This window comes from Bradyrhizobium sp. UFLA03-84, assembly GCF_002289535.1.
Classification (GTDB): Bacteria; Pseudomonadota; Alphaproteobacteria; order Rhizobiales; family Xanthobacteraceae; genus Bradyrhizobium; species Bradyrhizobium viridifuturi.
In genome coordinates, this window is record NZ_NSJY01000013.1 from 1,302,811 (window position 1) to 1,647,399 (window position 344,589).

Sequence of the window (344,589 nt, forward strand, 5' to 3'; positions counted from 1 at the left end):
GTCTATGTCTGGCCCGGCGGCGGCATCACCTTCATGGTCGATGTCACGCAGATGCCGGCCGGAGCTTTCGGCTACGTGCCGACGCCGGCGCTGGTGGCGCCGATCGAGTTCACGATGAAGCTGTCGGATTACGCGGCACTCGGCGGCCATATGGATTATGTCCGGCCGCTATCATCGCTGCGCGACAGCGCCGACATCCGGCCGGTGCCGTATCTTCCCGGGCGGCGCGCATGACGCGGCTTCCGCAAATCGCGCTTCTTCCTGACGGCAAGCGGCTGCATTTGCAAGATGGGCCCATTGATCTGATCATCGAAGCCAAGGGCAGGGATGCGGATGTTCGGTCCGCCTATCAGGCGGCGGCGGAGCGCTTTACCGGTCTGCTCGATGAACTCTGCACTGAACTCGCCGAACTGCGCAGCGCGGCGGGTCCCGATCGCTGCCTGCTGAAGGGCGTCGTCGCGCGGCGTATGCATGCGGCGGTCGCGCCGTTTGCCACCGATTGCTTCATCACGCCGATGGCCGCGGTCGCGGGCTCGGTTGCCGAGGAAATCCTCGGTGAGATGCTGCGCACAACGACGCTCGATCGCGCCTATGTCAACAATGGCGGCGACATCGCGCTGCATCTCGGCGAGGGCGAACAATTCACCGTCGGCCTGATGGATCGGCCGGACCGCCACGGTGTGATGCGCACGATGTCGGTCGATGCCGACATGCCGGCCCGCGGGATCGCGACCAGCGGCCGCCACGGCCGCAGCTTCTCGCTCGGCATTGCCGACGCCGTCACGGTGCTGGCGCGAACGGCGTCGCAGGCCGACGCGGCTGCGACCGTGATCGCCAATGCGGTCGATCTGCCTGATCATCCCGCGATCATGCGCGTTCCGGCCAACGAATTGCAGCCCGACAGCGACCTCGGCGGGCGACCGGTGACGCGCGATGTGGGGCCTTTGGCGGACCACGAGATCGAGCGGGCGCTCGAGGCGGGGGCGGCACGGGCGCGGATGCTCCTGATGTCGGGATTGATCGAGGGCGCGGCATTGCGTCTACTGGGCGAAACGCGGCTTGTTGGTGCAACTGGGGACGGCACGCCGGCGTCGCACGCGTTTCAGGAACCAACGATAGAACACATGCTGCAGGCATGACCGGGAGCGAGGCAAGATGAGCGCCGTCATTCGCAAGATCGTCACCGTGGTCGAGGAGACCCATCTGGAGATGGGCAAGAGCATCGCACCGCCCACCCGCCGCGCCGCCGCGATCGCCGTGATCGAAAACCCCTTTGCCGGCCGCTATGTCGAGGACCTGTCGCCGCTGATCGCGATCGGCGAGGAGCTCGGCGAATTGCTGTCGAAGCGGGCGGTCGCCGCGCTCGGCATCGACGGCGCCAAGGCGCATAGCTACGGCAAGGCCGCCGCGGTCGGCGAGAATGGCGAGCTCGAGCACGCGGCCGCGATCCTGCATCCGAAGATGGGCGCGCCGGTGCGCAAGGTGCTCTCGAAGGGCGCGGCGCTGATTCCGTCCTCGAAGAAGCGCTCCGGTCCCGGCACCACGCTGGATATTCCGCTCGGGCACAAGGACGCGGCTTTCGTGCGCAGCCATTTCGACGGCATGGAAGTGCAGATCAACGATGCGCCGCGCGCCAACGAGATCATGGTCGCGGTGGCGGTGACCGACAGCGGCCGGCCGCTGCCGCGGGTCGGAGGGCTGACGGTCGACGAAGTCAAAGGCGAAGACGGATTGCGATAATCTCTTTGAAGAAAAACTGGAGGACGGGATGCGTGGTTATTTCGTAGGGGCGGGATTGGCGATCGCGGTCGCGACCATGGCGACGAGCGCCATGACGACGCAGGCCATGGCGCAGGCCGAGATCAAGATCGGCGAGATCAACTCGTATTCGCTGCTGCCGGCATTCACCGAGCCCTATCGCAAGGGCTGGCAGCTCGCGGTGGAGGAGATCAACGCGGCCGGCGGCATCAACGGCAAGAAGCTCGTCGTCATCTCCAAGGATGATGGCGGCAAGCCGGCGGATGCGCAGACCGCGGCGAACGAACTGGTGTCGAGCGAGAACGTCGCGATGCTCACCGGCACGTTCCTGTCCAATATCGGTCTGGCTGTCTCTGACTTCGCCAACCAGAAGAAGGTGTTCTTCCTCGCAGCGGAGCCGCTGACCGACGCGATCACCTGGTCGAAGGGTAACCGCTATACGTTCCGCCTGCGCCCCTCCAACTACATGCAGGCCGCGATGCTGGTGGAGGAGGCGGCAAAGCTTCCCGCAAAGCGCTGGGCGACGATCGCGCCGAACTATGAGTACGGCCAGTCGGCGGTCGCGGTGTTCAAGAAGCTGATGTCGGAGAAGCGTCCCGATATCCAGTGGGTCGACGAGCAGTGGCCGCCGCAGGGCAAGATCGACGCCGGTCCGGTGGTGCAGGCAACTGCCGCGGCGAACCCGGAGGCGATCCTCAACGTCACCTTCGGCGCCGACCTCGTCAAGCTCGTGCGCGAAGGCAACACCCGCGGCCTGTTCAAGGGGCGCACGGTGGTGAGCTTCCTGACCGGCGAGCCGGAATATCTCGATCCGCTGAAGGACGAGACGCCGGAGGGCTGGATCGTCACCGGCTATCCCTGGTACTCGATCAAGACGCCGGAGCACGACGCGTTCCTGAAGGCCTACCAGGCCAAGTACAATGACTATCCGCGGCTCGGCTCGATCGTCGGCTACCAGACCATCAAGGCGGCGGCGGCGATCCTCGCCAAGGCCGGCTCCAGCGATCCGGAGAAGCTGATCGCGGCGGCCGAAGGCATCTCGATGCCGTCGCCATTCGGCGAGATCACCTTCCGCAAGATCGATCATCAGTCGACGCTCGGCGCCTTCACCGGCAAGACCGCGCTGAAGGACGGCAAGGGCATCATGGTCGATACCGCCTATCGCAAGGGCTCGGACTATCTGCCCAGTGATGCCGAGATCGAGAAGATGCGGCCGAAGGATTGATTTTCTTCTCCCTCGCCCCGCTCTTGCGGGGAGAGGGCGTAGGCGGCCTTGGCCGCCGTCTAGAAACAACGCCGATGCGAAGCATCGGCTCCGGTGAGGGGCTGTCTCCGCGAGCGAGTGCGCGGAGAGTTCCCCTCACCCGAAACTCAAGCTCGCGCTTGAGTTTCGACCTCTCCCCGCGGGCGGGGCGAGGTGAAGGAATGTGACGCTTGTAAACTCCAACGCGGACCGTCCATGGCTTTCTATGTCGTCCAGTTCCTGACCGGTCTTGCCAGCGCGGCGTCGCTGTTCCTGGTCGCTTCGGGTCTGTCGATCATCTTCGGCGTGACGCGGATCGTGAACTTCGCGCATGGTGCGTTCTACATGCTCGGCGCCTATGTCGCCTTCACCCTGACCGAGCGCCTCGAAGGCGCGTTCGGCTTCTGGGGCGGCATCGTCATCGCGGCCCTCGTCGTCGCCGCGATCGGCGTGCTGGTCGAGATGGTGCTGCTGCGCCGAATCTACCATTCGCCCGAGCTGTTTCAGTTGCTCGCCACCTTCGGCCTCACGCTGATGGTCGAGGACCTCGTGGTGCTGATCTGGGGGCCAGACGACCTGGTCGGCCGCCGCGCGCCGGGCTTCAAGGGGGCGATCGATTTCTTTGGCCAGAATATTCCCAGCTACGACCTGTTCCTGATCGTGCTCGGGCCGGTTGTGCTCGGCGTGCTCTGGCTGTTGTTTCAGCGCACCCGCTGGGGCGTGCTGGTACGCGCGGCGACGCAGGACCGCGACATGGTCGCGGCGCTCGGCGTCAATCAGAAATGGCTGTTCACCAGCGTGTTCGCGCTCGGCGTCTTCCTCGCCGCGCTCGGCGGCGCGCTGCAGATTCCGCGCGATGCGGTCAACCACGCGATGGATTTGCGGGTCATCGTCGAGGTCTTCGTCGTGGTCGTGATCGGCGGCCTCGGCAGCATCATCGGCGCCTTCGTCGCGGGGGTGCTGGTGTCCGAGCTCAACGCATTCGGCATCCTGATCTTCCCGAAGATCTCGATCATCCTGGTGTTCCTGGTGATGGCGGTGGTGCTGATCGTCCGGCCGTGGGGGCTGTTCGGCAAGCCCGAGGCGCCGGCGCGGCGTACGCCGGGCCTGACCGTCAATCCGTGGCGGCCGCTGACGACGAACGAACGGCTCGCCGCGATCGCCGTCCTCGTCGTCGCCGCCGCGCTGCCCTTCATCGCCGGAAATTATGTGCTCACCGTCGGCTCCGAGATCGCGATCTTCGTGATCTTCGCGGTCAGCCTGCACTTCCTGATGTCGGTCGGCGGGCTCGCCTCGTTCGGTCACGCCGCCTATTTCGGCCTCGGCGCCTATGGCGTGGCGCTGCTCGCCAAGATGGCGGGCTTGCCGATGATCGCGTGCCTGCTGCTCGGCCCGCTGCTCGGGCTGATGGGTGCCGCCGTGTTCGGCTTCTTCGCGGTGCAGCTCTCGGGCGTCTATTTCGCGATGCTGACCCTGGCCTTTGCCCAGATCGTCTGGTCGATCGCGTTCCAGTGGGTGTCGGTCACCGGCGGCGACAACGGCATTCTCGGGGTCTGGCCGGAAAAATGGGCGGCGAGCCCGTCGCATTTCTACTGGCTGTCGCTCGGCATTGCCGCGTTCGCGGTCGTGATCCTGCGCATCATCGTGTTCTCGCCGTTCGGTTTTGCGCTGCGCGCCACGCGGGATTCTCCGCTGCGTAGCGAGGCGATCGGCATCAACGGCAAGCGGATCCAGTGGACCGCCTTCGTGATCGCGGGCACGGTCGCCGGCCTTGCCGGCGCGCTGTTCGCCTATCTCAAGGGCAGCGTCTTTCCCGACAATATGGGCATCTCGCTGTCGGTCGACGCGCTGGTCATGGTGCTGCTCGGCGGCGTCGAGACGGTGTCGGGCGCGGTGGTCGGCGCCATCGTCTACAAGGCGCTCAACATCTGGCTGGTCAGCCAGACCGACTGGTCGAAGCTCGTGCTCGGTGCCTTCGTGGTGCTGATCGTGGTCGCGTTCCCGAAGGGCATCGTCGGCACGCTGGAAGCCCTCATGCACCGGCGGCGCAAATCCTCGTCAGCGGCGTCGCCCTTGCTCACCTCCCGCATCGAGACCGCCGAATGAGCATGGTTCCAACATTGCTGTCGGTCGAGGGGCTGACCAAGTCCTATGGCGGCGTGCACGCGGTGCGCGGCGTCTCGTTCGAGTTGCGCGCCGGCGAGATCCTGGCGCTGATCGGGCCGAACGGGGCGGGCAAGAGCACCTGCTTCGACATGCTCAACGGCCAGAACGTTCCGGATAGCGGCCGCATCCGCGTGCTGGGCGCGGAGACCACCGGCAAGAAGCCGCGCGTGATCTGGCGCATGGGGGTGGGGCGCACGTTCCAGATCGCAGCGACGTTCCCGACCATGACGGTGCGCGAGAACGTGCAGGTCGCGCTGGTCTCGCATGGCGACCAGCTGTTCAATCTGTGGACCTCGACCGCGCGTCATGCTCGCGATGAGGCCGGGCGGCTGCTCGATCTGGTCGGCATGGGCGCCTATGCGGAACGGCCCTGCGGCGAGCTTGCCTATGGCGACGTCAAGCGGCTGGAGCTTGCGATCGCGCTGGCGAACCAACCCAAACTGTTGCTGATGGACGAGCCGACCGCCGGCATGGCGCCGCGCGAGCGCGTCGAGCTGATGCGGCTGACGGCGCGGATCGCGCGGGAGCAGTCGATTGGCGTTCTCTTCACCGAGCACGACATGGACGTGGTGTTCGAGCATGCCGATCGTATCCTGGTGCTGAACCGCGGCACGTTGATTGCGGAAGGCTCGCCCGAGGAGGTTCGCGGCAACGCCCAGGTGCGGGCGATCTATCTCGGCGAGGGCCTCGTCTACGACGCCCGGCACCGCGAGGGGGCATCGGCATGAAGCTCACGGTGAAGGACCTCAACAGCTTCTACGGTCCGGCGCATATCCTGTTCGACATCGCGCTCGAGGTCGGCGAGGGCGAGGTGGTGGCATTGCTCGGCCGCAACGGCGCCGGCAAGTCGACCACGTTCCGCTCCATCGTCGGACTGGTCGAGAACCGTTCCGGCCGCGTGATGTTCGAGGGCCGGGACGTCTCCGATCTGCCGACGCATGCGATCGTGCGCGGCGGGCTCGGCTATGTGCCGGAGGAGCGCCGTATCTTCACGGATCTCACGGTCGAGGAGAATCTCGAGGTCGGCCGGCAGCCGAAGCGGCCGGGCGCGCCGCAATGGGACCGCGAGAAACTGTTCAAGCTGTTTCCCAATCTCGGCGAGATGCGCGGGCGACCCGGCGGGCGCATGAGCGGCGGCGAGCAGCAGATGCTGACCATCGCGCGCACGCTGATGGGCAATCCGTCGCTGGTGCTGCTCGACGAGCCGTCGGAAGGCCTGTCGCCGAAGATCGTCGAGCAGATGGTCGACGCGATCCTGGCGATGAAGAAAGAAGGCGTCAGCATCGTCGTGTCAGAGCAGAATCTGCATTTCGCCCGGCTGATCTCGGATCGCGCCTATATCATCGAGCGCGGCCGGATCTGTTTTGGCGGCACCATGGCGGAACTCGATGCGCGTCCGGATATCCGTGACGCGCATCTGTCGCTGTAAAGGGCGGGGTGGAATGATGGCGAGGAGTGCTGCACCGAAGCGGAGCGTGAAGGCCGCGAAGCCGGGCTATGTGCTGGACGAGCAGATCGGTTTCATCCTGCGCCAGGTGTCGCAGCGCCACGCCGTGATCTTCGCCCGCGAGATCGGCATCAGCCTGACGCCGACGCAGTGGGCTGCGCTGTCGAAGCTGTCCGAGGTCGGCGCCTGCTCGCAGAACCAGCTCGGGCGGCTGACCTCAATGGATGTCGCGACCATCAAGGGCGTGATCGATCGGCTGACCGCGCGCGGCCTGACCGAGACCTCGCCCGATCCGAATGACGGCCGCCGGCTGCTGGTGAGCTTGACGCGCGCCGGCCAGCAGATGGCCGACAAGGCCGCGCCGAATGCGCTGGTCATTTCCAGGGAAACGCTGGCGCCGCTCGACGCCAAGGAGCGCGAAACGCTGATCGCGCTGCTGGGGAAATTGCGCTGACGCAAAGGTAGTACCGTCACCCTGAGGTGCTCGCCTCTTTGGCGAGCCTCGAAGGGCGACGGCCCGGCTGTCTCATCGCAGACCTAGCCGGGCCGTGCATCCTTCGAGGCTCGCAAGAGCTCGCACCTCAGGATGACGGGCATCTATCGCCCGCCTACTTCGCGACGATCTCCGGCACCTTGCCCGCGGGCGGGGTGTTGCGGCTGCGCTGGGTGCGGACGATGCCGTCGATGATGGTCATGCCGATGCCCGGGAGATCGCCGAGCTGAACGCTTTCCAGGATATTCTTGCCCGGTGAATGCTGCGCCTTGTCCATCAGCACGAAATCGGCGGAGCGGCCGACTTCGATCAGGCCGCAATCGAGCTCGCGCATCCGCGCGGTGTTGCCGGTCGCAAGGCAGAACGCCAGCTCGGCCGGCAGCTCGCCGAGCGAGGACAATAGCGAGACCATGCGCAGGATGCCGAGCGGTTGCACGCCCGAGCCGGCAGGCGCGTCGGTGCCGAGGATGACGCGGTGCAGATCGCCCATCTCGCGTGCGGTTCGCAGCGTGAACAGCGCCGAGCGCTCATTGCCATTGTGCACCAGCTCCAGCCCGCGCTTGCAGCCCTCGCAGATGCAGCGGATCTGGTCGTCGGGCAGCGCGGTGTGGCCGCCATTGATATGGCCGACCACGTCGGTGTCGGCCTCCAGCACCACGTCCTTGTCGATCAGGCCCGAGCCCGGGATCGACGGTCCGCCGGTGTGGATCGTGCTTTGAATGCCGTATTTGCGGGCCCAGCCGACCATCTTGCGCGCCGTCGGCCCGTCCTTCACGCCACCGAGCCCGACCTCGCCGAGCAGCTTGACGCCGGCGGCGGCCATTTCCTTGAAATCGTCCTCCACCATCTCGCATTCGATCACGGGCGCGCCGGCATGCACCTTCACGCCGCCGGGCCGCAGCGTCCAGAACGCGCGCTGCGCGAAGATCGCCATCGCCTTCACGCCGACCACGTCGCGCGGCCGGCCCGGCATGTGCACCTCGCCGGCGGAGATCATGGTGGTGACGCCGCCATGCAGATAGCTGTCGATCCAGTTGATCTGGTTCTGTCGCGGCGTCCAGTCGCCGGCGACGGGGTGGACGTGGCTGTCGATCAGGCCGGGTGCGACCGTCGTTCCCATGGCATCGACGATCGTGGTGGCGCCTTCGGTGTCGACATCCTTGAGGCGGCCGATCGCTGATATCTTGCCGTTCTCGGCGACGATGGTATCGGCATCCAGGATCGGCTTCTCCAAAGCTCCCGACAGCAATAGCCCGATATTGCGGATCACCAGCTTGCTGGGGCCGGTGGCCTGGGGCGCGTCGTGAGCCATGGGTGTTTTCCTTCTGTTTTCGTTCCGAAATTGCCCGGGAATTTGAGCCCGGCTTGACTTTCCGATCAAGCCGGATTATTCGTTTGTATACGAATGATCGTATACAAACGATCCGGCCGGTCAACGGGGTCCAAGTCCTCCTCCGCCGCAGCACAAATCAGGGGTTGGTGCGATGAGCAATTTCAACCAGGAAAGCGTCCTCAGCGTTCATCACTGGACCGACACGCTGTTCTCCTTCAAGACCACGCGCAATCCGTCGTTCCGCTTCCGCAACGGCGAGTTCACCATGATCGGGCTCAAGGTCGGCGAGAAGCCGCTGCTGCGCGCCTACAGCGTCGCCAGCGCGAACTACGAGGACACGCTGGAATTCTTCTCGATCAAGGTTCCGGACGGCCCGCTGACCTCGCGTCTCCAGCACCTCAAGGAAGGCGACGAGATCATCGTCAGCCGCAAGGCCACCGGCACGCTGGTCATCGACAACCTCGAGGACGGCCGCAACCTCTATCTGATCGGCACCGGCACCGGCCTCGCGCCGTTCCTGAGCGTGATCAAGGACCCCGAGACCTATGACCGGTTCGAGAAGGTCGTGCTGCTGCACGGCTGCCGCCGCGTCAAGGAGCTCGCCTATGGCGAGATGATCACCGAGACGCTGCCGCAGGACGAACTGATCGGCGAATTGGTCCGCGACCAGCTGATCTATTACCCGACCGTGACGCGCGATCCGTTCCGCAACCGCGGCCGCATCACCGACCTGATCACGTCGGGCAAGCTGTTCGCCGATATCGGCCTGCCGGCGCTCGATGCCGCGCATGACCGCGTCATGATCTGCGGCTCGCCGGCGCTGGTCGCCGACACCCGCACGCTGCTGAATGGCCGCGGCTTCGTCGAGGGCAATCACGGCGAGCCGGCCCAGTTCGTGGTCGAGAAGGCGTTCGCCGAGCGTTGATCATCGCGGTGGCTGCCAGCCCCCGCGTTTGCGAAGAGTTCGCGTAGGATTGCGCAGCAATCTTGCGCCGAAGCGAGGAAGCAATCCATCTTCCGGTACAGCCGGGAGCAATGGATTGCTTCGCGTCGCTTGCGATGAGCTGATGTCCTATGGCCTGACCGCCGGCGTCTCCACCGGCATGCCGCGCGCCCGCGTCATCAGATAGAGCTCGAGCTCGACCAGCTCGGGCGAGCCGTAGTCATAGGCCTGCGCCCGGATGCCGGTGATGCAGGCGCGCAGCCGGCGCTGCAACGATCCGAGCGACTGCCATTCCAGCCGGTAGAGCGGATAGCCGGTCGGTTGCGCTTGCGTGATTGCGCTGCCCGCGAGCTTCTTGTCCCAATTATCGTCGTGGCAGTTGGCGCAGGCCAGGTTGAGCTGGCCTTGTCGCTGGATGAACAGGGCGTGGCCCTTTTCGACGAACGGCGCGATCTCCGGATCGTCACCGGCCGCGATCGGCACGCCGCGCGATTGCTGCGCGACATAGGCTGATAGTGCCAGCAGCTCGCGGCTTTCATAGGCGAACGGCGATGCCTGCTGGTGATCGGCACGGCAGAGGTTGATCCGCCCTTCGAGATCGACGGGCTTTCCGAGTGCCTTCTCGAATGCCGGATAATGCGCAGCAACGCCCTTCATGCTGACCCGCGCATCATCGTGGCAATCGGCGCAGGCCTTGTTTGCGGCGCCGGCCTTGCGCTTCCACAGCGCCTCGCCGTCGAGCACGAACAGCATGCCGGGATTCGCAGTGTCCTCGTCCTGCATCGCCTGGGTGTCCGCGCTCATGAAGCTGTAGCCGGAGCGGCGCTGGTCCAGCGGAATTTCGGTGGCAAGCGTTGTGCCCGCCATTGCCGTCAGCAGCGCGATGCAGAGCGCAATCCTCATTCGACCGTGATCGAAGCCTGTGCGGTCTCCGAAAACCCCTTGTCGCCGATCCATTCGAACTCGAACTTGCCGCTCTCGGTCACCGTGGTGAAGAAGGTGATGAACGGATTGGCGGCGATCGCGGGATAAAGGTCGGCGCGGAACACTTCCGTGCCGTTGAAGCGGCAGGTGAAGCTCGTGATGATGTCGCGCGGCACCACGTCGCCGGACGCGGTGTGGCGATAGCCGGTCTCCATGATGTGCGACATCAAAGTCTTGATCTCGATCACGTCGCCGCGCTTGGCCTTCTTCGGCACGTTGATCAGGGCCGACGGCATCAGATCGCCTCCTCGGTGCAGGCGGCGAGCGTCACTACGACGTCAGCGGTCGCCGACCAGAACGTGTCGTCGGACAACCGCGCGATCGCCGTGACTTTCTGGCTGTCGGCGAGACGGATACGGGTCGACACCTGCGCCCGGCCGGAACGCGGCCCGAGATAGAAATTGCCGATGTTCGGCTGCGGGTTCTTCTCGTTGAAGACGTGGATGCTCTTGACATAGGCGTCCGCCGTCATCGGGCTTTCGACGCTGACCGTCATCGGCACCGTGTTGCCGTTCTCGACCAGCGGCGGAATGTCGAGCTTGACCTTGCCGGTCCGCACATTGGCTTCGCCGACGATATTGCGGATCGCCGCCGACAGCATCGCCGGCGTCGCGTCGGCCGGGCGCACGATCACCATCATGGCGGCACCGCCGGTAAGGCTCAGAAACGTTCGCCGGGTGTGGTCCGAATCCGCCATGCTGGTCCTAGTTCCGCAATGTCACCAGATACGCCACGATATCCTCGATCTGCTTCGCCGACAGGATCGGCTTGTCGTGCCATGATTTACCGACGCGCGTGAGCCCAACAACGCGATAATAGGACGGCATGATGGTCGCTGCATTGAGATGCGAGGCATCGACCAGCCGGAGCCGCAATTGTCCTTCCGACCAGCGAGTGCCGCTTCCCGAAAGGTTCGGCGCGAGGTCGCCCTGGAACGCCTGCTCGGGAAATGGGCCGCTGTGGCAGAGGATGCAAGTGGAGGAACGTTCGACGATCAACGCACGGCCGCGGGTGGCGTCGCCCTTGGTTCCCGTCAGCGGCTGCGGGATAGCATCGCCCACCACGGTGTAGGGCCGCAGTTCCTCGGCGCCCGCGGGCGCGCAGGCTGCGAACAGGCCCGCGGCAAGCAGCAGCGTGGGAGCGAGCCTAGCCAAAGGTATCTCCCGTGATGCTCTCGAACCAGTCGGCCGCCTGATCGGCCTCGCGCCGGCGCACCTCGCGCGGCGCATCGACCGGGCTCGTGGTCACCTCGGCCTCGGCATACTGATCCTCTTTCGGCTGATAGATGCCCTTCAGCGAGAATGCGTAGCCGGGGGCCACCGTGTTGTAGCAGGCCCCGTCGAGCCGCGGCATCTCCGGTGCTTTGCCCGCGAGTGAGTTCACGATCGCTGCCGCGCAGGCGCGGCCCTGCGCCGCCGCTGCGGAGGCGGACTTCGGAATTCCGCCGGCAATCGCGGCGTCACCGATGACGTGGATATTGGGCACGAGCTTCGAGGCAAAGCTGACCGGATCGATCGGGCACCAGCCGGTGTGGTCGGCGGCGCCGGCGATCGCGGCGATGCGGCCGGCTCTTTGCGGCGGGATCACATTGGCAACCGCTGCAGTGTAATTGCCGAAATCGGTGACGATCTCCTTGGTCGTCGGATCAACCGATGTCACCCGTCCGCCCTGCGACAGCGCGATCCGTTCGATCATGCCGGGATAGAGCTCCGCCCAGGCCTTCTCGAACAGCTTCTGCTGCGAGTAATTGTCCTTGGCGTCGAGCATCAGGATCTTCGACTTCGGCTTGTTCGCCTTCAGATAGTGCGCGATCAGGCTGGCGCGCTCGTAAGGCGCCGGCGGACAGCGTAGCGGCGCGGCGGGGACCGCGATCACGACGAGGCCGCCATCGTCCATGGCCTCGAGCTGTCGGCGCAGCAGCATGGTCTGCTCGCCGGCCTTCCAGGCGTGCGGCATCTTTTCGCTGGCTGCTTCGTCATAGCCGGGCAGGGCCTCGAAGTGCATGTCGATGCCCGGCGCGAGGACGAGCCGGTCGTAGGGCAGCGTTGCGCCGTCGGAGAGTGTGATGCTGCGCGCCTGTGCGTCGATCTTGGTGGCCGCCTGCGCGGCGACCGTGATCCCGTCAGCCGCAACCTTGTCGTAGGTGAACTGCTGTGCGGTAAGCTCGCGCAGGCCGGCAATTACCTCATTGCTGAACGGGCAGGCGGTAAAAATCTTGTTCGGCTCGATCAACGTGACCTGGAGTTTTGCGTCGAGCCGCCGCAGCGCCCGCGCGCAGGCCGTGCCGCCGAAGCCGCCGCCGATCACGGCGATGCGCACTGCCGATTGCGCCAGCGACGGACGCGCCAATGCGGCCGCCACTGCAACGGCAGCGGCGCCACGGATCACATCCCTGCGCGTCTGATGACGCGTGACGGCCATGCACGATAATCCGGAAAAGGGAAGCGGCGGCCGCTCAGGTCGCCGCTTCTGGTTTGATCAGGCGAAGGAGATGTTCTGGTTGCGCAGCGGGAAAGAGCGGATGCGCTTTCCGGTCGCCGCGAAATAGGCGTTGAGCACCGCCGGCGCCGCAACGCCGATGGTCGGCTCGCCGACGCCGCCCCAGAACCCGCCGCTCGGCACCATCACGGCTTCGACCTTCGGCATCTCGTTGATGCGCATCGAGTTGTAGGTGTCGAAATTGGTCTGCTCGATGCGGCCGTCCTTCACGGTGCAGCCGCCGTAGAACAGCGCGCTGAGGCCGTAGACGAAGGAGCCCGCGATCTGCCGCTCCACCTGCGCCGGATTGACGACGTAGCCGGGATCGGTGGAGGCGACGATGCGATGCACCTTGATCTTGCTGCCGTCGGTCACCGAGATCTCGGCGGCGCCGGCAACATAGCTGCCATAGCCCATCACCTGCGCGATGCCGCGATAGACGCCCTGCGGCGCCGGCGTACCCCAGCCGATCTTCTCGGCCACGGCGTTGAGCACGGCGAGATGCTTGGGGTGCTTGCCCATCAGCTTGCGGCGGAATTCGAGCGGGTCCTGGCCGACAGCCTGGGCCAGCTCGTCCATGAAGCATTCCATATAGATCGCGTTGTGATTGACGTTGACGCCGCGCCAGAAGCCCGGCGGCACGTGCGGATTGCGCATCGAATGCTCGACCAGCAGGTTCGGCACCGAATAGCCGATCGCAGCCTCGCCGGATTGCGCGACGCCCTGGAAGGCGGCGGGGTCCATGCCGTTCTGCAAGGCTTCCGGGCGCACCGAGAACAGGATCGATTGGCCCGACAGCCGGTAGTGCAGCGCGACCAGATTATTGTCGGCATCGAACGCGCCGGTCAGCTTGCACTGCGTGACCGGGTGATACTTGCCGTGCTGCATATCCTCTTCGCGCGACCACAATAGCTTGACCGGCGTGCCCGGCATCTGCTTGGCGATCGCCACCGCCTGCCGGACATAGTCGGTCATGCCGCGCCGCCCGAAACCACCGCCGAGCATCAGCTTGTGGACGTCGACCTTCTCGGCCGGCAGGCCGGAGACCTCGAGCGCCGCCGCGAACGCGGCCTCGCCATTCTGTGTGCCGCACCACACCTCGCATTTGTCAGGCGTGTAGAGAACGGTGGCGTTCATCGGCTCCATCGTGGCGTGGTTCTGGTAAGGATAGCTGTAGACAGCCTCCACCTTCTTGGCTGCGCCGGCGATCGCCGCCTTGGCGTCGCCGTTCTGGTTGCCGACATAGGCCGGCTGCGCATTGTCGAGCCCTTCCGCAAGCCACTTTGCGATCGTCTCGCTCGAGACCTTGGCGTTGTCGCCTTCGTCCCAGACGATCGGCAGGGCATCCAGCGCGGTCTTGGCGTGCCACCAGGTGTCGGCGACGACGGCAACCGCGCTGTCGCCGACCGGCACCACCTTCTTGACGCCCTTCATGCCTGATATCTTGGCTTCGTCAAAGCTCTTCACCTTGCCGCCGAACACCGGGCAATCCTTGATCGCGGCGTTCAGCATGCCCGGCAGCTTGACGTCGATGCCGTAGATCATCTTGCCGGTGGTCTTGTCGACGGTGTCGAGCCGCTTCAGGCCCTTGCCGGCGATGGTCCAGTCCTTCGGGTCCTTCAGCTTGACGTCGGCCGGCGGCTCGAGCCTGGCGGCGGCTTCCGCGACCTTGCCGTAGGTCGTGGTCTTGCCCGAGGACGTGTGGGTGATGACGCCATTGGAGACCTTGCACTCCGTGGCCGGCACCTTCCACTCGTTGGCCGCGGCCTGGATCAGCATCATGCGCGCGGTGGCGCCGCCCTTGCGGACATAGTCCTGCGAGGTGCGGATGCCGCGGCTGCCGCCGGTCGAGAAATCGCCCCAGGCGCGCTTGCGGGCGACGCTCTGGCCGGGCGTCGGATATTCCGTCGTGACCTTCGACCAGTCGCATTCGAGTTCTTCAGCGACGAGCTGCGCGAGGCCGGTCAGCGTGCCCTGGCCCATCTCGGAGCGGGCGATGCGGATCACCACGGTGTCGTCGGGCCGGATCACGACCCAGGCATTCACTTCGGGCGCGCCATCGGCTGCACGGACCACGGCGGGACCGCCGAACGGCAGATCGAGGCCGAGCGCGAGGCCGGCGCCGGCGGTGGCCGTGCCGATCACGAAGGCGCGGCGATTGAGCTTGACGTGCTGGTTCATGGCTGCCTCCTCACGCGTTCGCGGCAGCATGGATCGCCTCGCGCACCTGCTGGAAGGTGCCGCAGCGGCAGATATTGGTGATGGCGTCGTTGATGTCGTTGTCTGATGGCTTCGGGTTTTCCTTCAGCAGCGCCGCGACGGCCATGATCATGCCGCTCTGGCAATAGCCGCATTGCGGCACGTCGCTGGCGATCCAGGCAAGCTGCACCTTGTGCATCACGCCGCCCGCCGCGAGACCCTCGATCGTGGTGATGTCCTTGCCGGCCACCTCGCCGACCGTCACGCCGCAGGAGCGCATCGCAACGCCATCGACATGCACGGTGCAGGCGCCGCATTGTGCAATGCCGCAGCCGTATTTGGTCCCGGTTAGCCCGACATTCTCTCTGATCGCCCACAGCAGTGGCGTGTCGTCCTCGATGTCTACAGTGGTTGTCTTGCCGTTGATCTTGAGGTTTGCCATCGCTTTCCCCTGAATGGGTCCAATCCTCCGACTGGACTTCAGCACGATGTTGGCCTCGAAACTGGAACGGTTCAAATCAAGAATATGCGCTTGCAGCGCGGAAGAATGTTGATGCCGCGGTGTATGGTCGCGCATTGCGCGCGTTACATGCCTGTTATGTCTTTTGCGGTGAGGCGACGGCCAAACGCAGGGAGCTCATCACGCTGCCGAGCGCGGCAAATCCGGCGCCCAGCGCCAGCGCAACGGTGGCGCCTTCGCGATCGGCCAATGCGAAGCAGAGGGCGGCGAGGGCGGCGCCGGTGGTCTGCCCGGTCAGACGAGCGGTCGCAACGATGCCGCTGGCGCTGCCGCTGCGGTGCGACGGGGCGCTCGACATGATCGCCTTCATGTTGGGGGTCTGGAAAAAGCCGAAACCGATGCCGCAGATCATGGTGCGCCAGACGATGTTGGCGACGCTGGGCTCCGCCGGCAGGGTTGCGAGCAGCACCATGCCAAGGCCGAGCAGCAGCATGCCGATGCCGCCGAGGATGCCGGCCGGATAGCGGTCCGACAGCCGGCCGCCGATCGGCGCCATGAAGGCGACCACCAGCGGCCAGGGCGTCATGAAGAAGCCGGTCTCGACCTGCGAGCGATGCAAGATGTCCTCGAAATAGAATGGCAGCGAGACGAAGGCGAGGCCCTGCACCGCGAATGAGCAGACGGCGGTCGCGGCCGACAGCGCAAAGATCGGTCGGCGGAACAGATCGATCGGCAACATCGGCGCCGGATGATCGGCATGCCGCCGGGTCAGGATCCAGCCGAATACGAGCGCGCCGACGAGCTCGGCGATAACAAGCGCAGGCGTTGCCTTGTGGGCGGCGCTGCCAATGCCGATGATGAACAGGCCGAGGCAGGCGCAGGCAAGGGCTGCACCGGTGAAGTCGAAGGCGTGTTTGGCGCGCGGCGTCTTCGGCAGCGTCTTCATGCCGATCAGCAATGCGATGATGCCGAACGGAAGGTTGACGGCGAACAGCCAGGGCCAGGTCCCGAGCGCGAGGATGCCGGAGGCGATGGTCGGCCCCAGCGTGAAGGCGGTCGCGACCACGAGCGCATTGTGGCCGAAGCCTCGGCCATGCATCCGGCTCGGATAGACGAAGCGCACCAGCGCGGTGTTGACGCTCATCAGGCCGCTGGCGCCGAGGCCCTGCAAGGTCCGCGCGACCAGAAGGCTCGGCAGTGACCATGCCAGCGCACAGCCGAGTGACGCCAATGTGAACAGCAGCAGGCCGGCGAGATAGATCCGCTGGTGGCCGACGATTTCGCCGAGTGCGCCGAGCGGCAGCAGCGTTGCGACCAGGGCGATCTGATAGACGTTGACGACCCAGACCACCTCGGCAGGGCTGACATGCAGATCGCTCGCAATCGCCGGCAGCGCGATGTTGGCTATCGCGGTGTCGAGCGAGGCCATCGCCAGCGCCGTGAAGATCGCGGCCACCGCCCAGCGTCGGGTCTCCCACGGCAATCCATCGGTGATTGGCGCCGCTGCCGCGGTGGTCGGGGTCTTCTCGAGCATGTCTGAAACGGTCTCCGGCAAGCCATGTACTACGCCGGCATCGCGTTCCCCAGCCGCGTCATTGCATGATGCGTATGCGAAGAGGTGTTGCCGAGGGCGCCGGCAGGCCGCGCGCAAATTCAGTGTCGTCCCGGCCTTCGCCGGGACGACGCCTGGGAAGGAGCCGCGGGCTTTCATTCTTCTCGGTCGTCTCCGGAATACCGGATCACCCGCATGCGCGGGTGATGACACCGAACAAGCTGTTCGACAGGTTCATTAGACCGCCCAACTCATGTTCCTTTGCTGTGTCACACAACCGCACGCAGACGACTTTCGGATAGCTTGCGTCACGGGCGCGATCGACTACCCTTGGTATACAAGCAGGCCCGACGTCAGATCGGACCGCAAGAGGGACGAGCGCATTGCACGGACAGGCCGACCGGCGCAGCGAAGCCATGCGAAGCGCCAGCGAGGGAACCCGGCGCCGCGCATTCACCGGCCTCTGGGTCGCGGCATTGCTGGCGATCCTCGGCTTCCTGGTGATCTATCCCGTCTTGATGCTGTTGCTCGGCGCGCTCACCGACACCAATCCGGTGGTCGACGGCATCCGCCTCAGCCTCAGCCATCTGTCGATCGCCAATTTCCTCGCCGTGCTCGCCAATCCGAATGTCGGCGAAGCGCTGCTCAACACGTTGATCGCTTGCGGCGGCGGCACGCTGATCGCGGTCGCGATCGGGCTCTTGTTCTCCTGGATCGTGGTTCGCACCAACACGCCGTTCAAGGGCTTCATCGCCGCAGCCAGCATCCTGCCGCTGTTTGCGCCGCCGCTGGTGGCGGGCGTTGCCTGGGCCATCCTCGGCTCGCCGAAGACCGGGCTGATCAACACGATGTTCAAGTGGATGGGATCGGACCTCCGCATCGATCTCTATTCGATGTGGGGGCTGGTGTTCGTGTTCGGTATCTACTACGCGCCCTATGTCTACATGTTCACCTCGTCGGCGCTGCGCAACATGGACCCGAGCCTGGAGGAGGCCGCTGAAATCTCCGGCGCCAGCCCGCTCGCCACCCTGTTCACGGTGACGTTCCCCCTGATCATGCCGGCGATCGTCTCGGGCATGCTGCTGTCGTTCATCGTGATGCTCGGCATCTACGGCATCCCAGCCGTGCTCGGCGCGCCGACCAATCTGAATGTGCTGACGACCTACATCTTCAAGCTCACCAACTGGTCGCCGCCGCTCTACAACACCGCAGCCGCCGTCGCGATCATCCTGATGGTGGTGACGGGGCTGCTGGTCTATCTGCAGCAAAAATTGCTCAGCGGGCGCAGCTATACCACCGTCGCCGGCAAGGCATACCGGCCCCGCAGCCTCGATCTCGGGCCGTGGCGCTGGCTCACCTTCGCGCTCGGCATCGTCTATCTCCTGATCGTCGTGGTGCTGCCGTCGCTGGCATTGATCGTTGCGGCCTTCCGCAAGTTCATGTTCATCCGCGATGCAGCCAGCCTGTTCGACATGCGGCAATACTCGTTGATGCATTTCGAGAGCATCTTCGACAATCCGCTGACCTTGAAGTCGATCTACAACGCGATCGAGGTCGGAATCATCACGGCGGTCGTCGGCGGCGCGCTGGCCTTTGCGATCGGCTACACCATTCATCGTACCCGCGTCGCCGGGCGCGGCGCCATCGACCTGATCTCGACGCTGCCGGTCGCGATCCCGGGGCTCGTGGTCGGCGTCGCCTATCTCTGGGCCTGGATCGGCGTGCCCGGCGGGCTCTACGGCACGATCTGGATTCTCGCGCTCGCCTTCATCGCGCGCTTCATGCCCGACACCGTGAAGGCGCTGTCGACCTCGTTCCTGCAGATCCATCGCGAGCTCGAGGAGGCCGCCTGGGTCTGCGGCCGCGGCATGCTCGGCACCATCACGTCGATCGTGCTGCCGCTGGCGCGCCCAGGCGTGCTGGCCTCGATGACGCTGCTGTTTGTGCTGGCGATCCGCGAGCTCGGCTCGTCGCTGTTCCTCTACACGAGCAACACGATGGTGATGTCGGTGCTGCTGCTCGACTACTACGAAGGCGGCAATATCGGCAAGACCGCGGCCTTCAGCCTGGTGCAGACGGTGTTGCTCGGGGTCCTGATCGGCGGTGCCAACTGGCTGTCGCGCGGGTCCGCGCAACGCAACGTGGCGCGAACCGGATAACAACAAACGAGGGGAGGATTGGCGATGGATAGACGAACCTTCACCACACTGGCGCTGGCAAGCGCGGCGACGCTTGTGCTGGCGCCGGCGGCACGGGCGCAGGAGTTGGGCTCGGCGGAGCTGATCGCGGCGGCCAAGTCCGAAGGCAAGCTCGTCTACTACACGGCAAACTTCGCCGAGATCGAACAGCAGGTGATCAAGGCCTTCAACAAGCGCTTTCCCGAGATCACGGTCGAGATGGTCCGTGCGCCCGGCGGCCAACTCATCACCCGCGTGAAGACCGAGGCTGCGGCCGGCAAGCTGATCGCCGACGTCGTCGACCACTCCGATCGCGCGCTGATGCAGCCATTGGAAGATCTGTTCCAGGACTACGCGCCACCGAATGCGGCCGACTATGATCCGCATGCACTGATCTCACCGAAGCTGTGGCCGCGCGCCACGATCGCCTGGTCAATCGCCTACAACACGGAGCTGGTGAAGGATCCGCCGAAATCCTGGATGGACCTGACCAAGCGGCAATATGACAAGCTGATCGGCCAGGTGTTCGCGCAGTCCGGCGGCACCACCTGGACGCGGATCATGTTCGAGCGCCAGGTGCTCGGCGAAGATTATTGGGCGAAGCAGGCGGCGACCCATCCGGTGCTCTATCCCTCGGGCGCGCCGACCGCCGATGCGCTGGTGCGCGGCGAGATCGCGATCGCGCCGCTGCTCTACAACGTAGTCTATCAAAAGAAGAAGGACGGCGCGCCGATCGAGATCTTCTTCCCACCAGAGGGCTCTCCGGTCAATCCCTATGCGAGCGGGATTCCAAAGACGGCAGCTCACCCCAACGCGGCAAAGCTGTTCCTGAACTGGTGCCTGTCGAAGGAGGGGCAGACCTTCATGATCAAGGAGCTCGGCAATCTCACCTCATTGAAGGAGCCGCCGGCCTTCCCGGAAGGATTCGATCCCAAGGTGGTCAAGCTCTGGTACCCGAACTTCGACCAGTATGTGAAGCTGCACGCGGCATGGGTCGCGGAGTGGGACAAGACGTTCGGTTATCGGCAATAGGCGACGAGGCAGGCGATGACGGCGACGCTCGAAGTCACCGATCTCAGGAAGCAGTTTGCGATCGGCCGTCCGGCCATCGATGGCGTCAGCTTCAATGTGCCGGCCGGCGAGATCGTGGTGCTGCTGGGGCCATCCGGATGCGGCAAGACCACGACGCTGCGCTGCGTCGCGGGGCTCGAGCATCCGACCGGCGGCGAGATCAGCATTTCCGGGCGGGTGGTCTCCTCGCCGGCGCGCGGCGTCCTGGTGCCGCCGCGTGCGCGCAATCTCGGCATGGTGTTCCAGTCCTATGCGGTGTGGCCACATATGACGGTGAGGCAGAACGTCAGCTATCCGCTGAAGCACCGCACGGTCGGGCACACCGATGCCGCTCGCATGGTCGAGGACGCGCTGGCGCTGGTCGGGCTGTCAGACTATGCCGACCGGCCGGTGGTGGCGCTGTCGGGCGGGCAGATGCAGCGCGTCGCGCTGGCGCGCAGCATGGTGTACCGGCCGCAACTCTTGCTGCTGGACGAGCCGTTGTCGAATCTCGATGCCAAACTGCGCCTGCGGCTGCGCGATGATCTCCGTGTCATCCTCAAGCAGACCGGGATGACTGCGCTCTATGTCACCCATGATCAGGCCGAGGCGGTCGTGCTCGGCGACCGCATCGGTGTCATGCGCGACGGCAAGTTGTTGCAGATGGACACGCCCGACGTGATCTACAATCGTCCCGCCGATTTGTTCGTCGCCAATTTCACCGGCGCGACCAACGAGCTTGCCGGCCGGCTGGTCGCATGCGACGGCCGCTACGGCGTGGTCGATTTCGGCGACGGCCGGCAAGGCGAGGTGGCCCTGTTCCAGCCGCTTAATCCCGACGAGAAGGTACGCGTCGCGCTGCGGCCCGAGAACATCGCGATCGGCCGGCCCGATGGCGCCAATACGTTTGCGGCAAAAGTGCTCGACCGCCGATACCAGGGCACCCAGACCGCCTATGGCATCGAGCTGTTCGGCAAACGGCTCGAAGCGATCGAGCTCGGCACCGCCGCGCGTCATCAGGTCGGCGTCGAGGCACAGGTCGTGTTGCCCCGCGAATGCCTGTGGGCCTATCGCGACACCGGGCCCGCGTCTCCTGACTGACAAGAAGTTACTGCAGCGCCATTCCAGACGTCTTGATCACCGTCGTCAGTTTCTGCTGATCGGCCTTCATCAGCGCGGCGAGCTCGTCGAGCGACATCGGCTTGCCCGGGATGTTGGCAAGCGACAGCTGGCGCTGCACGTCGGGGTTCTGCAACGCCTTGTTGATCGCCGCATTGATCTTCGCAAGCAGCGGTGCCGGCGTGGCAGCCGGCAGGTAGATGCCGTACCAGGGCACGTAGGCGGCCTCGGCGAAGCCGGCCTCTGCAATCGTCGGGACCTCCGGCAGGTCGGGGACGCGCTTGTCGGTGAACACCGCGAGCGGCTTGACGCTGCCGGCCTTGATGTGTGGCAGCGCGAGTTCGAGCGAGACGATTTCGAAATGCATCAGGTTGGTCATCAGGTCGATCAACGCCTGCGGCTGGCCCTTGTAGCCGACATTGGTCAGCTTGATCCCGGCGACCTGAAACAGCTTCTGCGCGCTGAGATCGATCGACGATCCGGTGCCGGGATTGCCGAAATTGAACTCTCCGGGCCGCTTGCGGGCCAGCTCGACGAACTCGCCGATCGTCTTCACCGGCATCGACGGATGCACCAGCGCGACGCTTTGATTCCAGACCGCGAGGCCGACGCAGGCGAAATCCTTGGCCGCGCTCCAGCCGGCATCCTTGTAGAGATCGGGGTTGACCAGCAAAGCGGGGCCGGTGACGAGCCAGGTGTAGCCGTCCGGCTCGCTACGCGCGACCGCGGCGGTGCCGATATTGCTGTTGCCGCCGGGACGCGCCTCCACCACGACGGTCTGCTTCCAGTCGCGGCCGACCTGCTCGGTCACCGCGCGCGCGACGATGTCGACGATGCCGCCGGCGGGGTAGGGCACGACGATGTGGATCGGCCGGCTCGGGTAATTGTCCTGCGCCTTGGCGCCGGCGCTAACCAGCGGGATGAATGCGATTGCCGCGAGCAGTCGAATGGCGGTTGCGATGCCGCGCATGTCTCCCTCCCCATGTCTGTCGCATCGTCTGCGCGATGCGTCTTAGTCGTTCGCCACCAGTGAGCGGATGCTGCGGGCGAGCCCGAGGATGCGCGGCCCGCATTCGCGCTCGATCTGCTCGGCGCTGAAGCGAAACGAGGGGATGCCGCAATTGACCGACAGGCATTCGCCGGCGGGCGTGCGATACAATGGCGCGGCGACGCCGAAAATCTCGCGACGCCATTCGCCGAGCGAGACCGCGAAGCCGCGCTCGTTGCAGAGCTCGACGTCCGGCAGCGTGCGCCGCTCGACATAGTCGAGCTCCTCGGGGCGTTCGGCCTTCACGCGCGCGACATAGGCGTCGCGTTCCTCCGTGGTGAACAGCGACAGCAGCGCGCGCCCGACCGCGGTCGGCGCCAGCGAGGAGACGAAGCCGACGTCAGGCACGTGCGGCACCGCGTCCGTGGTGCGCAGCGTCTCGACATAGATGAAGTCGAGCCCGAACGGCATTGCGATCGACACCGTGCCGCCGGTGTAGGCAGCGAAGTCACGCATCAGGGGGCGCGCGAGCTGACGGACCTTGAGCGATGACAGCACCGGATAGGCAGCGGCAAGCACGCCGAGGCCGAGCACGAAGCGGCCCTTGGCGTCGCGCCTGAGATAGCCGAGCTGCTCCAGCGTGTAGGTCAGGCGCGAAACGGTCGGTCGCGACAGGCCGGTGTGTTCGGCAAGCTCCGCATTCGAGAGTGGACCTGCGTGGTTGCGGAACGCCGCCAGCACATCGAGCCCATGCGCCAGGGTGGTCGCAAAGGACGGGTCGGTCTGGGGTTCAAGCGAGGACAATGCCGCCATGCGAAATAATGGTCCCAAAGAGGTAGAAATGTCAATATATCGAAATGAATTTGCAAATCGTTTCGACATGGGCTTATCTAACGCCCAAGGGGACGGTCCCAAAGGGACGGGAGGCGGCATGGATTTCGGTCTGTCCGAGCGATCGGAGCGTTGGCGACGCGATCTGCTGGCCTTCTTCGAGCAGGAGGTGCTGCCGCGCCATCGCGCCTGGCTCGACCACGTCCGCGCCCACAACGACGCGCCGCCGTTCATGGCCGAGCTGCAGCGGAAAGCGCGGGCGGCGGGCCTGTGGAATCTCGGCCTGCCTGAACTCGCCGATGATGAGCCGGGCACGCGGCTCTCCAATCTCGACTACGCGCCGCTCGCCGAGATCATGGGACGGCTGTTGTGGGCGCCGGAGGTGTTCAACTGCCAGGCGCCCGACGTGCCGAACATTATCGCGTTGCAGAACTGCGCGACGCCGGAACAGAAGACGCGCTGGCTGGCGCCGCTGCTCAATGCCGAGACGCGCTCGGCCTTCGGCATGACCGAGCCCGATGTGGCCTCGTCCGATGCCACCAATATCGCAACCCGGATGGTGCGCGACGGCGATCACTACGTGATCAACGGGCGGAAGTGGTTCATCACCGGCGCCGCGCATCCGCGCTGCAGTTTCCTGATCGTCATGGGTGTGACGGACGCCGGCGCCGAGCGCACCAGCCGCCATTCCTGCATCATCGTGCCGATGGATGCGCCCGGCGTGCGGCTGGTGCGGCGGCTGCGCTGGATGGGCTGCGAGGATCATGTCGCGCCGATCGGCGAGCTCGTGTTCGACAATGTCCGGGTGCCGGCGGAGAACCTGCTCGGCGCCGAGGGCGAGGGCTTCAAGGTCGCGCAGGTCCGGCTCGGGCCGGCGCGCATCCACCACTGCATGCGCTCGATCGGGCTCTGCGAGCTCTTGATCGAGCTGATGATGGCGCGCGCCGCGGAGCGCAGCGCGTTCGGCCGCACCGTGATCCAGTACGACACCGTGCAGCGCTGGATCGCCGAATCCCGCGTCGAGCTGGAGCAGGCGCGGCTGCTCGCCTATCGCTGCGCCTGGCGGCTCGATCAGGCCGGCCATCACAGCGCTTGGCGCGACGTCTCGCTGATCAAGGTCGCGGTGCCGGCGATGCTGCAGAAGATCGCCGACCGTGCGATGCAGGTGTTCGGCGCGATGGGTGGCTCCGACGACACGCCGATCCATCAGGCGTTGGCGTGGGGGCGACTGCTCCGGATCGGCGACGGGCCCGACGAGGTCCATCTGCGGCAGATCTTCCGGATGGAGCCGATGCCGGACTGGTCGATCGCCAACTCGCCCTATCTTGCTGCACATCCCGCCTAAGCGGCGCTAGAGTATCCACCGAAATTTCCTGAACGAGGCGCCTTCCGATGACGATGACCGAGCAAGCCCGAGACGCAAAGCCCGCCGCGATCGACAAGGAGCGGCTGCGCTCGAAATATCGCGAGGAGCGCAACAAGCGGCTGCGTCCCGACGGCAATGACCAGTATCTCCAGATCAAGGGCCAGCTCGCACATTATCTCGAGGATCCCTACACGCCGGTGGTGGAGCGCGCGCCGAAGACCGATCACGTCACCTTCGCTTTCATCGGCGGCGGTTTTGCCGGGCTCGCCACCGCGGCGCGGCTGACCGAGGTCGGCGTCAAGGATGTCCGCATCGTCGAGAAGGGCGGCGATTTCGGCGGCACCTGGTACTGGAACCGGTATCCCGGCGCGCAGTGCGACACGGCGTCGATGGTCTATATGCCGCTGCTCGAAGAGACCGGCCACATGCCGTCGGAGAAATACGCGCATGCGCCGGAAATCCTGGCGCACTGCCAGCGGATCGGCAGGCAATTCGGTCTCTACGACAATGCGCTGTTCCACACCGAGGTGACGGGCCTCGGCTGGGACGCGACGCAATCGCGCTGGATCATCCGCACGACGCGGGGCGATGCGTTCACCGCGCAATATGTCGGCATCGGCACCGGCCCACTGCATGTGCCGAAGCTGCCGGGCATTCCCGGCATCGAGCGCTTCAAGGGCCACTCGTTCCACACCAGCCGCTGGGACTACGACTACACCGGCGGCGATCCCAAGGGCGCGCCGATGGACAAGCTTGCCGACAAGCGCGTCGGCATCATCGGCACCGGCGCGACGTCGGTGCAGTGCATTCCGCATCTCGCGCGCGCCTGCAAGGAGCTCTACGTGTTCCAGCGCACGCCGTCGTCGGTCGACGTGCGCGGCAACGGCCCGATCGATCCCGACTGGTTTGCCGATATCGCGACGCCGGGTTGGCAGCAGCGCTGGCTGGAGAACTTCACCGCCAACCAGGCCGGCGGATCGGCAGAGGAAGATCTCGTTCAGGACGGCTGGACCGACTTGTCGAAGCGGATCCGCGCCAAGGTGATGCTGCTGCCGCGCGAGCAGCGCACCCTTGAGAACATGCGGGCGGTGTTCGAGGATTCCGACTTCGAGAAGATGGAGGAGATCCGCAACCGGGTCGACACCATCGTTCGCGATTCCGGCACCGCGAAAAACCTCAAGGCCTGGTACGGCCAGCTCTGCAAGCGGCCATGTTTCCACGACGCCTATCTGCAGGCGTTCAACACGCCGGGCACCCACCTGGTCGATACCGACGGCAAGGGCGTCGAAGAGATCACCGAGAACGGGATCGTCGTCGCGGGCAAGGAATACAAGCTCGACTGCATCATCTACGCGTCCGGCTTCGAGGTCGGCACCGAGTATAAGCGGCGGGCGGGTTTCGACGCGACGGGCCGCGACGGCATCAAGCTGTCGGAGTATTGGGGCGAGGGCATGCGCACCAAGCACGGCATCCATGTCCATGGTTTCCCGAACCTGTTCTTCGTGCAGCCGACGCAGGGCGCCAATCTGATCTCCAACGTGCCGCATAATCTGACCGAGGCGGCGCGCACCATCGCCCTGATGGTCGGACACGCGCAGGCCAACGACTTCAAGGAAATCGAAGTCAGCAAGGACGCCGAGGACCGCTGGGTCGAGCTGCTGCTGACTGCGGTCGGCCGGATGATCGGCGGGCCTGATTGCACGCCGGGCTATTACAACAACGAGGGACGCGAGCCCGGGCCGGCGGCCAAGCTCAATGTCGGCTATCCGGCGGGCGCGCTGGCCTATTTCAAATATATCGACGAGTGGCGCCGCAGCGGCCAGTTCGAAGGCGTGCAATTCCGCTGACCGGTGCGCGATCGGGACTGATTTCTGCCCAACGAGGGAGTGCCTGAGTATGACCCAGACAACCGCAGGTGAGACGTCGCACGAAGGTCCGAAGGCGGCATCCGCGCCGGTCATCGCGCAGCACGAGGCGACGCTGAAGGCGCTGCCGTTCGCCAATACGCGTGACTTCGATGACGCCGCGCGCGGCTTCCTCGGCACCATCGAGCATGCGCGCATCACCTCGGCGCAGGGGCGGGTGGTCTGGAGCCTCGAGCCCTACGGCTTCCTGTCCGAGGAGAAGGCGCCCGCGACCGTCGATCCGAGCCTGTGGCGGCAGTCGCGCCTCAACATGCATCACGGCCTGTTCGAGGTGGTGCCGGGTGTCTACCAGGTGCGCGGCCTCGACATCGCCAACATGACGCTGATCGAGGGCGACAAGGGCGTGATCGTGGTCGACACGTTGACCTCGATCGAAGGTGCACGCGCTGCAATGGAGTTGTATTTCCAGCATCGTGGCAAGCGGCCGGTCGCCGCAGTCATCTTCACCCATACCCACACCGACCATTGGGGCGGCGCGCGCGGCGTGGTCGACGACGCCATGCTGGCGGCGGGCGTGCCGATCATCGCGCCAAACTTGTTCATGGAGCACGCGGTCTCCGAGAACATCATCGCGGGACCGGCGATGCTGCGTCGTGCGCAGTACCAGTTCGGGCCGTTCCTGGCCAAGGGCGTGCGCGGCCATGTCGATTGCGGCCTCGGCAAGACCATGGCGGCCGGCGGCGTCGCGCTGCTGCGGCCGACCGACCTGATCATCGCGACCGGCGACAAGCGTGTGATCGACGGCGTCGAGTTCGAATTCCAGATGGCGCCGAACAGCGAAGCGCCCGCGGAGATGCACTTCTTCATCCCGCGCTACAAGCTCCTGAACCTCGCGGAGAACTGCACGCACAATTTCCACAACCTGCTGCCGTTCCGCGGCGCCGATGTGCGCGATGCGTTGGCCTGGTCGAAATATCTCGGCGAGGCGCTGCAGATGTGGGGCGGCAAGGCGGAGGCGATGTGCGGCCAGCATCATTGGCCGGTGTGGGGGCGGGAGCGGATCGACACCATGATCCGCGAGCAGCGCGACCTCTATAAATATGCGCACGACCAGACCATCCGGTTGATGAACCACGGCCTCAACGCAGCCGAGATTGCCGAGACGATCCGGCTGCCGCAGAGCTTGGAGGGCGCCTGGCACGGCCGCGGCTATTACGGCCATATCCGCCACAATGTGAAGGCGATCTACCAGAAGTATCTCGGCTGGTACGACGCCAATCCGGTCAACCTCGATCCGCTGCCGCCGGTCGAGGCCGGCCGGAAGTATGTCGAGTATATGGGCGGCGCCGACGCGATCTTGAAACGCGCCGCGGCCGACGTCGCCAAGGGCGAGTTCCGCTTTGTCGCGCAGGCCGTCAGCCATCTCGTGTTCGCCGAGCCGGACAACCAGGCGGCGCGCGCATTGCTGGCCGACACGTACGAGCAGCTCGGCTACGCGGCTGAGAGTTCGACCTGGCGCAATGCCTATCTGTTCGGTGCCCAGGAGCTGCGGCAGGGCATGCCGAAGACGCCGCCGCGCTCGCCGATGCCGCGCGAGACGCTCGCCGCGCTGCGCACTGAGCAGCTCTGGGACGTGCTCGGCATCCGCCTCAACGGTCCCAAGGCCGAAGGCAAGCGCATCGTATTGAACTGGAGCTTTACCGACACCGGCGAGAGCTTCGTGCTCAATCTCGAGAACTCCGCCCTGACCTACGTCAAGGGCGCGCAAGCGGCCGATGCGCATGCCAGCTTCACGCTGGCGCGCAGCGTGCTCGACGAGCTGATCGCAAAGCTGACCACGTTCCCGGAAGCGGTCGGTGCTGGCAAGGTCAAGGTATCCGGCGAGCCGCTGCGGCTCGGCGAGTTGATGATGCTGATGGACGAGTTTCCGCGGATGTTCGAGATCGTCGAGCCGAAGCGGACGGTGGTGAGGTAGAGCCGTATGTGCCGAACGTTGACCGTCACCCTGAGGAGCGCGCTCTTGCGCGCGTCTCGAAGGGTCGACGGCCCGGCTGGTGGCCGATTCATCCCTCGAGGCTCGCCCAACGGTGCAAGTGCACCGCAAGGCTCGCACCTCAGGATGACGGGTTGTTGAGTGCCGATTCAAATTCCGAGATATGCCGCCTGCACCTGCTTGTTGTTGGCGAGCTCGGCGCTGCTTCCCTGCATGATCACGTTGCCGCTTTCCAGCACATAGGCGCGCTGCACCAGTGACAGCGCGCGGCTGACATTCTGCTCGACGAGCAGGATCGCGGTGCCCATCTTGTGGATCTCGCCGATCTTCTCGAAGGTGACATCAGTCATGACGGGAGCGAGCCCGAGTGACGGCTCGTCCAGCATCAACAGGCGTGGCTTCAGCATCAGCCCGCGGCCGACCGCGACCATCTGCTGCTCGCCGCCGCTCATGGTGCCGGCGAGCTGCTTCCTGCGGTCGGCGAGCCGCGGGAAGATGCTGTAGACCAACTCCATCGTGCGTACGCGATCTGCTTTCGCCTTCGGCGTATAGGCGCCGATCTCGAGGTTCTCCTGCACCGTCATCTCGGGAAACACCTGGCGGCCTTCCGGGACATGCGCGATGCCGAGCTCGGGGATCCGGTAGGGCGGGAGCGCGGCGAGGTCGACGCCGTCGAAGGTGACCTTGCCCGCGAACAGTTTGACAAGGCCGGAGACCGCGCGCAGCGTCGTGCTCTTGCCGGCACCGTTGGCACCTAACAGGCCGACGGCTTCGCCCTCGCCAATGGAGATGCTGACATCGGTGATGGCGGGGACCGAGCCGTAGCTGGCGCTGACGCGGGCGAGCTCAAGCATGGGCGTCTCCCGGCGCCGGCGGATGTACGTAGGAACCGAGATAGGCGCGGATCACCTCCGGATTCTCCACGATCTCCTTCGGCGCGCCCTCGGCGATCTTCTGGCCATGGTCGAGCACCACGATGTGGCGGGCCACCGCCATGATCGCCCGCATCACATGCTCGACGATCACGATGGTCAGGCCGCTTGCGGAGAGTTTCTTGACCAGCGCCACCGCCTGATCGATCTCGGCCGGGTTGAGCCCGGCCATCACCTCATCAAGCAGCAGGATCCTGGGCTGCGTCGCCAACGCGCGGGCCATCTCCAGCCGGCGCTGGTCGATCGTTGTGAGGTCTTTGGCCGGGGTCTGCTCCTTGGCGCCGAGGCCGACGAACTCGATCGCCTCGCGTGCCTTCTTTTGCGCGGCGGCAATGTGGCGGTCGCGCAGGAAGGCGCCGGTCATCACATTGGCGAGCACCGTCATCGCGCCGAACGGTTTGGCGACCTGAAAGGTGCGGGCCATGCCGAGCGCGCAGACGTCATGCGGCTTGAGCCCAACGACCTCGTGACCGAAGGCGAGCACCGAGCCGGAGTCCGGCCGGTGGAATCCCGTGATCAGATGAAAGCTCGTGGTCTTGCCGGCGCCGTTCGGCCCGATCAGCGCGACCGTCTCGTTCTCCTGTACGGTGAAGCTGACGTCCTGCACGGCGCGCAACCCGCCGAAGCGCTTGCTGAGGCCCTTGATGACCAGTGCTTCTGCCATCGGGGCGACCTCAGGCGCGTGCCGGCTTGCGCCGGAGCGTGCGGTGATAGACGTCGGTCGCAAACCCGATCAGCCCGGTCGGCCGCCACAGGATGACCGCCATCAGGATCAGGCTGTAGACCGTGAGCTGGATGCCGCCCACCGAGCTGCCGAGCCAGCTCTGCAGCAGCGCCGAGGTGGTTTCCAGCAGCACGGTGCCGATCACGGGGCCCCACAGCGTGCCGATGCCGCCGACGATCGACACCAGCGCCGCCTCGATCGAGACGTTGAAGCTGAACGCGGTCGCGGGATCGATGAAGTAGATGTACTGGGTGTAGAAGGTGCCGGCGAGCGCGGTCAGGAACGCGCTGATCATGTAGATGTCACGCTTGATCTTCGGCGCGTTGACGCCGACCGCCTCGGCGGCGTCCTCATCCTCGCCGATCGCGACGAGGTAGTAGCCCATCCAGGATTTCTCGATCCTGTGGGTGATCCACAGCCCCACCACGAGCAAGCCGAGCACGACGTAGTAATACGACGACTTCTCCTCGAACTGCATCATCAGCGGCGCGCTGCCGAGGTTCGGAATCGTGGTGCCTTCGGCGCCCCAGGCGAAGTCGCGGAACTTGAGGAATATCAGCATCAGCACCTGGGCGGTCGCGATCGTTGCGATGGTGAAGTAGGGGCCGCGCAGGCGGAAGCAGAGCCAGCCGATCGGCAGGCTCGCCAGCATTGCCACCACGCCGCCCGCGATCATCCCGATCCAGGGCGAGATGCCGTAGTTCACCTGCATGATGGTCGAGGTGTAGGCGCCGAGGCCGAAATAGGCGGCGTGCCCGAGCGATAGCTGCTTGGCATAGCCGCCCATCAGGTTCCAGGCGACGCCGATGAACGAGAACAAGAGAATGCGGATGAAGATGTCGACCGCAAACGACGAGGTGACGAGCTGCGGCAAAGCGAGCATGATGACGGCCCCGACCGCCAGCCACAGCCACTTCATGTTGCCTGACGCGTGCATCAGCGGCCCCTCCTGGCGCCAAGGCCGCTCGGCCTGAAGGCAAGCGTCAACAGCAGCAGCGCGAACACCACGATGAGGCCGGAATCGGCGCCGACGAACTGGATGCCGAGCGATTCCGCGATACCCATCATCAGGCTCGCGACCAGCGCGCCCATCACATTGCCGAGCGTCCCCATCACGACCGCGACGAACGCCATCAGCACGAACACCTGGCCGACAAATGGATAGGCCGAATAGAACGGCATCAGGAGCGAGCCGGCGGCGCCTGCGAGCGCTAGCGCGGTGCCGAACGCCACCGCGAACACGCGGTTGGGATTGATCCCCATCAGCATCGCGACGTCGCGGTTCTGCGAGGCGGCGCGCATGGCGCGGCCGAGATCGGTGGTGTGCAGGAACACCCAGAGCAGGCCGCTCAGCGCCATCGCGACCGCGAAGGCGATCAGCTTTGCCACGGGAATGTACAGCCCGCCGATGTGCCAGGCCGCATCCGAATAGGAGGTGTGGACGGTGCGGTAGTTGGCGCTGAACAGCATCAGCGAGAGATTGAGCAGCAGCAGCGACAGAGCGAAGGTCAGGAAGATCTGCGGCATGTCGTTCGGCCCGAGCACCCTGCGGATCAGGAAATGCTGGATCAGCACGCCGGCGAGGAACAGCACCGGCATCGAGACCACCAGCGAGACCAGCGGATCGATGCCGAACTGGGTGGCGAGGAAGAACGAGATGTACATCCCGAGCATCACGAACTCGCCCTGGGCGAAATTCACGATCTTGACCACGCCGAAGATCAGCGTGACGCCGATGCTGACAAGCGCGTAGATGCCGCCGATAAGCAGGCCGTTGATCACGGCCTGGGCCAGTGTCTCCCACATGCGATGCGACCGCGGCTCAGGTCTTCATCAGCGGGGCGCGGGCGTCTTCCTTGGGGAAGATGCTGGCGAGATCGGCATTCTGCCACTGCACGCCGACCGGGCGGCCATAGACATTCTTGCCGTCGGGGCCGAACTTGACCTTGCCGCCCGGCGCCATCGCCGCGTAGCCGGAGGAGACGTCGAGCGTCGAGAGCGCCTCGCGCACCTTCTTCGGATCGGCGGAGGCGGCGCGCTCCAGCGCGTCGGCCAGCATGAAGGTCTGCGCGACCAGGCCGCCGGCATATTCGAAGGCGAACTCGCCGGTGCGCTTCTTGAACTCGGCGTTGACCTTCTGCGCATCCTCGTTGACGTCGTGGTTCCAGTGCGCGACGCCCTGCAGCCCCTCGGCGGCCTTGCCGACATTCTTGTAGAAGTCCGGCATCACGAAGCCGCCCGAGCCGCCATTGATCGCGATGTCGAGCCCGACCTGCTTCACGGTGCGCACGATCAGGATGAGATCGTTGAGGTAGGACAGCGAGAACAGGGTATTGGCGCCGGAGGCCTTGACCTTGTTGATCAGCGGGCTGGCATCGGTGAAGCCGGCCGAGTAGGGCTCGAACATCACGATCTCGACGCCTTCGCCCGGCGCCAACTCCTTCAGCCCGTTCGAGGTCGAGGTGCCGAACGCGGTGTTCTCGAAGATGACGGCGACCTTGGCCTGCTGGCTGACGAGCTTGGCCATCTGCAACTGCGCCTTGGCAAATTGCGAGGCGCGCGCGAATGGCGTGAAGGTGTAGGTGCGTCCCTTGTTGAGCTGGTCGGAGCTCGATCCGGTGATGATCGGAACCCGGGCGCGCTCGCAGACCTCGCTCGCGATCAGGGTCAGGGCGCTGGCGTAGCAGCCGTGGATCGCCGACAGCTTGTTGCCTGATATCAGGCGGTCGGTCTCGGTCCGCGTCACCGTGGTGTCGCTCTGCACGTCGGACACGATCAGGTTGAGCTTGGCGCCGCCGAGCGACTTGATGCCGCCGGCCTCGTTGACCATGTCGACGGCGAGCTTGGCGGCGGCAACGCAGCCGGTGCCGATCTGCGCCATGCTGCCCGTGCTCGGATAGAGCGCGCCGATGTTGATCGGATCGGCGGCCCAGCCGCGCAACGGCACGGCGCCGAATGCGCCGGCGGCGAGCGCGCCGCCGGTCCTGGCCAGGAATTTGCGGCGGTTCAGCTTTGTTCGTGAGGCCTTGGTCGGCACAGCATTATTAATGGCCGACGGCTTGCGGTCCCCTGTCATGGCGTTCCCCCTGTGCGACCACGGCACGGTTGCTCCGTCCGCTCGCTTATTATTTTTTGCTCAAGCGGGGCGCATAAGAGCACGTAATCCGCCAATCGCAAAGGCGATATCGGTCGGGTTCACGCGGAGGCGGGCGAGGGTGGGTGCGTCGCAGCAATCACGCGGCGCGCGCATGCGGATCGCTTCACTGTGCGGGAGTTGCCGCCGGGGATGACGGTATTATTGACAATCGAATGACCCAACGGACCGGCACGGACATTGCCGGCCGGCCGCCGGATCATTCGATCGGCCGCTGCAACGGCTATTCCGCGCTCGCCACCAGCTTGAAGCGCGGCTTGGCTTCCATCAGGCTGCGATAGGCGGCGAGATAGTCGAGCGCCATGCGGCGCGCGGTGAAGCGGGTCTCGAACTGCTTGCGGATCGCGTCGCGATTGAGCGTCGAAAGCCGGCCGACCGAGGAGATCGCGCTGATCTCGTCCTCGACGATGAAGCCCGTCAGGCCATCCTCGATGATCTCCGGCACCGAACCGCGGTTATAGGCGATGACAGGCGTGCCGCATGCCATCGCTTCGATCATCACGAGACCAAACGGCTCCGGCCAATCGATCGGAACCAGCAGCCCGATCGCGCCGCTGAGAAAATCAGGCTTCTCGCGATCGCTGATCTCGCCGATGAATTCGACCAGCGGATTGTTCGTGATCAACGGCTTGATCAACTCGTCGTAATACTCTTGGTCGGCGCGATCGACCTTGGCCGCGATCTTCAGCGGAATGCCGCAGCGTGTCGCGATCTTGATCGCGCGATCGACGCCTTTCTCCGGCGCGATGCGGCCGAGCACGGCGAGATAGGATTGTCTGGCCGGTTGCGGCGTCAGCAGATTTTCCGGCAGGCCGTGATGGATGGTGCGCACCCAGTGCGCTTGCGGAACCGGCCGCCGCTGCGCGTTGGAGATCGAAATCACCGGGATCTTGGAGAAAGTGTTGAAGACGGGCTGGTGCTCCGGCAGGTCGAGCCGCCCGTGCAACGTGGTCACGAACGGCGTCGGTTGCCGTGCGAACAGCGACCACGGGTAATAGTCGAGATGGCAGTGCAGGAAGTCGAACTCCTCGTCGTCGGCTTTCTGCCGCACGCGCTCCAGCATCACCATGTGCAGCGCGTTGGGGTCGCGGACGGAGCCGTCGAGGCGCAGTGCCTTCGGCCAGGTCGCATCGAGCTTCGCGGAGGTCTGTGAATCGCCACTGGCGAATAACGTCACGTCATGTCCAAGTGTTACAAGTTCTTCGGTCAGCCAGTGCACGACCCGTTCGGTGCCGCCGTAGAGCTTGGGGGGTACAGCCTCCGTCAGCGGGGCAACCTGCGCGATGCGCATTCTCCGTCTCCTGTTTGTAATGTGGAATGAAGTACCCTCAGCCCTCTGGTGGCACCGACATGCCAAAGACGGGAACGTTCTCGCACGTGCGAGGTTCCTTAGGTGTGGGAGATCTGCCGCTTCTTTCTTCCATCACACTGTGGTCTTGCTGATGCCATCACGCTCCAACAGGTTTTTGCCGACGCCAGCGTTGCAAAATTGTTGCGCAGTGATGGCCGCATCAAGGAATCCAACCGCCGCCCTTCACGTCATCGTGCACGAGAGCTTCGACTAAAATTTTCTCGTTCACCTTCAACAGCTTTTGCAGGACGTCATGGACCATCTGTCAGGATACGCGCATCGTCCGTTCCCCTTTGTGCTGCGCTATCTGCGCCGGCGGCTTCCGTCGCATGTTGTAATCTTGTCGGCTGTCGTCGCAGCGGTTGCCTGTTCGGTGGGCACGCAGTACGGCGTGAAGAATCTGGTCGACGCGTTGTCGGCCGGTCCGTCGGCCGCGAATGGCGTATGGCTGGCATTCGCTCTGCTCATGTCGCTGATCGCAGCCGACAACTTCCTGTGGCGGATCGCGAGTTGGACGGCGAGCTACACCTTCGTCAGCGTCACCGGCGACCTGCGCCGTGACATGTTCCGCCATCTCACCGGCCACGCGCCGAGCTATTTCACGGATCGGCTGCCGGGCATGCTGACCAGCCGGATCACCGCAACGTCGAACGCGGTGTTCACGGTGGAGAACATGTTCGTATGGAATGTGTTGCCGCCCTGCATCGCCACCTTCGCCGCGATCACCCTGGTTGGAACCGTCAGCGTGACAATGTCAGCAGTGCTGATCCTGATCGCGGGAACCATGGTGGTGGCGATGTTCCGCATGGCCGCCGCCGGCAGGCCGCTGCATGACGATTTCGCCAACCGGGCGGCCGCGGTCGACGGCGAGATGGTCGACGTCATCAACAATTTGCCGCTGGTGCGTGCGTTCTGCGGTCTCGGCTATGAGCACGACCGCTTCGACGCGACCGTCAATCGGGAACTCGTCGCGCGCGGCCGTTCCCTGCGCTATCTCGAAAAGCTCCGCCTCGTTCACGCTGCTGTGACCGTGGTCCTGACGATCGCAATGCTGGCCTGGGCGCTCTCGCTCTGGCAGCAGGGTCAGGCCACCACGGGCGACGTCGTGCTGGTGTGTACGCTCGGCATCTCGATCCTGTCCGCCACCCGCGATCTCGCCGTCGCGCTGGTCGACGTCACCCAGCATGTCGCGCGCCTCACCGAGGCGCTGGCGACCCTGTTGCAACCGCACGAGCTCAAGGACCATCCGGAGGCCGAGGCGCTGGTAAAGAGCGGCGCGGCGATCGCCTTCAACAACGTCTCGTTCCGCTACCCCGGCGGCTTGCAGGTGTTCGAGCGCTTCAGCCTGCGCATCCAGCCCGGCCAACGGGTCGGCCTGGTCGGCCAGTCCGGCGGCGGCAAGTCAACACTGTTTACCCTTCTGCAGCGCTTCTACGATGTCGAGCAGGGCCACATCACGGTCGATGGCCAGGACATCTCGCGCGTCACCCAGCAGAGCCTGCGCGCGGCGATCTCGGTGGTGCCGCAGGACATCTCGCTGTTCCATCGCTCGATCTTGGAGAACATCCGCTACGGCCGGCCGGACGCCACCGACGACGAGGTGCTGCGGGCGGCGATCGCCGCGCGCTGCGACTTTATCGAAAGCCTGCCCGAGGGCATGAACACCATCGTCGGCGATCGCGGCGTCAAGGTCTCGGGCGGCCAGCGCCAGCGCATCGCGATCGCGCGCGCGTTCCTGAAGGACGCACCGATCCTGCTGCTCGACGAGGCCACCGCGGCGCTCGATGCCGAATCCGAGGAGGCGATCCGCGAGGCGTTGTCGCGCCTGATGCGCGGGCGTACGGTGGTGGCCATCGCGCACCGTCTCGCGACGCTGCGCAGCTTCGACCGCGTGGTCGTGCTGCAAGGCGGCCGGATCGTCGAGGACGGTCCGCCCGATATGCTGGTGAAGGGAAGGGGTCCCTACCGCGACCTCGTGGCGCGCGAAATGGGCCGCCTCTCCACCAGCGCGGCCTGATCCCCGCGTCATCAAGCCTGTGCTTGCGTTCCCGTGCGTGCGTTGAGCCCGGAATCGAGCTGAGAAAAGTCGCCAGAGGTTCAGATGGCAGCTGACGTCGTTACGCAGATCATCACCGCTCGTATCACTGAGCACGTCGCCGAATCGCCGTTCTACATTCCGATGACCGGGCCTGCGGCGCGGCCGCGGCGCTCGCTCAAGCATGACGACACCTTCATCGTGCTCGACAGCCATGGCGATATCGGCGCCTCGGCCGGCGGGCCTGACGGCCTGTTCAACGCCGACACGCGCTACCTCGCGCGGCTGGAAATGGTGCTGGAGGACGTGCAGCCCTTGCTGCTCGGCTCCAACATGCGCGACGACAATTCGGCGCTGACGGTCGATCTCACCAATTCCGACGTCTATCGCGACGGCCGCCTGACCTTGCAAAAGGACACGCTGCACATCGTGCGCTCGATCTTCCTGTGGCGCGGCACCGCCTACCAGCGCATCGGCCTGCAGAACCACGGCGAGCATGCCGCGAGCTTCGATCTCACGCTGCTGTTCGACAATGATTTCGCCGACCTGTTCGAGGTGCGCGGCGAGCGGCGGCCGCGGCGCGGCATCGGTTCGAGCAAGTTGCTCGGGCCAACCGACGTGGTGCTGGAATATTGCGGCCTCGACGAGCAGACGCGGATCACCGCGCTGCATTTCGATCCGCGGCCGACCCGGCTGTCGGTCAACGCCGCGACCTATCATTTCGAGCTCGAGCCCGCGCAGGTCACCTCGCTGTTCGTCGCGGTGTCCTGCAACAAGCCGATCATGCAGAAGCCGGTGCCGTTCTTCCGCGGCCTCCTGGCGCATCGCCGCGAGATGCGCAATTCCTCGGCTGGTGCGGCCTCGATCGAGACCTCGAACAATATTTTCAACGAGGTGCTGTGCCAGGCGATGGCCGACCTCAACATGCTGATGACGGAAACGCCGCAAGGCCGTTACCCCTATGCCGGCATTCCCTGGTATTCGACGACATTCGGTCGCGACGGGCTGATCACCGCGTTGCAAATGCTGTGGGTCGATCCGCGGATCGCCAAGGGCGTGCTGAAGCGGCTCGCGCTGTTCCAGGCCAAGGAGGTCGATCCGCTGGCCGACGCCGCGCCGGGCAAGATCCTGCATGAGATGCGCGGCGGCGAGATGGCCGCGCTTCGCGAGGTGCCGTTCGCGCATTATTACGGCAGCGTCGATTCGACACCGCTGTTCGTGCTGCTTGCCGGGCTCTATCTGGAGCGCACCGGCGACGTCGAGACGTTGCGCGAGCTGTGGCCGGCGGTCGAGGCCGGATTGCAGTGGATCGACGGTCCGGGCGATCCCGATCGCGATGGCTTCGTCGAGTATCAGCGCGCGACCGAAAAGGGACTGCGGAACCAGGGTTGGAAGGATTCCTTCGACGCCATCTTCCATGCCGATGGAACGCTTGCCGAGGGCAATATCGCACTGGCGGAAGTGCAGGGCTATGTGTTCGCCGGCAAGCAGCTTGCCGCGCGCGCGGCGCGCACGCTCGGCCTTGCGGACAAGGCTTTGAAGCTCGAAGCCGAGGCGGAGCGGTTGCGCGCGCGGTTCGAGGAGGCTTTCTGGTGCGAGGAACTCGGCACCTATGCGGTCGCGCTCGACGGCGCCAAGCAGCCGTGCAGGGTGCGCACCTCGAATGCCGGACAGACCTTGTTTTCCGGCATGGTGCGCCAAGATCGCGCGCGACGGGTCGCCGCGGATCTGATGAGCCAGAGATTCTTCTCGGGCTGGGGGATCCGCACTGTCGCCGTCGGCGAAGCGCGGTACAACCCGATGTCCTATCACGACGGCTCGATCTGGCCGCACGACAATGCGCTGATTGCGCTCGGATTGGCCCGCTACGGCCTCAAGCACTCGGTCGCACATCTGTTCAAGGGGCTTTTCGACGCCGCAAGCTATATGGAGCTGCGGCGGCTGCCGGAGCTGTTCTGCGGCTTCCGCCGCGAGCGCCGGCGCGGCCCGGTGCTCTATCCCGTGGCCTGCGCGCCGCAGGCCTGGGCGAGCGCGACGCCGTTCACGCTGCTGGAGGCCGCGCTCGGGCTGGAGTTTGACACCGCGCGCGGCGAGATCCGCTTGCGTGATCCGTGCCTGCCGGAATTCCTCAACGACGTGGTGCTGCGCGACCTCAGGCTCGGTGCATCCAGCGTCGATCTCCGGCTGCGCCGCCACGGCGATGAGGTTTCACTCGAAGTGTTGCATACGCGCGGCCAGATCCAGGTGTCGATCGTGCTGACGCATTGAGTGTCGTCGCGCGGCGCGCGCCCGCCAGGGAAATCGTGGGGAGAGAGTAACATGCGTCCGAGGGTCATGGTCATACTGGTCGCAGCGGCGCTGCTGACATGCGCTGGTGTCCGCGCCGCCGATGATGCATCGCCGTCGCCATCAGCGCCGCCGGCTGCTCAGGCGCCGCCTGCTGCTCAAGCGCCGCCAGCAACGCCCGCACCGCCGGCAGCCGCTGCGGCAAAGGAGCAGGCCAAGGAGTCGCCGCCACCCTCGGTGACCGTGATCGGGGCGCGCGATGCGCACGGCATTCTCGGGCGTGACGTTCGCAGCTCCGCCAATGAGGACATGGGCCGCATCGTCGACGTCATCGTCGACCGCGACGGCAAGGTGCGCGCCGCGGTGATCGATTTCGGCGGCTTCCTCGGCGTCGGCAGCCGCAAGATCGTGGTCGACTGGAACGCGCTGCGGTTCGCCGGCGTTTCCAGCAAGAGCGACAGCATCACGCTGGACCTCAACAAGCAGCAGGTGAGCGCTGCGCCTGAATACAAGGAAGATACGCCGCTGATCGTGCTGGGCGCGGCCGGCAATCTCCATCCATGGGACTACGAGCATTAGGGGGCAAAAGCTGGTCGCGCGTCCGAACTCTTCCTTCGAGACGGTTGGCGACGATCGTGACGAGCGATCAGCCGGCAGCACCAATATTGTGTCGATGGTGCCTGATCGGCCCAGTCCGGAACCGCCGAGCGGGCCGTCGCGCGAAAGCCAGCGCGGGCTCGACTGGTTCATCTTCTTCCTGGCCGACGTGCAGACCGGGTTCGGTCCGTTCATCGCGGTCTATCTGACGACCCAGAAATGGACCCAGGTCGAGATCGGCTTCGTGCTCTCGATCGGCGGCATCATCGGCCTGCTGGGCCAGATGCCCGGCGGGGCGATCGTCGATGCGGCGCGCTCGGAGCGCATTGTCGCGGGCTGCGCGGTGGCCGCGATCGGATCAGCCGCGCTGGCCTATGCGCTGTGGCCGATCTTTCCCGTGGTGACGCTCGCCGCGACGCTGCACGCGCTTGCAAGCTGCGTGCTTGGGCCTGCGATCGCCGCGATCAGCCTGGGCCTGGTCGGGCCGCGGGCGATCGGCGAGCGGCTCGGCCGCAATGCGCGGTTTGCCTCGCTCGGCAGCGGCTCGGCCGCGGCGCTGATGGGCGCCTGCGGCTATCTGTTGTCGAGCCGCTCGGTGTTCCTCGTCACCTTCATCCTGGCGATCCCGACGCTGCTGTCGCTGGCGCGTATCCGCGAGCGCGAGATCGACATCGCGCAGGCCCATGGCGAAGTGAAGCGCGAGGTTCCCGACAAGCGCGCCACCAGCGTGTTCAGTCTGGTGCGGCAGCGGCCGCTGTTGATCTTCGCCGGCGCGATGATGCTGTTCCAACTCGCCAATGCCGCGATGCTGCCGCTGATGGCGGGCGTGGTGACGACGCGGTCGAGCCAATGGGCGCCGGTCCTGATCGCTGCCTGTATCATCGTGCCGCAGGCGATCGTTGCGCTGTGCTCGCCGTCGGTCGGCCGCAAGGCCCAGGCCTGGGGTCGCCGGCCACTGCTGCTGATCGCGTTCGCTTCGCTGGTGATCCGCGGCCTGTTGTTCGCAACGGTGCGCGATCCCTATCTGCTGGTCGTGGTGCAGATCTTCGACGGCATCACGGCGGCGATCTTCAGTGTCATGGTGCCGCTGATCGTGGCCGACGTCGCGTTCGGCAGCGGCCATTTCAACCTGGCGCAGGGCATCGTCGGAACCGCCGTCGGCATCGGCGCGTCGCTCAGCACCGTGCTGGCCGGCTATGTCAGCGACAAGCTCGGCAGCAGCACGGCCTTCATGGGCCTCGCCAGCGTCGCCGCGCTCGGGCTGTTCATGATCTGGCTGGTGATGCCGGAGACACGGCGGACGGCATGACGGAGGCAGGTTTGGCTCCCGGCACCCTTCCTCATGCATGCGCCGTCATATATGAGTGATTTGCTGCTGGAACGAGCTGATAGTTCCCTGGATTAATCAATCCAAAATCGTGATCTGGTACGGATCGGCGCAGCGCGGGCAGGCATTTCGACCGAGGAATGGCATGGAAAATCGTACGACGACGGCGCAAATCACCGGAGCGATGCGGCGTTGGGGGCCTCCCGCCTTTGTGACTTTCGCGGCCATGGTCACACTTGCGTCACTGACCGGCGGCGTCGCTGCAAAGCAGCAGCGCCCTGCGGCAACGGTCGAGGCGACCGCGCCCCGCGCCGCGGGCGAGCCGATCATGGCGATCGTGTCGATCAGCGCCCAGAAGGTGACCTTCTACGACGCCGACGGCTGGATTTACCGCGCGCCGGTATCGAGCGGCGTCAAGGGACGCGAAACGCCGGCCGGCGTGTTCGCGCTGGTCGAGAAGGACAAGGACCATCACTCGACCATGTACGACGATGCCTGGATGCCGAACATGCAGCGCATCACCTGGAACGGCATTGCACTGCATGGCGGGCCGCTGCCGGGCTACGCGGCCTCCCATGGCTGCGTTCGGATGCCCTACGACTTTGCCGAGAAGCTGTTCGACAGGACGCGGATCGGGATGCGGGTGATCATCGCGCCGAACGACGCGGCCCCGGTCGATTTCACCCACCCGGCGCTGTTCGTGCCGAACGCACAGGCGATCGCGGCGGCTCCGGCGCGTGCCGAGACGCTGGCGCGGGAGGCCGCGGATGCCGCCAAGGCTGCCGACGAGGCCAAGAAGGCTTCGGTCGCCGCGACGAAGGAAGCCGCACTGTTCACGCCGGCCTCGCTGCGCAAACTGCAACAGAGCAAGGCCCGTGCCGACGCTGCCGTTGCGTTCGCCGACAAGACGCTGGCCAATGCCAAGACCGATCAGGCCAAGGCGCGCGCCGAGGATCTGAAGCAGAAGGCCGTCGCCAAGGCCGCCGAAGCGACCACGCAATTCGAGGCCGCCCAGGGCGACGCCAAGCCGAAGCTCGATGTCGCGGCAGCGGCAAAGGACGCCGCCAAGGCGGCCGAGACCAAGAAGACCGATGCCCAGAAGGCGGCGACTGAGGCGAAGCTCGCGCTCGAGCCGGTCTCGGTCTACATCAGCCGCGCGACGCAGAAGCTCTACGTCCGGCGCAACACCCACAAGCCATGGGCTGACGGCGGCGAGGTGTTCGATTCAAGCATCGAGGTTCCCGTCACCATCCGCGATCCGGACAAGCCGATCGGCACGCATATTTACACCGCGGTGGCGCGCAACGATTCCGGCCTGCGCTGGACCGAGGTGACGATCGACGACGGCGACAACGCCAAGGACGCGCTCGACCGCGTCACCATCCCGCAGGATGTGCTGGACCGGATCGCGCCGACCGCCGTCCCGCGCTCCTCGATCATCATCTCGGATGAGCCGTTGAGCGCCGAGACCAACTATCGCACCGAGTTCGTCGCCGTGCTGAGCAACCAGCCCCAGGGCGGGTTCATCACGCGCAAGCCGACACCGCGGCCGATGGATGAGGATTACCCGGTTGCGAGCAGGGACGAGGATGGTTTCGGCTTCTTCTCCCAGCGCAGCTGGAATCCCCAATCTGGTACCCAGTACGGCTATCCCCAATACGGCAATCCCCAGGCGCCGACCCAGTACGGCACGCCGTATGGCAATCCGCAAGCCGCCAATCCGCGCCGGCGCGGCGGCCAGTACTACTGGCAATCGCAGGACTGGTAGCAGGGCGCTGACGGCGTAGCCGCCGATCAGGCCGGCACTGACAGCATTGGACGGCGGCGCGATGCCGCCGTCCAATTGCGTTGTGCAGTTACGGTCGAGCTTCCAGGATCAGGTTGAACGGCGTTTCCGCCGCGCGGCGGAAGCGCGAGAAACCAGCCTGACGCGCAACTTCGCGCAGTCGCGTCTCTCCGGCCTGCGCGCCGAGCGCAAGCCCGACTTCCTGATCCAGCGAGGCCGGCGTGCAGATCATGGTCGAAGCGGCGTAGTAGATGCGCCCGACCGGATTGAGGTTGTCCTCCAGCCGGTCGTTGGCGAACGGCTCGATCAGCAGGCAGGTGCCATCGTCGGCGAGGGTGGAGCGGGTGTGCTTGAGGGCGCCGACCGGATCGCCCATGTCGTGCAGGCAATCGAAAAAGCACACCAGGTCATATTTGTTGCCGGGGAATGTCTTGGCCGAGTGCGCCTGGAAATGGACGCGGTCCGACAATCCGGCCTCCCTTGCGCCGATCCGCGCCGTCTGGATCGAGCCATCGTGATAGTCGAAGCCGTAGAAGGTCGACTTCGGGAATGCTTCCGCCATCAACCGCGTCGAGACGCCGTGCCCGCAGCCGACGTCGGCGACGACGGCGCCCTTCTTCAGTTTGTCGACAACGCCCTCCAGTGCCGGTAGCCATTCCTGCACCAGATAGTGCTTGTAGCTGGTACGGAAGAAGCGGGCGGTGCCGCAGAACAGGCACTCGCTGCGCTTGTTCCAGCCGACGCCCTTGCCGGTCTTGAACGCGTCGGTGATTTGTGGCTCGTCGAGGAATGTCGCGCCGACAACATTTCCCACAGCGGCAAGGAAGACCGGGCTGTCCTCGTCGGCAAGCGCCAGTGCCTGCTCGGGCAGCATCGAGAATTTTCCGGTGGCGCTGTCATACTCGACGTAGCCGGACGCAGCCTGTGCCGAGAGCCATTCTTGGATGTAACGTCCGGCTGTTCCTGTCGCCTTGGCGAGCGCCGCGGCGTCCATCGGTCCGTGTTTCGCGAGAGTCTTGTAGAGCCCGAGCTTGTCTCCCAACAGCATCAGCGAGGTGTTCATCGCCGCGCCGACATCGCCGATCATCTTTCCCATGAATGAATTGAGACGCTCCTCGTTGACGTCCATGATGTTCCTCCATCGCAATCGCGTTTGGCCAAAAGTCCATCGTTCGCAATTTCACGCATGCGTCGTCGTCCGGTGGTAGGGCGACGTGACCGCTTGAAAGGTTCGGTGCAATGACCCGATTGTTACTGCTGCGCTGGGATCCCAGAGCAACCAGGCTTCACAAGCCTGCGAGGCGGGCCGCCTACGCGGCTGCCCGCGGCATCACGAGCCGCTTGTAGAGTGCGCTGTAACAAGCGGCCGACAGGTCCCAGCTGTAGGACTTGGCCATCGCGCTGGCGCGCATGGCATTGAGGCGATCCTTGGCGCGGTAGGCGTCAAATGCGCGCCTGACGCCGCCGAGGAAGGATTCCGCCGACGGCTGCGGGAACAGGAAGCCGGTCTCGCCGTCGGCGATGGTTTCGGCAAGACCGCCTGTCTGGTGGCCGATCGGCAGCGAGCCGAAGCGCTGCGCGTACATCTGGCTGAGGCCGCAGGGCTCGAAACGCGACGGCATCAGGGTGAAATCGCTGCCGGCGAAGATCCGGCGGGCCTGTCCATCGTTGAACCCGATGATGACGCCGATCGCATCCGGCCGGCGCCGGTGCGCGGCCACCAGCGCGTCCTCGATCGCGGGCTCGCCGCTGCCGGTGACGACGATCTGTCCGCCGTCCTTGATGATTTCATCGGCGGCCGACAGCACGAGGTCGACGCCCTTCTGATGCACGAGCCGCGCGACCAGGCCGAAGATCGGCCCGCGCGAGACCGCAAGCCCGAACTGCCGGCGGACGTAGTCGGCGTTGGCCTGCTTGCCCTTCCAGTCGCCGGTGCCGAACGGCTGCGCAAGCTGCGCGCAGTGGCGCGGGTCCCAGCTCTCGTCGATGCCGTTCAGGATGCCGGTCAGCTGGTCGGCGTCGGAGCGGACGCGGAGCAGACCCTCCAGCCCGCAGCCGAGCTCCGCGGTCGTGATCTCCTTCGCGTAGGTCGCGCTGACCGTGGTCAGATGCGAGGCATAGACGAGGCCGCCCTTGAGGAAGGAGAGCTTGTCGTAGAACTCGAGCCCGTCGATGTGGAACGAGCTTTCCGGTGCGCCGATCCGCCGCAGCGAGTCCTTCGGAAACAGGCCCTGATAGGCGAGATTGTGGATCGTCAGGATCGACGGAATCCGCAGCTGACGCCAGGCGAGGTAGGCCGGTGTGAGCGCGGCCTGCCAGTCGTTGGCGTGAACGAGGTCGGCTGCCCAATTCTTGTCCAGCGTTCCGGCTGCAAGTTCGGCAGCGGCGGAGGCAAAGCGGCCGAAACGGATGTCGTTGTCGGGCCAGTCGCGGCCGGACTCATCGCCATAGGGATTGCCCGGCCGGTCGTAGAGCTCTGGACACAGCAGCACATAGACCGGCAGCCCGTCCTTGGTCGATGCGCGCCCGAGCGTGCAAGCCGGCATCTCCGCGAGGCTTGCGCATTGTCCAACGATTTCAATGTGCGTGAATTGCTCAACCACATCCCGGTAACCGGGAAGCATGATCCTGACGTCGCTCCAGGGGCGGAGCGCCCGGGGCAGTGCTGCGGACACGGCGCCGAGCCCGCCCACGCGGACGAAATCGTCCATCTCCGTCGTGACGAATAAGACCTTCAACAAGCGCCCTCGTTCCAGCCCGTGACAGGGCCATGCAAGATCGGGTCCAATCTGCCTTTGAATAAAATGCACGACGGCCCGCGGTCCCGGTCTGGACGAGACGCTTTCCTGTCAGGGCGGCTCACTTTAGGGTCACGCGACGCCAAACAATGACGAAGCTGGAGGAAGCCTTGGCAACGACAATAGCCGCTGACGATGAGGGGAATTTGACACGGAGCTTTGACGGCCTTCGCGTGCTCGACTTTTCGACCACGATCGCCGGACCTCATTGCACGCGGATGCTCGCCGATATGGGCGCGGAGGTGATCAAGATCGAGCCCGGTGAGGGCGAGACGATGCGGACACGGCCGCCGCTGCGCAACAATTGCTCGACGGCGTTCGGCCAGCTCAATATCGGCAAGCGCAGCCTCGTGCTCGACCTGAAGTCGCCGGCCGGCGTCGAGGCCGTGCGCCGCCTGATCGCGACCGCCGACGTGCTGGTGGAGAACTTCCGCCCCGGCGTGATGCGGCGGCTGAAGCTTGATTATGCCTCGGTCCGCGACATCAATCCGAAGCTGATCTTCTGCTCGATCTCAGGCTACGGCCAGACCGGGCCGTCGGCGGAATTGCCGGCCTATGCGCCGGTGATCCACGCCGCCTCGGGCTACGAGATGGCGCATCTCGCCTACCAGCCGGGCCGCAGCCGGCCGGACTATTGCGGTATCTACCACGCCGATGTGCTGACCGGCGTCTACGCCTTCGGCGCGATCTCGGCTGCTCTCTATCAGCGCGCCGCCAGCGGCAAGGGCCAGCATATCGACGTCTCGATGCTGGAATCGATGCTGAGCCTGACCCTGAACGAGTTGCAGTGGTCGCAATTCGAGGTGAAGCAGACCCAGCGTCCGATGTTCGGCCCGATCGAAACCACCGACGGCTACGTGATGGTGGCGATCGCCAGCGAGAAGACGTTCCAGAACCTGATGCAGGTGATCGGCCATCCCGAATGGGTGTCCGATCCGCGCTTCGCCAAATATTCCGATCGGCGAGACAATTGGGCGGATCTGATGGAGGGCGTCGAGGCGTGGTCGCGCGCAGTCAGCACGCAGGCCTGTCTTGCCGCGCTCAATGAATATGGCGTGCCGTCGTCGGCCTATCGCACCGTGCGCGAGGCGCTCGCCGATCCGCAGATCGCCCACCGCGGTGCACTCGCCGAAGTCGAGGATGGCGGCGGCAGCTTCAGGGTGCTCAATCTTCCGTTCCGCATGTCCGGTGCAACGGTCGGTGCACGGAAGCGGATGTCGACGCTCGGAGAGCACACACTGTCGTACCTAAAGGAGATCGGGCTCTCCGACGATCAGATCGCAGGCTTCGCAGCGCAACCGGCGAAGACGGCGCGTAGCTAGAGCATGATCCGGACCGGACGGCCGCGTTAGCGCAAAGTGGGACCGGTCTTCCGAAACATCACGCTCAAGCGAGCAGGTGACAACACAATGCGATCCGAGAGGATCGCATTGTGATCCCCCCTGCGGCTTTTCATCCGTTTTACGGTCTTGTCGCGCGCGGCGATTCCGGACAAGCTGCCGCCCGACATACGACGATCCGGAACACCGGACGTCGCCCACCTGGGAGGGAGCACGGATGAAGCTGGTCGGGCGCGCGCACGCAGTTGCGCGCATATTTCTTGTGGCGGGATTAGGTGCGGCGGCGTTCACTGCACCGGCCAATGCGCAGAAGCAGGGCGGTACGCTCACCGTCGGCCAGGAACTGGACATTCCGGGCTTCGACCCGCTCAAGGTCGGCGTCTACGACACATCGGCCAACACTGCGGCGGCCGCGATCTTCGACACACTCATGACGCTCGACGACAAGGGCGAGCCGAAGCCGAAGCTCGCGCTGTCGTGGGAGCATTCCGAAGACTTCAAGACCTGGACCATCAAGCTGCGGCCCGGCGTCAAATTCCACGACGGCACGCCGTTCAATGCGCAGGCGGTGAAGGAGAACTTCGACCGCCAGAAGGACCCGGCCAACAAGTGCCGCTGCGCGTTCTACATTACCAGCATCAAGAGCGTGGACGTCATCGATGATCTCACGGTGCGCTACAATTTCAGCGACCCGTCGGTGAACTTTCCGGCGACCCAGTCGATCCAGAGCTCCAACAACGTGATGCAGTCGCCGACGGCGTGGAAGACGAAGGGGGACGATTACAATCGCAACCCGGTCGGCACCGGTCCCTATATCCTGAAATCCTGGACAGCCGGGGACCGCATGGTGCTGGAGAAGAACCCGGATTACTGGGACAAGGGCAAGCCCTATCTCGATCGCATCATCCTGAAGCCGCTGCCGGATGCGCAGTCGCGCTTCGCCTCGCTGCAATCCGGCGAGGCCGACGTCATCTGGGACGACGAGGCCGACGCCGACAACATTATCAAGGCGCGCAAGGACCCAAGCCTGACCGTGCATACCTATCAAGGCTCGGGGGCCTCAGTCGCCGCCTTCAACACCAAGGTCCCGCCTTTCGACGACGTGCGCGTGCGCCAAGCGCTGGTGATGGCGCTCGACCGCCAGAAGATGTCGCAAGCGATCACCAATGGTCTGGCGCGGCCGGCCAGCAATCCCTATGGCGACGGTTCCTGGGTGAAGTGCAAGGATGACGGCGCGTTGCCTTACGATGTCGAGAAGGCCAAGGCGTTGATCAAGGACTACGGCAAGCCGGTCGAGTTCAAGATGCTGGTCACGGCGACACCCCGCGGTCGCACCGGCGGTCAGGTGTTGCAACAGTTCTGGAAGCGCATCGGCGCTAATATGGAGATCGAGCAGGTTGATCAGGCGACCATTCCGCCGCGCGCCTTCATGCGCCAGTTTCAGCTGACGCCGTGGCGCATCGTCGATCTCGCCGATCCCGATCCGCAGATGTACGCCAATTTCCACACCGGAAGTCCGGTGGCGTTGGCGAACTATTCCAATCCGGAGCTCGACCGGCTGCTGGAGCATGCACGGACGACCGCCGACGTCGCCCAGCGTACCGACGATTATTGCGCGATCAGCCGCCTGATCAACAAGGAGGCGATCTGGTTCTGGACCTTCCAGAACACTTACTACGCAATGTCGAGCGTGAAGGTGAAGGGCGTGCCAAAGATGTTCAACGGGGTGCTCGACGTCTCCTACGCCTGGAAGGAATAGCCTTTCATGCTGTTCTTCGTCGCGCGCCGGCTCCTGTACCTGGTACCGGTGCTGATCGCGGTTTCGGTCCTGACTTTCGTGATCGCGTCGCTGTTGCCCGGCGATCTCGCTTACGTGATCCTCGGCGACCAGGCGACGCCGGAGAATGTCGCGGCGCTGCGTCATGACCTGGGGCTCGATCAGCCGATCTGGCTGCGCTATCTCGGCTGGCTCTGGCACATCCTGCAGGGCGACTTCGGACGATCCTTCCGCACCGGGCAGACCGTGCTGCAGGCTGTCAGTGAACGCGTCCCGATCTCGTTCGAGCTGATGATCCTGGCCGAGTTGATCGGGCTTGCGATCGGCGTGCCGCTCGCGATCGCCTGCGCGGCCAAGGCCGGCAGTGCATTCGACCGCCTCATGACGGGATCGGCCTTCGGCATGCTCTCGGTGCCGACCTTTCTGTCAGCGATCCTCTTGATCTATCTGTTCGCGGTCGAGCTGCGCTGGCTGCCGGCGACCGGCTATGTGCCGTTCACCGAGGATCCGGTTGCCAATCTGCGCTTCATGGTACTGCCGGCGTTGACGCTCGGGCTTGCGGAATGGCCGGGCATCATGCGCGTGCTGCGCTCCGACATGATCGCGGCCCTTCAGGAGGATTATATCGCCCTCGCCAAGGCAAAGGGCCTGAAGCCGTCGCGCATCCTGTTCGTGCATGCGCTCAAGCCGTCGTCGCTGACGCTCGTCACCATCACCGGCATCAATATCGGCCGCCTGATCGGCGGCGCCGTGATCGTCGAGACGATCTTCGCGTTACCCGGCATCGGCCGTCTCCTGGTCGGCGCGATCCTGACCCGCGACCTCATCATCCTGCAGGGCGTGGTGCTGCTGGTCGGCGCGGGCTTCGTCATCATGAACTTCATCGTCGATCTGCTCTACGCCTTACTCGATCCGAGGATCCGCCATGGCCACGCTTGAGCTCGGCCTCGACGAGAGCAGTGCCGCACCGGCGCGGCGCAAGCGCCGGGTTGGCACGCTGTTCTGGTTCGCCGTCGGATGGACAGTCGCAGTATTTGCGGTCGCGATCCTCGCCGACCTGTTGCCGCTGCCGAGCCCGACCGACATGGACATGCTGGAGCGGCGCGGGCCGTTCTCCGCCGAGCATTGGCTCGGCACCGACGGTCTCGGCCGTGACGAGCTGTCGCGGCTGATCTATGGCGCGCGAATCTCGCTGATCGTCGGCCTCTGCGCGCCGATGATCGGGGTCACGATCGGCGGCGCGCTCGGCATGCTCGCCGGCTATTTCCGCGGCCGCTTCGAATCCATCGTGGTCGGCAGCATGGACGTGCTGCTGGCATTCCCGCCGCTGATCCTGGCGCTGGCGGTAACCGCCTATCTCGGGCAGTCGATCTTCAATTTGACCTGCATTCTCGGCGTGCTCGGCATTCCCGCCTTCATGCGGGTGGCGCGGGCGGCGACTCTGACGTTGGCGCGGCGCGAATTCGTGATCGCGGCACAGGCGCTCGGCGCAACACATACCCGCATCCTGCTGCGTGAGCTGCTGCCGAATGTGCTGCTGCCGCTGCTTGCCTTCTTCTTGCTCGGCGTCGCCGTCACGATCGTGGTCGAAGGATCGCTGTCCTTCCTCGGCCTCGGCGTGCCGCCGCCGATCTCGAGCTGGGGCAGCATGATCGGGGAGGGGCGGGAGAGCCTCGACGTAGCGCCGCGCCTCGCCTTCATTCCGGCGGCCGCGATGTTCCTCACCGTGCTCGCGTTCAACCTGATCGGCGACACGATGCGCGCGCTAACCGATCCCAGGCAGGGTGCGCTATGACCAGTGCGTTGCTGTCGGTCGAGAATGCGGTGGTCGACCTGCCGACGCCGCGCGGCAACCTGCGTGCGGTGGATCATGTCGATCTTGCCGTCGGCGCCGGCAGGACACTCGGCATTGTCGGCGAATCCGGCTGCGGCAAGACCATGCTGTCGCGCGCGATCCTGCAACTGCTGCCCAAGAAGGCCAAGCTATCCGGCCGCGTGATGTTCGACGGGCAGGATCTGACCAAGCTGTCGGCGGAGAAATTGCGCAAGCTGCGCGGCCGCTCGCTGGCGGTCGTGTTCCAGGACCCCATGACCTCCCTCAATCCGGTGCTGACCATCGGCACCCAGTTGATAGAGACCATCCAGGAGCACCTCGAGCTCGATCTTGCCGAGGCCAGGCAGCGCAGCATCGAACTGCTGGCAGCGGTCGGCATTCCCGCGCCGGAGCAGCGGCTGGCGCAATATCCGCACCAGCTTTCCGGCGGCATGCGCCAGCGCGTCGCGATCGCGGTGGCGCTGTCCTGCGAGCCGCAGCTGCTGATCGCGGACGAGCCGACCACCGCGCTCGACGTCACGATCCAGGCGCAGATCCTCGATCTGCTGGCGCGCGAGCAGCAGCGCCGCCACATGGCGATGATCATCATCACCCATGACCTCGGCGTGGTCGCCGGCCGCACCGACGAGGTCGCGGTGATGTATGCCGGCCGTGTCGTCGAGCGCGCACCGACGCCCGCCTTGTTCAAGCAGATGCGGATGCCCTACACCGAGGCGCTGCTCGCCGCGCTGCCGAAGCTCGATGTCGCCCCGCATACGCCACTGCCGGCGATCTCGGGGCGGCCGCCCGATCCGACCCGGCCGCTCAAGGGCTGCTCGTTCTCGCCGCGCTGCCGTTATTCCGGCGAGCGCTGCGGTGCGGAGAAGCCGCAGCTCAGCCCGGCGGAGACGCCTGAACATCTCTACGCCTGCTTCCATCCGATTGCCGCGAAGGTCAGCGCATGATGCTGCAGGCTGCACCCAACCCGCTGATGAAGGTGGAAAACCTCGTCGTTGAATATTCGGTGGGGGGCAAGACCATCCATGCCGTCTCCGACGTCAGCCTCGAAATCGCACGTGGCGAGACGCTGGGGCTGGTTGGCGAATCCGGCTGCGGCAAGTCCACGCTCGGCCGCGCCGTGCTGCAATTGCGCCAGGCCGTCTCCGGCAAGGTGCTGTTCGACGGGCACGATCTCACCACCCTGAAGGGCGAGGCGCTGCGCCAGATGCGGCGGCGCGTGCAGCTGATCTTCCAGGACCCGATCGCCTCGCTCAATCCGCGGCGGCGGATCGGCGACATCGTCGCCGAGCCGCTGGTGATCGCGGGCGTCAAGGATCCCGAGGAGCGCAAGCGGCGCGTAGCTGAGGTGCTCGCGGCGGTCGGTCTCGATCCCGCGTTGGTGAGCGGACGGCTGCCGCATGAATTCTCCGGCGGACAGTGCCAGCGCATCTGCATCGCCCGCTCGCTGGTGCTCAATCCGGAATTCGTGATCTGCGACGAGCCGGTCTCCGCGCTCGACGTCTCAATTCGTGCCCAGATCCTCAATCTGCTGGAGGAGATGAAGGCGCGCTATGGCCTGACCCTGCTGTTCATCGCCCACGACCTCGCGGTGGTGAAGGCGGTCTCGGATCGTGTCGCCGTGATGTATCTCGGCCGGCTCTGCGAGGTTGGCCCGTCCGAGCAGCTGTTCGCACGGCCGGCGCATCCTTATACCGCGCTGCTGATCGAGGCGATCCCGGTGCCCGATCCGGATGTCCGCCCGACCCAGAGCGTTCCGGTCGGCGAGCCGCCGTCGCCGATCGCGCCGCCCTCCGGCTGCCGTTTCCGCACCCGCTGCCCGCGGGCCGATGCACGCTGTGCCAGCGAGGTGCCGGAGCTGCGTCTGGTCGCGACCGGCCAGTTCGCGGCCTGCCATCATCCACTGATCTGAATAGTGACGCCTCGACCGTCGAGCGGCTGCATGGCGGCTCGCTCGAAAATGGGGTCATGAGCGTTTGTCCCGGGCGGGCAGGCGTGGCAAGGTCCGCCGCAACAACGAGCTTCGGGAGAACAGCGATGAAGAGTTTCCAGGTCGTCGATTTCAACGCCCCCTTGAAAGAGGTCGATCAGCCGACGCCGCAGCCGTCGGGCACGCAGGTGCTGATCAAGGTCAAGGCGGCGGGCGTCTGCCACAGCGACCTGCACATCTGGGAGGGCGGCTACGATCTCGGCCATGGCCGCAAGCCGCTGTCGCTCAAGGATCGCGGCGTCTCGCTGCCGCGCACGATGGGCCATGAGACGGTCGGTGAGATCGTGGCCTTCGGTCCCGACGTCAAGGACGCCGACAAGGGCGGCCTCAAGGTCGGCGATGTCGCGCTGGCCTATCCCTGGCTCGGCTGCGGCAAATGCCCGACCTGCCTCGGCGGCGACGAGAACATGTGCGCGATCAAGCCGAATGCGCTCGGCGTCTATTGCGACGGCGGCTACGCCGATCACATGACGGTGCCGCATCCGAAATATCTGCTCAACCTCAAGGGGCTCGATCCGGTCACCGCCGCGCCCTACGCCTGCTCGGGCGTCACCACCTATAGCGCGTTGAAGAAGGTCGAGAAGGATCTCGACACGCCGATCGTGATCTTCGGCGCCGGCGGTCTCGGCCTGATGGCGCTGTCGCTGCTGAAGGCGATGGGCGGCAAGGGCGCGATCGTGGTCGATATCGACGCCAGGAAGCGCGAGGCGGCCGAGGCCGCGGGTGCGCTCGCAACCGTCGACGGCAAGGCGCCCGATGCGCTGGAGCAGCTCATCAAGAAGGCCGGCCAGCCGATCCGCGCCGCGATCGACCTGGTCGGCAATGCCCAGACCTCGCAGCTCGGCTTCGACTGCCTGACCAAGGGCGGCAAGCTCGTGATCGTCGGCCTGTTCGGCGGCGGTGCGACCTGGGCGCTGCCGCTGATCCCGATCAAGGCGGTCACCATTCAGGGCAGCTATGTCGGCAATCTGCGCGAGACGCAGGAGCTGCTCGACCTGGTGCGCGAGAAGAAGATCCCGGCGATCCCGGTGACACCGATGCCGCTGGCGAAGGCGAACGAGGCGCTGACCAATCTGCAGAAGGGCCAGCTCGTCGGACGCGCGGTGTTGACGCCGTAACCGAGCTGTTGTCATTCCGGGGCGCGAAGCGAACCCGGAATCTCGAGATTCCGGGTTCGATGCTTCGCATCGCCCCAGAATGACTGTTGTCTTCCGGAGATCCCCCATGTCCGCCAACGACGCACTTCACATCGCAGTCCTCGGGGGCGATGGCATCGGCCCCGAGGTGATGGCACCGGCGCTCGAGGTGCTGCGCAAGATCGAGGCGTCGGCCGGCCTCAAATTCCGCTTCACCGAGGCGCCTGCGGGCGCCGGCCATTACAAGGAGACCGGCAAGTCGATGCCGGAGAGCACGATCCGGCTGTGCGAGGAGGCCGACGCGATCCTGCTCGGCGCCTGCGGACTGCCGTCGGTGCGCTATCCCGACAATACCGAGATCGCGCCGCAGATCGAATTGCGCGTGATCTTCGATCTCTATGCCGGCGTGCGGCCCGCGCGATTGATTCCGGGCGTAAAGAGCACGATCGTCGGCGCCGATCAGAAGGGCATCGACCTCGTCGTGATCAGGGAATCGACCGAGGGCCTGTTCGCCTCGATGGGCAAGGGCGTCGTCACCGACGATGAGGCGCGCGAGACGATGGTGATCACACGCCGAACCTCGGAACGGTTGTTCGAGTTCTCGTTCCGGCTTGCCGAACGCCGCAAGGCGCGCGGCATGACTGGTGGCGGGCTGACCTGCGTCGACAAGGCGAATGTGTTCAAGGCGTTCGCGTTCTTCCGCAGCATCTTCGACGAGACCGCGAAGCGTCATCCCGACGTCAGGGCCGATCACCTCTACATCGACGCGACCGCGGCGGCGCTAGTGAAGCGGCCCTGGGACTTCGACGTCATGGTCACCGAGAACATGTTCGGCGACATCCTGTCGGATCTCACCGCCGGCCTGATCGGCGGCATGGGCATGGCGCCATCGGCCGACATCGGCGATCGCTACGCGGTGTTTCAGCCCTGCCACGGCACCGCGCCCGACATCATGGGGCAGGGCAAGGCCAATCCGACCGCGATGATCCTGTCAGCGGCGATGATGCTGGACTGGCTCGCCGACAAGCACGGCCTCGAAGGTGCGGCCGAAGCCGGAGAGCGGATCGAGCGCGCGGTCGACAAGGTCTATGCCGGCGGCATCAAGCCGTTCGAGTTCGGCGGCAGCAATGGCACCGCCGATGTTGCCAAGGCCGTGCTGGCGGCGCTTTAGCGCGAAGAGGGGCACTGCCAGGCGTTCGAAGTCAGCAGCAGCTCGGGCCGGCTGACTTGCCCGAGAAATCCTCGGTTGTGTGCCGGCATGTTCCGGCGCGAAAAGGTGAGGGGGCCGAAGCCCCCTCGCGGATCATCAGCGCCGGTGGCCACCGTGATGTCCGCCGCCGTGATGGCCGCCACCATGGTGTCCGCCGTGATGGCGGTGCCCGTGATGATGATGACGCGGATAGAAGTGCGGACGATGATGCCATCCGTGATGGCGCGGTCCGTAGCCGTAGCCCGGTTGCCAGTAGCAACGGCCCCAGCGATCGCAGACCTGGCGCACCTTGTCGACATGGGACGTCTCGCCTGCGATCTGGCTGGCCTGCGGAAGCCCGTTCGGCAGCGCCGACGCCGCACCGGACATCAACGCCGCGCTCCCGAGCGCGGCCAGTCCAATAACGGCAAGCTTGATATTCATCGAAATCTCCTTGGTTGAAGCCTGAAAACGTTCATGCGGCCGCTTGGTTGCTGCGACAAAAAGACAGGCACGTGCACTTGGTTCTGGCGATATCGGTTCAACGCAGGAAATGCGGGAGTTGTGAGGTCGCCTGATGCGCGGGCGACAATTGGCCGCGCGACAGAACGGCGGGCCGACTCGCGATGTCGCGCTTCGTACGGAAGCGCGTTACTGCGTGGTCAGCGGATGTTCGGCGGCCTTGTTGAAGAAGGCGGCTTCCTCGGCAGTGGCTTCGAGGAGCTGCTGGTCCTGGTCGTAGACGTCGTTGCGGAACTGGATGGTCCGGTCCTTCGTCATCCACGCCGTGAGGTAGACCCAGGCCACCGGCACCTTCTTCAGCATGCGGATATCCTGACGCTGTCCGGTGGCGATCGCGGCATCGATGGCGGCGCGGGTCCACTGCGGCTGGTCCTTCAGCAGCCATGCCGCGAGGTCGCGGACATTGTCGACGCGCGAGCAGCCGTGCGAATCGAAGCGATAGTCGTCGCTGAACAGGCTGCGCTGATTGGTGTCGTGCATATAGACCGAATAGGCGTTCGGCATGTCGATCTTGACCGCGCCGAGCGCATTCCACGCGCCGCTCTGCTGACGCACTGTGACGTTCGGCGCATGGTCGCCCGACCAGTCGACCGCATGCGGATCGATCGGGTTGTCGTGGGCGTCGAGCACGTCCATGTGCATGCGCGCCAGATAGGTCGAATCCTTGCGCATATGCGCCGCGATCTCCGTCTTCGTGATCGACGACGGCACTGTCCAGGTCGGATTGAGAATGACGTCGGTGATCTCGGACGTCAGCGTCGGTGAAGGCTTCTCGGTCTTGCCGACGATCACGCGGTAGCGCCGCACGACCTTGTCGTCCTCGACGGCCTCGGCGAAGGTGGCGGGAATGTTGACGACCACGTAGCGCTGCCCGAACTGGAAATCCATCTGGTCGAGCCGTTCCAGCGAGGCCTCGAGTTGCTTGATCCGCTTCTGGACGGGGACGTTGAGCGCAGCCAGCGTCCGCGGCGTCAGGGTGCCGGTCGCCGCGAGGCCGTGGCGTGCCTGGAAGTGCTTCACCGCCTCGGCCACAACCTCATCATAGGCGCCGGTGGTCTTGTCGGCAGAGAGGTCGCCGGTGATGATCAGGCGCTTGCGCAGCAGATCGTCACTGCTGCCCTGGACGCCCAAGGCAAATTTCGCGTCCGCAGGGATCGTGGGCCAACCGCCGCGGGCGGCGAGATCGGAATAGCTCTTCAGCACCTCGCGAATGCGCTGCGCGCTGCCCTGATCGTAGATCGGCTCGTGCGACAATGCGAGCGCGGCAACGGACCGGGCTTCCGCGACCGAGGCAGGCGCAGCCGGCTTGACCTGGCCTGGCTGGGGGACCGCCGGCGCAGCATGATGGGGCGGCACCGCCGCGGCCGGGCCGGGCGCGCCGGCGGTTTGGGCGAATGCCGGCAGAGCCGCGAGCACGCTGGCCACGGCGGCGAGTGTCACTCTCTGCATATCGCGTTTCTCCGGACTGCGCCGCTCGCGCGAGAAATCGGAAGGCATCGCCGCGGCCGCTCGAATCGACGAGGCGGCGCGTCGGTGCGGAGCTGATGATCTACCTCGAGACCGTTGCGTCTTGATTAAATTTTGGTTTGCGGCAGGTCCATGACCGCAACCTGCGCGCCGGAACGCCTCGACCGACCGGCGCCGAACGAGCAAAGAAAAAGCGCTGCCATCGCCGATGGCAGCGCTTTGATATCTTCCTGGCCCGCTCGACGCGTGCTGGTCCCGATGACCGGCCGCCGGCCAATCCGCTCGCCCTGGTCGGTCGCGTTCGCGGTGTCGCGACCGTACCTGTGCTGCCGCTCAGTCTTCGTTGGCGGCGATCGATTCCATCAGCGACACCAGCTGGCGCTGCACGGTCTGATCCTTGATCTTGCTGTAGGCGCGCAGCAACCGGAGGCTGAACGCGCTGTCGAGGAACAGCAGGCTCTCGACTTCGCGGGCCTTGTTGTCGCCGTCGTAGAAGAAGGTGACCGGCACATCCAGCGCGCTAGCGATCTGCTGAAGGCGCGCGGCGCCGACGCGGTTCACGCCCTTCTCGTACTTCTGAACCTGCTGGAAGCTGACGCCCAGCTTGTCGCCGAGCTCTGCCTGCGAGATCTTCTGCTCGACACGGCGCAGGCGAATCCGCTTGCCCAACTCAATGTCCGGCTTGCCGGCACTGCGCTGCTTCATCTTCTTTGCTGCTGATCTGTTCATTCTTGTGACCCGTCCTTCAAATCGAGAATCCCTGGCCCGGTCGGGTCAGGGACACGTTCATGATGTACCGCGTTAAGTTCGAGTGGATCGTCAGTTCGTCCGAACGACGAAATCCAAGAAGATCGCGGGATGGTATCCAGACGCAAATGCGCATTGGAAGCACCCTAGTACCGACTCGGTCGACTACCTGAAGTCGACCGCGCCAAGGTGTCTATCGACACCCCGCCCTATACATTTGGCAAAATATTGACCAAACCACAACTAGCGCGAGTTTGATCGACACAGATTTTGCGCGCATGCTTACTGGGCGGCAATGCACTGCGCCCGTAGTTCTACGGGCAACCAATATTGTACGGGCGTCTTTGCATGGATGCAACCCCAGCTAGTGCATCCAGAGGTCGCGGGTGACGGGCTGAGGTTGCTTGACTGAATTGCCGCCAATGCGAAAACTTTGACGTAAGTCCAAGTCGGGCTTTCGGAATGTTGCTGGACAATTGCCCAAAAGTTCTGAATCATCTGGAACAATTGTGCGCCTACGAAACGCCGGCGAACTCTGGCAGGAGAGGCCAAATGAAGCGGAAGAGGGGAACACCTCGACTCTACCTCGCGGCTTCGGGAGTGGAAGGTATGCCGGTCGCAAATACGGAAGAACGGTTGCTGGCGCTGCTCGCAACCCTTGAAGAATGTCAGGCATTTCTGACTGACCGGGCGAACACGGAGACGGCGCGGCTGTTGTCCCTTGCGATCCTCGAGCTTCGGATGGAGCTCCACAAGGTGACGGATTCCGAGTTGAAGGCGCTGTGCGACATGATCGCGTCGGACGAGCCGGTGCAGGAACCGGCGACCAGGCAGTTGCCGCCGTATCTGCGGCTCATCAAGTAAGTCCGCGCCCCGCGCGATGCGCGGGACGCTCTTGGTCCTGTACCTTGCGGCTTCAGCCCGCGGTCACATCGACCGCGTCAGTGCCTTCGAGCACGCGACGGGCCTTGTCCCGATCCAGGTCACCTTCCCAAGCCGCGACCACGACGGTAGCGACGCAGTTGCCGATCAGGTTGCCGACTGCGCGCGCCATGCCGATGAACCAATCGACCGAGAGCACCAGCACGAGGCCGATCGCCGGGATGCTCGGCACGGCATTGAGCGTCGCCGCCAGGATGACGATCGCGGAACCCGGCACGCCATGCGCGCCCTTCGAGGTGATCAGCGATACGCCGAGCACGAGCAGCAGGTCGCCGAACGACAGCGGCGTGTTGGTGGCCTGCGCGATGAAGACGACGGCCAGCGTCAGGTAGATCGAGAATGCGTCGAGGTTGAACGAATAGCCGGTCGGAATCACGAGGCCGACCACCGAATCCTTGACGCCGAAACGCTCCAGCTTGCGCATCACCTGCGGCAGCACCGCGTCTGAGGATGCGGTGGCGACCACGATCATCAATTCCTCGCGCAGGTAGCCGAGGAACTTGAGGATGTTGATGCCGGCGAGCGCCATCACGGCGCCGAGCACGCCGAGCACGAAGATCGCGACCGAGACGTAGAACAGCGCCACCAGCGACAGCAGCTGCTTCAGCGAGCCGACGCCGTATTTGCCGACCGTGTAGGCGACGGCGCCGAGCACGCCGATCGGCGCGAAGCGCACGATCAGGCCCATGGCGCGGAACAGCACGGTGGAGACCGCGTCGATGAAGGAGGAGATCCGCTCGCCCTTCTCGCCGCCGACCAGCGCCAGGCTGACGCCGAAGATGATGGCGAAGAACAGCACCTGCAGCACGTCGTTGCGCGACAGCGCGTCGAACGAAGTGCTCGGGATGATGTTGAGCAGGAAGCTGCCGATGCCTTCGCCTTTCAGCTTCTGCGCGTTGCTGGCGTAGCTGCCAAGCGCCTTGGCGTCGAGCGTCGAGGTGTCGATATTCATGCCGTGACCGGGCCCGAACAGATAGGCCAGGATCAAGCCGATCACGAGCGCCACCGTCGTCATCGCTTCGAAATACACCAGCGCCTTGACGCCGACGCGCCCGACCTTCTTGAGGTCGCCGGCGCCCGCGATGCCGTGCACCACCACGCAGAACACGATCGGCGCCACGATCATCGAGATCAGCTTCAGGAAGGCATCGCTGAAGATCTTCAACCCGATCGCGAAATCGGGCGCCGCCATGCCGATGACGATGCCGAGCAGCAGCGCGACAAGCACCTGCACGAACAGTGATGTGTAGAGCGGCTTGCGTGCCGTGCTGGCTTCCGCTGCGATGGTCGACATGAATTCCCCCTGTTTCCGGTCGTCCGAACCCGCCCCATCTTAGCAACTTGCGTGCCAAGTTGTCGCAGGATTGGGGGCCGTTTGCCCGGTCAATCGCCGGTTTCGAGGGTGCTGGTCACCGTGTAGACGACGCCGTGGGGCAGGAAATCGACCGTGGCTTCGCCGCCGAGTTGGTCGCGGGCGCTGCGCTCGATCAGTCGGGAGCCGAAGCCGCGCTGGACCGGCGCCGCGACGGGCGGGCCGCCGGTCTCGGTCCAGATCATCCGGAGCTTCGGTGTCGGACCTTCCTCGAGGATTTCCCAATCCAGCGTCACCGTGCCGGTGTCGTTGGACAGCGCGCCATATTTGGCGGCGTTGGTCGCCATCTCGTGCAGGAGCATCGAGAGCACCAGGGCAAGCCGGGGCGACAGCGGCACCCGCGGTCCGAACATCTTGACCCGCTCGGAGGTGTTGTTCAGCAGATATGGCCGCAGCACGCGGCTGATGACGTCCTGGAGGTCGGAGCCCTGCCATTTGTCGGTCGAGAGCAGATTGTGCGCCTCGGCAAGCGCGCCGAGCCGTCCCTCGAATTTCTCGCGCTCGGCGCGGCTCGCGCTGCGGAAGGTCTGTGTGGCGATCGATTGCAGGATTGCCAGCGTGTTCTTGACGCGATGGTTGAGTTCCTCGATCAGGAGGTCGTGCAGCTTCTCGCCGCGCGCGATCGTGGTCGCCATCCGCACCGCGAAGCCGAGGCCGACCATGAGCAGGACGCCGCCGATCACGGCCGTGATCGCAAGTGAGCGCCACAGCGGCGCCACCAGCGAGTTCTCGGCGATCCCGGCCGCGACGGTCCAGCCGGTGAGGCGAGACCGGGTGAAGCCGGTAATCAGCGCCACGCCTTCGAGCGACACGGTCGGCAGTGTCGCCTCGCTGCGGCGGAACATCTCGGCAAACAACGTCGGCGAGGCACGCTGCCCGACGGTCGCTTCCGGATTCGGGACCCGCGCCAGGTTGACGCCGTCGCCGTCGAAGATCGAGATGGTCCAGTCCTGATTCAGGCGCTGCTTTTCGATCATGGCCTGAAAGACCTCGATCGGCGGGCTGAAGGAGATGTCGTAGAGCACCTCGTCGTCGCGGATCACCGGCACTTCGACAGTGATGATCAGGCGCTGCTTCACCTGGCCGAAGAACAGGTTGGAATATTGCGGCTGGCGCGTCGCAAACACCTTCTCGACGATCTCGAGATTGTTGCGCGGCGGCAGATTCGCGGTGTCCGGCGTCAGCGAGGAGAACGCCTGGCGTCCGGCACGGTCCGCCACCAGCACCACGCCGTCCTTGCCATACTGGTCGAGGAAGCCGGCCGCGACGCGGCGGAAGTTGTCGAACTCGCTGTTGCGCAGCGAGTTGGTCAGCGCCAGCACCTGGAGCCCGCCGGTCATGCGCTGCATTTCGGCATCGAGCAGCAGGCGGATGCTGCGCGCCGTCTCCAGCACGCGCTGCGTGGCGGCCTGACGATCCCGCTGGTAATTGTGAAACACGATCCCGGCCGCGAAAACGATCAGCGGCAACATCGTCCCCGCGACCAGAAGCGCGAGACGCACTGGCAATGTCAGTTTCGGCACAATGTCCCCGGGTCGGCGCCCGTTTGCGGTGAGCTTAGGGGAAGTCGCAAAAGTCCGCCAAAGGAAATGACTGGCAATCGGAAAAATTCCGCGGCGCCAGGTGCACGATCCGGAAAAGTCTGAAGCGGTTTTCCCGCGCGACAAGCGCGGGACGCGCTTGCGCGGAGATCATGCTCAGAGGAGTTGTGCGCCGCGGAAGAGGCATCGGTCAGAGATTGCTCTCGGTGATCGCGGCGTACACCATGGTGCGCAGCTCGCGCCGCAGCGGATAGGCGCTCGACGGCAGCACCTGGGTCATGAAGATCGTGATCAGCTCCTCGGCCGGATCGATGAAGAACGACGTCGTCGCGGCGCCGCCCCAGTTGAATTCGCCCGGGCTGCCGGCGATCAGCGTCTGCGCCGGATGCATGGTGACGGCGAAGCCGAGGCCGAAGCCGATGCCGTTATAGGCGGCCTCGGCGAACATCGAACGCGACATCGCCGGCAGGTCGACGCCGCCCGGCAGATGGTTGGACGCCATCAGCTTCAACGTCTTCGGGCCGAGCAGCCGGACGCCGCCGAGCTCGCCGCCGTTGAGCAGCGCCCGGCAGAAGGTCAGGTAGTCGGCCGCAGTCGAGCACAGCCCGCCACCGCCCGAGACCAGCGAGGGCGGCGACAGGAACGAGCTGGTGGTCGGATCGTCCTGCAAGGTCAGCGTGCCCTTGCGCTCGGCGGCGAGCGGATTGAAGCCGCCTTGCGGATCGGCGGAATAGCAGGCGGCAAAGCGGTGCGCCTTGTCTGAAGGCACGAAGAAATCGGTGTCGTTCATGCCGAGCGGCTTGAAGATCCGCTCCTTCAGAAACTGCTCGAACGGCACGCCTGAGATCTTGCCGACGAGATAGCCGAGCACGTCGGTTGAGACCGAGTAATTCCAGGCCTCGCCCGGCGAGAACTCCAGCGGGATCTTCGCCAGGTCCTCGATCATGCTGTCGAGCGTGCCGGCCTTGATGACCTCGCCGATCTTCTTCTCGCGATAGGCGGCGTCGACATTGGAGCGCTGCTGGAAGCCGTAAGTGAGGCCCGAGGTGTGGCGCAGGAGATCGACGATCTGCATCGGCCGCGTCGGTGGGCGGGTCAGGAAGGCGGGCGCGGTGCCGGCGACGAACACGCCGAGGTTCTTCCATTCCGGGATGTACTTTGCGACCGGCTCGTCGAGCGCGACCTTGCCTTCCTCGACCAGCATCATGAAGGCGACCGACGTGATCGGCTTGGTCATCGAATAGATGCGGAAAATCGTGTCGTCCTTCATCGGCGCCTTGCGCTCGAGGTCGGCAAAGCCCTGGACGGTGGAATGCACGATCTTGCCGCGGCGATAGATCAGGACCTGGGTGCCGGGAAAGCGGCCGGAATCGAGGTAGCGGCTCTTCAGATGCGCTTCGAGGCGGTTGAGGGCGGTGGTCGACATTCCCGCGGATTCGGGCGAGGCAGGCGTGGGAGCTAACATCGGGCAATTTCTCCGGCTGGCGAGGCAGCCTTGATAGCCGAAAAGTGTCCGCTGCACCAATCGCCGGCCGCTTACTGGCCCCGGGCGGGTAGTGTACGCTCGCCCCTGCAATCACGCCCCAAAGGGCCCTCAAGGGAAACGCCGAGATGACCCAGTTCAACGAAACCGAGCTCACCACAGCCGTCATCCGCAGCTTCGACCAGACGCCCGATCCGAGGGCCAAGTTCCTGCTGCAGGAACTGGTGAAGTCGCTGCACGATTATGTGCGCAAGACCAATCTCACCTTCGAGGAGTGGGACCACGCGATCGGCTTCCTGACCCGCACCGGACAAAAGTGTACCGACATCCGTCAGGAATTCATCCTGCTGTCCGACGTGCTCGGCGTGTCGATGCTGGTCGACGCCGTCAACCACAGGGATCGCGACGGTGCGACCGAGACCACCGTGCTCGGCCCGTTCTATGTCGGCGAGCACAAGGTGACGCCGCACGGCACCGACATCTCGGCGAGCCTGCCCGGCGAGCGCATGTTCGTGCAGAGCCGCGTCACCGACCTCAACGGTAAGCCGCTCGCCAACGTGCCGGTCGATGTCTGGCACGCCGATGACGACGGGTTCTATGACTCGCAGAAGCCGAACTATGCCAGCGAAGGTCCGTCCTCGCGGGCGCGCTTCGTCACCGATGCCGACGGCCGCTTCTTCTTCCGCACCATCGTGCCGTGCAGCTATCCGATCCCGACCGACGGTCCGGTCGGGCAGATGATCACGCAGACCAACCGTCACCCGATGCGGCCGGCGCATGTGCACTTCCTGGTCAACGCCAAGGGCCATGAGCCGTTGATCACGCATGTGTTCGTCGAGGGCGATGAGTACATCGACTCCGATGTCGTGTTCGGCGTGAAGGACGAGCTGATCGCCAAGGTCGAGAAGCGCACCGATCCTGTCATGCCGGATGGCCAGCGGTCGGACGGACCGTGGAGCCTGATGACCTACGAATTCCATGTGAAGCCCGGCAGCGGCATGGCGCCGGCACCGCTCGGCACCAAGGTCAGCGAAGATGCCTGACGCGTTTGTCGAAAACCGCCTGCTCAATTTATGTGCGGCGCACAAGAATTGAGCGATCAGCAAGTTTTGGCAGCGCGCGGACGGGTTGCGCGCGCTGCGACAAGTTGCGCAAAACATTGCGATAAAATCGATTTTTGCACTGCGGTGGCTTGGCACGAGGCTTGAATAGTCAAGCGCTGACGCCATTGAAGCCGTCCCTCGAGGCCACCCCATCGGATTGCTGACGCCGCCAGACCGGGCCTCCCCGGTGCATGCCCTTTTGCGCCCTGCGCGCGTCGCCGCCGACCGACGGTGCTCGACGCACAGACGCAACACGCAACGCAACGACGCAAAGGACGACCGATGACCAAGCCCAGCAACACGCCCCCGAGCCGTGCGATCAGCCGTCGCCGGCTGTTGAAGGCGACCAGTGGCGCCGCCGCGCTGCTCGCCGCGGCCAAGCTCAACTTCCCCGCCGGAGCATTCGCGCAGGGCGCGGGTCCGGAGGTGAAAGGCGCCAAGCTCGGCTTCATCGCGCTGACCGATGCCTCGCCGCTGTTCGTCGCCAAGGAGAAGGGCATCTTCGCCAAATACGGCATGCCCGACGTCGAGGTGCAGAAGCAGGCCTCTTGGGGCACCACGCGCGACAACCTCGTGCTCGGCTCCGAGGGCAACGGCATCGACGGTGCGCATATCCTGACCCCGATGCCGTATCTGATTTCGGCCGGCAAGGTGACGCAGAACAATCAGCCGACGCCGATGTACATCATGGCGCGGCTCAATCTGAACGGTCAGTGCATTTCGGTCGCGAAGGAATATGCCGATCTCAAGGTCGGCATCGACACTGCGCCTTTCAAAGCGGCGCTGGAGAAGAAGAAGGCCTCCGGCAAGGCGGTGAAGGCCGCGATGACCTTCCCGGGCGGCACGCATGATCTCTGGATCCGCTACTGGCTCGCCGCCGGCGGCATTGATCCCGACAAGGACATCGAGACCATCGTGGTGCCGCCGCCGCAGATGGTGGCCAACATGAAGGTCGGCACGATGGACTGCTTCTGTGTCTGCGAGCCGTGGAATCTGCAGCTGATCCACCAGGACATCGGCTACACCGCGATCACGACCGGCGAGCTCTGGGACAAGCATCCGGAGAAGTCGTTCGGCCTGCGCGCCGCCTGGGTCGACAAGAACCCGAAGGCCGCCAAGGCGCTGCTGATGGCGGTCATGGAAGCCCAGCAGTGGTGCGAGAAGATGGAGAACCGCGAGGAGACCGCGGCGATCTGCGCCAAGCGGCAATGGATCAACTGTCCGGTCGAGGACATCACCGATCGCATGAAGGGCAAGTTCGACTACGGCACCGGCCGCGTGGTCGAGAACTCGCCGCAGCAGATGCGGTTCTGGAAGGACAATGCGTCCTATCCCTATCAGAGCCACGACCTCTGGTTCCTGACCGAGGATATCCGCTGGGGCAAGTACGAGGCGGGCTTCGACACCAAGGCGCTGATCGCCAAGGTCAATCGCGAGGATCTCTGGAAGGAGGCCGCCAAGGAGCTCGGCGTGCCGGCATCGGATATCCCGACCTCGACCTCGCGCGGCAAGGAGACCTTCTTCGACGGCAAGGTGTTCGATCCCGCCGATCCAGCCGCGTATCTGAAGTCGCTGTCCATCAAGCGTGTCGATGTCTGAGCCCGACAGGGCCGCGCTCTCTTGCGCGGCCCGTCGCCCGACCACGGAGATCATCTGTCAATGTCGATGCCTGCCATCAAGACCGAACTGTCAGCGGCGGCGATCCCGCAGGCCGCTACCGCGGCACCGGTCGTGACCATGACGCCGAAGCGCGCACCGCGCGCCGAGACCTACGCCAGGTTGGCGAAGGAGACCGCGGCGCGCGTCGTGCCGCCGCTGATCGTGGTCGCGCTGCTGCTGGTGGTGTGGGAGTTGATCTGCCGCCGCGCCGGCTCCAGCCTGCCGCCACCGTCTAAGGTGTTCAAGGACACCAGAGAGCTGATCCTCGATCCGTTCTTCGACAATGGCGGCATCGACAAGGGCCTGTTCTGGCATCTCTCCGCCAGCCTGCAGCGCGTCGCGTACGGCTATTCGCTGGCGGCGATCGCGGGCATCGCGCTCGGCACGTTGGTCGGCCAGTCGGTGTGGGCGATGCGCGGGCTCGATCCGCTGTTCCAGGTGCTGCGCACGATTCCGCCGCTCGCCTGGCTGCCATTGTCGCTCGCCGCATTCCGCGACGGCCAGCCCTCGGCGATCTTCGTCATCTTCATCACCTCGGTGTGGCCGATCATCATCAACACCGCGGTCGGCATCCGCAACATCCCGCAGGACTACCGCAACGTCGCCGCGGTGGTGCAGCTCAATCCGCTGGAGTTCTTCACCAAGATCATGATCCCGGCGGCTGCGCCCTACATGTTCACCGGCCTGCGCATCGGCATCGGCCTGTCCTGGCTCGCGATCGTTGCCGCGGAAATGCTGATCGGCGGCGTCGGCATCGGCTTCTTCATCTGGGATGCGTGGAATTCCTCGCATATCAGCGAGATCATCCTGGCGCTGTTCTATGTCGGCATCATCGGCTTCGTGCTCGACCGTCTCATTGCAGGGCTGGGCAAGATCGTGACCCGCGGCACGGCGGCGAACTGAGGGAAACATCATGCAGGCCTATCTGAAGCTCGACCACATCGACAAGACCTTCACCCGCGGCACTGCGACCACGGAGGTTCTGAAGGACATCAACCTGACCATCGAGAAGGGCGAATACGTCTCGATCATCGGCCATTCCGGCTGCGGCAAGTCGACCTTGCTCAACATCGTCGCCGGCCTCACCGGCGCGACCAATGGCGGCGTGCTGCTGGAGAACCGCGAGGTCAATTCGCCGGGACCGGATCGCGCCGTCGTGTTCCAGAACCACAGCCTGCTGCCGTGGCTGACCGTCTACGAGAACGTCAAGCTCGGCGTCGACAAGGTGTTCGCCAGGACCAAGAACCGGGCCGAGCGCGACGCCTGGGTAATGCACAATCTCAGCCTGGTGCAGATGGCGCATGCCAGGGACAAGCGTCCGAGCGAGATCTCGGGCGGCATGAAGCAGCGCGTCGGCATCGCGCGGGCGCTCGCCATGGAGCCGAAGGTGCTGCTGCTCGACGAGCCGTTCGGCGCACTCGATGCGCTGACCCGGGCGCATCTGCAGGACTCGGTGATGGCGCTGCACCAGAAGCTCGGCAATACCATCCTGATGATCACCCACGACGTCGACGAGGCCGTGCTGCTGTCGGACCGCATCGTCATGATGACCAACGGCCCGAGCGCGCGGATCGGCGAGGTGCTCGAGGTGCCCCTGGCGCGTCCGCGCAAGCGGCTCGAGCTCGCGACCAACGCCAGCTACCTGAAGTGCCGGCAGCGCGTGCTCGAATTCCTCTACGAGCGCCACAGCTTCGTCGAGGCGGCGTGATGATGACATCGGTATCAGGCGCGTTTGCTTTGAACCGAAATGCCGGATGCGACTACCAATGCTCGCATTTCGAAAATCATTTCAGAGTTCATTTCAGAACCGAGGAGAGTTGAGATGAATCCGGCCCAAATCAAGCTGGTTCAGGAAAGCTTTGGCAAGGTTGCGCCGATCTCCGAGCAAGCCGCGGTCATTTTCTACGACCGCTTGTTCGAAGTCGCACCCACCGTGAAGGCGATGTTTCCCGCCGACATGAAGGAGCAGCGCAAGAAGCTGATGACGACGCTCGCCGTCGTCGTCAACGGGCTGAGCAATCTCGACACCATCCTTCCCGCCGCGAGCGCGCTCGCCAAGCGCCATGTCGGCTATGGCGCCAAGCCCGAGCATTACCCGGTGGTCGGCGGCGCGCTGTTGTGGACGCTGGAAAAAGGCCTCGGCGATGCCTGGACACCTGACGTCGCCGCTGCATGGACCGCGGCCTACGGCACGCTGTCCGGCTTCATGATTTCGGAAGCGTATGACGGAGCGCAGGCGGCGGAGTAGGGATGAGCTGAAGACTCTGCGTCGTTGCGCGGGTCGGTCCGATCCGGCTACCGCGCAGGCGGATAGGTGGATTGCTTCGCTGCGCTCGCAATGACAGAGGCAAGCAACTAAGGTTCGCCCGTTCCGCCAACGGGTGAACCAACGATGATGTACCTGGAAACGCCGCCGAAACTGATCCCGACCGAAATCTTTTCCGCCGTGCCCACCAAATTCCGCCGCAGGGTGGCGAGCGAATGGGCCGACGCCAACCGGCCGGGCGCGGTGACCGACTGCTTCATCGAGGGGCCGTCATTCGATCCCGATGGTAATCTCTACATCGTCGACATTCCGTTCGGCCGCATTTTCAGGATCGCGCCGGACAGGACGTGGACGCAGGTTGCCGAGTATGACGGCTGGCCGAACGGGCTGAAGATCGATCCGATGGGCCGCGTCCTGATCGCCGACTACCGGCACGGGCTGATGGAGCTCGACCCCGGATCGGGTAAGGTCACGCCGCTGCTGCGCTCGCGCAATTCGGAATCGTTCCGCGGCTGCAACGACCTGCACATCGCCTCGAGCGGCGACATCTATTTCACAGACCAGGGCCAGACCGGGCTGCACGATCCGACCGGCCGCGTCTACCGGCTGCGGGTTAACGGCGCGCTCGACTGCCTGATCGACACCGGCATCAGCCCGAACGGCCTGGTGCTCGATCCGCACGAGGCGGTGCTGTTCGTCGCCATGACGCGCGACAACGCGGTGTGGCGCGCGCCGTTCATGAAGGACGGCAGCGTGTCGAAGGTCGGGCGCTTCTGCTCACTGTTCGGCCCGAGCGGGCCCGACGGCATGACTATGGACGGCGCTGGGCGGCTGTTCGTCGCGCACGCTTCGCTCGGCCACGTCTTCGTGTTCGCACCGAACGGCGAGTGCATCGCGCGGATCAAGTCCTGCGCCGGCCAGAGCTGCACCAATGTCGCGATCGGCGGCGCCAACCGCGACCGGCTCTACATCACGGAATCGGTGACCGGCACGGTGCTGGTCGCCGACATCAGCGGGCTCGGCTGATCGTTTCCCGCTCCCGTGGCCTATGCGGCGAGGTTCGGCCGCTCGGGGAAAGGCGAGTCGTACAGCCAGGCCAGCTTGTCGCAGAATTGCTCGAGGCTGGTCTCGCGGATCAGCTGGTTGCGTAGCAGCGCGTGCACGCCGGCGGGATGATAGACGTGGGTGCCGAGTTCGCGCGCCTGAAGCTGAACCCGCGCCGTGCGGATCAGCCGAACCTGCCGGTACTTTTCCAGCGCCTGCTCGAAGCGATCCGGCGTCTCCGCCAAGAGCTCGGCGAGCCAGACCGCGTCCTCCAGCGCCATGCAGGCGCCCTGCGCAAAATATTGCAGCATCGGATGCGCGGCGTCGCCGAGCAGCACTGCTCGCCCGTCAATCCAGCGCTCGATGGGATCGCGATCGCAGGTCACCCACGCCTTCCAGTCCCTGCCGTGGTGAATGATCGCCTTGGCGCGTGGATGGACGTCGCGAAAACCTTCCAGCACCTCCTCATGGGTTACAGGCCTCGCGGCAAAGGCTTCGGCCGGATCGTTGTGACAGGTGATGGCGAGGTTGAACACCTTCCAGCCCGAGAGTGGGTAGTGCACCAGATGGCACTTGGCGCCGGCCCATAGCGTTGCGGCGTTCCAGCGCAAATCTTCCGGCATCTGCTCGGTCGGGATGACAGATCGATAGGTGGTGTGGCCGGCGATCCGCGGCGGGCCGTCATCGACCATCTGCTGGCGGATCCGGGACCGCAGCCCGTCGGCGCCGATCAAAAGGCAGCCTTTGACGCGCCCGCCGTCCTTCAGCCTAGCGACGATTGTTTCGCCGTCCTGGTCATACCCGATGACGTCGCAGTCGCTGCGCAGCGTGATGGAAGCATGCGCCTCGCAGGCGCGCAGGAAGATGCCGTGCAAATCGCCGCGATGAACCACCGCATAGGGATTGCGGAAGCGCCGGCGGAAATAGCTGGTGAGATCGATGCTGGTGATCTCTTCGGCCGAGATGGCGTCCATCAGCCGCAGCTGGTCGATGAACACCGCAATCGAGCGGGCAGCGTCGCCAAGATCGAGATGGTCGAATGCATGGAACGCGTTCGGGCCGAGCTGGATGCCGGCGCCGATCTCCTGATAGCGCGGCGCGCGTTCCAGCACGGTGACCTGAAATCCCTTGCGGGCCAGCGCGACCGCCGCGGCCAATCCGCCGATGCCGCCGCCTGCAATGATGATCAGATCCCTGCGCATGTCCTCTCCCTGAACTGTGGTCCTATTTCCTCGGTATCTTGGGCCGGCGGCCGGCATTGTCCTTGGCGTCGGGCTTTGCGTTGGTCCTGGCGCCGATCTTGGCCTCGCGCGTCTCTTTCGCCGCCGCCGCTGTGGGCACCTCGATCAGGCCGGCCTCGACCTCGTGCTCGAGCTGATCGAGATTCTTGTAGAGCTCGACCAGCACCCGCTTCAGCTCGGCCGCCTCCTTCGCGGACATCGCCCCGGTCGCGACCTCCTCATAGTGTTGGGCGATCGGCATCAGCCGGGACGCCAGCTCGGCGCCTTCAGGTGTCAGCGCCACCTGAAGGCTGCGCTGGTCGTTCTCCGGCCGGTCGCGTGTCAGCAGGCCGGCGCGGCTCATCTCGGCGACGATGCGCGACAGCGTCGAGACGTCGGCCGAGGTCAGTTCGGCGATTTCGCCGAGCCGGAGCGGGTGTCCCTGCTCCGAGAGTGCGGCGAGCACGCGGTACATCGGCAGCGTCAACTTCTCGTGACGGATGACGCGGACGAACAAATCGCCCATCCGCACGCCGAGCCTTGCGAGCAGATAGGGAAGCGAATTCGAAAATCGGTACATCGGCTTAGGTCCGGGCTTGATTCCAGGCAGGGGACGCCCGCCCGGAATAGCCGCCGGTCTTCGCATCGACAACAGTTGCATCTCAATTATTTGCATTTGCAACTTTCTCATTGACAAATATTTGGACTGGATGTTTTGTCCTGTCAACACGGAAACGAGCACGCGAGCCGGAAAGGACGACGCCATGCAGGGAAAGATCGCGCTGGAGGAGCACTTCGCCATCGAGGAGACGGTTCGCGACAGCGCGGGCTTCTCGCCGGCCGACGATTGGATCGAGCTCAAGGCTCGGCTGCTCGACATTCAGGACCGCCGTCTTGCCGAGATGGATGCGCACGGCATCGAACTGATGCTGCTGTCGCTGAACGCGCCGGCGATCCAGGCCATTCCCGATCGCAACCGCGCGCTGGAGCTGTCGCGCCGCGCCAATGATTTCCTTGCCGAGCAGGTCGCGCGGCGTCCGCAGCGTTTTCAGGGGCTGGCCGCGTTGCCGATGCAGGATCCGGAAGCCGCCGCGCGCGAGCTCGATCGCTGCGTCAGCGCGCTGAAATTCCGCGGCGCGCTGGTCAACGGCTTCAGCGAGGCCGAAGGCCATGACGGCGGGCTCTATTACGACCTCAAGGAATTCTGGCCGTTCTGGTCGGAGGTCGAGCGGCTCGACATTCCTTTCTATCTGCATCCGCGCAATCCGCTGCCGAAGGATGCCGCGATCTACGAGGGCCATCGCTGGCTGATGGGGCCGACCTGGGCGTTCGGCCAGGAGACCGCGGTGCACGCGCTGCGCCTGATGGGCTCTGGCCTGTTCGATGCCTATCCGCGGCTGCAGATCATCATCGGTCACATGGGCGAGGGCCTGCCGTATTCGATGTGGCGGGTCGACAACCATAACAAGTGGATGCGCGCGCAGAACGTCTATCCCGCCAAGCGCAAGATCGCCGATTACTTCCGGGAAAATTTCTACATCACGACGTCGGGCAATTTCCGGACGCAAACCCTGATCGACGCGATGCTCGAGATCGGCGCCGACCGCATCCTGTTCTCGGCCGATTGGCCGTTCGAGAATATCGACCACGCCGCCGAATGGTTCGACACCGCGACCATCGCCGAAGGCGACCGCATCAAGATCGGCCGCGACAACGCCCGCCGGTTGTTCAGGCTCTAACCGCGCGTCGTCAAACCTGCCGCAGAGCAGGGCGCATCATCTGTTGCAATGGAGGAAACCGTGAGCACTTCGCCTGAAATCGACGTGCATGAGGAATTGTCCAACGCGGCCGTCGGCCGGCTGCACATACTCCTCGGCATCCTGATCACGCTCATCACGCTGTTCGACGGCTATGACACGTTCAATCCCGCCTATGTCATCCACTACGTGGCAAAGCCCTGGGGGCTCTCGCCGAGCCAGGCGGGGTTGCTGGTGAGCTCGGGCCTGGTCGGATTCCTGTTCGGCGCGGTCGGGCACGGCACGGTTGCGGACCGGCTCGGCCGGCGCGGCACGCTGCTGGCTGGCCTGTGGATCGTCAACGTCTTCACGCTGCTGACCGCAACCATCGGCAACGACTTCTGGAGTTTTTGCACGCTGCGCTTTGCGACCGGCCTCGGCCTCGGCGTGCTACTGCCGCTCGGCACGACCTTCGTCAACGAGCTGGCGCCGCGCCGCGTCAGCAACGCATTTTCGCTTTGGGGCGTGACGCTGGGCTGGTCGCTCGGCGGCGTCTGCGCCGGGCTGGTCGGGGTCTATCTGACGCCGCACTACGGCTGGCAGATCCTCTATTACCTCGGCGCACTATCGATCCCGCTGACCTTTGTCGCGCACGCGGTGCTGCCTGAAAGCCCGCAATTCCTGGCGGCGCGGCGCCGCACCGAGGAGCTGCGCGCACTGCTTGCGCGGCTTCGCCCGGAGCGCGCCGTGGTCTATCGCAATGCGAGTTTCGCCTCTGCCGACGCCGGCAGCGTGTCCAACCCGGTCGCAGCGCTGCTGAGCCCGCGCTATCGCCGCGTCTCGCTGACGATCTGGATCACGGCGTTCCTCAGCCTGTTCGCGATCTTCGGCCTGACCGGCTGGATCCCGACGGTCATGCAGAAGCGCGGCGAGACGTTTGCGGCATCGTTCGGCTTCGGCGCGCTGATGCAGGCGATGTCGTTCGTCGGCGGGCTGACGCTCGCGATGCTGGCCGATCGCAGGATGTCGCTGACGCCGCGCTACCTCGCCGCAATGGTGGCTGACCGGCGGCATTGCCGTGTTGGCGCTGGTGTTCGTCAGCGGACACGGCGTCAATCTTGCGATCGTCGCCATCGCCGGCTTCTGCATCATCGGCGCGCAGCACGTGCTCAACAACTTCACCGCGGGCTCGTACGAAACCCTGCTGCGGGCCAGCGGCGTCGGCATGGAGCTGGGCGTCGGCCGGGTCGGCGCGATCCTCGGCCCCTATCTGATCGGACTGCTGCAGCAGGTGACCGGCGGGCCCGACATCGTGTTCTGGGTGATCGGCGGGGCCGCGATCGTCGGCGCGCTCGCGATCGGCTCGCTCGGACTTGCCGCCGCGGCCCGGCCCGCCGCCATCGATCCGGCCCCGGCGGAGTGACGATGCAGCCGTTCGCCTACAACGCGCCGGCAACCCGGGTGATTTTCGGATCCGGCACCCGCGCGCGCCTAGCCGATGAAGTCCGGCGTCTTTCGTGCCGCCGGGCGCTGCTGCTGTCGACCGCGCCGCAGCGCGGCGAGGCCGACGCGCTTGCCGCCGATCTCGGCGCGCTTGCAGCGGGCGTGTTTGCGGAAGCCGCGATGCACACGCCGGTCGACGTGACGGCAAGGGCCGTGGCCCAGGTGCGGGCGCTCGATGCCGATTGCGTGGTGGCCATCGGCGGCGGCTCGGCTACCGGGCTCGGCAAGGCGATCGCGCTCCACACCGATCTCCCGCAGATCGTGCTGCCGACCACCTATGCCGGCTCCGAGGCGACCGCGATCCTCGGCCAGACCGAAGGCGGCCGGAAGATCACGCTGCGCAACGCCAAGGTGCAGCCGGAGGCGATCATTTACGACGTCGATCTCACGCTCACGCTGCCGCCGCAACAGAGCGCCGTCTCCGGCCTCAACGCAATCGCTCATGCGGTCGAGGCACTGTACGCGCATGATCGCAACCCGGTCACCTCGCTGATCGCCGGGGAAGCGATCCGCCGCTTCGCGCAATCGCTGCCCAAACTAATGGCCGCGGCCGGCGATCGCGACGCGCGCTCCGATGCGCTCTATGCGGCGTGGCTGTGCGGCTGTTGCCTCAATGCGGTAAGCATGGGCCTGCATCACAAGCTCTGCCATACGCTCGGCGGCATGTTCGACCTGCCGCATGCGGAGACCCATGCGGTGATCCTGCCGCACGCGGTCGCCTACAATACGCCGGCGGCCGCCGATGCGATGCAGCACATCGCGCTGGCGCTAGGCGCCACCGATGCGAGCGCAGGTCTGTTCGACCTGGCGCATCGGCTCGGCGCGCCGACCTCGCTTGCCGCGCTGGGAGTGCAAGCATCGGACCTCGACCGCGCGGCGGCGGCTGCTATCGAAACGCCCTATCCAAATCCACGGCCGCTCGCGCTGCCGGCGCTTCGAGCGCTGCTCGACGACGCGCTGCACGGCGTGCGGCCAATGTCTTCATCGAGCCGCGGGGAGGCCTCGCATGCGTGATTTCGACGAGCACAACATCACACGAGCCGTGATCGACAGCCTGGCGCAGACCGGGGACGCACGCCTCAAGACCGTGATGACCAGCCTCGTGCGTCACTTGCATGATTTCGTGCGCGACGTCGAAATCAGCTTCGAGGAATGGAGCGCGGCGATCGATTTCCTGACCCGGACCGGACAGATGTGCAGCGACAAGCGGCAGGAGTTCATCCTGCTCTCCGACACGCTCGGCGTCTCGATGCTGGTCGATGCGATCAACCATCGGATGCCGGAGGGCGCGACCGAGACGACCGTGCTTGGTCCGTTCTTCGTCGCAGCTGCGCCCGAGCTGCCGTTTGGCGCCGATATCTCCGGCGGCATCGAAGGTGAGAAGCTCAGCGTGAACGGCGTCGTCTGTGCGTCCGATGGCCGGCCGCTTGCCGAGGCGACGGTCGATGTGTGGCATGCCGATGATGACGGCTATTACGACGTCCAGCAGGCGGATCTGCAATCGCTCGCGATGCGGGCGCGGTTCAGGACCGATCGCGACGGACGGTTCGCCTTCACTTCGATCATGCCGGCATTCTATCCGATCCCGCATGACGGTCCTGTCGGCGAGATGCTCGAGGCGCTCGGACGTCACCCGTACCGCCCGGCGCATGTCCATTTCATGATCGCCGCCGAGGGCTATGAGACGCTGATCACCCACATCTTCGATGCGGAAAGCCCGTACCTCGATTCCGATGCGGTGTTCGGCGTCAAGAACTCGCTGATCGCGCCATTCCCCCGCGACGACCGCTCCGGGAAAGTTCAGCGCGGCCTCTCATACCGGTTTGGCCTCAAGCCGCTTCCCAACGCCGCGCAGCTCGTTTGAGCGAGGCAGCCGCACCAATCGAGGATTTCAACACCAGAGGAGACCGCTGATGTCCAGTTCCACCCATGTTGCGGCCGGCGACAAGGCCGGCCGCCTGTCCGAATCGTGGGTCCTGCTGTTTGCCCGGCTGGCGATCGCGCCGCTGTTTCTCTACAGCGGCATCGGCAAGCTGATGGCCTTCTCCACGACCGCCGGACGTCTCGGCGGCGCCGACGGCATCGGTGCGGTGCTCGCGGCGGGTGCTACGGCAGTTGAGCTTGGCTGCGGCGTGGCGCTGGTGCTCGGCCTGTTCGCACGCCAGGCCGCTGCCGTCCTGTTCCTGTTCACGATCGCCGCGACGCTGATGTTTCACAATTTCTGGGCCGCGCCCGAGGCGCAGGTCGTGACCCAGACCATCAACTTCCTGAAGAATCTCGGCCTGCTCGGCGCTCTCGCGATGATCGCAAGCTACGGGCCGGGAAGCTACGCCCTGCGCGCAGGCGCGCGAGCAGGCTCCTGATTGCTGCGTGCCCAGCGGCATCGGTTCATGCGCCGGCTCTGGAACGCCGGAGGCCGGCGCGATGGAAAGCAGCCAGTCGCTGAACACCTGCTCAGCTTGCGCGGCGACCGGCTTTGCCAGCGCCTGCGTTGCCGCGCGCGGTTCGTAGCGGATCACGGCGGGTCCAGCCGCCGCGCGGCGTGGCGGGTCAGCGGCCTACATGCATCTTCTCGAGAAAATCCTTCACGCCGCTGACGGCGCCGGTATTCGAGGCGACGTAGCCGGGCAGGGCGCCCACCGCCTTGTGAAACTCGCTGCTCCTGATGATGTCGAGCACCCGCTGCATCGGCTCGGTCTCGAGGAAGGCGCGCTTGCAGACGAAGAAGTAATCCTCCGTGAGCAGGCGGATGAAATCGAGGCCGAACTGCCGTGCGGCGGCCTCGACGCCAAAACTCGCATCCGCCATGCCGCTTGCGACATAGGCGGCGACCGCGGCATGGGTGAACTCCATGTGCTGGGCGCCGTTGATCCGGCTTCCCGGGATCTTGTGCAGCGCCAGCAATTGATCGAACAGCAGCCGCGTTCCGGAATCATGGTCGCGGTTGACGAAGCGGGCCTTGCTTGCGACCAGGTCCTTCAGCGAAGCGATCTTCAACGGATTGCCGCGCTTGACCATCAGGCCCATCTCACGCGTCACGAAGTTGATCACGCGGTCCTCGCGCGGATCCAGCCATTCGCGGCAGGCCTTGATGCCCTGCGCGCGCAGCTCGCCGTGCGGCAGATGCACGCCGGAGAGATCGCAGGCGCCCTGCGCCAGCGAGACCAGCGAGTTCTGGTTGCTGACGTAGCGGAGGTCGACGCCGACGCCGCCTGCGCGATCGAGGAACTCGCGCAGCTTGGACACCGCAAAGCCGTGGCTGGCGTGGACGCGGATCACCTGCGGCCGCTGCTCGAGGAACGGCTTGATCTCGGTGACCAGTTCCTGCGCGAGGTTCTCCAGTTGCAGTCCGAGCCGCGCCTGCATGCGCTCGCCGGCCCACACCAGCTTCTCGCCGAACTGCGTCAGCTTCGAGCCTTTGCCACGCTGGGTCTCGACCAGCGGCACGCCGAAGAATTCGGACCATTGCTCGATCAGGTTCCAGACGTGGCGATAAGACAGCTGCGCATCGCTGGCCGCGCTGGTGATCTTCCCGGTCTTCCTGATCTCGTTGAGGATGCCGAGCATCACGACCGCAGTCTGCGGCGAGTTCTCCTTGCGGAACCGCCAGACGGTTTCGATCTCGATCTGCAGCATCGTGGTCACCAATTATGAACTTGATTTCATATCCTGGCGTGCCAATAGGCACAAGATATCATATTTACTGCTGCCGTCAGCCTCCTAGGTTAAGGCAAATACCTGGAGGAAATATGATGTCAATTGCATATGACTATGAGCGCGACGCCCGCCGCACCCCGACTGTCCGGGATGAATTGCTGCTGATCGACGGCGCCCGCGTCCGCTCGCTGTCCGGAAACAGCTTCAAGTCCCTCAATCCCGCCACCGAGCAGGTGATCGCGACGGTTGCCGAAGGCAACGCGGTGGATGTCGATCGCGCCGTCGCCGCCGCCCGCCGCGCCTTCGAAGGGCCGTGGCGCAGCATGCGCGCGGCCGAGCGCGGCCACATCCTGCTGAAATGGGCCGAGCTCTTGAAGCAGCATGCCGACGAGATTGTCGCGCTCGAAAGCCTCGATGCCGGCAAGCCGATTGCGGGCGTGCTACGCCAGGATTTCCCGGCCGCCATCGACACGCTGGCCTATTACGCCGGCTGGGCCGACAAGATCAGCGGCGACGTGGTCTCGACGCGCGACGACGCGCTGACCTACACGGTGCGTGAGCCGGTCGGCGTGGTCGCCGCGATCGTGCCCTGGAACTTCCCGCTGATGATCGGCATGTGGAAGCTCGCGCCGGCGCTGGCCTGCGGCTGCGCTGTCGTGATGAAGCCGGCCGAGCTGACCTCGCTGTCGGCGCTGCGGATCGGCGAACTCGCGCTCGAGGCCGGTTTGCCGAAGGGCGTGCTCAACATCGTGACCGGACCCGGCCGCGTCGTCGGCGACGCGCTGGTCAACCATCCCGACGTCGACAAGGTCACGTTCACCGGGTCGCCCGGCGTCGGCCGCGGCATCATGAAGGGCGCCGCCGGCAATTTCAAACGCGTCTCGCTCGAGCTCGGCGGCAAGTCCGCCAATGTGATCTTCGACGACGCCAATCTCGAAGCCGCCGCCAAGGCCGCGGCCGCCGGCATCTTCTTCAATGCCGGGCAGGTCTGCTCGGCCGGCTCGCGCGTGCTGGTGCAGGAGAACGCCTATGACGAGGTGGTCGAGCGTCTGGTCGCCCGCGCCGAAGCCTTGCGCATCGGCGATCCCGCAGATCGCGCCACGGCGCTCGGGCCTGTGATCTCCGAGAAGCAGATGCGCTCGATCCTCGACTATGTCGAGATCGGCAGGAACGAAGGTGCGCAACTCGCCACCGGCGGCGCGCGCGTCGGCGACCGCGGCTATTTCATCAGCCCCGCGGTGTTCGCCAATGTCGCGCATGAGATGCGCATCTCGCAGGAGGAGATCTTCGGCCCCGTCGTCAGCGTGATCAAGTTCAAGGACGAGGCCGACGCGCTGCGCATCGCCAACGGCACCGCCTACAGCCTCGCCGCCGGCGTCTGGAGCGCCGATATGGGCCGTGTGCAGCGGTTCGCCAAGAAGGCCCGCGCCGGCACGGTGTGGATCAACACCTATGGCTACACCGATGTGCGGTTGCCGTGGGGCGGCGAACGCGACTCCGGCCTCGGCCGCGAGCACGGCACCGCCGCGCTCGACAATTTCACCGAGCCGAAGGCGGTGTGGATGAATCTCAACGTTTGATGGCACGTGATGCCTTCAGGCAAGCACGGATCGGAGGATCCGCGCTGTTGGGATTGCGCGAGAACGCGGCAACATGTTCCGCTGTCGTCCCGGGCTTGACCCGGGACCCATAACCACAGGATGACGTTGTTGCGCGACGCTGTAGGCCCAGCGAGCGCAACCATGTAGTTCCGTGGTTATGGGTTCCTGCTTTCGCAGGAACGACGGTGTGGAGACATGATTGCTTGTTTCCTCTATCTTCGTGCGGCGAGAACCCAACCACGCAGAACGAGGCGATCGTGCAGACAAAAAAATTTGGCAACATCGGCCCGCAGGTCTCGGTGATCGGGCAGGGCACCTGGTATCTCGATCGTGGTGACCGCAAGGCGGCCGTCGCTGCGTTGAAGCGCGGCATCGATGCCGGGATGACGCATATCGATACCGCGGAGATGTATGGCGACGCTGAGCTCGTGATCGCGGATGCGATCGTTGGCCGCCGTGACGGGTTATTCCTTGTCTCGAAAGTCCTGCCGAGCAACGCCTCGCGGCGTGGCACCATCACCGCCTGCGAGCGCTCGCTGAAGCGATTGAAGACCGATCGGCTCGATTGCTACCTGCTGCACTGGCGTGGAACCTACCCGCTGGCTGAGACGGTCGCGGCGTTCGACGAACTGATCGCGGCCGGCAAGATTCGCTCCTGGGGCGTCAGCAATTTCGACACCGAGGATCTCGACGAACTGCTCGACGTCGCAGGCGAGGGCAAGATCGCCTGCAATCAGGTGCTCTACCATCTGCAGGAGCGCGCGATCGAGCACGCCGTGATTCCGTGGTGCGAGCAGCATGGCGTCGCCGTGGTCGCGTACTCGCCGTTCGGCCACAATGATTTTCCCTCGCCGTCGAGCAAGTCCGGCACGGTGCTGCAATCGATCGCGGAGAAGCACAAGGCGACGCCGCGCCAGGTCGCGCTCAGCTTCCTCACGCGGCTGCCGTCGGTGCTCGCGATTCCCAAGGCATCGAACGCGGATCACGCGGCGGAGAATGCAGCCGCGGGAACGTTGAGGCTCAGCGGCGACGAACTCGCCGCGCTCGACGCGGCGTTCCCGCGCGGGCCGAAGCCGCGCTCGCTGCCGATGCTGTAATTCCCGGGATTCATCCAGCCCCGCTTCACACAGTTCTTAACAAACTGTTGCAGTTGCGGCCGCGCGCAGGCTGCGACGGGCCGTCGCGCGCGCTGACGCATATCGGAGTCCCGTTTTCGGGCATTGTTCTCGCGGCGGAATTGGGGTTCTGTACGATAGCAGATTCCCCGTTATTTTGCTCATCGAGATTGCCGTGACACCGCCCCCCGCCGTAGCCGCCAGGCTGGACAGCGTTCCCCTTTCATTGCCCGCAAAGACAAGCCTGGCGCGTAAGGCGCCGGCGCGCACCGACCGGCCGTTCAAGGGCATTGCGCTGATCCTGCTGTCGACGGTGTTTCTGGGCACCTCCGATGTCACCGCGAAATATCTCTCGTCCTCGCTGCCTTCGATCGAGATCGCCTGGATCCGCTTCCTGGTGTTCGCGCTGATCATGACGCCGGCGATGCTGCCCGGATCGCCGCTGTTCGCGCTGCGCAGCAGCCGTCCCGGCCTGCATGTGCTGCGCGGCGCCGCGCTGCTCGGCTCCTCCCTGATCTTCATCACGGGCCTTGGCTTCCTGCCGATCGCCGAGGCCTCGGCCACCAGCTTCGTCTCGCCGCTGTTCGTCACCGCGCTGTCGATCGCTTTCCTCGGCGAGAGGGTCGGCATGCGGCGCTGGATCGCGACCGCGGTCGGCCTCGCCGGTGTGTTCATCATCCTGCGGCCGGGCACCAGCGCTTTCCATCCCGCCGCGATCTTCCCGATTGTCTCCGCGCTGGCTTGGGCCGGCACGCTGATCCTGACGCGCATGATGAGCGGCAGCGAGCGCCCGGTCACTGTCATGACCTATTCGTCGATCGTCGGCGTCGCCATCGTCAGCGCGCTGGTGCCGTTCGTCTGGGTCACGCCGAGCTGGCATGACATCATGTTCGGTATCCTGATCGGCGTTGCCTCCACCGTCGGACAGTGGATCGTGGTGCTGGCGTTCCGCTATGGCGATGCGTCGGTGCTCGCGCCGTTCTCCTACACGCAGCTGCTCTGGGTCAGCGTCCTCGGCTTCATGATTTTCGGCGAAGTGCCCGACCATTGGACCATCCTCGGCGCCGGCTTCATCGTCGCCTCCGGCCTCTACACCGCGCATCGCGAGCGCGTCAGACGGTCGCAGTTGCTGACCGCGGCCGGCGAGCCGTCGCCGAACGCCTGACCGGCGAGCTAGCCGTGCGAGAATCGCGGCAATTGGTATCATAGCCCGAAGGGGCGATGCCCCTGCGACATCGTGCACAGATTGAGAAGTCTGCCTTTACTAGCGTTGCACGGGTGCAACAATCGGCCCGGAAAGAGCCGGTTTTCCCTGTTCGCGCAGGAGACCAGAACGCGATCTCCAAGTCATCCCGGGACGCACATGCTAGGTTGCGCGCTTTAGGGCCGCAGAGCGCGGGGCATTGGGGTAGTTGCAGTGCGTTTTCATTTGTCGTTTCGGCGCCGGTTGCACCGAGGCCTCGCAGCATTGCTGTTTTGTGCTTTCGCCGTCGTAAGCCTGCTTTCAATAAATCCGGCACAAGCTCAGATCTACACTTGGGGCGGCTCCGGTAGCACGACAGCGACGTCGGACTACAGCGTTGGGACCAACTGGTCGAATCCGCCGGCTGGTGCACCGCCGGTGACGAACGGTCAATCCGCGATTTTCGATGCGGCGGGGTCAGGCACGATCAACGTCACCAGCGCGATCACACCGTACTCCTGGACGTTCACCGAGAACTCGCAATCCTATACGGTGAGCGGAGCTGACATCAAATTCGGTTCGGGCGTCTGGGGCATTTTCAACCTCGCCAATGCGTCGCAGACGATTTCCATTTCAAACAATATCGGCGAATTTTCCCCTGTCGCCCAGGTGAAGCAGCTCGGCGCAAGCACGCTGATCCTGTCCGGCAACAACTCCTACACCGGCGGGACGCAGATCTCGGCCGGCACGGTGCAGGTGACCAACACCCATTCGGTCGGCTCGGGAATAGTGACCCTCGACGGCGGCGTCTTCCAGGCCAACGGCGCCAGCGATCTGACCTTCACCAACAGCTTCAACATAAATGCGCCAGGCGGCGGCATTGATAACAGGGGCGTGGTGCTGACGCTGCCGGGCGTCATCGCCAACGGCAACGCCGGCACCGGGGTGTTGCGACTGACGGATACGACCGGTGGTGGCCTTACGGTGCTGTCCGGCGTCAACACTTATTCAGGCGGCACGCTGGTACAGGGCACCAATGTGCAGGTGACCAACAACAGGTCGGTCGGGTCAGGCACGGTCACGCTCGACAACGCCTCATTCCAGGCCGATGGCCTGAGCAATCTGACCTTTGGCAATAATTTCAAGATCAACACGTCGGCGATCGGCAGCGCGATCGACGCCAACGGCGTAACGCTCACGATCGCCGGCAACATCGCCGACGGCAATGGCTCCGGCAAGCTGACGGTGCTGGACTCCTCGGGCGGCCTCGGCCGCGTGGCGCTGACAGGCACCAACACCTATACCGGCGGCACCTCGATCTGCGATTGCGCGACATTGCAACTCGGCGATGCCGGCCACACCGCCTCGATCGTCGGCGACGTCGTCGTCGACGGCAAGTTCGACATCGTCAATGCCAACACGTCGGGTATTACCAAGATCGTCAACGATGGCTTCAGCGGGATCGCCACCACGACGTTTTACAATTCCACAACCGCGTCAACGGCGACGATCGTCAACGTGAATTCCGGCATCACGGAGTTTCGCGACAGCAGTACCGCGGGCAATGCGACCGTGAGCAATACCAACGGTGCCCTGACGATCTTCCGCGACAACAGTTCTGCCGGTAATGCCACCTTCACCAACACCAACGGCGGCACCGTGGTGTTCGGCGACGCGCTTGGTCCTCCCGGTGGCTCGGACACCAGCACGGCCGGCAAGGCCGTGTTCGACAACCATGATGGCGGCGGCGTTGTGTTCCTGGGCCACACCAATGCGGGTCAGGCCACCATCACTAATGGCAACAATGGTGGCTCGACCCAGTTTTTCGAATTCTCGTCGGCCGGGTCGGCGACGATCACCACGACCGCGACCGGTTACACCGCTTTCTTCCAGAACAGCACCGCGGCGAACGCGACGATCGACAATAGCGGGCTGACCTATTTCGGCACCTCGGGCTTCAGCTTGACGGAAGCGCCGACCGCGGGCAACGCGACGATCATCAACCGTTCCGGCGGCGCACTGATGTTCGACGCCTACGCAACGGCCGGCAACGCAACGATCACCACCGAGAGCGGGGCCAACGTCAAATTCGCGGGTAATTCGACCGGCGGCACCGCGCAGTTCATCACCAACGGCACCGGCTTCGTGGACTTCGGCGGCAGCCTTGGACCGAACGGCGACGGCCGCATCACGGCAGGCTCGATCGCGGGCTCGGGCACCTACTATATCGGCAGCGGCAACACGCTCGCCGTCGGCGGCAACAACCTCTCGACCAATGTCAGCGGCGTGATCGCCGATGTCGATCCCTGCGGCTGCGGCCCGGCTGGGCCCGGCAATCTGGAAAAGACCGGCAGCGGCACGCTGATCCTATCGGGCGTCAACACCTATACCGGCAGCACGGTCGTCAATGGCGGCGTCCTGCAAGTCGACGGCTCGATCGTGTCGTCGAACTCGGTGACGGTGAATTCAGGCGGTGCGCTCTCCGGCAGCGGCACGGTCGGCAATACGACGATTGCAAGCGGCGGCATCCTGATGCCCGGCAATGCAATGCCGGGCACGTTCCTCAACGTGGCAGGCAATCTCGCCTTCCAATCCGGTGCGCTGTATCTCGTCGGACTCAATTCCTCCGCGTCGACATCAGCCAAGGTAACCGGTACCGCGACGCTTGCCGGCTCGGTCGGCGCCAGCGTTGCCGCCGGCAGTACGATCGCCAGGCAATACACCATCCTGTCGGCGGCCGGTGGCCGCAGCGGCACGTTCGCCGGCGTCGATTCAACCGGGCTGCCGTCGGGTCTGGTCGCAACGCTCGGCTATGACGCGAACAATGCCTATCTCAACTTCGCGCTCGACTATCGCGCAACATCGAAGCTCAACGTCAACCAGAGCAATGTCGCCACCACGCTGCAGAACTTCTTCAATGCCAATGGCGGCATCAACGTTGCCTATGCGGGGCTCTCGCCCAATGGCCTGACCCAGGCGTCGGGTGAGGGCGCAACCGGATCGCAGCAGGCGACGTTCAACGCGATGAACCAGTTCCTCGGGCTGTTGACCGATCCGTTCGTCGCCGGCCGCGATGGCGCTGTTGGTGGTGGCGCGGGCGCTGTGCCGTTCGCCGAGGAGAGCGCAACGCTCGCCTATGCGGCGCGCAAGTTCGAGCCGCGCGACGCGCTGGCCGCGATCTACGCCAAGGCGCCGCCGCAGCAACTCGATTTCGCGCAGCGCTGGAGCGTGTGGGCGGCAGGCTATGGCGGCTCGCAGACTACCGGCGGCAATGCGGTGCTGGGCTCGAACAACAGCAGCAGCAGCGTCTACGGCACCGCTGTCGGCGCTGATTATCGCTTCTCAACGAATACGACCGCCGGTGTTGCGCTCGCCGGCGGCGGCACCAGCTTCAGCGTCAATGGTCTCGGCTGGGGCCGCTCCGACCTGTTCCAGGCCGGTGCTTTCGTTCGCCACACCGTCGGCGCGGCCTATCTGAGCGCGGCGCTCGCCTATGGCTGGCAGGACATCACGACCGACCGTATCGTCACTGCCGCGGGCAACGATCATCTGCGCGCCAACTTCAACGCCAATGCGTGGTCGGGCCGGCTCGAAGGCGGCTATCGCTACGCGATGCCGTGGATCGGGCTGACGCCTTACGCTGCCGCGCAGTTCACCAGCTTCGAGTTGCCGGCCTATGCGGAGAGCGTGATCTCCGGCAGCGGCGCTTTCGCGCTGAACTATGCGGCGAAGAGCGTCACCGACGTCAGGAGCGAGCTCGGCCTGCGCACGGACAAGTCGTTCGCGCTCGAGACCAGCGTGCTGACGCTGCGCGGTCGCCTCGCCTGGGCGCATGACTTCAACCCGGATCGCACGGTCGGCGCCGTGTTCCAGGCGCTGCCCGGCGCAGCCTTCGTGGTCAATGGCGCAGCGCAGGCACGCGACTCCGCGCTGACCACGGCCTCGCTCGAGATGAAGTGGCGCAACGGCTGGTCGACGGCTGCGACCTTCGAGGGCGAGTTCTCCGGCGCCACCCAGTCCTACGCCGGCAAGGGTGTTATGCGCTATACGTGGTGACCCTCCATGCTATAGCGTCCTGCAACGAAAGCCTGCCGCGGACGTGATCCGCGATAGACATTTCGCGGGACGAAATACGCATCAAAATGAGTGGGACAAAACCCACGCGGAGGAAACATGCGCGCAGCGATCTTCAGAAACGGCGAGATTGTCGTCGACCAGATGCCGGAGCCGAAGCCGGGTGCCGGCCAGGTGCTGGTCAAATCGCTCGCCTGCGGCATCTGCGGTTCCGATCTGCACGCGCGCAAGCATGCCCACCGCATGGTGGAGCTGAGCAAGTTCCTGCCCGGCCGCACGCCGATGGACCTGTCGCGCGACGTCGTGTTCGGCCACGAGTTCTGCTGCGAGGTGCTCGACTACGGCCCGGGCACCACCCGCAAGCTGAAGCCCGGCACGCGCGTCTGCTCGCTGCCGGCGCTGCTGACACCTGAGGGCCCGAAGGGCATCGGCTATTCTAACGATTATGCTGGCGGCTATGCCGAGCAGATGCTGCTCAGCGAGCCGCTGCTGCTCGAAGTGCCGAACGGCCTTTCCGCCGAGCGTGCAGCGCTCACCGAGCCGCTTGCGGTCGGCGTGCACGCGGTGGCGATGGCCAACATCAAGGGCGGCGAGGTGCCGCTGGTGATCGGCTGCGGACCGGTCGGGCTCGCGGTGATCGCGGCGCTCAAGATCAGGGGGCTCGGCCCGATCGTCGCCGCGGATTATTCGCCGGCGCGGCGGCTGCTTGCCGAGAAGATGGGCGCCGATGTCGTGGTCGACCCGGCCAAGACGCAGCCCTATGCGAGCTGGGCCGAGCACGCCCAGATGTCCGAAGCTGAGAGGGCGGCGCGGCCGCCGATGCAGGCGCTGCTGCCGCCGCTGAAGCCCGCATTGATCTTCGAATGCGTCGGCGTGCCCGGCGTGCTGCAGCAGGTGTTCGAGGGCGCCCCGCGCAGCGCTCGCGTGGTCGTGGTCGGCGTTTGCATGGAGACCGACAAGTCCGAGCCGATGCTCGGCATCATCAAGGAGCTCAACGTCCAGTACGTACTCGGCTACACGCCGGAGGAATTCGCCTATTCGCTGCGCCTGATCGCCGAAGGCCAGGTCGATGCCGCTTCGCTGGTCACCGGCCGCGTCGGCATCGACGGGGTCGCGCAGGCGTTTGCCGACCTCGCCAATCCGGAGGCGCATACCAAGATCCTGGTCGAGCCGTGGCGGTGAACTGAAGGTGGCGGCGCGGTTTGCATTTCGCGGCATCGAACCTATAGTTCGCTGTCCTCGGAAGTACTGACAGCACCTATCTCATGCGCGTTTCAATCATCACGGGAGGCGGCTCCGGCATTGGTGCCGCGGTCGCGCGCCGGCTTGCCGGTCACGATCAATCTCTGATGCTGCACGGCCAGGGCGCCGACGCCGCCGGCCTTGCGCGGCTGATTGCGGTTGCCGAGGAATGCCGCAACAAGGGCGCCAAGGTCGAGATCCAGACCGGCGATCTCGCCGCGGCCGGCGCGGGCACCGCGCTGGTCGAGGTAGCGCGTGCCGTGTTCGGGCCGATCGATAACATCGTGCATGCCGCGGGCTTTGCCGACCGGCGTGAATTCGCCAGCCTGCCGCGCGAGGCGCTGGAGCGCGCCTTCGCCGTGATGGCGGCGGCCTTCCACGAGATCGCAGCCGCCGCGCTGACCGACCTCACGCGCAGCGCGCATGGCCGCGTCGTCGCGGTGTCGAGCTTCGGGCCGCATCGCTTCGTGCCGGGTGCGACCTATCCTGGATCGGCCGCGGCGAAGGCCGCGCTCGAAGTGCTGGTGAAGTCGCTGGCGATCGAGCTCGCCGCATCGGGCGCCACTTCCAATGCCGTGATGCCCGGCTATACGCGCAAGGATCCCGGCCTCTTCGGCGCGCTGGATACCGCGACCTGGGAGCGCGTCGCGAAAGCCAATCCGATGCAGCGGCTGGCCGAGCCCGACCAGGTTGCCACCGTCGTCGCCTTCCTGCTGTCGCCGGAAGCCGGCCACATCACCGGCGCGACGCTGCCGGTCGATGGCGGCCTGACCCTGATGTGACGGGCATGAGCGAGGGCACGCCAGCACAGCAGGTTGACGTCGTCGTGCTCGGCGCCGGCATGGTCGGCGTCTCGGCGAGCCTTGCCGCGCAGCGGCGCGGGCTCTCCGTCGTCATCGTCGACCGGCGCGAGCCGGGCAGCGAGACCTCGTACGGCAATGCCGGCATCATCTCGTCCGGCTCGATCCTGCCCCTCAACACGCCGTCGCTTTTAAAGAACCTGCCGAAATATCTCACCAACACGCACCCGGCGCTGCGCTGGAATCTTCCATGGGCCATTGCCAATGCCGGCTGGGTGATCCGCTTCCTCGCCACGGCGACGCCGGCGCAGACCAAGCCGCGCGCCGCAGCGCTGCACGGCCTGATCGGAACGTCGCTGACGCTGCATCGCGACTGGATCGTGCAGGCCGGCGCCGGCCATCGCATCCGCGAGACCGGCTGGCTGAAGGCCTGGCGTGGCGACGGGCTCGCGGCCGCGAAGGCGGAGCAGGCGGCGCTTGCCGAGTTCGACATCAAGAGCGAGGTGCTCGATCGCCAGGCGATCTCCGCGCTCGAGCCGAACATCATTCCTGCCTACAGCGTCGGCCTGCTGCACACCCAGACGGCATCGGTCGATTCGCCGGGCGCGGTGGTCAAGGCCTATGCGCAGCTGCTCGCCAATAGCGGCGGCACGGTCAGGCGATCTGAAATCCAGCGGATCGACCCGCGAGGCGACGGCTGGCGCGTGCAGCTTGCCGATGGCGAGATCGCCGCGCGCCATGTCGTGGTTGCGCTTGGCCCATGGTCGGCGGAGCTGCTGCGGCCGCTCGGCTACCGCGTGCCGCTGGCATTCGAGCGCGGCTATCACCAGCATTTCGTGCCGAACCCGGCACGCAAATTGCTGCGGCCGATCCATGATGCCGAGGGCAGCTTCCTGATGACGCCGATGGAGCAGGGGATTCGCGTCACCAGCGGCGTCGAGCTCACCGCGCGCGACGCGCCGTCGAACTACGCGCAGCTCGAGACTGTCGTGCCGATGGCGCGCAGCGTGGTCGAATTCGGCGATGCGGTCGGCGAGCGCTGGCGCGGCGCACGGCCGACGCTGCCCGACAGCCTGCCGATGATCGGGCCGGCGCCACGGCATCGCGGGCTCTGGCTCGCCTTCGGCAATCAGCATATCGGCTTCACCACCGGTCCCGGAACGGGCGCGGCGATCGCCGCGATGATCGCGGGTGAAGCGCCGCCATTCGAGCTGAAGGGATTTGCGCCGGAGCGGTATATCGCGTGACACGCATGAAGCTGCCTGCGATGCTGGGGCATCAGGCCACGCCGAGGGGAACGCGGGGCAACCGAGGGGCAGGATGAACTACGTCTGGGATTTCGGGATCCTCGCCAAGTACAGCCATCTGTTCTGGCTCGGGCTCGGCTGGACCATCGCCTATACGATCGGCACCATCATCCTGGGCACCTTGATCGGCCTGATCGTCGGTATGCTGCGGCTGCGGCGCATCCCGGTGATCGACTGGCTCCTGATCGCTTATATCGAAACCTTCCGCTGCACGCCGCTCTTGGTGCAGATCATCTGGTTCTACTACGCGTTTCCGGTCGTGATCGGCGTCAACATCCCGGCGCATGTCGCCGCCGTCAGCGTGCTGTCGCTCTATGGCGGCGCGTTCTATGCCGAGATCGTGCGTGGCAGCATTGAAAGCGTGCCGGTCGGGCAGTGGGACGCGGCCAAGGCGCTCGGATTCCGCGGCTGGCGCCTGATGCGGCTCGTGATCCTGCCGCAGGCGCTGAAGCCGATGATGGCGCCCTATGTCAACCAGTCGGTGACGCAGCTCAAGAACACCTCGCTGGTCTCGATCATCGCGGTGCCCGACCTCGTCTACAACGCAACCCTGATCAACGCCGACACCTACCGGCCGCTCGAAGTCTACACCGTCGTGGCGCTGATCTATTTCGCGATCCTGTTCCCGTCGACGCTAGTGGCCAGGCGGCTGGAGCGCGGACTGACCTACGACAAGGTGTGAGGCTTAGTTCTCCCTCTTCTCGTTCTTACGGGGAGAGGTGAGGAAACGATCGGCTCGCTCCCTCAGATATTCAGCTCCACCGGCACGTCCTCCGGCTTGACGCCGGCGAGCCCGAGGCCCTTGACGAACCATTCGCGCATCTGGCCGATGCCGCGGTTGTAGTCGATCCAGACCGAGAGGAAATCGCGCCAGCGCTTGTCCTGTTCGCGCCGCACTGCGGTGCCGCTCGCGATCGTCACCGAGGGCGAGGCCAGGATCTTGTAGGTGCCGAGGTTGGGGTTCTTGGCGATCGCGGTCAGCCCGAGCACCAGCGCGTTGACGACGCAATCGACGCGGCCCGACGACATTTCCAGCATCACCTCGTCGCGCGACTTCAGCGACTTGATGGTGGCGTTCGGCGCAAAGCGCCGCGCCACGGCCTCATTGGCCGATCCGACGTCGACCGCGATCTTGACCTCCGGTTTGTTGATGTCAGCCCAGGTCTTGGCCTCCAGCCCCTTCTTCAGCATCGCGCCGAACGGGTGCGGAAACACGAGGTTGGTGAAATCGACTACCAGCGCGCGCTGCGGGGTCGGGTTGAGCGCGAAGCCGAGATCGATCTTGTTGGCCTGCAAATCAAGAATTGAATTGCCGTAGGTCGATTCGACATATTCCAGCTTGACGTCGAGCAGTTTCGCCAGATCGTTGGCCATCTCGATCGAGAAGCCGGACCAGGTGCCGGTGGCGAGGTCCTTGTTGAAATAGGGCAGCTCGCCCGGCAGCACCGCGATCCGCAGCACCTTGTTGGCGCGGATGCGATCCAGCGTATTGTCGGCTTGCGTCTGTGCCGCGGCCGGGGTTGCCATCGCGGCCGCGAGCGCCGCGCCGCTGCCGATCCCGAGCGCATAGCGCAGCGCGTCGCGGCGATCTTCGGAAATCTTGATGTCGTCGGATTGAGTCAAGCGGGCCTCCCTGCACCAGATCGGGGAAGCCTAGCGTCGGGTTCCGGTGCCAGCAAGGGCACGCGTCTGCACCATTGGTAGGCGTGGCGAAGAGGGGATGCCTATCCCTTCACCTTGCTCCGTTTACGGCAGGGCTATCGCACGTTGCCCATCTCCGCAGGAGCGCACCACCAAAATGCTGGAAAACAACCCCATGCAAAGGAGTCGGCGGGCGTGCCGGCATTCGACACGGCAACTTGACACGTCGGGCAAATCAGGGGCATTATTCTATTATTCAGAAAATCCACAGGCGTGCCTCATCCGCGCGATGGGGCGCGGCGGTAGAGGTCGGTCGGATCGCATCGCGAGATGCGATCCGGGGAGAAAGTACAAGTCGGCGAAAGGCAGTTCGCTCAATACCGTCCCGGCACGTACATTTCCGGCGGGATCGGGCCGCGGTGATAGTCCGGGTTGCGCACCCGCGGCGGCAGCACCACCGGTTGGTGGGTGACGTGCTGATAGGGGATCTGGCTCAACAGATGCGAGATGCAGTTGAGCCGGGCGCGCTTCTTGTCGGCGGCATCGACGATCCACCACGGAGAGTCAGGCAGGTGGGTGCGCTCCAGCATCGTCTCCTTGGCCTTGGTGTACAGTTCCCAGCGGGTCCGCGCCTCGACGTCCATTGGGCTCAGCTTCCATTGCTTCAGCGGATCCTGGATCCGCATCGAGAAGCGGAATGCCTGTTCCTCGTCGGTGATCGAGAACCAGTATTTCAGCAGGATGGTGCCGGAGCGGATCAGCATGCGCTCGAATTCCGGCACCGAGTTGAAGAATTCCTCATACTGCTCGTCGGAGCAGAACCCCATCACTTTCTCGACCCCGGCGCGGTTGTACCAGCTGCGGTCGAACAGCACCATCTCGCCGCCGGCCGGCAGATGCGAGACATAGCGCTGGAAATACCATTGCGTGCGCTCGCGCTCGTTCGGCGCCGGCAGCGCCGCGATGCGGCAGACCCGCGGGTTGAGCCGCTGGGTGATGCGCTTGATGACGCCGCCCTTGCCGGCGGAATCGCGGCCCTCGAACAGCACCACGACCTTCTTCTTCTCGTGCTGCACCCAGTCCTGCAGCTTGACCAGCTCGCCTTGCAGCCGCAGCAGTTCGCGGAAGTAGAACTTGCGGTCGATCGACGGCTTTCCGGCCTCTCCGTCATGGTCGAGCTCGTCGAGCCTGATGTCATCGAGTTCGAGCTCGAGTTCCTCGTCGAGGTTGTCGGCCATCTCCTGGTGGATGCGGGCGCGCAAAGCTTCCTCACGGGAGCCTTCGTCGCGCAGTGCTTCCTCGTGGGCGGCTTCGTCGGTGAGGTGGGGAGCGGTCATGAAGGTCCGTCTTTCAGTGTGTTAGATGGATCGACGGGAGCATTGACGGGCGATGTTACCCCTCTATGACATTGGCATGACCGCTGTTTCACGCCGGCGCCGCGACTGTGCTAACAAGCGCCAACAACACGAAAATGGGAGATGCCGATGATTTCGCTCACGCCAAAAGACGTTCTGCCGGAGGACGGCGCAGCCGGCACGCTGGTCGGACGGGTCTGGCTGCCGCAGGCGGGGGGACCCGCCGTGGTCGCGGTGCGGGCGGACGGCGTGTTCGACGTCACTGCGCGTTTCCCCACCGTGAGCGCGCTATGCGAGGAAGCCGATCCTGCCGGCGCTTTGCGCGCCACGCGCGGCGAGCGGGTCGGCGATTTCGAGACGATCCTCACCAACACGCCGCCTGACGGCCGCGACAAGGCGAGGCCGCATCTGCTCGCGCCGGTCGACTTGCAGGTGCTGAAGGCCGCCGGCGTCACCTTCGCGATCTCGATGCTGGAGCGGGTGATCGAGGAGCGCGCGCGCGGCAATCCGTCGTCGGCGGAGGCAATCCGCAAGGAGGTGGTACGGCTGGTCGGTGACGATCTCTCCAAGCTGAAGCCGGGCTCGGAGCAGGCGATGCGGCTGAAGCAGGTGCTGATCGATCAGAACGCGTGGAGCCAGTATCTCGAGGTCGGCATCGGCCCCGATGCCGAAGTGTTCACCAAGGCGCCGACGCTGTCGTCGGTCGGCACCGGCATGGATGCCGGGTTGCATCCGAAGTCGACCTGGAACAATCCCGAGCCGGAGGTCGTGCTCGTCGTCTCCGGTGCTGGCAGGATCGTCGGCGCCGCGCTCGGCAACGACGTCAACCTGCGCGACTTCGAGGGCCGCTCGGCGCTGCTGCTGTCGAAGGCCAAGGACAACAATGCCTCCTGCGCGATCGGCCCGCTGCTCCGGCTGTTCGATCAGACCTTCTCGCTCGACGACGTCCGAAAGATGGATGTCGGCCTGACCGTGACGGGCGCGGACGGCTTCGTGCTCGAGGGCCATTCCTCGATCTCCAAGATCAGCCGCGACCCGACCGATCTCGTCGCGCAAACCATCGGCCCAGTGCATCAGTATCCCGACGGCTTTGCGCTGTTCCTCGGCACGATGTTCGCGCCGGTGAAGGACCGCGACGCCAAGGGCGAGGGCTTCACCCACAAGCGCGACGACATCGTCACCATCGCGGCGCCCCAGCTCGGCAAGCTGGTCAACCGGATGCGGGGCAGCGACGAATGCGAGCCGTGGACGTTCGGCGTCGGTGCGTTGATGAAGAACCTTGCGCAGCGCAAGGTGCTGTGAGGCAAAGCGTCGTGCTTGGGGTGGGTTGGCGAAAGCGCATCCGACCATCTTCGGCGCGAGAGCATCGCGGTGGGTTGCGCCTTTGGCTAACCCACCCTACGGGCTGTGAGGAGAAACATAGGGCCGGTTGACCGGCTTCATCCGTCGTAGCTCAACGAACGATGCGGCAGGCCGACCCACCGCCGGTGCCGGACTCCTCGCGGCCGCGCCCGCCGTCATTTCGTGCTGTAATACGAAGCGCTTGAGGAACCGATCGCTTTTCTTGATATTGTTCGCCGGTACATTGAACTTTTTTCACGGTGGCCCATGTTGCAGTGCCACGAAGCCGATTATTGTCCTCCTGTCCCGCGTCCTCCGCAAAGCCGGCTTGGATTTGTTGAGCTGCTGACCAGATTGCGGCGGAATCCGCTCGAGTGCTGGAGCGCGGATTTCTTTCGGCAGCCGATCGTCAAGCTGCGCCTGCCATTCACCGACACATTCGTGGTTCACGACCCGCGCGCCATCAAGCGCGTGCTGATGGACAATTCGGAGAACTACCCGAAGGACACGATCCAGCGCCGCATCCTCTCGTCGGGACTGTCCGACGGCCTGCTGAGTGTCGAAGGAAAGCGTTGGGAGATGCAGCGGCGAACGCTCGCCCCGACCTTCGCGCCTCGTACCGTTACCTCCTTCACCAGGCCGATGTTGGCGGCTGCCAACGAGCTGGCGGCAAAATGGACCAGGATGGGATCCGGCGCCACGCTCGATGTTGCAGCCGAGATGACCCTGGTCACGCTGAACGTTCTCGCGCTGACGATCTTTTCCGATGGCATCGGCAGCGACATCGATGAATTCCGGATGGCCATGAATGCCTATTTCGGCGTGATCGGCCGCATCGGCGCGCTCGATCTGCTCGGGGTGCCCAAATTCGTGCCGCGCCCGGGGCATCGCCGCCTGCGCGCGACGATGGCCTATTTCGAGGCCGTGATCGACCGGATCATCGACACGAGATGTCGAGGGCATGCCAGTCCCGTCGAAGGCCCCAACGATCTGCTGACCCTGCTGCTGCGTTCGCCGGATCCTTCGACCGGGCGGCAACTCAGCCTGAAGGAAATCCGCTCGAACATTCTCACCTTTCTCTCCGCGGGACACGAGACGACGGCGAACACGCTCGCCTGGTCGATCTTCCTGTTGTCGCAGTCGCCTGAATGGCGATCGCGCGTCGTGACGGAGGCGGCGCGTGAACTGGCCGATCCGGACGATGAACTCGCTGCGCGGCTGACGGTAACGAGGGCGGTGATCGAGGAGGCGCTGCGCCTTTACCCGCCGATCGCCGCACTCAGCCGGATGGCGCGCGAGGCGGACAGGCTGGGCGATCTGACGGTCGGGCCGGGCGCCCTGATCGTGATCGCGCCCTATGTGCTGCATCGGCATCGCGAGCTGTGGGATCGCCCCGATGCGTTCGACCCCTCGCGTTTCCTGCCGGAGGCCCGCGGCGCAATTCCGCGGTTCGCCTATCTGCCGTTCGGGGTCGGGCCGCGGACCTGCATCGGCGCGTCGTTTGCCTTGCAGGAAGCGACCATCGTGCTCGCGACTTTGATGCGCGATTTCGAGATGAGGTTGCTGCCGCACGCCGACGTGCAACCGCTCCAGCGCATCACGCTGCGTCCGGCACACGGGCTGCCGATGACGATCAGCCGGAGGTCTGCGCCGTAGCAGGCATTGCGCAAATGTTTCCATGCGAGTCCGCACGCGCGCGCGGATGTGCTAGTGTCTGCCGGAGCGGCCGGCGTTGTCGAACATGTTCAGAAACCTGAGCGGAAGATAGATCGTACGTCGCAACTTGCGCGCGCTACGCGCGAAAAAATTTTGACAATCATTATTTCCTGTCCGGTGTGATCTGCTTCACGCGCGTTGGTGCGTTATCCGCTTCAGCATGGTGGCTCGGCGCGAACAGAGGGAGTCGCGGACATGAGCAAGCAGCCAGCAAATGGAATGCCGGGGTGGCTCACGACCGATGTGCTCGTGATTGCCGTCTCATTGGCGATCATCATGATTGGCATCTGGATCGCGCCGTAGCGCGCAGGCGGCATCGCGGTGGTGCCGCCAATGCGAGAGGCGACGGCGAGCCCTACAGGCCGATCATCCGGAAGATCATGCCGCCGATATTCGGACCGTGATGGTGGCGGCGGCGATGATGGCTTCGCGGCGGCTCGTCGACGCTTGCGGCGGCCATCGCGCTCCTGCCGCCGTCGCGCTCGGGACCGATCGCGTCGAACGCCGCCTTCTGCTCGTCGCTGAGCGCGCTGTAGAAGGTGTCGAGGGCCGGGCGTACCGTCCCGATCGCCTGAAGCATGGAATCGAGTTTTGCTCCGACCGCCGCAAGGCGTGCCGGCGGCGTGCGCGCATCGCTGGGCGGACAGGACGACTTCAATGCGTCCTCGGCCTTCGTTGCCGCATCCCGCAAGGCGTCGAGGCTCGCCCGCTGGGCGTCGGTCGGCCTGACGTCGCGTTCGATGACGTCGCCGGGCCACGCGATGGCGGCCGGTTGCGCGGCGTTGCAGTTGCCGTTGCCGGACGTCGCTTCACGCGTGCCGCGTTGCTGATTTGCCGCCAGCGCGGTCACCTTGGCTTTCTGGTCGTCGCTGAGCAGCCCGTAGAACTTCTCCAGCGCCGGTTGCAGGATGCCGACCGCATCACGCATGGCCTGGAGGCGCTGCTGCATCGCGGCGAGGCGGCTCGGCGCGGTCACAGGCACGTCCTTGGGACATGAATTGAGAATGGTCTCGGAGGCCTTCTGCGATGCGCTGGCGAGTTCATCGAGCGCTGCGCTCTGCTCGGCGTTGGGCTGAATGGCGCTGCGGAATTGCTCGATCGGGAAGCCCGCGATATCGCTTCTGTCGCTGCCGCACATGTCCGCGAGGGTCGCGGTCTGAGCGCGGGCGCCGGATCGGCCTGTGACCGGCGGCCGCGGACCGGCGTAGCCGGGCAGATAGTAGGCATAGCCGCTCAGGGCATCGTAGTCATAAGGACCGAACAGGCCGGTATAAATGTCGTTGTAGCCATAGTCCCAGAAGTACGGGTCGTAGTCGTCGCCCCACCACGCGTAATCGTAGAGATCGTAATAGGCGTAGGGCCAGAACACCGGGCCGATCCAGCCGAAACCGCCATGCGGATGGCGCCACCACCAGCCACCATTGTTGTTGTGAATTCCCCAGGCTGCGCCGGCGGCAGCCGTCATGACCGCGGCGCGCGCCGCCGGGTTGCGCAAGCCGCCCGGGCTGCGCAAGGCGGCCGTGACTGGACGCGAGGACAAAGTGCGGCCGACAGCGCTGGCGTTGCGCCGCATCGCGGCGGCCGACGGCGCCTGGCGCCCCGCGGCTACGCCGTGCGAGACGGCCGGATTGTGGCCGACGGCCGGGCTGTGGGCCATGGCCGGATTGTGAACGGCATGGAATTGCCGCGCGCCGCCGCTGCGCCCCATCCTTGTCGCGGCATGGGGAGCCGCATGGATGGTATGGAATCCGCCCGCGCGGGCCCCGCCGCCGTGAAAGCCGCCGCCGTGGAAACCACCCGCGCGAAACCCGCCGCCGTGGAAGCCGCCGCCACCGCCATGGAAGCCACCGCCGCCACCGTGAAATCCACCGCCGCCGCCGTGGAAACCGCCGCCACCGCCACCGTGACCGCCGCCACCGCCGCCGTGACCACCGCCACCGCCGCGGGCCGCCTGTGCGGGATCGGCGAGAAGCGTCAGCGATGCTGCGGTCGCGAGAATTGCGGCGAGTGCCAACCATGGATGTCTACGGCGAGCCATGTTCGTTCTCACTTGTGTCAAAACACTCAATACTGCCTGACATCAACTCTTAACATCGCCGCCCGGTTCCTGCCGCGAAGTGAACTGCGCGCAACTCTTTGCGGGCCGGTTGTTCCGCGCTGCGATCCGCCTGGCTTTCCCCTCTGTTCAAGGGAGGGCGGAGCGAGAGGCAAGATCCGGACAAATCATGTCGCGAGAACGCTTATCCATGACCGCCGGCCGCGTAACATATTCGGTGTCGTCCCGGCGAAAGCAGGGACCCATAACCACGAATGGTGACAGTGAGCGATGTCGGAACGACGAGTCCCGTTCATCGCATACGCCGCGGAGTATGGGTCCCTGCTTTCGCAGGGACGACATCGAGAGCTTGGCGCAAGTGGGATCCAACACAGCGCGCTCACACCGGCAGTGCCGTCGAATACTTCACCTGGCTCAGCGCAAAGCTCGACTCGATCGAGGCGATGCCGTCGAGGCGGGTCAGCTTGTTCTTCAGGAACGCTTCATAGGAGGAGAGGTCGGCGGCGACGACGCGCAACAGATAGTCGCGATTGCCGGTCATCAAATAGCATTCGAGCACCTCGTCCCATTTGGAGATCGCGCGCGCGAAGCGGTTGAGGTCTTCCTCCTTCTGCCGCGCCAGCTTGATCGAGATGAAGACCGAGACATGCAGCCCGATCGATTTCTGGTCGACGGTGGCGATGTAGCGAGAGATCACGCCGCGCTCCTCGAGCAGCTTGACCCGGCGATGGCAGGGCGACACCGACAGCCCGACCTTGTCGGCGAGCTCCTGCATGGTCATGCGGCTGTCGGTCTGGAGCAGACTCAGGATCTTGCGGTCGATGGCATCGAGGGCAGGCATTGGGATGAACTCGTCAGTTGCGGCCAGATCGTGGGAATTTATCCCAATTTTTTCTGTGTTGTCGCGTGGAATTGAGATTTTCGGCGGTCTCCGTGGCAGTAACATCCGCAATATCGCTCGGAGTATTGCCATGGGTATCGCGCCTGAACGCCTCGACATGCTCACAGCATTGGCCCGCAAGGTGCTGTGGCTGTCGTCGTGGACCATCCATCACGCCAACCATGTGCGGCCCTCGACCGACGGGCTGAAGGTCGGCGGTCACCAGGCCTCGTCGGCCTCGCTCGCCAACATCATGTCGGCGCTGTATTTCTCGGTGCTGCGTCCGCAGGACCGCGTCGCGGTGAAGCCGCATGCGAGCCCGGTGTTCCACGCGATTCAGTACCTGTTCGGCCACCAGACTCGCGACAAGCTGGAGAATTTCCGCGGCTACAAGGGCGCGCAGTCCTATCCGTCGCGCACCAAGGACACCGACGACGTCGATTTCTCCACCGGCTCGGTCGGTCTCGGCGTGGCGCAGACGCTGTTCGCCTCGCTGGTGCAGGATTACGTCAAGGCGCATGGCTGGCTGGGGGACCGGCCCGAGGGCCGCATGATCGCGCTGGTCGGCGACGCCGAGATGGACGAGGGCAACATCTTCGAGGCGCTGCTGGAGGGCTGGAAGCACGGCCTGCGCAACACCTGGTGGGTGGTCGACTACAACAGGCAGTCGCTCGACGCCGTGGTACGCGAGGGGCTGTGGGCCAAGTTCGAAACCATGTTCCGCAATTTCGGCTGGGACGTGGTGATCGTGAAATACGGCAAGCTGATGCTCGAGGCGTTCGCCGAGCCCGGCGGCGAAGCGTTGAAGCGCTGGATCGACAATTGCCCGAACCAGATGTATGCGGCGCTCTGCTTCCAGGGCGGCGCCGCGTTCCGCAAGCGGCTGCATGACGAGATCGGCGATCAGGGGCCGGTCACCGCGCTGATCGACCGCCGCAGCGACGACGAGTTGCTGGCGCTGATGTCGAACCTCGGCGGCCACGACATGGCGAGCATGATCGAGGCGTTCGAGGCGATCGACCATGATCGCCCGGTCTGCTTCATCGCCTACACGATCAAGGGCGTCGGCCTGCCGATGCAGGGCCACAAGGACAACCACGCCGGCCTGATGACGGTGGCACAGATGGAGAAGTGGCGCGCCGCGCAGAACATCCGCACCGGTCATGAGTGGGACAAGTTCGAGGGCCTGTCGCAAGAGCCTGCCAAGCTCGAGGCCTTCCTGGCCGAGGCGCCGTTCAACCGCGAGGGCCGGCGCCGGCTGTCGGCGCCCGTCATCGATGTGCCGGAGCGACTGGCCTTCAAGGCGTCGGCGCAGATGTCGACGCAGCAGGGCTTTGGTCTCGTGCTGCATGAACTGGCGCGCGGCGACAGCGAACTCGCATCGCGCATCGTCACCGCATCGCCCGATGTCACGGTGTCGACCAATCTCGGCGCCTGGGTCAACCGCCGCGGACTGTTCGCCAAGGCGGAGAACCACGACCTGTTCCGGCAGGAGAAGATCCCGTCGGCCTATACCTGGGAGTATTCGCCCAAGGGCCAGCACCTCGAGCTCGGCATTGCCGAGATGAACCTGTTCATCATGCTCTCGGCGCTCGGCCTGTCGCAGCAGATCAACGGCGCGCGGCTGTTGCCGGTCGGCACGCTGTACGATCCCTTCATCGAACGCGGGCTCGATGCCTTGAACTATGCCTGCTACCAGGACGCACGGTTCATGGTGGCGGCGACGCCGTCCGGCATCTCGCTGGCGCCGGAAGGCGGCGCGCATCAGTCGATCAAGACACCCTTGATCGGCATGGGGCAGGACGGGCTCGCTTCGTTCGATCCGGCCTTCGTCGATGAACTTGCCGTGATCATGGGCTGGGGTTTCGGCCACATGCAGCGCGAGGGCGCCGAGGGTGGTTCGGTTTACTTGCGACTCTCGACCCGGACGCTGGAGCAGCCGCAACGGATCATGACGCCGGACCTGCAGCGCGACATTACCGACGGCGCCTACTGGATGCGCAAGCCGGGCCCGAACTGCGACATCGTCATCGCGTATACCGGCACCGTCGCGCCGGAGGCGATCGAGGCGGTCGGCCTGATCGGCGAGAGCCACCGCGATGTCGGTCTCCTGGCGGTAACCTCGGCCGACCGGCTCTATGCGGGTTGGTCCGCCGCACGGAATTTGCGCCGCGACCGCCGCGGCGCGCAGCATTTGAGTCATATCGAGCGCATGCTGGCACCGCTCGGCCGCGACTGCGGCATCGTGACCGTGATCGACGGCCATCCGGCAACGCTCGGCTGGCTCGGCAGCGTGCGCGGTCACCGCCTCGAGGCGCTCGGCGTCGAGCATTTCGGCCAGACCGGCACGATCGCCGACCTCTACCGCCATTACGGCATCGACGCCAATGCGATCATCGATGCGGCGGAAAGCGTGTCGGCCGGCGCCCCGGTGCGGCATCGCAAGATGGCGGTGTAGCCACAGCGTCGTCCCGGCCTTCGCCGGGACGACGGTTGGAGTCTTGCCGCGCCTCAGGCTTCGACCTTATATCCCGTTCGCGTGCACGAGCCGCGCCCCGCATATGGCGGGTTCAATTCGCCCTGCTTTCGTGCAAGGATGCCTGCCGAACGCTTTCCGTTCCCAATTCCATACGCCCCCTACAAGAGGTTTCCGATGGTCAATCGCATGCAATTCTACATCGACGGCGCCTGGGTCGATCCCGTCGTCAAAGGCAAGTCCACTCCCGTCGTCAATCCGGCGACCGAAGAGGCGATGTATGAGGTTGCACTCGGCTCCAAGGCCGATGTCGACAAGGCAGTTGCCGCCGCCAAGCGCGCGTTCGAGACTTATTCCAAGACCAGCCGCGAGGAGCGCATCGCGCTGCTCACCAGGATCGTCGAGGTCTACAAGGGCCGCATGAAGGACATCGGCGCCGCGGTCTCCGACGAGATGGGCGCGCCGCTGCCGATGGCCGAGAAGCTGCAGGCCGGCGCCGGCCTCGGTCACCTCATGAACACCCTCGAAGTGCTCAAGAAGTACGAGTTCGAGGAGACCATGGGCACCGCCGTGATCGTGCGCGAGCCGGTCGGCGTCGTCGGCATGATCACGCCCTGGAACTGGCCGCTCAACCAGATCGCCTGCAAGGTCGCGCCCGCGCTCGCAGCCGGCTGCACCATGATCCTGAAGCCCTCGGAGTTTACCCCGACCTCGGCGCTGATCTTCGCGGAAATCCTCCATGAAGCCGGCGTGCCGAAGGGCGTGTTCAATCTGCTCAACGGCCTCGGTCCCGAGGTTGGTGCGGCGATGAGCGAGCACCCCGACATCGACATGATCTCGTTCACCGGCTCGACCCGCGCCGGCGTCGACGTCGCCAAGCGTGCGGCGCCGACCGTGAAGCGCGTCAGCCAGGAGCTCGGCGGCAAGTCGCCGAACGTGATCCTGGAGGGTGCCGACCTCGCCAAGGCGGTGACCGGCGGCGTGATGCACATGTTCAACAACTCGGGCCAGTCCTGCAACGCGCCGTCGCGCATGATCGTGCCGCTCTCCAAGATGAAGGAAGTGGCCGCGATCGCGAAGGGCGTCGCCGACAAGACCAAGGCCGGCGATCCGCGTGCGGACGGCACCACGATCGGTCCGGTGGTCAACCGCGGCCAGTGGGACAAGATCCAGGCGCTGATCCAGAAGGGCATCGACGAGGGCGCAACGCTCGTCGCCGGCGGCCCGGGCCTGCCCGAGGGCGTCAACAAGGGCTTCTATGTCCGTCCGACCATCTTCGCCGACGTCACCAACGACATGACGATCGCCCGCGAGGAGATCTTCGGACCGGTGCTGACCATCCTCGGCGCCAAGGACGAAGCTGAAGCCGTCAAGATCGCCAACGACACGCCGTATGGTCTCGCCGGTTACGTCTCGGCCGACACCGTGGAAACCGCGCGCCGCGTCGGCCGCCAGATCCGCGCCGGCAACGTCAACCTGCAGGGCGTGCCGAACGAGCGCACCGCGCCGTTCGGTGGCTACAAGCAGTCCGGCAACGGCCGCGAGTGGGGCCGTTACGGCCTGGAGGAATACCTCGAGGCCAAGGCGGTCGCCGGCTACAACGCCGCGTAAGCCGACCGCACGAGTGACGACATTCTGGCGCCGGGGCGGGAAACTGCTCCGGCGTCAGACGTTTTGGCGGCAGAAGTTTTTATCGTCGTCCCGGCGAAAGCCGGGACCCATAACCACAGGGAGGAGTTTGGCGAAGACTGGCCGTGCCGTGGTACTGAGACTTCCTTGCGCGATAGATCACGCGGTATGGGTCCCGGCTTTCGCCGGGACGACGGAGATGTCTACCCACCGAGCGCGCCCTGGGTGTTGACGTAGAGCGCATAGATCGACTGGCTCGCCGCCATGAACAGGCGGTTGCGCTTGACGCCGCCGAAGCAGAGGTTTGCGCAGCGCTCCGGCAGTGCGATGCGGCCGATCATGACGCCGTCGGGCGCGAACACCACGACGCCGTCGAGCTCGGGATCGCCCATGCCCCAGCCGCACCACAGGTTGCCGTCGATGTCGCAGCGCATGCCGTCCGGCGTGCCGGGGCCGGCGTCGATGAAGACGCGCTTATTGGAGATCGTGGTGCCGTCTGCGGAAACGTCATAGGCGAGGATCTTGCGGTTCGGCACGCCGCGGGATTCCACGACGTACAGGATCTTCTCGTCGGGCGAGAAGCACAGCCCATTCGGGCCGAGCACGCCTTCCGCGACGATGGTGGCCTTGCCGATGGAAGGATCGAGCCGGTAGACGTTGGGCTCGATCTCGGAATCGGCCTTGTAGCCCTCGTAATTGCCGAGCAGGCCGAAGGTCGGATCGGAGAACCAGATCGAGCCGTCGGATTTCACCACGACGTCGTTCGGCGAGTTCAGCCGCTTGCCGCCGAAGCTATCGATCAGCACCGTGATCGATCCGTCATATTCGGTGCGCACCACGCGGCGGCCGCCGTGCTCGCAGGTGATCAGCCGGCCCTGGCGGTCGCGGGTGTTGCCGTTGGCGAAGTTCGACGGCTTGCGGAAGATGCTGACCGCGCCGGTCTCTTCCTCCCATTTGAGGATGCGCTGGTTTGGGATGTCGCTGCACAGCAGATAGCGGCCATCGCCGAACCACACCGGACCTTCGGCCCAGCGCAGGCCGGTGGCGATGCGCTCGACGGCGGAGAGCTTCAGCCAGTATTTCTCGAAGCGCGGGTCGAGCGCATGGATCGCGGGATCGGGATAGTACGTCGCGGCACGCCAGCCAGCGGAATGAACATCGGACATTTGCTGTTCTCGTTGTTGTGTTTCGATGGTGTTTCCTTGAGCGCATGGTTTGCTATCATTGTCGGCCTGCGACCGCAATTCGCTCCAGGGATTGCGCTGATCAATCAGGAAAGACGAGGGACGGCATGCCACGCATATTGATGACCGGCGCATCGGGGGGAATCGGAACGAGCCTGCGCAAGCTGCTGCCGCCGATCTATCCGGATCTCCTGCTGAGCGACATCAAGCCGCCCTCCGATCTCCGCAGCGACGAGAAATTCAAGGCCGCCGATCTCGCCGACCTCGCAGAGGTCGAGGCGGTCTGCGAGGGCGTCGACGGCATCCTGCACTTCGGCGGCTATTCGGTCGAGGGTTCCTGGGATGCGATCCTGCAGGCCAACATCATCGGCTGCTACAATCTGTTCGAGGCGGCGCGCAAGCAGGGCGTCAAGCGCGTGATCTTCGCCTCATCCAATCATGCGGTCGGCTTCTATCCGCGGCATCACCGCATCGGCACCGACGTCACCGCGCGGCCGGACAGCCGCTACGGCGTCAGCAAGGTTTTCGGCGAGGGCTTGGGCGCGCTCTATGCCGACAAGCACGGCATCAAGGTGACCTGCATCCGGATCGGCAATTTCGGCGAGGCGCCGCTCGATCACCGCAGGCTGTCGATCTGGCTCAAGCCGGAGGATTTGGTGCAGCTCTGCCGGATCGGGCTCGAGCATCCCGACATCCATTTCGAGGTGCTGTACGGCGCCTCCTACAACGAGCGTTCGTGGTGGGACAATCACCGTGCCTACGATCTCGGCTATCGCCCGGCCGGTCGCGGCGAGGATTTCCGCGAGCACGCGATGGCCGAGCAGGCCAAGCTGCCGCCCGATCCCGTCGGCGATTACTACCAGGGCGGCGCGTTCTGCAGCATGGAGTTCGACGGCGACAGGACAGGGGTGATCGACTGGAAGAAGTGATCAATCCTCGCACTGCGGCAACTGCTTCACTGCTTCGGTGTGCTCGCGCTGCGGCTCGTTCGCGCCTTTCCCGGAGGTCGCCTTGGGGGCGCTTCCGGGCCCATCATAGGTTTGGGAGAAGTGGCTGAGCGGGAAGCTGAGGCTGATCTTCTGTCCGGTCAGGTTCTTGGCTTCCACCGCAATCGTCTGTGCATGCTTCAGCCGTTCGATCAGTTCGGCATTGGCCTCCAGCGTGCCGCCGCAGCCGAGCGTGTAGCAGTGCGTCCGCGCGATCTGCATCGGTTCGTCCTGGTCGATGCGGAGGCTGATCGTGCCTTCCAGCATGGTCCGCGTGCCGACATTGGCGGTCAGCAGCGCGCGCGTAGCGCTCTGCGGCGAGATGCTGATGGTGCCGCCCGACGGCGCGCACTTGCCGCGTGCGGCAGCCGCAACGAAGCAACTCGCCTCGGTCAGGCAGGTCTTGGCCCAGGGCTCATAGGTGAGCTCCGTCGCGCGCGCATCCGCCGCCACGGCGATTCCGCCAAGCGCAAGCTGCGCCGCGAACGATCCCACCAACAAAGCCGCATAACGCATCGCCGTCTCCTTCACGAGGAGGCCGCGTATCGCGCTATTGCGGCTTTTTGTCGTTGGAGATGCGGACGAGATAATCCGCCTTGCTGTACTGCATGTGATCGACGCAGAGCTGCGCCAGCGCCCAGCTGTCGCGGCCCTTCAGGAGCTCGATCATCAGTTCGTGCTGACGGCGCGACAGCGCGAGGCCCTCGCGGTCGGCGAGATTCTTGGCGCGCATCGGCAACGTCAGGTTCATGTAGTCTTGCAACGAGCGCACCAGATAGGGGTTGCCGCAGGCCGAGAACAGCGCGAGGTGGAATGCATCGTTGGTCTCGTGGATGCCGCGCATGTCCTGCGCGTCGGCCTTGAGGCAGTAGTGCCGCTGCAGCTCGCTCAACTGGTCGATCAGGCTGTCGGGCGCGGGCAGGGCGATCATCAGCGCGGCCTGGCGCGTCAGCATCTCGCGCACCTCGTAGATCTGCCGCACCTCCTCGGCCGAATAGAACCGCACCGTGGCGCCGACATTCTTCTCGCGCAGCACGATGCCCTGACGCTCGAGCTGGAACAGCGCCTGGCGGACGAAATGCCGGCTCGCGCCGTAGCGATGCATCAGCGTATCCTCGACCAGCCGCAGGCCGGGCGCGAAGCGGCCGAAGATGATGTCCTCCTCCAGCCGGCGGATCACCTCCGCCTGTTCCTCCTCGCGCGAGGGGGCCTGGAGTTCGGGCGGGATGGGCTCGGCTTTCATGGGCTCTGGGCTTCGGGGGCGATGCCGGAGGTCAGCATGATGCCATTGCCATTGTCAATAATGGGAGCGATTTTGCCGCAGAGCAGCCACCCGCTGCCGCCGGATTATCTCATATTGACAATAATTCCTGCCCCTCCTTAAGTGCGGCCTGATAACCACGGGACGAGAAGAAAATGGCCGACGGACTTCGCAAGGGACTGACCAGCTATGGTGACGCCGGCTTCTCGCTGTTCCTCCGCAAGGCCTTCATCAAGGCGATGGGCTATTCCGACGACGCGCTCAATCGCCCGATCGTCGGCATCACCAACACCTACAGCGACTACAATCCCTGCCACGGCAACGTGCCGCAGATCATCGAGGCGGTGAAGCGCGGCGTGATGCTGTCGGGCGCGATGCCGTTCGTGTTCCCGACCATCTCGATCGCCGAGAGCTTTGCGCATCCGACCTCGATGTATCTGCGCAACCTGATGGCGATGGATACCGAGGAGATGATCCGCGCCCAGCCGATGGATGCGGTGATCGTGATCGGCGGCTGCGACAAGAACCTGCCGGCACAGCTCATGGCGGCCATCAGCGCCGATCTGCCAACGGTGGTGATTCCGGTCGGCCCGATGGTGGTCGGCCATCACAAGGGCGAGGTGCTCGGCGCCTGCACCGACTGCCGCCGGCTGTGGGGCAAGTATCGCGCCGGCGAGATCGACGACAACGAGATCGAGGCGGTGAACGGGCGCCTTGCGCCCTCCGTGGGCACTTGCATGGTGATGGGCACGGCCTCCACCATGGCGTGCATCACCGAGGCGCTCGGGCTGTCGCTGCCGATGAGCGCGACGATCCCGGCGCCGCATGCCGAGCGCTTCCGTTCCGCGGAGGCCAGCGGCCGCGTCGCCGCCGAGATGGCGAAGACCAAGGGACCGAAGCCGAGCGAGATCCTGACGCCGGCCTCGTTCCGCAACGCCCAGGTCGTCATGCAGGCGATCGGCGGCTCGACCAACGGGTTGATCCATCTCACCGCGATTGCCAACCGCTCGCCGCACAAGATCGACCTCGAGGCGTTCGACAAATTAGGCCGTGAGGTACCCGTGCTGGTGGACCTCAAGCCGTCGGGCGAGCACTACATGGAGCATTTCCATCACGCCGGCGGCGTACCGAAGCTGATGGCGCAGCTCGGCGACCTCATCGACTTGGACGCCAGGACCATTACCGGACAGACCCTGCGCGAGGTCGTGGCCAACGCAGAGGACGTGCCGGGGCAGGATGCGATCCGCTCCAAGGCGAATCCGATCAAGTCCGAAGGCGCGATGGCGATCCTGCACGGCAATCTCGCGCCGCGCGGCGCCGTGATCAAGCAATCGGCGGCGAGCCCGAAGCTGCTGCAGCACACCGGCCGCGCCGTGGTGTTCGAGTCGGTCGAGGACATGACGCTGCGAGTCGACGATCCCGCGCTCGATGTCACCGCCGACGACGTGCTGGTGCTGCGCAATGCCGGCCCGAAGGGCGCGCCTGGTATGCCCGAGGCAGGCTACCTGCCGATCCCGAAGAAGCTCGCGCGCACCGGGGTGAAGGACATGGTCCGGATCTCCGATGCGCGGATGAGCGGCACCGCGTTCGGCACCATCGTGCTGCACATCACGCCGGAGTCCGCCGTCGGTGGTCCGCTCGCGCTGGTGCGGAACGGCGACATGATCCGGCTCGATGTCGCCAAGCGCAGCATCGACCTGCTGGTCGATGAGGCCGAGCTCGAGAAGCGGCGCGCGGCGCTTGCGCCGGCCGGCATGCCGGATCGGGCCAGGCGCGGCTATGCGCATCTCTTCAACGAGACCATCCTGCAAGCCGACGAGGGCTGCGATTTCGACTTCATGCGCGCCGAGGGGAAGTAAGCGGAAGTAACGCGCAAAGTTCGGCCATTTGTCGAATTGTCGATAATTTCTGCAATGCGGCGCGCGTTGGCGCCTGCTACGAGCTGATTACCTCTGTTTTATTGACAATCCCGCGAGACTGATGGGATGATCGGGTCAATCAAAAACAGGGGGAACGTCGCGATGGGCACTTCAGCCAAGATCGTCGGGATCGCCATGGCCGCGGCAGCGCTGCTGCTGCCCGCGCGCGTCGGCGCGCAGGAGGTCAAGCACTTCCGTTTCGCCTATGACCAGCCGCGCAACACCGGCTATTCGGTCGCCGGTGATCTGTTCGCCGAGAAGCTCAAGGAGTTGAGCAAGGGGACGCTGATCGTCGATCAATATCCCGGCGCGCAGCTCGGCCAGGAGCCGCAGGTGCTGCAGCTCGTCAAGTCAGGCGATATCGAGTTCGCCATCATCTCCTCCGCCAACACCGCGACGATCTCGCCGCAGGCCGGCGTGATGTCATTGCATTTCCTGTTCCGCAACGACGCTCATGTGGTCAAGGCGCTGGCCGACCCGCAGGTGTTCGATGCCATCAGGACGATGATCGATGAGACCACGCAGGGCCTGCATGTGATCGGCACCGGCTCGCAGGGCGTGCGTCACATCTACAGCAAGAAGGAAATCCACAACGTCGGCGACCTCAAGGCCATGAAGGTCCGGGTGCAGGCCACCGCGACCGAGGACACCATGTTCCCGGCCTATGGCGCGCAGACGGTGCACATGCCGTTCGGCAGCGTCTACACCTCGCTGCAGACCGGCGTGGTCGACGCCGCCGAGAACAGCATCAACGTCTATCTCGTCAACAAGCATTACGAGGTGGCGCCGGTGCTCTCGATCACCGAGCACGAGGCCAACAATGCGCTGCTGTTCGTCTCCGACAAGCTCTGGCAGAGCCTCTCCGCCGAGCAGAAAGGCTGGGTGCAGGCCGCAGCCAACGAGGTCAGTGCCAAGGAGCCGCAGAAGGCGTTCGAGCTGGAGCGAAGCGCGCTGGCCAAGCTCAAGTCATATGGCGTCAAGGTGGTCGACGACGTGGACAAGAAAAGCTTCACCGCGATCGCCGATCCCTATCTCGACAAGCTAGCCAAGGAGCTCGGCCCGCATGCGGAGAAGATCAAGAACCTGATCCGCGCGATCAACTAGACAAGCGTCGCCCCGGCCGAGTGCGCAATTGCGCACGGGGGCCGGGACCCATGCGCCGCGGCCTATCAGTTGAGCGATTAGGTCGCGCCGACTTTCTGTAAGCAACTCAGGCCGGTGGTTATGGGTCCCGGCCTTCGCCGGGACGACGGAGCTTGAAGCATGGCGATCGCCGACAGACTGGTGCTGCAGCGGCAACGGCACCTGAAATGGCGGGCGCTCGACCGGCTCGAGCTGGTCCTGATGATGCTGTGCGGCGTGCTGTGCTTCGGCTTCTCGCTCTCGGTCACCGCCGACATTGTCACCCGCACCATCGGCCATCCCTGGCTGTGGCTGCAGGAGGTGACCTCGACGCTGTTCATCTATGCGATCTTCATTGGAGCCGCGGCCGCGACACGGCGTAATGATCATCTCTATCTCACCGCGCTCTCCGAAGCGATGCACGGCAGGTCGCGGCTGGTCGTCGAGATCGTCATCCGGCTGGTGGTGCTGGGCGTCGCCTTCTGCCTGGTCTGGTATGGCTACCAAAACTACCTCCGCGGCTTCGGCAGCTTCCGCCTGCCGTCGGGCACGCCGATCGCATCGCTCTATGCGGTGATCCCGCTGTCCGGAATCCTGATCGGCCTGTTCACCATTGAGCAGCTCGTCAACGGCATCCGCAACGGCTTTGACCATCCGGAGCCGCCGGACGACGATCCTGCGATACCAGCCGTCAGTCCCGGCGCAGCGACGGGGGTGCAGCCGTGAGCGCACCGGTCGTGCTTGCGCTGATGTCGTTCTGCTTCCTGTTCTTCGGCTATCTCGGCGTGCCGGTGCCGTTCTCGCTGATGGCCGGGGTGTTCGTCGGCGCGATACTGTCGGACGTGTCGCTGGCGGCGATCATCCAGAAGATCTTCGACGGCGTCGATTCCGAGGCGCTGCTTGCGATCCCGTTCTTCCTTTTGGTCGGCGAGCTCATGAGCTCCGCGAATGTCGTGGTCCGCATCGCCAATCTGTCGGTTTCGCTGGTCGGGCATATCAGGGGCGGGCTGTCGCAGGTCGTGGTCGTGTTCAGCATGTTCTTCTCGGAGATGTCGGGCTCGACCACCGCCGATGTCGCGGTCATGAGCCGGGCGCTCGGCGGGCCGATGAAGCGGGAGGGCTATGAGCCGGCCTTCATCGCCGCGATCATCGCTTCGGCCTCGACCATCGCGGCGCTGGTGCCGCCGAGCATCACGGCGGTGGTCTATGGCGCGGTCGGCAATGTCTCGATCGCCGGCCTGTTCATGGCAGGCGTCGTCCCCGGCCTGATGATCGGCTTCGGGCTGATGATCTATTGCTATTTCTTCGGGCCGTCAGGCCTGCGCAAGCCGCGCGCGCCGCTGCGCCAGGTCGTGTTCGCCGCGGGCGACGCCGCGCTGCCGCTGATGATCCCGGTGATTCTGCTCGGCGGCATCCTGACCGGCTGGTTCACGCCGACCGAAGCCGGCGTGGTCGCGGTCGCCTACATCATCATCGTGGTGATCCCGGCGCTGAACCGCGGGCACCTCAAGAAGATCCCATACGATTTCTGCCTGGCCGGCCTGATCTTCTCGCTGCCGCTGATCACGATCGGCGCGGCGAACGCATTCGGCTGGATGCTGGCCTATCTGCGCGGTGCCATCTATATCGCGGACTGGATCACCTCGATCGCCGGCAACGATCCCCACCTCATCATGCTCTTGATGGTGCTGCTGTTCACCGTGGTTGGCGACTTCATCGAGCCGGTGCCGACCATCATCATCTTCATGCCGCTCGTGAACGCGTTGACCCAGGCCGGCGACATCAACGGCGTGCACATGGGCGTGGTGCTGATCGCGACGCTCGCCTTCGGCCTGATCACGCCGCCCTATGGGCTGGTGCTGCTGATGGCTTCGAAATTCGTCGGCATCAGCTTTGCCAAAGCGCTGCGCGCGGCATTGCCGATCTATGTCGTGTTCCTGGTCACGATCTGCTTCACGATCTATTTCCCGAAGGTCGTGCTGTGGCTGCCCAAGCAGGTGATCCCGGAATCGGTCGGCTGCTTCAAGGCACCGGGCGGCAAGGGATACATCTGCCCGAACTAATTGCTGATCTCCTCCACAGTCCAGGTACCTCCTGCGGGCGCAAAACGGAACGGCGTGCCGTAACGGTTCTCGAAGAAGCCCCCGCGCAGAGCCTGTGCGACCGCCTGCATGACGGCGTCGTGGCAGACGAACAGGATCTCGGCGCCGGGGTGGCTTTCCTGCCACGTCGTAATGCAGCGCAGCGCGCGCTTGGAGACTGCGGCCCAGGGTTCGCCGTCCGCCGGAAGGATCGAGACCAGCTCTTCCAGCGCGGTGATGCCGTGCTTGCGCATGGTGTCACGGATCGATTGCCCCTCCAGGCTGCCGAAGTCGCATTCGACAATGTCGGCATCGATTGCAACGGGGCGCGACAGCGCTGCGCCCACGATGTCAGCGGTTTGCACGGCGCGCCGCAGCGGGCTCGCGACGATCACGGCGAGTGCGACGTTGCTGAGCCGCAGCGCGGCGGCGCGCGCCTGCGCGACGCCGTCATCGTTCAGCAGGTTGTCGGTGCGGCCCTGAAAGCGGTTTTGCCGGTTCCAGTCGGTCGCGCCGTGGCGGAGACACAGAAAGGAATGGGACGGCATGGCCAATTGGGTTCACTTCGACTTGCTGGTGAATTTCTTCACGGCGACGCGGAAGTCCTCGGTGTGCATGGTCGTGATGATCTTGTGCTCCTCGGCGTCGAGCTGCTGCCTGGTCGGTGTGGTGGCCGCCTGATAGACCAGCGATTTGGTCGCCGCGATCGCCGCGGGCGGATTTTTCGCCAGGCGCTCGGCGAGTTGCCTTGTGGCCGCCTTCAGCTCGGCCGCGGGGACGGTCTTGACGACCAGCCCCCATTCATAGGCCTGCTGCGCGGTGAAGCCGTCCTCGGCAAGGAAGATCTGCAGCGCACGACGGGTGCCGACCGTGCCTACGATGCCGACCGTGCTTCCGCCGTCCGGCGACACGCCGATCTTGGCATAAGCGGGCGTGAAGCGGGCATCCTCCGCGGCGATGCACAGGTCGGTCACGAAGGCGAGGCCCATGCCGGCGCCGGCCGCCGAACCATGCACGCTGGACAGCACCATCTTCGGCATCCGCCGTACGGTCTCGATGAAGGCATGGTAGTGGCGCAGCATCTCGCTGACCACGGGGGTGACATTGTTGGTCTCGGCGGCGGCGCCGATCGTCTGCAGATCGCCGCCGGCGCAGAAGGCGCGGCCTTCGCCTTCGATGACAAGGACGCGGATGTCGTTGTTGGCTTCGACCTCGGCGCTGAGCTGCTCCAGCTTTTTGGCGATCGTCAGGTCGATCGCGTTGAATGCGGCCGGGCGGTTCAGCGTGATGGTCGCGATGGCGCCGTCGATGCGGAGCAAGGCGGGGTCGTTGGCGGAGGCGGGATCGGGCATCTCTAGGGACCTTGGGCTTGTTGGTTCCGGACATTTAAGGCCTTGGCGGAGGCCGTGGCAATGCGGCCCGGCGCCCAGAGGCGGTGTTCGGGTGCCGAGATTCGCCAGAGACCCCCTTGCGTCCGCGCGAGCCATGAGGCCAAATGCCCGTCAGCCTTCGGTACACAGACACGAGCGCTGTGGGGACGGGGCAAGCAAGCTAACATCGACAAGAGGAAACGGCATGGGTCGCTCCTGCTCGCGCGTATTTGGGTTGTTCCGATGACAGGCTCGGTCATCATCGTCGGTGCGGGACATGCCGGCTTCCAGCTCGCGGCCTCGCTGCGCCAAGCGGGCTTTTCTGAGCGCATCGCCCTGATCAATGACGAAGGCCATTTGCCGTACCAACGGCCGCCTTTGTCGAAGGCCTATCTGAAGGGGACCGGCGGGCCCGAGACCCTAATGTTCCGGCCCGAGAAATTTTACCAGGACAACAAGATCGAGCTGATCACCGATCGTGCCCACGCCATCGACCGCAATGCGCGCAAGGTAGCGCTTGGCTCCGGCGCGTCGCTCGATTATGGCCATCTGGTGCTCGCGACCGGTGCGCGAAACCGGCTGCTCGATATTCCCAATGCCAAGCTGGATGCTGTGCGTTACCTGCGCACCCTCGACGAGAGCCAGGCGCTGCGCGACCTGATCGCGCCCGGCATGCGCGCCGTCGTGATCGGCGCGGGCTTCATCGGGCTCGAATTCGCCGCCACCGCACGGGCCAAGGGTCTCGAGGTCGACGTGGTCGAGCTCGCCTCCCGGGTGATGGCGCGCGCGGTGACCGCGGAGATTTCCGAATTCTCGCAGGCGCGCCACGCTGCGGCCGGCATCCGGATTCACCTCGGGGTCCAGGTCACGGCGATCGAGGCCGATGGTGCGAAGGTCACCGGGGTCAGCCTGAGCAACGGCACGCACATCCCGGCCGATCTCGTCGTGGTCGGCGTCGGCGTGCTGCCGAATGTCGAACTCGCGGCGGAGGCCGGCCTTCCTGTCGCGTCCGGCATCATCGTCGACGAGCATCTTCTGACCGCCGATCCCCATATCTCCGCGATCGGCGATTGCGCGCTCTACACCAGCAAGCGCTTCGGTGCATCGTTGCGGCTGGAGTCGGTGCAGAATGCCACCGACCATGCGCGCTGCGTGGCGTCGCGGCTGACCGGCAAGACCGAGGTCTATGACGGCCTGCCGTGGTTCTGGAGCGACCAGGGCCCCGACAAGCTGCAGATGGCGGGGCTGACTACCGGCTACGACCGCGTCGTGGTGCGCGGCGACCGCGCGCAGGGCGCGTTCTCGGCGTTCTGTTATCGCGGCGACAAATTGCTCGGTATCGAGTCGGTCAACCGCGCCGGCGACCACATGTTCGGACGCAGGCTGCTCGGCGCCGGCGGCTCGATCACGCCGGAGCAGGCCGCGGATATGAGCTTCGATTTGAAGAGTGCGCTGGCCTAGCACCATTGTCGTCCCGGCCTAGTGCGCAATTGCGCACGGGAGCCGGGACCCATACGCCGCGGCCTCTCGATTTGAGGCGGTGCGGGTTGACCTCAGTTCAAGATAATTGAGGCCGGTGGTTATGGGTCCCGGCCTTCGCCGGGACGACCCGCGGAAAGAACGGCGCTAACTTCCTCCGCTGTCGGCATCGACGGCGCAGCTCCCATCCGTTGCACGCAGATCGAGGCGGCGATGTTGGCGTAGGCCAGCGCGTCGCCGAGCGGCCTGCCGATCGCGAGCTGTGCGGCGAGGGTACCGACGAAACAGTCGCCGGCTCCTGTGGTGTCGACAGCCTTGACCTCGCGCCCGGGCACCAGCAGCGGCTGGTCATCGACCAGTGCCAGCACGCCGCGCTTGCCGAGCGTGACGCAGACGGTCTTGCCGCGCCCCAAGGTTCGCGCCGCCTCGGCAAAACGGGAGGGAGCGTCGCTGTCGCGCAGTTCGGCTCCCGCAAGGAGGCTGAGCTCGGTCTCGTTGAGGATCAGGACGTCGACGAGATCGAGCAGCGCCTTGTCCGCCTGTCTCGCCGGCGCCGGGTTGAGGATCGTGGTGGCGCCGGCGGCGCGGGCGCGGCGGAAGAATGCGGCGATCGTCGGCAGCGGAATCTCGAACTGGCTGACCGCGACGTCACCTTTCGCAAGCACGGGTGCTGCAACATCATCGGCATCGACCAGCCCGTTGGCGCCCGGTACGACCACAATCGTGTTGTCGGCATTGGCAAGCGTGATGATCGCGGTGCCTGAATGCGTGCCTTCGGTGTCCTTGACGAAGGAGAGATCGACGCCTTGCGCGGCGAGAAAGGTTCTCAGCTCCTTTCCGAACGCATCAGTGCCGAGCCGGCCGATCAGCGTGGTCGGCACGCCCTGCTTGGCCGATGCCACCGCCTGGTTGGCGCCCTTGCCGCCGGGAAAATAGAGCACGGCCTCGCCGGCCACGGTCTCGCCCACCTTCGGATGGCGCCCGGCGGTCGCCACCACGTCCATGTTGATGCTGCCCGCGACGAAGACGCGCCCCATGCCCACTCCCTTTCAGCCCGTCAAGCCGCGGCGCCAAACTCCTGCTTCACCGCGGCGATGTCGGCGAGCGTCGGCAGGCCGGCCTCGTTGCCGAGCTTCTGGATCTTGAAGGTCGACGCCGCGCGCGCGAATTCGAAATGCTCGCGCCAGGCCTTTCCGGGATTGGCGAGATAGGAATAGATATAGGCACCGTGGAAGACGTCGCCGGCGCCGTTGGTGTCGATCACGCGCTTGCGCGGGATCGGAAACGCCGGCAGCGTCTGCACCGTACCCGCCTCGTCGTACCAGAGCAGGCCGCGCTCACCCATGGTGACGCCGCCGACCTTGCAGCCGCGGCTCTTGAGGTAGTCGAGCATCTGCTCCGGCGTCTTGTCCATCTGTTCGCACAGCCGTTCGGCGACGATCGCAACGTCGATGAAGGCGAGCAATTCATGCGTGTTGGTGCGCAGGCCGCCGCCGTCGAGCGAGGTCAGGATGCCGTCCTCGCGGCAGAGCTTGGCATAATGGATCGCGGCGTCCGGCTGGTGGCCGTCGATGTGGAGCGCGCGGCAGCCCTTGATGTTCAGCAGCGGAAAGGGGTGGATGTGCTGGTCGTCGCGGCAGCGGACGATGGCGCGCTTGCCGTCATTGGGCATGATGAAGGACAGCGAGGAGGAGTTGACCTTGCGGGGATGGAACGAGATGCCGTAGCGGTCGGCCATGTCCCAGAACATTCGTCCCAGCCAGTCATTGGCCATGGTGGCGATCAGGTCCGGCTCGATGCCGAGCTTGGCGCAGCAGAACGCCGCGGTCACCGCGTTGCCGCCGAACGAGACGGCGTAGGCGTCCGCGACGTGCTTCTCGTCGCCGACAGGCATGTGATCCGTGATGAAGGTGACGTCGATATAGGTCTGTCCAATGAAGAGAGCCTGCATTCGCTTCCCGTCGTCGCTTGGTGTGGTCCCGGCCGATGATCAGACTAGCACTGCTGGTCAGCCGATATCGCTGAAATTATTCGCAACCCTGCTTGGTTTGCAGGTAGAGATGATGGATGCGCCGCCCCGTTCTGGTATGCGGCATAACGGCCGCTGGCAGGCAGTGGTTCCGGGATTCGCAAGGAGAAGCACCATGACGGCAGATTTGGGGAGGCCAAGGCCATGATTACCGGTCTCGATCACGTCGTCGTCCTCACCGGCGACATTGTCGCCGCCAGCGCAGCCTATGAGACGCTGTTCGCGCGGGCGCCGGCCTGGCGCAACAGCGGCGACGGCGCCGACCGCGTGCTGTTCACGCTCGACAACACGACGCTGGAGTTGATGGCGCCGCGCGGCGACGATGCCGCCGCACAGCGCGTCCGCGGCGCGCTCGTGACGCAAGGCGAGGGGCTCGCGAGCCTCTGCTTCCGCACCAGCGATATCGCCAGGACACACCGCAGGCTCGACCGGCTGACGCTGAAGCCCGAGCCGGTCGCCGAGGTCGAGAGCCGTGACGAGGCGAGCGGCGCCACGCTGGCGTGGAAGCGCACGCGTGCAGCGACCGATGCGACGCGGGGCGTGCGGATGTTCTTCCTCGAGCGTGCGCAGGAGCGGCCGCTCTCGGTCCGCACCACGCCGGCCTCGATCACCGCGATGGATCATGTGGTGGTCTCGACCGCCGACCCGGAACGCGCCGCGGCGCTCTACGGCGCGCGGCTCGGGCTCGACATGGCGCTCGACCGGTCGCATCCCGATTGGGGCCGGCTGATGTTCTTCCGCTGCGGCGATCTCGTCGTCGAGGTCACGCACCGGCCGGGCAAGGGGAACGACAAGGCGGAGGCCGACGCGCCGGACCGGCTGCGCGGGATCTGCTGGCGCGTCGCCGATATCGATGCCACGCGGACGCGGCTGATTGCCGCCGGCGTCGACGTTTCCGAGATTCGCACCGGCCGCAAGCCCGGCACGCGCGTCACGACGGTGCGCAACGGCACGTGCGGCGTGCCGACGCTTCTGGTGCAGCCCTCGCAGGGAAAGCCAGACTAGCCCGCGCGTTGTGCGCGCGTCGTCACGGCAGCGTGCGTGGAGCAAGTCTTATCGTCATTCCGGGCGTGCGACGCACGAACCCGGAATCCATCGAGCCGCATGTTCCGTGGATGGGTGGATTGCGGGCTCTCGCTTCGCGAGCCCTCAGGTGCGCAACTGCGCACCGGGGAATGACGAAGCGGCGATTGTGCAAAAATTCCCGCACAACTGACACAACAACATTCGTTCTCAAACGTCGCGCGTCATGCTACATTCATCGTTTCAGCATCACGGGCGATTGATTTGGCGAGGCAAAGCGAATACAGAGATGGCAGCGCGACCCCCAGGGGATGCGGCTGCGGATTCTGGAGGCGGCCAAGCAGGAATTCGCCGCCCATGGCCTCGCCGGCGCGCGGGTCGACCGCATCGCGGCCAATGCCGGCGCCAACAAGCGCATGCTGTACTACCATGTCGGCAACAAGGAGGATCTCTATCTCGAGGTGCTGGAAGGCGCCTATGAGAAGATCCGCGCCGAGGAACGCACGCTCGACCTCGAGCATCTTGATCCGCCCGAGGCGATCGGGCGCCTGATCGACTTCACCTGGAACTATTTTCTGCGCAATCCCGAGTTCCTGGCATTGCTGAATACGGAAAACCTCGCCAAGGCGAAGCATCTGAAGCGCTCGACCAAAGTCAAGTCGATGCACTCGCCCTTTGTCGAGATGATCCGTACCGTGGTGACGCGCGGGGTCGAGAGCGGCGATTTCCGCGTCGCGGTCGATCCGGTGCAACTCTACATCTCGATCGCGGGCCTCGCGTTCTTCTACCTCTCCAACAGCGCGACGCTGAGCGTGATCTTCGGCCGCGACCTCCTGAAGAAGGATGCTCGCGACGAGCGCCTCGAGCACATGACCGCGCTGGTGCTGGCGGCGCTGACCGGAAAATCCGCGGCCGCATTCGGCGCGATGCCGCTGCGGCATGCCGCGGAACACCGCGTGGTGTGACGGGGCGCGGTTCATCCGCAACCCATATCGATAAAAATCCGTCTGACGAAAGTAGGGGATTTCAGCGCGATTTTGCCGCGTGTGAGGGGCTGGACAGTATTTATCCAACGGGTTAATTTCTGGCCGAACTGAGAAACTGCAAGGGAGCGTGACGTGGCGGAGGCAAAGAGCCCCTCAAGCCTGTCGAAGGTGCTGAATGCGGCGTGGCTGCGCCCGTTCCTGTTCCTCGTGGTCATCGTGGCGGCCTGGGATCTATCGATCCGCCTGTTCCACATTCCGGCCTATCAGATCCCGTCGCCCGGCGACGTCGTCGCAGTGTTGTGGAGCGACTGGCCGGAGCTGCTGCGGCAGTCCTGGCCGACCACCTATGCGACGCTCTGCGGTTTCCTGCTCTCGGCGCTGTTCGGCATTCCCGTCGCGATGCTGATCGCGGGCTCGAAGACGGTCGAGAGCTACGTCTATCCGCTGCTGGTGTTCTCCCAGTCGGTGCCGAAGATCGCGATCGCGCCGCTGTTCGTGGTGTGGTTCGGCTTCGGCATCATTCCCAAGGTGATCTCGGCGTTCCTGCTCGGTTTCTTCCCCGTCGTGGTCTCGGCGGTGCAGGGCTTCAAGTCGGTCGATCCCGACATGGTCGACCTCGCGCGGGCGATGCAGGGCAGCCGCTTCAAGGTGTTCTGCGCGGTCAACCTGCCGCACGCGATGCCCGCGATCTTCTCCGGCCTGAAGGTGTCGGTGACGCTCGCCGTCGTCGGCGCCGTGGTCGGCGAATTCGTCGGCTCCAATTCCGGCATCGGCTATGTGATGCAGCGCTCGATCGGTACCTTCGACCTGCCGACGATGTTCGCCGCGCTGGTGATCCTGGCGCTGCTCGGCGTCATCCTGTTCTGGATCGTCGACCGCATCGAGCGGCTGGTGATCCCCTGGCACGTCAGCCAGCGCGACGACATCAGCTTCGCTTCCTAGCGCAGCAAACGAACAAGCGGCCCATACAAGGGCCGGATCATAAAGGGAGAACAACCATGAAGCGTTTGATTGCGGTCGCCGGCGCCGCACTGGCATGGACCGCGCTCGCGGTGGCCCCGGCATCCGCAGCCGACAAGGTCGTGCTGATGCTGAATTGGTACGTCTATGGCGAGCACGCGCCGTTCTATTACGGCAAGGCCAAGGGCATCTATGCCGCCGAGGGCATCGACCTCGAGATCCAGGAAGGCCGCGGCTCGGCTGCGACCACGCAGGCGGTCGCGGCCAAGACCGCCGATTTCGGCTATGTCGACGTGCCCACCATGATGCGCGCCGCAGTGAAGGGCGCGCCTGTGATCGCAACCGGCGTCTTGCTGCAGACCAGCCCGATGTCGGCGATGGGCTTCGTCGACAAGAACATCAAGAAGCCGGAGGACATCAAGGGCAAGACGGTCGCGATCACGCCCGCGGATTCCATGACGCAGATCTGGCCGCTGTTCCTGAAGAAGACCGGTCTGAAGGAAAGCGATTTCCAGACAGTTGCGGGCGACGGCCAGACCAAGCTCAACGCCGTGATCAACGGCCAGGCCGATCTCCTGCTCGGCTACGTCATGGACCAGTCGATGAAGATCAAGGACGCCACCGGTAAGGACGTCTATCCGATCAAGTTCGCCGACTACGGCATCAATATGGTCTCGTCGGGCATCATCGCCAATTCCGACTATGTGAAGGCCAATGCCGACCTGGTCCGCCGCTTCATGTCGGCGACGACAAAGGCGGTGGAAGCCGCGGAGAAGGATTCGAAGGCCGCGGCGCAGGCGATCCTCGACGCCAACCCGAAGGGCGGCAAGATCGATACGCTGACCCAGGGCTTCGAGCTGACGATCCCGCTCTACCGCACGCCGGAGACCAAGGACAAGCGGCCGTTCCAGGTCACCGACCAGAACATGACGGAGTCGGTCAACCTCATGGTCGAGTATGGCGGCCTCGATGCCAAGGCGAAGGCCAATCCGAAGGCGTTCTACACCAACGACTATCTGCCGAAGGGTAATTCGTGAACCACTTGTATCAGCCGTCGTCCCTGCCGAGTGCGCACTTGCGTACGGAGCGGGGACCCATAACCACCGGCGTCAATTGTTGCGGAAGGTCTCTCCCCGTGTGCCCGAACCAGAAGCCGCGGCGTATGGGTCCCTGCTTTCGCAGGGACGACGGGTGGAGAGGATCGCGATGAATCCAGCAACCAAACCCGCTGACGCCGTCCAACCCGCGGCGCATCTGCGGCTGGTGTCGGACCGCGCGGCCGGCGCTGCGCCGGGCATCAAGCTGTCGGGCGTGTCGAAGACCTACCGGTCGCGCGATGGCGACGTGCCGTCGCTGCGGCCGCTCGACTTCACCATCAATGACGGCGAGTTCTTTGTCGTGGTCGGGCCCTCAGGCTGCGGCAAGTCCACGCTGCTGAAGATGATCTCGGGCCTGCTGCCGCCGACATCAGGAGAGGTGCTGGTCGACGGCGAGGTGGTGACCAAGCCGCACGGCAATGTCGGCATCGTGTTCCAGAACGCGCTGCTGCTGCCGTGGCGCAACATCCTTTCCAACGTGATGCTGCCGATCGACATGAAGCAGCTCGCCCGCGACAAATATCTCGCCCGCGCCAGGGAGCTCCTGAAGCTCGTCGGCCTCGAAGGCTTCGAGAAGAAGCTGCCCTGGCAGCTCTCCGGCGGCATGCAGCAGCGCGCCTCGATTTGCCGCGCGCTGGTGCACGATCCCAAGATCATGCTGATGGACGAGCCGTTCGGCGCGCTCGATGCCATGACGCGGGAGCGGATGAACGTCGAGCTGATGCGGATCCAGCGCGAGACCGGCAAGACGGTGCTGCTGATCACGCACTCGATTCCCGAAGCCGTGTTCCTCGCCGACCGCGTGCTCGTCATGACCGAGCGGCCCGGCGCGATCGCGGCGATTTACGACGTGCCGATGCCGCGGCCGCGCTCGCTCGACACGATGTCCGATCCCGTCTTCACCGAACTGGTGCAGCGGATCCGCAAGCATTTCTTCACGCAGGGGTCGCTGGACTGAACCGAGCCTACGATGCCGCTTCGCCTCAAAGTCAAAGATATCGCCTTCTTCGAACGGCCGCTGCCCTTCGCCCGGCCATTCCGCTTCGGCGCGGTGACGATCACGGCGTCGACGCAGCTGTTCGTGCGGGTCGAGATCGAGGTGGAGGGCAAGGGCCGGGCGACCGGCGCCGGCGCCGAAATGCTGGCGCCGAAATGGTTCGACAAGCGGCCGCATCTGACGGAAGTGCAGTCGCTCGACGGCCTGCGCCGCTCGCTCGCGATTGCACGCGAGCTCTATCTGGCGAACCGGGATTTTAAGACCGCGTTCGGCCTGCATGCCCGGTGTATCGGCGCACAGGTCGCGGCCTGTGCCGCCGAGGACATCCCGCCGCTCGCCGCCGGCTTCGGCCCGGCCGAGATCGACAAGGCGATCCTGGACGCGCTGCTGCGCGCGGCCGGCGTCAATTTCTTCGACGGCATGGCCGGCAACATCGCTGGTATCGACGCGCGGCTGACGCCCGATCTCGATGACGCCGCGATCGCCCGCTTCCTTGCGACGCGCCAGCGGCTCGATCGTGTCGCCGTCAGGCACACGGTCGGGATGGACGACACGGTCGAAGGCGAGGGCGGTGTCGCCGACCGTAACGAGAATGCCGGTGCGCGGTATTTCAAGCTCAAGCTGAACGGCGATCCTGCTCACGATGCGGCGCGGCTAAAGCGGATCGGCGGCGAGCTTGCAAAGCTGCCTTATGCCATCAAGGTGACGCTCGACGCCAACGAGCAGTATGCCGACCTCGCCGCGCTGAATGCGCTGGCCGAGCGGCTCGACCATGACGCGGCATTGCGGCCGATCGCGGCGAACCTGCTCTATATCGAACAGCCGATGCCGCGCGATATCACTAGGGCGTCGCCGCTCGGGCCGTTGGCGGCGCGCAACTTCATCATCGACGAGGCCGACGATTCCTACGACGCATTCCCGCAGGCGCGGGCGCTCGGCTATCGCGGCATCTCCTCGAAATCGTGCAAGGGCATCTACAAGTCGATCATCAATGCGACGCGCGCGGCGACGTGGAGTTCCGATGGCGATCGGTACTTCATCAGCGGCGAGGACCTGACCTGCCAGGCCGGGCTCGGCGTGCAGCAGGATCTCGCGCTCGGAGCACTGATCGGCATTCCCCATGCCGAGCGCAACGGGCATCACTACGTCGACGGCTTTGCCGACACCCCGGCTGACGAGGCCGACGCCTTCCTCACCGCGCATCCCGACCTCTACACGCGCGTCGGCGGCAAGGTCCGCCTTGCGATCCATGACGGCGATCTCCTGACCGGATCGATCGCCGCCGCCTCGGGCTTTGCCAGTTCGATCCATCCGGACTGGTCCACCATGCAGCCGCTGAAGCGGCCAACACCACGCGTTTCGCAGGAGCAGACAGTATGACGACCAAACGCCTCGGCCTGATCATGAACGGCGTCACCGGCCGGATGGGACTCAACCAGCATCTGATCCGCTCGATCGTCGCGATCCGCGAGCAGGGCGGCGTGCAGCTCGCGAACGGCGACCGCATCATGCCCGATCCGATCCTGGTCGGCCGCGACGCCGAGAAGGTCGCCGGCCTCGCCAAACGCTACAATATCGAGCGTCACACCACCGATCTCGATCGCGCGCTCGCCGACACGAACGACACCGTGTTCTTCGATGCCGCGACCACGCAGGCGCGGCCCTCGCTGCTGACCAAGGCGATCAATGCCGGCAAGCATGTCTATTGCGAGAAGCCGATCGCGACCAATCTCGAGGAAGCCGTCGCGGTCGTGAAGCTGGCCAATTCCAAGGGTCTCAAGCACGGCACGGTGCAGGACAAGCTGTTCCTGCCCGGCCTGAAGAAGCTCGCCTTCCTGCGCGACTCCGGCTTCTTCGGCCGGATGCTCTCGGTGCGCGGCGAGTTCGGCTACTGGGTGTTTGAGGGCGGCTGGCAGGAAGCGCAGCGGCCGTCATGGAACTACCGCGCCGAGGACGGCGGCGGCATCATTCTGGATATGGTCTGCCACTGGCGCTACGTGCTCGACAATCTGTTCGGCGAAGTCGAGAGCGTGGTCTGCATCGGCACGACCGATATTCCCGAGCGCTATGACGAGAAGGGCAAGAAATACCAGGCGACCGCCGACGATTCCGCTTACGCCACCTTCCGCCTGAAGGGCGGCGTGATCGCGCATATCAACATGAGCTGGGTGACGCGGGTTTACCGTGACGACCTCGTCACCTTCCAGGTCGACGGCACCCATGGCTCGGCGGTCGCGGGCCTGACCGACTGCATGATCCAGGCGCGCCAGGCGACGCCGCGGCCGGTGTGGAATCCGGACGAGAAGCGCATGCACGATTTCTATGCCGACTGGCAGAAGCTCCCCGAGAACGTCGTCTACGACAACGGCTTCAAGGAGCAGTGGGAGATGTTCATCCGCCATGTCTGCGAGGATGCGCCCTACAAATACACCCTGCTCGAAGGCGCCAAGGGCGTGCAGCTCGCCGAATGCGCGCTGAAGAGCTGGAAGGAGCGGCGCTGGATCGACGTCGCGCCGATCGCAGTCTGAGAAGGGACCTTGCCATGAACAAGCCAGTCCTGCCGATGTCGTCCCTGTCATTGAAGCTGCCGACCGCCGGTGGCGGCCTTGAGACCTATCGCCTGGCGGCGTCGCGGACCTTTCCGGCAAAGCTCGAGGGCACGCTCAACCGCGTGGCGTTCTCTGCGGCCCATGTGGTGGCCGATCCCCGCGCCGACGTGGATCCCTGGCTGACGGCCGCGATCGACTGGGACAAGACGATCGCATTCCGCGAGCATGTCTGGGACCTCGGGCTCGGTGTCGCCGAGGCGATGGACACCGCGCAGCGCGGCATGGGGCTGGATTGGGCGACCTCGCTCGAATTGATCCAGCGCTCGGTGAAGGCGGCGAAGGCGAGGGGCAACGCGCTGGTGTTTTCGGGCGCCGGCACCGATCATCTCGCTGTGGAAGACGCCAGGTCGATCGACGATGTGATCCGCGCCTATGAGGAGCAGATCGCGGCGGTGGAGAAAGCCGGCGGCCGCATCATCCTGATGGCCTCGCGCGCGCTGGCAAAGCTCGGCAAGACCGCGGACGATTACGCTAGGGTTTATGACCGCGTGCTTTCGCAGGTCCGCGAGCCGGTGATCATCCACTGGCTCGGCGACATGTTCGATCCGGCGTTGTCAGGCTACTGGGGCACGGCCGATCTCGACAGGGCGATGGACACCGCGGTTGCGATCATCAACGCCAATGCGGCCAAGGTCGATGGCGTCAAGGTTTCGCTGCTCGACAAGCAGCGCGAAATCGACATGCGGCGGCGGCTCGACCCACGTGTGAAGATGTACACCGGCGACGACTTCAACTACGCCGAACTGATCGCCGGCGACGACAAGGGATTTTCCCACGCGCTGCTCGGCATCTTCGATGCGATCGCGCCGGCGGCATCCTATGCGCTGTCGCGGCTCGCGGCGGGCGACGAGGCCGGATTCCATGACGTGCTGGGGCCGACCGTGCCGCTGTCGCGCCATATCTTCAAGGCGCCGACCCGCTTCTACAAGACCGGCATCGTGTTCATGGCGTACCTCAACGGCCACCAGGATCACTTCACGATGGTAGGCGGGCAGGAGAGCGCGCGCTCGACCCTGCATCTCGCCGAACTGTTCCGGCTTGCCGATCAGGCGGGGCTGCTCGCCGATCCGGAGCTCGCGACGCGCCGGATGACGACGATCCTCGCCACCCGTGGCATCGACGCCTGATGCGCGACTTTTCCAGAGATCACCGCTGGCTGTCGCTGAACACGGCGACAGTCCGCAAGCAGGGCGATCTTCTCGCTATCATCGACGCCTGTGCGCGCCATGGCATCCGCGCCATCGATCCCTGGCGCGACCAGGTCGCTGCCGTCGGCCTCGACCGTGCGGTGCGCGCGGTCAGGGACGCCGGGCTCGATCTCTCGGGCTATTGTCGCGGCGGCATGTTCACGGCCGACAGCGCACATCGCGCCGCGGCCCGCGACGACAACCGCCGCGCAGTCGACGAGGCGGCGGCGCTCGGCGCCTCCTGCATCGTGCTCGTGGTCGGTGGCCTGCCGCAATATTCGCGGCCGGGCAGTGCGGCCTCGAAGGACATCGCGGCGGCGCGCCATCAGGTGCATGACGGCATCGCCGAGATGCTTGAATATGCCAAGCAGGTGAAGCTGCCGCTGGCGATCGAGCCGCTGCATCCGGCCTATGCCGCCGACCGCGCCTGCGTGAACACGACAAAGCACGCGCTCGACATCTGCGACGCGCTCGATCCCGGCCGCAGCGGCGCGATCGGCGTCGCGCTCGACGTCTATCACATCTGGTGGGATCCCGAACTCAAGAGCCAGATCGTGCGCGCCGGCAGGGATCGCCTGCTCGCATTCCATGTCTGCGACTGGCTGGTGCCGACCAGGGACATCCTCAACGACCGCGGCATGATGGGCGACGGCGTGATCGACATCAAGTCGGTGCGCGCGCTGGTCGAGGCGCAGGGCTTTGCCGGTTATTCGGAGATCGAGATATTCTCCAATGACTGGTGGGGCCGGCCGCTCGACGACGTGCTGCGGACCTGCATCGAACGGCACCGGACGGTGGTCTGACCCGCCAGCCTCGTCCGGTGGACAAGGCGAGGCATGCCCGTTATTCCGGTTCGTGCCGAGCGTGCACGGTGCAGAAGCGCCGTTGCGCGCCGCGACCCGGGTCTGCGGAGCACGATATGCGTCTGAGCGATTGTCATAATTTCCACGATTTCCGGGAGCTGGCGAGGCGGCGGCTTCCAGGGCCGATCTTCGACTATATCGACGGCGCCGCGGACGATGAGGCGACGCTTCGCCAGAACACGGCGAGCTTCGAGTGCTGCGATCTGGTGCCCAACGTCCTGCGCGGCGTGGAGAATGTCGATCTTTCGGTCACCGTGATGGGCCAGAAGCTGGCGACGCCATTCTACTGTTCACCGACCGCGCTGCAGCGCCTGTTTCATCATCAGGGTGAACGCGCCGTCGCGGCGGCGGCCGCGAAGTACGGCACCATGTTTGGCGTCTCCTCGCTCGGCACCGTCAGCCTCGAGGAATTGCGCAAGGCGTATGATACGCCGCAGGTCTACCAGTTCTACTTCCACCGGGATCGCGGCCTGAACACGGCGATGATGCAGCGCGCCAAGCAGGCCGGCGTCAACGTCATGATGTTGACGGTCGACAGCATCACCGGCGGCAACCGCGAGCGCGATCTGCGCACCGGCTTCTCGATCCCGTTCAAGCTGACGCTTGGCGGCATGCTGCAGTTTGCCATCAAGCCGGCATGGGCCATCAATTACGTCACCCATGAAAGCTTCAAGCTGCCGCAACTCGACGAGCATGTCGACATGAGCGGCGGCGCGATGTCGATCGGACGTTATTTTACGGAGATGCTCGATCCCGCCATGACATGGGATGACGTCGCCAAGATGGTCCGGGAGTGGAATGGCCAATTTTGCCTGAAGGGCATCATGTCGGTCGAGGATGCCAAACGCGCGGTCGAGATCGGCTGCACGGGCATCATCCTGTCCAATCACGGCGGCCGGCAGCTCGATGGCTCCCGGGCGGCGTTCGATCAGCTCGCCGAGATCGTCGATGCGGTGGGTGACCAGATCGATGTGATGATGGACGGCGGCATCAAGCGCGGCACCCATGTGCTGAAGGCGCTGTCGCTCGGCGCCAAGGCCGTCGGCGTCGGACGCTTCTATCTCTACCCGCTTGCGGCGGCCGGGCAGGCGGGAGTTGAGCGGGCGCTCGGCCTCATGCAGGCCGAACTGGTGCGGGACATGCGGCTGATGGGGTGCTCCTCGATCAGCCAGCTTTCTCGCGCAAACCTGCGGTTCAGATAGCCGTTACGTCAGATCCTGCGTCAACACGGCGCCGATCTGCTCCAGCGCCCAATCGACCTGGTCGCCGGTGATCACCAGCGGCGGCGCGACCCGGATGGTGTGCTCGTGGGTGTCCTTGGCCAGGATGCCTTTCTCCCGCAGCAGCTCGCAATAGCGGCGCGCGGGACCGGCCTCGGGGTGAAGCTCGACCGCCAGCATCAGCCCGCGTCCGCGCACCTCGCGAACGGTGTTGGCGCGGATGCTGCGCAGGCCGTCGAGGAAGCGCGCGCCCTGGACGGCCGCGTTCTCGATCATGCCTTCGTCGACCAGCGCGCGCAGCGCCGCGCGGGCAACCGCGCAGGCGAGCGGATTGCCGCCGAACGTCGAGCCGTGCTGGCCGGGCTTCAGGGTGCCGAGCACCTCGTTGTTGGAGAGCACGGCCGAGACCGGATAGAAGCCGCCGGACAGCGCCTTGCCGAGCAGCGTGACGTCGGCCTCGATTCCTTCGTGCTGTTCCGCCAGCAGCTTGCCGGTGCGGCCGAGCCCGGTCTGGATCTCGTCGAAGACCAGCATGATGTTGTTGCGCGTGCAGAGCTCGCGGACTTCGGCGAAATAGCCCGCAGGCGGAATGATGACGCCGGCCTCGCCCTGGATCGGCTCGACCAGGAAGGCAACGGTGTTGGGCGTGATCGCCTCCTCGAGCGCCCTGGCGTGGCCGAACGGAATGATCCTGAAGCCCGGTGCGAACGGACCGAAATGCGCGCGTGTGTCCGGGTCGGTGCTGAAGCCGACGATCGCCAGCGTGCGGCCGTGGAAATTGTCGGCGCAGACGATGATCTCGGCCTTGCCGTCAGGCACGCCCTTGACCTCGTAGCCCCATTTGCGCACCGACTTGATCGCGCTCTCCACCGCCTCCGCGCCGCTGTTCATCGGCAGCACCTTGTGGGAGCCGGTCAATCCGGCGAGTTCCTCGTAGAACGGTGCGAGCTGATCGTTGTGGAAGGCCCGCGAGGTCAGCGTCAGGCGGCCGGCCTGCTCGATCATGGCGGCGAGGATCTTTGGATGGCAGTGGCCCTGGTTGACCGCCGAATAGGCCGAAAGACAATCGAGGTAGCGTTTGCCGTCGGTATCCCAGACCCAGACGCCTTTGCCGCGCGACAGCACGACGCCGAGCGGCGCGTAGTTCTGGGCGCCAAACTGCGCTTCCCTGGCGATGAAATCGGAGACTGGCGGACGCATGGCTCGTCACTCCAGTTGTGCAGCACTGACACGGTGAGGTGTCGGTCGATCACATCATAGCTGATTTGGGGATCGGCCCGCCTGCCTTAAAGGATGGCTGTGCACCAAATTTGGTGGATTCTGTCAGCGCTGCTGCGCTACGAATCCTGGTCGCGGTGCGCGATCTCGAGCGTGACGAGCCGGGCAAGCAGCGTCGCCGGATAGAGCTGGCCGAAGATCGCCTCGACATTGCACAGGCTGCGCGCCATCGGATGCAATGGCGCGACGTCGCCATAGCCGGTTGTCGTCAACGTGGCGAAAGAGAAATAGATCAGCTGGCTTGCGAGCGACGGACGGTCCTCGACCTTCATGCCGGCAAACGCATCGGGCACCAGCGTGCCGATGAACGTGTAGAGCGCCGCGAAGATCACGGCCACCGTGAGATAGAGCAGGACCGCGCCGATGACACGGTGATAGGTGACGCGTCCCGGCGCGAAGGTCGCGCGCGCCACCGTCACCGCCATCGTGAGGCCGACCAGGAGCCAGGAGGCGGCGAACAGGTTGAGGTCGAGGATCGAGGGCGAGCGCAGCCGCAGGATCGCGCCGGTGACGATCATCGCGAGCGCGACCAGCATGGTGGCGACGGCAATCGCGCTGCCCGACATCACGAACACGCCGCCGACAAGGAAGATGGCAAGCAGCAGCTCGAACACCTGGAATTCGAACAGGCCGAGCGCCTGCAACGGCGCCACCACGAACATCATGACCAGCAGCAGCACGGTCAGCACCGTCAGCAGCGAATCGCCCCAGCGCTCGCGCAATTGCTCTGGGGTCATCGGATCACGCGCCGCGTCGGCATGGCACGCTGAGGAAGCCGCGGAAGCGCACCCGGCCGCCGCGCACCGGCTCGCTGTCGAGCACGTAGTTTGGGAAACGGGCCAGGAAGCGCGAGATCGCGATCGCGCCTTCGAGCCGCGCCAGCGCCATCCCGGCGCATTGATGCGCGCCGGTCCCGAAGGCGAGGTGGCGGTTCGGCGTGCGTGCGACGTCGAAGCCTTCGGGGTTGGGAAATTGCGCGGGGTCACGGTTGGCGGCGCCGATGCACAGCGTGACCAGCGTACCGGCCGGCAGCTTGATGCCGGCAAGCTCGGTCTCTTCCACGATCATGCGGTTGCCGAGCTGGTTGGAGCTTTCGTAGCGCAGCATCTCCTCGACCGCGGTCTTGATCAGCTCGGGCTGGGCGAGCAGCCGCTGCTTCTGATCTGGATATTGGGTGAGCGTCACCAGCCCGTTGCCGATCAGATTGGTCGTGGTCTCGTGGCCGGCGTTGAGCAGGAAGATGCAGTTGTGCAGCAATTCCTTCGCGGTCAGCCGCTCGCCATTGTCCTCGCCCTGGATAAGCCGGGTCAGCACGTCGCGTTCGGGATTGCCGGGCCTTGCGCGGCGGCGTTCGACGAGGGTTTCGAGATAGGCGAGGAAATCCTTCACCGCGTTGTTGCCGCGGTCGAACGCGTCCTTGCCGATCACCGGCTCCAGCGCGCCCAAAATCGCCAGCGACCAGTCGCGCAGCGGTTCGCGCTCGTCATGCGGCACGTCGAGCAGATTGCCGATCACCTCGACCGGGATTGCCGAGGCGAAATCCTCGATCAGCTCGAAGCGCTCTTTGGCGGCGATCCGGTCGAGCAGGCTGTCGACCAGAGCGATCAGGTCCGGCTCCATGCTGGCGATCGCCCGCGGCGACAACGCGCCCATGATCAACCGACGCACGCGGGTGTGCGCCGGCGGGTCGTTGAAGACGAGGCTGGTCGTGTGGTGCTCGTAGAGCAGCGAGTCGCCGTATTTCGGCAGGAACTCCTTCTTCTTGTCGGAGGAGAATACCTTGGTGTTCTTGTAGGCGGCGATCAGGTCGTCGTAGCGGGTGAGAAAATAGCAGCCGTTCGGCAGCCGCTTGACCGGCGCATGCTCGCGCAGCGCGCGATAGGTCGGGTAGGGGTTGGCGTAGAAGTCGGCCGTCAGCTTCTCCAGGTCGAAGCCGTCAGCCAGCTCGCGCGCGTGCCCGTCCATGGCGGATATCCAACCCCTATTAGTTTCATTTGCAACTATCGTAAGCCGCAGACGGCGGCCGCGCAACACAATTTGCAAGCTGACGGAACAGCGCACCGCGCCGCGCGATGCCTGCAAATCGCAGAGCCATATGCGGTTTTGCGCTTTGATGAAGCGCGCGCGCCCCTCTACAGTCGCGGCCAAACAAGAGAGAGCCGGAAACGCCAATGCATGCCCGTGCCGACACCGTGGCCTCCTGGCCCGAGGAGATCTTTTCGATATTGCAGCGCTTCGAGGTGCGCCAGGTGCCCTACGTGCCGGACGCCGGGCATTCGGAGCTGATCGAGCGCGTGCTGGGGTCGTCATCGATGCGCGGCATTGCGCTGACGACCGAGGAAGAGGGCGTGGCGCTGCTCGCTGGCGCCTGGGCCGGCGGCCAGCGCGGCGTGCTGCTGATGCAGTCGAGCGGGGTCGGCAATTGCATCAACATGCTGTCGCTGGTGCAGATCTTCCGCCTGCCGTTCCTCACCCTCGTGACGATGCGCGGCGAATGGGGCGAGTTCAATCCGTGGCAGGTGCCGATGGGCTCGAACACGCAAGGCATTCTCGAATTGTCGGGGATCAAGGTATTGCGGGCCTCGCGGCCTGACGAGGTGCGCGAAGTCGTCGAGGCCGGCGCGGCGCAGGCCTACAATGCCTGCACGCCCACCGCCGTCCTGCTGTCGCAGCGCCTGATCGGGGCAAAGGTCTTCACCAAATGAGCAAAGCCAATCTCCTCGACCGCCGCGCCGTGGTTGCCGAACTGCTGCGGGATCGCAAGGGCGCCTTCGCTGTCGGCGGTCTCGGTGCCTCGACCTATGACATCGCTGCGGCCGGCGACCACGACCGCAATTTCTATCTCTGGGGCGGCATGGGCGGCGCCGTCATGATCGGGCTCGGCCTCGCGCTGGCGCAGCCGACGCTGCCGGTCGTCGTGATCACCGGCGACGGCGAGATGCTGATGGGGATGGGGAGCCTTGCGACCGTCGCGCTGCAGCAGCCGAAAAACCTCTCGATCATCGTGCTGGACAACGAGGCCTATGGGGAGACCGGCGGCCAGAGCAGCCATACCGGTGGAACCGCCGACCTCGTGGGTGTTGCCAGAGCCTGCGGAATTGGAGATAGCCGCTCGATCAGCACGATGGCCGAGGTCGAGGCATTTGCCTCGTCTTTGCAAGACGTTACGGCGGGGCCGCGGTTCGCGAGCGCGAAGATCGACGGGGCCAATCTGGAACGCGTGCTGTCCAGTCGGGACGGCACCTACATCGTGAACCGCATCAGGGGATCGATCGGCCACACTCCAATTTAAAGTAGCTTTCGCGGTGCAATAGAACCTTGACTTTTGGTAAAGTGAGTGATTACTCACGACCCAAATGTCTACCTTACGCATGACGAGTGACTTGCGGCGTCAGTTGATCCTGAGCGCCGCAAAGCGGTGTTTCGCCCGCAACGGCTTTGCCGGCACCACGACAAAGAGCGTGGCGGCCGCGGCTGCCATTTCGGAAGGGCTGCTGTTCAAGCACTTCCCGTCGAAGGCCGCGCTCTACGCCGAGATCCTTGCCGAGGAGTGCGAGGCGGATCCCGATCTCGCGCATCTGCTCGGCCAGGAGCCGTCGACCGCGACGCTGGTCGAACTGGTGCAGGGCATGGTCGGCCACTTCATGCAACTGCGCGATGCGCCGGACCAGGAAGAGACACAGCGGATGCGGCTGATGGTGACGAGCCATCTCGACGACGGCGAGTTCGCGCGGCTGCTCTACGACAAGGTCGGCAAGCTGATCGGTCCGACCTTCGCCGCCTCGCTCGAGCGGGCGATCGCCGCCGGCGAGGCGACACGGATCGGCGACGAGCCGCTCAACCTGTTCTGGTTTGCGCACCACACCGTGCTTATGGGTGCGCTGACGCAGCTGCCTGCGACACCTTGTCTCCCCTATGGCGATGCTGCTGCGGCGGAGCGGCAGCTTTGCCAGTTCATTCTTCGCGGTATCGGACTTACCGAAGCCGCAATTTCAACTCATTTGAGCCGCCAGCCGTCGCCGAGCGCAGGACCGTCGGTAACTGCAGAAAGTGCATGACATGAATATCCAGACCGAAAGCCACATCTCGGGTCAACCGATCAAGGAGAAACAAGCCAAGCGTCCCGTCCGCATGGTGCGCTGGTTCATCATCGTAGGCCTGTTGCTGGCCCTGCTGGTCGGCGCGCTGGTCGGTTTCAACGCCTTCCGCAGCCACATGATCGCGCAGTTCTTCGCCAACAATAAGCCGCCGCCGTCGAACGTCACGGCCGCCGAGGCGAAGACGGAAGTGATTCCGAATCTGTTGACCGCTGTCGGCGATCTCGTCGCCGTGCACCAGGTCAACGTCACGACCGACGTGCCGGGCCGCATCACCGAGATCCTGTTCACCGCCGGTAGCCATGTGAAGGCAGGCACGCCGCTGGTGCAGCTGTTCGACGCGCCGGAGCAGGGCGATCTCGCCAGCTTCAAGGCGCAGGCGACCGTGGGCGAGCAGCAGCTCGACCGCGCCAAGCAGCTCGCGTCGCGCCAGTTCGGGCCGCAGTCGACAGTCGATACGGCGCAGGCGACCTACGACCAGGCCAAGGCGGGCATCGCCAAGACCGAGGCGCTGATCTCGCAGAAGCTGGTGCGCGCACCGTTCGAAGGCGATCTCGGCGTGCGCCAGGTCGAAGTCGGCCAGTATCTGACGGCCGGCACGCAGATCGTGTCGCTGACCGATCTGTCGGTGCTGTATGCCAACCTGACCGTGACCGAAAAGCAGAGCTCGCAGATCAAGGTCGGTCAGGCCGTGCGGATCGCGGTCGACGCCTATCCGGGCCGCACCTTCGATGGCAAGATCACGACCATCGAGCCGCAGATCGCGACCGACACCCGCAACATCCGGGTTCAGGCCACGATCCAGAATCCGGACAGCATCCTCAAGCCCGGCATGTTCGCGACCACCACGATCGTGCTGCCGGACAAGCCGCCGGTCGTCACGGTTCCTGAAACCGCGGTCGACTACACGCTGTACGGCGACTCGGTATTCCTGATCACCGAGAAGAAGGGCGAGGACGGCAAGACCACCCTGACCGCGGACCGCACCTTCGTGAAGACGGGCAATCGCGTCGAGGGCCGGGTCGAGATCCTCAAGGGCCTGAAGGCCGGCGACAAGGTCGTGGCCGTCGGCCAGATCAAGCTGCAGTCGGGCATGGCGGTTGCGATCTCGACCGACCCGGCGCCGCCGGTCCCGGCCGAGCCGCCGCGCTACTGATCCCGATCATCTGAACTCGGAGGGCCTGCTGGCCCTCCGCCACATGTTGCCGCAACCGGCAGACAACACGAATCGAGTTGGCGATGGCCTTCACTGATATTTTCATCAAGCGCCCGGTGCTGTCGGTCGTCGTCAGCCTGCTGATCCTTCTGATCGGCTTGCGCGCGGCGATGGTGCTGCCGATCCGGCAATATCCGAATCTGTCGAACACCGTCGTGACGATTACGACGTCATATCCCGGCGCGTCGCCGGAGCTGATCAACGGCTTCATCACGACGCCGATCGAGCAGGCCGTCGCGTCGGCCGAAGGCGTCGACTACATGACGTCGAACTCGGTGCTCGGCACCTCGACGATCCAGGTCTACGTCAAGCTCAATCACGATCCGAACCAGGCGCTCACCGAGGTGCTCGCCAAGGTCAACTCGGTCAAATACCTGATCCCGAAGGAAGCCTTCGACCCGGTCGTGACCAAGGCGACCGGCGACACCATCGCCGTGATGTATCTCGGCTTCTCCAGCGAGGAGCTGACCGGATCGGCGATCTCGGACTATCTGACCCGCGTCGTGCAGCCGGTGCTCTCGACGGTCGACGGCGTCGCTTCGGCCGACATCCTCGGCGGCCAGACCTTTGCGATGCGCGTCTGGCTCGATCCGACCCGGATGGCCGGGCGCGGCGTCTCGCCCAACGACGTTGCGGCTGCGATCGCCGCCAACAACTTCCAGGCGGCGGCCGGCCAGACCAAGGGCTTCTTCATCGTCTCCAACGTCTCGGCCAATACCGACCTTCAGAACATCGATCAGTTCAAGCGAATGATCGTGAAGGCGAAGGACGGCGGCTTCGTGCGCATCGAGGACATCGCGACGGTGGAGCTCGCGGCGCAGTCGACCGACGCCAGCGTCGCCTTCAACGGCGAGCATGCGATCTTCATCGGCATCAAGGCGACGCCGCAGGGCAACCCGCTGACCCTGGTGAAGGGCGTGCGCGCGCTGTTCCCCGACCTCGAGCGCAATTTGCCGCCGTCGATGAAGATGAAGGTGGCCTACGACTCCACCAAGTTCATCCAATCGTCGATCGACGAGGTCGAGAAGACGCTGACCGAAGCGGTCTTGATCGTCGTCGTCGTCATCTTCCTGTTCCTGGCCTCGCTGCGGTCGGTGATCATTCCCGTCGTCACCATTCCGCTGTCGCTGATCGGCGTCTGCATCCTGATGCTGGCGGCCGGCTTCAGCTTCAACCTGCTGACGCTGCTGGCGATGGTGCTCGCGATCGGTCTCGTGGTCGACGACGCCATCGTGGTGGTGGAGAACATCCATCGACATCTCGAGGAGGGCCTGCCACCCGTGCAGGCATCACTAAAAGGCGCGCGCGAAATCGTCGGCCCCGTCGTCTCGATGACGATCACGCTGGCGGCGGTGTACGCGCCGATCGGATTCCTCGGCGGCGTGACCGGTACGCTGTTCCGCGAATTCGCCTTCACGCTGGCCGGCTCGGTGATCGTGTCGGGCGTGATCGCGCTGACGCTGTCGCCGATGATGTGCTCGGTGTTCCTCAAGAGCGCGGAAGAGGGGCGTTTCGCCAAGCTGGTCAATCGCGTGTTCGGCGCGGTGACCCGCGCCTATGGCCGCCAGCTCGACCGCTCGCTCGACTACCGTCCGATCACGGCGCTGTTCGCCGTGACCATCCTCGGCCTGGTCGGCTTCCTCTACATGCACATCCAGAAGGAGCTGGCGCCGCAGGAAGACCAGGGCATCGTGTTCGCAGTGACCAAGGCGCCGAAATACGCCAACATCGACTACATCGATTTCTACGGCGACAAGATGGACAAGGAGTTCCAGAAGTTTCCCGAGACCGACCTGCGGTTCATCCTGAACGGCATCACCGGTCCGCAGGGCGGCTTCGCCGGCATGCTGCTCAAGCCGTGGGATGAGCGCAAGCGCTCGGCCCAGACGCTGCAGCCGCTGGTGCAGAACGAGCTGTCGAAGATCGAAGGCGTCAGCGCGTTCGCGTTCAGCCTGCCGCCGCTGCCCGGCGGACCCGGCGGTCTACCGGTGCAGATGGTGATCTCTTCGACCGCCGGCTTCCAGCAGGTGTTCGACCAGATGAGCAAGCTGAAGGACGCCGCGCGCAAGAGCGGCCTGTTCATCGTCACCGACAGCGACCTCGACTTCAACCAGCCGGTGGTGCGGGTGAAGGTCGATCGCTCCAAGGCGAGCGATCTCGGCATCACCATGCAGTCGATCGGTGGAGCCTTGGCGACGCTGCTCGGCGGCAACTACGTCAACCGCTTCAACCTCGAAGGCCGTTCCTATCAGGTGATCCCGCAGGTGCCGCGCGCCAGCCGGCTCGCGCCTGAGTCGTTCGACAACTACTACGTCCCGACCGCGACCGGGCAGCTGGTGCGGCTGTCGACGGTGGTGACGGTCGAGACCGGCGTCGATCCGAACGCGCTGACCCACTACAACCAGCTCAACTCGTCGACCTTCCAGGCCGTGCCGATGCCCGGCGTGTCGATGGGCCAGGCGGTGGAGTTCCTGCAGGGTGAAGCCAAGAAGCTGCCGTCCGGCTTCAGCTATGACTTCCTGGCCGACTCCCGGCAATACGTCCATGAAGGCAACCAGCTGCTGGTCACCTTCGCGTTCGCCATCATCATCATCTTCCTGGTGCTGGCGGCGCAGTTCGAGAGCCTGCGCGATCCGTTCGTGATCATGATCTCGGTGCCGATGGCGATCGTCGGCGCCCTGATCCCGCTGTTCTTCGGCGTCGCCACCATGAACATATATACCCAGGTGGGCCTGCTGACGCTGGTCGGACTGATCACCAAGCACGGCATCCTGATGGTGGAGTTCGCCAACGAGCTGCAGCTCAACGAAGGACTGGACCGCCGCTCGGCGATCGAGATGTCGGCCCGGATTCGTCTGCGCCCGATCCTGATGACGACGGCGGCCATGGTCACCGGCCTGCTGCCGCTGCTCACCGCCTCGGGCGCCGGCGCCGCCAGCCGTTTCTCGATCGGGCTCGTGGTCGTCACCGGCATGACGATCGGCACACTGTTCACCCTGTTCGTGCTGCCGATGGTCTACACGGTGATCGCGACCGACCACCAGGCCGCGGCCCGTTCCGACCGCGCCAAGCAGATCGCCGACTACGAGATCGAAGGCCGTGGCGGCGCATTGAAACCGACCTGAGCCCTCCAGGCTCATGCTCGCAGGGAAGGCGGCACTGGCAAAAGCCACTGCCGCCTTTTCTTTGTCCCGTGATAGCCTTTGCCGACGGCGGGCAGATGACCGTTTGGTTTGACGCGTTTTCTTCACGCGAACCGGAAGACCACTTCGCTCGAAAACGTTATGCTCCGCCTCACAAGATCTGGAGGAAACAGGCATGGCGAGCGAGTTTGCGGCGGGCAATTACCGGTTCATTTCGGCCGTGTTCCAGTATTCAAGCGGCGCGCAGGCGAACGCCGGTTATGAGATCGAGCGGGTCCGCTTCGATCGGCTGGTGCCGCTTGCGGAGGGCTTTGCGCGGATCGCGGCCTACATCAAGGATGCCGGCAGGCCGCTGACCTCGTTCTGCGCCTGCGAATTGCGTTCGCCGGCCGCCTTCACCGAGGACGGTTTCCGCGCCTTCAACCAGCACTACGTCAAGACACTGGCCGAATGGGGCCTGTTCGACGGCACCATCAATCCGGTCGCGCGCAGCAACGTCTGTCCCGAGATCGATCCGCCGGCCGAACCGTCGTTCCATGCATTCTCGTTCACGCGGCCGAGCACCACCACGTCGCCGTCGTTCGTGATCGCGGGCGGCGCCGAGGCGCGCAGCGGTACGGCCAGCTATCCCGACCGCATCGTTTGCTATCGCGATCTCAGTCCCGGCGCATGGCGCGAGAAGGTCCGCTTCACCGCCGGCGAGATGGAGCGCCGTCTTGCGGAGTTCAGCTTCGGCTGGCAGGAGACGACCGCGGTGCAGGCCTACACCGTGCACGACATCCATCCCGTCATCGTCGACGAGCTGGTCCGCCGCGGCGCCACCCGCTCCGGCCTGACCTGGCACTTCTGCCGCCCGCCGGTGGTCGATCTCGAATACGAGATGGATTGCCGGCGCGTGTTGCGGGAGGTGGTGATCTAGGCTGAACCGATGCTCGCCGGGCCGCGGCCGGCGGGCAGCTTGATGCCACGCCACGCGCTCACGTCACATTGGCCATATCTGTTGTCGCCCGCAGCGACCACAGTCCCGTCGGCCACGATGGCCAGGGTGTGCGCGCAACCCGCAGCAATGCCGACGATCCCGCGCCAGTCTCCGATGTTGCATTGCCCGAGCTCATTCCAGCCTGCAGCGGTCACGGTACCGTTGGATCCAAGCCCAACGGTATGACTGCTGCCGGTGGCGATCTCCACAATGTCGCGCCAACCGTCCAGGTCGCACTGGCCTTGTGCATTTCGGCCGGTGGCCAATAGCCTGCCGTCGGATCGAAGGCCGACGGTATGAAGATAACCGGCTGCGACACGAACTATGCCTTGCCACTCCGATACGTTGCATTGGCTATACTGGTTGTTGCCGACCGCAACCACGGTGCCGTCGGACTTCAGCCCGACCGTATGCCAGTCGCCCGCCGCGACCGCGACGATATCGCGCCAGTCGGTCACATCGCACGCCCCCTCACTCTTGCGTCCCGCTGCAATAACCCTGCCGTCTGACCTGACACCGACGGTGCGGCGCCATCCGGCCGCGACCGCGACGATGTTGCGCCATCCGTCGACTTCGCACTGACCGTGTTTGTTCCACCCAGCAGCCACGACGGTCCCATCCGGTCGAAGGCCGACCGTGTGGGCGTTGCCGGTGTTCGTGGCCATATGAACGTTGCCTGACGCGACCGCCGAGACGTCACGCCAAATGCCGACGTCGCATTGACCGCATTTGTTGTCCCCGATGGCCGTCACGGTCCCGTCTGCGTGAAGGCCGACGGTATGACGGCAACCGGCACTTATCGTAGGGCTGATGGCTGCCGCCTCAGCGTGGCGGTGAGAACGTCTGATAGGTCCTGCGGTCACCGCGCCTTCGGATCCAGTGCGTCGCGCAGTCCGTCGCCGACCAGATTGAATGACAGCACGACCAGGAAGATCGCAAGTCCCGGCCAGATCGCCATCCACGGCGCGCTGGTCAGGAAGCGTTGCGCGGCGTTGAGCATGCTGCCCCAGGACGGCGCCGGCGGCTGCTGGCCGAGGCCGAGGAAGGACAAAGCGGCCTCGGCGATGATCGCGGCCGCGATCGACAGCGTGGCCTGCACCAGGAGCGCCGGCAGGATGTTGGGCAGGATGTGGACCAGCGCGATGCGCCAGCGCGGATTGCCCATCGCGCGCGCGGCCTCGACATAGTCCTCGACCTTGACGCTCATCACCTGGCCACGGGTCAGGCGGATGAAGATCGGGGTGGCCGAGACGCCGATCGCGATCATCGCATTGCCGAGGCTCGGGCCGAGGAACGCGGCGAGCGCGATCGCCAGGATCAGGAACGGGCAGGCCAGCATTGCGTCGGTGATGCGGCTGATCAGCACGTCGATGAAGCCGCCGCGATAGCCGGCAACGAGGCCGAGCGGCACGCCGATCGCAAGTGCGATGCTGACCGAGATCAGGCCGGCGAGCAGCGAGGCGCGGGCGCCGAACACGACGCGGGCGAGCACGTCGCGGCCGAGTTCGTCGGTGCCGAACCAGTGCTGCGCCGACGGCGCCTTGCGCACCAGCGACCAGCTCGCCGCGATCGGATCATAGGGCACGATCAGAGGTGCGAACCCCGCGAGCACGATGAAGAGCGCGATCACGACAAGGCCGAGCATTGCGCCCTTGCGCCTGACCAGCCGCCGCCAGGCGCGCCGCGCCGGGCTCTCCAGCGTTTCGGAAGCGACAAGCGAAGTGGCTGTCCCGAGCGTGGCGTCCGTCATCCGGTCAGCCCCTCAGCCGCGGGTTGACCAGGATGTAGGCGATGTCGGCGATCAGGTTGAGCGTGATGTAGATCGTCGCCGTGGTCAGCACCACGCCCTGCACGACGGCATAGTCGCGGTTGAACACGGCGTCGACGATCAGCTTGCCGAAGCCGGGGATCGAGAAGATCTGCTCGGTGAGCACCGCGCCCGACAGCAGCGTGCCGAGCTCGAGCGCGCCGAGCGTGATGATCGGCGTCAGGGCGTTGCGCATCGCATGCTTGAGGATCACGGTGCGCTCGGACAGGCCCTTGGCACGCGCGGTACGGACATAGTCGCTCTCCAGCACCTGCAGCATGGCACTTCGTGTGTGCCGCATCAGGATCGCGGCGATCGCATTGCCGAGCACGAAGGCCGGCATGATCGAGGCAGCGAGGCTGGCGCGCCAGTTCTCGGCGAGCGGCACGTAGCCGGAGGCCGGCAGCCAGCCGAGCTCGACGGAGAACAGGAAGATCAGCATGATGCCAAGCCAGAAATTCGGCGTCGAGATGCCCCACAGCGCGAACAGGTTGGCGCCGTAATCCCAGGCGGTGCCCTTCTTCACCGCGGAGAGGATGCCGGCGGGGATCCCGATCAGGAATGCGATGACGATGGCCATGCCGGCGATCTGCATCGTCACCGGCAATTTCTGTGCGATCAGGGCGAGCACCGGCATCTTGTTGCGCAGCGACTCGCCGAAGTCGCCCATGAGCACGCCCTTGATCCAATAGGCGTATTGCACCGGAATCGGTTGATCGAGATGGTACTGGGCGCGGATTTGCGCGATCACAGCCGGATCGCGCTCCTCGCCGGCCATCACCAGCGCCGGATCGCCGGGCAGCAAATGTTGCAGCGAGAAGATCAGGAGCGAGACGAAGAACAGCGTCGGGACCAGCTGAGCCAGCCGCTTGGCGAGGAAGTTCAGCATCGTCGGCCCCGCGTATCCTGCGCCGTGGCGATCATTTCAATTTCAGCCCGACCACGCGCACCAATCCATCCGGCATCTGCCGGTATCCCTCGACCTTGGTGGAGTGTGCAATCAGCAGCGTGCGGTGATAGAGATAGATGATCGGCTCGTCATTGAGCACGATCTTGGTCATCTTCTCGTAGATCGCCTTGCGCTGGGCGGGATCGTTGATCAGCCGCGCATCTTCCATCAACTTGTCCGCTTCCGCGTTGGAATAGCCGCCGTCGTTCTGCGGCGCCTTGGTATGCAGGAAGACATAGGAATTGCCGTCAGGATCGATCCGGCCGCTCCAGTTGATCTGGAATACCTGAAATTCGCCGGCCTGGGCCTGCTTGAACGTCGTTGCGAATTCGACCACACGGATCTTGATGTCAAAGCCCGCCTCGGCCGCCATCGACTGCACAACCTGGGCCACGGCTTCGTTCTCGGCCCCTTTGGGGACCATGTAGTCGATGGCGACGGGCAGCGTGACACCGGCCTCCTTCAGCAGTGCCTTAGCCTTGGCAACGTCGCGTCCCCGAACCGGAAACGCCTTCTGATAGTAGGGATGCGTCGGGCTGACCCATTGATTGCCCGGCGTGAACTCGCCGTTGAAGACGACCTGGTTGAGCGCCTCGCGGTCAATCGACAGATCGAGCGCCTGGCGCACCTTTTCCGATTGGCTGAGTGGCCCCTTGTTCTTGTCGTTGCCGATGTTGATGGTGAGGCCGAGATAGCCGAGTTCGGGCGCTGTCGACAGCACGAGCCGCTTGTCGGCGCGCACGTCCTTGATGTCGGTGGCGAGCACGCGCTCGATCAGATCTAGCCCGCCGGATTTGAGGTTGGCGAGCCGCACCGTGGCATCGACGATCGGAAGGAACACGATGCGATCGATGAAGACGTTGTCCTTGTTCCAGTAGTCCTGGAATTTCTCGAACACCATGCGGTCCTGTTGCACGCGTTCGACGAACTTGTAGGGGCCGGCGCAGACCGGATGCAGGCCGAATTTGTCGCCTGCTTCCTTCACGGCCTTCGGCGACACCATCATGCCGGCGCGGTCGGTCAACTGGGCGATCAGCGGCGAGTAGGGCGTCTTGAGCACTAGCTTGATGGTCAGGGGATCGACGACGTCGACATGGTCGAGCGCGGCCAATTCCGGTTTGCGAAACGAGGTCGGCAGCGTGAGGTGGCGCTCCAGCGAGAATTTGGCGGCTTCGGCGTCGAATGGCTCACCGTCGTGGAACTTGACGCCCGGCCGGAGCTTGATCGTCATCTCCTTGCCGTCGGCCGAACTCTCGTAGGACAGCGCGAGCTGCGGAACGATGTTCAGCTTCTCGTCAATGTCGAACAGCTTGTCGCAGAAGGCCGAAAAGACGATGCGGCCGACATAGGTGCGTCCGACTGAAGGATCGAGGATGTCGGGGTCTTCGGCGAGCCCGATGCGAAGCGTAGTCTCGGCACGCGCGCTCGTTCCGCACCAGGTCACGAGGGCTGCCATCAGGACCGCCAAGCGCCAAAATCTCATCGCCAACCCCTTATTCCCTGCGACTTTGTTCCCTTACGAAATAACCCCGGGCCGCCCCGAGGCTTCCGCCGTATTGAACGCCGCCACCAGCTTTTCCAGTGTCGGCGAGAACCCGCCATCGGACGGCACGATTGCCTCCGCGCCGGGCAACTCGCCCGTCCGGTGACAGGCCGTTGCATATCCGGTGCCATCTTCGCGCAATTGCGGCACTTCGCTGCGGCAGCGCGCGATCACATAGGGGCAACGGGTATGGAAGCGGCAGCCGGAGGGCGGATTGAGCGCGCTCGGCAGCTCGCCCTCCAGCACGATGCGGCTGCGCTTCGCGCGCGGCTTCGGCACCGGGATCGCCGACAGCAATGCGCGGCTGTAGGGATGCCGCGGGGCGGCGAAGAGTGCCTGCGCGTCCGCGGTCTCGACGATGGTGCCGAGATTCATCACCGCGACGCGGTCGGCGATGTGCTTCACCACGGCCAGATCGTGCGAGACGAAGATGTAGGCGAGCTTCAGGCGACCCTGCAGGTCGCGCAGCAGATTCAGGATTTGCGAGCGGATCGAGACATCGAGCGCCGACACCGGCTCGTCGCAGATGATCAGCTTCGGCTCGACCGCGAGCGCGCGGGCGATCGCGATGCGCTGGCGCTGGCCGCCGGAGAATTCGTGCGGGTAGCGGCGCGCAAAGCGCGGCTCGAGCCCGACCAGCCGCAGCAGCTCATCGACCCGCTCGCGGCGTCGGGCGGGCGGCACCAGATTGTGCAACGCCAGCGGCTCGGTCAGGATCTGGCTCACCGTCATGCGCGGGTTGAGCGAGGCATAGGGGTCCTGGAAGATCAGCTGCGCGTCGCGGCGGAACGCGCGCAACTGTTCGGCATCGAGCGCGCCGATGTCGCGGCCCTCGAACCGGATACGTCCGGCGTCCGGCTCGATCAGTCGCAGCACCAGCCGGCTGACAGTGGATTTGCCGCAGCCGGATTCGCCGACCAGCGCCAGCGTCTTGCCGGCCTCAACCGTGAAGCTGACGCCGTCGACCGCCTTCACATGGGCGGTCGGCCGTCCGAACACCGAACGTTCGGCGACGAAATGCTTCACCAGTCCCTCGACCTCGAGCAGCGCGGTCATGACACCAGCCGTTCCAGCGGCGCACGGATGCAGCGCGAGGCGTGGGTTGCGCTCAGCATCGCGAGAGGCGGCGGCGAGCTTGTGCAGGCGTTCTCGACGAACGGACAGCGCGCGGCGAAGCGGCAGCCGGCGGGCGGGTTCGCCATGTTCGGCACCATGCCCTCGATGGTCGCGAGATGGCTGGTGCGGCGGTCCAGCCGCGGGATCGAGCCGAGCAGGCCGACCGTGTAGGGGTGCTGCGGATTGGCAAACAGCTCATCCACCGGGGCGCGCTCCACGATCTCGCCGGCATACATCACCGCGACCTCGTCGCAGACCTCGGCGACGACGCCGAGATCATGGGTGATCAGGATGATGGCGGCGCCGCTCGCGGCCTTCAGCTCGCGCATCAGATCGAGGATCTGCGCCTGCAGCGTGACGTCGAGCGCGGTGGTCGGCTCGTCGGCGATCAACAGCTGCGGATCGCAGGCCAACGCCATCGCGATCATCACGCGCTGGCGCATGCCGCCGGACAGCTTGTGCGGATACTCGTCGATGCGCTTCTCGGGCGAGGGGATGTGGACCCGGCGCAGCAGCTCGATGGTGCGCTCGCGCGCCGCGCGCCGGGAGCCGCCGCGGTGGCGCAAGATCGTCTCGGTGATCTGGTCACCGATGGTGAAGCTCGGGTTGAGCGAGGTCATGGGCTCCTGGAAGATCATCGCGAGGCGATTGCCGCGCAGGTCGCGCAGCGTCGCATCCGGCACGTCGAGCAGGTCGAAGCCGTCGAAGCGGATCGTGCCGGTGACCGCGGCGGACTGCTTCGGCAGAAGCCCCATGATCGCGAGCGACGTCACGCTCTTGCCGCAGCCGGATTCGCCGACCAGGCCGAGTGTGGCGCCGTTGGCGACGGACAGATCGACGCTGTCGACGGCATGCGTGACGCGGCCGTCGTCGCCCTGGAAGGTGACGCGCAGGCCTTCGATCTCGATCAGCGGGCCGGTAGTCATTCGCGGCTCGTGGATGCCGCGGCGATTGCGGCGTTGATCGCCGCGCGGTCGCTGGTTCCGGCAGGATTGCCGCGGGTCGGCATGAAGGTCCGGAACGGCACCCAGTGTTCGCGGCTGACCGCTTCCAGCCGTTCGAGCTCGCGCAGGGGATCGGTGTGGTCGTCGACCCGCAGGTCGAGCAACGGCCATTCCTCGGTGGCGTGGATCAGGAGTGCCGCCGACTGCTTGCCGCGCTTGTCGCCGCCGGCCGCCTCGCCGGCGAACATCGCCTTGATCAGCCGCTCCGCGAATGGAAGCGCTTCATTCGCGGCATAGACGCGCGCGGTCTCGTCGAGCACCGCGGGCCCGGCCAGCATGTTGCCCGCGATCGAAAAGCCGTCGCCGGCGATATGGCCGAACCAGTCGACGCAATCCTTGCCGGAATGCGCGGCGATGCGGCCCTTGGAATCGATGACATGCACCTGCCGGCTCTCGCGGCCGCCGTCGGGCGCGAGCAGCGCCGCGATCATTTCGTGCGGGTTCTTTCCCTCGCGCAGCAGCGCGAGGCCATCGATGCCGTAATAGGGATTGACCAGCGCCTGCGTCGCGATGGCGCCGATCCCGGGTGCAATGTGCGGCACGAGCGCGCCGACCGCGAAGAACCGCGTCGCGACGGCGATGCCGAGCTGGCCGGTGGCGCTGTCGCGGGCGATGATCGACCAGGTCATCCGAAACCTCTAGCGGCCTGCGGCGTAACCCTGCATGCCGCGCGGGTTGGCGGCGGCGCGGCGGCGGGGGCCGACCTTCGAAGCCGCGGTGAGGCGGCCTTCCGACCAATCCGGTCCAATCTCCACCACGTGGCCGCGGCGTTTCAATTCGTCGATGGTCGATTTCGGCACGCGGTTTTCCAGCACCAGCACGCCGGGGCGCGAGGTCCGCGGCCAGAACGAGATCGGGAAATGCTCGGAGTGCCAGGCCGGCGCGTCGATCGCCTCCTGCAGATTCAGCTTCGCATGGACGTGGCGCAGGAAGAATTGCGTGATCCACTGGTCCTGCTGGTCGCCGCCCGGCGAGCCCCAGGAGAGATACGGCTCGCCATCGCGCAGCGCCATGGTCGGCGACAGCGTGGTGCGCGGCCGCTTGCCCGGCGCGAGCGAGGCCGGGTGGTTTTCTTCCAGCCAGAACATCTGGGCGCGGCTGCCGAGGCAGAAGCCGATCTCCGGAATCACAGGCGAGGATTGCAGCCAGCCGCCGGACGGCGTCGCCGAGATCATGTTGCCGGCCTTGTCGACGATGTCGAAATGCACGGTGTCGCCGCGCACCTCGCCGAACCGGCCGACGGTCGGCTCGCCGGCGCCCATGGCGCCGACCGCTTCGCGATGCCCTTCGGCGTGTCGCAGCTTCACGACGCCGCCGAAACCTGTGACCGAGCCGGGGCGGAAGTCGAGCGAAGCCTTGTCCTTCGAGATCAGTTTGCGCCGCTCGTTGTTATAGGCATCGGACAGCAGCGTCTCGATCGGGATATCGGTGAACTTGGGGTCGCCATAGAACGTCTCGCGATCGGCATAGGCGAGCTTGGCGGCTTCGATCTGCAAATGGATGAAGTCGGGGCCGGCGGGGTCGAGCCCGTCAAGCTCAAAGCCCTTCAACAGCGCGAGCTGCTGCAGCATCACCGGACCCTGGCTCCAGACGCCGCACTTCTGCACGGTGTAACGGCCGTAATCATAGGTCAGCGGCGCCTCGATGGTCGGCTGCCAGCGTGCCATGTCGTCGGCCGAGAGCACGCCGCGATGCGGCGAGCCGGAGACGTCCATCACCTCCTGGGTGCAGAATTTGTCGATCGCCTCGGCGACGAAGCCCTTCGACCAGGCCTGCCGGGCGCGCTCGATCTGCGCCACGCGGTCACCGCCGGCGCTCTCCGCCTCGGTGAGGATGCGTGTGTAAGTTTCCGCGAGCTTCTTGTTGGTGAAGAGCGTGCCGGGCTTCGGCACCTCGCCGTTCGGCAGATAGACGTCGGCCGATGTGGTCCAGTATTTCCGGAACAGCTGCTCGACGGTCTTGATGGTGGCGGAGGCGCGCTCGACCAGCGGATGGCCGTCACGCGCATAGCCGATCGCGGGCTCCAGCACGTCGCGCAGCTTCAGTGTGCCGTAGTCGCGCAGCAGCAGCATCCAGGTTTCGAACGTGCCGGGCACGCAGGCGGCCAGCAGGCCGGTGCCGGGCACCATTTCCAGGCCTTCGCCGCGGTAGTGCGCAATCGTTGCCTTCGCCGGCGCCGGGCCCTGGCCGCAGATCACTTCGGTTTTGCCGCGCTTGACGTCGTGCACGATGATCGGGACGTCGCCGCCGGGGCCGTTCAGATGCGGCTCGACCACCTGCAGCGTGAAGGCGGCTGCAACGCCCGCGTCAAATGCGTTGCCGCCTTTTTCCAGCGTTGCCATGCCGACCGCGGTGGCGATCCAGTGGGTCGAGGTGACGACGCCGAATGTGCCTTCGATCTCCGGCCTTGTGGTGAATGGATCGGGGTTGACGTTGCTCATGGCTATTCACCGTTAGGCGGCTTGTTGGGCTTTTTGCGCGCGCACTTGATCACAGCCGGGCTGGTATGCCAACCGCTTGGTGGACATGGCCGCTCCCATCCGCGTGATCATGCCGGAACGGCGGCGGCAGGGCTGTTGACGGCGTGGCAGGCGACGCCGTCGATCAGTTCCGGCGTCTTCTCGCGGCAGAGATCGAAGGCGAGGGGACAGCGCGGATTGAACGCGCAGCCCCGCGGCGGATCGATCGGGTTCGGAATCTCGCCCTTGACCGGGATGCGCTGGCGTCCGGACATCGCAAGGTCCGGAACCGCGCCGAGCAGCATCCTGGTGTAGGGCATCCGCGGGTTCTCGAACAGTTTCCGGCCCTCGGCGATCTCGACGATGCGACCGAGATACATCACGCCGATCCGGCTCGCCATGTGGCGGACGACCGCGAGATTGTGGCTGATGAAGAGATAGGTCAGGCCGAACTTGTCCTGCAGGTCGCGCATCAGATTGAGGATCTGCGCCTGTACGGAGACGTCGAGCGCCGAGGTCGGCTCGTCGCAGACGATGAACTCGGCTTCGGAGGCCAGCGCGCGGGCGATCGCGATGCGCTGGCGCTGGCCGCCGGAAAATTCGTGCGGGAATTTCTGGCCGTCGTCGGGGTGCAGGCCGACCAGCGAGAGCAGTTCGCCGACCCGGGCCTTGATGTCGCGCTCGCCCTGAATCAGGTCGAAGGCGCGGATCGGCTCGGCGACGATGGCGGCGACCCGGTAGCGCGGATTGAGGCTCGCATAAGGGTCCTGGAAAACCATCTGGATGCGCCGGCGCAGCCGGCGGCGCGCCTGGCCCTGCCGCGGATCGGTCATCGAGACGCCGTCGATGACGACTTCGCCCGAGCTCGGCGGCAGCAGGCCGACGACCATGCGCGCGACCGTGGTCTTGCCGGAGCCGGATTCGCCGACCAACGCAAAGGTCTCGCCGCGCTTGATGTCGAAAGAGACGCCGTCGACGGCTTTGAGGAATTCGGGATGGCCGCCCTCGATCACGCGGTTGAGCCATGGCTTCGAGACATCGAAGACGCGGCGCAAATTCCTGACCTCGATCAGTGTCCCGCTCATGCCGCGGTCTCCTTCGCCGGCTCGAACAGATGGCAGGCGACCGACTGCGTGCCTTGCCGGATCGGTTCGGGGCGTTCGACGCGGCAGCGATCGAAGGCAAACGCGCAGCGCGGGTTGAACGGGCAGCCCGGCGGGATCGCCGACAGCCGCGGCATCGAGCCGGGGATCTGCACCAGGCGCTTGTCCTCGCCGGCCAGCGTCGGGATCGCGCCCATCAGGCCCTTGGCGTAGGGATGCAGCGGGTTGCGCACCACCTCCTGCACCGGACCGATCTCGGCGATGCGGCCCGAATACATCACCGCGACGCGGTCGCAGGTCTCGGCGATCACGCCCATGTCGTGGGTCACCAGCATCACGGCGGTGCCGTGATCGCGGCCGAGCCGCTTGATCAGCGCGATGATCTGCGCCTGCACCGAGACGTCGAGCGCGGTGGTCGGCTCGTCGGCGATGATCAGCTCGGGCTCGGCGCAGATCGCGAGCGCGATCACGACGCGCTGGCGCATGCCGCCGGAGAATTCGTGCGGATAGCCGTCGATGCGCTTCTCCGGTGCGGGGATGCCGACCTCGGCCAACAGGTCGATGGCGCGCCGGCGCGCGGCGCTTTCGCTGAGGTTGGTGTGGGTGCGGATCGTCTCGACGATCTGGTCGCCGATCCGGTACAGCGGATTGAGGCTGGTCAGCGGATCCTGGAAGATCATGCCGATCCGCTTGCCCCTGACGCGGCGGATCTCCTCCGGCGGAAGATGGTCGATCCGGCTGCCCGACAGCTCGATCTCGCCGGCGGAAATGCGGCCGGGCGGATCGATCAGCCCGATCACCGCAAGGCCGGTGACCGACTTGCCGGCGCCGGACTCGCCGACCACGCCCAGCACCTCGCCCTTGGCGATGTCGAACGACACGCCGTTGACGGCGCGCAAGGTGGCGCGGCGGGTGACGAATTCCACCTCGAGATTGCGCACGGAAAGGACAGGCTGGGTCATCGGAGCTTCGGGTTGAGGGCGTCGCGCAGCCAGTCGCCGAGCAGGTTGATTGAGAGGATCAGGCCGGCCAGGGCGATGCCCGGGAAGGCGACGATCCACCATTCGCCGGCAAACAGATAGTTGTTGCCGATCCGGATCAGGGTGCCGAGCGAGGGCATGGTATCGGGCATGCCGGCGCCGAGGAACGACAGCGTCGCCTCGGTGATGATGGCAAGCGCGAGGTTGATGGTGGCGATCACGAGGATCGGGCCCATCGTGTTCGGCAGCACGTGGCGCAGCAGGATCTTCGGCGCCGGCAGGCCGATCAGCTGCGCCGCCGCCACATAATCCTTGTTCTTCTCGACCATCACCGAGCCGCGCACGGTGCGCGCATACTGCACCCAGAAGCTGAGCCCGATCGCGACGATCAACACGCCGAGCGTGTTCATCTCGTCGAGCCGGTTGCCGAGCAGCGATTTGGCGACGCCGTTGACGAGGAGCGCGATCAGGATCGCGGGGAAGGTGAGCTGCACGTCGGCGATCCGCATGATCACGCTGTCCACAGCGCCGCCGAAATAGCCGGCGACCAGCCCGAGGGCGATGCCGAGCGCGCCCGCGAAGATGACGCCGGCCAAGCCGACCGCAAGCGAGATGCGCAGCCCGAAAAGGATCGCGGAGAGCATGTCGCGGCCCTGCTCGTCGGTGCCGAGCAGGAACGGGCTCTGGCCGTCGGCGGTCCACAGCGGCGCGATCCGCGAGTTGATCAGCTGCAGCTGCGCCGGATCGAACGGGTTCTGCACGGCAAGCCAGGAGGCGGAGATGGCCAGCAGGAAGAACAGCAGCGTGATCGCGGCGGCGACCATCGTCAGGCGGGAACGGCGGAACGAATAGAAGATGTCGCTGTCGAGCGCGCGTTTGAACCAGCCGGCAGCTGGCTGATGGTCTTGCGAGCGATGGGGGACGACGGCGTCTGACATCGGTTGGTCCCTCACGCCGCGCGGCCGACGGTCGAGCGCAAGCGCGGATCGACCACGGTGTAGAGGATGTCCACCACGAGATTGATGGTGACGAAGATCAGCGAGACCATCAGGAGATACGCGGCCATGATCGGGATATCGACGTTTTGCACGGCCTGCACGAACAGAAGCCCCATGCCCGGCCATTGGAACACGGTTTCGGTGATGATCGAGAAAGCAATAACCGAGCCAAATTGCAGGCCGGCCACGGTGATCACCGGAACCAGCGTGTTCTTCAGCGCATGGCCGAAATGGATCGCGCGCGTGGTCAGGCCGCGGGCGCGGGCGAAGCGGATATAGTCGGTTCGCAGCACTTCCAGCATTTCGGCGCGCACCAGCCGCATGATCAGGGTCATCTGGAACAGCCCGAGCGTGATCGCCGGCATGATGATCGCCTTCCAGCCAGAGACCGTGAGCAGCCCGGTCGACCACCAGCCGAGCTTCACCACTTCGCCGCGGCCGAACGACGGCAGCCAGCCCAGGGTCACCGCGAACAGATAGATCAGCAGGATGCCGATCAGGAAGGTCGGCAGCGAAATGCCGATCAGCGATATCGCCTGGAATAATCTGGCCAGGATGGTGTCGCGACGCAGCGCCGAATAGACCCCCATCAGGATGCCGGCCACCATTGCAAGGATTGTGGCGACGATCGCGAGCTCCAGCGTCGCCGGCATGCGTTCCGCCAACAGCGAGGAGACCGGCAGACGGAACTGGTAGGACACGCCGAACTTGAATTGCAGCGCGTTGATGAAGTAGCGGCCGAACTGCACCAGCACCGGATCGTCCAGGCCGAGCGAATGCCGGATCTCAGCGCGCTGCGCCGCCGAGGTATCGATCGAGACCATCTGGTTCACCGGATCGCCGGCGAAGCGGAACATCGCGAACGCGATGACGCCTACGGCGAGCATGACGCCGATCGCCTGCAGGACGCGGCGAAGAGTGAAAGCGAGCATCTCTACCTTTCACTGCTTTTGACATGTGGCGCGCGGCTTTGCGCGACCGGAAAACGAGAGGTCCCGGAAGCCTGCGCTTCCGGGACCCAATTCGCCGAAACCACTATTCACCCTGTTTGGTCGCCCAGTAGAGCAGCACCTGGTTGTCCGCGCGCTGGGTCAATTTGACCTTTTTCGACACGCCCCACACCAGCGGCTGCTGGTGCAGCGGAATGTAGCCGTAATCCTTGATGACGATTTCGTAGGCTTGCTTGATCAGTTGGTCGCGCTTGGCCGTGTCGCTCTCGACCAGGACCTTGTCGGTGAGCGCGTCGACTTCCTTGTTGCAATAGCCACCGAGATTGGCCTCGCCCCGGGTGGAATCCTTCGGATCGTCGCGGCAGCCGAGGATGTCGTGCAGCACGTTGTGCGAGTCCGATGTCGCCGGCGTCCAGCCCAGCATGAAGAGTGAGGTCTGGTAGCCGCCGGGCTTCAGCACCTTGGCGAAATACTGCGCCTTCGGCTGTGCCAGCAGGTTCACCTTGATGCCGATGCGGGCCAGCATGCCGACCACCGCCTGGCAGATCGCGGCGTCGTTGACGTAGCGGTCGTTCGGGCAATCCATCGTGACTTCGAAGCCGTTCGGGTAGCCGGCCTCGGCGAGCAGCTTCTTGGCGCCATCTGGATCAAGTTTCGGCCGGGTGAACTCCTTCGACAGCGGATAGAGCTCGGGCGCGATCATCAGCGTCGAAGGGGTCGACATGCCGCGCATGACGCGGGTCTTGATCAGATCGACGTCGATCGTCTTGTAGAAGGCTTCGCGAACGCGGATGTCCTTGAACGGATTCTTGCCCTTGACGTTGGAATAGAGCAGCTCGTCGCGCGCCATGTCCATGCCGATGAAGATGGTGCGGATCTCCGGCGCGGTCATCACGGTGGCGATGCCGCTGGAATTGACGCGCTGGATGTCCTGCAGCGGAACCGGCTCGATGACATCGACCTCGCCCGAGAGCAACGCGGCGACGCGGGTGGCGTCGGAGCCGATCGGGCTGAAGATGATCTCCTTGAGATTATGCTCGGGCTTGCGCCAATAGTCTGCAAACGGCTTGAACACGGTCTTCACGCCGGGCTGATGGCTCTCGATCGTGAAGGGGCCAGTGCCGTTCTCGTGCAGCGCCGCGTAGCTCGGGGTGGTCGCGGAGGCCGGCGTCGGTGCAACCGAGTTGTTCTCCTCGCACCACTTCTTGTCCATGATGTACCAGCTATCCCATTGCGAGATCAGGATGGGATTGGGCGAGTCCAGCGTCACGTCGACGGTGTAGTCGTCGACCTTGGTGAACTTGGCGTCGGCCGGGACGTTGCTGAGGAAGTTGGAGCCCTTGGCGCGGACGCGGTCGGCGGAGAACAGCACGTCGTCGGCGGTGAAGGGATCGCCATTGTGGAATTTCACGCCCTTGCGCAGATGGAAGCGCCATTTGGTCGGGGTCAGCGTCTCCCAGCTTTCCGCCAGTGCCGGAATGATCTTGAGGTCCTTGTCGCGCGTGGTGAGGCCTTCGTAGACGTGCGCGTGGTGCGCGATCGTCGTGGTTTCCTTCAGTGTGTAGGGATCCAGCGACTTGAGCTCGCCCTGATTGGCATATCTCAGCGTCTGGGCCGATGCCGGCAAGGCAAAGGCGATGAGCGCGACGGCAGTCGCCGCAAACGAACTCCAACGTACCGACATGTGATCCCGCGTCCCCGTTTTTGTCCGCCGGCTGCTTTGTCCGGCTGGTATTATTGATGCATGTTGCCAGAGTTTACCGGCCGCGCAAGCGCGATTTCCCAAAGGGTTAATCAGCTCGCGCGGGTGCAGCGCAATGAATGGCAATCGAGAGTAGGCGGTCGGCGTGGCCGCGTGACATTCGACTTTGGGAGTGCCGCTTGCCGGTCACGGGAATGATCGCCGGCGGCCAGTCTTTGGCGGTCGCTCCAGACGGTTTGGAGCCGTCGTTCCAAACGGTTTGGAGCCATCGTTCCAGACGGTTTGGTTGACCATAACGGATGATTGAGGCCGACTATACATCGGCGCCGGCACGGTTCGCTTGCGCGAGCGACCCCGTCCCGGCGATACTGGGCCAGTCAAGGCGCATTTGAGGAGGCGAATATGAAGGTCAACGTCGAGGTAGATTGTACGCCCCTCGAAGCGCGGCAATTCTTCGGCCTGCCCGATGTGCAGCCGATGCAGACCGCGGTCATGGACAAGCTGCAGCAGCAGATGCTGTCCAACATCGAGAAGATCTCGCCGGAATCGCTGATGCAGAGCTGGTTCACCTTCGATCCCAAGCTCGCCGAGCGCTTCCAGGACATGTTCGTGGCGATGGCCGGCTTCGGCGGCACGAGCAAGAAGAAATAGTGACCGACATGGACAGGAGTGTTGATGGGACCGAACGCCGGTTGCGCCCACCCAGCCTGTTCCTGATGCTGGCGGAGGCGCGCGGCGTGCTCGAGCTGAATTCGAGCCTCTTGCTGTCGCCTTTGCTGATGCAGGCGCCGAAGGGCGACGGTCATCCGGTGCTGGCGCTGCCGGGCTTCCTCGCCAGCGATCTTTCGATGGCGCCGATGCGGCGTTATCTGAAGGAGCTCGGCTATGATGCCTATGCCTGGAACATGGGCCGCAATTTCGGCGGGATTTCCAGCAGGCGCGCCGCGTTGCGCGACCTGCTGAAGCGGGTCCATGAGGCGTCGGGGCGCAAGGTTTCGATCATCGGCTGGAGCCTCGGCGGCGTCTATGCGCGCGACCTGGCCTCGCAGATGCCGGAGCTGGTGCGCTCCATCGTCACGCTGGGCAGCCCGTTCGCCGACGACATCCGCGCCACCAATGCGACGCGGCTCTATGAGTTGTTGTCCGGCGAGGGCGTGGACGACATCCCCGAGATCCGCGCCGCCATCGCCGGCGACATGCCGGTGCCGACCACCTCGATCTATTCCCGTACCGACGGCATCGTGAACTGGCGGACCTCGCGGGTGCGCCCGTCGGAGCGCGCCGAGAACATCGAGGTGCATCTCGCCAGCCATCTCGGTCTCGGCGTCAACCCCGCAGCCCTGTGGGCGATCGCGGACCGGCTGGCACAGCCGGAGGGTGAGTTCCGGCATTTTGACCGGTCGGGCCCCTTTGCCATTGCCTACGGGCCGGCAGAACAGGCACTATCCTAACGACGAGAAGCGCCGCCAAGGCGCCCGCGTAAGTTGGCTCTCGGGAGGAGATCATGAGCGACGCCAAGAAGCTGTCCTCGCTGGACGCATCGTTTCTGTATCTGGAAACGCCGGAAATGCCGATGCATGTCGGCAGCATGGCGATCTTCCGGCTGCCCGACGGCTACAAGGGCGACTTCTTCGAGGAGTTCAAGGCGATGATCGCCTCGCGGCTGCACATCGCGCCGATCCTCAAGGCGCGCCTGCAGAAGGCGCCGCTCGACATCGATCATCCGTCCTGGGTGGAGGACGACCAGTTCGACATCGACCGCCACATCTTCCGCGGCAGCCTGCCGGCGCCGCACGACCGCGCCACGCTGGAGCGTATCGTCGGCTGGATGCACGCCAAGCTCTTGAACCGCGCCCGCCCGCTCTGGGAGTTCTACGTCTTCGAGGGCATGAAGGACAACGAGATCGGGCTCTATTCCAAGATGCATCACGCTTGCATCGACGGCGGCGCGGGTGCTGCGCTGACCAGCATGATCTACGACCTGACACCGGTGCCGCGCGAGATCGAACCGCCGAGCGCAAAGAAGGTCGCGCAGGAGCCGCGCGATATCGCGGCCAATTTGATCGACGCCTATCAGCAGCTCTGGACCCAGCCGTTCGAGGCCGCCGCCGCGGCGCAGAAGAGCCTCGAACTTCCCCGTTCCGGCAAGAGCGACCTCGGCTCGATCCTGTTCGACAACGCCATGTTCCAGATCGAGAGCGCGGTGAAGTTCGCGGGCTCGATGCCGACCGTCATGAAGAGCCTGTCCGACGTCGTCGCCAAGATCGCCGATCCCAGGTCGCGCGAGAACCTGCAGGCGATGTCCTCGCCGCCGACCATCCTCAACAAGGCGATCTCGTCGGAACGCAGCTTCGCCGGCACCTCGATCTCGCTGTCGCGCGCCAAGGCGTTGGCGAAAGCGTCCGGCGGCAAGCTCAACGACGTCGTGCTGGCGCTCGCCTCCGGCGTGGTGCGGCGCTACCTGATCAGCCAGGGCGCGCTGCCCAACAAATCGCTGACCGCCGGCGTGCCGATCTCGCTGCGCGAGGAGGGCAATGCCGAATCCAACAACCAGGTGTTCGGCATGATCTGCTCGATCGCCACCGACGTCGAGGATCCCAAGAAGCGGTTGGAAACCATCATCGCGCAGTCCACCAAGTCCAAGGAGATGTCGCATCCGCTGCGGGCCTTGGTGCCGCAGGTGACCAACATCTCGCTGCTGGGTGCGCCGATCCTGGTGCAGATCCTGGCGCTGCTGTACAGCCGCTCCGACCTCTCCAACGTGCTGCCGCCGGCGACCAACATCACGGTCTCGAACGTGCCGGGGCCGCGGCAGACGCTGTATGCGGCGGGCGCCGAGCTGCTGCACATCTTCCCGGTTTCGATCTCGACCCACGGCGTTGCGCTTAACATCACCGTGCAGAGCTACCGCGATCAGCTCGATTTCGGCTTCATCGTCGGTGCCAACATCATTCCCCACGTGCAGGTGATGTGCGACATGCTGCCGCTCGAGTTCGATGCACTCGAGGCGGCGTTCGCACCCCCGCCTGCGGACATCAAGGGCGCAGCCGAGTAGGAATTGCTTCAATGATCGAAATGCCACCGCTGCAGTTCGCCGAGACCAACGGCATCCGCATGGGGTTCTACGAAGCCGGCCCCAGGACCGACGCGCCTCCCGTGGTGCTGTGCCACGGCTGGCCTGAACTGGCATTCTCCTGGCGTCACCAGATCAAGGCGCTGGGCGATGCCGGGATCCGGGTGATTGCACCGGATCAGCGCGGCTATGGCGCGACCGACCGGCCCGAGCCGGTCGAGGCCTACGACATGGAGCACCTGACCAATGACCTGGTCGGACTGCTCGACCATCTCAAGATCGACAAGGCGATCTTCGTCGGTCACGACTGGGGCGGCTTCGTCGTCTGGCAGATGCCGCTCCGGCATCCCTCCAGGGTCGCCGGCGTCGTCGGCGTCAACACGCCGCATTGGGACCGGGCGCCTGTCGATCCGATCGCGCTGTTCCGCCAGCGCTTCGGCGATCACATGTACATCGTCCAGTTCCAGGATCCGGGGCGCGAGCCGGACCGGATTTTCGGCAGCCGGGTCGAGCAGACCTTCGATGCCTTCATGCGCAAGCCGGCGCCGCGTCCCGCGGATGCGCCGCCCGAACAGCCGATCGCCGGTGTCGGCGCCTCGGCGCGGCTCAATCTGGCGTTTCCGCAGATGATCGCGAACTACGACGCCAAGCATGATCCGCGGACGCCGATCCTGTCGGCCGAGGAGAAGAAGGTGTTCGTCGACACCTTCACCAAAACCGGCTTCACCGGCGGCATCAACTGGTATCGCAATTTCACCCGCAACTGGGAGCGTTCGGCCGGGCTCGACCATCACGTCCGGGTGCCGTCGCTGATGATCATGGCCGAGAACGACGCGGTGCTGCCGCCTTCCGCCGCCGACGGCATGGAGAAGCTGGTGCCGGACCTCGAAAAATATCTGGTCAAGGACAGCGGCCATTGGACGCAGCAGGAAAAGCCTGACGAGGTCAGCGCAAAGCTGATCGAATGGCGCAGAAAGCGGTTTGGGTGACGACGCTACGGTAGAGCCGTCATTGCGAGCGAAGCGAAGCAATCCATCTGCCCGCATATGAGGAGCGATGGATTGCTTCGTCGCTTCGCTCCTCGCAATGACGGGTGGAAAGACAAGGGGGCAATCTCAACATGGCGTCCGGCAACAGACTGAGTCCGATCCCGCATCCGCCGACGAAACCGGTGGTCGGCAACATGCTGTCGCTGGATTCGACCGCGCCGGTGCAGCATCTGGTGAAGCTCTCCAAGGAGCTCGGACCGATCTTCTGGCTCGACATGATGGGCGCGCCGCTCGTGATCGTGTCCGGCCATGACCTGGTCGACGAGCTTTCCGACGAGAAGCGCTTCGACAAGGCGGTGCGCGGTTCGCTGCGCCGGGTGCGCGCGGTCGGCGGCGACGGGCTGTTCACCGCCGACACCAAGGAGCCGAACTGGAGCAAGGCGCACAACATCCTGATGCAGCCGTTCGGCAACCGCGCCATGCAGTCGTATCACCCGAGCATGGTCGATATCGCCGAGCAACTGGTCAAGAAATGGGAGCGCCTCAACGCCGACGAGGAGATCGAGGTCGTCCACGACATGACGGCGCTGACCCTCGACACCATCGGACTGTGCGGCTTCGACTATCGCTTCAATTCGTTCTATCGCCGCGACTACCACCCTTTCGTGGAATCGCTGGTGCGCTCGCTCGAAACCATCATGATGACCCGCGGCCTGCCGCTCGAAGGCCTGTGGATGCAGAAGCGGCGCAAGACGCTCGCCGACGACGTCGCCTTCATGAACAAGATGGTCGACGAGATCATCGCCGAGCGCCGCGGCAACACCGCCGCGACCGACGACAAGAAGGACATGCTGGCCGCGATGATGACCGGCGTCGACCGCGCCACCGGCGAGCAGCTCGACGACGTCAACATCCGCTACCAGATCAACACCTTCCTGATCGCCGGCCACGAGACCACCTCTGGCCTGCTGTCGTGCACGATCTACGCGCTGCTGAAGCATCCCGAGGTGCTGAAGAAGGCCTATGAGGAGGTCGATCGCGTCCTCGGTCCCGACGTCGATGCGCGGCCGACCTATCAGCAGGTGACGCAGCTCACCTACATCACCCAATGCCTGAAGGAAGCGCTGCGGCTGTGGCCGCCGGCACCGGCCTACGGCATCGCGCCGCTGAACGACGAGATGATCGGCGGCAAGTACAAGCTGAAGAAGAACACCTTCATCACCATCCTGGTGATGGCGCTGCACCGCGATCCCTCCGTCTGGGGCCCGAACCCGGATGTGTTCGATCCCGAGAATTTCAGCCGCGAGGCGGAGGCCAAGCGCCCGATCAATGCCTGGAAGCCGTTCGGCAACGGCCAGCGCGCCTGCATCGGCCGCGGCTTCGCCATGCACGAGGCGGCGCTCGCGATCGGGATGATCCTGCAGCGCTTCAAGCTGCTCGACGTGCATCGCTACCAGATGCATCTGAAGGAGACGCTGACCGTCAAGCCAGACGGCTTCAGGATCAAGGTGCGGCCGCGCGACGACAGGGATCGCGGCGCGTTCGCCGGTGCTGCCGGCGCGGTTGCGGCCGCACCGAAGCCGCAGCGCGCGCCGACCACGCGCCCCGGCCACAACACGCCGATGCTGGTGCTCTACGGCTCCAACCTCGGATCCGCCGAGGAACTGGCGACCCGCATGGCCGACCTGTCCGAGATCAACGGCTTCGCCACCCGGCTTGGCTCGCTGGACGACTACGTCGGCAAGCTGCCGGAGGAGGGCGGCGTGCTGATCATCTGCGCCTCCTACAACGGCGCGGCGCCCGACAATGCGACGCAATTCGTCAAATGGCTCGAAAGCGACCTGCCGAAGGACGCCTTCGCCAAGGTGCGCTATGCGGTGTTCGGCTGCGGCAACAGCGACTGGGCGGCGACCTATCAGTCGGTGCCGCGCTTGATCGACGAGCAACTGACCAAGCATGGCGCGCGCGCGGTCTATCCACGCGGCGAGGGCGATGCACGCAGCGATCTCGACGGCCAGTTCCAGAAATGGTTTCCGGAGGCGGCCAAGGTCGCGACCAAGGAATTCGGCATCGACTGGAATTTCACCCGCACCGCCGAGGACGAGCCGCTCTACGCGATCGAGCCGGTGGCGCAGGGCGCGGTCAACACCATCGTGACGCAGGGCGGCGCGGTGCCGATGAAGGTGCTCGCCAACAACGAGCTGCAGACCAAGGACGGTGCGCATCCGTCGGAGCGATCGACCCGGCATATCGAGGTCGAGCTGCCGGCTAGCCTGAAATATCGCGTCGGCGATCACCTCAGCGTGGTGCCGCGCAACGATCCGACCCTGGTCGATTCCGTTGCGCGCCGGTTCGGCTTCCTGCCTGCCGATCAGATCCGTCTGCAGGTCTCCGAAGGCCGCCGCGCGCAACTGCCGGTCGGCAATGCCGTGTCGGTCGGACGGCTGCTCACCGAGTTCGTCGAGCTGCAGCAGGTCGCGACCCGCAAGCAGATCCAGATCATGGCCGAGCACACCCGCTGCCCGGTGACCAAGCCGAAGCTGATGGCCTATGTCGGCGACGACGACGCTTCAGCCGAGCGCTATCGCACCGAGGTGCTGGCCAAGCGCAAATCGGTGTTCGACCTGCTCGAGGAGTATCCGGCCTGCGAGCTGCCGTTCCATCTCTACCTCGAAATGCTGTCGCTGCTGGCGCCGCGCTATTACTCGATCTCGTCGTCCCCGGCCGGCGAGGCGCAGCGCTGCAGCGTCACCGTCGGCGTGGTCGAGGCACCTGCGAGTTCGGGGCACGGCATCTACAAAGGCGTCTGCTCGAACTATCTGGCGCGCCGCCGCGCCGGCGACACCGTCCACGCCACCATCAAGGCGACCAAGGCCGGCTTCCGCCTGCCCGACGACAATGCCGTGCCGATCATCATGATCGGGCCGGGCACCGGCCTTGCGCCGTTCCGCGGTTTCCTGCAGGAGCGAGCCGCGCGCAAGGCGAAAGGCGCGACGCTGGGCCCTGCGATGCTGTTCTTCGGCTGCCGCCATCCGGAGCAGGACTTCATCTATGCGGATGAGCTGAAGGCGTTCGCGGCCGATGGCGTCACCGAACTCCACACCGCTTTCTCGCGCGCCGAGGGGCCGAAAACCTATGTGCAGCACCTCGTCGCCGCGCAGAAGGACCGGGTCTGGGAGCTGATCGGGAAGGGCGCGATCGTCTATGTCTGCGGCGACGGCGGCAAGATGGAGCCCGACGTCAAGGCGACGTTGATGTCGATCTACCGCGAGCGCACCGGTGCCGACGCAGAGGCCGCGGCGCGCTGGATCGAGGACATGGGAACCAGGAACCGCTACGTGCTCGACGTCTGGGCCGGAGGATAGGCTTGCGGCCTGGGGTGACCGTGATGCATCCCCATCGTCGTCCCTGCGAACGCAGGGACCCATAACCACAGGGTTGTGTTGTTGAAGCAAGCTGTGGCCCCAGCGTCGCGCAACAATCACCTTCGGTGGTTATGGGTCCCTGCGTTCGCAGGGACGACACGGAGTTTGTTGCGCCATGCGTGAGTCACTATTTCGCATTCTCTGAGCGCTAGCTTCGCCCGCCCCGACAGCCATGTTACAAGCCGCCGCATGATTCCCTGGGAAAAGATCGACACCGCGCGGATTCCCGGCACCGAAGGTGAATTGCGCCTGATGCGGCGCGGCCGCGAATTCTCGATCATGCTCGGCACCAACGAGCTGATGAACAGCCGCCTGTCGGGCTCGGAGGAGGCGCTGGCGACGCTCGCGGCGAGGAAGATCGAGCAGGTCGCAAAGCCGCATTTTCTTATCGGCGGTCTCGGCATGGGCTTCACGCTGCGGGCGGCGCTCAAGGTGCTCGGGGCCGATGCGCAGATCACGGTGGCCGAGCTGGTGCCGGCCGTCGTCGCCTGGGCGCGAGGCCCGATGGCGGAGATATTCGGCGACAGCCTGAGTGATCCTCGCGTGCGCATTGAGGAGGTGGATGTTGCCGATGTGATCGAGCGCCATCCGCGCACGTTCGATGCCATCCTGCTCGATGTCGATAACGGCCCGGAAGGCTTGACCCGCAAGGCCAATGACGCGCTGTACGACGTCGCCGGCCTCAAGCTCGCACACACCGCGTTGCGGCGCGGCGGCGTGCTCGCCGTCTGGTCGTCCGGTCCCAACGCAAAGTTCCCGAAAGCGCTGTCGCGGGCCGGGTTCGCCGTCAACGAAATTGCCGTCCGCGCCACCGGCAGGGGCCGCGGCGTGCGCCATGTCATCTGGATCGCGGTGAAAGAGTAGCGTCGCCCGCTGTTGCGATGCAGCAAGCTCGCAGGCCGTTGCGTCTCTGGTTCTGACTGTATTGAAAATCCAAGGCCGTTGGGTTTCACTCGGCGGCACGTGAAGCCTCGAGCCCTTGGACTGCCGGATGCAGGCGACGTCGAATTTTGGGGTGCAGGAGACGCACGGGATCCTGAACCGCTTCCAGGCCGATTTCCGCGGCTCGAGCGAAGGGCTCGGCTGGTCGTCGGCGTTTGCCTCGGTCCAGCGCGAACGGCCGTTCGACGGGCATTTCCACGCGCTGTCCGACAATCTCATGGTGCTGCATCGGGGCGGTCCGGTCGAGATCACCTATGTGATGGACGGCAAGTCGGTGGCCCGGCAGATCCCGCGTGGCGGCGTGTTCTTCCTGCCGGCGGGGCACACCTGCAACGTGGTGCTGCGCGAGGCGCTGGAATCCACCCACATCTATCTGCGCTCCGATTTGTTTGCGGGCCGGGACGGAGCTGCCAGCCTGATCGGCGGGCTGGCGCCGATGCTCGGCGATCAGGATGCCGTGCTGGAGCATCTCGCCGCGGCGATCGGCGAGACCATCACCGGCGGCCTGCCGGCATCGTCGCTGTTCGTCGATCCGATCGCGCAGGCGATCGCCAACCGCTTCGTCGCGATCAATTTCCACAAGCCGAGCGTGGAGGCCGGAAAGCATCCCAACCTGCTCAGCAACAGGCAGATGGCGCGCATCCGCGAGTTCGTCGACGCCAATCTCGATACCGATATCCGGCTCGACCAGCTGGCCGAGCTGTGCGGCCGCAGCACCGAATATTTCGTTCGCCTGTTCAAGGCGACCAGCGGCGTCTCGCCCTATCAATACGTGCTCAACCTGCGCATCGAGCGCGCCAGGGCGCTGCTCGCCGACGAGACGCAGAGCCTCGCCGACATTGCGCTGGCCTGCGGCTTTTCCCATCAGGAGCATTTTACGCGCATGTTCCGCCGTTTCACCGGCGTGACGCCGGGGCGATACCGGCGCAGCCACTAGCGCGCTGCGAGCCGGGACGGCGAGGGCGCTGCCTCGCCGTATCCCGGCTGACGATTTTTCCGGTTTTGTGCAGATTCTGTCCGGTTTCGTGCAGGCCCCCGAACGCCGCCTGCCGCTAGCTTTCTCCCAACAAAGCGAAATGTGCCGGTCCGCCGGCTGGGAGAAATGCCATGAGCGTCGCAGCGTCCGATGCCGTACGCCCGCCGATCGCGGCGGCCGGAAATGCCGGCAGCGGTACATTTGCCTATTGCTCGCAGCAATATCGCGTGGTGTTCGGCGCCGGCACCTCGGCGCGGCTCGGCGAGGAGGCGGAGCGCCTGGGCATCAAGCGGGCGCTGGTGCTGACCACCCCCGAGCAGCAGGACCTCGGACGGCAACTCGGCGCAGGCCTCGGCGACCGGCTTGCGGCACTGTTTGCCGGCGCGCGCATGCATACGCCGGTCGAGGTCACCAACGAAGCGCTTCGCATCGTTGAATCCCGCGACATCGACGGGCTGATCGCGATCGGCGGCGGCTCCACGGTCGGGCTCGGCAAGGCGCTGTCGCTGCGCACCGGGCTGCCGCATCTCGCGGTCCCGACCACCTATGCCGGCTCGGAGATGACGCCGATCCTCGGTGAAACCACCAACGGCATCAAGACCACGCAGCACTCCCAGGATCTGGTGCCGGACGCCGTCATCTACGACGTCGATCTCACCGTCAGCCTGCCGCCGCAGGTCTCCGCCGCCAGCGGCCTCAATGCTATCGCGCACGCGGTCGAGGCGCTCTATGCGCCCGACGCCAATCCATTGACCTCGCTGATGGCGGAAGACGGCATTGCGGCGCTCGCCCGCGCGCTGCCGCGCATCATGACTGCGCCTGCCGATGCCGGCGCGCGGCGCGACGCGCTCTACGGCGCCTGGCTGTGCGGCGTCTGCCTCGGCGCGGTCGGGATGTCGCTGCACCACAAGCTCTGCCACGTGCTGGGCGGCATGTTCAACCTGCCGCATGCCGAAACCCACGCGATCGTGTTGCCGCACGCAGCCGCCTACAACGCCGCCGCGGCGTCGGAGGCCATGACCCGGATTGCACGTGCGTTGCGCAAGGACGATGCGCCGCAAGGTCTGTTCGACCTCGCGCAGCGGCTCGCGCTGCCGCGCCGGCTGGCCGACATCGGAATGCCCGAGGACGGCATCGCGCGCGCCGCCGAAATGGCGGTGCGCAACCCCTATGCCAATCCAAGACCTGTGGAGCGCGTCGCGATCCAGGACCTGATCGCGGCGGCATGGCGCGGCGATGCGCCCGCACGGCACTGACATCTCAAGATCAAGGGACAATATGATGGTCAATTTCAACGAACATGATCTCACCGACGAAGTCCTTCGCAGCTTCGCCAACACGCCGAACAAGCGGCTCAAGTTCCTGATCGAGGAGACGGTGAAGTCGCTGCACGACCTGGTGCGCCGCACCGAGCTGACCTTCGAGGAATGGAATCAGGCGATCGAATTTCTGACCCGCACCGGCCAGACCTGCACGCCGCTGCGCCAGGAGTTCATCCTGCTCTCCGACGTGCTCGGCGTCTCGATGCTGGTCGATGCGGTCAATCACCGCGAGCGCGAAGGCGCCACCGAGACCACGGTGCTCGGGCCGTTCTATGTCGGCGAGCACCGCGTCACGCCGCACGGCGCCAACATCTCCGAAGGGATCAACGGCGAGGTGATGTTCGTGCAGAGCCGCGTCACGGATCTGGCCGGCAAATCGCTCGCGGGTGCCGAGATCGACGTCTGGCATGCCGACGACGACGGCTTCTACGATTCGCAAAAGGCTGACTATGCCGCACATGGCCCGTCGCTGCGCGCACGCTTCGTCACCGATGCCGACGGCCGCTTCTCGTTCCGCACCATCCTGCCGTGCAGCTATCCGATCCCGACCGACGGTCCGGTCGGCGATCTCATCACCGCGACGAAACGTCATCCGATGCGGCCGGCGCATGTGCACTTCCTGGTCAAGGCCGAGGGCTTCGAGCCGCTGATCACCCACGTCTTCCTGGATGGCGACCAATATCTGCGCAGCGACGTGGTGTTCGGCGTCAAGGACGAGCTCGTCGCCCGCGTCGAGCCGAAGAGCGAACCGGTGCTGCCGAACGGCGAGCGCGTCGCCGGCCCGTGGCACCTGATGACTTACGACTTCCAGATGAAGCCGGGCGCGGGCCTGGTGCCGCAGCCGATGATGGCTGCGGAATGACGATCACTACCAGCAACACGACCAAGGAGAGGACAATGACCAGCAAACCCGTTGAGACCGACGTCCTCGTCGTCGGCAGCGGCCCGGCCGGCGCGACCGCCGCGGCGCTGCTCGGCATGTACGGCGTCAAGCACATCCTGGTGACGAAATACGGCTGGCTGGCCGACACGCCGCGCGCCCACATCACCAACCAGCGTGCGATGGAGGTGCTGCGCGATCTCGGCCTCGAGGAGAAGGCGGTGGCGCAGGCAGTGCCGCAGCATCTGATGGCCAACAACGTGTTCTGCGAGAGCCTCGCCGGCGAGGAGTTCGGCCGGCTCTATTCCTGGGGCAACCATCCCTCGCGCAAGGCGGATTACGATCTCGCCAGTCCGGCGCGGATCTGCGACCTGCCGCAGAATTTCCTCGAGCCGATCCTGATCGAAGCGGCCGGCCAGCGCGGGACCTCGCTGTGCTTCAACACCGAGTTCATCGACCTGGTGCAGGATGCCGACGGCGTCACCGCGACCGTGAAGGATCGCCTGTCCGGCGAGACCTACCAGATCCGCGCCAGATATCTGATCGGCGCCGATGGCGGCCGCAGCCGGGTCGCCGAGGTGATCGGCCTGCCGATGGAGGGCCAGATGGGCCGCGCCGGCAGCATGAACATCATCGTGCAGGCGGACTTGAGCAAGTACGTCGCGCATCGGCCGAGCGTGCTGTATTGGGTGCTGCAGCCGGGCGCCGAGATCGGCGGCATCGGCGCCGGCCTGATCCGCATGGTGCGGCCGTGGAACGAGTGGCTGATCATCTGGGGCTACGACATCGAGCAGGGCGAGCGCAAACTCAGCAATGACGAGGCGATCTCGATCGTGCGCAATCTGGTCGGCGACGAGACGCTCGAGGTCAAGGTGCGCTCGACCTCGACCTGGACCGTGAACGAGATGTATGCCGGCCACTATTCGTCGGGCCGCGTGTTCTGCGTCGGCGACGCCGTGCATCGCCATCCGCCGACCAACGGCCTCGGGTCCAACACCTCGATCCAGGACGCCTACAATCTCTGCTGGAAGCTGAAGCTGGTGCTCGAGGGCCACGCCGCGCCGTCGCTGCTCGAAACCTATTCGGCCGAGCGCCAGCCGGTCGGCAAGCAGATCGTGACCCGCGCCAACAAGAGCATCGGCGACTTCCCGCCGATCTTCGAGGCGGTGGGCCTCGTCGCCTCGACCGATCCGGCGGAAGCGCGCAAGGCGATCGCCGCGCGCAAGGCGCCGACCGCCGAGGGCAAGGCGCGCCGCAAGAAGCTCTATGAGGCCATCGCCAACAAGAGCTACGAGTTCAACTGCCACGGCGTCGAGCTGAACCAGCGCTACGGCTCGACCGCTGTGGTCTCCGACGGCACGCCGATGCCGGCCTACACCAGGGATCACGAGCTCTATTACCAGGCGACCACCTGGCCCGGCGCGCATCTGCCGCATGTCTGGGTCGAGCATCGGGGCGAGCGCAAATCGACGCTCGATCTCACCGGCAAGGGCCGCTTTACGCTGCTCACCGGGATCGGCGGCGATGGCTGGAGGACGGCCGCGGCTTCGGTTGAGAAGGCCTATGGGCTGCCGGTCGATGTGGTGACGATCGGCCCGCAGGGCTGCGATGCGCTCGACATCTATGCCGACTGGTATCGCCGGAGCGAGGTCGACGAGGACGGCTGCGTGCTGGTGCGGCCCGACATGTATGTCGCCTGGCGCGCCAGGGAGGCGGCGGCTGATGCCAGCGATGTGCTGCTCGATGTGTTCGGCCAGATCCTCGGCCGCAGCGCGCAAGCGAAGTCGGTCGCCGCCGCGTAGCGCGGCGCCGGCGATTGTATTTCAGAACGAAATGAAACAGCAGCCGGTTTGAAAAATCGGCTTGCCTCAAGGGAGGGGAAAATGAGCAAGGATCAGTTGAGCGCAATGTCTTTCGATCGCCGCCGCGTGCTGCAAGGTATCGCCGGTGGGTTCGCCGCAGCAGGCACGACGACGCTATTCGCACCGGCGGTGCGGGCTACCAACAAGCCGATCAAGATCGGCTACGTCTCGCCGAAGAGCGGACCGTTGGCGGCCTTCGCCGAGGCCGACGATTTCGTGCTCGGCGAATTCCGCAAGTTCATCAAGGACGGCGTCAAGGTCGGATCGCAGACCTATCCGGTCGAAGTGGTGACGAAAGACAGCCAGTCCAATCCGAACCGCGCCGCCGAAGTCGCCAAGGAGCTGATCACCCGCGACAATGTCAGCCTGATCGTGGTCGGCGCCACGCCCGAGACCAACAACCCGGTCGCGACGCAGTGCGAGCTGGAGCAGGTGCCGTGCATCTCCTCCGTGGCGCCATGGCAGACCAATTTCATCGGCCGGCAGGCCAATCCCGGCGATCCCAAGAGCTGGAAGTCGTTCGACTACACCTTCCACTATTTCTGGGGGCTCGAGGACGTGATCGGCGTCTTCACCAGCATGTGGAGCCAGGTCGCGACCAACAAATCGGTCGGCGCGCTATTCCCGAACGACGCCGACGGCAATGCCTGGGGCGACACCACGATCGGTTTCCCTCCGGTGCTTGCCAAGCAGGGCTTCAAGCTCACCGATTCCGGCCGCTTCCAGAACCTCACCGATGATTTCTCTTCGCAGATCGCCGCGTTCCGTGGTGCCGACGCCGAGATCATCACCGGCGTGATCATCCCGCCCGACTTCACCACATTCTGGAACCAGTCACGGCAGAAGGGACTGAAGCCGAAGGTCGTGTCGGTCGCCAAGGCGCTGCTGTTTCCGGCGTCGGTGCAGGCGCTCGGCAAGGGCGGCAACAACATCTCGACCGAGGTGTGGTGGACACCGACGCATCCCTACAAGTCGAGCCTCAGCGGCGTCAGCGCCGCCGATCTCGCCAAGGGCTATGAGCAGGCCTCCGGCAAGCAATGGACCCAGCCGATCGGCTTCGTGCATTCGCTGTTCGAGGTTGCGATCGACGCGATCAAGCGCTCCGGCGACCCGAGCGACGGCACGGCGCTGGCGAAGGCGATCGGAGCGACGAAACTCGACACCATCGTCGGCCAGGTCGCGTTCGGCTCCAGCGCGGTGCCGCCATTCGCGGCGAAGAACATTGCCAAGACGCCGCTGGTCGGCGGCCAATGGCGGCTCAACGGCGACAAATACGACATGGTGATCACCGACAACAAGCTGGCGCCGCAGATCCCGCTCGGCGGCGATATGCAGGCGCTGAGCTAGCGAGCGCGTCGCAGGAAAATTGTCGATCGAAGCTGCGCGGCACGCCCGCGCATCTTCCCCCCAGCAAATCCACGCGGTGAGCTGACATGCTCGAACTCCATTCCGTCTCGAAGAGATTCGGCGCCATCGTCGTTGCCGATGCCATCGAGCTGACCCTTTCGTCCGGCGAGGCGCTCGGCGTGATCGGACCGAACGGCGCCGGCAAGTCGACGCTGTTCAACCTGATCACCGGCCTGCTGCGGCCGGATGCCGGCCGCATCGTCCTCGATGGCGCCGACATCACACATCTTTCGCCCGAGGCGCGCTGCCGTACCGGCATCGGGCGCTCGTTCCAGATCCCGCAACCGTTCGACCACCTCTCGGTGTTCGAGAACCTTGCGGTCGCCGCTCAGTTCGGTGGTGGATTGTCGGAGGCTGACGCCGTGCAGCACTGCGGCCGGATGCTTGATCTGACTGGCCTCGAAGCCAAGGCCAACCGGCTCGCCGGCAGCCTGCCGTTGCTCGATCGCAAGCGGCTCGAGCTGGCGCGGGCGCTCGCCACCAGGCCGCGCACGCTGCTGCTCGACGAGATCGCAGGCGGGCTCACCGATGCCGAATGCCACGAACTGGTCGAGACGATCAGGACCATCCATGCCGAAGGCGTCGCCATCATCTGGATCGAGCATGTGGTGCACGCGCTGCTTGCGGTGGCGCAGCGGCTGGTCGTGCTCAATTTCGGCAAGGTGGTCGCCCAAGGCGTGCCCACCGAGGTGATGCGCTCACGCGAGGTCGAGACCATTTACATGGGCGTGCCGGCATGACCGCGCTGCTCAACGTCTCCGCGCTCGACGCGTTCTATGGCGACTTCCAGGCGCTGTTCGGGATCGATTTCGAACTCGCTCAAGGCGAAGCGGTCGCGGTAATCGGCGCCAATGGCGCCGGCAAGTCGACCATGCTGAAGTCACTCGCAGGTCTCGTGAAGAACCGCTCCGACGCGATCCGTCTCAACGGGCGCGCGATCGGCGAGGCGTCCGCCGCCAGCATCGTGCGGCTCGGGCTCGCGCTGGTCCCCGAGGGACGCCAGCTGTTTCCCTCGCTCAGCGTCGAGGAGAATCTCCTGATCGGCGCTTATGGCGGCGAGCGCACCGCGCCGTGGGATCTTGCGGCGGTCTACCGGATGTTTCCGGTGCTCAGGGAGCGCCGGCGCGGCGCCGTCACGGCGCTGTCGGGCGGCCAGCAGCAGATGGTGGCGATCGGCCGGGCGCTGATGTCGAACCCACAGGTCCTGCTGTGCGACGAGATCAGCCTCGGCCTCGCGCCGATCGTGGTCGAGGACATCTACCGCATGCTGCCGCAGATCCGGGCCGGCGGCACCGCGGTGGTGCTGGTCGAGCAGGACATCGCCCGCGCGCTGCGCGCAGCCGATCGTTTCTACTGTTTGCAGGAGGGGCGGGTGACCTTGAGCGGAAAGCCTGATGACGTGGATCAGGACACGATCCGCGCAGCCTATTTCGGAGCATGAGGGAGCGATGAGCGGATTCGAAACCATCATCGAAGGCGTGCTGCTCGGCGGCGTCTATGCGCTGTTCGCGCTCGGCCTGTCGCTGATCTTCGGCATCATGCGCCTTGTCAATCTGGCGCATGGCGACCTGATCCTGCTCGCGGCCTATCTGGTGCTCAGCGCCACCACGGCGCTCGGCGTGCCGCTTGCGGTCGCATCCCTGCTGGTCGTTGCTGCGATGTTCGTGCTCGGCTTCGTGCTGCAGCGGCTGGTGCTGGAGCGCGTGCTCGGCGACGACATCCTGCCGCCGCTGCTCGTCACCTTCGGCCTGTCGATCGTGATCCAGAACGGGCTGCTGCTCGGCTATGGCGCAGACAGCCGCCGCCTGCAGGCCGGCGCCTTTGAATCCTCGTCGGTGACGCTGGCGCCCGGCCTCAGCGTTGGCCTCGCGCCGCTGACGGCGCTGGTGACGGCGATCGCCGCCGTCGCGCTGCTTCAGCTGATTTTCTATCGCACCTCGCTCGGCCGCGCCTTCCGCGCCACCGCCGACAATCCCGCGATCGCGCAGTTGATGGGCGTCAACGAGCGCAACGTCTATGCCATTGCGGTCGGGCTGTCGCTCGCGGTCTCGGTGATCGCCGCGGTCGTGTTCGGCATCCGTGCCAGCTTCGATCCGTCGATCGGGCCTGCGCGGCTGCTCTATGCGTTCGAGGCCGTGATCATCGGCGGCCTCGGCAGCTTGTGGGGCACGCTGGCCGGCGGCATCGTGCTCGGGCTTGCGCAGGCGATCGGGGGCCGGATCAATCCGGAGTGGCAGATCCTCGCCGGTCATCTCACGTTCCTGGCCGTGCTGATGGTGCGGCCGCGCGGTCTCTTCCCGGCGAGGCGGACATGAGCGTCGAGAGCATCGAGATGCCGGCGAGCCGGGAAGAGCGCACGGCAGATGTGCCGGTGTGGCAGATCCGGGTCGGCACGCGTCTGTCGCGCATCGCGGCCGTGGCCGGCATTGTGCTGGTCGTGGTGCTTGCCGTGCTGCCCGCGATCGCATCGCGCAATCTGATCCAGGACCTGATCTTCGTCCTCACCATGCTGACATTGGCGCAGCTCTGGAACGTGCTGGCCGGATGGGGCGGACTGGTGTCGGTCGGGCAGCAGGCCTTTGTCGGGCTCGGCGCCTATGCGCTGTTCGCCGGCATCGTGATGGCCGGGCTCGATCCCGTGGCCGCGATCCCGCTGGCCGGGCTGTTCGCGGCGCTGATCGCGGCCGTGCTCGGGCCGCTGCTGTTCCGGCTGGAAGGCCCATATTTCGCGATCGGCAGCTGGGTCGCCGCCGAGGCGCTGCGGCTGATCTGCGCCCAGTTCAAATCGCTCGGCGGCGGCACCGGGATGTCGATCTCGCCCAGCGAGTTGTCGCAGATGTTCGGCCTGAAGGCGGTGCAGGCGCTGCTCGGCCTGCGCCCGGCGGCGGCGCGCGACGTGCTGATCTACTGGCTGGCGTTGCTGCTCGCCGTGCTGGTCACGCTCGGCATCTACGCCTTCATGCGCTCGCGCCATGGCCTTGCGCTGGCGGCCAGCCGCGACAATGCGGCGGCGGCGCGCAGTGTCGGCGTCCGCACCGCGCGGATCCGCCATGTGCTGTGGATCGCGGTTGCGTTCGCCACCGGGATGGTCGGCGCGGTGGTCTATCTGCAGAAAGCGCGCATCTCGCCCGACGCCGCCTTCAGCGTCACCGACTGGACCGCCTATGTGATCTTCATCGTCGTGATCGGCGGCGTGCGCACCATCGAGGGTCCGATGGTCGGCGTGCTGCTGCTGTGGGGGCTCGTCACCTGGCTCGCCCAGTACGGCAGCCTCTACCTCGTCGTGCTCGGCACGCTCGCGATCCTGATCATGCTGTTCATGCCGCGAGGGGTGTGGGGCGCGGCGGCCCGCCGCTGGCAATGGCAGCTGTTCCCGACCCAGCGCTGGCTCGGCCGCAGCCGCTAGCGCATGATGGGCTAGGGGTTGAATGGTGCCGCGAGGGTACTGTGCTCCCTCTCCCGCTTGCGGGGGAGGGTCGGGGTGGCGGCTTTCTCCACGAGTCGCATCGTTGAGAGAGCCCCCACCCGCATCGCATCTTCGATGCGATGCGACCTCCCCCGCGAGCGGGAGAGGTGAGCTGCTCTGCGGCCCGACCGGTTCAACCCAATCTCATCGCGCCGTTGCGCTCAGAACATCGTGTTGTTGTTCGCCGGATTTTCCGGGATCGGCTGCACCACGTCCCAATGTTCGACGATCTTGCCGTCCTCGAGCTTGAAGATGTCGACGATCGCGTTGCCGCGGGTGCCGGGCTCGCGCACGGCGTGGACGTGCAGGATCACGTAGTCGCCGTCAACGAACGAACGCTTGATCTCGCTGTGCGAGTTCGGAAACTTCTCGCGCAGGAAGCCGATGAACTTGCGGAAGCCTTCGGGGCCGTCCGCGGCACCGGGATTGTGCTGCACATAACGGTTGCCGACATAGGCGAGCGCAGCATCGGCGTCCTTCTGGTTCAGTCCCTTGTCGTAGAAGGCCAGCACCGCCTTGCGGTTGGCTTCCTGCTGGGCCTCGCTGGTGGCGGCCATCGCGGCGGGAGACGCGAGCGCAAGCAGAAGTGCGGCGGCGACGATCCTCGGCCGGAGAATGAAGTTCATCTTGATGCTCCCGGTGACTGACGGCGCTGAACCGCGCTGCAGCTGGCTCTCTACAGGCTCCGCCTGTTGGCCGAAAGAGAGCACTCCCGGCTCACATGGTTACCGGGAGATACCAGCCCTCACGCCGCCTTCGCCGCGGCGCCATGCGCGTGCTTGTCGACGGCGTCGATGATCTGCGGCCACATCGGGATCGGCAGTGCGTGGCCCATGCCCTCGATCATCAGGAGCTTCGCGCCCGGGATCGAGGCTGCGGTGTCCCTGCCGCCTTCGGGATGCACCAGCGGATCGATGGTGCCGTGGATCACCAGCGTCGGCGCCTTGACGCTGCGCAGGCGCTCCTTGCGGCTGCCGGAGGCGAGGATGGCGCGCAGCTGGCGGCCGACGCCCTCCGGATTGAGGCCGCGCTCAAAGGTGCGCCGCGCGCGTTCGGGATCGAGCGCCTCATCCTCCGGGAACGAGCCGTTGCGCAACACCTTCCAGGTTTGGCCGTAACGGACGAAATACTCTTCCTTGCTCTTGGGCGGCGGGGCCGTCAGCACCGCGGTCGCCTCCCGGGTCGGGCTGGGGATCTTTGGATTGCCTGTGGTGGACATGATCGACGTCAGCGAGAGCATGCGCTCGGGAAAGGTGATCGCAACCTCCTGCGCGATCATGCCGCCCATCGAAGCGCCGACCAGATGCGCCTTGCGGATGCCGAGCGTGTCCATCAGGCCGATCGTGTCCCGTGCCATGTCGGCCAGTTTGTAGGGCGCCGCGACCGGGATCTTCAGCAAGCGCAGCTTGATGAGTTCGAGCGCGGTCAGCCGCTTGCCGCCGCTCATCCGGGAGGATTTTCCGATATCCCTGTTGTCGAATCGGATCACGCGAAAGCTGCGCGCGGCGAGCTGGCGGCAGAACTCGTCGTCCCAATGGATCATCTGGGCGCCGAGGCCCATGATCAGCAACAGAGGTTCGGCATTCGCGTCGCCAAAAACCTCGTAGCAGATGTCGATGCCGTTGGCGCGGGCGAGCTGCGGTGGCTGATGGGCAAGCGTGGTCACGGGCATCCCCTGCTGGTATCGCGGTCAGGAACCTCTATGCCACGGATTGACGCAGCGCAGAAGAGTGCCGGCGTCGCGGATCACGTCGCACTGTTGACCGATCAGCGGCAACAGTGTCGTATGGCACAAACAAATGGAAGCGCGGCAAGCGCCCGGAATTGGTGTGGAGGAGCGCGCATGGCCGACAAGGGCAACGACCCTGCCGTGATCTGGCAGACGATGATTGGCGAGATGGAGAAGGGGTTCAACTCCTTCGGCAACCAGCTGATGAGCTCGCCTGAATTTTCCAAGGTGATGAACCAGGCCGGCGGCGTCGCGGCCGGCGCGCAGAAGCAGCTCGGCGAGCTGATGGAGAAATATCTGCTCGCGATGAACCTGCCGAGCCGCGCCCAGCTCGTCGGCATGGCCGAACGCCTGCAATCGATGGAGAACCAGCTCAACGAGATCAAGACGCTGCTGCAGCAGGTGCATCACAACTCGCTGGCACCGGACGACGACCACGGCGCAACGCCGCGGCCGCCGCGCACCAAGCGCCCGCCAACCGAGGGGGACAGCAAATGAATGCTCCCACCGGGTTTGATCTCGCCTCGATCTCCGAGCGGGTGCAGTCCGAGGTGCAGCGCGCGATCCAGCGCAGCATCAAGGGTGTCGAGTACTTCTCGAGCTCGGGACCCACGCTCGGCGAGACACCGAAGGACGTGCTGTATTCGCGCGGCACCATGAACCTCTATCACTACCGGCCGCAGGCCAGCGAAGTCTATCGCGTGCCGGTCCTGATCGTGATGGCGACCACCAACCGCGGCTACATCCTCGATCTGGTGCCCGGGCAGAGCTTCATCGAATTCCTGCTCAAGCGCGGCTTCGACGTCTACATGCTGGACTGGAGCGCGCCGAAGCCCGAGGAGAAGTCGCTGCGCATGGAGGACTACGTCCTCGACTTCATTCCGGAGTCCGTGCGCCGGGTGCAGCAGGATTCCGGCGAGAAGGACGTCTCGGTGATAGGCTATTGCTTCGGCGGCGTGCTGTCGCTGCTCTATGGCTCGATCTTCAACGACGGGCCGATGAAGAATTTGATCTGCTTCACCACGCCGATCGATTTCCGCGAGATGAAGCTGTTCTCGAATTTCGCCGACCGCCGTTATTTCGACGTCGACCGCCTGATCGACAGCACCGGCAACATGCCGCCCGAACTGATCCTGCAATCGTTCGACATGTTGCGGCCGGCCGCGCGCGTCGTCGGCCAGATCCAGCTCTGGGACAACATCTGGAACGACGAGTTCGTCAAATCGTACCGGATGTTCGACCGCTGGGCGACCGACACGCTGCCGCTCGCCGGCGAGTATTTCCGTGCCATCACCAAGGACCTGATGTGGGACAACAAGCTCTACAACGACACCATGACGGTCGGCGGCCGGCCGGCCAGGCTCGCCGACATCAAGGTGCCGATCCTGCATGCGGTCGCCGAGCACGACCACATCGTGCCGTATGATGCAGCGAAGCACCTGATCACCAAGATCGGCTCCGAGGACAAGGAGGAGGTGATGCTGAAAGGCGGTCACGTCTCGCTGGTCGCCGGCGCCAATGCAATCAAGCGGCTGTGGCCGAAACTGGACTCCTGGTTGGGCAAGAGATCGACATGACCGAACAACGTTCCTATCCGCGCCACGTCAAGACCGAGGCCGGCGATATCGAGTTCCGGCTGATGACGCGGGCGGACGAGGCCGCGGTGCTGGCCTTCGCGCAGAAGCTGCCGACGCATGATTTGCTGTTCCTGCCGCGCAACATCAGTCAGCCGAAGGTGCTGTCGGCGTGGATCAACGAGATCGAGCGCGGCGACATCACGAGCCTGCTCGCGGTCAGGAACGGCACGGTGGTCGGCTGCGGCACCCTGGTGCGCGATCCGCACTCCTGGTCGCCGCATGTCGGCGAGATCCGGATGGTGGTGTCGCTCGACGTGCGCGGGCAGGGCGTCGGCCGGGCGTTGTCGCAGGAGACGTTCGCTATTGCCCTTGGCGCCGGGCTGGAGAAGTTCTCGGTGCAGATGACGGTCGACCAGCGGGCGGCGATCGCGCTGTTCGAAAGCCTCGGCTTCAAGGCGGAGGCGCTGCTGCGCGACCATGTCCGCGATGTCGAGGGCAAGAACCACGACATCGTCGTGCTCGGGCACAATGTGGCGCAGGTTCGGGCCCAAATGGAGGCTTACGGGGTGCCCGACGCTGTGAATGGTAATTAGAAACCTCTCGTCGCCGACGCGTTAGGCAACCTGCCAAATATTCGTGCCATTCACAGGCTCGTGATATCGCGCTGCAACATTGATGTTGCGGCGCACCATGAGGTGTGCCATAACACCGTTGCCCCGGGCCAATCCGGACGGGGTGAGCCCATAGCTCAAACCTGAGGATGGAGAGACCCCAATGACCACCGAAACCAATTCCGTGCTGAACAGCGTCAAGGAAGCCTTCGCGCCCGTCACCGAGGCGTTCACCAAGCTCCAGAACCTGGAAGTTCCGGAAGCCGCCCGTGAGTTCGTGAAGAAGCAGGCCGAGGCCGCCAAGACCCGCGCCGCCGATGCTTATGCCGGCTCCGAGAAGGTCACCAACGTGATCGAGTCCGCTGTTGCCGGTTCGGTGACCGAAGCCGCCAAGATCAGCCGCAACATCCAGCAGGCGATCTACCAGGACGCCGAGGCGTTCTTCGCCGGCATCGATAAGCTCGCGTCCGCCAAGTCGCTGAGCGAAGCTGCCCAGATCCAGTCGGACCTGGTCCGTGCGCGTGGCGAGCTGCTCGTCTCGCGGGCGAAGGCCAGCACCGAGTATCTCGGCAAGCTCGTCACCGACGGTGCGAAGACCGCGCAGGACAACTTCGCCAAGGTCTACAGCAAGACCGCCTGATCGCGCTTGCACTGACCGACTGCCCTTTTCGAAGGCCCGCCATTTTGCGGGCCTTCTTTTTTGCCGGTGCTTCTCATACATCGTTGATGTCGCAGCTGCCGTCATTGCGAGGAGCGACAGCGACGAAGCAATCCATTTCCCCGCAAGCGGTGAAATGGATTGCTTCGCTCCGCCCGCAATGACGGCTAGTGTCCCGCCAGTGCGAGAGCCCCTTCGATCCCCATGACCCTTCCCGCCGCCCTCATCGCAACGCCCGTCGATGCCGAACGCGCAGCCGAGCTGCGCCGCGTGAAATGGCTGGCGACTGGCGTGCTGGCGGCAACCCTGATCATCTTCATTGCAGCGAAGGCGCTGCTGCCGGTGCATCCCGCCTTCGGCTTCGTCGCGGCCTTTGCCGAGGCCGCGACCATCGGCGGGCTCGCCGACTGGTATGCGGTCGTCGCGCTGTTCAAGCGGCCGCTGGGGCTGCCGATCCCGCACACCGCGATCATCCAGAGCAACCAGGAGCGCATCGCCGAGAAGCTCGGTGAGTTCATCGAGAACAATTTCCTGGAATCCGGGCCGGTCGAGGCCAAGCTGCGCGAGATCGATTTCGCCACGTTCATCGCCGACTGGCTGCGCGACCGCAAGCGGTCCGAGGATCTCGCCCGCTTCGTGCTGCGGATGCTGCCCGAGGCGTTCGCGGCGACCGAAAGCTCAGGCTTGATGCAGTTCATCAGCCGCCGCGTCACGACGCAGATCCTTTCGGTCGATCTTGCGCCGCTCGCGGCGGGCGCGCTGCGCGGCTTCGTGCAGGAGGGCAAGCATGAGGGGCTGCTCGACGATCTCTTGCGCGCGCTGCACCAGACGCTGACGCAGCAGGAGACCATGGCCGTGATCCGCGACAAGGTCCGCGCGGAGATGCCGACGCTGCTGAGACTCTACCGTGCCGACAAGTTCGTGGTGAACCGGATCATCGCCTCGGCCACGAAATTCTTCGAGGAAGTGCGCAACGATCCTGAGCATCCGTTCCGCGGCGAGTTCGACCGCATGCTGCTGTCGTTCGTCGACCGGCTCGGCAGCGACAAGGCGTTCGCCGATCGCATCGACGGGCTGAAGCGCGACCTGCTGGCGCGGCCGGAGCTTGCCAATCTCGGCCGCACCATCTGGGCCAACGTCAAGGACTTCATCGAGCGCAGCGCCTCGGGCGAGTCGCAGGTGCTGCAGCATCAGCTGGCCCGAATGTTCGTCGAGGCCGGCGATGCGCTCGATGGCGATGCCGAGCTGCGCGGCGAGATCAATCAGGGTCTGGTCGCGATCCTGCGCACGGTCGTCGCCGAGCAGAAGAGCGGCGTCTCGAGTTTCATCGCCGACCAGATGAAGAGCTGGGACATGGAGCAATTGATCTCGCTGATCGAGGTCAATGTCGGCAAGGACCTGCAATACATCCGCTTCAACGGTTCGCTGATCGGCGGACTTGCCGGGCTCGCGCTTTACACCCTGGAATACGTGCTGCGGCTGCTGTGACCGATTGGGCACGGACGTCACAATAGTTGTGGCAAGTGTGACCTGGCCCGCTTGCACGAAAGTGATCGGTTCCCTAGCTTTTCAAGGTTGATTGTTGCGTTGCGGAACGATTCCGCCGGGTTTGCGTCAATCCTGTTGACCCATTCCTGATATTCCCATTGCCGGCCGCCAAGACGGTGCCGGAAGAGGAGTTGAAATGTCCGTTGCTGCGCAGACGCTACGCCCGCCGTCCAGGACGCTGATGTTTCTGGAAGGCCGCGCCATTCATGAGCTTGGTGCCTTCCTTGGTGCATTGCCGCTGCTGAGCCTCGCGCCGCGCGGCGATGGGCATCCGGTGCTGGTGCTGCCCGGATTGATTGCCTCCGACATGTCGACCCGGCCGCTGCGCGATTTCCTCAAGAGCAAGGGCTACGCCGTCAGCGGCTGGCGTCAGGGCCGCAATCTCGGGCTGCGTTCCGGCGTGCAGGACGGCATGGTCGATCTGCTGCAGGAGATGAACGAGACCAGCGGCCGCAAGGTCTCGCTGATCGGCTGGAGCCTCGGCGGCCTCTATGCGCGTCAGCTTGCCAAGATGATGCCGGATCGCGTGCGCCAGGTGATCACGCTCGGCAGCCCGTTCGCCGCCGGCCCGAAGTCGACCAACGCCTGGCGCGTCTACGAGATGGCCAGCGGCCGCCGCGCCGACGAAGAGGACCAGCGCTTCGGCGGCTCGCTCGCCAGCGCGCCGCCGGTGCCGACCACCGCGGTCTTCAGCCGCACCGACGGCGTCTGCGCCTGGCAGGGCTGCCGCGAGCAGAACTCGTCGATGACCGACAGCATTGAAGTCGAGAGCAGCCATTGCGGCATGGGTCATCACCCGGCCGTCGTCTACGCTGTCGCCGATCGCCTCGCGCAGAAGGACGGCGAGTGGGCGCCGTTCGATCGCAGCGGCTGGCGAAGCTTCGTCTATCCGGATCCCAATCGATAGCACTGCAAAGGTCTCTTCACCTCGCCCCGCTTGCGGCGAGAGGTCGGATTGCGAAGCAATCCGGGTGAGGGGGAGTCTCCGCGCGAACAATTCTCACCGTGAACGCGGAGAGCCCCCTCATCCCGACCTTCTCAGAGCGAGCTTCGCTCGTCTCGGCCCCGCACGCGGGGAGAAGGAGAAGACCCCCGCATTGTCGTGAATCGACAAAACGCGCTATGCGTTGCGGCATGCCACAGCCGCTTGCCCGCATCGTCGACCAGCTGAAGCGCGAACCGTCGCGCACCGGCTCGATCATCATCACCGTGTTCGGTGATTCCATCGTGCCGCGCGGCGGCTCGGTGTGGCTCGGCACGCTGCTCGAATTCTTCAAGTCGCTCGACATCGACGGCAATGTGGTGCGCACCGCGATGTCGCGGCTCGCCGCCGACGGCTGGCTTGAGCGCAGCAAGGTCGGCCGCAACAGTTTTTATCGGCTCAACGCTCGGGGCCGGCAGACCTTCGACACCGCGACCACGCACATCTACGATCCGCCGCCATCGGACTGGACCGGCCGCTTCGAGCTGCTGTTGATCGGCAATGCCGAGGACCGCGACGCCGCGCGCGAGGCGCTGAAGAATGCCGGCTTCGGCAGCCCGCTGCCCGGCGTGTGGGTCGCGCCGTCAGGCGTGCCGATCCCGGATGAAGCATCGCGCGCGATCCGCCTCGAAGTCTCCGCGGAGGACGACAGCGGGCGCCGGCTGCTGAGCGAGAGCTGGCCGCTCGATCGCACCGCGGACGCCTATCTGAAGTTCATGAAGACGTTCGAGCCGCTGCATGGCTGGATCATGAGAGGCGAGACGCTGAGCGACGCCGATGCCTTCACCGCGCGCATCCTGTTGATCCACCATTACCGCCGGGTCGTGCTGCGCGATCCGCTGCTGCCGGCACCGTTGCTGCCGAAAGATTGGCCGGGCAGGGCGGCGCGCAAGCTCTGCGGTGAGATCTATCGCGGGCTGCTTCCTGCGTCGGAACAATGGCTTGACGATCACGCAACCAATGAGGACGGGCCGTTGCCGAAGCCCGACGGGGCCGTCGCGCACCGTTTCGAGGGCATCTGAACATATTACAGAAATATCTTGCATATTGAAAATTGTGTTATATATTGCCGCCTAACAACACACCGGGAGGTCGGCCATGTACACGCAGGCGCTCAATTCATCCGACGGCGACGATCGCGGCGTCGAGGATGTTGCCCGTGCCAGTCAGTTCCAGGCCCGCATCGATGCCGACGAGCGCATCGAGCCGAACGACTGGATGCCCGCCGCCTATCGCAAGACGCTGACCCGGCAGATTTCCCAGCACGCCCATTCCGAAATCGTCGGCATGCTCCCCGAGGGCAACTGGATCACCCGCGCGCCGTCGCTGCGCCGCAAGGCCGCGCTGCTCGCCAAGGTGCAGGACGAATGCGGCCACGGGCTCTATCTCTATGCCGCCGCCGAGACGCTCGGCACCTCGCGCGAAGAGCTGGTCGACGCGATGCTCTCGGGCAAGGCGAAATACTCATCGATCTTCAATTATCCGACGCTGACCTGGGCCGATATCGGCACCATCGGCTGGCTGGTCGATGGCGCGGCGATCATGAACCAGATCCCGCTGTGCCGCTGCTCCTACGGCCCCTATGCGCGCGCGATGATCCGCGTCTGCAAGGAAGAGTCGTTCCATCAGCGCCAGGGTTTCGAGATCATGGTGACGCTGTGTCGCGGCACCGCCGAGCAGAAGGCGATGGCGCAGAACGCGCTCGATCGCTGGTGGTGGCCGGTGCTGATGATGTTCGGCCCCCCCGATCAGGTGAGCCAGCACAGCGACACCTCGACCAAGTGGAAGATCAAGCGCTTCTCCAACGACGAGCTGCGCCAGAAATTCATCGACGCCACCGTGCCGCAGGCCGAATTCCTCGGGCTCACGATTCCCGATCCCGGCATGAAGCAGAACGAGAACGGCAATTGGGTGCACAGCCCGATCGACTGGGATGAGTTCAAGCAGGTGCTGGCCGGCAACGGCCCCTGCAACCGCGATCGCCTCGCCGCGCGCCGCAAGGCGCATGAGGAGGGCGCCTGGGTGCGCGAGGCCGCGATGGCCTATGCCGAGAAGCGCAAGAGCCGCCAGCTCGCGCAAGCCGCAGAATAAGGGAGCCCGAGATGGCCACGCCGAACGTTCCGCTCTGGGAAGTCTTCATCCGCAGCCGCAACGGCCTCGCGCACAAGCATGTTGGATCGCTGCACGCGGCGGACTCGACGCTGGCGCTGCAGGCTGCTCGCGACATCTACACCCGCCGCGGCGAGGGCCTGTCGATCTGGGTGGTGCCCTCGAATGCGATCACCGCGTCCGATCCATCGGAGAAGGGCATGATGTTCGAGCCGGCGGACTCCAAGATCTACCGCCACCCGACGTTCTACGACGTCCCCGACGAAGTCGGGCATATGTGACTGCGCCTCTGCTCGTCGTTGCGAGCACAGCGAAGCAATCCATCGGGCCGCGAAGCAAGAAGCACGTATCGATTGCTTCGTCGCTCCGCTCCTCGCAATGACGCCTCAACAGCGAGTTGATTAGATGGCAACCGCCAACATCGAAGTCTCCGAAACGCCGCTGGTGCTCTACGCGCTGCGCCGCGCCGACGATGCGCTGATTCTCGGCCATCGGCTGTCCGAATGGTGCGGCCATGCGCCCGCGATGGAAGAGGACATGGCGCTCGCCAATATGGGGCTCGACCTGCTCGGTCAGGCCCGCGAGCTCTACACCTATGCCGCCAAGGTCGAAGGCAAGGACAACGACGAGGACAAGTTCGCCTATCTGCGCGACGTCAGGCAGTATCGCAACCTGCTGCTGGTCGAGCAGCCGAACGGCGACTTCGCCCGCACCATGGTGCGGCAGTTCTTCTACGCGGCGTTCGCCGATCTCTACTGGCGCGCGATGATGACGTCCTCGGATCCGACACTCGCGGCGATCGCGGCGAAATCGGAGAAGGAGAGCGCCTATCATGTCAGGCATTCGTCGGAATGGATCGTCCGCCTCGGCGATGGCACCGAAGAGAGTCACCGCCGCGCGCAGAATGCGATCGACGACCTCTGGGCCTATACCGGCGAGATGTTCGCGGTCGACGACGGCGAGCGCGGCCTGATCGATGCCGGCATCGCGATCGATCCGGCGACGCTGAAGTCGCGCTGGCTGAAGACCGTCACCGGTATCGTCAACGAGGCGACGCTGTCGCTGCCGAAGAGCGACTGGATGCAGCAGGGCGGCCGCGTCGGCAGCCATAGCGAGCACCTCGGCCATCTGCTCAGCGAATTGCAGTCCCTGCAGCGGACCTTCCCGGGGGCAACATGGTGACCGCAGCGCTCAGCGATGCCGATCTGCGCCGGCGCGCCTGGAGCGCGGCCGCGCAGGTGGTCGATCCCGAAATCCCGGTGCTGACCATCGCCGATCTCGGCGTGCTGCGCGACGTCGCTGTCCATGACGGCCATGTCGAGGTCGCGATCACGCCGACCTATTCCGGCTGTCCCGCGATGAGCATGATCGCGCTCGAGATCGAGCTCGCGCTGGAGCGCGAAGGCATTCATGCGCCGAAGGTCCGCACCGTGCTGTCGCCGGCCTGGACCACCGACTGGATGAGCGAGGACGGCCGCCGCAAGCTCAGGGAGTACGGCATCGCGCCGCCGCTGCCGGGTTCCTCGCGTCGCGCGCTGTTCGGCGAGCAGCAGGTCGCGTGCCCGCAATGCGGGTCTGGCGATACCGAGTTGCTGTCCGAATTCGGCTCGACCTCCTGCAAGGCACTGTGGCGTTGCAAGAGCTGCCGTGAACCCTTCGACTACTTCAAGTGTCATTGACCATGTCGACTCCACGATTCCACCGCCTGTCCGTCAGCGATCTGCGCCGCGAGGCCTCGGACGCTATCTCGATGACCTTCGCGATCCCAGCCGATCTGCAGGGCGACTACCGTTTCACGCCCGGCCAGTATCTGACGCTGCGCACCACGATGGACGGCGAGGAAGTCCGCCGTTCCTATTCGATCTGCTCCGGCCCCGACGACGGCGAGCTGCGCATCGCGGTGAAGAAGGTCGACGGCGGCGCGTTCTCGAACTGGGCCGCCGACGAGTTGAAGGCCGGCGACGAGCTCGACGTGATGACGCCGACCGGCCGTTTCGGCGTCGCGCACGCACCCGGCGAGGCGCGGACCTATGTCGGCTTCGCTGCCGGCAGTGGAATTACGCCGATCCTCTCGATCATCAAGGGCGTGCTGGCGCGCGAGCCGGCCAGCCGCTTCTTCCTGTTCTACGGCAACCGCTCGACCGAAGGCGTCATGTTCCGCGAGGCGCTGGAGGAGCTGAAGGACCGCTTCATGCAGCGGCTGTCGGTGTTCCACGTCATCTCCGGCGAGGAGCAGGACATCCCGATCCTGCACGGCCGGCTCGACGGCGACAAGGTGCGGGTGCTGCTGCGCTCGCTGGTGCCGGCTGCGACCGTCGATCACGTCTTCGTTTGCGGCCCGGCGGCGATGAGCGAGACCATCGAGGCCACCTGCCGCGAGATCGGCATTGCCGACGAGCGCATCCATGTCGAACGCTTCGTGTCGGAATTCGGCGGCAAGCCACGGGCGAAGGTCGTCGTTCCCGCCGGCGCGCCGCCGAAGGCGATTGCCGGACTGATCATCGACGGCAAGCGCCGCGAGGTTCCGGTCGCCGACGGCGAGTCGATCCTCGACGCCGCGCTGCGAGCCGGCATGGACCTGCCGTTCGCCTGCAAGGGCGGCATGTGTTCGACCTGCCGCGCCAAGCTGGTCGAAGGCGAGGCGCCGATGGATCTGAACTATTCGCTGGAGCCGTGGGAGCTGAAGGCGGGGTTCATCCTCACCTGCCAGGCCAAGCCGTGCTCGGACAAGGTCGTGGTCGATTACGACCACGTCTAGTTCTACGCGCGCGTTGACACCCGAGGTGTCGCGCCCAACACTGACACCAAGAGGCCCGTCGCAACGGGCCCGCGCACAGGGAGTTCGATGTGAACGTGAAGGCCACGCTATCGCCGGAGGATGTCGCCCGCGCCTGCGCGGACGCGATGTGGAAGGAAGACGACGCCAGCAAGGGTCTCGGCATGGAGCTCCTCGAGATCAAGCCGGGGCAGGCGACGATGGCGATGACCGTGCAGCCGCACATGGTCAACGGCCAGCGCATCTGCCATGGCGGCTACATCTTCACGCTCGCCGATTCAGCCTTCGCTTTTGCCTGCAACAGCCGCAACGATCGCGCGGTGGCGGCGCAGGGCAACGTCACCTTCATCCGGCCGGGCAAGCTCGGCGATCGGCTGGTGGCGACCGCGCGCGAGATCTCGCGCAGCGGCCGCTCTGGAATCTACGACGTGCGCGTCACCACCGGCGACAGCGTGATCGCCGAGTTTCGCGGACATTCGCGCGTGATCCAGGGCACCTGGCTGCCGGACACGGACATCAAGGCATAAGGTTTCGGGGGAAACGTCGATGGCAACGGCAAAGCTCAGGGTTAGGGATAGCGGTTATCACGCCGAGCTCGATGCGGCTGAACGCGCCTCGCGCGACGAGATCATGGCGTTGCAGACCAAGCGGCTCGCCTGGTCGCTCAAGCATGCCTATGACAATGTCGCGCACTACAAGAAAAGCTTCGACGCCGCGGGCGTGCACCCATCGGATTTCAAGCAGCTTTCCGATCTCGCCAGGTTTCCCTTCACGGTGAAGACCGACCTGCGCGACAATTATCCGTTCAACATGTTCGCGGTGCCGCGCGAGCAGCTGGTGCGGGTCCATGCCTCCTCGGGCACGACAGGCAAGCCGATCGTGGTCGGCTACACCAAGGGAGACATCGACACCTGGGCGGATGTCATGGCGCGCTCGATCCGCGCTGCCGGCGGCCGCAAGGGCATGCTGATGCACAATGCCTATGGCTACGGCCTGTTCACCGGCGGCCTCGGCGCGCATTACGGCGCCGAGCGGCTCGGCTGCACCGTGATCCCGATCTCCGGCGGCATGACCGAGCGGCAGGTGCAGATCATCAACGATTTCCGGCCCGACATCATCACGGTGACGCCGAGCTACATGCTGGCGATCCTCGACGAGTTCAAGCGGCAGGGGCTGGACCCGCGCAAATCGTCGCTCAAGTTCGGCATCTTCGGCGCCGAGCCCTGGACCAACGCGATGCGCGTCGAGATCGAGCAGGCCTTCGACATGGACGCCACCGACATCTATGGCCTGTCGGAGGTGATCGGCCCCGGCGTCGCGCAGGAATGCGTGGAGACCAAGGACGGCCTGCACATCTGGGAGGATCACTTCTATCCGGAGGTGATCGATCCCCTGACCGGCAAGGTGCTGCCTGACGGCGAGAAGGGCGAACTGGTGTTCACCTCGCTCACCAAGGAAGCCTTCCCGATCATCCGCTACCGCACCCGCGACCTGACGCGGCTGTTGCACGGCACGGCGCGGCCCGGCATGCGGCGGATGGAGAAGGTGACCGGCCGCTCCGACGACATGATCATCCTGCGCGGGGTCAACGTATTCCCGACCCAGATTGAAGAAGTCCTGCTGGCGACCGATTGGTGCGGCGGGCACTTTGTCATCGAGCTGACCCGCGAAGGCCGCATGGACGAGATGACGGTGCTCGCCGAAGCCCGGCCCGAAAGCTGGGATGGCGAAGGGCTGACCGCGCATGCCGAGAAGGTTTCGGCCTTCATCAAGAACACGATCGGCATCTCCACCCGCATCCGCGTCGTCGCGCCCGAGACACTGGAACGTTCGCTCGGCAAGGCGAAACGGGTTTACGACAAGCGGCCGAAAGAATAGCCTCTCGCCCGCAATCCAAGAGGGCGCGGGGTTTCCATGGCCGATACCAACGAAGCAACCGCCGCGGCGATCGTGGCCGACATCCGCGACGGCAAGGTGACCGCGGTCAGCGTCGTCGAGGCGGCGCTCGATCGTGCCGAGCGGCTCAAGCACCTCAACGCCTTCATCCTTCTGAACCGCGACGGCGCGCTGGCCGCGGCGCGCGAGGTCGATGCGGGGAAACGCACCGGCGTGCTGGCCGGGCTTCCGATCGTCGTCAAGGACAACATCAACACGTCGGATCTGCCGACATCGGGCGGCACGCCGGCGCTGCAACACGCGCGGCCTGCGCGCAACGCACCGTCGCTGCAGAAGCTGCTCGACGCCGGCGCCGTGGCCATCGGCAAGACCAATCTGCACGAGCTCGCCTTCGGCATCACCAGCACCAATCTCGCGCCGTTCGCGGGACCGGTGCGCAATCCCTACGACACGCGCCGGATTCCCGGCGGATCGTCGGGCGGAACGTCGGCGGCGATCGCCGCGCGGATCGCGACCTGCGGCCTCGGATCGGACACCGGCGGCTCGACCCGCGTGCCGGCGGCGCTGACCGGCACCGTCGGCCTCAGGCCTTCGGTCGGCAATGGCGGTGCCGAGCGGCGCTATCACGACGACAACCAGGTGGTTCCGATCAGCCATACCCGCGACACCGTCGGCCCGATGGGTCGCACCGTCGCCGACGTCGCGCTGCTCGATGCCGTGATATCAGGCACGCCGCAGGCCACGGCCATTCCGCTGCGCGGCGTGCGTCTCGGCGTTCCCGCCTGTTTCTGGAGCGGCCTCGATCGCGATGTCGAAGCTGTCGCCCGCGCGGCTTGTGCCCGGCTCACGGCTGATGGCGCCGAGCTGGTCGACGTCGATATGCCCGGCCTGTTCGCGCAGAACGACAAGGTGTCCTTCGTGGTCGCGCTGCACGAGCCGATCGCCGATATTCCGGCCTGGCTTGCCGCCTCCGGGATCGAAGGGATCACGCTGTCCGACATCGCGGCCGGCGTCGCCAGTCCCGACGTCGTCGGCGCCTTCGGTGCGATCACTGCGGACGCCTTCGGTGCCGCCTATGACGATGCGATCAAGGTGCAGCGGCCGGCGCTGCAGGCGATCTATGCCGCGTATCTCGGGAACAACAAACTGGACGCCATCCTGTTTCCGACCACGATCGCGCCTGCGCCGCTCATCGACGAAAAGACCGGGTCCGGCGAGATGTCGGTCAATGGCGGCGAGCCGGTGCCGACCTTCGGCACCATGATCCGCAACACCGATCCCGGCAGCAATGCCGGTCTTCCCGGGCTGTCACTTTACGCCGGCATGACGCCCGGCGGGCTGCCGGTCGGGCTCGAGCTCGATGGTCCGGTCGGCAGCGATACAAGACTGCTCGGCCTCGGCCTGTCGATCGAGGCGATCCTGGGCACCGCCCCGCCGCCGAAGCTCTGATTTCGTCGGCCCCAACAAGCCCCTTGAATTGATCGGTCAGTCCATTAGTCATGGCCTGAGGCCGTCAGGCCGCCATTTCATGATCAACACTGGACTGCTCATGCCGCCGGCCCTGCAAGCAAACCGTCATCCCATCGATGCCCGTTGCGTCCGCCTGCTGGCGAAGGCGGAGAACGCGGCGTCGGTGGCGCCGGTGGTGGAGACCCATGCACTGTCGCGCGGCGACGACGACGTCCTGATCGAGGTGAAGGCCGCGGCGGTCAATCCGTCCGACGTCAAGGCCGCGACCGGACTGATGCCCTATGCCGTGTTCCCGCGCACCTCCGGTCGCGACTACGCCGGCGTCGTGATCGACGGTCCGTCCGGCCTGATCGGACGCGAGGTGTTCGGCTCGTCCGGCGACCTCGGCATCCGCCGCGACGGTACCCACGCCACGCATCTGGTGGTCGAGGCCGATGCCGTGGTGGAGAAGCCCGCCGGCATTTCCTGGGACGAAGCCGCCGGGATCGGCGTGCCCTTCGTCACCGCGATGGAAGGCCTGCGCCGCGCCGGTCTGCCGAAGGCCGGCGAGACCGTGCTGGTCATGGGCGTCAACGGCAAGGTCGGTCAGGCCGCGGTGCAGATCGCGAGCTGGCGCGGGGCGCGCGTGATCGGCGTGGTGCGCAAGAGCGAGCCCTATGAGGGCCACAGCAATTCGCCGGTCGAGGTGATCGATGCCTCGGCCACCGATGTCGCTGCGCGGGTGCGCGAGCTGACCGGCGGCAAGGGCGCCGACATCGTCTACAACACGGTCGGCGATCCCTATTTCCAGGCCGCGCACAAGTCGCTGGCGCTGCGCGGCCGGCAGATCCTGATCGCGGCGGTCGACCGCATCGTCCAGTTCAACATCCTCGAATTCTACCGCGGCCAGCACACCTATGTCGGCATCGACACGCTTGCGTTGTCGTCGGTGGCGACCGGCGAGGTGCTGCGCGAGCTCGCGCCCGGATTTGCCAGCGGACATCTGAGGCCGTTTCCGATCAAGCAGAGTGCGATCTATCCGCTGGAACAGGCCAGGGCGGCGTTCGTTGCCGTCGCCGGCTCGTCGCGCGACCGCGTGATCTTGCGGCCGTGATGCTACCGTCATTGCGGGGAGTGAAGCGACGAAGCAATCCACGCTCTCCTGTCGCGGCGATATGGATTGCTTCGCTTCGCTCGCAATGACGAACCCTGAGGGACTTCCATGGACTCGGCCACGATCGCTATCCTCGCCGCCCTGATCATCGGCCTGATCTATGGCTCGGTCGGGCTGCTCAGCGGCTTCTGCATGATGAGCGGGCTGCGCGGCTGGTGGGCCGAGGGCGACGGCCGGCTGGCACGCACCTACGCGCTGGCGATGGGGATTGCGATCGCGGCCTCGCAGCTGCTGGCAGCAGCAGGCCTCGTCGATCTCGGCAAGTCGATCTATCTGCAACCGTCGTTCTCGGCGCCGGTCATGTTCCTCGGCGGGCTGCTGTTCGGCTACGGCATGGTGCTGTCGAACGGCTGCGGCTCGCGGGCGCTGGTGCTGCTCGGGCGCGGAAACCTGCGTTCCTTCGTGGTCGTGATCGTGCTCGGCATCTTCGCCGAGATGACGCTGAAGGGTCTGACCGCGCCCGCACGGATCGCGATGGTGCAGGCCTCGCAGGCCACGGTATCAGCCAATTCGGTGCCGGCGCTGCTGGCGGGCAGCGGCCTCGGCGCGGCGCCGGCGCGGATGGTCGCGGCCGCGGTGCTGTCGGCCATCCTGATCATCTTCGCCTTTGCCCATGCGCCATTCCGAAAGTCGCCGGGCCAGATCGCGGCCGGCCTGATCGTCGGCCTGCTGGTGGCGGGAGGCTGGTACGCAACCGGCTATCTCGGCGCCGATGATTTCAATCCGATACCGGTGACGTCGCTGACCTTCATCGCGCCGATCGCCGACGCCTTGCAATACGTCATGCTGTCGACCGGCTCGACGCTGAATTTCGGCATCGTCACCGTGTTCGGCGTGTTCGCCGGCAGCCTGATCACGGCGCTTGCCACCCGGCGCTTCCAGCTCGAAGGCTACCGCTCGCCGCAGCACATGCTGCGCTCGGCAAGCGGCGCTGCGCTGATGGGCGCGGGCGGCGTGATGGCGTTCGGCTGCTCGGTCGGGCAGGGGCTGACCGGATTGTCGACGCTGTCGCTGTCGTCGTTCGTCGCCATCGCGGGAATCGTGCTCGGCACCGGCGCCGGCTTGCGCGGCGCGCTGCGGGTCAGGCCACTCGCAACAGCGTGAAGCCAAAAGAGCGATGATCTCCGCGCAACCGCGTTCCGCGTTTGTCGCGAGGGAAAACCGCTTCGCTGTTCGGATCATGCTTTGGAACATGATGGGATTAGGGCGTGCAAATCTGAATCGGGTACCTGCGTGCGGGGATTGCGAGCTTCCGGATTGCGGTCAAAAGCTGACATTGAAGATGCCTAAGTGAATGTCCGCTGAGGGCCGATTTTGTTGCAAAAGTCGGTTGAGTGAGGCCTCGAACGATGATTCCGTTGTGTTGACGCGATTCTCGGCGAGGTCGATCCATGATGGGCCGTCTGAAGAGTGACCAAGGTCAACTGTTCTACGAGTTTCGTCTTGGCGATGCGGTCCCCGAAGATCATTTGGTGCGGAAGATCGATGCTGCTCTCGATCTGTCGTGGCTTCGCGGCGAGCTTGCGTCCCACTATGCGTCGATGGGTCGTCCGTCGATCGACCCTGAACTGATGATCCGGATGCTGGTGGTGGGGTATGTCTTTGCGATCCGCTCGGAGCGATTGATCTGCCGCGAAGTACAGGTGAACCTCGCCTATCGCTGGTTCTGCAGGCTTGGCATCGAAGATGCTATTCCCGACCATTCAGCGTTCTCGCGTGCCCGCAACGAGCGTTTCCGCGAGGGAGATGTTTTTCGCCATGTGTTTGAGCGGGTCGTCGAGGCGTGTATTGCGGCCGGTCTGGTTGGTGGTGAAGGCTTTGCAGTTGATGCGAGCCTGATTGCTGCCGACGCCAACAAGCGGCGCTCGATTGCGGGTCAGGATTGGCGCAGGGATCGCGATCCGGCGAGGTCCAGCCGCGCCGTGAAGGAGTATCTGGAGACTCTCGAAGACACGGCATGGGGTGCCGCTACGGAGATTGTGCCGAAGTTCGTCTCGCCATCCGATCCCGCGGCCCAGTGGACCGGCGCGCGCAAAGGGGCGGCATTCTTCGCCTACTCTGACAACTATCTCATCGACATGAAGTTCGGCGTCATCTTGGACGTCGAGGCGTCTCGTGCCATTCGGCAAGCCGAAGTCGGTACCGCAAAGACAATGATCGAACGAACAGAGGAACGTTTTGGCCTCAAGCCGGAGCGGCTCGCGGCCGATACCGCCTATGGATCGGCGCCGATGCTAAACTGGCTGGTCGAGAAGGACATCGCGCCACACATTCCGGTCATCGACAAGTCAATGCGCGAGGATGGCACCTTCTCGCGCAACGACTTTCGATATGATCCGGCCGGCGACGTCTACCACTGCCCAGGCGGAAAGCGGCTCGGGACGAGCGGCACAGCACACGAGGGCAAGACGCTCCTGTACCGCGCAAGCAAGCTCGACTGCGATGTTTGCCCGCTCAAACCGCAGTGCTGCCCAAAGGAGCCATCACGCAAGATCCCGCGCGACGTCCATGAGCGCGCCCGAGACGTTGCACGCTCCTTTGCTGGCACCGAGGCCTTTGAAAAGTCGCGACGTGAACGAAAGAAGATTGAGATGCGGTTCGCACACCTGAAGCGCATCCTGAGGCTCGGCCGACTGCGACTGCGTGGCCCACGAGGCGCCCAGGATGAGTTTGTTCTGGCCGCCATCGCTCAGAACCTACGGCGGCTCGCGAGCCTGGTCGCGCGGCCGCCACCGGCGCACGCGGTGTACACCGCGTAGAGTTGCGTAGAGAGCGTCAGGGCCGGCGAACCAAAGCCGGTCGTCCTTGGCGAGATGGCCGAACGATCCATCACGAGCAGCCGACTTTTGCAACAAAATCGGCCATAAGGAGACATGGAATGAAGGAAAGCCGCCAACCCCGGTGGCAAGTTACCGGGTGTAATTGACATCATGCTGAGCCTGGATGCCGGAGAGATCAGGTTGCCTTTGCACCCGCGATGATCAATGGCCTATGGTGGGGGCCTAAAACCTCTGCGCAAACCTATCATTCGATGTCCATTCCCGCCCTGATCCTCTCGCTCGTCGCCAGCCTGCTGAAGCCGCTGGCGGTCGAATCGTCATCGATGGCCCCGACAATTTTGGTCGGCGACAGCGTCAGCATCGTCGCCTATGCCGCTGGCACGATTCCGGGGCGCGGTGATGTTGTTGCGTTGACGTCGCCCAAGTCAGGCACCTCGGCTCCGTTCCTCAAGCGGGTGGTCGGATTGCCGGGCGATCGCATCCAGATGCGGGATGGGCAGCTCTGGATCAATGGCCAGCCGGTGAAGCAGGAGAAGATGCAGGATTTCGTCGGAGAGCGTCTTTGCGGCGTGCCGGGCGTCGCTCCGGTCAAGCAATGGCACGAGACGTTGCCGAACGGTGTCAGCTACCAGACGCTGGATTGTCGGGCGCAGTCGGCTCTCGACAACGACAATGTTCACACCGTGGCGGCAGGTGCACTCTTCGTCATCGGCGACAATCGGGACAATTCGGTCGACAGCCGGATGCCAATGCAGATAGGTGACGTGCCTTTCGGCAACATCGTCGGCCGGGTCGAGCGTGTGATCCCTGGTCCGGCGAGTCGGAAGTAGTCTCGTTGCGCTAGGCCGAGATCAACACCAACAGCTACTCGTTGCCGCGGCGGCTGTTCGGGGGGGAGCGGGTGGCGCTTACTGACTATGTCCGGTCTACCCCCCGACAGCCGACATGCAACTGAGCCTCCGGCTTCGTCGGTATGGGCCAGAAGTGGAAGTCAACGCGGTGAAATGAAAGAGGCCGCCAACTGACGCAGCATACGATCTCAGCCTTGGGACTACTTAAGCCCGAACAGCCAAAATGAAAAAAGCCCCAGTGCGCCAATGGCAAACTGGATTAGCAGGTCGAAGAGAATGGTATTCTTCCAATTGAACTGTGAAACGGTGCCGCAATCAGGGCATTTGTCACGCCTTGCGCCTAACCAACGACCGCAAGCCTGACAGAACAAGTACTTCATGCAATCTCTTCATCACGGCAAGAGAGACGGAGACAGTAGCACGTATAGGAACTCCGGCCCGAAGGAAAACGGTCAAAGGTCTGCTCAGGGCCAGAAGCAGAAGTCTGCAACGCCGGATGAATTAGTGCTGCGGGGCACCGTTCTCGCTCATGTCGGGCTCATTTTTTCTGCCTGCCAAGAAGACCGCCCAAGATCTGAAGGCCCAATCCGATCGGCCCCACAATAAAGAGCGCGTTCTCCCATCTGCGAAAGCCCTCGTACTCGGACAGGGTATGCACTTTACCTCGTTTCCCGCAGTAGGTATCAGCCTCAGCGCTGCACCTATGGAGCGGAGCATCTGGATACATCCATACCCCGTAGGCCAGCGTAGTTGTCACCGCGACGTAAACCGCGATCATAAACTTCCGCCAGCCGGGACGAAGCCCTGTTGGTTTGATGATGCTCATCCTCTGAATATGCCCGCGAATCGCCGCCATTCTCTATCGGAAGTAAGTGTCGATAGAAGCAATCGTGCTCGCACGAGGCTAACCCAAGTACGCGGCGACACCGAAGATGATGGCCATCACAGCGAATGCCGTGAGAGTGAGATAGAATTCTCGAGCTGAGAAAACGCTATAGACGCCTAGCCATGACGACGGAGAGGCAGTGATGTTGAGCTTGCGTCGTATGCGGCTTTGCATCAGAGCGCTAAAGCCAAGCGCCACACACATTACGTCGCCCAACGCCACACCAGCGAAAGTGTTAAGCAGCACGTTTATTAGACCCCACAACCAGCGGCTGGTTGCATCATAGCAGAAAAATAACGACGTGACGGCGAGGATTTTCTGAACTCCGCACGAACGTCCGTTTCGGGTCAAACTGCGACCTTGCGCCCATGCAAGCGTTGGTCCGGTCTAGCCTGCAAACCTGACGTCACGGTCGACCGCACGATGGTCAGCAACAGGCCATCAGCGAACTTGCTTCGAACGTCAAGGCTGAGTTGATTCCAGACCAATACCGGGGAGGCGGCACTCGCGGACGCCGAAGTCGTTTTTCTCGCACTTTGCGGCATCATGAATTGCTACGTGTCTCGCGAAAAACTCTTTGGACCAGTCGCGCATGTCGGCCTTCTGGATTGCTTCCAACATGAGGCCGCGCTGAGGGTCGTCTCGAAGCGTTCCGAGAACGATCCCCCGCCCGACGCCAACGTGGGCGCAGCTATTGATGTATACGAATATCTTGAAATACTTCGCATCGATTGATCCCTTGATCACTCGATCCACTCGCGCTTTCATTAGTGTGATAGGTGAAAAAGTGCCGTCATGCGCGTAGCTCACATCCGTTGCGTCATAGATGGTCGCTTCGACGACCACCGGTGCGTCGATGTCGGTCGGGACATGCTCGAAGAGGATACCTCTTAATGAGGCTGGTGTACCCGGCATCGTACAGGCCACTGCGCCAGCGCAAGCAGCGCAATAAGCAATCAAACAGGCAGCCCATGTGCGTATATCGGCAAGCCAATCTTTGATCATCGCGTGAGGATGCCAATTCTTTGGAATGTCCGCAACGGGTCACAGTCCGACATCCGGGCCTCGGGACCGGGTGTCCGCTGTATTCTCGGACTCGGATATTTCGGCGATGGCCCCGGAGGTCGGCAAGGGCCAGAACCGGACTCCTAACAGCCCGCTAAGCTCGTCGGCGACTAATTTCGCGATAAAGCGCCTCGGGGCTGACGGCCAGCTCGGCGGCGAGGCTGACCCACTCTCCTTTTGGCGGCAGCCCCCCGCTCCATTCGATCCATGCGTCGAGGCGGGCCGCGACTGTTTTCATGGAAAGGACTTCTACCTGGAAACGCGAATGTTGCAGTTCGTGAGCAAGGGCTTTCACGAATGTCAGTCCGATGTTCGGATCTCCTGAGATATGGCTAAGCAGTTCGGACTTCGCGACGCTCCAAACAGCGGTCGGGAGCATTGCTACCGCATGACAGTGGTACTTGGTCGCGAAAAGCGATGCCTCGGCAATGATCTGGCCAGCGCCTGCTCGCTGAATGACCAAAGAGGTTCCAGACGCTTGGTGGCGAACGAGATGGATTGCCCCCCTGATCACAAAGTAGACTCGGCGAACCGTGTCGCCCCGATGGAAAAGGGCCTCGCCGGGTTCAAGTTCACGCTTGCGTCCGGGGAGGTCACGGAAGGTGAGGTAAAGTTCGTCGGACATGATAGCGATCATGTCCCAAGTCGATCTCCCGTGGCAAGACAACCGCTAAAGGAGACCATTACATGCGCCAATTCCTCATCCCGCTGATGCTGCTCATTCCAATCAGCGTCAATGCCCAATCGGGCGGGCAACATCCACAGCACGGGTCAATGCCAATGGATCATCAGCACCACATGATGATGCAGCAGGGCGGCCATGCGTCTCAGCACCAGATGACCCAAGAACCGACGCAGCCGGGACAGGATGCCTTTGCGGCCGTTCAGGAGATTGTGCAGATACTTGAAGCGGACCCGCGCACCGATTGGTCCAAGGTGAATATCGATGCTCTACGCGAGCATCTGGTCGACATGAGCAATGTCACGTTGGCCGCGCAAGTTAAGGCCGAGCCCTTCGAAGGTGGTATCCGATACGTCGTTACAGGAGCCGGCCCCGTTGTCGGCTCGGTTCAGCGAATGATCACGGCACATGCTGCCACGATGAACGGCTACACAGGATGGCAATTCAAAGCCACCAACGTCGAAGGAGGCGCGGTACTCGAAGTTCGCGTCCCGGAGAGTGATGCCGCTAAGCTCAAGGCCCTCGGGTTCATTGGCGTTATGACTCGGGGGATGCATCACCAAGAGCATCACCTGATGATCGCCAGAGGCGAGCATCCGCACGGCTAGTTTGCTCCGGCCGATACCGAGGACCGCTTCGCGTCACGAGCCGGCCTCCCCAAGGGTGAGGTCGCGTGTCGGTTTTACCCTCGAAAGCGGCATCCCGGATTCATAAGAACCGCCCTAGATTGGGCTGAGCTAAAGTCGCGACGGATGTTCACCTCTTCCCGTCAGGAGAGGTAGACCGAATCCGTGGTCAAACCGTTTCAACTCAACTTCATCCTGCTTTAGGCCCGCGCCGGCGCATCCGCGAGCGAGCTCAGCGCGATCCCGCCGACGATCAGGGTTGCGGCAATCGCCAGCGAGAGGTCGATCGGTTCGCCGAGCAGCAGCGCCGCGGTCACGATGCCGACGATCGGTGTTGCGGTGGTGCCGAGCGAGGTCGTCAGCGCCGGCAGGCTCTTGTTCACCATCGACATCGCCCAATAGGCCAGCGCCGTGCCGATGAAGCCGGAATAGAGGAACAGCAACACGAGGTGCGGCGACCACTTCACGGTGGGCAGGCCCTCGGTGATCAGCGCCGCCATGGTCAGCACCACCGTTGCGACCAGCACCTGCCACAGCAGCAATTGCAGCGGCGTCGCGATCCAGCGGTGCGAGCGGATATAGATGATGTTCGCGGCCCAGCAGATCGCCGCGACGATGATCATGGCGGCGCCGGCGATGACATGCAGATTGCTCCAGTCCAAAGATGCCGGGTTGAGGATCACGCAGAGGCCGGCGAGCCCCGACGCGACGCCGACGAGCTTCAGCGCGCCGAGCCGCTCGGTTCGCGCGGCGCCAGCCGCAAGCGCGACCCAGAGCGGCGTGGTGTAACCGAGCACGACGCCCTTGCTCGCCGGCAGATAGCGCAGGCCGGCGGCGACCAGGGTCGAGAAGAACGTCATGTGCAGCAGCGCGACGCTGAGCACGACAGGCACATCGGCGATCCGCGGAATGATCAAATTGCCGCTGGCGCGCAGGATCACCAGCAGGGCGATCAGGGCGACCCAGCTGCGGATCGACGCGGTCCACAGCGGCGGCACCACCTCGACCAGCGATTTCGTCACCGACCAGTTGATGCCCCAGGCCAGCACCACGACGATGAACAGCGCGGCGGCTCTGGCGGGGGAGAGTGACTGGTTCACGACAGAATCCTTGCAGGTGACACTTCCCGTGAATAGGATCAGACTGGCTCCATCGAAAGAGCCAGATTTGATAGAACGAAGGAGCCAGTTTGATTCTCGCCGAATTGCTCGCGCTGAAGCGGACTGATGATGCCGGGTTGACTGCGCAACTGACCCAGCAGCTCCGTGCGCTGATGGCGAGCGGCCGGATCAGGAGCGGGGCCGTGCTGCCGTCGAGCCGCACGTTGTCGGCCGAGCTCGACGTGTCGCGCAACACGGTGATGCATGCCTTTGAGCAGCTTGCAGCCGAGGGGTATTTGCGCGTCGCCGCGCGGCGGCGGCCGGTGGTGTCAGACGATATCGAGGCGCGCTTCGCCAAGCCTGTGGCTGCGCCGAGGCGCGAGACGGCCCGCAAACCGCTGTTGTCGCCCTGGGCCTTGCAGCTCTCCGACACGGATTGGCCGCTGTCATACCAGGCGAAGTTCCGGCCGCTGCGTTCGGGGCTGGCGGATGCGCGCGAATTTCCGCACGACATCTGGGCGCGCTGCCTGCGGCGCAGTGCATTGCGCCGCCGCTTCAACGACCAGACCGTGATCAACCGGCCCGGCCTGCGCGAAGCCTTGCGCGACTACCTCGAGGTCAACAGAGGCGTGCGCGCCGAGGCCGAGCAGATCCTGATCCTGCCGACGGCGCAGGCGGCGCTGACACTGATCGCCGCGACCGTCATCACGCCCGGCGATGCGGTGTGGACCGAGGATCCCGGTTACCCCGGCGCCGCGGCGGCGTTTCGCGCCGCGGGTGCCGACGTCGTCGGCGTCAGGCTCGATCAATGGGGCATGATGCGGATGCGCGAGGCGCGCGCGCCTAGGCTCATCTTCACCACGCCGTCGCATCAACACCCGACCGGGCGGGTGATGCCGGTTGCACGCCGCACCGAATTGTTGGCGGCGGCCGAGCCCGGCAAGACCTGGATCGTCGAAGACGATTACGACGGCGAGTTTCATTATGACAGCCGTCCGATGCCGGCGCTGCAGGGCCTCGATCGCGAGGGCCGCGTGCTCTATCTCGGCACGTTCGCGAAGGCGACGACCGCCGACATCCGGATCGGCTATCTGGTGGTGCCGCCGCAACTGGCGCGGACGATGGAGATCGCGCAGCGCCACCTCGGGCTGATCGCTTCGGTGCACGTCCAGGAGGCGCTGGCAGGCTTCATGGCCGACGGGCATTTCCTGGCGCATGTCAGGCGAATGCGGCGGATCTACCGCGCGCGCCGCGACCATCTTGCCGCGGCGCTGGCGCGGCTGCTCGGTGGCGTTCTCGTCGCTGAGGTCCCGCCAGGCGGGATGCAGCTGATTGCTCGTTTCAAGGATGGCGCTCCAGACCAAAATGCAGTCTCGCGGTTGGTGGCGGCCGGCGTCGAGGTGCGCGCGCTGTCGAGCCTCGCGCTGCAGCGGCCACGCGACCACGGCCTGCTGCTCGGCTTCGCCGCCTGGCGCGAAAACGAGATCGCGGCCGCGGTGCGGATCATGGCGAACTGCTTGAGCGGCAAGCGCGCAGGCCCAAAATGGCAGCCCGGAGGAAGCGATGAGCACGCGCATCGTGGTGAGTTTTCGCGCCGCCTCGCGAAAAACCTCTAAAGCATGATCCGGAAAAGTGCGAAGCGGTTTTCCGAGAAGATCATGCTCAAACAATGAGCTAAGGCGCGATGACGTTTCAACCTGATCTCATCGCGCTTTAGACGTTCGCCAAGCAATTCCAGTCCGGCATCAACACTCGCCCCAGTGATATTGGCGTCTTGCCTCGCCAAGTTTGTGACCAACCCACTCGCAACCGGGTCATTTTCCCTTGCGGCCGGTCGTGACACAGTCGGCCCAACTAGGATGCGCGGCCCGGATCGACGGGCACGGTGAAGTGAAAAATGGCGCCGTGAGCATTGTCGGCAGTCACCCACAATTGCCCTCCATGCGCCTCGATTATCGATCGGCAGATCGACAGCCCCATGCCCATACCGCGCGTTTTGGTCGTGAACATTGGGTTGAATATCCGATCCACGGCGCTGGGATCGAGGCCTTTCCCCGTGTCTTCCACCGACACCATCACATATCCGGAGTGATGGACTTCGGACCTTATGGATAGCGCCCGATTGCCATTCTTCGCAGCCATGGATTCAATCGCGTTCGTCATTAAATTCACCAGAACTTGCTGGAGCTGAACCTGTTCGCCTCTGATCCGCGGAAGCTTTTTGTCAGAGTCGGCTCGAACGGCGACTCGATTTTCTTGCAGTTGGTCGCGAACAACGGCCAATGCTTCGTGGATGAGATCGTCGATATCAAGCGAAGTCCGGGCCCGTGCATCCGTCTTGAACTGCGCCCGGATATTCTCAATCAGGGCCTCCGCGCGGCGTCCGATGGTCACGACGCGCCGCAATGCTTCCCTGATCTTATCGAGGTTAGGCGTGCCATGATCAAGCCAATTCAGTCCCGCGTTGGCACTCGTTATGATCGCCGTTAATGGCTGTCTGACTTCGTGGGCAATTGAAGCCGAGACCGTGTCACCGGTCATCAGCCGCGCCTCACGTTCGCGACGTTGCGCCACGACCGCGCGGAGCAATTGCGCGTAAAGCGTCGTTATCTCGTGCATCAGGGCAAAGAGTACCAGAATGCTGGAGACAAGCCCGAAGACCCGGCCGACATACCAGCCGGCGCTGAACCGGACCGGAACTGGAAACGAGATCAGATAGAGCTCAATTGCGGACGCGCAAACAACCACCATCAACCACAGATCGAGCACCGAACGCTGGCGGACCCAGAGCAAAGCAAGTGCAAGTCCGTTCCACAGGATTAGACAACTGACAATATAGAGTAGGTGGGTGGAAAAGTGGACCGGATCGATTGTAATGTGGGGCAAGTATGCATCGCCCGCTGCGACAAGAGCTGTCACAGCGCACACGGCGGCTACGGACATCGCGACGTTCGAAAGGATGATGGCGCTGGCTGAGCCCTGCCACCATCGCTCGTCGTTCAAAAGGGCATACGCGATGACGAACGTCGGAAAGCCGGCGTACCGCAGAAGGGCCAGTGAATTCGTGCTCTGTAGGCCTGCGTCAAGTAGGCCGTCTGGCGTGAACACCCCCGGAAAGGTCAGCATCCACGGGATGATCATGAGCGCCGTGAAGAGATACCCAGTTGAGATTGCGAGGAGGGTACGCGAGCGCAGAATGGCGAACTGGTTGAACAGCAGGACCGCGGTCATCACGTCATTCAAGAGGATCGCGGTGCCATAGGCCGGGATGAAGGCGTCGATCCGCCTCAACTGGATGTTCGAGAGCTGTCCTGCCACTATAAAAACAGCGCCGCCAAGTAGGGTAAGCGCGACCGCGAGGGCAAGACGTTTCTGCGCTCGGCGGGGCGGTGAGGTTGCAAGGGTGAAAGGCTGTTCCTCTGGAATCACGACGGCCGGCTTCATCATCGGAGTGAACGCGGCACGAAGTTCAGCCAGCTTCGCTATTCCCATCACAGGCTCCCGCGGTTCACCGCCATTCCTGCTCATTGGCACAGCTGATGACGACTCAAAGAAGTATCGCCACCTTTGAAAGGGCTGGGCTGGCAAGGTTGCTGCGGCTGTACACGCGTTCCAGTCAGCGTGGGATCAGAATATATCTCGTTTGAACGTGGAGATCGATGTCTGATTGGAGTCGTGAGCGTCCTTTCGGGCAGTTCCCCGAATGTCTGCGCGCCCTCCCACAGCAGCGCGAGAGCAGACATTCCGGGCCCGCAGTCTGCGGGCGCGCTCGATCTTATGACGACGAAGGCGGCGGCGAGGATGGGTGGCATCGAACTGATCGACGGCGCCGGTCACTGGATCCAACAGGAGCAGCCGGTTCGACTCAGCAAGCTCCTGCTCGCCTTCACCGGGGAGGTGCGTGGGAGCGGATCACGCGTGATTTCGGAATAATGGAAATATATCTCTGATTTGCCCGACATGTCAAGCTGCCTGGTCGAACGCCGGCGCCGCCAGCTGCTTTGCATGGGGTTGTTTTCGATATTTTAGCAGCCCCGCTTGCGGCGGGCCGCAAGCGGGAGAGGGACGTCGTTCCGGCGCTGTTACAAATCGAGCCGGTTCCGACCGACCAACAGCTACTCCGCCGCCTTGGTGACGATCCGCACCTCCGACGTCAGCGTTTTGTGCACCGGACATTTGTCGGCGATCTCCATCAGCCGCTTGCGCTGATCGGCATCCAGATTGCCCTCGATCCTGATGACACGCTCGATCTGGTCGAGCATGCCCTCGCGCGTCTCGCACTCCTCGCAATCCTTGGCATAGATCTTGTTGTGCTGGAGCGTCACGGTGATGCGATCGACCGGCAGCGACTTCCGGTCGGCATACATCCGCATCGTCATCGAGGTGCAGGCGCCTAGCCCGGTGAGCAGGAAATCGTACGGCCCGGGGCCGCTGTCATCGCCGCCGACGCCGACCGGTTCGTCGGCGATCAACCGGTGCGGACCGGTGGTGACGATCTGCTGGAACTTGCCGTTGCGGGTCTCCTGCACCACGACGTTGCGCGGCGCGCTGCCGGTGTCGGCCGCGGGCTGTTCCACGAGATCGACGTAGCGCTCGGCCCAGGCCCCGATCACGTCGGCGACATAGGCGGCATCCTGCTTGCCGCTCAGGAGGTGATCTGCGCCCGCAAGCGAGACGAAGCTCTTGGGGTGCTTGGCCGCGATGAAGATGTTGGTGGCGTTGTCGATGCCGACGGTGTCGTCGGTCGGCGAATGCATGACCAGCAGCGCCTTGTGCAGCGTCTTGACCTGCGCCATTAAATTCTGCTCGGCGACATCGTCGAGGAATGCGCGCTTGATGCGGAATGGGCGGCCGGCGAGCGACACTTCGCCTTCGCCCTTCGCGCGGATGTCCTCGATCCCATCCTTGAACAGATGCGTGACATGGATCGGATCGGACGGCGCCGCGATCGTGGCGACCGCTTTCGCCTCGGGGATCTGGCCTGCTGCCGCAAGGATCGCGGCGCCGCCGAGGCTGTGGCCGATCAGGATCGCGGGCGCCTTGCGCGTCTCGCGCAGATGGTCGGCGGCGCGGACCAAGTCGGCGACGTTCGACGAGAAGGTCGAGTTGGCGAAGTCGCCCTCGCTGGAGCCGAGGCCGGTGAAGTCGAAGCGCAGCGTGGCGATGCCCTTGGCCGCAAGAGCGACCGCGATGCGTTTGGCCGCCAGCACATCCTTGCCGCAGGTGAAGCAGTGCGCGAACAGCGCATAGGCCTTGATCGGGCCATCAGGCGTATCGAGTGCAGCGGCCAGCTGATGGCCGCCCACACCGGTGAATTGAAAGCGTTCATGCGGCACGGCCAGGCTCCATCATTATGGTGGTTGTCAGTCGCCAGAATAGCGCTGTTCGGCCCAGGGATCACCGCGATTGTGATAGCCGCGCACCTCCCAGAAGCCCGGCGCATCTTCGGTCAGAAATTCGATGCGCTGCAGCCATTTGGCGCTCTTCCAGAAATAGAGATGCGGCACCACCAGCCGCACCGGGCCGCCATGCTCCTGCTCCAGCGGCTTGCCCGACCAGCTATGCGCCAGCAGCGCGTCCTCGGCGGCGAAATCCTCGATCGGCAGGTTCGTCGCATAGCCGTCATACGAATGCAGCACGACGAACCGCGCATCCTCGCGCGGCTGGCACGCCGCGAGCAGGTCGCGGGTCGCGAGCCCCTCCCACTGGTTGTCGTAGCGCGACCAGGTGGTGACGCAGTGAATATCGGAGACGAACTGTGTCTGCGGCTGCGCCGTGAATTGCGGCCAGTCCCAGTAGAGCGTCTGCTCGACCGCGCCGTAGACGTCGAGCCGCCAGCGCTCCCGCGTGATGTTCGGCAGCATCCCGAGATCGAGCACCGGCCAGTCCTTGGTCAGATGCTGGCCCGGCGGCAGGCGCTGCTCCTCCGGCCGGGTGATCCTGCCGGTGAGGAACTTGCCTTCGCGCGCCCAGCGCTGCTTGCTGCGGGTCAGCTTGCTCTCAGGCGGTTCGTTATCGTCGGTCATGGCGTCGGTCGTCACTCGTGGCGATGCATCGCGGAGTCGTGCTTGGTGTCGCGCATGGTCGAGTAGATCAGCAGCGACAGGAAGATCATGCCGCTGAGGTAATAGTAGAACCAGTCCTCATGCCCGATGCTCTTGAAATAGAGCGCGACCGCGGGCGCGGTGCCGCCGAAGATCGACACCGTGATGGCGTAGGGCAGGCCGACGCCGAGTGCCCGGACGTTGGTCGGAAACAGCTCGGCCTTCACGATCGCATTGATCGAGGTGTAGCCGGCGACGAAGATCCACGCGCCGCAGATCAGCAGGAAGGCGATGAAGGGCGACTTGGTCTCCTTCAGCATGGTCAGGATCGGGATCGTGGCAATGGTGCCGACGACACCGAAGAAGATCAAGAGCGGCTTGCGGCCGATGCGGTCGGACAGCGCGCCATAAATCGGCTGCAGGAAGGTTGCGAAGATCAGCGAGCCGAAGATCACGAAGGTGGTCTGATCCTCGGTGAGGCCGACCGACAGCTTCACGAAGGTCTGCATGTAGGTGGTGAAGGTGTAGAACGCCGCAGTGCCGCCCGCGGTGAGGCCGACCACCAGCAGCAATTCGCGGGGATAGTTCAGGAGGCCGACGATCGAGCCGGTCGGCTTGGAGACCTTCTTGGCCTCCTCGAACGCCTCGGTCTCATGCAGGCCGCGCCGCATCACCGCGGCGAAGATCGCGAGCAGGGCGCCGATCACGAACGGAATCCGCCAGCCCCAGGCTTTCAGCTCGTCGGGCGTCAGGAACACCTTCTGCAGCAGCAAGAGCACGATGATCGCGGTGAGTTGGCCGCCGATCAGCGTGACGTACTGGAAGCTGGAATAGAAGCCGCGGTGCTTGGGATCGGCGACCTCGCTGAGATAGGTAGCGCTGGCGCCGTATTCGCCGCCGAGGCTCAATCCCTCGATAACGCGGGCGAGCGCGAGGATCGCCGGGGCCGCAAAGCCGATCGTGGCATAGGTCGGCGTCACCGCGATGATCAGCGAGCCGAAGCACATGCAGACCACCGACAGCGTCAACGACAGCCGCCGGCCGTAGCGGTCGGCGATGAAGCCGAACAGCCAGCCGCCGAGCGGGCGCATCAGGAACGTCGCGGCAAACAGCACGGCGGCGTTGAGCTGCTGCACCACCGGATCGCTGTGCGGGAAGAATGCCGGCGCGAAATACAGCGCGAACGCGGTGTAGGCGTAGAAATCGTACCATTCGACGAGATTGCCGACCGAGCCGATGAAGATCGCCTTCACCCGCCGCTCGACGTCATGGATGTCGAGATGATCGCTCGCGGGTTGAGCGGTTTGTTCGGACATTGGCAGGCCTCCCCGGATTCTCTGGCACGATTCCGGGGCAACCTAACTCATTTGCGTGGTGCGATGTAACTGCTGACCTGTTCTTCAGGCGTTCTTGCCGAACAGGACCGGCAGTTGACGCGGGCCGCGCACCGTGCCTTCGGACCAGGTGACCTTGCCGGCCGGGTCGAGGCGGAAGTCCGGGATCCGCTTCAGCCATTCCTCGATCGCGACCTGCATCTCCATCCGCGCCAGATTGGAACCGACGCAGCGGTGAATGCCGAGGCCGAAGGCGGCGTGGCGGTTCTCCTTGCGGTCGATCACAACCTTGTCCGCATCCGGGAACATGGCGGGGTCGCGGTTGGCCGCCGGGAAGGACAGCAGCACCATGTTGCCGGCCTTGACCGGGCAGCCGGAGATCGTGGTCTCCTTCATCACCTCGCGCGCCATCGTGACCGGCGAATAGGCGCGCAGGAATTCCTCGATCGCGGTCGGGATCAGCGCCGGCTCCGCAATCAGGCGTTCGCGATCGGCCGGTGTCCTGGCGAGGTGCCAGAGCGAGGAGCCGATCGCGCTCCAGGTGGTGTCGATGCCGGCGATCAGCAGCAGCCGCAGCGAGCCGAGCACGTGCTCGTCGGTGAGCGGCTGGCCGCCGGGGCCCTTGGATCGCAGCAGCTGCGAGATCAGATCTTCGCCCGGCGCGAGCTTGCGTTGCTCGAGATGGGCCATGAAGTAGCCGGTCATCTCGCGCACGCCGTTCATCATCTCCTCTTCGCTCTTGATGCCGAGCTCGAGGATCTGGTGGATCCATTTGATGAAGAGGTCGCCGTCCTTCTCGGGGATTCCCAGCATGTGAGCGATGGCGCGCACCGGGATGTGCTTGGTGTAGCGCGCAGCGGCGTCGCAATGGCCGTCGGCGATGAACTCGTCGATCAGCTCGTTGCAGATCGCGCGTACCCGCGGCTCCAGCCGCTTCATCGCATCCGGCGTGAACGGCGGCAGCAGCACCTGCTTGGCGGGCTTGTGCTCCGGCGGATCGGAGGTGATCGGCGGCGCGCGGGCGGAGATCTCGGGGCGGACGTCGCGCACGATGACGCGGCGCGAGGAGAAATGCTCGGTGTCGTAGGCGATCTCCTTCACCGCCTGATAGGTGGTCGGCATGTAACAGCCGAGGAAGCGCTCGGTGTGCACGACGGGCGAGGCCGCGCGTAGCGTCTCCCAGATCGGGAACGGGTCGTCGGTCCAGACCGGATCGGTATGGTCGAAATCATGGACCCAATCGGTCACCGGGGGATGCTCGGGCAGATAGCTTGCGGACGGGGAATCGGACATCGGCTCGTTTCCTTCTCGTTCGATCAGACGCGGGTCGGCGCAACGGGAGGCGCGCGGCCGTCCCTGCCGGCTGCTATTCCTCGGTGACTTCGATCGCGATTTCCGGGCAGTTGGACTGCGCGAGCCAGGCCTTGTCCTCGAGCCCGGCCGGGACGGTCCCGTCGCCGACCTCATGGGCGTTGCCGTACTCGTCGAGCTCGAACAGTTCGGGGGCGAGCGATTTGCAGCGGGCGTGACCCTGGCATTTGTCCTGGTCGACGCGAATCTTGAGCTTGGACATGCAAGCGCTCTCCCTCGGCTCTGGCGCGCTGCGGAGCGCGCCGGGTTCCTCGTTTTTCATATCATGCAAGTTCTAGCTTGCTTTGGGCGGCCGGTCTGAACTGGCTCACTAAGTTATACTATATTACATTATCGTCCCGCTTTGCCGTCAAGCGAAAACTCGGGGTAGGCCACGGGGATCCGGCGACGGCCACGCGACAGGATGGCCGATGCCCCGCGAAGCGGCAGTTCCCCTAATGCGCCGTAGGCGTTGGCGCTGTGAGCGGGGCCCAGGCGGCGAGGGCGGCGGCGGCGATCTGCTCAAGCTGCTTCCTTGTGGCGCCGTCACGCGCCTGGATCGACATGCCCTGCTGCACCGTGATGTAGTACTTGGCGATCGCGTCGAGATCGGCCGTGGGCGAGATCTCGCCGCGCGCAACGCCCTGGCGCAGCCGTTCGCGCAGCTCCGTCACCGCCTGCGCGCGCCGCTGCACGAGTTCGCGCCGCACGGTCTCGGAATGTTCGTTCGGATGCAGCGCCGACAATACCACGAGGCAGCCCGGCGGGCGTGAGCGGCGGGTAAAGACGCGCGCGGTCTGCATGAGGAAGGTTTCGACGGCCTGGTAGGCGGTGTGCGTCTCGGTCACGGCACCCCAGATCAAGCCACCTTCGCTCGCCACGTAATAATCGAGCGCCTTGCGGAACAGGTCCTCCTTGCTGCCGAAGGCGGCGTACAGGCTGGGCGACGCAATCCCCATTGCCGAGGTGAGGTCGGCCATCGAGGCGCCCTCGTAACCCTTCAGCCAGAACAGCTCCATCGCGCGCGCCAGCGCGGCGTCCTTGTCGAAATTCCGGGGGCGGCCACGCCCAGCCATCGGTTCGTCCATTTCTGTGTCGATCACTAAATAATTGACTTGACGCGTCGGCGCAAGCTTCCTAATTCTGTGTCGATCGTTACATATATGAGATGAGCTGAACATGACCCAATCCCTGCAAGGAAAACGCGCCCTCGTCACCGGCGGCAGCCGCGGCATCGGTGCCGCCATCGCCAGGCGTCTTGCCGCCGAAGGCGCCGACGTCGCCATCACCTATGAACGTTCGGCCGACCGCGCCGAAGCCGTCGGAGCGGAGATCAGGAAACAGGGCCGCCGCGCGCTGGCGCTGCGGGCGGATAGCGCGGACGCGAGTGCCGTGCGCGGCGCGGTGAACGCGGCCGCCAAGGAATTCGGCGGTCTGGACATCCTCGTGAACAATGCCGGCATCTTCCGTGGCGGCGGACCGATCGACGCCGTCACGCTGGAGGATATCGACGCCACGCTGGCCGTGAACGTGCGGGCGGTGGTGGTCGCATCGCAGGCCGCGGTCGCGCATATGGGCGAGGGCGGGCGCATCATCAATATCGGCAGCAACCTTGCCAGCCGGGTGCCCGATGCCGGCATGAGCCTCTATTCAATGAGCAAGTCGGCGTTGATTGCCTGGACCCAGGGTCTCGCCCGTGACCTCGGCGGCCGCGGCATCACGGTCAATATCGTCCATCCCGGCTCGACCAATACCGACATGAACCCGGCTGATGGCGAGCAGGCCGAGGCGCAACGCGCGCGCATGGCCATCAAGCGCTACGGCAAGGCCGATGACGTCGCTGCCCTGGTCGCGTTTGTTGCCGGTCCCGAAGCGGGCTCGATCAATGGTGCCGGCCTCACCGTCGACGGCGGCGCCAACGCCTGACGTTGCCCGCCACGGCGACGCGTGCACTCGTTGCGGCGGCGTTACGCACCTGGATGCCAAGGTGTCGGCTGGCTGCTTACGCCGCAAGGCGCGCACGCCGGGTCCGTTGATCTGCGTCAAGCTGGAGGAAACCCAACACAGCTAGACAGAGTCATCCGAAGCCGGGGGGCGCGATATGATGACCCGTTGCCTTAAGTCGCTGATGATTGCCGGCCTGACCGTTGCTTTCGCTGCGCCCGTTCACGCCGAAGGCGCCGATGTCGGAAAGGCGGAATTTCGGGCGTCGTGCGCAACCTGCCATGGTATGGATGGAAAGGGTAAGGGACCGGTCAGGGAACTGCTGAAGGTGCCGCCGGCCGATCTGACGGCCTTGGCCAAGAACAACAACGGCGTCTTTCCGACGAGTGCCGTCTATCAAATCATCGATGGGCGCAACAAAGTTCCCGCTCACGGCACGCATGAAATGCCAATCTGGGGGGAACGATTCAACCCCATCATGAACGTGCCTCACACTGTTGATCCGGCCTACGATGCGCTCGATCCGTCGCGGGAATTGCGGGAGGTCGTTGTGCGAACGCGGATCCTCGCCGTGATCGACTATCTGAACGGCATCCAGCAGAAGTAGCGGCCAAGGGCGACTTGGATGACCGTCTCGCCGCGCTCGCCCGTGGCAGCCGATCGCTCGCGGTCACATACGCATCAAGGCGGACGCGTCCCTGATTGATTCTCATCAAGGCCATCGCAAGCAATGGCGCTAGTGGTCTTGCAGAAAGCGGAGGATCGACGATGACTGGCATAGTGCTTGATGCCCAGCAAATTCAGAACGCCCCGGCGCCCGTTCGTCTCTGGCTTGAGCAGCAGATATCGGCGCTTCTCGCTGCAAGCTCGGTAACCGGAGCGCCGTCGCCGCGGCTGGCTGCCTGCACAGAGGCCCAGGCTGCGAACCTTCTCAATCGAATTAGACAGGTGCCATCCGCTGTCGAGGTGCTCTTCGGGCTTGCCCATCCCGAGATCTCCTACGGCGACCCGCCAGTCGTGACGTTTCGCCTGCTTGATCTTCAGCGTCGTGCCGGTCTCGAAAACATCACCCGACTGCTGGAATGTCTCGACCTCATCAATCAGGCGTTTGCGGAGATATGTGAGGATCCGGCGGCGAGGTTCTGCGATTTTGACGCCGCGGGGCATTGCTCGGTTCTGCCAACCACCCAGGGCAGTATTGCTGCATTATGGAAGGCAATCATCGCGGCGGAGCGGCGGTCTGGCGCGCTGCCGATCGCCGCAGCCGAATAGTGCGCGGCGAGTGCGAGATGATCCCGCAAAGGGCCTGCCGCGCGTTGGCGAGGCCCTGGGCTGATCTGTTGTCATCATTGATCGTCGTTGTGACGTCGGGTCTCCTGCTGCTCTGGGCCGGACAGGTGCAAGCGGGAGAAATCCGGGACGTGCAGACGCTTGCGCCTCTGGTTGGAAAGATCATCCGAACTGTCGTCAGCATAAGGGTCGGTACCGGAATGGCGGCAGCCTCCGGGTCGGTGAACACTGGTCTTCCCATGACGAAGGAGGTGTCTGGTGCGGGCGTCATCATCAAGTCGGAGTCCGGATTGATCGTGACGAGCAATCATCTGATCGACGGCGCCAAGTCACTCTCGGTCGAATTGTCGGACGGACGCCGGTTTGAGGCGAAGTTCGTGGTGGCCGACGAGCGCCATGACCTGGCCATGCTGATGGTTTCGGCCTCCGGCCTCACCGCAGCTACCGTCGGTCGATCGGTCGATGCCGAGCCGGGCGATTTCGTGCTTGCAGTCGGGGGGACGGCGGGACTCGCTCAAGGCGTCAGTTTCGGCATTGTCAGCGCTCTGCATCGTTCGCGCGCCGGCATTCCCTGCCAGGATCTCATCCAGACCGACGCCTTGCTTGATCATGGCAGCTCGGGCGGACCGCTGTTCAATCTGCGGGGCGAGGTGATCGGCATTGTTGTTGCCACCACCGGCGAGACCGAGCGGGGCTTTGGCCTGGCAATCCCTTCGGATGCGATTGATCGCATCTTCGTCAGATTGACTTAAACCCCCGCATGATCGCGGGTCGATCTTGAGGTGTTCGGTCAGGCTGTTGGCGCGCGACGAGGGCGAAACATATTGCGTCTCGTGACGTGGCAGAGGGTCGCACGCCGGATTTGATGCAGGTCAAATCCGTCTCCCGGCAATTCGCTTTACTTGAGCTGCGCAAATCCCCCAATTGCGCACAGTAAGCCCATTGAAGCTGTCGGCTGCCGCCCAGCTGGCGGCTTCTTTGGGCCGCGGTCGCAGATCCTGACGAGAAGTCCATCGGAGTCATGTTCGCGAACACTGCCGCAATCCATCCCGCCGGCAAATGAACGCCGGATCCGACGGCGCGAAGCAGCGCAATCGGCTCTACAAGGGCTGATCATCCTCTGTCGAAGGCTCTTCCTGCACGGAGACGAAGTCGCCGCCGCCATAATCCTCCTCCGGCGGTGGGTAAGTGATCTTCGCCAGCTGGTCTTCGACCCGCTTGACACCCGCAACGTTCTCCGCCGCGACGGTCGTAGCTTTGCGCGCGTTGTCGCTCCGGATGTTGCCGCGCAAGCTGACGATCCCGTCATGCACGCTGACGTTCAGCGCCGCGGGGCGCCAGGACGCATGCGCGAGTGCGGCAATCACCGCCGCGCGAATCTGATCGTCGTTGGCGGAAGTGGAGACTCGTTCGAAGCCGAGGTTTCCGATCGCGGTCATGAAGTCCGCGCGCGTCACCATCCCGACCAGGCTCCCGTCGCGCATGACCGGAAACCGTGTGACGCCGTGCGATTCCATAAGTTGAACGACTTGCTCGAGCGGCATGTTCTCGTCGACGATGATCGGATCGGGCGACATGATCTCGTTGACCTTGCGGCCATGCTGGCGGGCGAAATCGAGTGCGACTTGGCTCGTGCCCGCAAGCATGGCGAGCCAGCGGCCGCGACGCTTCTCGGTTCCAAGCTCGACGCGCCGAATGAAGTCTCCGTCGGACAGTATGCCGATGAGCGCGCCATTCTGATCGACCACAGGAAGGCCACTGATGTGGTGAGACAGCATCGTCTTGATGGCATCGCTCACCGATGCATCCGCATCGATTGTGATGACGTTCCGTGACATGATCTCCCTTACCCGCACGGCGTAGATCCTCCGACTTGAGCTAATGGTTCAGCTAACTCCCGGAAAGGACGAGCGTTGTTGATATTTATCAACCGGACGATCGTGCATTGCGCTGATATGCCAGCGATGTGAGAGGCAATTGGGGCCTGGGTGGCCGACGACGGTTGGTAATAGTCCAATGCTTTCCGACTGTGTGACTGGTCGCTCGAACAGCGGGAATTCCCGCCAGCATTCCGCATCGCCGACCTTTCATCAGGGGAGGCAGGACAGCGCGGCGCTGGACCGCGATCTCCGGCTGGATCTGTGCCGAGGTCTTGCACTCTGGTGCATCTTCCTCGATCACATTCCCAACAACGTCTTCAGCTGGTTGACCCTGCACCACTATGGCTTCAGCGATGCGACCGAAGTCTTCATGTTCGTGTCCGGCGTGACCTGTGCACTGAGCTACGGCGATGTCCGCCGTCGCGACGGATGGACTTCAGTCGTCGCGCATACGCTGCTGCGAAGCTGGGAGATCTATGTCGCCTTTCTCATCCTGACCGTGGCTCTTGCCATGGTCGTGTACGGCTGGGGAAGCGACAGCCTGGCGGACCAAGCCAACGTGAAGGTCCTGCTGCAAGATCCGGGCGCAGCCCTGAGCTACGCCGCCATCCTGATGTACCGCCCAGTGAACACGGATGCCCTGCCAACCTTCGTGCTCTTTCATCTATCGTTTGCACCTGTCCTGTGGGGAATGTTGAAGTTTCCCAACGCGTCTCTGCTGCTCTCCGCGCTCGTCTACGTGCTGGTCCGATTGTACGGCTGGAACTTGCCGGAGTGGCCGACCAATCAATGGTACTTCAATCCGCTTGCCTGGCAGTTCCTGGTCGTTATCGGGGCGTGGTGGGCCACGCGAGGCCATCGGATACTTTCGCAGGTAATCGTTGCGAGGCCCGTCGTTCTGCTCGCGATCGCGTACATCGGTTTCAGTCTGGTGGTCGCATTGAGTTGGGAGATCGCGCCACTGGCGGCCGCGATTCCCGACTACATCCAGCGGTTGATCTATCCGATCAACAAGCCCGATCTGGACCCGCTGCGGCTGCTGCATTTCCTGGCGATCGCCATCGTCGTGGCGAGGTTCGTGCCGACGAATTGGCGCGGATTTGGCACGGTCGTTCTGAAAGGAGCAATTCGTTGCGGCGAGCGTTCGCTCGAAACCTACTGTGTGGCCGTCGTGCTTTCCCTGCTGGCGGATTTGTATCTCATCAAGGTGTCCGACAGCATCGCGGCACAGTTCGTGGTGAGTGCCGTAGGGGTCGTGGCGCTGGTTCTGTTTGCGACATCCATCACCTGGATCGGCAAACGAAGCCGGCAACATCCGAAACTGCTATAGAGGGGCCGGGGTCGATCGCACCGTCGCCAAAGTTCTGGCGCAGATCCATTCAAAGCACCGCAATTTCTGCTGGAGATCAGCCCGGGCAGCTTCGCGGCCACGGTAAATCGGCTTCGCGTTTTCAAAATAAGTGAGTGACGTAAGTCTTTGATTTCGCTACTCTGTCCTTCTCAAGACTCACTTCGTAGCCCACCAACCTGCCGCAATGGGACAAATCGTTCGCAAGCCGTTCAAGACCTACCACCATGGCGACCTCCGCGAGGCCCTGATCCAGGCCGCGTTGCGCGAGGTCGAGCTCGGTGGTCCCGAGGCGATCAGCATCAAGGCGCTAGCCAAGCAACTCGGCGTCTCGCAGCCAGCGCCGTACCGGCATTTTGCCGACCGCGAGGCGCTGCTGGAGGCGGTGACCGCGGAGGCGTTCCGGCAGTTCAACGTCATCATGCGCGAGGCGATCGAGCAGCCCGGCAAGGGCTCGAAACTGTCGCGCTTTGCCCAGGCTGCGCTGGCCTTCGGGCTCGAGCGCCACGGCATCTATCGCTTGATGTTCGCGTCCCGAACCATGGCCTGCGCGCCGGTCGGCAGCGAGCTGCACGTTGCGGCGATGGAAACGCTGGCGCTGCTGATCGAGTCGTTCGAGGCGCCGGCGGTGGGGCTGCTGCGCGAGCGGCAGGCGCTCAAGATCTGGGCCGGGCTGCACGGCATCGTGATGCTCGCAGAGCAGGGCCTGCTCACCGGCGAGGTCGCCCAGATCAGCCGCGAGGAGCTGATGGACGAGATCGTCGAGCAGACCAAGCTCGCGCTGTCGGTCGCGCTGCAGGCGACGGAAGAGAAGGCGTAAGGCGCCTTATCGCGGCGGCCGCGGATCGATCGGGGTGGAGCCGCGCACGCCGAGAATATCCTCCAGCACTTTCGCGCCGGCCAGAAGCTTCGCCTCGGCGCGCGGCTTGGCGACCATCTGCAGGCCGACCGGCAGGCCCGACGCGGTGAAGCCGCAGGGCAGCGACAGCGCCGGGCAGCAAGCCAGCGTGATCGCATAGACGATGCCGAGCCATTCGACGTAATTGTCGAACTTCTTGCCGTCGCATTCGGCGACATAGCGGTGCTCGAGCGGGAACGGCGGCACGATGGTCGCGGGTGCCAGCAGCAGGTCATACTTGTCGAAGAACTCGAGCGCACGCGCAGTGATCGCGACGCGCTGCGCCTCGGCGCGCGCGAGCTTCTCGACCGTGAGCTTCAGCCCTTCCTCGATGTTCCAGATCACCTCGGGCTTGAGCAGGTCGCGCTTGGTGCGCAGCAAGTCGGCCTTGGTGATCGCGAAATCGAACGCGCGCAGCACGTGGAAGCATTCATGGGCTTCGCTGAAGTCGGGAGACGCCTCCTCGACGATCGCGCCGGCTTCCGCGAAACGCTCGGCCGCCTTGCGCGTCACCGCCTTGACCTCTGGATCAACAGGCGTGATGCCGAAATCGGGCGAATAGGCGATGCGCTTCGGCTTCTGGTTGGAGCGCGCCGCAGAGAGGAACGATGTCGGCAGCGTGGGCAGCGACAGCGGATCGGCGGCGTGCTCGCCGCTCATCGCGTCCAGCAGCAGCGCGAGGTCCTCGACATTGCGCGCCATCGGTCCCTGCTGGCCGAGCGTGCGGTCGACGCCGAATTTCGGTGTCTGCGCGACGCGGCCGATCGACGGCCGCAGCCCGACGATGCCGCAGAAGCTCGCCGGATTGCGCAGGCTGCCGCCCATGTCGGAGCCGTGCGCGAGCCATGCGGTGCCGCTGGCGAGCGCCGCCGCAGCGCCGCCGGAGGAGCCGGCCGCCGAGCGTGACGTGTCCCAGGGATTGCGGGTCGGGCCGAACACCTCGTTGAAGGTGTTGGCGCCGGCGCCGAATTCAGGCGTGTTCGACTTGGCGTAGATCACGCCGCCATTCTGTTCGAGGCGCTCGACCAGGATGTCGGATTTCGCCGGGACGTTGTCCTTGTAGATCGGCGAGCCCAGCGTGGTCAGCACGCCGGAGACGGCGGTGAGGTCTTTGATCGGCACGGGAAGGCCCGCGAGCAGGCCGCGCTCGCCGGCCGGCTTCTGCATCAGCGCCTTGGCATGGGCGCGGGCGCGATCGAAGCAGAGCGTTGGCAGCGCGTTGACCTTGCCGTCGACCTCGGCGATGCGCTGCTCCAGCACGTCAAGCAGATCGAGCGGCGTGACGTCACCGGCTTTCAGTTTGTCGACGACGGCACACGCCGTTTCCTTCACCAAACCCTGATCAGCCATGCGTCGTTGCTCCTATGTGTTCTGTTTCCTTGTGCTGTAGAACATTTCCTGCCGTCGTGGCAATGCGACGAGAACCGAAGGGGCAGGGATGGCAGCGTTGTTTTCTGCGCTGGACTGGCGCGCGATGAGCCAGCAGGAGCGCGACCTCGGCTTGAACAACGGCGTGGCCGTCAAGGGCAGCGCCGAGATCGCCGCCGGCTGGGAGCAGCGCTCCGCGGTGCTGCGGCAAAGGCATCCGCAGCATCTGGACCTTAGGTACGGCCCGCGTGAACGCAACCGGATCGATTTCCTCAAAGCCGGCGACGGCGCGCTGACGCTGGTGTTCATCCATGGCGGCTATTGGCAGACCCGCGCCAAGGAGGTGTTCACGATCTTTGCAGAGGGGCCGATGGCGCATGGCATCAATGTCGCGCTGATCGGCTACACGCTGGCGCCGGATGCGACGCTCGACGACATCGTCGCCGAGATTCACGCCGGCATCGATTTTCTTGCCGGGCAGTTGCCCAGGCTCGGCGCCGCTACTAACGGCATCGTCGTGTCGGGCTGGTCGGCCGGCGGCCATCTGACATCGATGGCGTTGTCGAACGCTCATGTCCGGGCCGGCATGGCGATCTCGGGCATCTATGACCTCGAGCCGATCAGGCATTCCTACCTCAACGAGAAGCTCAGGCTCGACGAAGCCTCCTCGCGACGCAATTCACCGATGACGCAGGAGGGCGGCACCGCAAAGCCGCTGTCGCTGGTGGTCGGCAGTGCCGAGCTGCCGCTACTGCGCAAGCAGACCGCCGATTTCGCCGGCCATCGCGCCCGCTACGGCTTGCCGGTGACCTATGAGGAGATCGAAGGCGCCGATCATTTCTCGATCATGAACCAGATGCTGGCGCCGCAGGGCCGGATCACGACGCTGATCAGGCAATTGTTCGAGCGAACGGCGACCTAAGCCGTCATTGCGAGGAGCGAAGCGACGAAGCAATCCATCGCTCCGCAAGCGGCGAGATGGATTGCTTCGCTTCGCTCGCAATGACGTGGAGAAGACCTAGCCCCACCCCGACGTCAGCCCGCCGTCCACCGTGTAGATCACGCCCGACGTATAACCCGCGCGATCGGAGGCGAGGAACGCCATCAGGTCGCCGATCTCGCGCGCATGCGCGGGGCGGCCGAGCGGCAGGCCTTTCTGGAATTCCTTGTAGCGGTTCTCGTCGCCGAACTGGTTCTTGGCGCGGGTCTTGAGCAGGGTGACGTGGCGGTCGGTGCCGACGGGGCCGGGGTTGATGCCGACGACGCGGATGTTGTCGGCGAGGCTCTTGCCGCCGAGCGCGCGGGTGAACGACATCAGCGCCGCATTGCCGGCGCTGCCGCAGATGTAGTTGGCGTCGAACTTCTCGCCGGCCGCGCCGATGTCGTTGACGATCACGCCGCCGCCGCGCGCCTTCATCTGGGCATAGATCGCGCGCGTCAGATTGACATAGCCGAACACCTTGAGCTCCCATGCGTGCCGCCAGGTCGCCTCGTCGATCTTGTCGATCGAGCCGCCCGGGATGTCGCCGGCATTGTTGACCAGGATGTCGATGTCGGCAGCCTCCTTTGCCAACCGCGCCAGGTCTTCGGATTTGCGCAGGTCGACCACGCTGATCGCGGCATCGATCTGGTGCGCGGAACGCAGCCGTTCGGCCAGCGCCTTGAGTTGGTCGCCGTTGCGGGCGGCGAGCAGCAGATTGGCGCCTTCCTCGGCGAAGGCTTCGGCGGCGGCCGCGCCAATGCCCTTGGAGGCGCCGGTGATCAGGACACGCTTGCCGCGCAGATGCAGATCCATGGGATGTCTCGCTTTGGTATGAGGAGTGGGTGTCGGCGAAATTGGTGGGGCAGGGTCGCGCCGCGGTCAACACTGCACTGCAGCGTTGCGCTCGCGCGAAGTTTGGTCCATTGCAGGACCATCAGGATAGGCGGCATTGCCGGCCGGGCAAATCACAAGGGTGTTCTCGATGAGCAGCAAAAAGCAGTATCGGATTGCGGTCATTCCCGGCGACGGCATCGGCAAGGAAGTGATGCCGGAGGGCCTGCGCGTCATCGAGGCGGCGGCGAAGAAGCATGGCGTCGACGTCAAGTTCGACCATTTCGACTTCGCCTCCTACGACTATTACGAGAAGCACGGCGAGATGATGCCGGCCGACTGGAAGGACAAGATCGGCAAGCATGACGCGATCTATTTCGGCGCGGTCGGCTGGCCGGCCAAGATCCCGGACCACATCTCGCTGTGGGGCTCGCTGATCAAGTTCCGGCGCGAGTTCGACCAGTACGTCAATCTGCGCCCGGTGCGGCTGATGCCCGGCGTGCCGTCGCCGCTGGCGAACCGCAAGCCCGGCGACATCGACTTCTGGGTGGTGCGCGAGAACACCGAAGGTGAATATTCCTCGGTCGGCGGCCGCATGTTCCCGGACACCGACCGCGAATTCGTCACCCAGCAGACCGTGATGACCCGCACCGGCGTCGATCGCATCCTGAAATTTGCCTTTGATCTCGCGCAGTCGCGGCCGAAGAAGCATCTGACCTCGGCGACTAAGTCGAACGGCATCTCCATCACCATGCCCTATTGGGACGAGCGGGTGGAGGCGATGGCCAAGAAGTATCCCGGCGTGAAGTGGGACAAGTACCACATCGACATCCTCACCGCGAACTTCGTGCTGCATCCGGACTGGTTCGACGTCGTGGTCGGCTCCAACCTGTTCGGGGACATCCTCTCCGACCTCGGCCCGGCCTGCACCGGCACCATCGGCATCGCGCCGTCGGGCAACATCAATCCGGAGGGCAATTTCCCCTCGGTGTTCGAGCCGGTGCACGGCTCGGCGCCTGATATCGCAGGCCAGGGCATCGCCAACCCGATCGGCATGATCTGGTCGGGCGCGATGATGCTGGAGCATCTCGGCGAGAAGCAGGCTGCTAGCGCCATCGTCGGCGCGATCGAGCGCACGCTCGGCGAACGTACGCTGCGCACCAGGGATCTCGGCGGCAACGCCGACACCACGGCGTGCGGCAAGGCGGTGGCGGAGATGGTGGATTAAGCCACATTGCCAGTCACGGGGTCGTCCTGGCGAAAGCCAGGACCCATTACCCCGTGTGCGTGTTGGCTTGCTAGGTCTGACCCTCTTCCCCTTGTGGGAGAGGGTAGCTCGTGGCCCAACCCCGTGCCGTCGTCCCTGCGAAAGCAGGGGCCCATAACGACAGGGCCGTGTTGTTAGGGCTCGCTGTGGCCCCAGCGTTCGCAACAAAGTGAAGCGGTGGTTATGGGTCCCGGCTCGCGCTTCGCTTGGCCGGGACGACGGCGGAGTTACCCCTTCACGATCCTTCGGCAATGCTCCCATGCCGCGTGGATCAAATTCTCGCTCGCCTCCGGCGTGCGGAAGGCGGAGTGTGCCGACAGAGTCACGTTCGCAATCTTGGTCAGCGGATGATCCTTCGGCAGCGGCTCGATGTTGTAGACGTCGAGGCCGGCGTGGCGGATGTGGCCGGAGTTGAGCGCATCGATCATCGCCTGCTCGTCGACGATGGCGCCGCGCGCGGTGTTGATCAGCACCACGCCCTTCTTCATCTTCGCGATCTTGTCGCGCGTGATCATGCCGCGGGTCTCGTCGTTGAGCAGCAGATGGAGCGAAACCACGTCGCTCGTTGCCAGCACGGTGTCGAGATCGACAAATTCCACGCCCGGATGGCTCTTCGGCGACCGGTTCCAGGCGATCACCTTCATGCCGCTGCCGAGCGCAATGCGGGCGACCTCGGCGGCGATGCCGCCGAAGCCGACGAGGCCAAGCGTCTTGCCGGTGAGCTGCATGCCGTCTTCGCGCAGCCAGTTGCCGGCGCGCATCTCGCGGTCCATCTGCGCGATCACCCGCGCCGACGACCACATCAGCGCGATCGCGGACTCCGCGACCGCGGTGTCGCCATAGCCCTTGATCAGGTGCACGGCGATGCCGAGCTCGGCGAGCTCCTCCGGATTCATGTAGCTGCGCGCGCCGGTGCCGAGGAACACGACATGCTTCAGGCCGGCGCACTTCTTCGCGATGTCGGTCGGCAGCGCGGTGTGGTCGACCACCGCGATCTCGGCGCCGTCGAGCACGGCCGGATAGTCCTCGGGCTTGATGTCCGGGTTGCGGTTGATCCGCATCGCGGGATCGCCGGGTTTTTCCAGGCGCTCTGTGATGACAGCGAGCGATTCATTGGCGTCGACGAACACTGCGCGCACGAAAGCCTCCATCGAAGGGGAGATATGAAGATCAGGATGCGACGCCGGCGAGCGCCAGCACCGTGTGCATCAGGACGTTGGCGCCGGCGGCGCAATCGGCCTGCTTGGCGTCTTCCAGCTCATTGTGGCTGATGCCGTCCTTGCAGGGCACGAACACCATCGCCGCCGGCATCACCGTGTTGAGGTTGCAGGCGTCGTGTCCGGCGCCGGAGGTGATGCGGCGATGCGAATAGCCGAGCTGGGTTGCCGCATTCTCGACCGCGTCGACCAGCTTCGGATCGAAATGCGTCGGTGCCTTGCGCCAGACCAGGTCGAGCTGCACCTCGACCTTGCGCTTTGCTGCGATCTCGACGATGGCGGCACGCAGGTCACGGTCCAGCGCATCCATGATCCCTGCATCGGCGCTGCGGCAATCCACCGTGAAGGCGATTTCGCCGGGGATGACGTTGCGCGAGGGGCTTGCGATGACCGCCTCGCCGATGGTGCCGACCGCCTTCGGTCCGTGCTTCTTCGCGATACTCTCCATCGCCAGCACGATCTCCGACAGCGTCGCCAGCGCATCGCGGCGCAGCGGCATCGGGGTCGAGCCGGCGTGGCTCTCGAAGCCCGTGATCTTGCCGTCGTACCACAACACGCCCTGGCCGGAATCGACCACGCCGATGGTCTTGCCCTCGGCCTCCAGGATCGGGCCCTGCTCGATATGCAGCTCGACGAAGCCTGAGAATTTCTGCCGGCCGACCGGGGTATCGCCGCGATAGCCGATCGAATCCAGCGCCTGCGCCACGGTGACGCCTTCGGCGTCCTTGCGCGACAGGATGTCGTCGGTGGTGAAGTCGCCGACATAGGCGGCCGAAGCCATCATCGCCGGCGCAAAGCGCGAGCCTTCCTCGTTGGTCCAGTTGCAGATGCAGATCGGCAGCTCGGTCTCGATCCCGGCATCGTTCAAGGTGCGGACCAGTTCGAGCCCGGCGAGCGTGCCGAGGATGCCGTCATATTTGCCGCCGGTCGGCTGGGTGTCGAGGTGCGAGCCGACGCCGATCGGGGGCTTCGACATGTCCCGGCCCTTGCGCAGGCCGAACATCGAACCGAGCGCGTCGACATGCACGTCCAGGCCGGCGTCCTCGCAAGCCTTGCGGAACCAGTCGCGCACCTGCTTGTCCTCGGCGCCGAGGGTCAGCCGCCGCACGCCGCCCTTTGGCGTTGCACCGAACTGTGCGGTTTCGTGGATGGTGCCCCAGAGGCGGGCGGAATCGATCTGCAGGTTGGTGGCGGCTCGGCTCATGTCGTCAGTCCATTCCAGCTGTCATTCCGGGGCGATGCGTCAGCATCGAACCCGGACTCTCGAGATTCCGGGTTCGGCTCTTCGAGCCGCCCCGGAATGACGGTTGATTGTCCGGCAATCGTCAATGACGCGCCACTCTCGCGCCGTCAACCGCCACGCTCGTCTGTGCGATCTGCCGGGCGAGATTGGCGACGCGCTCGATGGCGACCGCATCGGGGGAGGCGAGCCAGCTCGCGGTGAAGGTGAGGGGCGGCAGCTTGAGGTCGGTGTCGAGCAGTTGCAAGCGCCCGTCGGCAAGCTCGTTCTCGACGATCGCCGACGGAATCACCGCGATGCCAAGCCCTTCATTGGCCATGTGGATCACGGTCGCGAGCGAAGTCGAGGCGTGCAGCCGGATCGGCGGCAGATCGGGTGCATTGAACAAGGCGCGTACGGTCTCGTAGGGCTGGGTCTTGCGCGGAAAGGTGATGATCGGAAACCGCGCCAGATCCTGCCGCGCAACCGGGCCGGAGCCGAGGCCGAGCGAGGGGCTTGCCAGGAAACCGATCGGATAATCGCACAGCACATGGTTGTGCGCGCCGGATGCGGAGACCGGTCCGAGCACGAAGGCGAGTTCGATCTCCTGCGCCAGCAGCCGCGGCGTCAGATTGGGCGTGATGTCGACCTCGATCTCGAGCGACAGGTTCGGGTAGATCTCGTTGACGCTCTTGACCAGCCGCGGCAGCCAGGTGTGCACGATGGTCTCCGCGACACCGAGCCGCAGCGCGCCGCGCATCGCCGAACGGTCACCGACCTCGGCCATCATTTCCGAACGCAGGCCGATCAGTTTCTCGGCATAGATCAGCATCAGCCGCCCGCTCGGCGTCGGCGAGGCCACCCTGTGGTCGCGGTTGAGCAGCTTGACGCCCATCTCGCGCTCGAGCTGGGCAATGCGCTGTGAGATCGCCGGCTGGGTGGTGTTGAGCCGCTGGGCGGCGCCGCGGAAGCTGCCGAGCTTGACGACCCAGAGAAATGTTTCGATCGAGCGGAAGTCCGTCATGGAAGCATTTTCCCAGATCGATAAATCTATTTTATCGATTTTGATTAGAAAGGACGATTAGACATTATATCACGCTTGGTGTTGGTTTGTCCTTGTCGAGATTATGGGCAGGAGAACCCCATGACTGTTTTTGCGGCAGTGCAGCGATCTCAAGGGGAACCGGGGCTGGCGAGCGTCGAAGCGCGGCGCGCCTGCCGTGATGGCATGGCCTCGGCGACGACGGCCGGTCTCGCCAACGGCTTCGTCCAGGGCAATCTCGCGATCCTGCCGGAGAAGCTCGCCGGCGCCTTCCACCGGTTCTGCCAGCTCAATCCGAAACCGTGCCCGATCATCGGCATGTCCGACGTCGGCGATCCCCGCATCCCGGCGCTCGGCCTCGACCTCGACATCCGCACCGACGTGCCGCGCTACCGGGTCTGGCGCGACGGCGAGGTGGCGGACGAGCCGACCGACATCACCAAATACTGGCGCGACGATCTCGTCACCTTCGTGCTCGGCTGCTCCTACTCGTTCGAGGAGGCGCTGCTCGATGAGGGGCTGCCGATCCGTCACATTGAGCGCAACCTGCGTGTGCCAATGTACCGGACCAATATTGCCTGCAAGCCGTCGGGGCCGTTCGAAGGACCGATGGTGGTGTCGATGCGCCCGTTTAAGCCGGCGGATGCGATCCGCGCGGTGCAGATCACCTCGCGTTTTCCGTCGGTGCACGGCGCGCCGGTGCATCTCGGCCATCCGCATGCGATCGGCATCAAGGATATCGCCAAGCCCGATTACGGCGACGCGGTGCCGGTGGCCGATGACGAGATCCCGGTGTTCTGGGCCTGTGGCGTGACGCCGCAATCGGTGATCGCGGCTGCGAAGCTGCCGTTCGCGATCACGCATGCGCCGGGGCTGATGCTGGTGACCGATCTCAGGAACAAGCAGCTCGCTGTGCTCTGAATAGGCAATTCGTGCAATTCATTGAGGCTTTACTGCGCGCTACAAGCGTCACATCGATAAGAACAAAGCTGAAGGGGAAATTTCGATGACGATCTCTCGCCGTAACGTATTGCTGGGTGCCACTGCCGCCGCTGCGCTCGGTCCGATCGCCGCACGCGCGCAGACAAGCGAAGTGGCCATCGGCGTGATCTATCCGCTGTCCGGCTCCAGTGCCGCGATCGGCGTCGACGCGCAGCATGCCTTCAACACCGCTGCCGACATCATCAACAAGAACTACGATTTCGCGCTGCCGCTCGCCAAGGGCGAAGGCCTGTCCGGCCTCGGCGGCGCCAAGGTCAAGCTGGTGTTCGCCGACCACCAGGCCGATCCGCAGAAGGGCCGCGCCGAGACCGAGCGCCTGATCACCCAGGAGAAGGTCTGCGCCGTCGTCGGCACCTATCAGAGCGCGGTCGCCGTCACCGTCAGCCAGACCTGCGAGCGCTACGGCGTTCCGTTCATCTCGGCCGACAATTCCTCGCCGAGCCTGCACCGCCGCGGCCTGAAATACTATTTCCGGGCCTCGCCGCATGACGAGATGTTCTCGGCCGCGATGTTCGACTTCTTCGATGCGATGAAGAAGAAGGGCCAGAAGATCGAGACGCTCGCGCTGTTCCACGAGGACACCATCTTCGGCACCGATTCGGCGAACGCCCAGACCAAGCTCGCGGCCGAGCGCGGATACAAGATCGTGGCCGACATCAAGTATCGCGCCAACTCGCCGTCGCTGACCGCCGAGGTGCAACAGCTCAAGGCGGCCAATGCCGACGTGCTGATGCCGTCGAGCTACACCACCGACTCGATCCTGCTGGTCAAGACCATGGCCGAGCTCGGCTACAAGCCGAAGAACATCATGGCGCAGGATGCCGGCTTCTCGGAGAAGGCGACTTATGACGCGGTGGGCGACAAGCTAGAGGGCGTGATCTCGCGCGGCAGCTTCTCGCTCGACCTGGCGCAGAAGCGGCCGATGGTCGGTTTGATCAACGAGATGTACCGCGCCAAGTCGGGCAAGGACTTCAACGACTACACGTCGCGGCAGTTCATGGGCCTCATCATCATGGCCGATGCCGTCAACCGCGCCAAGTCGACCGACGGCGAAAAGATCCGCGAGGCGCTGGTCGCGACCGACATGCCCGGCGACGTCACCATCATGCCGTGGCGGCGGGTCAAGTTCGACGAGATGGGGCAGAACAACTTCGCCGATCCGGTGCTGTTGCAATATTCCGCGAAGAACTTCGTGACGATCTTCCCGGAACAGGCCGCCGTCTCCGAGGCGATCTGGCCGATGAACAGCTGATCGGTCGGACGCGTTCTCGTCGTCCCGGGCAAGCGAAGCGCGACCCGGGACCCATTACCCCAGGCAGGCGTTTTTGCGATGATTGGTTGTTATCTCTCCTACCGATGCATTTGTGGTAATGGGTCCTGGCTTTCGCCAGGACGACGTTGGGGCCATACGTTGATCGGGGCGCAGCGGTGACAGCCGAGACCATTATCCAGAGTTTGGCGAGCGGCCTCCTGATGGGGCTGCTCTACGGACTGATCGCCGCCGGCCTCGCATTGATCTTCGGATTGATGGACGTCGTGAATTTCGCGCACGGCGAGTTCCTGATGATCGCGATGTACGCGACCTTCTTCCTGTTCGCGTTCTTCGCGATCGATCCCTTGCTGGCGGCGCCGCTGGTCGCCGCGGCATTGTTCGTGTTCGGCGCGGTGGTCTATCTGTTGGTGGTCCGCTTCGCGATGCGCGCCAAGGCCAATGCCGGCATGGTGCAGATCTTCTCCACCTTCGGCCTCGCGATCGTGATGCGGGGCCTCGCGCAGTTCTTCTTCACGCCGGACTACCGCAGCGTCACCAACTCCTGGCTCGGCGGCAAGACGGTGTCGATCGCCGGTATCTATCTGCCGGAGCCGCAGCTGATCGGCGCGATGCTGTCGATCGCGGCCTTCGTCGCGCTCTACTTCTTCATCAATCGCACCGATTTCGGCCGCGCGCTCGAAGCGACGCGTGAAGACGCCGGTGCGGTGGCCCTCGTCGGCATCGACAAGAACCGGGTGTTTGCGCTCGGCTGGGGGCTCGGCGCGGCCTTGGTCGGCCTCGCCGGTGCCATCATGGCGATCTTCTTCTACATCTACCCCGACGTCGGCGCCTCTTTTGCCCTCATCGCCTACGTCACCGTCGCGCTCGGCGGCTTCGGCAGCGTGTTCGGCGCCTTTGCCGGCGGCATCATCGTCGGCCTGGTCGAGGCGACCACCGCGCTGATCCTGCCGCCGTCGCTGAAATCGGTCGGCATCTACGCCGTCTATCTGCTGGTCGTCTTCATTCGCCCGCGTGGCCTGTTCGGATCGATGTGATGGACACCCAGTTCGCCCAACGCCGCAGGCGTGACCTGATCATGGCGGCTTGCCTCGCGGTGGTCGCCGCGCTGGTGCCGCTGTTCGTCAAGGACGTCTACGTCCAGAACATCATGGTCTTGACCCTGATGTATGCCGCGCTGTCGCAGAGCTGGAACATCCTGTCCGGCTATTGCGGACAGATCTCGCTCGGCCATGCGCTGTATTTCGGGCTCGGGGCCTACACCACGGCGCTGCTGTTCACCAAATTCGGCGTGCTGCCGTGGTTCGGCATGGTGGCGGGCGGGGCGATCTCGGCCGTGATCGCGATGGCGCTGGGCTATCCCTGCTTCCGCCTGCGCGGGCACTACTTCGTGATCGCGACCATCGTGATCGCCGAGATTGCGCTGCTGCTGATCCAGAACTGGGATTGGGCGGGCGCGGCGCTCGGCATCGACATCCCGGTGCGCGGCGACAGCTGGCTTAAATTCCAGTTCACACGCTCGAAGCTGCCGTACTTCTATTTCGCGCTGGCGCTGGCCTGCATCGCCTGGCTCGTCACCTGGTGGCTGGAAGATTCCAAATGGGGCTATTGGTGGCGCGCGGTGAAGGACAATCCGGACGCGGCCGAAAGCCTCGGCGTGGTCGTGTTCAATTCCAAGATGGGCGCGGCCGCGGTCTCAGCCTTCCTGGTTGCGGTCGGCGGCAGCTTCTACGCCCAATTCGTCTCCTACATCGATCCTGAAAGCGTGATGGGCTTCCAGTTCTCGCTGCTGATGGCGCTGCCCGCGGTGCTCGGGGGCATCGGCACGCTGTGGGGCCCGGTGCTCGGCGCCGTCATCCTGATCCCGCTCACCGAGCTGACACGCTCTTTCGTCGGCGGCTCCGGTCGCGGCGTTGACCTGATCGTCTATGGCGCGCTGATCGTTGCGATCTCGCTGGCATTACCGAAGGGACTGGTCAGCGTGTTCAGCATGCTCACCGGGCGCAAGGAGGCGGCGCGATGACCGCACTCCTCGAAACCCGCGGCGTCTGGCAGCGCTTCGGCGGCCTCGTTGCCAACAGCGATGTCTCGATCTCGGTCGGGCGCGGCGAGATCGTCGGCCTGATCGGCCCCAACGGCGCCGGCAAGTCGACGCTGTTCAACCTGATCGCGGGCGTTTTGCCGCCGACCCAGGGCACGATCATCTTCGACGGCGAGGACGTCACCCGCCTGCCGGCGGCGGAACGCTGCCAGCGCGGCGTCGGGCGCACCTTCCAGGTGGTCAAGAGTTTCGAGACCATGACCGTGATCGACAACGTCATCGTCGGCGCGCTGATCCGCAACACCAAGATGCGCATCGCGCGGCAGAAGGCCTATGAGGTGCTGGAGTTCTGCGGCCTTGCCGCGCGCGCCGACAAGCTGGCGGCCGATCTCGTGCCGTCGGAGAAGCGCCGGCTCGAGGTCGCGCGGGCGCTGGCCACCGAGCCGAAGCTGCTGCTGCTCGACGAAGTCCTCACTGGCCTCACGCCGGTCGAGGCCCAGACCGGCGTCGAACTGGTGCGCAAGGTGCGCGCCACCGGCGTCACCGTGCTGATGGTCGAGCACGTGATGGAGATCGTGATGCCGCTGGTCGACCGCGCCATCGTGCTCAATCTCGGCAAGGTGCTGGTCGAGGGCAAGCCCGCGGAAGTCGTCCGCAATCCGGAAGTCATTTCCGCCTATCTCGGGGATCGTCATGCTGTCGGTGCGTGAAGTCACCACCGCCTATCAGGGCCTGGTCGCGATCTCCTCGGTGTCGATCGACGTCACCAAGGGCGAGATCGTCTGCGTCGCCGGCGCCAACGGCGCGGGCAAGTCGACGCTGTTGAAATCGATCGCCGGGGCCGAGCGTCCGCGCGCCGGCACCGTCACCTTCGACGGCAAGCGCATCGACGGCCAGCCGCAGCACGTCATCACGGCCGGCGGCATCGCCTTCGTGCCGGAGAACCGCCGGCTGTTTCCGCGGCTTTCGGTAAGCGACAATCTGCGGCTCGGCAGCTATCTCTATCGCAGCCAGTCCGACCGCGATGCGCCGCTCGATCTGGTCTTCAATCTGTTCCCGCGGCTCGGCGAACGGCTCGAGCAGCGCGCCGAGACCTTGTCCGGCGGCGAGCAGCAGATGCTCGCGATCGGCCGCGCGCTGATGACGCGGCCGCGCCTCCTGATGCTCGACGAGCCCTCGCAGGGCATCATGCCGAAGCTGGTGGACGAGATATTCCAGGCCGTGAAGCGCATCCGCGACGCCGGCATGACGGTCCTGATCGTCGAGCAGCGGATGGCCGAATGTTTGGAGATCGCCGATCGCGCCTACATCCTGCAGACCGGCCGCGTGCTGATGCAGGGCACCGCGGCCGAGATCAGCGGCAATCCGGACGTGCGCAAGGCCTATCTGGGACTGTAGCCCCGCCGTCATTGCGAGCCACCCGGTCGGCGCGAAGCGCCGCCGGATGACAGGCTTCGCGAAGCAATCCATCTCTCCAGTCGGGGAAAGATGGATTGCTTCGTCGCTTCGCTCCTCGCAATGACGGGGAGGATAGTGCTCCGCAGCCCACGCAGCCTACTTGCCCTGTTCCTTGCTCTCTTCGACCTTCTCGACCTTGGCGGCGAGGTCGGGCACGCGGCTGACGCGGTAGGTCGCGTTGCTGCAGGTCAGCGTCCAGGCTTCATTGTCGGGCTTCGAGAGCTTGTCGTCCCGTTCGGCCTTGAGCGGCTTGTCGCAGGCATAACCCTGCGCGCGCAGCTGCACCGCCAGCAGGTCCTGCAAGCTCTGCTCGGCCCGTGCGGTTGAGCCCGCAAAGTGGCCGGCGAACAGGACGGCGAGTGCCAAGTTCGTGAACCTCATCATGACTGTCCTCCGCATGTCTCACCTTTGCTTGATCTAGTGAGGGTGATCCGGCAGCACGAGCCCGAACGTCCTGGTTAAATCCGCTACCTGTTCGGGCGAGAGATAGCGCGGGTTCAGCCCACGCAGCAGCAGATAGAGTTTTGCGGTCTCTTCCAGCTCCTCGGTCGCGAACACGGCCGCCTCCAGCGTGTCGCCGGAGACGACGGGGCCGTGATTGGCGAGCAGCACCGATGAATATTGCCCGGCGAGCCCCCTGATCGCGTCGGCTACGGCGGGATCGCCGGGGCGATAATAGGGCACCAGCGCGGTCTGGCCGCACTTCATGACGTAATAGGCCGTCATCGCCGGCAGCACCGCGCGCGGATCGATCTCGGGCAGCATCGACAGTGCGACCGAATGTGTCGAGTGCAGGTGCACCACGGCGCCGGCGCTCGTGCGCGTCTGGTAGAGCGCGGTGTGCAACGGCACTTCCTTGGTCGGGGCATCGCCAGAGACGAGGCGGCCGTCACTGTCGAGCCGCGACATTTTCGCCGGATCGAGGAAGCCGAGTGAGGCATTGGTCGGCGTCACCAGCCAGCCGCCGTCGTCGAGCCGGACGCTGATATTGCCCGATGAGCCCGGCGTCAGCCCGCGCTCGAACAGCGAGCGGCCGAAGCGGCAGATGTCTTCACGAAGCTTTGTTTCGCACATCCGGGTTTCGCTCTTCCGGTTTCGCTCTTGGCGCCATCTTTGCCGCCATCCGTTTTCAGCTTTGTCTCATGCTTTGGCAGCGCGGCCAAGCCGTGATAGGCAAGCAGCAACGCGCATGATCGGGGAAGGTGAAAGCCGGTTTTCCGAAAATGCTCAAACAACCAAAAATGTTCAGGGATCGCCTTATGTCCAGTTCCGCAACACCGCACGTCGCCGTCATCGGGCTGGGCTCGATGGGATACGGCATGGCGACCTCGCTGAGGCGCGCCGGCTTCGTCGTGACCGGCTGCGACGTCTCGGCCGATGCCGTCGCGCGCTTCGTGGCCGATGGCGGCAAGGGTGCGAAAACGCCGGCCGAGGCGGCCAGGGATGCCGACATCGTCGTCAGCGTCGTCGTCAACGCGGCACAGACCGAGGCTATCCTGTTCGGCAAGGACGGCGCTTCCGAGACGCTGGCCAAGGACGCGGTCTTCATCTCCTCGGCGACGATGGATCCCGATATCGCGCGGCGCCTCGCGAAACAGCTTGAGGCGACCGGCCGGCACTATCTCGACGCACCGATCTCGGGCGGCGCGCAGCGCGCGGCGCAGGGCGAGCTGACCATTCTCGCCTCCGGCAGCGCGGCAGCGTTCGCGAAGGCGCGGCCGGCGCTGGATGCGATGGCGGCAAAGCTCTACGAGCTCGGCGATGCGGCCGGGCAGGGCGCCGCATTCAAGATGATCAATCAGCTGCTGGCCGGCGTGCACATCGCGGCCGCTTCCGAGGCGATTGCCTTTGCCGCCAAGCAGGGCCTGGATATCCGGAAGGTCTACGAGGTGATCACGGCCTCCGCCGGCAATTCCTGGATGTTCGAGAACCGCATGCCGCATGTGCTCGACGGCGACTATGCGCCGCGCAGCGCGGTCGAGATTTTCGTGAAAGACCTCGGCATCATCCAGGATATGGCGCGCAATGCGCGCTTCCCGGTGCCGGTCTCGGCCGCAGCGTTGCAGATGTTCCTGATGACGGCGGCCGCCGGCATGGGCCGCGACGACGATGCGTCGGTGGCGCGGATGTATGCGCAGGTCACCGGCACCAAGCTTCCCGGCGCGAAATAGGAGGATCCTGCAAATGCCCCGCTTTGCCGCCAACCTCACCATGATGTTCAACGAGGTCCCGTTCCTCGACCGCTTCGACGCCGCGGCAAAAGCGGGCTTCACCGCGGTCGAGTTCCTGTTTCCATACGACCATCCGGCCGAGGAGGTCGGCAAGCGGCTGAAACGCGCCGGGCTGACGCAGGCGCTGTTCAACCTGCCGCCGGGCGACTGGAATGCCGGCGAGAAGGGATTTGCCGCGCTGCCGGATCGCTTCGCCGATTTGCAGGCGAGCCTGAAGACCGCACTGTCTTATGCAGAGGCGACCGGCGTCAAGCGGCTGCATCTGATGGCCGGGATCGCCGATCGCAATGATCGGCACGCCGTCGAAGCCTTCTACAAATCGGTCGCTTACGCCGCGGAATTCTTCGCGCCGCACGGCCTCGACGTCGTGATCGAGCCGATCAATCCGCGCAACGTGCCGGGCTATTTCCTCAACGACTTCAACTTCGCGTACGAGTTGATCCGCGAACTCAAGATCCCGAACCTGAAGCTGCAGTTCGACATCTATCACTGCCAGATCATCCATGGCGACGTCACGATGCGGCTGCGCGAGATGATGCCGATCATCGGCCACATCCAGATCGCCTCGATCCCCTCGCGCAACGAGCCCGATGGCGAGGAGCTGAATTATCCGTTCCTGTTCGGCGAGCTGGATCGGCTCGGCTATGGCGGCTTCGTCGGCTGCGAGTACAATCCGCGCGGCAAGACCACGGACGGCCTTGACTGGTTCAAGCCCTATGCCGGAGCAAAATCGTGACGCTGGCTCTTGGCTGCATCGCCGACGACTATACCGGCGCCTCCGACCTCGCCAACACGCTGACCCGCGCCGGCCTGCGCACGGTGCAGACCATCGGCGTGCCGGCGGACGATCTCGCGCTGCCCGAGGTCGACGCTGTCGTGGTGTCGCTGAAGAGCCGCTCGATCGAGGCCGGCCTGGCTGTGACGCGCTCTCGTGCGGCGGAGGCCTGGCTGCGCGGCCGCGGTGCCGGGCATGTCCTGTTCAAGATCTGCTCGACCTTCGATTCCACCGACGCGGGCAATATCGGCCCGGTGATGGATGCGCTGCGCGCCGACGCGAAGGACAGCATCGTGCTGGTGACGCCGGCGTTTCCGGAAACCGGCCGCACCGTCTACCAGGGCAATCTGTTCGTAGGCTCCGTGCCGCTGAACGAGAGCCCGCTCAAGGACCATCCGCTCAACCCGATGCATGATTCCAACCTGGTCCGTGTGCTGGCGCGCCAGAGCAAGACCAGGGTCGGCCTGGTCGATCTCGCGACGCTCGCCCGCGGCGCGGAGGCGATGCGCGCCAGGCTGGGCGAACTCGCGCAGGGCGGCATCGGCGCTGCGATCGTCGACGCGGTGTTCGACCGCGACCTCGAGACGATCGGGCAGGTGGCGCTGGATCACCGTCTGTCGGTCGGCGCCTCCGGCATCGGGCTTGGACTGGCGCGAGCGCTGGTCGCCGTCGGCAAGTCCGGATCGGCTGCCGGAAATGCGATCTCCACGGCCGCGATCGGCGGGCCGGCGGCCTGCCTCGCCGGCAGCTGCTCGCAGGCGACCCTGCGCCAGATCGCCAGCGCCGAGAAGGCGATGCCGGTGCTGCACCTCGACCCCGAGCGGGTGATCGCGGGCAAGGACGAGGCGCAGCGCGCGCTCGCCTGGGCCAAGGAGCGGCTTGCGGCGGGGCCGGTCCTGATCGCAAGCAGCTCGACTCCGGATCAGGTCGCAGCCCTGCAATCACGTCATGGCCGCGATGCAGCCGGACATGCCATCGAGCAGGCCATGGCCGACCTCGCGGAGGGGTTGGTGCAGTCCGGCGTTCACAGGCTGGTGGTCGCCGGTGGTGAAACGTCGGGCGCCGTGGTCGATCGCCTGCGCATTCCGGGATTCCTGGTCGGGGCGGAAATCGCGGCGGGCGTGCCGGTTCTGCGCGCGGTCGGTGCCGACGCAGGCGAGATGGTTCTTGCCCTGAAATCGGGCAATTTCGGCGGGCCGGAGTTCTTCTCGGATGCGCTGGCGTTAATGCCGTGACGCGCCGCTTGCGCATCCTGATGGGTTTCTCGCGCATCATGTCGCGGGAATGGCGGGTATCTCCGTAGTTCAACGGGTATGCAAATTAACCCTACTTAAGGAGGGGGGCTGGCTTTGATGTCTTTGGCGCACCGCCGCGCCCCCAGCCATTCGATTGGGCTTCGCGAGCCCGATATCCAAGAGACCCCAAGATGTTCGCCAAATTCTCGATCCGCGCCAAGATCATTGCCGCGGTTGCGTTCCTGCTTGTCGCCCTGAGCGGCATGGGTCTGCTGTCGGTGATGAATTTGCGGTCGATCAATGCCAACACTGTCGAGATCACGACAAGCTGGTTGCCCAGCGTCCGTGTGCTCGGCGAGCTGCGCGCCGGGGTCATCACCTATCGCAACGTGATCCGTGAGCACATGCTGTCCGAGGCGCTGGAGGACAAGCTGGCGCAGGAAAAGACCCTCGCGACGGTGGTAGAGGCCAACCTCAAGGCGCGGGCGGCTTATGAGCCGATGATTACCTCCCCTGATGAGCGCGCGCTCTACAACCAATGGGTTGATGCCTGGACCCGCTACAAGAAGGGCACCGAGGAGGTGATGGCGCTGTCGCGCAAGGACGCCGGCAAAATCCCGCACGACGCACATGAGCTGAACGCCAAGACGGTGAACAAGATCGGCCTCGAGGCCGACGAAATCCTGCGCAAGGATATCGACCTCAACAATGCCGGTGCCGACAAGGCGGCGCAGGATGCGGCGAACAGCTATGCGTCGGCCTTGATACTGCTCGCGGTTATTCTCGGCGGCGCCATCCTCATCGGCGTCGGCATCAGCTTCCTGATGGTTCGCGACGTCACCACCGGCATTGCCTCGATCGTCAGCCCGATGCAGGCGCTGGGCCGCGGCGATCTCACCGCCGTCGTGCCGCACCAGGGCGAGAAGACCGAGATCGGCGCCATGGCCGATACGTTGCAGGTGTTCAAGGAAGCCCTGGTCGCCAAGAAGGCGGCCGACGAAGCCGCGGCTGCCGATGCCGAAGCCAAGATCGAGCGCGGCCGCCGGGTCGACACCATCACCCGCAATTTCGAACAGATGATCGGCGAGATCGTGCAGACCGTGTCGTCGGCCTCGACTCAGCTCGAAGCTTCCGCCTCGACGCTGTCGTCGACCGCGCGGCGTTCGCAGGAACTGACCACCTCGGTTGCCGCGGCGTCCGAGGAGGCTTCGACCAACGTGCAGTCGGTGGCGTCGGCGACCGAAGAGCTATCGTCGTCGGTCACCGAGATCAGCCGCCAGGTGCAGGAATCGGCGCGGATGGCGGGCGACGCCGTCGGCCAGGCGCGCACCACCAACGATCGCGTCAGCGAGCTGTCGAAGGCCGCCGCGCGGATCGGCGACGTCGTCGAGCTGATCAACACCATCGCCGGGCAGACCAACCTCTTGGCGCTGAACGCCACCATCGAGGCGGCGCGCGCCGGCGAGGCCGGCCGCGGCTTCGCGGTCGTGGCGTCCGAGGTGAAGGCGCTGGCCGAGCAGACCGCCAAGGCGACCGGCGAGATCGGCCAGCAGATCGCCGGCATCCAGACCGCGACCCAGGAGTCGGTCGGCGCGATCAAGGAGATCTCTTCGACCATCGAGAAGCTGTCGGAGATCTCGTCCACCATCGCTGCTGCTGTCGAAGAGCAGGGCGCGGCGACGCAGGAAATATCCCGCAACGTGCAGCAGGCCGCGCAGGGCACCCAGCAGGTCTCGGCCAACATCACCGACGTCCAGCACGGCGCCAACGAGACCGGCTCGGCCTCGAGCCAGGTGCTGTCGGCGGCCCAGTCGCTTTCGGGTGACAGCAACCGCCTCAAGCTCGAGGTCGGCAAGTTCCTCGACGCCGTCCGGGCAGCCTGACGCCAGTCAACATCTGACATCGAACAATGCCCGGCCGAAAGCCGGGCATTTTTCTTGGTGTGGCGCTCAGTAGTTCAACGGAAGCCATGATTAACGAACCGTAGTTTCACGCGAGGTAACTTGTCGCAGAGCGATGCGGCTCCCCGCAAAGAATCGCGAAATCCAATCCAAACGAGGCACCCGGATGATGTTCCTGGCGAGATTCCGCATTCTCACGAAGATACTGGCGATTGTGGGCGGTCTCTCGATCATCGCCGGTGCGCTCGCCTATCTCGGGATTTCCTCGCTGAAGTCGCTCAGCGAGCGCGGTGTCGTCACGGCGCGGGCCGCGGAACGTGCCTTGCTGTCAGCGCGCGCCAACCAGAACGTGCTCGCGATCAATCGCGCTGAGTTTCGCAGCGCGCTCGACCCTCGCGACGAGAACCGGCTCGCGGCGCGCAGTGTGATCGACGAACAGCTCAAATTGCTCGACGAGCGCCTCGTCGAGATCGGCAAGACGCAGGATCCGCAGACCATCGCGCTGCTGGCCGGCGTACGCTCCGCGCAGTCCGCCTACCAGGCGCAGCTGAAGCAGACGCTCGATGCGGTCGATGGCGCCCGGACCGCCGATCTCACTCACTCGGCCGCGACGTTGCGGGATGCCGCGATGAAGAGCCGCGCGGCAGCGGAAGAGCTGCAGGCCAAGGTTCGGGCCGTCGCGGATCGCCAGGATCAGCGGGTCAGGGACAACGTGAAGGCCAACGAGCAGGAGTACGTGTCGACCTCGGAGCTGCTGATCCTGCTCGCCGCTTCCGGCGTCCTGCTCGGGCTGCTGTTTGGCTTCGTGGTCGGACAATACGGCGTCGCGAAGCCGATCCGTGCCGTCGTCGAGCTGTTGCAGCAGCTTGCCAACGGCAATTACGACATCGCGGTGCACGGCACCGATCGCCGCGACGAGGTTGGCGACGTCGCCAGGACCGCGCTCGTCTTCAAGGACAATGGCCTTGCCAAGGTCAGGATGGAGCGCGAGCAGAAGGAAATGGAGGCGCGCGCCGCAGCCCAGCGCCGCACCGACATGCTTCAGCTTGCCGATGGTTTCGAGCGCGCGGTCGGCGAGATCGTCGAAACCGTCGCCTCGGCCTCGCACGAGCTCGAAGCGTCCGCGACCACGCTGACCTCGACCGCCGAGCGCTCGCAGAATCTTGCGACGACAGTCGCCGCCGCTTCGGAGGAAGCCACCACCAACGTCCAGTCGGTGGCGTCCGCAACCGAGGAACTGTCGTCCTCGGTCAACGAGATCAGCCGCCAGGTCCAGGAGTCGGCGCGGATGGCGGGCGATGCCGTCAGCCAGGCCCGTGCCACCAATGACCGGGTCGGGGAGCTGTCGAAGGCCGCCGCCCGGATCGGCGACGTGGTCGAGCTGATCAATACCATCGCCGGCCAGACCAATCTGCTGGCGCTGAATGCGACCATCGAGGCGGCGCGTGCCGGTGACGCCGGCCGCGGCTTCGCGGTCGTCGCATCCGAGGTGAAGGCGCTCGCGGAGCAGACCGCAAAGGCGACCGGCGAGATCGGCCAGCAGATTTCCGGCATCCAGGCCGCGACCGAGGACTCCGTGAGCGCGATCCGCGCCATCGGCTCGACCATCGAGCGGCTGTCGGAGATCTCGTCGGCGATCGCTGCCGCGATCGAGGAGCAGGGCGCGGCGACGCAGGAAATATCCCGCAACGTGCAGCAGGCCGCGCAGGGCACCCAGCAGGTCTCGGCCAACATCACCGACGTGCAGCACGGCGCCAACGAAACCGGCTCGGCATCGACCCAGGTGCTGTCGGCGGCACAGTCGCTCTCAGGCGACAGCAGCCGCCTCAAGCTCGAGGTCGGCAAGTTCCTCAACGCCGTCCGAGCGGCCTGACCGGCCGCCGGGGACCTCCCGTCCGCACGGGCTGACCGATCCAAGCGTGGTGGGCCGACCGGCTCGCCACGTTTTGCATTTTTGCAGGGCAGCGATGCGTTAGCCGTGCGGCGGCCGAAACCGCATCCTCAGCCCGCTCGCTTTTGAAGCAGGGCTGTCTCTTTTTGATGACGATGCGATCGCGATTGGCCGCACGGCATCCCGGCGCGCCCGGACCGGGCACAGAGCCTCACAAAGGATGCCAAGGAAGTGAAGGCCGCCGCGGCTCCGCAGGTTGGCGTTTTGCCCGGCATCGGGTAAATCGGCCGCTGCGGAATGGCTTTTGCAATGTCGATTCCTCTGCCTGGGCGGGCTTCATTTCGGGAATGCTGCTTTTATGATCGCACTGGTCCGTATCGCGCTGAGCCGGCCGTATACCTTCGTCGTGCTCGCGATCCTGCTGTTGATTATCGGACCGCTGGCGGCGCTGCGCACGCCGACCGACATCTTTCCCGAGATCCGTATTCCCGTGATCGGCGTGGCCTGGCAGTACACCGGCCTGCCGCCGGACCAGATGTCGGGACGTATCACAAGTCCGTTCGAGCGTGTGTTGACCACGACGGTCAACGACATCGAGCACATCGTTGCGAACTCCTATAACGGCATCGGCATCGTCAAGATCTTCTTCCAGCCGACCGTCGACATCCGCACCGCCAACGCGCAGGTCACGGCGATCGCCCAGACCCTGCTCAAGCAGCTGCCGCCGGGCGCGACGCCGCCGCTGATCCTCAACTACAGCGCCTCGACGGTTCCGATCATCCAGGTCGCGCTGTCGGGCGACGGCCTGACCGAGCAGAACCTCGCCGACATCGGCATCAACCAATTGCGCACGCCGCTGGTCACGGTGCCCGGCGCCGCGATCCCCTATCCGTATGGCGGCAAGCAGCGCCAGATCCAGATCGACCTCAATTCGACCGCGCTGCAGGCGCGCGGCCTGTCGGGCCAGGACGTCGCCAATGCGCTCGCTGCGCAGAACCTGATCACGCCGGTCGGCACCCAGAAGATCGGCAATTTCGAATACACCATCAACCTGAACAACTCGCCGCTCAAGATCGAGGAGCTCGGCGACCTGCCGATCAAGACCGTCAACGGCGCCATGGTCTATATACGCGACGTCGCCACGGTCCGCGACGGCAACCCGCCGCAGACCAACATCGTCCACGTCGACGGCAATCGCTCGGTGCTGATGATGGTGCTGAAGGCCGGCGCGGTTTCGACGCTCGATATCATCGCCGGCATCAAGCAGAAGGTGATCGACGTCAAGGACCAGATGCCGGACGCGCTCAAGATCGGCTTCGTCGGCGACCAGTCGGTGTTCGTCCGTGGCGCCATCACCGGCGTCGCCTTCGAGGGCGTGATTGCGGCGCTCCTGACCAGCGTGATGATCCTCCTGTTCCTCGGCAGCTGGCGCTCGACCGTGATCATCGCGGTGTCGATCCCGCTGTCGGTGCTGGGCGCCATCATCATGCTGTCGCTGATCGGCGAGACGCTCAACATCATGACGCTCGGCGGCCTTGCGCTCGCGGTCGGCATCCTGGTCGACGACGCCACGGTGACGATCGAGAACATCAACTACCATCTCGAGCAGGGCAAGCCGGTCGAGCAGTCGATCCTCGACGGCGCCAACCAGATCGTGACGCCGGCCTTCGTCTCGCTGCTCTGTATCTGCATCGTGTTCGTGCCGATGTTCTTCCTCACCGGCGTCGCGCGCTTCCTGTTCGTGCCGATGGCCGAAGCGGTCATGTTCGCGATGATCTGGTCGTTCATCCTGTCGCGCACTTTGGTGCCGACGATGGCGAACTATCTGTTGCAGCCGCATGTGCATCACGAAGGTGCGCCGCCAAAGTCGCGCAATCCCTTCGTCTGGTTCCAGCGCGGCTTCGAAGCGCGGTTCGAGCGCATCCGCGGCGGCTACCATGGCCTGCTCGCGATGGCGCTCGGCCACCGCAAGGTGTTCGTCGGCGGATTTCTCGCCGTGGTCGCCGTGTCGTTCCTGCTGGTGCCGTTCCTCGGCCGCAACTTCTTCCCGGCTGTCGACGCCGGCAACATCCTGATGCATGTCCGCACCCAGGTCGGCACCCGCGTCGAGGAGACCGCCAACCAGATGGCGGATGTGCAGAAGGCGATCCGCAAGCTGATCCCGGGCGAGATCGAGACCATGACCGACAATATCGGCATGCCGATCTCCAGCATCAACCTGACCTACAACAACACCGGCGTGATCGGGCCGCAGGATGCCGACATCCAGATCAAGCTCAGGGAAGGTCACAAGCCGACCGAGCAGCACGTCCGCACGCTGCGTGAGCAGTTGCCGCGGCTGTTCCCGGGCACCAGCTTCTCCTTCCTGCCGGCCGACATCGTCAGCCAGATCCTGAACTTCGGCGCGCCGGCGCCGATCGATCTGCAGATCCGCGGCGCCAATCTCGAGGCCAACTACGCCTATGCCAACAAGCTGCTGGCGAAGATCAAGCGCATTCCCGGCATCGCCGACGCGCGGATCCAGCAGTCGCCGAACAACCCGACCTTCAACATCGATGTCGACCGCACCCGTGCGCAATATGTCGGCCTGACCGAGCGCGACGTCACCAATTCGCTGGTGGTCAACCTCGCCGGCTCGTCGCAGGTGGCGCCGACCTATTTTCTCAACCCCGACAACGGCGTGTCGTACTCGATCGTGATGCAGACGCCGCAATACCAGATCGACTCGCTGAGCGCGCTGCAGACGCTGCCGATCACCGCGACCGGCAACACCCAGGCGCCGATCCTCGGCGGCATCGCCGACATCAAGCGCGCGACCTCGAGCGCGGTGGTCTCACAGTATGACATCCAGTCGCTGGTGCAGATCTACGCCACGACGCAGGGCCGCGATCTCGGCGGCGTCGCCACCGACGTGCGCCAGCTGATCGCGGATACCGCCAAGGAGGTGCCGAAGGGCTCGTCCGTGGTGCTGCTCGGCCAGGTCCAGACCATGAACTCGGCCTTCACCGGCCTGTTGTTCGGCCTGCTCGGCGCCGTCGTCTTGATCTACTTCCTGATCGTCGTGAACTTCCAGTCCTGGTCGGACCCGTTCGTGATCATCACGGCGCTGCCCGCCGCGCTCGCCGGCATCGTCTGGATGCTGTTCACGACGGAGACCACGCTGTCGGTTCCGGCGCTCACCGGCGCGATCATGTGCATGGGCGTCGCGACGGCCAACAGCGTGCTGGTGATCAGCTTCGCCCGCGAGCGCTACGAGGAGCTCGGCGACCCCATCGCGGCGGCGCTGGAAGCCGGTTTCGTCCGGTTCCGCCCGGTGCTGATGACCGCGCTCGCCATGATCATCGGCATGGCGCCGATGGCGCTGGGGCTCGGCGAGGGCGGCGAGCAGAACGCCCCGCTGGGCCGCGCCGTGATCGGCGGCCTGATCTTCGCCACCTTCGCGACCCTGATGTTTGTTCCCGTGGTATTCAGTATGGTACACAAGAAGCAAGGCGCCAAAGCCGCCGCCTCATCGGAGATTCCGCATGCAGCCCACTGAACAGCGCCCACCGGTGTCCGGCCGGAGATTGGGCATATTCGGCGTGGTTGCATTGGTCGGCGCGGGGCTGATCGTCGGCACCGGGATTCGCGCCCGCGAGGAGCAGGACAATCGGCTGAAGGAATGGACCGACGACCAGGCCATTCCGACCGTCGCGGTGGCGCTGCCCAACGCCAAGGCGCTGAGCCCCACGATCGACCTGCCGGGCCGGCTCGAGGCCTATTCCCGCGCGCCGATCTATGCCCGGGTGTCCGGCTATCTGAAGAACTGGGACGCCGACATCGGCGCCCGGGTCAAGGCCGGCCAGGTGATCGCCGAGATCGAGGCGCCCGACCTCGACCAGCAATTGCTGCAGGCGCGCGCCGATCTGGCCAGCGCCCAGGCCTCGGCCAAGCTCTCCGAGGCGACGCTCGCCCGGCGCAAGACGCTGGTGGCCTCGAACTTCGTCTCGGCGCAGGAGATCGACGAGCGTACCGCCGACCTCTCCAACAAGAACGGCGCGGTCAAGGCCGGCCAGGCCAATGTCGAACGGCTGGAAGCGCTCGCCGGCTACAAGAAGATCACCGCGCCGTTCGACGGCGTGGTGACCTCGCGCGACACCGATGTCGGCGCGCTGATCAATGCCGGCGGCAACTCCGGTCCGGCGATGTTCACGGTCTCCGACATCACCAAGCTGCGCGTCTATGTCAACGTGCCGCAGAACTACGTTCCGGCGATCAAGATCGGCGCCAAGGCCACGTTGAGCTTGCCGGATTACCCGAACCGCGCCTTCCAGGCGACGGTGGAAGCCTCCTCGCAGGCGGTCGATGTCGCCTCCGGCACGACGCGGATGCAGCTCGGGCTCGACAATTCTTCCGGCGAGCTGATGCCGGGCAGCTATGCCAGCGTAAAGCTGAACCTGCAGCGGGAGTCGACGCCGCTCAGCATTCCAGCCAGCGCGCTGATCTTCAACAGCAGCGGCCTGCGGGTCGCGACCGTCAGTCCTGACGACAAGGTGCTGTTCAAGACCGTGAAGATCGGCCGCGACCTCGGCAAGGAGATCGAGATCGCCTCGGGCCTCGCGCCCGACGACCGCATCATCACCGCCCCGCCGGACGGTCTTGCCGACGGCGATCATGTCCGCGTCACCGGCGCTGGCGCCAAGGGCAAGCCGACGACTGCATCCGAAAAGCAGGACGTGAAGGGGTAGGGCGCGCAGCTTCTTTCTTGCCTCGCCCCGCAAGAGCGGGGCGAGTGAGCTCAGAGCCTCAGCCCACCCGCCATTCCAGCATGCCGTCACCGGCAGTGACGATGTTGCCCGTGGTTCCGACCGGCGCCCGGTCGAGGTCCTGCAAATACGCCAGCGTCGCCGTATCGCTTGCCGGGATGCGGCCGAGCGTGCGGCGGCCGTCTTCGGTGCGCAGCATGGTGACGCCGTGCTCGACCTCGCCATTGGCGCGATAGATCACGGTGAAGGCCTCGACCTTGCCCTTGCCACCGGCCTTGTCGGTGAACTCGGGCACATCGCGCCTGTTGCGATCGGCCTCCGCCTGCACGGAGGTCTCCTGCTTCAGCGCCGCCGCCGGCGCCGCGCGTGACAGCACGAGGCCATGGTGCTTGGTGACGAAGCCGCCCTGGCCGTAGAGCAGGCCGAGCGTGCCGCCATTACGCAGCTTGCGCACCATCGCGCAGGCCGAATGCGTCATGTAGGTGTTGAGCGGCGCGCCGAAGAACGTCAGGCCGCCGGTCACCGTGGGCTGCACGTCGGCACCGAGGCCGAGCGTCCGGCGCGCCATCTTCGGCACGCAGGGGAAGCAGCTATAGAGCTCGATGGCGTCGAACTTTTTGCCGTCGCCGCCGACCAGATCCATCACCGCCCTCAGCACCGCATTCTGTGCGTGGCTTTCGACGAACTGGTCGCGGGTCAGGTAGTCGCGCGGCTCTTCCGCCGAGGCGCCGCCGAGCGGATAGATCAGTTTCTCCTCCGGCACGCCCGCCGCGCGCGCTTTCGCCAGGCTGGTCAGGATCAGCGCGCCGCCCATGTTCACCGTCGGGTTCGCCACCATCAGTTTCGTATAGGGCCAGGCGATCATCCGGTTGTCCGGCGTCGCGGTCGTGATCTCGTCGCCGGTGAACTTCTTCTTCAGCCAGGAGCTCGGATTGTCGGCGGCAACCCGCGCGTAGGTCGACCACAGCTCGCCGGATTCCTTCAGCGCCTCGCGCGGCGTCTGGCCCCAATGCGCCGAGGTCGCGCTCTCATAGAGCGGATAGACGGTGATCGGCCGGAACACGCCGAGCGTCACGGCCATCGGTTTCTGGAATGCGGCGCCGCGCTTTGGCTCCTCGACGTCATGCGCGAACGGCGTCCATGGCAACTCGACGCCGGCGCGCTGCGCCTTGGTCGCGGTCGACTGGGCCTCCGCGCCGCACACCGCGGCAACGCTGCATTCGCCGCGCGCGATGCGCTGCGCCGCCTCGTGCAGATAGCGGATCGGGCTCTCGCCGCCGACCGGGCCGTAATAGAGGTGCGCAGGCGCAATGCCGAGCCGTGCGGCGAGCTGCTTCTCGGGATCGCGGTAGCGCCAGCTCAGGAAGTTGACGACGTCGAGCGACTGCACGTCGGCGAGCAGTTTTGCACCGCTGTCCGTCTCGGCGCGCTTCAGCGCCTCTTCCAGCAGGGTAAGCGGTTCAAGGCCGGCGGCGATGTCCTTCGGACGATCGACGATCTCGCCGACGCCGACAATGACGGGAATGCGATCTTCGGGGATGCTGTTCGACATTTTTGTTGGTTCACTCTGCGAAATTGGACTCGATGGTTGTTCTGGGCGTCATTGCGAGCGAAGCGAAGCAATCCATATCTCGACCCGGCGATGGATGGATTGCTTCGTCGCTTCGCTCCTCGCAACGACGGAAGAGCACGTCACTCCGCCACCAGCGCGTTCATGTGCTCGACGGCCTCGACGAAATCTTCCTTGAACTCCTGCACCACGGCGCCGGCGGACTTCACGCTGTCGACCAGGCCAACGCCCTGGCCGACGAAGTAGCTGACGAGGTCGCGCGCCTTCTCGTTGCCGGCCGCAGCGGCGCGGTCGATGGCGTTGAAGGCGTCGCGGCTGATGATGCTCTGCAGCGGCATCGGCAGCGCGCCGGGGCTGTCCGGCGAGCGATCCCAGGCATCAGTCCAGACCGAACGGAGCTGCCGCGCCGGCTTGCCGGTGCGGCCCTTGGAGCGGATCGCGTCGCGCGAGGAGGCCGCGATCATCTTCTCGCGAAAGATCTCCGAGGTCTCCGACTCCACCGTGGCAAGCCACACCGAGCCGGTCCAGGCGCCGGCCGCGCCCATCGCCATGCACGCCGCCATCTGGCTGCCGGTCATGATGCCGCCGGCGGCGAGCACCGGCACGTCGCGGATCTTTCTGACCGCCTTGATCACCTCCGGCACCAGCACCATGGTCGAGACCTCGCCGCAATGGCCGCCGGCCTCGGTGCCCTGCGCGACCAGGATGTCGACGCCGGCCGCGACCTGGCGCAGTGCGTGCTCCTTGGAGCCGACCAGCGCCGCCACCGGCACGCCGTGCTGGCGGCCCATCTCGATCATTGCCTTCGGCGGCACGCCGAGCGCGTTCGCGATCAGGCGGATCGGGTGGCGAAACGAGACCTCGAGCAATTGCAGCGCGGTCTCGGCATCGAACGGCTGGGGCTGGTTGTCGGCGACATTCCGGCCGGTCAGCTCGATGTCGTATTTCTTCAAGAGATTGCGGGTGAAGTCGCGATGCTCCTGCGAAACGCGCGCCTCGAGGCTCTTCCAGGTGACGTTCTTCTCGCCGGCAGTCGAGATGTTTTCCGGGATGAGCACGTCGATGCCATAGGGCTTGCCATCAACATGCGCGTCGATCCATTTCAGCTCCTGCTCTAGCGTCTCCGGCGAATGCGCGGTCGCGCCGAGCACGCCGAAGCCGCCGGCGCGGCTGACTGCCGCCACCACGTCGCGGCAATGGCTGAAAGCGAGCAGGGGAAATTCGATCCCCAGCATGTCGCAGATCGGTGATTTCATGGGTTGTTTTTCTCCCGGCGGCCGCTTCTTGTGCTTGTTGGCATCAGCCCCTGCAACGCTAGCGCATCACGGTCAACGAAGCCAAGCGGGTTTCGGCCGCGGCGACTTGTGTGCAGGCGCCGCTTGGCTGCATCGCTCGCAGCGCATTCCGCTGGATAGAAAATGCGATCTGCCGGGGTGGGCAAAGCGAAGTTTGCCCACCATCTAGTGCGGATATGCGGATGGGCACGGCGGTTGCCGTGCCATGGAAAAACGTAAACCGGGAGCCAACGACGTGACTGACGACACCTCTGCCTATGAGCCGCCGAAAGTCTGGACCTGGAACAAGGAGAGCGGCGGGCGCTTCGCCGGCATCAACCGGCCGATCGCGGGTCCCACCCATGACAAGGAATTACCGGTCGGCCGTCATCCACTGCAGCTCTATTCATTGGCGACGCCGAACGGCGTCAAGGTCACCGTGATGCTGGAAGAGCTGCTCGCCGCGGGTCACAAGGGCGCCGAATACGACGCCTGGCTGATCAAGATCGACGGCAACCAGTTCGGCAGCGGCTTCGTCGCGGTCAACCCGAACTCCAAGATCCCGGCGCTGATGGACCGTAGCGGGCCTGAGCCGATCAGGGTGTTCGAGTCCGGCTCGATCCTGGTCTACCTGGCGGAAAAATTCGGCGCGTTCCTGCCGACCGACGTCAAGACCCGTGCTGAAACCTTCTCCTGGCTGTTCTGGCAGATGGGCTCGGCGCCCTATCTCGGCGGCGGCTTCGGGCATTTCTACGCCTATGCGCCGACCAAGATCGAATACGCCATCGACCGCTTTGCGATGGAGGTGAAGCGCCAGCTCGACGTGCTCGACCGCCGGCTTGCCGACAACGAATATCTCGCGGGCGACGTGTACACCATCGCCGACATGGCGGTGTGGCCCTGGTACGGCAGCCTGGCCAAGGGCCTGCTCTACGGCGGCGGCGAATTCCTCTCGGTGCAGGACTACAAGAACGTGCAGCGGTGGACCGACGCGATCGCGGCCCGGCCCGCCGTGAAGCGCGGCCGCATGGTCAACCGCACCTGGGGCGAGCCGTCGAGCCAGCTCCACGAGCGCCATGACGCCAGCGATTTCGAGACCAGGACGCAGGACAAGATCGGCGAGCCGGCGGCGTCGTAGTCTGCGCGATCAATTTGACCCGCGTCATCCCGAGAGGTTTCTGAACCGTCGTCATTGCGAGGAGCGAAGCAACGAAGCAATCCATGCTTCCGCCTGTGCGGCGCGATGGATTGCATCGCTTCGCTCGCAATGACGATGATAGATCCGTCATGAGGAACGCGTTCCGCGCTCCTCGCCAGCATCATGCCAGCAGATCGTCATACTCCGGGTTCTTCTTCATGAAGCCCTGGATGAACTCGCATTTCACGACGAGCTTGATCTTCTGTGCGCGCACCGCGTCGAGCGTGGCGCGGGCGAGCTTGGAGCCGATGCCGCGGCCGCCGAGCTCCGGCGGCACTTCGGTGTGGACCAGCGTGATCGTATCCGGCGTCTTGCGGTAGACCACGAAGGCGGTGTGGCCGTCGACGGCGAGCTCGAACCGGCTCTGTGCCGCGTTGTCGCGGAATGCTTCAGTCATCGTGAGCTCTCCTATTTCGTCTTTGCGCCCTCGGCCGCGGGAAACACCACGCGGTCGTCGGTGCGGCAGTAGCGGTCGGCGAACATACGGCCGATCGGGTGGTAGCGATCCATGTGGACACGCATCGCCCCGCGGTCCCACAATTCGTCGCGGATGTGGAAGTGAATGCCTTCGCCCATGATGAGCTGGCGGTCGCCGTTGACGTCGATCAGCTTCCAGGTCTTGCACTCCATCGCGAACGGCGCGTCCGCGAGCCTCGGCACCGCGATCTTGCGGGATGGCGCGAGTTTCAAGCCGAGATAGTCAGGCTCGCCTATCTCGGGCGGGAAGTCGCCCGAACTCTCGTGCATGGCGCGCGCCAGCGGCTCGTCGGTCAGGTGGACCACGAACTCGCCCGTACGCTGGATGTTGGCCAGCGTGTCCTTTTCGCGGCCGTCGGGCCTTCGGTTCACCGCGAACATGCAGAGCGGCGGGTCCTCGCAGAACGCGTTGAAGAACGAGAACGGCGCGGCATTGACCACGCCCTCGGGCCCGATGCTGGTCACCCAGGCGATCGGCCGCGGCAACACGAACGAGGTCAGCACCTTGTAGCGTTCGCGCTGGGTGAGGTCGCTTGGTGTATATTCCATGGGATGATCCGAAATCGCGGGGCGGGTTGGCGGAGCGTAACCCGCCGTCGCCCGGCCGCAAAGCAAAAGGCGGGCTAGCTTGCGCTAACCCGCCTTGCGGTTCTGCTGTTCGCCCCTCTGCGTGATGAGCGGGAGAGGGAGGAGCGATGCCTACGGCATGCTCAGCTCGTGGCGGCCGACCACCATCCAGTGCACCTCATCCGGACCGTCGGCGAAGCGGAGGTGGCGGACGTCCTGGTACATCTCGCCGAGCGGCGACCACTGCGAGATGCCGGTAGCGCCGTGCATCTGGATCGCCTGGTCGATCACCTTGCAGGCGCGCTCGGGCACCATGGCCTTGACCATCGAGACCCAGACGCGGGCTTCCTTGTTGCCGAGCACGTCCATCGCCTTGGCCGCCTTCAGCACCATCAGCCGCATCGCCTCGATCTCGCAGCGCGCCTGGGCGATGATCTGCATGTTGCCGCCGAGATGGGCGATCTTCTTGCCGAACGCCTCGCGGGTCAGGCCACGCTGCACCATCATGTCGAGCGCCTTCTCGGCCTTGCCGATGGTGCGCATGCAGTGATGGATGCGGCCCGGTCCGAGGCGGACCTGCGAGATCTCGAAGCCGCGGCCTTCGCCGAGCAGCATGTTCTCCTTCGGCACCTTGCAATTGTTGAAGCGCAGATGCATGTGGCCGCGCGGCGCATGGTCATGGCCGAACACGTGCATGGGCCCGAGGATCTCGACGCCGGGGGTGTCGATCGGCACCAGGATCTGCGACTGCTGCTTGCTCGGCGCCGCGTCCGGATTGGTCTTCACCATCACGATCATGATCTTGCAGCGCGGATCGCCGGCGCCGGAGATGTAGTACTTCTCGCCGTTGATCACCCATTCGTCGCCGACCAGCTTGGCAGTGGTCGAGATGTTCTTTGCGTCGGAGGAGGCGACGTTCGGCTCGGTCATCGCATAGGCCGAACGGATCTCGCCGTTGAGCAGCGGCTTCAGCCACTTCTCCTTCTGCGCCTTGGTGCCGACGCGTTCCAGCACTTCCATGTTGCCGGTGTCGGGCGCCGAGCAGTTCATGGTCTCCGAGGCCAGCGGGCTCTTGCCGAGCTCGGCGGCGATATAGGCGTAGTCGAGGTTGTTGAGGCCGTCGCCGGTTTCGGCGTCGGGCAGGAAGAAGTTCCAGAGACCGACTTCCTTGGCCTTGTCCTTGGCCTTCTGCAGGATCGCGAGCTGCTCGTCGGTGAAGCTCCAGCGGTTGGTCTTCTTCTCGCCGGCGCGATAGAACTCGACCGACATCGGGTCGACGGTGTCGCGGATGAACTGCTTCACATGGTCGTAGAGCGGGCGGACCTTGTCCGACATCCTGAGGTCGTTGAGCTCGTCGCCCGGATTGAGCGTGTAGTTCGTGGTGCGCGGCACATAGGCATGTTTCATTGTCTTTTCTCCCTCGCGAAGGCGCGTTTCGCGGCGGACAATAGACGCGTGCGGCGCGAAGCGCGAGCACCGATTTTTGCTACGTTGCTACCGCATCGCGGAATATCGCGACGGCGTTTCAAACGTTGTTTGAACGCCGCCGCTTGCGACGCTTCGTGGATTGCTTGGCCGGATCGTCAGGGCAACCGGTGCATCGCGCAGATCTTGTTGCCGTCGAGATCGCGCAGATAGGCAAGATAGAGCTTGATGCCGTTGCCTTCGCGCACGCCCGGCGGGTCCTCGCAGGGCTTGCCGCCATTGGCGACGCCTGCCGCGTGCCAGGCCTCGACCTGCTCCGGCGAAGAGCAGGCAAAGCCGATCGTGCCGCCATTGGCGTGCGTCGCCGGCTCTCCGTTGATCGGCTTGGAAACCATGAAGATGCCGGCCTTGGTGAGGTACATGATGCGGTGACCGTCGACCCGGGCCGGCCGGACGTCGAGCGTGCCAAGCAGCGCATCATAGAATGCCTTGGCCTTGTCCAGATCGTTGGTGCCAACCATCACGTGTGAAAACATCTGAAATATCCTCCCTCTTGGTTATGAAAGCCGCCGTGCGCGTCCTTGCAGCCCGAACGCTTAGCAGCAGTTTCGGCGCGACGGAAGCGACGCTGCGTCGCGCGGCGACGCTCCTTACTCGTCATTCCGGGGCTCGCGAAGCGAGAACCCGGAATCCATTCCAACGCTGGTGTTGCGGCCCAATGGATTCCGGGCTCAGCCCTTCGGGCTGCGCCGGGAAGACAAGAGGACTGACCTGCGCCTTCTTTTCAATCAGAGGAGCAGGTCAACGCAAGACTCGGGCACCGCGTCGCGAGAATGCGGATGTATGACTCAATCTCGCGCAGCAGGCTTAGTGTCGTCCCGGCCTTCGTCGGGACGACAATTGAAGATGCAGCCGCGACAATCAGAACGCGGTGTAGCCGCCGTCGATCACAAAGCAGTCCGCCGTATGATAGGACGACGCCTTGCTCATCAGATACACGGCGATGCCGCCGAAATCGCTCGGTTCGCCGAAGCGGCGCACCGGGATGCGCGGCATCACGTTGGCGACGAACTTGTCGTTGGCCATGATGCCGGCGGTCATGTCGCTCTTGATCCAGCCGGGCAGGATCGCGTTCGCGGTGACGCCGTGGCGGGCGAGCTCGACGGCGAGCGCGCGGCACAGCGCGTTCAGCGCGGCCTTGGTGCCGGCATAGTGCTCGTTGCGCGCGGTGCCGAACAGCGAGGCGAGGCTCGAGGTCGCGACCAGCCGGCCGAACTTGTCGCCGGCCTCGGAACGCTCGGTCATGTGGCGTGCCGCAGCCTGGAATACGTGGAACACGCCGTCGAGATTGGTCGCGAACATCCGTCGCCATTCCTCCTCGGTGCGGTCGATGAAGGAGCGGCGTCCGCCGCCGCCGATGCCGGCATTGGCGAAGCAGCCGTCGACGCGGCCGAAGGTGTCGAGCGTCGCCTTCATCGCGGTCTTGACCGAGCCGGGATCGCTGACGTCGCAGAATTGGGTGGCGACCTTGCCGGGGCCACCCTTCATCGAGGCGGCGGCGTTGGCGTTTTTTTCCGCGTTGCGGCCCCAGATCGCGACGTTGCAGCCGGCAGCGTTGAGCGCCTGCGCGATGCCGAGGCCGATGCCGCCATTGCCGCCGGTGATGACAGCGACGCGGCCGGTGAGATCGAAGATGCCACTCATTGGGGTTTCCATTTGGTTTGGTGCGCGCTAATCACGCGTTCACGGATGGGCTTGCCGTCGACCATGGACAAGCCCGGCACAAAAATCAAATATGGGTCCAAATACAGGTCGACCCATCGACCTACCGCGGTACCAACCGCCAAGACAACGTAAGCAAGACAACGTAAAGGGGAAACCATGCAGTTCAAGCACGTCACGCTCGACTTCGACGGATCGGTCGCGATCCTCAAACTCGACCATCAGGAAGTCATGAACGCGGTCTCGATCGACATGCTCGGCGGCCTTGCCGAGGCGCTCGACGCGATCGACGACAAGCGCGACGAGGTGCGCTGCCTGGTGATCACGGGCGCGGGCCGCGCCTTCTGCACCGGCGCCAATCTGCAGGGCCGCAACCAGCAGGCTAAGCCTGGCAGGAGCAACGCCGGCGCGGCGCTGGAGACCGCGTTCCATCCGTTCTTGCGCCGATTGCGTAAGCTGCACTGTCCGATCGTCACGGCGGTGAACGGTCCGGCCGCCGGCGCCGGGATGAGTTTTGCATTGATGGGCGACCTGATCCTGTGCGCGCGTTCGTCCTATTTCCTGCAGGCGTTCCGCCGCATCGGCCTGGTGCCGGATTGCGGTTCGACCTGGCTGTTGCCGCGGCTGATCGGCAAGGCGCGCTCGGTCGAGCTGTCGCTGCTCGGCGAGCGGCTGCCGGCCGAGAAGGCGCTGGAATGGGGCCTCGTCAACCGCGTCTATGACGACGCCGCGCTGATGGAGGAAACCATGAAGCTTGCGCACGACCTCGCCAACGGACCGACGATCGCGCTGTCGCTGATCCGCAAGCTCTATTGGGACAGCCCGGAAAACACCCTCGAAGATCAGCTCAACCTGGAATGCGAGTCGCAGCGGATCGCGGGCCGCGCCGAGGATTTCAAGGAAGGCGTCACCGCATTCCTCGAGAAGCGGCCGGCGAAGTTCAAGGGCAAATGATCGAGACCGAACTCAGGCGCTGCGTCGCCGCGTTTCATCCGGGCGCGACCGGCGTCACCGGTGCGGCAAAGCTCTCCGGCGGCGCCAGCCAGGAGACCTGGACGTTCGACATCGTGCACCCGGACGGCAATGTCGGCGCGATCCTGCGCCGCGCGCCGCCCGGCTACGGTGCCGCGCCCGGCCGCGCCGCCGGCCTCGATGCCGAGGCCACGCTGATGCAGCTCGCGCATGACGCGGGCCTGCCGTCGCCGAAGGTGATGCATGTGCTGACGCCGGAGGACGGCCTCGGCCGCGGCTTCATCATGGCGCGCGTCGAAGGCGAGACCATCGCGCGGAAAATTTTGCGCGACGAGGAATATGCTGGCGCGCGTCCGCTCCTGGCTCGCCAGCTCGGCCGCGTCATCGCCGGCATCCATGGCCTGCCGCAGGCGAAGCTGCCGAAGCTGCGCAGCCTGACGGCGACCAGGGAGATCGAGGATCTCTCCCGCGAATATCATAGCTTCAACTGGCCGCGGCCCGTGTTCGAGCTGGCGCTGCGCTGGCTGCGCGATCACGATCCCGGTCCGTCGTCCGACGTGACGCTGGTGCATGGCGATTTCCGCCACGGCAACCTGATCATCGGCCCCGATGGCGTGCGCGCCGTGCTCGACTGGGAGCTCGCGCATACCGGCGACCCGATGGAAGACCTGGGGTGGATCTGCGTCAATTCGTGGCGCTTCGGCGAGATCGACAAACCGGTCGGCGGCTTTGGCACGCGCGAGGACCTGTTCGCGGGCTACGCGGAGGCCGGACGCAAGGCGGATCCGGACCGCGTCATGTTCTGGGAAGTGATGGGCACGCTGCGCTGGGGCGTGATGTGCTGCGGCATGATGCAGCGCTTCCGCGCCGGCCCCGATCATTCGATGGAGCGGGCGATGATCGGCCGCCGCGCATCGGAGACCGAGATCGATCTGTTGCGGTTGCTGGCTCCGCGCGCATGATCCCGAAAAGCGGCATCCGGTTTTCGGAATCGATCATGCGCAAAAAAGAGAGCAAATGACATGCAGGACGAACCGACACCCACCGAACTGATCAAGGCCGTCGCCGATTTCCTGCGCAACGAGATCGCGCCTGTGATCAAGGGCCACAACGGCTTCAAGCTGCGCGTCGGCATCAACGCGCTCGACCTGGTGACCCGGCAGCTCGCGCTCGCGGAAGCAGGCGATGCCACGGAGGCCGCGCGGCTGAAGGCGCTGCTCGGCGCCGACGGCTCGCTGATGGAGCTGAACCGCGCGCTGTCGGAGAAGATCGCAAGCGGCGAGGTCGATCTGAACACTCCGGGCCTGCCGGAGCATCTCTGGCAGACCACGATGGACAAGCTCGCTGTCGATCAGCCGAACTACGCGTCCTACAAGAGGGAGTCGGGAAAGTAGGATAGGCAGAGCGCAAGCATACCCATCACGACGCACGGATGACGCTGATGGGTATCGCTGCGCTCAATTGGCCGCAATGCATCCAACGCCGTCCCGGCCGAGTGTGCAATTGCGCACTCGGCCGGGACGACGAGTGGAGAGAGCAGCTACCGCCCGAGCCACTTCGGCGGGCGCTTCTCTGAAAACGCCTTCGGGCCCTCGATGTAATCCTGCGAGGCAGCCATCGCCTTCACCGCGGGATATTCGCGCTGCTCGGTCATCGCCTGCTCGAGCGAGACTTCGAGGCCCTTCTGGATCGCCTGCTTGGAGGCGCGGATCGACATCGGCGAGTTCTTGGTGATGGTCTCGGCCCAGCGCTCGGCGGCCGCCAGCGCCTCGCCCTGCGGCACCACCTCGTTGACGAAGCCGAGCTCGAGGCCTTCCTTGGCGCTGACGTGGCGCGCGGTCAGGATCATGCCCATGGCGCGCTTCAGCCCGATCTGGCGCGGCAGCCGCTGCAGGCCGCCGGCGAGCGCGGCGAGGCCGACGCGCGGCTCGGGCAGGGCGAAGGTCGCATTCTCCGCGGCGATGATCAGGTCGCAGGCCAGCGCGACCTCGAACCCGCCGCCCATCGCGACGCCGTTGACGGCGGCGATGATCGGCTTGTCGCAGTCGAAGCGGGTGGTGAGGCCGGCAAAGCCGCCCTTGTCCCAGCCGCGCTTGCCGCCGGCGGCCTGCCATTTCAGGTCGTTGCCGGCGCAGAACGCCTTGTCGCCGGCGCCGGTGACGATCGCGACCCACTGCTCGGGATCGGCGGAAAACTCGTCGAACACCTTGTTGAGCTCGAAATGCGCGTCGATGTGCAGCGCGTTGTAGACCTCGGGCCGCGACAGCGTCACGATGGTGATGGGACCCTTGCGCGCCACCTTGGAGAATTTCAGATCCATGTTTGCTCCCGTCGATTTTCTGCGGCGAAGAATATTGCCGATATCGTAGCGCTTGCGCGCCGTTCCGTGCCATCCAATTACGCAACGCGACCGCGCGTGCAAGCCTCACCGGCCTGCTTGACTTGGCCGCGTGCTTCTCACCTTAATCGATCCGAATGCGGATGCGCGATAGCGTCTAGACGCAAAACCAGAATCAACAAGATCATCGGGAGAGACCGCCTTGGATTTCAACCTGCCGGCTGACCTGACAGCCTATCTCGCCGAGCTCGACCAATTCATCGAACGCGAGATCAAGCCGCTGGAAGCGGCTGACGACAACATCCGCTTCTTCGATCATCGCCGCGAATGGGCGCGCACCGATTTCGACAAGGGCGGCCTGCCGCGCCATGAATGGGAGCTCCTGCTGCGCAAGGCCAAGAACCTGGCTGATGCTGCCGGCCATCTGCGCTTTGCGATCCCGAAGCGCTATGGCGGCAAGGACGGCTCCAATCTCTGGATGGCCGTGATCCGCGAGCATTTCGCCTCGAAGGGGCTCGGCCTGCACAACGATCTGCAGAACGAGCATTCGATCGTCGGCAATCTACCGATCGTCACGATGCTCGACCGCTACGGAACCGACGAGCAGAAGGCGATGATCGATGGCTCGATCACCGGCAAGTACCGCATCACGTTCGGCCTGACCGAGCCGGAGCACGGCTCCGACGCCACGCATATGGAGACCAAGGCGGTGCAGGCGACCCGCGACAACGTCAAGGGCTGGATCATCAACGGCGAGAAGATGTGGACGACAGGCATGCATGTCGCGACGCACTGCGCGCTGTTTGCCCGCACCTCGGGCAATGACGGCGACGCGCGTGGCATCAGCTGCTTCCTGGTGCCGGCGAAATCGCCGGGCGTGAAGGTCGAGGAGTACATGTGGACCTTCAACATGCCGACCGATCATCCGCGGGTCAGCTTCACCGACGTGTTCGTGCCCGAAGACGCGCAGTTCGGCGAGGTCGGCCGCGGCCTGTCGCTGGCGCAATGCTTCGTGCACGAGAACCGCATCCGCCAGGCGGCCAGCTCGCTCGGCGCCGCCGTCTACTGCATCAACGAGAGCGTGAAGTATGCGCGCGAGCGCAAGCCGTTCGGCAAGGCCCTGGCCGAGAACCAGGCGATCCAGTGGCCGCTGGTCGAACTCGCGACCCAGGCCGAGATGCTGCGGCTGTTGATCCGCAAGACCGCCTGGGAGATGGATCAACTGACCCAGGCCCAGGTCGAGCACACGCTGTCGGACCGGGTCTCGATGTGCAATTTCTGGGCAAACCGGCTGTGCTGCGAAGCCGCCGACCGCGCGATGCAGGTGCACGGCGGCATGGGCTATTCGCGCCACAAGCCGTTCGAGCACATCTATCGCCATCACCGCCGCTATCGCATCACCGAGGGCAGCGAGGAGATCCAGAAGCGCAAGGTGGCGGGCTTCCTGTTCGGCTACATGGGAGCCGGCAAGCACTAACACTTCGGCACGAGGAGGCCGAGCATGGAAGGCGGATGCACCTGCAGAAACGTCCGCTACCGCCTCGACGGCAGGCCGATGATCGTGCACGCCTGCCACTGCACCTGGTGCCAGCGCGAGAGCGGCACCGTGCACGCGCTCAACGCGATGTACGAGGCCGAGCGGGTCGCGCACATCGCAGCCGAGCCGGAGATCGTCGACACGCCGTCGACGAGCGGCAAGGGGCAGAAGATCGCCCGCTGCCCGGTCTGCAAGGTCGCGGTGTGGAGCAATTATCCGGGCTCGGGACCTGCCGTGCGCTTCGTCCGCGTCGGCACGCTGGATGATCCGAGCCAGTGCCCGCCCGATGTCCACATCTTCACCTCGTCGAAGCAGCCCTGGGTGACGTTCCCGCCGGGCGCAAAGGTGTTCGCCGAATATTACGAGCGAAGGGAAGTCTGGCCGCAGGAGGCGCAAGAGCGCTGGCGGGTGTTGCGGGAGAAGATGAAGAAGGCTTGATGCAGGCCACTCTCTCTGTGGTCGTCCCTGCGAAAGCAGGGACCCATAACCACAAGAGGTCGTTGATGCGGTAGGCTGCGGCCCCAGCGTGTTGCCACCTCGAACGACGGTGGTTATGGGTCCCGGCTCGCGCTTCGCTTGGCCGGGACGACGGAGGGAGCTAATTCACCTGCCGGTCCTTGCCCGCCCAATACGGCTCGCGCAGGCTGCGCCGCAGGATCTTGCCCGACGGGTTGCGCGGCAGCGCCGGGATGAAGTCGACCGATTTCGGCGTCTTGTAGCCGGCGATGCGCTCGCGGGTGAAGTTGATGATGTCGGTCGCGGTCGCGTTCTTGCCCGGCTTCATCACCACCACGGCCTTCACGGCCTCGCCCCATTTGTCGTCGGGAATGCCGATCACGGCGGCTTCCGCCACATCAGGGTGATCGCACAGCGCGCTCTCGACCTCGGCCGGATAGATGTTCTCGCCGCCGGAGATGATCATGTCCTTGATGCGGTCGTGGATGTAGAGATAGCCATCCTCGTCCATGTAGCCGGCATCGCCGGTGCGCAGCCAGCCGTCGCCGTCGATCGTCTTTGCGGTGGCTTCGGGCAGATTCCAGTAGCCGGTCATGTTGGAGCCGGAGCGGGTGGCGATCTCGCCGACTTCGCGCGGCTGCAGCGGCTTGCCGTTCTCGTCGAGAATCGCGAGCTCGACGCCGGCCAGCGCCTTGCCGGCTGAACGCATCCGCTCGAGCCCTTCGACGTGATCTTCCGGCGGCAGTGCGACGATGGTGCCGGTGGTCTCGGTCATGCCGTACATCTGCACGAAGCCGCACTTGAAGACCTCGATGCACTCCTTCAGCAGCGCCGCCGGGATCGGCGAAGCGCCGTAGAGCATGTATTTCAGGCGGGAGAAGTCGACCTGCCGCGCGCGCGGCTGCCGTACCACGAACTGCATCGCCGCCGGCACCATGAACAGCTTGGTGATGCCGGACTGCTCGAAGAAGTCGAGCACCTTGGTCGGGTCGAACTCGCGCGCGATCACGCCGCGGGCGCCGTGATAGAGCCCCATCACGCCCCAGCCGGAGCCGCCGATGTGGAAGATCGGCATCGCGACCAGCGAGACGTCGTCGGTGGTCCACCGGTTCCATTCCGGCTTGTCGGCTTCGTTGCCACTCTGCACGAGGTTGAGGAAGTTGGCATGCGACAGCATCGCGCCCTTCGGCTTGCCGGTCGTGCCCGAGGTGTAGAGCTGGATCGCGATGTCCTTCGGCTCGATCGCAACGCGCGGGTCGTCGCCGCTCTGCGCGTCGCGCCAGGCGACGAAGTCGGGCCACTCCGGCGCGCCGCCCTCGGTCGTGATGATGCTGCGGACGCTGGGCAGCTTGTCGGCAATGTTGCGGGCCTGGGTGATGAATTCGGGACCGACGAACAGCACGGGCGCCTTGCAGTCGTCGACGATGAAGGCGACCTCGGGGCCGGCGAGACGCCAGTTCACCGGCGCCATCACCACGCCGGCCTTCATCGCGCCCATCAGCAATTCGAAGTAGAAATCGCTGTTCTTGCCGAGATAGGCGATGCGCTCGCCCTTCCTGACGCCCATCGCGATCAGCGCGTTGGCGACGCGGTTGGTCTTGACGTCGAATTCCGCGAAAGAGGTTTGCCGGCCCTCGAACTCATAGGCCAGCGCATCGCCGCGGCTCGTGGCGCGCTCGCGCACCATGTCGGCAAGATTGCTCAGTTTCGGCGCGTCGGACATGTTTCCCCCGTGACGTCTTGTTTTGTTTGCGCGGAGTGTGGCTGCATCGCGCGGGAAAAACAATACGGGGGATGGTGCAGGACGCGTCCACGCCGTCGTCCCGGGCAAGCGAAGCGCGACCCGAGACCCATAACCACAGGATTGAGTCGTGGGGCGCGCTGTGGCCCCAGCGTGCTCGACGTTTTCGAGGCGGTGGTTATGGGTCCCTGCTTTCGCAGGGACGACAGCTGAGGGTGAGGCGCAGGCGCGGGCTTTAGCCCCGCGCCGCGCGATCCTTCTCGTTCTGGGCCTTGATCGACTCGCGCGCCTTGGTCCAGTCGTCGTCGCTCCAGTCGCGCAGCTGGTAGAAATTGCCGCCCATGGCGAGCGCCTGCGCGCCGTCCATGGCGATGGTCTCGCCGTTGATCCAGTCGCAGCCGCCGGAGATCAGGAACACCGCGAGGTTCTGCAGTTCCTCCATGGTGCCGACGCGGCCCATCGGGTTCATTGCCTTGGTGCGTGCACCGGCCTCGTCGCCGGGCTTGATGCGCTTGCTCATGCCTTCGGTCGGAATCTCGCCAGGCGCGATTGTGTTGAGGCGGATGCCGTGACGACCCCATTCGACCGCGAGCGACATGGTCATGGCGTGGATCGCCGACTTGCTCATCGCCGACGGCACCACATAGGGCGAGCCGTTGCGCACCCAGGTCACCGTGATCGACACCACGTTGCCGCGATGGCCGCCGGCGATCCAGCGCCGACCCACCGCGTGCGTCACGTAGAAGGTGCCGTGCATCACGATGTTGGCCACGGCATCAAAACCTCGCGCGGACAGCTCTTCCGAGCGCGAGATGAAATTGCCGGCGGCGTTGTTGATCAGATCGGTGAGGGGACCGCTAGTGGTCCAGATCGCGTCGATCATCTCGTCGACCGCCATGGCATTGCGGATATCGACGCCGTGGCTGACCACGCGTCCGCCATACTCGGCCATCAGCTCGGTGGCGGTCTCGTCGCACACGCTCTTGCGCCGGCCGCAGATATGCACCTCGGCGCCGAGCTGGAGGAACCGCGAGGCCATAGCCTTGCCAAGGCCGGTGCCGCCACCGGTTACCAGGATGCGCCGCCCGGCAAGAAGCTGATCGCTAAACATCGTTTCCTCCACGGGGGTTGTCAGTTAATTGGTCGATTGACTAAAAGCGGACAACGGCCTTTCTGTAAAGCGCCAACTCAAGGAACAAAGCGGAGGGAATGATGGAAGATCGCGTTTCGATATCGATTTCAGACGGTATCGCCGATGTCCGCCTGGTGCGGGCCGACAAGATGAACGCGCTCGATGCCGCGATGTTCGAGGCATTGGTCGCCGCAACCGACCGGCTTTCCAAGGAAAAAGGCGTTCGGGTCGTTGTGCTGTCCGGCGAGGGCCGGGCGTTTTGCGCCGGCCTCGACATGGGCCGGTTCGCCGCCATGAAGGATGGTGGTAACGGAGTGCCGGGCGGCGAGAAGCGCGATCTCACGATCCGCACCCATGGCAAGGCCAATTTTCCGCAGCAGGCAGTCTGGGGCTGGCGCCAGCTCCCGGTGCCCGTGATCGCTGCGGTCCATGGCGTCGCGTTCGGCGGCGGCTTCCAGCTCGCGCTCGGTGCCGACATGCGCTTCCTCTCAACCGATGCGCGGATGTCGATCATGGAGATCAAGTGGGGCCTCGTCCCCGACATGGCGGGTACGCCGATCCTCGCGAGCCTTGTGCGCGACGATATCCTGCGCGAACTCACCTATACCGGCCGCATCTTCTCTGCGCAGGAAGCCCAGAGCTATGGCCTCGCCACCCGCGTCTGCGACGATCCGCGTGCCGCCGCGCTCGAGGTCGCGCGCGAGATCGCCGGCAAGAGCCCGGATGCGATCCGCGCCGCGAAGCGCATGCTGAACAATCTGTCAGTCGATCCGGCGGCTGCGCTGCTTGCCGAATCCGTCGAGCAGCAGAAGCTGCTCGGCAGCCCGAACCAGACCGAATCCGTGCGCGCCAATCTGGAGAAGCGCGCGCCGAAATTCGCGGATGCTGGATAGTGGCTCCAGCGTCATTCCGGGGCGATGCGCAGCATCGAACCACAGATGCGCGATTGCGCATCGGGGAATCTCGAGATTCCGGGTCTGGTCCTTCGGACCATCCCGGAATGACGACCTAACTCCGAACCGACGAAAGATCGGAAAACGACAATGGAAACGTCCAAACCCTTCCTCGGCGTCATCAGCGGCGAGCGCCGGCGCGATCACGCCGCGGTCGCCGAGCGCACCGAGCGCATCGCCAGCGGCCTGAGTAAGCTCGGCGTCAAGCCGGGCGACAGCGTCTGCATGCTGATGCGCAACGACATCGCCTTCATCGAGGCCGCCTATGCCGCGATGCGGCTCGGCGCTTACGGCGTGCCGGTCAACTGGCACTTCAAGCCGGAGGAGATCAATTACGTGCTGACGGATTCCGGCACGCGCGTCCTGATCGGCCATGCCGACATGCTGCATCCGCTGCGCGGCGCGATCCCCGATGACGTCACCGTGCTCAGCGTGCCGACGCCGCCGGAAATCCTTAGCCATTACAAGATCAATCCCGATCATCTCGCGACGCCCGACTTCGCGATCGATTTCGAATCCTGGCTGGCGCAATTCCCGCGCTATGATGGCCCTGTCGTGCCGCAGCCGCAGAACATGATCTACACCTCAGGCACGACGGGCCACCCGAAAGGCGTGCGCCGCTTCGCGCCGACGCCGGAGCAGACCGCGAACGCGGAAGCGATGCGGGCGATGATCTACGGCCTGAAGCCCGGCGCGCGCGCGATCCTGCCCGGACCGCTCTATCATTCGGCACCGAATTCCTTCGGACTTCGCTCCGGCAAGCTCGGCGGCGCGCTGGTGCTGATGCCGCGCTTCGACGCGGAGGAATTTCTGGCGCTGATCGAGCGCGAGAGGATCGACACCATCTTCATGGTGCCGACGATGTTCATCCGCCTGATGAAGCTGCCGGAAGAGGTGCGGAAGAAGTATGATGTGTCGTCGCTGCGCCACATCATCCACGCCGCCGCGCCGTGCCCGGCCGACGTCAAGCGCGCCATGATCGATTGGTGGGGGCCGGTGATCTACGAATTCTACGGCTCGACCGAGTCGGGCGCGGTGACGTTTGCGACATCGGAGGACGCGCTGAAGAAGCCCGGCACGGTCGGAAAGATCTCGCCCGGCGCCGAGCTTCGCTTCATCGGCGACGACGGCAAGGAGGTCGCGCAGGGCGAGATCGGCGAGATCTATTCGCGGATCGCCGGCAATCCCGATTTCACCTATCACAACAAGTCCGAGAAGCGCGCCGAGATCGACCGGCAGGGATTCATCACGTCGGGCGACGTCGGCTATATCGACGCGGATGGCTACGTCTTCATCTGCGACCGCAAGCGCGACATGGTGATCTCGGGCGGTGTCAACATCTATCCGGCCGAGATCGAGGCCGTGCTGCATGCGGTGCCGGGCGTGCACGACTGCGCGGTATTCGGCATCCCCGACGCCGAGTTCGGCGAGGCGCTGATGGCGGTGGTCGAGCCGCAGCCGGGCGTCACGCTCGACATCGCCTCGGTCCGCGCCCAGCTCAAGACCGCGCTTGCCGACTACAAGGTGCCCAAGCACATCGAGATCCAGACCAACCTGCCGCGCGAAGACTCCGGAAAGATCTTCAAGCGCCGGCTGCGCGACCCGTATTGGGAGCGGGCGGGGCGGAGGATCTAGCGCCGCACAGGCCCGTCGTCCCGGGCAAGCGAAGCGCGACCCGGGACCCATAACCACAGGACGTGGGGGTGAAGCGAGCTGGGGCCACCGCCTTGTTCAATAACAGGGCCCTGTGGTTATGGGTCCCTGCTTCCGCAGGGACGACAGCGGTGGTGCACCGCCCCCAAGTTCATCTTGCGCTGCGGCAAAAAAAGCGCACACTCGGGAGGAGCCGGGCAGCCTCTGGAGTAGCCACGCCATGTCTCCCCAGACTTTGCCTCCCCAAACCATGCCCTCCGAGACCGAAATCCGTGCCAAGCGCGCCGCGGAAGTCCAGGCACAGGAGGAGGACGCACGGCTCCGGAACGACATCCGCCTGCTGGGGCGCGTGCTGGGCGACACCGTGCGCGACCAGGAAGGGGCCGACGTGTTCGACCTGGTCGAGCGCATCCGGCAGACCTCGGTCCGGTTCCATCGCGATGAGGACAAGTTGGCGCGGCGCGAGCTCGAAGGCATCCTCGACAGCATGTCGATCGCCGAGACGCTCCGGATCGTCCGCGCCTTCAGCTATTTCTCCCACCTCGCCAACATTGCCGAGGACCAGAACAACATCCGCCAGATGCGCAGCCGCGGCCCGAGCGGGGCGCCGCGGCCGAGCACGCTGGAGCAGACGCTGGTGCATGCCCGCCAGGCCGGCATCGGCCCGGCCGATTTGCGCAGCTTCTTCAAGAGCGCGCTGGTCAGCCCGGTCTTGACCGCGCATCCGACCGAGGTCCGACGCAAGAGCACGATGGACCGCGAGATGGAGATCGCGGACCTGCTCGACCGCCGCGAGCGGCTGCAGATGACGCCGGACGAGAGCGAAGCCAGCGACGAGCAGCTTCGCCGCGCCGTCGTGACGCTATGGCAGACCAATCTCTTGCGCCGGACCAAGCTAACCGTGCTCGACGAGGTCGCCAACGGCCTGTCGTTCTATGACTACACCTTCCTGCAGGAGGTGCCGCGGCTGCACTGCGCGCTGGAGGACCGCCTGAACAAGGAGGGCGGTGAGGCCGGCGATCTCGCCTCGTTCCTGACGATGGGAAGCTGGATCGGCGGGGATCGCGACGGCAATCCGTTCGTCACCGCAGAGGTGATGCGCGGCACGCTTCGGCTGCAGTCGAGCCGGGTGCTCAGCTTCTATCTCGAGGAGCTGCATGCACTCGGCGCCGAGCTGTCGCTCGCGGCGCATCTCGCCGACGTCTCGGACGAGCTGCGCATCCTTGCCGAGCGTTCGCCCGACACCTCGCCGCATCGCAGCGGCGAGCCGTATCGCCTGGCGGTCTCCGGCATCTATGCGCGGCTCGCCGCCACGGCCATGAGGCTCGAGGTCGAGACCACCCGGCCGCCGGTCGGCAAGGCCGAGCCTTATTCGACCGTCAGGGAGTTCCAGGCCGACCTCGATGTGCTCAACCGCTCGCTGATTGCGAACAATTCCGGTGTGATCGCGCGCGGCCGGCTGCGGCAGCTGCGGCGCGCGGTGGATTGCTTCGGCTTCCATCTGGCGCGGCTCGACATCCGCCAGAACTCGGCGGTGCATGAGCGCACCATCGCCGAACTGTTCGATACCGCCAATCCCGGCATGTCGTATCTGGCACTCGGCGAGGACGCGCGCGTCAATTTGCTGCTCGGGGAGCTGCGCAACGCGCGGCCGCTGGCCTCGCCCTTCGTCAAATATTCCGAGGAGACCCAAAGCGAGCTCGCGGTGTTCCACGCCGCGGCCGAAGCGCATGCCAAATTCGGTCCCGAGGTGATCTCCCAGTGCATCATCTCGATGTGCAAGGGCATGTCCGACATGCTCGAGGTCGCGGTGCTCTTGAAGGAGGTCGGGCTGGTCAATCCGTCCGGCCGCAGCGCCGTCAACATCGTGCCGCTGTTCGAGACCATCGAGGATCTGCAGGCCTCCAGCGGCATCATGGACCGCATGCTGGTGCTGCACGACTACCGCAAGCTGGTCGACAGTCTCGGCAGCGTGCAGGAAGTGATGCTCGGCTACTCCGACAGCAACAAGGATGGCGGCTTCGTCACCTCGGGCTGGGAGCTCTACAAGGCCGAGATCGGCCTCGTCGAGGTGTTCGAGCGCCACGGCGTGCGGCTGCGCCTGTTCCACGGCCGCGGCGGTTCGGTCGGCCGCGGCGGCGGCCCGAGCTATGACGCGATCATCGCGCAGCCCGGCGGCGCGGTGAACGGCCAGATCCGCATTACCGAGCAGGGCGAGATCATCTCGTCGAAGTATTCCAACGCCGAGGTCGGCCGCAGCAATCTGGAGATCCTCGCCGCGGCGACGCTGGAAACCAGCCTGTTGCAGCCGCGGCGGAGCGCGCCGCGCCCCGAATATCTCAAGGCGATGGAGGAAATTTCCGCGCTCGCCTTCAAGGCCTATCGCGGCCTCGTCTATGAAACTCCGGGGTTTGCCGACTACTTCTGGGGCTCGACCGTGATCAACGAGATCGCGACCTTGAACATCGGCAGCCGTCCGGCCTCGCGCAAGAAAACCCGCGAGATCGAAGACCTGCGCGCCATTCCCTGGGTGTTCTCGTGGGCGCAATGCCGGCTGATGCTGCCCGGCTGGTACGGCTTCGGCGCTGCTGTCGAGACCTGGATCGCTGAGCATCCGGAGCAGGGCATGCCGTTGCTGCAGGAGCTCTACCGGGAATGGCCGTTCTTCCGCACGCTATTGTCCAACATGGACATGGTGCTGGCAAAGAGCTCGATCGCGATCGCCTCGCGTTATGCCGAGCTGGTGCCCGACGTCGCGCTGCGCGAGAAAATCTTCGGTGAGATCCGCCGCGAGTGGCATCTGTCGATCGAAACGCTGCTCGACATCATGGGCCATGACCGGCTGCTGCAGGGCAACCCGCTGCTGGAGCGCGGCATCCGCAACCGCTTCCCCTACATGGATCCGCTCAACCACGTGCAGGTCGAGCTGCTGAAGGAGCACCGCGCGCAGAACCCGGACGAGCAGGTGCTGCGCGGGATCCAGATCACGATCAACGGCATCTCGGCGGGGCTGCGGAATAGCGGTTAGTTATTGGGGAATAGCGGCCAGCCACAGTGTCGTCCCGGCCTAGTGCGCAATTGCGCACTAGGCCGGGACGACGGTGATCTCAGCAGTTGTGCGCGCCTCTCGTCTCCACATAGACCGCGTAGAGCGACTGGCTCGCGGTCATGAACAGACGGTTGCGCTTCTTGCCGCCGAAGGTGAGGTTGGCGCAAGTCTCCGGCAGCAGGATCTGGCCGATGCGCGCACCGTCGGGTGCGAACACCTGGACGCCGTCATAGCCTGGTCCGACCCAGCCGGCGCCGACCCAGATGTTGCCGTCGATGTCGACCCGCATGCCGTCCGGGAAGCCCGACTTGCCGTCCAGCGTCATGTCGATCAGCGTGCGCGGGTTGGAGAGCTTGTCGCCGTTGAGATCGTACTGCCAGACGATGTTCTTCGCGTTCGGATAATGCGTGATGCCGGTGTCGCAGACGTAGACCTTCTTGTAGTCGTGGCTGAAGGCGATGCCGTTCGGTTTGAACGGTTCGTCGCAGACCTTGGTGATCTGGCCGGTGGACGCATCGATGCGGTAGACGGCCTCCTTCTGGTAGGGTTGGTTCGAGCCGGTGTTGGCACGTTGGCCCTCATAGATCGAGATCGCGCCGTAGCCGGGATCGGTGAACCAGATCGACTTGTCGTTCGGGTGCACGACCATGTCGTTCGGGCCGTTGAGCTGCTTGCCGTTGGCCTGCTCCGCCAATGACGTGACGGTTCCGTCGTGCTCGTAGCGCACCAGCCGCGTGCGTTCGGCCGTGATCTGGCGGCCCTCGAAATCGAAGGTCGAGCCGTTGGCCTCGTTCGACGGCTTGTGGAACTGCTCGGAGATGTGGCCGTCATCGTCGAGATAGCGCAACTGCCGGTTGGCCGGGATATCGCTCCACACCAGATACTGGCCCTGTGCGTTCCAGGCCGGGCCTTCCGCCCACAGGCAGCCGGTGTAGAGCCGCTTGATCGCGGTGTTGCCGACCTTGGCCTTGAAGCGCTTGTCGTCGATCACGACGATGTCGGGATCGGGATAACGCTGCGGCTCCGCATTGCGGCCGTAGTCGCGAGCGGATGCATCTGACGCCGCCATCGCGGTTGCAGCAAGCGCGGTTGCGCCGCGCAAAATGGTTCGACGGTCGAACGCCTTCGTTCCGTCGGCCTCGTGTTGCTCTGTGTTGCTTGGATTTGTCACGAAGTCCTCCCAGGCTTTTTTGTTATGGGGAGGACGATCATGCGCCCGCAATTCTGGCACAATGCGGGCACGCCATGAAGAAACAACCAAAGAGTGTGTCGCCTCCGTGGCTTCGCGGAGGCGACTTTTTCATAAAACTGTCAGATCGGATCGGATCGCAGGATCAGATCGGATCCCACGTGAAGACGTCGGCCGAGCGGTCGAGCTTGGCGAACGATCCCTTCAGCGCCGGCATGCCGTGCTCGGCAATGGTCTCCGGCGTCCAGCCTTCGCCGCGATGCACCGAGCGCACCGGACGATGCTGGCCGAACAGGAAGATCTCGTTCATGCGCACGCCGAAGATCTGCCCGGTGACGTCCTTGGCGGCGTCCGAGAGCAGATAGGCGCAGACCGGCGCGATCTTCTCCGGGCCCATCTGCTTGATCTTCTCGACGCGCGCCTTCTCGGCATCGGTCTCGGTCGGGATGGTGCCGATCATGCGGGTCCAGGCGAACGGCGACACGCAGTTCGAGCGCACGTTGAAGCGGCCCATGTCGAGCGCGATCGACTTCGACAGGCCGACGATGCCGAGCTTGGCCGCGGCGTAGTTGGCCTGGCCGTAATTGCCGATCAGGCCGGAGGTCGAGGTGAAGTGCACGAACGAGCCCGACTCCTGCTCGCGATAGATGCGCGCCGCGGCGTGGCTGACATAGAACGAGCCCATCAGATGCACCTTGATGACGGCCTCGAAGGCTTCCACGCTCATCTTGTGGAAGATCATGTCGCGCAGGATGCCGGCATTGTTGACGACGCCGTCGAGCCGGCCGAAATGATCGGTCGCGGTCTTGACGATCTTGCTGGCCGGAATGGCTTCCGCCACCGACTCGAAATTGGCAACGGCCGTGCCGCCGCGCTTCTTGATCTCCTCGACCACCTCCTCGGCGGGCGCCGCGCTCGAGCCGCCGCCGTCGGCCGCGCCGCCGGGATCGTTGACCACGACCTTGGCGCCTTCCGCAGCGCAAAGCAGCGCGATCTCGCGGCCGATGCCGCGGCCCGCACCGGTGACGATGATGACTTTATCCTGCAGTGATTTTGCCATGTGGGTTCTCTTGGTGCCTTGCTTACGTCGCCCCGCTTGCGGGGAGAGGTCGGATCGCATCGCAGATGCGATCCGGGTGAGGGGGACTTTCCGCGAGTCCGAGTGTGTGGAGGCAGCCCCTCACCCCAACCCTCTCTCCGTAAGGACGGGGAAAGGGGGAGGCGAGCAGCTTGCTCATTTCTCGTTCGTAAAGATGATCGTGCCGCTTGCGGCGAACATGCCGCCGACGCCGTGGCAGACCGAGATCTTCGCATTCGGCACCTGCGCCGGCGCGATGCCGCGCATCTGCCGCACGCTCTCCTGCAACGCATACATGCCGTACATGCCGGAGTGCATGTAGCTCAGGCCGCCGCCATTGGTGTTGAGCGGCAGCTTGCCGCCGGGGCGGGTGTTGCCGTCGGCGATGAACTTGCCGGTCTCCTCATGTGGCATGAAGCCGAGGTCGCCGAGGCCGTAGAGCGGCAGATGCGCGAAGGCGTCGTAGATCATCAGATGATCGACGTCCTTGTGGGTGATGCCGGCCTCCTTGAAGGCGAGCGGGCCCGCGACCTTGAAAGCGCGCGAGCTATCAAAGGTCTTCATCTGGCTGACCATCGGGGTTTCGACGCTCTCGCCGGTGCCGAGGATGTAGACCGGCTTCTGCGGGAAATCCTTGGCGCGGTCGGCCGAGGTCAGGATCAGCGCGCCGCCGCCATCGGTGACGAGGCAGCATTGCAGCAGCCGGAACGGATAGGCGATCATCCGCGAATTCAGCACGTCGGCGACCGTGATCGGATCCTTCATGGTGGCGCGCGGGTTCTTCGCCGCCCATTCGCGCTGCACCACGGCGACCATCGCCAGCTGCTCATGCGTGATGCCGTGGGTCTTCATGAAACGCAGCACCGGAATCGGGAACATGCTCGGCGGGCCGTAGACGCCGAACGGCGATTCGAACTGGCCGTTCAAGCTGTCGGGCGCGGTGAAGCGCGGCTGCTTGCCGATCATCGACTTGCCGCTCTCGGCATGGGTGATCAGCACGGTCTTGCACAGGCCGGCCTCGATCGCCGCGGCGGCGTGGCGGACATGCAGCATGAAGGAGCAGCCGCCGACCGAGGTGCCGTCGACCCAGGTCGGCGTGATGCCGAGATAATGCGCCATCTGCTGCGGGGTCTCGACCGCGGTGGCGAAGCCGTCGATGTCGGACAGCTTCAGACCGGCGTCCGCGATCGCATTCAGCGCCGCGTCCGCGTGCAGCTGGATCTGCGACATGTTCGGGATGACGCCGAGCTCGGTGGTTTCGGCCGCACCGACGACGGCAACGTGGTTCCTGCGCATCGTGTTAGCCCTTTGCCGGACGGAACAAGGGAAGGGTGATCTTGTCGTCGAGCGCCTCGAAGGCGACCTCGAGCGGCATGTCGAGCTCGAGCGCTTCCGGCGTCTGCGGGCAATCGATGATGTTGCTCATCATGCGCGGGCCCTCGTCGAGTTCGACGATGGCGATCGCGTAAGGCGGCGTGAAGCCGGGTGCGGCGGGGCGATGGTTGATGACGTAGCTGTACAGCTTGCCCTTGCCGCTGGCCTTGAACACCGAGACCTTGCGCGAGGCGCAGGAGGGGCAGAACGGCCGCGGCGGAAAGTAGACATTGGCGCAGGCGTCGCAGCGCTGCAGGCGCAGCTCGCCGGCCTTGGTGCCATCCCAGAAATGCTGGGTTTCCGGTGTCGGTTTTGGTTTCGCGCGCGCGGGCTCGGCCATGTCTGATGTCTCCTCCCGAAATCGTTACAGTCTTGATGCGCCATCGGACCAAGGCCCGTCAACGGTCCATCCATGCCGCGCGCAGCGGCCTGTGTCCGGCGCATGCCGCATATTCCGCCCCTCGCACAATTGCTAAGGCCGCGATGCTTGTGTCGCTTCGATCCGGCGCGTAGAAGGGCCGCGTCCAAGACAGGCTCAGGACACGTCCAAGACACGTCCAAGATACCGGGAGGAATAACATCATGCTGAGGATCATCGGCGCGGCACTCGCTGCCAGCCTCGCATTTGCCACGCAGGTGATGGCCGCCGACGCACCGTCGGAGATCAAGATCGGCACGCTGTATGCGTCCTCGGGGCGTTACGCCTCGATCTCGATGCCGGTCTACAGCTCGCTGAAATTGTGGGTCGAGCAGAAGAACGCCGAGGGCGGCGTCTTCGTGAAGGCGTTCGACAAGAAGATCCCGATCAAGCTCGTGTCCTATGACGACCAGAGCAACACCGCGACCGCCTCGACGCTTTATAACCAGCTCATCACCCAGGATAAGGTCGATCTCCTGGTCGCCGATTCCGGATCGGTGCTGACGGCGCCTGCGGTCGCGATCGCGCGCGACCACAAGATGTTCCTGTTCGACCAGACCGGCACCGGCGCGAGCTTCTTCTCCAAGGACAATCCCTATATCGCGCTGATGGCCGACCCGGTGTCGACGATCTGGCCGAAGCCGGTCGCCGACTTCATCAGCCATGATGGCCCGGGCCTCGGCATCAAGAAGGTCGCGATCCTCTATGCGACCAACGAGTTCACCGGCACCCAGGCCAACGCGTTCCGCAAGTTCGTCAAGGAGTCCGGCGCGCCGATCGAGATCGTCTACGACCAGGGCGTTCCGACCGAGACCACCAACTACAACGTCATCATCAACAATATCAGCAACGCCAATCCCGACGCGGTGATTCATTTCGGCTATGCGCCGAACGACATCGCCTTCCTGCGCAACGTCCAGGACGTCGGCACCAAGTTCAAGATGCTGTTCGCGATCTATGCCGGTCTCGAGACCGAGCTGCTGGAGAAGAATGTCGGCGCCAAGGGCCTCGAGCACGTCTGGACCTATGTGCCGCCGTCCGAGCTGGATTATCCCGTCAATTTCGGGATGAACATGAAGGATTTCCGCGCCGCCTGGACCAAGAAGTACAACGACGGCAAGATGGAGTTCGGCTTCAACGCGGTCGCCGGCTACACCACGGCGCTGGTGATCGAGAAGACGCTGTCGGTCGCGACCAGCCTCGAGCAGATGGAGCTGCGCCGTGCCGTGTTCTCGCTCAGCGGCCAGCTCAAGACGCTGGACGGCACCTTCGCGCTGGATGAGACCGGCGGCCAGATCGGCGAGCTGACGCCGCTCGGCCAGCTCACGGTCGACGAGCACGATCACATCAAGTTCGTCTCGATCTACCCGCACGAGACCGCCACCGGCAAGCCGGTCTATCCGGCGCCGTGATGCAGGTGAGGGCGGCAGGCGCAACCTTCGGCTGCGAGCGATAGCATGACCTATGCGCTCGTTGCCGGCGTGCTGTTCGGGCTGTATTTCAGCCTGGTCGGCATCGGCCTCAATCTCGTGTTCGGCGTCATGCGCATCGTCAATCTTGCGCATGGCGACATCCTGATGCTCGGCGCCTTCATCGCGCTCGGCGTGGTCGGCATTGCCGGCATCGATCCGCTGTTCGCGGTGCCGCTGGCCTTCATGGTCTTCGTGCTGGCAGGCGTGCTGCTGTACTGGGTGCTGGTACCGCGGCTGCAGGGCTCGGCCAATCCGGAAATGCTGTCGATCATCCTGTTTTTCGGCCTGTCGCAGGTGATCGAAGCCGTCACCACGATCTTCGCCGGCACCAGCGAGCGCTCGATCCAGAGCCGACTGCTCGGCACCGTGTTCTCGACCATCAAGGTCAAGCTGTTCGGCGGCAAGCCCGGTGGGGCAGGGCCGATCCAGATCTTCGGCCAGGGCTTTCCCGCGCCCTGGGTGATCGCGGCCATCACCAGCCTGATCGCGATCGGGCTGGTCTACCTCTATCTCTACCACACGCGGCTCGGCACCCTGACGCGTGCGGTGATGTCACGCCGTGACGAGGCGCTGGCGACCGGCATCGATGTCGACCGCGTCTCGGCGGCGGCGTTCGGCATCGGGCTCGGAATCGCGGCGGTTGCCGGTGTGTTCGCCCCCTTCATGTTCGGCTCCGTGACGCCCGCCTTCGGCGCCGATGCGACCGTGACGTCGTTTGCGATCGTCGTGCTGGGTTCGCTCGGCAATCCCTTGGGCACCGCGCTCGGCGGTGTCGTCTACGGCCTGTGCTACATGCTGGTGCAGACCTATCTCAGTTCCTGGGCCGACTTGCTGCCCTATGTGTTGTTGATCGTGATCCTGTTGTTGCGCCCGAGCGGTCTGCTCGGAAGGCGGGTGCGCGTTGCATAACGCCTCGAAACACCTGCTGTTCATCCTGGCGCCGCTGGTGGTGGTGTTCGCACTGCTGCCCGGCGTCTATCAAAACCATCTGCTGCTGTTCAACTTCGTGATCTTCCTGATCCTCGCGCAGGGCGTGAACATCATCTACGGCTTCACCGGCTATCTGCCGTTCGGCTATGTCGGCTTCTTCGGTGCCGGCGCCTACGGCTTCGCGATCATGGTGATGCATTTGCAGACGCCGGCGCCGCTCGCGGTGCTGGTCGGCGGCGCCGTCGCGGTCGTGCTCGGCCTGCTGCTGACGCCGCTGTTGCGGTTGTCGGGCGCGTATTTCGCGATCGCGAACCTCGCGGCTTCGCTCGCGGTGCTGCATTTCGTCGCCAACCCGGCGCTGGAGGGGATCACCAAGGGTCCCTACGGCGTGTCGCTCACCGGCACGTTCAACCCGACCCATGCCTATTACGCGGCTGTCGTCGTGATGGCGCTGACGGTCGGGGCGGTGGTGTATCTGAAGAACTCGCCGTTCGGCCTTGCGTTGCAGGCCGTGCGCGAGGATGCGGTGTCGGCCTCGATGGCCGGTGTCAACATCATCAAGATGCGGGTGATCGCCTGGCTCGCCTCGGCGCTGGTCGCGGGCCTCGCCGGCGGTATCTACGCCTGGTACGTCTCGGTGTTCTATCCGGACAACGTGTTCTCCGGCGAGTTCTCGATCTTCGCGATCGTGTTCGCGCTGTTCGGCGGCGTCGCCACCATTACCGGACCGATCGTCGGCGTGCTGATCCTCTATGGCATCTACAATCTGATCGGCTTCACCACGCCGCAATATTTCCAGCTGATCTACGGCCTGTTGATCATGGGACTGGTGTTGTTCCTGCCCGCAGGGCTGGTGTCGCTGGCAACGCGCAGGGGGTGGCATGTCCCCTGAGAAAACCCCCATCCTCGAGGTCTCGAAGCTGGTCAAGCGCTTCGGCGGTTTCCACGCGCTCGACGGCCTGAGCTTCCACGTCGTGCCGGGCGAAATCCTCGGCCTTGTCGGCCCGAACGGTTCCGGCAAGACCACGGCGATCAACGTCATCTCCGGCCTCTATGCCCCCGATGGCGGCGAGGTCGTGTTCGACAATGTATCGTCCGGCGGCGTCGCCTCGCACAAGCTCGTCCATCGCGGCATCAACCGCACCTTCCAGGTGCCGAAGCCGTTCCTGTCGCTCAGCGTGCGCGAGAACATCCAGGTGGCGCTGGCCTATGGCGGCGCGACCGACGCGCCGTCGATTGCTGAACTGCTTGAAGAGTACCGGCTGAAGGAGGTCGCCGACCGTCCGGCCGCCGATCTCAACAGCGCGCAGCAGAAGATGCTCGACCTCACCCGTGCGCTCGCGACGCGGCCGCGGCTATTGCTGCTCGACGAACTCGCCGCGGGTCTCAACCCGGCGGAGCTCGACTGGATTGCGGGCCGCATCAAGGCGCTGGCTGCGACCGGCATGGCGATCATCGTGGTCGAGCATCTGATGGGCTTCATCGAACAGATCACCGACCGCGTGATCGTGCTCAACGCGGGCAAGGAGATCTTTGAAGGCACGCTCGCCACCGCGGTGCGCGAGCCGCAGGTGATCGAAGTGTTCCTGGGAGGCGAGCATGCCCACTGATGCAGCCCCGCTTCTCGACGCCAGCGGCGTCGATGCCGGCTACGGCACCATGCAGGTGTTGTGGGGCGTCGATCTCGACGTCCGTCCCGGCGAGACCGTGCTGTTGCTCGGCGCCAATGGGGCGGGCAAGACCACCTTCCTGAAATCGCTGGTCGGCCTGATCGAAGCCCGCAGCGGCCACATCAAGCTCGGCGGCGAGGATATCACCAGGATGCGATCCTCGGATCGCATGAAGCGCGGCATGACCTACATGTCGGAGCTTGCGGTGTTCCCCGATCTGTCGATCGAGGAGAACATCCGCGTCGGCGCGCAGGCGCTGGGCCATGCCAATCCCGGCGCGCGGGTCGACGAGCTCTACGGCCTGTTTCCGGTGTTGCGCGACAAGCGCCGCGACCCGGCCTCCAGCCTGTCCGGCGGCCAGCGCAAGATGCTCGGCATCGCCAAGGCGCTGTCGGCCGAGCCGAAGCTGCTGGTCATGGACGAGCCCTCGGCCGGGCTGTCGCCGTTGTTCGTCAAGGAAGTGCTGCGCGCCCTGTCGAGCCTGCAGGGCCGCGGATTGGCGCTCTTGATCGCCGAGCAAAATATCGGTTTTCTTGAGATCGCCACCCGCGTCTTCGTGCTGGAAGGCGGGCGCATCCGCTTCTCCGGCACGGTTGCCGAGATGAGCGGCAATGAAGATCTGCACCGGGCTTATTTCGGGCTGAAGTGATAGTGATGCGGGGCTGGGGGCCGACGCACTGGAAATCAGCCCCGGTTCGCGCGACAATCAGCTGAAGCCATCAAGTGCCAGCCGTGAAGTGAAAGCCATGCCGAACAATCCGACACTCGCCTCCCTTGCCGCCGATCTCGCCGGCGGCGCGACCTCTGCCCGCAAGCTCGTCGAGCAATGCATCGCCAGGATCGCCGATCCGGCGGGCGAGGGTCAGCGCACCTTCATCCATGTCGATCGCGACGCGGCGCTGGAAGCCGCCGATGCGATGGATCGGCTGCGCAAGGCCAACGCTGCGCCGTCGCCCTTTGCCGGCATTCCGGTGTCGATCAAGGACCTGTTCGACATCAAGGGGCAGGTGACGCGCGCCGGCTCCCGGGCGCTGGAGGATTCCGCGCCGGCGGATGCCGATGCGCCCGCCGTAGCGCGGCTCAAGCGCGCCGGCTTCGTTGTGATCGGCCGCACCAACATGACCGAGTTCGCCTATTCGGGCATCGGCATCAATCCGCATTACGGCACACCCAAGAGCGCCTGGAACCGGAGCGTGGGCCATGTGCCCGGCGGCTCGTCCTCGGGGGCTGCGGTCTCGATCGCCGACGGCATGGCGTTCGGCGCGCTCGGCACCGACACCGGCGGCTCCTGCCGGATCCCGGCCGCCTTCAACGGCATCGTCGGCTACAAGCCGACGCAGCGCCGGATTCCGCTTGCCGGCGGCGTGCCGCTGTCGTTCACCCTGGATAGCTACGGCCCGCTCGCCAATTCAGTGGCCTGCTGCGCGGTGCTCGACGCCGTGCTGGCCGACGAGCCGGTGACGCCGATCCCGCCGCGCCCGGTCAAGGGCATGCGGCTCGCGGTGCCGACCACGGTCGCGCTCGATGATCTCGACGATGCCGTTGCAAAGACCTTCGAGCGCACGCTGGCGTCGTTGTCGCGCGCCGGCGCCTTGATCGAGCGCATCGAGGTGCCTGAGTTTCTTGATGTCGGCGTCATGAACACCAAGGGCGGGTTCTCCGCGGCCGAGAGCTATGCCTGGCACCGCTTCCTGCTCGCGAGCAAGGGCGACATCTACGATCCGCGCGTCGCCGTACGCATCCAGCGCGGCGAAGGGTTCCTGGCGGCCGACTATATCGACATCGTCAATGCGCGCCGCTCCTTCATCGCACGCACCGAGGCGCGGATCGCGCCCTATGACGCGCTGGTGCTGCCGACCACCGCAAACCTGCCACCGAGCATCGCAAGCCTCGCCGACGACAAGGCATTCGCCACCGAGAATTTGCGTGCGCTGCGCAATCCTTCGCTGATCAACGTGCTCGATGGCTGCGCCATCTCGTTGCCCGCGCATCGCGAGGGCGAGGCGCCGGTCGGCCTGATGCTCGCCGCCGCGGGCGGTTCGGATCGCCGCATCTTCGAGCTTGCGGCCGGAATGGAGACCGTCATCCGTGTTTGATCTCACCTTCAAGGTCGACGACAAGGGCGCCGCGACGCCGCTGACGCTCGAAATCCGGCAGGCGGTGATCGCCGGCTGGACCGGGCGCGACCCGGTGGCCCGCGACAAGCACATCGCCGAGCTCGAAGCACTCGGCATCGCGCGGCCCGCGACGACGCCGATCTATTATCGCTGCTCGGCGCGCCGGATCACCTTCGCCGATACCATCGAGGTCTGCGGCGAGGACTCCAGCGGCGAAGTGGAGTTCGTCCTGATCGGCTGGCAGGGCCGCATCTTCGTCGGCTGCGGCTCGGACCATACCGACCGCAAGGTCGAGAGCTACAGCGTCACCGTCTCGAAGCAGATGTGCGACAAGCCGATGGCTTCCGAACTCTGGGAGCTCGAAGATGTCATTGGCCACTGGGACCAGCTCGTCCTGCGCTCCTGGGCCACAATCGGCGGCCAGCGCGTGCTCTACCAGGAGGGCACGCTCGATCACATGCTGCCGGTCAGGGACCTGATCGCGCGCGGTTTCGATGGCGGCAAGCTGCCCGACGGCTGCGCCATGTTCGGCGGCACCTTCGCCGCCAAGGGCGGCATCCGCCCGGCCAGCCGGTTCGAGTTCGAGCTGGAAGACCCGGTGCTGAAGCGCAAGATCAGCCACGGCTACGACGTGGCGACGCTGCCGGTGCGGGGCTAAGATCTTTCCGTGCGTCGTTCCTTCGACGGGCGACCGGCACTCTCCACGGGTCGTCCCTGCGAAAGCAGGGACCCATAACCACAGGATTTTGTGGTCGGCACGCTGTGGCCCCAGCCCTCTCGTACAACTGATGACAGTGGCTATGGGTCCCTGCTTTCGCAGGGACGACAGCGTGACTGGGTGGCGTTCTCGACATATCCGGATCGGAAATCGGGTGGCGCCGACCGCCATCATGGGCCAGATTCCGCCTCATGACAGCGACAGCCAAAACTCTCCCCCGCCCATCCACTAGCAGCCTCGCCCGCGTCGACGCACTCCCTTGGGACCAGATCACGGCCGACCTCGACGGGCAGGGATGCGCCGTCCTTAGCGGCCTGCTGACACCAGAGGAATGCGACGCCATCGCCGCGCTCTATCCCGACGACAGCCGGTTCCGCAGCCGGGTCGTGATGGGCCGCCACGGCTTCGGCCGCGGCGAGTACAAGTATTTCTCCTATCCGCTGCCGGACCTGATCGCGGAACTGCGGCCGGCGTTGTATGCGAGGCTGACCGCGACCGCCAATCGCTGGAACCAGACGATGGGAATCGAGATCAGCTATCCCTCGTCGCACGCGGCATTCCTGAAGCGCTGCCATGACGCCGGGCAGACGCGGCCGACGCCGCTGCTGCTGCAATATGGCGAGGGCGACTACAACTGCCTGCATCAGGATCTCTATGGCGAGCACGTGTTTCCGATCCAGGTCGCGATCCTGCTATCGCAGCCGGGGCGCGATTTCACCGGCGGCGAGTTCGTGCTGACCGAGCAGCGGCCGCGGATGCAGTCGCGGCCCGAGGTGGTGCCGCTCGCCAAGGGCGATGCTGTGGCCTTTGCCGTGCATCATCGTCCAGTGCAGGGGACACGCGGGCCGTATCGTGTCAATCTGCGCCACGGCGTCAGCCGGATCAGGTCCGGCCATCGCCACACCGTCGGTGTGATCTTCCACGACGCGAAGTGAGTGTGCAGAGGCGTGGCCGCTGATCTGTTCGAGGCAATTGGCGACGCACGGCCGCCGCGCGAGACGATCGCAGACGGTGCGGTGCTGCTGCGCGGCTTTGTCCGGCCGTTCGAGGCGGAGCTGATCCCGGCCTTGCGGGTGATCGTCAAGCAGGCGCCGTTCCGGCATCTGATCACGCCGGGCGGACACCGGATGTCAGTCGCGATGACCAATTGCGGCAGTGTCGGCTGGGTCTCCGATCCCAGCGGCTATCGCTATGACCCGATTGATCCTGATACGGGACTGAATTGGCCTGTTATGCCGGACGTGCTGCTCAGGCTGGCCGCCGACGCCGCGGCCGCAGCCGGCTTCAACGACTTCGCTCCGCAGGCCTGCCTGATCAATCGCTATGTCCCCGGTGCAAGACTGTCGCTGCATCAGGACAAGGACGAGCTCGATTACGGCGCGCCGATCGTCTCGATCTCGCTCGGGCTGCCGGCGGTCTTCCTGTTCGGCGGCCTGAAGCGCAGCGACACGCCGCGCCGCTACCGGCTCGAACATGGCGATGTTGCGGTGTGGGGTGGGCCGTCACGGTTATTTTATCACGGTGTGGTGCCGCTAGCCGATGGCGAGCACGGCGTGCTCGGCCGCCAGCGCATCAATCTGACCTTCCGCAAGGTGCGCTAGCTATTGCGCGGCGGCGGGTGGCCGTATTTCGGAATAATGGAAGTATGCGACTGAGTTGCCCGACGGGTCAAGCGCTTTTCCGAGTGCCGGCGGAACGCCGGCTCCTTTGCATGGGGTTGTTTTCGATATTTTGGGCTGCTCGTACCTCTGCTTCGTCGCTTCCGTCAGGCCAAAGGCCTCCCGCAAATGGGAGAGCTGGTCTAAACTGAGCTGATGACCATCAAGGCCGACCGCGCCGTCAATTGCACCGGCGTCTATCTCGCCGTGCTGCAGCTCGTCTTCACGCTGGGCTGGACCACCTACCTGATCTACCTGCCCAAGCTGTGCGCCGAAGTCGGCATCGCGCCATCAACTGTCATCCTGATCCTGATGATGGACCAGGCCATCTTCACCATCACGGATACGGCGATGGGCATGGCGGCCGACAGGATCTCGATCCTGGTCGGCCGTCTCGGCGTGTTCGTCGGCATCCTTGCCGCGATCTCCTGCGCCGCCTTCGTCGCGCTGCCCTATGTGGCGGGCACTGGACCCGGTGCAAAGATGTGGCTGATCGCCCTGATCGTGATCTGGGCCGTCACATCGTCAGCGTTGCGTGCGCCGCCGCTGACGCTGCTCGGCAAGTATCGCGCACAACCCTCGGTCCCGTTCCTCGCCGCGCTGGCGATGCTCGGCTACGGCATCGCGGGCGCGGTCTCGCCCTATCTCGCCGTCGTGCTGCGCGACCAGGATGCGCGGCTGCCGTTCGTGCTGTCCGGCGCGGTGCTGCTGCTGACCGCGCTGGCCCTCTCGGGGATCGAGCGCCGCGTCGCCGAGGAGGTGCAGCCCGAGCGGCTTGCACCGCCGGCAAGGCGGCTCGGCGCGGTGCCGATGTTCCTGATCGGGTCGATGGTGCTGCTGTCGCTCGGCTACCAGCTGCACTTCAACATCAACAGCGCCCCGTTCTATTTGCGCTTTGCGAGGCCGGACGATCTGCAATGGCTGATGCCGGTGTTCTGGATCGGCTTCAACATCGCGATGTTTCCGGCCAGCATCGTCGTCAAGCATCGCGGCGGGCTGATCGTGATGGGAGCGGCGGGGCTGCTCGGCGCGTTCGCCATCATTGCCGCGGAGATCGCCGGCAGCCTCAATGTCCTGATCGCAGCGCAGTTCATGGCGGGCGCGGCTTGGGGCTGCATGCTGATGAGCGCGGTGTCCGCAGCGCTTGCGATCGGGGAGACCGGTGCCGAGGGCAAGGTCACCGGCCTCGTGTTCTCGGCGCTCGCGCTTGCGACCTTCGCGCGGATGGCGGCGGTCGCAGGCGGCCTGCAGAAGCTGCCGGACTACGCGCCGCTGGTGCACTGGGCGCCGGTCGCCTGCTGGTCGGTCGCCGGCGCCGGCCTGCTCGTGATCGCCGCGTCGCGGCTGCAACGTGGCGCGAAGGCAGCCTAGGGCTTCTTATTTTGACGCGTTTTCTTCACGCGAACCGGTACCCAGTTCGCTTGAAAACGCTCTAGTTGTTTCTCGCCGGATGGATGAAGGCCCAGGGCGAGACTTCCGAATCCGTCGGCACTTCCACCGAGATCACATAGGGCCCGCCATCGGCCAGCGCCTTCTCCAGCACCGGGCGGAAGTGATCGGGCGAGGTGACGCGGGCGGCGCCGGCGCCGAAGGACTCCGCGAGCTTGACGAAATCCGGATTGACCAGGTCGGAGGCGACGACGCGGCCGTCGAAGCGCTCGCGCTGGTCGCGACGGACGTTGCCGTAAGCATTGTTGTTGAACACCAGCGTCACCACGCCGATCTTGAACTGCACGGCGGTGGCGAGCTCCTGCACGCCGAACATGAAGCCGCCGTCGCCTGTTATCGCGACCACCGGCTTGTTCGGGTTGGCGACCTTGGCGCCGAGCGCGGTCGGGAAGCCTGAGCCGAGCGTGCCCTGATAGCCCGAGGTGACGAAGGTGCGCGGTTCGTAGATCGGAAAGCCGTACCAGGAGGCGAAGCCGACCTGCGACAGCTCGTCGGTGACGATGGCGTTGGCCGGCAGCACCTCGCGCAGGATCTTAAGGTACGCCATCTGCGGCTGGATGCGCTGGATCTCCTGCTCGGTGGCCGCGGTCGCCTCGCGGATCGCGGCGCGGCGGCCTGACGTTTTGCTGTAGCCCACCTTGCGCACGGCCGCGACGAGATCGAAGGTCGCGGCCTTGGCGTCGGCGATCACGCCGGCGTCGGCCGGCCAGCGCCGCAGCTCGACCGGATCGATGTCGATGCGCACGCATTTCAGGCCGGCCGGCTGATAGGGCCAGCGCGACATCGTCGGCAGCTCCATGCGGGTGCCAATGCCGATCATCAGGTCGGTCTTCGGCCAGAGCTTGTAGGCGGAGGCCATGGTGAGCCCGAGCTCATGCGCGTTGGAGACGATGCCGCGGCCGCTGCGGAAGGCGACGACAGGCGCGTCGATCATCTCGGCCAACTCGAGGATTTCCTCGCGCGCCTCGATCGCGCCGCTGCCGACGAAGATCATCGGCGCCTTGCTGCCGGCGATCAGATCGGCGGCAGCCTTGATGCGGTCGGGATCGGGCTGCGGCGCCGGCAACGGATCGAACGGCTTGACGGCCGCAACCTGGGTGCGCTGAGTGAACACGTCCCACGGCATTTCCAGCGAGGCGGGGCCGCGCCGGCCCGACAGCATCTCCTGGAACGCGCGCGACACCATCGCAGGCGCGTTGTCGGGGTATTCGATCCGCTCGGCCCATTTGACGAAGGTGCGCAGCGTCGCGAGCTGATCCGGCATCTCGTGGAGGTGGCCGCGGCCCTTGCCGAGGAATTGCGTCGGCACCTGGCCGGTCAGGCACAGCACCGGCTCGTTGCAGCCGAAGGCGGTGAGCAGCGCCGCCGAGGCGTTCAGCACGCCGGGGCCGGGCACCACGCTGAACACGCCGGGCCTGCCCGAGGAGCGGGCATAGCCGAACGCCATGTAGCCGCAGGCCTGCTCGTGGCGAGCGCCGATCACCTTGAGCTGCGCCTGGTGGAAAGCATCGAACAGGCCGTAGATCTGCGCGCCGGGCAACCCGAACACGGTGTCGACGCCGTGGTCGACGAGGCCGTTGACGATCGCTTCGCCGCCGGATGTTGAGGTCATGGCACTGTCCACTTGCTTGTTGAGTCTAGTTGGCTTCGTCGACGACGCCGTTACGCAGGATACCGACGCCCTCGGCCTCGACCTCGACGACATCGCCGGGCTTCAGATAGCGCGGCGGATCGAACCGCGCACCCGCGCCGGTCGGCGTCCCCGTGACGATGATGTCGCCGGGAACCAGCGTCGTGAAGGTCGAGATGTAGTTGATGAGGTAGCGGAAGCCGAAGATCAAGCGCGAGGTGCGGTCGTCCTGCCTGACTTCGCCGTTGACCTTGGTGGTCAGCCTGACATCGGCGATCTGCGCTTCACTGGTGTATGGCACGATCCACGGGCCGAGACTGCCGGTGGAATCGAAGTTCTTGCCCTGGGTGACGTTGAACTTGGCATGGCGCACCCAGTCGCGGATGGTGCCCTCGTTGCACAGCGTGATCGCGGCGATGTGATCGAGCGCAGCGCTTTCCGGAATGTGTCGGCCCGCCTTGCCGATCACCAGCACCAGCTCGCCTTCATAGTCGAGCTGCGGCGAGACCCGCGGCCGCACCACCGGCGTGTTGTGGCCGACGAAGGAGCGCGGCACCCGCAGGAACATGCTGGGGTATTTCGGCGCGTCCGAGCCGTCCTTGTACTCGGCGTTGCGGTCCGGGTAGTTGACGCCGATGCAGATGATCTTGTCCGGCGTTGGGATCGGCGGCTGCCAGGTGACCGCGTCGAGCGCGTGGTCGGGCGATCGCTTGGCGGCGTCCTCCACGAGCCCGCTCAGCGCGCCGGCGGCGATCGCCTCGCGCAGGGTCGGATAATCCTTCGCGAAACGCGACGAGAGGTCGACGATACCGGTGTCGGTGACGGCGCCATAGTGCGTGACGCTGTTGACGGAATAGGTGGCGAGGCGAGGGGGGGGCATGAGCAATCCAATTGGTGGTGTCGTCCCGGCCAAGCGAAGCGCGAGCCGGGACCCATAACCACAGGCTTCACATTATGGCACGCGGGGTGACGATCTTCGCAACAGCGCGGCCGGTGGTTATGGGTCCCTGCTTTCGCAGGGACGACAGGTGAACAGTATCTCGTATCAGTCCGCAACCAGCACGTCGGCGACGAAGCGCGGCTCGCGGACCGCCTGGCCTGCGAAGGTTGAGCCCTCCTCGAACCAGGAGCGCGGCGCCGGCGCGCCCCACAAGGTCTGACGGCGCGGATCGCGCAGCGACCAGCGCAGCGGCTCATGGTCGTGGTCGCCGGTGAAATAATCGCTGGTGTAGAGCTCGATGCGGTGGCCGTCGGGATCGCGGATGTAGAGGAAGAAGGCGTTGGAGATGCCGTGCCGGCCCGGGCCGCGCTCGATGTTCTTGAGGAAACCGGAGGAGGCCATCACGTCGCAGAGATGCACGATGTTCATCGCGGTCGGCACCCAATAGGCGATGTGGTGCAGGCGGGGACCTTTGCCATTGGTGATGGCGAAGTCGTGGACGTTGCCCTTGCGGTGCATCCAGGCGGCGGCGATGCGGCCGTTGTCGCCGTCCTCCTCGGCATATTCGGTGAGGCGGAAGCCGAGCCGCGCGTAGAAATCGACAGTGTCCTGCACCTCGGCGGCGAACACGTTGAAATGGTCGAGCCGCTGCGGATGGCAGCCCTTGTAGAGATCGTAACGCCGCAGCAGATGCGGACGCTTCTCCATCGTGGCGTAGAGCTCGATCTGGAAACCGAACGGATCGGTGAATTGCAGCGTGCGGCCCTGGAACGGCTGGTCGACGAAGGCGTAGCTGATGCCGTTCTCGGAGCAGAAAGCCGCGGCCTTGTCGAGATCGCCGTCATTGCCGACCTTGAAGCCGAGCCGGTTGCAGGCGGCCTTCGCCGCCTTGCGCAGCACCACCGAGTGATGCTGGTGCTCTTCGCTGGCGCGCAGATACACCGATTTGTCGTCGCGGTCCTCGATGTGAAGGCCGACCGTCTTCTCATAGAAGGCGGCGCTCTTGTCGAGATCCGTGACGTCGAGCACGGCATGGCTGCAGCGAATGATGTTGAACGGCGGATCGAAGACGTGGGTCGGAGCGGGCATCGGTGTTTCCTCAATTTGTGGTGCGTCATTCCGGGCTCGCCGCTAAGCGTCGCCCTGCAATGACTGTGCTGGTTAAGTTCCCAGTTTCTGGATCTTGTGCGTCCCGCGCGCGAGCGAGACGTGCTTGGTTTCCATGTAGAAGTCGAACGAGTAGTCGCCGCCGTCGCGGCCGATGCCGGACGACTTCATGCCGCCGAACGGGGTCGGCAGGTGACGGACGTTTTCCGAGTTGAGCCAGATCATGCCGGCTTCCAGCGCATCGGCAACGCGCAGCGCGCGGCCCATCTCGCCGGTCCAGACGTAGCCGGTCAGGCCGTATTGCACGCCGTTGGCGATCTCGATGGCGTCAGCCTCGTCCCTGAACGGGATCACGGTCAGGAACGGGCCGAACACCTCTTCCTGCGCGACGCGCATGGTTGCATTGGCGCCAGTGACCAGCGTCGGCTGCACATAGTGTCCACCGCCGGGGCCGTCATGCGGCTTGCCGCCGACCGCGATCGTCGCGCCGTCCTTCTTTGCGACGTCGAAATAGCTGCACACCTTGGCGAGGTGCCGTTCATGGATCAGCGGCCCGATCTCGGTCGCGGGATCGAGGGGATGGCCGACCTTGAGCGCCTTGACGCGCGCTGTCAGCTTCTCGATGAACTTGCCGGCAATGCTCTCCTGAACCAGCAGCCGGCTCGACGACGTGCAGCGCTCGCCGTTGAGCGAGTAGATCATGAACACGACGGCATCGAGCGCGCGGTCGAGATCGGCGTCGTCGAACACGATCACCGGGTTCTTGCCGCCGAGCTCGAAATGCACCCGCTTCAGGGTCGGCGCGCCCTGGGCCATGATGGCCGAGCCGGTCGAGCTCTCGCCGACGAAGCCGATCGCCTTGATGGCGGGGTGCTCGGTCAGCGCCTTGCCGGCCTCTTCGCCGAAACCATGCACGGTGTTGAGCACGCCGTCGGGAAGGCCGGCCTGCTTGGCGAGCTTGACCAGCATATCGGCGGTCACCGGCGACCATTCCGCCGGCTTGTGCACCACCGTGCAGCCGGCGGCCAGTGCAGGCGCGATCTTCCAGGTCGAGAGCATGAAGGGCGTGTTCCACGGCGTGATCACGCCGACCGGACCGATCGGCACGCGGGTCGAGATGTTCCAGTGCTCGTCCGAAGGCGTGTTGAGACCGTCGCGGGCTTCGCCGCATTTATCGGCGAAGAAGCGGAAATTCTCCGCCGCGCGGATCGCCGCCTTGGCCATGAAGCGGTGCGCCTGGCCGGTATCGATGCATTCGAGCACGGCGATGTCGTCGGCGCGCTCCTCGATCGCGTCCGCGACGCGATGCAGCAGCTTGCGGCGCTGCGCCGCCGGCATGTCGCGCCAGGCCTTGAAGGCTTTGGCCGCCGCGGTTGCCGCGCGGTCGATATCCTCCGCATTGCCGCGTGCGACCGTCGCCAGCACCGTGCCGTCAACGGGCGATTTCGTCTCGAAAGTCTGGCCGGAGGCCGCCGGCACGACCTTGCCGTCGATCACATTGCCGATGCCTTCTGCCTTCAACTTCGCGAGCAGGGGACCGGCGCGATCGCGATTGGCCTGGAATACGTCGGCTGATGATTTCGCTGTCGCTTTATCCATTGACCGTCTCCACCTTCAGTGCGTCGTGGATGTTGTTGCGTTTCCAGCTGGTTTCCTTGTCGTTGATCTGCATGTCGAACGACAGAGCGAACTTGCTGTTGGCGAATACCGGATCGAGATGGGCCGATAGCGCCTTGAAGATGTGCTCGCCGGCCTGCTTGCGGGTGGCGAGGTCGCGGCCTTCGCCGAGCCGCAGCACCATGTCGAGGAAGCCGTAATTCTTGCGGCCGTCGGCGATCGCGTAATGCTCGCATCTGACGGCGCGAACACGGATGCCGCCGAGCGGGAAGATGCCGGTCTCGACCGCGACCTTGCGGACCAGTTCGACGGTCGCGCCCATGTCGAGGAGGCCGTCGAGATTGGCGGAGTATTCAATCGTGAAATGCGGCATGCAGCGCTCCTGCTGATGGCGTCAGGCGAAGTAGCAGCTCACGGAACCGTAGGGTCCGTAATCGGCCTGGATGGTGTCGCCCTTGCGGGTCTCGATCGGGCGGATGAAGGAGCCCGCCAGCACGACCTGTCCGGCCTCCAGCGCCAGCCCGTTCGGCGCGATCTTGTTGGCGAGCCACGCCACCGCGGTCGCCGGATGATTCAACACGCCGGCGGCGAGACCGGTTTCCTCGAGCTGGCCGTTGCGGAAGCACAGCGCGCCGATCCAGCGCAGATCGGCCTCCAGCGGGCGGATCGGCCGGCCGCCGAGCACGATACCGGCATTGGCGGCGTTGTCGGCGATGGTATCGAAGATCTTGCGCGTCGCCTTGGTCTCGGGGTCGACGCGCTCGACCCTGGTATCCAGGATCTCCAGCGCCGGCACCACGAAGTCGGTGGCGTTGAGCACGTCGAACAGCGTGCAGTTCGGGCCCGCCAGGCGATGCTTCATCACGAAGGCGAGCTCGGCCTCGACGCGGGTTGCGATGAAGCGGTCGGTCGGCACCAGGCCGCCGTCGGCAAAGAACATGTCGTCGAGCAGGATGCCGGAATCCGGCTCGTCGATATTGAGCGCGCTCTGCATCGCCTTCGAGGTCAGACCGATCTTGTGGCCCTTGACGAGGCGGCCCTGCGCCACCTTCATCTCGACCCAGGCCTTCTGAATCGCGTAGGCGTCTTCGAGGGTGATGCTTGGGTATTCCAGCGAGAGCTGGCGGATCTGCTTGCGGGTCTTTTCCGCAGTGTCGAGCCGTTCGGCGGCAGCGCGGATATCGTCCTTGGAGAGGGCCATGCGTGATACACAGAAAGTGGATGTCGGGAGATGATTAACATGTTAAGTGATTTCCCGCAAACTGAATCAGTGCATGTTGCAGCGCAAAAGTTTGCGGCGGCGGATTAGGTCATGGCGCGCAAGAAATCGTCGGATGAGACAGGGGCGGGGCAGGCTGACGATGCGGCGTCGTCGCGGCGTGGCCCGATGCGCGAATTCTCGCGTTCGCTGCCGATGTCGCTGCTCCGTGCCCGCGAAGCGGTGATGCGGCAATTCCGCCCGTCGCTGCGCAACCACGGGCTGACCGAGCAGCAGTGGCGGATCCTGCGTGCGCTGACCGCGGTCGACGAGATCGAGGTCACCGAGCTCGCCCGCGTGGCGTTCCTGCTCGGCCCGAGCCTGTCGCGCATCCTGCGCGATCTCGAAGGGCGTGCGTTGATCGAGCGCAAGGCGGCGGAGAACGACGCGCGGCGTGCGGTGGTCTCGATCTCCGCCAAGGGGTTGAAGCTGATCGAGGCGGTAGCGCCGACGTCGGAGGCGATCTACGCCGAAATCACACGACGATATGGTGCGCGCAAGCTCGCCGAGTTGCACGAAATGCTGGGTGTGCTGGAGGCAAGTCTCGCCGGAATGGGCTCGGCCGATGACGCCGAGGTCGAAGCCGACGACTAGGCGCGACGCGGCGATGCCGTCAGGCCATGTAGGGCACGCGTGAGATCACGTTGATCGCGCGGAATTCGGCGATCCAGCCCGCGACCTTCGAGTGGGACCACTCGATATGGCGGCGCAAGATCTCGGCCGCCGCGTCGCCGTCGCGCGCGCGCAAGGCTTCGATGATCACCAGATGTTCGTCCATGAAGGAATCGATCTGCGGCGCGGTCAGTGCCACCTGAATGTGCTTGCCGATCACGAAGGCGCAGTGGGTGCGCTTGAGTGCTTCGATCATCTCGCGATTGACGCCGTAACCCAGGCAGCGGATATGAAGGTCGCCCTCGATCTCGTCGAGCTCGCCGACGCCGACGCGGCTGCGGAATTGAATTCCCTCGCGCAGCCGCTCCGCCATCCGGTCAAGCAGCGCGGTCGGAATCTTCGCCGTCGCGGATTTGAGCAGCAGCGGCTCGAGGGTTGCGCGCACCTCGAAGATGTCGCGCAGGCGATCCTCGTCCAGCGGCACCACGTACCAATGCGCCTTGGCGCCTTTCTCAAGGATTCCGATCGCCTGCGCGCGGAGCAGCAGATTGCGCGCCACGGTGCGTCCGACCCGGAAATGCCGCGCCAGTGCCAGCTCGCTGACGCGGAAGCGTCCGAACAGCGACCGGTAGATGATTTCGCGTTCGAGCTTGTAATAGAGCGCGTCCCAGGCATCGCTGCGCACCGCGTCGACAGGGCCGTCGGTCAGCCCAAACATCTCCGGTGTGATCGGGACGCGCCGTGGCTCGACCTTGCGCTTGCCGGCGATGACGCCGCGGCCGTCGAACCGGCGCACCAGCCCGACGTGCTCCAGCTGTTCGAAGGCCTGCCGCACCGGGGAGCGGCTCGAGCCGAACAAAGTCGCGATCGCCGACTCGGAGAGCACCGTGCCGGGAGGCACGTGACCGGCCCGGATGTGCTTTGCCAACGCGCTCTTGATCAGCGCGTAGGCCGGTTGCTTCCGTCTGGTCTGCGATTTCGCTCTTGGAATCGACATCGATGGCTGCCCGCCGTCACATTACCATGTGATCGCGTCATGTTGCAGGTAGCAGGCATTTACGCACCGTTACCAGCGAATTTTTGGCTATTGCGTGCAATGTGCAATCATGTTTAGCTGCGGCAAACGCCAGATTGATGGCCGCTGTTGCGCGTCTTTTGCACCGCAGTGGTGCCAATGTTTGTTCGCCGCGCCGCTCGATGGCTGCGGATTGGGCAGCAGATCGACGCGTCAGCTCGTCTCAACGCAGCCGACATGCAAGTTCGGCGCATGACAGGGAGGATTGAATGAAACTGACGAGGCGTGAGTTTTCCGCCGGCTTGGCGGCAGGTCTCGCTGCTCCTGCGCTGATGCGCAGCGCCTGGGCGCAGGGAGCAACCATCAAGATCGGGATGTGCGTGCCGGTGACCGGACCGGCAGCCGAGCAGGGGCTGTGGGCCCAGAATGGCGCCAAGTTGGCGCTTGCCGCGGTCAACAAGGCCGGCGGCGTGCTCGGCAAGCAGGTCGAGCTCGTCATCGAGGACGACCAGACCACCAATCCCGGCATCGTGCTGGCCTTCTCCAAGCTTGCCGCGCAATCCGACATCGTTGCCTTCCTCGGCTCGATCCGCTCGACCCAGGTGCAGGCGATGGCGCCCGACGTCATCAAGGTCGGCAAGCCCGTGATGATCGGCGGCACCAACCCCGATCTCACCCATTCCGGCAATCCCTGGCTGTTCCGTTTCCGCCCGAACGACAATTACTCCGGCCGCGTGATCGCCGACTTCGGCGTCACCACGCTTGGCAAGAAGAAGTGGGCGATCGTCCATTCCACCGACGCGTTCGGCACCGCGGGCGGCAAAGCGCTCACCGAGGCGCTGACCAAGCTCGGCGCGCCGCCGGTGCTTGACCAAGGCTATGCCAACCAGAGCCAGGACTTTACTCCGGTCGTGCTGGCCGTGAAGCAGTCCGGCGCCGACGTGCTCGGCACCTACTTCACCTTCGAGAATGATCTCGGCATCTTTGCCCGCCAGCTGCGCCAGCTCGGCGTCAACATCCCCTGGGTCGGTTCACCCTCGGTGGTGGCGGTGTCCTCGACCAAGCTCGCCGGCCCTGCGCTGTTCGGCACCTATGGTGTCGCAGATTTTGCCGAGGACTCCAGCGACACCGCGAAGGCGTTCGGCAAGGCTTATCGCGATGCCTACAAGACCGCGCCCGACAACCAGAGCGCCTGGCCGTACGACGCGATCACCATCCTGTCGGCGGCGATCAACAAGGCCGGCTCGACCGATCCGAACAAGATCCGCGACGCCATCCTGGCAACGCAGAAATTCGCCGGCGCCGAAGGCGAATATAATTTCGACAAGAACGGTGACGGTCTGCACGGCTATAACGTCGTGAAGAACGACAAGGGCAAGATCGTCTACGACAAGCACATCGACTTCAACGATTGATCGCGGTTCGGCCTCGCCGTCGTGCACGGCGAGGCCGATCTTCTGCGTCCACTGTTCTGATCGAGCGCTGTCATGGATCTGGTTCTCCAGCTACTCTTCACCGGAATCGGCATCGGCGCGGTCTACGCGCTGGTCGCGCTCGGTTTCGTGCTGATCTTCCGCGCCACCAATGTGGTGAACTTCGCGCAAGGCGAGTTCTCGATGGTGGCCGCCTATCTGATGGTGGTCTGCGTCGAGCTCGGCCTACCTTACTGGCTGTCCTTTGTGATCGCGCTTGCCGGCATGGCGCTGCTCGGCGTCATCTTCAATCTCGGCGTCTACTATCCGCTGCGCCACCGCACCTATCTGCCGGTCATCATCGCCACCATTGGCGCCTCGATCCTGCTGTCGAACTCGGTGCTCGCGATCTACGGTCCGCAGCCGCAGGTGCTGCAGGGCTGGTTCGACACGCCCGGCATCCAGCTCGGACCGGTCTATCTCGACAGCCAGTATCTTCTGATCATCGGCGTCACGATCCTGCTGGTGCTGTTTAATTTCTGGTTCTTTGAGAAGACGCTGCTCGGCAAGAAGCTGCAGGCGACCTCGCAGGACAAGGAGATGGCCTCGCTGCTCGGCATTTCCGTCTCCACCATGATCATGATCACCTTCATCTATTCGGCCGTGCTCGGCGGCCTCGCCGGCATCCTGGTGGCGCCGGTGCTGTTCGTCTCGATCCAGATGGGCTCGACGATCGCGCTGAAGGCGTTTGCCGCGACCATCATCGGCGGCTTCGGCGATGTCGCCGGCGCGATCGTCGGCGGTCTCGCGCTCGGTGTGATCGAAACCTTCGGTGCGGCCTACATCTCGGTGCCGTACAAGGACGGCTTTGCCTTCCTGGTGCTGATCGCCTTCCTGGTGTTCCGGCCGCAGGGCATCTTCGGCGAACGTGTCGCGGAGAAAGCATGAGCGCCAGCGACAACATGATTCCGGCGCCGGCCGTGCGCTCGAAACCGCTGATCATTCGCCATCTGCCGTATTTCATCGGCGCGGCCGTGCTGGTGGCGCTCGCCGCCGGCATGCAGTTCGACGGCTACATCCTCAACATCCTGCTGCAGGCCACGACCTTCTCGATCGCGGTGTTCGGGCTGTCGGTCGTGCTCGGCCTGTGCGGTCAGATCAATCTGGCGCAGGCCGCGTTCTTCGGCTTCGGGGCCTATGCCGTCGGCCTCGGGACCGCCGACCTGCATCTGAACTTCTGGCTCTGCCTGGTTGGCGGCTGCGCGATCACGCTGGTCGCCGGTGCGGTCCTGGGCATGTCGACGCTGCGGCTCGGCGGACACTACCTTGCCATGGTGACGATCTCGTTCCAGCAGATCGTGACGCTGGTGATGATCAACGCGATCTGGCTGACCCACGGGCCGGACGGCGTCGCCAACATCCGCCGGCCCGAGCTGTTCCAGTCCTCGCAAAGCTACCTGGCCTTCTGCGTCGCGATGCTCGCGATCGTCGGCTATCTGGTCTGGCATCTGCCTGACACCAAGCTCGGCCGAGCCATGCGCGCGGTGCGCGACAATGAGCTCGCGGCCGGCGTCAACGGCATCGACGTGTTCCGCACCAAGGTCTCCGCGTTCGGGCTGTGCGCGTTGCTCGGCGGCCTCGCGGGCGGCCTGTTCGCGGGCGGCTTCGCCTATGTCAGCCCCGACCAGTTCTCGTTTGCGGAGTCGATCCAGTTCCTGACCATGTCGCTGCTCGGCGGCGTGGCCTCGCCAATCGGCTCGGTGATCGGCACCGGCCTCCTGATCCTGATCCCGGAATGGCTGCGCTTCCTCAAGAGCGTGCCTGGCCTCTACCTTGCGATCTACGGCCTGTCGGTGATCCTGATCATCCGCTTCATGCCTGACGGCATCTGGGGCTTCGTGTCCGACGCGTTCACGCGGATGCGCGCGCACAGCAAGGCGCCGCCCGTTGCCGGAGCGCTGCAGCTCAAGCCCGCGACGTCAGGCGGCGACGTCGTGCTCGAGGTCACCGGACTCTCGAAGCATTTCGGCGGCCTCAAGGCGGTCGACGGCGTCGACATCGCGGTAAAGCGCGGCAGCGTGCACGCGCTGATCGGCCCTAACGGCTCCGGCAAGACCACGACGCTGAACGTGCTGTCCGGTCTCTACAAGGCGACGTCGGGCAAGATCGTGCTCGACGGCACCGACATCACCAACATGGCGCCACATCAGCGCACGGCCGCGGGTCTCGGACGCACCTTCCAGAACATCCGCCTGTTCCGCTCGATGACGGCGCTCGAAAACGTCGAGATCGGCGCCGAGCGGCCGGGCAACACCATGATCGGGAAGGGCGACGACGCGCTGACCGAACGGGCGATGGAGGCGTTGACCTTCGTCGGCCTCGGCAGCCGCGCCAATGAGCTGATCTCGAGCTTCTCCTACGGCCACCAGCGCCTGATCGAGATCGCGCGGGCGCTGGCGTCGAACCCGACTTTGCTGCTGCTCGACGAGCCGGCTGCCGGCCTCAATTCGACCGAGAAGCTCGAGCTGCATGAATTGCTCAAGCGCATCGCGGCGCAAGGCCTCACCATCCTGATCATCGATCATGACATGACGCTGGTCTCGGAAGCCGCCCAGCACATCACCGTGCTGAACTTCGGACGCCGCATCGCGGATGGCGAGTCGATGGCGGTGCTGCGCCATCCCGACGTCGTCTCCGCCTATCTCGGGAGCGAATGATGCCGCTGCTCGAAATCCGCAATCTCGTGGTCCGCTACGGCGAGATCGAGGCGCTGCGCGGCGTCACCATCGCCGTGGAGCAGGGGCAGGTGGTCACGCTGCTCGGTGCCAACGGTGCCGGCAAGTCAACCACGCTGCGCGCGATCTCCGGCCTTGCCAAGCCCGCCTCCGGCGACATCCTGTTTGACGGTCACTCGATCGCCGGCCTCGGGCCGGAAGCGATCGTGCGGCTCGGCATCTCGCATGTGCCGGAAGGCCGCCGCGTGTTCCCGGGCCTCACCGTGAAAGAGAACATCATGCTCGGCGCCTCGAACCGGAAGGTTTCGGCGTCGCAGATCTCGCGCGAGGCCGACGCGATGTTCGATCTGTTCCCGGATATTCGCGCGTTCTCCAACGCGCTGGGCTGGACGCTGTCCGGCGGCCAATTGCAGATGGTCGCGGTGGCGCGGGGCCTGATGGCCAAGCCGCGGCTGCTACTGCTCGACGAACCGTCGCTCGGGCTGGCGCCCGTGATCGTGCAGGCGGTGTTCCGCATCATCTCGCAGATCAGGAAGGACACCACGGTCTTGCTCGTCGAGCAAAATGCGCGCATGGGACTTTCGGTCGCCGATCACGGTTTTGTTCTCGAAACCGGGCGTATCGTGCTCGGCGGCAAGCCCGACGAATTGTGGGGCAATGAAGCCATCGCGGCGGCCTATCTCGGCGGCCACGCCAAGACCCACGCCTGACAACGTCCCGTGCTTTACTGAGCGAGCAGGATTTCCATGGTCACCATCAAGGTCGATAATCTCATCAACTTCGTGTCCGAGGTGTTTTCGCATTCGGAATCCTCTCCGGAAGAGGCGAAGCGCATCGCGACCTATCTGACGACGGCGAACCTCACCGGGCATGACAGCCACGGCGTGATCCGCGTGCCCGTGTATGTCAGGTGGAAGAAGATGGGCTCGATCGTGCCGAACCAGACCCCCGAAGTGGTGGTCGACACGCCGTCGCTCGCTGTTGTCGACGGCAAGTTCGGCTATGGCCAGACCGTCACGCCGGTTGCGGTCAGGCTCGGCATCGAGAAGTGCAAGAAGGCGGGGCTTGCGGCGGTCGCGCTGCGCAACTCCGGCCACCTCGGCCGCGTCGGCGACTGGGCCGAGATGGCTGCCGCCGAGGGACTTGTTTCAATTCATTTCGTCACCGCGGCGGGCTCGCTGCTGGTCGCGCCCTATGGCGGCGTCGAGAAGCGGCTGTCGACCGCGCCCTATTGCGTCGGCATTCCGCGCCAGGGCCAGGACCCGATCGTGCTGGATTTCGCGACCTCGGTCGTCGCCGAGGGCAAGTGTCTGGTGGCGAGCCGCGGCGGCAAGAAGCTGCCGATCGGCGCGCTGGTCGATGCCGACGGCACGCTGAGCGAGGATCCGCACGTTCTGTATGGTCCGTATACGCCGGATGGGCCGCGCGACCACACCAAGGGAACCGGCGCGATCCGCGCCTTCGGCGACCACAAGGGCTCGGGCCTCGCCTTCATCTGCGAGCTGCTCGGCGGTGCGCTGACCGGCACCGGCGCGACGTCGTCGGACCGCCGTTTCGCCAACGGCATGATGGCGTTCTACATCGATCCCAAGGTGATCGACACCAGCAACTTCTTCGACGGCGAAATCACCCGCTACACCGACTTCATCCGCGCCACCAAGCCGATCGCGGGCACGGATTCCGTGCTGGTTCCGGGCGATCCTGAGCGCAAGACCCGCGCCGATCGCACCAAGAACGGCATCCCCTTGCCTGACGACACCTGGGCGGCGATAGTGAATACCGCGCGCGAAGTCGGCGTCAGCGAAGTCTCGATCCAGCGGGCGACCAGCTGAGGTCCGCTTCCCAAGAAAACCTCCGAGAACCACAAAAGGAAACGCAATCAATGGCAAACAAGGTCAAGCAGGTCTGGGCATCGGGCAAGGCGGTGGTCAACGCGTGGCTCGCGATCCCCTCCGGGTTTTCGGCCGAAGTGATCGCGCAATGCGGCTTCGACAGCGTCACCGTCGACATGCAGCACGGCGTGCAGGATTATCAGTCGATGGTGCAATGCTTCCAGGCGATGCATGCCCATCCGGTGACGCCGATGGTCCGCGTGCCCTGGAATGAGCCCGGCATCATCGGCAAGGTGCTGGACGGCGGCGCCTATGGCGTGATCTGCCCGATGGTCAACACGCCGCAGGAAGCCAAGAACCTCGTCTCCTATGCGAAGTATCCGCCGAAGGGCGTGCGCTCCAACGGTCCGATCCGCGCCGGCATGTACGGCTCGGCCGGCACCTATCAGCAGACCGCCAACGACGAGATCGTGCTGCTGCCGATGATGGAGACCAAGACCGCGGTCGAGAACATGGAAGCGATCCTCGATGTCGAAGGCATCGACGGCGTCTATATCGGTCCGTCCGATCTCGGCTTCTCCTACGGTCTGGTGCCGAAGCTCGATCGCGACGAGCCGGAGATCCTCAAGATCTACGAGAAGATCATCAAGGAGTGCGGCAAGCGCGGCCTCAACCCGGGCATCCACTGCTCGGGTGCCGAGGGCGCGGTGCGCGCGATCAACATGGGCTTCAAGCTCGTGACGCTGTCGAACGAAGTCGGCCTGATGCAGGTCTACGCCAAGATGCAGGTCAACGCGACCCGCGAGAAGTCCGGCGGCAAGGCGTAGTCATCTTCGCGGATGGCGAACAGGGAGTAGCGAATGACGCTACTCCCAATTCTATTCGCTACTCGCCATTCGCTATTCGCTCCAAAGGAGAACTCCCATGGCCTCGGCACAAGTGATCCGCCTGCACGCCGACGACAGCGTTTTGATCGCGCGCGCGAGCCTGCCGCCGGGGCTTGAGGTGACCGAGGGCGTCACCACGGTCGACCGCATTCCGGCCGGCCACAAGGTTGCGATCAAGCCGATCGCGATGGGCGAACCGATCCGGCGTTACGGTCAGATCATCGGCTTTGCGACCCAGCCGATCGCGCCCGGCCAGCATGTGCACACGCAGAACTGCGGCATGGGCGATTTCGCGAAGGACTATGCCTATGGCGTCGACGTCAAGCCGGTGCCGAATTTCGATCTGCCGGCGACCTTCGAGGGCATCCGCCGCGCCGACGGCCGCGTCGCGACGCGCAACTATATCGGCATCCTCACCTCGGTGAATTGCAGCGCCCACGTCGCCGGCATCGTCGCCGACATGTTCAAGAAGAATCCGTTCACCGGCGACAATCCGCTCGCCGACTACCCGAATGTCGACGGCGTCGTCGCGCTGACCCACAAGACCGGCTGCGGCATGACCCAGGACGAGCCCTTGGCGCTGCTTCGCCGCACGCTCGGCGGCTATGCGCGCCACGTCAATTTCTCCAACGTCATCGTGCTCGGCCTCGGCTGCGAGGTGAACCAGATCGGCGGCCTGATGCAGGAGCAGAAGCTCGCCGGCCGCCTGCGCGCGATGGACATCCAGGAGGTCGGCGGCACCCGCAAGACCGTGGAAGCCGGAGTTGCCTTCGTGAAGGAGGCGCTCACTGATGCCAACAAGGTCAAGCGCGAGGCGGTGCCGGCGAGCGAGCTCACCGTGGCGCTGCAATGCGGCGGCTCGGATGGATACTCCGGCGTGTCGGCCAACCCCGCGCTGGGCGCGGCGAGCGATCTCTTGGTGCGCCACGGCGGCACGGTGATCCTGTCGGAGACGCCCGAAACCTATGGCGCCGAGCATTTGTTGACGCGTCGCGCCGTCAGCCGCGAGGTCGGCGAGAAATTGGTCGGCCTGATGCGCTGGTGGGAGGAATACACCCAGCGCGAGGGCGCCGAGATGAACGCCAATCCGAGCCCCGGCAACAAGGCGGGCGGTCTCACGACGATCCTTGAGAAGTCGCTCGGTGCGATGGCCAAGGCCGGCAGCACCAACCTGGTCGACGTGCTGCATTACGCCGAGCCCGTCACCAAGAAGGGCTTCGTGTTCATGGACACGCCCGGCTACGACCCGGTCGCTGCGACTGGGCAGGTCGCCGGCGGCGCCAACCTGGTCTGCTTCACCACCGGCCGCGGCAGCGTGTTCGGCTGCAAGCCCGCGCCGTCGATCAAGCTCGCCACCAACACGCCGATGTACAAGCGGATGCAGGACGACATGGACGTCAATTGCGGCACCATCCTCGACGGCGAGGAGAGCGTGCAGGAATGCGGCCAGCGCATCTTCGACCTCATCCTCAAGACCGCCTCGGGCCAGCCGACCAAGAGCGAGAGCTTTGATTTCGGCGGCGCCGAGTTCGCGCCGTGGGTGCTTGGCGCGACGATGTAGCGCTTGGGAGCTGCAATACAGGCCGCATTCTCGCTGTCGTCCCGGCGAAGGCCGGTGCCCATACCGCGTGATCTATCGTTTCAGGGCGGTGGCAGACACCTTCCGCATCGCCACGGTCGGTGGTTATGGGTCTCGGCCTTCGCCGGGACGACGAGTTTGCTGTCCCCACGGATTACGATACGCTCCATCCAGGCTACGACTGAACGGAGGAAGCATGCGCGCGCTTCGGTTCGGACTTATTGGATGCCTCGCATTTCTGGCCGCATTCATCCTCGGCGCCGCCTCGGGTGACGCCGCAACCGTCGTCGCGCTTGGCGCGAGCAACACCTACGGCAAGGGCGTGGCGCGCAACCAGGCCTATCCCGCGCAGCTCGAATCGATCCTGCGGGCGAAGGGGCTGAACGTCCGTATCGTGAACGCCGGCATCAATGGCGACACCACCGAAGGGATGCTGCAACGCCTCGACCGGGCGGTCCCGAATGGCACCCGCGCGGTGATCCTGCAGCCCGGCGGCAACGACCGGCGCAAGGGTCGCCCGGACCGGACAGCGGATATTCAAAGCCGCCTCAGCGCCCGCGGCATCACCGTGATCATGCTTGCCAACGGGATGTTGGGCGGACTGCCGCATCAGCCCGATGGCGTGCACCTGACCCCCGAAGGCTATCACATGCTCGCCGAGCAGCTTGCGTCGCAGGTGTCAGGTGCGATCGGCCGCTAGCCGGTGGGGCCAATCAGCCGCGTCAGTCACTTCCATTGGGACAACCGCACGGACAATTCCTGGGCAACCGCTGCCCGTTGTTAGTGCTTGATCCATACCGGAACCAGTGTTCTGCTTAAAAAAGCTGCTGGAGTCCTCGGTCCGTGTCGATCTTCGTCGCACTGCATCACGTCACGCACTACAAATACGACCGGCCGATCGATCTCGGGCCCCAGACCATTCGGCTCCGGCCGGCGCCGCATACCCGCACGCCGATCCTGAGCTATTCGCTCAAGGTCATGCCATCAAATCATTTCGTGAACTGGCAGCAGGACCCACAGGGCAACTGGCTGGCGCGCTACGTCTTCCCGGAGAAGGCAACCGAGCTCAAGGTCGAGGTCGACTTCACCGCTGAGATGACGGTGGTCAATCCGTTCGACTTCTTCGTCGAGCCCTATGCCAACAGTTTTCCATTCGAATATCCCGGTGATCTCAAGACCGAGCTCGCGCCCTATCTCGAGACCGAGGAGCCCGGGCCGTTGCTCGCGGCGTACCTGAAGGACATTCCGCGCCAGGCTGACAGCACCGTCAATTTCCTGGTCGAGCTGAACGCGCAGCTGCAGAAGAAGATCAGCTACGTGATCCGGATGGAGGCCGGCATCCAGACGCCGGAGGAGACGCTGGCCGCTTGCTCCGGCTCGTGCCGCGACTCGGCTTGGCTTTTGATCCAGACGCTGCGGCATCTCGGTCTCGCCGCGCGCTTCGTCTCCGGATATCTCATCCAGCTGCGGCCCGATATCGATCCGCTCGAGGGGCCGCGCGAGGTCGAGAACGATTTCACCGATCTGCACGCCTGGGCCGAGGTCTATCTTCCGGGCGCGGGCTGGATCGGGTTCGACGTCACTTCCGGCATGTTGACGGGCGAGGGCCACATTCCGGTCTGCGCCACGCCGCACTACCGCTCGGCCTCGCCGGTGACCGGCACCGCAGGCGCCGCCAATGTCGAGTTCGGCTTCGAGATGAGCGTCAAGCGCATCCGCGAAGCGCCGCGGATCACCAGACCGTTTTCGGATGCATCCTGGGCGCGGCTCGACCAGCTCGGCGAGCTGGTCGATAGCGATCTTGAAGGGCATGACGTGCGGCTGACCATGGGCGGCGAGCCGACCTTCGTCTCGGTCGACGATCTGGAATCGCCAGAGTGGAACGTTGCCGCGGTCGGCCCGACCAAGCGCGCGCTGGCCGACGAGTTGATCCGTAAGTTGCGCACGCGGTTCGCGCCGGGCGGCCTGCTGCATTACGGCCAGGGCAAATGGTATCCCGGCGAGAGCCTGCCGCGCTGGGCGTTCGGTCTCTATTGGCGCAAGGACGGCAAGCCGATCTGGAAGAACGCCGACCTGATCGCGTCGATCGAGAATCTGCGCAAGGCAAGGGTTGCCGATGCTGAGCGCTTTGCCGTCGGCACTGCGAAGAAGCTCGGACTCCGCGCCGACCATGTCATGCCGGCCTATGAGGACCCGGCGTTCTGGCTGCAGCGTGAAGCCGGGCTGCCGGCCAACGTCACGCCCGATAACTCCAAGCTGACGGATGCCGAAGAGCGCGCGCGGCTGGCGCGGGTGTTCGACGCGGGACTGACGACGCCGAAAGGCTTTGTGCTGCCGATCCAGCGTTGGACGCCGCTTGCCGACAAGATCCCTGCGCGCTGGCGCAGCGAGCATTGGAAGATCCGCCGCAGCCATCTGTTCGCATCACCCGGCGATTCGCCGCTCGGCCTGCGGCTGCCGATCGGCTCGCTCGAACATGTCCCGCCGGAGGACTATCCCTACATCGTCGAGCAGGATCCGATGGCGCCGCGCGAGGCGCTCGCCGACGCGGAGCTGAAGCAGGCGCTGAAGGACATCCCCGAGCCGCTGCCGGTGCGTACCGCAATGGCGATCGAAGTCCGCGACAGCGTGATATGTGTCTTCATGCCGCCGGTCGAGAAGGTCGAGGATTATCTCGAACTGATCACGGCAATCGAGGCGACCGCGGAGGAAACGCAGCTCGCAGTCCACGTCGAAGGCTACGCGCCACCGTTCGATCCGCGCATCGAGGTGATCAAGGTGACGCCGGACCCGGGCGTGATCGAGATCAACGTGCAGCCGGCGCAGAGCTGGCGCGAGGCCGTCGACATCACGCTCGGCCTCTACGAGGATTCCGCGAAGACGCGGTTAGGGGCCAACCGCTTCCTGATCGACGGCCGCCACACTGGCACCGGCGGCGGCAACCACATCGTGGTCGGCGGCAGCAAGCCGGAAGATTCGCCGTTCCTCCGCCGGCCCGATCTGCTGAAGAGCCTCGTGCTGTATTGGCAGCGGCATCCGTCGCTGTCCTATCTGTTCTCCGGCATGTTCATCGGCCCGACCAGCCAGGCGCCGCGGATCGACGAGGCGCGGCATGACGGGCTCTATGAATTGGAGATCGCGCTGGCGCACGTGCCGCCGCCGGGCATGGACGCGCCGCTATGGCTGGTCGACCGGCTGTTTCGGCACATCCTGGTCGACATCACCGGCAACACCCATCGCGCCGAGATCTGCATCGACAAGCTCTATTCGCCCGACGGCCCGACCGGCCGCCTTGGCCTGGTCGAATTCCGCGCGCTCGAAATGCCGCCCGATCCGCGCATGTCGCTGGCGCAGCAGTTGTTGATCCGTGCACTGATCGCGAAGCTGTGGCGCGAGCCGCAGGACGGGAAGTTCGTGCGGTGGGGTACCGCGCTGCATGACCGCTTCATGCTGCCGCATTTCCTCTGGGAGGATTTTCTGGGCGTGCTCGCCGAGCTCAAGCAGTTCGGCTACGACGTCGAACCGGAATGGTATCAGGCGCAGCTCGAATTCCGCTTCCCCGCCTTCGGCCGGGTCCATCACGGTGGCGTCGGCCTTGAGCTGCGGCAGGCGCTCGAGCCCTGGCATGTGCTGGGCGAGGAGGGCACCTCGGGCGGCACCGTGCGCTATGTCGATTCGTCGGTCGAACGGTTGCAGGTGAAGGCCACCGGTTTCGTGGAGGGCCGCCATGTCGTCACCTGCAATGGCAGGCGAATGCCGATGACCGAGACCGGCCGCTCGGGCGAGGCGGTTGCAGGCGTCCGCTTCAAGGCCTGGCAACCGGCCTCCGGCCTACATCCCACGATTCCCGTGCACGCGCCCTTGACGTTCGACCTGATCGACACCTGGAACGGCCGCTCGCTCGGCGGCTGCGTCTATCATGTCGCCCATCCCGGCGGCCGCAACTACGAGACCAAGCCGGTCAATTCCTACGAGGCCGAGGCGCGGCGGCTGGCACGCTTCCAGGAACACGGCCACACCCCCGGCAAGATCGAAACGCCGCCGGAGGAACGCACAATTGAGTTTCCCTTGACCCTCGACTTGCGGACGCCGCTCCTGCACTAATTGGAGCGTTCTCCAGCGAACTGGGGTGCAGGGGAAGTGCAATGACGGTGTCGGGTGGCCGGGGCAGCAGCCAAGGCAGCAGTCAGGAGAGCCGGGCCCGGCCCGGGCAGCGCCGGATGGCGCAATGGACCCGCGACTATGTCCGACTTCCGGGCATTCCCGATGAATATATCGCCGAGAATGGCGCGCCGCGGCCGGCCTGGGCCCGTTTCTTCGATGCCTTTGCCGGGCTGTCGCCGGCCGACATCGAGCGCCGCTTCGCCAGCGCCGACCGTCATCTGCGCGAGGCCGGCGTTACCTACCGCGCGCCCGGCGATACCTCCGACCGGATCTGGCCGCTCAGCCACCTGCCGCTGATCATCGACGCAGCCGATTGGCGGCAACTCGCCGCCGGCGTCGCGCAGCGGGCGCAGCTCCTGGAAATGGTGCTGGCCGATCTCTACGGCGAGGGCCGTCTCGTCGCCGACGGCGCCATCCCTGCAGCGGCGATCGCCGGCAGCAGCGAATACCTGCGCTCGGTCAGCGGCATCAAGCCGCCGGGCGGCCGCTATCTGCATCTCTATGCCGCCGATATCGGCCGCGGGCCTGACGGCCGCTGGTGGGTGCTGGGCGATCGCACGCAGGCGCCGTCGGGCGCGGGCTATGCCCTGGAAAATCGCCTGGTGCTGTCGCGCGCATTTTCCAATCTCTACAAATCGATGAATGTCGAGCGCGTCGCGCCGTTCTTCGAAGCGTTCCGCGATTCGCTGCGCGCCAGCGCCGATCGCGACGAGCCGCGGATCGGCCTGCTGACGCCGGGCGCGTTCAGCGAGACTTATTTCGAGCACGCGACGCTCGCGCGCTATCTCGGCTTCCTGCTGGTCGAGGGTGATGATCTCGCGGTCTCCGGCGACCGCATCCACATCCGCACCGTCGCCGGGCTGAAGCGGCTCGACGTGCTGCTGCGCCGGGTCGATTCCAACATGCTCGATCCGCTCGAGCTCGACGCGTCCTCCTATCTCGGCGTGCCCGGCCTCGTCGAGGTGCTGCGCAAGGGCGGCGTCGTGGTCGCCAACATGCCGGGCTCCGGCGTGATGGAGGCGAGGGCGCTGCTGGGTTTCCTGCCCAATCTCTGTCGACGCCTGCTCTCGGAAGACCTGATGATGCCGCACATCGCGACCTGGTGGTGCGGCCAGAAGTCCGCCCGCGAGCAGGTGCTGTCGCGGCTCGATGAATTTGCGATCGAGGGAGCCTATGGCCGCGGCGTCGCGGATTTTCCCGGCCACGGGCCGGTGCTGCCCGGCGAATTATCGGCGGCGGACCGCGACCGCCTGAAGGATGCGATCAGCCACCGCGGCATCGACTATGTCGGCCAGGAGTTGGTGCGCCTTTCCACGACGCCGGTGTGGGAAGACGGCCGCATCGCGCCGCGTCCGTTCGTACTGCGGGTGTTCGCGGCGGCGACGCCGAACGGCTGGACTGTGTTGCCCGGCGGCTTCTGCCGGATTGCCGACCGGGCCGATGCGCGCGCGGTGTCGATGGGCGATGGCGCGGTGTCCGCCGACGTCTGGGTGGTCTCGGATAAGGCGGTCGCGACCTCGACCCTGCTGCCGGCGGTCGACACGGTCCGCATCCGCCGCATCGCCGGCGTGCTGCCGAGCCGCGCCGCCGACAACCTGTTCTGGCTCGGCCGCTATCTCGAGCGCGCCGAGGCCACCATTCGCCTGATCCGTGCGCTCTGCACGCCGCTGCGCGATCCGGCGCGCGGCAATTCGAACGGCAACGCGCCGGCGATGCATTCGGCCGAGCGCATCCAGCGCCTGCTGGTGACCTGGGGCGCGGCCTCGCAGACGGCGCGCGCCAATCCCGCCAAGGTCGCGCTCGAGGCGCTGCAGAACGAGGAGAAGTTCGGTTCGGCGCTGTCGCTGGTGCGATCGGCGCAGCGCACCGCGACGTCGCTTCGCGAGCGGCTGTCGCCGGACGCCTGGCAGGTCATCACCGAAATGGCCGACCGTCTCGCGATCGAGGTTCATGATGATGACGGCGTGGTCAGCGCCGCCGAGCTGACCTTGCAGGAGCTCGCAAGTTTCGCCGGCCTCGCGCAGGAGAACATGAACCGCGCCGCCGGCTGGCGCTTCCTCGAGATGGGCCGCCGCGCCGAGCGCGCCATCAACACCACGCGCTTTGCCCGCCAGTTCGCCTATGACGAAGCCGGTGACGAGGATCTCGATGTCCTGCTCACGCTGGTCGACTGCCAGATCACCTATCGCTCGCGCTATCTGGTGCAGCCGCTGCTGACGCCGGTGCGCGATCTCGCGGTGCTGGATCCCTACAATCCGCGCTCGGTCGCATTCCAGGTCGCGGCGCTGAACGAGCATATCGCCGCGTTGCCGAGCCTGAAGGAGCACGGCCTGATCGAGCGGCCGCAACGGCTCGCGGTCGCGGTCGAGGCGATGTTGACGACGGCCGAAGCTTCGAGCCTCGACGTCAAGACGCTGTTCGCGCTGGAGCAGGACCTGCTCAACCTCGCCGACGCGGTCGGGCTGCATTATTTCCCGCACGGACCGAATGCCAGCCGGCCGGAGAAGCTCACGGGGCTGGCGTGATCTACGACATCCGTCACGTCACGACCTACAGCTACGAGACTCAGGTCAGCTTCGCCCGCTGCTCGCTGCGGCTGGAGCCGATCAGCGGCGACGGGCAGGAGCTGATCTCCCATTCGGTCGAGATTCGTCCGAGGCCCGCCGAACGCACCGCGCGGCGCGATTTCTTCGGCACGTCGACCGAGAGCGTCCTGATCGAGACCGCGCATCGCAGCCTTCGCATCGATTCCCGCTCGCGGGTCTTGGTGGCGCGGCAGCCGCCGGCGCGTGATGCGGCCAGCCCGCCCTGGGAAAGCGTCCGCGATAGCGCATTCGAGGCGCTGAGCCTCGATGCGGCCTCGCCGGTCGGCTATGTCTTTGCAAGTGCCTTGGTGCCGGTGCTGCGGCCGGTGACGGCCTACGCTTCCGCGAGCTTCTCGCCTGACGGTGGTATCCTGGCCGGTGCGGCCGACCTGATGCGCCGCATCCGCAGCGACTTCAAATACGATCCCAAGGCGACCGTGATCTCGACGCCGCTGCGCGACGTGTTCGAGAAGCGTCACGGCGTCTGCCAGGATTTTGCCCATGTGATGATCGCCGGGCTGCGTGGTCTCGGCCTGTCCGCGGCCTATGTCAGCGGTTATCTGCGCACCATTCCGCCGCCGGGGCAGCCGCGGCTGCAGGGCGCCGACGCGACCCATGCCTGGGTCTCGGTCTGGTGCGGCAGCGAGCTTGGCTGGGTCGGATTCGATCCGACCAACGATCTGATGGTCGCCAACGACCACATCATCCTCGCCATCGGCCGCGACTTCGCCGACGTCTCTCCGGTCGACGGCGTGATTGTCGGTGCGCGCAAGCAAAAGCTCAGCGTCGCGGTCGACGTACTGCCGGTGGAGTGAGCGGAGCGCGGCGGGAAACCCGATCAGGCGACGTGCCGCTTGCCCGACTTGTCCCATCCGATCGGGCTGACGATGACGCGGTCGCGGCCTTCAGCCTTGGCTTGATAGAGCGCAAGGTCGGCGGCCTTGAGCAGATCGCGCGACGTGCGCTCGTGGTCGGGCACGAGGCAAGACACCCCGATGCTGACGGTCGGCAACTCGTGTTCGGATTCGCGTGCAGCCGCCAGCTTCGCGCGAATCTGTTCGGCGACCTCCAACGCGCCGGCCTTGCCGATGCCGGGCAGCAGCACCGAGAACTCCTCGCCGCCATAGCGCGCACCGAGATCGGTGACGCGCTTGGCGCTGGCTGCGATGCATCGGCCCACGGTGGCGAGCACGGCGTCGCCAGCCTGATGCCCGTAGGTGTCGTTGAAGGCTTTGAAATGATCGACGTCGATCATCAGAAGCGAAACCGACGACTTCGCGCGCATGCCGCGCCGCCATTCGATGTCGAGCGTATCGTCGAGGCGGCGGCGGTTGGCGAGGCCGGTCAGCGCATCGGTGCTCGCAAGGTGCGCGAGCCGGCGTTCGGCGGCGGCCCGCCGCTTGAGAGCGGCGAGCAGATAGAACATCAGGACGATCGAGAAGCCGCACAGCGCGGCCACCACGCTGCCGATCAGCCAGACCTGCTGCCACCAATCGGCATAGATGCCGTCGAGCGAGAGACCTTCGGCGATGATCAGGTGATGGTTGCCAACCGCCTGGAAGACATAGAGCCGCCTGACATGATCGACGAGTGATTTCGTCATGTAGGAGCCGGATTGCCGCGCCGGATACTGCTTGAAGACCTGGGAGTCCTTGATGCTCTGCCCGATCTTGCCGATCTCGAACGGCGCTCGCATCAGCATGACGCCATCGGTGTTGAACAGAGCCATGCTGTCGCCGAGGCCGAAATTCAGCTTGCGAAACAGGTTGTGGAAATAGCTGAGCCGCATGCTGCCCGCGACCACGCCTGCAAAGGATCCGTCCTCAGTGCTGATGCGGCGGCTCAGGCTGATCAGATATTCGCCCTCCGGCGTGACCCAGGGAGCGCTGATGAACAGGCCGCGGTCGGCTCGCGTCCGATGCACCTGGAAGAAATCCCGATCGGCGAAATTTGCGGTTCGTGGCGTCAATGTCCGGGAATCCAGCGTGACGTCTCCAGCGACATTCAGCACGAGGATCGAGCCGAGATCCTTGGCCGTGGCCGCGCGGTCGAACAGCACGACCTGGCGAAGCTCCGGGCTGACCTTGCCGAGCTCCGGCAGCTTGACGCCGTCGGCGACCGCCTGCAGCGAGAGGTCATAGAGCTCGATGTTGCGGTCGATCTCGCTGGCAATGGAGGCGACGAGGTTGGTCGCGCCTTCCTTGGCATGCCGATAGTCCTTGTCCGCCATCTCCCAGAGGATCGATGCGCAGATCGCCGAAAAGCCCAAAACGAGGCCGATCCCGAGCGCGAGCAGCCGTTTGGTCGGCACCGCCTTCGGCTTTGGCAGAGGCCCGTTCATTGCTCGCTTCCACTTCCCCCCGCGCCCCCGCGCTTTGACGTTTTCTATGGGGGCATCAAATTGAGAAAGGCGACCTGAAGCGCTGGCAATTTATGCGCATGCGTTGGGGGAGTTTTAACCATCCGGCTCGGCCGGGACCCGTCGCGGGTCCTCGACAGATCGAGCGATCCGTTCAGGTTCCAGTCCGGCGCATGCCGTCTGCCGCGTCGACGCGCAGGTTGCGGAAGAACTGCTCGACCTCGCGCGACAGCGTATCGGCCGTTGCGGTCAGATCGTTCGACGCCGCGAGCACGGATTCTGCCGCCTTGCTGGTCTGGTCCATGTCGTCGCGGAGCGAGCCGACGTTTGTGACCAGCGTTTCGTTGCCCTGCGCGGCCATCTGCGCGTTCGCGGAGATTTCGCGCGTGGCGGCGTCCTGCTGGCCGATCGCACTTGCGATGTTGGCGGTGACGTTGCTGATCTCGCGCACGGCCTGGCCGATCTCGCGGACGGCGGCCACCGAGTTGCGGGTCGAAGCCTGGATCAGGCCGACATTCTCGCTGATCTCGGCGGTTGCCTTCGCGGTCTGCCCGGCCAGCGCCTTGACCTCGTGCGCGACCACCGCGAAGCCGCGGCCGGCGTCCCCGGCGCGAGCGGCTTCGATAGTGGCGTTGAGCGCGAGCAGATTTGTCTGCTCGGCGATCGCCTGGATCAGGCTCAAGACGCCGTCGATGCGCTGGGTGGTGGCGGCGAGGCTCTCGATCTCGGTGATCGACCGGTCGGTGCGCGCGCCGGCCTGATCGACCGCGCCGGACGACTGCTTGACCTGACGGCCGATCTCCTCGACCGAGGCGGAGAGCTCTTCGGCTGCGCCCGCGACCGCGGAGACGTTGCTCGAGGCCTGTTCGGTCGCGCCTGCCGCCGCAACCGCCCGGCCGTTGGCATCCGATGCGACGGTCGCGATGGTCTGCGCGGTTTGACGCATCGTCGCAGCGTTGTCGTGCACCGCGCGGAGCACCTCACTGATGGTGCCGCGGAACGTCTCGACGAAGCTCTCGATATGCCGGCCGCGGGCGTCGCGGGCCTCGGAGTCCTGCACGACCTGGGCATTGAGGCTGCGATTGCGATCCATCGCCTCCTGGAAGACCTTGATGGCGCGCGCCAGCGCGCCGATCTCGTCGCCGCGCCCGACATGGGGCACCTCGACATGGTCGTCGCCCTCGGCGACGCGCTTGATGGTGGTGGTGATCTGCGACAGCGGCCGGGCCACCGAGCGGGCGATGATCAAGACGCCGAGCACCACCACGATCAGGGCGGCGGCGCCGAGCCCGGTCAGCAACAGCGCCAGCTCGCGGTTGGTGTCGGTCTGCTGCGCCAGCTTCTTGCTGCGCTCGGCATAGACCTTGGAGAGCGCCTCGAGATCCTTGTTCAGCGCGGTGCGCACGTCGCGGTTGGCGTCGTTGTCACCCCACTCACGGCCCGCCGCCGCACCGATCTCGATGCCGCGCCGAACCAGCTCCTTGCGGAACTCGATGAACTGCTCGATGCGCTGCTTGAACACCGCGAACTGAGCGGCGTCGTCGGCCTGCACCAGGGTTTCCCAGTTCTTGACCACGCCGCGGATGCGCTCGTTGAACGCCAGCAGCCCGTCGCCGTACTTCTTCACCGCCGCCGGCTCGGTCGACATGTAGATGCCGCGGGATTCCATCACCACGGCATAGACCAGCGAGTTGACCCGCTCGACATTGAGCGCGGCGCGGCTTGCGAGGTCGACGGCCGCGGTCAGCTCGGCGTTGCGCCGCGCGTTGTAGTCGGACAGGACGGTGATGGCCGCGGTCAGCACCGCAATCAGCGCAAAGGTCGAGTACAGCCTGGCAGCAAGCGAGAATCGGGACGCCATTGGAGGCCGGGACATGGAGATGGGGGATGTGGCGGGGGCAGGCATTGAGGGCACTCCAAGAGGCCGGGGAGTACCATCGGCCGATTAAAGCTTATGCAAAATGTTCATGGATAATTTCTTAACGGGCGAGCCTGACGCGGCTGCAGCTGCTAAAATCCCCAAATAATCACAATGTCTTATGAGGCCCCTGCGTCCGCCGGGTTCCAGCGGTCGGCGGCTGTGTTGAATGACGCGCCGCCATCATCATCATTCATCAACATCCCCGGCACCCAGCGCGAAAGCTGATGGCACGACTTTCGCAAAGAGGTGCTAGGTTACATTGCCCCAGCCCCCGCGACTTTCCCCCATGCTCTATCGTCACACCATCGACGCCACCAACTACGCATTCGACGATTTGCGCATCCTGCTTGCCAAGGCCTCGCCGCCACGGTCGGGCGACCGGCTGGCCGGCATCGCGGCCGATAGTGCCGCGGAGATGATCGCCGCGCGGCTCGCGCTCGCCAACGTTCCGCTCAAGCAATTCCTCGACGAGCCGGTCATCCCCTATGAGGACGACGAAGTCACCCGCCTGATCCTCGACAGCCACGACGTCGCCGGCTTCCTGCCGGTGTCGTCGCTCACCGTCGGCGGCTTTCGCGACTGGCTGCTGTCGGATGCCGCCACCGGTGACGCGATCAGCCGGATCTCGCGCGGCATCACGCCGGAGATGGTGGCCGCGGTGTCGAAGCTGATGCGCAATCAGGATTTGATTCTGGTCGCCAGGAAATGCGAGGTCACGACCCGCTTCCGCAACACTATAGGCCTGCGCGGGCGCATGAGCACGCGGCTGCAGCCGAACCATCCTTTCGACGATGCCAAGGGCATCACCGCCTCGATTCTCGACGGGCTGCTGCTCGGATCCGGCGATGCCTGCATCGGCATCAATCCGGCGAGCGACGATCCTAACGTCATCGGCAGCCTGCTGCGGCTGTTGGACGATGTCATCACCCGGCTCGGGATTCCGACGCAGGGCTGCGTGCTCACTCACGTCACGACCACGCTCGGACTGATCGGGCAGGGCGTGCCGGTCGATCTCGTGTTCCAGTCGATCGCCGGCACCGAGGCCGCCAATCGCAGTTTCGGCGTCGACCTCTCGCTGTTGCGGGAGGCGCGGGAAGCCGGGCTGTCGCTCCGGCGCGGCACCGTCGGCGACAATGTGATGTATTTCGAGACCGGGCAGGGCTCGGCGCTGTCGGCCAACGCCCATCACCAGGTCGACCAGCAGACCTGCGAGGCGCGGGCCTATGCGGTGGCGCGTGCGTTTGATCCGTTGCTCGTCAACAGCGTGGTCGGCTTCATCGGTCCCGAATACCTCTATGACGGCAAGGAAATCATCCGCGCCGGGCTGGAGGATCATTTCTGCGGCAAGCTGCTCGGCCTGCCGCTCGGGATCGACGTCTGCTACACCAATCACGCCGAGGCCGATCAGGACGACATGGACAATCTCCTGACGCTGCTTGCCGCCGCCGGCGTGAACTTCATCATGGGTGTGCCGGGCGCCGATGACGTGATGCTGAACTATCAGTCGACATCGTTTCACGATGCGCTCTACATCCGCGACGTGTTCGGCCTGAAGCGGGCGCCGGAATTCGACGACTGGCTGGTGCGCGCAGGCCTTGCCGGGCAGGACTACCGCCTCGCCGGCGATACGGGGCAGCTGCCCGACCTCGCTGCCCGGCTCCTGACCTGACGGGATAGCAAAATTCTGCAGAGCAACTATCTCGGCGTTGTGACGTTGGTAAGTGCCACAATGTTGAAGAATTTCTGGCCCAGCGTTCCACGCCATGGTTAGATTTGCGGGTGCTTCGGGGTCGATTGATGAGAGCTGAGGGCATAGAGACAGTACGACGTATCCTCTGCGTCTTTCCGCGCTATACGTCGTCGTTTGGCACCTTCGAGCACGCCTACCCCCTGACCGACGGCGTCAAGGCGTTCATGCCGCCGCAGGGTCTGCTGCTGATTGCCGCATACCTCCCCGAGAATTGGCCGGTCCGTTTCGTCGACGAGAACCTGCGTCCGGCCACGACGGAAGATTTCGAGTGGGCGGACGCGGTGTTCGTCAGCGGTATGCACATCCAGCGCCAGCAGATGAACGACATCTGCCACCGCGCGCATGACCATGATCTCGTGGTCGCGATCGGCGGGCCGTCCGTCAGCGCGTGCCCGGACTATTATCCCTCATTCGACTACCTTCATGTCGGCGAGCTCGGCGATGCGACCAACGAGCTGATCAGGCGCCTCGCGGAAGACACAAGGCGTCCCGACCAGCAGGTGGTGCTGACGACCCTCGACCGGCTGCCGATGACGGATTTCCCGCTGCCGGCCTATGAGCTTGCCGAAACCAAGAAGTACTTCCTCGGCAGCATCCAGTTCTCCTCTGGTTGCCCCTATCAGTGCGAGTTCTGCGACATTCCCGGGCTCTATGGCCGCAATCCGCGGCTGAAGTCGCCGCAGCAGATCATCGCCGAGCTCGACAAGCTGCGCGCATGTGGTGCGACCGACACCGTCTATTTCGTCGATGACAATTTCATCGGCAACCGCAAGGCGGCGAGCGAGCTGCTGCCGCATCTGATCGAATGGCAGAAGCGGACCGGTTATGTCACGCGCCTCGCCTGCGAGGCGACGCTCAACATCGCCAAGCGGCCCGAGATCCTGGAGAAGATGCGCGAAGCGTTCTTCGTGACGATCTTCGTTGGCATCGAGACGCCTGATCCCGACGCGCTGAAAGCCATGCACAAGGATCAGAACATGATGGTTCCGATCCTGGAGGGTGTGCGCACCATCAACTCCTTCGGCATGGAGGTCGTCTCCGGCATCATCATGGGGCTCGACACCGACAAGCCCCAGACCGGTGACGCGCTGATCTCCTTCGTCGAAGAGTCGCGGATTCCGCTGCTCACGATCAATCTGCTGCAGGCATTGCCGAAGACGCCGCTGTGGGATCGGCTCGAAAAGGCAGGGCGGCTGGTCCATGACGATGGCCGCGACTCCAATGTCGAGTTCCTGCTGCCCTATGAGGACGTGGTGAGTTCCTGGCGCAAATGCATGGAGATCGCCTACGAGCCGAAGAAGCTGTTCGAGCGCTATCTGCATCAATGCAACTTTACCTATGCCAACCGCATCAAAGTGCCGGTCAGCCCGGAGATGAAGAGCTGGGCCAACATCCGCCGCGGCCTCATCATGCTGCGCAACATCTTCTGGAAGGTCGGCGTGCTCGGCGACTACAGGCGCGTGTTCTGGAAGTTTGCGCTCGGCAGGCTCAAGCGCGGCGATATCGAGGGGCTGATCTCGGCGACGCTGGTTGCGCACCATCTGATCACGTTTGCGCGCGCAGCCTCCAGCGGCCGGCAGAATGCTTCGAACTACTCGATCCGGCTGCGCGAGGCTTCCGTTCCCGCCGAATGACAGCATGACGACACCGCCGGCGCCATCGTCCCCTTCGCTACCCGATTTGCGTGACCTCACGCCGGCGCGCGTCGGCCTCGGCCGCTCCGGAGCAAGCCTGCCGACCGACGCGCTGCTCTCGTTCACGCTCGACCACGCCCGCGCGCGCGACGCCGTTCACGCGGCGTTCGAGATCAGCAGCATTGCGGCCGGTCTTGCCGGCCTCGGCATCACGGCCCGCGAGGTCTCGAGCCAGGCGCACGACCGGCGTGACTATCTGCGCCGGCCGGATCGCGGGCGCATGCTGGACTCCGCGTCGCGGCGATCGCTGGAGAGCAGCGGCATCACCGCCTGCTCCTGCGCCATCGTGATCGGAGACGGCCTGTCGCCGACCGCGGTCAATGTGCACGCCGTCGAATTGATCCGGCATCTCCTGCCGCGGCTTGCGGCCGACAAGATCGATGCCGGTGCTGCGATCGTGGCGTCCGGTGCGCGCGTTGCGCTCGGCGACGAGATCGGCGCAATCCTCGGCGCGCGCATGTTGGTGATGCTGATCGGCGAACGGCCCGGTCTTTCCGCGCCGGACAGTCTGGGCGCCTATCTCACCTTTGCACCGCGGATCGGCCTCACCGATGCCGATCGCAACTGCGTCTCCAACATCCACCGTGCCGGACTGAGCTATGCGGAAGCCGCATTCAGGATCGCTTGGCTTGTGCGCGAGGGGCTGGCCCGCCAGATCACCGGGGTCGCGTTGAAGGATGAAAGCGGCGGTGGATCGTCACAGAATGCGCTCACAGGGTGTGGCAAATCGGATACTTAGTGGTGGCGATCGCCGGTTCCCCGTCGATTTGTCTCGACGCTCGCGCTTGCGACCAAGAGGGCAGACGGGTAAAACCGGCGCCGGTCAATATTCGCGTGTTTTCAAGGACTAGCGCCGATCAGTTGCGCTCACCCGCCTCATTCGCGCCCCTAGACCCAAGCTAGACAGATTGAGCCGTTTCAGAACTGGACAGGGCATGCTCGAGAAGAATTCCGAAAGTCAGGTCCACGTCGAGAAGGTCGAAGAGCCGCGGTCGGGTCCCAGCATCGCGTTCGGGATCGAGCGTCTCGGCCTGATCCCGATGCGGGCGCCGATCCTGTCCTGCATCGTGCTCGTTCTGCTGCTGGTCGGCGCCGTGTTCGGCGTGCATCGGATCAAGATCGACGATTCGTTGTCGCAGCTGTTCCGGTCCAACTCCAAGGACTACAAGCAATACGAGGCGGTGACCAAGCGTTTCCCGGCGACCGAGTTCGACGTCCTCGTCGTGGTCGAAGGCAAGACGCTGCTTGAGCGCGACAACCTCGGCAAGCTGCGCGACATGGTCACCGATCTGCAGCTCGTCGACGGCGTGCGCGGCCTGGTCTCGCTGTTCTCGGCGCGCCAGGCGCCGGAGCGCGGCAAGCTGCCGGCGGCGCTGTTCCCGAACGAGCTTCCGGAGGGCGCGGCCTACGACAAGTTCGTCGAGACCGTCAAAAGCAACGAGATCATCCGCGGCAAGTTGTTGTCGGAGGACGGCACGCTTGCGCTGATCGTGCTGTCGCTCGAGCCCGAGGTGGTCGGCAGCAACAAGCTCGGCAAGGTGATCGGTGACATCAGGAAGATCATGGCCGACGATCTCGGCGGCAGCGGGCTCAATGCCCAGCTGTCCGGCGTGCCGGTCATGCAGCTCGAGATCCGCAACGCGGTCGAGCGCGACGGCCTGACCTATAATATTCTCGGCATCCTCGCCGGCTGTATCATCGCCATCATCTTCTTCCGGAAGATCTCCTTCATGGTGGCGGCGGCGTTCCCGCCGATGATCGCGATCCTGCTCGCGCTCGGTGGCCTCGGCTGGGCCAATTTCAATCTCAACATGTTCCTCAACGTGATGACGCCGCTCATCATGGTGATCAGCTTCTCCGACTCGATGCAGCTGACATTCGCGGCGCGCGACCGGCTGATTGCGGGGCAAGACAAGTTCACCGCCTTCAAGAACGCCGTGCTGGTGGTCGGGCCGGCCTGCGTGCTGACGCACGGAACGGCCGGCATTTCCTTCATCGCGCTGCAGTTCTCGGATTCCGACCTGATCCGCAAATTCGGCGAGGCCGGGCTTGCTGCCACCATCATCGCGCTGGTTGCGGTGCTGTCACTGGTGCCGGTGTTCGGCATCCTGCTGGTGCGCAACGAGAAGCTGTTTGCGGTCAAGTTCCAGAGCGCCGATGCCGGCGTGCAGGCGCTGCGCAATTTCTGCTACTGGATCGCGGTGCGCATGGTCGGCCGTCCCGGGCTGTTCAGCCTGCTTGCGCTGATCGTCGTCGGCGGCCTCGGCATAATCTATGCCAACCTCGAGCCGCGTTACCGGCTCGCCGACCAGGTGCCGGACAAGCGGCAGGCGGTCGCGGCGTCGAATCGGCTCGACGCCAAGCTGACCGGCGCCAATCCGGTCGATGTGCTGATCGAATTCCCCAAGGGGCAATCGCTCTACTCGCCGGAGACGTTGAAAACGATCGCCGACGTGCATGCGATGGTCGAGGAGTCTGCCGGCGTCGGCAACGTCTGGTCGCTGGAAACCCTGCGGCGCTGGCTTGCCGAAAAGGCCGGCAGCAACGACGTCGCGACGCTGAAGGAATATGTCGACCTGATCCCCGAGCATCTGGTGCGGCGGTTCATCGACAAGAATCAGGACGCGGTCGTGGTGTCGGGCCGCGTTCCGGATCTGGACTCGAGCCAGTTGCTTCCGGTCGTGAACAAGCTCGATCACTCGCTCGACAAGGTGCGTGCCGAGCATCCCGGTTACGAGATCGCGGTGACCGGCCTGTCGGTGATCGCCGCGCGCAACAGCGCCAACATGATCGAGAAACTCAACCACGGCCTCACCATCGAGTTCTTGCTGGTCGCGATCTTCATCGGGCTCGCGTTCCGCTCCGTGGTGGTGATGTTCTCCTGCATCCTGCCGGGCATTTTCCCGGTGGTGCTGTCAGGCACCGTGCTGTGGCTGCTCGGGGAGGGGCTACAATTCGCAAGCGTCGTGGCATTGACCGTGTCGTTCGGCCTTGGCCTCTCCGCCACCATCCACTTCCTCAACCGGCTGCGGCTCGAAACCAAGCCGGGTGTGACGCCGGAGCTCGCGGTGGAGCGCGCCACCGTCCTGGTCGGTCCCGCACTGATCCTGACCACGGTGGTGCTGGCCTGCGGTCTCGTGGTCACGGTGTTCTCCGACCTGCCGTCACTGCGCCTGTTCGGCTGGCTCAGCGCATTCTCGATGGTGGCGGCCCTGGTCGCGGACCTCTTTATCCTGCGGCCGACCTCGATGTTCCTGATCAACCTGTCGCAAAAGCTCCGCGGCAAGGGCGGGCAGCCGGCGCCGATCGAAAAGGCCTGATCGACCGACAGCAAAAACGTAAAAAAGGCCCGGTTCCGAAGTGCTCGGAACCGGGCCTTTCTGTTTGTTAGCGAAATCGATCGGGAGCGTCAGGTCTTGGTCATGGTGATCGTGACGCCGCGGATCTCGCCCTTGGAGTCGATCTGCACGACCTGCTTGGAGCCGTTGGTCTGCAGGTTCAGGTTCGCGGCGAAGCCGGATGCCTCGACGAACACGTCGATCCGCCCGCCGCCCGCGGTACCCTGCAGATTGCCGAAGATGTTGCGGCTCGCCTCGCTCCAGTTGCCGGAGATCCGGTCGCCCTGGCTGGTGACGTCGCTGGAGAGGTCGAACTTGTAGCTGTCGCTGGCGCAATGCAGCGATTGCTTCAGGCTCATGCCGGATGGCGCGACCTTGTAGTCCGCCTTGCAACGAATGCGTTCGGTCGTGCCGTTGGACAACGCCACCGTGCCCGTTCCGGTCCAGGAGCCGGCAAAACCGGCAAACGGACCGCTGGCCTGGGCATGGACCGCGGAGGCAGACAGCATCAGAGCGGCGCCGACGCCGATAGCGCGGAGGGCCTGGCCATAAAGGCTGGAACCAAACAGTTTCATTGTGAATTTCCCATCAAAATCAACGCCTCCTTTGCAAGAAAGCGTCTCGCCGCATCGAAGGTTTAGTGTCACCCAAGAATGTTAGGTTCAAACGACAGAGGCGACGCGCGCGACGCCTTTTCATCATCGAACAGAATCAGAAACCGTTGACCTCATCATGGCATCTAGCTTTGCGCGAGTATCATCCGCAATAGCCAAACGCGACAAAGTGATAGTGCGAATTTATCTTGTTTATCAATAGCTTAAGTGGGGGTTTACAGCGCCGTAAATTTAGCCGCATTTAGCAGTGCTTGTCGTCAATCCGTTGCCGCGTTACGTGGCGTCTGCAATCCCCAAAATCCGTCCCGGCCATGCCGAAACGCTTTCGGGAACAGATTTTCTGCTGTCGGAAATGAAGGAATACGATGCGTAAATTTCTCTTGGCACTTGCCCTGTTGTCGATCCCGCTCGCGTCCAGCGCCGTCGCCCAGCAGCAGCAGGGACGCGGTACACCCGATGAGCAGAAGGCCTGCACGCGCGACGTGCAGCGTCACTGCCGCTCCGTCATCGATCAGGGCGACTTCACCATTCTCGCCTGCCTGCAGCAGAACCGCAGCAAGATCAGCGCCGCCTGCGACCAGGTGCTGAAGACCCACGGCCAATAAGACCGAATTCAGGTCTCAAGGGACCGCTATCGACACCGCGGCTGGCAGCCATGCCGGCCGCGGCCACATATGCTGGCGGTCACAGATGGCATTGGTTTTGGTGGCGTATTCCCCTATATGGGGCTCGCAAATCCCCCGCATGCGCCCAGACGGTTCGCGCCTGCGTCGTGCCATGACCAGTGTAGCCCAAATTTCCCATGACCACCGCGAGCGACCTGCGATCCGGAAAGACCCACCGCGACGAGAATTTTCCCGTCGCGTCGTGGATCATTCATCCGCGGCATCGCGCCCTGATCCTGGCCTTCTATAATTTCGTCCGCACTGCTGACGATATCGCCGATCACGCCACGCTGCCGCCTGAGGAGAAGCTGCGCTATCTCGACCTCATGGAGGCCGAGCTGCTCGGCAATGGCGACAGCCAGAAGGAAGCCGTCAGCCTGCGCCGGGCCCTCGCCGAGCGCGGTATGCCGCCGCGGCATGCGCTCGACGTGCTGGTGGCGTTCCGCCTCGACGTCACCAAGCTGCGCTATGAAAATTGGGACGACGTGATCGACTATTGCCGCTACTCGGCGATGCCGGTCGGGCGGTTCATGCTCGACGTGCATGGCGAAGATACCTCGACCTGGGCCGCATCGGATGCGCTCTGCGCCGCCTTGCAGATCAACAATCATCTGCAGGACTGCGGCAAGGACTACCGCAACCTGAACCGCGTCTACCTGCCGCGCGATGCGCTTGCCGTCGCGGGCGCAACGGTCGAGATGCTCGGCGAGGCGAAGTCACAGCCGGCGCTGCTCAAATGCCTGCAGGCGCTCGCGGTGCGCACCGAGACGCTGCTTGTGCAAAGCAAGTCACTTGCCGCCCAGGTGAAGGACTTCAGGCTCGGGCTGGAAATTTCCGTGATCCAGGCGTTCGCCGACAAGATCGTCAACATGCTGAAGGTGCGCGATCCGCTCAGCGAGCGCGTGCATTTGAGCAAGGTTGAACTGCTGCTGCAGAGCCTTGGCGGCGTTGCCGGCGAGACCGCGCAGCGCGCGACCGGACGGCGTGCGGTCTCCAAGACGGCGGCAGGCGCATGAGTGCTGAGGCGGCGGCCAACGCGAACTACGGAAGCACTGCGTCGGGCAGCTCGTTCTATGCCGCGATGCGCATCCTGCCGCACGCGCAGCGCGAGGCGATGTTCCAGATCTACAGCTTCTGCCGGCAGGTCGACGACATCGCCGATTCCGACGGCCCGCGGCCGGAGCGCCTGGCCGCGTTGCAGCAGTGGCGCGACGATATTGACGCGCTCTATGCCGGCCGTCCGCCGGAACGCCTCAAGGACTATGTCGGCTCGGTGAAGACCTTCGGCCTGAAGCGCGAGGATTTCGTCGCGATCGTCGACGGCATGGAGATGGACGTGCCGCAGGACATCCGCGCGCCGGATCTTGCGACGCTCGACCTGTATTGCGATCGCGTCGCGAGCGCGGTCGGCCGGCTATCGGTGCGCGTGTTCGGCCTCCCCGAGGAGGACGGCATCCAGCTCGCCTATCACCTCGGCCGCGCGTTGCAGCTCACCAACATCCTGCGCGACATCGACGAGGATGCCGGTCTCGGCCGGCTCTATTTGCCGCGCGAATGGCTCTGGCATGCCGGCATCACCAACAACGACCCGGCCCGCGTCACCGCCGACCGCGCGCTGCCGAAGGTGTGTGCGCCGCTCGCCGAGCGCGCCAAGATGCATTTCCAGAAGTCCGACGAGATCATGAAGCGCAATTCGCGCCGCGCCGTGCGCGCGCCGCGGATCATGTCGAAATACTACCGCGCGATCCTCGATCTGTTGATTGCGCGCGGCTTCGCCGCCCCGCGTGCGCCGGTGCGTGTGTCCAAGGCGGCCAAGATCGGCATTCTTCTTCGTTACGCGATCATCTGATGCAAAAGACCGTTCATATCATCGGTGCCGGTATTTCCGGCCTCTCCGCCGCCGTGCGGCTCGCCAATGCCGGCTACAAGGTCGCCGTCCACGAGGCGACGCAGCAGGCCGGCGGCCGCTGCCGCTCCTATTTCGACGCCGCCACCAATCTCACCATCGACAATGGCAACCACCTGCTGCTGTCGGGCAATCGCCACGCGCTGAGCTATGCGCGTTCGATCGGCACCGAGGCCGGCCTCGTGGGGCCTGCGCGCGCGCAGTTTCCATTCGTCGATCTGGCCTCGGGCCAGCGCTGGCAGCTCGATCTCGGCGACTCCCGCCTGCCGCTGTGGGTATTCGACGAGGCGCGCCGCGTCCCCGACACGACCTTGCGCGACTACCTCGCATTGGCGCCGCTGGCCTGGGCCGGCACCGAGGCGCTGGTCGGCAACACCATTCCCTGCAAGGGCACGCTGTACGACCGCCTGGTGCAGCCGCTGCTGCTTGCCGCGCTGAACGTCGATCCGCCGGAGGGCTCGGCCGGGCTTGCCGGCGCCATCGTGCGCGAGACGCTGCTCGCGGGCGGCCAGGCCTGCCGTCCGCTGATCGCACGCGACGGCCTGAGCTCGGTCCTGATCGAGCCGGCCGTGAAGCTGCTGCAGGACCGTGGCCACAGCGTCCAGTTCAGTCACGAATTGCGTACGCTCGGCATGTCCGGTGATCGTGTCACGGAGCTCGATTTTGGCGGCGGCGACAAGATCGCGCTGGCGGCCGGCGATGCTGTCGTGCTGGCGGTGCCGCCGCGCGCTGCGGCCTCGCTGCTGCCCGGTTTGAAGACGCCGACCAAATTCCGCGCCATCGTGAACGCGCATTTCCGCGTCGATCCGCCGCGCGACGCCGCGGCCATTCTCGGCGTCGTCGGCGGCCTCGTGGAGTGGCTGTTCGCATTCCCGCAACGGCTGTCGGTGACGATTTCGAACGGCGACCGCCTGGTCGACATGCCGCGAGAGGAACTCGCGCAGGCAATCTGGCGGGATATCTGCAAGGCTTCGGGCGTGTCCGGCGACCTGCCGCCCTGGCAGATCGTGCGCGAGCGCCGTGCCACATTTGAGGCGACGCCGGAGCAGAACGCACTGCGTCCGGGGGCCGTAACGGCGCAAAAAAACCTGTTCCTTGCCGGCGATTGGACTGCTACCGGGTTGCCGGCAACCATCGAGGGATCGGTGCGATCCGGTGATCGCGCCGCAGATCTGGTTCTGGCCAGGCGATAGATTCGACCCGTTGGAGCATTTTCGGGCGCCGCGGTTACTGGTGCGCATCAGGAAAATGCGACCAAGCAAATGGATGAGAGCCTGATCCGATTCAATCGGATCATGCTCGGAAGCGGATGCGGCTTTCGATCAGCCGGTCCGCGATGAAGAGGATATCGAGCGAAATGCTTTCGAGAGATCACGGCGTTGCAGTCGACCCGGTCGCGCTGGAGAAGAGCATCTCCAAGGCAACCGAAGCGCTGCTCGGCTATCGCCAGTCCGACGGGCACTGGGTGTTCGAGCTCGAGGCCGACAGCACCATTCCGGCCGAGTACGTCCTGCTGCGTCACTATCTCGCCGAACCCGTCGATGCCGCCCTCGAGGCCAAGATCGGCAACTATCTGCGCCGCGTCCAGGGTGCGCATGGCGGCTGGCCGCTGGTGCATGACGGCCCGTTCGACATGAGCGCCAGCGTGAAGTCGTACTTCGCGCTGAAGATGATCGGCGATTCCGTCGACGCGCCGCACATGGTGCGGGCGCGCGAGGTGATCCGCTCCCGCGGCGGCGCTTCGGGCAGCAACGTGTTCACGCGCTTCCTGCTCGCGCTCTATGGCGTCGTCACCTGGCGCGCGACGCCGGTGCTGCCGATCGAGATCATGCTGCTGCCGATGTGGTCGCCGTTCCACATCAACAAGATCTCCTACTGGGCGCGCACCACGATGGTGCCGCTGATGGTGCTCGCCGCGCTGAAGCCGCGCGCGAAGAATCCGAAGGGCGTCGGCATCGACGAACTCTTCCTGGAAGATCCGAAATCGGTCCGCATGGCGCCGAAGGCGCCGCATCAGAGCGCGAGCTGGTTCTATCTGTTCCGCTCGCTCGACGCCGTGCTGCGCGTGATCGAGCCGATGTTTCCGAAGAGTCTGCGCCAGCGCGCGATCGACGCCGCGCTCGCCTTCACCGAAGAGCGGCTGAACGGCGAAGACGGCATGGGCGCGATCTATCCGCCGATGGCCAACATCGTCATGATGTACGAGGCGCTCGGCAAGGACGAGAGTTTCCCGCCGCGCGCGATCACCCGCCGCGGCATCGACAAGCTGCTCGTGATCGGCGACGACGAGGCCTACTGCCAGCCCTGCGTCTCGCCGGTGTGGGACACCGCGTTGACCTGCCACGCGCTGCAGGAAGCGGGCGGCGACGACACCTTCGCCAAGGCCAAGCAGGGTCTCGACTGGCTGAAGCCGCGCCAGGTGCTGGAGCTGAAGGGCGACTGGGCGGTCAAGGCGCCGGGCGTCCGTCCCGGCGGCTGGGCGTTCCAGTACAACAACGACCACTATCCCGATCTCGACGATACCGCCGTGGTGGTGATGGCGATGGATCGCGTGCGGCGTCACACCGGTACCCGCGAATATGACGAGGCGATCGCGCGCGGCCGCGAATGGATCGAGGGCCTGCAGAGCCGCGACGGCGGCTGGGCGGCGTTCGACGCCAACAACCTCGAATATTACCTCAACAACATCCCGTTCTCGGATCACGGCGCATTGCTCGATCCGCCGACCGAGGACGTCACCGCGCGCTGTATCTCGATGCTGGGCCAGCTCGGCGAGACCGCCGAGAGCAGCAAGGCGATGGCCGACGGCATTGCCTATCTGCGCCGCACCCAGCTGGCCGAGGGCTCCTGGTACGGCCGCTGGGGCCTGAACTACGTCTACGGCACCTGGTCGGTGCTCTCGGCGCTAAATGTCGCAGGGATCGACCGCAACGACCCGATGGTCCGGAGGGCGGTCGATTGGCTGGCGTCGGTCCAGAATCAGGACGGCGGCTGGGGCGAGGACGCCGTCAGCTACCGGCTGGACTACAAGGGCTACGAAGTTGCGCCATCGACCTCCTCGCAAACGGCATGGGCCTTGCTTGGATTGATGGCGGCTGGAGAGGTCGAAAACCCCGCCGTTGCGCGGGGGGTGGAGTACCTAAAGGCAACACAGACGGAAAAAGGGCTGTGGGACGAGCAGCGATACACCGCTACGGGGTTTCCGCGGGTATTTTACTTGCGATATCATGGCTACTCGAAGTTCTTTCCGCTCTGGGCGCTGGCGCGGTATCGGAATCTGAGAAGCACCAATAGCAGGGTGGTAGGGGTCGGGATGTGATTGTTGAGGCGGGGGCCGCCGAGTCCGTGGGCAGAATTGATCCTCGGCCGGTACTGATTGTGACTGGATTGGTGCAGGAGGCCCGGATCGCGGCAGGCCCCGGCATGATTGTGATTTGCAGCTCGAGCGACTCGCAGCAACTGCGTGAACTGCTGGCAACGCTGGATCCGAAGACTTTCCGTGGCGTGATTTCGTTCGGCGTGGCCGGCGGACTCGACCCGTCGCTCAAGTCGGGCGACGTCGTGGTCGCGACTGAGGTGATGTCGGGCGATACGCGCTTCCTGGCCGCATCGGCCCTGAATGAGGAGATGATCGCCAGCGCCGCGCTGAAGCGGCGCAGGATCGTCCGTGGCGGCCTCGCCGGCGTGGAAGAGGTGATCGCGGCAAAGGCCTGCAAGGCCGCGCTGCGCTCGATGACGGGCGCCGCTGCAGTCGATATGGAGAGCCATATCGCGGCAGCCTATGCCGCCAAAGCGGGCATTCCGTTCGCCGCGCTGCGCGTGATCAGCGATCCCGCGCACCGGGCGCTGCCGGAACTGGCGAAATCCGCGGTGAAGCCGAACGGCGACATCGACCTGCGCAAGGTGCTGCGCGGCATCGCGCGCAATCCGCGCACGTTGCGGGCGCTGGTGTCGACCGGGATCGACTTCAACCGCGCGCTGCGCTCGCTGCGCAGCTGCCGCGGCTTCCTGCTCGGCAACGAGGTGCTGATGCCGGTGGACGATGTGCTGATCACGGCGAAGGCAGCCTAAGCCGCCGTCCCGGGTCGGGAGCTCGTCCCGCCAGGCTCCAAAGCAAGCTCAAAAACAAAGGCCCGATCGCATCGCGATCGGGCCTTTTGCTTTGGTGTGCCGGGCGACGCGCTTTACGCGGCCGTGGAAGCCTTCTGCTGCTGCTTGGCAGCTGCAGCCTCGTCGCGGCGGATCTCAGAGAGCTTCTTCTCGACCTGCTCGGCGAAGATGTACTGCGCCGGGCGCTGCTTCGACATGTCGATCTCCGGCGCCATCGGACCCGAGGTCTTGATGCCGCGCAGCGCGACCCACATCGCCTTCAGCGGATTGTTGATCGCAGCGGTGGCCGCAGTCGGCTCGTAGCCGCAATGGGCCATACAGTCGGCGCACTTCTCGTACTTGCCGGTGCCGTAGGTGTCCCAATCGGTGGTGTCCATCAGCTCCTTGAAGGTCTTGGCGTAGCCTTCACCGAGCAAATAGCAGGGCTTCTGCCAGCCGAAGATGTTGCGCGCCGGCATGCCCCAGGGCGTGCACTCGTATTCCTGGTTGCCGGCGAGGAAGTCCAAAAAGAGCCCGGAATGCATGAAGTTCCACTTCTTGCCCTTGCCGAGCGCAAAGACGTCGCGGAACAGCTTCTTGGTCTTGGTGCGGTTGAGGAAGTGCTCCTGGTCGGGCGCGCGCTCATAGGCGTAACCCGGCGACATCGAGACGCCGACGCCGAGCTCGGTCGTGAAGTCGAGGAACTTGGCGATCTCCTCGGCCGGGTGGCCGTCGAAGATGGTGGCGTTGACGTTGACCGTGAAGCCGCGCGCCTTCGCCGCCTTGATCGCGGAGACGGCGCGATCGAACACGCCCTTCTGCGACACCGCCTTGTCGTGATGGTCCTTCAGGCCGTCGAGATGCACCGAGAAGAACAGGTAGGGCGACGGCTCGAACAGGTCGAGCTTCTTCTCGAGCAGCAGCGCATTGGTGCACAGCGAGACGAACTTCTTGCGCGCCACGAGGCCGCGCACGATCTCGCCGATCTCCTTGTGGATCAGCGGCTCGCCGCCGGGGATCGCCACCATCGGCGCGCCGCATTCATCGGCCGCGTCCCAGCATTCCTGCGCGGTCATGCGGCGATTGAGGATCGCATCGGGATAGTCGATCTTGCCGCAGCCGACGCAGGCGAGGTTGCAGCGGAACAAGGGTTCGAGCATCAGCACGAGCGGATAGCGTTTGCGGCCAAGCAGCTTCTGCTTGATCAGATAACCGCCGATACGCATTTCCTTGAAGAACGGTATAGCCATTAGACGATTTTCTTTCTGCACTTATCAAAGGGAAGTGGGTTCAGATCAGCCCGCAGTCAGTTCGGCTGGCAGCCGGAATTCGATATTCTCTTCGCGGCCCGGAACAACCGAGACCGAGACCGGTCCGATGCGCCGCAGGGCCTCAATCACATCGTCGACCAGAACTTCGGGTGCCGACGCACCCGCCGTAATGCCGACGGCCTTGGCATCCTTCAGCCAGTCCGGGTTGAGCTCGCTCCCATCGGCAATGAGATAACTCGCGACGCCGACCTCGGTGCCGATTTCACGAAGCCTGTTCGAGTTGGAACTATTGGCGGCCCCCACCACCAAAATGACGTCCACCAGCTTGCTCAGGTCCCTTACCGCAGATTGGCGGTTCTGTGTCGCATAGCAGATATCCCTGATGTCCGGGCCTTGAATATCTGTAAATTTTGCCTGAAGGGCCGCGATGATGTCCCTGGTGTCGTCCACGGACAGGGTGGTCTGGGTGATGTAGGCGACCGGAGTATCGGTCGGCAGCCGCAATTCCGCCACATCCTGGACGCTCTGGACCAGCAGGACCGGTCCCGGAACCTGGCCCATGGTGCCCTCGACCTCGGGGTGACCGGCATGCCCGATCAGGATCAGGGCGCGGCCCTTCGAGATATAGCGTTTGCCCTGGTTGTGGACCTTGGTGACGAGCGGGCAGGTGGCATTGAGCACGGGCAGGTCGCGGGCTTCCGCCTCCTCCTCGACGCTCCTGGCGACGCCATGGGCACTGAAGACGGTCACCGCCTTGGCCGGCACCTCCGACAGGTCCTCGACGAAGATCGCGCCCTTCTTCTTCAGGCTTTCCACCACGTGCTTGTTGTGAACGATCTCGTGGCGGACGTAGACCGGCGGGCCATACTTCGCGAGCGCGCGTTCGACGATTTCGATCGCGCGCACGACGCCCGCGCAGAAGCCGCGCGGCTGAGCAAGAAACACTTCCATCGGTCGTCCGTTACGCAAATTGCACCAGCCTCATTCCAAGCCTTGCTTCCAAGTCCTGCTTCCAAGCCCTGCGGCCTTTTCGGCAACGCACTCCGCCAGGTCGGACCTCGCAACGTCAGTTGCAATGTCCGCACCATCTCAGGTCCTGCACGTGATCCGCGCCCTCAAGGGCATGGAAATACAGGGATTTGTGGCAAAAAGGTAGCGCTTCGAGCGGGTGGGCGGCCGGCAAGGAGGGGAATTTGAGGTAATATAGTGTGGATTTCAGGTCCTGCGACCGTCCGTCTCCCTCACTTGTTCGTCACTTTATCGCCCACTGATGCGGTTTATACCGGCACTCATGGCCGATCCTGTGGTTTGGAACCTCCTCGCCATCTCGTCGAGGAAGATAACCAAAACAACATTAGATCGGTCCCGGGAACTCCGCTACAGAGCGGGCGTTTTCGGCCATGCTTCCCCGAGATTAGAAAGAAACGAAGTGCTGACAAATATTGTCGTCTCCGTTGTTAGGACCTGTACGCGTTTTGCCCTTCCGGTTGTCATTATCTCTGTGCTGCTGTCGATCGGTGCCGGCTTCTACACGGCCCGCAATTTCTCGATCAACACCGACATCAACAAGCTGATCTCGCCGGATCTCGATTGGCGCAAGCGCGACAACCAGTTCGAGGAAGCCTTTGATCGCGAGCGGCTGATCCTGGCGGTCGTCGAGGCTGCGACGCCCGAGCTGACCAGCTCGGCCGCCAAAGCGCTCACCGCGAAGCTGCAAGCCGACAAGAAGAACTTCGAGGCGATCACCGCGCTCGGCTCCGGTGAGTTCTTCGAGAAGAACGGCCTTTTGTTCCTGCCGACCGAGGAAGTCGGCAAGGTCACCGGCCAGCTCGAATCGGCCGCGCCGTTGATCGAGATCATGGCAGGCGACCCTTCGATTCGCGGCCTAACCGGTGCGCTCGAGACCGGCCTTGCCGGCGTCAAGCGCGGACAGGTCAAGCTCGACAATGCCGCGCCTCCCTTCAACCTGATCTCCGAGACCGTCGAGACCGTCCTCGCCAAGGGCAACGCGACCTTCTCCTGGCGGGAGCTCACCAGCGACAAGCCACTGACCGATTCGGACAAGCGCGCCTTCATCGAGATCAAGCCGATCATCGACTACTCGGCGCTGGAGCCCGGCAAGGCCGCGACCGACGCGATCCGGCAGGCTGCGGCCGACCTGAAATTCCCCACCGAATACCACGCGCGCGTGCGCCTGACCGGACCAGTGCCGATCGCCAACGAGGAATATGCCACCGTGCAGGACGGTGCGATCACCAACGGCATCGGCACCGTGGTGATCGTGCTGATTATCCTCTGGCTGGCGCTGCATTCCGGCAAGATCATCTTCGCCGTATTCGTCAACCTGTTCATCGGCCTTGCCATCACCACGGCAGTCGGCCTGATGATGGTCGGATCGCTGAACCTGCTCTCGATCGCCTTTGCGGTCTTGTTCGTCGGTCTCGGCGTCGACTTCGGCATCCAGTTCAGCGTGCGCTACCGTTCCGAGCGCTACAAGAACGACAATCTGACGTTGGCGCTGGAAAACGCCGCGCGCCGCTCGGCGGTGCCGCTGTCGCTCGCGGCGATGGCGACCGCGGCCGGCTTCCTGTGCTTCCTGCCGACCGACTACAAGGGCATCTCCGAGCTCGGCAAGATCGCCGGCGCCGGCATGTTGGTGGCCTTCGTCACCAGCATCACGGTGCTGCCGGCGCTGCTCGACCTGCTCAACCCGCCCGGCGAGAAGGAGCCGGTCGGCTACGCCTTCCTGGCGCCGCTCGACCACTTCCTGGAGAAGCACCGCGTTCCGATCATCGTCGGCACGCTGCTGGTCACGGTCGCGGGCTTGCCGCTGCTGCACTACATGAAGTTCGACTTCAACCCGATCAATCTGCGCAACAAGCAGGCGGAATCGATCGCCACCTTCCTGGACCTGAGGAAGGACCCGAACACCGGCGCCAACGCCATCAATGTGATGACGCGCTCGGATGCCGACGCCAAGAAGATCGAGGCCAAGCTCGAGAAGCTGCCGGAAGTTTCGCGCGTGATGTCGCTCGACAGCTTCGTGCCGGAGGACCAGCCGGCCAAGCTGAAGCTCATCGCACAGGCGGCCAAGACGCTCGGCCCGGCGCTCAACCCCGACTCGGTCGATCCGGCGCCGTCGGATCAGGAGAATGTCGAGTCGCTGAAGAGCTCGGTCGACAGCCTGCGCAGGACCGCAGGCGACAGCAAAGGGCCGGGTGCGGTTGCCGCGCGCCGGCTTGCCGACGCCCTGCAGAAGCTCGCCGATTCGAACCAGGCAACCCGCGACAAGGCGCAGGACGTCTTCGTCGCGCCGATGAAGATCGTGTTCGACCAGCTTCGCAATACGCTGCAGGCCCAGACCGTCACGCTGCAGAACCTGCCGCCGGAATTGGTCGAGAGCTGGAAGACCAAGGACGGCCTGATGCGTGTCGAGGTCGAGCCGAAGGGCGATCCGAACGACAACGACAATCTGCGCCGCTTCGCCGACGCCGTGCTCGCCGCCGAGCCGACCGCGATCGGCGGACCGGTGTCGATCCTGAAGTCGGGCGATGTCATCGTGAATGCGTTCATCCACGCCGGCATCCTGGCGCTGGTCACGATCAGCCTGCTGCTGTGGCTGGCACTGCGCCGGGTCGTCGACGTGCTGATGACGCTGGTTCCGCTGTTGGTCGCCGGCATCGTCACGCTGGAGATCTGCGTGCTGATCGGGCTGCCGCTCAACTTCGCCAATATCGTCGCATTGCCGCTGCTGCTCGGCGTCGGCGTGGCGTTCAAGATCTACTATGTCACGGCATGGCGGCAGGGCAGGACGAATCTGCTGCAATCGAGCCTGACGCGCGCGATCTTTTTCAGCGCGCTGACCACCGCGACCGCGTTCGGCAGCCTGTGGCTATCCAGTCATCCCGGCACCGCGAGCATGGGCAAGCTGCTTGCGCTCTCGCTCGTCACCACGCTCGCGGCGGTGCTGCTGTTCCAGCCGGCGCTGATGGGCAAACCACGCGAAACCCTCAAGGAAGAGGATATCGCCAACGACGTCACCTGACGCGTTGGCGATCCGCTGTCGATCCGGCTTGGCGGCAGGCGCCGCCGAGCCGCGATTCGTCGCCGAGCGGGACTCGCGCGACGGTATCAGTGCGTAGGGCGCGCGATGTCCGGGAGCAGGCAGATATCGCCGACGGTGTCAGCGGACGCATTGGCGGCGCCCGGAGTACCTGCCGCCTGCTTCTGACCGGGCTTGGTGGCAGGCGCCACGGCGCCGGTGGTCTTCTGCGGCGCAGCCGATTTGGGAGCGGCGCCCTTCGCGGTCGGGGCAGCGGCCGGATTGCCTGCGGCACTCACCGGGATCGGCGGACCGACGCGGGTCCAGGTCTCGCCGCCGCACAGGAAGCCGAGCACGCAGCCCTGGATCTCGAGCTGATCAGTCCCGACCGGCTTGATGGTCGAGCTGTAGAGCTGGCCGTCCTTCGCGTTGTAGACTTGGCCTTCCCACGCGTCGGCGCCGGCCTTCTTCTTCATGTCGATCAGGATCGGCATGCCGAGTGTAGGCCTGCTCTGCTTCGCCGGATCAGGATTGTTCTTATCCTTGCCGCCGGGGGTTTTTTCCCATGACACCGCACCCCACATGTTGCCATTACACTGGGCGACGCGGATGGTGGCGACACCATCTGCGACCTTCCAGTCGCCGGTCGGGTCCGCTGCAAGTGCCGGTGATAATACGGTGGCCAAAAATAAACCTGAAAAGGCTATTGTACGCGCGAAAGTTCTTGGGCAGTGCAACATGGTCCAAACCTGTGCTTAACTAGACGATCCGAGCAGGGGTCAAAACGCCGCTAGCGAGCGTTTTAAGTTGACGAGATGGCCATCAACCGACGTATGTAACGAATGGTAAGTTCCAATTTAGACGTTTCCGAGATTTTTGTGGAGCGGGAGGGGCAGCGCGGTGCCATGCACACGCGTCACCTCAATGAGCAGCTCGTTCGCGTCCTCAAGACCATCGGCTATGACGTCGGCTTCCAGAAGGGGCAAGGCCAATACCTCTTCGATCGTCAGGGGGCTCGTTACCTCGATCTATTGAGCGGATTTGGCGTTTTTGCGATTGGCCGCAATCATCCTGACCTGCGCAAGGCGCTGAAGAGCGTGCTCGACGCCGATCTGCCCAATCTCGTGCAGCTAGATGTCTCGACCCTCGCCGGTGTGCTCGCGGAACGGCTTCTGGAGCATGTTCCATATCTGGACAAGGTGTTTTTCGCCAATTCCGGCGCCGAAACCGTCGAAGCGGCGATCAAGTTCGCGCGTGGCGCGACCGGCCGGCCGGGCATCGTCTATTGCGGGCATTCATTCCACGGCCTGTCCTACGGCGCCCTGTCGCTGACCGATGATACGAATTTCCGCAGCGGCTTCGAGCCGCTGCTGCCGGGTTGCACCCCGATCCCCTACAACGATCTCGAGGCGCTGGAGAAGGCGCTGTCGTCGCGGCAGGTCGGTGCGTTCATCGTCGAGCCGATCCAGGGCAAGGGCGTCAATATGCCCACCGACGAGTTCCTGCCCGGCGCGCTGGCGCTGTGCCGCAAATACGGCACGCTGTTCATCGCCGACGAGATCCAGACCGGCATCGGCCGCACCGGAAAATTCCTCGCGATCGAGCATTGGGGCATCGAGCCCGACATGGTGCTGCTCGCGAAGGCGCTGTCCGGTGGCCACGTGCCGATCGGCGCGCTGCTGACACGCAAGCACATCTTCGACAAGATCTTCAACCAGATGGACCGTGCGGTCGTGCACGGTTCGACCTTCGCCAAGAACGATCTGGCGATGGCCGCCGGCATTGCGACGCTCGATGTCATCAAGGCCGAGAAGCTCGTCGAGAACGCTGCCAAGCGCGGCGCCGAGCTTCGCCTTGCGCTGACGCGCATGGTGCCGGGTTATGAGTTGATGAAGGAAGTCCGCGGCAAGGGCCTGATGATCGGCGTCGAGTTCGGTCCGCCGAAATCGCTGCGGCTGAAGGCGTCGTGGAATCTGCTCGAGACCGCCAACAAGGGCCTGTTCTGCCAGCTCATCACGGTGCCGCTGTTCAAGGATCACAAGATCCTGACCCAGGTGGCCGGCCATGGCCTCCACACCATCAAGCTGCTGCCGCCGCTGATGATCACGGAACAGGATTGCAGCTGGATCGAGAAGTCGTTCGACGACGTGATCGCCGGCAGCCACAAGGTGCCCGGCGCGATCTGGTCGCTCGGCAAGACGCTGGTCGACAACGCAGTGCGCAAGTCGGCGTAAGCCTGAAGATACCGTAGCTGCGTAGGGCGGGTTAGGCGAAGCCGTAACCCGCCGCAGGTTTGCGGGAGATTGGCGGATTACGCCTTCGGCCAATCCGCCTGCAAATCACCCCTCCTTGTTCGCGTGCATCGCACTCTCGAACTTGTCGCCGAACTCGCTGAGCTCGTCGGCGCCGAGATCGCTGACCGCCCAGTAATTCAGGCCGCGGTCGCTCCAGCGCCGGATATTGAAGCCCTGCAAGGTCGAGATCTGCGCGGTCTTGCGTTCGGTATTCGCGGTCTGCGCCACGAACAAATTGATCACGTGCTGGCGCCGCTTGTAGACCACGGCGCCGATCTCGCGGGCGTTGACGTAGTCGAGCCGGCCGCCGATCAGCGTAAAGCCCTGCGCGGTCAGGTCGATCACCGGCGGCGAGACGTCGAGCTTGCCGTTGAACCAGGGCTTGACCGTATGCTGATCGGTCGAGACCACGTCGATCAGATGACCGGCCTGCAGCGAGCGCAAATGCGCCGACACCACCTCGTTCTCGATGCGCTGCTCGTCGTCGTTGCGCAGCACGATCGCGATGAGGCCCGTCGCCGCCATCGCCGATACCGCCGAGCCCATCGCGAAGCCGCGCAGCACCGAGCGCCGGCTCGGCGCGGCCTGCTGCTGCGGCAATGCCTTCTCGATCTTGCGGCGCAGCTCGAGCGGCGCCTTGTAGCTGACGTCGCTCTCGGCGATCGCCTGGCGGATCTCCTGATATTCCTTCATCAGGGCGGCGCAATGTGCGCACCCCTCGATATGGGCTTCCACTTCGCGTGCATGGCCGGCGTCGAGTTCGCCGTCGATCAGCGCGTGGACCAGCACTTCGGCTTCCTCGCAGGTCATTTCGCTTGCTCCTGTTCCGCGAGCCAGGCTGATCGCAGCATGGCGCGGGCGCGCGCGAGGCGGGACATCACGGTGCCGACCGGCACGGCGGCGACATCGGCGATCTCGCGGTATGAAAGATTCTGGATTTCCCTGAGCACAAAGGTCTCGCGGAACGGCTCGGCGAGCGCCGCGACCAGCTTGCGCACGGTGTCGCCGTCGAAGCGGCGCAGCATCTGCTTTTCCGGTGTCTCCGGGGCTTCATTCCACATCGGGGTCTGGTCGCCGCCCTCGGGCAGCTCCTCGACCGCCGTGGGGGCGGTCTTGCGGCGCGCATATTCGGCGCGGCAGACATTGCGCAGGATCGCGAACAGCCACGGCTTCATCGCAGGTCCCCGGTAGCTGTCGAAATGCTTATAGGCGCGCAGGTAGCATTCCTGCACTGCGTCCTCGGCATCGGCGGCATCGCGCAGCAAATAGCGCGCCAGCGTATAGGCGTCGTCAAGGTAGGGCAGCGCGGCTTCGCGGAAGCGCCGTGCCTTTTCGGGATCGTCTTGCGACGCTTTGACAACCATCGTGTCCTGCCCGGCATGTCGAGAGACGGCTTGTGCCCGGCCAGGGGCTGAGGGCCACCGGCCGGGCATGGCTGTGATTATATGGCTGGTCACGTTACCCAACCTTGATACTGCCTGTCATGTGCGGATGCAGCGAGCAGAAATACTTGTACTCGCCGGGCTCCGTGAAGGTGAACGAGAAGGTGCCGTCGGTATCCATGGTCTTGGAACGGAATTTTCCCGCGCACACCACGGTGTGCGGAATGTCGTCGCGGTTGGTCCAGGTCACGGTGGTGCCGACCTTCACGTCGAGCGGGTTCGGCGCGAACGAGAAGTTGTCGATGTGGACCGCGACGTCTTCGGCGCGGGCCGCGGTGACAGGCAGCAGCATGACCGCGACCACGGCGATCCCGAAGTCGCGTCGATTGATCGAACTCATCGGTGTCTTCCCTTAACCCTGCAGCGGCGTGTCGATGATCGCCAGCGGCTGGCTGTTCTGCTTGAAGTTGATGCTGGCGACGCCGAGCATGCTGCGCAGCTTGGCATCCTCGACCTTCATCGGGCCGGGCGAGGGCGCAGCACCCGGCGCCGGCTGCGGGAAGGCGGTCGAACGCGCGGTGTGGAAGGTGACGTTGCCCTCGACCTTCTGCATCACCTGGTGGATGTGGCCGTTGAGCACCGTGACCGAGCCGAAGCCCTTGACGTATTCCAGCGCGCGGGCGCCGTCCTCGGTGCCCCAGCCCCATTGCGGATAGACGGTCCACAGCGGGATGTGGGCGAACAGCACGATCGGGGTCGACTTGGAACGGCCCTTGAGGTCGTTCTCGAGCCATTCCAGCTGCTCGTTGCCGAGATTGCCGAGGCCGCCGCCCTTGAGATCGACGACGTTGACGAGGCCGACAAAATGCACGCCGCCGGCGTCGAAGGAGTAGTAGCCCGGGCCCTTGGTGCCCTTGCCGTAGCGCTCCTTGTAGAGCTTGACCTCTTCGTCGATGAAGTCGTGCTCGCCCGGCACGTAGTGCACGTCGAGCTTGGCCTGCGAGATGATGCGATCGGCGTCGTCGAATTCGGACGCCTTCGACAGATGCGTGATGTCGCCGGTGTGGATCATGAAGGACGGCTTGGCCTGCATCGCCTTGACCTTGTTGATCGCCTCCTCCAGCGTACCGATGGCGTTCGGGTTGGCCGGCTTGTCGAAGCCGACATGGCTGTCGCTGATCTGCATGAAGGTCATGCCGGTGGTGGCTTCGGCAGCGGCGGCCGAGCCGACGATGCCGAGCGAATGCGGCACGCCGCCGGTGACGGTCCACAGCACGCCGGTACCGGCCCAGGTCATGCACTCCAGCACCTTGCGTCGGCTGACGCCTTTTTCCTCATCGTGGTGATTGTGATCGTGTCCGCTCATGACAAGTCTCCCGTGGTCCCAGGGATTGGGTTTCCGGGAAGGTGATCGGCAGGCCCTGGGGTTTATTCCCGGGGCTTTGGAGGGGCTTGAGGGCAGGGATGACGATTTCGTGAGAGCCCGGCGGCCCGCCGTACCAGGCCAGCCAAGAGGCCCGCGCGCGACAGCTGGCCGCAAGGGCAAGATGCGCCATTGAAGGCGCCGCGCATGCGACGCTATCCACCCGGCAAACCCCTGATCGGTTGGAGGAAACCATGGGCAACGTGACCGGAGGCTGTCATTGCGGCGAGATTCGCTATGAGGTGACCGGGGAACCGGTCGTCCATGCGCTGTGTCACTGCACCGATTGCCGGCGCCATGCCGGCGCGCCGATGGTCGGCTGGGTGATGGTCGCTGAGGACGCCCTCAAGGTGACCAAGGGCGAGCCCAGGATCTACCGATCCTCGGAACACGGCCGGCGGCACTTCTGTGCGAATTGCGGCAGCGGGCTTTTCTACACCAACGGCAACATGTTGCCCGGCTTCATCGACATCCAGAGCGGCACCTATGACGATCCCGGCGCGATACCGGCCACCATGCACATCCAGGTGGCGGAGCGGCTGCGCTGGATGGAAACCGCGCATGAACTGCCGGCCTTCGATCGCTTTCCGCCGACGGAATGACAGATGGCCGATGAACGCGCCGGACACCATGCGCCCCGCAACATGGAAACGCGCTGCAACATCGATGCGCTACTATGGTGCAAACGCCACAAGGGCCTAACGATCTTTCTTGGCTCCGGGCAACCACATTCCCGTTTTGGTTTTGTTGTACGCCGCAGTAACCGTGAGTAATGCAGCAATCGCAAGGATTGCAATTGGGCCTAACACCAATTTGCTCAGGCTAGGTATGAGCGCGAGAACAAAAATGGGCGCGAGGACAATCACCCAAAGGGTCTGAATCCAAGCTGGGAGACGATATTTCGGCTCTGCCAAATCAATCTCCTCCAAAACCACCTGCTCCAGGTCGAACACAGCCACACACCGAAGTAAGAATTTAGAATTCGGCCACAACGCAAAAAAGATGATATGTAGCGGCCCGGCCGCGCCGCGGATCGATTTCCGGCCGTTATGGCGTTGGCGCCACAATACCGCGGCGATGAACAGCCGCAACAAAGCTGTCTTGCAGCCGTCAGCATAATGTCAGCGCTCCTGCTTAGGATGGCGGACTTCACTCGCCAGACCGAGAGATCATCGTGAGCGACCACGCAGGCGTTGAGCATCACGAGCACGCGGCGCGTTATCACCGCGAAGCTGCCGAGCACCGCGGCAAGCACTAATATCAGTTCCAGTACTGCGTGAGTGGCTTCCGCCGTCCCCGCGAGGGGGCGGCGATTTCTTTTTGCGGCGCCGTACGTGACGACTGCGTTAGTCCGCACCCGCCGCGAACGTCATGAGCGCAGCAATCATCAGTTCCGGCGCTTCCTGCGCGACGCAATGGCCGACACCATCGAAGGTCCAGCGGCTGGCGTGCGGGATCAGTGCCGCGGCGCGGTCGGCCATCTCCTTGTAGATCGGCCATGACTGTTCGGCGGTGGCGATGCGGACCGGGCAGGCGATCTCGGCGAACCACGGGAACGGATTGCCGCGGGAATCGCCGGCATAGATCTGCTCCATGGCCTGGAAGATCGGACCCAGCAGGGCCGACTCGATCTCGGGTGTGCAGCGCAGCCGCATGCGGCCGTCGTCGAGCCGCGCAAAGCCGTGATTGACGTAGGCCCATAGCGACGGTTCGGTCCATGGTGCGAAGGCCGGCGCGGCACGCAATCGCTGGAACAGATCATCGGCATTGTCGAATTCGGCGCGGCGGCGCAGCACGCCTTGCACCGACGCGGTCGCGATGTTGCTGAGACCGCCGGTCCGCTGCCTGCGCGGATCCATCGCGGTCGGCTCCGTCACGAACAGCCGCGTGAAGCGGTCCGGCAGCAGCTTGGTGGCCAGCAGCATGTCGGTCGCGCCGGCGCTGTGGCCGATGCCGCAGATGTCGTAGAGGTCGAGGCGCTCGACCACCATGCGGATATCGTCGGCGAAATCCCGGAAGTGATAACGATCGGCCGCTGGCTTGTGGCTGAGGCCATGGCCGCGGCGGTCGATTGCATAGACTGTGTAGTCGGAGGCCAGCGCCTCCGCGACCTCGGTCCACACTTCGGCGACGAAGCCGGTGCCGTGTAGAAGCAGCGCCACACGCTTGCCGGAGACCGGCTCGCCCCAGCGTGCCAGCGCGATCTGCGATCCGGCATCGCCAACGAAGATCCGCTGCGGCTGCGTCATGGGCTGCTATCGCGCATCCCTGAGGATCATTTCGGCGGCCTTCTCGGCGATCATCGCGGTCGGCGTGTTGGTGTTGCCGGAGGTGATGGTCGGCATCACGGAAGCATCCGCGATGCGCAGGCCGTGCAGGCCGTAGAAGCGCAGCCGCTCGTCGACCACGGCCATCGGGTCGTTCGCCGTTCCCATCTTGGCGGTGCCGACGGGATGGAAGATCGTGGTGCCGATGTCGCCGGCGGCCTTGGCGAGCGAGGCGTCGTCATCGCCGACCGAAGGACCGGGCAGGAACTCTTCCGGATGATACTTCTCCAGCGCCTTCTGCTTCATCAGTCTGCGCGTGGTGCGGATCGCGTCGGCCGCGACTTGGCGGTCGTCGTCGGTCGAGAGGTAATTCGGCGCGATTGACGGCTTGTCATCGGGCGCGGTCGATTTGATCCGCACCGTGCCGCGCGAGGTCGGCTGCAGATTGCAGGCGCTCACCGTGATCGCGGGGAAACGATGCAGGGGATCGCCGAACTTGTCGAGCGACAGCGGCTGCACATGGAACTGGATGTTGGCGCGCGAGCGCGTCGCATCCGACCGGGTGAAGATGCCGAGCTGCGACGGCGCCATGGTCAGCGGCCCGCGGCGGCGGAACGCGTAGTCGAGCCCCATCAGGCCGCGGCGCACGAGATTGTAATAGGTCTCGTTCAGCGTGCGCACGCCCGACACCTTGTAGATCGCGCGCTGCTGCAGATGGTCCTGCAAATTGTGGCCGATGCCCTGCACGTCGGCCACGATGTCGACGCCGAGCGGCGACAGCCATTCGGCCGGGCCGATGCCGGAGCGGTGCAGCACCTGCGTGGTGCCGATCGAGCCGGCACAGAGAATCACCTCGCCCTTGGCGCGTGCCTCGACCGCCTCACTGTCTTGCCCGTTGCCCTGGCGGAACAGCACGCCGGCAGCGCGGCCGCTCTCGATGATCAGGCGGTCGACCAACACCTCGGTCTCGAGCCTGAGGTTGCTGCGGTTCAGCACCGGCTTGAGGAAGCCACGCGCCGACGACCAGCGCCGGCCGCGCTTCTGGTTGACGTGGAAATAGCTGGTGCCTTCATTATCACCGGTGTTGAAATCCGGGATCCGCTTGATGCCCATTTCCTCGGCGGCATCGCCGACCGCATCGAGGATCTGCCAAGACAGCCGCGGCGCCTCGATGCGCCAGCCGCCTCCGACACCGTGATGCTCGCTTGCACCGAGGAAATGATCCTCCAGCTTCTTGAATGCCGGCAGCACGTCGTCGTAGCTCCAGCCGGTGAGGCCGAGTTGCCGCCAATGATCATAGTCCGCGGCCTGGCCGCGCATCGAGATCATGGCGTTGATCGCCGACGAGCCACCGATCACCTTGCCGCGCGGATAGGCCAGCGCGCGGCCGTTGAGGCCGGGTTCGGCCTCGGTCTTGAACATCCAGTCCGAGCGCGGATTGCCGATCGCGAAGAGATAGCCGACCGGGATGTGAAACCAGATCCAGTTGTCCTTGCCGCCGGCTTCCAGCAGCAGCACGCGCTTCGTCGGATCGGCCGACAGGCGGTTGGCCATGATGCAGCCCGCCGTGCCCGCGCCGACGATAATGTAGTCGAAATCACCCTCGAGCCTTCGCGGCATGTCCTCGTTCCCGGCAAGCGTCTTTTGTTGCTGACTATTAGTCAGACGCAGCCGGTCGAGACAAGCCCGGCGGTGGATACCGGGCGTGCGCCGGATGATCAGGGACGGCTCGGTTCGGCCAATGTGACCTGATGTCTCGCTCGGGGAACGCAGACGATCAGCGTCAGCATACCGATCGCGAGCAGCGCGCCGACGAGGGCGAGCGGTGCGTAGATGCTCCCGGTCGCGACATTCATCCAGCCGATCAGGGCAGGGCAGACGGCGCCGCCGAACGAGCCGATCGCGCTGATCAGCGCGATCCCGCCGGCGGCGGCGCCGCCCTCGAGCATCGCATTCGGAATGGTCCAGAACAGCGACAGGATCGCGAAGATGCCGACCGAGGCAATGGCGAGCAGCGTCACGGTCAGGAGCACGCTGCCCTGCGCGGCTTGCAGGGCGATGAAGCACGCTGCCGCGACGAGCCCGCAAGCGACCACGTGCCAGCGCCGTTCCCGAGTGCGATCGGAACTATAGCCGATCGCGACCATGCCGATCGCCGAGGCGACCGAGATCGCGCCGCTCAGCCAGCCGATCTCGGTGGTGGTCGCGACGCCGACGCGCTTCAGCAGCGTCGGCGTCCACAACAGGATGGTGTTGAGCGAGCAGAAGAACGCGAAGTAGATGAACGACAGCAGATAGACGCGCGGCTCGCGCAGCGCGGCCGCGAAGCTGCGCGTCGTGCCAGGCGTGGCGGCACGGTCGCGGGCGAGATCGCCGGCCACCTGTCGTCGCTCGTTGGGGCTGAGCCAGCTCGCGGCCTGAGGTCCGTCGGCGAGCGTGAGATAGGCGGCAATGCCGAGCAGCACCGCAGGAACGCCTTCGAGGACGAACAGCCACTGCCAGCCATGCAGGCCGTGGACGTCCTGCATGTGGTCCATGATCAGGCCCGACAACGGACCTGCGATGACGCCGCCGAGCGGCACCGCCATCACGAACAGGCTCGTCATGCGGCCGCGCACGCGGTCCGGAAACCACAGCGTCAGGTAATACAGGATGCCGGGGAAGAATCCGCCCTCGGCGGCGCCGAGCAGGAAGCGCAGCAGATAGAGATGATACTGGTTCTGCACCAGCGCCAGCAGCACGGTGACGGTGCCCCACAGCACCATGATCCGCAGCAGCGTCTTGCGGACGCCGATCCTGACCAGCAGCAGATTGCTCGGCACTTCGAGCGCGACATAACCGACCGAGAAGATGCCGGCGGCAAGCCCGAACACCGCGTCGTCGATGTTCAGATCATGCAGGAATTGCAGCTTGGCAAAGCCGATATTGAAGCGATCGATGATCGCAACCGTGTAGCACGCCAGCAGGAACGGGATCAGGCGCCAGGCGATCCGTCCATAGAGCCGCGATTGGGCCGCATCCTGCATCGAAACCTCCAAGTATTTCTTTTTGATTTGTTGAGTCGAATCGTGCCGCGACGGCACTGCGCTCCCTCGCCCCGCTCTTGCGGGGAGAGGGGTGGGGTGAGGGGCTGCGTCCGCATAGACGGAGAGAGTTGAGCCTGCGGAGGCTCCCCTTCACCCGGAATGCATCTGACGATGCATTCCGGCCTCTCCCTGCAGGCGGGGCGAGGCGAAGTGGAGCCTTGTGCTGGTCGTACGCGCGGTTAGCCCGCCTTGGCGCTCGCAGGAAATTCCAGCATCGCTTCACCGGCCGCGACCGTCTCGCCACGCTGGTTCTGCACGGCGACGTCGACCAGCACCCAACGCGATTTCGCGGTGGTTTGCTTGGCCTTGATGGTGCCGGCGGGGCGGATGGTGTCGCCGGGCTTCACCGGCTTCAGCCAGCGCGTCTCGAGCCTGCGATGGATTGCGCCGGCGGGAAGCGCCCAGTCGGTCAGCATGCGCGAGATCAGGCCGAAATTGTTCATGCCATGCATGATGATGCCGCCGAAATTGGTCTTGCCGAAATCGCCCTTCATGTAGTTGTCGTCGAGATGCAGCGGGTTGTAGTCGAGCGATGCATCGCAGAACAGGCGGATCGATTCGCGCGAGACCGCGAAGGCGGGACCGTCGATGGTGTCGCCGGCCTTGAGAGCATCGAAATTCACGGATGTCATGCTGATCCTCCTTACATCGGACGGATGGTCTGGCCGCGACCCGAGCAGATCACGTCGCCATGCTGGTTGAAGAAGACGTTGTCGTGCACCACGAACAGCCGCTCGCGCTTGATGAACTTGTCGAGCGCGCGGGCCTGCAGGGTGATGGTGTCGCCGGGACGGGCAGGGATGTTGTAGCTCCACGATTGTCCGGCATTGACGGTGCCCGGCGAGCGCATCCAGTCATCGGCGGGCGTGCACGCGAACATCAGGAGAATGTGGATCGCGGGCGGCGCGATCAGCCCGCCATAGGGCCCGGCCTTCGCCGCCGCTGCGTCCAGATAGAGCGGGTTGGTCTCGCCGACCGCACGGCAGTACAGCGCGATCGCTTCCTGCGTCAGCTTGTAGGGCAGCGTCTTGCGCGGCTCGCCGGGGACGATGTCGTCCCACATCTTGCGCAGCTTCGCGTCCTTCCAGAAATCGGTCTCGAACGGGGTGGCCGCAGAACTTTCTGCTTGCGCCATCGGGCATCCTCCTGCTATTCAGTTCGCCAGGCGAACATTTTATTCGCTGTGTGAATTGACGCTAGCGCGGTCGGGAGCCCCTGGCAAGCGGGCAGTGTCGTGTCATGTGCAGGCGGCCATGCGGGCTGCGATGTCGTGAGTAGAACCAACGTCCCCCGCAAAGCGGCGCCATGAGCAAAACGCGATGAGCAAAGAGAGTGACGGCTTCGTGCGCGCGATTGCGCGCGGCTTCTCGATCATCGAGGCGCTCGGCAAGCCGCCCGGGCGGCACACGCTGGCCGAGGCCGCCGACATTGCGGGGCTCAACCGCGCCACCGCGCGCCGCATTCTCGCGACCCTGGTGGCGCTGAAATACTGCGCTTCCGACGGACGCTATTTCAGCCTGCGGCCGCGCGCGCTCGGGCTCGGCCTGTCCTACCTCAATGCGCTGCCATATTGGGGCCATGCGCAGCGTGCGCTGGAAAATCTCCGCAACGAGATCGGCGAGTCCTGCGCCATGGCAGTGCTCGACGAGGACGAGATCGTCTATGCGCTACGCCTGCCGGCACGGCGGATTCTTTCTGCCAATCTCGGTGTCGGCAGCCGCTTGCCCGCGCATCTGGTGTCGCTCGGCCGCGTCATGCTCGCGGCGCTGCCGCCCGGCACCCGCGAGGCCTATCTTGCGACCGGCGGCTTCAAGCAGGTCACGCCGCGCACGGTGACCGATCCGGAGCGGCTCGGTGAATTGCTGGTGCGGGTCGAGAGCGACGGCTATGCCTGGGTCGACGGCGAGCTCGATCCCGCGATCTGCGGCATCGCGGTGCCACTGCGTGATCCCGCAGGCTCCGTGGTCGCGGCGCTCAGCGTCAACACGATCTCGGGCACGGTCAGTGAGGCCGCTGCGCGCAAGAAATTCCTGCTGCCGCTGCGCCGCACCGCGCAAGAGATCCGCAGCCAGATGCTGACGTCGGGCTAGCTCGCCAGGCCGTTGTTTCCGATCGCGTTGCCTGCTTAGATCAGGCCGCCGAGCCCGGCTTGGTGATGTAATGGGCATTCGGCACGCCGTGTCCGAACTTCAGCTGGAGCGATTGCCATGACCAAAATGGTTCTCACGCTGCTCGCGTCCGCTGCGCTCTGCGCGTCACTGCCGTGCCGGGCGAATGCCGAGCTTGATGTCGCAAGGCTGAAGGGCGCGATCGAGAAGTCGGTCGAGGCCGACTATCCGAAACTCGACGCGCTCTACAAGGATATTCACGCCCATCCCGAAATCGCCTTTCAGGAGGAGAAGACCGCGGCCAAGCTGGCTGCCGAAATGCGGGCGCTTGGCTTCGAGGTGACGGAGCATGTCGGCAAGACCGGGCTGGTCGCGCTCTACAGGAATGGCGAGGGCCCCACCGTCATGGTGCGCACCGAGCTCGATGCGCTGCCGATGGAGGAAAAGACCGGACTTCCCTATGCGAGCCACGACAAGACGACGTGGCAGGGACGGGAAACCTTCGTGGCCCACAGCTGCGGCCACGACGTCCACATGGCGAGCTGGGTGGGGACGGCGAAGACGCTGGTCGACCTGAAAGACCAGTGGCACGGCACGCTGATGTTCATCGCCCAGCCGGCCGAGGAAATCGTCTCGGGCGCCAAGGCGATGCTGGCGGACGGCCTGTTCACGCGATTTCCAAAGCCGAATGTCGGCTTCGCCCTGCACGATGGCCCGTTCGCCTACGGAACGCTACGCTATCGCGTCGGCATCGGCTCATCCGCCGCCGATGGCCTCTATATCAAATTCCGTGGCCGCGGCGGGCACGGTGCGGTGCCGCAGGCGACGATTGACCCCGTGATGATGGCTGCGCGCTTTGTCGTCGATGTCCAGAGCGTGATCAGCCGCGAAAAGGACCCGACCGAATTTGGCGTCGTCAGCATTGGCTCAATTCACGGTGGCACCGCGTCGAACATCATTCCTGACGACGTGGTGCTGTTCGGCACCATTCGCACCTTCAAGCCTGAGGTGCGCGCCAAGATGCTGGCAGGCATCGAGCGGACGGCAAAGGCGGTCGCCGCGATGTCGAATGCGCCGGAGCCTGAGATCAACATCGGCGAAGGGACCAAGGCCGTGATCAACGACCCCGACGTAGTTGGCACCGCGGAAAAGGTGCTGAAGGCTGCGTTTGGCGACAAGCTCGCACCGTCACCGCCGGGCACACCCAGCGAGGACTATTCGGAATTCGTCAACGCCGGGGTGCCCTCGATGTTCTTCAATATCGGTGTCTACGAGCCGGAACGCGTCGCCGCCGCCCGCGAAGGCAACGGTCCGCCATTGCCGTCCAACCACTCGCCGCTGTTCGCGCCGGTGCCGGAGCCGACGATCAAGACCGGTGTCGCGGCCATGACGCTTGCCGTGCTGAGCGCGTTCGACCGGCAGGCGCCGGAAAAATAGCCGTCTGCGTCGGTCGCGCGCGCAAGACACCGCGCCGGAACTCGCAGACCAATTGCTTACCTTGCTGGAGGAGCCCCGTGGCAGATCCCGTCCGCGCCCCTTTCTATCATGACGGAATGCGAGAGTTGCAGGACCGCTTCGACGGCCGTCGCGTCGCCGACGGCCTCGAGAAGCATCGTCTCCATTTCGAATTCTGGGAACAGGATCGCAAGCTCATCGAGGAGACGCGGTTCTTTTTCATTGCGACGAGCTATCAGGATAACGTCGATTGTTCGATGCGGTCCGGTGATCCCGGCTTCGTGAGGATCACCGGACCGGACACGCTCGAGTACCCCGAATACGACGGCAACAACATGTACCGCACGCTCGGCAATATTCATCGCAACCCGAATGTCGGCTTGCTGTTCGTGCGCCTCGACGGCAAGACGTTTCGCACGCGGATCCGAGGCAAGGCGACAATCCACGACGATGCCGACACGCTTGCGCGGCATCACGGCGCGAAGGTTGTCGTGCGCGTGAAATGCGAAATCTTTCCGAATTGCCCGCGCTACATTCCAGACCTGATGGGCGCTTCAACAGATGTTCCGGCGAATCCCTTCGTCCCTCGGCCCGGATACGAGCCGCCTGCACCTGAATGGAAGAGCCGGGATTACCTCAGGGACGTGCTTTCGAAATACGATCCGCATCGGAAAGGCGAGGTCTAGGGCAGCGGTGCCATGTAGGGAATGCTGGCGACCAGTGCGAACACCTGAACCGCATTGCACAGCATGCCGCCCCAATGCAGCCGGCGCAGCCGCCGCACCGCGGTGGGGTCACCCAGATCCCTCGCATCCGCCTCGGCATCGAGCCGGCGCAGGAACCAGCGGCGCGCCAGCACGGCGAATGCCGCGATCAACGCGATGCCGAGCGCTGTGGCCGGCCGGCCCGCGGCGGCAAAGGCGAGCGTTCCGATCACGCCGGCTGTCGCCAGCACCAGGAAGTAGGCGTTGAACATGCCGCGCAGCAGGCGGGTGACGGGCGGGACGTCGAGCTTCACAAGCAGGAACGCGGGCGCCGCCAGCAGGAAATAGCCCATCGGCACCAGCAGGATGATGGTGGAGAACAGGACCGCTTGATTCGGCGTCATTGCAGCCGCCCCTTTTTCTGAAGACGAGAGGATTTTGGTGCGGAAACCTCAAGTAGTATCCGCGCGAGCGTTTTCCGGCACCATTGGGCTTTGGTCGGACGCGATCGTATCAGCCTTGGCCATGGCCTGCTGGTGCAAAGTCACGCGTGTCCGGGGACCGTGTCGTATCCCGTTTGCGAATGCGGGCCCCAGCGGGCGGCATGCCACATCTGTTGGGTGGACCGGCTCTTGCATGCTAGAGAGGCACTGAAGCTCAACCTCCGAGGCCAGAATTCTCATGCCCATCGTCAACCGCGTCGCCGATCTGCAACCCGATATCCAGGCCTGGCGCCGCAACATCCATGAACACCCCGAGCTGCTTTATGATGTGCACCGCACTGCATCATTCGTGGCGGACCGGCTGCGGGAATTCGGCTGCGACGAGGTCGTGACCGGGCTCGGCAAGACCGGCGTGGTCGGGGTCATCAAGGGCAAGAAGGGCGCAGCCAAGGGCGACGTCAAGGTGATCGGCCTGCGCGCCGACATGGATGCGCTGCCGATCCACGAGGAAACCAACCTGCCTTATGCCTCGAAGACGCCAGGCAAGATGCACGCCTGCGGCCATGACGGCCACACCGCGATGCTGCTCGGCGCGGCACGCTATCTCGCCGAGACGCGCAATTTCGCCGGCGATGCGGTCGTGATCTTCCAGCCGGCCGAGGAGGGTGGGGCTGGCGCTGCCGCCATGATCAAGGACGGCTTGATGGACCGCTTCGGCGTCCAGCAGGTCTACGGCATGCACAACGGTCCGGGGATTCCGATCGGCTCGTTCGCGATCCGCTCCGGCCCGATCATGGCGTCCACCGACGAGGTCAATATCAACATCGAGGGGCTCGGCGGCCACGCCGCACGGCCGCACAAATGCATCGATTCGGTGATGGTCGGCGCGCAACTGATCACCGCGCTGCAGTCGATCGTGTCGCGCAGCGTCGATCCGCTCGATTCCGCCGTGATCTCGATCTGCGAATTCCACGCCGGCAATGCCCGTAACGTGATTCCGCAGACCGCGGTGTTGCGCGGCACCGTCCGCACGCTGACCCCGGAGGTCCGGCAACTGATCGAGAAGCGCATCGGCGAAGTGGTCAAGGGCGTCGCCCAGCTGACCGGCGCCCGGATCGATCTCGACTACAAGCGCGGCTATCCGGTCACCGTCAATCACGCCTCGCAGACCGAATTCGCGACCCGTATCGCCAAGGAAGTGGCCGGCGACGGCAACGTGCACACGATGCCGCCGCTGATGGGCGGCGAGGATTTCTCGTACATGCTGGAAGCGCGGCCCGGCGCCTTCATCTTCTGCGGCAACGGCGACAGCGCGGGCCTGCACCACCCCGCCTACAATTTCAACGATGAGGCGATCGTCTTCGGAACGTCGTACTTCGTGAAGATCGTGGAGGACGCGCTGGCGGCGTGAGTCTCACGCGTCCCATCGGACCGGCAGCGATACCGGCCCGCGGAACACCCAGCCGCGAACAACGGGCGGCGCCTCCTCGCGGAGGCGCAGATTGCGCAGGCGATCGAACAGCATCGGCACCACGATCTTGCCGACGGTGAGCCGCGACACCCAGGTGCCGGCGCAGAAATGCGGCCCGGCGCCGAACGCCAGATGCGATTGCTTCGGCCGCGTCACGTCGAAGCGATCCGGCTCGGCGAAGCGGTTGGCGTCGCGGTTCGCCGCGCCGACGCAGAGCCCGATCTGAAGGCCCTCGGGCAGCGTCGTGCCGGAAAGATCGATGTCGCGGGTGACGCGGCGTGGATACATGCCGATCGGCGAGATCCAGCGCACCGCTTCCTCGAGCGCAGCCGGCCATAGCTCCGGCTTCGCCCGCACGCTGTCCTTTTGCGCCGGGTCTTGCAGCAGACCAAGCACAAGGGTCAGGATCGCATCGCGCGGCTCGTTCAGCCCGCCGCCGATGATCACCTTGATGTTGGCGCGGATGCCCTCGATCGGCATCGGCGGGTCGGCATTGATCATCGACGACAGGATCGAGGGATTCGGGTTGCTGCGGTGATCGTCGAGCACCGCGTCGATCGCGGCATCGACATCGGCGCTCGCCTGCATCGCCTTGCGCTCGACCTCGGCATCGGCGGCGTAATTGCCGGCACCGTCGATTAGCGCCTGCGACCAGTCGGCCAATGTCTGCCACTGCATGTCCCGGAATCCGATCATCGCCATCAGGCTGAGCGAGGCCATCGGCGCGGCAAGCGCGCCGAACAGATCGGCCTCGTCGGCCGCCGACAGGTCATCGATCAGCGCTTGCGCGATCGCGGTGAATTTCGGCGCCCAATGCTCCTTGATCGTGGCCGGGCGGAACGAGGGCTCGATCGCCTTGCGGCCGGTCGCATGCTCGGCGCCGTCCTTGCGCATGAAGGTCGGCCCCATCACCTTGTTGACCAGCGAAGAGGGATTGTCGGCCGAGTAGGTCGCGGGATCGCGCTCGATCCGCACGATGTCGTCGAAGCGCGTCACCAGCGTCAGCTTCGCGGGTTCGACATAAACCGCCGGCGCCATCTCGCGCAGGCGACGGAAGACCGGATAGGGGTCATCGAGCAGATCCTGATACGCGATGTCGGTGACGACGGGCACGGCGCTGGTCATTGGTCCTCCCGGAGCGCTTTTTGGGGAGGCTAGCGCCTGCGGGGATGATCGCTCAATTCGATGGGATCGATATAGGCAATCGAAATATTACATGGCCTTGTGCTAGGCTGGTTGCCGGCAATGCGGGAGGTGCAGCGTGGCGGCCAATTCCTCGATCGATCCGATCGACATCGGGACCTTGCGGACGCTCGTGCTGGTCTACGACCTGCAGTCGTTCTCCACGGCCGCCAAGCGCCTCGACGTCAACCAGTCCACCATCAGCTATGCGATCGAGCGGCTGCGCGGCGCGCTCAATGATCCGCTGTTCGTTCGGAGCGGCAATGGCGTGACCGCCACCGGGCGCTGCGCGGCGCTGGTCGGCTGGGCGCGGGACATGATCGGCGAGATCGACGGGCTCGCCTCGCCGGTCGAGTTCGATCCGGCGACGGCGCAGGGGACCATCACGATCTCCTGCAACTACCACGAACGCCAGACCTTGATGCCGCAGTTCAGCGCACGGCTGCGTGCGGGAGCCCCAAGGGTCCGGCTTGTCCTGCTCGATGCCGCGGGTCATGGCGACGTCCATCTCAAGCAGAACCAATGCGACATCGTGCTTGGTCCAGTCGGGGTTGTCGGCGAAAACGTCTTTCGGCGCCATGTCCTCACTGATCATTATGTCTGCGTGATGGATCGGACCAATCCGTTGGCGCGCGGCCGGATCGCGCTGTCGGCCTATGCGAAGGCCGAGCACGTCTTCATCACCCACAGCGGCGAGTGGCAGCCGCTCTACCTCGAGGCGCTGAAGGCGAGGAACGTCGAGATCGAGCCCGTCGTCAGCCTGCCGAACCACGACAGTCTGGCGCGTATCATCGTGGGCACCGGCCTGGTCGCGACCATCCCGTATCATCTGGCGCGGGCAATGCGCGGCGCCCTGCATGTCGCTGCGCTGCCGTTCCGCGTTCCGATCTCGATCGACATGTACTGGAGCGCAAGGACGGCCAAGTCAGGCCTGCACAAATGGGCGCGCGGCCTGCTGGCCGGGATCGCCAAGGCTTACGCCGCGAAAGGCTGATGCCGTCTGAACAATCCTCGTCACACGCTTCCAGCTCGTTCGTCATTGCGAGCGAAGCAATCCCTCTCACCCTTGCGGAGGCGTGGATTGCTTCGTCGCTTCGCTCCTCGCAATGACGGAAAATCTCAAAGCAAAAGGCCCGCACCAACGGTGCGGGCCTTTTGTCCGGCGCAGGTCGCGCCGAAGCCATGTCGCATCAGAACACGTGGTAGAACACGTAGTAAAGGATGCCCGAGAGGATCATCGCGGCCGGCAGGGTCAGCACCCAGGCCATCGCGATGTTGCGGATGGTCGACCATTGCAGGCCGGAGCCGTTGGCGGCCATTGTGCCCGCGATGCCTGATGACAGCACATGCGTGGTCGAGACCGGCAGGCCGTAACCATCGGCCGCCGCGATCGTCGCTGCCGCCGTGATCTCGGCGCAGGCGCCCTGCGCGTAGGTCAGATGGGTCTTGCCGATCTTCTCGCCGACGGTGACGACGATGCGCTTCCAGCCGACCATGGTGCCGAGGCCGAGCGCAATGGCGACGGCGAACTTTACCCAGCTCGGGATGAACTTGGTCGCGGCATCGAGCGAGCCCTTGTACTCGTTCAGCGTGGCGACGTCGGCGGCAGTCAGTTCGGCCTCCTTGTCCTTCATCAGGAAGCGGATCGCCTCGGACGCCAGGTACATGTCGTTACGGGTGTTGCCGACCGCGTCAGCCGGGAATTTGGCCAGCGATCCGTACTCGGCAACCTGTTTGCCGATGTCGCGCACCAGCACCGCCAGCGATGGATAGGTGCCCTCGTTGATCTGGTGCTCCGCGACATAGTTGGTCACGGCCGGCCGCGGATTGCCGATCACGTTGTAGCCGGCGGCCTTGCCTTCGATGACCTTGCTGGCCGCGGTCGAGTGCGCGGCGAAGTGCTCGATCTGGCTCGCCGGCAGCGCGCGGTTCAGCGCATAGGCGGTCGGCACGGTGCCGATCAGTATCAGCATGATCAGGCCCATGCCCTTCTGGCCGTCGTTGGAGCCGTGGAAGAAGCTGACCAGCGTGCAGGTCAGGATCAGGATGCCACGGATCCACCACGGCGGCGGCTGGTTGCCGACCGGCTCGCCGAACAGTGCCGGCGTCGCGCGCGCCAGTACGGCCTTGAGGATGTAGAGGAGGCCGGCCGCGAGCACGAAGCCGAACAGCGGCGACAGCAGCAGCGCCTTGGCAATGCCGGCGGCCTGCGTCCAGTCAACGCCCGAGGTGCCGTCACGGCCGCGGAGCAGCGCGTTGGTGATGCCGACGCCCATGATCGATCCGATCAGGGTGTGCGAGCTCGAGGCCGGCAGGCCGAGCCACCAGGTGCCTAGATTCCAGAGGATGGCGGCGATCAGCAGCGCGAACACCATCGCAAAGCCGGCGCTCGATCCGACCTGCAGGATCAGCTCGACCGGGAGCAGCGATACGATGCCGAACGCGACGGCGCCACTCGAGAGCAGGACGCCGAACAGGTTGAACATGCCCGACCACACCACGGCGACATGCGCCGGCAGCGAGCGGGTGTAGATCACCGTGGCGACCGCGTTCGCGGTGTCATGGAAGCCGTTGACGAATTCGAAGCCGAGCGCGATCAGCAGCGCCACAAACAGCATGATGTAGGGCAGGAACGACGTGACGCGCGTGCCGGTGGCGTCGACGTCGGAATAAATGCTGTAGGCAACGAACAGCAGCGCGGCCGCGACCACGCCCATATAGATAATTCCGGTCATAGGGTGGAAGCCCTTGTCGAGATCCGGGCCCTTTTTCAGGGCGGGCTCGATCGAGCCGGGTAACGCCATATCGCTCATGGTAAACTCCTGTCCCAATGCCGCCGATTTTGATCGATGCATGTGACAGGCAATTGAAATCCGGCCGTGAATTGCGCCGGTGATCCGTGGCCGGCGGAGATCGAGCCGAATATTTGTGCAACGCATTGAAGGCTCACGCGCCTTCGCGACGTCGTGGCAATCTTCAGCAACAGAAGGTCAGTGATGACCGCGAAGAGGCCCGCACTTGTTTCGCAAGGCAAGACTGTGTGCAGGTGAAGTCACACTGACCGCGCAATTCGCCGGCGGGTACTTGACGGCAGGATTTCTGTCGACCGGAAATCCGGAAACGTCGCCGGTATGGTCGCGGATGGTGAGAAGCGCGGGAAGGGACGCGGAGTGGGAAGCAGCGAGGGAGCAGGATGGGGTGGAATGATGAGGTGGCGCGCCGCACGATTGGGGCTAGCAAACCGCGCAGCGCGCCCGCCTCAAGGTACGTCATGGCGTGAACATGACGCCCGATACCTGCGGAACACGTCACAGTACCACGGATCAATTAAAGGTTGTAGGTATTTGTCAGCGTTTAGAAGCAATTTCACGTTGAAGTGTGGTTACTCCGGTTCCACTGATTTTGTGGAACTCAGGCTGCGCGGACTGCATTGCGCAGCTGATCTGCGGCGATTTTCAGGTCGTCGATAAAGCGCTGATATTCCAGCGCCTTGGCTTTCTCGTCGGGCAGCCGCAACAGATAGGACGGATGCACGGTGACGAGCACCTTGGTTCCGTCGTGGTCGATCAGGTGGCCGCGGTTCTTGTTGATCGGGGTGATCTTGCCAAGCACGCTGTGCGCTGCGGTGGCGCCGAGCGCCACCACGAGCTCCGGCTTGATGGCGGCGAGTTCGCGCGCGTACCACTGCCGGCAGGCGCGGATCTCCGCTGTGTTCGGCTTCTGGTGCAGCCGGACCTTGCCGCGCTGCACGAATTTGAAGTGCTTCACCGCATTGGTGATGTAGACGCTGGCGCGATCGATGCCGGCGTCCTCAAGCGCGCGATCGAGCATCTGTCCGGCCGGTCCGACGAAGGGGTGGCCGGCGAGATCCTCCTTGTCGCCGGGCTGCTCGCCGACCAGCATCAGCGTCGCGCCTTGCGGCCCTTCGCCGAACACGGTTTGCGTCGCGTCCTGCCACAGCGGGCAGGCGCGGCAATCGGCGGCCTCGTCGCGCAAGGCGGCGATGGTGTCGTGGGCTCGTGCATCCTGGGCTTGCTTGCGGGCCATCGGCTCATCCAGCCGCTTCTGCGGCTTGTGCGGTTCAGTTGCCTCGTTCGCGATCATCGCGACGGCGGTTCGTTCCGCGCTCGCGATCAATGGCTTAATCAGCGAGGCCTCCGGCAGGTTCCTCCAGTATTTCTGCGGCATCTCGGTCTGCATCGCTTTCACCTTCAGCCGCGCCGGATTGAAGATCGCCGCGTAATAGCTTCGCCAGGTTTCCTCCAGCCGGTCCTCGCCGGGCGCCTCGGATTTGGCGACGCCCGGCGTGATCGAGATCGCGTGGCCGTCCCAATGCGCGCAGACGTCGGGCGTCAGGATCGACCAGGGCATGTCGGCAAAGCGCTTGGCGAAGAATGGTGCAGCAAGCTCGACAATATGATGCTCCGGTTCGAACCAGGCGACGAAATGCGTATTCACGCGGCCGACCTCGCGGAAGCGGACGAAGGCATACATTTTATGTTCGTCGCGATGCACCGCACGCGCCATCGCGTTGATTTCGGCGACATCGGGATCGGTGGCGACGTTGAGGAGGTCATGATGGTTGCGTAGCCGCCACAGCAGGCGATAGAGCCGGGCGAAGCGTTCGGAGTTGCGATGCAGGATCGCCGCTTTCGCCAGCTCGACGAATTTGGCCGGTACATTGAAGGTGCCTTCCGGCACATCGGGCAAATGGTCAGCTTCCGTCGCCGCAAACAATTCCGGCTCGGCGTTGCGCACGGTCCATGTCACTTCCTGCGGCTTCACCTCGTTCAGCGCCAGCCGCCGTGCGGCTTGTCGCCAACCGTTGAAGTCGGTTTCGCTGTCGAGGATGATGGTGTGCATCAAAACCCAAATCCGAGTTGCGTCGCCTTCGGCTTGAACCGCTCTACCAATCCGGCCGCATCGAGCAGGCGTGCCGACGGGCGATGGTCGCTGAGAACGATGAACGGCAGCGCCTTGTTCCTGGGGATGTGCAGCCGCGCCAGATCGGCCACGCGGATCGAGGTGACGCGGCGTGTCGCGATGATGCGGTCGACCGCCTTGCGGCCGAAGCCCGGTACGCGCAGCAATTCCTCGCGGCTGGCGCTGGAGACGTCGAGCGGAAAGCGCTCGCGGTGGCGTAGCGCCCAAGCGAGCTTCGGATCGATGTCGAGCGGAAGCATGCCGCTTTCGTGTCCATCGACGATCTCGCCGACATCGAAACCGTAGAACCGCATCAGCCAGTCGGCTTGGTAGAGCCTGTGCTCGCGCACCAGCGGCGGCGCGATCAGCGGCAGGGCGCGGCTGGCATCGGGGATCGGGCTGAATGCCGAGTAATAGACACGCTTGAGCCGGTAGGCGCCATAGAGGTTGGCGCTGGTCTTGAGGATGGTCCGATCGCTTGCGCTATCTGCGCCCACGATCATCTGTGTGCTCTGGCCGGCCGGTGCAAAGCGGGCAGGCCTTGCTTTTGTCGCAGGCTTTTCCGCGGCTTCGTCGAGCTTCAGCCGTAGTCGTCCCATCGTGCGGCGGATCGCGCGGACGTCCTTCTCCGGCGCAAGCTTGGCGAGACTGGTCTCCTCCGGCATCTCGATGTTGATGGAGAGGCGATCGGCATATCTGCCGGCTTCCGCAATCAGCGCGTCGTCGGCTTCCGGAATGGTCTTCAGATGGATGTAGCCGCGGAAGCGATGCTCCTCGCGCAGCTTGCGCGCGACGGCGACTACTTGCTCCATGGTGTAGTCGGCGCTGCGGATGATGCCGGAAGAGAGGAACAGTCCCTCGATGTAGTTGCGGCGGTAGAAGTCGAGCGTCAGTTTCACCACCTCGTCGACAGTGAAGCGGGCACGCGGCACGTTAGAGGAGGCGCGGTTGACGCAATACAGGCAGTCGTAGTTGCAGGCGTTGGTGAGCAGCACCTTCAGCAGTGAAATGCAGCGGCCGTCCGGGGCGTAGGAATGGCAGATGCCCATGCCTGGCGCGGTCGAGCCGAGGCCCTTGCCGTCGCTGGAATCCCGCTGCTCGGTACCCGAGGACGCGCAGGAGGCGTCGTATTTCGCGGCATCCGCCAGGATCTCCAGCTTGCGTTGCACGTCCATCGTGAATCCTTTTGATTTTGCTAATGAATCAGAAAAGTCCGCAATCCGATTGACTCATCAGGGTCTGTTAGCTTTATATTAGAACATACCATGAACAATTGAGCCAGTCGCTGGTTCTCTGTTCAGGCAGTGACGGCCTCAAATTTTCAAGTTGAAGGAGCGGCGCATATGAATGGCGCACGCACGGGTACGCTTGCGTCTCTGCGCGGCAGCATCGCGCGCATCGAGGCGCCATCGGAGGCGGCGATGCCGAACCGCATCGCGCTCGGCCACGCGAGCGCGGACGCGATGCTGCGCGGCGGACTTGCGCCGGCCGCGCTGCATGAGGTGTTCGCCGCTGGCCATCAAAGTGGTGCTGCGACCGGCTTCATCGCAGGGCTCGCCGGCCTCATATCGGCGCGCAAGCCGCTGGTGTGGGTGCGGCAGGATTTTTCCGATCGCGAGAACGGCGCGCTGTCGATGCACGGGCTTGCCGAGCTAGGCCTCGATCCGCGCCTCTTGGTCACGGTGCGCGCCGCCGATGTCGACGGCGCTCTGCGCACCGCGGCCGATGCGTTGGCCTGCGATGCGCTCGGCGCCGTGGTGCTCGAGGTCTGGGGCCAGGCGCGCCAGCTCGATCTCGTCGCCAGCCGCAAGCTGACATTGGCTGCGCAAGCCTCCGGCGTCACTGCGCTGGTGCTGCGGATCGCGGCAACTCCGATCCCCTCGACCGCGGAGACGCGCTGGATCGTGCGCGCGGCGCATTCGCCACCCGGCAATGCCGCGAGCCCTTGGGGCGCGCCGCGCGTCGAGGCCGAACTCGTGCGCAATCGTCATGGCCCGGTCGGGCGATGGATCATGGAATGGAAATGTGATGAGTGCCAATTCAGTGAACCGTCGGCGTATCCTCAGCCTGTGGCTGCCACGCCTGCCCATCGACCGCATCAAGCGCAAGCTCGCGCAGGACATCGCCTCGCAAGCTGATGCGCACAACGTTGTGCCAACTGACACACGGGAGGTGGCAGGGCTCCCTCTCCCGCTTGCGGGGGAGGGTTGGGGTG

Annotated in this window: 300 protein-coding genes and 2 pseudogenes (1 of these 302 only partly in view); 182 read left to right on the forward strand and 120 right to left on the reverse strand. The window is 64.9% G+C overall.

Annotated elements, in window-relative coordinates; genetic code table 11:
• The 8 genes from CK489_RS20230 to CK489_RS20265 form a co-directional block, all read left to right on the forward strand.
• Positions 1 to 234, forward strand: the 3' portion of a protein-coding gene (locus CK489_RS20230; protein WP_095733443.1) for a 6-hydroxynicotinate reductase. It extends 1,215 nt beyond the left edge of the window; only the last 234 of its 1,449 coding nucleotides appear in the window; the start codon falls outside the window, past its left edge; the stop codon is at positions 232 to 234.
• Positions 231 to 1,139, forward strand: a complete 909-nt coding sequence (locus CK489_RS20235) for a UPF0280 family protein (protein ID WP_095733444.1) — start codon at positions 231 to 233, stop codon at positions 1,137 to 1,139. Before CK489_RS20230 ends, CK489_RS20235 begins: the two co-directional genes overlap by 4 nt.
• A 16-nt stretch (positions 1,140 to 1,155) precedes the next feature.
• Positions 1,156 to 1,740: an amino acid synthesis family protein gene (locus CK489_RS20240; RefSeq protein ID WP_050629684.1), complete on the forward strand. Its 585-nt coding sequence runs from the start codon at positions 1,156 to 1,158 to the stop codon at positions 1,738 to 1,740.
• Between the two features lie 28 nt (positions 1,741 to 1,768).
• The gene (locus CK489_RS20245; RefSeq protein ID WP_095733445.1) at positions 1,769 to 2,983 is read left to right on the forward strand and encodes an ABC transporter substrate-binding protein; all 1,215 of its coding nucleotides are present in this window, start codon (positions 1,769 to 1,771) and stop codon (positions 2,981 to 2,983) included.
• A 234-nt stretch (positions 2,984 to 3,217) separates the two neighbouring features.
• On the forward strand, positions 3,218 to 5,107 hold the full coding sequence (locus CK489_RS20250) for an ABC transporter permease (protein ID WP_095733446.1): 1,890 nt from the start codon (positions 3,218 to 3,220) through the stop codon (positions 5,105 to 5,107).
• Positions 5,104 to 5,895, forward strand: a complete 792-nt coding sequence (locus CK489_RS20255; RefSeq protein WP_050629681.1) for an ABC transporter ATP-binding protein — start codon at positions 5,104 to 5,106, stop codon at positions 5,893 to 5,895. The genes CK489_RS20250 and CK489_RS20255 overlap by 4 nt, the downstream gene beginning before the upstream one ends.
• Complete coding sequence (locus CK489_RS20260; RefSeq protein ID WP_018270449.1) at positions 5,892 to 6,596, forward strand: ABC transporter ATP-binding protein; 705 nt, start codon at positions 5,892 to 5,894, stop codon at positions 6,594 to 6,596. The genes CK489_RS20255 and CK489_RS20260 overlap by 4 nt, the downstream gene beginning before the upstream one ends.
• A gap of 16 nt (positions 6,597 to 6,612) precedes the next feature.
• Positions 6,613 to 7,068, forward strand: a complete 456-nt coding sequence (locus CK489_RS20265; RefSeq protein WP_095733733.1) for a MarR family winged helix-turn-helix transcriptional regulator — start codon at positions 6,613 to 6,615, stop codon at positions 7,066 to 7,068.
• A 154-nt stretch (positions 7,069 to 7,222) separates the two neighbouring features.
• Here CK489_RS20265 and CK489_RS20270 read toward each other — a convergent pair whose 3' ends face one another.
• On the reverse strand, positions 7,223 to 8,419 hold the full coding sequence (locus tag CK489_RS20270) for an amidohydrolase family protein (protein WP_074131248.1): 1,197 nt from the start codon (positions 8,417 to 8,419) through the stop codon (positions 7,223 to 7,225).
• A 172-nt stretch (positions 8,420 to 8,591) separates the two neighbouring features.
• On the opposite strand from CK489_RS20270, the gene CK489_RS20275 reads away from it, so the two are divergent.
• Positions 8,592 to 9,365 carry a ferredoxin--NADP reductase gene (locus CK489_RS20275; protein WP_050629679.1) on the forward strand — a complete coding sequence of 258 codons (774 nt, stop codon included), beginning with the start codon at positions 8,592 to 8,594 and terminating at the stop codon, positions 9,363 to 9,365.
• A gap of 147 nt (positions 9,366 to 9,512) precedes the next feature.
• On the opposite strand, the gene soxA is transcribed toward CK489_RS20275, so the two are convergent.
• The 8 genes from soxA to CK489_RS20315 form a co-directional block, all read right to left on the reverse strand.
• The gene (gene soxA, locus CK489_RS20280) at positions 9,513 to 10,286 is read right to left on the reverse strand and encodes a sulfur oxidation c-type cytochrome SoxA (protein WP_095733447.1); all 774 of its coding nucleotides are present in this window, start codon (positions 10,284 to 10,286) and stop codon (positions 9,513 to 9,515) included.
• Entirely contained in the window at positions 10,283 to 10,603 is a 321-nt protein-coding gene (gene soxZ, locus CK489_RS20285; protein WP_050629677.1) for a thiosulfate oxidation carrier complex protein SoxZ, read from the reverse strand. The genes soxA and soxZ overlap by 4 nt, the downstream gene beginning before the upstream one ends.
• Positions 10,603 to 11,064, reverse strand: coding sequence for a SoxY-related AACIE arm protein (locus CK489_RS20290; protein ID WP_095733448.1), 462 nt, complete (start codon positions 11,062 to 11,064; stop codon positions 10,603 to 10,605). Before CK489_RS20290 ends, soxZ begins: the two co-directional genes overlap by 1 nt.
• Positions 11,065 to 11,071: 7 nt before the next feature.
• Entirely contained in the window at positions 11,072 to 11,500 is a 429-nt protein-coding gene (gene soxX, locus CK489_RS20295) for a sulfur oxidation c-type cytochrome SoxX (protein WP_095733734.1), read from the reverse strand.
• Positions 11,501 to 11,513: 13 nt separating this feature from the next.
• Complete coding sequence (locus CK489_RS20300) at positions 11,514 to 12,788, reverse strand: NAD(P)/FAD-dependent oxidoreductase (protein WP_095733449.1); 1,275 nt, start codon at positions 12,786 to 12,788, stop codon at positions 11,514 to 11,516.
• A 57-nt stretch (positions 12,789 to 12,845) separates the two neighbouring features.
• Positions 12,846 to 15,026: a xanthine dehydrogenase family protein molybdopterin-binding subunit gene (locus CK489_RS20305; RefSeq protein ID WP_158226477.1), complete on the reverse strand. Its 2,181-nt coding sequence runs from the start codon at positions 15,024 to 15,026 to the stop codon at positions 12,846 to 12,848.
• 10 nt (positions 15,027 to 15,036) lie between these two features.
• A complete protein-coding gene (locus CK489_RS20310; protein ID WP_050629674.1) occupies positions 15,037 to 15,486 on the reverse strand; it encodes a (2Fe-2S)-binding protein in 450 nt (149 codons plus the stop codon).
• A 154-nt stretch (positions 15,487 to 15,640) separates the two neighbouring features.
• On the reverse strand, positions 15,641 to 17,038 hold the full coding sequence (locus CK489_RS20315; RefSeq protein ID WP_095733451.1) for an MFS transporter: 1,398 nt from the start codon (positions 17,036 to 17,038) through the stop codon (positions 15,641 to 15,643).
• A gap of 434 nt (positions 17,039 to 17,472) precedes the next feature.
• Here CK489_RS20315 and CK489_RS20320 point away from each other — a divergent pair, with 434 nt between their 5' ends.
• The 3 genes from CK489_RS20320 to CK489_RS20330 are packed head-to-tail and all read left to right on the forward strand — an operon-like array spanning position 17,473 to position 21,384.
• On the forward strand, positions 17,473 to 19,215 hold the full coding sequence (locus CK489_RS20320; protein ID WP_095733735.1) for an ABC transporter permease: 1,743 nt from the start codon (positions 17,473 to 17,475) through the stop codon (positions 19,213 to 19,215).
• A gap of 24 nt (positions 19,216 to 19,239) precedes the next feature.
• Positions 19,240 to 20,265 carry an ABC transporter substrate-binding protein gene (locus tag CK489_RS20325; protein WP_245350439.1) on the forward strand — a complete coding sequence of 342 codons (1,026 nt, stop codon included), beginning with the start codon at positions 19,240 to 19,242 and terminating at the stop codon, positions 20,263 to 20,265.
• Between the two features lie 15 nt (positions 20,266 to 20,280).
• A complete protein-coding gene (locus CK489_RS20330) occupies positions 20,281 to 21,384 on the forward strand; it encodes an ABC transporter ATP-binding protein (RefSeq protein WP_095733452.1) in 1,104 nt (367 codons plus the stop codon).
• 7 nt (positions 21,385 to 21,391) lie between these two features.
• Here CK489_RS20330 and CK489_RS20335 read toward each other — a convergent pair whose 3' ends face one another.
• The gene (locus tag CK489_RS20335; RefSeq protein WP_095733453.1) at positions 21,392 to 22,372 is read right to left on the reverse strand and encodes a Bug family tripartite tricarboxylate transporter substrate binding protein; all 981 of its coding nucleotides are present in this window, start codon (positions 22,370 to 22,372) and stop codon (positions 21,392 to 21,394) included.
• A 42-nt stretch (positions 22,373 to 22,414) separates the two neighbouring features.
• Positions 22,415 to 23,203 (reverse strand): IclR family transcriptional regulator, encoded by a 789-nt coding sequence (locus CK489_RS20340; RefSeq protein ID WP_158226478.1) that lies wholly within the window; start codon positions 23,201 to 23,203, stop codon positions 22,415 to 22,417.
• Between the two features lie 118 nt (positions 23,204 to 23,321).
• Here CK489_RS20340 and CK489_RS20345 point away from each other — a divergent pair, with 118 nt between their 5' ends.
• The 3 genes from CK489_RS20345 to CK489_RS20355 are packed head-to-tail and all read left to right on the forward strand — an operon-like array spanning position 23,322 to position 28,427.
• A complete protein-coding gene (locus CK489_RS20345) occupies positions 23,322 to 24,566 on the forward strand; it encodes an acyl-CoA dehydrogenase family protein (protein ID WP_095733455.1) in 1,245 nt (414 codons plus the stop codon).
• 47 nt (positions 24,567 to 24,613) lie between these two features.
• Entirely contained in the window at positions 24,614 to 26,434 is a 1,821-nt protein-coding gene (locus CK489_RS20350) for a flavin-containing monooxygenase (protein ID WP_095733456.1), read from the forward strand.
• 49 nt (positions 26,435 to 26,483) lie between these two features.
• Positions 26,484 to 28,427 (forward strand): alkyl/aryl-sulfatase, encoded by a 1,944-nt coding sequence (locus tag CK489_RS20355; RefSeq protein ID WP_095733457.1) that lies wholly within the window; start codon positions 26,484 to 26,486, stop codon positions 28,425 to 28,427.
• Between the two features lie 167 nt (positions 28,428 to 28,594).
• Here the strand turns inward: CK489_RS20355 and CK489_RS20360 are convergent, their stop codons facing one another.
• The 6 genes from CK489_RS20360 to CK489_RS20385 all read right to left on the reverse strand — a co-directional run bounded on the left by CK489_RS20360 (position 28,595) and on the right by CK489_RS20385 (position 34,546).
• Entirely contained in the window at positions 28,595 to 29,299 is a 705-nt protein-coding gene (locus tag CK489_RS20360) for an ABC transporter ATP-binding protein (protein WP_050629667.1), read from the reverse strand.
• A complete protein-coding gene (locus tag CK489_RS20365; protein ID WP_050629666.1) occupies positions 29,292 to 30,041 on the reverse strand; it encodes an ABC transporter ATP-binding protein in 750 nt (249 codons plus the stop codon). Before CK489_RS20365 ends, CK489_RS20360 begins: the two co-directional genes overlap by 8 nt.
• Positions 30,042 to 30,051: 10 nt before the next feature.
• Positions 30,052 to 31,038: a branched-chain amino acid ABC transporter permease gene (locus tag CK489_RS20370; protein WP_095733458.1), complete on the reverse strand. Its 987-nt coding sequence runs from the start codon at positions 31,036 to 31,038 to the stop codon at positions 30,052 to 30,054.
• On the reverse strand, positions 31,038 to 31,907 hold the full coding sequence (locus CK489_RS20375; protein ID WP_095733459.1) for a branched-chain amino acid ABC transporter permease: 870 nt from the start codon (positions 31,905 to 31,907) through the stop codon (positions 31,038 to 31,040). The genes CK489_RS20370 and CK489_RS20375 overlap by 1 nt, the downstream gene beginning before the upstream one ends.
• A gap of 16 nt (positions 31,908 to 31,923) precedes the next feature.
• Entirely contained in the window at positions 31,924 to 33,177 is a 1,254-nt protein-coding gene (locus tag CK489_RS20380) for an ABC transporter substrate-binding protein (RefSeq protein ID WP_095733460.1), read from the reverse strand.
• 301 nt (positions 33,178 to 33,478) lie between these two features.
• A complete protein-coding gene (locus tag CK489_RS20385; RefSeq protein WP_050423402.1) occupies positions 33,479 to 34,546 on the reverse strand; it encodes a glycosyltransferase family 4 protein in 1,068 nt (355 codons plus the stop codon).
• Between the two features lie 313 nt (positions 34,547 to 34,859).
• On the opposite strand from CK489_RS20385, the gene CK489_RS20390 reads away from it, so the two are divergent.
• The 5 genes from CK489_RS20390 to CK489_RS20410 all read left to right on the forward strand — a co-directional run bounded on the left by CK489_RS20390 (position 34,860) and on the right by CK489_RS20410 (position 42,619).
• Positions 34,860 to 36,623, forward strand: coding sequence for an ABC transporter ATP-binding protein (locus CK489_RS20390; RefSeq protein ID WP_095733461.1), 1,764 nt, complete (start codon positions 34,860 to 34,862; stop codon positions 36,621 to 36,623).
• An 84-nt stretch (positions 36,624 to 36,707) separates the two neighbouring features.
• Positions 36,708 to 38,909 carry an amylo-alpha-1,6-glucosidase gene (locus CK489_RS20395; RefSeq protein ID WP_095733462.1) on the forward strand — a complete coding sequence of 734 codons (2,202 nt, stop codon included), beginning with the start codon at positions 36,708 to 36,710 and terminating at the stop codon, positions 38,907 to 38,909.
• A 51-nt stretch (positions 38,910 to 38,960) separates the two neighbouring features.
• Positions 38,961 to 39,506 (forward strand): PRC-barrel domain-containing protein, encoded by a 546-nt coding sequence (locus CK489_RS20400; protein WP_095733463.1) that lies wholly within the window; start codon positions 38,961 to 38,963, stop codon positions 39,504 to 39,506.
• A gap of 94 nt (positions 39,507 to 39,600) precedes the next feature.
• On the forward strand, positions 39,601 to 40,833 hold the full coding sequence (locus CK489_RS20405; protein WP_050629659.1) for an MFS transporter: 1,233 nt from the start codon (positions 39,601 to 39,603) through the stop codon (positions 40,831 to 40,833).
• 163 nt (positions 40,834 to 40,996) lie between these two features.
• Positions 40,997 to 42,619, forward strand: coding sequence for a L,D-transpeptidase (locus CK489_RS20410; protein ID WP_095733464.1), 1,623 nt, complete (start codon positions 40,997 to 40,999; stop codon positions 42,617 to 42,619).
• An 88-nt stretch (positions 42,620 to 42,707) separates the two neighbouring features.
• On the opposite strand, the gene CK489_RS20415 is transcribed toward CK489_RS20410, so the two are convergent.
• Both CK489_RS20415 and glgA read right to left on the reverse strand, forming a co-directional pair.
• Complete coding sequence (locus CK489_RS20415) at positions 42,708 to 43,766, reverse strand: class I SAM-dependent methyltransferase (protein WP_050629657.1); 1,059 nt, start codon at positions 43,764 to 43,766, stop codon at positions 42,708 to 42,710.
• A 181-nt stretch (positions 43,767 to 43,947) separates the two neighbouring features.
• Positions 43,948 to 45,375: a glycogen synthase GlgA gene (gene glgA, locus CK489_RS20420; RefSeq protein ID WP_095733737.1), complete on the reverse strand. Its 1,428-nt coding sequence runs from the start codon at positions 45,373 to 45,375 to the stop codon at positions 43,948 to 43,950.
• Positions 45,376 to 45,524: 149 nt separating this feature from the next.
• Between glgA and CK489_RS20425 the strand changes: the two genes are divergently transcribed.
• The 8 genes from CK489_RS20425 to CK489_RS20460 all read left to right on the forward strand — a co-directional run bounded on the left by CK489_RS20425 (position 45,525) and on the right by CK489_RS20460 (position 54,680).
• On the forward strand, positions 45,525 to 46,757 hold the full coding sequence (locus CK489_RS20425; protein ID WP_050629656.1) for a CaiB/BaiF CoA transferase family protein: 1,233 nt from the start codon (positions 45,525 to 45,527) through the stop codon (positions 46,755 to 46,757).
• A 235-nt stretch (positions 46,758 to 46,992) separates the two neighbouring features.
• On the forward strand, positions 46,993 to 48,534 hold the full coding sequence (locus CK489_RS20430) for an ABC transporter substrate-binding protein (RefSeq protein ID WP_050629655.1): 1,542 nt from the start codon (positions 46,993 to 46,995) through the stop codon (positions 48,532 to 48,534).
• A gap of 6 nt (positions 48,535 to 48,540) precedes the next feature.
• Positions 48,541 to 49,491 (forward strand): ABC transporter permease, encoded by a 951-nt coding sequence (locus CK489_RS20435; RefSeq protein ID WP_050629654.1) that lies wholly within the window; start codon positions 48,541 to 48,543, stop codon positions 49,489 to 49,491.
• A complete protein-coding gene (locus CK489_RS20440; protein ID WP_050629653.1) occupies positions 49,478 to 50,347 on the forward strand; it encodes an ABC transporter permease in 870 nt (289 codons plus the stop codon). The genes CK489_RS20435 and CK489_RS20440 overlap by 14 nt, the downstream gene beginning before the upstream one ends.
• Complete coding sequence (locus CK489_RS20445; protein WP_095733465.1) at positions 50,344 to 51,330, forward strand: ABC transporter ATP-binding protein; 987 nt, start codon at positions 50,344 to 50,346, stop codon at positions 51,328 to 51,330. The genes CK489_RS20440 and CK489_RS20445 overlap by 4 nt, the downstream gene beginning before the upstream one ends.
• Positions 51,327 to 52,295: an ABC transporter ATP-binding protein gene (locus CK489_RS20450; RefSeq protein ID WP_095733466.1), complete on the forward strand. Its 969-nt coding sequence runs from the start codon at positions 51,327 to 51,329 to the stop codon at positions 52,293 to 52,295. Before CK489_RS20445 ends, CK489_RS20450 begins: the two co-directional genes overlap by 4 nt.
• A 125-nt stretch (positions 52,296 to 52,420) precedes the next feature.
• Positions 52,421 to 53,491, forward strand: coding sequence for an alcohol dehydrogenase (locus tag CK489_RS20455; RefSeq protein ID WP_050629650.1), 1,071 nt, complete (start codon positions 52,421 to 52,423; stop codon positions 53,489 to 53,491).
• A 106-nt stretch (positions 53,492 to 53,597) separates the two neighbouring features.
• A complete protein-coding gene (locus tag CK489_RS20460; protein ID WP_095733467.1) occupies positions 53,598 to 54,680 on the forward strand; it encodes an isocitrate/isopropylmalate dehydrogenase family protein in 1,083 nt (360 codons plus the stop codon).
• Between the two features lie 135 nt (positions 54,681 to 54,815).
• On the opposite strand, the gene CK489_RS41420 is transcribed toward CK489_RS20460, so the two are convergent.
• The 3 genes from CK489_RS41420 to CK489_RS20475 all read right to left on the reverse strand — a co-directional run bounded on the left by CK489_RS41420 (position 54,816) and on the right by CK489_RS20475 (position 57,416).
• On the reverse strand, positions 54,816 to 55,142 hold the full coding sequence (locus CK489_RS41420; RefSeq protein WP_158226479.1) for a hypothetical protein: 327 nt from the start codon (positions 55,140 to 55,142) through the stop codon (positions 54,816 to 54,818).
• Between the two features lie 207 nt (positions 55,143 to 55,349).
• A complete protein-coding gene (locus CK489_RS20470; protein ID WP_095733738.1) occupies positions 55,350 to 56,669 on the reverse strand; it encodes a L,D-transpeptidase family protein in 1,320 nt (439 codons plus the stop codon).
• A gap of 351 nt (positions 56,670 to 57,020) precedes the next feature.
• On the reverse strand, positions 57,021 to 57,416 hold the full coding sequence (locus tag CK489_RS20475; protein ID WP_094194089.1) for a helix-turn-helix domain-containing protein: 396 nt from the start codon (positions 57,414 to 57,416) through the stop codon (positions 57,021 to 57,023).
• A 570-nt stretch (positions 57,417 to 57,986) separates the two neighbouring features.
• On the opposite strand from CK489_RS20475, the gene CK489_RS20480 reads away from it, so the two are divergent.
• Entirely contained in the window at positions 57,987 to 58,298 is a 312-nt protein-coding gene (locus CK489_RS20480) for a hypothetical protein (RefSeq protein WP_128089583.1), read from the forward strand.
• A 52-nt stretch (positions 58,299 to 58,350) separates the two neighbouring features.
• Here CK489_RS20480 and CK489_RS20485 read toward each other — a convergent pair whose 3' ends face one another.
• From CK489_RS20485 to CK489_RS20495, 3 genes are all read right to left on the reverse strand, one after another.
• Complete coding sequence (locus CK489_RS20485; protein ID WP_095733469.1) at positions 58,351 to 59,670, reverse strand: dicarboxylate/amino acid:cation symporter; 1,320 nt, start codon at positions 59,668 to 59,670, stop codon at positions 58,351 to 58,353.
• Between the two features lie 89 nt (positions 59,671 to 59,759).
• Complete coding sequence (locus CK489_RS20490) at positions 59,760 to 61,271, reverse strand: sensor histidine kinase (protein WP_198960965.1); 1,512 nt, start codon at positions 61,269 to 61,271, stop codon at positions 59,760 to 59,762.
• Positions 61,272 to 61,479: 208 nt separating this feature from the next.
• Entirely contained in the window at positions 61,480 to 62,754 is a 1,275-nt protein-coding gene (locus tag CK489_RS20495; RefSeq protein WP_095733471.1) for a serine hydrolase domain-containing protein, read from the reverse strand.
• 146 nt (positions 62,755 to 62,900) lie between these two features.
• On the opposite strand from CK489_RS20495, the gene CK489_RS20500 reads away from it, so the two are divergent.
• The 6 genes from CK489_RS20500 to CK489_RS20525 all read left to right on the forward strand — a co-directional run bounded on the left by CK489_RS20500 (position 62,901) and on the right by CK489_RS20525 (position 68,826).
• Entirely contained in the window at positions 62,901 to 63,815 is a 915-nt protein-coding gene (locus tag CK489_RS20500; RefSeq protein WP_095733472.1) for an intradiol ring-cleavage dioxygenase, read from the forward strand.
• Between the two features lie 342 nt (positions 63,816 to 64,157).
• Positions 64,158 to 65,474: a CmpA/NrtA family ABC transporter substrate-binding protein gene (locus CK489_RS20505; protein ID WP_095733473.1), complete on the forward strand. Its 1,317-nt coding sequence runs from the start codon at positions 64,158 to 64,160 to the stop codon at positions 65,472 to 65,474.
• 60 nt (positions 65,475 to 65,534) lie between these two features.
• Positions 65,535 to 66,437 (forward strand): nitrate ABC transporter permease, encoded by a 903-nt coding sequence (gene ntrB / locus CK489_RS20510; RefSeq protein WP_050629644.1) that lies wholly within the window; start codon positions 65,535 to 65,537, stop codon positions 66,435 to 66,437.
• Positions 66,438 to 66,447: 10 nt separating this feature from the next.
• Complete coding sequence (locus CK489_RS20515; protein WP_050629643.1) at positions 66,448 to 67,242, forward strand: ABC transporter ATP-binding protein; 795 nt, start codon at positions 66,448 to 66,450, stop codon at positions 67,240 to 67,242.
• Positions 67,243 to 67,356: 114 nt separating this feature from the next.
• Positions 67,357 to 67,782, forward strand: coding sequence for a globin family protein (locus CK489_RS20520; protein WP_095733474.1), 426 nt, complete (start codon positions 67,357 to 67,359; stop codon positions 67,780 to 67,782).
• A gap of 144 nt (positions 67,783 to 67,926) precedes the next feature.
• Entirely contained in the window at positions 67,927 to 68,826 is a 900-nt protein-coding gene (locus CK489_RS20525) for an SMP-30/gluconolactonase/LRE family protein (protein ID WP_198960966.1), read from the forward strand.
• Between the two features lie 20 nt (positions 68,827 to 68,846).
• Here CK489_RS20525 and CK489_RS20530 read toward each other — a convergent pair whose 3' ends face one another.
• Positions 68,847 to 70,046: a 3-hydroxybenzoate 6-monooxygenase gene (locus CK489_RS20530; protein ID WP_095733475.1), complete on the reverse strand. Its 1,200-nt coding sequence runs from the start codon at positions 70,044 to 70,046 to the stop codon at positions 68,847 to 68,849.
• Between the two features lie 22 nt (positions 70,047 to 70,068).
• A complete protein-coding gene (locus CK489_RS20535) occupies positions 70,069 to 70,644 on the reverse strand; it encodes a MarR family winged helix-turn-helix transcriptional regulator (protein ID WP_158226480.1) in 576 nt (191 codons plus the stop codon).
• Positions 70,645 to 70,828: 184 nt separating this feature from the next.
• Here CK489_RS20535 and CK489_RS20540 point away from each other — a divergent pair, with 184 nt between their 5' ends.
• The 5 genes and pseudogenes from CK489_RS20540 to CK489_RS20560 all read left to right on the forward strand — a co-directional run bounded on the left by CK489_RS20540 (position 70,829) and on the right by CK489_RS20560 (position 75,666).
• On the forward strand, positions 70,829 to 71,803 hold the full coding sequence (locus CK489_RS20540) for an amidohydrolase family protein (RefSeq protein WP_095733476.1): 975 nt from the start codon (positions 70,829 to 70,831) through the stop codon (positions 71,801 to 71,803).
• Between the two features lie 48 nt (positions 71,804 to 71,851).
• A pseudogene (locus CK489_RS42320) lies at positions 71,852 to 72,793 on the forward strand (MFS transporter); the annotation flags it as partial.
• 432 nt (positions 72,794 to 73,225) lie between these two features.
• A complete protein-coding gene (locus CK489_RS42325) occupies positions 73,226 to 74,317 on the forward strand; it encodes a maleylacetate reductase (protein ID WP_095733477.1) in 1,092 nt (363 codons plus the stop codon).
• Entirely contained in the window at positions 74,310 to 75,167 is an 858-nt protein-coding gene (locus CK489_RS20555; RefSeq protein ID WP_095733478.1) for an intradiol ring-cleavage dioxygenase, read from the forward strand. Before CK489_RS42325 ends, CK489_RS20555 begins: the two co-directional genes overlap by 8 nt.
• A 49-nt stretch (positions 75,168 to 75,216) precedes the next feature.
• The gene (locus tag CK489_RS20560) at positions 75,217 to 75,666 is read left to right on the forward strand and encodes a DoxX family protein (RefSeq protein WP_095733479.1); all 450 of its coding nucleotides are present in this window, start codon (positions 75,217 to 75,219) and stop codon (positions 75,664 to 75,666) included.
• A gap of 187 nt (positions 75,667 to 75,853) precedes the next feature.
• Here CK489_RS20560 and CK489_RS20565 read toward each other — a convergent pair whose 3' ends face one another.
• Positions 75,854 to 76,939 carry a substrate-binding domain-containing protein gene (locus CK489_RS20565; RefSeq protein ID WP_095733480.1) on the reverse strand — a complete coding sequence of 362 codons (1,086 nt, stop codon included), beginning with the start codon at positions 76,937 to 76,939 and terminating at the stop codon, positions 75,854 to 75,856.
• A gap of 116 nt (positions 76,940 to 77,055) precedes the next feature.
• On the opposite strand from CK489_RS20565, the gene CK489_RS20570 reads away from it, so the two are divergent.
• The 8 genes from CK489_RS20570 (at position 77,056) to CK489_RS20605 (ending at position 88,964) form a co-directional block, all read left to right on the forward strand.
• Positions 77,056 to 78,540, forward strand: a complete 1,485-nt coding sequence (locus CK489_RS20570; RefSeq protein ID WP_198960992.1) for an aldehyde dehydrogenase family protein — start codon at positions 77,056 to 77,058, stop codon at positions 78,538 to 78,540.
• Between the two features lie 278 nt (positions 78,541 to 78,818).
• The gene (locus tag CK489_RS20575; RefSeq protein WP_095733741.1) at positions 78,819 to 79,658 is read left to right on the forward strand and encodes an aldo/keto reductase; all 840 of its coding nucleotides are present in this window, start codon (positions 78,819 to 78,821) and stop codon (positions 79,656 to 79,658) included.
• Positions 79,659 to 79,851: 193 nt separating this feature from the next.
• Positions 79,852 to 80,841, forward strand: coding sequence for a DMT family transporter (locus tag CK489_RS20580; RefSeq protein ID WP_095733742.1), 990 nt, complete (start codon positions 79,852 to 79,854; stop codon positions 80,839 to 80,841).
• 456 nt (positions 80,842 to 81,297) lie between these two features.
• Positions 81,298 to 84,915, forward strand: coding sequence for an autotransporter domain-containing protein (locus tag CK489_RS20585; RefSeq protein WP_245350441.1), 3,618 nt, complete (start codon positions 81,298 to 81,300; stop codon positions 84,913 to 84,915).
• A 117-nt stretch (positions 84,916 to 85,032) separates the two neighbouring features.
• Positions 85,033 to 86,115 (forward strand): zinc-binding dehydrogenase, encoded by a 1,083-nt coding sequence (locus CK489_RS20590; RefSeq protein WP_095733483.1) that lies wholly within the window; start codon positions 85,033 to 85,035, stop codon positions 86,113 to 86,115.
• Between the two features lie 83 nt (positions 86,116 to 86,198).
• A complete protein-coding gene (locus CK489_RS20595; protein WP_095733484.1) occupies positions 86,199 to 86,957 on the forward strand; it encodes an SDR family NAD(P)-dependent oxidoreductase in 759 nt (252 codons plus the stop codon).
• 5 nt (positions 86,958 to 86,962) lie between these two features.
• Entirely contained in the window at positions 86,963 to 88,222 is a 1,260-nt protein-coding gene (locus CK489_RS20600; protein ID WP_095733485.1) for an NAD(P)/FAD-dependent oxidoreductase, read from the forward strand.
• A 73-nt stretch (positions 88,223 to 88,295) separates the two neighbouring features.
• On the forward strand, positions 88,296 to 88,964 hold the full coding sequence (locus CK489_RS20605) for an amino acid ABC transporter permease (protein ID WP_050629627.1): 669 nt from the start codon (positions 88,296 to 88,298) through the stop codon (positions 88,962 to 88,964).
• Positions 88,965 to 89,026: 62 nt separating this feature from the next.
• Here the strand turns inward: CK489_RS20605 and CK489_RS20610 are convergent, their stop codons facing one another.
• On the reverse strand, positions 89,027 to 89,905 hold the full coding sequence (locus CK489_RS20610) for a transporter substrate-binding domain-containing protein (protein WP_050629626.1): 879 nt from the start codon (positions 89,903 to 89,905) through the stop codon (positions 89,027 to 89,029).
• Between the two features lie 392 nt (positions 89,906 to 90,297).
• Complete coding sequence (gene ppk2, locus CK489_RS20615; RefSeq protein WP_143278191.1) at positions 90,298 to 91,260, reverse strand: polyphosphate kinase 2; 963 nt, start codon at positions 91,258 to 91,260, stop codon at positions 90,298 to 90,300.
• Between the two features lie 147 nt (positions 91,261 to 91,407).
• Between ppk2 and CK489_RS20620 the strand changes: the two genes are divergently transcribed.
• Together CK489_RS20620 and CK489_RS20625 are read left to right on the forward strand one after the other, a co-directional pair.
• Positions 91,408 to 92,580, forward strand: a complete 1,173-nt coding sequence (locus CK489_RS20620; RefSeq protein WP_095733744.1) for a fumarylacetoacetate hydrolase family protein — start codon at positions 91,408 to 91,410, stop codon at positions 92,578 to 92,580.
• A gap of 393 nt (positions 92,581 to 92,973) precedes the next feature.
• Positions 92,974 to 94,275 (forward strand): cytochrome P450, encoded by a 1,302-nt coding sequence (locus CK489_RS20625; protein ID WP_245350442.1) that lies wholly within the window; start codon positions 92,974 to 92,976, stop codon positions 94,273 to 94,275.
• A 415-nt stretch (positions 94,276 to 94,690) separates the two neighbouring features.
• Here the strand turns inward: CK489_RS20625 and CK489_RS20635 are convergent, their stop codons facing one another.
• The gene (locus CK489_RS20635) at positions 94,691 to 96,373 is read right to left on the reverse strand and encodes a Spy/CpxP family protein refolding chaperone (RefSeq protein ID WP_198960968.1); all 1,683 of its coding nucleotides are present in this window, start codon (positions 96,371 to 96,373) and stop codon (positions 94,691 to 94,693) included.
• A gap of 397 nt (positions 96,374 to 96,770) precedes the next feature.
• Positions 96,771 to 97,232: an Lrp/AsnC family transcriptional regulator gene (locus tag CK489_RS20645; RefSeq protein WP_016841346.1), complete on the reverse strand. Its 462-nt coding sequence runs from the start codon at positions 97,230 to 97,232 to the stop codon at positions 96,771 to 96,773.
• A 130-nt stretch (positions 97,233 to 97,362) separates the two neighbouring features.
• Here CK489_RS20645 and CK489_RS20650 point away from each other — a divergent pair, with 130 nt between their 5' ends.
• Entirely contained in the window at positions 97,363 to 99,729 is a 2,367-nt protein-coding gene (locus tag CK489_RS20650) for a thiamine pyrophosphate-binding protein (protein WP_095733487.1), read from the forward strand.
• Positions 99,730 to 99,924: 195 nt separating this feature from the next.
• Positions 99,925 to 101,358 (forward strand): aldehyde dehydrogenase family protein, encoded by a 1,434-nt coding sequence (locus tag CK489_RS20655; RefSeq protein WP_050631275.1) that lies wholly within the window; start codon positions 99,925 to 99,927, stop codon positions 101,356 to 101,358.
• A gap of 221 nt (positions 101,359 to 101,579) precedes the next feature.
• Here CK489_RS20655 and CK489_RS20660 read toward each other — a convergent pair whose 3' ends face one another.
• Complete coding sequence (locus CK489_RS20660; protein WP_095733488.1) at positions 101,580 to 102,542, reverse strand: SMP-30/gluconolactonase/LRE family protein; 963 nt, start codon at positions 102,540 to 102,542, stop codon at positions 101,580 to 101,582.
• Positions 102,543 to 102,667: 125 nt separating this feature from the next.
• On the opposite strand from CK489_RS20660, the gene CK489_RS20665 reads away from it, so the two are divergent.
• Complete coding sequence (locus CK489_RS20665) at positions 102,668 to 103,489, forward strand: NAD-dependent epimerase/dehydratase family protein (protein WP_095733489.1); 822 nt, start codon at positions 102,668 to 102,670, stop codon at positions 103,487 to 103,489.
• Here the strand turns inward: CK489_RS20665 and CK489_RS20670 are convergent, their stop codons facing one another.
• Together CK489_RS20670 and CK489_RS20675 are read right to left on the reverse strand one after the other, a co-directional pair.
• A complete protein-coding gene (locus CK489_RS20670) occupies positions 103,490 to 104,062 on the reverse strand; it encodes an invasion associated locus B family protein (RefSeq protein ID WP_128089666.1) in 573 nt (190 codons plus the stop codon).
• A 34-nt stretch (positions 104,063 to 104,096) separates the two neighbouring features.
• Positions 104,097 to 104,789 (reverse strand): GntR family transcriptional regulator, encoded by a 693-nt coding sequence (locus CK489_RS20675; protein ID WP_095733490.1) that lies wholly within the window; start codon positions 104,787 to 104,789, stop codon positions 104,097 to 104,099.
• 173 nt (positions 104,790 to 104,962) lie between these two features.
• Between CK489_RS20675 and CK489_RS20680 the strand changes: the two genes are divergently transcribed.
• The 4 genes from CK489_RS20680 to CK489_RS20695 all read left to right on the forward strand — a co-directional run bounded on the left by CK489_RS20680 (position 104,963) and on the right by CK489_RS20695 (position 109,911).
• Positions 104,963 to 106,666, forward strand: coding sequence for an IlvD/Edd family dehydratase (locus CK489_RS20680; protein WP_095733491.1), 1,704 nt, complete (start codon positions 104,963 to 104,965; stop codon positions 106,664 to 106,666).
• 162 nt (positions 106,667 to 106,828) lie between these two features.
• On the forward strand, positions 106,829 to 107,830 hold the full coding sequence (locus CK489_RS20685; protein WP_095733492.1) for a TRAP transporter substrate-binding protein: 1,002 nt from the start codon (positions 106,829 to 106,831) through the stop codon (positions 107,828 to 107,830).
• Between the two features lie 159 nt (positions 107,831 to 107,989).
• Positions 107,990 to 108,574 carry a TRAP transporter small permease gene (locus tag CK489_RS20690; RefSeq protein WP_095733493.1) on the forward strand — a complete coding sequence of 195 codons (585 nt, stop codon included), beginning with the start codon at positions 107,990 to 107,992 and terminating at the stop codon, positions 108,572 to 108,574.
• Entirely contained in the window at positions 108,571 to 109,911 is a 1,341-nt protein-coding gene (locus CK489_RS20695) for a TRAP transporter large permease (RefSeq protein WP_095733494.1), read from the forward strand. The genes CK489_RS20690 and CK489_RS20695 overlap by 4 nt, the downstream gene beginning before the upstream one ends.
• On the opposite strand, the gene CK489_RS20700 is transcribed toward CK489_RS20695, so the two are convergent.
• A complete protein-coding gene (locus CK489_RS20700; protein ID WP_095733495.1) occupies positions 109,908 to 110,477 on the reverse strand; it encodes a histidine phosphatase family protein in 570 nt (189 codons plus the stop codon). The genes CK489_RS20695 and CK489_RS20700 overlap by 4 nt on opposite strands.
• Positions 110,478 to 110,489: 12 nt before the next feature.
• Positions 110,490 to 111,281: an enoyl-CoA hydratase/isomerase family protein gene (locus CK489_RS20705; RefSeq protein ID WP_095733496.1), complete on the reverse strand. Its 792-nt coding sequence runs from the start codon at positions 111,279 to 111,281 to the stop codon at positions 110,490 to 110,492.
• A 261-nt stretch (positions 111,282 to 111,542) separates the two neighbouring features.
• Between CK489_RS20705 and CK489_RS20710 the strand changes: the two genes are divergently transcribed.
• Complete coding sequence (locus CK489_RS20710; protein WP_095733497.1) at positions 111,543 to 112,760, forward strand: NAD(P)/FAD-dependent oxidoreductase; 1,218 nt, start codon at positions 111,543 to 111,545, stop codon at positions 112,758 to 112,760.
• 119 nt (positions 112,761 to 112,879) lie between these two features.
• Here CK489_RS20710 and CK489_RS20715 read toward each other — a convergent pair whose 3' ends face one another.
• Both CK489_RS20715 and CK489_RS20720 read right to left on the reverse strand, forming a co-directional pair.
• Positions 112,880 to 113,815: a ribokinase gene (locus CK489_RS20715; RefSeq protein WP_095733498.1), complete on the reverse strand. Its 936-nt coding sequence runs from the start codon at positions 113,813 to 113,815 to the stop codon at positions 112,880 to 112,882.
• Between the two features lie 20 nt (positions 113,816 to 113,835).
• On the reverse strand, positions 113,836 to 114,729 hold the full coding sequence (locus CK489_RS20720) for a sugar kinase (protein WP_095733499.1): 894 nt from the start codon (positions 114,727 to 114,729) through the stop codon (positions 113,836 to 113,838).
• A gap of 222 nt (positions 114,730 to 114,951) precedes the next feature.
• Between CK489_RS20720 and CK489_RS20725 the strand changes: the two genes are divergently transcribed.
• From CK489_RS20725 to CK489_RS20770, 10 genes are all read left to right on the forward strand, one after another.
• Positions 114,952 to 115,812 (forward strand): VOC family protein, encoded by an 861-nt coding sequence (locus tag CK489_RS20725; RefSeq protein WP_095733500.1) that lies wholly within the window; start codon positions 114,952 to 114,954, stop codon positions 115,810 to 115,812.
• Between the two features lie 329 nt (positions 115,813 to 116,141).
• Positions 116,142 to 116,795 (forward strand): TetR/AcrR family transcriptional regulator, encoded by a 654-nt coding sequence (locus CK489_RS20730; RefSeq protein WP_050631262.1) that lies wholly within the window; start codon positions 116,142 to 116,144, stop codon positions 116,793 to 116,795.
• A 153-nt stretch (positions 116,796 to 116,948) separates the two neighbouring features.
• Entirely contained in the window at positions 116,949 to 117,758 is an 810-nt protein-coding gene (locus CK489_RS20735; RefSeq protein WP_050631261.1) for an ABC transporter permease, read from the forward strand.
• A 56-nt stretch (positions 117,759 to 117,814) separates the two neighbouring features.
• On the forward strand, positions 117,815 to 118,813 hold the full coding sequence (locus tag CK489_RS20740) for an ABC transporter substrate-binding protein (RefSeq protein WP_095733501.1): 999 nt from the start codon (positions 117,815 to 117,817) through the stop codon (positions 118,811 to 118,813).
• Between the two features lie 169 nt (positions 118,814 to 118,982).
• Entirely contained in the window at positions 118,983 to 119,831 is an 849-nt protein-coding gene (locus CK489_RS20745; RefSeq protein WP_050631259.1) for an ABC transporter ATP-binding protein, read from the forward strand.
• Positions 119,832 to 119,843: 12 nt separating this feature from the next.
• Complete coding sequence (locus tag CK489_RS20750) at positions 119,844 to 121,250, forward strand: enolase-like domain-containing protein (protein ID WP_095733502.1); 1,407 nt, start codon at positions 119,844 to 119,846, stop codon at positions 121,248 to 121,250.
• Complete coding sequence (locus CK489_RS20755; RefSeq protein ID WP_095733503.1) at positions 121,247 to 122,398, forward strand: Gfo/Idh/MocA family protein; 1,152 nt, start codon at positions 121,247 to 121,249, stop codon at positions 122,396 to 122,398. The genes CK489_RS20750 and CK489_RS20755 overlap by 4 nt, the downstream gene beginning before the upstream one ends.
• A 14-nt stretch (positions 122,399 to 122,412) precedes the next feature.
• Positions 122,413 to 123,606 (forward strand): dihydrodipicolinate synthase family protein, encoded by a 1,194-nt coding sequence (locus tag CK489_RS20760; protein WP_095733504.1) that lies wholly within the window; start codon positions 122,413 to 122,415, stop codon positions 123,604 to 123,606.
• Positions 123,606 to 124,469 (forward strand): sugar phosphate isomerase/epimerase family protein, encoded by an 864-nt coding sequence (locus CK489_RS20765; protein WP_095733505.1) that lies wholly within the window; start codon positions 123,606 to 123,608, stop codon positions 124,467 to 124,469. The genes CK489_RS20760 and CK489_RS20765 overlap by 1 nt, the downstream gene beginning before the upstream one ends.
• A 116-nt stretch (positions 124,470 to 124,585) precedes the next feature.
• On the forward strand, positions 124,586 to 125,731 hold the full coding sequence (locus CK489_RS20770) for an alpha-hydroxy acid oxidase (protein ID WP_095733506.1): 1,146 nt from the start codon (positions 124,586 to 124,588) through the stop codon (positions 125,729 to 125,731).
• 3 nt (positions 125,732 to 125,734) lie between these two features.
• On the opposite strand, the gene rocD is transcribed toward CK489_RS20770, so the two are convergent.
• The 3 genes from rocD to CK489_RS20785 all read right to left on the reverse strand — a co-directional run bounded on the left by rocD (position 125,735) and on the right by CK489_RS20785 (position 128,992).
• Complete coding sequence (rocD, locus tag CK489_RS20775; protein WP_095733507.1) at positions 125,735 to 126,949, reverse strand: ornithine--oxo-acid transaminase; 1,215 nt, start codon at positions 126,947 to 126,949, stop codon at positions 125,735 to 125,737.
• Between the two features lie 137 nt (positions 126,950 to 127,086).
• Positions 127,087 to 127,764 carry a potassium channel family protein gene (locus tag CK489_RS20780; protein WP_095733508.1) on the reverse strand — a complete coding sequence of 226 codons (678 nt, stop codon included), beginning with the start codon at positions 127,762 to 127,764 and terminating at the stop codon, positions 127,087 to 127,089.
• A gap of 4 nt (positions 127,765 to 127,768) precedes the next feature.
• Positions 127,769 to 128,992 (reverse strand): cytochrome P450, encoded by a 1,224-nt coding sequence (locus CK489_RS20785; RefSeq protein ID WP_095733509.1) that lies wholly within the window; start codon positions 128,990 to 128,992, stop codon positions 127,769 to 127,771.
• 206 nt (positions 128,993 to 129,198) lie between these two features.
• Here CK489_RS20785 and CK489_RS20790 point away from each other — a divergent pair, with 206 nt between their 5' ends.
• The 6 genes from CK489_RS20790 (at position 129,199) to cnbZ (ending at position 136,402) form a co-directional block, all read left to right on the forward strand.
• On the forward strand, positions 129,199 to 129,732 hold the full coding sequence (locus CK489_RS20790; RefSeq protein ID WP_095733510.1) for a thiamine pyrophosphate-binding protein: 534 nt from the start codon (positions 129,199 to 129,201) through the stop codon (positions 129,730 to 129,732).
• Complete coding sequence (locus CK489_RS20795; RefSeq protein ID WP_050631251.1) at positions 129,729 to 130,319, forward strand: thiamine pyrophosphate-dependent enzyme; 591 nt, start codon at positions 129,729 to 129,731, stop codon at positions 130,317 to 130,319. The genes CK489_RS20790 and CK489_RS20795 overlap by 4 nt, the downstream gene beginning before the upstream one ends.
• Before the next feature lie 64 nt (positions 130,320 to 130,383).
• Positions 130,384 to 131,085, forward strand: coding sequence for a TetR/AcrR family transcriptional regulator (locus CK489_RS20800; protein ID WP_095733511.1), 702 nt, complete (start codon positions 130,384 to 130,386; stop codon positions 131,083 to 131,085).
• A gap of 1 nt (position 131,086) precedes the next feature.
• The gene (locus CK489_RS20805) at positions 131,087 to 132,280 is read left to right on the forward strand and encodes an efflux RND transporter periplasmic adaptor subunit (RefSeq protein WP_095733512.1); all 1,194 of its coding nucleotides are present in this window, start codon (positions 131,087 to 131,089) and stop codon (positions 132,278 to 132,280) included.
• An 83-nt stretch (positions 132,281 to 132,363) separates the two neighbouring features.
• The gene (locus tag CK489_RS20810) at positions 132,364 to 135,465 is read left to right on the forward strand and encodes a multidrug efflux RND transporter permease subunit (protein ID WP_050631249.1); all 3,102 of its coding nucleotides are present in this window, start codon (positions 132,364 to 132,366) and stop codon (positions 135,463 to 135,465) included.
• Positions 135,466 to 135,658: 193 nt separating this feature from the next.
• The gene (gene cnbZ / locus CK489_RS20815) at positions 135,659 to 136,402 is read left to right on the forward strand and encodes a 2-amino-5-chloromuconate deaminase CnbZ (protein ID WP_095733513.1); all 744 of its coding nucleotides are present in this window, start codon (positions 135,659 to 135,661) and stop codon (positions 136,400 to 136,402) included.
• Here cnbZ and CK489_RS20820 read toward each other — a convergent pair.
• The 14 genes and pseudogenes from CK489_RS20820 to CK489_RS20880 form a co-directional block, all read right to left on the reverse strand.
• Positions 136,399 to 137,127 (reverse strand): RCC1 domain-containing protein, encoded by a 729-nt coding sequence (locus CK489_RS20820; RefSeq protein ID WP_245350443.1) that lies wholly within the window; start codon positions 137,125 to 137,127, stop codon positions 136,399 to 136,401. The genes cnbZ and CK489_RS20820 overlap by 4 nt on opposite strands.
• A 66-nt stretch (positions 137,128 to 137,193) precedes the next feature.
• Positions 137,194 to 137,424 (reverse strand): annotated as a pseudogene (locus CK489_RS42935) (RCC1-like domain-containing protein); the annotation flags it as partial.
• Positions 137,322 to 138,212: an ABC transporter permease gene (locus tag CK489_RS20825; protein ID WP_095733514.1), complete on the reverse strand. Its 891-nt coding sequence runs from the start codon at positions 138,210 to 138,212 to the stop codon at positions 137,322 to 137,324. The pseudogene CK489_RS42935 and the gene CK489_RS20825, both read right to left, overlap by 103 nt.
• A 4-nt stretch (positions 138,213 to 138,216) precedes the next feature.
• Positions 138,217 to 139,158 carry an ABC transporter permease gene (locus CK489_RS20830; RefSeq protein ID WP_095733515.1) on the reverse strand — a complete coding sequence of 314 codons (942 nt, stop codon included), beginning with the start codon at positions 139,156 to 139,158 and terminating at the stop codon, positions 138,217 to 138,219.
• 31 nt (positions 139,159 to 139,189) lie between these two features.
• Positions 139,190 to 140,701, reverse strand: coding sequence for an ABC transporter substrate-binding protein (locus tag CK489_RS20835; protein ID WP_095733516.1), 1,512 nt, complete (start codon positions 140,699 to 140,701; stop codon positions 139,190 to 139,192).
• A gap of 33 nt (positions 140,702 to 140,734) precedes the next feature.
• Positions 140,735 to 141,817 carry an ABC transporter ATP-binding protein gene (locus CK489_RS20840; protein WP_095733517.1) on the reverse strand — a complete coding sequence of 361 codons (1,083 nt, stop codon included), beginning with the start codon at positions 141,815 to 141,817 and terminating at the stop codon, positions 140,735 to 140,737.
• Positions 141,814 to 142,803 carry an ABC transporter ATP-binding protein gene (locus tag CK489_RS20845; RefSeq protein ID WP_095733518.1) on the reverse strand — a complete coding sequence of 330 codons (990 nt, stop codon included), beginning with the start codon at positions 142,801 to 142,803 and terminating at the stop codon, positions 141,814 to 141,816. Before CK489_RS20845 ends, CK489_RS20840 begins: the two co-directional genes overlap by 4 nt.
• Entirely contained in the window at positions 142,800 to 143,510 is a 711-nt protein-coding gene (locus CK489_RS20850; RefSeq protein WP_095733519.1) for a DUF1028 domain-containing protein, read from the reverse strand. The genes CK489_RS20845 and CK489_RS20850 overlap by 4 nt, the downstream gene beginning before the upstream one ends.
• A gap of 9 nt (positions 143,511 to 143,519) precedes the next feature.
• Positions 143,520 to 145,322: a gamma-glutamyltransferase family protein gene (locus tag CK489_RS20855; RefSeq protein WP_095733520.1), complete on the reverse strand. Its 1,803-nt coding sequence runs from the start codon at positions 145,320 to 145,322 to the stop codon at positions 143,520 to 143,522.
• Between the two features lie 107 nt (positions 145,323 to 145,429).
• Positions 145,430 to 146,425, reverse strand: coding sequence for an ABC transporter ATP-binding protein (locus tag CK489_RS20860; RefSeq protein WP_095733521.1), 996 nt, complete (start codon positions 146,423 to 146,425; stop codon positions 145,430 to 145,432).
• Complete coding sequence (locus tag CK489_RS20865) at positions 146,422 to 147,405, reverse strand: ABC transporter ATP-binding protein (RefSeq protein ID WP_050631238.1); 984 nt, start codon at positions 147,403 to 147,405, stop codon at positions 146,422 to 146,424. Before CK489_RS20865 ends, CK489_RS20860 begins: the two co-directional genes overlap by 4 nt.
• Positions 147,402 to 148,361, reverse strand: coding sequence for an ABC transporter permease (locus CK489_RS20870; protein WP_095733522.1), 960 nt, complete (start codon positions 148,359 to 148,361; stop codon positions 147,402 to 147,404). Before CK489_RS20870 ends, CK489_RS20865 begins: the two co-directional genes overlap by 4 nt.
• Positions 148,362 to 148,372: 11 nt before the next feature.
• Complete coding sequence (locus tag CK489_RS20875; RefSeq protein WP_050631236.1) at positions 148,373 to 149,353, reverse strand: ABC transporter permease; 981 nt, start codon at positions 149,351 to 149,353, stop codon at positions 148,373 to 148,375.
• Between the two features lie 103 nt (positions 149,354 to 149,456).
• Positions 149,457 to 151,055, reverse strand: a complete 1,599-nt coding sequence (locus CK489_RS20880; protein ID WP_095733523.1) for an ABC transporter substrate-binding protein — start codon at positions 151,053 to 151,055, stop codon at positions 149,457 to 149,459.
• A gap of 420 nt (positions 151,056 to 151,475) precedes the next feature.
• Between CK489_RS20880 and CK489_RS20885 the strand changes: the two genes are divergently transcribed.
• From CK489_RS20885 to CK489_RS20955, 15 genes are all read left to right on the forward strand, one after another.
• Complete coding sequence (locus CK489_RS20885) at positions 151,476 to 151,724, forward strand: DUF6489 family protein (RefSeq protein ID WP_050631234.1); 249 nt, start codon at positions 151,476 to 151,478, stop codon at positions 151,722 to 151,724.
• 8 nt (positions 151,725 to 151,732) lie between these two features.
• Positions 151,733 to 152,524: an alpha/beta fold hydrolase gene (locus tag CK489_RS20890; protein ID WP_050631276.1), complete on the forward strand. Its 792-nt coding sequence runs from the start codon at positions 151,733 to 151,735 to the stop codon at positions 152,522 to 152,524.
• A 53-nt stretch (positions 152,525 to 152,577) separates the two neighbouring features.
• Positions 152,578 to 154,128, forward strand: coding sequence for a WS/DGAT/MGAT family O-acyltransferase (locus CK489_RS20895; RefSeq protein WP_095733524.1), 1,551 nt, complete (start codon positions 152,578 to 152,580; stop codon positions 154,126 to 154,128).
• Between the two features lie 11 nt (positions 154,129 to 154,139).
• The gene (locus tag CK489_RS20900) at positions 154,140 to 155,135 is read left to right on the forward strand and encodes an alpha/beta fold hydrolase (RefSeq protein WP_095733525.1); all 996 of its coding nucleotides are present in this window, start codon (positions 154,140 to 154,142) and stop codon (positions 155,133 to 155,135) included.
• Positions 155,136 to 155,266: 131 nt separating this feature from the next.
• A complete protein-coding gene (locus CK489_RS20905; protein WP_095733526.1) occupies positions 155,267 to 158,500 on the forward strand; it encodes a bifunctional cytochrome P450/NADPH--P450 reductase in 3,234 nt (1,077 codons plus the stop codon).
• 249 nt (positions 158,501 to 158,749) lie between these two features.
• Positions 158,750 to 159,424: a spermidine synthase gene (locus CK489_RS20910; protein WP_095733527.1), complete on the forward strand. Its 675-nt coding sequence runs from the start codon at positions 158,750 to 158,752 to the stop codon at positions 159,422 to 159,424.
• A gap of 127 nt (positions 159,425 to 159,551) precedes the next feature.
• The gene (locus CK489_RS20915; RefSeq protein ID WP_143278193.1) at positions 159,552 to 160,439 is read left to right on the forward strand and encodes a helix-turn-helix domain-containing protein; all 888 of its coding nucleotides are present in this window, start codon (positions 159,552 to 159,554) and stop codon (positions 160,437 to 160,439) included.
• Between the two features lie 170 nt (positions 160,440 to 160,609).
• Positions 160,610 to 161,734, forward strand: coding sequence for a maleylacetate reductase (locus tag CK489_RS20920; RefSeq protein ID WP_095733529.1), 1,125 nt, complete (start codon positions 160,610 to 160,612; stop codon positions 161,732 to 161,734).
• A 25-nt stretch (positions 161,735 to 161,759) separates the two neighbouring features.
• Positions 161,760 to 162,662: a dioxygenase family protein gene (locus CK489_RS20925; protein WP_095733747.1), complete on the forward strand. Its 903-nt coding sequence runs from the start codon at positions 161,760 to 161,762 to the stop codon at positions 162,660 to 162,662.
• Positions 162,663 to 162,697: 35 nt separating this feature from the next.
• Positions 162,698 to 164,482, forward strand: coding sequence for an FAD-dependent oxidoreductase (locus CK489_RS20930; protein ID WP_095733530.1), 1,785 nt, complete (start codon positions 162,698 to 162,700; stop codon positions 164,480 to 164,482).
• An 81-nt stretch (positions 164,483 to 164,563) separates the two neighbouring features.
• Positions 164,564 to 165,889, forward strand: a complete 1,326-nt coding sequence (locus CK489_RS20935; protein ID WP_502694128.1) for an ABC transporter substrate-binding protein — start codon at positions 164,564 to 164,566, stop codon at positions 165,887 to 165,889.
• Positions 165,890 to 165,975: 86 nt separating this feature from the next.
• A complete protein-coding gene (locus CK489_RS20940; RefSeq protein ID WP_095733531.1) occupies positions 165,976 to 166,689 on the forward strand; it encodes an ABC transporter ATP-binding protein in 714 nt (237 codons plus the stop codon).
• Positions 166,686 to 167,390: an ABC transporter ATP-binding protein gene (locus CK489_RS20945; RefSeq protein ID WP_095733532.1), complete on the forward strand. Its 705-nt coding sequence runs from the start codon at positions 166,686 to 166,688 to the stop codon at positions 167,388 to 167,390. Before CK489_RS20940 ends, CK489_RS20945 begins: the two co-directional genes overlap by 4 nt.
• A gap of 7 nt (positions 167,391 to 167,397) precedes the next feature.
• Positions 167,398 to 168,264 carry a branched-chain amino acid ABC transporter permease gene (locus tag CK489_RS20950; RefSeq protein ID WP_095733533.1) on the forward strand — a complete coding sequence of 289 codons (867 nt, stop codon included), beginning with the start codon at positions 167,398 to 167,400 and terminating at the stop codon, positions 168,262 to 168,264.
• On the forward strand, positions 168,261 to 169,355 hold the full coding sequence (locus CK489_RS20955) for a branched-chain amino acid ABC transporter permease (protein ID WP_245350444.1): 1,095 nt from the start codon (positions 168,261 to 168,263) through the stop codon (positions 169,353 to 169,355). Before CK489_RS20950 ends, CK489_RS20955 begins: the two co-directional genes overlap by 4 nt.
• A gap of 221 nt (positions 169,356 to 169,576) precedes the next feature.
• Here the strand turns inward: CK489_RS20955 and CK489_RS20960 are convergent, their stop codons facing one another.
• Both CK489_RS20960 and CK489_RS20965 read right to left on the reverse strand, forming a co-directional pair.
• Positions 169,577 to 170,041 (reverse strand): nuclear transport factor 2 family protein, encoded by a 465-nt coding sequence (locus tag CK489_RS20960; RefSeq protein WP_095733534.1) that lies wholly within the window; start codon positions 170,039 to 170,041, stop codon positions 169,577 to 169,579.
• 119 nt (positions 170,042 to 170,160) lie between these two features.
• A complete protein-coding gene (locus CK489_RS20965; protein WP_094193660.1) occupies positions 170,161 to 171,087 on the reverse strand; it encodes an alpha/beta fold hydrolase in 927 nt (308 codons plus the stop codon).
• Positions 171,088 to 171,258: 171 nt separating this feature from the next.
• Between CK489_RS20965 and CK489_RS20970 the strand changes: the two genes are divergently transcribed.
• The 19 genes from CK489_RS20970 to lepB all read left to right on the forward strand — a co-directional run bounded on the left by CK489_RS20970 (position 171,259) and on the right by lepB (position 189,534).
• Positions 171,259 to 171,642 carry a hypothetical protein gene (locus CK489_RS20970; protein ID WP_095733535.1) on the forward strand — a complete coding sequence of 128 codons (384 nt, stop codon included), beginning with the start codon at positions 171,259 to 171,261 and terminating at the stop codon, positions 171,640 to 171,642.
• Positions 171,639 to 172,721: a PHA/PHB synthase family protein gene (locus CK489_RS20975; RefSeq protein WP_050626125.1), complete on the forward strand. Its 1,083-nt coding sequence runs from the start codon at positions 171,639 to 171,641 to the stop codon at positions 172,719 to 172,721. Before CK489_RS20970 ends, CK489_RS20975 begins: the two co-directional genes overlap by 4 nt.
• Positions 172,718 to 173,314: a GNAT family N-acetyltransferase gene (locus tag CK489_RS20980; protein WP_198960970.1), complete on the forward strand. Its 597-nt coding sequence runs from the start codon at positions 172,718 to 172,720 to the stop codon at positions 173,312 to 173,314. Before CK489_RS20975 ends, CK489_RS20980 begins: the two co-directional genes overlap by 4 nt.
• 181 nt (positions 173,315 to 173,495) lie before the next feature.
• Positions 173,496 to 173,972 carry a phasin gene (locus tag CK489_RS20985; RefSeq protein WP_050626127.1) on the forward strand — a complete coding sequence of 159 codons (477 nt, stop codon included), beginning with the start codon at positions 173,496 to 173,498 and terminating at the stop codon, positions 173,970 to 173,972.
• Between the two features lie 222 nt (positions 173,973 to 174,194).
• Positions 174,195 to 175,478: a DUF445 domain-containing protein gene (locus CK489_RS20990; protein WP_095733537.1), complete on the forward strand. Its 1,284-nt coding sequence runs from the start codon at positions 174,195 to 174,197 to the stop codon at positions 175,476 to 175,478.
• Between the two features lie 196 nt (positions 175,479 to 175,674).
• Entirely contained in the window at positions 175,675 to 176,445 is a 771-nt protein-coding gene (locus CK489_RS20995) for an esterase/lipase family protein (RefSeq protein WP_050626129.1), read from the forward strand.
• A gap of 227 nt (positions 176,446 to 176,672) precedes the next feature.
• Positions 176,673 to 177,542, forward strand: a complete 870-nt coding sequence (gene paaX, locus CK489_RS21000; RefSeq protein ID WP_095733538.1) for a phenylacetic acid degradation operon negative regulatory protein PaaX — start codon at positions 176,673 to 176,675, stop codon at positions 177,540 to 177,542.
• A 76-nt stretch (positions 177,543 to 177,618) separates the two neighbouring features.
• On the forward strand, positions 177,619 to 178,611 hold the full coding sequence (paaA, locus tag CK489_RS21005; RefSeq protein WP_050626131.1) for a 1,2-phenylacetyl-CoA epoxidase subunit PaaA: 993 nt from the start codon (positions 177,619 to 177,621) through the stop codon (positions 178,609 to 178,611).
• A gap of 11 nt (positions 178,612 to 178,622) precedes the next feature.
• On the forward strand, positions 178,623 to 178,910 hold the full coding sequence (paaB, locus tag CK489_RS21010; RefSeq protein WP_095733539.1) for a 1,2-phenylacetyl-CoA epoxidase subunit PaaB: 288 nt from the start codon (positions 178,623 to 178,625) through the stop codon (positions 178,908 to 178,910).
• A gap of 124 nt (positions 178,911 to 179,034) precedes the next feature.
• Positions 179,035 to 179,811 carry a 1,2-phenylacetyl-CoA epoxidase subunit PaaC gene (gene paaC / locus CK489_RS21015; RefSeq protein WP_095733540.1) on the forward strand — a complete coding sequence of 259 codons (777 nt, stop codon included), beginning with the start codon at positions 179,035 to 179,037 and terminating at the stop codon, positions 179,809 to 179,811.
• Positions 179,805 to 180,308, forward strand: a complete 504-nt coding sequence (gene paaD / locus CK489_RS21020) for a 1,2-phenylacetyl-CoA epoxidase subunit PaaD (RefSeq protein WP_095733541.1) — start codon at positions 179,805 to 179,807, stop codon at positions 180,306 to 180,308. Before paaC ends, paaD begins: the two co-directional genes overlap by 7 nt.
• A gap of 2 nt (positions 180,309 to 180,310) precedes the next feature.
• Positions 180,311 to 181,387, forward strand: coding sequence for a 1,2-phenylacetyl-CoA epoxidase subunit PaaE (paaE, locus tag CK489_RS21025; RefSeq protein WP_095733542.1), 1,077 nt, complete (start codon positions 180,311 to 180,313; stop codon positions 181,385 to 181,387).
• A gap of 89 nt (positions 181,388 to 181,476) precedes the next feature.
• The gene (gene paaI, locus CK489_RS21030) at positions 181,477 to 181,932 is read left to right on the forward strand and encodes a hydroxyphenylacetyl-CoA thioesterase PaaI (protein ID WP_095733543.1); all 456 of its coding nucleotides are present in this window, start codon (positions 181,477 to 181,479) and stop codon (positions 181,930 to 181,932) included.
• A gap of 19 nt (positions 181,933 to 181,951) precedes the next feature.
• Positions 181,952 to 183,283, forward strand: a complete 1,332-nt coding sequence (paaK, locus tag CK489_RS21035) for a phenylacetate--CoA ligase PaaK (protein WP_095733544.1) — start codon at positions 181,952 to 181,954, stop codon at positions 183,281 to 183,283.
• A gap of 36 nt (positions 183,284 to 183,319) precedes the next feature.
• Positions 183,320 to 184,750 (forward strand): indoleacetamide hydrolase, encoded by a 1,431-nt coding sequence (gene iaaH / locus CK489_RS21040; protein ID WP_095733545.1) that lies wholly within the window; start codon positions 183,320 to 183,322, stop codon positions 184,748 to 184,750.
• 79 nt (positions 184,751 to 184,829) lie between these two features.
• Positions 184,830 to 185,864 (forward strand): quinone oxidoreductase family protein, encoded by a 1,035-nt coding sequence (locus CK489_RS21045; RefSeq protein ID WP_502694129.1) that lies wholly within the window; start codon positions 184,830 to 184,832, stop codon positions 185,862 to 185,864.
• A 108-nt stretch (positions 185,865 to 185,972) separates the two neighbouring features.
• Positions 185,973 to 187,028, forward strand: coding sequence for a YeeE/YedE family protein (locus CK489_RS21050; protein WP_095733546.1), 1,056 nt, complete (start codon positions 185,973 to 185,975; stop codon positions 187,026 to 187,028).
• Positions 187,029 to 187,315: 287 nt separating this feature from the next.
• Positions 187,316 to 188,683: a transposase gene (locus CK489_RS21055; RefSeq protein ID WP_095733547.1), complete on the forward strand. Its 1,368-nt coding sequence runs from the start codon at positions 187,316 to 187,318 to the stop codon at positions 188,681 to 188,683.
• Positions 188,684 to 188,901: 218 nt separating this feature from the next.
• Positions 188,902 to 189,534, forward strand: a complete 633-nt coding sequence (gene lepB / locus CK489_RS21060) for a signal peptidase I (RefSeq protein WP_095733548.1) — start codon at positions 188,902 to 188,904, stop codon at positions 189,532 to 189,534.
• Between the two features lie 221 nt (positions 189,535 to 189,755).
• Here the strand turns inward: lepB and CK489_RS21065 are convergent, their stop codons facing one another.
• From CK489_RS21065 to CK489_RS21085, 4 genes are all read right to left on the reverse strand, one after another.
• Entirely contained in the window at positions 189,756 to 189,935 is a 180-nt protein-coding gene (locus CK489_RS21065) for a hypothetical protein (RefSeq protein WP_095733549.1), read from the reverse strand.
• 158 nt (positions 189,936 to 190,093) lie between these two features.
• A complete protein-coding gene (locus tag CK489_RS21070) occupies positions 190,094 to 190,411 on the reverse strand; it encodes a hypothetical protein (protein WP_095733550.1) in 318 nt (105 codons plus the stop codon).
• A gap of 492 nt (positions 190,412 to 190,903) precedes the next feature.
• Positions 190,904 to 191,446, reverse strand: a complete 543-nt coding sequence (locus CK489_RS21080; RefSeq protein ID WP_143278194.1) for a hypothetical protein — start codon at positions 191,444 to 191,446, stop codon at positions 190,904 to 190,906.
• Positions 191,447 to 191,600: 154 nt separating this feature from the next.
• Positions 191,601 to 192,143, reverse strand: a complete 543-nt coding sequence (locus CK489_RS21085; protein ID WP_095733553.1) for a Crp/Fnr family transcriptional regulator — start codon at positions 192,141 to 192,143, stop codon at positions 191,601 to 191,603.
• Positions 192,144 to 192,193: 50 nt separating this feature from the next.
• Between CK489_RS21085 and CK489_RS21090 the strand changes: the two genes are divergently transcribed.
• Entirely contained in the window at positions 192,194 to 192,796 is a 603-nt protein-coding gene (locus CK489_RS21090) for a hypothetical protein (protein WP_095733554.1), read from the forward strand.
• Between the two features lie 218 nt (positions 192,797 to 193,014).
• Here CK489_RS21090 and CK489_RS21095 read toward each other — a convergent pair whose 3' ends face one another.
• Complete coding sequence (locus CK489_RS21095) at positions 193,015 to 193,914, reverse strand: DMT family transporter (protein WP_095733555.1); 900 nt, start codon at positions 193,912 to 193,914, stop codon at positions 193,015 to 193,017.
• Positions 193,915 to 194,003: 89 nt separating this feature from the next.
• Here CK489_RS21095 and pdxR point away from each other — a divergent pair, with 89 nt between their 5' ends.
• Complete coding sequence (pdxR, locus tag CK489_RS21100) at positions 194,004 to 195,530, forward strand: MocR-like pyridoxine biosynthesis transcription factor PdxR (protein WP_245350445.1); 1,527 nt, start codon at positions 194,004 to 194,006, stop codon at positions 195,528 to 195,530.
• A gap of 238 nt (positions 195,531 to 195,768) precedes the next feature.
• Here pdxR and CK489_RS21105 read toward each other — a convergent pair whose 3' ends face one another.
• Complete coding sequence (locus CK489_RS21105; protein ID WP_245350446.1) at positions 195,769 to 197,406, reverse strand: sensor histidine kinase; 1,638 nt, start codon at positions 197,404 to 197,406, stop codon at positions 195,769 to 195,771.
• Between the two features lie 309 nt (positions 197,407 to 197,715).
• Here CK489_RS21105 and CK489_RS42650 point away from each other — a divergent pair, with 309 nt between their 5' ends.
• Positions 197,716 to 197,847: an alpha/beta hydrolase gene (locus CK489_RS42650; protein WP_198960971.1), complete on the forward strand. Its 132-nt coding sequence runs from the start codon at positions 197,716 to 197,718 to the stop codon at positions 197,845 to 197,847.
• 182 nt (positions 197,848 to 198,029) lie between these two features.
• On the opposite strand, the gene CK489_RS21115 is transcribed toward CK489_RS42650, so the two are convergent.
• From CK489_RS21115 to CK489_RS21140, 6 genes are all read right to left on the reverse strand, one after another.
• A complete protein-coding gene (locus CK489_RS21115; RefSeq protein ID WP_095733557.1) occupies positions 198,030 to 199,250 on the reverse strand; it encodes a bifunctional alpha/beta hydrolase/OsmC family protein in 1,221 nt (406 codons plus the stop codon).
• A 27-nt stretch (positions 199,251 to 199,277) separates the two neighbouring features.
• Positions 199,278 to 199,940 (reverse strand): sulfite oxidase-like oxidoreductase, encoded by a 663-nt coding sequence (locus CK489_RS21120; protein ID WP_050626321.1) that lies wholly within the window; start codon positions 199,938 to 199,940, stop codon positions 199,278 to 199,280.
• An 11-nt stretch (positions 199,941 to 199,951) separates the two neighbouring features.
• The gene (locus CK489_RS21125; protein WP_050626141.1) at positions 199,952 to 201,274 is read right to left on the reverse strand and encodes an MFS transporter; all 1,323 of its coding nucleotides are present in this window, start codon (positions 201,272 to 201,274) and stop codon (positions 199,952 to 199,954) included.
• 84 nt (positions 201,275 to 201,358) lie between these two features.
• Positions 201,359 to 202,585 carry a cytochrome P450 gene (locus CK489_RS21130; protein ID WP_095733558.1) on the reverse strand — a complete coding sequence of 409 codons (1,227 nt, stop codon included), beginning with the start codon at positions 202,583 to 202,585 and terminating at the stop codon, positions 201,359 to 201,361.
• 73 nt (positions 202,586 to 202,658) lie between these two features.
• Entirely contained in the window at positions 202,659 to 202,865 is a 207-nt protein-coding gene (locus CK489_RS21135) for a ferredoxin (RefSeq protein WP_050626322.1), read from the reverse strand.
• A gap of 232 nt (positions 202,866 to 203,097) precedes the next feature.
• Positions 203,098 to 203,718, reverse strand: a complete 621-nt coding sequence (locus tag CK489_RS21140; RefSeq protein WP_095733752.1) for a TetR/AcrR family transcriptional regulator — start codon at positions 203,716 to 203,718, stop codon at positions 203,098 to 203,100.
• Between the two features lie 103 nt (positions 203,719 to 203,821).
• Here CK489_RS21140 and CK489_RS21145 point away from each other — a divergent pair, with 103 nt between their 5' ends.
• From CK489_RS21145 to CK489_RS21160, 4 genes are all read left to right on the forward strand, one after another.
• Complete coding sequence (locus CK489_RS21145) at positions 203,822 to 204,568, forward strand: SDR family NAD(P)-dependent oxidoreductase (RefSeq protein WP_095733559.1); 747 nt, start codon at positions 203,822 to 203,824, stop codon at positions 204,566 to 204,568.
• A 175-nt stretch (positions 204,569 to 204,743) separates the two neighbouring features.
• The gene (locus tag CK489_RS21150) at positions 204,744 to 205,193 is read left to right on the forward strand and encodes a c-type cytochrome (protein WP_095733560.1); all 450 of its coding nucleotides are present in this window, start codon (positions 204,744 to 204,746) and stop codon (positions 205,191 to 205,193) included.
• 95 nt (positions 205,194 to 205,288) lie between these two features.
• On the forward strand, positions 205,289 to 205,858 hold the full coding sequence (locus tag CK489_RS21155) for a hypothetical protein (protein WP_245350447.1): 570 nt from the start codon (positions 205,289 to 205,291) through the stop codon (positions 205,856 to 205,858).
• A 17-nt stretch (positions 205,859 to 205,875) separates the two neighbouring features.
• Entirely contained in the window at positions 205,876 to 206,628 is a 753-nt protein-coding gene (locus tag CK489_RS21160) for a S1C family serine protease (RefSeq protein WP_245350448.1), read from the forward strand.
• A gap of 348 nt (positions 206,629 to 206,976) precedes the next feature.
• Here the strand turns inward: CK489_RS21160 and CK489_RS21165 are convergent, their stop codons facing one another.
• Complete coding sequence (locus CK489_RS21165; protein WP_095733562.1) at positions 206,977 to 207,714, reverse strand: CBS domain-containing protein; 738 nt, start codon at positions 207,712 to 207,714, stop codon at positions 206,977 to 206,979.
• Positions 207,715 to 207,892: 178 nt separating this feature from the next.
• Between CK489_RS21165 and CK489_RS21170 the strand changes: the two genes are divergently transcribed.
• Positions 207,893 to 209,086 (forward strand): OpgC domain-containing protein, encoded by a 1,194-nt coding sequence (locus tag CK489_RS21170; protein ID WP_050626147.1) that lies wholly within the window; start codon positions 207,893 to 207,895, stop codon positions 209,084 to 209,086.
• Positions 209,087 to 209,291: 205 nt separating this feature from the next.
• Positions 209,292 to 209,924, forward strand: a complete 633-nt coding sequence (locus CK489_RS21175) for a TetR/AcrR family transcriptional regulator (protein ID WP_050626148.1) — start codon at positions 209,292 to 209,294, stop codon at positions 209,922 to 209,924.
• A 6-nt stretch (positions 209,925 to 209,930) separates the two neighbouring features.
• On the opposite strand, the gene CK489_RS21180 is transcribed toward CK489_RS21175, so the two are convergent.
• The gene (locus CK489_RS21180; protein ID WP_095733563.1) at positions 209,931 to 211,352 is read right to left on the reverse strand and encodes an amidase; all 1,422 of its coding nucleotides are present in this window, start codon (positions 211,350 to 211,352) and stop codon (positions 209,931 to 209,933) included.
• A gap of 88 nt (positions 211,353 to 211,440) precedes the next feature.
• Between CK489_RS21180 and CK489_RS21185 the strand changes: the two genes are divergently transcribed.
• Positions 211,441 to 212,292 (forward strand): alpha/beta hydrolase, encoded by an 852-nt coding sequence (locus tag CK489_RS21185; RefSeq protein ID WP_095733564.1) that lies wholly within the window; start codon positions 211,441 to 211,443, stop codon positions 212,290 to 212,292.
• 96 nt (positions 212,293 to 212,388) lie between these two features.
• Here CK489_RS21185 and CK489_RS21190 read toward each other — a convergent pair whose 3' ends face one another.
• On the reverse strand, positions 212,389 to 213,165 hold the full coding sequence (locus CK489_RS21190) for an SDR family oxidoreductase (RefSeq protein ID WP_050626151.1): 777 nt from the start codon (positions 213,163 to 213,165) through the stop codon (positions 212,389 to 212,391).
• A 169-nt stretch (positions 213,166 to 213,334) separates the two neighbouring features.
• Here CK489_RS21190 and CK489_RS21195 point away from each other — a divergent pair, with 169 nt between their 5' ends.
• On the forward strand, positions 213,335 to 214,411 hold the full coding sequence (locus CK489_RS21195) for a tartrate dehydrogenase (protein ID WP_095733754.1): 1,077 nt from the start codon (positions 213,335 to 213,337) through the stop codon (positions 214,409 to 214,411).
• Between the two features lie 266 nt (positions 214,412 to 214,677).
• Here the strand turns inward: CK489_RS21195 and CK489_RS21200 are convergent, their stop codons facing one another.
• The 3 genes from CK489_RS21200 to CK489_RS21210 all read right to left on the reverse strand — a co-directional run bounded on the left by CK489_RS21200 (position 214,678) and on the right by CK489_RS21210 (position 217,910).
• Positions 214,678 to 215,589 carry an NAD(P)-dependent oxidoreductase gene (locus CK489_RS21200; protein WP_095733755.1) on the reverse strand — a complete coding sequence of 304 codons (912 nt, stop codon included), beginning with the start codon at positions 215,587 to 215,589 and terminating at the stop codon, positions 214,678 to 214,680.
• 31 nt (positions 215,590 to 215,620) lie between these two features.
• Positions 215,621 to 216,871: a Zn-dependent hydrolase gene (locus CK489_RS21205; RefSeq protein ID WP_050626152.1), complete on the reverse strand. Its 1,251-nt coding sequence runs from the start codon at positions 216,869 to 216,871 to the stop codon at positions 215,621 to 215,623.
• Positions 216,872 to 216,992: 121 nt separating this feature from the next.
• Entirely contained in the window at positions 216,993 to 217,910 is a 918-nt protein-coding gene (locus CK489_RS21210) for a LysR family transcriptional regulator (RefSeq protein ID WP_095733565.1), read from the reverse strand.
• Between the two features lie 120 nt (positions 217,911 to 218,030).
• Between CK489_RS21210 and CK489_RS21215 the strand changes: the two genes are divergently transcribed.
• From CK489_RS21215 to CK489_RS21240, 6 genes are all read left to right on the forward strand, one after another.
• The gene (locus CK489_RS21215; RefSeq protein WP_050626154.1) at positions 218,031 to 218,849 is read left to right on the forward strand and encodes a putative hydro-lyase; all 819 of its coding nucleotides are present in this window, start codon (positions 218,031 to 218,033) and stop codon (positions 218,847 to 218,849) included.
• Between the two features lie 85 nt (positions 218,850 to 218,934).
• A complete protein-coding gene (locus CK489_RS21220; protein ID WP_050420056.1) occupies positions 218,935 to 220,182 on the forward strand; it encodes an ABC transporter substrate-binding protein in 1,248 nt (415 codons plus the stop codon).
• A gap of 176 nt (positions 220,183 to 220,358) precedes the next feature.
• Entirely contained in the window at positions 220,359 to 221,237 is an 879-nt protein-coding gene (locus CK489_RS21225) for a branched-chain amino acid ABC transporter permease (RefSeq protein ID WP_095733566.1), read from the forward strand.
• Entirely contained in the window at positions 221,237 to 222,223 is a 987-nt protein-coding gene (locus tag CK489_RS21230; RefSeq protein ID WP_095733567.1) for a branched-chain amino acid ABC transporter permease, read from the forward strand. The genes CK489_RS21225 and CK489_RS21230 overlap by 1 nt, the downstream gene beginning before the upstream one ends.
• Positions 222,220 to 222,951, forward strand: coding sequence for an ABC transporter ATP-binding protein (locus CK489_RS21235; protein WP_095733568.1), 732 nt, complete (start codon positions 222,220 to 222,222; stop codon positions 222,949 to 222,951). The genes CK489_RS21230 and CK489_RS21235 overlap by 4 nt, the downstream gene beginning before the upstream one ends.
• A complete protein-coding gene (locus CK489_RS21240) occupies positions 222,935 to 223,639 on the forward strand; it encodes an ABC transporter ATP-binding protein (protein ID WP_050626158.1) in 705 nt (234 codons plus the stop codon). Before CK489_RS21235 ends, CK489_RS21240 begins: the two co-directional genes overlap by 17 nt.
• Positions 223,640 to 223,795: 156 nt before the next feature.
• Here the strand turns inward: CK489_RS21240 and CK489_RS21245 are convergent, their stop codons facing one another.
• Positions 223,796 to 224,083, reverse strand: coding sequence for a hypothetical protein (locus CK489_RS21245; RefSeq protein WP_050626159.1), 288 nt, complete (start codon positions 224,081 to 224,083; stop codon positions 223,796 to 223,798).
• 33 nt (positions 224,084 to 224,116) lie between these two features.
• The gene (gene otnC / locus CK489_RS21250) at positions 224,117 to 224,773 is read right to left on the reverse strand and encodes a 3-oxo-tetronate 4-phosphate decarboxylase (protein ID WP_095733569.1); all 657 of its coding nucleotides are present in this window, start codon (positions 224,771 to 224,773) and stop codon (positions 224,117 to 224,119) included.
• A gap of 185 nt (positions 224,774 to 224,958) precedes the next feature.
• On the opposite strand from otnC, the gene ltnD reads away from it, so the two are divergent.
• The 7 genes from ltnD to CK489_RS21285 all read left to right on the forward strand — a co-directional run bounded on the left by ltnD (position 224,959) and on the right by CK489_RS21285 (position 236,459).
• A complete protein-coding gene (gene ltnD / locus CK489_RS21255) occupies positions 224,959 to 225,870 on the forward strand; it encodes an L-threonate dehydrogenase (protein WP_095733570.1) in 912 nt (303 codons plus the stop codon).
• A 13-nt stretch (positions 225,871 to 225,883) separates the two neighbouring features.
• A complete protein-coding gene (otnI, locus tag CK489_RS21260) occupies positions 225,884 to 226,666 on the forward strand; it encodes a 2-oxo-tetronate isomerase (protein WP_095733571.1) in 783 nt (260 codons plus the stop codon).
• Positions 226,663 to 227,940: a 3-oxo-tetronate kinase gene (otnK, locus tag CK489_RS21265; protein ID WP_050626162.1), complete on the forward strand. Its 1,278-nt coding sequence runs from the start codon at positions 226,663 to 226,665 to the stop codon at positions 227,938 to 227,940. The genes otnI and otnK overlap by 4 nt, the downstream gene beginning before the upstream one ends.
• A gap of 191 nt (positions 227,941 to 228,131) precedes the next feature.
• On the forward strand, positions 228,132 to 229,823 hold the full coding sequence (locus tag CK489_RS21270; RefSeq protein ID WP_095733572.1) for a methyl-accepting chemotaxis protein: 1,692 nt from the start codon (positions 228,132 to 228,134) through the stop codon (positions 229,821 to 229,823).
• A gap of 184 nt (positions 229,824 to 230,007) precedes the next feature.
• Complete coding sequence (locus CK489_RS21275; RefSeq protein WP_050626164.1) at positions 230,008 to 231,714, forward strand: methyl-accepting chemotaxis protein; 1,707 nt, start codon at positions 230,008 to 230,010, stop codon at positions 231,712 to 231,714.
• Between the two features lie 376 nt (positions 231,715 to 232,090).
• Positions 232,091 to 235,270, forward strand: a complete 3,180-nt coding sequence (locus CK489_RS21280) for an efflux RND transporter permease subunit (RefSeq protein ID WP_095733573.1) — start codon at positions 232,091 to 232,093, stop codon at positions 235,268 to 235,270.
• Positions 235,257 to 236,459 (forward strand): efflux RND transporter periplasmic adaptor subunit, encoded by a 1,203-nt coding sequence (locus CK489_RS21285; RefSeq protein ID WP_095733574.1) that lies wholly within the window; start codon positions 235,257 to 235,259, stop codon positions 236,457 to 236,459. Before CK489_RS21280 ends, CK489_RS21285 begins: the two co-directional genes overlap by 14 nt.
• A gap of 58 nt (positions 236,460 to 236,517) precedes the next feature.
• On the opposite strand, the gene CK489_RS21290 is transcribed toward CK489_RS21285, so the two are convergent.
• Positions 236,518 to 238,029, reverse strand: a complete 1,512-nt coding sequence (locus CK489_RS21290; RefSeq protein WP_095733575.1) for an acetyl-CoA acetyltransferase — start codon at positions 238,027 to 238,029, stop codon at positions 236,518 to 236,520.
• Positions 238,030 to 238,169: 140 nt separating this feature from the next.
• Entirely contained in the window at positions 238,170 to 239,303 is a 1,134-nt protein-coding gene (locus CK489_RS21295) for a nitronate monooxygenase (RefSeq protein ID WP_050626166.1), read from the reverse strand.
• A 274-nt stretch (positions 239,304 to 239,577) separates the two neighbouring features.
• Between CK489_RS21295 and yghU the strand changes: the two genes are divergently transcribed.
• Positions 239,578 to 240,459 carry a glutathione-dependent disulfide-bond oxidoreductase gene (yghU, locus tag CK489_RS21300; RefSeq protein ID WP_244485919.1) on the forward strand — a complete coding sequence of 294 codons (882 nt, stop codon included), beginning with the start codon at positions 239,578 to 239,580 and terminating at the stop codon, positions 240,457 to 240,459.
• A gap of 181 nt (positions 240,460 to 240,640) precedes the next feature.
• Here yghU and CK489_RS21305 read toward each other — a convergent pair whose 3' ends face one another.
• From CK489_RS21305 to CK489_RS21325, 5 genes are all read right to left on the reverse strand, one after another.
• A complete protein-coding gene (locus CK489_RS21305) occupies positions 240,641 to 240,916 on the reverse strand; it encodes a GNAT family N-acetyltransferase (RefSeq protein ID WP_095733576.1) in 276 nt (91 codons plus the stop codon).
• A gap of 11 nt (positions 240,917 to 240,927) precedes the next feature.
• On the reverse strand, positions 240,928 to 241,545 hold the full coding sequence (locus tag CK489_RS21310; protein WP_095733577.1) for a flavin reductase family protein: 618 nt from the start codon (positions 241,543 to 241,545) through the stop codon (positions 240,928 to 240,930).
• A gap of 150 nt (positions 241,546 to 241,695) precedes the next feature.
• A complete protein-coding gene (locus CK489_RS21315) occupies positions 241,696 to 242,970 on the reverse strand; it encodes an acyl-CoA dehydrogenase family protein (protein WP_050420072.1) in 1,275 nt (424 codons plus the stop codon).
• A 176-nt stretch (positions 242,971 to 243,146) separates the two neighbouring features.
• The gene (locus CK489_RS21320; RefSeq protein WP_050626169.1) at positions 243,147 to 243,524 is read right to left on the reverse strand and encodes a VOC family protein; all 378 of its coding nucleotides are present in this window, start codon (positions 243,522 to 243,524) and stop codon (positions 243,147 to 243,149) included.
• A gap of 385 nt (positions 243,525 to 243,909) precedes the next feature.
• The gene (locus CK489_RS21325) at positions 243,910 to 244,692 is read right to left on the reverse strand and encodes an SDR family NAD(P)-dependent oxidoreductase (protein ID WP_095733578.1); all 783 of its coding nucleotides are present in this window, start codon (positions 244,690 to 244,692) and stop codon (positions 243,910 to 243,912) included.
• 177 nt (positions 244,693 to 244,869) lie between these two features.
• Here CK489_RS21325 and CK489_RS21330 point away from each other — a divergent pair, with 177 nt between their 5' ends.
• From CK489_RS21330 to CK489_RS21340, 3 genes are read left to right on the forward strand one after another with little or no spacing between them, the layout of a single operon-like run.
• Positions 244,870 to 245,664 (forward strand): enoyl-CoA hydratase/isomerase, encoded by a 795-nt coding sequence (locus CK489_RS21330; RefSeq protein ID WP_095733579.1) that lies wholly within the window; start codon positions 244,870 to 244,872, stop codon positions 245,662 to 245,664.
• Entirely contained in the window at positions 245,661 to 246,644 is a 984-nt protein-coding gene (locus CK489_RS21335; RefSeq protein WP_095733580.1) for a phosphotransferase family protein, read from the forward strand. The genes CK489_RS21330 and CK489_RS21335 overlap by 4 nt, the downstream gene beginning before the upstream one ends.
• Positions 246,645 to 246,704: 60 nt before the next feature.
• A complete protein-coding gene (locus CK489_RS21340) occupies positions 246,705 to 247,076 on the forward strand; it encodes a DUF6285 domain-containing protein (RefSeq protein WP_050626172.1) in 372 nt (123 codons plus the stop codon).
• A 146-nt stretch (positions 247,077 to 247,222) separates the two neighbouring features.
• Here the strand turns inward: CK489_RS21340 and CK489_RS21345 are convergent, their stop codons facing one another.
• Positions 247,223 to 248,002 carry an enoyl-CoA hydratase-related protein gene (locus CK489_RS21345; protein WP_095733581.1) on the reverse strand — a complete coding sequence of 260 codons (780 nt, stop codon included), beginning with the start codon at positions 248,000 to 248,002 and terminating at the stop codon, positions 247,223 to 247,225.
• Positions 248,003 to 248,222: 220 nt separating this feature from the next.
• On the opposite strand from CK489_RS21345, the gene CK489_RS21350 reads away from it, so the two are divergent.
• Positions 248,223 to 249,497 carry an acyl-CoA dehydrogenase family protein gene (locus CK489_RS21350; RefSeq protein ID WP_050626173.1) on the forward strand — a complete coding sequence of 425 codons (1,275 nt, stop codon included), beginning with the start codon at positions 248,223 to 248,225 and terminating at the stop codon, positions 249,495 to 249,497.
• Positions 249,498 to 249,521: 24 nt separating this feature from the next.
• Positions 249,522 to 249,995: a GFA family protein gene (locus CK489_RS21355; protein ID WP_095733582.1), complete on the forward strand. Its 474-nt coding sequence runs from the start codon at positions 249,522 to 249,524 to the stop codon at positions 249,993 to 249,995.
• A 160-nt stretch (positions 249,996 to 250,155) separates the two neighbouring features.
• On the opposite strand, the gene CK489_RS21360 is transcribed toward CK489_RS21355, so the two are convergent.
• Positions 250,156 to 251,736: a fatty acid--CoA ligase gene (locus tag CK489_RS21360; protein ID WP_095733583.1), complete on the reverse strand. Its 1,581-nt coding sequence runs from the start codon at positions 251,734 to 251,736 to the stop codon at positions 250,156 to 250,158.
• A gap of 253 nt (positions 251,737 to 251,989) precedes the next feature.
• Entirely contained in the window at positions 251,990 to 252,865 is an 876-nt protein-coding gene (locus tag CK489_RS21365) for an SDR family oxidoreductase (RefSeq protein WP_050626176.1), read from the reverse strand.
• 101 nt (positions 252,866 to 252,966) lie between these two features.
• Here CK489_RS21365 and CK489_RS21370 point away from each other — a divergent pair, with 101 nt between their 5' ends.
• The 3 genes from CK489_RS21370 (at position 252,967) to ppc (ending at position 258,520) form a co-directional block, all read left to right on the forward strand.
• Positions 252,967 to 253,779: a crotonase/enoyl-CoA hydratase family protein gene (locus CK489_RS21370; RefSeq protein WP_050626326.1), complete on the forward strand. Its 813-nt coding sequence runs from the start codon at positions 252,967 to 252,969 to the stop codon at positions 253,777 to 253,779.
• Between the two features lie 150 nt (positions 253,780 to 253,929).
• The gene (locus CK489_RS21375; RefSeq protein ID WP_095733584.1) at positions 253,930 to 255,474 is read left to right on the forward strand and encodes an acyl-CoA synthetase; all 1,545 of its coding nucleotides are present in this window, start codon (positions 253,930 to 253,932) and stop codon (positions 255,472 to 255,474) included.
• 253 nt (positions 255,475 to 255,727) lie between these two features.
• Positions 255,728 to 258,520, forward strand: coding sequence for a phosphoenolpyruvate carboxylase (ppc, locus tag CK489_RS21380; RefSeq protein WP_502694136.1), 2,793 nt, complete (start codon positions 255,728 to 255,730; stop codon positions 258,518 to 258,520).
• 79 nt (positions 258,521 to 258,599) lie between these two features.
• On the opposite strand, the gene CK489_RS21385 is transcribed toward ppc, so the two are convergent.
• The 4 genes from CK489_RS21385 to CK489_RS21400 all read right to left on the reverse strand — a co-directional run bounded on the left by CK489_RS21385 (position 258,600) and on the right by CK489_RS21400 (position 262,522).
• On the reverse strand, positions 258,600 to 259,712 hold the full coding sequence (locus tag CK489_RS21385; protein ID WP_095733586.1) for an SMP-30/gluconolactonase/LRE family protein: 1,113 nt from the start codon (positions 259,710 to 259,712) through the stop codon (positions 258,600 to 258,602).
• A 163-nt stretch (positions 259,713 to 259,875) separates the two neighbouring features.
• Positions 259,876 to 260,790, reverse strand: coding sequence for an SDR family oxidoreductase (locus tag CK489_RS21390; protein WP_028338734.1), 915 nt, complete (start codon positions 260,788 to 260,790; stop codon positions 259,876 to 259,878).
• Positions 260,791 to 260,964: 174 nt separating this feature from the next.
• Positions 260,965 to 262,104 (reverse strand): thiolase C-terminal domain-containing protein, encoded by a 1,140-nt coding sequence (locus CK489_RS21395; RefSeq protein ID WP_095733587.1) that lies wholly within the window; start codon positions 262,102 to 262,104, stop codon positions 260,965 to 260,967.
• A gap of 4 nt (positions 262,105 to 262,108) precedes the next feature.
• Positions 262,109 to 262,522 (reverse strand): Zn-ribbon domain-containing OB-fold protein, encoded by a 414-nt coding sequence (locus tag CK489_RS21400; RefSeq protein WP_021079894.1) that lies wholly within the window; start codon positions 262,520 to 262,522, stop codon positions 262,109 to 262,111.
• Positions 262,523 to 262,764: 242 nt separating this feature from the next.
• Here CK489_RS21400 and CK489_RS21405 point away from each other — a divergent pair, with 242 nt between their 5' ends.
• From CK489_RS21405 to CK489_RS21450, 10 genes are all read left to right on the forward strand, one after another.
• Entirely contained in the window at positions 262,765 to 264,012 is a 1,248-nt protein-coding gene (locus CK489_RS21405; protein ID WP_050626181.1) for an amino acid ABC transporter substrate-binding protein, read from the forward strand.
• A 45-nt stretch (positions 264,013 to 264,057) separates the two neighbouring features.
• Positions 264,058 to 264,981 carry a branched-chain amino acid ABC transporter permease gene (locus CK489_RS21410; RefSeq protein ID WP_050626182.1) on the forward strand — a complete coding sequence of 308 codons (924 nt, stop codon included), beginning with the start codon at positions 264,058 to 264,060 and terminating at the stop codon, positions 264,979 to 264,981.
• On the forward strand, positions 264,974 to 265,894 hold the full coding sequence (locus CK489_RS21415) for a branched-chain amino acid ABC transporter permease (protein ID WP_050626183.1): 921 nt from the start codon (positions 264,974 to 264,976) through the stop codon (positions 265,892 to 265,894). Before CK489_RS21410 ends, CK489_RS21415 begins: the two co-directional genes overlap by 8 nt.
• Positions 265,884 to 266,612 (forward strand): ABC transporter ATP-binding protein, encoded by a 729-nt coding sequence (locus tag CK489_RS21420; RefSeq protein ID WP_095733588.1) that lies wholly within the window; start codon positions 265,884 to 265,886, stop codon positions 266,610 to 266,612. Before CK489_RS21415 ends, CK489_RS21420 begins: the two co-directional genes overlap by 11 nt.
• Positions 266,602 to 267,321 carry an ABC transporter ATP-binding protein gene (locus CK489_RS21425; protein WP_095733589.1) on the forward strand — a complete coding sequence of 240 codons (720 nt, stop codon included), beginning with the start codon at positions 266,602 to 266,604 and terminating at the stop codon, positions 267,319 to 267,321. Before CK489_RS21420 ends, CK489_RS21425 begins: the two co-directional genes overlap by 11 nt.
• A 97-nt stretch (positions 267,322 to 267,418) precedes the next feature.
• Positions 267,419 to 268,768, forward strand: coding sequence for an amidase (locus CK489_RS21430; protein WP_095733590.1), 1,350 nt, complete (start codon positions 267,419 to 267,421; stop codon positions 268,766 to 268,768).
• On the forward strand, positions 268,761 to 269,447 hold the full coding sequence (locus CK489_RS21435) for a DUF2848 domain-containing protein (protein WP_095733591.1): 687 nt from the start codon (positions 268,761 to 268,763) through the stop codon (positions 269,445 to 269,447). The genes CK489_RS21430 and CK489_RS21435 overlap by 8 nt, the downstream gene beginning before the upstream one ends.
• A 251-nt stretch (positions 269,448 to 269,698) precedes the next feature.
• Positions 269,699 to 270,442, forward strand: coding sequence for a 2OG-Fe(II) oxygenase (locus CK489_RS21440; RefSeq protein ID WP_095733592.1), 744 nt, complete (start codon positions 269,699 to 269,701; stop codon positions 270,440 to 270,442).
• A gap of 12 nt (positions 270,443 to 270,454) precedes the next feature.
• On the forward strand, positions 270,455 to 271,108 hold the full coding sequence (alkB, locus tag CK489_RS21445) for a DNA oxidative demethylase AlkB (RefSeq protein ID WP_095733593.1): 654 nt from the start codon (positions 270,455 to 270,457) through the stop codon (positions 271,106 to 271,108).
• A gap of 213 nt (positions 271,109 to 271,321) precedes the next feature.
• Complete coding sequence (locus CK489_RS21450) at positions 271,322 to 272,536, forward strand: MFS transporter (protein ID WP_095733594.1); 1,215 nt, start codon at positions 271,322 to 271,324, stop codon at positions 272,534 to 272,536.
• Between the two features lie 61 nt (positions 272,537 to 272,597).
• On the opposite strand, the gene CK489_RS21455 is transcribed toward CK489_RS21450, so the two are convergent.
• The 6 genes from CK489_RS21455 to hpaH form a co-directional block, all read right to left on the reverse strand.
• Entirely contained in the window at positions 272,598 to 274,226 is a 1,629-nt protein-coding gene (locus CK489_RS21455; RefSeq protein WP_095733595.1) for a thiamine pyrophosphate-dependent enzyme, read from the reverse strand.
• A gap of 25 nt (positions 274,227 to 274,251) precedes the next feature.
• The gene (locus CK489_RS21460) at positions 274,252 to 275,124 is read right to left on the reverse strand and encodes a fumarylacetoacetate hydrolase family protein (protein ID WP_095733596.1); all 873 of its coding nucleotides are present in this window, start codon (positions 275,122 to 275,124) and stop codon (positions 274,252 to 274,254) included.
• A gap of 165 nt (positions 275,125 to 275,289) precedes the next feature.
• Positions 275,290 to 276,273, reverse strand: coding sequence for a 3,4-dihydroxyphenylacetate 2,3-dioxygenase (hpaD, locus tag CK489_RS21465; protein WP_095733597.1), 984 nt, complete (start codon positions 276,271 to 276,273; stop codon positions 275,290 to 275,292).
• Between the two features lie 72 nt (positions 276,274 to 276,345).
• Positions 276,346 to 277,890, reverse strand: a complete 1,545-nt coding sequence (hpaE, locus tag CK489_RS21470) for a 5-carboxymethyl-2-hydroxymuconate semialdehyde dehydrogenase (RefSeq protein ID WP_095733598.1) — start codon at positions 277,888 to 277,890, stop codon at positions 276,346 to 276,348.
• The gene (locus tag CK489_RS21475) at positions 277,883 to 278,281 is read right to left on the reverse strand and encodes a 5-carboxymethyl-2-hydroxymuconate Delta-isomerase (RefSeq protein WP_095733599.1); all 399 of its coding nucleotides are present in this window, start codon (positions 278,279 to 278,281) and stop codon (positions 277,883 to 277,885) included. Before CK489_RS21475 ends, hpaE begins: the two co-directional genes overlap by 8 nt.
• A gap of 21 nt (positions 278,282 to 278,302) precedes the next feature.
• Positions 278,303 to 279,109 (reverse strand): 2-oxo-hept-4-ene-1,7-dioate hydratase, encoded by an 807-nt coding sequence (gene hpaH, locus CK489_RS21480; protein WP_095733600.1) that lies wholly within the window; start codon positions 279,107 to 279,109, stop codon positions 278,303 to 278,305.
• Between the two features lie 186 nt (positions 279,110 to 279,295).
• Between hpaH and hpaR the strand changes: the two genes are divergently transcribed.
• Complete coding sequence (hpaR, locus tag CK489_RS21485; protein ID WP_162240471.1) at positions 279,296 to 279,760, forward strand: homoprotocatechuate degradation operon regulator HpaR; 465 nt, start codon at positions 279,296 to 279,298, stop codon at positions 279,758 to 279,760.
• Between the two features lie 19 nt (positions 279,761 to 279,779).
• On the opposite strand, the gene CK489_RS21490 is transcribed toward hpaR, so the two are convergent.
• A complete protein-coding gene (locus tag CK489_RS21490; protein ID WP_095733601.1) occupies positions 279,780 to 280,775 on the reverse strand; it encodes a GntR family transcriptional regulator in 996 nt (331 codons plus the stop codon).
• A gap of 287 nt (positions 280,776 to 281,062) precedes the next feature.
• Between CK489_RS21490 and CK489_RS21495 the strand changes: the two genes are divergently transcribed.
• From CK489_RS21495 to CK489_RS21545, 11 genes are all read left to right on the forward strand, one after another.
• Positions 281,063 to 282,208 carry an ABC transporter substrate-binding protein gene (locus CK489_RS21495; protein ID WP_095733602.1) on the forward strand — a complete coding sequence of 382 codons (1,146 nt, stop codon included), beginning with the start codon at positions 281,063 to 281,065 and terminating at the stop codon, positions 282,206 to 282,208.
• A 72-nt stretch (positions 282,209 to 282,280) separates the two neighbouring features.
• Positions 282,281 to 283,153, forward strand: coding sequence for a branched-chain amino acid ABC transporter permease (locus CK489_RS21500; protein WP_050406735.1), 873 nt, complete (start codon positions 282,281 to 282,283; stop codon positions 283,151 to 283,153).
• Positions 283,150 to 284,922: a branched-chain amino acid ABC transporter ATP-binding protein/permease gene (locus tag CK489_RS21505; RefSeq protein ID WP_050626197.1), complete on the forward strand. Its 1,773-nt coding sequence runs from the start codon at positions 283,150 to 283,152 to the stop codon at positions 284,920 to 284,922. The genes CK489_RS21500 and CK489_RS21505 overlap by 4 nt, the downstream gene beginning before the upstream one ends.
• The gene (locus tag CK489_RS21510) at positions 284,922 to 285,650 is read left to right on the forward strand and encodes an ABC transporter ATP-binding protein (RefSeq protein WP_021079917.1); all 729 of its coding nucleotides are present in this window, start codon (positions 284,922 to 284,924) and stop codon (positions 285,648 to 285,650) included. The genes CK489_RS21505 and CK489_RS21510 overlap by 1 nt, the downstream gene beginning before the upstream one ends.
• Before the next feature lie 36 nt (positions 285,651 to 285,686).
• The gene (locus CK489_RS21515) at positions 285,687 to 286,772 is read left to right on the forward strand and encodes a malate/lactate/ureidoglycolate dehydrogenase (RefSeq protein WP_050626198.1); all 1,086 of its coding nucleotides are present in this window, start codon (positions 285,687 to 285,689) and stop codon (positions 286,770 to 286,772) included.
• Between the two features lie 50 nt (positions 286,773 to 286,822).
• A complete protein-coding gene (locus CK489_RS21520; RefSeq protein WP_021079919.1) occupies positions 286,823 to 287,599 on the forward strand; it encodes an HpcH/HpaI aldolase family protein in 777 nt (258 codons plus the stop codon).
• Between the two features lie 97 nt (positions 287,600 to 287,696).
• Entirely contained in the window at positions 287,697 to 289,220 is a 1,524-nt protein-coding gene (locus tag CK489_RS21525; protein ID WP_095733603.1) for a UxaA family hydrolase, read from the forward strand.
• A gap of 214 nt (positions 289,221 to 289,434) precedes the next feature.
• A complete protein-coding gene (locus tag CK489_RS21530; RefSeq protein ID WP_095733604.1) occupies positions 289,435 to 289,938 on the forward strand; it encodes a GDSL-type esterase/lipase family protein in 504 nt (167 codons plus the stop codon).
• 143 nt (positions 289,939 to 290,081) lie between these two features.
• Positions 290,082 to 293,342 (forward strand): transglutaminase family protein, encoded by a 3,261-nt coding sequence (locus CK489_RS21535; protein WP_095733605.1) that lies wholly within the window; start codon positions 290,082 to 290,084, stop codon positions 293,340 to 293,342.
• Positions 293,343 to 293,458: 116 nt separating this feature from the next.
• The gene (locus CK489_RS21540; protein WP_502694137.1) at positions 293,459 to 295,927 is read left to right on the forward strand and encodes a circularly permuted type 2 ATP-grasp protein; all 2,469 of its coding nucleotides are present in this window, start codon (positions 293,459 to 293,461) and stop codon (positions 295,925 to 295,927) included.
• Positions 295,924 to 296,802: a transglutaminase family protein gene (locus CK489_RS21545; protein WP_095733607.1), complete on the forward strand. Its 879-nt coding sequence runs from the start codon at positions 295,924 to 295,926 to the stop codon at positions 296,800 to 296,802. The genes CK489_RS21540 and CK489_RS21545 overlap by 4 nt, the downstream gene beginning before the upstream one ends.
• Positions 296,803 to 296,825: 23 nt before the next feature.
• Here the strand turns inward: CK489_RS21545 and CK489_RS21550 are convergent, their stop codons facing one another.
• The gene (locus CK489_RS21550; protein ID WP_095733608.1) at positions 296,826 to 298,328 is read right to left on the reverse strand and encodes a sensor domain-containing diguanylate cyclase; all 1,503 of its coding nucleotides are present in this window, start codon (positions 298,326 to 298,328) and stop codon (positions 296,826 to 296,828) included.
• Between the two features lie 172 nt (positions 298,329 to 298,500).
• A complete protein-coding gene (locus CK489_RS21555) occupies positions 298,501 to 300,207 on the reverse strand; it encodes a methyl-accepting chemotaxis protein (protein ID WP_095733609.1) in 1,707 nt (568 codons plus the stop codon).
• Between the two features lie 346 nt (positions 300,208 to 300,553).
• Here CK489_RS21555 and CK489_RS21560 point away from each other — a divergent pair, with 346 nt between their 5' ends.
• From CK489_RS21560 to CK489_RS21575, 4 genes are all read left to right on the forward strand, one after another.
• Positions 300,554 to 301,936 carry an ethanolamine ammonia-lyase subunit EutB gene (locus CK489_RS21560; protein WP_095733610.1) on the forward strand — a complete coding sequence of 461 codons (1,383 nt, stop codon included), beginning with the start codon at positions 300,554 to 300,556 and terminating at the stop codon, positions 301,934 to 301,936.
• A 128-nt stretch (positions 301,937 to 302,064) separates the two neighbouring features.
• The gene (locus tag CK489_RS21565; protein ID WP_050626206.1) at positions 302,065 to 303,651 is read left to right on the forward strand and encodes a B12-binding domain-containing radical SAM protein; all 1,587 of its coding nucleotides are present in this window, start codon (positions 302,065 to 302,067) and stop codon (positions 303,649 to 303,651) included.
• 4 nt (positions 303,652 to 303,655) lie between these two features.
• Positions 303,656 to 304,450 carry an ethanolamine ammonia-lyase subunit EutC gene (gene eutC, locus CK489_RS21570; protein ID WP_095733611.1) on the forward strand — a complete coding sequence of 265 codons (795 nt, stop codon included), beginning with the start codon at positions 303,656 to 303,658 and terminating at the stop codon, positions 304,448 to 304,450.
• Positions 304,451 to 304,646: 196 nt separating this feature from the next.
• A complete protein-coding gene (locus CK489_RS21575) occupies positions 304,647 to 307,031 on the forward strand; it encodes an efflux RND transporter permease subunit (RefSeq protein WP_095733612.1) in 2,385 nt (794 codons plus the stop codon).
• Positions 307,032 to 307,120: 89 nt separating this feature from the next.
• Here the strand turns inward: CK489_RS21575 and CK489_RS21580 are convergent, their stop codons facing one another.
• On the reverse strand, positions 307,121 to 307,624 hold the full coding sequence (locus CK489_RS21580) for a hypothetical protein (protein WP_050626207.1): 504 nt from the start codon (positions 307,622 to 307,624) through the stop codon (positions 307,121 to 307,123).
• Positions 307,625 to 308,028: 404 nt separating this feature from the next.
• Between CK489_RS21580 and CK489_RS21585 the strand changes: the two genes are divergently transcribed.
• The 6 genes from CK489_RS21585 to CK489_RS21610 all read left to right on the forward strand — a co-directional run bounded on the left by CK489_RS21585 (position 308,029) and on the right by CK489_RS21610 (position 314,305).
• Positions 308,029 to 308,268: a hypothetical protein gene (locus tag CK489_RS21585; protein WP_050420121.1), complete on the forward strand. Its 240-nt coding sequence runs from the start codon at positions 308,029 to 308,031 to the stop codon at positions 308,266 to 308,268.
• Between the two features lie 197 nt (positions 308,269 to 308,465).
• Entirely contained in the window at positions 308,466 to 309,344 is an 879-nt protein-coding gene (hpnC, locus tag CK489_RS21590) for a squalene synthase HpnC (RefSeq protein ID WP_095733613.1), read from the forward strand.
• The gene (gene hpnD, locus CK489_RS21595) at positions 309,341 to 310,177 is read left to right on the forward strand and encodes a presqualene diphosphate synthase HpnD (RefSeq protein ID WP_095733614.1); all 837 of its coding nucleotides are present in this window, start codon (positions 309,341 to 309,343) and stop codon (positions 310,175 to 310,177) included. The genes hpnC and hpnD overlap by 4 nt, the downstream gene beginning before the upstream one ends.
• Complete coding sequence (hpnE, locus tag CK489_RS21600; protein ID WP_095733615.1) at positions 310,177 to 311,427, forward strand: hydroxysqualene dehydroxylase HpnE; 1,251 nt, start codon at positions 310,177 to 310,179, stop codon at positions 311,425 to 311,427. Before hpnD ends, hpnE begins: the two co-directional genes overlap by 1 nt.
• Positions 311,428 to 311,591: 164 nt before the next feature.
• A complete protein-coding gene (gene shc, locus CK489_RS21605) occupies positions 311,592 to 313,553 on the forward strand; it encodes a squalene--hopene cyclase (protein ID WP_095733756.1) in 1,962 nt (653 codons plus the stop codon).
• A 26-nt stretch (positions 313,554 to 313,579) separates the two neighbouring features.
• Positions 313,580 to 314,305: a phosphorylase gene (locus CK489_RS21610; protein ID WP_162240470.1), complete on the forward strand. Its 726-nt coding sequence runs from the start codon at positions 313,580 to 313,582 to the stop codon at positions 314,303 to 314,305.
• A 113-nt stretch (positions 314,306 to 314,418) separates the two neighbouring features.
• Here CK489_RS21610 and hpnH read toward each other — a convergent pair whose 3' ends face one another.
• Both hpnH and ispH read right to left on the reverse strand, forming a co-directional pair.
• Complete coding sequence (gene hpnH, locus CK489_RS21615) at positions 314,419 to 315,573, reverse strand: adenosyl-hopene transferase HpnH (RefSeq protein ID WP_095733616.1); 1,155 nt, start codon at positions 315,571 to 315,573, stop codon at positions 314,419 to 314,421.
• Between the two features lie 45 nt (positions 315,574 to 315,618).
• Positions 315,619 to 316,545 (reverse strand): 4-hydroxy-3-methylbut-2-enyl diphosphate reductase, encoded by a 927-nt coding sequence (gene ispH, locus CK489_RS21620; protein WP_050626212.1) that lies wholly within the window; start codon positions 316,543 to 316,545, stop codon positions 315,619 to 315,621.
• Between the two features lie 478 nt (positions 316,546 to 317,023).
• Here ispH and hpnN point away from each other — a divergent pair, with 478 nt between their 5' ends.
• Entirely contained in the window at positions 317,024 to 319,639 is a 2,616-nt protein-coding gene (hpnN, locus tag CK489_RS21625; RefSeq protein WP_050626213.1) for a hopanoid transporter HpnN, read from the forward strand.
• 86 nt (positions 319,640 to 319,725) lie between these two features.
• On the opposite strand, the gene CK489_RS21630 is transcribed toward hpnN, so the two are convergent.
• Positions 319,726 to 320,376: a DUF2147 domain-containing protein gene (locus CK489_RS21630; protein WP_050626214.1), complete on the reverse strand. Its 651-nt coding sequence runs from the start codon at positions 320,374 to 320,376 to the stop codon at positions 319,726 to 319,728.
• Between the two features lie 102 nt (positions 320,377 to 320,478).
• On the opposite strand from CK489_RS21630, the gene hpnO reads away from it, so the two are divergent.
• Entirely contained in the window at positions 320,479 to 321,870 is a 1,392-nt protein-coding gene (gene hpnO, locus CK489_RS21635) for an aminobacteriohopanetriol synthase HpnO (protein WP_095733617.1), read from the forward strand.
• A 105-nt stretch (positions 321,871 to 321,975) separates the two neighbouring features.
• Here hpnO and CK489_RS21640 read toward each other — a convergent pair whose 3' ends face one another.
• The 4 genes from CK489_RS21640 to CK489_RS21655 form a co-directional block, all read right to left on the reverse strand.
• Positions 321,976 to 322,740 carry an anti-sigma factor family protein gene (locus CK489_RS21640; RefSeq protein WP_095733618.1) on the reverse strand — a complete coding sequence of 255 codons (765 nt, stop codon included), beginning with the start codon at positions 322,738 to 322,740 and terminating at the stop codon, positions 321,976 to 321,978.
• Positions 322,737 to 323,294, reverse strand: a complete 558-nt coding sequence (locus tag CK489_RS21645) for a sigma-70 family RNA polymerase sigma factor (protein WP_050626216.1) — start codon at positions 323,292 to 323,294, stop codon at positions 322,737 to 322,739. The genes CK489_RS21640 and CK489_RS21645 overlap by 4 nt, the downstream gene beginning before the upstream one ends.
• A 94-nt stretch (positions 323,295 to 323,388) precedes the next feature.
• On the reverse strand, positions 323,389 to 323,712 hold the full coding sequence (locus CK489_RS21650; protein ID WP_095733619.1) for a cupredoxin domain-containing protein: 324 nt from the start codon (positions 323,710 to 323,712) through the stop codon (positions 323,389 to 323,391).
• Positions 323,713 to 323,724: 12 nt separating this feature from the next.
• The gene (locus CK489_RS21655; protein ID WP_050420133.1) at positions 323,725 to 324,678 is read right to left on the reverse strand and encodes a metallophosphoesterase family protein; all 954 of its coding nucleotides are present in this window, start codon (positions 324,676 to 324,678) and stop codon (positions 323,725 to 323,727) included.
• A gap of 251 nt (positions 324,679 to 324,929) precedes the next feature.
• Here CK489_RS21655 and CK489_RS21660 point away from each other — a divergent pair, with 251 nt between their 5' ends.
• A complete protein-coding gene (locus tag CK489_RS21660) occupies positions 324,930 to 325,337 on the forward strand; it encodes a GFA family protein (RefSeq protein ID WP_050626218.1) in 408 nt (135 codons plus the stop codon).
• Between the two features lie 96 nt (positions 325,338 to 325,433).
• Here the strand turns inward: CK489_RS21660 and CK489_RS21665 are convergent, their stop codons facing one another.
• From CK489_RS21665 to CK489_RS21690, 6 genes are all read right to left on the reverse strand, one after another.
• Positions 325,434 to 325,826: a hypothetical protein gene (locus tag CK489_RS21665; RefSeq protein WP_143278195.1), complete on the reverse strand. Its 393-nt coding sequence runs from the start codon at positions 325,824 to 325,826 to the stop codon at positions 325,434 to 325,436.
• Between the two features lie 255 nt (positions 325,827 to 326,081).
• Positions 326,082 to 326,984 carry an alpha/beta fold hydrolase gene (locus CK489_RS21670; protein WP_095733621.1) on the reverse strand — a complete coding sequence of 301 codons (903 nt, stop codon included), beginning with the start codon at positions 326,982 to 326,984 and terminating at the stop codon, positions 326,082 to 326,084.
• A gap of 6 nt (positions 326,985 to 326,990) precedes the next feature.
• Positions 326,991 to 328,622 carry a GMC family oxidoreductase gene (locus CK489_RS21675; protein WP_050626221.1) on the reverse strand — a complete coding sequence of 544 codons (1,632 nt, stop codon included), beginning with the start codon at positions 328,620 to 328,622 and terminating at the stop codon, positions 326,991 to 326,993.
• Positions 328,623 to 328,720: 98 nt separating this feature from the next.
• Entirely contained in the window at positions 328,721 to 330,028 is a 1,308-nt protein-coding gene (locus CK489_RS21680; RefSeq protein ID WP_245350450.1) for an MFS transporter, read from the reverse strand.
• Positions 330,029 to 330,267: 239 nt separating this feature from the next.
• Positions 330,268 to 330,720, reverse strand: coding sequence for a MaoC family dehydratase (locus tag CK489_RS21685; RefSeq protein ID WP_050626223.1), 453 nt, complete (start codon positions 330,718 to 330,720; stop codon positions 330,268 to 330,270).
• Between the two features lie 11 nt (positions 330,721 to 330,731).
• The gene (locus CK489_RS21690; protein WP_095733623.1) at positions 330,732 to 331,223 is read right to left on the reverse strand and encodes a MaoC family dehydratase; all 492 of its coding nucleotides are present in this window, start codon (positions 331,221 to 331,223) and stop codon (positions 330,732 to 330,734) included.
• 184 nt (positions 331,224 to 331,407) lie between these two features.
• Between CK489_RS21690 and CK489_RS21695 the strand changes: the two genes are divergently transcribed.
• From CK489_RS21695 to CK489_RS21705, 3 genes are all read left to right on the forward strand, one after another.
• Positions 331,408 to 332,178: an IclR family transcriptional regulator domain-containing protein gene (locus tag CK489_RS21695; RefSeq protein WP_095733624.1), complete on the forward strand. Its 771-nt coding sequence runs from the start codon at positions 331,408 to 331,410 to the stop codon at positions 332,176 to 332,178.
• 117 nt (positions 332,179 to 332,295) lie between these two features.
• The gene (locus CK489_RS21700; RefSeq protein WP_095733625.1) at positions 332,296 to 333,633 is read left to right on the forward strand and encodes an amidohydrolase; all 1,338 of its coding nucleotides are present in this window, start codon (positions 332,296 to 332,298) and stop codon (positions 333,631 to 333,633) included.
• Positions 333,634 to 333,710: 77 nt separating this feature from the next.
• Entirely contained in the window at positions 333,711 to 334,337 is a 627-nt protein-coding gene (locus CK489_RS21705; RefSeq protein WP_143278196.1) for a pyridoxamine 5'-phosphate oxidase family protein, read from the forward strand.
• On the opposite strand, the gene CK489_RS21710 is transcribed toward CK489_RS21705, so the two are convergent.
• Positions 334,334 to 334,759, reverse strand: coding sequence for a hypothetical protein (locus tag CK489_RS21710; protein WP_095733627.1), 426 nt, complete (start codon positions 334,757 to 334,759; stop codon positions 334,334 to 334,336). The two genes, CK489_RS21705 and CK489_RS21710, sit on opposite strands and share 4 nt — an antisense overlap.
• Positions 334,760 to 335,036: 277 nt before the next feature.
• Between CK489_RS21710 and CK489_RS21715 the strand changes: the two genes are divergently transcribed.
• Complete coding sequence (locus CK489_RS21715; protein ID WP_050626229.1) at positions 335,037 to 336,209, forward strand: M20 aminoacylase family protein; 1,173 nt, start codon at positions 335,037 to 335,039, stop codon at positions 336,207 to 336,209.
• Positions 336,210 to 336,212: 3 nt separating this feature from the next.
• Here the strand turns inward: CK489_RS21715 and CK489_RS21720 are convergent, their stop codons facing one another.
• Entirely contained in the window at positions 336,213 to 337,394 is a 1,182-nt protein-coding gene (locus tag CK489_RS21720; RefSeq protein ID WP_095733628.1) for a cytochrome P450, read from the reverse strand.
• A gap of 136 nt (positions 337,395 to 337,530) precedes the next feature.
• Between CK489_RS21720 and CK489_RS21725 the strand changes: the two genes are divergently transcribed.
• Positions 337,531 to 338,445, forward strand: a complete 915-nt coding sequence (locus CK489_RS21725) for a LysR family transcriptional regulator (RefSeq protein WP_095733629.1) — start codon at positions 337,531 to 337,533, stop codon at positions 338,443 to 338,445.
• Positions 338,446 to 338,641: 196 nt separating this feature from the next.
• Here the strand turns inward: CK489_RS21725 and CK489_RS21730 are convergent, their stop codons facing one another.
• The 3 genes from CK489_RS21730 to CK489_RS21740 all read right to left on the reverse strand — a co-directional run bounded on the left by CK489_RS21730 (position 338,642) and on the right by CK489_RS21740 (position 343,549).
• Positions 338,642 to 340,264 (reverse strand): inorganic phosphate transporter, encoded by a 1,623-nt coding sequence (locus CK489_RS21730; RefSeq protein WP_050626231.1) that lies wholly within the window; start codon positions 340,262 to 340,264, stop codon positions 338,642 to 338,644.
• 598 nt (positions 340,265 to 340,862) lie between these two features.
• Positions 340,863 to 342,314: a UdgX family uracil-DNA binding protein gene (locus CK489_RS21735; protein ID WP_095733630.1), complete on the reverse strand. Its 1,452-nt coding sequence runs from the start codon at positions 342,312 to 342,314 to the stop codon at positions 340,863 to 340,865.
• Positions 342,314 to 343,549: a putative DNA modification/repair radical SAM protein gene (locus CK489_RS21740; RefSeq protein WP_095733631.1), complete on the reverse strand. Its 1,236-nt coding sequence runs from the start codon at positions 343,547 to 343,549 to the stop codon at positions 342,314 to 342,316. Before CK489_RS21740 ends, CK489_RS21735 begins: the two co-directional genes overlap by 1 nt.
• A 168-nt stretch (positions 343,550 to 343,717) precedes the next feature.
• On the opposite strand from CK489_RS21740, the gene CK489_RS41790 reads away from it, so the two are divergent.
• Positions 343,718 to 344,512 (forward strand): ImuA family protein, encoded by a 795-nt coding sequence (locus tag CK489_RS41790; RefSeq protein WP_050626234.1) that lies wholly within the window; start codon positions 343,718 to 343,720, stop codon positions 344,510 to 344,512.
• Positions 344,513 to 344,589 lie beyond the last annotated feature (77 nt).

Coding starts and splice junctions, on each gene's coding strand:
- CK489_RS20450 (WP_095733466.1), top strand. CDS start 51,327: ATGATGCTGCAGGCTGCACCCAACCCGCTGATGAAGGTGGAAAACCTC.
- paaX (WP_095733538.1), top strand. CDS start 176,673: ATGCCACAGCCGCTTGCCCGCATCGTCGACCAGCTGAAGCGCGAACCG.
- CK489_RS42325 (WP_095733477.1), top strand. CDS start 73,226: ATGCAGCCGTTCGCCTACAACGCGCCGGCAACCCGGGTGATTTTCGGA.
- CK489_RS20935 (WP_502694128.1), top strand. CDS start 164,564: ATGAGCAAGGATCAGTTGAGCGCAATGTCTTTCGATCGCCGCCGCGTG.
- CK489_RS21135 (WP_050626322.1), bottom strand. CDS start 202,865: ATGTCCAAGCTCAAGATTCGCGTCGACCAGGACAAATGCCAGGGTCAC.
- lepB (WP_095733548.1), top strand. CDS start 188,902: ATGATCAATGGCCTATGGTGGGGGCCTAAAACCTCTGCGCAAACCTAT.
- hpaE (WP_095733598.1), bottom strand. CDS start 277,890: ATGGATAAAGCGACAGCGAAATCATCAGCCGACGTATTCCAGGCCAAT.
- CK489_RS20780 (WP_095733508.1), bottom strand. CDS start 127,764: ATGACCCCAGAGCAATTGCGCGAGCGCTGGGGCGATTCGCTGCTGACG.
- CK489_RS20365 (WP_050629666.1), bottom strand. CDS start 30,041: ATGGCAGAAGCACTGGTCATCAAGGGCCTCAGCAAGCGCTTCGGCGGG.
- paaC (WP_095733540.1), top strand. CDS start 179,035: ATGGCAACCGCCAACATCGAAGTCTCCGAAACGCCGCTGGTGCTCTAC.
- CK489_RS21045 (WP_502694129.1), top strand. CDS start 184,830: ATGATCAACACTGGACTGCTCATGCCGCCGGCCCTGCAAGCAAACCGT.
- CK489_RS20850 (WP_095733519.1), bottom strand. CDS start 143,510: ATGACCTGGTCGATCATCGCCCGCGACAGCGCCACCGGCCAGCTCGGC.
- CK489_RS20790 (WP_095733510.1), top strand. CDS start 129,199: ATGCATGCCCGTGCCGACACCGTGGCCTCCTGGCCCGAGGAGATCTTT.
- otnI (WP_095733571.1), top strand. CDS start 225,884: ATGCCCCGCTTTGCCGCCAACCTCACCATGATGTTCAACGAGGTCCCG.
- CK489_RS20990 (WP_095733537.1), top strand. CDS start 174,195: ATGACCCTTCCCGCCGCCCTCATCGCAACGCCCGTCGATGCCGAACGC.
- CK489_RS20345 (WP_095733455.1), top strand. CDS start 23,322: ATGGATTTCGGTCTGTCCGAGCGATCGGAGCGTTGGCGACGCGATCTG.
- CK489_RS21405 (WP_050626181.1), top strand. CDS start 262,765: ATGCTGAGGATCATCGGCGCGGCACTCGCTGCCAGCCTCGCATTTGCC.
- CK489_RS21585 (WP_050420121.1), top strand. CDS start 308,029: ATGCGTAAATTTCTCTTGGCACTTGCCCTGTTGTCGATCCCGCTCGCG.
- CK489_RS21215 (WP_050626154.1), top strand. CDS start 218,031: ATGACTGTTTTTGCGGCAGTGCAGCGATCTCAAGGGGAACCGGGGCTG.
- CK489_RS20655 (WP_050631275.1), top strand. CDS start 99,925: ATGGTCAATCGCATGCAATTCTACATCGACGGCGCCTGGGTCGATCCC.
- CK489_RS20405 (WP_050629659.1), top strand. CDS start 39,601: ATGGTGCCTGATCGGCCCAGTCCGGAACCGCCGAGCGGGCCGTCGCGC.
- CK489_RS20395 (WP_095733462.1), top strand. CDS start 36,708: ATGGCAGCTGACGTCGTTACGCAGATCATCACCGCTCGTATCACTGAG.
- CK489_RS20500 (WP_095733472.1), top strand. CDS start 62,901: ATGACCCAGTTCAACGAAACCGAGCTCACCACAGCCGTCATCCGCAGC.
- CK489_RS21740 (WP_095733631.1), bottom strand. CDS start 343,549: ATGGACGTGCAACGCAAGCTGGAGATCCTGGCGGATGCCGCGAAATAC.
- CK489_RS20245 (WP_095733445.1), top strand. CDS start 1,769: ATGCGTGGTTATTTCGTAGGGGCGGGATTGGCGATCGCGGTCGCGACC.
- CK489_RS20955 (WP_245350444.1), top strand. CDS start 168,261: ATGAGCGTCGAGAGCATCGAGATGCCGGCGAGCCGGGAAGAGCGCACG.
- CK489_RS21455 (WP_095733595.1), bottom strand. CDS start 274,226: ATGACCTCAACATCCGGCGGCGAAGCGATCGTCAACGGCCTCGTCGAC.
- CK489_RS21695 (WP_095733624.1), top strand. CDS start 331,408: ATGAGCAAAGAGAGTGACGGCTTCGTGCGCGCGATTGCGCGCGGCTTC.
- CK489_RS21500 (WP_050406735.1), top strand. CDS start 282,281: ATGGATCTGGTTCTCCAGCTACTCTTCACCGGAATCGGCATCGGCGCG.
- CK489_RS21195 (WP_095733754.1), top strand. CDS start 213,335: ATGAGCAGCAAAAAGCAGTATCGGATTGCGGTCATTCCCGGCGACGGC.
- CK489_RS21505 (WP_050626197.1), top strand. CDS start 283,150: ATGAGCGCCAGCGACAACATGATTCCGGCGCCGGCCGTGCGCTCGAAA.
- CK489_RS21565 (WP_050626206.1), top strand. CDS start 302,065: ATGAGAGCTGAGGGCATAGAGACAGTACGACGTATCCTCTGCGTCTTT.
- CK489_RS21070 (WP_095733550.1), bottom strand. CDS start 190,411: ATGGCGGCGATTCGCGGGCATATTCAGAGGATGAGCATCATCAAACCA.
- CK489_RS20995 (WP_050626129.1), top strand. CDS start 175,675: ATGTCCGTTGCTGCGCAGACGCTACGCCCGCCGTCCAGGACGCTGATG.
- CK489_RS20970 (WP_095733535.1), top strand. CDS start 171,259: ATGGCCGACAAGGGCAACGACCCTGCCGTGATCTGGCAGACGATGATT.
- CK489_RS21560 (WP_095733610.1), top strand. CDS start 300,554: ATGCTCTATCGTCACACCATCGACGCCACCAACTACGCATTCGACGAT.
- CK489_RS20480 (WP_128089583.1), top strand. CDS start 57,987: ATGAAGCGGAAGAGGGGAACACCTCGACTCTACCTCGCGGCTTCGGGA.
- rocD (WP_095733507.1), bottom strand. CDS start 126,949: ATGCGTCCGCCAGTCTCCGATTTCATCGCCAGGGAAGCGCAGTTTGGC.
- CK489_RS20985 (WP_050626127.1), top strand. CDS start 173,496: ATGACCACCGAAACCAATTCCGTGCTGAACAGCGTCAAGGAAGCCTTC.
- CK489_RS20390 (WP_095733461.1), top strand. CDS start 34,860: ATGGACCATCTGTCAGGATACGCGCATCGTCCGTTCCCCTTTGTGCTG.
- CK489_RS20375 (WP_095733459.1), bottom strand. CDS start 31,907: ATGTGGGAGACACTGGCCCAGGCCGTGATCAACGGCCTGCTTATCGGC.
- CK489_RS20505 (WP_095733473.1), top strand. CDS start 64,158: ATGACCAAGCCCAGCAACACGCCCCCGAGCCGTGCGATCAGCCGTCGC.
- CK489_RS20535 (WP_158226480.1), bottom strand. CDS start 70,644: ATGTACCGATTTTCGAATTCGCTTCCCTATCTGCTCGCAAGGCTCGGC.
- CK489_RS20765 (WP_095733505.1), top strand. CDS start 123,606: ATGCGCGACTTTTCCAGAGATCACCGCTGGCTGTCGCTGAACACGGCG.
- CK489_RS21190 (WP_050626151.1), bottom strand. CDS start 213,165: ATGGATCTGCATCTGCGCGGCAAGCGTGTCCTGATCACCGGCGCCTCC.
- CK489_RS21510 (WP_021079917.1), top strand. CDS start 284,922: ATGCCGCTGCTCGAAATCCGCAATCTCGTGGTCCGCTACGGCGAGATC.
- CK489_RS20865 (WP_050631238.1), bottom strand. CDS start 147,405: ATGACCCAGCCTGTCCTTTCCGTGCGCAATCTCGAGGTGGAATTCGTC.
- CK489_RS21090 (WP_095733554.1), top strand. CDS start 192,194: ATGCGCCAATTCCTCATCCCGCTGATGCTGCTCATTCCAATCAGCGTC.
- CK489_RS20960 (WP_095733534.1), bottom strand. CDS start 170,041: ATGAACTTCATTCTCCGGCCGAGGATCGTCGCCGCCGCACTTCTGCTT.
- CK489_RS20835 (WP_095733516.1), bottom strand. CDS start 140,701: ATGAGATTTTGGCGCTTGGCGGTCCTGATGGCAGCCCTCGTGACCTGG.
- hpaR (WP_162240471.1), top strand. CDS start 279,296: ATGCGCGAATTCTCGCGTTCGCTGCCGATGTCGCTGCTCCGTGCCCGC.
- CK489_RS20940 (WP_095733531.1), top strand. CDS start 165,976: ATGCTCGAACTCCATTCCGTCTCGAAGAGATTCGGCGCCATCGTCGTT.
- CK489_RS20755 (WP_095733503.1), top strand. CDS start 121,247: ATGACGACCAAACGCCTCGGCCTGATCATGAACGGCGTCACCGGCCGG.
- CK489_RS21645 (WP_050626216.1), bottom strand. CDS start 323,294: ATGGTTGTCAAAGCGTCGCAAGACGATCCCGAAAAGGCACGGCGCTTC.
- CK489_RS21550 (WP_095733608.1), bottom strand. CDS start 298,328: ATGAACGGGCCTCTGCCAAAGCCGAAGGCGGTGCCGACCAAACGGCTG.
- CK489_RS20565 (WP_095733480.1), bottom strand. CDS start 76,939: ATGCTGCAGATCGAGATCGAAACCGTCTGGCGGTTCCGCAAGGAGAAC.
- CK489_RS20320 (WP_095733735.1), top strand. CDS start 17,473: ATGCGAAGCGCCAGCGAGGGAACCCGGCGCCGCGCATTCACCGGCCTC.
- CK489_RS21310 (WP_095733577.1), bottom strand. CDS start 241,545: ATGGAATATACACCAAGCGACCTCACCCAGCGCGAACGCTACAAGGTG.
- CK489_RS21160 (WP_245350448.1), top strand. CDS start 205,876: ATGATCCCGCAAAGGGCCTGCCGCGCGTTGGCGAGGCCCTGGGCTGAT.
- hpnD (WP_095733614.1), top strand. CDS start 309,341: ATGAGTGCTGAGGCGGCGGCCAACGCGAACTACGGAAGCACTGCGTCG.
- CK489_RS20570 (WP_198960992.1), top strand. CDS start 77,056: ATGTCAATTGCATATGACTATGAGCGCGACGCCCGCCGCACCCCGACT.
- CK489_RS20855 (WP_095733520.1), bottom strand. CDS start 145,322: ATGAGCAACGTCAACCCCGATCCATTCACCACAAGGCCGGAGATCGAA.
- CK489_RS20590 (WP_095733483.1), top strand. CDS start 85,033: ATGCGCGCAGCGATCTTCAGAAACGGCGAGATTGTCGTCGACCAGATG.
- CK489_RS20905 (WP_095733526.1), top strand. CDS start 155,267: ATGGCGTCCGGCAACAGACTGAGTCCGATCCCGCATCCGCCGACGAAA.
- CK489_RS20540 (WP_095733476.1), top strand. CDS start 70,829: ATGCAGGGAAAGATCGCGCTGGAGGAGCACTTCGCCATCGAGGAGACG.
- CK489_RS20595 (WP_095733484.1), top strand. CDS start 86,199: ATGCGCGTTTCAATCATCACGGGAGGCGGCTCCGGCATTGGTGCCGCG.
- CK489_RS20770 (WP_095733506.1), top strand. CDS start 124,586: ATGCGTCTGAGCGATTGTCATAATTTCCACGATTTCCGGGAGCTGGCG.
- hpaH (WP_095733600.1), bottom strand. CDS start 279,109: ATGGCCCTCTCCAAGGACGATATCCGCGCTGCCGCCGAACGGCTCGAC.
- CK489_RS21720 (WP_095733628.1), bottom strand. CDS start 337,394: ATGACCAGCGCCGTGCCCGTCGTCACCGACATCGCGTATCAGGATCTG.
- CK489_RS20965 (WP_094193660.1), bottom strand. CDS start 171,087: ATGCCCGTGACCACGCTTGCCCATCAGCCACCGCAGCTCGCCCGCGCC.
- CK489_RS21430 (WP_095733590.1), top strand. CDS start 267,419: ATGCCGAACAATCCGACACTCGCCTCCCTTGCCGCCGATCTCGCCGGC.
- CK489_RS21240 (WP_050626158.1), top strand. CDS start 222,935: ATGCTGTCGGTGCGTGAAGTCACCACCGCCTATCAGGGCCTGGTCGCG.
- CK489_RS20520 (WP_095733474.1), top strand. CDS start 67,357: ATGAATCCGGCCCAAATCAAGCTGGTTCAGGAAAGCTTTGGCAAGGTT.
- CK489_RS21575 (WP_095733612.1), top strand. CDS start 304,647: ATGCTCGAGAAGAATTCCGAAAGTCAGGTCCACGTCGAGAAGGTCGAA.
- CK489_RS42650 (WP_198960971.1), top strand. CDS start 197,716: ATGGGTGGCATCGAACTGATCGACGGCGCCGGTCACTGGATCCAACAG.
- CK489_RS21520 (WP_021079919.1), top strand. CDS start 286,823: ATGGCAAACAAGGTCAAGCAGGTCTGGGCATCGGGCAAGGCGGTGGTC.
- ltnD (WP_095733570.1), top strand. CDS start 224,959: ATGTCCAGTTCCGCAACACCGCACGTCGCCGTCATCGGGCTGGGCTCG.
- CK489_RS21270 (WP_095733572.1), top strand. CDS start 228,132: ATGTTCGCCAAATTCTCGATCCGCGCCAAGATCATTGCCGCGGTTGCG.
- CK489_RS20870 (WP_095733522.1), bottom strand. CDS start 148,361: ATGTCAGACGCCGTCGTCCCCCATCGCTCGCAAGACCATCAGCCAGCT.
- paaB (WP_095733539.1), top strand. CDS start 178,623: ATGGCCACGCCGAACGTTCCGCTCTGGGAAGTCTTCATCCGCAGCCGC.
- CK489_RS20645 (WP_016841346.1), bottom strand. CDS start 97,232: ATGCCTGCCCTCGATGCCATCGACCGCAAGATCCTGAGTCTGCTCCAG.
- CK489_RS21340 (WP_050626172.1), top strand. CDS start 246,705: ATGCAGGACGAACCGACACCCACCGAACTGATCAAGGCCGTCGCCGAT.
- CK489_RS21355 (WP_095733582.1), top strand. CDS start 249,522: ATGGAAGGCGGATGCACCTGCAGAAACGTCCGCTACCGCCTCGACGGC.
- eutC (WP_095733611.1), top strand. CDS start 303,656: ATGACGACACCGCCGGCGCCATCGTCCCCTTCGCTACCCGATTTGCGT.
- CK489_RS20555 (WP_095733478.1), top strand. CDS start 74,310: ATGCGTGATTTCGACGAGCACAACATCACACGAGCCGTGATCGACAGC.
- CK489_RS21290 (WP_095733575.1), bottom strand. CDS start 238,029: ATGTCGAACAGCATCCCCGAAGATCGCATTCCCGTCATTGTCGGCGTC.
- CK489_RS21530 (WP_095733604.1), top strand. CDS start 289,435: ATGCGCGCGCTTCGGTTCGGACTTATTGGATGCCTCGCATTTCTGGCC.
- CK489_RS41790 (WP_050626234.1), top strand. CDS start 343,718: ATGAATGGCGCACGCACGGGTACGCTTGCGTCTCTGCGCGGCAGCATC.
- CK489_RS20470 (WP_095733738.1), bottom strand. CDS start 56,669: ATGCAGAGAGTGACACTCGCCGCCGTGGCCAGCGTGCTCGCGGCTCTG.
- CK489_RS20950 (WP_095733533.1), top strand. CDS start 167,398: ATGAGCGGATTCGAAACCATCATCGAAGGCGTGCTGCTCGGCGGCGTC.
- CK489_RS20530 (WP_095733475.1), bottom strand. CDS start 70,046: ATGCGCAGGGATCTGATCATCATTGCAGGCGGCGGCATCGGCGGATTG.
- iaaH (WP_095733545.1), top strand. CDS start 183,320: ATGGCCGATACCAACGAAGCAACCGCCGCGGCGATCGTGGCCGACATC.
- CK489_RS21410 (WP_050626182.1), top strand. CDS start 264,058: ATGACCTATGCGCTCGTTGCCGGCGTGCTGTTCGGGCTGTATTTCAGC.
- CK489_RS20720 (WP_095733499.1), bottom strand. CDS start 114,729: ATGCAGGCTCTCTTCATTGGACAGACCTATATCGACGTCACCTTCATC.
- CK489_RS20810 (WP_050631249.1), top strand. CDS start 132,364: ATGGCCTTCACTGATATTTTCATCAAGCGCCCGGTGCTGTCGGTCGTC.
- CK489_RS20885 (WP_050631234.1), top strand. CDS start 151,476: ATGAAGGTCAACGTCGAGGTAGATTGTACGCCCCTCGAAGCGCGGCAA.
- CK489_RS20430 (WP_050629655.1), top strand. CDS start 46,993: ATGAAGCTGGTCGGGCGCGCGCACGCAGTTGCGCGCATATTTCTTGTG.
- CK489_RS20330 (WP_095733452.1), top strand. CDS start 20,281: ATGACGGCGACGCTCGAAGTCACCGATCTCAGGAAGCAGTTTGCGATC.
- CK489_RS21140 (WP_095733752.1), bottom strand. CDS start 203,718: ATGGCTGGGCGTGGCCGCCCCCGGAATTTCGACAAGGACGCCGCGCTG.
- CK489_RS21145 (WP_095733559.1), top strand. CDS start 203,822: ATGACCCAATCCCTGCAAGGAAAACGCGCCCTCGTCACCGGCGGCAGC.
- CK489_RS20730 (WP_050631262.1), top strand. CDS start 116,142: ATGCGGCTGCGGATTCTGGAGGCGGCCAAGCAGGAATTCGCCGCCCAT.
- CK489_RS21295 (WP_050626166.1), bottom strand. CDS start 239,303: ATGAAATCACCGATCTGCGACATGCTGGGGATCGAATTTCCCCTGCTC.
- CK489_RS20290 (WP_095733448.1), bottom strand. CDS start 11,064: ATGGCGGATTCGGACCACACCCGGCGAACGTTTCTGAGCCTTACCGGC.
- hpaD (WP_095733597.1), bottom strand. CDS start 276,273: ATGCCCGCTCCGACCCACGTCTTCGATCCGCCGTTCAACATCATTCGC.
- CK489_RS20890 (WP_050631276.1), top strand. CDS start 151,733: ATGGACAGGAGTGTTGATGGGACCGAACGCCGGTTGCGCCCACCCAGC.
- CK489_RS21440 (WP_095733592.1), top strand. CDS start 269,699: ATGACAGCGACAGCCAAAACTCTCCCCCGCCCATCCACTAGCAGCCTC.
- CK489_RS20310 (WP_050629674.1), bottom strand. CDS start 15,486: ATGGCAAACCTCAAGATCAACGGCAAGACAACCACTGTAGACATCGAG.
- CK489_RS21655 (WP_050420133.1), bottom strand. CDS start 324,678: ATGAGCGGACACGATCACAATCACCACGATGAGGAAAAAGGCGTCAGC.
- CK489_RS21085 (WP_095733553.1), bottom strand. CDS start 192,143: ATGATCGCTATCATGTCCGACGAACTTTACCTCACCTTCCGTGACCTC.
- CK489_RS20560 (WP_095733479.1), top strand. CDS start 75,217: ATGTCCAGTTCCACCCATGTTGCGGCCGGCGACAAGGCCGGCCGCCTG.
- soxA (WP_095733447.1), bottom strand. CDS start 10,286: ATGAGGATTGCGCTCTGCATCGCGCTGCTGACGGCAATGGCGGGCACA.
- CK489_RS20380 (WP_095733460.1), bottom strand. CDS start 33,177: ATGACAGGGGACCGCAAGCCGTCGGCCATTAATAATGCTGTGCCGACC.
- paaD (WP_095733541.1), top strand. CDS start 179,805: ATGGTGACCGCAGCGCTCAGCGATGCCGATCTGCGCCGGCGCGCCTGG.
- CK489_RS21235 (WP_095733568.1), top strand. CDS start 222,220: ATGACCGCACTCCTCGAAACCCGCGGCGTCTGGCAGCGCTTCGGCGGC.
- CK489_RS20445 (WP_095733465.1), top strand. CDS start 50,344: ATGACCAGTGCGTTGCTGTCGGTCGAGAATGCGGTGGTCGACCTGCCG.
- CK489_RS21360 (WP_095733583.1), bottom strand. CDS start 251,736: ATGTCCGACGCGCCGAAACTGAGCAATCTTGCCGACATGGTGCGCGAG.
- CK489_RS21185 (WP_095733564.1), top strand. CDS start 211,441: ATGGCAGCGTTGTTTTCTGCGCTGGACTGGCGCGCGATGAGCCAGCAG.
- paaA (WP_050626131.1), top strand. CDS start 177,619: ATGTACACGCAGGCGCTCAATTCATCCGACGGCGACGATCGCGGCGTC.
- CK489_RS21650 (WP_095733619.1), bottom strand. CDS start 323,712: ATGAGTTCGATCAATCGACGCGACTTCGGGATCGCCGTGGTCGCGGTC.
- CK489_RS20845 (WP_095733518.1), bottom strand. CDS start 142,803: ATGACTACCGGCCCGCTGATCGAGATCGAAGGCCTGCGCGTCACCTTC.
- CK489_RS20410 (WP_095733464.1), top strand. CDS start 40,997: ATGGAAAATCGTACGACGACGGCGCAAATCACCGGAGCGATGCGGCGT.
- CK489_RS21735 (WP_095733630.1), bottom strand. CDS start 342,314: ATGCACACCATCATCCTCGACAGCGAAACCGACTTCAACGGTTGGCGA.
- CK489_RS20915 (WP_143278193.1), top strand. CDS start 159,552: ATGCAGGCGACGTCGAATTTTGGGGTGCAGGAGACGCACGGGATCCTG.
- CK489_RS21700 (WP_095733625.1), top strand. CDS start 332,296: ATGACCAAAATGGTTCTCACGCTGCTCGCGTCCGCTGCGCTCTGCGCG.
- CK489_RS20415 (WP_050629657.1), bottom strand. CDS start 43,766: ATGGACGTCAACGAGGAGCGTCTCAATTCATTCATGGGAAAGATGATC.
- soxZ (WP_050629677.1), bottom strand. CDS start 10,603: ATGCCGTCGGCCCTGATCAACGTGCCGAAGAAGGCCAAGCGCGGCGAC.
- CK489_RS21220 (WP_050420056.1), top strand. CDS start 218,935: ATGACGATCTCTCGCCGTAACGTATTGCTGGGTGCCACTGCCGCCGCT.
- CK489_RS21105 (WP_245350446.1), bottom strand. CDS start 197,406: ATGGGAATAGCGAAGCTGGCTGAACTTCGTGCCGCGTTCACTCCGATG.
- CK489_RS20385 (WP_050423402.1), bottom strand. CDS start 34,546: ATGCGCATCGCGCAGGTTGCCCCGCTGACGGAGGCTGTACCCCCCAAG.
- ppk2 (WP_143278191.1), bottom strand. CDS start 91,260: ATGACCGCTCCCCACCTCACCGACGAAGCCGCCCACGAGGAAGCACTG.
- CK489_RS21230 (WP_095733567.1), top strand. CDS start 221,237: ATGGACACCCAGTTCGCCCAACGCCGCAGGCGTGACCTGATCATGGCG.
- hpnE (WP_095733615.1), top strand. CDS start 310,177: ATGCAAAAGACCGTTCATATCATCGGTGCCGGTATTTCCGGCCTCTCC.
- CK489_RS21460 (WP_095733596.1), bottom strand. CDS start 275,124: ATGCCCCCCCCTCGCCTCGCCACCTATTCCGTCAACAGCGTCACGCAC.
- CK489_RS21275 (WP_050626164.1), top strand. CDS start 230,008: ATGATGTTCCTGGCGAGATTCCGCATTCTCACGAAGATACTGGCGATT.
- CK489_RS21335 (WP_095733580.1), top strand. CDS start 245,661: ATGATCGAGACCGAACTCAGGCGCTGCGTCGCCGCGTTTCATCCGGGC.
- CK489_RS21150 (WP_095733560.1), top strand. CDS start 204,744: ATGATGACCCGTTGCCTTAAGTCGCTGATGATTGCCGGCCTGACCGTT.
- CK489_RS21330 (WP_095733579.1), top strand. CDS start 244,870: ATGCAGTTCAAGCACGTCACGCTCGACTTCGACGGATCGGTCGCGATC.
- CK489_RS21055 (WP_095733547.1), top strand. CDS start 187,316: ATGATGGGCCGTCTGAAGAGTGACCAAGGTCAACTGTTCTACGAGTTT.
- CK489_RS21280 (WP_095733573.1), top strand. CDS start 232,091: ATGATCGCACTGGTCCGTATCGCGCTGAGCCGGCCGTATACCTTCGTC.
- CK489_RS21120 (WP_050626321.1), bottom strand. CDS start 199,940: ATGACCGACGATAACGAACCGCCTGAGAGCAAGCTGACCCGCAGCAAG.
- CK489_RS20440 (WP_050629653.1), top strand. CDS start 49,478: ATGGCCACGCTTGAGCTCGGCCTCGACGAGAGCAGTGCCGCACCGGCG.
- CK489_RS21540 (WP_502694137.1), top strand. CDS start 293,459: ATGGCGCAATGGACCCGCGACTATGTCCGACTTCCGGGCATTCCCGAT.
- CK489_RS20675 (WP_095733490.1), bottom strand. CDS start 104,789: ATGAAAGCCGAGCCCATCCCGCCCGAACTCCAGGCCCCCTCGCGCGAG.
- CK489_RS20605 (WP_050629627.1), top strand. CDS start 88,296: ATGAACTACGTCTGGGATTTCGGGATCCTCGCCAAGTACAGCCATCTG.
- CK489_RS21130 (WP_095733558.1), bottom strand. CDS start 202,585: ATGTCCGATTCCCCGTCCGCAAGCTATCTGCCCGAGCATCCCCCGGTG.
- CK489_RS20680 (WP_095733491.1), top strand. CDS start 104,963: ATGGCCGACGGACTTCGCAAGGGACTGACCAGCTATGGTGACGCCGGC.
- CK489_RS20920 (WP_095733529.1), top strand. CDS start 160,610: ATGAGCGTCGCAGCGTCCGATGCCGTACGCCCGCCGATCGCGGCGGCC.
- CK489_RS21450 (WP_095733594.1), top strand. CDS start 271,322: ATGACCATCAAGGCCGACCGCGCCGTCAATTGCACCGGCGTCTATCTC.
- CK489_RS21475 (WP_095733599.1), bottom strand. CDS start 278,281: ATGCCGCATTTCACGATTGAATACTCCGCCAATCTCGACGGCCTCCTC.
- CK489_RS20880 (WP_095733523.1), bottom strand. CDS start 151,055: ATGTCGGTACGTTGGAGTTCGTTTGCGGCGACTGCCGTCGCGCTCATC.
- CK489_RS20760 (WP_095733504.1), top strand. CDS start 122,413: ATGAACAAGCCAGTCCTGCCGATGTCGTCCCTGTCATTGAAGCTGCCG.
- CK489_RS20250 (WP_095733446.1), top strand. CDS start 3,218: ATGGCTTTCTATGTCGTCCAGTTCCTGACCGGTCTTGCCAGCGCGGCG.
- CK489_RS21395 (WP_095733587.1), bottom strand. CDS start 262,104: ATGCGCAGGAACCACGTTGCCGTCGTCGGTGCGGCCGAAACCACCGAG.
- CK489_RS20725 (WP_095733500.1), top strand. CDS start 114,952: ATGATTACCGGTCTCGATCACGTCGTCGTCCTCACCGGCGACATTGTC.
- CK489_RS20455 (WP_050629650.1), top strand. CDS start 52,421: ATGAAGAGTTTCCAGGTCGTCGATTTCAACGCCCCCTTGAAAGAGGTC.
- CK489_RS20945 (WP_095733532.1), top strand. CDS start 166,686: ATGACCGCGCTGCTCAACGTCTCCGCGCTCGACGCGTTCTATGGCGAC.
- CK489_RS20425 (WP_050629656.1), top strand. CDS start 45,525: ATGACGAAGCTGGAGGAAGCCTTGGCAACGACAATAGCCGCTGACGAT.
- CK489_RS20335 (WP_095733453.1), bottom strand. CDS start 22,372: ATGCGCGGCATCGCAACCGCCATTCGACTGCTCGCGGCAATCGCATTC.
- CK489_RS20235 (WP_095733444.1), top strand. CDS start 231: ATGACGCGGCTTCCGCAAATCGCGCTTCTTCCTGACGGCAAGCGGCTG.
- hpnH (WP_095733616.1), bottom strand. CDS start 315,573: ATGGCTATACCGTTCTTCAAGGAAATGCGTATCGGCGGTTATCTGATC.
- CK489_RS20895 (WP_095733524.1), top strand. CDS start 152,578: ATGAGCGACGCCAAGAAGCTGTCCTCGCTGGACGCATCGTTTCTGTAT.
- CK489_RS21315 (WP_050420072.1), bottom strand. CDS start 242,970: ATGAAACATGCCTATGTGCCGCGCACCACGAACTACACGCTCAATCCG.
- CK489_RS20360 (WP_050629667.1), bottom strand. CDS start 29,299: ATGCTTGAGCTCGCCCGCGTCAGCGCCAGCTACGGCTCGGTCCCCGCC.
- CK489_RS21080 (WP_143278194.1), bottom strand. CDS start 191,446: ATGATCAAAGATTGGCTTGCCGATATACGCACATGGGCTGCCTGTTTG.
- CK489_RS21670 (WP_095733621.1), bottom strand. CDS start 326,984: ATGACGCAGCCGCAGCGGATCTTCGTTGGCGATGCCGGATCGCAGATC.
- CK489_RS21170 (WP_050626147.1), top strand. CDS start 207,893: ATGCTTTCCGACTGTGTGACTGGTCGCTCGAACAGCGGGAATTCCCGC.
- ispH (WP_050626212.1), bottom strand. CDS start 316,545: ATGGAAGTGTTTCTTGCTCAGCCGCGCGGCTTCTGCGCGGGCGTCGTG.
- CK489_RS21390 (WP_028338734.1), bottom strand. CDS start 260,790: ATGGCAAAATCACTGCAGGATAAAGTCATCATCGTCACCGGTGCGGGC.
- CK489_RS21400 (WP_021079894.1), bottom strand. CDS start 262,522: ATGGCCGAGCCCGCGCGCGCGAAACCAAAACCGACACCGGAAACCCAG.
- CK489_RS21730 (WP_050626231.1), bottom strand. CDS start 340,264: ATGAGCGATATGGCGTTACCCGGCTCGATCGAGCCCGCCCTGAAAAAG.
- CK489_RS20665 (WP_095733489.1), top strand. CDS start 102,668: ATGCCACGCATATTGATGACCGGCGCATCGGGGGGAATCGGAACGAGC.
- CK489_RS21555 (WP_095733609.1), bottom strand. CDS start 300,207: ATGGCGTCCCGATTCTCGCTTGCTGCCAGGCTGTACTCGACCTTTGCG.
- CK489_RS20525 (WP_198960966.1), top strand. CDS start 67,927: ATGATGTACCTGGAAACGCCGCCGAAACTGATCCCGACCGAAATCTTT.
- CK489_RS21050 (WP_095733546.1), top strand. CDS start 185,973: ATGGACTCGGCCACGATCGCTATCCTCGCCGCCCTGATCATCGGCCTG.
- CK489_RS20900 (WP_095733525.1), top strand. CDS start 154,140: ATGATCGAAATGCCACCGCTGCAGTTCGCCGAGACCAACGGCATCCGC.
- CK489_RS20350 (WP_095733456.1), top strand. CDS start 24,614: ATGACGATGACCGAGCAAGCCCGAGACGCAAAGCCCGCCGCGATCGAC.
- CK489_RS20265 (WP_095733733.1), top strand. CDS start 6,613: ATGGCGAGGAGTGCTGCACCGAAGCGGAGCGTGAAGGCCGCGAAGCCG.
- CK489_RS20475 (WP_094194089.1), bottom strand. CDS start 57,416: ATGAACAGATCAGCAGCAAAGAAGATGAAGCAGCGCAGTGCCGGCAAG.
- CK489_RS21345 (WP_095733581.1), bottom strand. CDS start 248,002: ATGGATCTGAAATTCTCCAAGGTGGCGCGCAAGGGTCCCATCACCATC.
- hpnC (WP_095733613.1), top strand. CDS start 308,466: ATGACCACCGCGAGCGACCTGCGATCCGGAAAGACCCACCGCGACGAG.
- CK489_RS20740 (WP_095733501.1), top strand. CDS start 117,815: ATGAAGCGTTTGATTGCGGTCGCCGGCGCCGCACTGGCATGGACCGCG.
- CK489_RS21525 (WP_095733603.1), top strand. CDS start 287,697: ATGGCCTCGGCACAAGTGATCCGCCTGCACGCCGACGACAGCGTTTTG.
- CK489_RS21710 (WP_095733627.1), bottom strand. CDS start 334,759: ATGACGCCGAATCAAGCGGTCCTGTTCTCCACCATCATCCTGCTGGTG.
- CK489_RS20355 (WP_095733457.1), top strand. CDS start 26,484: ATGACCCAGACAACCGCAGGTGAGACGTCGCACGAAGGTCCGAAGGCG.
- CK489_RS20745 (WP_050631259.1), top strand. CDS start 118,983: ATGAATCCAGCAACCAAACCCGCTGACGCCGTCCAACCCGCGGCGCAT.
- CK489_RS21580 (WP_050626207.1), bottom strand. CDS start 307,624: ATGAAACTGTTTGGTTCCAGCCTTTATGGCCAGGCCCTCCGCGCTATC.
- CK489_RS21125 (WP_050626141.1), bottom strand. CDS start 201,274: ATGTCCGAACAAACCGCTCAACCCGCGAGCGATCATCTCGACATCCAT.
- CK489_RS21675 (WP_050626221.1), bottom strand. CDS start 328,622: ATGCCGCGAAGGCTCGAGGGTGATTTCGACTACATTATCGTCGGCGCG.
- CK489_RS21420 (WP_095733588.1), top strand. CDS start 265,884: ATGTCCCCTGAGAAAACCCCCATCCTCGAGGTCTCGAAGCTGGTCAAG.
- CK489_RS21175 (WP_050626148.1), top strand. CDS start 209,292: ATGGGACAAATCGTTCGCAAGCCGTTCAAGACCTACCACCATGGCGAC.
- paaE (WP_095733542.1), top strand. CDS start 180,311: ATGTCGACTCCACGATTCCACCGCCTGTCCGTCAGCGATCTGCGCCGC.
- CK489_RS20275 (WP_050629679.1), top strand. CDS start 8,592: ATGAGCAATTTCAACCAGGAAAGCGTCCTCAGCGTTCATCACTGGACC.
- CK489_RS20800 (WP_095733511.1), top strand. CDS start 130,384: ATGTCTACCTTACGCATGACGAGTGACTTGCGGCGTCAGTTGATCCTG.
- CK489_RS21180 (WP_095733563.1), bottom strand. CDS start 211,352: ATGGCTGATCAGGGTTTGGTGAAGGAAACGGCGTGTGCCGTCGTCGAC.
- CK489_RS20240 (WP_050629684.1), top strand. CDS start 1,156: ATGAGCGCCGTCATTCGCAAGATCGTCACCGTGGTCGAGGAGACCCAT.
- CK489_RS20715 (WP_095733498.1), bottom strand. CDS start 113,815: ATGGGGCGCGTCTTCGTCGCGGGCAGCATCAACATGGACGTGGTGGCG.
- CK489_RS20435 (WP_050629654.1), top strand. CDS start 48,541: ATGCTGTTCTTCGTCGCGCGCCGGCTCCTGTACCTGGTACCGGTGCTG.
- CK489_RS20650 (WP_095733487.1), top strand. CDS start 97,363: ATGGGTATCGCGCCTGAACGCCTCGACATGCTCACAGCATTGGCCCGC.
- otnC (WP_095733569.1), bottom strand. CDS start 224,773: ATGTGCGAAACAAAGCTTCGTGAAGACATCTGCCGCTTCGGCCGCTCG.
- CK489_RS21165 (WP_095733562.1), bottom strand. CDS start 207,714: ATGTCACGGAACGTCATCACAATCGATGCGGATGCATCGGTGAGCGAT.
- CK489_RS21245 (WP_050626159.1), bottom strand. CDS start 224,083: ATGATGAGGTTCACGAACTTGGCACTCGCCGTCCTGTTCGCCGGCCAC.
- CK489_RS21365 (WP_050626176.1), bottom strand. CDS start 252,865: ATGTTTAGCGATCAGCTTCTTGCCGGGCGGCGCATCCTGGTAACCGGT.
- CK489_RS20690 (WP_095733493.1), top strand. CDS start 107,990: ATGGCGATCGCCGACAGACTGGTGCTGCAGCGGCAACGGCACCTGAAA.
- hpnO (WP_095733617.1), top strand. CDS start 320,479: ATGGTAAGTTCCAATTTAGACGTTTCCGAGATTTTTGTGGAGCGGGAG.
- CK489_RS21305 (WP_095733576.1), bottom strand. CDS start 240,916: ATGACTGAAGCATTCCGCGACAACGCGGCACAGAGCCGGTTCGAGCTC.
- CK489_RS21370 (WP_050626326.1), top strand. CDS start 252,967: ATGGAAGATCGCGTTTCGATATCGATTTCAGACGGTATCGCCGATGTC.
- CK489_RS21630 (WP_050626214.1), bottom strand. CDS start 320,376: ATGTTGCACTGCCCAAGAACTTTCGCGCGTACAATAGCCTTTTCAGGT.
- CK489_RS21495 (WP_095733602.1), top strand. CDS start 281,063: ATGAAACTGACGAGGCGTGAGTTTTCCGCCGGCTTGGCGGCAGGTCTC.
- CK489_RS20620 (WP_095733744.1), top strand. CDS start 91,408: ATGATTTCGCTCACGCCAAAAGACGTTCTGCCGGAGGACGGCGCAGCC.
- CK489_RS20660 (WP_095733488.1), bottom strand. CDS start 102,542: ATGTCCGATGTTCATTCCGCTGGCTGGCGTGCCGCGACGTACTATCCC.
- CK489_RS20705 (WP_095733496.1), bottom strand. CDS start 111,281: ATGCCCGATCCCGCCTCCGCCAACGACCCCGCCTTGCTCCGCATCGAC.
- CK489_RS20830 (WP_095733515.1), bottom strand. CDS start 139,158: ATGCTGAACTTCCTCGCCAAGCGGCTGGCTCAGCTGGTCCCGACGCTG.
- CK489_RS20460 (WP_095733467.1), top strand. CDS start 53,598: ATGTCCGCCAACGACGCACTTCACATCGCAGTCCTCGGGGGCGATGGC.
- CK489_RS21680 (WP_245350450.1), bottom strand. CDS start 330,028: ATGCAGGATGCGGCCCAATCGCGGCTCTATGGACGGATCGCCTGGCGC.
- CK489_RS21320 (WP_050626169.1), bottom strand. CDS start 243,524: ATGTTTTCACACGTGATGGTTGGCACCAACGATCTGGACAAGGCCAAG.
- CK489_RS20600 (WP_095733485.1), top strand. CDS start 86,963: ATGAGCGAGGGCACGCCAGCACAGCAGGTTGACGTCGTCGTGCTCGGC.
- CK489_RS21715 (WP_050626229.1), top strand. CDS start 335,037: ATGCCCATCGTCAACCGCGTCGCCGATCTGCAACCCGATATCCAGGCC.
- CK489_RS20300 (WP_095733449.1), bottom strand. CDS start 12,788: ATGGCCGTCACGCGTCATCAGACGCGCAGGGATGTGATCCGTGGCGCC.
- CK489_RS21515 (WP_050626198.1), top strand. CDS start 285,687: ATGGTCACCATCAAGGTCGATAATCTCATCAACTTCGTGTCCGAGGTG.
- CK489_RS21660 (WP_050626218.1), top strand. CDS start 324,930: ATGGGCAACGTGACCGGAGGCTGTCATTGCGGCGAGATTCGCTATGAG.
- CK489_RS20875 (WP_050631236.1), bottom strand. CDS start 149,353: ATGCTCGCTTTCACTCTTCGCCGCGTCCTGCAGGCGATCGGCGTCATG.
- shc (WP_095733756.1), top strand. CDS start 311,592: ATGCTTTCGAGAGATCACGGCGTTGCAGTCGACCCGGTCGCGCTGGAG.
- CK489_RS20515 (WP_050629643.1), top strand. CDS start 66,448: ATGCAGGCCTATCTGAAGCTCGACCACATCGACAAGACCTTCACCCGC.
- CK489_RS20685 (WP_095733492.1), top strand. CDS start 106,829: ATGGGCACTTCAGCCAAGATCGTCGGGATCGCCATGGCCGCGGCAGCG.
- CK489_RS21425 (WP_095733589.1), top strand. CDS start 266,602: ATGCCCACTGATGCAGCCCCGCTTCTCGACGCCAGCGGCGTCGATGCC.
- CK489_RS20750 (WP_095733502.1), top strand. CDS start 119,844: ATGCCGCTTCGCCTCAAAGTCAAAGATATCGCCTTCTTCGAACGGCCG.
- CK489_RS20670 (WP_128089666.1), bottom strand. CDS start 104,062: ATGCGTTATGCGGCTTTGTTGGTGGGATCGTTCGCGGCGCAGCTTGCG.
- CK489_RS21690 (WP_095733623.1), bottom strand. CDS start 331,223: ATGGCGCAAGCAGAAAGTTCTGCGGCCACCCCGTTCGAGACCGATTTC.
- CK489_RS21375 (WP_095733584.1), top strand. CDS start 253,930: ATGGAAACGTCCAAACCCTTCCTCGGCGTCATCAGCGGCGAGCGCCGG.
- ntrB (WP_050629644.1), top strand. CDS start 65,535: ATGTCGATGCCTGCCATCAAGACCGAACTGTCAGCGGCGGCGATCCCG.
- CK489_RS20485 (WP_095733469.1), bottom strand. CDS start 59,670: ATGTCGACCATCGCAGCGGAAGCCAGCACGGCACGCAAGCCGCTCTAC.
- CK489_RS21325 (WP_095733578.1), bottom strand. CDS start 244,692: ATGAGTGGCATCTTCGATCTCACCGGCCGCGTCGCTGTCATCACCGGC.
- CK489_RS20860 (WP_095733521.1), bottom strand. CDS start 146,425: ATGAGCGGGACACTGATCGAGGTCAGGAATTTGCGCCGCGTCTTCGAT.
- CK489_RS21490 (WP_095733601.1), bottom strand. CDS start 280,775: ATGTCGATTCCAAGAGCGAAATCGCAGACCAGACGGAAGCAACCGGCC.
- CK489_RS20710 (WP_095733497.1), top strand. CDS start 111,543: ATGACAGGCTCGGTCATCATCGTCGGTGCGGGACATGCCGGCTTCCAG.
- CK489_RS20255 (WP_050629681.1), top strand. CDS start 5,104: ATGAGCATGGTTCCAACATTGCTGTCGGTCGAGGGGCTGACCAAGTCC.
- CK489_RS21640 (WP_095733618.1), bottom strand. CDS start 322,740: ATGACCTGCGAGGAAGCCGAAGTGCTGGTCCACGCGCTGATCGACGGC.
- CK489_RS21685 (WP_050626223.1), bottom strand. CDS start 330,720: ATGACATCCGTGAATTTCGATGCTCTCAAGGCCGGCGACACCATCGAC.
- CK489_RS20805 (WP_095733512.1), top strand. CDS start 131,087: ATGAATATCCAGACCGAAAGCCACATCTCGGGTCAACCGATCAAGGAG.
- CK489_RS20820 (WP_245350443.1), bottom strand. CDS start 137,127: ATGGCCACGAACACCGGCAACGCCCACACGGTCGGCCTTCGACCGGAT.
- CK489_RS20370 (WP_095733458.1), bottom strand. CDS start 31,038: ATGCACGCGTCAGGCAACATGAAGTGGCTGTGGCTGGCGGTCGGGGCC.
- CK489_RS20495 (WP_095733471.1), bottom strand. CDS start 62,754: ATGTTAGCTCCCACGCCTGCCTCGCCCGAATCCGCGGGAATGTCGACC.
- CK489_RS21205 (WP_050626152.1), bottom strand. CDS start 216,871: ATGAGCCGAGCCGCCACCAACCTGCAGATCGATTCCGCCCGCCTCTGG.
- CK489_RS20315 (WP_095733451.1), bottom strand. CDS start 17,038: ATGCTCGAGAAGACCCCGACCACCGCGGCAGCGGCGCCAATCACCGAT.
- cnbZ (WP_095733513.1), top strand. CDS start 135,659: ATGGCGAGCGAGTTTGCGGCGGGCAATTACCGGTTCATTTCGGCCGTG.
- CK489_RS41420 (WP_158226479.1), bottom strand. CDS start 55,142: ATGAATATCAAGCTTGCCGTTATTGGACTGGCCGCGCTCGGGAGCGCG.
- CK489_RS20825 (WP_095733514.1), bottom strand. CDS start 138,212: ATGACGGACGCCACGCTCGGGACAGCCACTTCGCTTGTCGCTTCCGAA.
- CK489_RS21285 (WP_095733574.1), top strand. CDS start 235,257: ATGCAGCCCACTGAACAGCGCCCACCGGTGTCCGGCCGGAGATTGGGC.
- CK489_RS20795 (WP_050631251.1), top strand. CDS start 129,729: ATGAGCAAAGCCAATCTCCTCGACCGCCGCGCCGTGGTTGCCGAACTG.
- CK489_RS20840 (WP_095733517.1), bottom strand. CDS start 141,817: ATGACCGCGCTGCTCGAGGTCGAGGGACTGGTGAAGCATTTCGTCGCC.
- CK489_RS20305 (WP_158226477.1), bottom strand. CDS start 15,026: ATGAACCAGCACGTCAAGCTCAATCGCCGCGCCTTCGTGATCGGCACG.
- CK489_RS20925 (WP_095733747.1), top strand. CDS start 161,760: ATGGTCAATTTCAACGAACATGATCTCACCGACGAAGTCCTTCGCAGC.
- CK489_RS20325 (WP_245350439.1), top strand. CDS start 19,240: ATGGATAGACGAACCTTCACCACACTGGCGCTGGCAAGCGCGGCGACG.
- CK489_RS20930 (WP_095733530.1), top strand. CDS start 162,698: ATGACCAGCAAACCCGTTGAGACCGACGTCCTCGTCGTCGGCAGCGGC.
- CK489_RS20635 (WP_198960968.1), bottom strand. CDS start 96,373: ATGGCTCGCCGTAGACATCCATGGTTGGCACTCGCCGCAATTCTCGCG.
- CK489_RS20270 (WP_074131248.1), bottom strand. CDS start 8,419: ATGGCTCACGACGCGCCCCAGGCCACCGGCCCCAGCAAGCTGGTGATC.
- CK489_RS20910 (WP_095733527.1), top strand. CDS start 158,750: ATGATTCCCTGGGAAAAGATCGACACCGCGCGGATTCCCGGCACCGAA.
- CK489_RS20340 (WP_158226478.1), bottom strand. CDS start 23,203: ATGGCGGCATTGTCCTCGCTTGAACCCCAGACCGACCCGTCCTTTGCG.
- CK489_RS20785 (WP_095733509.1), bottom strand. CDS start 128,992: ATGGACGGGCACGCGCGCGAGCTGGCTGACGGCTTCGACCTGGAGAAG.
- CK489_RS20975 (WP_050626125.1), top strand. CDS start 171,639: ATGAATGCTCCCACCGGGTTTGATCTCGCCTCGATCTCCGAGCGGGTG.
- CK489_RS20400 (WP_095733463.1), top strand. CDS start 38,961: ATGCGTCCGAGGGTCATGGTCATACTGGTCGCAGCGGCGCTGCTGACA.
- paaK (WP_095733544.1), top strand. CDS start 181,952: ATGGCAACGGCAAAGCTCAGGGTTAGGGATAGCGGTTATCACGCCGAG.
- CK489_RS20260 (WP_018270449.1), top strand. CDS start 5,892: ATGAAGCTCACGGTGAAGGACCTCAACAGCTTCTACGGTCCGGCGCAT.
- CK489_RS20700 (WP_095733495.1), bottom strand. CDS start 110,477: ATGCCGTCCCATTCCTTTCTGTGTCTCCGCCACGGCGCGACCGACTGG.
- CK489_RS20980 (WP_198960970.1), top strand. CDS start 172,718: ATGACCGAACAACGTTCCTATCCGCGCCACGTCAAGACCGAGGCCGGC.
- CK489_RS21065 (WP_095733549.1), bottom strand. CDS start 189,935: ATGAAGTACTTGTTCTGTCAGGCTTGCGGTCGTTGGTTAGGCGCAAGG.
- CK489_RS21210 (WP_095733565.1), bottom strand. CDS start 217,910: ATGACGGACTTCCGCTCGATCGAAACATTTCTCTGGGTCGTCAAGCTC.